The 456,779-nt window shown below is 59.2% G+C and carries 400 protein-coding genes, 3 tRNA genes, 4 rRNA genes and 7 pseudogenes (2 of these 414 running past the window's edge); 198 read left to right on the top strand and 216 right to left on the bottom strand.

What is annotated here, in order from left to right:
* Positions 1-1,265, top strand: the 3' portion of a protein-coding gene (locus ACYZTZ_RS27290; protein ID WP_462000218.1) for a phospholipase D family protein. It extends 304 nt beyond the left edge of the window; the window shows 1,265 of its 1,569 coding nt (coding positions 305-1,569); its start codon lies beyond the left edge, outside the window; the stop codon is at positions 1,263-1,265.
* A 37-nt stretch (positions 1,266-1,302) separates the two neighbouring features.
* Here ACYZTZ_RS27290 and ACYZTZ_RS27295 read toward each other — a convergent pair whose 3' ends face one another.
* Together ACYZTZ_RS27295 and ACYZTZ_RS27300 are read right to left on the bottom strand one after the other, a co-directional pair.
* Positions 1,303-2,445, bottom strand: a complete 1,143-nt coding sequence (locus ACYZTZ_RS27295; RefSeq protein WP_462000219.1) for an MFS transporter — start codon at positions 2,443-2,445, stop codon at positions 1,303-1,305.
* Between the two features lie 160 nt (positions 2,446-2,605).
* Positions 2,606-4,099, bottom strand: a complete 1,494-nt coding sequence (locus tag ACYZTZ_RS27300; protein ID WP_008150178.1) for an aldehyde dehydrogenase — start codon at positions 4,097-4,099, stop codon at positions 2,606-2,608.
* Between the two features lie 227 nt (positions 4,100-4,326).
* Here ACYZTZ_RS27300 and ACYZTZ_RS27305 point away from each other — a divergent pair, with 227 nt between their 5' ends.
* Positions 4,327-4,689, top strand: coding sequence for a cupin domain-containing protein (locus ACYZTZ_RS27305; protein ID WP_046045049.1), 363 nt, complete (start codon positions 4,327-4,329; stop codon positions 4,687-4,689).
* A 72-nt stretch (positions 4,690-4,761) separates the two neighbouring features.
* Here ACYZTZ_RS27305 and rpmG read toward each other — a convergent pair whose 3' ends face one another.
* Both rpmG and rpmB read right to left on the bottom strand, forming a co-directional pair.
* Positions 4,762-4,917, bottom strand: a complete 156-nt coding sequence (gene rpmG / locus ACYZTZ_RS27310) for a 50S ribosomal protein L33 (protein ID WP_007894709.1) — start codon at positions 4,915-4,917, stop codon at positions 4,762-4,764.
* Between the two features lie 11 nt (positions 4,918-4,928).
* Entirely contained in the window at positions 4,929-5,162 is a 234-nt protein-coding gene (gene rpmB / locus ACYZTZ_RS27315) for a 50S ribosomal protein L28 (protein ID WP_007894701.1), read from the bottom strand.
* 446 nt (positions 5,163-5,608) lie between these two features.
* On the opposite strand from rpmB, the gene ACYZTZ_RS27320 reads away from it, so the two are divergent.
* Positions 5,609-7,195, top strand: a complete 1,587-nt coding sequence (locus ACYZTZ_RS27320; RefSeq protein ID WP_462000220.1) for an ABC transporter substrate-binding protein — start codon at positions 5,609-5,611, stop codon at positions 7,193-7,195.
* Positions 7,196-7,312: 117 nt separating this feature from the next.
* Here the strand turns inward: ACYZTZ_RS27320 and radC are convergent, their stop codons facing one another.
* Positions 7,313-7,987, bottom strand: coding sequence for a RadC family protein (gene radC, locus ACYZTZ_RS27325; protein WP_462000221.1), 675 nt, complete (start codon positions 7,985-7,987; stop codon positions 7,313-7,315).
* 136 nt (positions 7,988-8,123) lie between these two features.
* Here radC and coaBC point away from each other — a divergent pair, with 136 nt between their 5' ends.
* The 7 genes and pseudogenes from coaBC to ACYZTZ_RS27360 all read left to right on the top strand — a co-directional run bounded on the left by coaBC (position 8,124) and on the right by ACYZTZ_RS27360 (position 13,742).
* Positions 8,124-9,332: a bifunctional phosphopantothenoylcysteine decarboxylase/phosphopantothenate--cysteine ligase CoaBC gene (gene coaBC, locus ACYZTZ_RS27330; protein ID WP_008150165.1), complete on the top strand. Its 1,209-nt coding sequence runs from the start codon at positions 8,124-8,126 to the stop codon at positions 9,330-9,332.
* 5 nt (positions 9,333-9,337) lie between these two features.
* Complete coding sequence (dut, locus tag ACYZTZ_RS27335) at positions 9,338-9,793, top strand: dUTP diphosphatase (protein WP_046045046.1); 456 nt, start codon at positions 9,338-9,340, stop codon at positions 9,791-9,793.
* A gap of 278 nt (positions 9,794-10,071) precedes the next feature.
* Positions 10,072-11,448, top strand: a pseudogene (locus ACYZTZ_RS27340) (phosphomannomutase/phosphoglucomutase); the annotation flags it as partial.
* Positions 11,449-11,473: 25 nt separating this feature from the next.
* A complete protein-coding gene (gene argB / locus ACYZTZ_RS27345; protein WP_008007602.1) occupies positions 11,474-12,379 on the top strand; it encodes an acetylglutamate kinase in 906 nt (301 codons plus the stop codon).
* Between the two features lie 190 nt (positions 12,380-12,569).
* Positions 12,570-12,782, top strand: coding sequence for a hypothetical protein (locus ACYZTZ_RS27350; RefSeq protein ID WP_080932508.1), 213 nt, complete (start codon positions 12,570-12,572; stop codon positions 12,780-12,782).
* Positions 12,783-12,799: 17 nt separating this feature from the next.
* The gene (locus ACYZTZ_RS27355) at positions 12,800-13,372 is read left to right on the top strand and encodes a hypothetical protein (RefSeq protein WP_056738674.1); all 573 of its coding nucleotides are present in this window, start codon (positions 12,800-12,802) and stop codon (positions 13,370-13,372) included.
* A complete protein-coding gene (locus ACYZTZ_RS27360; protein WP_462000222.1) occupies positions 13,359-13,742 on the top strand; it encodes a hypothetical protein in 384 nt (127 codons plus the stop codon). The genes ACYZTZ_RS27355 and ACYZTZ_RS27360 overlap by 14 nt, the downstream gene beginning before the upstream one ends.
* A 73-nt stretch (positions 13,743-13,815) precedes the next feature.
* Here the strand turns inward: ACYZTZ_RS27360 and pyrE are convergent, their stop codons facing one another.
* The gene (gene pyrE / locus ACYZTZ_RS27365) at positions 13,816-14,460 is read right to left on the bottom strand and encodes an orotate phosphoribosyltransferase (RefSeq protein WP_134420917.1); all 645 of its coding nucleotides are present in this window, start codon (positions 14,458-14,460) and stop codon (positions 13,816-13,818) included.
* Between the two features lie 82 nt (positions 14,461-14,542).
* Here pyrE and ACYZTZ_RS27370 point away from each other — a divergent pair, with 82 nt between their 5' ends.
* Positions 14,543-15,322: an exodeoxyribonuclease III gene (locus tag ACYZTZ_RS27370; RefSeq protein ID WP_007934608.1), complete on the top strand. Its 780-nt coding sequence runs from the start codon at positions 14,543-14,545 to the stop codon at positions 15,320-15,322.
* A 61-nt stretch (positions 15,323-15,383) separates the two neighbouring features.
* Here the strand turns inward: ACYZTZ_RS27370 and ACYZTZ_RS27375 are convergent, their stop codons facing one another.
* The gene (locus ACYZTZ_RS27375) at positions 15,384-15,752 is read right to left on the bottom strand and encodes a DUF4870 domain-containing protein (protein ID WP_429511573.1); all 369 of its coding nucleotides are present in this window, start codon (positions 15,750-15,752) and stop codon (positions 15,384-15,386) included.
* 29 nt (positions 15,753-15,781) lie between these two features.
* Positions 15,782-16,504 carry a ribonuclease PH gene (rph, locus tag ACYZTZ_RS27380; protein WP_046045041.1) on the bottom strand — a complete coding sequence of 241 codons (723 nt, stop codon included), beginning with the start codon at positions 16,502-16,504 and terminating at the stop codon, positions 15,782-15,784.
* Between the two features lie 269 nt (positions 16,505-16,773).
* On the opposite strand from rph, the gene ACYZTZ_RS27385 reads away from it, so the two are divergent.
* The 6 genes from ACYZTZ_RS27385 to ACYZTZ_RS27410 all read left to right on the top strand — a co-directional run bounded on the left by ACYZTZ_RS27385 (position 16,774) and on the right by ACYZTZ_RS27410 (position 22,082).
* Entirely contained in the window at positions 16,774-17,637 is an 864-nt protein-coding gene (locus ACYZTZ_RS27385; RefSeq protein WP_462000223.1) for a YicC/YloC family endoribonuclease, read from the top strand.
* Between the two features lie 12 nt (positions 17,638-17,649).
* Complete coding sequence (gmk, locus tag ACYZTZ_RS27390; RefSeq protein ID WP_033059345.1) at positions 17,650-18,270, top strand: guanylate kinase; 621 nt, start codon at positions 17,650-17,652, stop codon at positions 18,268-18,270.
* A 167-nt stretch (positions 18,271-18,437) separates the two neighbouring features.
* The gene (rpoZ, locus tag ACYZTZ_RS27395; protein WP_007894670.1) at positions 18,438-18,701 is read left to right on the top strand and encodes a DNA-directed RNA polymerase subunit omega; all 264 of its coding nucleotides are present in this window, start codon (positions 18,438-18,440) and stop codon (positions 18,699-18,701) included.
* Between the two features lie 56 nt (positions 18,702-18,757).
* Complete coding sequence (gene spoT, locus ACYZTZ_RS27400; RefSeq protein WP_008150141.1) at positions 18,758-20,863, top strand: bifunctional GTP diphosphokinase/guanosine-3',5'-bis pyrophosphate 3'-pyrophosphohydrolase; 2,106 nt, start codon at positions 18,758-18,760, stop codon at positions 20,861-20,863.
* Positions 20,864-20,887: 24 nt separating this feature from the next.
* Positions 20,888-21,268 (top strand): RidA family protein, encoded by a 381-nt coding sequence (locus tag ACYZTZ_RS27405; RefSeq protein WP_003229509.1) that lies wholly within the window; start codon positions 20,888-20,890, stop codon positions 21,266-21,268.
* A 73-nt stretch (positions 21,269-21,341) separates the two neighbouring features.
* Positions 21,342-22,082 (top strand): hypothetical protein, encoded by a 741-nt coding sequence (locus tag ACYZTZ_RS27410; protein WP_462000224.1) that lies wholly within the window; start codon positions 21,342-21,344, stop codon positions 22,080-22,082.
* Between the two features lie 140 nt (positions 22,083-22,222).
* On the opposite strand, the gene ACYZTZ_RS27415 is transcribed toward ACYZTZ_RS27410, so the two are convergent.
* Positions 22,223-23,080: an SDR family oxidoreductase gene (locus ACYZTZ_RS27415; RefSeq protein WP_462000225.1), complete on the bottom strand. Its 858-nt coding sequence runs from the start codon at positions 23,078-23,080 to the stop codon at positions 22,223-22,225.
* Between the two features lie 189 nt (positions 23,081-23,269).
* On the opposite strand from ACYZTZ_RS27415, the gene exbB reads away from it, so the two are divergent.
* From exbB to ACYZTZ_RS27445, 6 genes are all read left to right on the top strand, one after another.
* Complete coding sequence (exbB, locus tag ACYZTZ_RS27420) at positions 23,270-24,238, top strand: tonB-system energizer ExbB (protein ID WP_462000226.1); 969 nt, start codon at positions 23,270-23,272, stop codon at positions 24,236-24,238.
* 6 nt (positions 24,239-24,244) lie between these two features.
* The gene (exbD, locus tag ACYZTZ_RS27425; RefSeq protein ID WP_008150131.1) at positions 24,245-24,673 is read left to right on the top strand and encodes a TonB system transport protein ExbD; all 429 of its coding nucleotides are present in this window, start codon (positions 24,245-24,247) and stop codon (positions 24,671-24,673) included.
* Positions 24,670-25,419 carry an energy transducer TonB family protein gene (locus tag ACYZTZ_RS27430; RefSeq protein WP_462000227.1) on the top strand — a complete coding sequence of 250 codons (750 nt, stop codon included), beginning with the start codon at positions 24,670-24,672 and terminating at the stop codon, positions 25,417-25,419. The genes exbD and ACYZTZ_RS27430 overlap by 4 nt, the downstream gene beginning before the upstream one ends.
* 278 nt (positions 25,420-25,697) lie before the next feature.
* Positions 25,698-26,627: a hydrogen peroxide-inducible genes activator gene (locus ACYZTZ_RS27435; RefSeq protein ID WP_008150125.1), complete on the top strand. Its 930-nt coding sequence runs from the start codon at positions 25,698-25,700 to the stop codon at positions 26,625-26,627.
* Between the two features lie 9 nt (positions 26,628-26,636).
* Positions 26,637-28,712, top strand: coding sequence for an ATP-dependent DNA helicase RecG (recG, locus tag ACYZTZ_RS27440; protein ID WP_123367553.1), 2,076 nt, complete (start codon positions 26,637-26,639; stop codon positions 28,710-28,712).
* A gap of 78 nt (positions 28,713-28,790) precedes the next feature.
* The gene (locus tag ACYZTZ_RS27445; protein WP_462000228.1) at positions 28,791-30,191 is read left to right on the top strand and encodes an aminoacyl-tRNA deacylase and HDOD domain-containing protein; all 1,401 of its coding nucleotides are present in this window, start codon (positions 28,791-28,793) and stop codon (positions 30,189-30,191) included.
* Positions 30,192-30,269: 78 nt separating this feature from the next.
* On the opposite strand, the gene ACYZTZ_RS27450 is transcribed toward ACYZTZ_RS27445, so the two are convergent.
* Entirely contained in the window at positions 30,270-30,653 is a 384-nt protein-coding gene (locus ACYZTZ_RS27450) for a helicase (RefSeq protein WP_462000229.1), read from the bottom strand.
* A 601-nt stretch (positions 30,654-31,254) separates the two neighbouring features.
* Between ACYZTZ_RS27450 and ACYZTZ_RS27455 the strand changes: the two genes are divergently transcribed.
* Complete coding sequence (locus ACYZTZ_RS27455) at positions 31,255-31,641, top strand: DUF6124 family protein (protein WP_462000230.1); 387 nt, start codon at positions 31,255-31,257, stop codon at positions 31,639-31,641.
* Between the two features lie 51 nt (positions 31,642-31,692).
* Here ACYZTZ_RS27455 and ACYZTZ_RS27460 read toward each other — a convergent pair whose 3' ends face one another.
* The 26 genes and pseudogenes from ACYZTZ_RS27460 to tssA all read right to left on the bottom strand — a co-directional run bounded on the left by ACYZTZ_RS27460 (position 31,693) and on the right by tssA (position 62,169).
* Complete coding sequence (locus ACYZTZ_RS27460; protein WP_462000231.1) at positions 31,693-31,908, bottom strand: hypothetical protein; 216 nt, start codon at positions 31,906-31,908, stop codon at positions 31,693-31,695.
* Between the two features lie 117 nt (positions 31,909-32,025).
* Positions 32,026-32,892 (bottom strand): tetratricopeptide repeat protein, encoded by an 867-nt coding sequence (locus ACYZTZ_RS27465; RefSeq protein ID WP_462000232.1) that lies wholly within the window; start codon positions 32,890-32,892, stop codon positions 32,026-32,028.
* Positions 32,879-33,745, bottom strand: coding sequence for a tetratricopeptide repeat protein (locus ACYZTZ_RS27470; RefSeq protein WP_462000233.1), 867 nt, complete (start codon positions 33,743-33,745; stop codon positions 32,879-32,881). Before ACYZTZ_RS27470 ends, ACYZTZ_RS27465 begins: the two co-directional genes overlap by 14 nt.
* On the bottom strand, positions 33,732-34,598 hold the full coding sequence (locus ACYZTZ_RS27475) for a tetratricopeptide repeat protein (protein ID WP_462000718.1): 867 nt from the start codon (positions 34,596-34,598) through the stop codon (positions 33,732-33,734). The genes ACYZTZ_RS27470 and ACYZTZ_RS27475 overlap by 14 nt, the downstream gene beginning before the upstream one ends.
* Positions 34,585-35,451 (bottom strand): tetratricopeptide repeat protein, encoded by an 867-nt coding sequence (locus tag ACYZTZ_RS27480; protein WP_462000234.1) that lies wholly within the window; start codon positions 35,449-35,451, stop codon positions 34,585-34,587. Before ACYZTZ_RS27480 ends, ACYZTZ_RS27475 begins: the two co-directional genes overlap by 14 nt.
* A complete protein-coding gene (locus ACYZTZ_RS27485) occupies positions 35,438-36,250 on the bottom strand; it encodes a tetratricopeptide repeat protein (RefSeq protein ID WP_462000235.1) in 813 nt (270 codons plus the stop codon). Before ACYZTZ_RS27485 ends, ACYZTZ_RS27480 begins: the two co-directional genes overlap by 14 nt.
* Before the next feature lie 43 nt (positions 36,251-36,293).
* Positions 36,294-38,480 (bottom strand): phospholipase D-like domain-containing protein, encoded by a 2,187-nt coding sequence (locus ACYZTZ_RS27490; RefSeq protein WP_462000236.1) that lies wholly within the window; start codon positions 38,478-38,480, stop codon positions 36,294-36,296.
* A gap of 14 nt (positions 38,481-38,494) precedes the next feature.
* On the bottom strand, positions 38,495-40,870 hold the full coding sequence (locus ACYZTZ_RS27495; protein ID WP_462000237.1) for a type VI secretion system Vgr family protein: 2,376 nt from the start codon (positions 40,868-40,870) through the stop codon (positions 38,495-38,497).
* Positions 40,871-40,898: 28 nt separating this feature from the next.
* Positions 40,899-41,900 carry a serine/threonine-protein kinase gene (locus tag ACYZTZ_RS27500; protein WP_046045026.1) on the bottom strand — a complete coding sequence of 334 codons (1,002 nt, stop codon included), beginning with the start codon at positions 41,898-41,900 and terminating at the stop codon, positions 40,899-40,901.
* The gene (locus ACYZTZ_RS27505) at positions 41,897-42,625 is read right to left on the bottom strand and encodes a PP2C family protein-serine/threonine phosphatase (RefSeq protein WP_309675623.1); all 729 of its coding nucleotides are present in this window, start codon (positions 42,623-42,625) and stop codon (positions 41,897-41,899) included. The genes ACYZTZ_RS27500 and ACYZTZ_RS27505 overlap by 4 nt, the downstream gene beginning before the upstream one ends.
* Positions 42,625-46,149, bottom strand: a complete 3,525-nt coding sequence (gene tssM, locus ACYZTZ_RS27510; RefSeq protein WP_462000238.1) for a type VI secretion system membrane subunit TssM — start codon at positions 46,147-46,149, stop codon at positions 42,625-42,627. The genes ACYZTZ_RS27505 and tssM overlap by 1 nt, the downstream gene beginning before the upstream one ends.
* Before the next feature lie 13 nt (positions 46,150-46,162).
* Positions 46,163-47,038, bottom strand: a complete 876-nt coding sequence (gene icmH, locus ACYZTZ_RS27515) for a type IVB secretion system protein IcmH/DotU (protein WP_008150091.1) — start codon at positions 47,036-47,038, stop codon at positions 46,163-46,165.
* 5 nt (positions 47,039-47,043) lie between these two features.
* Positions 47,044-48,375, bottom strand: coding sequence for a type VI secretion system baseplate subunit TssK (tssK, locus tag ACYZTZ_RS27520; protein ID WP_046045022.1), 1,332 nt, complete (start codon positions 48,373-48,375; stop codon positions 47,044-47,046).
* Between the two features lie 2 nt (positions 48,376-48,377).
* Complete coding sequence (tssJ, locus tag ACYZTZ_RS27525; RefSeq protein ID WP_008150089.1) at positions 48,378-48,878, bottom strand: type VI secretion system lipoprotein TssJ; 501 nt, start codon at positions 48,876-48,878, stop codon at positions 48,378-48,380.
* Between the two features lie 5 nt (positions 48,879-48,883).
* Complete coding sequence (tagH, locus tag ACYZTZ_RS27530) at positions 48,884-50,080, bottom strand: type VI secretion system-associated FHA domain protein TagH (RefSeq protein ID WP_462000240.1); 1,197 nt, start codon at positions 50,078-50,080, stop codon at positions 48,884-48,886.
* Positions 50,081-50,097: 17 nt separating this feature from the next.
* Positions 50,098-50,238: a hypothetical protein gene (locus tag ACYZTZ_RS27535; protein ID WP_007894589.1), complete on the bottom strand. Its 141-nt coding sequence runs from the start codon at positions 50,236-50,238 to the stop codon at positions 50,098-50,100.
* A gap of 93 nt (positions 50,239-50,331) precedes the next feature.
* A complete protein-coding gene (locus ACYZTZ_RS27540; protein WP_462000242.1) occupies positions 50,332-51,852 on the bottom strand; it encodes a sigma-54 interaction domain-containing protein in 1,521 nt (506 codons plus the stop codon).
* 10 nt (positions 51,853-51,862) lie between these two features.
* Entirely contained in the window at positions 51,863-54,511 is a 2,649-nt protein-coding gene (gene tssH / locus ACYZTZ_RS27545) for a type VI secretion system ATPase TssH (RefSeq protein ID WP_462000243.1), read from the bottom strand.
* A 13-nt stretch (positions 54,512-54,524) separates the two neighbouring features.
* Positions 54,525-55,532, bottom strand: coding sequence for a type VI secretion system baseplate subunit TssG (tssG, locus tag ACYZTZ_RS27550; RefSeq protein ID WP_462000244.1), 1,008 nt, complete (start codon positions 55,530-55,532; stop codon positions 54,525-54,527).
* On the bottom strand, positions 55,496-57,283 hold the full coding sequence (gene tssF / locus ACYZTZ_RS27555) for a type VI secretion system baseplate subunit TssF (RefSeq protein WP_462000245.1): 1,788 nt from the start codon (positions 57,281-57,283) through the stop codon (positions 55,496-55,498). The genes tssG and tssF overlap by 37 nt, the downstream gene beginning before the upstream one ends.
* 24 nt (positions 57,284-57,307) lie before the next feature.
* The gene (locus tag ACYZTZ_RS27560; RefSeq protein WP_462000246.1) at positions 57,308-57,706 is read right to left on the bottom strand and encodes a hypothetical protein; all 399 of its coding nucleotides are present in this window, start codon (positions 57,704-57,706) and stop codon (positions 57,308-57,310) included.
* A 165-nt stretch (positions 57,707-57,871) separates the two neighbouring features.
* Positions 57,872-58,141, bottom strand: a pseudogene (locus ACYZTZ_RS27565) (PAAR domain-containing protein); the annotation flags it as partial.
* A 10-nt stretch (positions 58,142-58,151) separates the two neighbouring features.
* Positions 58,152-58,559: a type VI secretion system baseplate subunit TssE gene (gene tssE, locus ACYZTZ_RS27570; RefSeq protein ID WP_008150080.1), complete on the bottom strand. Its 408-nt coding sequence runs from the start codon at positions 58,557-58,559 to the stop codon at positions 58,152-58,154.
* 13 nt (positions 58,560-58,572) lie between these two features.
* On the bottom strand, positions 58,573-60,048 hold the full coding sequence (gene tssC / locus ACYZTZ_RS27575; RefSeq protein ID WP_462000247.1) for a type VI secretion system contractile sheath large subunit: 1,476 nt from the start codon (positions 60,046-60,048) through the stop codon (positions 58,573-58,575).
* 28 nt (positions 60,049-60,076) lie between these two features.
* Positions 60,077-60,580, bottom strand: coding sequence for a type VI secretion system contractile sheath small subunit (gene tssB / locus ACYZTZ_RS27580; RefSeq protein WP_046045012.1), 504 nt, complete (start codon positions 60,578-60,580; stop codon positions 60,077-60,079).
* A gap of 32 nt (positions 60,581-60,612) precedes the next feature.
* Entirely contained in the window at positions 60,613-62,169 is a 1,557-nt protein-coding gene (gene tssA, locus ACYZTZ_RS27585; RefSeq protein ID WP_462000248.1) for a type VI secretion system protein TssA, read from the bottom strand.
* 904 nt (positions 62,170-63,073) lie between these two features.
* On the opposite strand from tssA, the gene ACYZTZ_RS27590 reads away from it, so the two are divergent.
* Entirely contained in the window at positions 63,074-63,469 is a 396-nt protein-coding gene (locus ACYZTZ_RS27590; RefSeq protein WP_462000249.1) for a DUF6124 family protein, read from the top strand.
* 89 nt (positions 63,470-63,558) lie between these two features.
* Here the strand turns inward: ACYZTZ_RS27590 and ACYZTZ_RS27595 are convergent, their stop codons facing one another.
* The 3 genes from ACYZTZ_RS27595 to ACYZTZ_RS27605 all read right to left on the bottom strand — a co-directional run bounded on the left by ACYZTZ_RS27595 (position 63,559) and on the right by ACYZTZ_RS27605 (position 65,366).
* Entirely contained in the window at positions 63,559-63,834 is a 276-nt protein-coding gene (locus ACYZTZ_RS27595; RefSeq protein ID WP_003213368.1) for an HU family DNA-binding protein, read from the bottom strand.
* 192 nt (positions 63,835-64,026) lie between these two features.
* On the bottom strand, positions 64,027-65,175 hold the full coding sequence (locus ACYZTZ_RS27600; RefSeq protein WP_462000250.1) for an NAD(P)/FAD-dependent oxidoreductase: 1,149 nt from the start codon (positions 65,173-65,175) through the stop codon (positions 64,027-64,029).
* A gap of 20 nt (positions 65,176-65,195) precedes the next feature.
* A complete protein-coding gene (locus ACYZTZ_RS27605) occupies positions 65,196-65,366 on the bottom strand; it encodes a rubredoxin (protein ID WP_007942683.1) in 171 nt (56 codons plus the stop codon).
* A 199-nt stretch (positions 65,367-65,565) separates the two neighbouring features.
* On the opposite strand from ACYZTZ_RS27605, the gene ACYZTZ_RS27610 reads away from it, so the two are divergent.
* A complete protein-coding gene (locus ACYZTZ_RS27610) occupies positions 65,566-66,129 on the top strand; it encodes a chorismate--pyruvate lyase family protein (protein ID WP_462000251.1) in 564 nt (187 codons plus the stop codon).
* The gene (gene ubiA, locus ACYZTZ_RS27615; protein ID WP_462000252.1) at positions 66,129-67,019 is read left to right on the top strand and encodes a 4-hydroxybenzoate octaprenyltransferase; all 891 of its coding nucleotides are present in this window, start codon (positions 66,129-66,131) and stop codon (positions 67,017-67,019) included. Before ACYZTZ_RS27610 ends, ubiA begins: the two co-directional genes overlap by 1 nt.
* An 89-nt stretch (positions 67,020-67,108) precedes the next feature.
* Here the strand turns inward: ubiA and ACYZTZ_RS27620 are convergent, their stop codons facing one another.
* Positions 67,109-67,492: a COG4315 family predicted lipoprotein gene (locus ACYZTZ_RS27620; protein ID WP_462000253.1), complete on the bottom strand. Its 384-nt coding sequence runs from the start codon at positions 67,490-67,492 to the stop codon at positions 67,109-67,111.
* Positions 67,493-67,645: 153 nt separating this feature from the next.
* Between ACYZTZ_RS27620 and phoB the strand changes: the two genes are divergently transcribed.
* The 3 genes from phoB (at position 67,646) to ACYZTZ_RS27635 (ending at position 71,167) form a co-directional block, all read left to right on the top strand.
* Entirely contained in the window at positions 67,646-68,335 is a 690-nt protein-coding gene (phoB, locus tag ACYZTZ_RS27625) for a phosphate regulon transcriptional regulator PhoB (protein ID WP_046045002.1), read from the top strand.
* An 81-nt stretch (positions 68,336-68,416) separates the two neighbouring features.
* Positions 68,417-69,703: a phosphate regulon sensor histidine kinase PhoR gene (gene phoR / locus ACYZTZ_RS27630; protein ID WP_462000719.1), complete on the top strand. Its 1,287-nt coding sequence runs from the start codon at positions 68,417-68,419 to the stop codon at positions 69,701-69,703.
* A gap of 123 nt (positions 69,704-69,826) precedes the next feature.
* Positions 69,827-71,167: a hemolysin family protein gene (locus ACYZTZ_RS27635; RefSeq protein WP_033059291.1), complete on the top strand. Its 1,341-nt coding sequence runs from the start codon at positions 69,827-69,829 to the stop codon at positions 71,165-71,167.
* 115 nt (positions 71,168-71,282) lie between these two features.
* Here ACYZTZ_RS27635 and ACYZTZ_RS27640 read toward each other — a convergent pair whose 3' ends face one another.
* The 8 genes from ACYZTZ_RS27640 to ACYZTZ_RS27675 all read right to left on the bottom strand — a co-directional run bounded on the left by ACYZTZ_RS27640 (position 71,283) and on the right by ACYZTZ_RS27675 (position 82,000).
* Positions 71,283-72,179, bottom strand: coding sequence for a peptidoglycan DD-metalloendopeptidase family protein (locus ACYZTZ_RS27640; RefSeq protein WP_462000254.1), 897 nt, complete (start codon positions 72,177-72,179; stop codon positions 71,283-71,285).
* 221 nt (positions 72,180-72,400) lie between these two features.
* Positions 72,401-73,351 (bottom strand): response regulator, encoded by a 951-nt coding sequence (locus ACYZTZ_RS27645; RefSeq protein ID WP_462000255.1) that lies wholly within the window; start codon positions 73,349-73,351, stop codon positions 72,401-72,403.
* A 167-nt stretch (positions 73,352-73,518) separates the two neighbouring features.
* A complete protein-coding gene (gene phoU / locus ACYZTZ_RS27650) occupies positions 73,519-74,280 on the bottom strand; it encodes a phosphate signaling complex protein PhoU (RefSeq protein ID WP_008150055.1) in 762 nt (253 codons plus the stop codon).
* 71 nt (positions 74,281-74,351) lie between these two features.
* Positions 74,352-75,185 (bottom strand): phosphate ABC transporter ATP-binding protein PstB, encoded by an 834-nt coding sequence (gene pstB, locus ACYZTZ_RS27655; protein ID WP_033059285.1) that lies wholly within the window; start codon positions 75,183-75,185, stop codon positions 74,352-74,354.
* An 83-nt stretch (positions 75,186-75,268) separates the two neighbouring features.
* The gene (pstA, locus tag ACYZTZ_RS27660) at positions 75,269-76,939 is read right to left on the bottom strand and encodes a phosphate ABC transporter permease PstA (RefSeq protein ID WP_462000256.1); all 1,671 of its coding nucleotides are present in this window, start codon (positions 76,937-76,939) and stop codon (positions 75,269-75,271) included.
* Between the two features lie 15 nt (positions 76,940-76,954).
* Positions 76,955-79,237 (bottom strand): ABC transporter permease subunit, encoded by a 2,283-nt coding sequence (locus ACYZTZ_RS27665; protein WP_462000257.1) that lies wholly within the window; start codon positions 79,235-79,237, stop codon positions 76,955-76,957.
* A gap of 230 nt (positions 79,238-79,467) precedes the next feature.
* The gene (locus ACYZTZ_RS27670; protein WP_046044995.1) at positions 79,468-80,469 is read right to left on the bottom strand and encodes a phosphate ABC transporter substrate-binding protein PstS; all 1,002 of its coding nucleotides are present in this window, start codon (positions 80,467-80,469) and stop codon (positions 79,468-79,470) included.
* Positions 80,470-80,701: 232 nt separating this feature from the next.
* Entirely contained in the window at positions 80,702-82,000 is a 1,299-nt protein-coding gene (locus ACYZTZ_RS27675; protein ID WP_462000258.1) for an MFS transporter, read from the bottom strand.
* Positions 82,001-82,364: 364 nt separating this feature from the next.
* Here ACYZTZ_RS27675 and ACYZTZ_RS27680 point away from each other — a divergent pair, with 364 nt between their 5' ends.
* Together ACYZTZ_RS27680 and ACYZTZ_RS27685 are read left to right on the top strand one after the other, a co-directional pair.
* Positions 82,365-82,769 carry an acyl-CoA thioesterase gene (locus ACYZTZ_RS27680; protein ID WP_003177184.1) on the top strand — a complete coding sequence of 135 codons (405 nt, stop codon included), beginning with the start codon at positions 82,365-82,367 and terminating at the stop codon, positions 82,767-82,769.
* A gap of 56 nt (positions 82,770-82,825) precedes the next feature.
* On the top strand, positions 82,826-83,725 hold the full coding sequence (locus tag ACYZTZ_RS27685) for a D-hexose-6-phosphate mutarotase (protein WP_462000259.1): 900 nt from the start codon (positions 82,826-82,828) through the stop codon (positions 83,723-83,725).
* A 132-nt stretch (positions 83,726-83,857) separates the two neighbouring features.
* Here ACYZTZ_RS27685 and ACYZTZ_RS27690 read toward each other — a convergent pair whose 3' ends face one another.
* From ACYZTZ_RS27690 to ACYZTZ_RS27710, 5 genes are all read right to left on the bottom strand, one after another.
* Positions 83,858-84,394, bottom strand: a complete 537-nt coding sequence (locus tag ACYZTZ_RS27690; protein WP_033059274.1) for a DUF3299 domain-containing protein — start codon at positions 84,392-84,394, stop codon at positions 83,858-83,860.
* A gap of 89 nt (positions 84,395-84,483) precedes the next feature.
* A complete protein-coding gene (locus ACYZTZ_RS27695) occupies positions 84,484-84,729 on the bottom strand; it encodes a GlsB/YeaQ/YmgE family stress response membrane protein (protein WP_008030708.1) in 246 nt (81 codons plus the stop codon).
* Between the two features lie 112 nt (positions 84,730-84,841).
* Positions 84,842-85,924 (bottom strand): 5-(carboxyamino)imidazole ribonucleotide synthase, encoded by a 1,083-nt coding sequence (locus ACYZTZ_RS27700; RefSeq protein WP_462000260.1) that lies wholly within the window; start codon positions 85,922-85,924, stop codon positions 84,842-84,844.
* Positions 85,925-85,935: 11 nt separating this feature from the next.
* A complete protein-coding gene (gene purE / locus ACYZTZ_RS27705) occupies positions 85,936-86,427 on the bottom strand; it encodes a 5-(carboxyamino)imidazole ribonucleotide mutase (protein WP_046044990.1) in 492 nt (163 codons plus the stop codon).
* Between the two features lie 330 nt (positions 86,428-86,757).
* The gene (locus ACYZTZ_RS27710) at positions 86,758-87,675 is read right to left on the bottom strand and encodes a LysR substrate-binding domain-containing protein (RefSeq protein ID WP_462000261.1); all 918 of its coding nucleotides are present in this window, start codon (positions 87,673-87,675) and stop codon (positions 86,758-86,760) included.
* A 180-nt stretch (positions 87,676-87,855) separates the two neighbouring features.
* Here ACYZTZ_RS27710 and aspA point away from each other — a divergent pair, with 180 nt between their 5' ends.
* The 6 genes from aspA (at position 87,856) to ACYZTZ_RS27740 (ending at position 95,830) form a co-directional block, all read left to right on the top strand.
* On the top strand, positions 87,856-89,280 hold the full coding sequence (gene aspA / locus ACYZTZ_RS27715; protein WP_462000262.1) for an aspartate ammonia-lyase: 1,425 nt from the start codon (positions 87,856-87,858) through the stop codon (positions 89,278-89,280).
* Positions 89,281-89,783: 503 nt separating this feature from the next.
* Positions 89,784-91,232 carry an alanine/glycine:cation symporter family protein gene (locus ACYZTZ_RS27720; protein WP_056738602.1) on the top strand — a complete coding sequence of 483 codons (1,449 nt, stop codon included), beginning with the start codon at positions 89,784-89,786 and terminating at the stop codon, positions 91,230-91,232.
* Positions 91,233-91,331: 99 nt separating this feature from the next.
* Positions 91,332-92,336 (top strand): asparaginase, encoded by a 1,005-nt coding sequence (locus ACYZTZ_RS27725; RefSeq protein WP_462000263.1) that lies wholly within the window; start codon positions 91,332-91,334, stop codon positions 92,334-92,336.
* Positions 92,337-92,500: 164 nt separating this feature from the next.
* Entirely contained in the window at positions 92,501-93,499 is a 999-nt protein-coding gene (locus ACYZTZ_RS27730) for an AraC family transcriptional regulator (RefSeq protein WP_462000264.1), read from the top strand.
* 171 nt (positions 93,500-93,670) lie between these two features.
* On the top strand, positions 93,671-94,702 hold the full coding sequence (locus tag ACYZTZ_RS27735; RefSeq protein WP_046044984.1) for a histone deacetylase family protein: 1,032 nt from the start codon (positions 93,671-93,673) through the stop codon (positions 94,700-94,702).
* A gap of 12 nt (positions 94,703-94,714) precedes the next feature.
* On the top strand, positions 94,715-95,830 hold the full coding sequence (locus ACYZTZ_RS27740) for a polyamine ABC transporter substrate-binding protein (RefSeq protein WP_462000265.1): 1,116 nt from the start codon (positions 94,715-94,717) through the stop codon (positions 95,828-95,830).
* 15 nt (positions 95,831-95,845) lie between these two features.
* On the opposite strand, the gene pdxR is transcribed toward ACYZTZ_RS27740, so the two are convergent.
* Positions 95,846-97,396: a MocR-like pyridoxine biosynthesis transcription factor PdxR gene (pdxR, locus tag ACYZTZ_RS27745; protein ID WP_462000266.1), complete on the bottom strand. Its 1,551-nt coding sequence runs from the start codon at positions 97,394-97,396 to the stop codon at positions 95,846-95,848.
* A 90-nt stretch (positions 97,397-97,486) separates the two neighbouring features.
* On the opposite strand from pdxR, the gene ACYZTZ_RS27750 reads away from it, so the two are divergent.
* From ACYZTZ_RS27750 to ACYZTZ_RS27760, 3 genes are read left to right on the top strand one after another with little or no spacing between them, the layout of a single operon-like run.
* Positions 97,487-98,110: an FMN-binding negative transcriptional regulator gene (locus ACYZTZ_RS27750; protein WP_462000267.1), complete on the top strand. Its 624-nt coding sequence runs from the start codon at positions 97,487-97,489 to the stop codon at positions 98,108-98,110.
* A 9-nt stretch (positions 98,111-98,119) separates the two neighbouring features.
* Complete coding sequence (locus tag ACYZTZ_RS27755) at positions 98,120-98,566, top strand: GNAT family N-acetyltransferase (RefSeq protein WP_462000268.1); 447 nt, start codon at positions 98,120-98,122, stop codon at positions 98,564-98,566.
* Between the two features lie 17 nt (positions 98,567-98,583).
* Positions 98,584-99,255, top strand: a complete 672-nt coding sequence (locus tag ACYZTZ_RS27760; RefSeq protein ID WP_462000269.1) for a GNAT family N-acetyltransferase — start codon at positions 98,584-98,586, stop codon at positions 99,253-99,255.
* A 94-nt stretch (positions 99,256-99,349) separates the two neighbouring features.
* On the opposite strand, the gene ACYZTZ_RS27765 is transcribed toward ACYZTZ_RS27760, so the two are convergent.
* Complete coding sequence (locus ACYZTZ_RS27765; protein ID WP_462000270.1) at positions 99,350-100,249, bottom strand: homocysteine S-methyltransferase family protein; 900 nt, start codon at positions 100,247-100,249, stop codon at positions 99,350-99,352.
* A 112-nt stretch (positions 100,250-100,361) separates the two neighbouring features.
* Between ACYZTZ_RS27765 and ACYZTZ_RS27770 the strand changes: the two genes are divergently transcribed.
* The 3 genes from ACYZTZ_RS27770 to ACYZTZ_RS27780 all read left to right on the top strand — a co-directional run bounded on the left by ACYZTZ_RS27770 (position 100,362) and on the right by ACYZTZ_RS27780 (position 104,396).
* Positions 100,362-101,183, top strand: a complete 822-nt coding sequence (locus tag ACYZTZ_RS27770; protein WP_462000271.1) for an ABC transporter substrate-binding protein — start codon at positions 100,362-100,364, stop codon at positions 101,181-101,183.
* Complete coding sequence (locus tag ACYZTZ_RS27775) at positions 101,180-102,016, top strand: amino acid ABC transporter permease (RefSeq protein WP_046044976.1); 837 nt, start codon at positions 101,180-101,182, stop codon at positions 102,014-102,016. The genes ACYZTZ_RS27770 and ACYZTZ_RS27775 overlap by 4 nt, the downstream gene beginning before the upstream one ends.
* A gap of 220 nt (positions 102,017-102,236) precedes the next feature.
* A complete protein-coding gene (locus ACYZTZ_RS27780) occupies positions 102,237-104,396 on the top strand; it encodes an autotransporter outer membrane beta-barrel domain-containing protein (RefSeq protein WP_462000272.1) in 2,160 nt (719 codons plus the stop codon).
* A gap of 78 nt (positions 104,397-104,474) precedes the next feature.
* Here ACYZTZ_RS27780 and oadA read toward each other — a convergent pair whose 3' ends face one another.
* Positions 104,475-106,283, bottom strand: a complete 1,809-nt coding sequence (gene oadA, locus ACYZTZ_RS27785) for a sodium-extruding oxaloacetate decarboxylase subunit alpha (RefSeq protein ID WP_462000273.1) — start codon at positions 106,281-106,283, stop codon at positions 104,475-104,477.
* Between the two features lie 11 nt (positions 106,284-106,294).
* Positions 106,295-107,710: an acetyl-CoA carboxylase biotin carboxylase subunit gene (locus tag ACYZTZ_RS27790; protein ID WP_008156643.1), complete on the bottom strand. Its 1,416-nt coding sequence runs from the start codon at positions 107,708-107,710 to the stop codon at positions 106,295-106,297.
* A gap of 190 nt (positions 107,711-107,900) precedes the next feature.
* On the opposite strand from ACYZTZ_RS27790, the gene ACYZTZ_RS27795 reads away from it, so the two are divergent.
* Positions 107,901-108,863, top strand: coding sequence for a LysR family transcriptional regulator (locus tag ACYZTZ_RS27795; RefSeq protein ID WP_462000274.1), 963 nt, complete (start codon positions 107,901-107,903; stop codon positions 108,861-108,863).
* Here the strand turns inward: ACYZTZ_RS27795 and ACYZTZ_RS27800 are convergent.
* From ACYZTZ_RS27800 to ACYZTZ_RS27810, 3 genes are all read right to left on the bottom strand, one after another.
* Positions 108,805-109,014 carry a PA3496 family putative envelope integrity protein gene (locus tag ACYZTZ_RS27800; RefSeq protein ID WP_046044971.1) on the bottom strand — a complete coding sequence of 70 codons (210 nt, stop codon included), beginning with the start codon at positions 109,012-109,014 and terminating at the stop codon, positions 108,805-108,807. The two genes, ACYZTZ_RS27795 and ACYZTZ_RS27800, sit on opposite strands and share 59 nt — an antisense overlap.
* A 176-nt stretch (positions 109,015-109,190) precedes the next feature.
* A complete protein-coding gene (gene hexR / locus ACYZTZ_RS27805) occupies positions 109,191-110,057 on the bottom strand; it encodes a transcriptional regulator HexR (RefSeq protein WP_008156648.1) in 867 nt (288 codons plus the stop codon).
* 135 nt (positions 110,058-110,192) lie between these two features.
* The gene (locus ACYZTZ_RS27810) at positions 110,193-113,066 is read right to left on the bottom strand and encodes an EAL domain-containing protein (RefSeq protein ID WP_462000275.1); all 2,874 of its coding nucleotides are present in this window, start codon (positions 113,064-113,066) and stop codon (positions 110,193-110,195) included.
* A gap of 258 nt (positions 113,067-113,324) precedes the next feature.
* Here ACYZTZ_RS27810 and uvrD point away from each other — a divergent pair, with 258 nt between their 5' ends.
* The 4 genes from uvrD (at position 113,325) to ACYZTZ_RS27830 (ending at position 117,708) form a co-directional block, all read left to right on the top strand.
* The gene (uvrD, locus tag ACYZTZ_RS27815; RefSeq protein ID WP_056738578.1) at positions 113,325-115,508 is read left to right on the top strand and encodes a DNA helicase II; all 2,184 of its coding nucleotides are present in this window, start codon (positions 113,325-113,327) and stop codon (positions 115,506-115,508) included.
* Between the two features lie 160 nt (positions 115,509-115,668).
* The gene (locus tag ACYZTZ_RS27820) at positions 115,669-116,109 is read left to right on the top strand and encodes an EamA family transporter (RefSeq protein WP_046053914.1); all 441 of its coding nucleotides are present in this window, start codon (positions 115,669-115,671) and stop codon (positions 116,107-116,109) included.
* A 179-nt stretch (positions 116,110-116,288) separates the two neighbouring features.
* The gene (locus ACYZTZ_RS27825; RefSeq protein ID WP_046044967.1) at positions 116,289-117,164 is read left to right on the top strand and encodes a Tim44 domain-containing protein; all 876 of its coding nucleotides are present in this window, start codon (positions 116,289-116,291) and stop codon (positions 117,162-117,164) included.
* Between the two features lie 136 nt (positions 117,165-117,300).
* A complete protein-coding gene (locus ACYZTZ_RS27830) occupies positions 117,301-117,708 on the top strand; it encodes an SMI1/KNR4 family protein (protein WP_008156656.1) in 408 nt (135 codons plus the stop codon).
* Positions 117,709-117,729: 21 nt separating this feature from the next.
* On the opposite strand, the gene ACYZTZ_RS27835 is transcribed toward ACYZTZ_RS27830, so the two are convergent.
* Complete coding sequence (locus tag ACYZTZ_RS27835; protein WP_462000276.1) at positions 117,730-119,493, bottom strand: cation:proton antiporter; 1,764 nt, start codon at positions 119,491-119,493, stop codon at positions 117,730-117,732.
* 205 nt (positions 119,494-119,698) lie between these two features.
* On the opposite strand from ACYZTZ_RS27835, the gene ACYZTZ_RS27840 reads away from it, so the two are divergent.
* Positions 119,699-120,181, top strand: coding sequence for an acyl-CoA thioesterase (locus tag ACYZTZ_RS27840; RefSeq protein ID WP_008156660.1), 483 nt, complete (start codon positions 119,699-119,701; stop codon positions 120,179-120,181).
* 143 nt (positions 120,182-120,324) lie between these two features.
* On the opposite strand, the gene pdxY is transcribed toward ACYZTZ_RS27840, so the two are convergent.
* Complete coding sequence (pdxY, locus tag ACYZTZ_RS27845) at positions 120,325-121,197, bottom strand: pyridoxal kinase PdxY (RefSeq protein WP_461961980.1); 873 nt, start codon at positions 121,195-121,197, stop codon at positions 120,325-120,327.
* A gap of 120 nt (positions 121,198-121,317) precedes the next feature.
* Between pdxY and ACYZTZ_RS27850 the strand changes: the two genes are divergently transcribed.
* Positions 121,318-121,731 carry a DUF3301 domain-containing protein gene (locus ACYZTZ_RS27850; RefSeq protein WP_462000277.1) on the top strand — a complete coding sequence of 138 codons (414 nt, stop codon included), beginning with the start codon at positions 121,318-121,320 and terminating at the stop codon, positions 121,729-121,731.
* A 1-nt stretch (position 121,732) separates the two neighbouring features.
* On the opposite strand, the gene ACYZTZ_RS27855 is transcribed toward ACYZTZ_RS27850, so the two are convergent.
* On the bottom strand, positions 121,733-122,704 hold the full coding sequence (locus ACYZTZ_RS27855) for a CobW family GTP-binding protein (protein ID WP_462000278.1): 972 nt from the start codon (positions 122,702-122,704) through the stop codon (positions 121,733-121,735).
* A 27-nt stretch (positions 122,705-122,731) separates the two neighbouring features.
* Here ACYZTZ_RS27855 and ACYZTZ_RS27860 point away from each other — a divergent pair, with 27 nt between their 5' ends.
* Positions 122,732-123,088: a hypothetical protein gene (locus ACYZTZ_RS27860; RefSeq protein WP_046044962.1), complete on the top strand. Its 357-nt coding sequence runs from the start codon at positions 122,732-122,734 to the stop codon at positions 123,086-123,088.
* A gap of 4 nt (positions 123,089-123,092) precedes the next feature.
* On the opposite strand, the gene ACYZTZ_RS27865 is transcribed toward ACYZTZ_RS27860, so the two are convergent.
* Positions 123,093-123,743, bottom strand: a complete 651-nt coding sequence (locus ACYZTZ_RS27865) for a DUF1826 domain-containing protein (RefSeq protein ID WP_462000279.1) — start codon at positions 123,741-123,743, stop codon at positions 123,093-123,095.
* Entirely contained in the window at positions 123,743-124,951 is a 1,209-nt protein-coding gene (gene zigA / locus ACYZTZ_RS27870; protein ID WP_462000280.1) for a zinc metallochaperone GTPase ZigA, read from the bottom strand. Before zigA ends, ACYZTZ_RS27865 begins: the two co-directional genes overlap by 1 nt.
* Before the next feature lie 143 nt (positions 124,952-125,094).
* On the opposite strand from zigA, the gene ACYZTZ_RS27875 reads away from it, so the two are divergent.
* Positions 125,095-125,472 carry a glutamine synthetase gene (locus tag ACYZTZ_RS27875; RefSeq protein WP_462000281.1) on the top strand — a complete coding sequence of 126 codons (378 nt, stop codon included), beginning with the start codon at positions 125,095-125,097 and terminating at the stop codon, positions 125,470-125,472.
* Here the strand turns inward: ACYZTZ_RS27875 and ACYZTZ_RS27880 are convergent.
* Positions 125,469-126,665 carry an N-acetylmuramoyl-L-alanine amidase gene (locus ACYZTZ_RS27880; protein ID WP_462000282.1) on the bottom strand — a complete coding sequence of 399 codons (1,197 nt, stop codon included), beginning with the start codon at positions 126,663-126,665 and terminating at the stop codon, positions 125,469-125,471. The genes ACYZTZ_RS27875 and ACYZTZ_RS27880 overlap by 4 nt on opposite strands.
* 86 nt (positions 126,666-126,751) lie before the next feature.
* Here ACYZTZ_RS27880 and folE2 point away from each other — a divergent pair, with 86 nt between their 5' ends.
* From folE2 to ACYZTZ_RS27915, 7 genes are read left to right on the top strand one after another with little or no spacing between them, the layout of a single operon-like run.
* Positions 126,752-127,648, top strand: coding sequence for a GTP cyclohydrolase FolE2 (folE2, locus tag ACYZTZ_RS27885; protein ID WP_462000720.1), 897 nt, complete (start codon positions 126,752-126,754; stop codon positions 127,646-127,648).
* On the top strand, positions 127,645-128,313 hold the full coding sequence (locus ACYZTZ_RS27890) for a metal ABC transporter ATP-binding protein (RefSeq protein ID WP_462000283.1): 669 nt from the start codon (positions 127,645-127,647) through the stop codon (positions 128,311-128,313). Before folE2 ends, ACYZTZ_RS27890 begins: the two co-directional genes overlap by 4 nt.
* Positions 128,313-129,179: a metal ABC transporter permease gene (locus tag ACYZTZ_RS27895; protein ID WP_056738554.1), complete on the top strand. Its 867-nt coding sequence runs from the start codon at positions 128,313-128,315 to the stop codon at positions 129,177-129,179. The genes ACYZTZ_RS27890 and ACYZTZ_RS27895 overlap by 1 nt, the downstream gene beginning before the upstream one ends.
* A gap of 11 nt (positions 129,180-129,190) precedes the next feature.
* Entirely contained in the window at positions 129,191-130,066 is an 876-nt protein-coding gene (locus ACYZTZ_RS27900; RefSeq protein WP_462000284.1) for a metal ABC transporter substrate-binding protein, read from the top strand.
* Positions 130,063-130,623 carry a gamma carbonic anhydrase family protein gene (locus ACYZTZ_RS27905; RefSeq protein WP_056738548.1) on the top strand — a complete coding sequence of 187 codons (561 nt, stop codon included), beginning with the start codon at positions 130,063-130,065 and terminating at the stop codon, positions 130,621-130,623. Before ACYZTZ_RS27900 ends, ACYZTZ_RS27905 begins: the two co-directional genes overlap by 4 nt.
* Before the next feature lie 2 nt (positions 130,624-130,625).
* A complete protein-coding gene (locus ACYZTZ_RS27910) occupies positions 130,626-131,963 on the top strand; it encodes a dihydroorotase (protein WP_462000285.1) in 1,338 nt (445 codons plus the stop codon).
* A 17-nt stretch (positions 131,964-131,980) separates the two neighbouring features.
* Entirely contained in the window at positions 131,981-132,862 is an 882-nt protein-coding gene (locus tag ACYZTZ_RS27915; protein ID WP_462000286.1) for a His/Gly/Thr/Pro-type tRNA ligase C-terminal domain-containing protein, read from the top strand.
* Between the two features lie 24 nt (positions 132,863-132,886).
* On the opposite strand, the gene ACYZTZ_RS27920 is transcribed toward ACYZTZ_RS27915, so the two are convergent.
* Positions 132,887-133,408: a DUF3617 domain-containing protein gene (locus ACYZTZ_RS27920; protein ID WP_462000287.1), complete on the bottom strand. Its 522-nt coding sequence runs from the start codon at positions 133,406-133,408 to the stop codon at positions 132,887-132,889.
* A 131-nt stretch (positions 133,409-133,539) separates the two neighbouring features.
* Between ACYZTZ_RS27920 and cls the strand changes: the two genes are divergently transcribed.
* Positions 133,540-134,979 carry a cardiolipin synthase gene (gene cls / locus ACYZTZ_RS27925; protein ID WP_462000288.1) on the top strand — a complete coding sequence of 480 codons (1,440 nt, stop codon included), beginning with the start codon at positions 133,540-133,542 and terminating at the stop codon, positions 134,977-134,979.
* Here the strand turns inward: cls and cfaB are convergent.
* From cfaB to hflK (ACYZTZ_RS27950), 5 genes are all read right to left on the bottom strand, one after another.
* Entirely contained in the window at positions 134,976-136,160 is a 1,185-nt protein-coding gene (gene cfaB / locus ACYZTZ_RS27930; RefSeq protein WP_462000289.1) for a C17 cyclopropane fatty acid synthase CfaB, read from the bottom strand. The genes cls and cfaB overlap by 4 nt on opposite strands.
* Before the next feature lie 227 nt (positions 136,161-136,387).
* Positions 136,388-138,298: a cation-translocating P-type ATPase gene (locus ACYZTZ_RS27935; protein ID WP_462000290.1), complete on the bottom strand. Its 1,911-nt coding sequence runs from the start codon at positions 138,296-138,298 to the stop codon at positions 136,388-136,390.
* Positions 138,295-139,353, bottom strand: coding sequence for a protease modulator HflK (gene hflK, locus ACYZTZ_RS27940; RefSeq protein ID WP_462000291.1), 1,059 nt, complete (start codon positions 139,351-139,353; stop codon positions 138,295-138,297). Before hflK (ACYZTZ_RS27940) ends, ACYZTZ_RS27935 begins: the two co-directional genes overlap by 4 nt.
* Entirely contained in the window at positions 139,350-140,384 is a 1,035-nt protein-coding gene (hflC, locus tag ACYZTZ_RS27945; RefSeq protein ID WP_462000292.1) for a protease modulator HflC, read from the bottom strand. The genes hflK (ACYZTZ_RS27940) and hflC overlap by 4 nt, the downstream gene beginning before the upstream one ends.
* Positions 140,381-142,339: a protease modulator HflK gene (hflK, locus tag ACYZTZ_RS27950; protein ID WP_462000721.1), complete on the bottom strand. Its 1,959-nt coding sequence runs from the start codon at positions 142,337-142,339 to the stop codon at positions 140,381-140,383. Before hflK (ACYZTZ_RS27950) ends, hflC begins: the two co-directional genes overlap by 4 nt.
* Positions 142,340-142,555: 216 nt before the next feature.
* On the opposite strand from hflK (ACYZTZ_RS27950), the gene lpdA reads away from it, so the two are divergent.
* From lpdA to ACYZTZ_RS27965, 3 genes are all read left to right on the top strand, one after another.
* The gene (gene lpdA / locus ACYZTZ_RS27955) at positions 142,556-143,956 is read left to right on the top strand and encodes a dihydrolipoyl dehydrogenase (RefSeq protein WP_462000293.1); all 1,401 of its coding nucleotides are present in this window, start codon (positions 142,556-142,558) and stop codon (positions 143,954-143,956) included.
* A 171-nt stretch (positions 143,957-144,127) separates the two neighbouring features.
* Complete coding sequence (locus tag ACYZTZ_RS27960; protein WP_462000294.1) at positions 144,128-144,628, top strand: Hcp family type VI secretion system effector; 501 nt, start codon at positions 144,128-144,130, stop codon at positions 144,626-144,628.
* The gene (locus ACYZTZ_RS27965; protein WP_462000295.1) at positions 144,621-145,307 is read left to right on the top strand and encodes a DUF4225 domain-containing protein; all 687 of its coding nucleotides are present in this window, start codon (positions 144,621-144,623) and stop codon (positions 145,305-145,307) included. Before ACYZTZ_RS27960 ends, ACYZTZ_RS27965 begins: the two co-directional genes overlap by 8 nt.
* Before the next feature lie 350 nt (positions 145,308-145,657).
* Here the strand turns inward: ACYZTZ_RS27965 and ACYZTZ_RS27970 are convergent, their stop codons facing one another.
* Positions 145,658-146,131, bottom strand: coding sequence for an Lrp/AsnC family transcriptional regulator (locus tag ACYZTZ_RS27970; protein ID WP_163910566.1), 474 nt, complete (start codon positions 146,129-146,131; stop codon positions 145,658-145,660).
* Positions 146,132-146,276: 145 nt separating this feature from the next.
* Here ACYZTZ_RS27970 and ACYZTZ_RS27975 point away from each other — a divergent pair, with 145 nt between their 5' ends.
* Positions 146,277-146,906 carry a LysE family translocator gene (locus tag ACYZTZ_RS27975; RefSeq protein ID WP_462000296.1) on the top strand — a complete coding sequence of 210 codons (630 nt, stop codon included), beginning with the start codon at positions 146,277-146,279 and terminating at the stop codon, positions 146,904-146,906.
* 3 nt (positions 146,907-146,909) lie between these two features.
* Here the strand turns inward: ACYZTZ_RS27975 and ACYZTZ_RS27980 are convergent, their stop codons facing one another.
* The 26 genes from ACYZTZ_RS27980 to rpmH form a co-directional block, all read right to left on the bottom strand.
* Positions 146,910-149,024: a hypothetical protein gene (locus ACYZTZ_RS27980; RefSeq protein WP_462000297.1), complete on the bottom strand. Its 2,115-nt coding sequence runs from the start codon at positions 149,022-149,024 to the stop codon at positions 146,910-146,912.
* Positions 149,011-150,207, bottom strand: coding sequence for a DUF3142 domain-containing protein (locus ACYZTZ_RS27985; RefSeq protein WP_462000298.1), 1,197 nt, complete (start codon positions 150,205-150,207; stop codon positions 149,011-149,013). The genes ACYZTZ_RS27980 and ACYZTZ_RS27985 overlap by 14 nt, the downstream gene beginning before the upstream one ends.
* Before the next feature lie 68 nt (positions 150,208-150,275).
* The gene (locus ACYZTZ_RS27990; protein ID WP_462000299.1) at positions 150,276-152,306 is read right to left on the bottom strand and encodes a pyridoxamine 5'-phosphate oxidase family protein; all 2,031 of its coding nucleotides are present in this window, start codon (positions 152,304-152,306) and stop codon (positions 150,276-150,278) included.
* A gap of 63 nt (positions 152,307-152,369) precedes the next feature.
* The gene (locus ACYZTZ_RS27995; protein WP_462000300.1) at positions 152,370-152,996 is read right to left on the bottom strand and encodes a glutathione S-transferase family protein; all 627 of its coding nucleotides are present in this window, start codon (positions 152,994-152,996) and stop codon (positions 152,370-152,372) included.
* Between the two features lie 131 nt (positions 152,997-153,127).
* Positions 153,128-154,030 (bottom strand): LysR family transcriptional regulator, encoded by a 903-nt coding sequence (locus ACYZTZ_RS28000; protein WP_462000301.1) that lies wholly within the window; start codon positions 154,028-154,030, stop codon positions 153,128-153,130.
* Positions 154,031-154,108: 78 nt separating this feature from the next.
* A complete protein-coding gene (gene glmS, locus ACYZTZ_RS28005; RefSeq protein WP_462000302.1) occupies positions 154,109-155,941 on the bottom strand; it encodes a glutamine--fructose-6-phosphate transaminase (isomerizing) in 1,833 nt (610 codons plus the stop codon).
* Position 155,942: 1 nt separating this feature from the next.
* Positions 155,943-156,719, bottom strand: a complete 777-nt coding sequence (locus ACYZTZ_RS28010; protein ID WP_415758534.1) for a DeoR/GlpR family DNA-binding transcription regulator — start codon at positions 156,717-156,719, stop codon at positions 155,943-155,945.
* 200 nt (positions 156,720-156,919) lie between these two features.
* Positions 156,920-158,287 carry a bifunctional UDP-N-acetylglucosamine diphosphorylase/glucosamine-1-phosphate N-acetyltransferase GlmU gene (glmU, locus tag ACYZTZ_RS28015; protein ID WP_462000303.1) on the bottom strand — a complete coding sequence of 456 codons (1,368 nt, stop codon included), beginning with the start codon at positions 158,285-158,287 and terminating at the stop codon, positions 156,920-156,922.
* A 116-nt stretch (positions 158,288-158,403) separates the two neighbouring features.
* The gene (locus ACYZTZ_RS28020) at positions 158,404-158,829 is read right to left on the bottom strand and encodes a F0F1 ATP synthase subunit epsilon (protein ID WP_008155716.1); all 426 of its coding nucleotides are present in this window, start codon (positions 158,827-158,829) and stop codon (positions 158,404-158,406) included.
* A 45-nt stretch (positions 158,830-158,874) separates the two neighbouring features.
* Positions 158,875-160,254, bottom strand: a complete 1,380-nt coding sequence (gene atpD / locus ACYZTZ_RS28025; RefSeq protein WP_056738513.1) for a F0F1 ATP synthase subunit beta — start codon at positions 160,252-160,254, stop codon at positions 158,875-158,877.
* A gap of 27 nt (positions 160,255-160,281) precedes the next feature.
* Complete coding sequence (gene atpG, locus ACYZTZ_RS28030; RefSeq protein ID WP_033059680.1) at positions 160,282-161,142, bottom strand: F0F1 ATP synthase subunit gamma; 861 nt, start codon at positions 161,140-161,142, stop codon at positions 160,282-160,284.
* 50 nt (positions 161,143-161,192) lie between these two features.
* Positions 161,193-162,737, bottom strand: a complete 1,545-nt coding sequence (atpA, locus tag ACYZTZ_RS28035; RefSeq protein ID WP_033059681.1) for a F0F1 ATP synthase subunit alpha — start codon at positions 162,735-162,737, stop codon at positions 161,193-161,195.
* Positions 162,738-162,758: 21 nt separating this feature from the next.
* Complete coding sequence (locus ACYZTZ_RS28040; protein ID WP_033059683.1) at positions 162,759-163,295, bottom strand: F0F1 ATP synthase subunit delta; 537 nt, start codon at positions 163,293-163,295, stop codon at positions 162,759-162,761.
* 12 nt (positions 163,296-163,307) lie between these two features.
* Positions 163,308-163,778 carry a F0F1 ATP synthase subunit B gene (locus tag ACYZTZ_RS28045; protein WP_046044927.1) on the bottom strand — a complete coding sequence of 157 codons (471 nt, stop codon included), beginning with the start codon at positions 163,776-163,778 and terminating at the stop codon, positions 163,308-163,310.
* Positions 163,779-163,834: 56 nt separating this feature from the next.
* On the bottom strand, positions 163,835-164,092 hold the full coding sequence (gene atpE / locus ACYZTZ_RS28050) for a F0F1 ATP synthase subunit C (RefSeq protein ID WP_002555987.1): 258 nt from the start codon (positions 164,090-164,092) through the stop codon (positions 163,835-163,837).
* 133 nt (positions 164,093-164,225) lie between these two features.
* Entirely contained in the window at positions 164,226-165,095 is an 870-nt protein-coding gene (gene atpB, locus ACYZTZ_RS28055) for a F0F1 ATP synthase subunit A (protein ID WP_149628571.1), read from the bottom strand.
* Positions 165,096-165,111: 16 nt separating this feature from the next.
* The gene (locus ACYZTZ_RS28060) at positions 165,112-165,519 is read right to left on the bottom strand and encodes a F0F1 ATP synthase subunit I (protein WP_007948092.1); all 408 of its coding nucleotides are present in this window, start codon (positions 165,517-165,519) and stop codon (positions 165,112-165,114) included.
* A 147-nt stretch (positions 165,520-165,666) separates the two neighbouring features.
* Positions 165,667-166,539, bottom strand: a complete 873-nt coding sequence (locus tag ACYZTZ_RS28065) for a ParB/RepB/Spo0J family partition protein (RefSeq protein ID WP_008027541.1) — start codon at positions 166,537-166,539, stop codon at positions 165,667-165,669.
* A gap of 9 nt (positions 166,540-166,548) precedes the next feature.
* Positions 166,549-167,346: a ParA family protein gene (locus tag ACYZTZ_RS28070; RefSeq protein ID WP_008155709.1), complete on the bottom strand. Its 798-nt coding sequence runs from the start codon at positions 167,344-167,346 to the stop codon at positions 166,549-166,551.
* Between the two features lie 18 nt (positions 167,347-167,364).
* A complete protein-coding gene (rsmG, locus tag ACYZTZ_RS28075; protein WP_033059687.1) occupies positions 167,365-168,009 on the bottom strand; it encodes a 16S rRNA (guanine(527)-N(7))-methyltransferase RsmG in 645 nt (214 codons plus the stop codon).
* Positions 168,006-169,904 (bottom strand): tRNA uridine-5-carboxymethylaminomethyl(34) synthesis enzyme MnmG, encoded by a 1,899-nt coding sequence (gene mnmG / locus ACYZTZ_RS28080; protein WP_046044925.1) that lies wholly within the window; start codon positions 169,902-169,904, stop codon positions 168,006-168,008. The genes rsmG and mnmG overlap by 4 nt, the downstream gene beginning before the upstream one ends.
* Positions 169,905-170,454: 550 nt before the next feature.
* Positions 170,455-171,825: a tRNA uridine-5-carboxymethylaminomethyl(34) synthesis GTPase MnmE gene (gene mnmE, locus ACYZTZ_RS28085; protein ID WP_033059689.1), complete on the bottom strand. Its 1,371-nt coding sequence runs from the start codon at positions 171,823-171,825 to the stop codon at positions 170,455-170,457.
* Positions 171,826-171,904: 79 nt separating this feature from the next.
* Positions 171,905-173,590 carry a membrane protein insertase YidC gene (yidC, locus tag ACYZTZ_RS28090; RefSeq protein WP_462000304.1) on the bottom strand — a complete coding sequence of 562 codons (1,686 nt, stop codon included), beginning with the start codon at positions 173,588-173,590 and terminating at the stop codon, positions 171,905-171,907.
* Between the two features lie 2 nt (positions 173,591-173,592).
* Positions 173,593-173,838: a membrane protein insertion efficiency factor YidD gene (yidD, locus tag ACYZTZ_RS28095; protein ID WP_074872215.1), complete on the bottom strand. Its 246-nt coding sequence runs from the start codon at positions 173,836-173,838 to the stop codon at positions 173,593-173,595.
* Complete coding sequence (gene rnpA, locus ACYZTZ_RS28100; protein WP_031319201.1) at positions 173,831-174,232, bottom strand: ribonuclease P protein component; 402 nt, start codon at positions 174,230-174,232, stop codon at positions 173,831-173,833. Before rnpA ends, yidD begins: the two co-directional genes overlap by 8 nt.
* 16 nt (positions 174,233-174,248) lie before the next feature.
* A complete protein-coding gene (rpmH, locus tag ACYZTZ_RS28105; protein WP_003213577.1) occupies positions 174,249-174,383 on the bottom strand; it encodes a 50S ribosomal protein L34 in 135 nt (44 codons plus the stop codon).
* 567 nt (positions 174,384-174,950) lie between these two features.
* On the opposite strand from rpmH, the gene dnaA reads away from it, so the two are divergent.
* The 4 genes from dnaA to gyrB are packed head-to-tail and all read left to right on the top strand — an operon-like array spanning position 174,951 to position 181,158.
* The gene (gene dnaA / locus ACYZTZ_RS28110) at positions 174,951-176,462 is read left to right on the top strand and encodes a chromosomal replication initiator protein DnaA (protein ID WP_462000305.1); all 1,512 of its coding nucleotides are present in this window, start codon (positions 174,951-174,953) and stop codon (positions 176,460-176,462) included.
* A gap of 39 nt (positions 176,463-176,501) precedes the next feature.
* Positions 176,502-177,605 carry a DNA polymerase III subunit beta gene (dnaN, locus tag ACYZTZ_RS28115; protein WP_008155702.1) on the top strand — a complete coding sequence of 368 codons (1,104 nt, stop codon included), beginning with the start codon at positions 176,502-176,504 and terminating at the stop codon, positions 177,603-177,605.
* A gap of 20 nt (positions 177,606-177,625) precedes the next feature.
* The gene (recF, locus tag ACYZTZ_RS28120; protein WP_007969883.1) at positions 177,626-178,729 is read left to right on the top strand and encodes a DNA replication/repair protein RecF; all 1,104 of its coding nucleotides are present in this window, start codon (positions 177,626-177,628) and stop codon (positions 178,727-178,729) included.
* Between the two features lie 5 nt (positions 178,730-178,734).
* Complete coding sequence (gene gyrB / locus ACYZTZ_RS28125) at positions 178,735-181,158, top strand: DNA topoisomerase (ATP-hydrolyzing) subunit B (RefSeq protein ID WP_008155700.1); 2,424 nt, start codon at positions 178,735-178,737, stop codon at positions 181,156-181,158.
* Between the two features lie 288 nt (positions 181,159-181,446).
* Here gyrB and ACYZTZ_RS28130 read toward each other — a convergent pair whose 3' ends face one another.
* The 4 genes from ACYZTZ_RS28130 to glyQ form a co-directional block, all read right to left on the bottom strand.
* Entirely contained in the window at positions 181,447-182,226 is a 780-nt protein-coding gene (locus tag ACYZTZ_RS28130) for a lysophospholipid acyltransferase family protein (protein ID WP_462000306.1), read from the bottom strand.
* Positions 182,227-182,308: 82 nt separating this feature from the next.
* On the bottom strand, positions 182,309-182,848 hold the full coding sequence (gene gmhB, locus ACYZTZ_RS28135; RefSeq protein WP_462000722.1) for a D-glycero-beta-D-manno-heptose 1,7-bisphosphate 7-phosphatase: 540 nt from the start codon (positions 182,846-182,848) through the stop codon (positions 182,309-182,311).
* Positions 182,849-182,852: 4 nt separating this feature from the next.
* Positions 182,853-184,907 carry a glycine--tRNA ligase subunit beta gene (gene glyS, locus ACYZTZ_RS28140; RefSeq protein WP_462000307.1) on the bottom strand — a complete coding sequence of 685 codons (2,055 nt, stop codon included), beginning with the start codon at positions 184,905-184,907 and terminating at the stop codon, positions 182,853-182,855.
* Positions 184,904-185,857, bottom strand: a complete 954-nt coding sequence (gene glyQ, locus ACYZTZ_RS28145) for a glycine--tRNA ligase subunit alpha (protein ID WP_003213601.1) — start codon at positions 185,855-185,857, stop codon at positions 184,904-184,906. Before glyQ ends, glyS begins: the two co-directional genes overlap by 4 nt.
* Before the next feature lie 81 nt (positions 185,858-185,938).
* On the opposite strand from glyQ, the gene tag reads away from it, so the two are divergent.
* The 3 genes from tag (at position 185,939) to ACYZTZ_RS28160 (ending at position 187,734) form a co-directional block, all read left to right on the top strand.
* Positions 185,939-186,496 carry a DNA-3-methyladenine glycosylase I gene (gene tag, locus ACYZTZ_RS28150; protein ID WP_150657777.1) on the top strand — a complete coding sequence of 186 codons (558 nt, stop codon included), beginning with the start codon at positions 185,939-185,941 and terminating at the stop codon, positions 186,494-186,496.
* A gap of 40 nt (positions 186,497-186,536) precedes the next feature.
* Positions 186,537-187,424, top strand: a complete 888-nt coding sequence (locus tag ACYZTZ_RS28155; protein ID WP_462000308.1) for a lysophospholipid acyltransferase — start codon at positions 186,537-186,539, stop codon at positions 187,422-187,424.
* Between the two features lie 70 nt (positions 187,425-187,494).
* On the top strand, positions 187,495-187,734 hold the full coding sequence (locus tag ACYZTZ_RS28160) for a PilZ domain-containing protein (protein ID WP_462000309.1): 240 nt from the start codon (positions 187,495-187,497) through the stop codon (positions 187,732-187,734).
* Here ACYZTZ_RS28160 and ACYZTZ_RS28165 read toward each other — a convergent pair whose 3' ends face one another.
* From ACYZTZ_RS28165 to def, 5 genes are all read right to left on the bottom strand, one after another.
* Entirely contained in the window at positions 187,735-188,049 is a 315-nt protein-coding gene (locus tag ACYZTZ_RS28165; protein WP_462000310.1) for a tetratricopeptide repeat protein, read from the bottom strand. It abuts the gene before it with no gap.
* Between the two features lie 177 nt (positions 188,050-188,226).
* A complete protein-coding gene (trkA, locus tag ACYZTZ_RS28170) occupies positions 188,227-189,600 on the bottom strand; it encodes a Trk system potassium transporter TrkA (protein ID WP_056738489.1) in 1,374 nt (457 codons plus the stop codon).
* A 22-nt stretch (positions 189,601-189,622) separates the two neighbouring features.
* A complete protein-coding gene (gene rsmB, locus ACYZTZ_RS28175; protein WP_046044915.1) occupies positions 189,623-190,933 on the bottom strand; it encodes a 16S rRNA (cytosine(967)-C(5))-methyltransferase RsmB in 1,311 nt (436 codons plus the stop codon).
* A complete protein-coding gene (gene fmt / locus ACYZTZ_RS28180) occupies positions 190,930-191,889 on the bottom strand; it encodes a methionyl-tRNA formyltransferase (protein ID WP_462000311.1) in 960 nt (319 codons plus the stop codon). Before fmt ends, rsmB begins: the two co-directional genes overlap by 4 nt.
* A gap of 57 nt (positions 191,890-191,946) precedes the next feature.
* On the bottom strand, positions 191,947-192,453 hold the full coding sequence (gene def / locus ACYZTZ_RS28185) for a peptide deformylase (protein WP_008155676.1): 507 nt from the start codon (positions 192,451-192,453) through the stop codon (positions 191,947-191,949).
* Positions 192,454-192,625: 172 nt separating this feature from the next.
* Between def and ACYZTZ_RS28190 the strand changes: the two genes are divergently transcribed.
* The 3 genes from ACYZTZ_RS28190 to ACYZTZ_RS28200 all read left to right on the top strand — a co-directional run bounded on the left by ACYZTZ_RS28190 (position 192,626) and on the right by ACYZTZ_RS28200 (position 195,443).
* A complete protein-coding gene (locus ACYZTZ_RS28190; RefSeq protein WP_462000312.1) occupies positions 192,626-193,651 on the top strand; it encodes a LysM peptidoglycan-binding domain-containing protein in 1,026 nt (341 codons plus the stop codon).
* 79 nt (positions 193,652-193,730) lie between these two features.
* The gene (gene dprA, locus ACYZTZ_RS28195) at positions 193,731-194,831 is read left to right on the top strand and encodes a DNA-processing protein DprA (protein ID WP_462000313.1); all 1,101 of its coding nucleotides are present in this window, start codon (positions 193,731-193,733) and stop codon (positions 194,829-194,831) included.
* 54 nt (positions 194,832-194,885) lie between these two features.
* Positions 194,886-195,443, top strand: a complete 558-nt coding sequence (locus ACYZTZ_RS28200; protein ID WP_462000314.1) for an L-threonylcarbamoyladenylate synthase — start codon at positions 194,886-194,888, stop codon at positions 195,441-195,443.
* A gap of 286 nt (positions 195,444-195,729) precedes the next feature.
* Here ACYZTZ_RS28200 and ACYZTZ_RS28205 read toward each other — a convergent pair whose 3' ends face one another.
* Together ACYZTZ_RS28205 and ACYZTZ_RS28210 are read right to left on the bottom strand one after the other, a co-directional pair.
* The gene (locus ACYZTZ_RS28205; protein WP_462000315.1) at positions 195,730-196,749 is read right to left on the bottom strand and encodes a ParA family protein; all 1,020 of its coding nucleotides are present in this window, start codon (positions 196,747-196,749) and stop codon (positions 195,730-195,732) included.
* Positions 196,750-197,230: 481 nt separating this feature from the next.
* Positions 197,231-198,208 carry an NADPH:quinone reductase gene (locus ACYZTZ_RS28210; protein WP_111448163.1) on the bottom strand — a complete coding sequence of 326 codons (978 nt, stop codon included), beginning with the start codon at positions 198,206-198,208 and terminating at the stop codon, positions 197,231-197,233.
* A 178-nt stretch (positions 198,209-198,386) separates the two neighbouring features.
* Between ACYZTZ_RS28210 and hemF the strand changes: the two genes are divergently transcribed.
* Complete coding sequence (hemF, locus tag ACYZTZ_RS28215) at positions 198,387-199,301, top strand: oxygen-dependent coproporphyrinogen oxidase (protein ID WP_462000316.1); 915 nt, start codon at positions 198,387-198,389, stop codon at positions 199,299-199,301.
* A 13-nt stretch (positions 199,302-199,314) separates the two neighbouring features.
* On the top strand, positions 199,315-200,136 hold the full coding sequence (aroE, locus tag ACYZTZ_RS28220) for a shikimate dehydrogenase (RefSeq protein WP_462000317.1): 822 nt from the start codon (positions 199,315-199,317) through the stop codon (positions 200,134-200,136).
* Here aroE and ACYZTZ_RS28225 read toward each other — a convergent pair.
* From ACYZTZ_RS28225 to betC, 3 genes are all read right to left on the bottom strand, one after another.
* Positions 200,133-201,701, bottom strand: coding sequence for a SulP family inorganic anion transporter (locus tag ACYZTZ_RS28225; protein ID WP_462000318.1), 1,569 nt, complete (start codon positions 201,699-201,701; stop codon positions 200,133-200,135). The genes aroE and ACYZTZ_RS28225 overlap by 4 nt on opposite strands.
* A gap of 278 nt (positions 201,702-201,979) precedes the next feature.
* Positions 201,980-202,900, bottom strand: a complete 921-nt coding sequence (gene choX / locus ACYZTZ_RS28230) for a choline ABC transporter substrate-binding protein (protein ID WP_150657788.1) — start codon at positions 202,898-202,900, stop codon at positions 201,980-201,982.
* A gap of 16 nt (positions 202,901-202,916) precedes the next feature.
* The gene (gene betC, locus ACYZTZ_RS28235) at positions 202,917-204,431 is read right to left on the bottom strand and encodes a choline-sulfatase (protein WP_462000319.1); all 1,515 of its coding nucleotides are present in this window, start codon (positions 204,429-204,431) and stop codon (positions 202,917-202,919) included.
* A 114-nt stretch (positions 204,432-204,545) separates the two neighbouring features.
* Between betC and ACYZTZ_RS28240 the strand changes: the two genes are divergently transcribed.
* Entirely contained in the window at positions 204,546-205,496 is a 951-nt protein-coding gene (locus tag ACYZTZ_RS28240) for a choline sulfate utilization transcriptional regulator (protein ID WP_462000320.1), read from the top strand.
* Here the strand turns inward: ACYZTZ_RS28240 and ACYZTZ_RS28245 are convergent.
* The gene (locus tag ACYZTZ_RS28245) at positions 205,483-206,154 is read right to left on the bottom strand and encodes an NAD(P)-dependent oxidoreductase (RefSeq protein ID WP_462000321.1); all 672 of its coding nucleotides are present in this window, start codon (positions 206,152-206,154) and stop codon (positions 205,483-205,485) included. The two genes, ACYZTZ_RS28240 and ACYZTZ_RS28245, sit on opposite strands and share 14 nt — an antisense overlap.
* 82 nt (positions 206,155-206,236) lie before the next feature.
* Here ACYZTZ_RS28245 and ACYZTZ_RS28250 point away from each other — a divergent pair, with 82 nt between their 5' ends.
* Positions 206,237-206,563: a DOPA 4,5-dioxygenase family protein gene (locus tag ACYZTZ_RS28250; RefSeq protein WP_462000322.1), complete on the top strand. Its 327-nt coding sequence runs from the start codon at positions 206,237-206,239 to the stop codon at positions 206,561-206,563.
* Between the two features lie 5 nt (positions 206,564-206,568).
* On the opposite strand, the gene ACYZTZ_RS28255 is transcribed toward ACYZTZ_RS28250, so the two are convergent.
* A complete protein-coding gene (locus tag ACYZTZ_RS28255; protein WP_462000323.1) occupies positions 206,569-206,970 on the bottom strand; it encodes a GFA family protein in 402 nt (133 codons plus the stop codon).
* Between the two features lie 319 nt (positions 206,971-207,289).
* Between ACYZTZ_RS28255 and ACYZTZ_RS28260 the strand changes: the two genes are divergently transcribed.
* Together ACYZTZ_RS28260 and ACYZTZ_RS28265 are read left to right on the top strand one after the other, a co-directional pair.
* The gene (locus ACYZTZ_RS28260; RefSeq protein WP_056738463.1) at positions 207,290-208,597 is read left to right on the top strand and encodes a CitMHS family transporter; all 1,308 of its coding nucleotides are present in this window, start codon (positions 207,290-207,292) and stop codon (positions 208,595-208,597) included.
* Between the two features lie 85 nt (positions 208,598-208,682).
* Positions 208,683-209,450, top strand: coding sequence for a TerC family protein (locus tag ACYZTZ_RS28265; protein WP_462000324.1), 768 nt, complete (start codon positions 208,683-208,685; stop codon positions 209,448-209,450).
* A 150-nt stretch (positions 209,451-209,600) separates the two neighbouring features.
* Here ACYZTZ_RS28265 and ACYZTZ_RS28270 read toward each other — a convergent pair whose 3' ends face one another.
* Positions 209,601-209,849, bottom strand: a complete 249-nt coding sequence (locus ACYZTZ_RS28270) for a DUF6124 family protein (protein WP_462000325.1) — start codon at positions 209,847-209,849, stop codon at positions 209,601-209,603.
* Between the two features lie 473 nt (positions 209,850-210,322).
* Between ACYZTZ_RS28270 and ACYZTZ_RS28275 the strand changes: the two genes are divergently transcribed.
* The 11 genes from ACYZTZ_RS28275 to ACYZTZ_RS28325 all read left to right on the top strand — a co-directional run bounded on the left by ACYZTZ_RS28275 (position 210,323) and on the right by ACYZTZ_RS28325 (position 221,372).
* Entirely contained in the window at positions 210,323-210,820 is a 498-nt protein-coding gene (locus ACYZTZ_RS28275; RefSeq protein WP_462000326.1) for a PAAR domain-containing protein, read from the top strand.
* Positions 210,821-210,839: 19 nt separating this feature from the next.
* Positions 210,840-211,997, top strand: a complete 1,158-nt coding sequence (locus ACYZTZ_RS28280; protein WP_462000327.1) for a DUF2515 family protein — start codon at positions 210,840-210,842, stop codon at positions 211,995-211,997.
* A gap of 32 nt (positions 211,998-212,029) precedes the next feature.
* Complete coding sequence (locus tag ACYZTZ_RS28285; RefSeq protein WP_462000328.1) at positions 212,030-212,629, top strand: hypothetical protein; 600 nt, start codon at positions 212,030-212,032, stop codon at positions 212,627-212,629.
* 95 nt (positions 212,630-212,724) lie between these two features.
* Positions 212,725-213,285, top strand: a complete 561-nt coding sequence (locus ACYZTZ_RS28290) for a hypothetical protein (protein ID WP_462000329.1) — start codon at positions 212,725-212,727, stop codon at positions 213,283-213,285.
* A gap of 269 nt (positions 213,286-213,554) precedes the next feature.
* Complete coding sequence (locus ACYZTZ_RS28295; protein ID WP_046044898.1) at positions 213,555-215,213, top strand: Na/Pi cotransporter family protein; 1,659 nt, start codon at positions 213,555-213,557, stop codon at positions 215,211-215,213.
* 56 nt (positions 215,214-215,269) lie between these two features.
* Positions 215,270-216,658 (top strand): M16 family metallopeptidase, encoded by a 1,389-nt coding sequence (locus ACYZTZ_RS28300; RefSeq protein ID WP_462000330.1) that lies wholly within the window; start codon positions 215,270-215,272, stop codon positions 216,656-216,658.
* 117 nt (positions 216,659-216,775) lie between these two features.
* Positions 216,776-217,807 carry a DUF5924 family protein gene (locus ACYZTZ_RS28305; protein ID WP_462000331.1) on the top strand — a complete coding sequence of 344 codons (1,032 nt, stop codon included), beginning with the start codon at positions 216,776-216,778 and terminating at the stop codon, positions 217,805-217,807.
* Positions 217,808-217,860: 53 nt separating this feature from the next.
* The gene (locus ACYZTZ_RS28310) at positions 217,861-219,009 is read left to right on the top strand and encodes an ABC transporter permease (RefSeq protein WP_462000332.1); all 1,149 of its coding nucleotides are present in this window, start codon (positions 217,861-217,863) and stop codon (positions 219,007-219,009) included.
* Positions 219,006-219,809, top strand: coding sequence for an ABC transporter ATP-binding protein (locus tag ACYZTZ_RS28315; protein ID WP_056738452.1), 804 nt, complete (start codon positions 219,006-219,008; stop codon positions 219,807-219,809). The genes ACYZTZ_RS28310 and ACYZTZ_RS28315 overlap by 4 nt, the downstream gene beginning before the upstream one ends.
* A gap of 1 nt (position 219,810) precedes the next feature.
* Entirely contained in the window at positions 219,811-220,749 is a 939-nt protein-coding gene (locus ACYZTZ_RS28320) for an MlaD family protein (RefSeq protein ID WP_462000333.1), read from the top strand.
* Positions 220,746-221,372 (top strand): ABC-type transport auxiliary lipoprotein family protein, encoded by a 627-nt coding sequence (locus ACYZTZ_RS28325; RefSeq protein WP_462000334.1) that lies wholly within the window; start codon positions 220,746-220,748, stop codon positions 221,370-221,372. Before ACYZTZ_RS28320 ends, ACYZTZ_RS28325 begins: the two co-directional genes overlap by 4 nt.
* 118 nt (positions 221,373-221,490) lie before the next feature.
* Here ACYZTZ_RS28325 and ACYZTZ_RS28330 read toward each other — a convergent pair whose 3' ends face one another.
* The 4 genes from ACYZTZ_RS28330 to ACYZTZ_RS28345 all read right to left on the bottom strand — a co-directional run bounded on the left by ACYZTZ_RS28330 (position 221,491) and on the right by ACYZTZ_RS28345 (position 225,480).
* A complete protein-coding gene (locus tag ACYZTZ_RS28330) occupies positions 221,491-222,720 on the bottom strand; it encodes a nucleoside recognition domain-containing protein (RefSeq protein WP_046044891.1) in 1,230 nt (409 codons plus the stop codon).
* 115 nt (positions 222,721-222,835) lie between these two features.
* Positions 222,836-224,167 carry a glutamate/aspartate:proton symporter GltP gene (gene gltP, locus ACYZTZ_RS28335; protein WP_462000335.1) on the bottom strand — a complete coding sequence of 444 codons (1,332 nt, stop codon included), beginning with the start codon at positions 224,165-224,167 and terminating at the stop codon, positions 222,836-222,838.
* 779 nt (positions 224,168-224,946) lie between these two features.
* On the bottom strand, positions 224,947-225,111 hold the full coding sequence (locus ACYZTZ_RS28340; RefSeq protein ID WP_003177151.1) for a DUF1328 domain-containing protein: 165 nt from the start codon (positions 225,109-225,111) through the stop codon (positions 224,947-224,949).
* An 81-nt stretch (positions 225,112-225,192) separates the two neighbouring features.
* Positions 225,193-225,480, bottom strand: a complete 288-nt coding sequence (locus tag ACYZTZ_RS28345; protein ID WP_462000336.1) for a hypothetical protein — start codon at positions 225,478-225,480, stop codon at positions 225,193-225,195.
* 433 nt (positions 225,481-225,913) lie between these two features.
* Between ACYZTZ_RS28345 and algB the strand changes: the two genes are divergently transcribed.
* Entirely contained in the window at positions 225,914-227,260 is a 1,347-nt protein-coding gene (algB, locus tag ACYZTZ_RS28350) for a sigma-54-dependent response regulator transcription factor AlgB (RefSeq protein ID WP_462000337.1), read from the top strand.
* A gap of 10 nt (positions 227,261-227,270) precedes the next feature.
* A complete protein-coding gene (locus ACYZTZ_RS28355) occupies positions 227,271-229,061 on the top strand; it encodes an ATP-binding protein (protein ID WP_462000338.1) in 1,791 nt (596 codons plus the stop codon).
* Positions 229,062-229,073: 12 nt separating this feature from the next.
* Here the strand turns inward: ACYZTZ_RS28355 and ACYZTZ_RS28360 are convergent, their stop codons facing one another.
* From ACYZTZ_RS28360 to ACYZTZ_RS28390, 7 genes are all read right to left on the bottom strand, one after another.
* Positions 229,074-230,687: an EAL domain-containing protein gene (locus ACYZTZ_RS28360; protein ID WP_462000339.1), complete on the bottom strand. Its 1,614-nt coding sequence runs from the start codon at positions 230,685-230,687 to the stop codon at positions 229,074-229,076.
* A gap of 75 nt (positions 230,688-230,762) precedes the next feature.
* Positions 230,763-231,542, bottom strand: coding sequence for an N-acetylmuramoyl-L-alanine amidase (locus ACYZTZ_RS28365; protein ID WP_462000340.1), 780 nt, complete (start codon positions 231,540-231,542; stop codon positions 230,763-230,765).
* Between the two features lie 103 nt (positions 231,543-231,645).
* A complete protein-coding gene (locus ACYZTZ_RS28370; protein WP_462000341.1) occupies positions 231,646-233,724 on the bottom strand; it encodes a GGDEF domain-containing protein in 2,079 nt (692 codons plus the stop codon).
* Entirely contained in the window at positions 233,721-234,599 is an 879-nt protein-coding gene (locus ACYZTZ_RS28375; RefSeq protein WP_462000342.1) for an endonuclease/exonuclease/phosphatase family protein, read from the bottom strand. Before ACYZTZ_RS28375 ends, ACYZTZ_RS28370 begins: the two co-directional genes overlap by 4 nt.
* Before the next feature lie 14 nt (positions 234,600-234,613).
* Entirely contained in the window at positions 234,614-235,255 is a 642-nt protein-coding gene (locus ACYZTZ_RS28380; protein WP_008156010.1) for a thiol:disulfide interchange protein DsbA/DsbL, read from the bottom strand.
* A gap of 200 nt (positions 235,256-235,455) precedes the next feature.
* Positions 235,456-236,067 (bottom strand): c-type cytochrome, encoded by a 612-nt coding sequence (locus ACYZTZ_RS28385; RefSeq protein WP_462000343.1) that lies wholly within the window; start codon positions 236,065-236,067, stop codon positions 235,456-235,458.
* A 46-nt stretch (positions 236,068-236,113) separates the two neighbouring features.
* Complete coding sequence (locus ACYZTZ_RS28390; RefSeq protein WP_462000344.1) at positions 236,114-236,404, bottom strand: c-type cytochrome; 291 nt, start codon at positions 236,402-236,404, stop codon at positions 236,114-236,116.
* A gap of 191 nt (positions 236,405-236,595) precedes the next feature.
* On the opposite strand from ACYZTZ_RS28390, the gene yihA reads away from it, so the two are divergent.
* Positions 236,596-237,237 carry a ribosome biogenesis GTP-binding protein YihA/YsxC gene (gene yihA / locus ACYZTZ_RS28395; RefSeq protein ID WP_046044882.1) on the top strand — a complete coding sequence of 214 codons (642 nt, stop codon included), beginning with the start codon at positions 236,596-236,598 and terminating at the stop codon, positions 237,235-237,237.
* Positions 237,238-237,537: 300 nt separating this feature from the next.
* On the opposite strand, the gene polA is transcribed toward yihA, so the two are convergent.
* Entirely contained in the window at positions 237,538-240,309 is a 2,772-nt protein-coding gene (gene polA / locus ACYZTZ_RS28400) for a DNA polymerase I (protein WP_462000345.1), read from the bottom strand.
* 74 nt (positions 240,310-240,383) lie between these two features.
* On the opposite strand from polA, the gene ACYZTZ_RS28405 reads away from it, so the two are divergent.
* Both ACYZTZ_RS28405 and ACYZTZ_RS28410 read left to right on the top strand, forming a co-directional pair.
* Positions 240,384-240,674, top strand: a complete 291-nt coding sequence (locus ACYZTZ_RS28405) for a DUF2782 domain-containing protein (protein ID WP_056738439.1) — start codon at positions 240,384-240,386, stop codon at positions 240,672-240,674.
* Between the two features lie 58 nt (positions 240,675-240,732).
* The gene (locus ACYZTZ_RS28410) at positions 240,733-241,683 is read left to right on the top strand and encodes a homoserine kinase (RefSeq protein ID WP_462000346.1); all 951 of its coding nucleotides are present in this window, start codon (positions 240,733-240,735) and stop codon (positions 241,681-241,683) included.
* Between the two features lie 118 nt (positions 241,684-241,801).
* Here ACYZTZ_RS28410 and ACYZTZ_RS28415 read toward each other — a convergent pair whose 3' ends face one another.
* Positions 241,802-242,722, bottom strand: a complete 921-nt coding sequence (locus ACYZTZ_RS28415) for a zinc ABC transporter substrate-binding protein (RefSeq protein WP_462000347.1) — start codon at positions 242,720-242,722, stop codon at positions 241,802-241,804.
* 66 nt (positions 242,723-242,788) lie between these two features.
* Here ACYZTZ_RS28415 and zur point away from each other — a divergent pair, with 66 nt between their 5' ends.
* The 4 genes from zur to ACYZTZ_RS28435 are packed head-to-tail and all read left to right on the top strand — an operon-like array spanning position 242,789 to position 245,591.
* Complete coding sequence (gene zur, locus ACYZTZ_RS28420) at positions 242,789-243,271, top strand: zinc uptake transcriptional repressor Zur (protein WP_008155995.1); 483 nt, start codon at positions 242,789-242,791, stop codon at positions 243,269-243,271.
* The gene (gene znuC, locus ACYZTZ_RS28425; protein WP_462000348.1) at positions 243,271-244,056 is read left to right on the top strand and encodes a zinc ABC transporter ATP-binding protein ZnuC; all 786 of its coding nucleotides are present in this window, start codon (positions 243,271-243,273) and stop codon (positions 244,054-244,056) included. Before zur ends, znuC begins: the two co-directional genes overlap by 1 nt.
* A complete protein-coding gene (gene znuB / locus ACYZTZ_RS28430) occupies positions 244,049-244,837 on the top strand; it encodes a zinc ABC transporter permease subunit ZnuB (protein WP_462000349.1) in 789 nt (262 codons plus the stop codon). Before znuC ends, znuB begins: the two co-directional genes overlap by 8 nt.
* 37 nt (positions 244,838-244,874) lie before the next feature.
* Complete coding sequence (locus ACYZTZ_RS28435) at positions 244,875-245,591, top strand: PA5502 family lipoprotein (RefSeq protein WP_056738428.1); 717 nt, start codon at positions 244,875-244,877, stop codon at positions 245,589-245,591.
* A 111-nt stretch (positions 245,592-245,702) separates the two neighbouring features.
* Here ACYZTZ_RS28435 and katE read toward each other — a convergent pair whose 3' ends face one another.
* The gene (katE, locus tag ACYZTZ_RS28440) at positions 245,703-247,841 is read right to left on the bottom strand and encodes a catalase HPII (RefSeq protein WP_462000350.1); all 2,139 of its coding nucleotides are present in this window, start codon (positions 247,839-247,841) and stop codon (positions 245,703-245,705) included.
* 262 nt (positions 247,842-248,103) lie between these two features.
* On the opposite strand from katE, the gene ACYZTZ_RS28445 reads away from it, so the two are divergent.
* From ACYZTZ_RS28445 to ACYZTZ_RS28455, 3 genes are all read left to right on the top strand, one after another.
* Positions 248,104-249,111 carry a methionine ABC transporter ATP-binding protein gene (locus ACYZTZ_RS28445; protein WP_462000351.1) on the top strand — a complete coding sequence of 336 codons (1,008 nt, stop codon included), beginning with the start codon at positions 248,104-248,106 and terminating at the stop codon, positions 249,109-249,111.
* Positions 249,111-249,785 (top strand): methionine ABC transporter permease, encoded by a 675-nt coding sequence (locus ACYZTZ_RS28450; RefSeq protein WP_046044871.1) that lies wholly within the window; start codon positions 249,111-249,113, stop codon positions 249,783-249,785. Before ACYZTZ_RS28445 ends, ACYZTZ_RS28450 begins: the two co-directional genes overlap by 1 nt.
* 78 nt (positions 249,786-249,863) lie before the next feature.
* Positions 249,864-250,637, top strand: a complete 774-nt coding sequence (locus ACYZTZ_RS28455) for a MetQ/NlpA family ABC transporter substrate-binding protein (RefSeq protein WP_462000352.1) — start codon at positions 249,864-249,866, stop codon at positions 250,635-250,637.
* 177 nt (positions 250,638-250,814) lie between these two features.
* On the opposite strand, the gene ACYZTZ_RS28460 is transcribed toward ACYZTZ_RS28455, so the two are convergent.
* The 5 genes from ACYZTZ_RS28460 to ACYZTZ_RS28480 are packed head-to-tail and all read right to left on the bottom strand — an operon-like array spanning position 250,815 to position 254,723.
* On the bottom strand, positions 250,815-251,450 hold the full coding sequence (locus ACYZTZ_RS28460) for an SCO family protein (protein ID WP_046044869.1): 636 nt from the start codon (positions 251,448-251,450) through the stop codon (positions 250,815-250,817).
* Positions 251,447-252,346: a heme o synthase gene (cyoE, locus tag ACYZTZ_RS28465; protein ID WP_056738417.1), complete on the bottom strand. Its 900-nt coding sequence runs from the start codon at positions 252,344-252,346 to the stop codon at positions 251,447-251,449. The genes ACYZTZ_RS28460 and cyoE overlap by 4 nt, the downstream gene beginning before the upstream one ends.
* On the bottom strand, positions 252,334-253,413 hold the full coding sequence (locus ACYZTZ_RS28470; protein ID WP_462000353.1) for a COX15/CtaA family protein: 1,080 nt from the start codon (positions 253,411-253,413) through the stop codon (positions 252,334-252,336). Before ACYZTZ_RS28470 ends, cyoE begins: the two co-directional genes overlap by 13 nt.
* Before the next feature lie 10 nt (positions 253,414-253,423).
* Positions 253,424-254,017, bottom strand: coding sequence for a hypothetical protein (locus tag ACYZTZ_RS28475; protein ID WP_095127244.1), 594 nt, complete (start codon positions 254,015-254,017; stop codon positions 253,424-253,426).
* Entirely contained in the window at positions 253,983-254,723 is a 741-nt protein-coding gene (locus tag ACYZTZ_RS28480; RefSeq protein ID WP_462000354.1) for an SURF1 family protein, read from the bottom strand. Before ACYZTZ_RS28480 ends, ACYZTZ_RS28475 begins: the two co-directional genes overlap by 35 nt.
* A 70-nt stretch (positions 254,724-254,793) precedes the next feature.
* On the opposite strand from ACYZTZ_RS28480, the gene ACYZTZ_RS28485 reads away from it, so the two are divergent.
* On the top strand, positions 254,794-254,997 hold the full coding sequence (locus ACYZTZ_RS28485) for a twin transmembrane helix small protein (protein ID WP_008064738.1): 204 nt from the start codon (positions 254,794-254,796) through the stop codon (positions 254,995-254,997).
* 3 nt (positions 254,998-255,000) lie between these two features.
* On the opposite strand, the gene ACYZTZ_RS28490 is transcribed toward ACYZTZ_RS28485, so the two are convergent.
* The 4 genes from ACYZTZ_RS28490 to coxB form a co-directional block, all read right to left on the bottom strand.
* A complete protein-coding gene (locus ACYZTZ_RS28490) occupies positions 255,001-255,888 on the bottom strand; it encodes a cytochrome c oxidase subunit 3 (RefSeq protein ID WP_046044865.1) in 888 nt (295 codons plus the stop codon).
* A 25-nt stretch (positions 255,889-255,913) separates the two neighbouring features.
* Positions 255,914-256,465 (bottom strand): cytochrome c oxidase assembly protein, encoded by a 552-nt coding sequence (locus ACYZTZ_RS28495; protein WP_462000355.1) that lies wholly within the window; start codon positions 256,463-256,465, stop codon positions 255,914-255,916.
* 114 nt (positions 256,466-256,579) lie between these two features.
* Positions 256,580-258,172, bottom strand: a complete 1,593-nt coding sequence (gene ctaD / locus ACYZTZ_RS28500; RefSeq protein WP_056738410.1) for a cytochrome c oxidase subunit I — start codon at positions 258,170-258,172, stop codon at positions 256,580-256,582.
* 82 nt (positions 258,173-258,254) lie between these two features.
* Positions 258,255-259,382, bottom strand: a complete 1,128-nt coding sequence (gene coxB / locus ACYZTZ_RS28505; RefSeq protein WP_462000356.1) for a cytochrome c oxidase subunit II — start codon at positions 259,380-259,382, stop codon at positions 258,255-258,257.
* Between the two features lie 371 nt (positions 259,383-259,753).
* Between coxB and ACYZTZ_RS28510 the strand changes: the two genes are divergently transcribed.
* The gene (locus ACYZTZ_RS28510; RefSeq protein ID WP_046044861.1) at positions 259,754-260,404 is read left to right on the top strand and encodes a hypothetical protein; all 651 of its coding nucleotides are present in this window, start codon (positions 259,754-259,756) and stop codon (positions 260,402-260,404) included.
* A 120-nt stretch (positions 260,405-260,524) separates the two neighbouring features.
* Here ACYZTZ_RS28510 and ACYZTZ_RS28515 read toward each other — a convergent pair whose 3' ends face one another.
* From ACYZTZ_RS28515 to ACYZTZ_RS28525, 3 genes are all read right to left on the bottom strand, one after another.
* Complete coding sequence (locus tag ACYZTZ_RS28515) at positions 260,525-262,051, bottom strand: SulP family inorganic anion transporter (RefSeq protein WP_462000357.1); 1,527 nt, start codon at positions 262,049-262,051, stop codon at positions 260,525-260,527.
* 90 nt (positions 262,052-262,141) lie between these two features.
* Complete coding sequence (locus tag ACYZTZ_RS28520) at positions 262,142-262,873, bottom strand: carbonic anhydrase (protein WP_415772493.1); 732 nt, start codon at positions 262,871-262,873, stop codon at positions 262,142-262,144.
* A 243-nt stretch (positions 262,874-263,116) separates the two neighbouring features.
* Positions 263,117-264,175, bottom strand: a complete 1,059-nt coding sequence (locus ACYZTZ_RS28525; protein WP_123367399.1) for a PA0069 family radical SAM protein — start codon at positions 264,173-264,175, stop codon at positions 263,117-263,119.
* Positions 264,176-264,405: 230 nt separating this feature from the next.
* On the opposite strand from ACYZTZ_RS28525, the gene ACYZTZ_RS28530 reads away from it, so the two are divergent.
* The gene (locus ACYZTZ_RS28530) at positions 264,406-264,711 is read left to right on the top strand and encodes a hypothetical protein (protein WP_462000358.1); all 306 of its coding nucleotides are present in this window, start codon (positions 264,406-264,408) and stop codon (positions 264,709-264,711) included.
* A gap of 103 nt (positions 264,712-264,814) precedes the next feature.
* Here the strand turns inward: ACYZTZ_RS28530 and ACYZTZ_RS28535 are convergent, their stop codons facing one another.
* The 3 genes from ACYZTZ_RS28535 to ACYZTZ_RS28545 are packed head-to-tail and all read right to left on the bottom strand — an operon-like array spanning position 264,815 to position 268,656.
* Complete coding sequence (locus ACYZTZ_RS28535) at positions 264,815-266,116, bottom strand: c-type cytochrome (RefSeq protein ID WP_462000359.1); 1,302 nt, start codon at positions 266,114-266,116, stop codon at positions 264,815-264,817.
* A 12-nt stretch (positions 266,117-266,128) separates the two neighbouring features.
* Complete coding sequence (locus ACYZTZ_RS28540; protein ID WP_056738399.1) at positions 266,129-267,913, bottom strand: GMC family oxidoreductase; 1,785 nt, start codon at positions 267,911-267,913, stop codon at positions 266,129-266,131.
* Between the two features lie 2 nt (positions 267,914-267,915).
* Positions 267,916-268,656, bottom strand: coding sequence for a gluconate 2-dehydrogenase subunit 3 family protein (locus ACYZTZ_RS28545; RefSeq protein ID WP_462000360.1), 741 nt, complete (start codon positions 268,654-268,656; stop codon positions 267,916-267,918).
* Positions 268,657-268,955: 299 nt separating this feature from the next.
* On the opposite strand from ACYZTZ_RS28545, the gene ACYZTZ_RS28550 reads away from it, so the two are divergent.
* The gene (locus ACYZTZ_RS28550; protein WP_462000361.1) at positions 268,956-269,600 is read left to right on the top strand and encodes a phosphatase domain-containing protein; all 645 of its coding nucleotides are present in this window, start codon (positions 268,956-268,958) and stop codon (positions 269,598-269,600) included.
* A gap of 173 nt (positions 269,601-269,773) precedes the next feature.
* Here the strand turns inward: ACYZTZ_RS28550 and ACYZTZ_RS28555 are convergent, their stop codons facing one another.
* Positions 269,774-270,061 (bottom strand): YheV family putative zinc ribbon protein, encoded by a 288-nt coding sequence (locus tag ACYZTZ_RS28555; protein ID WP_008152496.1) that lies wholly within the window; start codon positions 270,059-270,061, stop codon positions 269,774-269,776.
* Positions 270,058-272,136 (bottom strand): oligopeptidase A, encoded by a 2,079-nt coding sequence (gene prlC / locus ACYZTZ_RS28560; RefSeq protein ID WP_462000362.1) that lies wholly within the window; start codon positions 272,134-272,136, stop codon positions 270,058-270,060. The genes ACYZTZ_RS28555 and prlC overlap by 4 nt, the downstream gene beginning before the upstream one ends.
* 62 nt (positions 272,137-272,198) lie before the next feature.
* On the opposite strand from prlC, the gene ACYZTZ_RS28565 reads away from it, so the two are divergent.
* Both ACYZTZ_RS28565 and ACYZTZ_RS28570 read left to right on the top strand, forming a co-directional pair.
* The gene (locus ACYZTZ_RS28565) at positions 272,199-272,744 is read left to right on the top strand and encodes a gamma carbonic anhydrase family protein (RefSeq protein WP_462000363.1); all 546 of its coding nucleotides are present in this window, start codon (positions 272,199-272,201) and stop codon (positions 272,742-272,744) included.
* A gap of 26 nt (positions 272,745-272,770) precedes the next feature.
* Positions 272,771-273,421 (top strand): HAD family hydrolase, encoded by a 651-nt coding sequence (locus ACYZTZ_RS28570; RefSeq protein ID WP_462000364.1) that lies wholly within the window; start codon positions 272,771-272,773, stop codon positions 273,419-273,421.
* Between the two features lie 106 nt (positions 273,422-273,527).
* Here the strand turns inward: ACYZTZ_RS28570 and ACYZTZ_RS28575 are convergent, their stop codons facing one another.
* Positions 273,528-274,604, bottom strand: a complete 1,077-nt coding sequence (locus ACYZTZ_RS28575; RefSeq protein ID WP_462000365.1) for an aminopeptidase — start codon at positions 274,602-274,604, stop codon at positions 273,528-273,530.
* 59 nt (positions 274,605-274,663) lie between these two features.
* Here ACYZTZ_RS28575 and ACYZTZ_RS28580 point away from each other — a divergent pair, with 59 nt between their 5' ends.
* Together ACYZTZ_RS28580 and ACYZTZ_RS28585 are read left to right on the top strand one after the other, a co-directional pair.
* Entirely contained in the window at positions 274,664-275,086 is a 423-nt protein-coding gene (locus ACYZTZ_RS28580; protein ID WP_046044850.1) for a PA0061/PA0062 family lipoprotein, read from the top strand.
* Positions 275,087-275,126: 40 nt separating this feature from the next.
* The gene (locus tag ACYZTZ_RS28585) at positions 275,127-275,549 is read left to right on the top strand and encodes a PA0061/PA0062 family lipoprotein (protein ID WP_046044849.1); all 423 of its coding nucleotides are present in this window, start codon (positions 275,127-275,129) and stop codon (positions 275,547-275,549) included.
* A gap of 6 nt (positions 275,550-275,555) precedes the next feature.
* Here ACYZTZ_RS28585 and ACYZTZ_RS28590 read toward each other — a convergent pair whose 3' ends face one another.
* Complete coding sequence (locus ACYZTZ_RS28590; RefSeq protein ID WP_046044848.1) at positions 275,556-275,789, bottom strand: DUF1161 domain-containing protein; 234 nt, start codon at positions 275,787-275,789, stop codon at positions 275,556-275,558.
* Between the two features lie 157 nt (positions 275,790-275,946).
* The gene (locus tag ACYZTZ_RS28595; RefSeq protein WP_462000366.1) at positions 275,947-276,378 is read right to left on the bottom strand and encodes an OsmC family protein; all 432 of its coding nucleotides are present in this window, start codon (positions 276,376-276,378) and stop codon (positions 275,947-275,949) included.
* A 244-nt stretch (positions 276,379-276,622) separates the two neighbouring features.
* On the opposite strand from ACYZTZ_RS28595, the gene ACYZTZ_RS28600 reads away from it, so the two are divergent.
* A complete protein-coding gene (locus ACYZTZ_RS28600; RefSeq protein ID WP_046044846.1) occupies positions 276,623-277,624 on the top strand; it encodes an LLM class flavin-dependent oxidoreductase in 1,002 nt (333 codons plus the stop codon).
* A gap of 64 nt (positions 277,625-277,688) precedes the next feature.
* Here the strand turns inward: ACYZTZ_RS28600 and ACYZTZ_RS28605 are convergent, their stop codons facing one another.
* Positions 277,689-277,916, bottom strand: a complete 228-nt coding sequence (locus ACYZTZ_RS28605; RefSeq protein WP_462000367.1) for a DUF1161 domain-containing protein — start codon at positions 277,914-277,916, stop codon at positions 277,689-277,691.
* Between the two features lie 122 nt (positions 277,917-278,038).
* On the bottom strand, positions 278,039-278,254 hold the full coding sequence (locus ACYZTZ_RS28610) for a dodecin (RefSeq protein ID WP_008027736.1): 216 nt from the start codon (positions 278,252-278,254) through the stop codon (positions 278,039-278,041).
* Between the two features lie 155 nt (positions 278,255-278,409).
* Between ACYZTZ_RS28610 and ACYZTZ_RS28615 the strand changes: the two genes are divergently transcribed.
* Complete coding sequence (locus ACYZTZ_RS28615; protein ID WP_462000368.1) at positions 278,410-278,736, top strand: ElaB/YgaM/YqjD family protein; 327 nt, start codon at positions 278,410-278,412, stop codon at positions 278,734-278,736.
* On the opposite strand, the gene ACYZTZ_RS28620 is transcribed toward ACYZTZ_RS28615, so the two are convergent.
* On the bottom strand, positions 278,733-279,626 hold the full coding sequence (locus ACYZTZ_RS28620; protein ID WP_462000369.1) for a LysR family transcriptional regulator: 894 nt from the start codon (positions 279,624-279,626) through the stop codon (positions 278,733-278,735). The two genes, ACYZTZ_RS28615 and ACYZTZ_RS28620, sit on opposite strands and share 4 nt — an antisense overlap.
* A 125-nt stretch (positions 279,627-279,751) precedes the next feature.
* On the opposite strand from ACYZTZ_RS28620, the gene trpB reads away from it, so the two are divergent.
* The 3 genes from trpB to ACYZTZ_RS28635 all read left to right on the top strand — a co-directional run bounded on the left by trpB (position 279,752) and on the right by ACYZTZ_RS28635 (position 282,361).
* Positions 279,752-280,972, top strand: coding sequence for a tryptophan synthase subunit beta (trpB, locus tag ACYZTZ_RS28625; RefSeq protein ID WP_462000370.1), 1,221 nt, complete (start codon positions 279,752-279,754; stop codon positions 280,970-280,972).
* Positions 280,972-281,784, top strand: a complete 813-nt coding sequence (trpA, locus tag ACYZTZ_RS28630; RefSeq protein ID WP_462000371.1) for a tryptophan synthase subunit alpha — start codon at positions 280,972-280,974, stop codon at positions 281,782-281,784. Before trpB ends, trpA begins: the two co-directional genes overlap by 1 nt.
* Before the next feature lie 121 nt (positions 281,785-281,905).
* Positions 281,906-282,361: an anti-virulence regulator CigR family protein gene (locus ACYZTZ_RS28635; RefSeq protein ID WP_462000372.1), complete on the top strand. Its 456-nt coding sequence runs from the start codon at positions 281,906-281,908 to the stop codon at positions 282,359-282,361.
* Between the two features lie 50 nt (positions 282,362-282,411).
* On the opposite strand, the gene ACYZTZ_RS28640 is transcribed toward ACYZTZ_RS28635, so the two are convergent.
* The 11 genes from ACYZTZ_RS28640 to ACYZTZ_RS28690 all read right to left on the bottom strand — a co-directional run bounded on the left by ACYZTZ_RS28640 (position 282,412) and on the right by ACYZTZ_RS28690 (position 292,514).
* Positions 282,412-284,373 carry a DUF7844 domain-containing protein gene (locus tag ACYZTZ_RS28640; protein ID WP_462000373.1) on the bottom strand — a complete coding sequence of 654 codons (1,962 nt, stop codon included), beginning with the start codon at positions 284,371-284,373 and terminating at the stop codon, positions 282,412-282,414.
* Positions 284,370-284,690, bottom strand: coding sequence for a DUF2388 domain-containing protein (locus ACYZTZ_RS28645; RefSeq protein ID WP_046044839.1), 321 nt, complete (start codon positions 284,688-284,690; stop codon positions 284,370-284,372). Before ACYZTZ_RS28645 ends, ACYZTZ_RS28640 begins: the two co-directional genes overlap by 4 nt.
* Before the next feature lie 27 nt (positions 284,691-284,717).
* On the bottom strand, positions 284,718-285,035 hold the full coding sequence (locus ACYZTZ_RS28650; RefSeq protein ID WP_462000374.1) for a DUF2388 domain-containing protein: 318 nt from the start codon (positions 285,033-285,035) through the stop codon (positions 284,718-284,720).
* A gap of 107 nt (positions 285,036-285,142) precedes the next feature.
* Positions 285,143-285,460, bottom strand: coding sequence for a DUF2388 domain-containing protein (locus tag ACYZTZ_RS28655; protein WP_056738372.1), 318 nt, complete (start codon positions 285,458-285,460; stop codon positions 285,143-285,145).
* Between the two features lie 144 nt (positions 285,461-285,604).
* Positions 285,605-285,814 (bottom strand): DUF1127 domain-containing protein, encoded by a 210-nt coding sequence (locus ACYZTZ_RS28660; RefSeq protein ID WP_046044837.1) that lies wholly within the window; start codon positions 285,812-285,814, stop codon positions 285,605-285,607.
* Between the two features lie 258 nt (positions 285,815-286,072).
* Positions 286,073-286,288 carry a DUF1127 domain-containing protein gene (locus ACYZTZ_RS28665; RefSeq protein WP_008154465.1) on the bottom strand — a complete coding sequence of 72 codons (216 nt, stop codon included), beginning with the start codon at positions 286,286-286,288 and terminating at the stop codon, positions 286,073-286,075.
* Positions 286,289-286,607: 319 nt separating this feature from the next.
* On the bottom strand, positions 286,608-288,101 hold the full coding sequence (locus tag ACYZTZ_RS28670) for an acetyl-CoA hydrolase/transferase family protein (RefSeq protein ID WP_462000375.1): 1,494 nt from the start codon (positions 288,099-288,101) through the stop codon (positions 286,608-286,610).
* A gap of 180 nt (positions 288,102-288,281) precedes the next feature.
* Positions 288,282-289,718 (bottom strand): NAD(P)(+) transhydrogenase (Re/Si-specific) subunit beta, encoded by a 1,437-nt coding sequence (locus ACYZTZ_RS28675; protein WP_462000376.1) that lies wholly within the window; start codon positions 289,716-289,718, stop codon positions 288,282-288,284.
* Positions 289,718-290,041: an NAD(P) transhydrogenase subunit alpha part 2 gene (locus tag ACYZTZ_RS28680; protein ID WP_003187010.1), complete on the bottom strand. Its 324-nt coding sequence runs from the start codon at positions 290,039-290,041 to the stop codon at positions 289,718-289,720. Before ACYZTZ_RS28680 ends, ACYZTZ_RS28675 begins: the two co-directional genes overlap by 1 nt.
* A 15-nt stretch (positions 290,042-290,056) precedes the next feature.
* Positions 290,057-291,178 (bottom strand): Re/Si-specific NAD(P)(+) transhydrogenase subunit alpha, encoded by a 1,122-nt coding sequence (locus tag ACYZTZ_RS28685; RefSeq protein WP_415758449.1) that lies wholly within the window; start codon positions 291,176-291,178, stop codon positions 290,057-290,059.
* Positions 291,179-291,614: 436 nt separating this feature from the next.
* A complete protein-coding gene (locus ACYZTZ_RS28690; protein WP_462000377.1) occupies positions 291,615-292,514 on the bottom strand; it encodes a LysR family transcriptional regulator in 900 nt (299 codons plus the stop codon).
* A 157-nt stretch (positions 292,515-292,671) separates the two neighbouring features.
* Between ACYZTZ_RS28690 and ACYZTZ_RS28695 the strand changes: the two genes are divergently transcribed.
* The 8 genes from ACYZTZ_RS28695 to rrf (ACYZTZ_RS28730) all read left to right on the top strand — a co-directional run bounded on the left by ACYZTZ_RS28695 (position 292,672) and on the right by rrf (ACYZTZ_RS28730) (position 301,164).
* The gene (locus tag ACYZTZ_RS28695; RefSeq protein WP_462000378.1) at positions 292,672-293,853 is read left to right on the top strand and encodes an acyl-CoA dehydrogenase; all 1,182 of its coding nucleotides are present in this window, start codon (positions 292,672-292,674) and stop codon (positions 293,851-293,853) included.
* Positions 293,854-293,866: 13 nt separating this feature from the next.
* Positions 293,867-295,087, top strand: coding sequence for a CaiB/BaiF CoA transferase family protein (locus tag ACYZTZ_RS28700; protein WP_008154477.1), 1,221 nt, complete (start codon positions 293,867-293,869; stop codon positions 295,085-295,087).
* Between the two features lie 642 nt (positions 295,088-295,729).
* Positions 295,730-297,268: ribosomal RNA gene (locus tag ACYZTZ_RS28705) — 16S ribosomal RNA — on the top strand.
* 82 nt (positions 297,269-297,350) lie between these two features.
* Positions 297,351-297,427: transfer RNA gene (locus ACYZTZ_RS28710), tRNA-Ile, on the top strand.
* Positions 297,428-297,454: 27 nt separating this feature from the next.
* Positions 297,455-297,530 (top strand) — tRNA-Ala (locus ACYZTZ_RS28715).
* Between the two features lie 236 nt (positions 297,531-297,766).
* Positions 297,767-300,658: ribosomal RNA gene (locus tag ACYZTZ_RS28720) — 23S ribosomal RNA — on the top strand.
* Positions 300,659-300,826: 168 nt separating this feature from the next.
* Positions 300,827-300,942: ribosomal RNA gene (gene rrf, locus ACYZTZ_RS28725) — 5S ribosomal RNA — on the top strand.
* A gap of 106 nt (positions 300,943-301,048) precedes the next feature.
* A 5S ribosomal RNA gene (gene rrf, locus ACYZTZ_RS28730) occupies positions 301,049-301,164 on the top strand.
* Together the 16S, 23S and 5S rRNA genes with 2 tRNA genes alongside form the textbook arrangement of a ribosomal RNA operon.
* 156 nt (positions 301,165-301,320) lie before the next feature.
* On the opposite strand, the pseudogene ACYZTZ_RS28735 reads toward rrf (ACYZTZ_RS28730), so the two are convergent.
* Positions 301,321-301,561 (bottom strand): annotated as a pseudogene (locus tag ACYZTZ_RS28735) (sigma-70 family RNA polymerase sigma factor); the annotation flags it as partial.
* Positions 301,562-301,797: 236 nt separating this feature from the next.
* Here ACYZTZ_RS28735 and ACYZTZ_RS28740 point away from each other — a divergent pair.
* Positions 301,798-303,678, top strand: coding sequence for a methyl-accepting chemotaxis protein (locus ACYZTZ_RS28740; RefSeq protein WP_462000379.1), 1,881 nt, complete (start codon positions 301,798-301,800; stop codon positions 303,676-303,678).
* Positions 303,679-303,735: 57 nt separating this feature from the next.
* On the opposite strand, the gene ACYZTZ_RS28745 is transcribed toward ACYZTZ_RS28740, so the two are convergent.
* The 5 genes from ACYZTZ_RS28745 to ACYZTZ_RS28765 form a co-directional block, all read right to left on the bottom strand.
* Complete coding sequence (locus tag ACYZTZ_RS28745; protein WP_462000380.1) at positions 303,736-304,203, bottom strand: SRPBCC family protein; 468 nt, start codon at positions 304,201-304,203, stop codon at positions 303,736-303,738.
* A 31-nt stretch (positions 304,204-304,234) separates the two neighbouring features.
* Positions 304,235-307,651 (bottom strand): amino acid adenylation domain-containing protein, encoded by a 3,417-nt coding sequence (locus tag ACYZTZ_RS28750; RefSeq protein ID WP_462000381.1) that lies wholly within the window; start codon positions 307,649-307,651, stop codon positions 304,235-304,237.
* Positions 307,652-307,663: 12 nt separating this feature from the next.
* Entirely contained in the window at positions 307,664-308,593 is a 930-nt protein-coding gene (locus ACYZTZ_RS28755) for a diiron oxygenase (protein WP_462000382.1), read from the bottom strand.
* The gene (locus tag ACYZTZ_RS28760; RefSeq protein ID WP_462000383.1) at positions 308,590-309,366 is read right to left on the bottom strand and encodes a DUF3050 domain-containing protein; all 777 of its coding nucleotides are present in this window, start codon (positions 309,364-309,366) and stop codon (positions 308,590-308,592) included. Before ACYZTZ_RS28760 ends, ACYZTZ_RS28755 begins: the two co-directional genes overlap by 4 nt.
* 677 nt (positions 309,367-310,043) lie before the next feature.
* Positions 310,044-310,754 carry a GntR family transcriptional regulator gene (locus tag ACYZTZ_RS28765; protein ID WP_462000384.1) on the bottom strand — a complete coding sequence of 237 codons (711 nt, stop codon included), beginning with the start codon at positions 310,752-310,754 and terminating at the stop codon, positions 310,044-310,046.
* A 231-nt stretch (positions 310,755-310,985) separates the two neighbouring features.
* On the opposite strand from ACYZTZ_RS28765, the gene lapG reads away from it, so the two are divergent.
* Both lapG and lapD read left to right on the top strand, forming a co-directional pair.
* The gene (gene lapG / locus ACYZTZ_RS28770) at positions 310,986-311,678 is read left to right on the top strand and encodes a cysteine protease LapG (protein ID WP_462000385.1); all 693 of its coding nucleotides are present in this window, start codon (positions 310,986-310,988) and stop codon (positions 311,676-311,678) included.
* A 14-nt stretch (positions 311,679-311,692) separates the two neighbouring features.
* Positions 311,693-313,639 carry a cyclic di-GMP receptor LapD gene (lapD, locus tag ACYZTZ_RS28775; RefSeq protein ID WP_462000386.1) on the top strand — a complete coding sequence of 649 codons (1,947 nt, stop codon included), beginning with the start codon at positions 311,693-311,695 and terminating at the stop codon, positions 313,637-313,639.
* Positions 313,640-313,784: 145 nt separating this feature from the next.
* Here lapD and ACYZTZ_RS28780 read toward each other — a convergent pair whose 3' ends face one another.
* On the bottom strand, positions 313,785-314,123 hold the full coding sequence (locus ACYZTZ_RS28780) for a hypothetical protein (protein WP_056745772.1): 339 nt from the start codon (positions 314,121-314,123) through the stop codon (positions 313,785-313,787).
* A 148-nt stretch (positions 314,124-314,271) separates the two neighbouring features.
* Entirely contained in the window at positions 314,272-332,610 is an 18,339-nt protein-coding gene (locus ACYZTZ_RS28785) for a LapA family giant adhesin (RefSeq protein ID WP_462000387.1), read from the bottom strand.
* Positions 332,611-332,968: 358 nt separating this feature from the next.
* On the opposite strand from ACYZTZ_RS28785, the gene ACYZTZ_RS28790 reads away from it, so the two are divergent.
* From ACYZTZ_RS28790 to ACYZTZ_RS28845, 12 genes are all read left to right on the top strand, one after another.
* On the top strand, positions 332,969-334,321 hold the full coding sequence (locus ACYZTZ_RS28790; protein WP_462000388.1) for a TolC family outer membrane protein: 1,353 nt from the start codon (positions 332,969-332,971) through the stop codon (positions 334,319-334,321).
* A 44-nt stretch (positions 334,322-334,365) separates the two neighbouring features.
* Positions 334,366-336,522, top strand: a complete 2,157-nt coding sequence (locus ACYZTZ_RS28795) for a type I secretion system permease/ATPase (protein WP_056745755.1) — start codon at positions 334,366-334,368, stop codon at positions 336,520-336,522.
* Positions 336,512-337,879 carry an HlyD family type I secretion periplasmic adaptor subunit gene (locus tag ACYZTZ_RS28800; RefSeq protein WP_462000389.1) on the top strand — a complete coding sequence of 456 codons (1,368 nt, stop codon included), beginning with the start codon at positions 336,512-336,514 and terminating at the stop codon, positions 337,877-337,879. The genes ACYZTZ_RS28795 and ACYZTZ_RS28800 overlap by 11 nt, the downstream gene beginning before the upstream one ends.
* A 301-nt stretch (positions 337,880-338,180) precedes the next feature.
* Positions 338,181-339,077, top strand: coding sequence for a TauD/TfdA dioxygenase family protein (locus ACYZTZ_RS28805; RefSeq protein WP_462000390.1), 897 nt, complete (start codon positions 338,181-338,183; stop codon positions 339,075-339,077).
* Positions 339,078-339,095: 18 nt separating this feature from the next.
* Positions 339,096-340,121: an ABC transporter substrate-binding protein gene (locus ACYZTZ_RS28810; RefSeq protein ID WP_046047244.1), complete on the top strand. Its 1,026-nt coding sequence runs from the start codon at positions 339,096-339,098 to the stop codon at positions 340,119-340,121.
* Positions 340,122-340,126: 5 nt separating this feature from the next.
* On the top strand, positions 340,127-340,987 hold the full coding sequence (locus ACYZTZ_RS28815) for an ABC transporter ATP-binding protein (protein WP_462000391.1): 861 nt from the start codon (positions 340,127-340,129) through the stop codon (positions 340,985-340,987).
* A gap of 20 nt (positions 340,988-341,007) precedes the next feature.
* Positions 341,008-341,874, top strand: coding sequence for an ABC transporter permease (locus ACYZTZ_RS28820; protein ID WP_033058673.1), 867 nt, complete (start codon positions 341,008-341,010; stop codon positions 341,872-341,874).
* A gap of 92 nt (positions 341,875-341,966) precedes the next feature.
* Positions 341,967-342,089: a hypothetical protein gene (locus tag ACYZTZ_RS28825; protein WP_462000737.1), complete on the top strand. Its 123-nt coding sequence runs from the start codon at positions 341,967-341,969 to the stop codon at positions 342,087-342,089.
* Between the two features lie 91 nt (positions 342,090-342,180).
* Entirely contained in the window at positions 342,181-342,954 is a 774-nt protein-coding gene (locus ACYZTZ_RS28830) for an efflux RND transporter periplasmic adaptor subunit (RefSeq protein WP_462000392.1), read from the top strand.
* Positions 342,951-344,270: an efflux RND transporter periplasmic adaptor subunit gene (locus ACYZTZ_RS28835; RefSeq protein WP_462000393.1), complete on the top strand. Its 1,320-nt coding sequence runs from the start codon at positions 342,951-342,953 to the stop codon at positions 344,268-344,270. Before ACYZTZ_RS28830 ends, ACYZTZ_RS28835 begins: the two co-directional genes overlap by 4 nt.
* On the top strand, positions 344,271-346,367 hold the full coding sequence (locus tag ACYZTZ_RS28840) for a biotin/lipoyl-binding protein (RefSeq protein ID WP_462000394.1): 2,097 nt from the start codon (positions 344,271-344,273) through the stop codon (positions 346,365-346,367). It begins immediately after the preceding gene.
* An 11-nt stretch (positions 346,368-346,378) separates the two neighbouring features.
* The gene (locus tag ACYZTZ_RS28845; RefSeq protein WP_462000395.1) at positions 346,379-346,876 is read left to right on the top strand and encodes a GNAT family N-acetyltransferase; all 498 of its coding nucleotides are present in this window, start codon (positions 346,379-346,381) and stop codon (positions 346,874-346,876) included.
* Positions 346,877-346,999: 123 nt separating this feature from the next.
* Here the strand turns inward: ACYZTZ_RS28845 and ACYZTZ_RS28850 are convergent, their stop codons facing one another.
* Positions 347,000-347,311 carry a DUF6916 family protein gene (locus ACYZTZ_RS28850; RefSeq protein WP_095127705.1) on the bottom strand — a complete coding sequence of 104 codons (312 nt, stop codon included), beginning with the start codon at positions 347,309-347,311 and terminating at the stop codon, positions 347,000-347,002.
* Positions 347,312-347,365: 54 nt separating this feature from the next.
* Positions 347,366-347,953, bottom strand: coding sequence for a phage tail protein (locus tag ACYZTZ_RS28855; protein WP_462000396.1), 588 nt, complete (start codon positions 347,951-347,953; stop codon positions 347,366-347,368).
* Between the two features lie 245 nt (positions 347,954-348,198).
* Here ACYZTZ_RS28855 and ACYZTZ_RS28860 point away from each other — a divergent pair, with 245 nt between their 5' ends.
* From ACYZTZ_RS28860 to ACYZTZ_RS28890, 7 genes and pseudogenes are all read left to right on the top strand, one after another.
* Positions 348,199-349,770 carry a glycosyltransferase family 39 protein gene (locus ACYZTZ_RS28860; RefSeq protein ID WP_462000397.1) on the top strand — a complete coding sequence of 524 codons (1,572 nt, stop codon included), beginning with the start codon at positions 348,199-348,201 and terminating at the stop codon, positions 349,768-349,770.
* A 119-nt stretch (positions 349,771-349,889) separates the two neighbouring features.
* Positions 349,890-350,735, top strand: a complete 846-nt coding sequence (locus tag ACYZTZ_RS28865; RefSeq protein WP_462000723.1) for a sulfotransferase family protein — start codon at positions 349,890-349,892, stop codon at positions 350,733-350,735.
* 51 nt (positions 350,736-350,786) lie between these two features.
* Positions 350,787-359,900, top strand: a complete 9,114-nt coding sequence (locus tag ACYZTZ_RS28870; RefSeq protein WP_462000398.1) for an Ig-like domain-containing protein — start codon at positions 350,787-350,789, stop codon at positions 359,898-359,900.
* Positions 359,901-359,942: 42 nt separating this feature from the next.
* Positions 359,943-361,457 carry a TolC family protein gene (locus ACYZTZ_RS28875; protein ID WP_462000399.1) on the top strand — a complete coding sequence of 505 codons (1,515 nt, stop codon included), beginning with the start codon at positions 359,943-359,945 and terminating at the stop codon, positions 361,455-361,457.
* Positions 361,441-361,617: pseudogene (locus ACYZTZ_RS28880) on the top strand (adenylyl-sulfate kinase); the annotation flags it as partial. The gene ACYZTZ_RS28875 and the pseudogene ACYZTZ_RS28880, both read left to right, overlap by 17 nt.
* Before the next feature lie 59 nt (positions 361,618-361,676).
* Complete coding sequence (locus ACYZTZ_RS28885) at positions 361,677-362,462, top strand: aspartyl/asparaginyl beta-hydroxylase domain-containing protein (RefSeq protein ID WP_462000400.1); 786 nt, start codon at positions 361,677-361,679, stop codon at positions 362,460-362,462.
* Positions 362,450-363,445 carry a sulfotransferase family protein gene (locus ACYZTZ_RS28890; protein WP_462000401.1) on the top strand — a complete coding sequence of 332 codons (996 nt, stop codon included), beginning with the start codon at positions 362,450-362,452 and terminating at the stop codon, positions 363,443-363,445. Before ACYZTZ_RS28885 ends, ACYZTZ_RS28890 begins: the two co-directional genes overlap by 13 nt.
* Positions 363,446-363,532: 87 nt before the next feature.
* On the opposite strand, the gene ACYZTZ_RS28895 is transcribed toward ACYZTZ_RS28890, so the two are convergent.
* From ACYZTZ_RS28895 to ACYZTZ_RS28905, 3 genes are all read right to left on the bottom strand, one after another.
* Positions 363,533-363,916 (bottom strand): DUF6124 family protein, encoded by a 384-nt coding sequence (locus ACYZTZ_RS28895; protein WP_462000402.1) that lies wholly within the window; start codon positions 363,914-363,916, stop codon positions 363,533-363,535.
* A gap of 346 nt (positions 363,917-364,262) precedes the next feature.
* Positions 364,263-365,021: a slipin family protein gene (locus ACYZTZ_RS28900; RefSeq protein WP_129439535.1), complete on the bottom strand. Its 759-nt coding sequence runs from the start codon at positions 365,019-365,021 to the stop codon at positions 364,263-364,265.
* 2 nt (positions 365,022-365,023) lie between these two features.
* On the bottom strand, positions 365,024-365,554 hold the full coding sequence (locus ACYZTZ_RS28905) for an NfeD family protein (protein ID WP_008148135.1): 531 nt from the start codon (positions 365,552-365,554) through the stop codon (positions 365,024-365,026).
* Between the two features lie 241 nt (positions 365,555-365,795).
* Here ACYZTZ_RS28905 and ACYZTZ_RS28910 point away from each other — a divergent pair, with 241 nt between their 5' ends.
* Together ACYZTZ_RS28910 and ACYZTZ_RS28915 are read left to right on the top strand one after the other, a co-directional pair.
* Entirely contained in the window at positions 365,796-366,257 is a 462-nt protein-coding gene (locus ACYZTZ_RS28910) for an aminoacyl-tRNA deacylase (RefSeq protein WP_046047264.1), read from the top strand.
* Between the two features lie 137 nt (positions 366,258-366,394).
* A complete protein-coding gene (locus ACYZTZ_RS28915) occupies positions 366,395-366,640 on the top strand; it encodes a DUF2789 domain-containing protein (RefSeq protein WP_046047265.1) in 246 nt (81 codons plus the stop codon).
* 3 nt (positions 366,641-366,643) lie between these two features.
* Here ACYZTZ_RS28915 and ACYZTZ_RS28920 read toward each other — a convergent pair whose 3' ends face one another.
* The gene (locus ACYZTZ_RS28920; protein ID WP_462000403.1) at positions 366,644-366,925 is read right to left on the bottom strand and encodes a type II toxin-antitoxin system RelE/ParE family toxin; all 282 of its coding nucleotides are present in this window, start codon (positions 366,923-366,925) and stop codon (positions 366,644-366,646) included.
* Entirely contained in the window at positions 366,922-367,200 is a 279-nt protein-coding gene (locus tag ACYZTZ_RS28925) for a CopG family ribbon-helix-helix protein (RefSeq protein WP_150656895.1), read from the bottom strand. Before ACYZTZ_RS28925 ends, ACYZTZ_RS28920 begins: the two co-directional genes overlap by 4 nt.
* Before the next feature lie 197 nt (positions 367,201-367,397).
* On the opposite strand from ACYZTZ_RS28925, the gene ACYZTZ_RS28930 reads away from it, so the two are divergent.
* The 7 genes from ACYZTZ_RS28930 to ACYZTZ_RS28960 all read left to right on the top strand — a co-directional run bounded on the left by ACYZTZ_RS28930 (position 367,398) and on the right by ACYZTZ_RS28960 (position 374,938).
* Complete coding sequence (locus ACYZTZ_RS28930; RefSeq protein ID WP_056745708.1) at positions 367,398-367,826, top strand: MarR family winged helix-turn-helix transcriptional regulator; 429 nt, start codon at positions 367,398-367,400, stop codon at positions 367,824-367,826.
* Positions 367,823-369,895 (top strand): FUSC family protein, encoded by a 2,073-nt coding sequence (locus ACYZTZ_RS28935; protein ID WP_462000404.1) that lies wholly within the window; start codon positions 367,823-367,825, stop codon positions 369,893-369,895. The genes ACYZTZ_RS28930 and ACYZTZ_RS28935 overlap by 4 nt, the downstream gene beginning before the upstream one ends.
* Entirely contained in the window at positions 369,892-370,101 is a 210-nt protein-coding gene (locus tag ACYZTZ_RS28940; RefSeq protein ID WP_008148151.1) for a DUF1656 domain-containing protein, read from the top strand. The genes ACYZTZ_RS28935 and ACYZTZ_RS28940 overlap by 4 nt, the downstream gene beginning before the upstream one ends.
* Positions 370,098-370,985, top strand: coding sequence for an efflux RND transporter periplasmic adaptor subunit (locus tag ACYZTZ_RS28945; RefSeq protein ID WP_033058627.1), 888 nt, complete (start codon positions 370,098-370,100; stop codon positions 370,983-370,985). Before ACYZTZ_RS28940 ends, ACYZTZ_RS28945 begins: the two co-directional genes overlap by 4 nt.
* Positions 370,982-372,430: an efflux transporter outer membrane subunit gene (locus tag ACYZTZ_RS28950; RefSeq protein WP_462000405.1), complete on the top strand. Its 1,449-nt coding sequence runs from the start codon at positions 370,982-370,984 to the stop codon at positions 372,428-372,430. The genes ACYZTZ_RS28945 and ACYZTZ_RS28950 overlap by 4 nt, the downstream gene beginning before the upstream one ends.
* An 82-nt stretch (positions 372,431-372,512) precedes the next feature.
* Positions 372,513-373,151, top strand: a complete 639-nt coding sequence (locus tag ACYZTZ_RS28955; protein WP_462000406.1) for an NADH:ubiquinone oxidoreductase subunit N — start codon at positions 372,513-372,515, stop codon at positions 373,149-373,151.
* A 281-nt stretch (positions 373,152-373,432) separates the two neighbouring features.
* Positions 373,433-374,938, top strand: coding sequence for a YdgA family protein (locus ACYZTZ_RS28960; RefSeq protein WP_462000407.1), 1,506 nt, complete (start codon positions 373,433-373,435; stop codon positions 374,936-374,938).
* 91 nt (positions 374,939-375,029) lie between these two features.
* Here the strand turns inward: ACYZTZ_RS28960 and ACYZTZ_RS28965 are convergent, their stop codons facing one another.
* The gene (locus ACYZTZ_RS28965; protein WP_462000408.1) at positions 375,030-376,559 is read right to left on the bottom strand and encodes an FAD-dependent oxidoreductase; all 1,530 of its coding nucleotides are present in this window, start codon (positions 376,557-376,559) and stop codon (positions 375,030-375,032) included.
* Between the two features lie 139 nt (positions 376,560-376,698).
* Here ACYZTZ_RS28965 and ACYZTZ_RS28970 point away from each other — a divergent pair, with 139 nt between their 5' ends.
* From ACYZTZ_RS28970 to ACYZTZ_RS28990, 5 genes are all read left to right on the top strand, one after another.
* Entirely contained in the window at positions 376,699-377,259 is a 561-nt protein-coding gene (locus ACYZTZ_RS28970) for a YbhB/YbcL family Raf kinase inhibitor-like protein (protein ID WP_462000409.1), read from the top strand.
* Between the two features lie 89 nt (positions 377,260-377,348).
* A complete protein-coding gene (locus tag ACYZTZ_RS28975; protein WP_462000410.1) occupies positions 377,349-379,058 on the top strand; it encodes a vWA domain-containing protein in 1,710 nt (569 codons plus the stop codon).
* Between the two features lies 1 nt (position 379,059).
* Positions 379,060-379,626: an RNA polymerase sigma factor gene (locus ACYZTZ_RS28980; RefSeq protein ID WP_462000411.1), complete on the top strand. Its 567-nt coding sequence runs from the start codon at positions 379,060-379,062 to the stop codon at positions 379,624-379,626.
* Positions 379,623-380,252 carry a hypothetical protein gene (locus ACYZTZ_RS28985; protein WP_462000412.1) on the top strand — a complete coding sequence of 210 codons (630 nt, stop codon included), beginning with the start codon at positions 379,623-379,625 and terminating at the stop codon, positions 380,250-380,252. Before ACYZTZ_RS28980 ends, ACYZTZ_RS28985 begins: the two co-directional genes overlap by 4 nt.
* A gap of 20 nt (positions 380,253-380,272) precedes the next feature.
* Entirely contained in the window at positions 380,273-380,542 is a 270-nt protein-coding gene (locus tag ACYZTZ_RS28990) for a hypothetical protein (RefSeq protein ID WP_236713357.1), read from the top strand.
* A 142-nt stretch (positions 380,543-380,684) separates the two neighbouring features.
* Here the strand turns inward: ACYZTZ_RS28990 and ACYZTZ_RS28995 are convergent.
* Positions 380,685-380,761, bottom strand: a tRNA-Arg gene (locus tag ACYZTZ_RS28995).
* Between the two features lie 350 nt (positions 380,762-381,111).
* Between ACYZTZ_RS28995 and gabD the strand changes: the two genes are divergently transcribed.
* From gabD to ACYZTZ_RS29010, 3 genes are all read left to right on the top strand, one after another.
* Positions 381,112-382,554, top strand: coding sequence for an NADP-dependent succinate-semialdehyde dehydrogenase (gene gabD, locus ACYZTZ_RS29000; RefSeq protein WP_008148203.1), 1,443 nt, complete (start codon positions 381,112-381,114; stop codon positions 382,552-382,554).
* A gap of 197 nt (positions 382,555-382,751) precedes the next feature.
* Positions 382,752-384,029: a 4-aminobutyrate--2-oxoglutarate transaminase gene (gabT, locus tag ACYZTZ_RS29005; RefSeq protein ID WP_033058568.1), complete on the top strand. Its 1,278-nt coding sequence runs from the start codon at positions 382,752-382,754 to the stop codon at positions 384,027-384,029.
* A gap of 149 nt (positions 384,030-384,178) precedes the next feature.
* Positions 384,179-385,393 (top strand): HDOD domain-containing protein, encoded by a 1,215-nt coding sequence (locus ACYZTZ_RS29010; protein WP_462000413.1) that lies wholly within the window; start codon positions 384,179-384,181, stop codon positions 385,391-385,393.
* 127 nt (positions 385,394-385,520) lie between these two features.
* Here the strand turns inward: ACYZTZ_RS29010 and ACYZTZ_RS29015 are convergent, their stop codons facing one another.
* Positions 385,521-386,510 (bottom strand): GGDEF domain-containing protein, encoded by a 990-nt coding sequence (locus ACYZTZ_RS29015; RefSeq protein WP_462000724.1) that lies wholly within the window; start codon positions 386,508-386,510, stop codon positions 385,521-385,523.
* Between the two features lie 151 nt (positions 386,511-386,661).
* Positions 386,662-387,846 carry a delta-9 fatty acid desaturase DesA gene (desA, locus tag ACYZTZ_RS29020; protein ID WP_462000414.1) on the bottom strand — a complete coding sequence of 395 codons (1,185 nt, stop codon included), beginning with the start codon at positions 387,844-387,846 and terminating at the stop codon, positions 386,662-386,664.
* 147 nt (positions 387,847-387,993) lie between these two features.
* Here desA and dibA point away from each other — a divergent pair, with 147 nt between their 5' ends.
* The 6 genes from dibA (at position 387,994) to ACYZTZ_RS29050 (ending at position 394,081) form a co-directional block, all read left to right on the top strand.
* Positions 387,994-389,919 carry a phosphodiesterase DibA gene (gene dibA / locus ACYZTZ_RS29025; protein ID WP_462000415.1) on the top strand — a complete coding sequence of 642 codons (1,926 nt, stop codon included), beginning with the start codon at positions 387,994-387,996 and terminating at the stop codon, positions 389,917-389,919.
* A gap of 128 nt (positions 389,920-390,047) precedes the next feature.
* A complete protein-coding gene (oscA, locus tag ACYZTZ_RS29030) occupies positions 390,048-390,230 on the top strand; it encodes a sulfur starvation response protein OscA (RefSeq protein ID WP_007945260.1) in 183 nt (60 codons plus the stop codon).
* Positions 390,231-390,300: 70 nt separating this feature from the next.
* The gene (locus tag ACYZTZ_RS29035; protein ID WP_046047285.1) at positions 390,301-391,314 is read left to right on the top strand and encodes a sulfate ABC transporter substrate-binding protein; all 1,014 of its coding nucleotides are present in this window, start codon (positions 390,301-390,303) and stop codon (positions 391,312-391,314) included.
* A 70-nt stretch (positions 391,315-391,384) separates the two neighbouring features.
* Positions 391,385-392,203 carry a sulfate ABC transporter permease subunit CysT gene (gene cysT / locus ACYZTZ_RS29040; RefSeq protein ID WP_046047286.1) on the top strand — a complete coding sequence of 273 codons (819 nt, stop codon included), beginning with the start codon at positions 391,385-391,387 and terminating at the stop codon, positions 392,201-392,203.
* A 12-nt stretch (positions 392,204-392,215) separates the two neighbouring features.
* Entirely contained in the window at positions 392,216-393,088 is an 873-nt protein-coding gene (gene cysW, locus ACYZTZ_RS29045) for a sulfate ABC transporter permease subunit CysW (protein ID WP_046047287.1), read from the top strand.
* Between the two features lie 3 nt (positions 393,089-393,091).
* The gene (locus ACYZTZ_RS29050) at positions 393,092-394,081 is read left to right on the top strand and encodes a sulfate/molybdate ABC transporter ATP-binding protein (RefSeq protein WP_046047288.1); all 990 of its coding nucleotides are present in this window, start codon (positions 393,092-393,094) and stop codon (positions 394,079-394,081) included.
* A gap of 84 nt (positions 394,082-394,165) precedes the next feature.
* Here ACYZTZ_RS29050 and ACYZTZ_RS29055 read toward each other — a convergent pair whose 3' ends face one another.
* The gene (locus tag ACYZTZ_RS29055) at positions 394,166-394,690 is read right to left on the bottom strand and encodes an Mpo1 family 2-hydroxy fatty acid dioxygenase (protein WP_462000416.1); all 525 of its coding nucleotides are present in this window, start codon (positions 394,688-394,690) and stop codon (positions 394,166-394,168) included.
* Positions 394,691-394,774: 84 nt separating this feature from the next.
* Between ACYZTZ_RS29055 and ACYZTZ_RS29060 the strand changes: the two genes are divergently transcribed.
* The 4 genes from ACYZTZ_RS29060 (at position 394,775) to ACYZTZ_RS29075 (ending at position 397,481) form a co-directional block, all read left to right on the top strand.
* Positions 394,775-395,461, top strand: a complete 687-nt coding sequence (locus tag ACYZTZ_RS29060; RefSeq protein WP_462000417.1) for a Crp/Fnr family transcriptional regulator — start codon at positions 394,775-394,777, stop codon at positions 395,459-395,461.
* Between the two features lie 70 nt (positions 395,462-395,531).
* Complete coding sequence (locus tag ACYZTZ_RS29065; RefSeq protein WP_008148221.1) at positions 395,532-395,897, top strand: response regulator; 366 nt, start codon at positions 395,532-395,534, stop codon at positions 395,895-395,897.
* A 110-nt stretch (positions 395,898-396,007) separates the two neighbouring features.
* Positions 396,008-396,256 carry a helix-turn-helix domain-containing protein gene (locus tag ACYZTZ_RS29070; RefSeq protein WP_462000418.1) on the top strand — a complete coding sequence of 83 codons (249 nt, stop codon included), beginning with the start codon at positions 396,008-396,010 and terminating at the stop codon, positions 396,254-396,256.
* Positions 396,249-397,481 (top strand): type II toxin-antitoxin system HipA family toxin, encoded by a 1,233-nt coding sequence (locus tag ACYZTZ_RS29075; protein WP_462000419.1) that lies wholly within the window; start codon positions 396,249-396,251, stop codon positions 397,479-397,481. Before ACYZTZ_RS29070 ends, ACYZTZ_RS29075 begins: the two co-directional genes overlap by 8 nt.
* Here ACYZTZ_RS29075 and ACYZTZ_RS29080 read toward each other — a convergent pair whose 3' ends face one another.
* Positions 397,482-398,486, bottom strand: a complete 1,005-nt coding sequence (locus ACYZTZ_RS29080; protein WP_462000420.1) for an AraC family transcriptional regulator — start codon at positions 398,484-398,486, stop codon at positions 397,482-397,484. It lies immediately after the preceding gene.
* Positions 398,487-398,586: 100 nt separating this feature from the next.
* Here ACYZTZ_RS29080 and ACYZTZ_RS29085 point away from each other — a divergent pair, with 100 nt between their 5' ends.
* The 8 genes from ACYZTZ_RS29085 to ACYZTZ_RS29120 all read left to right on the top strand — a co-directional run bounded on the left by ACYZTZ_RS29085 (position 398,587) and on the right by ACYZTZ_RS29120 (position 406,056).
* Positions 398,587-399,660, top strand: a complete 1,074-nt coding sequence (locus ACYZTZ_RS29085) for a fatty acid desaturase (protein ID WP_462000421.1) — start codon at positions 398,587-398,589, stop codon at positions 399,658-399,660.
* Positions 399,661-400,011: 351 nt separating this feature from the next.
* A complete protein-coding gene (locus tag ACYZTZ_RS29090) occupies positions 400,012-400,593 on the top strand; it encodes an alpha/beta hydrolase (protein WP_056745661.1) in 582 nt (193 codons plus the stop codon).
* A gap of 71 nt (positions 400,594-400,664) precedes the next feature.
* Positions 400,665-401,597, top strand: a complete 933-nt coding sequence (locus ACYZTZ_RS29095) for a sigma 54-interacting transcriptional regulator (RefSeq protein ID WP_462000422.1) — start codon at positions 400,665-400,667, stop codon at positions 401,595-401,597.
* A 163-nt stretch (positions 401,598-401,760) separates the two neighbouring features.
* A complete protein-coding gene (locus ACYZTZ_RS29100; RefSeq protein ID WP_033058537.1) occupies positions 401,761-402,543 on the top strand; it encodes a MetQ/NlpA family ABC transporter substrate-binding protein in 783 nt (260 codons plus the stop codon).
* 556 nt (positions 402,544-403,099) lie between these two features.
* Positions 403,100-403,765 (top strand): amino acid ABC transporter permease, encoded by a 666-nt coding sequence (locus tag ACYZTZ_RS29105; protein ID WP_095127647.1) that lies wholly within the window; start codon positions 403,100-403,102, stop codon positions 403,763-403,765.
* On the top strand, positions 403,746-404,405 hold the full coding sequence (locus tag ACYZTZ_RS29110; RefSeq protein WP_223415282.1) for an amino acid ABC transporter permease: 660 nt from the start codon (positions 403,746-403,748) through the stop codon (positions 404,403-404,405). Before ACYZTZ_RS29105 ends, ACYZTZ_RS29110 begins: the two co-directional genes overlap by 20 nt.
* Entirely contained in the window at positions 404,402-405,184 is a 783-nt protein-coding gene (locus tag ACYZTZ_RS29115; protein ID WP_462000423.1) for an amino acid ABC transporter ATP-binding protein, read from the top strand. Before ACYZTZ_RS29110 ends, ACYZTZ_RS29115 begins: the two co-directional genes overlap by 4 nt.
* Positions 405,181-406,056: a transporter substrate-binding domain-containing protein gene (locus tag ACYZTZ_RS29120; RefSeq protein WP_462000424.1), complete on the top strand. Its 876-nt coding sequence runs from the start codon at positions 405,181-405,183 to the stop codon at positions 406,054-406,056. Before ACYZTZ_RS29115 ends, ACYZTZ_RS29120 begins: the two co-directional genes overlap by 4 nt.
* A gap of 311 nt (positions 406,057-406,367) precedes the next feature.
* On the opposite strand, the pseudogene ACYZTZ_RS29125 reads toward ACYZTZ_RS29120, so the two are convergent.
* Positions 406,368-406,742, bottom strand: a pseudogene (locus tag ACYZTZ_RS29125) (AAA family ATPase); the annotation flags it as partial.
* Between the two features lie 157 nt (positions 406,743-406,899).
* Between ACYZTZ_RS29125 and ACYZTZ_RS29130 the strand changes: the two are divergent.
* The 3 genes from ACYZTZ_RS29130 to ACYZTZ_RS29140 are packed head-to-tail and all read left to right on the top strand — an operon-like array spanning position 406,900 to position 412,138.
* Complete coding sequence (locus ACYZTZ_RS29130; RefSeq protein ID WP_462000425.1) at positions 406,900-408,003, top strand: efflux RND transporter periplasmic adaptor subunit; 1,104 nt, start codon at positions 406,900-406,902, stop codon at positions 408,001-408,003.
* Entirely contained in the window at positions 408,000-409,067 is a 1,068-nt protein-coding gene (locus ACYZTZ_RS29135) for an efflux RND transporter periplasmic adaptor subunit (RefSeq protein ID WP_462000426.1), read from the top strand. Before ACYZTZ_RS29130 ends, ACYZTZ_RS29135 begins: the two co-directional genes overlap by 4 nt.
* On the top strand, positions 409,064-412,138 hold the full coding sequence (locus ACYZTZ_RS29140; protein ID WP_462000427.1) for an efflux RND transporter permease subunit: 3,075 nt from the start codon (positions 409,064-409,066) through the stop codon (positions 412,136-412,138). Before ACYZTZ_RS29135 ends, ACYZTZ_RS29140 begins: the two co-directional genes overlap by 4 nt.
* A gap of 189 nt (positions 412,139-412,327) precedes the next feature.
* Here the strand turns inward: ACYZTZ_RS29140 and ACYZTZ_RS29145 are convergent, their stop codons facing one another.
* The 12 genes from ACYZTZ_RS29145 to ACYZTZ_RS29200 form a co-directional block, all read right to left on the bottom strand.
* Positions 412,328-412,954, bottom strand: coding sequence for a class I SAM-dependent methyltransferase (locus ACYZTZ_RS29145; RefSeq protein ID WP_462000428.1), 627 nt, complete (start codon positions 412,952-412,954; stop codon positions 412,328-412,330).
* Between the two features lie 195 nt (positions 412,955-413,149).
* Positions 413,150-413,794: a methionine ABC transporter permease gene (locus ACYZTZ_RS29150; RefSeq protein WP_030128490.1), complete on the bottom strand. Its 645-nt coding sequence runs from the start codon at positions 413,792-413,794 to the stop codon at positions 413,150-413,152.
* Positions 413,784-414,905 carry a methionine ABC transporter ATP-binding protein gene (locus tag ACYZTZ_RS29155; RefSeq protein WP_462000429.1) on the bottom strand — a complete coding sequence of 374 codons (1,122 nt, stop codon included), beginning with the start codon at positions 414,903-414,905 and terminating at the stop codon, positions 413,784-413,786. The genes ACYZTZ_RS29150 and ACYZTZ_RS29155 overlap by 11 nt, the downstream gene beginning before the upstream one ends.
* Positions 414,906-414,907: 2 nt before the next feature.
* On the bottom strand, positions 414,908-415,717 hold the full coding sequence (locus ACYZTZ_RS29160) for a MetQ/NlpA family ABC transporter substrate-binding protein (protein ID WP_123367084.1): 810 nt from the start codon (positions 415,715-415,717) through the stop codon (positions 414,908-414,910).
* 129 nt (positions 415,718-415,846) lie between these two features.
* Positions 415,847-417,205, bottom strand: coding sequence for an LLM class flavin-dependent oxidoreductase (locus tag ACYZTZ_RS29165; RefSeq protein ID WP_462000430.1), 1,359 nt, complete (start codon positions 417,203-417,205; stop codon positions 415,847-415,849).
* The gene (locus tag ACYZTZ_RS29170) at positions 417,205-418,398 is read right to left on the bottom strand and encodes an SfnB family sulfur acquisition oxidoreductase (protein ID WP_462000431.1); all 1,194 of its coding nucleotides are present in this window, start codon (positions 418,396-418,398) and stop codon (positions 417,205-417,207) included. The genes ACYZTZ_RS29165 and ACYZTZ_RS29170 overlap by 1 nt, the downstream gene beginning before the upstream one ends.
* A gap of 38 nt (positions 418,399-418,436) precedes the next feature.
* Positions 418,437-419,678: an SfnB family sulfur acquisition oxidoreductase gene (locus tag ACYZTZ_RS29175; RefSeq protein WP_462000432.1), complete on the bottom strand. Its 1,242-nt coding sequence runs from the start codon at positions 419,676-419,678 to the stop codon at positions 418,437-418,439.
* A 175-nt stretch (positions 419,679-419,853) separates the two neighbouring features.
* On the bottom strand, positions 419,854-420,651 hold the full coding sequence (locus tag ACYZTZ_RS29180) for a hypothetical protein (protein ID WP_462000433.1): 798 nt from the start codon (positions 420,649-420,651) through the stop codon (positions 419,854-419,856).
* A gap of 502 nt (positions 420,652-421,153) precedes the next feature.
* Complete coding sequence (tcyN, locus tag ACYZTZ_RS29185) at positions 421,154-421,909, bottom strand: L-cystine ABC transporter ATP-binding protein TcyN (protein WP_056745630.1); 756 nt, start codon at positions 421,907-421,909, stop codon at positions 421,154-421,156.
* A 4-nt stretch (positions 421,910-421,913) separates the two neighbouring features.
* The gene (gene tcyL, locus ACYZTZ_RS29190) at positions 421,914-422,579 is read right to left on the bottom strand and encodes a cystine ABC transporter permease (protein ID WP_462000434.1); all 666 of its coding nucleotides are present in this window, start codon (positions 422,577-422,579) and stop codon (positions 421,914-421,916) included.
* Entirely contained in the window at positions 422,579-423,379 is an 801-nt protein-coding gene (gene tcyJ / locus ACYZTZ_RS29195) for a cystine ABC transporter substrate-binding protein (RefSeq protein ID WP_056745625.1), read from the bottom strand. Before tcyJ ends, tcyL begins: the two co-directional genes overlap by 1 nt.
* A gap of 296 nt (positions 423,380-423,675) precedes the next feature.
* The gene (locus ACYZTZ_RS29200; protein ID WP_462000435.1) at positions 423,676-424,668 is read right to left on the bottom strand and encodes a D-cysteine desulfhydrase; all 993 of its coding nucleotides are present in this window, start codon (positions 424,666-424,668) and stop codon (positions 423,676-423,678) included.
* A 193-nt stretch (positions 424,669-424,861) separates the two neighbouring features.
* Between ACYZTZ_RS29200 and epsC the strand changes: the two genes are divergently transcribed.
* Both epsC and betT read left to right on the top strand, forming a co-directional pair.
* Positions 424,862-425,788, top strand: coding sequence for a serine O-acetyltransferase EpsC (gene epsC / locus ACYZTZ_RS29205; RefSeq protein ID WP_033058482.1), 927 nt, complete (start codon positions 424,862-424,864; stop codon positions 425,786-425,788).
* 427 nt (positions 425,789-426,215) lie between these two features.
* The gene (gene betT / locus ACYZTZ_RS29210) at positions 426,216-428,171 is read left to right on the top strand and encodes a choline transporter BetT (RefSeq protein ID WP_462000725.1); all 1,956 of its coding nucleotides are present in this window, start codon (positions 426,216-426,218) and stop codon (positions 428,169-428,171) included.
* 8 nt (positions 428,172-428,179) lie between these two features.
* Here betT and ACYZTZ_RS29215 read toward each other — a convergent pair whose 3' ends face one another.
* Together ACYZTZ_RS29215 and ACYZTZ_RS29220 are read right to left on the bottom strand one after the other, a co-directional pair.
* Positions 428,180-428,440, bottom strand: coding sequence for a hypothetical protein (locus ACYZTZ_RS29215; RefSeq protein ID WP_046045488.1), 261 nt, complete (start codon positions 428,438-428,440; stop codon positions 428,180-428,182).
* A 135-nt stretch (positions 428,441-428,575) separates the two neighbouring features.
* Positions 428,576-429,316 (bottom strand): SDR family oxidoreductase, encoded by a 741-nt coding sequence (locus tag ACYZTZ_RS29220; RefSeq protein ID WP_462000436.1) that lies wholly within the window; start codon positions 429,314-429,316, stop codon positions 428,576-428,578.
* 129 nt (positions 429,317-429,445) lie between these two features.
* Here ACYZTZ_RS29220 and ACYZTZ_RS29225 point away from each other — a divergent pair, with 129 nt between their 5' ends.
* The 3 genes from ACYZTZ_RS29225 to mgrA all read left to right on the top strand — a co-directional run bounded on the left by ACYZTZ_RS29225 (position 429,446) and on the right by mgrA (position 432,081).
* The gene (locus ACYZTZ_RS29225; protein ID WP_462000437.1) at positions 429,446-430,336 is read left to right on the top strand and encodes a LysR family transcriptional regulator; all 891 of its coding nucleotides are present in this window, start codon (positions 429,446-429,448) and stop codon (positions 430,334-430,336) included.
* 131 nt (positions 430,337-430,467) lie between these two features.
* Positions 430,468-430,869: a type II toxin-antitoxin system HicB family antitoxin gene (locus ACYZTZ_RS29230; RefSeq protein ID WP_033058464.1), complete on the top strand. Its 402-nt coding sequence runs from the start codon at positions 430,468-430,470 to the stop codon at positions 430,867-430,869.
* A 174-nt stretch (positions 430,870-431,043) separates the two neighbouring features.
* Entirely contained in the window at positions 431,044-432,081 is a 1,038-nt protein-coding gene (gene mgrA / locus ACYZTZ_RS29235; protein WP_046052249.1) for an L-glyceraldehyde 3-phosphate reductase, read from the top strand.
* Between the two features lie 163 nt (positions 432,082-432,244).
* Here the strand turns inward: mgrA and tauD are convergent, their stop codons facing one another.
* From tauD to ACYZTZ_RS29270, 7 genes are all read right to left on the bottom strand, one after another.
* The gene (gene tauD / locus ACYZTZ_RS29240; RefSeq protein ID WP_462000438.1) at positions 432,245-433,087 is read right to left on the bottom strand and encodes a taurine dioxygenase; all 843 of its coding nucleotides are present in this window, start codon (positions 433,085-433,087) and stop codon (positions 432,245-432,247) included.
* A 35-nt stretch (positions 433,088-433,122) separates the two neighbouring features.
* Positions 433,123-433,956 (bottom strand): taurine ABC transporter permease TauC, encoded by an 834-nt coding sequence (gene tauC / locus ACYZTZ_RS29245; RefSeq protein ID WP_462000439.1) that lies wholly within the window; start codon positions 433,954-433,956, stop codon positions 433,123-433,125.
* Complete coding sequence (gene tauB / locus ACYZTZ_RS29250) at positions 433,953-434,747, bottom strand: taurine ABC transporter ATP-binding subunit (protein ID WP_462000440.1); 795 nt, start codon at positions 434,745-434,747, stop codon at positions 433,953-433,955. The genes tauC and tauB overlap by 4 nt, the downstream gene beginning before the upstream one ends.
* Positions 434,748-434,762: 15 nt before the next feature.
* On the bottom strand, positions 434,763-435,740 hold the full coding sequence (gene tauA / locus ACYZTZ_RS29255) for a taurine ABC transporter substrate-binding protein (protein WP_008149275.1): 978 nt from the start codon (positions 435,738-435,740) through the stop codon (positions 434,763-434,765).
* Between the two features lie 261 nt (positions 435,741-436,001).
* Positions 436,002-437,585 (bottom strand): glutamate--cysteine ligase, encoded by a 1,584-nt coding sequence (gene gshA / locus ACYZTZ_RS29260; RefSeq protein ID WP_462000441.1) that lies wholly within the window; start codon positions 437,583-437,585, stop codon positions 436,002-436,004.
* A gap of 256 nt (positions 437,586-437,841) precedes the next feature.
* Positions 437,842-438,225, bottom strand: coding sequence for a PaaI family thioesterase (locus ACYZTZ_RS29265; protein WP_017335909.1), 384 nt, complete (start codon positions 438,223-438,225; stop codon positions 437,842-437,844).
* Complete coding sequence (locus ACYZTZ_RS29270; protein WP_462000442.1) at positions 438,225-440,549, bottom strand: Tex family protein; 2,325 nt, start codon at positions 440,547-440,549, stop codon at positions 438,225-438,227. Before ACYZTZ_RS29270 ends, ACYZTZ_RS29265 begins: the two co-directional genes overlap by 1 nt.
* Before the next feature lie 361 nt (positions 440,550-440,910).
* On the opposite strand from ACYZTZ_RS29270, the gene ompR reads away from it, so the two are divergent.
* Complete coding sequence (ompR, locus tag ACYZTZ_RS29275; protein WP_027922237.1) at positions 440,911-441,651, top strand: osmolarity response regulator transcription factor OmpR; 741 nt, start codon at positions 440,911-440,913, stop codon at positions 441,649-441,651.
* Positions 441,652-441,766: 115 nt separating this feature from the next.
* Positions 441,767-443,080, top strand: coding sequence for an ATP-binding protein (locus ACYZTZ_RS29280; RefSeq protein WP_008149285.1), 1,314 nt, complete (start codon positions 441,767-441,769; stop codon positions 443,078-443,080).
* A gap of 89 nt (positions 443,081-443,169) precedes the next feature.
* Here the strand turns inward: ACYZTZ_RS29280 and rimK are convergent, their stop codons facing one another.
* Positions 443,170-444,075 (bottom strand): 30S ribosomal protein S6--L-glutamate ligase, encoded by a 906-nt coding sequence (gene rimK, locus ACYZTZ_RS29285; RefSeq protein ID WP_008149287.1) that lies wholly within the window; start codon positions 444,073-444,075, stop codon positions 443,170-443,172.
* On the bottom strand, positions 444,072-444,551 hold the full coding sequence (rimB, locus tag ACYZTZ_RS29290; protein WP_008149289.1) for a retropepsin-like aspartic endopeptidase RimB: 480 nt from the start codon (positions 444,549-444,551) through the stop codon (positions 444,072-444,074). The genes rimK and rimB overlap by 4 nt, the downstream gene beginning before the upstream one ends.
* Positions 444,552-444,767: 216 nt before the next feature.
* Here rimB and ACYZTZ_RS29295 point away from each other — a divergent pair, with 216 nt between their 5' ends.
* Positions 444,768-445,175 (top strand): RNA-binding S4 domain-containing protein, encoded by a 408-nt coding sequence (locus ACYZTZ_RS29295; protein WP_223432625.1) that lies wholly within the window; start codon positions 444,768-444,770, stop codon positions 445,173-445,175.
* On the opposite strand, the pseudogene ACYZTZ_RS29300 reads toward ACYZTZ_RS29295, so the two are convergent.
* Positions 445,174-445,323: pseudogene (locus ACYZTZ_RS29300) on the bottom strand (phosphatase PAP2 family protein); the annotation flags it as partial. The gene ACYZTZ_RS29295 and the pseudogene ACYZTZ_RS29300 sit on opposite strands and share 2 nt — an antisense overlap.
* A 104-nt stretch (positions 445,324-445,427) precedes the next feature.
* Between ACYZTZ_RS29300 and hslO the strand changes: the two are divergent.
* Positions 445,428-446,330 carry an Hsp33 family molecular chaperone HslO gene (gene hslO / locus ACYZTZ_RS29305; protein ID WP_046045501.1) on the top strand — a complete coding sequence of 301 codons (903 nt, stop codon included), beginning with the start codon at positions 445,428-445,430 and terminating at the stop codon, positions 446,328-446,330.
* Positions 446,331-446,512: 182 nt separating this feature from the next.
* Entirely contained in the window at positions 446,513-448,054 is a 1,542-nt protein-coding gene (locus ACYZTZ_RS29310) for a phosphoenolpyruvate carboxykinase (RefSeq protein WP_462000443.1), read from the top strand.
* Between the two features lie 75 nt (positions 448,055-448,129).
* Here the strand turns inward: ACYZTZ_RS29310 and ACYZTZ_RS29315 are convergent, their stop codons facing one another.
* From ACYZTZ_RS29315 to ACYZTZ_RS29340, 6 genes are all read right to left on the bottom strand, one after another.
* Positions 448,130-449,401 carry a type II toxin-antitoxin system HipA family toxin gene (locus tag ACYZTZ_RS29315; protein WP_462000444.1) on the bottom strand — a complete coding sequence of 424 codons (1,272 nt, stop codon included), beginning with the start codon at positions 449,399-449,401 and terminating at the stop codon, positions 448,130-448,132.
* The gene (locus ACYZTZ_RS29320; RefSeq protein WP_462000445.1) at positions 449,398-449,889 is read right to left on the bottom strand and encodes a helix-turn-helix domain-containing protein; all 492 of its coding nucleotides are present in this window, start codon (positions 449,887-449,889) and stop codon (positions 449,398-449,400) included. The genes ACYZTZ_RS29315 and ACYZTZ_RS29320 overlap by 4 nt, the downstream gene beginning before the upstream one ends.
* Before the next feature lie 205 nt (positions 449,890-450,094).
* Complete coding sequence (locus ACYZTZ_RS29325) at positions 450,095-450,448, bottom strand: DUF1493 family protein (RefSeq protein ID WP_462000447.1); 354 nt, start codon at positions 450,446-450,448, stop codon at positions 450,095-450,097.
* A gap of 233 nt (positions 450,449-450,681) precedes the next feature.
* Positions 450,682-450,978 carry a hypothetical protein gene (locus tag ACYZTZ_RS29330; protein WP_462000448.1) on the bottom strand — a complete coding sequence of 99 codons (297 nt, stop codon included), beginning with the start codon at positions 450,976-450,978 and terminating at the stop codon, positions 450,682-450,684.
* 229 nt (positions 450,979-451,207) lie between these two features.
* Positions 451,208-452,335, bottom strand: a complete 1,128-nt coding sequence (locus tag ACYZTZ_RS29335; protein ID WP_462000449.1) for a hypothetical protein — start codon at positions 452,333-452,335, stop codon at positions 451,208-451,210.
* Between the two features lie 101 nt (positions 452,336-452,436).
* Positions 452,437-452,700: a hypothetical protein gene (locus ACYZTZ_RS29340; protein WP_462000450.1), complete on the bottom strand. Its 264-nt coding sequence runs from the start codon at positions 452,698-452,700 to the stop codon at positions 452,437-452,439.
* A 308-nt stretch (positions 452,701-453,008) separates the two neighbouring features.
* Here ACYZTZ_RS29340 and ACYZTZ_RS29345 point away from each other — a divergent pair.
* The 3 genes and pseudogenes from ACYZTZ_RS29345 to ACYZTZ_RS29355 all read left to right on the top strand — a co-directional run.
* A pseudogene (locus tag ACYZTZ_RS29345) lies at positions 453,009-453,520 on the top strand (polysaccharide deacetylase).
* Between the two features lie 129 nt (positions 453,521-453,649).
* The gene (locus ACYZTZ_RS29350) at positions 453,650-455,584 is read left to right on the top strand and encodes a RecQ family ATP-dependent DNA helicase (RefSeq protein ID WP_462000451.1); all 1,935 of its coding nucleotides are present in this window, start codon (positions 453,650-453,652) and stop codon (positions 455,582-455,584) included.
* A gap of 102 nt (positions 455,585-455,686) precedes the next feature.
* Positions 455,687-456,779, top strand: the 5' portion of a protein-coding gene (locus ACYZTZ_RS29355) for a 3-hydroxyacyl-CoA dehydrogenase (RefSeq protein WP_462000452.1). Its footprint extends 134 nt past the window's final position; 1,093 of the gene's 1,227 nt are visible here — the first part of the coding sequence; its start codon is at positions 455,687-455,689; the stop codon falls past the right edge of the window.

Below are 456,779 nucleotides of genomic sequence, written 5' to 3' on the forward strand. Positions count from 1 at the left end.
TCAAGGCTGCCGACCGCGGCGTGCGCGTGCGCATTCTGCTCGACGACACCACCAGCGATGGCCTGGACCGGATCATCGCCACGCTGGCGGCGCATCCGCAGATTCAGATCCGTGTGTTTAACCCACTGCACCTTGGCCGCAGTACCGGCGTGACACGAACGGCGGGACGGTTGCTCAACCTGTCGCAGCAACACCGGCGCATGCACAACAAGCTGTGGCTGGCCGACAACAGCATGGCCATCGTCGGTGGACGCAATCTGGGGGATGAGTACTTCGATGCCGAACCCAACCTGAATTTCACTGACATCGACATGCTCAGCGTCGGCCCGGTCGCCGAACAGCTGGGGCACAGTTTCGACCAATACTGGAACAGTGCGCTGAGCAAGCCGATCGACGAGTTCCTCTCGAGCAAACCGACGGCCAGGGACCTGGAAAACACCCGGACCCGACTGGAAGAATCGCTTGAGGAAACGCGCAAACAGAATCACGCGCTCTACCAGCAGTTGATGACCTACACCACTCACCCGCGCCTGGATATCTGGCGTCGGGAGTTGATCTGGGCCTGGAATCAGGCGCTGTGGGACGCACCGAGCAAGGTGCTGGCCGACGGCGAGCCCGACCCGCAGTTGCTGCTGACCACGCAGTTGGCGCCCGAGCTCAATGGCGTCAGCAAAGAGCTGATCATGATTTCGGCCTACTTCGTACCCGGCCAACCGGGGCTGGTGTACCTGACCGGGCGCGCCGATGCCGGGGTGTCGGTGAGCCTGCTGACCAACTCATTGGAAGCCACTGACGTCCCGGCGGTGCATGGCGGTTACGCGCCGTATCGCAAGGCGCTGCTGGAGCATGGCGTGCAGCTGTTCGAATTGCGTCGCCAGCCCGGCGGAGGCGGCGGCAGCGGCCCCCATCTGTTCTACAGCAAGTCCTACCGCGGCTACGACTCCAGCCTGCACAGCAAGGCGATGATCTTCGACCAGCAGAAGTCGTTCATCGGTTCATTCAACTTCGACCCACGCTCAGTGCTGTGGAACACCGAAGTCGGGGTGCTGGTGGACAGCCCGGAACTCGCCGCACGCGTGCGTGAACTGGCGTTTCAAGGTATGGCGCCGCCCCTGAGTTATCAGGCGAAACTGGAAAATGGCCAGGTCGTCTGGGTCACCGAGGACGACGGCAAAATGCACACGCTGACCAAGGAGCCGGGGACTTGGTGGCGGCGCTTCAATGCGTGGATGAGCACCACCGTCGGCCTTGAGCGGATGCTGTAGCCGCTGGCGAAGCCTGCGTTCGCCAGCGGCTACAAAACTATGCCGGCTGAACGGCACCAAACGCCCCTTGCCGCGACAGCAGAATCACTAACCCCAGCGCACCGGCCGCCATCAGCAGCGGCAACGCATGCCCGCTGATCCACTGACTGCCGGCACCGGCCGCCAGCGGTCCGATCAGGCAACCGATACCCCACAGCTGCGCGATATGCGCATTGGCGCGCACCAGCGCATCGTCGCGATAACGCTCGCCGATCAGGATCAGTGACAAGGTGAACAAACCACCGGCACTGGCACCGAACAACACCCACAACGGCCAGATCAGCAACGTGTCAATCAGCAACGGGATGGCCAGGCTCGATATCAGCAGAACCACCGCACACCCGGTGAACAACGTACGTCGCGACAAGCGATCAGCCAGTGCGCCAATCGGCAATTGCAGCAAGGCATCACCCACCACCACCGTGCTGACCATCGCCAGCGCAATGTCCGTCGTAAAGCCCTGACGCAGGCAATAAACCGGCAACAACGTCAGGATCATCGCTTCGAACGCTGCGAACAGCGACACCGCCCAGGCAATCGCCGGCAGGCCACGGCAGAAACCCAGCAAGTCGCTGAAGGTCACGCTGCTGGCTTCACTGGCCGGTGCGCCGCTGCGGCCCAGCAACAGGAACGGTGCCGCCGTCAGCAAACCGACGCCGACCCAGAATCCGTAATCGTGTTCGGTGCCCACAACGCCAAGCAGCAACGGCCCGGCCAGCTGACTCAGCGCATAGCTGCTGCCATACAACGCCACCAATCGCCCGCGCCACTCTTCAACCACAAGCTGGTTGATCCAGCTTTCGCCGAGGATGAAGACGAGGGTCAGGATCACCCCGATCATCAGCCGCAATACCAGCCAAATCGGATAGCTTGGCAACAGCGCCAGCAAACCGATGGACAAAGCCCCGGCCCACAGGCACAGACGCATCAGATTGGCCGTGCCCAGACGCGCGGCCAGATGGCTGGAGATCTTTGCCCCCAGCAATACGCCAATCGCGGGCATCGCTGCCATCACGCCGATGGCGAACGAGCCGTAACCCCAGCCTTCCAGGCGAAACGACACCAACGGCATGCTGACGCCCAAGGCGAGGCCGACACTCAAGACAGACGCCAACACGGCGAAATAAGTCGCCCAACGCATTTCCCACGCTCCTGTGGATATTATTTTTCACAGACAACACAAAACAAATGTGGGAGCGAGCTTGCTCGCGATGGCAGTTTCACATTCAACATTGACGTCGACTGTCAGACCGCTATCGCGAGCAAGCCCGCTCCCACAGGGGATCTTCGTTGTGTGGTGCTTACAACTTGATCCAGGTCGCCTTCAGCTCGGTGTACTTGTCGAACGCGTGCAGCGACTTGTCGCGACCGTTGCCGGACTGCTTGAAGCCACCGAACGGCGCCGTCATGTCGCCGCCGTCATACTGATTGACCCACACGCTACCAGCGCGCAGTGCCTTGGCAGTCAGATGGGCCTTGGAAATATCCTTGGTCCATACCGCTGCAGCCAAGCCGTAAGGGGTGTCGTTGGCAATCGCAATGGCTTCTTCGGCGGTATCGAAAGTGATCACCGACAGCACTGGGCCGAAGATTTCTTCCTGAGCGATTTTCATCGCGTTGCTGACGCCGTCGAAAATCGTCGGCTCAACGTAGGTGCCACCGGTTTCCTGAAGAATGCGTTTGCCGCCCGCCACCAGTTTGGCGCCGTCGGTGTGACCGGATTCGATGTAGGACAGCACGGTGTTCATCTGCTGGGTATCCACCAGCGCGCCGACGTTGGTTGCCGGATCCAGCGGGTTGCCCGGCTTCCAGGTTTTGAGGGCCTCGATCACCAGCGGCAGGAATTTATCCTTGATCGAACGCTCCACCAGCAGGCGCGAGCCGGCGGTGCAGACTTCGCCCTGGTTGAAGGCGATGGCGCCGGCCGCCGATTCAGCGGCAGCTTGCAGGTCCGGCGCATCGGCGAACACGATGTTCGGGCTCTTGCCGCCGGCTTCGAGCCAGACGCGCTTCATGTTCGATTCGCCGGAGTAGATCAGCAGTTGCTTGGCGATTTTGGTCGAACCGGTGAACACCAGGGTGTCCACATCATTGTGCAGGGCCAGGGCCTTGCCGACGGTGTGACCATAACCTGGCAGGACGTTCAACACGCCTTTCGGGATGCCGGCCTCAACGGCCAGCGCAGCGATGCGGATGGCGGTCAGCGGGGATTTTTCGGATGGCTTGAGGATCACCGAGTTACCGGTGGACAGCGCCGGGCCGAGTTTCCAGCACGCCATCATCAGCGGGAAGTTCCACGGCACGATGGCGCCGACTACGCCGACCGGTTCGCGGGTCACCAGACCCAGCTGGTCATGGGGGGTCGCGGCCACTTCGTCGTAGATCTTGTCGATGGCTTCACCGCTCCAGCTCAGGGCTTGCGCCGCGCCTGGAACGTCGATGTACAGTGAATCGCTGATTGGCTTGCCCATGTCCAGGGTTTCAAGCAGGGCCAGCTCTTCGGCGTGCTGTTTCAGCAGGCCGGCGAAACGAATCATGGTGGCTTTGCGTTTGGTCGGTGCCAGGCGCGACCAGACGCCGGAATTGAAGGTGGCGCGGGCGTTTTCAACAGCGCGCTGGGCGTCGGCGGCGTCACAGCTGGCAATCTTGCCCAGCAGACGGCCATCGACCGGGCTGATGCACTCGAAGGTCTCGGCGGAGACAGCATCGGTGTATTCGCCATTGATGTAGGCGCGGCCTTCGATCTTCAGATCGCGAGCCCGTTGTTCCCAATCGGCACGAGTCAGGGTGGTCATACGAGTGTCCTCCTCTTATTGAATACGAACGCTCCACGGTCTTCGCGGGCGCTGTCAGGAATTCTGCCCGGCCAGCCTGCATTTTCGGCCCAAGGCAACTGCCACCCTAAACCAGTGGCCGGGGTTGTTTCAATATATTTGACACAAGGTCGGCAAACGGCCTTGCGGTGTTCATTTTAATAAACATAGACTTTGGGCTTTTCAGGCAATCACGGGAAATTACAACAATGAATATCCAGGATGTCGTCGACTTCAGCCAGGCCACGACCGCGCCCGAGCGCTATCGACCAGACCCGACGAAAGTCCTCAAGGGCGATCCCGAGCAAGCGGTGTACAACCACTACAACAGCCCGTGCGGCCAGCTGAACGCCGGCGTATGGGAAGGCGATGTCGGGCAATGGACGGTGAATTTCACCGAACATGAGTACTGCGAAATCGTTCAAGGGGTTTCGGTACTACGCGACAACGACGGCAACAGCAAAACCCTGCGCGCGGGTGACCGCTTCGTGATTCCTGCAGGGTTCAGGGGTACCTGGGAAGTGCTGGAGCCTTGCCGCAAGATCTATGTGGCGTTTGAACAGAAAGCTTGAAACCTTTCTCGAGGCAACAAAAAAGGCCCGTATCTCGCGATACGGGCCTTTTTCGTAAGAGGGAAAAATCAATTACTTGATTTTGCCTTCTTTGTAGATCACGTGCTTGCGAACAACCGGATCAAATTTCTTGATCTCGATTTTGTCCGGAGTAGTGCGCTTGTTCTTGTCGGTAGTGTAGAAGTGACCAGTACCGGCGCTCGAAATCAAACGAATCAATTCACGCATGATTAGCTCCCTTAGATCTTGCCAGCTTTGCGGATTTCGGCCAGCACGACAGTGATGCCACGCTTGTCGATGATACGCATGCCTTTGGCAGATACGCGCAGACGCACGAAACGTTTCTCTTCTTCAACCCAGAAGCGGTGATGCTGCAGGTTCGGCAGGAAACGACGACGGGTTTTGTTGTTTGCGTGGGAAATGTTATTCCCAGTCACCGGACCCTTACCGGTAACTTGACATACTCTCGACATGCCTCAGCCCTCTAAAACCACATGCCCAACCCGGCATGGGTTGGCCGCTTAATCTCTCAGTCATTTGGCGCCAGGCGCCGCGTTTCTTTAGAGGTCTTACCGGCTACACCTACAGTGAAGGAACCGGGCCCCTAGAAAAGAGCGCTGCTTTATACCAGAAAGACTGGAGAGCAACAACATTCCGTGTGCACAGACTTAATAAAAACCCCGCTTTTCTGGCTCTGAGCGCCTTGGATAAAGGCTATCGTCGATGAAGACCGCTCGTCGCAGAGAATCGGCCAACAGGCCAATCCAGGGTTTTGCTCAACCGGTACCCACCGAAAACAATCGCCTATAGTCCCCTTAAAATGAAAAAGGGGATAGTCATTTACAAAAGAGCCCACTAGGGTAAGCCTTTTCCAGACTGCACTTGCAGATGGGCCTTCGATCTGTAAAGGAATCCGACCATGCGCCTCGCTGCCCTACCGCTGTTGCTCGCCCCTCTTCTGCTGAGCCCATTGGCCCATGCCGCCGCTCTGAGCGTCTGCACAGAGGCAAGCCCGGAAGGGTTCGACGTGGTGCAGTACAACTCGCTGACCACCACCAACGCCTCGGCCGACGTGCTGATGAACCGTCTGGTGGACTTCGATACCGCCAGCGGCAAAGTGGTCGCCAGTCTCGCCGACAGCTGGGAAGTCACGCCCGACGGCCTGACCTATGTCTTCAAATTGCACCCGCAGGTGAAATTCCACCGCACCGAATATTTCAGCCCGACGCGTGACCTGACCGCCGAAGACGTGAAGTTCAGCTTCGACCGCATGCTCGACCCGGCCAACCCGTGGCACAAAGTCGCCCAAAGCGGCTTCCCGCACGCCCAGTCGATGCAGTTGCCAGCATTGATCAAGAAGATCGACGCATTGGACCCGCTCACCGTGCGCTTCACCCTCGATCACCCGGACTCGACCTTCCTCCCGACGCTGAGCATGGGTTTCGCCTCGATCTACTCCGCCGAATATGCCGACAAACTGATGAAGGCCGGCACCCCGGAGAAGCTCAACAGCCAGCCAATTGGCAGCGGGCCGTTCATCTTCACGCGTTTCCAGAAAGATGCCTCGATTCGCTACAAGGCCAACCCGGACTACTTCGGCGGCAAGCCATCGGTTGATCCGTTGATTTTCGCCATCACGCCGGACGCCAACGTGCGTTTGCAGAAATTGCGCCGCAACGAGTGCCAGATCGCCCTGTCGCCCAAGCCTCTGGACGTACAGGCAGCGCTGAAAGAACCGACCCTGAAAGTGGAAAAGACTGGCGCCTTCATGACCGCGTTCGTCGGCATCAACAGCCAGCATCCACCGCTGGACAAGCCTGAAGTGCGCCAGGCCATCAACCTCGCATTCGACAAGGCCAACTACATCAAAGCCGTGTTCGAAGACACCGCCGAACCTGCCAACGGTCCATACCCGCCGAACACCTGGAGCTATGCCAAAGGCCTGCCGGGTTATCCACATGACGTCGAAAAAGCCAAAGCACTCATGGCGAAGGCCGGGCTCAAGGACGGTTTCCAGACCACCATCTGGACCCGACCTTCTGGCAGTCTGCTCAACCCGAACCCGAGCCTCAGCGCTCAACTGCTGCAATCGGACCTCGCGGAAATCGGCATCCAGGCCGAGATTCGGGTGATCGAATGGGGCGAACTGATTCGCCGCGCCAAGGCCGGCGAACATGACCTGCTGTTCATGGGCTGGGCCGGCGACAACGGAGACCCGGACAACTTCCTCACGCCGCAGTTTTCCTGCGCCGCGGTCAAGTCCGGCACCAACTTCGCACGCTACTGCAACCAGGACCTGGACAAGCTGATCAGCGCCGGCAAGACCACCGGCGAGCAAGGTGTGCGCACCAAGCTCTACGAACAGGCCCAGGCACAGATCCAGCAGCAGGCGCTGTGGCTGCCGCTGGCCCACCCGACCGCCTTCGCGCTGACGCGCAAGGACGTTGAGGGCTATCAGGTCAGCCCGTTTGGTCGTCAGGATTACTCAAAGGTCATCCTCAAATAACCCCACCCCTGTAGGAGCTGTCGAGTGAAACGAGGCTGCGATCTTTTGATCTGAAAAACAAAATCAAAAGATCGCAGCCTTCGGCAGCTCCTACAGGTGGAAAAGGCCAGCCAAGGCTTACATCCACCCGTACTCAGCCATGGACAGCGGATCGCCGTCACCGATGATGAAATGGTCGAGTACCCGCACATCGATCAGGTCCAGCGCCTCCTGCAGGCGCTTGGTCAGCATTCGGTCGGCTTGACTGGGGTTGGTATTACCCGACGGATGGTTATGGCAGAGGATCAACGCTGCGGCGTTGTGGGCCAATGCGCGCTTAACCACTTGTCTCGGATAGACACTGGTGCTGTCGATGGAACCGCGAAACAGCACTTCAAAGGTCAGCACTTGATGCCTGGAATCCAAAAACAGACAGCCGAACACCTCGTGAGGCTCATGGCGCAGCATTGACTTCAGGTAATCACGAACCGCCTGCGGATTTTCCAGCGCCGATTTTTGGCGCGCACGTTCGGCCAAATGCCGCCGGCTCATTTCCTGCACCGCTTGCAACTGAGCGAATTTCGCCGGCCCGAGCCCCAACTGCCGGCTGAATGCTGCTTGATCGGCCTCGAGCAGTGAGCGCAGGCTGCCAAACTGACTCAACAGGTGTCGCGCCAGATCTACCGCGCTTTTACCCGACACGCCCGTTCGTAAAAAAATCGCCAGCAGTTCCGCGTCCGAAAGGCTCCTCGAGCCCAACTCAAGCAACCTCTCCCGCGGCCGTTCCGCCGCTGGCCAATCGCGAATACTCATAGCACCTCCCTGGTCTGTGGGCGCCGCTGTTCCGTAGCGGTCGCTGTGATATCGTAGCCCATCTTTTTTGCGGGCGATTTCACTCCTGGGGAGGGGGTATCGCCATGCAGTCATCAACGAAATGAAAGGCAGACCTATGCAGCGGCTGTATCGGAAACGCATCGTTCTGGGCGTCGGCGGCGGCATTGCTGCCTACAAGAGCGCCGACCTGGTTCGCCGACTGATCGACCAGGGCGCCGAAGTGCGCGTGGTCATGACCCGTGGCGGCAGCGAGTTCATCACGCCGTTAACCATGCAGGCCTTATCCGGCCACCCGGTCCACCTCGACCTGCTGGACCCCGCGGCCGAAGCCGCCATGGGCCACATCGAACTGGCCAAATGGGCCGACCTTGTGCTGATCGCTCCCGCCACCGCGGACCTCATTGCCCGCCTGGCCCAAGGCATTGCTGACGACCTGCTGACCACGCTGGTGCTGGCCACCGACGCCGTGGTCGCCGTTGCCCCAGCAATGAACCAGGCCATGTGGCGCGACCCGGCGACCCAGGCCAACCTGCAAACCCTCGAAAGCCGTGGCCTGAAAACCTTTGGCCCAGCCTCCGGCAGCCAGGCCTGTGGCGACGTCGGCATGGGCCGCATGCTCGAAGCCACCGACCTCGCCCAGTGCGCGGCGGACTGCTTCCAGCGTCAGGCGCTGACCGGTAAACACGTGCTGATCACCGCCGGCCCGACCCAGGAAAACATCGACCCGGTGCGCTACATCACCAACCACAGCTCCGGAAAAATGGGCTTTGCCCTGGCCGAAGCCGCGGTGGAAGCCGGCGCCCGCGTAACGCTGATCACCGGACCGGTGCACCTGCCGACCCCGGATCGCGTCACGCGCATCGACGTGGTCAGTGCTCGTGACATGCTTGCCGCCTGCGAAGCCGCGATCCCTTGCGACCTGTTCATCGCCTCGGCAGCGGTCGCGGATTACCGCCCGGAAGTCGTCGCCCCACAGAAACTCAAGAAAGACCCTACGAACGGCGACGGCTTGTTGCTACAGATGGTGCGTAACCCGGACATTCTGGCCACCATTGCCACACGCCCCGACCGTCCGTTCAGTGTCGGGTTCGCCGCCGAAACCGAACACCTGCTCGACTACGCTGCCCGCAAGTTGAAAGACAAGAACCTCGATTTGATCGTCGCCAACGACGTCGCCAACCCGAGTATTGGTTTCAACAGCGAAGAAAACGCCTGCAGCGTGATCGACCGCCAGCTACACGCCACACTTTTCGCCCAGACCAGCAAGAGCAAGATTGCTCGCCAGCTGATCACTTTTATCGCCGAACGTCTGAACCAGGTTTAATTTACATGCACGCTTTGCAAGCCAAGATCCTCGACCCTCGCATCGGTACCGATTTCCCGCTGCCACAGTACGCCACGCCAGGCTCCGCCGGCCTCGACCTGCGTGCCATGCTGGAAAAAGACATCGTGATCAAGCCGGGTGAAACCGTGCTGATTCCTACAGGCCTGTCCGTCTACATTGGCGATCCGGGTTTGGCAGCGCTGATTCTCCCGCGCTCCGGCCTGGGCCATAAGCACGGCATCGTGCTGGGCAACCTGGTCGGCCTGATCGACTCCGATTATCAAGGACCGTTGATGGTGTCGTGCTGGAACCGTGGCCAGACCGAATTCACCATGGTCGTTGGCGAACGTTTGGCCCAGTTGGTGCTGGTACCGGTGGTTCAAGCGCATTTCGAGATGGTCGAAGAGTTCGTTGAAACCCAGCGCGGTACAGGCGGCTTCGGACATTCCGGCAGCCATTGATGACTTTGCGGGAGCAGCCGGTCGACGCTCGATTGCTCGCTCCCACAGCTTTTGCACTGAATTGCACAGACGTCATCTGGAAGGTTTATCACTGAAAATCAACGCATTGGCCGTTCCATTACACGCCGATGTCGGGGTCATGGCCTTTACACACCACGAACTCTCAGTGGAAAACGCCGTCATACCCTTCAGTTTGAGCCGGCCGACGAGTTCTTCGCGGCAGGTCCAGCCACTTTCGAGATGGAGCATTTCTACAGATGAGCACCCCAGCCCAAGTCGCACCCAAGTTCCCCGACAGCATCTTCCGCGCCTACGACATTCGCGGCACCGTCCCGGAGTTCTTGAACGCTGAAACCGCTTATTGGCTCGGTCGCGCCATCGGCTCCCAGAGCCTGGCCCAGGACGAACCCAACGTGTCCGTCGGCCGTGACGGTCGCCTGTCCGGTCCAGAACTGGTCGAACAACTGATCAAAGGCCTCGCCGACAGCGGTTGCCACGTCAGCGACGTCGGCCTGGTGCCAACGCCTGCGCTGTACTACGCCGCCAACGTGCTGGCCGGCAAATCCGGCGTGATGCTCACCGGCAGCCACAACCCGTCGAACTACAACGGCTTCAAGATCGTCATCGCTGGCGACACCTTGGCCAACGAACAGATCCAGGCCCTGCACGAACGCCTCAAGACCAACAACCTGAGCAGCGGCAAGGGCAGCATCACCCAGGTCGAGATCCTCGACCGCTACAACACCGAAATCGTCCAGGACATCAAACTGGCTCGCCGCCTCAAAGTCGTGGTCGACTGCGGTAACGGCGCGGCCGGCGTGATTGCCCCGCAACTGATCGAAGCCCTGAACTGCGAAGTCATCCCGCTGTTCTGCGACGTCGACGGCAACTTCCCGAATCACCACCCGGACCCGGGCAAGCCTGAAAACCTCGTGGACCTGATCGCCAAGGTCAAGGAAACCAACGCTGACCTGGGCCTGGCTTTCGACGGCGACGGCGACCGCGTCGGCGTAGTGACCAACACCGGCAGCATCGTCTACCCGGACCGCCTGCTGATGCTGTTCGCCCGTGACGTGCTGGCGCGCAACGCTGACGCGGAGATCATCTTCGACGTCAAATGCACCCGTCGCCTGACGCCGCTGATCAAGGAATACGGCGGACGTCCGCTAATGTGGAAGACCGGTCACTCGTTGATCAAAAAGAAAATGAAACAAACCGGCGCCTTGTTGGCCGGTGAAATGAGCGGCCACATCTTCTTCAAGGAACGCTGGTTCGGTTTCGACGACGGCATTTACAGCGCCGCTCGTCTGCTGGAGATCCTCAGCAAAGAAAAATCCAACGCGGAAGAGCTGTTTGCGACCTTCCCGAACGATATTTCTACGCCGGAAATCAATATCCATGTGACCGAAGAGAGCAAATTCAGCATCATTGATGCTCTGCACGACGCGAAGTGGGGCGAAGGCGCCGACCTGACCACCATTGACGGCGTGCGAGTCGACTACGCCAAAGGCTGGGGCCTGGTTCGCGCGTCCAACACCACACCGGTGCTGGTGCTGCGCTTCGAGGCCGATGACGAGGCTGAACTGCAGCGCATCAAGGACGTATTCAAAGTCCAGTTGAAGCGTGTTGCACCTGATCTCCAATTACCGTTTTGATTTAACGAAGCACCCGGAGCCCTGAATGACCCTCGAACGCGAAGCCGCCGCCAACACCGCCAAGGTCCTGTCCGAAGCGCTGCCTTACATTCGCCGCTATGTCGGCAAGACGCTGGTGATCAAATACGGCGGCAACGCGATGGAAAGCGAGGAGCTGAAAACCGGCTTCGCCCGCGACATCGTGCTGATGAAAGCCGTCGGCATTAACCCGGTGGTGGTTCACGGCGGCGGCCCGCAAATCGGCGACCTGCTCAAGCGTCTGTCGATCGAGAGCCATTTCATCGATGGCATGCGCGTGACTGACGCGCAAACCATGGACGTGGTGGAAATGGTCCTCGGCGGCCAGGTGAACAAGGACATCGTCAACCTGATCAACCGTCATGGCGGCAGCGCCATCGGCCTGACCGGTAAAGACGCCGAGCTGATTCGTGCGAAGAAACTCACCGTCACGCGCCAGACACCAGAGATGACCCAACCGGAAATCATCGACATCGGCCAGGTGGGCGAAGTGGTCGGGATCAACACCGACTTGCTGAACCTGCTGGTCAAAGGTGACTTCATCCCGGTGATCGCGCCAATCGGTGTCGGCGCCAACGGCGAGTCATACAACATCAACGCCGACCTGGTGGCCGGTAAAGTTGCCGAAGCACTGAAAGCTGAAAAGCTGATGCTGCTGACCAACATCGCCGGCCTGATGGACAAGTCGGGGACGGTCCTGACCGGCCTGACCACTCAACAAGTCGACGACTTGATCGCCGACGGCACCATCTACGGCGGCATGCTGCCGAAGATCCGTTGCGCGCTGGAAGCCGTGCAAGGTGGCGTGGGTAGCTCGTTGATCATCGATGGCCGGGTGCCAAATGCGATTCTTCTGGAAATCTTCACCGACACCGGTGTGGGTACCTTGATCAGCAATCGCAAGCGTCACTGATTCAAGAACATCAAAAGATCGCAGCCTTCAGCAGCACCTGTGGATGTACGAATATTCCGTAGGAGCTGACGAAGTCTGCGATCTTTTTTATGCGCGCAGGAAATGCCTGACCTGATTAAGCGAAACGTCCGACATCCCGCCAGCACAAGTCCGCATAGGATCTTCCCTGTATCCACAGGAGATCTTCCCCATGCAAAAAGACCACGTTCCCTACGGCAGTGATGTTTCAGCAGGCACTTACGAGTGCGCAGACTGCGGGCGCGAATACACCAATCAGTCAAAGACTTCGCTTCCGCCGTGTCCAGACTTCAAACCAAGCACCCACGTACTTAATGGCTGGAATATCCTGACCGGCCAAGGTGACGCCGTGGCAGATCCGTATCCAAACAAGCCTTCCAAGTAATCACGGGGGTCTGAACCATGCAGATCTCGTTCACGATCGACGCCCAGGTATTCGACCTCGAGCAAAGGGAGCCGGTCAAAAAGACCTTGAGGATCTCCGACCACGAAATCGCCCACGCCCTGCAGCGAATCGCCAAGGCGAGCCTGACCGAATACTTGAAAATGCTGGTAGAAGGCGGCATGCCGAGTCGGGCCGATGAAGCGAAACAGGACCGCTTGCTGTATCTGATTCAAAGCTACTTCGGGCAGACATTGCCCACCGAATCCCAAATATCGACGATTTTTCAGCTGACCCAGAGCCAAAGCAAAACCCTGCTGAAAAACACGGTTTCGCGCTTTCGTAATCAGCTGGACGATATTCTGCAGCACAGCATGCGAGCCGTGATCGAGTCTGCGGAACATGCGCAGACGGTGTACTTGGTGGTGATCAGTTCGGACGTCATTCGTGATGAGCTGAACATGCTGATCACACAGAACGAACCGACCTTCAAACCCATCACAAAACGTAAAGGCAGCGCCGGACAGTTCGAGATCAGCGAGGATTCCCACGACTTGCTCTGCGCAACGCTGGGGATCAATGCCGTTCAGTGACATCGTGGCGGTCAGTGGATTGCTGCTGACCTTGACCACCTTCATGTTCAACCTGGCGTGGCCGAGGTTGCATGAAGCACTGGAGCTGGATGAAAGCCAATCTGGCCCGCTCGCCAGAAAACGTAGCCGAAAAAAGCTAACGAACGTTTTGTTCGCCTGCGCCCTCCCCCTGACCAGCGCCTTCCTGGCGCTGTTTTACGTCAACTTGCCTGCCGCCGTGAAAATCATGGGCAGCAGCACGCTGAATCTTTGGGACTTTGACGTGGATCGCACGCTTTACGTGATGGTTGTGTTTGCACTGATGGTGTTTGCGTTGTTCAACCTCGGGGCGGCGCTAAAGCTGATAGGGAAATGGCGCAGGCTTCGCTGACGGCAAAAAAAAGACCCCGCTCAGGCCGACTGAGCGGGGTCTTTTTGGCCTACACAACCCTGTGGGATTATGGTCAGACGCCGAACTGCGCGCGGTAGGCTTCAACCGCCGGCAGGTGTTGCTTGAGCTGCGGATCGTCCGCCAGGAATTCGAGCACCTGGTTCAGCGAAACAATGCTGATCACCGGGATGCCGAAGTCACGCTCCACTTCCTGGATGGCCGACAACTCGCCGTTGCCACGCTCCTGACGGTTCAGGGCGATGAGCACGCCCGCAGCCTTGGCGCCGTCCTGGGAAGCGATGATCTGCATCACCTCGCGGATGGCAGTGCCAGCGGTGATCACGTCGTCGATGATCAGCACGTCGCCGGTCAACGGTGCGCCGACCAGACTGCCGCCTTCGCCGTGAGCCTTGGCTTCCTTGCGGTTGAAGCACCATGGCAGGTCGCGGCCATGATGTTCGGCCAGGGCCACTGCGGTGGTCGCCGCCAAAGGGATGCCTTTGTAGGCCGGGCCGAACAGTACGTCGAACGCAATACCGCTCTCGACGATGGCTGCCGCGTAGAAACGACCCAGCTGCGCAAGGGCCGAACCCGAGTTGAACAGGCCCGCATTGAAGAAGTAAGGACTGGTGCGTCCGGACTTCAGGGTGAACTCGCCGAAGCGCAAAACGCCGCGATCGATGGCAAAACGAATGAAATCGCGCTGATACGCTTGCATGAAAAAAACCCCAAATACCACGGATTTAGCTAATTAGGTTGACGCCGTGTATCATACACGCACGCGATTTTTGGGGCCATTTATGCGGATCATCAGTGTGAACGTCAATGGTATTCAGGCTGCAGTGGAGCGAGGTTTGCTCAGTTGGCTGCAAGCACAGAATGCCGACGTCATCTGCCTGCAGGACACCCGCGCCTCCGCCTTTGAACTGGACGATCCAGCTTTCCAACTGGATGGCTACTTCCTTTATGCCTGCGAAGCCGAAGTTCCCGCCCAAGGTGGCGTGGCTTTGTATTCGCGGCTGCAACCGAAGGCAGTCATCAGCGGTCTCGGCTTCGAGACGGCCGACCGCTACGGGCGCTACCTGCAAGCAGATTTCGACAAGGTCAGCATCGCGACCTTACTGCTCCCTTCGGGGCAGAACGGCGATGAAGACTTGAACCAGAAGTTCAAGCTAATGGACGATTTCGCCCGTTATCTGGATAAACAGCGACGCAAACGTCGCGAGTACATTTACTGTGGCTCGCTGTACGTGGCGCAACAGAAGCTGGATATCAAGAACTGGCGTGACAGCCAGCAATCCCCGGGCTTCCTGGCACCTGAACGTGCCTGGATGGACGAGATTGTCGGCAACATGGGCTATGTCGATGCCCTGCGTGAAGTCAGCCGTGAAGGTGACCAGTACAGCTGGTGGCCGGATAACGAACAGGCTGAAATGCTCAACCTCGGTTGGCGTTTCGACTATCAGTTGCTGACTCCGGGCCTGCGTCGCTTCGTACGCAGCGCACGCTTGCCACGTCAGCCACGGTTCTCGCAACATGCACCGCTGATCGTGGACTACGACTGGACGCTGACCATCTAAGCGTCGTTCCGCACACACAAAAAAGCCGACATCAACTGTCGGCTTTTTTGTGGACAACGATTTATTTGATCAACCGCCAGGTGAATGGATACCGGTAAGGCACCCCTTCATTGGCCTTCACGCCGGCGATGATCGTCAGCACCAGCGCACCGATCGCCAACAGGCCGAACAGGAAGAACCCGACGATCACCACCATCAGCAGCAAGCAGATGGCGGAGGCAATGGCGACGGTGATCTGGAAGTTCAGCGCCTCCTTGCCTTGAGCATCAACAAACGGGTCCATCTCGCGCTTCATCTGCCAGAGAATCAGCGGGCCGATCAGCGTACCGAACGGAACCCAGATCCCCAGCAAGGCGGACAGGTGACAAAACATTGCCCACTGCCGAACCTCTTTGCTCGGGGTGGGAAGTAGCTGTTGCTCGTCACTCATGGCGTCCTCCTTGGTTGGAGCAGATCCGATCAGTCGGCCAGTGCAGCCTTTTGCAGTTCGAAGATTTCGGACATGCCTTTCTTCGCCAACTCAAGCATAGCGTTCAGTTCTTCCGGCTGGAACGGAGCGCCTTCGGCAGTGCCCTGGACTTCGATGAAGCCGCCAGTGCTGGTCATTACTACGTTCAGGTCAGTCTCGGCAGCCGAGTCTTCCAGGTAGTCGAGGTCAAGTACCGGCTCGCCCTGGTACATGCCCACCGATACGGCAGCGATCATTTGCTTCAGCGGGTCGCCGCCTTTCAGGCCGCCGCGCTTCTTGATCACTTTCAAGGCATCGACCAGTGCAACCATGGCGCCGGTGATGGACGCGGTGCGGGTGCCGCCGTCAGCCTGGATCACGTCGCAGTCGACGTAGAGGGTGACGTCGCCCAGCTTGGACATGTCCAGCGAAGCGCGCAGGGAACGACCGATCAGACGCTGGATCTCCAGAGTGCGGCCGCCTTGTTTGCCGCGGCTCGCTTCACGCTGGTTACGCTCGCCAGTGGCGCGCGGCAGCATGCCGTATTCAGCGGTCAACCAGCCTTGGCCCTGACCTTTGAGGAAACGCGGCACGCCGTTTTCGACGCTGACGGTGCAGATGACTTTGGTATCACCGAACTCGACCAGTACAGATCCCTCGGCGTGTTTGGTGTAGTTGCGGGTAATGCGGATCGAGCGGAGCTGATCGGCAGCGCGACCACTTGGACGTTTCATAGGGAATACCTGTACGGGGGACGGAAAACTGCGGAGCATTATAGAGCCGCAGGGCCACGAGTGGGCACTTCTAAAAAATCCCCCGACGACTGAAGGCCCTGCACAGCGCTTTGCCGACGACCTGCAGCCCTTTGTCACACCGTGTGTTTGGGCGCATTCGCCCCACTGCGCTACAATCCTGCGCCTTTGCTGCCTCTGGGCTTAAATTCATATAGATCAGGCCTGCGAAACCTTTGGTAACGCATGAACCTGCATTGCGAGGTACCTCCATGGTGCACAGCATGACCGCCTTTGCCCGCGTCGAAAAAGCCGGCGCCCAAGGCACCCTGAGCTGGGAACTGCGCTCGGTCAACAGCCGCTACCTGGAGCCGCACCTGCGTCTGCCGGAGTCCTTTCGCGACCTCGAAGGCGCGGTCCGCGAAGCACTGCGCCAGGGAATCTCGCGCGGCAAGCTCGAATGCACCCTGCGCTTCACCGAAGAAAATACCGACAAACCACTGCAAGTGGACCGCGAGCGCGCCGCGCAATTGGTCGCCGCCGCCGAGACCATCGCCAGCCTGATTAAAAATCCGGCCGCGCTGAACCCGCTGGAAGTCCTGGCCTGGCCCGGCGTGCTGGTGGGCGACGCGACCGACCCGCAAACCCTGAATGCCGAAGCCCTGGCGCTGTTCAACGAAGGCCTGAAAGAACTCAAGGCCGGCCGCGAGCGCGAAGGCGCGGAGCTGGCGCGGTTGATCAACGATCGCCTGACCTCCATTGAAGAAGACGTGGTGACCCTGCGTGAACTGGTCCCGCAGATGCTTGCCACCCAGCGCCAGAAGGTCCTCGACCGCTTCGCCGACATGAAGGCCGAGATGGACCCGCAGCGGCTGGAGCAGGAAATGGTCATGCTCGCGCAAAAGAGCGACGTCGCCGAAGAACTGGATCGCCTGAGCACTCACATCATCGAAGTTCGCCGGGTGCTCAAATCCGGTGGCGCTGCCGGTCGGCGCCTGGACTTCCTGATGCAAGAGCTCAACCGCGAAGCCAACACACTGGGCTCCAAAGCCTTCGACCCGCGCAGCACCCAGGCGGCGGTCAACCTCAAAGTGTTGATCGAGCAGATGCGCGAACAAGTGCAGAATATTGAGTAAGGCAACCCTGACATGACCCACAGCACCGGCACCCTGTACATCATTTCCGCACCTTCAGGCGCGGGCAAGAGCAGCCTGGTCAAGGCCCTGACCGACGCTGATCAGGAGATCCGCGTCTCCGTCTCCCACACCACCCGCGCCATGCGCCCCGGTGAAGTGAACGGCGTGAACTATCACTTCGTCGAACGCAGCGAGTTCGTGAAGATGATCGAGCATGGGGATTTCCTCGAGCGCGCCGAAGTGTTCGGCAATCTTTATGGCACCTCGCAAAGCCACCTGCAGCAGACCCTGGATGAAGGCCACGACCTGATTCTGGAAATCGACTGGCAAGGCGCCGAACAAGTGCGCAAGTTGATGCCCCAGGCCCGTTCGATCTTCATTCTGCCGCCGTCCCTGCAGGCCTTGCACCAGCGCCTGACCAATCGTGGCCAGGACAGCGACGAGATCATCGATGGCCGGATGCGCGAAGCCGTCAGCGAAATGAGCCACTACGTCGACTACGATTACCTGATCATCAACGACGATTTCGCCCACGCACTGCGCGATTTGCAGGCAATTTTCCGTGCCAATCAGCTGCATCAGAAGCGTCAGCAGCAGCGTAACGGAAAACTTTTGGCCGAATTGCTCGGCTAAACAGCTCTTCCCAAAACTGCTGCAAGGGCTTTACATTGGCACTTGCAGCGCGTTGAAGGGCGTGGTCAAAAAATCAGCGCTTCCCTAATCGCTGGTGATTTTTTAAACTGTTGAGTCCGCTCGCCCAACCGGGCAGCGCGCATATTGCATTCGCTCCGAGGAATACCATGGCCCGCGTAACCGTTGAAGATTGCCTAAACCACGTGGAAAACCGCTTTGAGCTGGTCATGCTGTCTACCAAGCGTGCCCGTCAACTGGCCACCGGCGGCAAAGAGCCACTGGTTCAGTGGGAAAACGACAAGCCTACCGTTGTAGCCTTGCGTGAAATCGCTGAAGGCCTGATGAGCTACGAGTTCATCGCCAACGCTGAAATCGTCGAAGACGAACCGCTGTTCGCAGCGTTCGAGGACGAGTCCAACGAGGCAGTCTAAGCCATGCCTGGTCGACGTAGCACGGCGCGGGGTCACAGCGAACGGCAGGATTCATCATGCCGAGCATAGACGCCCTCGCCGATCGCTTATCGACCTACCTCGGCAAGGACCAGGTCAACCTGGTCCGCCGAGCGTACTTCTACGCCGAACAAGCCCACGACGGCCAACGCCGCCGTAGCGGCGAGGCGTACGTCACGCACCCACTCGCGGTTGCAAATATTCTTGCCGACATGCACATGGACCATCAGAGCCTGATGGCTGCGATGCTGCATGACGTGATCGAAGACACCGGTATTGCCAAGGAAGCGCTGCAAGCGCAATTCGGCGAAACCGTGGCCGAACTGGTCGACGGGGTCAGCAAACTGACCCAGATGAACTTCGAGACCAAAGCCGAAGCCCAGGCCGAAAACTTCCAGAAAATGGCCATGGCCATGGCCCGCGACATTCGCGTGATCCTGGTCAAACTGGCTGACCGCCTGCACAACATGCGGACCCTGGAAGTCCTGTCCGGCGAAAAACGCCGACGGATCGCCAAGGAAACCCTGGAAATCTATGCGCCCATCGCCAACCGGCTGGGCATGCACGCCATCCGCATAGAATTCGAAGACCTCGGCTTCAAGGCGATGCACCCGATGCGTTCCGCACGGATCAACCAGGCGGTCAAACGCGCCCGGGGCAATCGCAAGGAAATCGTCAACAAGATCGAAGAGTCCCTCAGCCACTGCCTGGCCATCGACGAAATCCAGGGCGAAGTCAGCGGCCGCCAGAAACACCTCTACGGCATCTACAAGAAAATGCGCGGCAAGCGTCGGGCCTTCAACGAGATCATGGACGTCTACGCGTTCCGGATCATCGTCGACAAGGTCGATACCTGCTACCGCGTGCTGGGTGCTGTGCATAATTTGTACAAACCGTTGCCGGGGCGCTTCAAGGATTACATCGCGATCCCCAAGGCCAACGGCTACCAGTCGCTGCACACCACGCTGTTCGGCATGCACGGTGTTCCGATCGAGATCCAGATCCGCACCCGTGAAATGGAAGAAATGGCCAACAACGGCATCGCCGCCCATTGGCTCTATAAATCCAGCGGCGACGAGCAGCCAAAAGGCACTCACGCCCGCGCCCGTCAGTGGGTCAAAGGCGTGCTGGAGATGCAGCAACGGGCTGGCAACTCGCTGGAATTCATCGAGAGCGTGAAGATCGACCTGTTCCCGGACGAGGTCTACGTGTTCACGCCCAAAGGCCGGATCATGGAGCTACCGAAAGGCTCCACGGCCGTCGACTTCGCTTACGCGGTGCACACTGACGTGGGCAACAGCTGCATTGCCTGTCGGATCAATCGTCGTCTCGCACCGCTGTCCGAACCGCTGCAAAGCGGCTCCACGGTCGAGATCGTCAGCGCCCCAGGCGCGCGACCGAATCCGGCGTGGCTCAACTTCGTGGTCACCGGCAAGGCGCGGACCCACATCCGCCATGCGCTGAAACTGCAACGCCGCTCCGAATCCATCAGCCTCGGCGAGCGCCTGCTGAATAAAGTCCTCAACGGTTTCGACAGCTCGCTGGAGAAAGTAGCAGCCGAGCGCGTCAAGGCGATGCTCACCGAGTACCGCCTGGAACTGATCGAAGACCTGCTCGAAGACATCGGCCTGGGCAATCGCATGGCTTATGTGGTCGCCCGCCGACTGCTTGGTGAAGGCGAACAGCTGCCGAGCGCGGAAGGCCCGCTGGCGATTCGCGGCACCGAAGGCTTGGTGCTCAGTTACGCCAAGTGCTGCACGCCGATCCCGGGTGACCCGATTGTCGGCCACCTGTCCGCGGGCAAAGGCATGGTCGTGCACCTGGACAATTGCCGCAACATCAGCGAAATCCGCCACAACCCGGAAAAATGCATCCAGCTCTCGTGGGCCAAGGATGTCACCGGCGAATTCAATGTCGAGCTGCGCGTCGAACTGGAACACCAGCGCGGCCTGATCGCTCTGCTGGCCAGCAGCGTCAACGCGGCCGACGGCAATATCGAAAAAATCAGCATGGACGAACGCGATGGTCGCATCAGCGTGGTCCAACTGGTGGTCAGCGTGCACGACCGCGTGCACCTGGCTCGCGTGATCAAGAAACTGCGCGCCCTGACCGGGGTGATTCGCATCACTCGCATGCGTGCGTAAGCCACTCATTACAAGGAGTCATTCATGACCAAAACAGTTATCACCAGCGACAAGGCCCCGGCCGCCATCGGTACTTACTCCCAGGCGATCAAGGCTGGCAACACCGTTTACATGTCGGGCCAGATTCCTCTGGACCCAAAAACCATGGAACTGGTTGAAGGCTTCGAAGCCCAGACCGTCCAGGTGTTCGAGAACCTCAAAGCCGTGGCTGAAGCCGCTGGCGGTTCGTTCAAGGACATCGTCAAACTGAACATCTTCCTCACCGACCTGAGCCACTTCGCCAAGGTCAACGAGATCATGGGCAAGTACTTTGACCAGCCTTACCCTGCCCGCGCCGCTATCGGCGTAGCGGCCCTGCCAAAGGGTTCGCAGGTTGAGATGGATGCCATTCTGGTCATCGAGTAAATGCGTACGGCGCAGCCTTTAAAGGGCTGCGCTGACCGATCTTGTAAAGAAAGGGTTCTGAAAGGATTCCACCATGCGCAAAGCGCTAGCTCTCTCGCTGGTCGCCCTACTCTTGGGCGGTTGTGCCAGCAACCCTGCCGACCGTGACATCAGCGGCACCTGGATCAATCAAGTGGCGATCGATGCAGCAGCCAAAGGCGGCCCCCTGCGCGAAGCGCTCCAGGCCTATGGTCCGAACCTGGAATGGGACGTGAACACCAAGGCCGGCCAGGCCCGCTACACCAATGGTTTTGAAAATGTCGACGGCAAGTTGCTGGGCGAAGCGTCCGGCGCCTGGAAGGTCGACTTTTATGGCAGCTCCGCCAGTGAGCTGAAGCGTGACGGCAAGCAACTGAGCCAAATCGCCAGCGACAATGAGCCGGAGCAAGTCTTCGACCGCGCGCAGGTTACGGTGCCGGACGGCGCACCGGTGGGTGCCAGTTTCGAACGCGCACTGTATTCGGCCTACATGGGCGGCAGCTGGAAAGTCGTCAGCGGTCCCGGTGAAGGCAATACCGTGCAATTCCAGGCTGACGGCCAGGTTGCCGGCCTGCCGGGGGCGGATCGCTATGCCCTGTGTCTGGCAGGCGATTGCGCGTCGATGAGCGGCGGCAACGACAACATGTGGCTGCAACTCAATGGCCAGGGCAATACCTGGATCTTTGCGCGCAAGGGCAAAGAGCTGGAGATCTTCCAGACCATGAACACCGCTCAGACGGACGAGATGCCATCGTTCACGCCGGGTGATCGCAAGTGGTTGCTCGAGAAGCAATAACCCGGCCATAAGGCCAACGCATAACCAATGTGGGAGCGAGCTTGCTCGCGATGAGGCCGTAACATTCAACATCATCGTTGACTGTTATGCCGCCATCGCGAGCAAGCTCGCTCCCACATTTGGTTTGTGGTGACCGGAAGTTAGCCGCGGCCTTCAAGAATGGCGGCGTAACCTTCGCGATAGCTTGGGTACTTCGGTGCCCAGCCCAAGGCTTTGGCCCGTGCATTGCTGCAGCGCTTGCTGCCAGTGCGCCGCACGCTCGCGTCGTCATCCCACTCGGTCACGCCCAAATACTCCCGTAGCCAGCCCACCACTTCGGCCAGTGGCGCAGGCGCATCGTCCACACCGATGTAGACGTCATCCAGCGCCACACCGCGACGATCCGCTTCAAGCAGGCACGCCAGCAACCCCGCCGCATCGTCGGCGTGAATGCGATTGCCGTACAACGGTGGATCGATGGCCACGCGATACCCCCGACGGACCCGAGTCAGCAGCGATTCGCGACCTGGGCCGTAAATGCCAGTCAAACGTACGATGCTGGCCGGGATGCCGCTTTGGAGTGCCACTTGCTCCGCCTCCAGCATCAATCGACCCGAATAGCCTGTTGCAATGGTCGGCGAAGTCTCATCGACCCACTCGCCATCCTGCTGGCCATACACACTGCTGCTGGAAACAAACAGCAGGCGATTGGGCACCTGCCCGTAGTCGTTCAGCCATTCCAGAACATGCTGCAAGCCCTGCACATAAGCAGCGCGATAACCGGCTTCATCGTGATCGGTGGCAGCCGCGCAATACACCAGGTAATCCACCGCACCGACTGGCCAGGTCGCTGGACAGTCTTCATTGAACAAGTCACCGGCAACGCCGATCACGCCCTTTGGCAGACGCGAGACATCACGCCGCAAGCCGTGAACCTCCCATCCGCCAGCCAACAATTGCGTGGCCAGACGACTACCAACATCACCACAGCCGGCGATCAAAACAGAAGGCGCGGACATCAGAAAACTCCCATCAGAAAGGCACAGACTAGCGCTGGCAATGGACGAGCGGCTAGCAATGAAGGAAAAAAAGATACTCTATTACTTTTGTTAACAAGAATTACTTGCAATAATGCCTGCCACTTTTGTTCTCGGCCTCACGAGGCCTGGAAGAACATTTACCGTCTTTTTCTCTCAGGTCCGGCCAGCATGACACGCAATCAATTCCCCGCTTCGCCAACCAAACGACCTCGCGCCTGGAGCGCGGTGGCCGCCCTGCTGCTCAGCCTGATGCTGGCGCCGACCGCCGCTTTCGCTGACGCACAAGCGCCAGCCGCTCCGGCAGCCACTGCTGCACCAGCTCCAACTCCAGCCGATCATGTTACCCCGGCTGCGACCGACCCGGCCCAAGCCGTAGACACCACCGCCGAAGACGTTCCGGAAGTCCTCGAAGCCGACAACACCCTGGGCATGGCCCACGACCTGTCGCCGTGGGGCATGTACCAGAACGCCGACATCATCGTGAAAATCGTGATGATCGGTCTGGCCATCGCCTCGATCATCACCTGGACCATCTGGATCGCCAAAGGCTTCGAGCTGATGGGCGCCAAGCGTCGACTGCGCACCGAAATCGTCCACCTGAAAAAAGCCACCACCCTTAAAGAAGCCAGTGTGACAGCCACCAAGCAAGGCACCCTCGCCAATTTGCTGGTGCATGACGCCCTGGAAGAGATGCGTTTGTCGGTCAACAGCCGCGAGAAAGAAGGCATCAAGGAACGTGTTGCCTTCCGCCTCGAGCGTCTGGTTGCAGCCTGCGGTCGCAACATGAGCAGCGGCACCGGCGTGCTCGCCACCATCGGTTCCACCGCGCCGTTCGTCGGGCTGTTCGGCACCGTGTGGGGCATCATGAACAGCTTTATCGGCATCGCCAAAACCCAGACCACCAACCTCGCCGTCGTGGCTCCCGGCATCGCCGAAGCCCTGCTGGCGACTGCACTGGGTTTGGTTGCAGCGATTCCAGCCGTAGTGATCTACAACGTCTTTGCCCGCTCCATTGCCGGTTACAAGGCGCAAGTATCCGATGCCTCGGCTGAAGTCCTGCTGCTGGTCAGCCGTGACCTCGATCACCTGCCGACCACCGAGCGCTCCGCGCAACCCCACATGGTCAAAGTAGGGTAATCAGCCATGGGCTTGCATTTGAAAGAAGGCGCAGACGACGATCTGGCCGAGAACCACGAAATCAACGTCACGCCGTTCATCGACGTGATGCTGGTGCTGTTGATCATCTTCATGGTGGCGGCCCCGCTCGCCACCGTGGACATCAAGGTCGACCTGCCCGCTTCCAGCGCCAAACCGGCGCCACGGCCAGAGAAACCGGTGTTCCTCAGCGTCAAGGCTGACCAACGCCTGTTCCTCGGCGAAGACGAAGTGAAAGCCGAAGCACTCGGCGCCACCCTCGACGCCAGGACCAAAGGCAAGAAAGACACGACGATCTTCTTCCAGGCCGATAAAGGCGTGGATTACGGCGACCTGATGAGCGTGATGGACAACCTGCGCTCTGCCGGCTACCTGAAGGTGGGTCTGGTCGGACTCGAGACGGCAGTCAAGAAATGATCACGACGCGCCAAAAGCTGACGCGTTACAGCGCGAGCCTGGCCGTGGTGCTGGGCGTCCATGCGCTGGCCATTGCGCTGGCGCTGAACTGGACGTCGCGCCCACCGATCGAGCTGCCGCCGCAGGCGATGATGGTCGAATTGGCACCAGTTCCGGCCCCGCCACCGCCGGCACCGCCGAAGGTCATAACGCCGCCACAGCCACCCGCCCCGGTGGAAGAGCTGCCGATACCGAAGCTGGCTGAAGTGCCGAAGGCCGAGATTGCGGTGCCAAAACCGGTCAAACCCAAGCCAAAGCCTCAACCGCCCAAGCCTGTGGAGAAAAAACCGGAACCGCCTAAAGAGAAGCCGTCCGAGGAGAAACCGAGCGACGCGCAACCGACTCAGGCGCCAACGGAGAAATCCGCACAACCGGCACCGGGCCCATCACCGGCGCAGCAAGCGGCCAAGGCCAGTTGGCAAGGCACCCTGCTCGCTCACTTGGCCAAGTACAAGAAGTACCCGGCCAGTGCGCAGGCGCGGAACAAGGAAGGGGTGAACCGTCTGCGCTTCGTGGTGGATGGTGAAGGTAACGTGTTGTCGTTTGAACTGGTGACCGCTTCCGGCACTGCCGATCTGGACCGGGCCACCCTGGAAATGATCCGCCGCGCCCAACCGCTGCCAAAGCCACCGGCCGACATGTTGACCAACGGCGCCATCGAAATCGTTGCACCGTTTGTTTACTCGCTGGAAAAACGCCGGCGCTAAACCGCCGCAGATCCCCATGTGGGAGCGGGCTTGCTCGCGAAGAGGCCAGCACATTCAACATCTATGTTGACTGACGCACCGCTTTCGCGAGCAAGCCCGCTCCCACAGGGACTTCCAACAGCAGGGATATCTACGAAAGGCACCCGAAAAGGTGCCTTTTGCATATCCACCCGCGGCAAACCTGCTTTGCCCTGTGTCACTCAACACACTCAGTCTGATAACGTGCGTCTATCGATTGCAGCCGGTATGCTTGGCTCGCAACTTCATGGACGCTTGCTATGACTCTTACAGAATTACGCTACATCGTTACCCTCGCCCAAGAGCAGCACTTCGGCCACGCGGCCGAGCGTTGCCATGTCAGCCAGCCGACCCTGTCGGTGGGCGTGAAAAAGCTTGAAGACGAACTCGGTGTGCTGATTTTCGAGCGCAGCAAGAGTGCCGTGCGCCTGACTCCGGTTGGCGAAGGCATTGTCGCCCAGGCGCAGAAAGTCCTGGAGCAGGCCCAAGGCATCCGCGAACTGGCCCAGGCCGGCAAGAACCAACTGACCGCGCCGCTGAAAGTCGGCGCCATCTACACCGTCGGCCCGTACCTGTTTCCGCACCTGATTCCACAACTGCACCGGGTCGCCCCGCAGATGCCGTTGTACATCGAAGAAAACTTCACCCACGTGCTGCGCGACAAACTGCGCAACGGCGAGCTCGACGCGATCATCATCGCCCTGCCGTTCAACGAAGCCGACGTGCTGACTTTGCAGCTCTACGACGAGCCGTTCTACGTCCTGATGCCGGCCCAGCACCCGTGGACCCAAAAAGAATCCATCGACGCCGCCCTGCTCAACGACAAGAGCCTGTTGCTGCTCGGTGAAGGCCACTGCTTCCGCGATCAAGTGCTGGAAGCCTGCCCGACCCTGGCCAAAGGCAACGACGGCGCCAAGCACACCACGGTGGAATCCAGTTCCCTGGAAACCATCCGCCACATGGTTGCGTCCGGTCTCGGCATCTCGATCCTGCCGCTGTCGGCAGTCGACAGCCATCACTACGCCCCCGGCGTGATCGAAGTGCGTCCACTGACACCTCCGGTGCCGTTCCGCACCGTGGCCATCGCCTGGCGCGCGAGCTTCCCGCGGCCGAAAGCGATTGAAATCCTCGCTGACTCCATTCGCCTGTGCTCGGTGGCCAAGCCGCAAGCACCGGTGGTTGCGGCCTAAGTCGCTGCCATGACCGAGTTGTCGCAAGTGTCGGTGACGGCACTCAAGGGTGTCGGCGAAGCCATGGCCGAGAAATTGGCCAAAGTCGGCCTGGAGAATCTCCAGGACGTGCTTTTTCACCTGCCGCTGCGCTATCAGGACCGCACGCGCGTGGTCCCGATCGGCCATTTGCGACCCGGGCAAGATGCCGTGATCGAAGGCACCGTCAGCGGCGCCGATGTGGTCATGGGCCGCCGCCGCAGCCTGGTGGTGCGCCTGCAGGACGGCACCGGCGGGCTCAGCCTGCGTTTCTACCATTTCAGCAACGCCCAGAAAGAAGGCCTCAAACGCGGTACGCGGATTCGCTGCTACGGCGAAGCACGGCCCGGTGCGTCGGGGCTGGAAATCTACCACCCGGAATACCGCGCCATCACCGGCGACGAACCGCCGCCGGTGGACGAAACCCTGACCCCGGTTTACCCGCTCACCGAAGGCCTGACCCAACAGCGCTTGCGCCAACTGTGTATGCAAACCCTGACGATGCTCGGCCCCACCAGCCTGCCCGATTGGCTGCCGACCGAACTGGCGCGGGACTATCAACTGGCGCCGCTGGCCGATGCGATCCGCTACCTGCACCACCCGCCAGCCGATGCCGATGTCGACGAACTCGCCCTCGGTCATCACTGGGCGCAGCACCGTCTGGCCTTCGAAGAACTGCTGACCCATCAACTGTCCCAGCAGCGCCTGCGCGAGAGCATGCGCTCCCTGCGCGCGCCGGCCATGCCGAAAGCCACCCGGCTGCCGGCTCAGTATCTGGCCAACCTCGGTTTCACCCCGACCGGCGCTCAGCAACGGGTCGGCAACGAAATCGCCTACGACCTCAGTCAGCACGAGCCCATGTTGCGGCTGATTCAGGGCGACGTCGGCGCGGGTAAAACCGTGGTCGCAGCCCTCGCCGCACTCCAGGCCTTGGAGGCCGGATATCAAGTGGCGCTGATGGCGCCCACCGAAATCCTCGCCGAGCAGCATTTCATCACCTTCAAGCGCTGGCTCGAACCGCTGGGCATTGAAGTCGCGTGGCTGGCCGGCAAGCTCAAAGGCAAGAACCGCGTGGCCGCACTGGAGCAGATTGCCAACGGCACACCAATGGTGGTCGGTACCCACGCGCTGTTCCAGGACGAAGTGCAGTTCAAAAACCTCGCACTGGCGATCATCGACGAACAACACCGCTTCGGCGTGCAGCAGCGGCTGGCCCTGCGGCAGAAAGGTGTCGGCGGGCGGATGTGTCCGCATCAGCTGATCATGACCGCCACACCGATTCCCCGGACCCTGGCCATGAGCGCCTACGCCGACCTCGACACCTCGATCCTCGACGAACTGCCACCCGGCCGAACTCCGGTGAACACCGTGCTGATCACCGATACCCGGCGCGTCGAAGTCATCGAACGGGTGCGCGGCGCCTGTGCCGAAGGGCGTCAGGCCTATTGGGTGTGCACGCTGATTGAAGAGTCGGAAGAGCTGACCTGCCAGGCCGCCGAAACCACCTATGAAGACCTCACCGCCGCCCTCGGCGAGTTGAAGGTCGGACTGATCCACGGCCGCATGAAGCCCGTCGAGAAAGCCGCGGTCATGGCCGAATTCAAGGCCGGCAACCTGCAACTGCTGGTCGCCACCACGGTGATTGAAGTCGGCGTCGACGTACCGAACGCCAGCCTGATGATCATCGAAAACCCTGAACGCCTCGGCCTAGCGCAGCTGCACCAGTTGCGCGGCCGCGTGGGTCGGGGCAGCGCAGCCAGTCATTGCGTGTTGCTTTACCATCCACCGCTGTCACAGATCGGTCGTCAGCGTTTGGGCATCATGCGCGAAACCAACGACGGGTTTGTCATCGCCGAAAAAGACCTTGAGCTGCGCGGCCCCGGCGAAATGCTCGGCACACGTCAGACCGGCCTGTTGCAATTCAAGGTCGCCGACCTGATGCGCGACGCCGATCTGCTGCCCGCCGTGCGCGACGCCGCCCAGGCGCTGCTGGAGCGCTGGCCGGATCACGTCAGCCCGCTGCTCGACCGCTGGCTACGTCATGGGCAGCAATACGGCCAAGTGTGAGCACCGTCGCAGTTTCTGAACCACCGTTCTGAGCAAGCTGGTTATACTCCTGCCATTGTTTTAAAACGGATACAGACCATGACCGAAGTTGCCCTCGCACCCGCCACCCCGCACGCTCCGTCGGTTATTCGGCTGATGCTGGGCAAACTGGGTATCACCTACGAAGAAGTCCTCGACCATCACGGCCTGAACGCCGCACGCAAAGTGCAGGCTGTTCTGCTTGATGACGCCGTGGGCACGCTCATGGTGCTGTTCCCGCAGAGCCAATTGCTGGACCTCAATCGCCTCGCCGAACTGACCGGCCGCCGCCTCACCGCCGTGTCCACCGAACGCCTGGTAAAAATGCTCGGCAAACACAACCTGAGCCTGCTGCCCGGGATGCCGGCGCTCACCAGTTCACCGTGCCTGTATGAAGAAAGCCTGCTGCGCGAGCCGAAGTTGCTGATCAACTCGGGCGAGCCGGGCGTGTTGCTGGAGATCACCAGCGAAGACTTCAAGACCATGCTGACCAAGGCCAGCGCCGCCAACTTCGGCGAAGCGCTGATCAGCATTCGCCCGAACCTAGACCGCCCTCACGATGACCGTGAGGAAATCACCCAGGCTGTTCAAGCGTTCACCGCACGGCGCATCCAGCAACGCCTGGAAGAGACCATCGAGATTCCGCCGCTGGCCGAGACCGCGCAGAAAATCATCAAACTGCGTGTCGACCCCAACGCCACCATCGACGACATCACCGGCGTCGTCGAAACCGACCCGGCGCTGGCCGCACAGGTTGTGAGCTGGGCGGCGTCGCCGTACTACGCCTCGCCGGGCAAGATTCGCTCAGTAGAAGACGCCATCGTGCGGGTGCTGGGTTTCGACCTGGTGATCAACCTGGCGTTGGGCCTGGCCCTGGGCAAAACCCTGAGCCTGCCCAAAGACCACCCGCAACACACCACGCCGTACTGGCAGCAATCGATCTATACCGCCGCCGTCATCGAAGGCCTGACCCGCGCCATGCCCCGCGCACAGCGCCCGGAAGCCGGGCTGACCTACCTCGCCGGCCTGCTGCACAACTTCGGCTACTTGCTGCTGGCCCACGTGTTCCCGCCACACTTCTCGCTGATCTGCCGCCACCTGGAGGTCAACCCGCACCTGTGCCACAGCTATGTCGAGCAACACTTGCTGGGCATCAGCCGTGAACAGATCGGCTCATGGCTGATGCGCTACTGGGACATGCCCGAAGAACTGGCCACTGCCCTGCGCTTCCAGCACGACCCGGGCTACGACGGCGATTACGCCGAGTACCCAAACCTCGTGTGCCTGGCGGTGCGCTTGCTGCGTAGCCGCGGCATCGGCTCCGGCCCGGATGAAGACATCCCGGATGCATTGCTGGAACGCGTCGGCCTGACCCGCGACAAAGCCAACGACGTCGTCAGCAAAGTCCTCGAAGCTGAAGTCCTACTGCGTGAACTCGCTTCGCAATTCACCCAGGCCTAAAAAAACCCGCTCCCACACTCGGTCAAATGTGGGAGCGGGCTTGCTCGCGAAGAATCCAACTCGGTCCAACTGACCCACTCAAGCCTTAGCCTTCGCCTTCCTAGGCTTCAAATACTTGGTCAACCCCTGGAACCAGATCACCAGCGCCGGGTTGCCCTTGATCTGAATCGACTTGTCCTGAATCCCCGTCATAAACGCCAACTGCTTGTTCTTCGCCTGCATCGTGGCAAAGCCATACGCCGCGTCTTTAAAGGCAATCGCAAACGCCGGCTCGGCATACACGCCGGACCTGCTGGTGATGCGCTGATCCTTCACAAAGAAATGCCGCGCCACTTTCCCGTCCAGGGTCTGTAACTGGAATACAAGCTCCTTGTCACCCAACTGCTGCTGAAACGCAGGATTAGTCCGACTGGCCTTACCCATCAACAAACCCAGCATCCACAGAAGAAAACGAAATTTCATGCGCACAGCCTCAAAAGGAAAATGAACGGCCGGCGCAGTGTAGCGGCTTCAAGCGAGAACGCCACTGTCTGGTTGCGTTAGAAGAAGATGAACTGCTTTTCCCGCATGATGACCGCCAAGTCACACTTTCTACCCACCTGAACCGCGCCTACCTGATCGTTCCCACGCTCCCGCGTGGGAACGCATCCCGTGACGCTCAGCGTCACCTCCCGGCACCTTCCCTACACCTGAAGAAACACAATCCTGTAGGAGCTGCCGAAGGCTGCGATCTTTTGATCTTGATCCCCTCAAACCTCTCGGACATTTCCTTCAACACGCCGGGCTGTCCGTGAACTAGGCAGTCTTCGGTATCACCGATAGTCTCTGGTGGTCGCCGCAAAATCGGTGACACGGACGTGCAAGTCCGAATCCAGGTGCGCAATTGCTTATGGCTATTCGTCGAGCGTTTTCCTATGCTCGCGGATCGTTATGGCGGCTGTGCGTCGGAGACCTTCGGGTCTGCCGGTTCCTGGATCGGTCTTGCACACCAACGCGCAGCTGCCACCTCTTTCGAAGTGCAAAGCGAAACGGTGTCGGTCTCTTAATTCCAGGAGATACATCTATGATCAAGCCAACACCTAACCCCCCCGAACACGAAGACACATCCCCCTACGAATCCTTAGATTCAAAAAAACTCCACGAAGCCGCCGAACGCGCCCTCGATCTTCACCTCGGCACGCCTGCGGATAAAAAACCTAAACGTCGCAATGGCGACCTCTTCATCGTCGCTCCCGACCTCCACACCGAAACCGTCCTGGCCAACGCCTCGGAAGACCTGCTGTCCATCAGCGCCATCGCCGCCGACCTGGCCGACAGCGTAGAAGGCTCACGCCGCTCCGTCGCACTGGCACTCAGCAGAATGGCGGTCGGTGTGCATCTGTTAGTGGAGCGAGCGCTGGACCATATTGATTCGCCGAATCCGGCGGAGCATCGCGCCAACGCGAAATAGCAAACAGGGGGGGGCGATGGGTTCAGCCTGAAAACCCATCCTTCCCCCGCTCTACGGACGACTGTCTTTCGGCCAAAAAATAGCGACTGCGCCGCTTAACAAGCTCAAGACAAACAGCACCCACGCCACGGTGAAGGCAACATCAAGGCCACTGGATAGGCTTCCGCTGCCAGTCGCTCCGGCAGCGATCCCCCCCAACCCCAGCACTGCACTGAATATCGAAAGGGCTAACAACACAGCCGCCAAAATCCCCAAGGTTTTACGCATTACAGTGCTCCTTCATTCGTCGAGTCCTTCATGGACATGCTGAGTCGAAAACCTGTGCACCGCGAGTTTGAGCGGGATGCTTTTTTCTGACGCAGAGTCTCTCATTTCGTTGCAGGATTAGTAGTCGTCATCACGTCCCGTGGGTTTCCAGTTGATGTCTTTATCGGCGTGATAGCCCTGAATAGGGTGCGGTGGGAGTGGGTAGTCTTTTGCTAAATTAGGTAAACGTAGATCAGAATCACGGTAGAAGCGACTCGATATATCATCATAGACTTTCGCTAATTTGGCATTCTTCGGATAACCGTTCAACCCCTCTTGAAAAACATCCCTAACTTCCATAGCTCCTTTATCCTCCCCTAAGGCAGCAGCGCGCTGATAATAGTGCATAGCTACCGGATAATTTTTATCTATTCCCTGATAGTACGTGCCCAACTTATAATTAGCATCGGCATACCCTTGTTTAGCGGCGCACTTTATATAATTCAGGCCGGTAGCGTCTTTATTCTTATCATATACATATATGTATCCGATTCTTGTTTGTGCCTGTGGACTTCCCAGGTCAGCCGCCTTGATCAGGAAGAGCATGGCATTCTTATCGGACTGCACAACGCCAACGCCACGCTGGGTCATCAAACTCATATCGTAATAACCCAAGGGCACCTGTAACTTCACCATCTCCATATATAGGTCGACAGCTCTATTTGTATCCTTGACAACCCCGTCGCCACGCAAATAAAGCTCAGCGAGATTATGCATGGCCTTCCAATGATTTTTCTCTACCGCTTGCTGATAAAGCCGAGCGACTTCCGTCCAGTTTGCAGGGCGTTCTTTACTGATAGAGCGTCCCTGTTGAAACCACTGCTCCGTCTGTTGATTCAAAGGCGGAGCAGTATCTTGCTCGTGGAGACACCTGAATTCGTCTGCCACAACAAGTCCACTGACACTCAATAAGCTCGCGATCAGCGTCACTTTAATAATCGTCATCACGTCCCGTAGGTTTCCAATTGATATCTTTATCGCCGTGATAACCCTGAACCAAATTTGGTGGAAGAGGAATATCTTTGGCTAGATTGGGAAGACGAAGTTCTGGGTTATTTGATAATTGGCTCGACACTTCGTAGTACGCCTTAGCTAGCCTCTCATCCTTTCCATAAGAAAACTTGCCTTCCCGTAACGTATTTTCGATTTCCATAGCACCTTTACGTTCCCCCAAGGAAGCAGCGCGTTGATAGTAATGCATTGCCACGGGGTAATTCCTATCCACCACCTCATAGTAGCCACCCAATTCATAATTTGCCTCTGCGTTGTCCTGAAGCGCTGCGCAGCGCAAATAAGACACTCCTAGCTGATATTTTTTTAGGTTGTAAATGTACATATTTCCCAGTCTGATCTGCGCTATTGGGCTCCCCATATCCCCAGCTTTAAGCAAAAATAGCATGGCATCTTTATCGGACTGCACTACCCCAACACCCCGCTGAGTCATCACACCCATATCGTAATAACCCAAGGGTACCTGTAACTTCACCATCTCCATATATAGGTCGATAGCTCTATTTGTATCCTTGACAACCCCGTCGCCACGTAAATAAAGCTCGGCGAGGTTGTGCATGGCCTTCCAATGATTTTTCTCTACCGCTTGCTGATAAAGCCTAGCGACTTCCGTCCAGTTTGCAGGGCGTTCTTTACTGATAGAGCGTCCCTGTTGAAACCATTGCTCCGCCTGTTGATTCAAAGGCGGAGTAGTATCTTGTTCCTGGACACATTTGAATTCGCCGGCCACAGCAAGCCCACTGCCACTCAATAAGCCCGCAGCCAGCAATGCTTTAATAATCGTCATCACGCCCAGCCGGTTGCCAGTTGATATCTTTATCGCCGTGATAGCCCTGAACCGGATTTGGAGGTAACGGGTGGCTTTTCGCTAGGCTTGGAAAACGAAGTTCCGGATTACTCGACAACTGGCTTGATATTTCATAATACGCATCTTCAATTTTCTTATTTTTCTGATAAGAAAACAGTCCATCCCGAAATACACTTTCGATTTGCATAGCACCTTTTCGTTCACCTAAGGCAGCAGCCTGTTGATAATAATGCAATGCAACAGGATAATTTCTATCAACTATTTTGTAGTATGCGGCCAATTCATAATTTGCCTTTGCATCATCTTGATTCGCCGCACAGCGCAAATAAGACACCCCTAGTTGATATTTCTTCAGGTCGTAAATATAAATATTTCCCAGCCTGGTCTGTGCTAGCGGGCTCCCCATATCCCCAGCCTTAAGCAAAAACATCATTGCGTCTTTTTCGGACTGCACTACTCCGACACCACGCTGGGTCATCACACCCATAACGTAATAACCCAAGGGCACCTGTAACTTCACCATCTCCATATATAGGTCGACAGCTCTATTTGTATCTTTGGCAACCCCGTCGCCGCGCAAATATAGCTCGGCGAGATTGTGCATGGCCTTCCAATGATTTTTTTCTACCGCTTGTTGATAGAGCCGAGCGACTTCCGCCCAGTTTGCGGGCTGCTCTTTACTGATAGAACGTCCCTGTTGAAACCACTGCTCCGCCTGTTGATTCAAAGGCGGAGCAGTCTCTTGTTCATGGACACACTTGAATTCGTCGGCCACAACAAGTCCACTGGCACATAATAAGCCTGCCGCCAGCCATGCTTTAATAATCGTCATCACGTCCCGTAGGTTTCCAGTTGATATCTTTATCGCCGTGATAGCCCTGAATAGGATGCGGTGGGAGTGGGTAGTCTTTTGCTAAATTAGGTAAACGTAGGTCAGAATCACGGTAAAAGCGACTCGATATATCATCATAGACTTTCGCTAATTTGGCATTCTTCGGATAACCGTTCAGCCCTTGTTCAAAAACATTTCTGATTTCCGTTACCCCTTTTGGCTCTCCTAGAGCAGCAGCACGCTGGTAGTAGTGCATGGAAACAGGATAATTTTCATCCACAACTTCATAATACGACCCCAGCTTGTAAGCTGCATCCGCATAATCTTGCTTTTCAGCACACTTTAAATACCCAAGTCCAACAGCATATTTTTTCTTATCATAGATGTATATATAGCCAATCCTGGTTTGAGCCTGCGGACTACCCAAATCGGCAGCCTTAACAAGAAACAACATAGCATCCTTATCGGACTGCACAACGCCTACCCCACGCTGCGTCATTACACTCATATCGTAATAACCTAGAGGGACCTTCAAATCAACCATCCGCATGTAAAGATCAATAGCCTTATTGGTATCTTTCAGCACACCATCACCGCGCAAATATAACTCCGCCAGATTATGCATGGCTTTCCAATGGTCTATCGCTACTGCTTGCTGATACAACCGAGCGACTTCCGTCCAGTTTGCAGGGATCTCTTTACTGATAGAGCGCCCCTGTTGAAACCACTGCTCCGCCTGTTGATTCAAAGGCGGAGCAGTATTTTGTTCATGGACACACTTGAATTCGTCAGCCACAACAAGCCAACTGAAACTTAATAAAGCAGCGGTCAGCGTCGCTTTAATAATCGTCATCGCGTCCGGTGGGTTTCCAGTTGATATCTTTATCGCCGTGATAGCCCTGAACAGGGTGTGGCGGCAGTGGATAATCCTTCGCTAAATTAGGAAAGAGTAGATCTGGATTTTTGTAAAGCTGACTAGATATGTTGCTATATGCTTTCGCCAGCTTCTCATCTTTTACGTAGCCGAAATCGCCGACCATAAAGACACCTTCAATGACCAGCGCAGCTTTGCGCATACCTAATGCGGTCGCACGCTGATAATAGTGCATAGCAACAGGATAATTAGCGTCAATATTCTTGTTGTATGAAGCTATTTTGTAAGTTGCATCTGAATAGTCCTGTTCATCTGCGCACTTAAGGTACCTAAGCCCCAAAGCGTCTTTGTTTTTATCGTATATATAGATATACCCGATCTGTGTTTGTGCCTGTGGGTTTCCAAGGTCTGCTGCCTTAATCAAAAAGAGCATAGCGTCTTTATCAGATTGCACGACCCCAACCCCACGTTCGGTCATCACGCTCATGTCGTAATAACCCAGCGGCACCTCCAGCTTGATCATGTCCATATAAAGGTCAATGGCCTTATTTGTATCTTTGCCCACCCCATCTCCTCGTAAATACAATTCTGCAAGATTGTGCATGGCCTTCCAGTGGTTTTTTTCTATCGCCTTTTCATACAGTCGTGCCACCTCTGACCAATCAGGAAGACGCTCTTCACTAATAGATCGAGCCTGCTTAAAAAATTGATCCGCTTGCTGATCCAGAGGTGGAGCAATGTTTAGCTCATGAGTGCATTTAAAGTTGTCGTCGGCCATGGCTATAACTCCAATTAGCGATAAAAATACAGTGAGTAGTGAGTTAATCAACAGCTTTTGCATAAGGCGTCACCAAATCCCAAAATCTGACCAATTTACCAACCAACGGTAACTGCTTCTTTTGTTTTTCCCAATTATCAGTTACCACTTGATCCCAAACTTCATAATCGTCCGCAATATTTTCGATCAGCGTTCCTTTGTCTGTCTTAACCGCCACCCCCGAATGCATCGCCCACAACCGCTCTCGCCACGTCCGCGTCGTTTTCGGACTAGGCATGGCGATGTTCAATTCAGAGTCCGTCTGCAAGCTGCGTAAGTTGATATTGGCCGAACCCAAGGTGAAAAACAGATCATCAACCAACAGCAATTTGCTGTGCACATAAATCGACTTGTACTGCGCCGTGCCCTGTTCAGGGCCGAGGTGTTCTTCGATGGCCTTATCCGTTTGCCGCTCTGTGCTGGTTTTTGGGGCTACCGGAGCACCACTGTCCTTGCAACTGACCAGGGTGGTAACGATGATTTTGAGCCCCTTCGGCGGGATCAGTTCGGGTTCCCGTTCACGTGCCGCGGCCTGTTTGTAGTGCTTGTTGGGGTCCGTTTCGATCAAGTCGTCGGCGCTGCTGGAGTCGATGTTCTCCTTGGCCATTTTCGCGTGCACGGCGGCAAGGTCCCGATCGCGCTGAGGTGAGCTGGGGCGGGCCGTCAATTCACGCTCGCGGAGGGCGAGTTGGCGCTGATCGTATTTGAGATCGCGGTGAGCCAAGGGCATCAGTTTTCCCTGCCCGAGGGTATCCAGCATCTCGTGCGTGGTGCTTGAGAAGTGACCGCTTTCCGGGTTGTTGGTCACCACAAACAGGTACAGGTCTTGAAGCTTGCCCGCGGCGGTGTAGTCGGCCGCGGTCTTTTTCAGGCGTTCGGCCAAGGGTTTGTAGCGGAAATACTGGTTCTCGATGTAGGCGTACTGGTGCACGTTGCCCAGGGCCTTTTCATACACTTCGAGAATGGTGGTTTCCGGCCCTTCTTCTGGCTGGGTTCTGCAGATTTGCGCAGGTTCACCGCCATTGCAGATGAGGCTCAATGGCTTGACCACTTTTCGCTGGTCGATCAACGTGCCGCTGAAGACACGTTTTATCCAGTGGGTGCCCTTGTCCCAGGCATTGCAAAAGTTGTGATTCAGGTCGAACAGCACCGGGCCACGCACATGCAGGGAGAGGTCCTGCCAGGGTCCGAAGCCTTGGTCGCGCTTGCCGGTCTGGTCGTCGAAGGCATGCTCGGTGGTGTCCCAGTAGTTGCGTTGCAGGTTGTGCCCCATGACGAAGCCTTCGGCCGTTTGCGGGTCCATGTAGTCGATCACCAGGGTTTTCTGGTGATGGCTGGGGAACAGGCCGAGGGCAAGCATCTGAATAAAAGGCACATCCGGGGACTCGCTTTTCATCAACCGCCACAGAATGGCAAGACGCCCGTAATGGACCCGCAAGCCGTTTTGGTCGTCGTAGGTCAGTTCGCCCGCCCAGTTGAAGTCGCGCGTGCGAAATTCGATGTTGCGTGCCTCACTGCTGTGCACCCAGCGGTGCCAGTCACGCGTCTTGATCTGTTCGTTCGGGTCTTGCACTGTTCCGCCCGAATCGCTGCCCTTGGTGTAGCCGCTGTCCAGCGCATCCAGGTCAATCTGGATCTTGATCAACTTGTCACGCGCGGCGCGTCTGCCACTCTCGTCGCTGGGTGAAAGCTTGGCCAGCTTTGTCTGCTCTTCCTGCTGCTTTTGCAGGAGCTTCTGGCGTTTGGCGTCTCGTCCGCTGGTGTCCGCAGGCTGGCCCTGAGTCATGCCCGAGCCCATCGACGTTCCGCCAGAACCATTCCAGCCTTCACCGATGACCGAGTTTTCCCCGAGCTGGGCCAGTCGGTTATTCCAGATCAGTACGCGGACTTCCACACCCTGATTAGCCTTTTTCTTGAGCAGTTCGCCCAGGCTGAGGCTGTCGGCTGAGCCGCGATTGAGGCGTAAACCTGGGTCAAACCCCCAGCTGATGAGGTCGATACTGCGCTTGGCCTTCTGTATGCATTCATACACTTTGCCGAACGCTTCCTCGCCACACACCAGCGGAGTGACAATGTTGCCCGCCGGGCGTGGAGGGCTCAGCGGATTATTTTTGTGCGCGAACCAGTCAGCACTCAGGGTCGCTGCGCTTTCTTCAACCGAAAGCGATAATTTCTGATCGAGGTAGGTCATTCATGTAACTCCATTTACGCCTTCGGCTCACTTTGATCTGCCCACAGTTGGCGGAATACATCGCCGATATTCGCGGATTCCAATGACGCCGCGCCCTCAGGAAAATCACGGTAGCCTTCGCGCCCCAGCTGTTCAGTTCGGTGACGTGTCTGGTCGGTAGACTCTTCACTCATGTCCATGCTGAAACGATGGCCGTTGACGGTTTCCACGACATAGTTGCGGGTACCGGGAATGTGCTGAAACACCACGTTGCCCTGCTCATCACTGAAGCCTTTGCTGATCGGCGCGCCATCCGCATAGAGCTGATAGGGCTCATCGGCATAACCGGGCATGTTCGGCAAAGGCGCAATGCGCAGACGCAGCTGTCCGGGGGGCGTTTCCTTCACAGGATTGGCTAACGCCTGATCCATCAAACTCCCCGCCTTATCCGCATCCGCAGCCCCCGGCAGCACCGGTGGTTTAATCCCAATCCCCGTCCCACTCCCAGCAGCCCCACCGGCATTAATTTTCACCACCGGCCCAACAACTGTGATGCCGCCGGCATCGAGCTTGATGAAGCTGCCACCTGCCTTTACTGTCAGCTCCATCCCGGCTTCAATGACAATCTTGTCCCCAGCCTTCAGATGAATCTCTTTCCCAACACTGGTCAGCTGCGCAGTCCCCAGCTTCACATGCTGGTTCTGCCCAATAGTCAGGTGGTCATCCAGCCGCGCTTCTGTCTTGCGATCCGCAATCGTGGTGCGATGCTCTTCAGCCTTCAGCTCGGTGTAGGTGTTCTTCTCCACCGTGTCGTGGCGTTCGTTACCCACGCGAATCTTCTGATCATGCTCAATGTTTTCATCCCAATCCCTCTGGGCATGGATAAAGATCTGCTCGGCACCTTTCTTGTCTTCAATCCGCAGTTCGTTGTACCCGCCGCCCCCCGGTGAGCTGAGGGTTTTGAACACGCTACGAGTCTTGTTCGCCGGCAGGTCGTAGGGAACGAGGTTTTCCTTGTGGTACAGGCAACCGGTTACCAGCGGCTGATCGGGATCACCTTCGAGGAAGGTGACGAGGACTTCCATACCAATCCGCGGAATGACGATGGCGCCGTAGCGGTCGCCGGCCCAACTCGAAGAAACACGCATCCAGCAGCTGGTTTTGTCATCAGCCAATCCTTCCCGGTCCCAGTGGAATTGCACCTTGATGCGGCCGTATTGGTCGCAATGGATTTCTTCGCCTTTAGGCCCGGTGACCATCGCGGTCTGGCTGCCGAGCACACGCGGTTTCGGGTGTTCCAGCGCCGGGCGGTAGAACACGTCCCACGGGGTGGCGAGGAAGCGGTTGCGGTATCCCTGGTGGAAGTCGTCCTTGTTGTCGGTGGTGTCGCTTGTCACCGACTCTTCCAGCACTTGTGGCTGTTTGCCTTCGTGGAAGATTTCGGTGAGCAGCCACAGGTCGTTCCACTCGGTGCGCGGGTGGTCGGACATTTCCAGGAAGTGGCCGCTGACGAGGGTGGTCTGATCGCTTTTGCCTTCGGCCTGGCGGTAGTCGGCGCGGTGGCGTTCGAGGGCGCGTTGGCTGAGGAATTTGCCGCGCGCGCGGTCGATGAAGCGGCCGGGGTAGTCGTAGTCTTCGAGGTCCGGTTCATCGCTTTGCGCCTCGGGTTTGTAGGCGGATTCGAGTTGCAGACGCGGTTTTTCGAAGTCGTAGTCGCGGCGGGTGACGCGGCCTGTGCGGGTTTCCAGGCGCAGTTTGAAGCCTTTGATTACCGGCTCGTCGGCGACCATGCCGCTGCCTTGGACGTAGGCGGTGGGCTGCCCGAGTTTTGGAAACACTGTCTGGTCATCGCCGAATACCAAAAGATGACCTTTGGAGCTGTGCTGGAAGTGGTAGTGAATGCCTTCCTCTTCGCACAGGCGCTGCACGAAGTGCAGGTCGGTTTCGTCGTACTGCACGCAGTAGTCGCGATCCGGGCAGGGCTGGCTTAACTGGAATTTGTAGGCGTTGCCCTTGATCCCGTGCTCGTCGAGGATCAGCGCGATGATTTTCGGCGCCGACATCTGCTGGTAGATGCGCTGATTGGTGCGGTGGTGCAGGTATTGCAGTTGCGGCACCAGGGAGATTTTGTAGCGAGTCAGGCGTTTGCCGGCATCGCCTTGGGCTACGCGGTAGATCTGGCCGTGGATGCCACTGCCCTGTGGATCGAACGCCAAAAAAGCCTGTTTATGCAGGAGCTTTTCCAGGTCGAGGTCCGGGTTTTCGCTGACCAGTTCCAGGTCGAAGCGATACGGCTGGCTGATGCCTTCGGTGCCGGTGAACGACAGCACTTGCAGGTCGCCCGAATGCACGGCGCCGACGTAGTCTTCGACGGTCAGGCTGAAATGCGTTTCGTTGGAAGGGTTAAACATTGTTTGCTCCCTGTTCGGTAGTCATCCGTTACGCCCGACGTCGCAGACGTTGCAGCCAAGTCGATGTGGCGCCCATAGCGTCACGCAGTTGGGCGGCTGTGATCGTTCGATCTGCCGCATTGAATGCCAGCGCCGTTCGCAGGGCTGGCCAGCAGTGTTTCGGGAGATTCCTGGGGGCGTGCAGCTCGCGTTCGAGGTGGCCGTCCCGAGCTTCGGTCGAGGGCAAGCGGCGGAACGGGTGTTTGCCGCCGGCCAATTCGTAGAGCACGCAGGCCACGCCGTAGACATCGGCACTGGCTGACAGCGGCTGGCCTTCGAGCAGTTCGGGCGCGGCGTAGCCGGGGGTCCAGGCGTTGAAGCGGTTACGGCTCAGGTGTGGCAGGCCGGGCAAGATGCCCTCCTCGGCCTGGCCCAGACCGAAGTCGAACAGGCGCACGCCTTCTTCGCTGAGCATGACGTTGCTCGGTTTCATGTCACCGTGCAGCACGCCGCGAGCGTGGGCGAAGGCCAGCGCGTCGAGCAGCGGCAGCGCGATGTCGCGCAGTTCTTTCCACGGCAGGCCCAGCGGCCGCTCGCAGAGTAATTTGTCCAGGGTCAGCCCACGCATGAGTTCCATGGTGATGAAGGCGCGCTGGCAATCGGTGTCCACTTCAAAGCTGTGCAAACGCAGCACGTTGTCGTGGCGCAGGCGTCGGGTCAGGGCGAACTCGCTGTAGAGCAAGGCACTGGCGTCCGGCGATTCGGCAAATTCTTCGCTGAGGATTTTCAGCGCGATGTAAGGGTCGGGGTCGCCGAACTGTTCGCTCAGCAGATCCCGTGCGCGGTAAACCGCGCCCATGCCGCCGGCACCGAGCAGGCGTTCGATGCGGTAACGGCCTGCGAGTACGTCCGGCATTTCGCCGACGCTGGCCTTTGTAGGCGCCAGTGCGGGCTCAGCTTTGTGCGACTTGGCAAACGCAAAGTAAGTCAGGTTATTGGCTTCCTCGTCAGTCACCAGCAGGTCGTCGAGCGGCGGCATGAGTTCAGTCATTTTCGGATAACCACGGCAGTCAGATTGTCCCGAGCCGAGCCACGCAAAGCGCCGTCGAACAGACGCTCCAGCGCAACGTGCGGCGCGGTCAGGCTCAGGGCGTTGCCCAAGGCATCGGTGCTCAGCCCCTGGTACAAACCATCGCTGCACAACAGAAACGTATCGCCGGGGTAAACCTCGAGTTCGAGCACGTCCAGCGTCAGCACATCGGCTGCCCCGACCGCACGGGTCAGGGCATGGGCCGAAGGATGCGCACGGGCGTCTTCGACGCTCATGTTTTGCTCGTCGATGAGTTGCTGTTGCAGCGAATGGTCCTTGGACAGCTGATACAACCGCTGGCCACGCCACAGGTAGCAACGGCTGTCGCCGGCCCAGATGCAGGCCGCGCGATTACCTTCTACGAGCAGCGCCACCACGGTGCTGCCCATGATGCTGTCATGGCGCCCGGCCGTGACGGTCAACTCCTGACCCAAGCGACGGTTAAGCCAGTGCAGGCACTGGCGGATGCCTTTGAGTCGTTCGTCGAAGTCGTCCTGCACCGGCAATTCCGCCAGGCTGGCGACGATCAGCTGACTGGCGATGTCGCCACCCTGATGACCGCCCATGCCATCCGCGACCACCCACAGCCCCTGCTGTGGGCAGTCCAGGAAAGCATCTTCGTTGCGCGCCCGAACCTTGCCCGGATCGGTACGCGCAGCGCTGCGCCAGGGACTGGCAACCAGCATCAGAGCTGCACCGGCATACGGAAGGTACGCAGCACGCCCATGTCGAACGGGTTCGGTGTGCGCTGGCTCGACAGCAAGTAGTTGGCGCGCAGGCCGCCCACGTCAGCTTTGAGCACCAGCACATCGCGACCGCTCATGTACTCGGTCTGCATCAGGTCGAACAGACGGAACAGCGACCATGGACCGGTGTTTTTCTCGATGCCGATCGGGCGGCCGGCCATTTTGTCGAGGACCAGGCTGGTGCGACCGTCTTCAGCGTCGGTCGGCCATTTGAACGACACCGGCACGATCGGGCCGTGGCGGTATTCGATGGTCTTGTCGCCAAACTTGAACTCGGAACGGCTGACGGCCGGGTCGAGGGTGTACGGCTCCAGTTTGAACTGCACTTGTGGCTCGGCCGGATTGATCGAGAAGAAGCTCTGGCGAATCACTTGTGCCGCGGCCATCTGGTCGAGGTAGACCTTGGAGATCGGCATGCTGTGACCGTCGATGCTGCGCAGACGGTAGTTGCCTGGATCGCCACTCACGAACGGACGCATGTAGGTTTCAAAGAAGCGATCGTTGATGCCCTGCGCCTTGAAGAACTCGCGGAAGTCGCTGATCGCAACGTCGCTGGTGCTGTGGGCGCTGAACGGGTAACGCTTGTTGATCGCCTTGCCGTAGAAGCTGTACAGCTCGGTCTGATAACGCTGGTTCAGGTACTGGTAGGAATCGTTCAGCACCAGACGCCAGGTGTCTTCAGCCAGGACGTTGAACCACACGCTGACCGGACGCGGCAGACGGTTCGAGGCATTGCGCAAGTTGCTCAGCGCATCACGCTGGCCGCTCATGCGGGTCTTGGCCATTTCGAACGCAGCCTGCTCCGGCGCGCTGGCACGAGCGAGGCTCGCCAGTTGCAGTTGCAGGTCGTTGAGTGCCGTCAGGGCCGGGGTCAAATCAGCGGCCGGGCCGTTGTTGTCGTCCAGCAAACGGTGCAGCGGTTCGAAGCGGCGTTGCAGGGATTTCTTCGCGGTGTCCGGCAGGTTCTTGGTCATGTCTGCGGCTTTGTCAGCTGCAGCCGCCGCGAGTTTGCCGAGCTTACCGCCCTTCTCGCCCAGTTTGTCCGCCGCCTCGGCAGCTGCATCCGCGCTGTCGGCGATCACCGGGAAACGGGTGTTCTCGCGTACTTCCACCAGCAGTTGCAGCACCGGGGAGTTGGCGGACGTCAGGCCCGCCAGTTGCTCGGCGCCCTCACTGAAGTCGCTGATTGGAGGCAGTGCAACCTGGCCGACCGCTTCGCTCCAGAAGTTGGCGTAGTCGCGGAAGTACAGTTGCTCCAGTTCGACCATCAAGCGACGCAAGTCCATGCCGCTAATGCCCGAGCCTTCGCCCAGCACCCAGTTGTCACGCAGGATATCGGTGACCAGCGCAGAGCCCTGAACCGAGAAGTACTGCTGATAACCCTGTTGGGTGTAGAAACCCGGGATCACGTATTCGGTGCCGACAAACAGCGAACCCTGTGGGCCCAAGTGTTGGCTCAAACGGTATTCCGGCAGGTTGCGAGCCTGCTCGCGCAGCATCCGGTAAACCACGTTGGCCAGCGACTCGCTGCGCAACACCTGACGCGCCTGGGCCACCAGTTGATCGTTCAGCGGGTAGATAAACGGCTGCTTGAGCAAACGCTCGAAGTGCGTGTTCAAACCGTTCTGCACGGCGGTGTTGCCGGCGTAACGCTGGGACCATTCGGTGGCCACCCAATCCTTGAGCCACGGGCCGTCGCGACGGTCTTTCATGTTCAACATCAGGTACGCACGCAGGCTGTTGAGCAAGCGTTCGCGGTCCTTCATGTTGGCTCGGATCTGCCCTTCCAGCAGGGTCGCAACCTTCGGCAGCAGTTGCGCTTCAAGCTCACGCTCGTAGGCCTCCTTGACCACCGGATTGACCTCTTCGCCTTGGTACAGGCCGCCACGTTCGTGGTACGACACGTCACCTTTTTTCGGGAAGACCTGAGTCGCCGCGTAGCGGGTGTCGAGGGTCTTGAGCACTGCCATGGAATCATCACGCGCGGTCAGGGCCGAGCGCTGTTGAGTCCAGTTTTGAGCCAGGTTACGCAGGTTTTCCAGACGCTCGTAGTTGGCGGAGAAACCGCCCGCCCACAGCATGCCGAACAGTGCCAGCGCCGCCAATGCGCCTACGTACAGGGCACGTTGGCCCCAATGGATGCGGCTGCGTTCGCGCTTGTCCAGACCGGCCAGATCGGCTTCCGGGAAGATAACGCGGCTCAGCAAATGATGAATGAAGCGCGAACGGCCGCTGCGCAAGGTCGGCAGCACGCCAGCGTTCATCCCCAGATTGGCGCCGATGCCGGCGGTGGTCTGGTCCATTTCTTGAGTCAGGTGCGGTGCGCTGGTCAGGTAGAAACCGCGCAACTGGCTGACACGCTGGTAGCGGTTGCCGGTGAACGCCATGTCGACGAACAGGCACAAGCGCTCGCCGATCTGCCCCAGTTGATGCGGGAAGTCGAGAATGCGACCACGGCGCTGGGTGTCGCGCTCCTGGTGCATGCGCATGATCACTTGGCTGTTCAGGCGACGCAGCAGCTCTTCGAACTCGGCGCGCAGCACGGCGACGTCGGTGCCGCTCTGCTCTTTGCGGAAGCTGGTGCCGAGCACCTGATCGCTTTCTTCGCGGGTCAGTTGATCGAAGAACTCGTCGAAGCCGAGCAGCTTGTCAGCCTTGCTCAGCACCAGATAAACCGGCACATCGACGTGCAGTTTTTGATGAACATCCTGCAAGCGAGCGCGCACCTGGCGAGCCAGGGTGTCGAGGTCTTGCTCGGTGTTGCCCAGCAGCATTTCCACCGGAATGGTCACCAGCACGCCGTTCAACGGACGGTTGCGGCGACGCTTGCGCAGCAGGTCGAGCAAGGTGCTCCAGGCGCTGCCATCGACTTCGGCATCCGGCTGGGTCAAGTAACGCCCGGCGGTGTCGATCAACACACCGTGATCGGCGAAATACCAGTCGCAATGACGGGTGCCGAGGGTGTCGCGGGTCAGTTTGCGGTCGATCTTGTTGATCGGAAACTCAAGGCCCGAGAAGTCCAGCAGGCTGGTCTTGCCGCTGCCCTGCGGACCGATCAGCAAGTACCACGGCAAATCACTGCGCCAGCGTTCGCTGCGACCGCGATAGAGGCTCGAGGTCTTCAGGGTTTTCAACGCATCCTTGAAGCGTACGCGAAGCTCTTTCTGCTCTTCGTCGATCAACTCTTCACGGCGGATGCGATCCTGGCCGTCTTCGGTGTCTTCGATGGCTTTCTTGCGTACGCCAGCGCGCCAGCTGACAAAGACCATGGTCAGGCCCCAGATCAGGAACAGCACACTGATGGTCAGCAGGCGGGAGGTCGAACCTTCCCAGAACTTGTAGTCATTGACCGCCAGCAGCGGCCCGACGAACCACACCAGCAGCGCGACGAACAGCACCAGCAGCAAGGTCCAGACCCAGGTCTGACGCAAGAATGCGCCGACTTTCTTGAAAAACTTTTTCATCACACGTCCCTGTTTACGGCTGCGACTGCGGCTGGACCGCGGCCGGATCTAGCTGCTGATAAGGTTGCAGAACGGTTTCGCGTTGCTCGCCCAGTACCCAGGCGAAGCCCGAATACATCACCACCAGGCAAACCACGGTGAACAGCACCACCATCCACGCCGGCACGATGCGCACCAGGCTGCGGCGCTGATCGTTCAAGCCTTCCCAATGCGGCGACAGCTCACGTGGCACGTCGCCGCGCAACTGACGAATCTGGCGATACAAGGCGTCGCGGATGCCTTCGAGCTCGAGCATGCCGCGGGCTTGCACGCGGTACTTGCCTTCGAAGCCCAGCGACAGGCACAGGTACATCAGCTCCAGCATCGGCAGGTGCTTGACCGGGTTTTTCGACAGGCGATCCAGCAGCTGGAAAAACTTCTCGCCGCCGAAGGTTTCGTTGTGGAAGCTGCTGAGCAGGCTCATCTGCGACCACTCGCTTTCGTTGCCCCACGGCGTGGTCACGACGGCTTCGTCGACCACGGTGCAGAGCACGTAACGGGCGGCCATCACCTGGCTGCTTTCGGCGCCGTTGTGCAGCGCCCGCACTTCAAACAGTTTCAGCCCGGCAGTCAGTCGCTCGTTGAGCGCGTACATGTCTTCGCGAGTGTCGCTGTGCTTGAGTCGCACCACTTCCGACAACAGGTCGGAGGCGGCGGCGACCAGCGAGTTGAGGCTGATGTTGAAGGCTTCGGCCGGGCGCAAACGCGCGGCGTAGATCATCCGTTCTTCGAGCTGTTCAAAACGCGGCGGTGCGGCGAAATCGGTCAGCGGACTCTGCGCCGGGCCGTGGCCCTGACGGTCGAGCAGGACGGTTTTATCGTCCTGGGTATGTTCCATGTCCTTGATCATGTCAGTCAGTTCCTGATGGCCCAGAATTTCAGTTCAAGCTCGGCGAATTCGCCGGACACGTGGAACGCGAAGCCGCCGGAGCGCTCGAGTTGTGCCAGGTCTTCGGAACTGAGTTCGAGAATGAAATAGGTTTTGTTGGAGTGGAACGCGATCTGCCGCGGGGCCACCGGCAACGGTTTGACCTTGATCCCAGGCAGATGCAGGTTGACCAGTTGGCGGATACGCTCCACCGGGCCGACCTTGAGGTGCGCCGGCAAGCGATGGCGCAGTTCTTCGGAGTCGCAGTTGGCGCTGGCGGCGAGCACGAACGAGGCCGAGCCCAGCAGTTTGTGGTCGTGCAACGGCGAGACGATGATCCCGTACTGACGCGCTTGCAGGACCAGTTCGATGGCGTGCTGTTCGAGCACCATCGACAGCACCTGACGAATCGCTTCCATCAGTTTGCGGAAGCTCGCGCCCTGGTCGCTGTGTTGGTAACGGCTGTCCAGACGCGGGCGTTTACTGTCGCTGGAGAAGGTCGCCAGATCGCCGAGCATGGTCAGCAGCGTGCGGTACAACTCTTCCGGGTGAACCTGCTCCAGGCCGAGGTAGTGACGCAGCAGCAGTTCGGTGCGGTTGATCAGTTGCAGCATCATGAAGTCGCCGACTTCCGCGCCACCGACTTTGCCGTTCGAGCGGATGCGTTCAGCGATGGTGTCGCCCCGGTGGCCGAGCATGCTGATCACTTCTTTCAGACACGACAGCAGGTAGCTGGACGAGTGCGCCTGAATGTAGGTCGGCACGAAGTCCGGGTCGAGGCTGATCACGCCGTCGGGCGTGGTGTCGAGCACTTCGCAGATCTTCAGTTTCACGTAGGCCTGGTCGCTCTGCTGCTCGCCGAGCAACAGTTTGAAGTCCGGGCGACCACAGCTGACCTGGCTGGCGGAATCGTCGCCGGCGTTGGAGTCGGCGACTTCCGCTTCGTACGCGGTGTAGCGCGCCAGCACGTCGGATTGCTCCGGACGGCGCGACTCGATGTGGTTGCCGGTGACCAGCGGCAGCGCCAGGTAGATCGGCGTATTACCGGTGTTCGGCGGTACGTCGAGCGCCAGCGGTTCGGTGTTGCCGCCGAGTTCGAACAGGCTGCCGTCCGGCAGAATCCCCGAGGCCTGGCTGATCACCAGTTTGCCCATGTTGAGGAACTGCAAGTCGATGTCCAGGTTCAGGAAGCCCCAGGTGTAGCTGCCCAGCAACTGGGTGCGGGTCTTCATCTGGTGGTCGTAGTAGCGATCGTTGTGCTGGAAGTGCTGCGGGCGCAGCAGCATGCCTTCCTGCCAAATCACTTTATGGGAATTCATGATCAGTCATCCGCCTTGGCGAGCGTTTCGTTGCTGTTGCGAATACCGGCCTGGTCGAGGGTCAGATCAGCGTCGGTGACTTCCACCGGGGTGACTTGCACCGTGTAGCGCCATTTGGTTTCCGGCAGATCGCGGTAGGCGGCGAGGATGCCGACGTAGCGACTGCCCTCCTCCACGCTGAGTTTCATCTCCACGGTTTCACCTGGACGCAGTTCAATTTCTTCGCTGGCCACCAGGTCCGGGGCCAGGGATTCCTTGGCGCGCTCGTACAAGCTGAAGAAATCAGCGTTCTCGAACGTCACCGGATGCTTGAGCTCGAACAGACGCACAACGATCGGCGATGGACGCCCGTTGAGGTCCGGGTTCAGCTGATCGCTGGCGGTCAGCTTCAGGTTGAGCTTGGTGACGTGGGAATACGGCGACAGCGACGAGCAGCCGGCCAGCAGCACCAGGGCCGCGAACGCCGTCAGCGTCTTGAAAAAAGCGGTCGAGCAGCGAGACATGCGCATCATCCTTGGTGGTCGGTGTGAAGGGTGGAAATCAGGCGGATCTGTTCTTCGTAGGCTTGAGCGAAGTCGCGGGCCAGCAGGCGCTCGCTCCAGTCATCGTCCTGACGCAGGGCCTGGTGATAACGACCGTAGGCTCTCCAGCGACTGCCGGACGTGGCCAGCAAAGGCTTGTTGTCGCGCTCGAAACGCAGGGTCAATTGCTGTGGCGAGAAGTGCTCCAGCGTGCCGCGTACGGCGGCGCGACTGGCGGTCAGCAAGGCCACCTGATGCGCCTGCAAATCGCGGAACGCACGGGAGATCGCCTGCTCGGCCGGCAACTGACCCGGCTTGTTCGGCTGCAACAAAATGCCCAACGCTTCGCCGGCATCGACGGCAAATTTCAGCGGGTTCTTTTGGGTGCCTTGCACGGTGGTCTGGGCCAGACGCAGTTCGTTTTTCAGTTCGCTGCGGGTGCGCAGGCTCTGCTGCAAACCGCCGACGCTTTGCTTTAGCAGACGTGCAGCGTTCAGCGCCAGGGCTTCGCGGGCGTCGTGGTCGAGGCCTTTGAGGTCCACGCCCAGCGCCTCACCGAAGTGCTCCCAGAAACCTTCGCTCTGACGCTCGACCGCTTTGGGTGGTGGCGCAGGGGCTGGCTCTGCCGGGGCGTTGATCAGCTCCGGCACCATCAGGCTTTCCATGTCGATACGCGCATAGTCAGCGCGCTGACGGGTGTCCTCGATGGTGTTGCTCGGGGAGATCAGTTCGTCGATTTCCGAATACACCCGCTCTTGCTGATCGAGGGCATTGAGCGGGTCGAGGTCGAGAAACGCATCGTCCGGAATGATGCTGCCCGCTGCCTGCGGACGGCCGACTTCAACGTCGAAGGTCGCCGGGTCGCGCACCAGCCGCGCACGGATCTCGAAGTCACCCAGCACGTAGACACTGCCGTGCTCGATGCGCATCGCTTCGCCCTTGCGCAGGCGCGCGCCGCTTTCGCTGTCCTGGATACCGTTGCTGCTGGTATCGGTCAGGAAAAACGTGCCTTCGCGGTAGCTGATCACCGCGTGGTGGTTGGACAGGTGACGCTTGCGGTCCGGGATGATCCAGTCGCAATCCTCACCCCGACCGATCACGCCACCGGCCTGTTTGAAGGTCTTCTGGCACAAATCCGTGGGCACGAACTGCTTGGTGTTGAGCATTTCGAAAACCAGTTCCATGGTGATACTCCTTGCGGTCACTTGCCGCGATTGACCGCCTGCGGATCACCCAATGGGCGATAGGTGTTGTCGTTGTATTTGTAATTGCCGCTACAGCCGCCGAGGCCGCATAGAACGACGAGGGTCAGCAGGACGGCTTGCCAGTGACGAACAGGCATCAGAGGGTCTCCAGGGGTAGACAAAGTACAAAGCGCCGACCCGTTTGGGCGGCGCTGTTAGAAGCGGATGAGGTGAAATCGACGGTCGTTTGCCTACCCATCGAAATCACCCAAATTGATATTCAGGCGCCCAAGGCGGTACAGCAGCGTGCGGCGTGGCAGCCCGAGTTCGCGGGCGGCGAGGGTTTGGTTGCCGTCGTTTTTGCGTAGGCAATCGAGCAGCAGACTGCGCTCGACCTGTTCCAGGCGTTCGCGCAGGTTCAGGCCGCTGCTGTCTTCCGGCATGGCTTCCATGCGCAGAGAGAAATGTTCGGCCAGTAACTCGCCGCCCTCGCACAGCAGCACCGCGCGTTCGACAAGGCCTTTGAGTTCACGCACGTTGCCGGGGAAGGCATAACCGGACAGGTGATCCAGCGCCGCATCGGACCAACTCACGGCGTCCCGTTGCAAGAACGAGCACGCCTTGTCGGCGAAGTGCCGGGCCAGGTCGAGGATGTCGCCTTCGCGCTGACGCAGCGCCGGCAACTCGATCGGGAATTGCGCGAGGCGGTAGTACAAGTCCTCGCGAAATTTGCCTTCGCTGACCAGCACCGACAAATCCCGGTGAGTCGCGGCGATGATGCGTACGTCGATCTTGTGGGTGTCGTTGGAGCCCAACGGGCGGATCTCGCCTTCCTGCAGAACCCGCAACAACTTGGCTTGCAGCGACAACGGCATGTCGCCGATTTCATCGAGCAGCAAGGTGCCGCCGTTGGCTGCATCGAACAGCCCGGCACGGTCGCGATCAGCACCGGTGAAGGCACCTTTGCGGTAGCCGAACAGCTCGCTTTCCAGCAGGTTCTCGGGGAACGCCGCGCAGTTCTGCACGATGAACGCCTGGGAACGGCGCGGGCCGCAATCGTGAATCGCCCGCGCCACCACTTCCTTGCCGGTGCCGGTTTCGCCGCGCAACAGCACGGTATACGGGCTGTGCAGGACTTTGCTGATCAGCGAATAGGTCTGGCGCATGGCCGAACTCTTGCCGATCAAACCGTAACCGCTGGCGCTCGGGACGCTGACCTTCGCCGGTCGCGCATCACCGGTTGGCTGACGCAGACGTTGCAGCAAATGCAGTTGGCCGAGCACGAACGAACCGAGTTGACCGAGGGAATCGGCAAAGCCTTGCAGGTCGACATGCCGGCGACTGGCGCACAGCAGCAAGCCTTCAACGGCTTTCTGCTGATTGACCAGCGGCACACACAACAGCGACTGCCAAGGCATGACCTGAGGCGGTAGGAAACTGGTTTCGTGCAGGCTGCCGCTCAACTCGCTGAGGCACACCACGCGGTTCTGGCACAGGGCGAATTGCAGCAGTTGTTCACCGTTGTAATCCGCCGGCAGGCTCGCCGCTTCCCGGGGTTGCAGGATGCCGTTGAGGCATTCGGCGTTCATCCCCAAACACGTGTGAGTCGCGTCCAGCAGGTACAGCTGCGTCAACTCACAACCGCTGAGCTCGGCCAACCCGCGCACGAAGTCACCCAGCAGCGCAGCACCGTCCGCCGCGCGCGACAGGCTGGCGAATTGCGCCAGCAAGGCTTCGGCATAGACCAGCGGTTGCGGCACTAGAGTGAACATCACACCCACCTCAGGCGAACTCGCACGTCACGCTGGCGTTGCCGTCTAGCGTCGCGTGGACACGCTTGAGGCTTTCGCCCGTGGCCATCGCATCGAGCAAGCGGTCGGCCACCAACGGCAGCACGTGCAGGTCGAGCAAATGATCGATCAGGCGCGCGCCGCTGTCGCTTTGGGTGCAGCGTTCGGCCAGGTGATCGACGAGGTCTTGCGAGTAAGTGAAATCCAGCTGACGACGGTTCAGGCGCTCGCCCAAACGACCGAGTTTGATTTCGATCAGCTCGCGCAGCACCGGGCCACCGACCGGGTAGTAAGGCACCACACGCATGCGCGCCAGCAACGCCGGTTTGAAGTGTTTGCTCAGCACCGGGCGGATGGTTTCTTCAAGGACTTCGGCCGACGGTCGCGCGCCGTTTTCACAGAGCTCGGCGATGCGATCGCTGCCCAGGTTCGAAGTCATCAGGATCAGCGTGTTGCGGAAGTCGATCTCGCGCCCTTCGCCATCGTTGGCCACGCCTTTGTCGAAGATTTGGTAGAACAGGTTCAGCACGTCCGGATCTGCCTTTTCGACTTCGTCGAGCAGCACCACCGAGTACGGCTTCTGGCGCACGGCTTCGGTGAGCATGCCGCCCTCGCCGTAACCGACGTAGCCCGGCGGTGCACCGATCAGGCGCGAGACGGTGTGCTTCTCCTGGAACTCGGACATGTTGATGGTGGTGATGAAACGATCGCCGCCGTACAGCAAGTCCGCCAGGGCCAGCGCGGTTTCGGTTTTGCCGACGCCGCTCGGGCCGACCAGCAGGAACACGCCAACTGGCGCATCAGGTTTGTTCAGGCCGGCAGCGGTGGCGCGCATCGAGCGGTCCAGCGCGTGAACGGCTTGTTCCTGACCACGAATGCGCGTGCGCAAGTCGGTGGCGAAGCTCGCGACCTTGGCGTTGTGCTCACGGGCCAATTGCGCCAAAGGCACGCCGGTCCAGGCGCTGATCACTTCGGCCACCAGACGCGGGCAGACTTCGAAGCTGACCAGACGTTCTTTGACTTGCAACTCGGTCAGCGCTTTGTGAGTTTCGTTGAGCGCGGCTTCCAGGGTTTCGACGCTTTGCGCTTCGTCCACCGGCAGCGTTTCGATCACGGTGCCTTCGGCATCTTCTTCAACCGTGACAGTAGGCTCGACGGCGGCAGCTTCGCGGGCCTTGGCCAATTGCTGACGCAGGTCCAGCAGGCGCTCTGCCAATTCTTTCTGATCGGTCCACAGCGCTTCGAGGGCGACCCTTTCATCTTCGGCTTCGGCCAGACGATCTTCCAAAGCGTCCAGCGCTTCGTGATCGATCAGCAGACCGGCCTCGGCATCACGGCGCAGGGCCTGACGCTGACGACCGCCTTCAGCCAGTTCGCCACGCAAGCGTTCGAGGCTTTCCGGCGCGGCGGCGAGGCTGATGCGCACGCGGGCGCACGCGGTGTCGAGGACGTCGACAGCTTTGTCCGGCAGCTGACGACCGGCCAGGTAACGGGCGGACAGTTCGGCCGCCGCAACCACCGCGTCGTCGCGCAGGTAGATGCCGTGGCTCTTCTCGTAAACCTGAGCCAGGCCACGCAGGATGGTCACCGCTTCGCTGACGGTCGGTTCGTGCAGTTGCACCGGTTGGAAGCGACGGGCCAGGGCCGGGTCTTTCTCGAAGTATTTTTTGTACTCCGCCCAGGTGGTGGCGGCGATGGTGCGCAACTCGCCACGGGCCAGGGCCGGCTTGAGCAGGTTGGCCGCGTCGGAACCGCCGGCATTGCCGCCCGCGCCGATCAGCGTGTGAGCTTCGTCGATGAACAGGATGATTGGTTTCGGCGAGGCTTTGACTTCGTCGATCACGCCTTTGAGGCGACGCTCGAATTCACCTTTGACGCTGGCGCCTGCCTGCAACAGGCCCATGTCCAGCGACAGCAACTCAACGCCTTTCAAGACTTGCGGCACTTCACCGGCGGCGATGCGTGAGGCCAGGCCTTCGACGATGGCGGTTTTGCCGACGCCGGCTTCACCGACCACGATCGGGTTGTTCTTGCGGCGACGGGCGAGTATGTCGACCATCTGCCGGATCGCGCCATCGCGGCACAGCACCGGGTCGAGTTTGCCGTCGCGGGCCTGCTGAGTCAGGTTGTGGGTGAAGCGCTGCAGCAGCGATTCGCCCGGCACGGCAGGTTTGCCCGTCGCCGGTTGTTCTTTCTGCGACAGGGCGAATTCTTTCAGGCGCTCGATGTTCAGTTTGGCCAGCAACGACTGGTAGCGGCTGCCGGCGTAGCGCATCGGGTTGCGCAACAGTGCGAGGATCAACGCGGCTTGCTCGACCTGGCTCTGGCCCAGTTCAAGGTTGGCCACCAGCAACGCGTCTTGCAGCCACTGCACCAGTTCCGGGGCGAACACCGGGTTGCGCGAAGCGCTGTGCTCGACCCGCGATTGCAACGCGGCGCTCAGCTCACCGGCATCCACTTCGGCGTCTTGCAGCGCGCGTGCGAGCAAGCCTTGCGGGCGCTCCAGCAAGCCCAGCAGCAAGTCTTCGACGAGGATCTTGCTGCCGCCACGGGCGACGCAGCGTTCGGCCGAACTTTCCAGGTCACGACGGGTTTCGGCGTCCAGCGCCTGGATAAGTTGTTGCAGGTCTACGTTGATCATTGGTCATCTGTCCTTAATGAATTTTGCTGCCCAGGGTCACCACGCCGTCCGCTTTTTCGCGGCCGAGCCAACTGGTCCATCCCAGGCGACAGGCGTTCTGCTCACCGATGCGCAGTTCGCGGATTTCTTCCTGGCGCAGCACCAGTCGAATGTCGTAATCGAGCGGGTCACGCAGGGTGAACCGCACCAGCGCGCAGAGCGGCTGGTAGCCGAAACCGATCGGCAGGAATTCGTGGAAGCGTTGCCAGTCGAGTTCGCGGATGTGGATGCGGAATTTGCCGCTGCGGTCGCGCACGTGTTCGCCCAGCACCAGGTCTTCGCCGAGCAGGCTGTTGGCGCGGCCCAAGCGATTGCGCTGCTCGTCGAGGATTTCGACGCGACGCTCGATGCACTGCTCGATGGTCAGTTCGGCGTGTTTGAAGTAGTAACGCAGCACCGCCTCGATCAGCGCCGCCGAGTGCGCCCGCAAGCTGAGCAGGCCGAGGTACGGCAGCAGGCGTTTCCAGTTCAGTTCCCCTGCCTTGCGGATCTCTTCGCCACCCAGGCCGATCAACGCAAACAATTGCGAAGAGAACGGGTCGAGCGCGCCGCTCTCGAAGCTTGCGCGGTAGCGGTATTTTTTCCAGATCGGAAGCATCAGCCGTTGCAGGCGATGGTGAAACAGGTCGAGGAAGTTGCGGGTCGGGTTGCCGTCTTCGCTATCGCCCAGGGCCTGTTCGCCGTAGAACGCCGGCAGCGGCGAGCCGGAACCGACCAGGCCGATCAGGTTGAATCGCAGGCGTGCGCGCAAGTGGCCGTGCTCGGTGAAAAACTCCACGCGATCAACGTCACTGCCGGGAAAACCCAGGCTCGGGTTGGCCTGGAATTCCAGCTGATCGTACAAATCGTCCTGGCTCAGGTGCGGGTGGGCCTCACGCAGCCGGTCAACCACCAGCAGCACGGCCTGAAACAGCGAGTACTCGCGTATTCCTCGGGTCAGTCCGCTTAAAGAAGCGGCTGGAGGCCCATACGTGGTGTCCATTGGTACACCTCTCCCTGTGTGCTTTTTACCCGCAGCTCGTGGTACGAATTGAGACTGGCGTAAAGCGCGAAAAACTCGTTAAGAACCGAAGCGAAAACGAACAGGTCGCCCTCACCGATATACCCTTCCGGGTCGATGGTCAGCTCGGTGCGCAACCCGCGTACCGGCAACCCTCGGTGCAAGCGGTCGACGTGTTGGTGCTTGATCGACTTGAGCCCGCCCAGCAGACGCTTGCTGACTTTTTCAGCGTGTTGGTCGTAGTAGCGCGGCAGGTCGTAAGTTTCGAGAATCACCTTCAACGCATTGACGTCGGCCAGCGACAGATAGTTAAGCGACATGTTGCTGATCAGCTTCCAGAGGAAGTCACGGTTCAGCGGCGGCGCATAACTGGGCGTGGCCGGGGTGATGTTGCGGAAACTGAGGAACTCCGGCGTCTCTTCGCAGGCCATGCAGATGTCGCCGAGCTTGAGCTTGCGCGGCAGGTTCTGGTTGGTGCACATCAGATCGATCGACAGGGTTTCGTGGGCTTCGGTGTGGCGAATGCCGAAGCTCAGATAAGTGTCGAGGCCGTCGTGCAACGAGGACGAACGCTGGCGAATGCTGTAGTGCGGACGGCTGTTGGGCACGTCGAAACTCGGGTCGTGCTCGAACGATTCGAACGGCACGTACTCCTGATAACCGAGGCCGCCGGGCTTCCAGCCGGTGACGGTTTCCACCGAAAACACACCGCAGTTTTCCAGGTCGTACTCGGCTGGCAACAGCAGGTATTCGTCCTGCTTGCCGTCGAGGCGGATCGGCAGTGCATCGTGCTTGAACAGGTTGACGATGGGCGTGCAGTAGAGCTTCACGTTGTCCAGTGTCGGACGCATCCGCATGATGCCGCTCTTGCGAATATCGAAGCGCAATTCGAGGCCGCGCATTTGCTTGAGCGTGTCTTCCGGCAGCGCCTTGAGAATGTCCAGCCCGTTGATATCGACGAACAGGAATTTGTCCTGGAAGGCGAAATATTCCTGCAAGTAGCGGTAGCCACGGAAGGTGTTCAGCGGATACGGGATCAACGCCTCTTCTTCGGCAAAACCCACCGGCTGCACGCGGTCGCCGGGCATCTTGAATGCCATGGGAGTGCCATTGACGCCGTTGATGGGTTTGCCGGCGCCGTCCAGCGGGATCAGCTCGATGCCTTCCAGGTTGCGCAACAGGCTCAGGTAAAGCATCTGGCTGATGTAGCGTTCACCAGCGAAGTGCAGACGCAGACGGCTCAACTCCAGTTCACCGAGGTGACCGTCAGCGCTCATCTCCAGGCGCAGGCTCAACAGCGAACCGTCGCCTTTCACCGAGTAATTCAGCGCGGCCAGGTCCAGCGGCAAAACTTCGGTCGGGTAGCAGGTGCGAAAGCGGCAACGCACGTCATCGATCGGTACGCTTTCCACCGGCGTATCGCGCTCGACCATCAACGCAGGACCCGAACGCTTCAACGGGTCGAACTGCAGAATGCTGAACGCCGGCAGCGGGCGCATGTAGTTGGGCCACAGCAGGTGCATCAGCGAATGGCTGAGCTCCGGCAACTCGTCGTCGAGCTTTTGGCGCAGGCGGCCGGTCAGGAACGCAAAGCCTTCCAGCAACCGCTCCACGTCCGGATCTCGCCCGGCTTGCCCGAGGAAAGGCGCCAACGCCGGGCTACGCTCGGCGAATCGACGACCTAACTGGCGAAGTGCGGTGAGTTCGCTTTGGTAGTAGTGGTTAAACGACACGGGTTACCTGCCTGGTATTGAATCTCATGAATAAAACGTCCTGTAGAGCGCAACCGTCAGACCCGCACAGACGTAGCCGGCGATCAGCAGGTAAGGCAAAACCATGATCCAGCCGAACGTCATGAAAACCCCATCAGACTGCTCGGCGAACGCACGGCTCAAGCCATAAATCACCCACGGCACGGCGTAAAAAGGGATGAACTTCAAAGGCGCCAGCCAAACCATCCGCAGCGCTTGTTGCTCATCCCGGCCCTTGACGGCCCGGGTCATCCACAGCGAAAACGCACCGTACCCAGGGATGCCCCACCACAGCAGGTACAGCCACTCGGAATGGGTGGAATCCAGCTTTGAATACTCGCCGCCGGACAGGCCGCTGAAAAAAATCGCCAGCAACGCGGGCAATGGCCACCACAAGGCAACCATGAGGAAACTCCGTCGCCCTCTGCTAAGCATGATTGGCCACCGATTGAGGGGCGCTGTTCAGCTCTTCATAAAACTCGAAGTAATCGAGCCACGCCTGCGGGATCACTTCGATACCTCCGTGCACGACGGTTTCATGGGCAGGACTACGCCGCCAAATGCCAATTACCCGATGATCACAGTCCCGGAACCGGCCGTAACCTTGTTGCCATGAGTCCCCACCGAGTCCACGGTGGCGGCAGGTTTGCCGTTAATCAAAACGGTCCCCGACAACCCACCGACCATCGCACCACCACACGCCGAGGCATCGCCTTGGCGGGCGGCCGCGAGGCCGTCGAAGAACACGTCGCCGGAACCGGCGACAATCGGATTGGTGCCGTGACCGGGGAGCGGGCAAGCGGTGGGGTCGGATACACGGGCTGCGGGTTTGCCGGACATCGGAGTCTCCTTAGTTGACCTTTACTTGACCGCTGCCATCCAGGCGCGCGGCGAAACTGACCTGACGCTTGAAACCATCAACTTCCAGCAAGCCTTCGATGCTGAAGGACAGGCGAAGCTGATCGTGGTCACGCGGCAGGGAAATGACACGCACATTGCTCAGGCGTGGCTCGTAGGCTTCGATGAAATTTTCGATGGCCAAACGGGCCTGACTCAGGGAGTCGTGCAGGCTCAGACGCATGTCATTGAGATCGGGTAGCCCGTAATCGGACAGCGTTTGCACGCTGCCCGCACGGGTGCTGAGCATCTTGGCCAGATGGGCAGCCACGGACGCCATGGCGGAGACCTCGCGGCTCCAGCCGACGCGTTTGTCCGCGTCGCCACCCAGGCGTTCGAAAAGGCTGCCGTATCCAGTCATGAGTTTGCTCCGCTTACTCTTTGTCGAGCTTGCCAACCAGCGACAGGGTGAAATCGGCACCCATGTACTTGAAGTGCGGGCGCACGTTCAGGCTGACGCGGTACCAGCCAGGCTCGCCTTCAACATCGCTGACGATGATCTGGGCAGCGCGCAGTGGACGACGGCCACGGACTTCGGCACTTGGGTTTTCCTGGTCGGCCACGTACTGGCGGATCCACTTGTTGAGTTCCAGCTCGAGGTCGGTACGTTCTTTCCACGAACCGAGTTGCTCGCGCTGCAGCACTTTCAAGTAGTGAGCCAGGCGGTTGACGATCATCATGTACGGCAGTTGGGTGCCGAGCTTGTAGTTCAGCTCTGCTGCCTTGCCTTCTGCGCTGATGCCGAAGAACTTCGGCTTCTGCACCGAGCTGGCGGAGAAGAACGCCGCGTTGTCGGAGCCTTTGCGCATGGTCAGGGAGATGAAGCCTTCCTCGGCCAGTTCGTATTCACGACGGTCGCTAACCAGAACCTCGGTAGGAATCTTGGTTTCGATTTCGCCCATGCTTTCGAAGTGGTGCAACGGCAGGTCTTCAACCGCGCCACCGCTCTGCGGGCCGATGATGTTCGGGCACCAGCGGAATTTGGCGAAGCTGTCGGTCAGTTTGGTGCCGAACGCGTAGGCGGTGTTGCCCCACAGGTAGTGCTCGTGGCTGTTGGCGACGGTTTCTTTGTACACGAACGATTTGACCGGGTTTTCTTCCGGGTCGTACGGGTTACGCAGCAGGAAACGCGGCACGGTCAGGCCAACGTAACGGGAGTCTTCCGACTGGCGGAAGCTCTGCCATTTGGCGAATTGCGGGCCTTCGAAGTGATCTTTCAGATCCTTCAGGTCCGGCAGACCGGTGAAGCTTTCCAGGCCGAAGAATTTCGGGCCGGCCGCGGCGATGAACGGCGCGTGGGACATGCAGGCAACGCTGGACACGTACTGCATCAGTTTCACGTCCGGCGAGCTTGGGGACATGAAGTAGTTGGCGATGATCGCGCCAACCGGCTGACCACCGAACTGACCGTATTCAGCGGTGTAGATGTGCTTGTACAGGCCAGACTGCATCACTTCCGGTGAATCTTCGAAATCGTCCAGCAGGTCTTCTTTGGAGACGTTGAGGATTTCGATCTTGATGTTTTCGCGGAAGTTAGTGCGATCAACCAGCAACTGCAGACCACGCCACGACGATTCCAGGGACTGGAACGCCGGGTGGTGCAGGATCTCGTCCATCTGGCGGCTGAGCTTGGCATCGATCTCGGCGATCATGCGGTCAACCATGGCTTTCTTGACCGGCTCACCGTTGTTCTGCGGCTTGAGCAGCTCTTCGATGAAGGCCGACACACCGCGCTTGGCGATGTCGTAGGCTTCGTCATCCGGCGTCAGGCGGGTTTCGGCGATGATGCTGTCGAGAATGCTGTATTCGCCGTTCTCTTTGCTCTTTTGCTGTGCTGCGCTAGTGCTCATTGTGTTGGCTTCCTTGGCTGATGGAGACTCAGGCGTCCTGGGCTGCGGCGTTCAAGCCCAGCTCACCCAGTACGCGACCGCGGGATTCGTCGTCGGCGAGCACGCCTTCGATGGCTTTGCGGAACGCAGGCGCGTTACCCAGCGGACCTTTGAGGGCCACCAGCGCGTCGCGCAGTTCCATCAGTTTTTTCAGCTCAGGCACTTGCTCGACCAGGCTGGCCGGGTTGAAGTCCTTCATCGAGTTGACGCGCAGTTTCACGGCCAGTTCTTCAGTGTCGCCTTCTTCCTGAAGACGGTTCGGTACGCTCAACGTCAGCTGCAGCTCTTGCTTGGCCAGCACTTCGTCGAAGGTCATCTTGTCGATGCTGATCGGCTTGCGATCTTCGACTTTACGTTCGTCCTTGCGGTGGGTGTAGTCACCGATTGCCAGTAGTTTCAACGGCAGTTCAATCTCTTCCTGAGCACCACCGGTGGCAGGTTTGAAAGTGACGTTGATGCGTTCCTTGGGGGCTACCGAGCCTTCTTTGGCCATGGCTATTCTCCTTGCGGTTGTGGCCCTGGGGCCTATTCGAGTACCACTTCGAGATCGAGGTGGCACAGCCTGCGATAAATCTCTTCCTTGCGTTCACGTACGGCATGGTTCTGCGGTAACAACTCGCAGCAGCTATGCAGTAAATGCAGCACTTCCAGCGCAAGATCGGGCTCCCAGGCGTTCAGGCCTGAGTCCTGTAATGTTTGGTCCAGGGTTTCGAGTTGGGTCCTGGCCAGTTCGTATTTCTTGGCCATGAAGCACAACCGCGCGAGGGCGAACTGCCAGAAGAACCGGACGCGTCCGCCTTGGGCGCTTTGCAGGCCTTGCTTGAGGATCTGCACGGCGGCCTTGAGGCCGTCCTTGCGCAGGATCGGCAAGACTTCTTCCAGGGCCAGTTCCCAGGCCGGCTGGCTGTCGGCGACTTCGACCTTGCGCGGCGCACTGGCGCTTTGCAGATGCGGCATGACGTGGGCGCTGACCCAGGCGCGGGTGGCCGGATCGGCAAACGGGGCGCCGTCATGGAAACGCAATTCGATGATGCCGGGCAGGCGCTGAATCAAAAGCGCGAAGTGGATTTCCACTTCGCGCATAGCCATCTCGGCGTTGAGCCCCTGGAGGCACTCCCAAACCATTCGCTGGCCATCGAACCAGAACGGTGCCTTCGCCAGGCTCGCCTCCAGTTCCACCAGCAGGTCAGCGTATTTTGCCTGGTCGTAACGGTCCTGGTAGGCCTTGAGCTTGTCGGCTGGCAACCCGCGCAGAACGGTGATCTGCTCGGCGTTGCGCTCGGGCACCGCGTCGATGGGCAACCACAACAGTGTGCGATTGAGGCGCAAGGCGCGCAGGTCAGTGGCTTTCTGCTTGAGCCACCAGGCACACAACGGCCGCGCGCTTTCCTGTTGGGCGCGCAGGGCTTTATGGGCTTCTTTTTCGTTGTCGATGGGTGCGCCGGGGGTGAACAACTGCGTGGCAGCCTGTTTGACCTGGGCCACTGCGGCGCCCACCACACCCGGTTCGGGCTGGTTGTCGGCGGCGCGCTGAACCATGTTTTTCAAACGGCGGGAGATCGGCAGCAGCAATGGCGCATCGTCGCCCAAGTGCTCGGTGCAAGCGGCATCGAGACCTTCAAGGTGTTCGACCAGCCGCCGGAACATCGGCAACTGCTCTTTGATCGCGACGTTCTCGGTCAGCACCTGCTCAAGACGCGGTACCAGCCAACTGATGGCAGCGGAGCGGGTGCGGGCCTTGTTCGGGTGGACTTCGGCCCAGTGGCTTTCGCACAGGTAGTGCAGCAAACCGAGGCCGGCCAGCAGCCCTTGAAAGGATTCGCGCTGGTACAGGGCCCAAGTCAGCCAGGCACCAACCCGCAAGTCTTTGGACTGGGTGCGCAGCAGGTTTTCACTGTTTTCGCGGATTTTCAGCCAGTCGATCTGACCGCTTTCGTGCATGGATTGGGCTTTGCCCAGCTCGCTTTCCAGCGCCTCATATTCGCTCGAAAAGCGAACGTCCTCGCCCGCGAAATTCTCTTTGGAAACAGAGGCTTTTGCGAGTTCGAGGTAATGAGCGGAAAGTTTGCTTGAGTAGGACATCCATGGCCTTTAATTAGGATTACAGTCATACGTCTATTGGAATTCCAACGACGCGAGACAGAATCAAAGAGCTGCGATGAGTCTCATCCAATTGAGTTCGTGCTCTTTCAAGTGCGCGCATCGTACTCACGATGATGGCCACTAGCAAGCATCTGGTTAAACAACAAGACGAAGTGTCTCTATTGCTCGTAGGAGATCTCCTTATATATCGCAAGGGATTCCCTGATATCAGTTTAATGTTTCCTCACCCGGCGTATCGATCGGAAAGCACCGGCTTAGAGCCATCGCTGTCAATCACCCGTGGCCGCTGCCGATTGAATCGCTGCCACGCGTCTGAATCATGACCAAAATAAAAATTATTAAATGTAGGAGGCTTCCGAAAGTCGCTGTCATCTTTCAACAAAATGGGAGCGACAACAGCCCGAATAAAAAGTGCCATCATAATGATGGCAGCCCATACAAAAAACAAAGTTCCACAATGGAACTTTCGGTATCGCGGAAATTTCATACCGGATTTAAGGAGCACCTACATTTACGATGATTAAACACCGCTCGATCGCGTTTGTTTAAAACACTTCAAGGTTACTTCCTGAGAGCTACAACACCTTGCGCCGTTGCCTACGGCTACGCCAGAATCCGCCGGCTTGTGCGCCTTGGGGGCGGTCGGTAACTTGGTTCCTGTCACTGCCCATCAGTGATCGGGTTTAGTCGCTCGCTGGTAATTGAAGATGCATGAGCATCCGTCAGACAGGTATTCGTACCTGAGTTTGATGGTGGCTGTGCGTAGGGCACCTTCGGGTGCGCCGGCTTCTTCAATTCCCCGGTCCGACTAACCTGCGTACAGCTGCCACCCCTTCGTTTAGTCGGCGAAGTGTTGTCAGCATCATTCAAGGAATTGAAGATCATGTTCAAGGTAACTCCAAATCCGCCGGACACAGATCCGGTCTCCCCATACGAAAGCCCCGACTCAAACAAACTCAACGAAGCCGCCAAGCGCGCCCTCGACCATCACTTCCCGCCAGCCGACCCCAAACCACCAAAACGCAACGGCCAGCTCTTCAGCGTCTGCTCGGGCATCAACCCTGAAACCCTTCTCGCCAATGCCTCGGAAGATTTGCTGTCCATCAGCGCCATCGCCGCCAACCTCGCCGACGATGTGGACGGTTCCCGCCGCTCCGTAGCCTTGGCGCTCAGCCGCATGGCTGACGGCGTGCATTTGTTGGTGGAGCGAACGCTGGATTATCTGGATGAGCCGGAGATGGCGGCGATTTTCGCCAAGCAACAAAGCCGCGTCATTTAATCCGCCACCCATAAAAAAATGGGCACCCAACCATGTTGGCGTGCCCATTTTTTATCCCGCTCACCCGCTATGCGGGAAGTCGGTGCGTGTTACGGATTAACGCTGTCTTTCAACGATTTGCCTGGCTTGAACGCAACAGTGTTGCTGGCCTTGATTTTGACGGGCTCACCGGTTTGCGGGTTTTTGCCGGTGCGGGCACCGCGATGGCGTTGCAGGAAGGTACCGAAGCCCACCAGCGTAACGCTGTCCTTGCGGTGCAGAGCGCCGGTGATTTCTTCGAGAACGGCGTTGAGAACGCGGTTGGCCTGCTCTTTGGTGAGGTCTGCTTTTTCAGCAATTGCAGCGGCGAGTTCTGGTTTACGCATTAGTGAAGCCCCTTTGACGGTTTTTTGTTGTTATGTCCGTGCTGTTCTCGTTGGAACAGCGCCCAAAGCGCCGCAGGTGCTCTACTCTGCGGCAGACGGGAGTGAGGATGGCACGCAGCGAAGAGCCGCGCCAGTCTCGGCGCGACCTTTGTATGGGCAAAAGAGGGGTGATTCCGACAGAACGACCGGTATTTACGCCAGCAGTGCCGGAAGCTCTTTGTTCAGGGCCAGTTTTTCCATCACCGCCGCGCCTGTCAGGGCATAACCCAGCAGTTTGCCGCTGGCATCGCGGCACAATACCTTGATGTCCGCGCCCTGCCCTTCGACCGTCCAGACGCCCTCCAAACCCCGTGGCGGCGGTGAAACCACCAAGGGGCAGACCGGCGTTTTAACGGTGATGGGCATCGGGCCATAACTCACCGCCGTCGGGTTTCCGGCGAGGGTCTGGGCCAGCGCTCTCGCACAGCTCATGAGGGGCATCACGTACAACAGATTCAGCCCATCGACTTCGGCGCAGTCGCCCAAGGCATAGATATTGGTGTGAGAAGTTTTCAGGTGGCGATCGACCACCACGCCGCGATTGACCTGCACACCGGCCGCCGCCGCCAGGTCGATGTGCGGACGCAGACCGATGGCCGACACCACCACATCGCAAGGGATCACCTGGCCATCGGACAGATGCGCTTCCAGTCCGTCAGCCACGCGCTGCAAGCGATTGAGCACCGGCCCCAGGTGGAAGCGTGCGCCGAGGCTTTCCAGCCCGGCCTGAACCGCTGCGGCCGCCGCCGGGTGCAACAGGGTCGGCATGACCTGCTCGCACGGTGCAACCAGTTGCACCTCGTAGCCACCAAGGATCAGGTCGTTGGCGAACTCGCAGCCGATCAGGCCGGCGCCCAGCAACAACACCCGACGCTTGCCGGCCGCCGCTGCGCGAAAGCGTGCGTAGTCTTCCAGATCGTTGATCGGGAAAACGGCGTCAGCTGCGTCGCCTTCGATCGGCACTCGTACGGTTTCTGCGCCCCAGGCGAGGATCAGGTCACGATAAAACACCGCTTCCTCACCGATCCACAAGCGCTTGTGGCCCGGGTCGATGCCGCTGATGCGCGTGTGCGTACGCACTTCGGCCTTCAACTGCTCGGCCATGGTGCCGGGTTCGGCCATGCTCAGGCCGTCGGCGTCTTTGTTTTTGCCGAAGCCGGTGGAGAGCATCGGCTTGGAGTAGGAGCGTCCGTCATCGGCAGTAATCAGCAGCAGCGGGGTTTCGCCATCGAGTTTGCGAAACTCCCGGGCCAGGTTGTAGCCAGCCAGCCCGGTGCCGACGATCACGACAGGTGCGTTCATTCCTTACTCCTCTAATTGTTTTAAGCAGCGATTTCGATCATTTCGAAATCCATTTTGCCCACGCCGCAGTCCGGGCACAGCCAGTCTTCCGGCACGTCTTGCCACAGTGTGCCCGGCGCAATGCCGTCGTCCGGCCAGCCGTCGGCTTCGTTATAGATCAGGCCACAGACCACACATTGCCACTTTTTCATTGGGTTCATCCTCAAGATTCAGGCTTTTGCCGGCGCGAACGGTCGATGGTTGGAGCGCTGCCGTCCGGCTCAGCGCGTTTTGTACTGATCGGGCCCGGCAGATGCAAGCCTGTTCGACGCAATGGCCGGCCGGATCAATCAAAATCACAGGCTGACATGGTAAGCTCGCCGCCTCATTTGCTGCCAATAATGACTCACTGTGCCGCACTCAAAATCCCCTGCCGCGACCCCGCTTTGGCTCCCTCGAAGCCAACTGACGCCCCTCCCCGACATCTCTACGCTCGACTGGCTGTTCGACGAAGGCTCTTTGACCCGACGGCTGATCCGTTTGTCGAATGACGGCTTCAGCGTCACGCCTCTCTTCGAAGGCTGGCAGCTCCTGCGCGCCGACGAATGTGCCGCGCTGGACCTGGCCGAAGGCAGCGAGGGCTGGGTTCGCGAGGTGTATCTGCGCGGCCACGGCGAAGCCTGGGTGTTTGCCCGCAGCGTGGCGGCCCGCAGCGCGTTGCAGGGCGACGGGTTGCACATGGACGAATTGGGCAGCCGCTCCCTGGGCGAATTGCTGTTTTGCGATCAAGCGTTCCAACGGCGCGTCATTGAGGTTTGTCACTATCCTCAGGAGTGGCTGCCGATGGAGTCCCGGGCACCTGAACTGTGGGGCCGCCGCTCGCGTTTCGACCGCGGCGCCTTGAGCGTGCTGGTGGCCGAAATTTTCTTGCCGACCTTGTGGAACGCTACCCGCGCCCATCCGGAGAACTGCTGATGTACCAGAGCCTGCTCAAGTCCCTGAATCGCTTGAACCCACGGGCCTGGGATTTCATTCAGCTGACCCGCATGGACAAACCGATCGGCATTTATCTGTTGCTGTGGCCGACGCTGTGGGCACTGTGGATTGCCGGCAAAGGTTCACCGTCATTGGCCAACGTCGTAATTTTCGTCCTGGGCGTGGTGCTGACCCGCGCCGGCGGCTGCGTGATCAACGATTGGGCAGACCGCAAGGTCGACGGCCACGTGAAACGCACCGAACAGCGGCCATTGGTGAGCGGCAAGATCAGTTCCAAAGAAGCACTGGTGTTTTTCGCGCTGCTGATGGGCGTGAGTTTCCTGCTGGTGTTGTGCACCAATGCGGCAACGGTCTGGCTGTCGCTCGGTGGCTTGGCGCTGGCCTTCACTTACCCGTTCATGAAGCGCTACACCTATTACCCGCAAGTGGTGCTGGGCGCGGCGTTCTCTTGGGGCATGCCGATGGCGTTCACCGCCGAAACCGGTGAACTGCCGGCGGCGGCGTGGTTGCTGTGGATCGCCAACCTGCTGTGGACCGTCGGCTATGACACCTACTACGCCATGACCGACCGCGACGACGACTTGAAGATCGGCGTGAAATCCACGGCGATTCTGTTTGGCGAGGCGGATCGGGTGATCATCCTGACGCTGCAAGGGTTGGCGCTGGGTTGCTTGCTGCTGGCCGGGTCGAAATTCGAGCTCGGTGGCTGGTTCCACTTGGGATTGTTGGCGGCGGCAGGCTGTTTTGCGTGGGAGTTCTGGTACACCCGTGGCAAGGACCGGATGCGTTGCTTCAAGGCGTTTCTGCACAACCACTGGGCCGGGTTGGCGATTTTTGTCGGGATTGTGCTGGATTACGCGCTGCGTTGACCGTTGGAAAAGATCGCAGCCTGCGCCAGCTCCAACAGGGGGATGGAGCGACCGCAGGCTGCGAACTGTTTACGGTGCAGGCGAATCGCTTACTTATGCTCGCGCATGACGTGCCAGACGTCCTTCATATTGTCGCCTGCCATGTCACCGGGTTTTTTGTCCTTCATGAACGTGTAAAGCGGCTTGCCGTCATAGGCCCACTGCATCTTACCGTCGTCACGCTTGATCGTGCTCCACTTGCCTTCGGGCTTGGCGCCCGCCGGCGCCATCATTGGCGGCCAGTATTCAGCGCACTCGCCGTTGCACATCGACTTAGCGCCAGAGTCCTTGTCGTATGTGTACACCGTCATGCCCTTATGATCGACCATCATCCCGTCTTTCATCATCGCCGGGTCGGCGGCGAAGGCCAGTGTCGGCAGCGTTAGCGCAGCCGTGACCAGCAGCGCCTTCCAGGTTTGAGCAATGTGTTTCATGGAAACCTTCCTTTTGTGGTTGTCAGGATTCGGAATTAGAGCTTAGTTCAGGATCATGACAATCGCCGGGCGACTAAAATACTGTCACACGACTGCAATAATTCCGTTATCTAATGCGGCGCAAGACAGTTAAATGACAAGAGGATTAAAGGCATGGTTGGCAGGAGCATTCTGATCGTCGACGACGAAGCGCCCATTCGCGAAATGATCGCCGTTGCGTTGGAAATGGCCGGCTATGACTGCATGGAGGCTGAGAACTCGCAGCAGGCCCACGCCATCATTGTCGACCGCAAGCCGGACCTGATCCTGCTCGACTGGATGCTGCCCGGCACGTCCGGCATCGAGCTGGCCCGACGCCTCAAGCGCGATGAGCTGACCGGGGACATCCCGATCATCATGCTCACCGCCAAGGGTGAAGAGGACAACAAGATCCAGGGCCTGGAAGTCGGCGCCGATGACTACATCACCAAACCCTTTTCACCACGAGAGCTGGTCGCGCGCCTGAAAGCCGTGCTGCGCCGTGCCGGTCCTACCGATGGCGAGACGCCGATCGAAGTCGGCGGCCTGCTGCTGGACCCGATCAGCCACCGCGTGACCATCGACGGCAAACCCGCCGAGATGGGCCCGACCGAATACCGCCTGCTGCAATTCTTCATGACCCACCAGGAACGTGCCTACACCCGTGGCCAGTTGCTGGACCAGGTCTGGGGCGGCAACGTTTATGTCGAAGAGCGCACCGTCGACGTGCACATCCGCCGCCTGCGCAAAGCCCTCGGTGATGCTTACGAAAATCTGGTACAAACCGTGCGCGGCACCGGCTACCGGTTCTCCACCAAGGCCTGATCCGGACCTTTCCCGCCCGATAAGCTGACAAGGACGCGCGTTCAAGTGAACCAAAACTGGCATGGCACCCTGATCCGCCACATGCTTTTGCTGGTGACCGGTTGCCTGGTGATCGGCCTGATTACCGGCTACTACGGCTGGAGCCTCGCCGCGGGCCTGGGCCTTTACCTGGCCTGGACGCTCAAGCAACTGCTGCGTCTGCACGAATGGCTACGCCTGCACAAACCCGATGAGGCACCGCCCGATGGCTATGGCCTGTGGGGCGAAGTGTTCGACAGCATCTACCACCTGCAACGTCGCGACCAACGTGTGCGCGGGCGTCTGCAAGCGGTGATCGACCGGGTCCAGGAATCGACTGCCGCGCTGAAAGACGCAGTGATCATGCTCGACAGCGACGGCAACCTCGAATGGTGGAACCGCGCCGCCGAAACCCTGCTCGGCCTCAAGACCCCGCAAGACAGCGGCCAGCCGGTGACCAACCTCGTCCGCCATCCGCGCTTCAAGGAATACTTCGAGCAGAACAGCTACGCCGAGCCGCTGGAAATCCCGTCACCGATCAATGATCGTCTGCGCATTCAGCTGTACATCACCCGCTACGGCAACAACGAACACTTGATGCTGGTGCGCGACGTGACGCGCATCCACCAGTTGGAGCAGATGCGCAAAGACTTCATCGCCAACGTCTCCCATGAGCTGCGCACGCCGTTGACGGTGATCTGCGGTTATCTGGAAACCCTGCTCGACAACGTCGAGGACGTGAACCCGCGCTGGTCCCGTGCCTTGCAGCAGATGCAGCAGCAAGGCGGACGCATGCAGACGTTGCTCAACGATTTGCTGCTGTTGGCCAAACTGGAAGCCACCGATTACCCGTCGGACAACCAGCCGGTGTCCATCGATGGCTTGCTGCAATCGATCAAGAGCGACGCTCAGCAACTGTCCGCCCAGCGCAATCAGAAGATCACCCTGGAAGCCGACCCGACGATTCTGCTCAAGGGCAGCGAAGCCGAGTTGCGCAGCGCGTTTTCCAATCTGGTGTTCAACGCGGTGAAATACACACCGGCCGAAGGCAATATCCGCATCCGCTGGTGGGGCGATGAGCAAGGCGCACACTTGAGCGTGCAGGACTCTGGCATCGGCATCGACAGCAAACACTTGCCGCGCCTGACCGAACGCTTCTACCGCGTCGATTCCAGTCGCAACTCCAACACCGGCGGCACCGGGCTCGGTCTGGCGATCGTCAAACACGTGCTGCTGCGCCACCGCGCGCGGATGGAAATCAGCAGCGTGCCGGGCCATGGCAGCACCTTTACCTGCCATTTTGCGCCGGCCCAGGTCACCAAATCCCGGGTCATCAGCGCCACCGACTGATACCGGCCGGCACGCGCCACTAGGCAATCGCCCGGTCAGCCGCTACATTGGCTGACTTGCGCCTGCCCTTCAGGCGCACTTTTTTCTTTCCTTTCGAATACACGGAAACCGCAAAACTCCATCATGGACCCTTCCCCTGGCTTGACCCTCGCGACACTCTTCGCCGATTTCGGCATGATTCTTTTTGCTCTGATCCTGGTTTTGCTCAACGGTTTTTTCGTTGCGGCGGAATTTGCCATGGTCAAACTGCGCTCGACCCGTGTCGAGGCCATCGCTGATAAAAACGGCTGGCGCGGACACATCCTGCGCACCGTTCACAGTCAGCTCGATGCGTACCTCTCGGCGTGCCAATTGGGTATCACCCTCGCCTCCCTCGGCCTCGGCTGGGTCGGTGAACCGGCGTTCGCGCACATCCTTGAGCCGATCCTTGAAGCCGTCGGCGTGCAGTCGGCCGAAGTGATCAAAGGCGTGTCGTTCTTCGCTGCGTTCTTCGTCATCTCGTACCTGCACATCGTGGTCGGTGAGCTGGCCCCGAAATCCTGGGCCATCCGCAAACCCGAGCTGCTATCGCTCTGGACCGCCGTGCCGCTGTACCTGTTCTACTGGGCCATGTACCCGGCTATTTACCTGCTCAACGCCAGCGCCAACACGATCCTGCGGATCGCCGGCCAAGGCGAACCCGGCCCTCATCACGAGCACCATTACAGCCGTGAAGAACTGAAACTGATCCTGCACTCCAGCCGTGGCCAGGACCCGAGCGACCAAGGCATGCGTGTTTTGGCCTCGGCGGTGGAAATGGGCGAGCTGGAAGTGGTCGACTGGGCCAATTCCCGGGAAGACCTGGTGACGCTGGAGTTCAACGCGCCGCTGAAGGAAATCCTGGCGATGTTCCGTCGCCACAAGTTCAGCCGCTATCCGGTGTACGACAGCGATCGCCAGGAGTTCGTCGGCCTGCTGCACATCAAGGACTTGCTGCTGGAACTGGCAGCCCTGGACCACATTCCCGAGTCGTTCAACCTCGCCGAACTGACCCGGCCGCTGGAGCGGGTTTCGCGCCATATGCCGCTGTCGCAGTTGTTGGAACAGTTCCGCAAAGGCGGCTCGCACTTCGCCCTGGTCGAAGAAGCCGATGGCAACATCATCGGCTACCTGACCATGGAAGACGTGCTGGAAGTACTGGTCGGCGACATTCAGGACGAACACCGCAAGGCTGAGCGCGGGATCCTCGCGTACCAGCCGGGCAAGCTGCTGGTGCGCGGCGACACGCCGCTGTTCAAGGTCGAGCGCCTGCTGGGCATCGATCTGGACCACATCGAAGCCGAAACCCTCGCCGGGCTGGTCTACGAAACCCTGAAACGGGTGCCGGAAGAGGAAGAAGTGCTGGAAGTCGAAGGCTTGCGGATCATCATCAAGAAGATGAAAGGGCCGAAGATTATTCTGGCCAAGGTGTTGATGCTCGATTGATTGCAATGCGGGAAACCGCATTGACCCCAAAAGATCGCAGCCTTCGGCAGCTCCTACATGGGATTGCGATACACCAGTAGGAGCTGCCGCAGGCTGCGATCTTTTGACTTTGGTTTCACTGCTTGCCCAACGCAAAGTTGGGCAACGCGCCCACCGGTTGATTGAACTGGTACGGGATCGACACCAGCCCCAACCCGGTATTGCGCTGCACCACGAAATGCAGGTGCGGCCCGCTGCTGTTGCCGGTATTGCCCGACAAGGCCAGTGGACTCCCCACCGACACCCGTTGCCCCTCGCGAACGCTCACCGAACCTTGCTTTAGGTGCAGATACACGCCCATCGTCCCGTCATCGTGCAGCACCCGCACGAAATTACCCGATGGATCGTTGCCGCGCCCGGTCTGGGCATTCTCGGTTTTCACCACCACACCGCCACGTGCCGCGATGATCTGCGTGCCTTCGGGCATGGCGATGTCCATGGCGTAGCGGTTCTTTGGACCGAAGTGGCTGTATTGACCGTTGGCGCCCTGACTCAGCCGAAACGGTCCGCCACGCCACGGCAGCGGGTACCGATAGGCCTGGGCGGCCCCTGAGGGGTCGCCCAGGGAGTATTCAAATTTGGGGACATACGCGAGCGGACTTTCGGGTTGCGTGGCCGTGAGCAGCGCCAGACGAATACTGCTGCGTGCCGGCATCACCCGGCGGATCGGTCGGCTCGGCGCACCACTGACGTTCTTCAGCCCGCCGAAGCTCAATTCGATTTCTACCGGCGCATACAAGTCATTGCGCACGTAAACGCTGTCCACGCCCTTCTTCTTCGTGATGACGAGGTACACCTGACGCTCTAGATTCTCGACCATGCGATCACGAAAAACGAACACCTTGGAGCCCGTCGTGGGGCGGTCGCTGTAGGAGACCACGCCATTGGCGTCGGTGGACTTGTAGATCGTCATGGCCATCGCCGAGGCGGATGCCATGAAAAGACCACAAAAAAACAGCAGGCGCGCGAGCATGGGCAAGATTCTGTCGAGTAAGGCCTGGGTAGGAGCCTAGCAGCTGCAATGGACCCGGGTAGTCGGCAGATGTTTCAAAATGGGCCGTTCAGCGGATGTGTGGTGAGTTCGAAGAACTCATCGCGAGCAAGCTCGCTCCCACAAGGGAACGCATTCCAATGTGGGAGCAGCCGGTCGACGCTCGATTGCTCGCGATGGCGGCCTAACAGACGATACCGAACTTAAGCGCCGGGTACGAAATGCTTCTGCGCCGTACCACGTGCTATCAATCGGGAGATGTAATCGAGCTTCTGCGCGTCCTGATCAACAAAGCGGAAGGTCAGTTGCAACCAGTCGCTGTCGGGCTTCGGCTCGTGGGCGACGATGGCGTGCAGGTAGCCGTTCAGACGGGCGGTTTCGGCGTTATCGCCCTGCTCCAGGTCGAGCACGGCGCTGTCGAGCACTTGCGGCAGGGCGTCGGTACGCTTCACCACCAGCAGTGCTTCCTTGAGACTCAAGGCCTTGATCACACATTGCTGAATGCCGTTCGGCAGACGCAGCTGGCCCTGACCACGACCGCCCGTTGGCGCTGCGGAGGACGCTGGAGGCTTGATCGGCGGGCTGTTGAGCAGACCGCGAGACGGAGCAGCCGCCGGGGCCGGCGCGGCGGCGACAGGTTTGGCGAACGGGTTGACCGGCGCCGCAGCAGGCGCGACCACAGCAGCCTTGCCTCCGGTCAATGCGCTCAGGGAATCGTTGCCGAACGCCGAGTTCATTTTGGTCGGCGCGCTGTTCATCAAGGTGTCGAGCTTGCCGACCTTGTTCAGGGCCTGCTTGACCTTGGTCAGCAGTTGCTCGTTGGTGAACGGCTTGCTGACGTAACCGGATACCCCGGCCTGGATCGCCTGGACGACGTTCTCTTTATCGCCACGGCTGGTCACCATCACGAACGGCATGGTCTTGAGGTTGTCCTGCTCGCGGCACCAGGTCAGCAGTTCCAGGCCGGACATTTCCGGCATTTCCCAGTCGCACAGGACCAGGTCGAACGCTTCCCGTGCCAGCAAGGCCTGAGCCTTTTTGCCGTTGACCGCGTCTTCGATCCGGATACCCGGGAAGTAGTTGCGCAAGCACTTCTTCACCAGGTCACGAATGAACGACGCGTCGTCCACGACCAACACACTGACCTTACTCATCCATCACCCCTTTAAAAAATCCCGGCAAGCATACCGCTTTGCTGATGGCACATTGCCAAAAACCTTCAGTCACGCCGGGACTTTTCGTTCGCGGGTGCTGCTTTCGAATTCATCAACCACAAACAAAAACGCCCGGCCAAAAGGCCGGGCGCTTTTCTCAGGCAATCTTACTTATCGTCAGCTTTGCCCGGAACATTAGCGGTTTCACCACTTGTGCCTTCAACTTCTTCTTTCATGCGCTTGAGGCCCAGGTGCCGCACGTCGGTGCCGCGCACCAGGTAAATCACCAGCTCCGAGATATTGCGTGCGTGGTCGCCGATCCGTTCCAGCGAACGCAGCACCCAAATGATGCTCAAGACCCGCGAGATAGAGCGCGGGTCTTCCATCATGTAGGTGGCGAGCTCGCGCAGTGCGGTTTTGTATTCGCGGTCGATGATCTTGTCGTACTGGGCCACCGACAACGCCAGGTCGGCGTCGAAGCGGGCAAAGGCGTCCAGTGCATCGCGAACCATGTTGCGGACCTGGTCGCCGATGTGGCGAACCTCGACGTAACCCCGCGGGGCTTCGCCTTCTTCGCACAACTGGATGGCGCGACGGGCGATCTTGGTCGCTTCGTCACCGATACGCTCCAGGTCGATCACCGACTTGGAGATGCTGATGATCAAACGCAAGTCCGACGCCGCCGGCTGACGACGGGCCAGAATGCGCAGGCATTCTTCGTCGATGTTGCGTTCCATCTGGTTGATCTGGTCGTCGATCTCGCGAACCTGCTGGGCCAGGCCGGAGTCGGCCTCGATCAGCGCGGTCACCGCGTCGTTGACCTGCTTTTCCACCAGCCCGCCCATGGCCAGGAGGTGGCTGCGCACTTCCTCGAGCTCAGCGTTGAACTGCGCGGAGATGTGATGGGTAAGGCCTTCTTTACTAATCATGTTGGCGTCCTTGGAGCGTCCGGTAAGGTGCGGTGGACCGCAGCGTCAGTTCAGTGAGCAACAACAGCTTCCTAGCCGTAGCGACCCGTGATGTAGTCTTCGGTCTGCTTCTTCGCCGGATTGGTGAACAGGGTATCGGTGTCGCCGAATTCCACCAGTTTGCCCATGTACATGAACGCCGTGTAATCGGAAACCCGCGCGGCCTGTTGCATGTTGTGGGTCACGATGACGATGGTGAACTTCGATTTCAGTTCGTAGATCAGCTCTTCGACTTTCAGCGTGGAGATCGGGTCGAGTGCCGAGCACGGTTCGTCGAGCAGCAGCACTTCCGGTTCCACGGCGATGGTGCGAGCGATCACCAGACGTTGTTGCTGACCACCGGACAAGCCCAGCGCCGACTCATGCAGACGGTCTTTGACTTCGTCCCACAGTGCCGCGCCTTTCAACGCCCACTCGACGGCTTCGTCGAGGATGCGCTTCTTGTTGATGCCCTGGATGCGCAGGCCGTAAACCACGTTCTCGTAGATGGTTTTCGGGAACGGGTTGGGCTTCTGGAACACCATGCCGACGCGACGACGCAGCTCGGCCACGTCTTCGCCCTTACGGTAAATGTTGTTGCCGTAGAGGTTGATCTCGCCTTCGACACGGCAGCCATCCACCAGGTCGTTCATGCGGTTGAAGGTGCGCAGCAGCGTGGACTTGCCGCAGCCGGACGGGCCGATAAAGGCCGTCACGCGCTGTTTCGGGATGTTCATGCTGACGTCGTACAGCGCTTGTTTGTCGCCGTAGAACAGGCTCAGGCCCGGCACTTCAATGGCCACGGTTTCCTGTTCGAGACTCAGGCTCTGTTTGTCGCGACCCAGCGCCGACATGTTGATGCCGTGGGTATGTGCTTCGTGCTGCATGGGAGGCTCCCTGTGCTAACAAATTCGGTTCAGTGAGCGGCTGGCATTGAGGCCAGCAGCCCATTCAATTTTTGCGGCAGCTATCAGCTATCCAGCGCTTTGTATTTTTCGCGCAGGTGGTTACGGATATAGACGGCCGACAGGTTAAGCGTGGCGATCACCAGCACCAGCAGCAGCGCCGTGGCGTACACCAGCGGCCGCGCAGCTTCGACGTTCGGGCTCTGGAAGCCGACGTCATAAATATGGAAGCCCAGGTGCATGATCTTCTGGTCCAGGTGAAGGTACGGGTAGTTGCCGTCCAGCGGCAGCGACGGCGCCAGTTTCACCACACCTACCAGCATCAGCGGCGCCACTTCACCGGCGGCGCGAGCCACCGCGAGGATCATGCCGGTCATCATCGCCGGGCTGGCCATCGGCAGTACGATCTTCCACAAGGTTTCAGCCTTGGTTGCGCCGAGGGCCAACGAGCCTTCACGCACGGTGCGAGGGATCCGCGCCAGACCTTCTTCAGTGGCCACGATCACCACCGGCACCGCCAGCAGCGCCAGGGTCAGCGAGGCCCAGAGCAGACCCGGCGTACCGAAGGTCGGTGCCGGCAGTGCTTCAGGGAAGAACAACCGGTCAACCGAGCCGCCCAATACGTAGACGAAGAAGCCCAGACCGAACACGCCGTAAACGATGGCTGGAACACCGGCCAGGTTGTTCACGGCGATGCGGATAATCCGCGTAAGCGCGTTCTGCTTGGCGTATTCACGCAGGTAAACCGCCGCCAGCACGCCGAACGGGGTCACGATCATCGCCATGATCAACGTCATCATCACGGTGCCGAAAATCGCCGGGAAGATCCCGCCTTCGGTGTTCGCTTCACGCGGGTCATCACTGAGGAATTCCCACACCTTGCTGAAGTAGAAGCCGATCTTGGTAACGGTGCCCATCGCGTTCGGCTGGTAGGCGTGTACCACTTTACCGATGCTGATTTCGATTTCTTTGCCGTTCGCATCGCGGGCCGTGAGGCTGTCGCGGTTGAATTGGGCGTGCAGGTCATTCAGACGGGCTTCGATGTCTTGATAGCGCGCATTGAGCTCAGCGCGCTCGGATTCCATGTCAGCTTGTGCGGTAGCGTCGAGCTGGCCTGCCAACTCCAGTTTGCGGCCGTGCAGACGCACACGCTCCAGACCCGAGTTGATCGCGCCGATGTCGACCTTTTCAAGGGTCTTGAGCTGCGCGGCGAGCTTGTTGACGCGTTCCACACGCGCCTGCAACTCAGGCCACGCCGCTTCGCCTTCAGCGATGACCTTGCCGTCCTGTTTGACGTTGACCAGGTAGCCGTAGAAGTTGCCCCATTCGCGACGCTCGATAGTCATCAGCTCTGGCGGCGTCTTCTGGTTGGTCAGCCACTCGCCGACGATCCAGGTGAAGTCGTTGCCGTTCAAGTCACGGTTGCCAACCTTGATCAGCTCGCGGGTCATGAACTCCGGGCCCTGATCGGGCACCGGCAGGCCGGCGCTTTTCAGGCGCTCACGTGGCACTTCTTCTTTCTGTACCACTTCACCGATGACCAGGTGATTGGCCTGGCCCGGCACGTCGTAACTGGCGTGGATCAGGTCCGCCGGCCAGAAGTGGCCCAGACCGCGCACGGCAATCACGGCCAGCAGGCCAATGGTCATGATGACCGCGATGGACACCGCGCCACCGCTGATCCAGACGCCGGGGGCGCCGCTCTTGAACCATCCATTCAGGGAGTTCTGTTTCACAGACTTCTACCTTTCTTAAAGCGACGAGTATTTCTTGCGCAGACGCTGACGAATCAGTTCCGCGAGGGTGTTCATGACGAAGGTGAACAACAGCAGCACCAGCGCCGAGAGGAACAGCACGCGGTAGTGGCTGCCGCCGACTTCCGATTCGGGCATTTCCACCGCGACGTTGGCGGCCAGTGTGCGCAGGCCTTCGAACAGGTTCATTTCCATGACCGGGGTGTTACCGGTGGCCATCAGCACGATCATCGTTTCACCGACCGCACGGCCCATGCCGATCATCAGCGCCGAGAAGATGCCCGGGCTGGCGGTGAGGATCACCACGCGAGTCATGGTCTGCCATGGCGTGGCACCGAGGGCCAGGGAGCCAAGAGTCAGGCCACGTGGCACGCTGAACACGGCGTCTTCGGCGATGGAGTAGATGTTCGGGATCACCGCGAAGCCCATGGCCAGACCCACCACCAGTGCGTTGCGCTGGTCGTAGGTGATGCCCAGGTCGTGGGAGATCCACATGCGCATGTCGCCGCCGAAGAACCAGGTTTCCATGTACGGGCTCATGTACAGCGAGAGCCAGCCCACGAACAGGATCACCGGGATCAGGATCGCGCTTTCCCAGCCTTCCGGCACTTTCAGGCGGATCGATTCAGGCAAGCGGCTAAAGGTGAAACCCGCTACCAGAATGCCGATCGGCACGAGCATCAGCAGGCTGAAGATGCCCGGCAAGTGACCTTCCACATACGGCGCGAGGAACAGGCCGGCGAAGAAGCCGAGGATCACCGTCGGCATCGCTTCCATCAACTCGATCACCGGTTTGACCTTGCGGCGCAAGCTTGGGGCCATGAAGTATGCGGTGTAGATTGCCGCAGCGACGGCCAGCGGCGCGGCCAACAGCATGGCGTAGAACGCGGCTTTCAAGGTACCGAAGGTCAGCGGAGACAAGCTCATCTTCGGTTCGAAGTCAGTGTTGGCGGCGGTCGATTGCCAGACGTATTTAGGCTCGTCGTAGTTCTCGTACCAGACCTTGCTCCACAATGCGCTCCACGAAACTTCCGGGTGCGGATTGTCCAGCAACAGCGGCTGCACCTTACCGTTGGCCTCGACGATGATGCGGTTGGCACGCGGCGACAGACCGAAAATGCCTTGGCCTTCCACCACCTGATCGACCAGCAACGTGCGGTGAGCGGTACTGTGGAAGACGCCGAGCTTGCCGGACGCGTCGAGGGCAACGAAGCCTTTGCGACGCTCTTCGGCGGTGATTTCCACAATCGGCGCGGTGCCCATCTGGAAGGTACGAATCTGCTTCAGACGCAGCTCGCCGTCCGGGTCGCGCGCCATGAACCACTGAGCCAGACCACCCTTGGAGTCACCGAGGATCAGCGAGATGCCGCCCACCAGTTGAGTACTGGCGGTGATCTGCGCTTCGCCATCATCCAGCAGTTTGTAGCGACCGTTGAGGCTCTTGTCGCGCAGGCTGAACACGTCGGCCTGGGCGCGACCGTTAATCACGTACAGCCATTGCTGACGCGGGTCGACGAAGATGTTCTTCACCGGCTCCGTCATCTGCGGCAGATCGATGCGCTTCTGCTCATTGGTGACTTCGCCGGTCATCATGTTTTCTTCGCTGGTCAGCGACAAAACATTGAGTTGTGAACCGGTGGAGCCGACCAGCATCAGGGTCGAATCGGTTGCGTTAAGGCTGACGTGCTCCAGCGCACCGCCCGCCTCGTTCAGTGCGATCGGCGTTTCACCGTACGGGTATTCAATGGCTGGCGAGATGGTTTTCTTGCCGTCCGGGTAGCTGACTTTATAAGTGTGACGGAATACCAGTGCCTGGCCGTTGGACAAGCCCACCGCCACCAATGGATGGCCTGGTTGGTCTTCACCGATGGAGGTCACGGTAGTGCCGGCCGGAATCGACAGATCGACGCGCTTGAGTTCAGCGCCACTGTCGATATCGAAGAACAACGCCTGGCCCTTGTCGGAAACCCGCATGGCGACCTGGTTCTGTTCTTCCAGGGAGATCATCAACGGCTTGCCGGCGTCTTGCATCCAGGCGGGCGTGATGGCGTCCTTGGCGGTCAGGTCAGCGCCCTGAAACAGGGGCGCGACAACGTAAGCCAGGAAGAAGAAGATCAGCGTGATCGCGCCGAGAACGGCGAGGCCGCCCACGAGGACGTACCAGCGGGTCAGGCGATCTTTGAGCGCGCGGATGCGGCGCTTGCGTTGCAACTCAGGCGTATTGAAGTCAATTCGCTTGGGGGGATTAGTAGTCATGGTGGAATTGGCCAGATCATTCATTCGCACACCCTAGCGATCCTGTATGACAGAAAGATGACAATGCAGTGACGCAACAAATCCGCCGCCAGCGGGAACTGGCAGTGGACTGAAAATTTGGGGGTTGTAGGAGCTGTCGAGGGAACCGAGGCTGCGATCTTTTGATCTTGCGGTTAGAGGCCAGATCAAAAGATCGCAGCCTCGTTTCACTCGACAGCTCCTACAGAGTCCGGGTTTATCCCGGACTCAAGGTTTTACTTTTTTGCGACTTCAGCGCCGCCTTCCTGCAGACCCAGGTCAGCCAGTGCTTTTGCAGCAACCTTGGCCGGCAGTGGGATGTAGCCGTCTTTCACTACAACTTCCTGGCCCTGTTTGGACAGAACCAGCTTCACGAACTCAGCTTCCAGCGGCGCCAGAGGTTTGTTCGGGGCTTTGTTGACGTAAACGTAGAGGAAACGCGACAGCGGGTACTTGCCGTTCAGGGCGTTTTCTTCGGTGTCTTCAATGAATTCAGTGGTGCCTTTTTTGGCCAGAGCCACAGTCTTCACGGAAGCGGTTTTGTAGCCGATGCCCGAGTAACCGATGCCGTTCAGCGAGGAGCTGATCGACTGCACGACCGAAGCCGAGCCTGGTTGTTCGTTGACGTTTGGCTTGTAGTCGCCTTTGCACAGGGCTTCTTCTTTGAAGTAGCCGTAGGTGCCGGATACCGAGTTACGACCGAACAGCTGAACCGGCTTGTTCGCCAGGTCGCCGGTCACGCCCAGGTCGCCCCAGGTTTTCACGTCGGTTTTAGCGCCGCACAGACGAGTGGACGAGAAGACTGCGTCGACTTGTTCCATGGTCAGGTGCTGGATCGGGTTGTCTTTGTGAACAAAGATAGCCAGGGCGTCTACTGCAACCGGGATAGCGGTTGGCTTGTAGCCGTACTTCTGCTCGAAGGCAGCCAGTTCGGTGTCCTTCATCTTGCGGCTCATCGGGCCCAGGTTAGAGGTGCCTTCAGTCAGCGCAGGTGGCGCAGTGGCGGAGCCAGCGGCCTGAATCTGGATGTTTACGTTCGGGTATTCTTTTTTGTAGTTCTCAGCCCACAGGGTCATGAGGTTGGCCAGGGTATCGGAGCCGACACTGGACAAGTTGCCCGACACACCAGTGGTCTTGGTGTAGCTCGGGATCGACGGGTCAACAGCGGCGAACGCGTTGGCAGTCGCAACGCCAGCAGCGACAAAAGTCATTGCCGCCATCAAACGCTTCAGTTTCATGCCTTACTCCTAGCAGATAGGTGTGTTAAGTCGGGGCCAAGTATCAGCAGGCCGTGTGAACACTCTATGGCTGAAATATGACAATTGGATGAAAGGCCAGCATTCGATCTTTTGCAGGATGATTCGCGTCGCCTTCATCGCGAGCAGGCTCGCTCCCACAGTGGTCCGCGTTCAACCTGTGGGAGCGAGCCTGCTCGCGATGGGGCCAGTGCAGTCGATACAAAGGGTCGGCTTAGCGACCTTTCTTCCAGAGATACGCGCCCACCAGAACCCCGACCCCACAAATAATCGCCACGTAATAGGCTGGCCCCATCGGGCTTTCCTTCAGCAGCAGCGTAACGACCATAGGGGTCAGGCCGCCGAAGATGGCGTAGGCCAGGTTGTAGGAGAACGACAGCCCGCTGAAGCGCACCACCGCCGGGAAGGCTTTGACCATCACATACGGCACTGCACCGATGGTGCCGACCAGCAAGCCGGTCACGGCGTACATCGGGAACAGCCAGTCCGGGTGGTTGAACAGGCTGTGGTAGAAGGTCCACGAACTGATCAGCAACGCGGCACTGCCGAACACGAAGACACGACCCGCGCCGAAGCGGTCAGCCAGTGCACCGGAGGCGACGCAGCCCAGGCTCAGAAACACGATCGCCAGGCTGTTGGCCTGCAATGCGGTGGTTGGCGAGAAGTGGTAGACGGTCTGCAGCACGGTCGGGGTCATCAGGATGACCACGATGATGCCGGCGGACAGCAGCCAGGTCAGCAGCATGGAAATCAGGATCGCCCCGCGATGGTCGCGCAACACCGCGCGCAGCGGCACTTCTTCTGCCAGTGCCTTGCGCAGTTGCAGCTCGGCGAATACCGGCGTCTCGTGCAACCAGCGGCGCAGGTAAACCGAGAACAGGCCGAACACGCCACCCAGCAGGAACGGAATCCGCCATGCGTAATCCGACACTTCGACCGGGGTGTAAATGCTGTTGATCGCGGTGGCGACCAGCGAGCCCAGCAGGATACCGGCCGTCAGGCCGCAGGTCAGGGTGCCGCAGGCGTAGCCGATGTGCCGCTGCGGCACGTGTTCGGAAACGAATACCCACGCGCCCGGCACTTCACCGCCAATCGCCGCGCCCTGAATCACCCGCATCAGCAGCAACAGGATCGGCGCCCACATGCCGATCTGTGCATAAGTCGGCAGCAAACCCATGATCAGGGTCGGCACCGCCATCATGAAAATGCTCAGGGTGAACATCTTCTTGCGTCCCAGCAGGTCGCCGAAGTGCGCCATGACGATACCGCCCAGCGGACGCGCCAGGTAACCGGCGGCAAAGATCCCGAAGGTCTGCATCAAGCGCAGCCACTCGGGCATGTCGGCCGGGAAGAACAGCTTGCCGACCACCGTGGCGAAGAACACGAAAATGATGAAGTCGTAAAACTCCAGCGCGCCGCCCAGGGCAGACAGCGATAACGTCTTGTAGTCGTTGCGAGTCAGCGGACGTGCGGACTGGGTTGGCTGCGCGATGCTCGAAGGCGCTGTGGTCATGGCAAGGCTTCTCTTATAGTCGGATCTGCAACCCCAACAACGCTGGCTGAGGCTTGGGCAGGTCCGGCACGATAGCAAATTGTTCGAAAAAGCACATAGAGGTGCGTATTTGACGGTCGAAATGAGAACCGGACGGTCGTCTCGGAGTCTACCGACCGATATACTCGCAATCCTGCACCTGCTTGTAAGGGGTTGCTGTGCGAAAACGTCGTTGGCAGCCGTCAGCCGATTTCGCAGAGTTTCCCTTTAGGCGCCTTACGAAAAACGTGACGAACGTAGTATGTTCGGGGCTGAATCGTTTTTCCTTGAGACGGCTATTCACCTGAAGTACCAATGAGAGTCACGGGTCAGAGGCACCCCCGGCATGATAGAGCTCGAACAAGAAGATCCAATCCCGCAAGGCGACCTTGCCCTGCAAATTACCGCGCTTCCTCGCGAAACCAACGGCTTTGGCGATATTTTCGGCGGTTGGCTGGTGTCGCAGATGGATTTGGCCGGCACCGCAATGGCCAGCAAAGTCGCGGGTGGCCGCGTGGCTACGGTTGCGATCGACCGCATGGCGTTTCTGGTTCCGGTAGCGGTGGGCGCTCAGCTCTCCTTCTATACCCAGGCGCTGGAAATCGGCCGCAGCTCGATTCAGATGATGGTCGAAGTCTGGAGTGACGATCCGCTGTCCAGTGAATGGCGTAAAGTGACTGAAGCCGTGTTTGTGTTCGTCGCCATCGACGGCAGCGGCCGCACCCGTTCGGTTCCGCCGAGAGCTCGTTAAACACTGCGACTTTTCTGCGGTCCATTGCAGTCATTGTTCCTGATCGAGAGTTGCCCATGAGTACGCCCAACGTTGAAGCCGTGAAACTGGATGAACTGAACTGCTGGCGCATCCGCCACGGTCAGGCCGAATTGCTGGTTGCCCAGCAGGGCGCGCACATCCTCAGTTATCAAGTGGCCGGGCAACCGCCGCTGATCTGGCTCAACGACGAGGCCGTGTTCAAGACTGGCAAGAGCATCCGCGCCGGGGTTCCGGTGTGCTGGCCGTGGTTCGGCAATCTGCCGCGCAACCCGCAGAGCGTTCAGGCGATGCGTGTCAGCAACGAAGCGCCGACCGCCCACGGGCTGGTAAGAGCGATGGACTGGGAACTGGGCGGCATTGAAACCGAGGGCGAAAGCCTCAAGGTGGAGTTTGTTCTGCCTTACCCTGAAGGCGGCTTGCCAGGCTGGCCGCATCAGTTGGATTTGAAGCTGAGCATTCGTCTGGATGAGCAACTGCACATCAGCCTGACCAGCCATAACCAGGGCGCTGACACAGTCACCATCAGCCAGGCGCTGCACAGCTATTTCGCGGTCAGCGATGTACGCGAAGTGCATGTCGAAGGGCTGGATGGCTTGAGTTACATCGAAACTCTGGACGACTGGAAAACCGTCACTCAGACCGGCGATCTGCGTTTTGCCGGCGAGACCGATCGTATCTATCTCAATACCCCGGCGAAGCTGAGCATTGTCGATCCGGCCTGGGAACGACGCATCGAGCTGACCAGCAGCGGTTCACGCTCGGCGGTGATCTGGAATCCGTGGATTGATCGCGCTGCGGCGTTCAGCGACATGGCCGACGATGGCTGGCAGCGCATGCTGTGCATTGAAACGGCGAACGTGATGAATGATGTGGTGACGCTGGCACCGGGTGCGAGCCATACCCTCGGCGTCAGCATCGGTAGCAAATCCCTGTAACACCGTAAAACCAATGTGGGAGCGGGCTTGCTCGCGAAGGCGGTGTGACAGTCAACGATGATGTTGAATGTTATGGCCTCTTCGCGAGCAAGCCCGCTCCCACATTTGGTTTGTGCCAGGCTGACTGACGCGTTACAAATCCGACTCTTTAACTACCCGCACTTTCGCCGCATCCAGCGCATACGCCGCATCAGCCAGGTCGTTGTTGACCTTCTCGACCTTCAGCGTGCCGGTCACCCACAGCGGCGTGTAGATGTCATTCAGCTTCAAACCTTTCGGATAACGCACCAACACCAATTGATTAGGTGGCGGCGGCGGCACATGGATGCAGGCGCCCGGATACGGCACGAGGAAGAACAGCGTGCTGCGGCCCTGGGCGTCGGATTCCAGCGGCACCGGATAACCACCGATGCGGATGTTCTTGTCGTTCATCGACGGCACGGTTTTGGTCGAATACATCACCGCCGGCAAACCCTTGCTCTGCTTCATGCCACCCTTTTTGGTAAAGGTGCCATTGGCTTCGGGTGAGTTGTGGTCGATTTCAGGCATGGCCTCGAGGGCTTTCTGGTCCGACTTTGGCATCAATTCGAGCCAGTCGGTTTCCGGCAATTCGCCGGCATGGGCGAGGCCCGAGCCCAGTAAAAGGAAAGTCAGTAAAAGACGGCGCATGGAGGTGCTCGGTAAAGGAGAGGACGGTGCAACGCCGAGCATTCTAGCCCTCTCTGCGTGCGGCGCAGAGGGGGCTTTGTCGCTTTGGATCAGTTCTTTTTGATCAAACCGTAGATCACCAGCAACACCACCGCGCCAACCAGCGCACCGATGAAGCCTGCACCTTGACCGGCCTGGTAGATGCCCAGAGCCTGGCCGCCGTAAGTGGCCGCCAGCGAACCGCCGATACCGAGCAGGATGGTCATGATCCAGCCCATGCTGTCATCGCCCGGTTTCAGGAACCGTGCCAGCAGGCCGACGATCAAGCCGATAAAGATGGTTCCGATAATTCCCATGGCATTTCCCTCTGATTGAATGGCAATGCCCAAAGCCTAGTCAGACTTTGGCATCCTGCCATGAGAGAACGGCGGCCCCTGAATGGTTCCGCCGCTGCCACATGAAACTATTTTACTCGGCGATGAGCGCTTCGACCTTGAGGATCTGTGCCGCCAGCGTATCGCGGTCTGCACAGCGCAGGTTGGCGTGCCCGACCTTGCGACCGGCCTTGAACGCCTTGCCGTAGTGGTGCAGGTGGCAATCGGCAATCGCGATCACCTTCTCAACCGGCGGTACAACGCCGATGAAGTTGAGCATCGCGCTCTCGCCGACCTTGGCCGTCGAACCCAGCGGCAGACCGGCAATGGCCCGCAGGTGGTTTTCGAACTGGCTGCACTCGGCACCTTCAGTGGTCCAGTGACCCGAGTTATGCACACGCGGGGCGATCTCGTTGGCCTTGAGGCCACCGTCGACTTCAAAGAACTCGAACGCCATCACGCCGACGTAATTCAGCTGCTTGAGCACACGGCTGGAATAGTCTTCCGCCAAGGCTTGCAGCGGGTGGTCGGTGCTGGCCACGGACAACTTGAGGATGCCGCTGTCGTGGGTGTTGTGAACCAGCGGATAGAACCTTGTTTCGCCATCGCGAGCGCGCACGGCGATCAACGACACTTCGCCGGTGAACGGCACGAAACCTTCCAGCAGGCAGGCCACGCTGCCCAATTCGGCGAACGTACCGGCCACGTCTTCAGGCTTGCGCAGGACCTTCTGGCCCTTGCCGTCGTAACCCAGGGTGCGGGTTTTCAGCACGGCCGGCAGACCGATGGAAGCCACGGCAGCGTCCAGATCGGCTTGCGATTGAATGTCGGCGAACGCCGGGGTGGGAATCCCCAGGTCCTTGAACATGCTCTTCTCGAACCAGCGATCACGGGCGATGCGCAGGGCTTCGGCGCTCGGGTAGACCGGGACGAATTGCGACAGGAAGGCCACGGTTTCGGCCGGGACGCTTTCGAATTCGAAAGTCACCAGATCGACTTCATCGGCCAGCTGACGCAGGTGATCCTGATCGCCGTAATCGGCCCGCAGGTGTTCGCCCAACGCGGCTGCGCAAGCATCCGGCGCGGGGTCCAGGAAAGCGAAGTTCATGCCCAGCGGAGTGCCCGCCAGCGCCAACATGCGACCCAACTGGCCGCCACCGATTACACCGATCTTCATCGTCAACAACCTCAGGCGATGCGTGGGTCTGGATTTTCCAGGACGCTGTCTGTCTGCTCAGCGCGGAATTTTTTCAGCACCGCGTGGAACTGCGGGCGTTTGGCGCCGAGGATGCTCGCCGAGAGCAGCGCGGCGTTGATCGCGCCAGCCTTGCCGATGGCCAGGGTGGCGACCGGAATGCCCGCGGGCATCTGCACGATAGACAGCAGCGAATCGACGCCCGAGAGCATCGACGACTGCACCGGCACGCCCAGCACCGGCAGGTGGGTCTTGGCTGCACACATGCCTGGCAAGTGGGCTGCGCCGCCAGCACCGGCGATAATCACCTCGATGCCACGCGCCTCAGCCTCTTCGGCGTACTGGAACAGCAGGTCCGGGGTGCGGTGGGCAGAGACCACTTTCACCTCGTAAGGAATGCCGAGCTTTTCCAGCATATCGGCGGTGTGGCTAAGGGTGGACCAATCGGACTTGGAGCCCATGATCACGCCAACCAGTGCACTCATCGTCGTGCCTCTTCTCTCTGGGCGCCCGCAGGCGCGTCAAAAAACAACAAGCCACGCAAAATGCGTGGCTTGATTGTACGAATTATGGCCGGACGAACCGGCCGAAGGCCGCGCAGTATACCTCAATGAAGCAGATAAACAGCCCCCATAGCGACCATCTGTCATTCGGCGCAAAGTACCGGTTTTATTGACTTGAAGGTCAATCAATTACACCACCAACCCCTGTGGGAGCGAGCTTGCTCGCGATGGCGTCGGGACAGTCACCATTGATGTTGAATGTTAGTCCGCTATCGCGAGCAAGCTCGCTCCCACATTTGATCTTCAGTGGTCTCAGGAACCCGTTGTACCTTGCGCGGCGCCGCCTTCCAGCTTGCGCCACAACAACCGCACGTTCGCCTTGCGCACCAGCGCGCAGCGATACAGACGAATCTCCAGCGGTACATGCCATTGCGGGCCACCGCAAACCACCAACTCACCGCGCGCCAGTTCGGCCCGCACGCTGAGCCGCGGAACCCAGGCAATGCCCAATCCTTCCAGCGCCATGCTTTTGAGGCTGTCGGCCATGGCCGTCTCATAGATGGTGGTGAAGCGCAGCGCACGCTGGCGCAGCAGCATGTTCACCGAACGCCCGAGAAATGCACCGGCGCTGTAGGCGAGCAGCGGGACGCTGCCTTCGCCTTCCAGATCGAACAGCGGCTTGCCCTCGGTGTCCGCCGCGCAGACCGGGAGCATTTCAGTGTCGCCAAGGTGCAGCGACGGGAAAATCTCCGGGTCCATCTGCATCGCGGCATCCGGGTCGTAGAACGCCAGCATCAGATCGCAGCCGCCTTCGCGCAGGGCATGCACCGCATCACCGACGTTGGTTGCCACCAGGCGCGTCGCGATGTTCAGGCCTTCATTACGCAACTGCGCGATCCAGCGCGGGAAGAAACCCAGCGCCAAGGAGTGAGCAGCGGCAACCTGCATCACTTCACCCTGCCCGCCTTCCAGATGATGAAGGTGACGTAACACTTCACCGAGCTGCTCGACCACCGTTCGCGCGGTGACCAGAAACAACTGCCCCGCCGCCGTCAGCTCGATCGGCGTGCGCGAACGGTTGACCAGTTGCAGGCCGAGCGCGGCTTCGAGGCTGCGGATTCGCCGGCTGAACGCTGGCTGCGTCACGAAGCGTCGTTCGGCAGCCTGGGAGAAGCTGCGGGTGGCAGCCAGAGCACTAAAGTCCTCCAGCCATTTACTTTCAAGGTTCATCACGCCCTCCCGGACACGCACCAATTTAGGTCACACGCTCGCCGCACACGCGGCGTCACACGGGCATTATGCCGAATGTGCATAGGCTAGTGTTTAACAGCATTGGCCCAAAATTCTCCACAAGCCTAGCATTTGCAGTGTTCCGGCACAGACCGGGTCCATATCGAGATGATTTCTATCATGTCCTCCGCTGCATCTTTCCGCACAGAAAAAGACCTGCTTGGCGTACTCGAAGTACCTGCTCAAGCGTATTACGGCATCCAGACCCTGCGAGCGGTGAACAACTTCCGTCTCTCCGGCGTTCCGATTTCGCATTACCCGAAGCTGGTTGTCGGCCTGGCGATGGTCAAACAGGCCGCCGCTGACGCCAACCGCGAACTGGGTCACCTGAGCGAAGCCAAGCACGCTGCCATCAGCGAAGCCTGTGCACGTTTGATCCGCGGCGATTTCCACGAAGAGTTCGTGGTGGACATGATTCAAGGCGGCGCTGGCACTTCAACCAACATGAATGCCAACGAAGTCATCGCCAACATCGCGCTGGAGGCCATGGGTCACCAGAAGGGCGAATACCAATACCTGCACCCGAACAACGACGTGAACATGGCGCAGTCGACCAACGACGCCTATCCGACCGCGATCCGTCTGGGTCTGCTGCTGGGTCACGACGCGCTGCTGGCCAGCCTCGACAGCCTGATCCAGGCGTTCGCTGCCAAGGGTGTTGAGTTCAGCCACGTCCTGAAGATGGGCCGTACCCAGCTGCAAGACGCCGTGCCAATGACCCTGGGTCAAGAATTCCGTGCCTTCGCCACCACCTTGAGCGAAGACCTGGCACGTCTGAAAACACTGGCACCTGAACTGCTGACCGAAGTGAACCTGGGCGGCACCGCGATCGGTACCGGCATCAACGCCGACCCGCGTTACCAGCTTCTGGCCGTTCAGCGTCTGGCGCTGATCAGCGGTCAACCGCTGGTTCCAGCCGCCGACCTGATCGAAGCCACCTCCGACATGGGTGCCTTCGTGCTGTTCTCCGGCATGCTCAAGCGCACCGCGGTCAAGCTGTCGAAGATCTGCAACGACCTGCGCCTGCTGTCCAGCGGCCCACGCACCGGCATCAACGAAATCAACCTGCCAGGGCGTCAGCCAGGCAGCTCGATCATGCCTGGCAAGGTCAACCCGGTTATCCCGGAAGCGGTTAACCAGGTGGCGTTCCAGATCATCGGCAACGACCTGGCCCTGACCATCGCGGCCGAAGGCGGCCAGTTGCAACTGAACGTGATGGAGCCGCTGATCGCGTTCAAGATCTTCGACTCGATCCGCCTGCTGCAACGCGCCATGGACATGCTGCGCGAGCACTGCATCGTCGGCATCACCGCCAACGAAGAGCGTTGCCGTGAACTGGTCGAGCACTCGATCGGTCTGGTCACCGCGCTGAACCCGTACATCGGCTATGAAAACGCCACCCGCATCGCGCGTATCGCCCTCGAAAGCGGCCGCGGCGTGCTGGAACTGGTGCGCGAAGAAGGCTTGCTCGACGACGAAATGCTCGCCGACATCCTGCGCCCGGAAAACATGATTGCTCCGCGTCTGGTGCCTCTGAAGGCTTAACCGAACGCAACACCGGCGCTTGCTCTTTTAACGAAGAGCACGAAGCGCCACGCTCACCAGGTCGAGGGACTAGACACCTCTCACCTTTTGAGGGCTTGGGGATTTATTCCCCAAGCCCTTTTTTTTAACTCTTTTGCGGATAGCGAATATGTCTTACACCGCAAAGATCGCAGCCTTCGGCAGCTCCTACTGGATTTGATGTACACCCTGTAGGAGCTGCCGAAGGCTGCGATCTTTTGATCCTGGCAGCACCTCGTTTCGATGCTTGCACCACAATCGTGCAGACGGACGGCACGCTCATCGGTATAGTGCCGCCCCTCTTCGCGTGAGCGGTCGTCGGTAACGAGGCCCAAACCCATGCGAAACCCGAACTAATAACAAACCCGCAATATGAAATCGGGACGAACCTTCGCCTCACCTGTTTTGCCGCGCGCAATCCGGTGTAACGCGATGTTTCTGACCGCCCAGCATTTGCCTACACAAAAAACAGCGAGGAAAAATCCATGCTCGAAGTCATTAACGACTTCCTCTCAGGGAAAGTACTGATCGTGCTCATTGTCGGGCTCGGTAGCTACTTCACGATCCGCTCGCGTTTCGTTCAATTGCGCCACTTCTTCCACATGTTTGCGGTGTTCCGCGACAGCCTGAAAAGCAGCGCCGGCCAACTCAGTTCGTTCCAGGCCTTGATGCTCAGCCTCGCCGGCCGCGTCGGTGCGGGTAACATCGCCGGTGTCGGTATCGCCGTGACCCTGGGTGGTCCGGGTGCGGTGTTCTGGATGTGGGTGACCGCGCTGGTCGGCATGTCCAGCAGCTTCTTCGAATGCTCCCTCGGCCAGCTCTACAAGCGTTGCGACTCCGACGGCACATACCGTGGCGGCCCGTCCTACTACATCCAGCACGGCCTGCAGAAACGCTGGCTGGGCATGATCATGGCGTTCCTGCTGCTGATCACCTTCGGCTTCGCCTTCAACGGCCTGCAATCCCACGCCGTGACCCACTCGCTGAACAACGCTTTCGGCCTCGACACCACTTACACCGGCCTGGCCTTGGCGGTGTTGCTGGGTCTGGTGTTCATCGGTGGGATCAAGCGCATCGCCAAGGTCGCTGACCTGTTGGTGCCGGTGAAAACCCTGGTGTACATCGGCGTGACCCTCTACGTGATCGTGCTGCAATTCGACCACGTGCCGGGCATGTTGATGACCATCGTCAAAAGCGCCTTCGGTCTCGACCAAGCCTTCGGCGGCCTGATCGGCAGCGCCATCGTCATGGGCGTGAAGCGCGGCGTGTTCGCCAACGAAGCAGGCCTGGGCAGTGCGCCAAACGTGGCCGCAGTCGCGTCGGTCGAGCACCCGGTGGCACAAGGTGTGGTTCAGGCGTTCAGCGTGTTCCTCGACACCTTCGTGATCTGCACCTGCACCGCGTTGCTGATCCTGCTCTCGGGCTTCTACACCCCGGGCTTCGAAGGCGACGGCATTGCCCTGACCCAGAACTCCCTGGCCGCCGTGGTCGGTGACTGGGGCCGGAGTTTCATCTCCGTGGCCCTGTCGTTGTTCGTGTTCACCTCGATCCTCTACAACTACTACCTGGGCGAGAGCAACCTGCGTTTCCTGATCGGTGAAAACCGCAAGGCGCTGATCGGCTACCGCGCGCTGGTATTGGTGCTGATCTTCTGGGGTGCGATCGAAAACCTGGGCACGGTGTTCGCCTTCGCGGACATCACCATGACGATGCTGGCGTTTGTGAACCTGATCGCGCTGTTCCTGCTGTTCAAAGTCGGCATGCGCATCCTGCGTGACTACGATGACCAGCGCGCGGCCGGCATCAAGACGCCCGTGTTCGATTCGAGCAAATTCCCGGATCTGGACCTGGACCTGAAAGCCTGGCCAGCCAATCCACCAGCGGCCACCAAGGCTGAAGCCGAGCCGCAAGGCGTACCCGCAGCGCAACGCTGATCGGTAAAAAACCGGGCGCATCCCCCGCGCCCGGCGTGACACAGCGTGCGGTCAGCGTCATGCTCGACCGCATGCTGTCATCGTTCTCGGAGAACCCCCATGAATTCCTCGACCTACCCTGCCGCCCAGCACGTCATGGTGCTCTACACCGGTGGCACCATCGGTATGCAAGCCAGCGCTCATGGCCTGGCCCCGGCGTCCGGTTTCGAAGCCCGGATGCGCGAGTATCTGCACAGCCAGCCTGACCTTGTCGTACCGCAATGGCGCTTTCGCGAGATGTCGCCGCTGATCGACAGCGCCAACATGAGCCCGGCTTACTGGCAGCAACTGCGTGAAGCGGTGGTCGACGCCGTCGATGTCCAGGGCTGCGACAGCGTGCTGATCCTGCATGGCACCGACACCCTCGCCTACAGCGCTGCGGCCATGAGTTTTCAGCTGCTCGGCCTGCATGCTCGCGTGGTGTTCACCGGTTCCATGCTGCCGGCCGGCGTGACCGACAGCGATGCCTGGGAAAACCTCAGCGGCGCGCTGGTTGCCCTCGGCCAAGGCCTTGCGCCGGGCGTTCATCTGTACTTCCACGGCGAACTGCTGGACCCGACCCGTTGCGCGAAGGTGCGCAGTTTTGGTCGTCATCCGTTCAAGCGTCTTGAGCGTCAGGGTGGCGGTGAGAAGGCTTCTTCAATACCGGCGTCGCTGACCTACAACCAGCCCAAGCAACTGGCGAAAGTCGCTGTGCTGCCGCTGTTCCCCGGCATCGGCGCCGAGATACTGGACGGCCTGCTCGACAGTGGCATTCAGGGCCTGGTGCTGGAGTGCTACGGCAGCGGCACCGGACCGAGCGACAATCCAGAATTCCTCGCCAGCCTGGAACGGGCGCGGGACAAGGGTGTTGTGGTAGTCGCGGTTACGCAATGCCATGAAGGTGGCGTCGAGCTGGATGTTTACGAGGCTGGCAGTCGGTTGCGCGGCGTGGGCGTGCTGTCGGGTGGTGGCATGACCCGTGAAGCGGCTTTCGGCAAGTTGCATGGGTTGCTCGGTGCCGGGCTCGATACCGCTGAAGTACGACGCCTTGTAGAACTCGACCTCTGCGGCGAACTCATCTGACACCACAACAATCCCTGTGGGAGCGGGCTTGCTCGCGAATGCGGTGTAGCAGTCACATAGATGTTGGATGTGCTGCTGCCTTCGCGAGCAAGCCCGCTCCCACAGGTTCATCTCTCGGCATATAACTTGCTGCGTTCCAGCCATTCCACGGCTGGAAGCCACCCATGCTCCACTCCCACCTCACCACCCTCAACGCTGTCTCCCTGGTGCTCAACGCCTTCAAGGCCGAGGGCTTGTCCAGCGAAGCGCTGCTGGCCGGCAGCGGCATCAGCGCGGCGGATCTGAGCCGGGCGGACACGCGCATCACCACCAATCAGGAGATGCAGGTCTGCGCCAACGCCGTGGCGCTCAAGCGTGACATCGGCCTGGAACTGGGCCGGCGAATGCATGTTTCGTCCTACGGCATGCTCGGGTACGCCTTACTCACCAGCGCCACTTTAGGTGACGCCTTGCGGCTGGCACTGCACTATCCGGCGCTATTAGGAACACTGTTCGAGTTGAGCCTGGAAGAGGATAACGAGCGCATCTGGCTCACCGCTGGCGACTATCGGGAAAACCCTGCGCTGGCGCCATTCAATGTCGAGTTTTGCCTGGTTTCGATGAAGGTCACTTGCGAAGACCTGCTCGGCCAACCGTTGCCGTTGCTTGGCGCCCGCTTCGAATACCCGGCACCGGACTATCAGGCACGCTACACCGAACGTTTCGATTGCCCCTTGCAGTTCGACGCTGCGTCCAACGCCTTTGCCTTCGACAAAGCCTGGCTGGAGCACCCCCTGCCTCTGGCCGACGCCATCACCCATCAGGCCATGGCCGAACGCTGCCGCAAACAGAACACCGAGTTCACGGGTCGCCAGGTGTGGCTGGGACGAATCCGCCAGCTACTCAGCGCGCAGTTGAATGCGGTGCCCGGCCTCGAAGGTTTGGCCGAACAGATGAATTGCTCGGCGCGCACCTTGCGTCGGCACCTGAATGACCTGGGTTGCAGCTATCAGGAATTGCTTGATGAGCTGCGGTTCGAGCAGGCCAAACGCATGCTCTGCGAGGACCAACTGCCGATCTATCAAATCGCCGAGGCATTGGGTTTCAGCGAGACCGCGAGTTTCCGCCATGCGTTTGTGCGCTGGAGCGGTGTGGCGCCGAGTCAGTTCAGGCCACACGGATAGCCCCTGTGGGAGCGAGCCTGCTCTGAGGTGGGGCATGTCGCGCCAATAAGGGGCGAATTCCGGTCAATTCTTTTGGCCATATCGATCCCCTTTTGGCCTTTCCTGCCGTTCTCTCAAACGCCGCGCGCCGCAAGACTGTGTTCAACCGAATCAGCCTGCGGAGAACAAGAAATGCTGACGATCTACTCGGACGATCACCACCTGCACCACGGCCGTTGCGAATTGATGGACGGGCAACTGATGCCCTGCTTCGAAATGCCCTCGCGGGCCGACCATGTTCTGCAGCGCGTGCAGTACCGAGACCTCGGTCCGGTCGAAGCGCCGCAGGATTTCGGCCTCGACCCGATCGCGCGCATCCACAGCCGCGATTACCTCGACTTCTTCAAAGGTGCCTGGGCGCGCTGGACCGAATTCGGTACCGACGGCGACTTGCTGCCCTACACCTGGCCGGCCCGCACCCTGCGCCGGATCATCCCCACCAGCCTGCACGGCCAGCTCGGCTATTACAGCTTCGACGGCGGCGCACCGATTACCGCTGGCACCTGGCAAGCAGCGTACAGCGCGGCGCAAGTCGCATTGACCGCTCAAGCTGTCATTCAACGCGGCGCCCGCAGTGCCTTCGCTTTGTGCCGTCCACCGGGACACCACGCCGCCAGCGATTTGATGGGCGGTTACTGCTACCTCAACAACGCCGCCATCGCTGCGCAGGCGTTCCTCGATCAGGGCCATAAAAAGGTCGCGATCCTCGACGTCGACTACCACCACGGCAACGGCACTCAATCGATTTTCTATGAGCGCAGCGACGTGCTGTTCACCTCGATCCATGGTCATCCGGAAGCCGAGTTCCCGTTCTTCCTCGGCTATGAAGATGAGCTGGGTGAGGGGGCCGGCGAAGGCTTCAACTTCAACTACCCTTTGCCGGCCGGCAGCGGTTGGGACAGTTGGAGCGCTGCGCTGGAACAAGCCTGCAAAGAGATCGAAAAGTATGGCGCCGATATCGTCGTCGTATCCCTGGGCGTCGATACGTTCAAGGACGATCCGATCTCCCAGTTCAAGCTCGACAGCCCGGATTACCTGGCCATGGGCGCACGCATCGCGGGCCTCGGCAAGCCGACGCTGTTCGTGATGGAAGGCGGCTACGCGGTAGAAGAAATCGGCATCAATGCCGTGAACGTACTTGAAGGTTTTGAAAGCGCCCAATGAGGAATTAGAACAATGATCCGTCTCAAGCGTTTTATCGCGCCCGCACTCTTCCCCACAGTGCTGTGCGCCACAGTGCTCAGTGGCGCCGTTCATGCTGAAGAGCGAACGTTGCGCGTCTACAACTGGTTCGACTACATCACCCCCAAAGCGCTGGAAGACTTCAAGGCCCAGAACACCCAGACCAAACTGGTCTACGACATCTTCGATACCAACGAAGCGCTGGAGGCCAAGTTGCTGACCGGCAACTCCGGCTATGACGTGGTCGTGCCGTCCAACGTGTTCCTCGCCAAGCAGATCGAGGCCGGCGTTTTCCAGCCGCTGGACCGCAGCAAACTGCCGAACTGGAACCACCTCGATCCCAAGCTGATGAAGCTGATCGAAGCCAACGACCCGGGCAACAAATTTGCCGTGCCGTACATGTACGGGACCATCCTGATCGGCTTCAACCCGGACAAGATCAAGGCTGCACTGGGTGCCAACGCACCCGTGGACAGCTGGGACCTGATCTTCAAGGAAGAGAACATCAGCAAGCTCAAGCAGTGCGGCGTCGCGCTACTCGACTCGCCGTCGGAGATCCTTCCGCTGGCCCTGCAACACCTGGGTCTGGACCCCAACAGCAAGAAACCGGCGGACTACGACAAGGCTGAAGCGCTGTTGATGAAGATCCGTCCGTACGTCACCTACTTCCATTCTTCGAAGTACATGGCCGACATCGCCAACGGAGACATCTGCGTCGCGGTCGGTTACTCCGGCAGCTTCTCCCAGGCAGCGAACCGCGCCAAGGAAGCCAAGAACGGCGTGATCGTCGACATGCGCCTGCCGAAAGAAGGCGCGCCGATCTGGTTCGACATGCTCTCGATCCCCAAAGGCGCGAAGAACCCGGAAGACGCCTACACCTTCATCAACTACTTGTTGCAGCCGCAGGTGATAGCACCGGTCAGCGACTTCGTCGGCTACCCGAACCCGAACAAGGACGCCACAGAATTGGTCGACCCGGCGATCCGCAACAACCCGAATCTGTACCCGACCGAAACGGCGATGAGCACGCTTTACACCCTGCAACCGCTGCCCCGCGATGCCGAACGGGCACGGACCCGGGCCTGGACCAAGATCAAGTCCGGTACCTGACGGAAGTCCTCGATCTCAGGGCCGCCAGGCCTTTTGCAATCGCCCGAGCGCTGCGCTGATCGCCGCCTCGGGCACCGCCGCAAAGCCCAGCACCAGCCCGGCGCGTTGATCCACCGTGTTTTTCGAATCCGGTAGCCAATAACTGCTCAGCCCATTGATCTCGACATCGACGCTGGCGGCGGCTTCAATCAGTTCGCGTTCGCGGGCCTGAGTGTCGACCGCCACCGTCAGGTGCAGCCCTGCCGCCACACTCGGCAAGCTACCAACCCCAGGAATGTCCGAGGGCCAGTTGGCCAGAAGCGTATTGCGGCGACTCAACGCAGCCCGGCGCATGCGGCGGATATGCCGCTGGAAATGCCCGGCCGCCATGAACTCGGCCATGACGGCCTGGGTGCTCACCTCGGAGTGGCGCACATCGACCGCGCGACGCTGGGCGAAAGCGTCCACCAATGCCGGTGGCAGCACCAGATAGCCCAGGCGCAATGCCGGGAAAGCCACTTTGCCGAACGTGCCGACGTAGAGCACCCGCCCGTGACGATCAAGCGCAGCCAGTGGTGCCAGTGGCGCGCCGCTGTAACGATACTCGCCATCGTAATCATCCTCGACGATCCAACCCTCGGTTCGCTCGGCCCAGGCCAACAACTCCAGCCGCCGCGCCAGACTCATCACCACCCCGGTCGGGTATTGATGCGACGGCGTGACATAGGCCAATCGACAATCGTTAAGCCCGTTCAATTCGGTGCAGTCGATGCCCTCGCTGTCCACCGCCACCCCATGCAATCGCCCACCGGCCACGGCGAACGCATGACCCGCCGCCCGATACCCCGGATTCTCGATCGCCACGCCATCGCCCGGCTCTACCAGCAGCTGTGCACAAAGGCTAATCCCCTGCTGTGCGCCACTGGTGATCACTATTTGCTCAGCCGTGCACTGCATCCCCCGGGAGCTGCGCAAATACGCGGCAATCAGACCGCGCAAGCGCGCATCGCCTGCCGGATCGCCGTAACACAGCTGCTGGAGATCCGGTTTGCGCCAGAAAGCCGCATTCAGCTTGGCCCAGACCTCGAAAGGGAACAGATCAAAGGCCGGAACACCCACGCGAAATGCGCGGGGCGGACCGACGGGAGGCAGGGCCAAATGATTCCTTTCAACCCGCCCCAATGCGCCGCTGTGGATAACTTTGCTGGATGAAACCACAGGTAAATCCAGCCAATTTGTGGATAAGGCTGTGGGTAACCCTGTTGACAACCCTGTGGATACTTTTGTGGATAGTTTTTTCACCGGCAACACTGATTGAGGCAGTTGCGCGACATACGTTCCGTCACCCACACGCCCTTCAATAAAGCCCTCGGCGTAGAGCTGATCGTAGGCCCGGACCACGCTGTTTCGGGAAATCGACAACGCCGCCGCCAGATCGCGACTGGCGGGTAATCGCGTCCCACTGGCCAGACGACCGTCGAGCACTCGCACCCGCAAGGCCTGATAGAGCTGACGACTCAAACCCTGACGGCGATCGAGTTCGATACCCGCCGGGTTGAATGACAAGGACAGTGGCTCGCTGGTCATGGCAATGGACCTATGAAATTGGTCATTAATGGCTCTTACAACAGACCATTAGCCTGCCTAGGATGCAGGCATTCGCCAAGGAAAATCTCCATGTACACGCCAAGCAGCTTTGCCATAGATGATTTGCATGAACTGCACCAGCAGATACTCGGCACCCGCCTCGCTATGTTGGTCACACACGGGGAACAAGGTCTGCAAGCCAGCCATTTGCCGCTGCTGTTGAGTTCGGACCAGGGCCCGAATGGCACCCTTTACGGACACTTCGCCAAGGCCAATCCACAATGGAAGGAACTGCAGAACGGTGCCGAAGCCCTGGTGATTTTTGCCGGTGCTGACGCCTACGTCAGCCCGGGGTTTTACCCGAGCAAGGCCGAGCACGGCAAAGTGGTGCCGACCTGGAACTACGTCGCCGTGCATGCCTACGGCACGGCCGAAGTGTTCACCGACGCCGATCGCCTGCGCACGCTGGTCAGCGCGCTGACTGATCGTCATGAAGCGGGCCGCGCCAGTCCATGGAAAGTCGCCGATGCCCCCGCCGACTACATTGACGGGATGCTCAAGGCCATCGTCGGTTTTGCCCTGCCGATCCAGCGCCTGGAAGGCAAGCGCAAGCTCAGCCAGAACCGCAACGCTGCAGATATCGCCGGTGTGCGCGAGGGGCTTGCCGCCAGCCCTGATGTGCACGACCAGACCCTCGCCCACTTGATGCGTTAAGGAACAAACATGAGTCAGATCGACATCCGCCAGGTCACCGCCGACGACCACGCCGCCTGGTTGCCTTTGTGGCATGCGTACCTGCGTTTCTACAACACCGAACTGCCTGAGGCCGTCACCCAAAGCACCTGGCAGCGCCTGCTCGACCCGAGCGAGCCGACCCATGCGGCGCTGGCCTGGGCCGATGGCAAAGCGGTGGGCATGGTGCATTTCATCTACCATCGTTCGAACTGGAGCATCGAAAACTCCTGCTATCTGCAAGACCTGTTGGTAACGCCTGAAACCCGCGGCACTGGCGTCGGCCGGCAGTTGATCGAATTTGTTTACGCGACAGCCAAAGAGGACGGTTGCTGCAAGGTCCACTGGCTGACCCACGAAACCAACGCCACTGCGATTCAACTCTATGAGCGCATCGCCGAACGCCCTGGTTTCATCCAGTTTCGCAAAGCCATTTAAGGTTCAAGGAGAGCAGCATGTCGACTTCACTCGCCGACTGGAAAGGCGTCCCGGCACCGTCGGTTCAAATCATCGAAGGGCGTTTCATCCGCCTGGAAAAACTCGACCCCGCGCGTCACGCCGACGGTTTGTGGAAAGCCCTGCAAGGCCCGGGTGCCGACCCGAAACTCTGGGATTATTTGCCTTATGGGCCTTTCCCGGAGCGCAGCGCGTTCAACGATTGGCTGAACAATCATGCGGCCAATAGCGACCCGTATTTCTTCAGCGTGATCGACCGTGCCAGCGGCGATGTGCAAGGCATCCTCAGTTTGATGTCGATTGTTCCTTCACAAGGTCGGATCGAGATCGGCCATGTAACGTTTGGCGCGCCGATGCAGCGTTCGCCGAAAAGTACCGAGGCGGTTTATCTGCTCGCCAAAGAGTCGTTTGCCTTGGGTTACCGACGCTTGGAGTGGAAGTGCAACAACGGCAACGCCCGCTCCAAATACGCGGCCGAGCGTCTGGGGTTCAGTTTTGAAGGCGTGTTTCGCCAGCACATGGTGGTCAAGGGTCAGAACCGGGATACGGCGTGGTATTCGATTCTGGACTCGGAATGGCCGGCAATCGGGGCGGGGTTTGAGCGCTGGCTATCCGATGAGAACCAGACGGATTCGGGGCAGGTGAAAACGTTGGCGGAGTGCCGCGGGTAAGTCCCAACAGCAAAAGATCGCAGCCTTCGGCAGCTCCTACATGGGATCGCATTCCAATGTAGGAGCTGCCGAAGGCTGCGATCTTTTGATCTTTCTACGCCAATTTCTGGGCGAGCACCGCAATATGCTCCGGCCCGATCCCGCAGCAACCACCCAAATGACTGGCGCCGCGTTCTTTCCAATCCGCCGCCCACTGCAAGTAACCCGGCGGATCAAGGTCTTCACGCAACGCGTCCAGACCGTCATTGGCCGTGGCCTCTTTCGGTTGCGGCGGGAAGGCATTGGCGTATGCACCGATGTGAATCTTCACACCCAAACGCTCGAAGGTTTCCCGCGCGGCATCAATCGCAGCACCGATCACTTCCGGCTGGCTACAGTTGAACAGCAACGTCTCGACGCCCAGCTCAGCCGCTACTGCTGCGGCTTCAGCCACCGGCTCGCCCGAACGCAGGCGCGGCACCTCGTCCGTGTCCTCATCCTTCAGGGTAAACGACAGCCAGAACGGCTTGCCGTCCGTTGGCAGACCGGCGTGGATCGCTCGCGCTTCAACGATCGAACTCTGGGTTTCCGCCAGCCACAGATCGACATGAGGTGCCAGCCCCTTCACCAGCGGCGCCAATAATTCGGCCGCCCGAGCAGCATCGAAAAGGTCCGGGCGATAGGACCCAAACAGCGGCGGCAATGAACCGGCCACACGCACCGCTTTGCCCGAAGCCTCTACTGCGCGCCGAGCCAGCTCACCGGCCAACGCCGCGAGCGCTTGCCCTTCTGCTGCAAAACGCTCTTCACCAATGTGAAACGGCACCACCGCGTAACTGTTGCTGGTGATCACGTTCGCACCGCTTTCGATATAAGTCGTGTGCACCGCCTCTACCTCTTGCGGCGCTTCGCTCAAGGCCAGCGCCGACCACTCGGGCTGTCTGAACGGCGCGCCTCGGCGTTGCAACTCACGACCCATGCCGCCATCCAGAATTACTGTGCTTGCTGCGCCCATATGCTTTTCACTCATAAGCTTATGAAAATAACTCACTATCAGAGTCGTTCTTATAACTATTTAATACGCACCATCCGGTTAATAACAACCTCTTTTTTATCAGGGATCGACTGTGAAATTCCAACCACTCCTGGCCCTGGGCCTGACGATGCTGGCTGCCTCCACCCAAGCCTTTGGCGGCGCCACGCTGGATCGTGTCGAGCAAGAAAAAGAACTGGTGGGCGTGTTGATGGAAAGCTATCCACCCTTCTCGTTCCTCAATGATCAGAACCAACTCGATGGCTTCGACGTCGACGTGGCCAAGGCCGTGGCAGACAAACTGGGCGTCAAACTGCGCCTCGAAACCCCGTCCTGGGACGTGATCGCGGCCGGCCGCTGGAGTGGTCGCTACGACATCTGCATCTGCTCCATGACCCCGAGCAAGGCCCGCGCCGAAGTCTTCGACTTCCCGGTCGAGTACTACGCCTCGCCAGCGGTGATCGTGGTCAACGCCAAGGACGACAGCATCCACAACGCCAAAGACCTGAGCGGCAAGAAAGTCGGCCTCACCAGCGCCTCCAGCTACGAAAGCTACCTGAACAAGAACCTGGTGATCGAAGGCGCCGAAGACACTCAATTGCAGTACCCGTTCGAGGACGTGCAGATCGCGCCATATGACACTGACAATGTCGCCTTCCAGGACCTGGGGCTGGGCGCTGGCGTTCGACTGGACGCGATCCTCACCAACCTTGTCACCGCGCAACCGCGCCTGACCGAAGACAAGCGCTTCAAGCTCGCCGGCGAGCCGCTGTACTCGGAGCCGAACTCGGTGGCCATTGAAAAAGGCGACGCCCAGTGGGACGCCAAAGTGCGTGACGTCTTCGCTCAGCTGAAACAGGACGGCACCCTGAGCAAGCTCTCGCAGAAATGGATCGGTGCCGACATCAGCAAATGACTTCTTTCCCCAAACCTCCTCAGCCGCCACAACCGGTGGCTGAGTCGCTGTTGCAACGGATCTTCGGTTTCCGCACGCGGCTGTACCTGACCTGGGCAGCGATGCTCGGGTTGTTCGCCAGCTTCTTCCTGAGCTTCGACCTGAAGTTCTCGATCATCCTCGACAAACTGCCGAACCTGATCGGTCTGCACCTGGCGCCCAACGGCTTCCTGCAAGGCGCGGCACTGACGCTGTTCTTGTGCCTGTGCTCGATCGTGACCTCCTCGCTGCTGGGCTTCATCACCGCCCTGGCGCGGCTGTCGAAAAGCGCCGTGGCCTTCGGAATTGCGAGCTTCTATGCCTCGTTCTTTCGTGGCACACCGCTACTGATCCAGATCCTGCTGATCTACCTCGGCCTGCCACAACTCGGCATCGTCCCCGGCGCCATCGCCGCCGGCATCATTGCCCTGTCGCTCAACTACGGCGCGTACCTCAGCGAAATCTTCCGCGCCGGCATCCTCGGCGTCCCTCACGGCCAACGCGAAGCATCCCTGGCCCTCGGCATGCGCGAAACCGTGATCTTCTGGCGCGTCACCCTGCCCCAGGCCATGCGCACCATCATCCCGCCGACCACCAACCAATTCATCTCAATGCTCAAAGACTCGTCGCTGATCTCAGTGATGGGGGTTTGGGAGGTGATGTTTCTGGCGCAATCGTATGGGCGCTCGAGCTATCGCTACATCGAGATGCTGACAACGGCGGCGGTGATTTATTGGGTGATGTCGATTGGGTTGGAGCTGATTCAGGCGCGGATGGAGCGGCATTATGGGAAGGCGTATTTGAGCCGTAGTTAGCGAAAGGCAGATGAGTTTCCGAGTTGCGATAGCCGACCATGTCTCGATTTGCTGTAAGAAAAAGCGTCAGCCCGAACGGGTAAAAACAGACTTCCCCAGGGGGCCGGCAATTTTCTACACAACCTTCTGACAACCCCCGCAAGCCTGCGGGAAGCAGCTGACATCGGTACCTATAGCCTGCCTCTTAGAGTTGGCCTCCTTTCAAAAGAGGCCGTACTCGATGCCCGTTCAACACAAATACAAACCTCAACACCTTGTCCTGGCCATTGCGATTGCAATCGGTTGTGCAGAAACCTCCCTGGCCGAGCAACTGACAGTTCAGGCCGACTCCAACACGAAGCCCACCAAAACCCGAAAGAAAACCGCCACACCTGTTGCCCCCATCGGCCCACTTGAACTTACAGCCCGACCAGCAGCCCCACCGAGCGAAGATCAGACAACTCCGCAGGCCACGACAAAACCAGTCAGCGCTGCAATCGAGTTCGACGATACTTTCTACGAAGCCCTTGTATTCCCCGAACCCTCCGCGACAGAAGAGGTAGTCGTTGCAGGCGATGAGAACCCTTTCGACGACTTCCAGAATGCCTACACCACTCAACACACAATCTTCGATGGTGTTTCCTTGCAGCTGGGTGAGGCCGACGACCTGCTCGTGATCAACAATGGAACCCGATGGGACGGCCGTATAGACGGGGGTGAAGGAAAAAACGGCTTGCTGCTGAACGCCACCGAAGGCGGTGAGATTGGTGAAACAAGTAACTTTGAAGCTGTACGCGTCGCCCGAGGCCTTTGGACGCTAAGCCATGATTTCAACGGCACCGCCGAGGTCAAGGCCGGAGCCGCTCTATTGAACAACGGCTCGATAACGGGTGATGCCTATGTCGACCAAAGTGCAGTCTTTGGCGGTAAGGGCGACGTTGGAAATTTGTACGTGGGCGGCAGGCTGCTTGTCAGAAAAGATAGCGCCCCCATCATTAGGGGCAACCTGGAGTTATCCCAAGACGCAGCTGTCGACTACATCGTGTCGGCCACTGAAGGCGCTTCAGCGCTTTCGGTCAAGGGTACGGCCACACTAGGTAACGCAGGTTTGAATGTTATTGGTATCCCCGGTGACTACGCCCAAAGCACCGTCCACACCGTGCTGAATGCCGGAAAAATTGAAGGTGAGTTCGGGCGAGTCAGCAACAATCTGGCGTTCATGACGCCGAAGGTTTCCTACAGTGACACTCAAGTGGCCCTGACCTATACGCGCAACGACGTGCCGCTCGAGAAACTTGCCACCTCTGCCAGTGCGCAGGCCCTGGCCCGCAGTGTGGACACCCCAAAAGCCGCGACCGCCAACGCCGCCGTCACCGCCCTGCTCGCCTCCACCACCGAAACAGCCTCCCAGGCCATCGACCAACTGGACGGCAGCCAGAATGCCAACCTTGCGAAAGCGACCCTGAACAGTGACAACCCAATCAGCGCAACCATGCTCTCGGCCATGCGTCAGCTGGACAGCGCCAGTAGCTATAGCAATTCCAGCAAGCGCAATGCACCACGCCTGGCCGCCGGCAGCGAAGACAATGGCCGAGTCTGGCTTCAAGCATTGGGTCACGGCGGGACGCTGGATCGCGACTACGACGCTCTGAAACACTCCACCCAAGGCCTGGTTTTGGGCGCAGATTGGGGAATTGATGAGGAATGGCGCATCGGTGTAATGTCCGGCAAATCCGAAACGCGCCTGGATAGCCGTGGACTCGACGGCGATCTCGACAGCTGGCATTTGGGAGCTTATGCCCTGCGTCAAAACGGACCAATGTCCCTGCGCCTGGGCGCGACCTATAGCAACCACGACGGCAGCACTAAACGCCGGGTTGCCTTCAAAGGTTTCAGCGACCGCCCCGAAGGCCGTTACGATGCCAACACCCAGCAGGCCTTTGCGGAATTGGGTTACAACCTGGGCCAGGCGAACGTCAGCATCGAACCGTTTGCCAGCCTGGGCTACCAACGCTATCAACGCGACACTTACACAGAAAAAGGTGGCGCAGCGGCACTGAAGGTACAAGGTGAAACGCAGAACAACTTGAACAGTACATTCGGCCTGCGACTGGCAAAGCTCAACACGCTGGATAACGGCATGCAACTGACGCCGCGGTTCAGTGCCGGCTGGAAACACACTTACGGGGACGTCTACAGCGATACCCGCCAACGATTGGTGACGGGCGGAAAAAACTTCACCGTTTCCGGCGCGCCGCTGGATCGTGACAGTCTGCTGGTCGATGCAGGGCTGGACCTTGGATTGTCAGCAAAACACACCCTGGGCGTCGGCCTCACTGGCGAGATCGGCACAGACAGCCGCAACCATGGCGTAACGGGTCAGTGGCGAATGAGTTTCTAACGGCCACAAATTCGGGGCGAAAAAAAAGGGGAGCACATGCCCCCCCGAGGTTTAAAGCGGTGTATCGAGGCTGTTAACTCAGCCTTCGATCTCGATCAGGATCTCGCCCGGGTTCACCCGGTCGCCCTTGGCCACGTGGATGGCGGTGACTTTGCCGGCGATGGCCGCCTGCACTTCGGTTTCCATCTTCATCGCTTCGGTGATCAGCACGGCCTGGCCGGCTTTCACGGTGTCGCCTTCCTTGACCAGCACGTCGACGATGTTGCCCGGCATGGTGGTGCTGACGTGGCCCGGTGCAGTGGCTTGCTTGCGCTTGCTGCTGCCGCCGCTGACGAATTCGTTGAGCGGTTCGAACACCACTTCTTCCGGCATGCCGTCGATGGTCAGGTAGAAGTGACGCTTGCCTTCAGCCTTGACGCCGACACCGGTGATGTCGACGCGGTAGGTTTCGCCGTGGACGTCGATGACGAACTCGGTCGGCACGCCTTCGCCGCCGGCCGAGGCCACGCTACCGGCTTCGGGAATTGGCAACAGCACTTCCGGCGTCAGGGTGCCGGCGGCGCGTTCTTCGAGGAACTTGCGGCCGATGTCCGGGAACATGGCGTAGGTCAGCACGTCTTCTTCAGACTTGGCCACGGTGCCGATTTCGCCACGCAGCTTGGTCATTTCCGGCTTGAGCAGGTCAGCCGGACGCACGTCGATCACTTCTTCGCTGCCGATGGCCTGGCGACGCAGTTTTTCGTTCACGGTGCCCGGCGCTTTGCCATAGCCGCCTTGCAGGTAAAGCTTCACTTCGTTGGTGATGGTCTTGTAGCGCTCGCCGGCCAGCACGTTGAAGAACGCCTGGGTGCCGACAATCTGCGAGGTCGGGGTCACCAGCGGCGGGAAGCCGAGGTCTTCACGAACGCGCGGGATTTCGGCCAGCACTTCGCTCATGCGGTTCAGGGCGCCCTGCTCTTTCAACTGGTTGGCCAGGTTGGAGATCATCCCGCCCGGTACCTGGTTGACTTGAACGCGGGTATCGACGGCGGTGAACTCGCTTTCGAACTGGTGGTACTTCTTGCGCACGGCGTAGAAGTACAGACCGATCTCTTGCAGCAGTTCCAGGTTCAGGCCGGTGTCGAACTCGCTGCCTTTAAGGGCGGCAACCATCGACTCGGTGCCCGGGTGGCTGGTGCCCCAGGCGAAGCTGGAGATCGCGGTATCGATGTGGTCGGCACCGTTCTCGATGGCCTTGAGTTGGCACATCGCGGCCAAACCAGCGGTGTCGTGCGAGTGAATGAACACTGGCAGCGATTGCTCGGATTTCAATGCCTTGACCAGTTCACCGGTCGCGTACGGAGTCAGCAGGCCGGCCATGTCCTTGATCGCCACCGAGTCGCAACCCATGGCTTCCATCTGCTTGGCTTGCGCCACGAACGCCTCGATGGTGTGCACCGGGCTGGTGGTGTAAGCGATGGTGCCTTGAGCGTGTTTGCCAGCAGCTTTCACCGCTTCGATGGCCACTCGCAGGTTACGCACGTCGTTCATGGCGTCGAAGATGCGGAACACGTCGATGCCGTTGACCGCGGCCTTGGCGACGAAGGCTTTGACCACGTCGTCGCTGTAGTGGCGGTAGCCCAGCAGGTTCTGGCCACGCAGGAGCATTTGCAGGCGAGTGTTAGGCAACGCCGCGCGCAGTTGGCGCAGACGCTCCCACGGGTCTTCTTTGAGGAAGCGTACGCAGGCGTCGAAAGTCGCGCCGCCCCAGACTTCCAGCGACCAGTAGCCGACTTTGTCGAGCTTGTCGCAGATCGGCAGCATGTCTTCGGTGCGCATGCGGGTCGCGAGCAGCGATTGGTGGGCGTCGCGCAGGATTGTGTCGGTAACGTAGATTTGTTTGCTCATTGTTCTATTCCTCACAGGCCTGCGTGGGCGGCGATGGCGGCGGCGATGGCCAGGGCCAGCTCTTCGGGTTTGCGCTTGATCGAGTAGTTGGTCAGTTCAGGGTGGCTTTCAACGAAGCTGGTGTTGAACTGGCCGCTACGGAATTCCGGGTTACGCAAGATTTCCTGGTAGTACGCGGCGGTGGTCTTGACCCCTTGCAGACGCATGTCGTCGAGGGCACGCAAGCCACGGTCCATCGCCTCTTCCCAGGTCAGCGCCCAGACCACCAGTTTCAGGCACATGGAGTCGTAGAACGGTGGAATGGTGTAACCGGTGTAGATCGCCGTGTCGGTGCGCACGCCGGGGCCGCCGGGGGCGTAGTACCGGGTGATCTTGCCGAAGCTCGGCAGGAAGTTGTTTTTCGGGTCTTCGGCGTTGATCCGGAATTGCAGCGCGAAACCGCGGTGCTGGATGTCTTCCTGTTTCACCGAAAGCGGTAGACCGGAAGCGATGCGAATCTGCTCGCGAACGATGTCGATGCCGGTGATTTCTTCGGTGATGGTGTGTTCCACCTGCACCCGGGTGTTCATCTCCATGAAGTACACCTCGCCCTCGGCGAGCAGGAACTCCACGGTGCCGGCGTTCTCGTAACCCACGGCCTTGGCTGCGCGCACCGACAGGTCGCCGATGTAGGCGCGCTGTTCAGGGGTCAGTTGCGGACTCGGGGCGATCTCGATGAGCTTCTGGTTGCGACGCTGAATCGAGCAGTCACGCTCGAACAGGTGCACCACGTTGCCGAAGCTGTCGCCGAGGATCTGCGCTTCGATGTGTTTTGGATTGACGATGCATTTTTCCAGGAACACTTCCGCGGAACCGAAGGCCTTGGTGGCTTCGGAAATGACCCGCGGGAATGCTTGTTCAAGTTCTTCCCGGCTGTCGCAGCGACGGATACCACGGCCACCACCACCGGAAGTCGCCTTGAGCATCACCGGATAACCGATGCGGTCGCCTTCGATCAAGGCTTCCGCGATATCCGCGACGTTGCCTTCGGTCCCCGGGGTGACGGGTACGCCAGCCTTGATCATGCTGCGACGAGCTTCAGTCTTGTCGCCCATGCGGCGAATCACTTCAGCCGATGGACCGATGAACTTGATGCCGCGCTCGGCGCAGATATCTGCCAGTTCAGCGTTTTCCGAGAGGAAACCGTAGCCGGGATGCAGCGCATCGCAACCGGTTTCTACCGCCAGATTCACCAGCTTGCGCGCATTCAGGTAGCCGGCCAGTGGCTCGGCACCGATGCTGTGGGCCTCGTCCGCACGCTTCACATGCAGCGCATGGCGGTCGGCGTCGGAATAGATCGCGACCGAGCGAATGCCCATCTCGGCGCAGGCACGTACGATTCGTACGGCAATCTCACCACGGTTGGCGATCAGGATCTTTTTTATCACTTGGAGGTTCCCTTGAGCCGGTGGTACCCACGACCTGCTAGACCAGGTCGACGCGTGACCAAATGTTTCGATTCAGTCGCAGGCCCACACTAGCCCCCACAAGGGATTAACAAAAATGAATAATAATTGGGTCAGGCATAAGCAAAGACTTATAGTTGGCTCATCAGCCTGCGACCAGAGTCCTTAGATAATGCGTAAGTCCTTGATGCGTATGACATTGCGTCAATTGCAGATCTTTAATGAAGTCTGTGATTTGCGGTCCTACAGCCGCGCAGCCGATGAAATGTCTCTCACACAACCTGCCGTGAGCCTACAGATTCGTCAACTTGAAGAGCTGATTGGTCAGCCTTTGTTCGATTACGTCGGCAAAAAGCTCTACATGACCGAGGCGGCCGAAGCCCTTCAACGCGCCAGCCGGGACATTTTCGGACGCCTGGAAAACCTCGACATGCAGCTTTCAGACATGCAGGGATCGCTGCAAGGACAGCTGAAACTGGCGGTGGAATCCAGCGCCAAGTATTTCGTGCCACACCTGTTTGCCGCGTTCAAGCGCCAACATCCGGAAGTGAACCTGCAACTGACGGTGGTCAATCGCGGGCAGGTCATTCGACGACTGTCGGACAACCGCGACGACCTGGTGATCATGTCCATGGTGCCGCAGGACATGGGGCTGGAGTTCTTGCCATTCCTCAACAACCCGATCGTTGCCGTGGCGCCACCGGATCATCCGCTGTGCCACATGGGCCCGCTGCGCTTGCAGGATCTTGAACCCTACACACTGCTGATGCGCGAATCCGGCTCCGGGACGCGGCTGGCTTGCGAAGAATATTTCAAAGAGAAGCGCGTGCACTTCAACCAGACCCAGGAAGTCTCGTCAGCCGAAGCCCAGCGTGAATGTGTGCTGGCGGGTCTGGGCGTGGCGCTGTTGACGCGTCACGCCCTGAACCTTGAGTTGGCGACCGGCGGATTGATCGAGTTGCCGGTCGAAGAGCTGCCGCTGTACCGCAGCTGGTGCCTGGTGCAAGCCAAGGCGAAACGACTGTCACCGGTGGCGCACGCGTTCCTTGCGTTTATTCGCAGCGAGCGGGTGCAGATCAGCGTGCTGGTTGAGCGTTTCGGCGGGAAGTTGCCGGTGCCGCCTGCCAGTAGTTGAGCTCCAGCTCAGGGAAATCACCGATCTCGGCCAGCAGTTGGCGACGTTCGCAGCGATCTTCGATAGCGCGGCGAAATTCCATGCGACGCTGGTCTTCCTGCTGACGACGGGTTCTGGCGGCGCTGTTGCGTTCTTCGTAGGGCTGGGCCATTTCGAGTCTCCCAAGGCGATTACGGGAGTTTCAAGATAGGCGCAGGGGATGACGGTTTGGCGGCGGGCGGGTTACAGGGATGTGAACATTGAAAAGCAAAGATCGCAGCCTTCGGCAGCTCCTACAGATGTACACATTCCCATGTAGGAGCTGCCGAAGGCTGCGATCTTTTGACTTTAGTCGTCCAGCGCTTTTACCGATTTAGGCGACAACCGCAAGCTGCGCAGGCTGCGCTTGACGCTCTTGAGGTGGTTGACCAGGCTCGGCCCGCGCGCCATGGCCACGCCCATCGCCAACACGTCGATCACCACCAGGTGGGCGATGCGCGAGGTCAGCGGCGTATAGATCTCGGTGTCTTCGTGCACGTCGATCGCCAGGTTGACGGTCGACAGTTCGGCCAACGGTGTCTGGCTCGGGCACAAGGTAATCAGCGAAGCGCCGCTTTCGCGCACCAGATTGGCAGTGATCAACAAATCTTTGGAACGCCCGGACTGGGAAATACAGATCGCCACGTCGGTCGGTTTCAACGTGACCGCCGACATCGCCTGCATGTGCGGGTCGGAATACGCCGCCGCCGTCAGCAACAAACGGAAGAACTTGTGCTGGGCATCGGCCGCCACTGCGCCCGAAGCACCAAAGCCATAGAACTCGACCCGCTGAGCCTGAGACATGAGCGACACAGCCCGCTGCAACTCCACCGGATCGAGCTTCTCGCGAACCTCCATCAAGGTGTGCAGAGTTGTATCGAAGATTTTCAGGCTGTAATCAGCGACCGAATCGTCTTCATGAATCGCGAATTGTCCGAAGCTCGCGCCAGCAGCCAGGCTCTGTGCCAGCTTCAGCTTCAAGTCCTGGAAACCGGAGCAACCGATGGCGCGGCAGAACCGCACGATGGTCGGTTCGCTGATGCCCACGTTGTGGGCCAGGTCGGCCATGGAGCTGTGCATCACCGCCGCAGGATCAAGCAGCACGTGGTCGGCGACCTTGAGCTCCGACTTGCGTAAGAGGTGGCGTGACTGGGCGATGTGTTGCAGCAGATTCAAAGGGCTGGACTCTTTGTTATTGGCAGGTGCCGGGGATGTAGCACGCTTGTAGTTATACTACATGAATCGGCTTTTTGCCTGCTCAATGCGTAACTCGATGTCCCCATTTCACGCCACATGCGCTCCATGTAGCCCTTACAAGGGTTTCTCGTCCGCACGCAACAGCGCCGCCAGGCCATCGGCCTCGACCGGGCGGCTGATGAGATAGCCCTGCACTTCATCGCAGTGCTCGGCTTTCAAAAACTCTAGCTGCTCCTGCCGTTCCACCCCTTCAGCCACCACTTTGAGCGACAGGCCGTGCGCCATGGCAATGATTGCCCGGGTGATCGCCGCATCCTCGCTGCCCTCCCCCAGACCGCGGATAAACGCCTGATCGATCTTCACGTAATCCACCGGGATGCGCTTGAGGTAGCTCAGGGACGAATAACCCGTGCCGAAATCGTCGATCGCCAGTTTCACGCCCAAATCACGCAATTGCTGGAAGGTCGCGATGATGTGCTCGACGCTGTCCAGCAACTGACTTTCGGTGAGTTCCAGCTCGAGGTAGTGCGGCGCCAGACCGGTTTCCTCCAGCACCTGACGCACCAGGCTGACCAGTTTGCCCTGACGCAATTGATGCACCGACAGATTGACCGACACTCGAATCGGTTCAAGCCCCTGACGCTGCCACTCACAGGCTTGCCAGCAGGCCTGACGCAACACGAACTCGCCGATCGGGCCGATCAACCCGGTTTCCTCGGCCAGACCGATGAAGTCCCCAGGCGGCACACGGCCCATGGTCGGGTGATCCCAACGCACCAGCGCCTCGGCGGCATTCAGCCGGCCCGTGGCGAGGCACAGCTTCGGTTGGTAAAACACCATCAACTGTTTCTCTTCGATGGCTTTACGCAGTTGATTTTCCAGCTGCAAGCGCTCCAGCGTGCTGGCTTGCAGGCTGTCGGTGTAGAACTGGAAGTTATTTCCGCCCAAGTGCTTGGCGTGCTGCATGGCCATATTTGACTGATGGACCAGCGCGGAAATTTCTCGCGCGTTGTCCGGCAACATACTGATGCCCATGGACGCGCTAACCACCAGTTCATGGCCCTCGACAGTGATCGGCAAACGCAGCTTGGTCGACAGTCGGGTCGCCACCCGCGCCAGGCTCGACAGGTTGCCGTAGGCATTGAACAACACGGCAAACTCATCGCCGGACAAGCGAGCGATGGTGTCCGCTTCAGGCAACGCATTGACCAGCCGCCGGGCCATTTTCTGCAAGAGCTGGTCAGCGATTTCATGGCCAAGGCTGTCGTTGAGCAGCTTGAATCGGTCCAGATTGATGTGCAGCAACGCCAGACTGCGGTAGCCGCCCTGGCGCACCCGCTGATGAGCTTCGCTTAGCCGTTCGCGGAACAGAGAACGGTTGGCCAGGCCCGTTAATTCGTCGTAATGCGTCAGGTAACGCATGCGCTCTTCAGATTCGCGCCGAGCGGACAGATCGGCGAAGAAGCCCACGATATGGCTCACATTTCCCCGAGCATCGCGCACAGCGTTCAGTTGCAACCATTGCGGATACAACTCGCCATTCTTGCGGGTTTCTACCAGCTCGCCCTGCCAACTGCCGTGCTGCTCCAGCGCCTGATGAATCGCCGTGTAGTGCCGGCGGGCATCGCGGCTGCACGGCAACTCGACCACGTTGCGTCCGATCATGTCTTCAATGTCATAGCCAGTGACTCGGCTGAAGGCCTGATTGACCGCGATCAGCGCGTAATTCGGATCGAAAATCACGATGCCTTCGCTGGCGGCTTCGAACACCGTCGCGGCCAGTTGCCGTTGCTCTTCCAGAGCTTTGCTGTCGCTGATGTCGCGACGGGTGCCGACCATGCGGATCACCCGGCCATTTTCGCCGCGCTCAACCGCTCGACCTCGGTCCTCGATCCAGACCCAATGGCCATCGCCGTGGCGCACGCGGTACTCAATCTGGTAATCCTCGCTGCGGCCTTTCAGATGCTCGACCAGCGCACGCTTGAGCGACGGCAAGTCATCAGGGTGCAGGCGCGGCTTGAGGTGGCGAAGCATCGCCGTCACGAATTCCGGCTCCAGGCCGAACAGTTCCTGAAGATGGGTGTGATGGACTTCGTCGGTTTGCAGGTTCCAGTCCCACAACCCGAGTTCACTGGCCTTCAACGCCAGGGCGAGACGCGCTTCACTCTTGCTCAGAGCCTGATTGGCAGCGTCCAGCTCCAGGCTGCGCTGGGCAACACGGCTTTCCAACTCGATCTGAATTTGACGTAGCTCGTCTTCAGCACGACGGCGCTGGTCGATTTCCTTGGCCAGCTTTTGATTGAGCTGGTCGCTGCAGCTTTGAGCCTGCTGCAAATGCTCGATCAGTGCCTGATTCTGGAAGCGCCGCAACAGTCCGCTATCGATGAGCCGATTGACCTGCCAGGCGACCACACTCAACGCACCCAGTAAAATCAGACCAAACCAGCCCCAGCCCTGACTTTGTTCATCGCCGCCCCAAAACAGATAGCCGATGGCCGGCAACAAACAGGGCAAGGTAAAGGACAGGAACGCCGGCAGGTTGACCGCGTAGGCCACGCTGGCCGAAAGCGCTGCGGCACCAATCAGGCCGAACACCCAGGCTTGTTGCATGAAGTTATCGGCGGGGACCAGCGCAATGCCGGCGCCGGCCAGGGTCAGACCGGTCATGGCCGAACCCAGCAAAAACATGCGGCGCCAGATCGGATGGGCCTGACGGTTGGGTATCGCCGAATCGAAGGCTGCGACTTGAATCACCCGCAACGCCACCAGCGACAACAGCCACACCAGCCAGACGCTCACCAGGAAGTAACGCTGCGGACTCCAAAGCAAGCCAGCGCAGACCAGACCATTGATCAACATGAATAATGTGGGCAGCAATGAGCCCTGATAAAGCAGACGCGTGCGTTCGACCGCCATTTCCATGGCGTACTGTTTGCGGATAACCCGGGGCTCCACAACGGGGCCCGACAGGTCGGTGCTGAGGGTCATAGGCAATGTTCTTGTTCTTATAATGGTGAGCATGAGCCCGAAACGTCGAAGGAGCATACACAAGCAAATGCCCGGACCAAACTGCTCCAGATCATAAAATCGACAAAAACTGCAGCACCCCTGACCCGCTGAAAAGCCTTGGAGCGAGCCCCGCCAACGCCTGCAGCCAGTGACCGACCGGTCGTCATCCGTGCTTCTTTCATCGGCTAATGCAAAGCTCGGTTTGCCCGGTGTGACGGCGCACCCTAGAATGCCCCGATGCGCGATGATCTCTCCCTTCTGCTGAACTCCCTCAACGATGCCCAACGCCAGGCCGTAGCTGCCCGCGTGGGTCGTCAGTTGGTCCTGGCCGGTGCTGGTTCCGGTAAAACCCGAGTGCTGGTGCACCGCATCGCCTGGTTGATCCAGGTCGAAAACGCCTCGCCCCACTCCATCCTGTCGGTGACCTTCACCAATAAGGCCGCTGCCGAGATGCGTCATCGCATCGAGCAGCTGATGGGTATCAACCCGGCCGGCATGTGGGTCGGCACCTTCCACGGCCTGGCGCACCGCTTGTTGCGGGCGCACTGGCAGGAAGCCGGCCTGAGCCAGACTTTCCAGATTCTCGACAGCGACGACCAGCAACGGCTGGTCAAGCGGGTGATCCGCGAGCTGGGCCTGGACGAGCAACGCTGGCCGGCCCGTCAGGCCCAATGGTTCATCAACGGGCAGAAAGACGAAGGTCTGCGTCCGCAACATATTCAAGCCAGCGGTGATCTGTTCCTGGCAACCATGCGCAGCATTTATGAAGCCTATGAGGCTGCGTGCCTGCGCGCTGGCGTGATCGACTTCTCCGAATTGCTGCTGCGCGCCCTCGATCTATGGCGCGATCATCCGGGCCTGCTGGCGCACTATCAGAAACGCTTCCGGCACATTTTGGTGGACGAGTTCCAAGACACCAACGCCGTGCAGTACGCCTGGTTGCGTCTGCTGGCCAAGGGCGGCGACAGCCTGATGGTGGTCGGCGACGACGATCAGTCGATCTATGGCTGGCGCGGCGCGAAAATCGAGAACATCTATCAGTACTCCGATGATTTCCCGGATGCTGAAACCATTCGTCTGGAGCAGAACTACCGCTCCACCGCCGGCATCCTCAAAGCGGCCAACGCCCTGATCGCCAACAATACCGGGCGCATGGGCAAAGAGCTGTGGACCGACGGCGGCGAAGGCGAAGCGATCAATCTGTACGCTGCGTTCAACGAACACGATGAAGCACGCTACGTGGTGGAAACCATCGAAAGCGCGCTGAAAACCGGCTTGGCCCGCAGCGATATCGCGATTTTGTACCGCTCCAACGCCCAATCACGCGTTTTAGAAGAAGCCTTGCTGCGTGAGCGCATTCCGTACCGCATCTATGGCGGTCAGCGCTTCTTCGAACGGGCAGAAATCAAAAACGCCATGGCCTACCTGCGCTTGCTGGAAGGTCGCGGCAACGACGCAGCGCTGGAGCGGGTGATCAACGTCCCGGCCCGTGGTATCGGTGAGAAAACCGTTGAAGCGATCCGCGACCATGCCCGTCACAGCGATGTGTCGATGTGGGAAGCCATGCGTCTGCTGGTGGCTAATAAAGGCCTGACCGGTCGCGCGGCCGGCGCGCTGGGCGCATTTATTGAGCTGATCGAGAACCTCGCCGCCAAGTGCATGGAAATGCCGCTGCATCTGATGACCCAGACCGTCATCGAGCAGTCGGGGCTGATCGCCTACCACGAAGCGGAAAAAGGCGAGAAAGGCCAGGCCCGGGTAGAAAACCTTGAGGAACTGGTCAGCGCCGCGCGCAACTTCGAAAACGCTGAAGAAGACGAAGACCTGACGCCATTGGCGGCGTTCCTCGGTCACGCGTCGCTGGAGGCCGGGGACACTCAGGCTGACGAGCACGAAGACAGCATTCAGTTGATGACTTTGCACAGCGCCAAGGGTCTGGAATTCCCTTACGTGTTCCTGGTGGGCATGGAAGAAGGTCTGTTCCCGCACAAGATGAGCCTTGAAGAACCGGGTCGTCTTGAAGAGGAGCGCCGTTTGGCCTACGTCGGTATCACCCGGGCGATGCAGAACCTGGTGATGACCTATGCTGAAACCCGACGCCTGTACGGCAGCGAGACCTACAACAAGGTGTCGCGTTTCGTACGTGAAGTGCCGAAAGGCCTGATCCAGGAAGTGCGGCTGTCCAACAGCGTCAGCCGTCCGTTCGGCGGTGGTCAGCAGCAGAGCTCCAGCAGCCTGTTTGGCGGTAGCGAAATCCCGGACACCGGGTTCAGCCTCGGCCAGGCCGTACGGCATTCGGTGTTCGGCGACGGCGTGATCCTGAACTTCGAAGGTGCCGGGGCTCAGGCTCGGGTGCAGGTGAACTTCAGCGAAGGCAGCAAGTGGCTGATGCTGGGTTACGCGAAGCTCGAAGCTATTTAATAGCTATCTAATTAGCTTTTCTGTGGGAGCGAGCCTGCTCGCGAATGGAAGCACCGCGGTTTGCCTGATAAACCGAGGCGTGGCTATCGCGAGCAGGCTCGCTCCCACAGGGCTTTGTGTTGAACCTACCTCACCTGGTTATCTGTAAAGGCGCGAAATAATGGGCTCAGGCTTCTTTTCTTCCTGGACATTCTGGGCCCTGTTGTCAGCGGCATTTGCAGCCATGACCGCGATCTTCGCCAAAATCGGTATCGAAAACGTCAACTCCGACTTCGCCACCCTACTGCGTACCGTGGTGGTTTTGGTCAGCCTGGCCTTGATTTTGTACGCCACGGGCCAATATCAGTCATTAGGATCGATCTCTGCCAGGAGCTACCTGTTCCTGCTGCTGTCGGGACTGGCCACCGGTGCCTCGTGGATCTGCTACTTCCGCGCACTGAAACTGGGGCCGGCCTCGCTGGTCGCTCCGGTGGACAAGCTCAGCGTGGTGCTGGTGGCGGTGCTCGGCGTGATCCTGCTGGGCGAAAAACTCGACCTGCGCCAATGGGGCGGAATCGGCCTGATAACGGCCGGTGTGGTCATGCTGGCGCTGCGACGCTAGACACCCTTCCTACAGAACTAATCCACTCGTCCTACAAACCAAAGTTAACAGGCCTTACTGCGCTGATTGAAGCTGAACACAACCTGTCAGGCAAAAGCCCGAAACACTCTGCCGCTAGCCAGTAACACTTCAGCTGTGCAACATGGCGCGCGTGCCATCCACAAATGGGAATTCCCTTTATGAAACGTTTTCTTAGCATCGCCATGGCGTTGTGCATCGGCCTGACGATGAGCCTCGACGCCAACGCCAAGCGCTTTGGTGGCGGCAAGAGCTCCGGCGCTGCGCCGACTCACCAGACCAGCCAAATGGCTCCTTCTTCTCCTGGCGTAGGCGGTGCTGCTGCCACTGCCGGCGCGGCCGGTGCCGCGGGCGTTGCCGCCAAGGCCGGCGGTGCTTCGCGCTGGCTCGGCCCTCTGGCCGGTATCGCTGCCGGTGGCCTGTTGGCCTCCATGTTCATGGGCGGCGGCTTCCAGGGCATGCAGATCTTCGACATCCTGATCATGGCCGTCATCGCCTTCCTGATCTTCCGTTTCATCGCCGCTCGTCGTCGCAAGCAGCAGGAGCACATGGCTCCAGCTGGCGCACCGATGCAGCGTGAAGTGTTCGAGCAGAAGCCAGCGGCCATGGGTTCGATCTTCGGCGGTTCGGCAGCACCGGTTGCCGCTCGTCCGGTGATCAACGCTCCGGCCTGGTTCAATGAAAAGAACTTCATTGAAGCGGCCCGCAACCACTTCCAGTCCCTGCAGCAACACTGGGACGCCAATGAAATGGACAAGATCGCCGAGTTCGTGACTCCGCAACTGCTGGAGTTCCTCAAGCGCGAACGTGCCGATCTGGGCGACGGTTTCCAGTCCACCTACATTGATAACCTCAATGTTCAACTGGACGGCGTGGATGATCGTGCCGACAAGACCATCGCCACCCTGACCTTCACCGGTGTGTCGAAGACCTCGCGTTTCGACCAGGGCGAAGTGTTCAGCGAAAGCTGGAACATGGAACGTCCGCAGGGCGAGAACCAGCCTTGGCTGGTCGCCGGTATCCGCCAGAACGGCTGATCCCTCCCGCGTTAAGCATGCTGTAATAAAAACCCCAGCCTCGGCTGGGGTTTTCTATTTCGCGGTTGCATCTATAGCGAGCTACTGTATAAACCGCCCCAACTAAACCGCGCCATCAAGCAAGAGGATCCCGGACGTGGAAGAAATCATCGAACAACTGCGTGAAGCCAACGAACCGGTACCGGTCCCCTTGGAGTTGCCCGACGAAGATCAACTGGTGGAAATCGAAGAACAGCTGTTCATCGACATCCCGTTTGTCTTCAGAGAATTTTTGCTGACCGTCAGCGACGTCGTCTACGGCAGCCTGGAGCCGGTAACCGTTACCGACCCGCAATCCCACACCTACCTGCCGGACGTTGCCGCCAACGCCTGGGATGCGGGTGTTGATCGCAGCATGATTCCGATCTGTCAGGACGGTGACAACTACTACCTGGTCGAAGAAGACGGCACCGTGGTGTTGTGGCTGGCCGAAGAAGAGCTGATTGCCGAAGAAACCTGGGAATCGGTGTGGCACTGGGCGCGGGACGTCTGGCTGGAGAGCTAAGACGTTTGACGCGCCACAGGGTTAATGCCCGGACGAGTCCTTGTGGTTGTCCAATGTTTCGAGCAACGCCACCTGCATCCGTGTGTGCACGCGGATGAACCAGCGCCAGAGCAGCGCCGCTACAGCGGCTGCGACGACGACGATCAGCACCAGCAACTTGTTGGTCGGCAGAATACTGGCCGACAAGGCTGCCAGCAGCAGGAAAATCACCAGCAGCGAGAGGATCGGGATCACTTCGGCGATCACCCGACGCACTCGCTGCGTGTGGCGGCCAGCCATCTCCGGCTTCACGCCCATCTCCGCCAACAGCATCGAAAGCGCCTTGAGCTTGCGATAAGCGGCGATCAGAAACGGTAGCGACAACAGCAACGCCCCGCCCCAAATCAACGCTTTCTGCCAGCTCGGGTCGCTGATCCAGTCTTGCAGGTAAGCGGACATGCGCTCGGCGAAATAAGCGCCCGAGAAGAAGATCGCAATCACCAGCGCCAGATTGACGCCCACCTGCAACAGAATCCGCCGAATCATCGACGCCAACAGCGCGCCCTCGCCCTGAGGCTGGATGCTGCGCAGCCATTCGCCGTACATCCCCAATACCCTGCCCAGTCGCTTCGGCACCACCGTGGCAAGCTTGATCGACAGCGGATCAGCCGCGCGGATCAGGTAAGGCGTCAGCAACGTGGTGATCACCGAGACGGCTACGGCGACCGGGTAAAGGAAGTTGCTGGTGACCTGCAACGTCATGCCCAGCGCCGCGATGATGAAAGAAAATTCGCCAATCTGCGAAAGCCCCATCCCGACGCGAAGTGAGGTGCGTCCATCATTGCCAGCGATAAAGGCGCCAAGACCGCAAGACAACATCTTGCCCAGCACCACGGCCACGGTGATCACCGCAATCGGCCACGCGTATTGCAGCAGGATCATCGGATCGAGCATCAGCCCAATGGCGACAAAGAAGATCGCACTGAACAGGTCGCGAACCGGTTCGATCAAACGCTCGATTTTCAGCAATTGCCGGGATTCAGCCATGATCGCGCCAATCAGGAAGGCGCCGAGCACCATGCTGTACTCAAGTTTGACCACCAGTAAACAGAAGCCGAAACACAGCCCCAACACGGTGATCAGCAGCATTTCATTGCTTTCAAACTTCGCCACGTAGGCCAGCAATCGCGGCACCAGCAGGATGCCGATGACCAGTGCGACGATCATGAACAGCGAGAGCTTGCCGACGGTGGAAAACACTTCGCCGGAACTGACCGTGCCGCTGACCGCGATGCTCGACAGCAAGGCGATGATGCCGATGCCAAGGATGTCTTCAACGATCAGCACGCCGAAAATCAGCTGCGCAAAGCGCTCGTTCTTCATCTTCAGATCGTTGAGCGCCTTGACGATGATGGTGGTTGAGGAAATCGCCAGGATTGCGCCGAGGAACAGCGAGTCCATGGTATTCCAGTCGAACCAGCGACCGATCTCGTAGCCGATCCAGATCATCAGCACGATTTCCAGGAACGCCGCAATGAAGGCCGTGGCACCGACCTTGAACAGCTTGCGCAGGCTGAACTCCAGGCCCAGGCAGAACATCAGGAAAATCACCCCGAGTTCGGCGAGGGTTTTGATGGTGTCTTCATCGTGGATCAGGCTGAACGGCGGGGTGTGCGGGCCGATGATGAAGCCGGCGACGATGTAGCCGAGTACCACCGGTTGTTTGAAGCGATGAAACAGCACGGTCACCACACCCGCGATCAACATGATCACTGCCAGATCTTGAATGAAACTGATGGCGTGCATGGTGTGGGGCTCCTTAAGGGGGACTTTTGGAGGTTAACACCACGACTTCCGCTGCAAAGGCGGTGCAATATATGGAAACAGATCGATCCGGGCGTGACGGCAGCCACCCGCCCGGCGTCCCGATAACTGTTGGTTTGAAAAAGCTGACAAGGCACCCGCAGAGGTGCCGCCCTCCCGAAATTCTGCCTTGAACCGTGAGAACGCTATGGAACCCGGAAACGCACAACTGTCGATGACGGTATTGATGACCCCCGACATGGCCAACTTCTCTGGCAATGTCCACGGCGGTACCTTGCTCAAATACCTCGACGAAGTGGCCTACGCCTGTGCCAGCCGTTATGCCGGCCGCTACGTGGTGACCCTGTCGGTGGACCAGGTGATTTTCCGCGAGCCGATCCATGTCGGCGAACTGGTGACCTTTCTGGCCTCGGTCAATTACACCGGCAACACTTCCATGGAGGTGGGCATCAAGGTGGTGACCGAAAACATCCGCGAGCGCTCGGTGCGCCACACCAACAGTTGCTTCTTCACCATGGTCGCGGTGGATGACGACCGCAAACCGGCTGTTGTCCCGCCACTGCAACCGCAGAACAGCGAAGACAAACGCCGCTTCATGCAGGCCCAGCAACGTCGGCAGATTCGTCAGGAACTGGAAAAGCGTTATCAGGACATCAAGGGCGACGCCTGAACTGTTCAGTCAGTTTGATGTGGTTCTTGAGTGAGTCATCGCGAGCAAGCTCGCTCCCACAAGTGATCTACGACAGACACAATTTCTGTGTCCACTGAAGATCAGTGTGGGAGCGAGCTTGCTCGCGATGGGGTCTACGCCATTCAGAGACTGATCGCCGTCGCTTCGAACCGCACCCGCGGGTGGGCAATCCGGTCCTGAGCCCGTACCAGTTCCAGCTCATAGCTGGAGCAAGCCTGGGTTTCCAGCAGCACTTCATGCACCGCCGACGCAGCGAATTCAAAAGCCGCCACCAGGCTATCGCCCAACAGTACGCGAGCCAGAAACAGTCCAGAGGTCAGGTCGCCGACGCCCACCGGCTGACGAGGGAACGCCAGCAGCGGACGGCGCAGATGCCAGCTGTCTTCGGCCGTCACCAGCAACATCTCGAAAACATCCGCCGGTTTACCGGGATAGTCCAGATGCTTGACCAGCACAGCCTTCGGACCACGCACCAGCAGCGCTCGCGCCATGGCCAGGCAATCGAACAACGATTGCGGCTTGCGCCCCGAAAAGCTGTCCAGCTCCAGCTGGTTGGGGCACATGAAGTCCGCCACGGCAGCCGCCTCCTCCAGCAGGAAATCGCTGACTTCCGCGGGCACGCTGCAACCCTTCTCCGGATGGCCCATCACCGGGTCACACAGATACAGAGCCTTGGGATTCATCGACTTGATCCGCGCCACACCTGTCAGGATCGCCCGGCCCTGAGCGGCACTGCCGAGATAGCCGGACAATACGGCGTCGCAGTTGCCCAGCTCGCCAATCGCCGCGATGCCTTCGACCAGGTCGGGAATCTGATGCGGTGCCAGTACTTCACCGGCCCACTGGCCGTACTGGGTGTGGTTGGAGAACTGCACCGTATTGAGCGGCCAGACATTCACCCCGACCCGCTGCATCGGGAAAACCGCGGCGCTGTTGCCAGCGTGGCCGAACACCACGTGGGACTGGATGGCGAGCAGATGGGGCGTACGTTTCATGCGGTGAGTTTTCCGTCAAACGATTGAAATTCAAGCCGCGCAGTATGCGACTAAACGCAGCCTGTACGACAGACCGGTGACGCAGTTAAGCTGACACTATCTTGTTGGAGCAACGTGTTGATGCTGACCCTTGGAAATATCTTCGTCCTGATGCTGCTTGCCACCGGTGGCGCGTGGGTATGGCACAACCATGGCTTGCGCGAGCGCGCGCTGGAGCGGGTCAAGCTGCATTGCACAAAGCTCGGAATCGAGCTGCTGGACGGCAACGTGGCCTTGAAGAAGATTGCGTTCATTAAAGACGCCAACGGCCGGCGGCGCCTCGCCCGTGTGTATAACTTCGAATTCACCGTGACCGGTGAAAGCCGTCACAACGGCACCATCACCCAGTTCGGCGCCCACAGTGCGCAGATTGAGCTGGCGCCCTACCCGATGCCGTTCGACGACACACCTGCGGTGACCGATGCAGTGAAACCGCGCGCCGAGGTGATCGAGATGAGTCAGTGGCGGCAAGAACACACTAAATGGCGTCCTTGATTTAAGTCGCGCTCGACAGACAGTCGGCTAGCTCTCTTTGCAATGAATCAACATCCTGCGGCTCGCTGAAAATCAGCTCGATGCGCGAATCACGCCGCCATTCGCTGGGCTGCCAGTCCAGCACCGAATTATCCAGCACATTCGCCGAAACCCACCCGTCGACGCTGTGGATAACCAGCTTCGCCCGCCGCCAGGCAAGGCTTTCAAGCCAACGACCAACGAGCGTCGCATCGAAAGCCTGACTCGGATGCCAGCGCCACCCAACGCTCCAGCCGCCCTCCTGTTCCTGGCTCAAGCAAATTGGCAGCGCAGGATCGGTCCAGATGGCCGGCAACTGCGCCAATCCTTTGGGCGCAACGAAGTTATCCACACCCGCTACAGCCTGAACCCCAAGCCCTGGTAACTCACTCAATGGCAACGCGGCTTGCTGCGTCCAGTACAACGGACGCGCCGGCAACTGTGCGGCGATTCGCTGGCGATCAGTATCGTCAATATTTTCGGCTTTATTCATCAGCAACAACCCGGCGCTCTTCAGCGCTTCCTGTTGCGCCACCGGCAGCGGTTTGCCGGCAGCAAGTGCCTGGGCGTCCAGCACCAGCACGCAGGGTTGAACAGCCAACACGCCTTGCCACGGCGCCTCACTCAACTGCCTGAGCAATTGCGCCGGATGCCCCAGCCCGGAGGGCTCGATAAACAGCCGATCCGGCCGCGCCTTACGCAGCAAACGCCCGAGACCGATCTGAAACGGCGCACCATTCACGCAACACAAACAGCCCCCGGCCACTTCACCCAGTGCGATACCATCGGCATCCCGGGTCAGCAACGCCGCGTCGAGGCCGATCTGGCCGAACTCGTTGATCAGCACCGCCCAACGCTCATTCGCCGGCCGCTGCGCCAGCAGGTGCTTGATCAGACTGGTCTTGCCGGCACCCAAGGGGCCAGCAATGACGTGCGTGGGAATATTCTGCAACATGGTTGATGTGTTCTGAGGAGGTAAACGATGCGGTTGATGGGGTTGTCGGTGCTCTTGGCGCTCATGTCCGGTGACGCGCTGGCCCAGGCTTGCGTAGTACATAGCACGGCTGCGCGACTCGACGTGAAAGTCTGCCAGCAGAACCGCAACATACCGGAAAAGCTATTCGCCGATGGTTTCTGCCAGCCGAACCTTCCTGGCCAGAAAGTCGAAGTGCAGTACGTCGACCAATGCCCCACCGGCGCGTTTGGCGTATGCAGCAACGCCCAAGTCGCCAATATGCCTTACCGGCAGGATATTCACTATTACGGCGTAGCCACGGATGCGGCGTATTTGAAGCCGTTTTGCGAAGCCCAGAGCCAGGGAACCTGGCTCAAACCGTGAGCCGCTAGCTCAGCCAATCGAGCGTCAGGATCAGCCGCCGCTCACCGGACGCCAGCTGTGGCGAGCGGTGAATAAGGCCGAAGCCTTCGTTGCCATGCCATTTCTCGCCTTTGAGCAACGCGACTTCGCCGCTGACGATCTGCTCGATCAGCGGACCGTCCTGGGGTTCGGCTTCGGCTTTACCCAGTTGTCGGCGATCCATCGCACCTTCCTTCAGCCACTGGCTGCCGATCCCGCAATACGTGGTGATCAACCGCACCGGCACATGATCGACGTGGAAACGCGGGCACATGGCCTTGTCCAGGACCCGCAGGCGCAGGCCGACACGCTTGGCGCCCAGCAAACAGGCGAAAGCACTGACCAGCCAGGAAACGTCGGCGATGAAACCTTCGTAACCTTCGAGATCACTGAAACCTGAGGCTAATCCATGAAGATTGGGTTCGGTGTCATCGCTGGGCAGTTCCAGGACCAGCGACTCGGCCAACGGCTCGTTCAGGGACAGCAGCAAACTCCCGAAATCAGCGATGTGTGCCGGCAGTTGGCGCTGCCAAACGGCGAGGTTTACGCCGTCATCCAGTATTCGGGGGAGCGCTTGCGGCGTCTCACCTTGAACCTGATGAATGATCGGCCGCAGTTTCAGACTGGGCGCCAACATCAGGCTGCCGCCTCTTCGTGCCACGGGCCAAATGGATCTGGCAGTAGTCGCCAGCCCTCGACGCCTAACGCCATTTCATCGTCGGTCAGCAGGCAATTGTCGAGTTCGCTGGTGAGTTGCGCGAAGTCGATGTTCTGGCCGATGAACACCAGTTCCTGGCGGCAATCGCCAGTGGTTGCGGTCCAGTTTTCCATGATCCCGGCGGTGCTTTCTTCGTCCTGCGGCCACTGGGTTTTCGGCACGAAACGCCACCAGCGTCCGGCGAAACCATGGCGCATCAATCCGCCGGCCTGGGACCAACTACCGGCGTCCATGTGCTTGCTGGCCAGCCAGAAGAAGCCCTTGGAGCGCAGCAGTTTGCCGTTCACCCACGGGCGGTCGATGAAGCTGAAAAAGCGCTGCGGATGAAACGGTCGGCGGGCTCGGTAGGCTGTCGAGGCAATGCCGTATTCCTCGGTTTCGGGCACGTGTTCGCCACGTAGTTCCTGTAACCAGCCCGGCGCCTGAGCGGCCTTTTCGAAGTCGAAACGGCCGGTATTGAGGATCTTCGCCAAGGGAATTTCACCCATGACCATCGGGATGATTTCCGCTTGAGCGTTAAGCCGCTCAAGGATCGCGATCAGCTCCTGGCGTTCGCTGCTGCTGATCAAGTCGATCTTGCTGATCAGAATCACGTCGGCGAATTCGATCTGCTCGATCAACAGGTCGGTGATCGAGCGTTCGTCTTCCTCGCCCAAGGTTTCACCACGGGATGCGAGGCTTTCGGCGGCCTGATAGTCGAGCAGGAAGTTCATACCATCGACCACGGTGACCATGGTGTCGAGTCGGGCGATGTCGGCCAGGCTCTGCCCTTCTTCATCGCGGAAGGTGAAGGTTTCCGCCACGGGCAGCGGCTCGGAAATGCCGGTGGATTCGATCAATAAATAATCAAAGCGACCCTCCTTGGCGAGTTTGCTCACCTCTTCCAGCAAGTCTTCGCGCAAGGTGCAGCAAATGCAGCCGTTGCTCATCTCCACCAGTTTTTCTTCCGCGCGATTCAGGCTGACATCGCGCTGGACTTCGCCGCCATCGATGTTGATTTCGCTCATATCATTGACGATCACGGCGACGCGCAGGTTGTCGCGATTGCGCAGCACGTAGTTGAGCAGCGTGCTTTTGCCAGCGCCGAGAAAGCCCGACAGGACGGTGACGGGGAGACGATTGGGCATCAGGTATTCCTCACAGAGATGCCCGGTCGCAGTGTCGGGCTTAAGCTGATGTTATAGTATAACAACACAATCAAGCCACTCTCCTCTTGTCCACGATGACAAAAGGCACGATGCTCAAGCCCGTTCGGTCCGTGAGAAATCCTATGCGTGTAGCCCTGATAATAACGCTGATGAGCTTTTCGCTGCTGGTCGCTGTCGATGCCTGGGCACAAATCCCGAGCCTGGCCAAATGCACCCGAAGCGCCAATCTGCTGGCCTGCGTGGATGGCGACGGCAACGCCTACAGCGTCAACACCGTCGGAAGCACGATCTATCTGCGGGGCTTCGAAGCGGCCGGAAAACGCCATTGGGTGCAGACCAACAGTCGCTACGGACAACTCACGTTCTTCACTGGGCTCGCTTCCGATGGCGAGGCCTGGGTCGGCTACAACCGTCGCGTCGGCTGGACCACGATCAATCGGTTTTCCAGCTCCGGTGGCAGCAGTGGCAAGTTCACCTGTAGCCGAATTACAGGGTGTTAGGCCTGGGATTTTTTCTGCTCTTGCTGCCAGGCGATGTAACTGTTTACCGGCGGATTTTTCTGGAAATAGCGCTGTAATCCTTCGAACAAGCCATCGGCTACGGCCTGCTGGTGGCGCGCGGTGACCAGTCGCTGACTGTCGCGAGCGTTGGAGATGAAGCCGGTTTCCACCAGGATCGACGGCACATCCGGCGACTTCAGCACCGCAAATCCCGCTTGTTCCACGCGCTTCTGATGCAATGTGGTGATGCCCGCCAGACTGCCGAGCACCGTGCTGCCCAACTGCAGACTGGCGGCGAGGGTCGCGTTCATCGACATGTCGAGAATCACCCCGGCAAGCATCGGGTCCTTATCCTTGAGATTGAGCAGGCTGGTAGCGCCCAGCAGGTCTGCGCCGTTCTCACGTTGCGCCATGAAACGCGCCGTCGCCGAGGTTGCTCCACCCTCGGACAGGCAGTAGACCGACGCGCCTGACGCCGTCAGACGTGGTGCCGCGTCCGCATGCACCGAGATGAACATGTCGGCGTTGTGCTTGCGAGCGATCTCCACACGCTTGCGCAACGGGACGAAGAAGTCGTCGTTGCGCACCAGTTTCACGTCGAAGCCCTTCTCGCGTTTCAGCCGTTTGGCCAACAGCTGGGCGATGGACAGCACTACGTCTTTCTCACGCTCACCTTTGGCGCCGACCGCACCGGGGTCTTTGCCGCCGTGACCTGGGTCGACCACCACGATGATGTCGCGCTTGGGGTGAGCCTTGTCGACGGTCGGCTCGGGCGCAGCCGCCATTTGTAACGGCGCAGCCGTCTTCAGATCGAGTACCAGTCGATGGCCCTGACCGTCCTGCGGTGGCAGCAAAAAACTGGCGAGCTGCACTGGGCCGCTGAGGTCGAGGACGATTCGCGTATCGCCCTGGCCGAAGGGCCCAGAGCGGATCGAACGAATCACTGTGTTGCTGAGCGCCAACTGACTGAAGTCGCCACTGAGGTTGGCGCCACTCAGATCGATGATCAGCCGTTCGGGAGCGCTCAGGGAAAACGTCTTGTATTGCACCGGCCCGCTCAGATCGAACACCAATCGCAACTTGTCATCCGAACGCCAGAGCCGCGCATTGCGAATCTGTGTGGCCGAGACGCCAAACGGTAAAGCGAAGGCCGCGCTGGCCAGGATCAAGTTCAACAACTGACGTCTGTGCATGATGAAAGCCTGTTCATGAAAAAGGCATGGTTGATTTTAATGTAATAACATAACATACAGAATCGACTCCCACGATGGACCTGCTCATGAATGCGCTGACTCTGCCGGATATCGCCGCGCAGGCCTCACGCCAAGCCCTGCCACTCGACTGGGTGGGCATGTGCGGCATTGCTCTTCCTGTTTTGTTCGATGGTCAACGGCTGAGTGCGAAAGCCGACGCGGGCGTTAGCCTCGACGATGGAGAGGCGCGCGGTATTCATATGTCGCGGCTGTACTTGGCGCTGGAAATGCTCGAGCGAGAAAACCTGACGCCCGCCTTGTTGCGGAAAGTTTTGCAAAGTTTTCTCCAGTCGCATGAAGGACTGTCCAACAGCGCGTACTTAAAAATCCACACCGATTTACTGCTCAAAAGACCGGCGCTGGTCAGTCCATTGGCCGGCTGGAAAACCTATCCAGTGAGCATCGAAGCACGTCTGAAAAACGCGATGTTCCACGTGGAACTAAAAATCGACGTGCCTTATTCCTCGACTTGTCCGTGTTCGGCTGCGCTTTCCCGGCAGCTGATTCAGCAGCAATTCGTCGATGACTTTGCCAATAAGCCGTTGCAACACGCCGATGTGTTGGCTTGGCTCGGCTCCACAAAAGGCATCGTTGCAACGCCTCACAGCCAACGGAGCAATGCTGAATTGCGGCTTCGACTGGATGACTTCTTGGATGACTTGCCGCTGATCGCGATCATCAACGACGCTGAAGCGGCCCTCGGCACCGCCGTACAAACCGCTGTAAAACGCGCCGACGAACAAGCCTTCGCGCTGGCCAACGGTCAGAACCTGATGTTCTGCGAAGACGCCGCACGACGTTTGAACCTGGCCCTGAAACGCTCCCCCGGCATCAACGCCTTCCACATACGAGTCGTCCACGCGGAAAGCCTTCACGCCCACGATGCCGTCGCCGAAAGCCGCTGGAATTGGGAGGCCGCATGATTCATTGCCAAGCCTTGCGTTGGGGTGCCCCCGGCCAGCCACTGACTCCATCCGTGGATTTCAAACTGGCCAAAGGAAGTCTGACCGCCGTAATCGGTGCGAACGGTTCGGGTAAAAGCAGCCTGCTGAAAGTCATCGCTGGTTTGCAAAAACCGCTGACCGGCAAAGTCATCCTGGATGTTCCACGCAAGGGCAGCCTCTCGTTCCTGCCTCAGCAACAACACCTGGATCGCCAATTCCCCATCAGCTTGCAAGAGTTAGTGGCCGCCGGTTTCTGGGGTAGCACGCAGTCTCCCGAGATACGCAGACAACGCCTCAAAGCTGTGCTGGAAAACTGGTGTCTGAGCGGACTGGAACAGCGCCCGTTGATGGCCTTGTCCGGCGGCGAACTACAGCGTGCCCTGCTCGCCCGCTTGAGCCTCGCCGACGCACCATTGCTCTTGCTCGACGAACCCCACGCCGCCCTCGACGAGCTCGGCCAAGCGCTGCTCTGGAAACACATTCACGCCTGGCATGCCGAAGGCCGAACCCAAGTGATCGTCTGCCATGACCTGGCCGCCGTTCGCCAACACATTCCTCAAACGTTGCTGATCAAAAGCACCGGCTGCGTCCTCGGGTCGAGCGTTGACCTGATCCATCAACAACCCCATACGCGGGTGGCCTGATGCTCGCGACCGCTCATCTTTGGCAACCGTTCCAAGAGTTCGTGTTCATGCGTCGAGCACTTCTCGGCGGGTTGGTTCTGGCATGCAGCACCGCACCGTTGGGCGTGTTTCTGATCCTGCGACGGATGAGCCTGATCGGCGACGCGGTGGCTCACGGCATTCTGCCGGGGGCCGCTTTGGGCTTCTGGTTTGCCGGATTGAGTCTGCCGGCGCTGACCGTCGGCGGCCTCGGTGCCGGTCTCGGCATGGCCGGACTCGCCGCCTGGATCACCCGTCGCACCGGCCTGCGGGAAGACGCCAGCCTCGCCGCGATCTACCCGATCTCACTTGCCTGCGGTGTGCTGATCCTCGGCATCGCCGGCAAACGTCTGGACCTGTTGCACCTGTTGTTTGGCTCGGCGCTGGCGGTCGATGGCCCGACGTTGACGGGCATGCTCTGGGTCTCCGGCTTCAGCCTGATCGCCATGGCCTTCATCTACAAACCGCTGTTGCTAGACACCCTCGACCCACTCTTTCTGCAAACCGTCAGCCGACTTGGTCCCCTGGCTCACGGCGTATTTCTAACCCTGGTGGTGCTGAATCTGGTGATCGGTTTTCAAGCCATCGGTGCGCTGATGGTGGTCGGTTTGATGATGTTGCCCGCCGCCGCGTCGCGCTTCTGGAGTCGTCGCTTGCCGACGTTAATGGCCATCGCCGCCCTGCTCGGCTGCCTCTCGGTGTGGCTCGGACTGTTGCTGTCGTTCTACTACTCGCTGCCCAGCGGCCCGGCGATCGTGCTGGTGGCTGGCGGTTTGTATCTGCTGTCCGTGGTGTTCGGACCGGTGCACGGTTTGCTGCGCCGCCCGCCTTTGCTCACATCCCAATGAGGTGTTACCCGATGCGCGTTCTACTCGTGCTGTTCAGTTTGCTGCTGTCGATGTCGCTGTCTGCTGCGGAAAAACTTCAGGTAGTCACCAGTTTCAGCATCCTCGCCGACATGACCCATCAAGTCGGCGGCGACCATATCCAGATCACCAACATGGTCGGCGCGGATGCCGATGCTCACACGTACGAGCCGACACCTGACGATGCCAAGGCGTTGCTCAAAGCCAAACTCATCATCAAAAACGGCTTGGGTTTCGAGCCTTGGCTGGACCGTCTGGTGACCAGCACCGAGACCAAAGCGCCGGTGATCAGCGCGAGTCGCGGCGTCATCCCGCGCTCCCTGGATGAAGATGGCGAGACGATTCCCGACCCGCATGCCTGGCACAATCTGGCGAACGCTGAGCTGTATATCAGCAACATCACCAAGGCGTTGATCGCCGCCGACCCGACGAATAAAAACGACTACGAACGCAACAGTCAGGCCTACCTGAAACAGATCTACGCGCTGCTTGCCGAAGCCAAGGTCAAACTCAGTTCGCTGCCACCGGGCAATCGCAAAATCGTGACGTCCCATGACGCCTTCGGTTATCTCGGTCAGGCTTATGGCATCGACTTCATGGCCCCTCAAGGTCTGTCCACTGAGCGCGAACCGTCAGCCGCGGAAGTCGCTGCACTGATCACCCAGATTCGCCAGGCCAAGGTCAAAGCGGTGTTCATGGAAAACATCAAGGATGCACGCCTGCTCAAGCAGATTGCCGATGAAAGCGGCGCGCACATCGGTGGCACGTTGTACTCCGATGCGCTCGCGGCCAGCGGGCCGGCCAGCACCTTCGTCGGGTTGTTCGAGTACAACCTCAACACCTTGTACGAGGCGTTGAGCAAGCCATGATCCGCAAGAATCCTTCCGGTGATTTGCCGGTGATAGCCGAATCTGCCTACGTGGATAAAACCGCCATCATCTGCGGCAAAGTGGTGATCGGCGAGAACGTCTTCGTCGGTCCTTACGCGGTGATTCGTGCCGACGAAGTGGATGCCTCAGGCGAGATGGAACCGATCACCATCGGCGCCAACTCGAACATCCAGGATGGCGTGGTGATCCACTCCAAGTCCGGCGCGGCAGTGACCATCGGCGAGTTCAGTTCCATCGCCCACCGCTCGATCGTTCATGGTCCGTGCAAGGTTGGCGACCGGGTGTTTATCGGGTTCAACAGCGTGCTGTTCAACTGCGCAGTCGGTGACGGCTGCGTGGTGCGGCACAACTCGGTAGTCGACGGTCGCGACCTGCCCGAAGACTTCTATGTGCCCTCCACCACCCGCATCGGCCCGAAGACTGATCTGTCGCAGTTCCCACCGGTGAGCGTCAGCGCCTCGGAGTTTTCCGAGGACGTGGCGCGTACCAACGTCGACCTGGTACGCGGCTACAAAGCCCTGCAGAACGAGTTCTGACCATGAGCAGCGTGCTGATTCGCAATGCCCGACTGGTGAATGAAGGCCGTGAGTTTGACGGTGATCTGTTGGTGAGCAACGGGCGAATCGTGAAGATCGCCAGCAGCATCCACGGTGAAAATGCCGACGTGGAAATCGATGCACAAGGGCAATGGCTGCTGCCCGGAATGATCGACGACCAAGTGCACTTCCGTGATCCAGGTTCGCCAGACAAAGGTAGCTTCTACACCGAATCGCGGGCGGCGGTGGCCGGTGGCATCACCAGCTTCATGGACATGCCCAACACTAATCCGGCGACCCTGACCCTCAGCGCACTGGCCGACAAAAAGCGCCGAGCGGCGATAAGCTCCGTCGCCAATTACGGCTTTCATTTCGGCGTGAGCAACGACAATCTCGACACCGTCGCCAGGCTAAATCCCTGTGAAGTTGCCGGCGTCAAAGTGTTCATGGGCGCCTCGACCGGCAACATGCTGGTCGATGACCCAAAGATTCTGGAGCGGCTATTCGCCGAGGTGCCGACCCTTTTATTGGCCCACTGCGAACACACGCCCAGCATCGACGCCAATGCCGCGAACCTGCGTGACTTGTTCGGTGAACACATTCCTGCTGCGGCCCACCCGCTGATCCGCAACGCCGAGGCCTGCTTTCGCTCTTCCTCTATGGCCGTGGACCTGGCCAGGCGTCACGGCACCCGACTGCATGTTCTGCACCTGACCACCGCCCGCGAACTGGCGTTGTTCGAAGACAAGCCGCTCGCCCAGAAACGCATCACCGCTGAAGTCTGCCTGCACCACTTGCTGTTCGATGACCGGGATTACCCGAGCCTCGGCAACCTGATCAAGTGCAACCCGGCGATCAAAACCCAGTCCGACCGCGACGCCTTGCGCGAAGCATTGCTGAGCCATAGGCTCGACGTGATCGGCAGCGATCATGCGCCCCACACCTGGGCCGAAAAACAGCGGCCGTACAGTCAGGCACCTTCCGGTTTGCCGTTGGTGCAACACGCCCTGCCCGCGTTGCTGGAACTGGTCGCGGATGAAGTGTTGCCGATCACTACACTCGTGGCCAAGACCAGTCACCGGGTCGCCGATCTGTTCGCCATTCCCGACCGCGGTTATCTGCGCGAAGGCTATTGGGCCGACCTCGTTCTGATCAAACCGGAACCCGGTGGCGTCGCCGTTTCCCAGCAGCCGATCCTGTCTCAATGCGGCTGGACACCTTTTGCCCGGCAGCGTTTTCGACACAGCGTCAGCACCACGATCGTGTCGGGGCAAATTGCCTGGCACGACAAACGTCTTAATGACAACTGCCTGGGTTTACCACTACGGTTTATGCGCTAGCACTCGAGAGCACCGACATGATTCATATCACCCTGAGCGATGGTTCATTGCGTGAATACGACCAGCCACTGTCGGTGTACGAACTCGCCGCGAGTATCGGACCCGGGCTGGCAAAAGCAGCAGTCGCAGGTCGAGTGGACGGCATCCTGGTGGACTGTGAGTTCATGATCGAAGCCGATGCCCGGGTCAGCATCGTCACCCCTCAAGAGCCCGATGGGCTGGAGATCCTGCGACGCTCCTGTGCACTGATGCTCGCCATGGCCGTTAAACAACTCCATCCACAGGTGCAACTGCACACAGGAACGGCGCTGGGCGACGGGTTCTTTCATGAGTTTTCTGTCGAGCGATCCTTAACGCAGGCAGACCTGCCACTGATCGAAGCCCGCATGCAGGCTCTGGCGGCGACCAATCACTCGATTCGCCGTCAAGGAAAGACACCGCTGTACCGCCTGGGGAACTTCGAATCTACGACCGCTGGCCCGCATGTCCCCGCGACCAGAGTGTTGCAAGCGTTCACCCTCGACCACATCAGCGATACGTTGCCGCAACGGATTTACGGTACGTGCTGGTCCTGCCAACAGGAGCTCGATAACTGGCGCACACCGCCGCACGTCATGATCGTCAGCATGGACGAGCGCCAGGCGGATTACGCGCAGTCGGTGACCGAGGCATTGCGTCGAAGTGGCGTGCGCGCCCGCGCGGATCTGCGTCACGAGAAAGTCCGCCAAAAGATTCGCGAGCACAGTCAGCACGTGCCGTATCTGGTGGTGATCGGGGAGAAAGAAAAAGCAGGCGGGTTTGTCAGTGTGCGTAGCCGCACAGGTGAAGACTTCGGGAGGATGGGTGTTGAGAGGGTGTGTGAGTGGTTGAATCAGGCCCGCTCCCACACAGTCATGTAAGGGCGCGGGCCTGCTGGCGAGTTTTTAAGCTCTTGGCTTAACGGTCCCGCAATCCTGCCCCAACCACACGGCGCGGCTATCGAGGCTGCCCTTCTGCTGAATGCCGGTGGCATTGAAGGTGCCGTTAACCTTAGTGGTGAACTCACGATCACTGAGGAAAGTGGCAACACCGGTGCCCTGCGCTTTCGGACAGCTGAAGCGGAATTTCCACTGATTCCCGGTGCGGTCGGTGATTTCCTGCTTGCAGCCCGACTGTGGATCGGTCAGCGGAATATTGTCTGTCTTCACCTGCTCCGGAGTCAGACAAGCCCGAATCCCTTTGCCGCCCATGGTGATGCCCTGCTTTTCGAGCTGCGCGCGCTGTTGAGGGGTCATCTGGCTTTGTAACTGGCCAAGGATCAGCTGCAAATCCGGGAGATTCTGGTCATCGACCTTCATGTTGCTTGTGGTCATTTCCCACAAACCGGGCTGCAACATCTGCGCCTGAGCGGCCACAGGAAGTGACAAACCAATAGCCATGGCCAAACCCAGCAGACGAACGTTCATCGAGTAACTCCTGATCAGTAGTGGCCGTTAGACGTCAGCGAGTGGCTTCGGTTCATGGGCCAATTAAATAGCGACATTCTGCACGGAACATGGTCTGTTAAGCATTGAATCTTCAGGAGCAAGGCTGCCCCATGGATTACTTTGGACCGCATATTTTCGGCTACATGATTGCACTGCTTCACACCCTGGGCCTGATCGCTGCCATCCACGCCGTGCTCACCGTCCGGACCGCCCAGGGATCGATCGCCTGGGCCCTGTCGTTGCTGTTTATTCCCTACCTCACGCTCATCCCCTATCTAGTCTTCGGCCGCAGTACCTTCGATGGCTACATCAAGGCTCGGCGCCAGGCCAACGAAGAAATGCGCAAGGCAATCTCCGAGCTCAACTGGCGCCCTTGGGTAGAAGAGGCGCTGACCGCTCGCGCCTCAAATGCTTACGCGTCCTTGAGGGCCATGCCGAAACTGGGGCGAATGCCGTGCCTGGCGAACAACGAAGTGCGTTTGCTGATCGACGGCCAGGCCACGTTCAATGCCATTTTTGAAGCCATCAGCAACGCGAAGGAAGCGGTGCTGATTCAGTTTTTCATCATCCACGACGATCGCCTTGGCCAACGCCTGCAAGCCTTGCTGCTGCAGAAAGCCGCCGAAGGCGTGGCGGTTTATTTATTGTACGACCGCATCGGCAGCCATTCCCTGCCTCACAGTTACGTTCAGCCGCTGCGCGATGCCGGCGTCGAGGTCAAAGCCTTTGCCACCCGCAGCGGCTGGCTCAACCGCTTCCAGGTCAACTTCCGCAACCACCGCAAGATTGTGGTGGTCGATGGAGTACTGGGTTTCGTCGGTGGGCACAACGTCGGCGACGAGTACATGGGCGAGAAACCACCCCTCGCCCCGTGGCGCGATACCCATGTGCAAGTACGCGGTCCGGTGGTGGCCTGCATGCAGGAATCGTTTGCTGAAGACTGGTTTTGGGCTGCCCGCTCATTGCCGCCGCTGATCCTACCGGACGTTTACCCGGACGACGGCGTGCTCTGCCAATTACTCGCCAGCGGTCCGGCGGATTCCTACGAAACCTGTTCGTTATTCTTCGTCGAAGCCATCCATGCGGCAACCGAGCGGGTGTGGATCACCAGCCCGTATTTCATCCCCGACGAAGCCGTGTTCGCTGCGTTAAGGCTGGCGGTTCTGCGAGGTGTGGATGTGCGGCTGCTGCTGCCCTCACGACCGGACCACCGAATCGTCTACGCCGCCTCCAGCCTGTATGCCTTCGAAGCCGTGCGCGCTGGCGTGCGGGTGTTCCGCTATGAGCCGGGATTCCTGCATCAGAAAGTGGTGTTGATCGACAGCGAAATCAGCGCCATTGGCAGTGCCAATCTGGACAACCGCTCGTTCCGGCTGAATTTTGAAGTGATGTTGTTGACGGTCGACAGCGCGTTTGCCGCCGAAGTAGAACAGATGCTCAACGATGACTTTGCCCAGGCTCACGAGATCGCCAAAGAAGAAAGCCGGGAGACCCACCGCCTGCAACAGGTCGGCATGCGGGTCGCCCGGCTTATTTCACCGATACTTTAAGGATTGTAGATATCGTCGCGCGTCCATGGCAGTTCATGGCTGCCATCGGGGTGGGCTTTTACCGCGAGAATCTGGTGCAGATTGATCCAACCCTTGGCGAACGCATAAGCGCATCCCGCCAGGTAAAGCCGCCAGATACGCAGAGCCTGCTCTGGTACCAGCCTGGAAGCCGCTTCCAGATTGTCTTCCAGGCGTTCGCTCCAGTGGTCCAGGGTACGCGCGTAATGCAGGCGCAGACTCTCGACGTCGACGATCTCCAGCCCTGCTTCGCTGATCTCGGCAGAGATCATCGACAAATGCGGCAGCTCGCCATTGGGGAACACATACCTCTCGATGAATTCGCCGGCACCGCGCCCCACCGGACGGCCGTCGATGCGTTTGGCGGTGATCCCGTGGTTCATTACCAGGCCACCCTCCTTCACCGCACCGAACAAGGTCTTGCAGTACTCGGCCAGATTGGCGTGGCCAACGTGTTCAAACATGCCGACGCTGACCACTTTGTCGAAGCGACCGTCCTGAGGCAGGTCGCGGTAGTCGAGCAGTTGCAGTTCGACCAGATCGTCCAGGCCTTCGCCAGTCACCCGTTCACGGGCAAGTGCCAGTTGCTCTTTACTGAGTGTGATCCCGAACACCTTCGCGCCAAACTCCCGAGCCGCATACCGTGCCAGTCCGCCCCAACCGCAGCCGACATCCAGCAGATATTCCCCTGGTTGCAGCCGCAGCTTGCGGCACAGGTGGCGGAACTTGGCTTGTTGGGCCTGTTCAAGGGTTTCACTGCCGGTCTCGAAATAGGCGCAGGAATACGCCATGTCACTGTCGAGCCACAGCTGATAAAACGCGTTGGAAAGGTCGTAGTGGTAGGAAATCGCCTTGGCGTCGGCTTCTTTGTCGTGAGCGGTGCGCACTGGCTGACTGTCTTGATCGCCGAGCAACGCCTGGCTCCACTCATCGCAGACGCGGATCACGTCGCTGATGGAGCCTTCCAGCTCAAGTTTACCTTCGACAAAGGCCGCTCCGAGCGCGTCCAGGCTTGGGTGAGTGAACTGGGTAACCATTTGTGGGTCCTTGACCACAATAGTGACGCTGGGCGTCGGCCCCAGATTGAATTCATGGCCGTCCCAGAGTCGCAGGCGTAGCGGTAACTGCAGATTCTGTAAGGCCGGAGGAAGGTGCGCGAGCATGGATAGACCCTCTTGTTTCAGACGTCTGATGTGAGGGTAGTCCATCCTTGAAAAATAGCTGGCTATCGAATTAATAGCCCTTTTCTATAGTTCGTAACGCTCGAACCCACCGTCGCGAATTCACAAAAGTGATTGCCCTCACCCTAGATGACTACGAATTCATCGCACAGTTCTGAAAACTTGAAATCGACCGTGATCGCGCTGTTTAGAGCATTCACCCGGCGTACTCAATCCTCATCCTCAAGCTTGAGCAATGGTTCCTGAAAACGCAGTAAACGCCCAGCGTTCCCCAACACCAGCAACGTGCTGAAGTTGTGCAACAACGCAGCAATCATCGCCCCCGCAGCGCCAAGCCAACCGAAGGCGGCGAAGGCTACAATCGCCAGCGTCCAGCCCAGACCGATGATCACGTTAACTTGCAACGTGTGCCGGCATTGGCGACTCAAGCGCACACACGTGCCGAGCCGACGCAGGTCGCTGCCGATCAGGACGATATCGGCCGAGGCCAGCGCGATGTCCGCCCCGCCCGCGCCCATGGCCACGCCGACCACACCGGCCTTGAGCGCCAGCGAATCGTTGATCCCATCTCCCACGACCATCGGCCGGAAGCCGCTGCCGATTTCCTTCAGCACGCGATTGAGTTTGTCCTCGGGCAAGGCTTGAGCTTCAACGTCGCTGATCCCGACATCCTGCGCCAGTGTGCGCGCGACGCTTTGCCGATCACCTGTCAGCAGCAACTGCCGGCCCAACCCCAATTCGCGTAGCTCGCTCAACGCAAATCGAGCTTCAGGTTTGACGCTGTCGGCCAGCAACAGCCAGGCGAGGAATTCACCGTTGAGCGCCAGCCCGGCAATCGGGCCATCGTGGTCGGGGACACTTGAAGTGGCGATACCCAACTGCGCGAACAACTCCGGACGACCGAGCGCCGCCTCACCCTGCTCCGTCATCGCCACCACACCCAGCCCCTGACGCTCGTGGATGTCGGAGAGCAGCAGAAAATGTTCCTGGGTGACCAACCCGGCGAGCGCGCGGCTGACCGGATGACTGCTGGCAGAACCGAGACTGGCAGCGAGTTTAAGGACGTGGCTGCGATCCTCGAGCGGACTGTCGATGGATTGCAAACGCAAGGTGCCGAAGGTCAGGGTTCCGGTCTTGTCGACCACCAGTGAGGTGAGGTCTGCCAACTCTTCGAGGAACGCGGAGCTGCGAATCAGAATCCCGTGACGAGCCGCCACCGCCACGCCGGCAATCGCCGTGGCCGGCGCGGACAACACCAGCGCGCAAGGACAGGCCGCCACCAACACCGCGAGCATGGCCTGAGCATCGTTAGTGACGAACCAGGTCACGGCGGCCAGCAGCAACACCAGCACCATGTAGCTGCCGGCGTAGCGTTCCAGCAAACGCGTGATCGGTGGTTTGGAACGCTCGGCACTTTGCATCAGCGCAATGACTTTGCCGAGGGTCGACTCATTGCCGGTACGGGTCACTTCGATGCGCAGCAGACCGTCGAGGTTGATCGCACCGCCGAAGACTTGCATGCCGACGCCCGCCTCCATCGGCACCGATTCGCCAGTAATCGAAGCGGTGTCCAGGCTCGCCTGACCGGACAACACCCGACCATCCGCCGGCACCCGATCACCCGCGCGCACCTCGACGAGGTCGCCGGCCTTGAGTGTGCCGTTATCGACTTCGACGATGGAGCCATCGGCCTGAACTTTGCGCGCATGGCTGCGCGTCAGTTTGCCGAGGGCGCGAATCGCCTCCTGCGAGCCGATCACACTGCGCTCTTCCAGCACGTGGCCGAAGATCATGATGATCGGCAGCAACGCCGCGGTCAGCAGATCACCCGTGGCCCACGCCCCCAGCATGGCCAGGGCGATCAATTGATCAGTGATCCCGTGCAGGCTCGGATAACGCAGGCTGTACCAGGCTGAACGCATCACCGGCACGGCCACCAATAACGAAGCAAAGCCCAGCAGCAATTGACTGACGCCCGTCTGCTCCGGCGACAACCAGCGCCAGGTCAGACCGAGTGCGAGCAGGCCCAATGCGAGCATGGCCAAGGTCAATTGACGTGCGGCGCTGCGTTGTTCAGCCGAGGACAACATGCTCGGTGCGGCGGCGGTTTGGGTGGTCATTGAGCAGCTCCCTGAATGATCAGGCGGGAATCGTCTTTCGGGTTGACCGTGGTCACCGAGCCGGCCTGACCGAGAATCTTCGGCATCCGCTCGCGGTAGATGCGCAGCAGCATTTGCGGGTCGGTGCCCTGTTGTTGCGCCTTGGCCAGGCTCAATACCGTGGCCGTGTCCGCCGAGGCTTTGGCCAGACGCTCGCTCGCTTGGGCGTGAGCGACTTGCAGCGTGCGATCGGCTTGTTCGTTGGCAGTCTGAGTCAGTTTCTCGGCTTCAGTCCGCGCATTGGCTACGGCTTTGTCGGCTTGTTGACTGGCGGTCAGAACAGCGTTGAAGGCGTTGACCGCTGGCCCGGGCAGACTCGATTGCACGTCGACCCGCGTCACTTCAATGCCTAACCCCTGCCCGTTCGCGGTCAGGTCCGCCAGGCGCTGATTGATGGCTTGCACCAGATCACCGCGCAACCGTTCGCGGCGTTCAGCAGCCTGACTATCGGCGCCGATCAGCTCCGGTCGGGCAACCAGAATAGTGTCCAGATCTCGTGCGGCAGTCAGGGTCACTGCGCTGCGAGTCACCAATCGATCCAATGCCGGCAACACATGTTCGCCTTGAAGAACGAAGGCGTACGGCTCGGTGACTTTGTAGAAAACACGCACATCCAGTTGCACCACGCCCGCGTCACCGGTGAGCAAATAACCGGAGCCGGCGAGTGCATCGCTGATCGGTGTGGCGAAACTCGCTGCCCGGTCTGCCTGCAACGCGACATCTGTGCGCAGCAGATTTTCCACCCGACGCTCAATCACCCGATCCGCCGCAGGCAATAAAATCACCTGCTCAAACGGACGTGGCCAAGCCAATAGCAGGCCAGCATTCTGGATGCGATCCAGCGCGCCAAAGTGCAAAACCACCGCGCGATTTTGCGGATCGATCTGCCGCACATTGGAAAACGCCCACACCAAAGCGGCGAGCACTGTCACGGCGTAAAGGGCCAAAAAAGCCAATCGCCCCGCCTGAATCCAGGGACTGCTTAACTCATTTGTTCCACGTGGAACTAATTTCATGGCTGCGACCCGGACTTGTTCTCAAGGGTCGGCGGACCGTCAACCAACACCCGGAACGGCGCGGCATCGGTACGCAGAATCAGTTTGGTGCCGGGCGTGACGATCGTGCCTAGCGTATCGAGGGAGCGCAGAAGGTTGTAGAGCTGTGGCGATCCAGCGTAGGCGCGGCCATAAATCTGCGCGGCTTCGACGCGCGATTGTGCTTCGATGTCCGCCGCTTTTACCGTGGCGTCGGCCTGCACGATGCGCGCATCACGCTCAGCAGCGGAACGGATTTGCGCCGCTTCGCGCTTACCGATCGCCGTGCGTTCGGTGGCGATTGTTTCACGCTCGGCACGCATGCGATCGACCGTAGCGGTGAGGGTTACCGACGGCAAAGTCAGACGCTCGATACCGACTTGCAGCACCCGCACGCCATAAGTCGTTAGCAGCTGCTGATCAATTTGCTGACGCAGTTGCGCTTCAAAATCAGCGATGTGTACTTGGTTGGCGTCGGTGTTCACCAGGTTAGCCAGATCAAAACTGCTGGCCGTGGTTTCCAGAGCCGAACCCACAAACGTACGAATCTGCCGCGCTGCTTCGTCTGGCTGATTCTGTACGGCACGCATGAAGCGTTGCACGTTGTCCGGATCGCCCTGAACCTGCCAGGCCACGTAAGCCTGAACGATGATGCGCAAACCGTCCCGCGTACCCACATCCTGTAAACCACTCGAGGTTGTGCGCAGTCGCAGATCGACAGGAATCGCCGCTTCAAAAGGAGCAGGCCAACGCCAGCCAAGACCCGGCTCCAGCAGTACTCGCGACGGATTACCGAAACGGGTGATCACCGTCGCCTCCCCCGAGCGTACTTGCACCAGGCTCGCTGCCGCGATGGCGAACGCCACCAGCAACGCTGCCCAGCCCATTCGCCGCCATGGGAACGGGCCAGCTTCTTGGGGATCACCGTGGTGGTGATGTCCGTGATGATGTCCGCCATGGCCGTGATCGTGGCCAGTGTGGTCGTCGTGATCGTGAGTGTGCGACTGGCTCAATTGGCAGCTCCTGGCTGAGCGGTTTTACGCGCCGGCGCAGGGTCAGCCGGCAGCGTGAACGTACGTAAGTCGATGGTCGGCGCGTTACTGCTGCCGCCCAGACGATGATCGAGCACCAGCAATCTGGCATTGGCCAGGCCCTGGGACAGTTGGCTGAAGTACTGCTCCAGCACGAAGGCCTGGCCAGCGCTGGCGTAGGCTTTTTGCTCGGCGCTGAACCGCAGATCCGCCGCTTGAGCAGTAGCGTTGATTTCACGAGCGCTGGCGGTCGCTTGATCGCGAGCGATGCTGGCCTGCAATTGCGCCTGGTTGGTGGCTTCCGCCGCCGCACCGCGCTCGCGGGAAATCAATGCCTGGGCGCCAATCTGCGCAGCCTGAACGCCGTGATAGGCATTGGCGGCACCGGCCGGCGGATGAATCGCCTCGACCACGGTGGCGAGAATTTCCACGCCGCTATCGAGTTTCTGCAAGTCAGCCTGTACCGCCCGACCAATCTCTTCGGCGAGCCCTACCCTGTCTTCGCCGAGCAAACCGTCGAGGGTTCGCGAGGCGAAATCGTGGACCAGAATTCGGCTGGCGGTGCTGCGGATCAGTGTCGGGACATCAGCGCTGTTGTAGGTTGCGGCCAACGCCGCTTGATCGCTCAGGCCGATGCGGTAGACGAAACGCACGTCCATGTTGACGATCTGGAAGCTCTGCTTGTCGGCTCGGCTGCTGGCAATGACTTGGGATTTGTCGTTCACATGGCTGGCGTCCCACAAGCGATTGGCAATCGCCGGCGCCGGGCCTTCGGCGGGTTCCGCCACGACCGGCGCCGGGGTGTCGCCAACACTGGTGGCCAACTCGTGGACCACACCGTTCTCGACGCTCAACACTCGGCCCAGCGGCCAGGGCAAACCTGCGTGCAAACCAGGACCGAATACCTCCACCGGTTTGCCGAATCGCTCGTAGATGCCTCGCCCTTGCATGGGGATTTCGTGAATGCCGGTGAGTGACCAACCCACAATCGAGACCACGGCCAGCACCGGCAGAAATGCCCGACGCATGTAGGTGAAGGCCCAGATCTGTCGCAGGTCGATGCCGAAGCGGTTGTGCAATTCGTGCTGCAACGCCAACAAAGGTTGCGGCGGCCAGCGCAGCATGTCGGCGACGAAGCTGCGCGCCAGCAAGGCAGGTTCGAGTTGTTCGCGCTGCGGACTGAACAACGACAGCAGGGCGCGCAACAGCAGCTCGGCGGCGACCAACCCTGGCAGCAAGCCAATCAGCACCGCCAGACGCGCCGGCCATACCGAGGTTTCGCTACCCAACAACAGGCACAAAGCGCTAAGCACCAGACAAATGATCGCCACCCGTGTGAGCTGCGCCAACGACGCAGCTTCGGGCCATTGCGCGACGTTTTCTTGCGCGAGTTGACGCTCCAGCACCAGCAAACCGAAGGCCAGCAACAAGGACAGCGCCGCACCGACACTGGCCGACAATCCCAGTGCGGTCGACGGCAGTCCAAGGTTCCAGACTTGTTCGATGCTCAATAACGTCAACAGCGACCAACCCGCGAGCCACAGTGTCGGGGCGCCGATCTGCACCAGCATTCGCAGCCATCGCTGGCTGAGCCGATCCAGCAGCCGTTCGTACCAGCCCACCGGGGCAACGACTTCGTCAGCAACGACGACCTGCACGACCGGGTTCAACGCCCGCGCGCGCCACTGCGTCACCCACCAGGCCGATTGCAAACCGGCGACCAGCACCAGCAAACCGGCGCTCTGATTGACCAGCAATGCTGGCCAGAGCGACTGCGGCGCAAACAGCCCGACGAAAAACGCCAGCAACCAACCTGTCGCCGCAAGAGCGCCCAGACCGATTGCGAACTGACGCAATCGTCGCCCTTGAAAAACCGCCTGCTGGAAACGCGGCAGCCCGGCTACTTGCGTCCCATCGACATCGAGATCGACTTGCATACCACCCCAGTGTTTATCGTTGCTCATATCGCAATACGTTACGGTATAACGAAAGCCGTGAAATTTCCGTTCTTAAATGCTGTATCTAAAGGCGCTCGACCTGTCGCTTGGCTGAAGCCTTGACCGAAATGCTGCGGAACGCACATATTACGTTCGTAATTTTACCCAAGGACTACGTTTTACCCATTCCGATCCGATTCACTCCAGGAGTACACCATGAGCATCTATGACGTCGTGATTCTGGGCGGAGGCCCCGGTGGTTATAACGCGGCGATCCGCGCCGGTCAGTTGAGCCTCAGAGCGGTTTGCGTAGAAGGACGCGCCACGCTCGGCGGCACCTGCCTGAACGTCGGTTGCATGCCATCAAAAGCGTTGCTGCACGCCTCCGAACTCTACGACGCCGCCATGGGCGCGGAATTCGCCAACCTGGGGATTGAAGTCAAACCCACACTCAACCTCGCGCAGATGATGAAGCAAAAGGATGAAAGCGTTGCCGGGTTGACCAAGGGCATCGAGTTTCTGTTTCGCAAAAACAAAGTCCATTGGGTCAAGGGCTGGGGCCACATCGACGGGCCCGGCAAAGTGACGGTGACCGACAGCCAGGGCGGCAAGACCGAACTGAACACCAAAAACATCATCATCGCCACCGGTTCCGAGCCCACTCCCCTGCCCGGTGTGGACATCGACAACAAACGCATCCTCGATTCAACGGGCGCGTTGTCGCTGACCGAAGTACCCAAGCATCTGGTGGTGATCGGCGCCGGGGTGATCGGTCTGGAGCTGGGTTCTGTGTGGCGGCGTTTGGGAGCTCAGGTGACGGTGATCGAGTTTCTCGACCGGATCTGCCCCGGTGTGGACAGTGAAGCAGGCAAAACCCTGCAACGCTCGTTGAGTAAACAGGGCATCAACTTCAAATTGAGTTCCAAAGTCACCAGCGCCACAACCTCGGCGACCGGCGTTCAGCTCAGCGTCGAGCCCGCCGCCGGTGGCACGGCCGAAACGATTGAAGCGGATTACGTGCTGGTGTCTATCGGACGCCGGCCTTATACCCAAGGCCTGGGGCTGGAAAACGTCGGCCTGGCCACGGATAAACGCGGCATGCTTGCCAACAAGGGCCATCGCACCGAAGCGGCTGGCGTCTGGGTGATCGGCGACGTGACGTCCGGGCCGATGCTTGCCCACAAGGCCGAGGACGAGGCCATGGTCTGCATCGAGCAAATTGTCGGCAAGGCGGCCGAGGTCAACTACGACCTGATCCCCAACGTGATCTACACCAAACCCGAACTGGCCAGCGTCGGCAAGACCGAAGAACAACTGAAGGCTGAAGGTCGTGCGTACAAGGTCGGCAAGTTTCCCTTTACCGCCAACAGCCGGGCAAAGATCAATCACGAAACCGAAGGCTTCGCCAAAGTGCTGGCCGATGAGCGCACCGACGAGATTCTCGGCGTGCACCTTGTGGGACCAAGCGTCAGCGAAATGATTGGCGAATATTGCGTGGCCATGGAGTTCAGCGCCTCTGCCGAAGACATTGCCCTGACCTGCCATCCACACCCGACCCGCTCCGAGGCCTTGCGCCAGGCGGCGATGAATGTGGAAGGGATGGCGACGCAGATGTAAGCATGGAAACTCAAAAGTAAATGGCACAGCCTTGGTTGTGCCAAACGAAAGAGTGATGAATTACACGATTTATTTTTTCAAGAAATACAGGCATTTTCAGAAACGACCTACATAAGTAGCTACCTCCTTTGCCATAAACTCCCCCCCATTCTGAGCACAAGGAGTGAAGGCATGGCGAGTCATAGCTACATGACCATTTCCGGTAAAAAGCAGGGTCTGATTTCTTCCGGCTGTTCCAGCCAAGACTCTATCGGTAACAAATGCCAGTTTGGACATGAAGACGAAATCATGGTGTTGGCTTACGCCCATACCATGTTAACGGGCAGTGATGGCAGTACGTCAGGTGGGCGAGGCAAACACATGCCTATTGCCATCACCAAAAACATTGATAAATCTTCGCCACTGCTAGCCAGTGCTCTGGCTGAGGGTGAAGAAGTAGAATGCAAGATTGATTTTTATCGCACCTCTCCTGCTGGCGGCCAGGATAAATATTATTCGGTGAAAATAACGGGCGGCCGTATTGCGAATGTAAATCTTCAAATCCTCCACGCCATTCATATGTCTGACGCGGAGCCGCAAGAGCTGGTGTCCATTCGTTATCGAGATATTAGTTGGACGCACATCCAAGCGGGTACAAGTGCCTATAGCACATGGGGAAACGAAGATGAATGAGACGTCATGTGATATCCATGACGTCACCAAAGCCGCTACGGACCTGGTTGCATTAGGTTGCACAGTAGGCGCTACACATTTTCATGACGGTATTACGCAGCTTCAATTCAGCTCGATGGTTTCTTCTTATGCCAACGAAGTTATCAAGGCCGTTGATGAAGGGCTCATCACTGCATGGGAGGGAGTGCAATCGATAACAAGTGAATATGCAGAGCTGTCTTCCAAGGCGATTTTTTATGCTCAAAATGGCATTGGTGTGGTCGCTGGTGCCATGCAAGTTGAGGTAGGTGTAGCGGTGACTGTAGGCTCAGGTGGATGGGCCGCGCCATTGGGTGGAATGTTTATTGCGCATGGCGCCAATAATATCTATGAAGGCTTTGGCAATATTTACAACGGATCTGAAGCACCTGGCGTACAGGGACCCGTGCGGCGCATTTATCAAGACGCTCGGGGAGGAAAATACGAGGGAGATATGCTCTATGGCTCTATGGACTTACTATTGTCTGGTGTTGGTATTTTTAGACTAGTACGCAAGCCCGACTCAGTGCAGCTGTTCAGGCATGACCCGATAAATTATGAAAGGGCGTACATACAAACAGGAAAGGTAGCTCTATTTTTCGAGGCTCTTGTTGACTACATCACATTAAATTCAATGCTTTCTAAAGAAAAATCCGAATAGACACAAGGCGCTATGCGCCATTTAAATCAAATTACTCCACGTAACTTTTTGACCAAAAAACAAAACCAGAAAGAGCAAAGAATAATATAAGTAACTATATAAGCAATATGTAAAATCATGCCCTCCATGGGTATGAAGTATCTTATTACCCACACAATAGCTGCCGCGTAAAGGCCATTGGTCCCAAGCACCAAAAGAAGTAATGTAAAATAGTAACGAATATTTTCAAAATTCATGATTAGAGAGTTTCACATATATAAAACACAAGGCTAGTTTATCCACAAGGATTAATCAATTCCCCTTTTAAGTTCTGACCACTGCGTAGTATTGGGTTAACCCATCTTCGCGATCTACAGTGGTAAATGCTCCAACGGCAACGCCCCCGGTGTCTTCACCGTATGAATCGCAAAGTTGCTGCGGATGTCACTGACACCCGGCAATTTCAGCAAACGCCCCGTGAGGAAACGGTCATAGGCGCGCAGGTCCGGCACCACCACTTGCAGCAGAAAATCCGATTCCCCTGACACCAGAAAGGCCGAAATCACCTCAGGCAACGCGGTCACGGCCAGGCGAAAGGATTCGGCCTGTTCATCGTTGTGCCGTTCGACCTTGACCCCGACAAATACGGTCAGCCCAAGCCCTACTTCGTCGCGATCCAGATTGGCCTGGTAACCGCGTATCACCCCAGCTTCTTCGAGCATCCGTACCCGGCGCAAACAAGGCGAGGCGGACAGACCGATCTCGTCAGCCAGTTGCACATTGCTCAGGCGACCGTCCCGTTGCAGCGCTGCGAGAATCTTGCGGTCGTAGGCGTCGAGTTTCATGGTTTGGCAGATCCTGATGGTTTTCCCACAATTGAGTGGCAGGTTATGCCAACCATAAGCATTTTAGAAGCGAACTACGCAACCACCTGCCCTGCCCTTCAGCCCTAGACTGGCCGTACCGAATCGACAACGAATGGGGTGCAACGTGGCAGGACTCTGGGTGTTTTTCATGGCGCTGGCGGTGGTCTATCTGTTGCCGGGCCCGGACATGATCCTGTTGTTGCAGACCGGTGCCCGTCAGGGCAAAGGCGCGGCGCTGGCGGCTGCGGTGGGGCTGGGTGTGGCCCGGGGGTGCCATGTGGCGTTGGCAGCGTTGGGGCTGGCGGCACTGTTCAAGGCTGCGCCCTGGACGTTCGACGTGGTACGCCTGGCCGGGGCCGCGTATCTGCTATGGATCGGCATTCAATGCCTGCGAACCACAATGCTGCCGAACTTGAACGGAGCAGACGCCGCCAACGAGAAACCTCGCTGGCGTACAGCGATCCAGCGCGGTTTGCTGACCAACCTGCTCAACCCCAAGGCGTTGCTGTTCTGCTCGGTGCTGCTCCCGCAGTTCATCGATCCACACGCCGGGCCAGTGCTCGCGCAATTTGCGACCCTGGGCGTGGTGTTGGTTGGCGTTGGGCTGTTGTTTGACAGCGCTTACGCACTGACCGGCGCAGCGCTTGGCCGTTGGCTGCAACGCAGTCCTTCGGCCCAGCGCCTGCAACAGTGGCTGTTTGGCAGTCTGCTGATCGGCTTCGCCGTGCGGCTAACCTTTGTGCAACAGGCTTGAGCCTTACCTCGTCTTGCGGCGGCGGTTGATCAACAACAGCGCCGCTGCCATGACCGCTATCACACCGCCAATCTGCAACGGTGTTTTGTAAGGCCGCAGCTGCGAGCGCGCGGCGTCGGTGACCTGGGTCACATAGCGCTTGTCGGCGCTCTGAAAGTCCGGATCCTGGCATTGATGACCAAAATCGCCGGCCCAGACCACATACGGGCCTTCCTCGACATAACGACGGTAGAACGCGCTTTGCTCTTGCAGGCTGGTGCCCCACGACGAAGCCTTGCACAGCACCGAAGCAAACGCCTGACTGCTGTGGGGCAGATGATCCGCGGCCTTGCTTGCCAAAGCCGTGGCGACAAAACGGTAGTGGAAACGCTCATCGGGCTGCGCCACGGTGGCTTGCTGGCGCTGCACTTCACCCTCGGCCATCAGCGGCCCGACCTTGAGTTCCGCGCTTTCGAGACTGTAATTGCCGCCGAAGGTGGCGTAATCCGGGGACAGCTCGTAGCCCAACAACTCCATTCCGTCGAAACGGGCCAGTGTCGCGGCATGGTAATAAGCGAATGCCCGTTTGGTCGGCCACCATTTTGATTCGGCGTCGTGGCGCAACTGTCCGTACCACTTGGCCTTGGCCTGCAAATCGGCGTTATCGAAATAGGCTGGCGCTTCGTCGTACCGCTCTTCGCGCAGCAAGCGCCGCCCGAGCAAATTGCGCAGTTTCGCCGCCACCGGTAACTGCACGTAGTTATCGCGATCCTGTTGAGTCAGAGGGGGCGGCGACGGCACTTGAGTGTTGACGTATTGCTTGAGCTCATCGACGGTCAACACCCGCTCGGCGACCGTGGCGGCGTCGAACCAGTAGATATCTTTACTGCGATAAAGCTGATCAAACGCTTGCAGGTAATCCCCGCGTTGCAACGCCAGGATCGCGCTTTCCCCCTCGACCCGGCATTTAGGTTGAAGCGTTTCGAAGTCCCAGTCCGGCGTGCGTCGCTCACCCCACGACTCGTTCTGCGGGAAGGCCTGGGCAGCCTTGGCATACGCCGCGGCAGCCGCGTTTTTATCGCCATCGCGCACGGCCAGTTTGGCCCGCAGCCACCACGCCAGCCCGCCATCACCGGCGTGTTCGAGGAACGCCTTGGCGCTGGCGTAATCACCCTGTTGATAATTCACTGCCGCCAGACGATCCGCGTTGTCGAGGCTACCGTGGGTGCTGTTTTGCAGCAGTTTGATCAGTTTCAATTCGTTCGGCGGTTGATCGCCGAATGACCAGCCCAGTCGGCTGATCAACGACGCCGTCACCAGTTGCTGTACCGGTTTGCCCTTGAGCAACTCGGCCAGTTGATCGTCAGGCATCGCCGCGAGGTCGGCCACCAACAGTTTCAGCGAGGTATAACCCACCGCCGAACCCTGAAGGTTTTGCGTGGCGTAGAGTTCGATGGCGCTGTTCCAGTCGCCAGCGGTGCGGGCCACGCGGGCCTCTTCACCGAGGCTGGCGACGCCCAGTTCCAGTGGGTCGCTGAAGCCGTCGATGCTCAGTTGGCGGGTCTGCTCGAAGGCCTTTCGAGACTGAGCCAACAAGTCAGGGCCAGCGTCCGCTTCGGAGCTCATGGCAAACAGCGCCCGACCTAACGAGTAAGCCGCCCAGGTACTGCGTAACGCCCGTTGATCCGCCGGCAACGCCAGCACCTTCTGGAAGTACTCGGCTGCCAGTCCATGATCACCCGCATTGAATGCCACCGCGCCGGCCAGATAAAGCTTGAGTTCCGCCGGCAGGCTCGCGCCCTGACTCTCGACCTCATGCGCATCGGTCAGGCTGCGTAGCTGTTTCACCAGCGCTTGCTGCTCAGCCGTCAAACCGGATTGCTCAGCCTTATCCCGCTGTTCTGCGTAGTCGGGCGCATCCATGTTATAGGCGGTTTCGCTGACGTTCTTCAGCCCGGCGACCGCATGCCCGAGGCGACTGATTTCAAATCTGAAGTTACCTTCCGGCAGTTCCGCCAGCGACTGGCCGCGGTTGTCCAGCAGACGCATCGGGAAATCCGGCCCACAGGCCAGCGCCGAACCCAGCGGCAGGCTGAGGCTCAGGCAAAGCAGATGGCGGGGCCAGTTACGGGTCAACATTCGAACCTCCTTGATCAATATGTGCGCAACGAGCCCAACCCACGGCGCGCTGCCCGCCGGCCGGTATTCGACCGTCGCGCAGGCGGGTGAAGGTAAGCAGATCCGGACGCTGTTGCAACGCATAACCGGCCAGCGCATCGGCACCGTCACAACCCTGCACCGCGAGAGTCAGGCGTTCGGGCCAGGCGCTGTCGAGGTTGCCCTGATTGCTGAGGCTGATGTCATAGAGGTCGTTCTGCACCGAGAGTTTCAACGCCAGTCGACTGTCGAGGGCATCGCCACGCGCCACGGCGCCCAAGGTCGTCAGGCTCCAGGCCCGGCGGTCGCTGGCCAGCGGCAGGCGAAACCAGATCAGGCCCGCCAGATGCGCCGGTGGATCGTTGCGCAACTCGGTCCCGAGTCGGCTCAGTTGCTGCGGATCGGCGAGTAATTCCCGACGTTTGCCGCCCTGTTCGATCGGCACTTCGCTTTCCACTAACGGCGCACCGCCGCCTCCCGGCAACAACGCCACACCATAGGCCGGCAGCGCCAGATAGAAATGTTTCGAAGTGATGCGGCTCCAGGCCTTGGTCCATTGTCGGGCTTGATCCGGGTTAGACAAGCCAAGACGCGGATCGCTCACCGCGTGCACCTGCAACACGCTGCTGTCGACTGTGGATAACAACGCCGGTAATTCGGGACTGTCGAGCCAGGCCGGCAATGCGGTGATGCTCAGCGCAATAGTGGCCGGCAAAACTGCGCGCAGGTGCGTAAGAAATTCGCGGTAGGCCGGTAGCCGAGCATTACCGGCATCGTGGTCGATTTCCACGCCAGAGAGATTCAACCCCTGCCCTTGCCAATCGCCGAGCACCTGCAGGATCTGCGCGGTGACTTCGTCCCGATCCAGCGACTTAAGCTGGCCGTCGAGACGAATCACCGCGATCAGCGGCCGACCATCACGCTTGAGCAGCGCCGGATCAATCCGCGCCCGACTCCAACCCGCCTCAGGGAATGCCTGCAAGGCCAGCACCCGCAGGGTGGAAAAGTCAGCGCGGCTGTCCCTCAGCGCCGCTTCGTGGGCCGGTGTCCATTGCCGTTGCCAGACGTAGAGTTGCTGATCGAGCGGCGGCGCGTCCTGTCGTTCGCAACCGCTGAGCAACGCCACCGCGACAATCAACGCCGACAGACGAGCAAAAAAATACATAAATCCCCTTGAGCGAATCAGATCCTTTGTAGCAGCTGTCGAGCCTGCGAGGCTGCGTTCCGCAGATGCTACAGGTCGAGGACCAAAGGCTGCGACCCCTGCGCCGGAATCGCACAACAAATCAGCACGTGTCCGTCGTCCGGCACTTCGGCCGGCGGCTGTGGATAATTCACCTGGCCGCTGATCAGGCGAGTCTTGCAGGTCCCGCAGGAACCACCGCGGCAACTGAATTCCGGGCGCAACCCTCGGCTTTCCGCCAACTCCAGCAAACTGCCACCGTCAGGTTGCCAGCGGGCCTCTTTTGCCGAGCGCTGAAACACCACCGGCACCGAGGTCGTAGCCGCGGGCGGTTGCTCGATGATCACCGCATCGGGGTCCGGCACCCGGCGCAAGGTCGAGGGGCCAAAGGTTTCGGCGTGAATCCTTGCATCACGGATGTCCAGTTCCCGCAGGCCGTCGTACAGCCCTTGGGTAAAACTGCCCGGACCGCAGAGGACAAAATCCAGCTGATCGTAGTCCTCCACTTCAAGGAGGGTCTTGAGCAGCGCGGTGTCGATCCGTCCCGTCAGGTCGAAATCCTCACCCTCCAAGGCCCCGGCTTCGGGCTGACTCACCAGACGCAGCACCCTGACCGCATCACCTGCGCCATCGAGCAAGCGATCCAGCTCAGGACGAAACACTTGATCGGCCAACGTGCGCGAACTCTGGAGAAACCAGGTCGGCCGGATGCGGCGGGTGCGCAGGCCTTGGTAAACCACCTCGCGCAGCATCGACAGCAGCGGCGTGATGCCGACACCGGCAGCCAACAACACCAGAGGCCGACGTTCATTAGGTGCCACGGTGAAATGCCCTTGAGGCGCACGGGCTTCCAACAGATCACCGACACGCACCTGTTCATGCAGGTGCGAAGACACCAAGCCTTCACGCTTCACGCTGATGCGGAAAAAATCATCGGACGGCGCGCTCGACAGACTATACGTGCGGATATGCACCTCGCCGGCAATGGTGAAGCGCAGCGGCAAATGCTGCCCGGCCTGAAACACTGGCAACCCCGCGCCATCGGCAGGCTCCAGATAGATCGAGCGGATGTTGTGGCTTTCCTCTTTGATGCGCGCCACCCGCAGCGGCCGCCAACGATCGCCCAACGCCTGGGCTTGCAGACGGGCGTTGGCCTGCGCCCAGGTGCCGGTCAGCAAACTGGTGGGAGACACACCGTCAAAGCGCCAGCGCAGAGCAAGCGCGGCGGGCCGACGCACCACGCTTTCCACCTCTAATGTCCACAAGCGCTCGGCCCCTTGAAACGCCTCGACCTGTGGGCCTTCAAGAATGACTTCGGTGCGACCGCTGAGGTGCAGCAGGTCTCCCGAATTGAAATCGATAAACAGCAAACCGGCCCGGGGATTGAGCAGCAGGTTGCCCAAAGTGTTGAAAAACAGGTTGCCGGCGAAATCCGGAATGGTCAGGCGATTGCCTTCCACCTGTACGAAACCGGCCTGGCCGCCGCGGTGAGAAACGTCCACCGAACGTTGGCCATCGACGTCCACGTAACTGGCGACAAAGAACGTATCGGCTCCTGCAATCAGGGCTTTGGCCGCCTCATCCAGCCCGTTGAGGTGTTGCGCGATGCGAGTCGACGGATCCGCCAACGGCACCGAGCGAAACTGGCGCAATTGAATGTATTGCGGGCAATTGCCGAAGGACTGCTCCACCGTCACATCGAAGCCGCTTGCCGTGATAGCGCCGACTCGGCCGTTGAGGCGGTTGCGGCGGCGGGTGTGCAGTTCGATCCCCAGCAAGCCGATCGCCGCGCCCTCCGTCAATTGCGCCGGATCATCAGCGCCCGGCAGGCTGCTAAATTGCAGCGTGCCTGGCTCGGGCGAGTGAGCGAAACCCGGTGGCCCTTCAAGAATACTGGCCCAAGGATTACCGTCGGCATCCACCGCGCCGTACAGCATGAACGGCAGTTGCTCATAGAACGTGCGGTGCTGATCCGGCATCTCGCTGCGAATCACCTTACGACCGAGCACCTCCATTCGCTCGGCAATGCCCACATGAGCCTGCAACTGTTTCTCGCCGGCGTGCCAGGGTGAACGGTCCACAACGACTTCTCCCCTGCGCCATCGGCGCAGTGTGAACGACCCGAGAGTGTCGGGCCGTAAGCATCAGGCAGTTTTTTGCAGGCCGGCAACGGTGCGCGGCATGCCGACAAACCCTGGCAACGCTTCGACCCGCGCCAACCAGGCGCGGATGTTGGCGTAGTCCTCAAGGGACACGTTGCCTTCTGGCGCATGGGCGATGTAGCTGTAGGCCGAAACGTCGGCAATGGTTGGCTCGGCGCCCGCCAGATACGGCGTTGCTGCCAGTTCCTGATTGATCACCTTGAGCACGGAGTGGGAGTAAGCGATCACCTCTTCAGCGTTGTAAGCCGCACCAAACACCGTTATCAGCCTCGCTCTGGCGGGGCCAAAGGCAATCGGCCCAGCGGCAATCGACAACCAGCGCTGAACCTTGGCCGCCCCCACCGGATCGGTTGGCAGCCAGCGGCCGTCGCCATATTTTTGCGCCAGATAAACCAGAATCGCGTTGGAGTCGGCCAGCACCACGCCTTGATCATCGATGACCGGAATTTGACCAAAAGCGTTGAGCGCGAGGAAATCCGGCTGTTTGTGCGCGCCTTTGGGCAAGTCGACAAAGATCAGCTCGGTCGGCAGCTGCAGCAGGGACAGCATCAGCTCCACACGGTGAGCGTGGCCGGAACGTGGGAAATTGTAGAGTTTGATCGCTTGCATGGTCGACTCCGCTGGGTGGTGGCGCTGTTGAACAGTGTTCGGCACCGATGGGGCGCTATCTTCCACCCGCAACCAAAACAACAGAATAACCAGCCAACGCAATCCATTATTTCACCAGGTGAAATAAACCATCACGCCTGCAAGGACGGGTGCTCACGCAGCGCGCTCACTGCAAAATCCACAAAACTGCGGATCCGCGCAGGGGCCTTGCGCCCACCCTGATAGACCACATGGATAGGCAAGGGCGGCAGTTCGAAGTCCGCCAGAACGATTTCCAGCTCACCGGAGGCGACTTTGCTCGCGACCTGATAAGACAGAACCCGGGTCAGCCCCAAACCCAGGCAAGCCGCCGTAATGGCCGCCTGATTGGCCGTCACCACCAGGCGCGGTGCTGGTCGAACACTCAGCGGCTCTCCCCCTTCGAGGAACGGCCAGGTTCTCGACTGACCGATAGAGGACGTCGCAATAACCGGCGCCTGAGCCAGGTCCTGAGGATGTCGAGGTCGGCCATGAGCTGCCAGAAAGTCCGGCGAGCCGCAAATCACCCGCCGAACCTCACCCACGCGAATCGCGTGCTGATTACTGTCTGGCAACTCACCGATGCGCACGGCAACATCAATGCCCTCCTCGACCATGCTGACCACTCGATCGACCAGCAACCCATTGATGCTGACTTCAGGAAACTGCGTCAGATAATTCACCATCACCGGCGTGACAAACAGCTCACCGAACAACACCGGCGCAGTAATTGTCAGTTGCCCACGCGGTTGGGTGTGACTGCCCGCCGCCGAGTCCTCGGCTTCCTGCACCTCGGCGAGAATCCTCCGACAGTCTTCCAGGTAACGTTGACCCGCCTCGCTCAAATGCACACTGCGGGTGGTGCGCGTCAGCAGCACCGTGCCGATGCGTTTCTCCAGCGCCGCCACGGCGCGAGTGACGCTGGCGGCCGACAGGCCCAAACGCCGCGCCGCCGCCGAGAAGCCTTGGTCTTGGGCGACGGCAGCGAAGACCTGCATTTCCTGGAATCGGTCCATGGGCGTGTCCTCAATTCAGATAAAAAAAATCGCAACCGTAGGCTGCGATTTTTAATGTTTCCATCACCTGTGGATAACTTATTCCACCGTCACCGACTTCGCCAGGTTACGCGGTTGGTCAACGTCGGTGCCCTTCAACACAGCAACGTAATACGAGAGCAACTGCAGCGGAATGGTGTAGAGGATCGGCGACAGGATGTCGTGGATGTGCGGCATTTGCACAACGTGCGTGCCTTCGCCATTGGTCATGCCAGCTTGTTCGTCCGCGAAGACGATCAGCTCGCCACCACGGGCGCGGACTTCCTGGAGGTTGGATTTCAACTTCTCCAGCAGCTCGTTGTTCGGTGCCACGGTGACCACTGGCATGTCGTTATCCACAAGCGCCAACGGGCCGTGTTTCAGCTCGCCGGCCGGATAGGCTTCAGCGTGGATGTAGGAGATTTCCTTGAGCTTGAGCGCCCCTTCCATCGCCACCGGGAATTGCGCGCCACGACCGAGGAACAGGGTGTGGTTTTTTTCGGCGAACAGCTCGGCGATTTTTTCAACGGTGCCGTCCATGGCCAGGGCTTCGCCGAGGCGGGTTGGCAGGCGACGCAGCTCTTCAACCAATGTGGCTTCGACGCCTTTGGCCAACGTGCCGTGAACCTGACCCAAGGACAGGGTCAGCAACAGCAGACCGACCAACTGAGTGGTAAAGGCTTTGGTCGAGGCCACGCCGATTTCGCGACCGGCCTGGGTCAGCAGAGTCAGATCGGATTCACGTACCAATGAGCTGATGCCGACGTTGCAAATCGCCAGGCTGGCGAGGTAACCCAACTCTTTGGCGTTACGCAGAGCGGCCAGGGTGTCGGCGGTTTCACCAGACTGGGAGATGGTCACGAACAGGGTGTCGGCCTGCACCACCACCTTGCGGTAGCGGAACTCGCTGGCGACTTCGACCTGACACGGGATGCCGGCCAGTTCTTCGAGCCAGTAACGGGCAACCATGCCGGCGTGGTAACTGGTGCCGCACGCGACAATCTGCACGTTACGCACTTTGGCGAACAACTCGGCAGCCTGTGGACCGAACGCTTGCACCAGCACTTGATTCTGGCTAATGCGACCTTCCAGGGTGCGCTGCACCACGGCCGGTTGCTCGTGAATTTCCTTGAGCATGAAGTGGCGGAATTCACCCTTGTCGGCGGCTTCGGCACCATCGCGGTACTGCACCGACTCACGCTCGACCACTTGGCCGCTAACGTCCCAGATTTGCACGCTGTCGCGGCGAATTTCGGCAATATCGCCTTCTTCCAGGTACATGAAGCGGTCAGTGACCTGGCGCAGGGCCAACTGATCGGAAGCCAGGAAGTTTTCACCCATACCCAGACCGATGACCAACGGGCTGCCGCTACGGGCCGCGACCAGACGATCCGGTTGCCGAGCGCTGATGACCGCCAGACCATAAGCACCGTGCAGCTCTTTGACAGTAGCCTTCAGGGCCACGGTCAAATCAGGCAGATCCTTGAGTTTGTGGTTCAACAGGTGAGCAATGACTTCGGTGTCGGTGTCTGAGGTGAACACGTAACCCAAGGCTTTCAGTTGCTCGCGCAGGGCTTCGTGGTTCTCGATGATGCCGTTGTGCACCACCGCCAGATCACCGGAAAAATGCGGGTGAGCGTTGCGCTCGCACGGCGCACCGTGAGTGGCCCAACGTGTGTGGGCGATACCCAGGCGGCCGACCAGCGGTTCTTCGGCCAGCGCCAGTTCCAATTCACTGACCTTGCCCGGGCGACGCAGGCGCTCAAGCTTTTGGTCATTGGTGTAGACCGCTACACCTGCACTGTCATAGCCACGGTATTCCAGGCGTTTCAGGCCTTCGAGCAGGATGGCGGTGATATTACGTTCTGCTACTGCGCCGACAATTCCACACATGCTATTTCTCCTGACTGACAGCCGCGAGGATCAAGTTGATTCCGCGGGCCTGTATCTGATCCCGTGCCTCGAGCGGCAGGCGATCATCGGTAATAAGGGTATGGACGCTGCTCCAGGGCAGCTCCAGGTTGGGGATCTTGCGGCCGATCTTGTCGGCCTCCACCATGACAACCACTTCCCGGGCGACTTCAGCCATGACCCGGCTCAATCCCAGCAGTTCGTTGAAGGTGGTGGTACCGCGAACCAGGTCGATGCCATCGGCACCGATGAACAACTGGTCGAAATCGTAAGAGCGTAGTACCTGCTCGGCCACCTGCCCCTGAAAGGACTCGGAATGCGGGTCCCAAGTGCCGCCGGTCATCAACAACACCGGCTCATGCTCAAGTTCGCTCAAGGCATTGGCGACATGCAGCGAGTTGGTCATCACGACCAGGCCCGGCTGCTGGCCGAGTTCCGGAATCATCGCCGCCGTGGTGCTGCCACTGTCGATGATGATCCGCGCATGCTCGCGAATCCGCGTAACGGCGGCGCGGGCGATAGCCTGCTTGTATTTAGACACCGGCTGACCAAGGTCGGCCACCAGCTCTTGAGGCAGGGTAATCGCTCCGCCATAACGGCGCAGCAGCAAACCATTGGTCTCAAGCGCCGCGAGATCCTTGCGGATCGTAACTTCCGACGTTTCGAAGCGCTTGGCCAGCTCATCCACACTGACTTCGCCCTGCTCATTGAGCAAGGCGAGGATGTTGTGACGGCGTTGAGGTGTATTGCGTTTCGACATGGCTTGGCAAGTTTCGATTCGAAAGATAACGAAAGCAATAAAAACCTATTGGCGAAACTTCGTCAAGCGTGGGCCGATAAAAAGACCTGTGGATAACCAAAAAAGATCGCAGCCTGCGGCAGCTCCTACAGGGAGTTTGTGTTCACTCTGTAGGAGCTGCCGAAGGCTGCGATCTTTTGATCTTTCAATCTGTGGATAACTTAGCTCTTCTTGATTTTCTCAGGCCGCTTCCAGCCATCGATATTCTTCTGCCGCGCACGACCCACGGCCAACTGCGCCTTATCCACATTCTGCGTAATGGTCGAACCCGCCGCCGTGGTTGCACCCGAAGAGATATCCACAGGCGCAACCAACGAGTTGTTGGAACCGATGAACACATCTTCACCCAGCACGGTTTTCCACTTATTGGCGCCATCGTAGTTGCAGGTGATGGTGCCCGCGCCGATGTTGGTACGCGCGCCGATCTCGGCATCACCCAGATAGGTCAGATGACCGGCCTTGGCGCCCTCGCCGAGATGAGCGTTCTTCAGCTCAACAAAGTTACCCACATGCGCTCGTGCTTCCAGCACAGTACCTGGACGCAAACGAGCGAACGGGCCGGCATCGCTGCCTTCGCCGAGAATCGCGCCTTCGATGTGGCTGTTGGCCTTGATCACCACACCTTTGCGCAGGGTGCTGTCCTTGATCACACAGTTCGGGCCGATCACCACGTCGTCCTCGATAACGACCTTGCCTTCGAGGATCACGTTGATGTCGATCAGCACGTCGCGGCCGACGGTGATTTCACCGCGCACATCGAAACGAGCCGGGTCACGCAGGGTCACGCCCTGGGCCATCAACCGACGACCGGCGCGCAGCTGATAGTGACGCTCAAGCTCGGAAAGCTGCTTGCGGTCGTTGGCGCCCTGCACTTCCATGGCGTCATGCGGTTGCTCGGTGGCCACCACCAGACCATCGCTAACCGCCATCGCGATGACGTCGGTCAGGTAGTACTCGCCCTGGGCGTTGTTGTTCGAAAGACGGCTCATCCAGCCAGCCAATTGCGCGAACGGCAGTGCCAGAATGCCGGTGTTGCCTTCAGTGATCGCTCGTTCGGCTTCGTTGGCGTCTTTCTGCTCGACGATGGCTGTTACTTTGCCGTCGGCGTTGCGGACGATGCGGCCATAGCCGGTCGGGTCGTCCAGTTCTACAGTCAGCAAACCCAGCTGCTGCGGCGCTACTTGCTTGAGCAGACGCTGCAGGGTCTCGACTTCGATCAATGGCACGTCACCATAAAGAATCAGGACGGTGTCGGACTCAATGAAGGGCACCGCTTGAGCAACGGCGTGGCCAGTCCCAAGCTGCTTGTCCTGCAAGACGAAATTCAGATCATCAGCCGCCAGACGCTCGCGCACTGCATCGGCACCATGACCGATGACGACGTGGATGCGCTGTGGATCAAGTTGCCGGGCGCTGTGGATAACATGGCCGAGCATCGAGTTGCCGGCAATCGGATGCAGAACTTTCGGCAGTGCCGAACGCATGCGGGTGCCTTGACCAGCAGCGAGGATAACGATTTCTAAAGACATGACTGGCTACCAATCCTGGGAGGTCAGCGGCTGCGACCAGGTTTTGAATATCTAAAAAGAAAAAAGGGTAGCCGAGGCTACCCTTTTTAATCAATCGCACAACAAGCGGTGGCCTATTAGTGGCCGAACTTCTTGCGGATCTGCTGGACGGTGCGCAGCTGAGCTGCAGCCTCGGCCAGACGTGCGGCAGCAGAACCGTAATCGAATTCTGCACCACGGTCATGCAAGGCCTTCTCGGCAGCCTTAACGGCTTCCTGAGCGGAGGCTTCGTCCAGGTCGGCAGCACGTTGCACAGTGTCGGCAAGTACCTTGACCATGTTCGGCTGAACCTCGAGGAAACCGCCAGAGATGTAATACACCTCCTCTTCCCCGCCCTGCTTGATCAGGCGGATCGGGCCCGGCTTGAGATTAGTGATCAGCGGCGCGTGACCCAGAGCGATACCAAGATCACCCAGTGCACCGTGCGCAACCACCATCTCGACCAGGCCGGAGAAGATTTCCCCTTCCGCGCTGACGATATCGCAATGGACTGTCATAGCCATCTGATTGCCTCAACCTAAATTAGCGCCCGTTGCCGGGCGCCGGGATTACAGTTTCTTGGCTTTCTCGATCGCTTCTTCGATGCCGCCGACCATGTAGAACGCTTGTTCTGGCAGGTGGTCGTAGTCACCGTTGAGGATGCCTTTGAAGCCAGCAATGGTGTCTTTCAGGGAAACGTATTTACCCGAAGCACCGGTGAAGACTTCAGCCACGAAGAACGGCTGCGACAAGAAACGCTGGATCTTACGAGCACGGTTTACCAACTGCTTGTCGGATTCCGACAGCTCGTCCATACCCAGGATCGCAATGATGTCCTTCAGTTCTTTGTAACGTTGCAGAACATACTGTACGCCGCGAGCGGTGTCGTAGTGGTCCTGGCCGATTACGTTCGGGTCCAGCTGGCGCGAAGTCGAGTCGAGTGGATCGACCGCTGGGTAGATACCCAGGGAAGCGATGTCACGGGACAGAACGACGGTGGCGTCCAAGTGGGCGAAAGTGGTCGCTGGCGACGGGTCAGTCAAGTCATCCGCAGGTACGTATACCGCTTGGATCGAAGTGATCGAACCGTTTTTGGTCGAAGTGATACGCTCTTGCAGAGTACCCATCTCTTCGGCCAGGGTCGGCTGGTAACCTACTGCGGAAGGCATACGGCCCAGCAGTGCGGATACTTCAGTACCGGCCAGGGTGTAACGATAGATGTTGTCGACGAACAGCAGAACGTCGTTACCTTCGTCACGGAACTTCTCGGCCATGGTCAGGCCGGTCAGTGCTACGCGCAGACGGTTACCCGGCGGCTCGTTCATCTGACCGTAAACCAGTGCCACTTTGTCCAGAACGTTGGAATCCTTCATCTCGTGGTAGAAGTCGTTACCCTCACGAGTACGCTCACCCACACCGGCGAACACGGAATAACCGCTGTGCTCGATGGCGATGTTACGGATCAGTTCCATCATGTTTACGGTTTTGCCTACACCGGCACCACCGAACAGACCGACTTTACCACCCTTGGCGAACGGGCAAACCAGGTCGATAACCTTGATGCCGGTTTCCAGCAGGTCGTTGCCGCCAGCTTGTTCAGCGAAGGTTGGCGCAGGACGGTGAATGCCCCAGCGCTCTTCGGTGTCAATCGGGCCAGCTTCGTCGATCGGGTTGCCCAGAACGTCCATGATCCGGCCCAGGGTCGCTTTACCGACCGGTACGGAGATGGCTGCGCCAGAGTCCTTGACTTCCAGACCGCGCTTCAAGCCTTCGGTGGAACCCATCGCAATGGTACGAACCACGCCGTCGCCCAGCTGTTGCTGAACTTCCAGAGTGGTCCCTGCCGCGCTTTGTACCAACAGCGCGTTGTAGATGCTCGGTACGCTGTCGCGTGGAAATTCCACGTCGATAACGGCGCCGATGATTTGAACGATACGTCCGCTACTCATAGCTGGATCCTCTGAATATTTGAACCGTTAAACCGCGGCAGCGCCGCCGACGATTTCCGAGATCTCTTGGGTGATCGCAGCCTGACGCGCCTTGTTGTAGACCAGCTGCAAATCGCTGATCAAATCACCGGCGTTGTCGGTAGCGTTCTTCATCGCGATCATCCGCGCAGCTTGTTCAGCCGCGTTGTTCTCGACCACCGCCTGGTAGACCTGCGACTCGACGTAACGGACCATCAAGCCATCAAGCAGCTCTTTGGCATCCGGTTCGTAGAGATAGTCCCAGTGGTGCTTGAGCGATTGATCCGGGGTCGCCTCCAGTGGAATCAACTGCTCCACAGTAGGCTGTTGCGTCATGGTGTTGATGAACTTGTTGGACACCACGGACAGGCGATCAATACGGCCGTCCAGGTAGGCATCCAGCATCACCTTGACGCTGCCAATCAGATCATTGATCGACGGCTCTTCACCCAGGTGGCTGATAGCTGCAACGACGTTGCCGCCGAAGTTGCGGAAGAAAGCCGCACCCTTGCTACCAACAACACACAGATCGATCTCGACGCCGTTTTCGCGGTTTACCGCCATGTCCTTGACCAGGGCCTTGAACAGGTTGGTGTTCAAGCCACCACACAGACCACGGTCACTGCTCACTACGACATAACCGACGCGCTTGATTTCACGCTCGATCATGAAAGGGTGGCGATATTCCGGGTTGGCGTTGGCCAAATGACCAATAACCTGGCGGATGCGCTCCGCGTAAGGACGGCTAGCAGCCATGCGCATTTGTGCCTTGCGCATTTTACTGACCGCCACTTTTTCCATGGCGCTGGTAATCTTTTGCGTGCTTTTGATGCTCGCAATCTTACTGCGAATCTCTTTTGCGCCTGCCATGTAACACCTATCAGGTTAGCAAGCGGGAGCCTTGCGGCTCCCGCTGCGGCTTACCAGGTTTGGGTGGCCTTGAACTTCTCGATACCGGCTTTCATGCCAGCGTCGATTTCGTCATTGAAGTCACCCTTCACGTTGATCTTCGCCATCAATTCGGCGTGATCGCGGTTGAAGAAAGCAATCAGCGCTTGTTCGAAGCTGCCGATCTTGGCGATTTCAACGTCGGTCAGGAACCCACGCTCAGCGGCATACAGCGACAGCGCCATGTCAGCGATCGACATTGGTGCATATTGCTTCTGCTTCATCAGCTCGGTAACGCGCTGACCATGCTCAAGTTGCTTACGGGTCGCTTCGTCCAGGTCAGAAGCGAACTGGGCGAATGCCGCCAGTTCACGGTACTGAGCCAGAGCGGTACGGATACCACCGGAGAGCTTCTTGATGATCTTGGTCTGAGCGGCACCACCCACACGGGATACCGAAACACCGGCGTTCACAGCAGGACGGATCCCGGAGTTGAACATGGCCGATTCCAGGAAGATCTGACCGTCGGTGATGGAAATCACGTTGGTCGGAACGAACGCGGAAACGTCGCCAGCCTGGGTTTCGATGATCGGCAGTGCGGTCAGGGAACCGGTTTTGCCGGTCACTGCGCCGTTGGTGAACTTCTCTACGTACTCTTCCGAAACGCGGGATGCGCGCTCCAGCAGACGGGAGTGGAGATAGAACACGTCGCCTGGGTAAGCTTCACGGCCTGGTGGACGGCGCAGCAGCAGGGAAATCTGGCGGTAAGCCACTGCTTGCTTGGACAGATCGTCATAAACGATCAGCGCGTCTTCACCGCGGTCGCGGAAGAATTCACCCATGGTGCAACCGGAGTACGGTGCCAGGAACTGCAGTGCTGCAGATTCCGAAGCGCTCGCGGCAACGACGATGGTGTTAGCCAGTGCGCCGTTTTCTTCCAGTTTGCGAACCACGTTAGCGATGGTCGATTGTTTCTGACCGATCGCTACGTAGACGCAGAAAATACCGCTGTTTTTCTGGTTGATGATCGCGTCGATCGCCAGAGCGGTTTTACCGATCTGACGGTCACCGATGATCAGCTCACGCTGGCCACGGCCGACAGGAATCATGGCATCGACAGCCTTGTAGCCAGTCTGTACAGGCTGGTCTACCGACTTACGCCAGATCACGCCTGGAGCAACTTTCTCGACCGCATCGGTCTCGGTGTTGTTCAGCGGACCTTTGCCGTCAACTGGGTTACCCAGTGCGTCGACTACGCGACCCAGCAGTTCCTTACCAACCGGAACTTCGAGGATGCGGCCAGTGCACTTGGCGCTCATGCCTTCAGCCAGAGACTGGTAAGAGCCCAATACAACGGCACCTACGGAGTCTTGCTCCAGGTTGAGAGCCATACCGAAGACGCCGCCCGGAAACTCGATCATCTCGCCGTACATTACGTCGGCCAGACCGTGAATCCGCACGATACCGTCAGATACGCTGACGACAGTGCCTTCGTTACGGGCTTGGGAGGTCACATCGAGCTTGTCGATGCGGCCCTTGATAATTTCACTTATTTCGGAAGGATTGAGTTGCTGCATTGCTCTGCTGCCCCTTCAAACTCAAGATTTCAATGCTTCGGCAAGGTTCGCGAGTTTGCCGCGAATCGAGCCATCGATTACCAGGTCGCCGGCGCGGATGATGACACCACCAATAAGGGTGGCATCCTCCGCAGCGTGCAGTCGCACTTCCCGGCCGAGCCGTGCACTGAGAACCTTGGCGAGTTTGTCTTGCTGTTCTTGGTTCAATGCAAAAGCACTGGTTACGTCCACGTCTACCGATTTCTCTTGTTCGGCCTTGTACAGGTCAAACAGAGCGGCGATCTCCGGCAAAAGCGGGAGACGGTCGTTTTCGGCAACGACGTGAATGAAATTCTGTGCCTTGGCATCGAACTTGTCGCCACACACGTCAATAAACGTGGTGGCCTTGTTTGCGCTCGTCAGTCGCGGGGCCTTGAGCACGCGCTGCATAGTGTCGTCTTGCGACACTGCTGCAGCCAGGCCGAGCATGGCTGACCAAGAGGCCAGTTGCTGGTGGGCCTGGGCGTGCTCGAAGGCTGCCTTAGCGTAAGGTCGGGCCAACGTGGTCAATTCTGCCATGATCGCCCTCGCTTAAATTTCAGCAGCCAGTTTGTTTACCAGCTCCGCGTGCGCGTTTTGATCGATTGTGGCACCCAAGATCTTCTCGGCGCCGCCAACGGCCAGAGCACCCAATTGGGCACGCAGCGCGTCTTTGACACTGTTCAGTTCCTGCTCGATCTCGGCCTGAGCCTGAACCTTCACACGGTCAGCGTCGATACGGGCTTTTTCAACAGCCTCATCGACGATCTGGTTACCGCGTTTCTTGGCTTGCTCAATGATTTCGGCTGCCTGAGCTTTTGCTTCGCGCAGTTGATGACCCGCTTTCTCTTGGGCCAACTCCAGGTCGCGAGCTGCTCGGCTGGCAGCATCCAGTCCATCCGCGATCTTCTTCTGACGTTCGTGCAAAGCCGCGATGACCGGAGGCCACACGAACTTCATGCAAAACAGTACAAAAATGAAGAACGCAACGGACTGGCCAATCAGGGTTGCATTAATGTTCACGCCAACACCTCGCTCGTTCGTTGCACATCACACCAATTACTCGAAGGTTCGAGTAATTAGCCAGCGAGTTGACCAACGAATGGGTTCGCGAAGGTGAAGAACAGAGCGATACCAACACCGATCATGGTTACGGCGTCGAGCAGACCGGCAACGATGAACATTTTGACTTGCAGCATTGGAACCATCTCTGGCTGACGCGCTGCGCCTTCCAGGAACTTGCCGCCCAACAGGCCGAAACCAATTGCGGTACCCAGTGCGCCCAGGCCGATCAACAGTGCAACAGCGATAGCGGTTAGACCAACTACAGTTTCCATCTTTCCTCCCGACTTTTACGTCGTATGGTTTAGGTTTTTTAGATTTTAAAGCGGTAAAACAAATCGTTTCATAGCCCTGTTCGGGCCCCCACTCGTTTGACCGAGTGGGACATCAGACTAGTCGAGACTGGTCTTAATGGTTCTCTTCGTGCGCCATCGACAGGTAAACGATGGACAGCATCATGAAGATAAACGCCTGCAGGGTGATGATCAGGATGTGGAACACAGCCCACGCCCACTGCAGAACAATGCCCAGGCCGCTAAGCCAGAGCAGACCGCTGCCGAACATCACAGCAATCAGAATGAAGACCAGTTCGCCGGCGTACATGTTGCCGAACAGACGCAGTGCCAGGGAGATTGGCTTGGCAACCAGCGTCACGAACTCCAGCAGGAAGTTCACCGGGATCAGCAGAGCTTGAACGAAGATGTTCTTGCTGCCGAACGGGTGCAGGGTCAGTTCGCCGATGAAGCCGCCGATGCCCTTGACCTTGATGCTGTAGAAAATGATCAACGCGAATACCGACAGGGACATACCCAGGGTCGCATTCGGGTCAGTGGTAGAAACAGCACGGAAGACCAGGTGCGGGTCGCCGGTAATGAAGGCAGCCAGCTTAGGAATCCAGTCAACCGGTACCAGGTCGACGGCGTTCATCAGGAACACCCAGACAAAAATCGTCAGGGCCAATGGCGCGATCAATGGATTACGGCCGTGAAAGGTATCTTTCACGCTGGTGTCTACGAACTCGATCAGAACCTCTACGAAGTTCTGCAGGCCGCCAGGCTGACCGGAAGTCGCCTTCTTTGCCGCCATGCGGAAAAGAAGAACGAAAATCAGACCCAACGCGACCGACCAGCCGAGAGTATCGACGTGGAAAGCCCAGAAGCCCATTTCTTTGGCTTCTGCTGCGGTGTGGGCAAAACCCCACCCGCCAGTTGGGTGCTGACCGAAGGTCAGGTTCTGCAAGTGGTGCTGGATATAGCCCGAAGCGGTTGTCTCTGCCATGGTTGCCTCAAACGCCCTAAGGTCTCGAAAGTCTTGTTCTCATCAGCAGGGGCGCGAACCAGCTGACCAGTTGGGTCAACACGAAGACGCCGAATACAGCTAGCGGCGCCAATGGCTTCACACCTGCAAACGTCAATGCAAAGAGCACTGCCGTCAAAATTAGTTTGCCCGCCTCGCCGGCATAAAAAGACCGGACGATGGCTTGAGCTGCTCGGGCGCCGGAAAACCGAAATGCCCTGTGAGCGAAATAAACATTGGGTAGCAAGGCTATCAGGCCTCCGCAGAGTCCTGAGTACCCGGCTACGACTCCATGCCAGTACCAGAGCGCCAAAGCGGCCAGTACCAAAACGACAAATTGAGCCAGTAAGACCGGAAAAACTGCCAGGCGATGGAACGGCAAGCGGTTTGGCGTGCGGCTTTCCATCGTTTTGCTCCCCAATGATCGGCTGCCAGAATTCAATAACTTGGCATAATTTGTGCCGACAAAATGCGCGCAGAGTATAGGGGCGGTTCTGCCCCTATTCAACTGTCAGGTAGTGATTTCCGACTGCACGCTACATGAGGAAATGTTTCAGCGAATGTGTGCAAGTACACCTTGAAGCTCATCCAGGGAGTTGTAACCGATCACCAACTGCCCCTTCCCCTTTTTCCCGTGGCGAATCTGCACCGCAGAGCCTAGGCGCTCAGCCAGACGCTGTTCGAGTCGAGCGATATCCGGGTCCGGCTTTACCGGTTCAGCAGGTTCCTGTTTGCCACTCAACCACTGGCGAACCAGTGCTTCAGTCTGGCGTACAGTCAGCCCCCGTGCGACAACGTGTCGCGCCCCTTCAACCTGTTGATTTTCCGGTAAACCGAGCAAAGCACGGGCATGACCCATTTCCAGGTCGCCGTGGGACAGCATGGTTTTGATGACTTCCGGCAACGCGATCAAGCGTAGCAGGTTGGCCACGGTTACGCGGGACTTGCCCACCGCTTCGGCCACTTGTTGCTGCGTCAGCTGGAATTCCTGCTGCAAACGCTGCAACGCAACCGCTTCTTCGATCGGGTTGAGGTCTTCGCGCTGGATGTTCTCGATCAGTGCCATGGCGATCGCGGTTTCATCCGGCACATCGCGAACCATCGCCGGGATGGTTTCCTGGCCGGCCTGCTGGCTGGCGCGCCAGCGGCGTTCACCGGCGATGATTTCGAAGCGGCCGCTGCCAATCGGACGAACCACGATCGGCTGCATCACGCCCTGAGCCTTGATTGACTGCGCCAGCTCCTCCAGCGCCTGAGGGTCCATGTCCCGACGCGGCTGGTACTTGCCGCGCTGGATCAGGTCCAGGGGCAGGTGCTGCAACTCACGCTGATCAGCCTGCACCGCTTGTTCTTCCAGCGAGCTGACAGTCGGACCACTCAGCAGTGCATCCAGTCCACGTCCGAGACCTCGTTTCTTGACGGCCATGGGGATTCCTTAAGTTGCCTGAGCAGCGGCAGTGCGTGAGTTTTTGCGTTGACGACGAACCATCTCGCCCGCCAATGCCAGATAGGCAATGGCGCCCCGCGATGATTTGTCATACGCCAGCGCCGGCATGCCGTAGCTTGGCGCTTCGGCCAGGCGGATGTTGCGCGGAATCACCGTGTCGTAGAGCTGCTCGCCGAAGTGTTCCTTGAGCTGCGCCGAAACATCGTTCATCAGGCTCAGGCGCGGGTCATACATGGTCCGCAACAGGCCTTCGACTTTCAGGTTCGGGTTCAGCAACTCAGCGATGCGCTTGATGTTATCCACAAGGTCGCTCAAACCTTCGAGCGCGAAGTACTCGCACTGCATGGGGATAATCACCCCGTCAGCGGCGACCAAAGCGTTCAGCGTGAGCATCGACAACGACGGCGGACAGTCGATCAAAATGTAATCGTAGTTTTCACGGATCGGCGCCAACGCACTGCGCAGGCGGCTTTCCTTCATCTGCATTTCCAGCAGAACCACTTCGGCCGCGGTCAGGTCGCGGTTGGCCGGCAGCAGTTGGTAACCACCGTGCTCGGAATAGTGCATGGCCTGGGCCAGATCGCATTCGCCGATCAGCAGGTCGTAGACCGAGTTTTCCAGGCCGTGTTTATCCACACCGCTACCCATGGTGGCGTTGCCCTGTGGATCGAGATCGATCAACAGCACCCGGCGCTTGGTAGCGACCAGGGAAGCTGCGAGGTTGATGCAGGTGGTGGTCTTGCCCACACCACCCTTTTGGTTCGCTATCGCGAATACCTTAGCCATTCTTGCTTGTGTTCCCAATCATGCCGTGCGGCGCAGTATCAGCAGATGGCGTTGGCCTTGGCAACCGGGTACGGCCAGGGCGTGTTCGCTATCGAGGTGGAAGTCTGCCGGCAATGCTACCAGCTCATCGGCGGGATGAACGCCCTTCATTGCCAGCCAACGTGTTTCGGTGTCGCCGAGGTGGCGAGTCCAGTTGCTGAAGTTCTCCATGCTGCTGAACGCCCGGGAGATGATCCCGTTGAATGGCTGATCAGGCTGAAAAGCTTCGACGCGACTGTGGATAACTTGCAGGTTATCCAGTTTGAGTTCGAGTTTGACCTGGGTCAGGAAGCGGGTTTTCTTGCCGTTGCTGTCCAGGCAGGTCACTTGGGACTCTGGAAACAGGATCGCCAACGGAATACCCGGCATGCCCCCACCGCTGCCAACGTCCAGCCAGCGACCGTTTTCGACGAACGACATCACGCTCAAACTATCGAGCAAGTGACGGGAAACCATTTCATCCGGATCGCGTACGGCAGTCAGGTTGTAAGCCTTGTTCCATTTTATCAACAGGGCCAGATAACCCAGCAGCTGGGCATGCTGGGTTTCTGTCAGCGTGACACCGAGCTGGCGAGCACCTGTGGATAACTCTTCTGCGTGTTGCGAGGTGACCAACGAACTCAAGCGCTTTGCTCCAACTGACGGCCCGCGCCGCGTTTTTTCAAATGAATCATCAACAGCGAAATCGCTGCCGGCGTCACACCCGGGATACGCGACGCCTGGCCCAAAGTCTCTGGACGGGTCGCACCGAGCTTGCTCTGGATCTCTTTGGAGAGACCGGAAATGTTCGTGTAATCGATATCCACAGGCAGTTTTGTGTCTTCGCTGGCCCGCAGCCGTGCGATTTCATCCTGCTGGCGATCGATGTAACCGGCGTATTTGGTCTTGATTTCGACCTGCTCGGCGACTTGTGGATCTTCTGCGCCGCCACCAGTCACGGCGATCAGACCAGCGTAGTCGATTTCCGGACGGCTCAGCAGGTTGAGCAAGTTGTATTCGTGGGTCAGCGGCGTGCCGAATTTTTCGGAAATCGCATCGCCTTGCTCGGTGCCCGGGCGAACCCAGGTACTTTTCAGGCGTTGCTCTTCCAGCGTGATGCTTTCGCGTTTGGTGCAGAACGCAGCCCAACGCGCGTCATCCACCAGACCCAGTTCGCGACCTTTTTCGGTCAAGCGCAGGTCGGCGTTGTCTTCGCGCAGGATCAGACGATATTCGGCACGGGAGGTGAACATCCGATACGGTTCCTGGGTACCCAGAGTAATCAGGTCGTCGACCAACACCCCGATGTACGCCTCGTCGCGACGCGGGCACCAGGCATCTTTGCCCTGAGCACGCAGTGCGGCGTTGGCCCCGGCCAGCAAACCCTGGGCGCCGGCTTCTTCGTAACCGGTGGTGCCATTGATTTGCCCGGCGAAGAACAGACCGCCGATGACTTTGGTTTCCAGGTTGTACTTCAGGTCACGCGGGTCGAAGTAGTCGTATTCGATGGCGTAACCCGGACGAACGATGTGCGCGTTTTCCATGCCGCGAATCGATTGCACAATCTGCAGTTGCACGTCGAACGGCAGGGATGTGGATATCCCGTTCGGGTACAGCTCGTTGGTCGTCAGGCCTTCCGGTTCGATGAAGACCTGATGGCTTTCCTTGTCGGCAAAGCGATGGATCTTGTCTTCGATCGACGGGCAGTAACGCGGGCCGATACCTTCGATCACACCTGCATCGGAATACATCGGCGAACGATCGAGGTTCGCGGCAATGATTTCGTGGGTACGGGCGTTCGTGTGGGTTATCCAGCAGCTCACCTGTTTCGGATGCTGCTCTTTGGAACCCATGAACGACATCACCGGGATCGGTGTATCGCCTGCTTGCTCGGTCATCACCGAGAAATCCACAGAACGGCCGTCGATACGCGGTGGCGTACCGGTTTTCAGGCGACCGACACGCAGTGGCAATTCACGCAGACGGTGAGCCAGGGCGATCGACGGCGGATCACCGGCACGGCCACCGGAAAAGTTCTGCATTCCGATGTGGATAAGTCCACCGAGGAAGGTGCCAGTGGTCAACACCACGGAATCCGCTAAGAAACGCAGGCCCATTTGGGTGACAACACCACGCACTTGTTCCTGCTCGACGATCAAATCATCGGCAGCCTGTTGAAATATCCACAGGTTCGGCTGGTTTTCCAGTATTTCGCGGACAGCGGCCTTGTACAGAACCCGGTCTGCCTGAGCGCGGGTTGCACGCACGGCCGGGCCTTTGCGGCTGTTCAACACGCGAAATTGAATACCACCCTTATCGGTAGCCATGGCCATCGCGCCGCCGAGGGCATCGATTTCCTTGACCAGATGGCTTTTGCCGATCCCACCGATAGCGGGGTTGCAACTCATGGCACCGAGGGTTTCCACGTTATGCGTCAGCAACAGGGTTTTTGCACCCATACGTGCTGAGGCCAGTGCTGCCTCGGTACCGGCATGACCGCCGCCGATGACGATCACTTCAAAACGGGAAGGGAAATCCACCACGCACCTCGTGCCTGCTTCAGTTAGGTAATCCGGAATAGGTTGATCTCAGGTTTTTGGACCTGGTCGGCAAGTATAGGGACTTCGCCCTTCCTAAAGAACCCTTTGCACAAAATTTAACCAGCTGTGGAGAAGTCACGGTTATAGAAATTAAAAAGAAAGAAATTTATTAAATCTTTGTTTTTATGTTTATTTCTACTGAGCCACCTTTCTGTGGATAGATATCTACAGGCCTTTATATTCAATATGTACAGAGATTCAAAACCCTGTGGTCATGTGCCAAGGAGGCCCTTGGATAACCGGTCTAAGCCTGTGGATGAAAGGGGTGCTTATCCACAGGGGCGGTTATCTTCAGTTTTGAGGCCCTGTTATCAACTGCCCTTAGTGGCAGTTATTCACAGGGCTTAATCCACAGAAAACTGCTGAATAAGCAAATCCAGGGCACGGAAAATCCGCTCAAGCAGAAAGAATCTGCTCAGCACTGGAAGAGAATTCATGAAAAGGAGGGAACAGACAGGCACGAATGGCCTGTCTGTGGACAACGGGAGGACTATTTACCGATACAGAAGCTGGAAAAGATCCGTCCCAGCAAGTCATCGGAGCTGAAAGCACCGGTGATTTCACCCAAAGCGTGTTGGGCTTGTCGCAAATCCTCGGCCAACAGTTCGCCGGCACCCGCAAGGGTCAACTGTGCACGGCCGTGCTCAAGGGAAGCACTGGCGTGACGCAACGCTTCAAGGTGACGCCTGCGAGCACTGAAGCTGCTTTCCGAGGTCTGTTCGTAGCCCATGCAGGCCTTGAGATGGTCACGCAGCAATTCCAGCCCTTCACCTGCAGACTTGGCGCTCAGGCTGATGGTGACGTGGCCATCCTCGCTGACTTCCAGGGCAATGGCTTCGCCCGTGAGGTCTGCCTTGTTACGGATTAGCGTGACTTTCGCCGGATCGGGACGGATTTCCAGAAATTCAGGCCATAACGCGAACGGATCAAGTGCCTCAGGAGCGGTAGCATCGACCACCAACAGCACGCGATCAGCCTCGCCGATGGCTTTCAGCGCCCGTTCGACACCGATTTTTTCCACCTGGTCGTCGGTATCTCGCAGACCAGCGGTGTCGACCACGTGCAGCGGCATACCATCGATGTGGATATGTTCACGAAGAATGTCCCGGGTGGTGCCGGCGATCTCGGTGACGATCGCTGCTTCACGACCGGCCAGTGCATTCAACAGGCTGGATTTACCGGCATTCGGCCGGCCGGCGATCACAACGGTCATGCCGTCACGCAGCAAGGCACCCTGCCCGGCTTCTCGTAGTACGGTGGATAACTCGTCACGCACTTTGTCGAGCATGCTCAGTACATGACCATCGGCGAGGAAGTCGATTTCTTCTTCAGGGAAGTCGATCGCCGCTTCGACATAGATGCGCAGGCCAATCAGTTGCTCGGTGAGGTTATGCACACGCTCGGAAAATGCGCCCTGCAAGGAACGCAGGGCATTTCGTGCAGCCTGTGCAGAACTCGCCTCGATCAAGTCGGCAATCGCCTCGGCCTGAGCCAGGTCGAGTTTGTCATTGAGGAACGCGCGCTCGCTGAATTCACCCGGCCGGGCCAACCGACAGCCCAGTTCCAGGCAACGCTTGAGCAGCATATCCAGAACTATCGGACCGCCATGGCCCTGGAGCTCCAGCACATCTTCGCCGGTGAACGAGTTCGGGCCTGGAAAATACAGGGCAATGCCTTGATCCAGCACCTCATCGTTTTCACTGAGGAACGGGCCGTAGTGGGCAAACCTTGGCTTGAGTTCACGACCGCTGAAGGCCTTGGCGGCAACACTTGCCAGCGGTCCGGAAATACGGACGATGCCCACACCGCCGCGACCTTGAGCGGTGGCGACGGCGGCGATGGTTTCACGAGGAACGCTCATAAACCGTTATCCAGACAAAAGTGACAGATAGCAAAACGCCCCACTAGGGGGCGTTTTGAGTGGTTATTCACAGTGTAAATCAGGCAGCTGCTTTGGTAGCTGCTTCGATCTTACGAGTGATGTACCACTGTTGGGCGATCGACAGGCAGTTGTTCACTACCCAGTACAGCACCAGACCAGCCGGGAACCACAGGAAGAAGAAGGTGAAGATGATTGGCATCAGCTTCATCACCTTGGCCTGCATCGGATCCGGAGGAGTCGGGTTCAGCTGCTGCTGGATGAACATGGTTGCACCCATGATGATCGGCAGAATGAAGAACGGATCCTTGATCGACAGGTCAGTAATCCACAGCATGAACGGCGCTTGGCGCATTTCAACGCTTTCCAGCAGAACCCAGTACAACGAAAGGAAAACCGGCATCTGCACGAGGATTGGCAAGCAACCACCCAGCGGATTGATCTTCTCTTTCTTGTACAGCTCCATCATGGATTGCGACATTTTCTGCCGGTCGTCGCCATGTTGCTCTTTCAGCGCGGCCAGTTTCGGTGCCACTGCACGCATGCGCGCCATGGATTTGTAGCTGGCAGCCGACAGCGGGAAGAAGATCCCTTTGATCAGCATGGTCAGGAAGATGATCGACCAGCCCCAGTTACCGACCAGCGCGTGGATGTGTTGCAGCAGCCAGAAGATTGGCTGGGCAATGAACCACAGAATGCCGTAGTCGACGGTCAGTTCCAGACCTGGGGACAACTCTTTCAGCACAGCCTGACTTTTTGGACCGGCATACAGAACGGCACTGGTCTCGGCTTTTGCACCTGGCGCGACAGTCATTGCCGGAGCGGTGTAGCCGATGATGTAGTTGCCTTTGCTGTCTTTACGGGTCTGGACGAGGTTATTTTCGCCTTTCGCCGGAATCCACGCGGTCACGAAGTAGTGCTGCAACCATGCAACCCAACCACCGTTAACGGTTTCTTTCAGCTGAGCCTTGTCCATGTCCTTCATGGACACTTTCTTGTACGGCTCGTTACTTGTCCACAGGGCGGCGCCCAGGTAAGTCGCGGTGCCGGTGGCGGTGCTGGAAGAAGGATCGGAGCTGGCGTCACGCTTCAATTGCGCGAACATTGCACCGGACCAGGGTTTGGCACTCTGGTTATCGATCAGGTAGGAAACGGTTACGTCATACAGGCCACGTTTCAGGGTGAAACGCTTGATGTAGTTGACGCCGTCCTTGCTGAACTTCAGGTCTGCGACCAATTGGTCCTGACCGTCAGCCAGTTGGTAAATCTTCTTCTCCGAGGAGTAAACCGGACGACCGGCAGGACTTCCGTCCGGACCGTCGGTGCCGATCAAACCGCTTTGAGCCAGATAAGTCCGCTCGTTGCCGTTATCGAACAACTGGAATGGAATTTCCGGATGGTCCTGGCGACGTGGATACAGCGGCAGCGTCAACTGCGCAACATCACCACCTTGTGGATCGATTGCCAGGTTGAGCACATCCGTTTTGATCTGGATGAGGTCTTTGCTTGCAGCTACTGGTGTTTCAGCAGGTGCAGTTGCACTGGTATCGCTTGCGGCGCGTGGAATGTCGTCACTGACAGAAGCATTATTGCCAGTCGCCGTATCCGGTAGGCCCGGTGCGGTAGTACTGGAAGCAACATTCTGAGTCGGCAGGGCAGCCTGGCCATAGTCCTGGTTCCATTTAAGAACCATAACGTAGGACACGATTGCCAGGGCGACGATCAGGATCGTGCGTTTGATATCCATGATTACTCGGCCATCGAAGAAGAACGGGAGGTAGGGATAGATGGAACCGGGTCATAACCACCGGGATTCCACGGATGACAGCGACCTAAACGACGAAAGGCCAGCCAGCCACCGCGCAGAAGGCCATGATTTTCTATGGCTTCATACGCGTAGCAGGAACAACTGGGGTAGAAACGACAGTGACTGGCCATCAGAGGACTAATGGCATAGCGATAAAACTGGATCGGAACGAGTGCCAGTTTACGCATCGGGACTGTCTACCCCTACAGTTTCGGTTTTGACTGCTGGTACCGGCGTGCTACGTGCCAGACGCTTCCAGAGTTTGCCGAAATGCTGAATCAATTCGGGGTTTTCTACGTCACCCAAACCTTTGCGCGCGACGATAACGATGTCCCAGCCGGCCAGTGAGTCCTGGTTCAGACGGAACGATTCGCGCATCAGACGTTTGAGGCGATTGCGCTCGACGGAGAGCTTTACGCTCTTTTTCCCGATAACCAGCCCGAGACGGGGGTGATCGAGATCGTTGTTGCGCGCAAGGAGCAGGAGATTTTTCCCCGGAACCTTGCCGGTAGGGGAGTCAAAGACTGCCTTGAAATGCCGGGGAGTAAGCAGACGCTTTTCCCGACTGAAGTCCTGACTCACCTCCAGTGCCGGCTTATCAAACTGCCAGACGCGCACGACCTTTGGCGCGACGACGCGACAGAACGGCACGACCGTTTTTGGTAGCCATGCGAGCACGGAAACCGTGGGTACGAGCGCGTTTGATAGTGCTTGGTTGGAAAGTACGTTTCATTGTCGTGTTACCTGGTTCGTCCACAACGGGCCGGAATGGCCCCCGTTTTAAGAGACCGGGGATTCTAGAGAAAGCAAGCCTCTAGGTCAATTTCCAACCAGCGTTTCCTTATAAATAGATCTCCAGACGTTTTTCCTTCCGCGCTCCCTGGCTAGATATAGAAATTAAGAAGGAAAGTATTTAAAGCTTTTCTGTAAAGCTTATAAAAGCTAGGGGCACGATCATCTGTGGATAACTGCCATCAGCCCTTTAAAGTCGTGATGTACAGAGAATGACAACTACGGTGGAAAACGGTGGTAACCCTGTGCTGCGCTGTCGGATAAGCTGTGTGTGAAAGAGGTACTTATCCACAGCGTGGTTATCCACCGAGTTTCCCCCCCACTTGTACAACGACCTTAGACCCGGTTATCCACAGAGCTTATGCACAGACCGCTGGTCGTCTTTTTTTCGTATAAATCACTGATTCTTCATGGGAGGTGCACAACCTTCGTGTGGATAAGTCGGGGCTTGGTCGGCTACAATGGCGGCTTGTTTTTGCCTCACCGGCTTTCAACTTAGGGGATATCCGTGTCAGTGGAACTTTGGCAGCAGTGCGTGGAGCTTTTGCGCGATGAGCTGCCTGCCCAACAATTCAACACTTGGATCCGTCCACTACAGGTCGAAGCCGAAGGCGACGAGTTGCGTGTCTACGCACCGAATCGCTTTGTTCTCGACTGGGTCAACGAAAAGTACCTGGGCCGCGTCCTTGAACTGCTGGATGAGCATGGCAATGGCATGGCGCCGGCGCTGTCCTTATTAATAGGCAGCAAACGCAGTTCGGCACCGCGTGCCGCCCCAAATGCTCCGTTGGCCGCTGCTGCTTCACAGGCTCAGGCACCTGTCAGCGCTACGGCGCCAGCCCCGGTAGCCGCTCCGACCAAGCGTGCGACGCAAAAAGTTGCCGAAGTTAATGAAGAGCCATCGCGCGACAGCTTCGATCCAATGGCCGGTGCCAGTTCGCAACAAGCTCCGATTCGCGCCGAACAGCGTACGGTGCAGGTCGAAGGCGCGCTCAAGCACACCAGCTACCTGAACCGCACCTTCACCTTCGAAAACTTCGTCGAGGGCAAGTCCAACCAACTGGCCCGGGCTGCGGCCTGGCAAGTGGCGGACAATCCCAAGCACGGTTACAACCCGCTCTTCCTTTATGGTGGCGTCGGCTTGGGTAAAACCCACTTGATGCACGCGGTGGGTAACCACCTATTAAAGAAGAATCCGAATGCCAAGGTTGTGTACCTGCATTCCGAGCGGTTCGTGGCCGATATGGTCAAGGCCCTGCAGCTGAACGCCATCAACGAGTTCAAGCGCTTCTACCGTTCAGTGGATGCGTTGTTGATCGATGACATTCAATTCTTCGCCCGCAAAGAACGTTCCCAGGAAGAGTTTTTCCACACCTTCAACGCCCTGCTTGAAGGTGGCCAGCAGGTCATTCTCACCAGTGACCGCTACCCGAAAGAAATCGAAGGCCTTGAAGAGCGCCTCAAATCCCGCTTCGGCTGGGGCCTGACGGTAGCCGTCGAGCCGCCGGAGCTGGAAACCCGTGTGGCGATCCTGATGAAAAAGGCCGATCAGGCCAAAGTCGATCTGCCCCATGACGCGGCGTTCTTCATTGCCCAGCGTATTCGCTCCAACGTCCGTGAGCTGGAAGGCGCGCTGAAACGCGTGATCGCCCACTCGCACTTCATGGGCCGCGACATCACCATCGAGCTGATTCGCGAATCCCTGAAAGACTTGTTGGCGCTGCAAGACAAACTGGTCTCTGTGGATAACATTCAGCGCACGGTCGCCGAGTACTACAAGATCAAGATCTCCGACCTGCTGTCCAAGCGTCGTTCACGCTCGGTCGCACGTCCGCGTCAGGTTGCAATGGCATTGTCCAAAGAGTTGACTAACCACAGCCTGCCGGAAATCGGCGATGTGTTTGGCGGCCGGGACCACACGACTGTTTTGCACGCCTGCCGCAAGATCAACGAACTTAAGGAATCCGACGCGGACATCCGCGAGGACTACAAGAACCTGCTGCGTACACTGACCACTTGATGAACACCAGCGCAGCTTATTAAGGCAAGGGACTAGACCATGCATTTCACCATTCAACGCGAAGCCCTGTTGAAACCCCTGCAACTGGTCGCAGGCGTCGTCGAGCGCCGACAGACCTTGCCGGTGCTCTCCAACGTGCTGCTGGTTGTCGAAGGCCAGCAATTGTCGCTGACCGGTACCGACCTGGAAGTCGAGCTGGTCGGTCGTGTACAACTCGAAGAGCCTGCTGATCCAGGTTCCATCACTGTGCCTGCGCGCAAGCTGATGGATATCTGCAAAAGCTTGCCGAACGATGCGCTGATCGACATCAAGGTCGACGAGCAGAAGCTCGTGGTGAAGGCCGGCCGTAGCCGCTTCACCCTGTCGACCCTGCCGGCCAATGACTTCCCGACTGTGGAAGAAGGCCCCGGCTCGCTGACGTGCAGCCTTGAGCAAAGCAAACTGCGCCGTTTGATCGAACGCACCAGCTTCGCCATGGCCCAGCAGGACGTGCGTTACTACCTCAACGGCATGCTGCTGGAAGTTTCCGAAGGCATCATCCGCGCCGTGGCCACCGACGGTCACCGTCTGGCCATGTGCTCGATGAAGGCCGATATCGGTCAGCCGGATCGTCACCAGGTGATCGTGCCGCGCAAGGGTATCCTTGAGCTGGCGCGTCTGCTGACCGAACCGGACGGCATCGTCAGCATCGTTCTGGGTCAACATCACATCCGCGCCACCACTGGCGAATTCACCTTTACCTCGAAACTGGTCGACGGCAAATTCCCTGACTACGAGCGCGTTCTGCCTAAGGGCGGCGACAAACTGGTTCTCGGCGATCGTCAGGCCCTGCGTGAAGCGTTCAGCCGTACCGCGATTCTGTCCAACGAGAAGTACCGCGGCATTCGTCTGCAACTGGCCAACGGTCAGCTGAAGATCCAGGCGAACAACCCCGAACAGGAAGAAGCGGAAGAAGAAGTGGGCGTCGAGTACAACGGCGGCAATCTGGAAATCGGCTTCAACGTGAGCTACCTGCTGGACGTGTTGGGCGTCATGACGACTGAGCAGGTTCGTCTGATTCTGTCCGACTCCAACAGCAGTGCGCTGGTGCAAGAGTCCGACAACGACGACTCGGCCTACGTTGTCATGCCGATGCGTCTGTAATCATGCTCAGCAGAAGCTAGATGTCCTTAAGTCGCGTCTCGGTCACCGCGGTGCGCAATCTGCACCCGGTGACCTTCTCCCCCTCCCCCCGAATCAACATTCTTTACGGCGCCAACGGCAGCGGCAAAACCAGTGTTCTGGAAGCCATTCATCTGCTGGGGCTTGCCCGTTCGTTTCGTAGCACCCGCCTGTTGCCTGTTATCCAGTATGAGCAGCTCGCCTGTACGGTGTTTGGGCAGGTGGAGTTGGCCGAGGGTGGGCACAGCGCCTTGGGGATCTCCCGCGACCGTCAAGGGGAGTTCCAGATCCGCATCGACGGGCAGAACGCTCGCAGCGCGGCGCAACTGGCGGAGATCCTGCCGCTGCAGCTGATCAACCCTGATAGCTTCCGCTTGCTGGAAGGTGCACCGAAGATTCGCCGGCAGTTTCTCGACTGGGGCGTGTTCCACGTGGAACCAAGATTCATGTCCACCTGGCAGCGCTTGCAGAAGGCCCTGCGCCAGAGAAACTCTTGGCTGCGGCATGGTACACTTGACGCCGTTTCGCAAGCCGTTTGGGACAGGGAACTGTGCCAGGCCAGCGCTGAAATTGATGAATACCGCCGCGCTTATATCAAAGCCTTGAAACCAGTCTTTGAACAGACCTTGAGCGAACTGGTTGAGCTCGAGGGCTTAACGCTCAGCTATTACCGAGGTTGGGACAAAGACCGCGAACTGAGTGCAGTGCTCGCCGGGTCCCTTCAGCGGGATCAGCAAATGGGTCATACCCAGGCCGGACCACAGCGTGCTGATTTGCGTCTTAGATTGGGCGCACACAACGCCGCGGACATCTTGTCCCGCGGTCAGCAGAAGCTGGTGGTCTGTGCATTGCGGATTGCCCAAGGGCACCTGGTCAGCCAGGCCCGACGCGGCCAGTGTATTTATCTGGTGGATGACCTGCCGTCCGAACTGGACGAGCACCACCGCCGCGCGCTTTGCCGCTTGCTGGAAGACTTACGCTGCCAGGTGTTTATCACCTGTGTAGATCACGAATTATTGAGGGAAGGCTGGCAGACGGAAACGCCAGTCGCTCTGTTCCACGTGGAACAGGGCCGTATCACCCAGACCCACGACCATCGGGAGTGAAGGCATTGAGCGAAGAAAATACGAATACCTACGACTCAACGAGCATTAAAGTGCTGAAAGGCCTGGATGCCGTACGCAAACGTCCCGGTATGTACATTGGTGACACCGACGATGGTAGCGGTCTGCACCACATGGTCTTCGAGGTAGTCGACAACTCCATCGATGAAGCGCTCGCTGGCCACTGCGACGACATCAGCATCATCATCCACCCGGACGAATCCATCACCGTTCGCGACAACGGTCGTGGTATCCCGGTAGACGTGCACAAAGAAGAAGGCGTCTCGGCAGCCGAGGTCATCATGACCGTGCTGCACGCCGGTGGTAAGTTCGACGACAACTCCTACAAAGTATCCGGCGGTCTACACGGTGTAGGTGTGTCGGTTGTGAACGCCCTGTCCGAAGAGCTGGTCTTGACCGTTCGCCGTAGCGGCAAAATCTGGGAACAGACTTACATCCACGGTGTTCCAAAAGAACCGATGAAAATCGTCGGTGAAAGCGAAACCACCGGTACCCAGATTCACTTCAAGCCATCTGACCTGACCTTCAAGAACATCCACTTCAGCTGGGACATCCTGGCCAAGCGGATTCGTGAACTGTCCTTCCTCAACTCCGGTGTCGGCATCGTCCTCAAGGATGAGCGCAGCGGTAAGGAAGAGCTGTTCAAGTACGAAGGTGGCTTGCGTGCGTTCGTTGAATACCTGAACACCAACAAGACCCCGGTCAACCAGGTGTTCCACTTCAACATCCAGCGCGAAGACGGCATCGGCGTGGAAATCGCGTTGCAGTGGAACGACAGCTTTAACGAGAACCTGTTGTGCTTCACCAACAACATTCCACAGCGCGATGGCGGTACTCACCTGGTGGGTTTCCGTTCCGCTCTGACGCGCAACCTGAACACTTACATCGAAGCTGAAGGTCTGGCGAAGAAGCACAAAGTCGCGACCACCGGTGACGATGCCCGTGAAGGCCTGACCGCGATCATCTCGGTAAAAGTGCCGGATCCAAAGTTCAGCTCCCAGACCAAAGACAAGCTGGTTTCTTCCGAAGTGAAGACCGCGGTCGAACAGGAAATGGGCAAGTACTTCTCCGACTTCCTGCTGGAAAACCCGAACGAAGCCAAACTGGTCGTCGGCAAGATGATCGATGCGGCTCGCGCTCGTGAAGCGGCGCGTAAAGCCCGTGAGATGACACGTCGTAAAGGCGCGCTGGATATCGCCGGTCTGCCGGGCAAACTGGCTGACTGCCAGGAAAAAGACCCTGCCCTTTCCGAACTGTACCTCGTGGAAGGTGACTCTGCTGGCGGCTCCGCCAAGCAGGGACGCAACCGTCGGACCCAAGCCATCCTGCCGCTCAAGGGCAAGATCCTGAACGTCGAGAAGGCGCGCTTCGACAAGATGATCTCTTCGCAAGAAGTGGGCACCTTGATCACCGCGCTGGGCTGTGGCATTGGCCGCGATGAGTACAACATCGCGAAGCTGCGTTACCACAACATCATCATCATGACCGATGCTGACGTCGACGGTTCGCACATCCGTACCCTGCTGCTGACCTTCTTCTTCCGTCAGTTGCCGGAGCTGATCGAGCGCGGTTACATCTACATCGCTCAGCCACCGCTGTACAAGGTCAAGAAGGGCAAGCAAGAGCAATACATCAAAGACGACGACGCCATGGAAGAGTACATGACGCAGTCGGCCCTGGAAGATGCGAGCCTGCACCTGAACGAGGAAGCCCCGGGTATTTCCGGTCCCGCCCTCGAGCGTCTGGTGAATGACTTCCGTCTGGTAATGAAGACACTCAAGCGTCTGTCGCGCCTGTACCCACAGGAGCTGACCGAGCACTTCATCTACCTGCCTGCCGTTAGCCTGGAGCAATTGTCCGATCACGCTGCGATGCAGGATTGGATGGCCCAGTACGAAGTTCGCCTGCGCACCGTCGAGAAGTCCGGCCTGGTTTACAAAGCCAGCCTGCGTGAAGACCGTGAACGTAACGTCTGGCTGCCTGAGGTCGAACTGATCTCCCACGGCTTGTCGAACTACGTCACCTTCAACCGCGACTTCTTCGGCAGCAACGATTACAAGACGGTTGTTTCTCTGGGCGCTCAACTGAGCACCTTGCTGGACGATGGCGCGTATATCCAGCGTGGCGAGCGCAAGAAGCCGGTCACCGAGTTCAAGGAAGCCCTTGAATGGCTGATGGCCGAAAGCACCAAGCGTCACACCATCCAGCGATACAAAGGTCTGGGCGAAATGAACCCGGATCAGCTGTGGGAAACCACCATGGACCCAAGCCAGCGCCGGATGCTCAAAGTGACCATCGAAGACGCCATTGGCGCGGACCAGATCTTCAACACCCTGATGGGTGATGCGGTCGAGCCTCGTCGTGACTTCATCGAAAGCAACGCCCTGGCGGTTTCCAACCTGGACTTCTGATCCAGCGAACCTGCCAAACGAAAAAGGCCAGCGCTCAAGCGTTGGCCTTTTTTATTGTCCGTAAATGGCTCTGGTAACAATCCACTCTTGATGATGTGCAACGATTGAAACACGGCCATTGCGGGCATAAAAAAACCGGCTATATCAGCCGGTTTTTTTACGTCCAAAAAAAACTTATGCACCTTTTTCGGTTTTTTATGGGTTTATAAAATATGTATATAAATCATAAACCTACGAACTAAATTCGACGCATTTCAACCAAACGGTACACAGGTTATCCACAAAATCTCAGACAGCCACTTGATCGGTAGCAGCCGGGGCTTGCGGGGCGGGTGGCAGCGAACCCATTTCACGTTGCATCTGCTCGTTCCAGGCCTGGACCCGATCATTCAACTCGGCAACCGCACGCGGCCCGCTACCCTCGGCATACAAGGGTGCGCCGATGATCACGGTGATGACGCCCTGCTTCTTCGCCCAACCGGTTTTCGGCCAGAACTTGCCAGCATTGTGCGCAATCGGCAGCACGGGAAGTGCGGCGTTGACGGCTAAAGCGGTACCACCCCGAGAGAACTTTCCGATGGTGCCGTAAGGAACGCGCGTTCCCTCTGGGAAGATCAGGACCCAGACGCCGTCTTTGAGCAGTTCATCGCCTTTCTTCGCCACATGCTTGAGCGCCGCTTTCGGGTTGTCGCGGTCGATGGCGATCGGTCGCAGCATGGCCATGGCCCAGCCGAAAAACGGAACGAAGAGCAGTTCACGCTTAAGTACCTGGCTCAATGGCTCAAAGTAGGCGGATAGAAAGAACGTCTCCCACGTGCTCTGGTGGTTCGACTGAATCACGCAGGGCTGGTCTGGCACGTTCTCGGCGCCCTTCACTTCGTAGCTGATGCCCAGGAAAACCTTGCTCAGCCACAAGGCGCAGCGGCACCAGTACACATTGATGAAGCGATACCGCGCCTTGAACGGCAGAAAAGGCGCGATAAAAAAGCTCAGGCTGCACCAAAGCAAAGAGCTGGTGCCCAGCAGCAGGTAAAAGAGGAAGGTTCTGATGGCCTGCAGTATCGACATGGCGACATTTACCGTTGCGGGCACTGCCCGCCTATTCAAGCGCACTCCCGATCAATCCTTGGTCAGGAACAATCGAAGCACTCTAATTGTGGATAAGTTCTGCGGCAATCGCCGCCAGATCGTCAAAAATCAAGGTGCCTACCGGTAGGGTCTTGCCCAAAGTCTTTTCGCCTTTCCCGGTCTTTACCAAAACTGGCTGAGAATCGACGGCTTTGGCGGCCTCCAGGTCACCAAGGGTATCGCCGACGAACCAAAGATCAGTCAGCGATACGTTGTAATGCGCGGCGATGGTTTTCAACATCCCGGGTTTTGGTTTGCGGCAATCGCAGCCATCGTCCGGCCCGTGCGGGCAATAGACGATCAGCCCGACTTCACCGCCCTGCTCCGCCACCAACGAGCGCAAGCGCTCGTGCATGGCGTCCAGGGTGGCGATGTCGTAATAGCCGCGAGCGATGCCCGACTGGTTGGTAGCTACCGCTACCGTCCAGCCGGCCTTGCTCAACTGCGCGATGGCTTCGATCGAACCCGGGAGCGGAATCCACTCCTCCACCGACTTGATGTAAGCGTCGGAGTCGTAATTGATCACCCCGTCCCGATCGAGAATCAGCAGTTTCAACAGCAGCCCCTCAACCCAGCAGAGAAATGTCGGCAACGCCGAGGAACAGCCCACGCAGACGCGACAGTAGCGCATAACGGTTGGCGCGGACCTTGGCATCTTCAGCGTTGACCATCACCGCTTCGAAGAACGCATCCACTGGCTCGCGCAAGGCAGCCAGACGTGCCAGCGATTCGCTGTATTGACGCGCCGCCGCCATCGGCTGGACAGCCTGGTCAGCCTGCTGGATCGCCGAGTACAGGGAGAACTCGTTGGCGTTGTCGAAGTACTTGGCTTCCACGACCGAAGGAACAGAGCCTTCGACCTTGCTCAGCAAGTTCGAAACGCGCTTGTTCACTGCGGCCAGGGCAGCGGCTTCCGGCAATTTGCGGAAAGCTTCTACCGCTTGTACGCGCTGATCGAAGTCCAGCGCCGAACCCGGTTTCAGGGCACGAACCGACAGGTAAGTCCCGACATCCACGCCTTCGTCTTCGTAACGGGCACGCAGACGGTCGAAGATGAACTCCAGCACCGAGTCATTGAGGCCGGCAGCCTTGACCTTGGTACCGAAGGCATTCACGGCGAAAGCCACGGCGTCGTTCAGGTCGAGGTCGAGCTTCTTGTCGATCAGGATGCGCAACACGCCGAGTGCAGCACGGCGCAAGGCGTACGGGTCTTTGCTACCGGTTGGCAGCATGCCGATACCGAAAATACCCACCAGCGTGTCGAGCTTGTCAGCGATGGCCACGGCCGCACCGGTCAGGGTGGTCGGCAGTTCAGCACCGGCACCGCGCGGCATGTACTGCTCGTTCAGTGCCAGTGCAACTTCTTCCGGCTCGCCGTCGTTGAGGGCGTAGTAGTAACCGGCGACACCTTGCATCTCCGGGAACTCACCGACCATCTCGGTCGACAGGTCGCACTTGGACAGCAGGCCTGCACGGGAAGCCCACGCGGCGTTGCCGCCAATGCGTTGAGCGATGAACGCAGCGAGTTTGGAAACACGCTCGGCCTTGTCGTAGACGCTGCCGAGTTTTTCCTGGAACACCACGTTCTGCAGACGCAGGTTGAAGTCTTCGAGTTTCTGCTTCTTGTCTTGCTTGAAGAAGAACTCGGCGTCGGTCAGGCGTGGACGAACCACTTTCTCGTTACCGGCGATGATCTGTTGCGGGTCTTTGCTTTCGATGTTGGCCACGGTAATGAAACGTGGCAGCAACTTGCCGTCGGCATCCAGCAGGCAGAAGTACTTCTGGTTGTCCTGCATGGTGGTGATCAGGGCTTCTTGCGGCACGTCGAGGAAACGCTCTTCGAACGAGCACACCAGCGGCACCGGCCATTCAACCAGCGCGGTCACTTCGTCGAGCAGCGCTGGGGGCACGATCGCCGTCCCTTCCTGCATCGTCGCCAGCTCTTCGACGCGCTTGCTGATCAGCTCACGACGCTCATTGGCATCGGCCAATACATAGGCGGCACGCAGGTCGGTCAAGTAGTTGGCCGGCGAGGTGATGCGCACGCTTTCCGGGTGATGGAAGCGGTGACCACGGGAATCTCGACCCGCCTTCTGGGCGAGGATGGTGCAATCGATGACCTGGTCACCGAGCAGCATCACCAGCCACTGGGTCGGGCGAACGAATTCTTCCTTGCGAGCGCCCCAGCGCATGCGCTTGGGAATTGGCAGGTCGTTCAGGGAGTCTTCGACGATGGTCGGCAGCAGGCTCGCGGTTGGCTTGCCGGCGATGCTTTGGCTGTAGCGCAGTTTCGGGCCGCTTTGATCGATTTCGCTCAGGTCGACGCCGCACTTCTTGGCGAAGCCCAATGCCGCTTGAGTCGGGTTGCCTTCGGCATCGAACGCGGCCTGACGTGGCGGGCCATCGAGGTTGATGCTGCGATCCGGCTGCTGAGTCGCCAGATCGGTGATCAGCACAGCCAGACGACGTGGCGCGGCGTAGACGGTTTTGGTCTCGTAGTTCAGGCCAGCGGCTTGCAGGCCCTTGTCGATACCGGCCAGGAACGCATCGGCCAGGGTGTTCAGGGCTTTGGGTGGCAGTTCTTCGGTGCCCAGTTCAACCAGAAAATCTAGAGCACTCATTGTGCTGCCTCCAGCTTGGCCAGTACTTCGTCACGCAGGTCCGGGGTCGCCATCGGGAAGCCCAGCTTGGCGCGAGCCAGCAGATAGGCTTGCGCAACGGAACGCGCCAGGGTGCGGACACGCAGAATGTATTGCTGACGCGCGGTCACCGAGATTGCCCGGCGCGCATCCAGCAGGTTGAAGGTGTGGGAGGCCTTCAACACCATTTCGTAGCTCGGCAACGGCAGCGGCTGGTCGAGTTCGATCAGGCGCTTGGCTTCGCTTTCGTAGAAATCGAACAGTTCGAACAGCTTCTCGACGTTGGCGTGTTCGAAGTTGTAGGTCGATTGCTCCACTTCGTTCTGGTGGAACACGTCGCCGTAGGTCACTTTGCCGAACGGACCGTCAGCCCAGACCAGGTCGTAGACCGAATCCACGCCTTGCAGGTACATGGCCAGACGCTCAAGACCGTAAGTGATCTCGCCGGTCACCGGGTAGCACTCGATGCCGCCCGCTTGCTGGAAGTAAGTGAACTGCGTCACTTCCATGCCGTTGAGCCAGACTTCCCAGCCCAGACCCCAGGCGCCCAGTGTTGGCGATTCCCAGTTGTCTTCAACGAAGCGAATGTCGTGGACCAGTGGGTCCAGGCCGACATGCTTGAGGGAGCCCAGGTACAGTTCCTGGAAGTTGTCCGGGTTCGGCTTCAGCACGACCTGGAACTGGTAGTAGTGCTGCAGACGGTTCGGGTTTTCGCCGTAGCGGCCGTCAGTCGGGCGACGACTGGGCTGCACATAAGCGGCGTTCCAGGTTTCCGGGCCAATGGCACGCAGAAACGTGGCAGTGTGGAAAGTCCCGGCGCCTACTTCCATATCGTAGGGCTGAAGTACCACACAACCTTGCTCGGCCCAGTATTGCTGGAGGGCGAGGATCAAGTCTTGGAAGGTACGCACGGCTGGCGTAGGCTGGCTCACGAAATTCACCTGTTTCTTGGGCTGCGATTTAAAGAGCGGGAGTATACCCGATTCGGTCCTGCGCACGCCCCCTGGAGCCTTATGCCACGCTGCTTTTGGTGTTCCGAAGATCCGCTGTACATGGCTTATCACGATCAGGAGTGGGGCACGCCGCTACGCGATGCGCAGGGATTGTTCGAGTTGCTTTTGCTCGAAGGGTTCCAGGCCGGCCTTTCCTGGATCACCGTGCTGCGTAAACGTGAGCACTATCGTCAGGTAATGTTCGGCTTCGACGTACAACGCGTGGCGCAAATGAGCGACGCCGAAATCGATGAATTGATGCTCGATCCGGGCATCATTCGCAATCGCCTCAAACTCAATGCGGCCCGGCGCAATGCCCAGGCCTGGCTGGCGCTGGAGGATCCGGTGGAGTTTCTCTGGTCCTTCGTCGACGGCAAGCCTGTGATCAACCATTTCAAGGATCGCAGTGAAGTGCCGGCCGTGACGCCGACCGCCGTGGAGATGAGCAAAGGCCTGAAAAAGGCCGGCTTCACGTTCGTCGGCCCGACTATTTGTTACGCGCTGATGCAGGCCTCGGGCATGGTCATGGACCACACCCAGGATTGCGATCGCTACGCGGCGCTGGCGATCGGCGGTTAGAATAGCCGCCTCGCGCACAGCACAAGATCAGGAGTGACCTGTGGATAAGTTTAAAGGCGCCTTGCTGGTAGGCGCTCTGCGGCTGTTTGCCCTGCTTCCGTGGCGGGCAGTGCAGGCAGTGGGCTCGGTCATCGGCTGGGTCATGTGGAAAACCCCTAACCGTTCCCGCGATGTCGTGCGGATCAATCTCGCCAAGTGTTTTCCGGATATGGACCCGGCCGAGCGTGAGCGTCTGGTAGGCCAGAGCTTGAAAGACATCGGCAAGTCCCTGACCGAAAGCGCCTGCGCCTGGATCTGGCCGGCCCAGCGCTCCATCGACCTGGTGCGTGAAGTCGAAGGTCTCGACGTATTAAAGGACGCCCTCGCCTCCGGCAAAGGTGTCGTCGGTATCACCAGCCACCTGGGCAACTGGGAAGTGTTGAACCACTTCTATTGCAGCCAGTGCAAACCGATCATTTTCTATCGCCCGCCAAAGTTGAAGGCGGTGGATGATTTGCTGCGCAAGCAGCGGGTGCAATTGGGTAACCGAGTTGCGGCTTCTACCAAGGAAGGCATCCTCAGTGTTATCAAGGAAGTGCGCAAAGGTGGTGCAGTGGGCATTCCCGCTGACCCGGAACCGTCCGAATCCGCCGGGATTTTCGTGCCGTTCTTCGCCACCCAGGCCCTGACCAGCAAATTCGTACCGAACATGCTCGCCGGCGGCAAAGCGGTCGGCGTGTTCCTGCATGCGCTACGTCTGCCCGACGGTTCGGGTTACAAAGTGATCCTCGAAGCCGCGCCAGAGGCCATGTACAGCACTGATACCGAAACGTCCTGCGCAGCCATGAGCCAGGTGGTCGAGCGCTATGTGCGGGCGTATCCGAGCCAGTACATGTGGAGCATGAAGCGCTTCAAGAAGCGTCCGCCGGGTGAAGAACGCTGGTATTGAGTTGATTGGCATGATCTGTGGATAACCTGAGTCCAGGGTTATCCACACCGTTCAATAAAGGGCGCAGAAGATGTCCGAACACCGCAAATCATTTCGTATCAAGATCAGTCACCACAGTTTCGGCGAATGCCTGGGCCAGACGCGTAACCTGTCGACGACAGGCGTCTACGTCAAGCATCCGGGCTTGTCGGCGTTGCGCAAGGGCGCGGTGGTGTACGGTCAGGTGCAGGACTTACCCACAGGCGCGCCGCGGGTGCGCATGGAAGTGGTGCTGGTGGATGCCGATGGCATTGGCCTGCGCTACCTCTGATCAGTGAGCCTGACGCTCAAGCTTCTTCAGAAACACCGTCATTTCTTTTTCGGCCTGCTTGTCGCCATGGACGCGAGCGGCTTCCAGGCCCTGTTCCCACGCCTGACGTGCGGACGCGAAATCCTTCAGCCCCAGATGGGCCTTGCCCAATAGCTTCCAGGCTGCCGAATACTTCGGATCGAATTCGACGCAACGCTGGAAATGCTCAGCAGCCTTGGCGTTTTCCCCAAGGTCCAGATAACCCTTGCCCAGCCCGAAGCGCAGCAATGAGTTATCCACACCCTTGGCGAGCATTTTTTCCAGGGATTCGAGCATGGTGAATTCCTTAATGAGTGGTGCCAGGGGGGGATCTGTCTTAGTAAGACCGCTATCGCGAGCAAGCTCGCTCCCACAGTGGATTTTTGCCGGACACAAAATCTGTGCTCACTAAAAGTCTACTGTGGGAGCGAGCTTGCTCGCGATGAGGCCAGTCTTGCCACCGCAAATCCTGGATCAGAAGAAACTGAGTCCCACATGGAACAGCTTTTCCACATCCCGAATATGCTTTTTATCCACAAGGAACAGAATCACATGGTCACCCGCCGCGATCACCGTGTCGTCGTGGGCAATGATCACCTCTTCGTCACGGATGATTGCGCCGATGGTGGTGCCCGGCGGCAGGCCAATGTTCTCAATGGACTTGCCGATGACCTTACTCGACTTTTCATCGCCATGGGCAATCGCCTCGATGGCTTCCGCCGCGCCCCGGCGCAATGAGTGCACGCTGACGATATCGCCGCGACGAACGTGCGCCAGCAAGGTGCCGATGGTTGCCAATTGCGGGCTGATGGCGATGTCGATGTCGCCGCCCTGGATCAGGTCGACATAGGCCGGGTTGTTGATGATGGTCATCACCTTCTTCGCGCCCAGGCGCTTGGCCAGCAGCGAAGACATGATGTTGGCTTCGTCGTCGTTGGTCAGCGCCAGGAAAAGATCAGCGTCGGCGATGTTCTCTTCCATCAGCAAGTCGCGGTCGGAGGCACTGCCCTGCAACACCACGGTGCTGTCGAGAGTGTCCGAGAGATGACGGCAGCGCGCCGGGTTCATCTCGATGATCTTCACTTGGTAACGGCTTTCGATGGCCTCGGCCAGACGTTCACCGATCTGCCCGCCGCCCGCGATGACGATGCGCTTGTAGCTCTCATCGAGGCGGCGCATTTCGCTCATCACGGCGCGAATATTCGCCTTGGCGGCGATGAAAAAGACTTCGTCGTCTGCCTCGATCACCGTATCGCCTTGAGGGAGGATCGGCCGATCACGACGGAAAATCGCCGCCACACGGGTTTCGACATTCGGCATGTGCTCACGCAACTGACGCAGTTGCTGACCCACCAGCGGGCCGCCGTAGTACGCCTTGACCGCCACCAATTGGGCTTTGCCTTCGGCGAAGTCGATCACTTGCAAGGCGCCCGGATGCTGGATCAGGCGCTTGATGTAATTGGTGACCACTTGCTCCGGGCTGATCAGCACGTCCACCGGAATCGCTTCGTTGTCGAACAGCTCGGAGCGAGTCAGGTAGGCGGCTTCGCGAACCCGGGCAATCTTGGTCGGCGTGTGAAACAGGGAGTGGGCCACCTGGCAGGCAATCATGTTGGTTTCGTCGCTGTTGGTCACCGCCACCAGCATGTCGGCGTCGTCGGCTCCGGCCTGACGCAGCACCGTCGGCAGCGAGCCGCGGCCTTGCACGGTGCGGATGTCCAGCCGATCGCCGAGGTCACGCAGGCGTTCACCGTCGGTGTCGACCACCGTGATGTCGTTGGCCTCGCTGGCCAAGTGTTCTGCCAGCGAACCGCCGACCTGCCCTGCGCCGAGGATGATGATTTTCATCCAGTCACTCCCTTAAAACCCATTAACCGCGCGCGGCGGCGATCTTGATCAGCTTGGCGTAGTAGAACCCGTCGTGACCGCCGTCCTGGGCCAGCAATTGGCGACCGTGAGGTTGCTTGATGCCGGCCTGGGTGGCGAGGTCCAGTTCACGGGCGCCCGGCGTGCGAGCGAGGAAGGCTTCGATGACTTCGGTGTTCTCGGTCGGCAGCGTGGAGCAGGTGGCGTAAAGCAGGATCCCGCCGACCTCCAACGTTATCCACATGGCGTCCAGCAGTTCGCCTTGGAGAACCGCGAGTGCGGCGATGTCATCGGGTTGGCGAGTCAGCTTGATGTCCGGGTGACGACGAATCACACCGGTGGCCGAGCATGGCGCGTCCAGCAGAATGCGCTGGAACGGCTTGCCGTCCCACCAGGTGGCGGTGTCGCGGCCGTCGGCGGCGATCAGTTCGGCGCTCAGGCCCAGGCGTGCGAGGTTTTCCCGTACCCGCACCAGACGCTTGGCTTCCAGGTCCACCGCCACCACGCCGGCGAGGGCCGGTTCGGCTTCAAGGATGTGGCAGGTCTTGCCGCCCGGTGCGCAGCAGGCATCCAGCACCCGTTGGCCCGGTGCCAGGTCGAGCAGATCGGCGGCCAGTTGCGCGGCTTCGTCCTGCACGCTGATCCAGCCTTCGGCGAAACCCGGCAAGCTGCGCACGTCGGCAGCGGCGTCGAGAATGATGCCGTCCTGACTGTAAACACACGGCGTGGCGGCAATGCCGGCGTCGGTCAGCAATCCGAGATAAGCATCGCGGCTGTGATGACGACGGTTGACCCGCAGGATCATCGGCGGATGCGCGTTGTTCGCCGCACAAATGGCTTCCCACTGCTCAGGCCAGAAAGCCTTGAGGGATTTTTGCAGCCAGCGCGGGTGGGCAGTGCGCACCACTGGATCGTGTTCCAGCTCGGCCAGCAGCGCTTCGCTTTCACGCTGGGCGCGGCGCAACACGGCGTTGAGCAAGGCCTTGGCCCAAGGCTTTTTCAGCTTGTCGGCGCAACCCACGGTTTCACCGATGGCGGCGTGGGCCGGAACCCGGGTGTAGAGCAACTGGTAGAGACCGACCAGCAACAGCGCTTCGACATCGGCGTCGGCTGCCTTGAACGGTTTCTGCAGCAACTTGGCCGCCAGCGCCGACAAACGTGGCTGCCAGCGCGCGGTGCCGAACGCCAGGTCCTGAGTGAAGCCGCGGTCGCGATCCTCGACCTTGTCCATTTGCGTCGGCAGGGAACTGTTGAGTGAGGCTTTTCCGTTAAGAACAGCAGCAAGTGCCTTGGCGGCGGCCAGACGTGGATTCATTGAGCGTCCGCCGCTTGACCGAGGACGGTGCCGACGGCGAATTTCTCACGACGGCTGTTGAACAAGTCGCTGAAGTTCAGCGCCTTGCCGCCGGGCAATTGCAGACGAGTCAGACACAGGGCTTGCTCACCGCAGGCGACGATCAAACCGTCCTTGCTGGCGCTGAGGATTTCACCTGGAGCGCCCTTCCCTTCGGCGAGGCTCGCGGCCAGGACTTTCAGCGCTTCGCCGTTCAGCGTGCTGTGACAGATCGGCCATGGATTGAAGGCGCGGACCAGACTTTCCAACTCAACCGCCGGGCGACTCCAGTCGATGCGCGCTTCATCTTTGTTCAATTTGTGAGCATAAGTGGCGAGGCTGTCGTCCTGCACTTCGCCTTCCAGCGTCCCGGCAGCGAGGCCGGCAATCGCCTGAATCACCGCAGGCGGGCCCATTTCGGCCAGACGGTCGTGGAGGCTGCCGCCGGTGTCTTCACCGGTGATCGGGGTGGTGACTTTCAGCAGCATCGGCCCGGTGTCGAGGCCCAGTTCCATGCGCATCACGGTCACGCCGCTCTCGCTGTCGCCCGCTTCAACGGCTCGCTGGATCGGCGCCGCTCCGCGCCAGCGTGGCAGCAAGGAGGCGTGGCTGTTGATGCAACCCAGGCGCGGAATATCCAGCACCACTTGCGGCAGGATCAGGCCGTAGGCGACCACCACCAGCAAGTCCGGCTTGAGTGCGGCCAGTTCAGCCTGAGCGTCTTCGTTGCGCAGGGTTGGCGGTTGCAGCACAGGAATGTTGTTTTCCAGAGCCAACTGCTTGACCGGACTTGGCATCAACTTTTGCCCACGGCCCGCCGGACGGTCCGGTTGGGTGTAGACCGCGACGATCTCGTAAGGGCTGTCGAGCAGGGCCTTGAGGTGTTCGGCGGCGAATTCCGGGGTGCCGGCAAAGACGATGCGCAGTGGCTCAGTCATTCAAAAGGTCTCGCAAAAGAAAAAGGCTTGCCGCAGCAAGCCTTTGAAAGGAGGGCATCAAGCGTTCTGGCGATGGAGCTTTTCCAGTTTCTTCTTGATTCGGTCGCGTTTGAGATTGGACAGGTAGTCGACGAACAATTTGCCATTCAGGTGGTCGCATTCATGCTGGATGCACACCGCGAGCAGGCCTTCGGCGATCAGTTCGTAAGGCTGGCCGTCTCGGTCCAGAGCCTTGACTTTAACCTTCTGTGGGCGATCGACGTTTTCGTAGAAGCCCGGCACCGAGAGGCAGCCTTCCTGATATTGCTCCATCTCGTCGGTCAGGGTTTCGAACTCGGGGTTGATGAACACCCGTGGTTCGCTGCGGTCTTCGGAGAGGTCCATCACGACGATACGTTTGTGCACGTTGACCTGGGTCGCGGCGAGGCCGATGCCTGGCGCTTCATACATTGTTTCAAACATGTCATCGACCAACTGACGCACTTCGTCGTCCACTACGGCCACAGGTTTGGCGATAGTGCGCAGGCGCGAATCGGGGAATTCGAGGATGTCTAAAATGGCCATAAGCTTAATTGCTGCACGTTTGAGGTAATGTCGGGTCGATGGCCTGGCGGGTCCGAAGATGCAGGCTACCGTTGTAAAACGTAGCTTCCTGCTCTTTTTGGTAAAGAGTCGGGAGCGAGCCACGAGGGCTCTGGCGTTCTACGCGAATGCACATAATAAAGGGATTCACCGCATGAGGAAATCACTACTCGCCTTGCTCCTTCTGGCCTCGGCCGGTTTGGCGCACGGGCAAGTGCAACTCAAGGAAGGTTTTCCACAGCAATACACCGTGGTATCCGGTGACACACTCTGGGACATATCGGGGAAATTCCTTCGTGAACCGTGGAAATGGCCGGAACTCTGGCAGGCCAATCCACAGATCGAAAACCCTAATCTGATTTACCCTGGCGACTCGCTGTCGCTGGTCTACGTCAACGGGCAGCCACGCCTGACCCTCAACCGCGGCGCTTCCCGGGGCACCATCAAGCTGTCGCCACGCATCCGCAGCAGCCCGGTAGCCGACGCTATACCGAGCATTCCGCTGCAATCGATCAACAGTTTTCTGCTGAGCAACCGCATCGTCGACACGGTCGAGGACTTCAACAAGGCGCCTTATATCGTCGCCGGCGATGCCGAACGCGTGCTCAGTGGCACCGGTGACCGAATCTTCGCTCGCGGTCACTTCGACCCGGCTCAGCCGGTTTACGGCATCTTCCGTCAGGGCAAGGTGTACACCGATCCTGTCAGTAAAGAATTTTTGGGGATCAATGCCGACGATATCGGCGGTGGCGAGATTGTGGCCACCGAAGGCGACGTCGCCACCCTGGCGCTGCAACGCACCACTCAGGAAGTCCGCCTCGGCGACCGCTTGTTCAGCGGTGAAGAGCGCTCGATCAACTCGACCTTCATGCCCAGTGCGCCAAAAACCGAGATCAACGGGGTGATCATCGATGTGCCGCGCGGGGTTACCCAAATTGGCGCGCTGGATGTGGTCACGCTGAACAAGGGTCAGCGCGATGGCCTGGTCGAAGGCAACGTGTTGGTGGTGATGAAAACCGGCGAAACCGTGCGTGACCGGATCACCGGTCAGCCACTGAAAATCCCGGATGAGCGCGCCGGTTTGCTGATGGTTTTCCGCACCTACGACAAGCTCAGCTACGGGCTGGTGCTCTATGCATCACGCTCCCTGGCGGTGCTGGACAAGGTGCGAAATCCTTAACAGGCTCCACAAGTTACCAACAGAGTTATCCACAGCTTATTCCCGTTTGAACGGGGCTCATAACGATCAAGGATGATCCATGTCGCTGTCTGCTTTTGCACCGGTTTCCCCTGCGGAACTGGAAGCTCGTTTACGTTTGCATCGCCTGCCGGAACTCGGCCCTGCGCGTTTCAAGAAATTGCTTGAGGCCTTCGGCTCGGCGTCCAAGGCTCTCAGCGCGCCGGCCAGTGCCTGGCGTTCGTTGGGTTTGCCCCTCGCTTGCGCGGAGGCCAGGCGCTCCAGTGAAATCCGTGATGGCGCAAGCCATGCATTGTCCTGGTTAGAGCGTCCGGGCCAGCATTTACTGATGTGGGACCAACCTGACTATCCGGCACTGTTGGCAGAAATCAGTGATGCGCCGCCGCTGTTATTCGTGGCGGGCGATCCCGGCATTCTGGAAAAACCGCAGTTGGCGATGGTCGGCAGCCGTCGCGCTTCGCGGCCGGGCATGGACACCGCCGCCGCATTTTCCCGCAGTCTGGCCGGCGCCGGTTTTGTCATTACCAGCGGTCTGGCGCTGGGCATTGATGCCGCGGCCCATCAAGCCGCTTTGGACGTGGGCGGGCGAACGGTCGGTGTACTTGGCACGGGACTTGAAAAGTTTTATCCACAGCGCAATCGACGGCTGGCAGACGCCATGATCGCTTCGGGCAGCGCAGTGCTTTCAGAGTTCCCGCTGGACGCCGGACCGACCGCCAGTAACTTCCCTCGGCGCAATCGGATCATCAGCGGTTTATCCCTGGGTGTGCTGGTGGTCGAGGCGAGTGTCGCCAGCGGTTCGTTGATCACCGCGAGGCTGGCGGCGGAGCAAGGGCGCGAGGTGTATGCGATTCCAGGTTCGATCCACCACCCGGGCGCAAAGGGTTGTCATCAGCTGATCCGCGACGGGGCGGTGCTGGTGGAAACCATCGAGCACATCCTCGAAGCCTTGCGTGGCTGGCAACGGTTGCCGTTATCCACAGCGACACCCTTGGTGACACATCCGTTGCTCATGCTCCTGCATGCCGCGCCCCACACCAGTGAAGCGTTGTCCGTCACCAGCGGCTGGGCCCTGCCAAAAGTGCTGGCAGCGCTGACGGAGCTGGAAATGGACGGCCGTGCGGTCTGCGAAAGCGGGCGCTGGTTTGCGCGGGTGAGCTAGGTTTTATAAGGAAGATCGGTAAACTGCGCAGAGCCTTATTCCGGAGAGTTTTTCATGGTCAACAGTTGGCGTGTGCAACAAGCCGCACGAGCCATTCGCGCAGGCGCGGTGATTGCCTACCCAACCGAAGCGGTCTGGGGCCTGGGTTGCGACCCGTGGGACGAAGAAGCGGTCTATCGTCTGCTGGCGATCAAGGGCCGGTCGGTGGAAAAAGGGTTGATTCTGGTGGCCGACAACATTCGCCAGTTCGACTTCCTCTTCGAAGACTTTCCTGAATTGTGGATGGATCGCATGGCCAGCACCTGGCCAGGGCCGAACACCTGGCTGGTGCCGCATCAGAATATGTTGCCGCAGTGGATTACCGGCGTGCATGAAACGGTGGCGCTGCGGGTCAGCGATCACCCGTTGGTACGGGATTTGTGCGCGGTGGTCGGGCCGTTGGTTTCAACGTCGGCCAACCCGCAGGGCCAACTGGCGGCGCGGACGCGGATTCGCGTCGAGCAGTATTTCCGTGGGCAGGTGGATTACGTGTTGGGTGGGAATCTGGGTGGGCGCAAGAATCCGAGCGTGATTCGCGATCTCGCGACGGGCAAGGTTGTGCGCCCGGATTGATACCGTGCTGCAGCCAATCACGAGCAGGCCTGCCCGCATCTGATCGTCGGTGGGACACAGAGTCTGCGTTCACTGGAGATCATATGTGGGAGTCGGGTGCTTACTTGGAAGTGTTTCTCTACTTCGAGTCGAGCGAGATTTTTCTAAAATCCGGTAGTAAGGCTCCCGATCAGTAGTAAATACAAAATACGAGTCAACCTTCATTCGTTTATCGGACTTTAACCCGAGAATACTCTTGTTAAGTCATAAGTATCCCCGTATTGCTACGGGGTTTAAACAATATTTCCTACAACTTGTCGACGATATCGTCAATTACAGCCAACGCTTGATCTTTATAGTCGACCTTAACCTGTACCCGATGGCCTCCAATATCCAGTTTTCCTGTAGGCATTGTCGAAAACGCACACCCTCTGGCAAATGCTACTACACCAGTTGTACCGAAATCACGTACATCCACGATCCCGCTTATGACTTTACTAAATGTGAAGTACTGGGGGTATGCCCTAACCAAGCCTTTCAAGTCTTGATCTATACCTACGAGGACAGCGGCATAAGCAGATGCCTTACCCATATATTGAGTAAGCCTGTTTTTCAAAATTAAATGTATTTTAGGTAATGGCCTACCTGCGTCATTCATTTTTGTTGCGAAAGTATATTGTGCATATACCTCCGATGGCAATTTTAGGCCATATATTAGTGAAAATGCATTTTGTATTGCCCGACGTGAAGAGTCGTCTGCCATCACTGGCAAAATCACGCGATCAGCTGAAGACAGTGCGATCTGTGTGTACATAGAAAAACTTGGATTTGTGTCAGTGAATACATAATCAAAATCGTCTTTCACTAAATTCAGCAAGTCTTTCAACCAGTCGATAACGCCGAGCCAAGAGTTAACCCCTGGTAAATTAGCGTTAGCTAACGTGTTCATTGCAATTGCTTGCAACTCTAAAAGCGGATCTCCACAGACCAAAAAAATATTTTCTGGAATTTGACTATTATAGTCAGAAGGCCTAGTAATGTAGTCCCATGCATCAAATGCGGGAGGAGAAAATGGCGAAGGCAATCGAGAGTCAAAATAGCCGCCGATACTGCAACGCGGAGTGAGGCCTTGGCGCTCTAGTAGCTTTGAACTACCTTCGTTTGATAAACCACCCAAAAAAAGTTCTGAAAGATTAGCTTGTGGACACATGTCGACCACCAGAATTCTTTCTTCTGGATTTCTTTCGGCAAATCGAATAACGGATTGGAATGTCAGGCTTGTTTTACCAGTGCCGCCTTTGTTATTCCATACTGAATAATTAATCATAAATGCTCTTTGGTTGTTGTTAGTTGGCTGAATATAAAGTCCTATTTGGACGCAGTCAAGTCTTTATGAGACGTTTTTACGGTCTAAATGGACCTTTTGTGGTCGCGAGTGGACGGCGACTTATGAGGTCGTGCCACGACTGAATCTCTTGGCTGTACAAAAGCGGCGGCTGTCCAATGGCACCCAAATCATTCCTAGGGAGGTTTGATTGTGAGGTGTTGGTCTGTCGTTATGGAGAAAAGTGACGGTAGCCCTCCGCTTGGGCGCGAGGGCTCGGTGCCGTTCTGATGCGTAACGTAATTCGGATGATGGAAGGTCGTTTGGAGAATCTCCGAAAGGTTTCGCCGTTAAACCTTGAAATTTCGCGGGCGAGTCAACGACTGACGGGTTCCATCAGCCTAGGATCATCTCCCCCCCAAGTTTGGAACGCCTGTCTGGAGAGCACTCGCTCGCGACGAGGTCTTTTTAGACCCCCGAAATCTTAAGGCAGCAACACGGTCGAGCCAGTCGTACGCCGCGCCGACAATTCGGTCTGTGCCTTCGCTGCTTCGGCCAATGGATACTTCTGGCTGATGTCCACCTTCAGCTTCCCGCTGATGATCATCTCGAACAGCTCATCCGCCATACGCTGCAGGTTCTCGGCATTGTTGGCGTAGGTCGCGAGCGTAGGCCGGGTCACGTACAGCGACCCCTTCGCCGACAGAATCCCCAGGTTCACCCCGTCTACCGCGCCCGACGCATTGCCGAAGCTCACCACCAGACCGCGAGGCGCCGCGCTATCAAGCGAAGTCAGCCAGGTGTCCTTGCCCACGCCGTCGTACACCACCGGGACTTTTTTCCCATCCGTCAATTCCAGTACGCGCTGTGCGACGTTTTCATGGCTGTAATCGATGGTCGCCCAAGCGCCGTTAGCCTTGGCCAGTGCGGCTTTCTCCGGTGAGCTGACCGTGCCGATCAACTTCACGCCCAAGGCCTTGGCCCACTGGCAGGCCAGGGAACCGACACCACCGGCCGCAGCGTGAAACAGGATGGTTTCGCCACCCTTGAGTTCATAGGTCTGACGCAGCAGGTACTGCACGGTCAGGCCCTTGAGCATCACGCCCGCGGCCTGTTCGAAGCTGATCGCGTCCGGCAGATGCACCAGGTTGGCCTCCGGCAACACGTGAACGTCGCTGTAGGCGCCCAACGGACCGCTGCCATACGCCACGCGATCACCGACCTTGAACCGGGTGACTTCACTGCCCACCGCTTCGACCACGCCCGCGCCTTCCGAGCCCAGGCCCGATGGCAGGGCTGGCGGTGCATAGAGACCGCTGCGGTAATAGGTATCGATGAAGTTCAGGCCGATGGCCTTGTTGGTCACGCGAACTTGCTGCGGGCCGGGCTCGGCGGGTTGGTAGTCAACATACTCGAGCACTTCGGGGCCGCCATGGGCGCGGAACTGGATACGCTTGGCCATCAGAACTCTCCTTAGGTCTTGGCTACTGGAGTTGTAGCGCGAAGCTCCCTATCGAACTCCCAAGCTTGATCTTCGTCAACTGCGGCAGGTCCATCTGCGATGTTATGCTACGCGCCCATTTGCGCCGGCCCCGCTCCCATGGAGCGCCGCGTAGCTTTGCCCGATTCAAGGTGATGACATGACGACCCGCACCGAGGCCGTAAAAGCCTACCTGCTCGACCTGCAAGACCGCATTTGTGCGGCCCTCGAAGCTGAAGACGGCGGCACGCAGTTCGTCGAAGACGCCTGGACCCGGACTGCCGGTGGCGGCGGCCGCACCCGGGTGATCGAAAACGGCGCGGTCATCGAAAAGGGCGGCGTCAACTTTTCCCACGTCTTCGGCAGCGGTCTCCCACCGTCCGCCAGCGCCCATCGACCAGAACTGGCCGGCCGTGGCTTCGAAGCCCTTGGCGTCTCTTTGGTTATTCACCCGCACAACCCGCATGTGCCAACGTCCCACGCCAACGTGCGCTTTTTCATCGCTGAAAAAGAAGGCGAAGAACCGGTCTGGTGGTTCGGCGGTGGCTTTGACCTGACGCCTTATTACGGCAATGAAGAAGACTGCGTGCATTGGCACCGCGTCGCCGAGCAGGCCTGCGCGCCGTTCGGTCCGGATGTTTACTTGCGCTACAAGGCCTGGTGCGACAGCTATTTCCACATCAAGCATCGCCACGAGCCGCGCGGCATCGGCGGCCTGTTCTTCGATGACTTGAACGAGTGGGACTTCGACACCAGCTTCGCTTTCATGCGCGCCATCGGTGACGCGTTCATCGACGCCTACCTGCCGATCGTGCAGCGCCGCAAAAATGATGCGTTTACCGCCAAACAGCGTGAATTCCAGGAATTCCGCCGTGGGCGGTACGTTGAATTCAACCTGGTCTACGACCGCGGCACGCTGTTCGGTCTGCAATCGGGCGGGCGTACCGAGTCGATCCTGATGTCCCTGCCACCCCAGGTGCGTTGGTCCTACGACTGGAAAGCCGAGCCGGGCAGCGAAGAAGCACGGCTGACCGAGTACTTCCTGCAAGACCGCGATTGGTTGGCCAAGGCCTGAACGAGGAATTCTGATGGACCGTTATGTCGTATTCGGTAACCCGATTGGTCACAGCAAGTCGCCGCTGATCCACCGTCTGTTCGCCGAGCAGATGGCTCAGAAACTGGACTACAGCACCTTGCTGGCGCCCCTCGACGATTTTTCCACTTGTGCCCGAACGTTTTTCCTCGAAGGTCGCGGGGCGAATGTGACGGTGCCGTTCAAGGAAGAGGCCTATCGTCTGGCGAACAGTCTGACGGCACGGGCGCAACGCGCCGGTGCGGTGAACACCCTGAGCAAACTCGCTGATGGCAGCCTGCTGGGTGACAACACCGATGGCGCCGGGCTGGTGCGGGACCTGACGGTCAACGCCGGTTTCAGCCTCAAGGGCAAACGCATCCTGCTGCTCGGTGCTGGCGGCGCAGTGCGCGGTGCGCTGGAGCCGTTGCTGGCCGAGCAACCCGCCTCGGTAATTATCGCCAACCGTACGGTGGAAAAAGCCGAACTGTTGGCGGAATTATTCGCGGACCTGGGGCCGGTGTCGGCCAGTGGTTTTGATTGGTTGAAGGAGTCGGTCGATCTGATCATCAACGCGACGTCCGCCAGTCTGTCAGGGGATGTTCCGCCGATTGCCAGCAGTTTGATCGAGCCGGGCAAAACGGTGTGCTACGACATGATGTACAGCAAAGAGCCAACCTCGTTCTGCCGTTGGGCCAGTGAACATGGCGCGGCGGTGTCGATGGATGGTTTGGGGATGCTCGCCGAACAAGCGGCAGAAGCCTTCTTCCTGTGGCGCGGCGTACGTCCGGACACGGCGCCGGTGCTGGCCGAGTTGCGTCGGCAACTCGCGCTTTAATCCTCAAACCGGATCGGGCATTTTTCCGCCCCTTCCAGCTTCCTCAATTCTTCCACCACCTGCGGCCGCGCGCGCCGCAGGGTCAGGCTGCGATCCTGGCGCAGCAGTCGTCGCGCTTCCTGGTGCAGCATCTCTACGCCTGAATAGTCGATGAAGTTGATTTGTTGCGCTTCGATCACCACGCGTACGCCGTGCATCCGTTGCAGGCGAACTTGCAGGTAATGGCTGGCGCCGAAAAAGATCGAACCACCAACTCGCAGAATGTCTTCATCCCCATCCCGCCAATGCTGGACTCGCGGTTGCGAGGTGCGTTTGAGGTAGAAGAACAGTGAAGCCAGCACTCCGGCGTAGATCGCGGTCTGCAATTCCAGCAGCAGCGTGGCGACACAGGTTAGCGCCATGACCAGGAACTCGGCACGGCTGACCCGCAACAACGCGCGAATGCCACGATGATCCACCAGCCCCCAGGCGATCAACAGAATGCTGCCGGCCATGGCCGGGATCGGAATGTGCGCGATCAAATTCGCGCCGAAGATGGCGAACAGCGCCACCCACAGCGCCGAAAAAACGCCGGCCATCGGCGAACAGGCACCCGCTTCGTAGCTCAGGCCGGAGCGGGTGAAGGAACCGGCTGACAGCGATCCAGAAAAAAACGCACCGACGATGTTCGATAAACCCTGGGCGCGGACCTCTTGGTTGGCGTCGAGCAACTGTTGTGAGCGGGCCGACAAGGAACGGGCAATCGACAGACTGGTGACCAGCCCGAGCATGCCCACCGCCACCGCGCTGGGTAACAAACGCAGAATCAGGTCCAGATCCAGCGGCAGCGGGCTGAAAGGCGGCAGCCGCCCGACAAACGCGCTGACCAACTTCACATGGCCAAACATCGATGGCCAGAGCCAGACCAGCAATCCGCTCAGCGCCAGGGTGATCAACAGCGTCGGCCAGCGCGGCAACAGCAGTTTCAACACCACGCCCACCACGACCGTCGCCAGGCCCAGCATTAGCGACGGTTTATCCACTTCGCCGAGGTGACTGAAGAGCATCATCAAACTGTTCAGCGCTGTTGCCTGGTTGGGCAATTCCAGCCCCAACAGATTCGGCAGTTGGCCGATGGCAATCACCACCGCCGCGCCGAGGGTGAAACCCAGTACTACCGAGTGCGAGACGAAATTCACCAAGGCGCCAAAGCGCAGCAAACCGAGCAGCCACTGGAAAACGCCGGCCAGCAGCGTCAGCAACAGGATCAGGGTGACGTAGTCCTCTGACGCAGGAACGGCCAGAGGACTGACGCTGGCGTACAAGACAATAGAAATCGCCGCCGTAGGACCGCAGATCAAGTGCCACGAAGAACCCCAGAGACAGGCGATCAGCACCGGGATAATCGCCGCGTACAGACCGTATTCAGGTGGGAGACCGGCGATCAGCGCGTAGGCAATGGATTGCGGCAACGCGAGAATCGCGCCGCTGAGGCCGACGATCAGATCGCGACCGACGCTGGCGCGGGTTTGCCGAGGCATCCAGCTGAGGAAGGGGAAGAGCGAATGGCGGCTTGGGAAGGCCATGGGTCCTCTCGGGTGGGATTTTGCGCAAGGGTAGCAGGGTGGGAGGAGTGTCAGGTGAATCCACCCCTCACCCTAACCCTCCCGAAACGTCGGACCGCCCCAGAGGGGCGAGGGGACTGACCATGTGAATCTTAAGAAATTCTGCGACCTGCGATATCGAGGCGAACTCAGGTTTGGCTAACACTGGAGGTCTGCTCCCTTTCCCCCTCTCCCCTCTGGGGAGAGGGCTGGGGTGAGGGGTCGATCCTGAGTCCGACACAGAATCCACGATCACCCGATCAAAGCTTCGCCTTCACCGCCCCCAACGCATCCTTTCCATCCACTGTCTTCACCCCGTCCAGCCACTTATCCAGTACCGCCGGATTAGCCTTTATCCACGCCTTGGCCGCATCAGCATTGCTGACCTTCTTGTTCACTACCTCGGCCATGATGCTGTTCTCCATGTCCTGGGTGAAACTCAGGTTGGTGAGCAGTTTGCCGACGTTCGGGCAGGCCTGTGCATAACCTTTGCGGGTCAGGGTGTGGACGCTGCCGGTGTCGCCGAAGTACTTCTCGCCGCCCTTGAGGTAATGCATTTTCAGCTGCACGTTCATCGGGTGCGGGGTCCAGCCGAGGAAGGTCACGAACTTCTGTTTCTTCACCGCGCGAGACACTTCCGCCAGCATCGCCTGTTCGCTGGACTCGACCAGTTTCCACTGGCCCATGTCGAAGTCGTTCTTCTTGATGATTTCCTGCAAGGAGATGTTGGCGGGAGCGCCGGAGCCGATGCCGTAGATCTTCTTGTCGAACTTGTCGGCGTATTTGTTCAGGTCGGAAAAGTTATGCACACCCGCGTCCCAGACGTAATCCGGGACGGCGAGGGTGAATTCGGTGCCGTCGAGGTTCTTCGCCAGTTGCGTGACATCGCCGGTGGCCACGAACTTGTCGTAGAAGCCCTGTTGTGCCGGCATCCAGTTACCGAGAAACACGTCGACCTGGCCATCTTTCAAGCCGCCAAAGGTGATCGGCACTGCAAGCGTGTCGACTTTGGCCTTGTAGCCCATGCCGTCCAGCAGAAACCCGGTGATGGCGTTGGTGGCGGCAATGTCGCTCCAGCCCGGGTCGGCCATTTTCACCGTCTCGCAACTCTGATCGGCATACGCCGATGCACTGCCCAGAGCCAGAAGCCCGACCGTCATTGCTGTGGATAACCTACGCATGGCATTCCCCTTAACATTATTGGTTTTGGCAGGGTTGTGGATAACGTGCTTTACGCTCCAGATCGTCGAGGTCGATGTGGTTGCGCATGTACTGCTGACTGGCGTCCACCAGCGGCTGGTGATCCCAGCTCTTCAGCTTGCCGATGGTTAACGCCTCCGCGACAAAACGTCGGCGCCGTTGGCTGGCGAGCACTTGTTGGTGGATCGTCGGGATATCCCATTTGGTCCGGGCTTCGGCGAGAAATTCATCGAAAAGCGGCCGATGTTGCGGCGATTGGCTGAGTTCTTCCTGTTCGCGCGGGTCGTTGTGTACATCGAAGAGCAGGCAAGGATCATCTTCGCTGTAGATGAATTTGTAGGCGCCGCGACGAATCATCATCAGCGGGCTGATGGTGCCTTCAGCCATGTATTCGCCGAAGACCTCGTCATGACCGCCCTGCCCTTGCAGGTGCGAGACCAGCGAGCGGCCATCCAGCGGCAGCCCCGGCTCCAGCGAACCGCCGGCCAGTTCCACGAAGGTTGGCAACAGATCGGCGGTGGAGACCGCCGCGCTGACCCGGCCAGCCCCGAATTGCCCCGGCGCACTGATCAACAGCGGTACGCGGGCGGCCATTTCGTACCAGTGCATTTTGTACCAGAGCCCACGCTCGCCGAGCATGTCGCCGTGGTCGCCGGAAAACACAATGATGGTGTCATCGATAAGACCGGTTTCCTCGAGTGTTTGCAGGAGTTTACCGACGTTGCTGTCGATATAGCTGCACGCACCGAAGTACGCCCGGCGTGCGTCGCGAATCTTATCCACAGGCAGCGGTTTGTCCCACAGGTCGTAAACCTTGAGCAAACGCTGAGAGTGCGGATCAAGTTCGGTCTGCGCCGGGGTTTCAGGCAACGGGATGTCGGCGTCGTCGTACATATCCCAGAAGGCCTTGGGAATGGTGTACGGGTCGTGTGGGTGAGTCATCGAAACGGTGAGGCAAAACGGCTGATCGCCGTCCTCTCGGATGTGATCGAACAAATACTGTTGGGCCTTGAACACCACCTCTTCGTCGAAATCCAGCTGATTGGTGCGAACGCACGGCCCGGCTTGCAGCACCGAAGACATGTTGTGAAACCAGGTTGGACGCACGTCTGGCTCGTCCCAGTTCACCGACCAGCCGTAATCGGCCGGGTAGATGTCGCTGGTCAGGCGTTCTTCATAGCCGTGCAACTGATCCGGGCCGCAGAAATGCATCTTGCCCGACAGCGCGGTGCGGTAGCCGAGTCGACGCAGGTAGTGGGCATAAGTCGGTACATCGGCGGGGAAATCGGCCGCGTTGTCGTAGGCGCCGATCTTGCTCGGCAACTGACCGCTGACCAGGGTAAAACGCGACGGCGCACACAGTGGGCTGTTGCAATAAGCGGCGTCGAACACCACGCCTTCGGCGGCGAGACGGCTGAGATTCGGCAGTTTGATGGGCGAAGGGCCGTAGAACGGCAACATTGGCGCGGCCATCTGATCGGCCATGATGAAAAGAATATTCTTGCGCTTCATGTGATCGCGGCATTCCATAGTGAATATTTATGCGAGAGTGCTGCGATCGAGCATGTAGCCCACGCAATTTGTGGTAAAGCCCATGCGCGGCAATGACTAGGATAAGCACAGCTTATGTATGACGCCCTTGGTGATTTGTCTCTGGATTTGCTTCGCGCCTTTGAAGCGGCGGCCCGTCAATGCAGCTTCACGGCGGCCGCGGTGGAGCTCGGCACCACGCAACCGGCCATCAGCCAGCAGATCAAACGGTTGGAAGAACAACTCGGGACGCGGCTGTTCGACCGGATCTATCGCGGCATCGAACTGACTGAGGCCGGGACTATCCTGTTTGAGCAGGTTCAGCTCGGATTGCAGAACATCGACGCAGGGTTGAGCGCGATCAGCGCACAGCACCAGCATGAAGTGTTGCAGGTCGCCACCGATTTCGCCTTCGCTGCGTATTGGCTGATGCCGCGGCTGCACCGATTTCATGCCGCCAATCCTCAGGTGGATGTCAGCCTGGTCACCAGCGAACGCAGCCTCAACATGCTGCGCACCGATATCGATGTGGCGGTGTTGTTCGGTGATGGCCGATTCAAACAGGGCGAAAGCCATTGGCTGTTCAGCGAGGAAGTCTTTCCGGTGTGCAGCCCGCTTCTGTTGAAGGATCGTCCCCTGCCCTTACCGGCCCAGTCATTGCTCGAGTTCCCGCTGCTGCACCTTCGAGGCGAAAACAGCAGCAACTGGTTCGACTGGAGCGGCGTGTTTCGGGAGTTGGGGATCGCTTCGGCACCTGCGCCTGGGCAATTGCGCTTCGACAATTACACGTTGCTGATCCAGGCGGCGATTGGCGGCCAGGGCGTGGCGATTGGGTGGCGGCACCTTGTGGATAACTTGCTGGCGCAAGGTTTGTTGTGTCGACCGATCGCGGAAACGGTGATTTCCAGGCTCGGCTATTACGTGGTCCTGCCCCAGCGGAAACGGCGTGGCGCGCTGATTCAACAGTTTGTGGACTGGCTGATGGCTGAGCAGGCCAGCAGTGCGCAATCGTTGAATGGCCTGCCGCTGCCGTCTATCGCTGTATAGCCTCGGTCGCGACAAAGGTCACGTGTTCGCCGACATGCAGGTTCAACCGCAACTCATCGGCAATCCCTGTCGCCACCCGGCTCAACCGTTCAAGCGGTTCGGCGAGGCCCAGCTCCAGGCTGCGGCTGACGTGGCTGAAATGCTCGATGGTCAGTCCGGGCACCCCGCGCGGCGCATTGATCAGTGTCCAGTGCAAGGTGCTGCTTTGCAGGGCCTCGCGGATTTCTTCGGCGGCGTGGCGTTGCAGTCGATCTTCGATCTCCGGATCGTCCAGTACCTCGAAATCTCCGACCAGAAACAGCCGGGAAATCCCCGAGGCCTGCATGCCATCGATCAGCGCATCCACCGCCAGCACTTGCTCGACCGGGCCGGGCACGATGGATTTTTCCACGTGCTCGCTGTTCATCGGCAACCCGGGTGCATCCAGCAGACAGATCACCGCCGAACACCCGGCGACGCTCTGCTTGACCCGCTTGGCGTCGAACAAATCGCCGGTCTTGGTCCGCAATCCCGGGCGCGGCGCGAGGGCCGTCAGGTCATCGAGAATGGCGATCACTTCATGTTGGCGCCGCAGCATTTCAGCCATCAGCGCACTGCCCAGGCTACTCATGGCACCATAAAGCACCACTTTCACCACCGGGGTTTCGGCATTTTTCATGGCCGTGCTCCGTTCTTCCTATCTCTATGGCGTGTGACCTGTGGGAAACAACGCCGGTTCGACTCGATTCAGAGGGTTTCAAATGCAGCGGATCAAGGGCTACCACGCCCATGTCTACTTCGACGCCAGCACCCTTCCTCAGGCGCGAGCCTTGTGTGAGCAGGCGGCGCAACTGTTTCCAGTGAGGATGGGTCGCGTCCATGAACGCCCGGTGGGTCCGCACCCGGACTGGAGCTGCCAGTTGGCTTTCGAGCCGCAATACATCGGCGACGTGTTGCCCTGGCTTGCGCTCAACCGCAAGGGTTTGGTGGTGTTCCTGCACCCGGACACCGGCGACGATCTGCTCGACCACACCGAGCACGCCATCTGGATGGGCGCGATTCGGCCACTGGATCTGTCTATTTTTTGATCAGTTTACAACTGTTCCTCAGCTTCGCCGGGCAAATGTTCATCCAGATGCAGCCAGGGCAGACGGTTGTCAGTCCAGATATGTTTTTCGGCGGGTGCCTGCTCGGGATGATCGAGGGTGGCGATGGTCACATCGATGCTGTCCGGGCTCAGGTGCGAGACCAGCGCCAGCTGCGCCCCACAGTTGCCGCAGAAATACCGCACGCAGGTTGTTGATGAGTCGTACTGCGCGGGTATCCCTTTCACCCATTCAAAGGCTGACGCGGGCACGGTGATCCAGGTGGTCACGATCCCGCCGCTGACCCGTCGGCAAATCGAACAATGACAGTGGGCGATGTCGTGCAAAGGCCCGCTGAATTGATAGCGCAGATGTCCGCAATGGCAGCCGCCCGTATGAATTTCGGCCATGTTTTGTCCTCCTGCCCTGTATTCAGGGACTTGAAACCCGTCCGACGACCGGTTGCACATCTGGTCAATGCTTTCATCCGCGAAAGCTGGGTGAAAGCTTCCGCGATTAGGATCGCCCCCACTACCGGCAACAGACCGGTTGGCCAACGTGAGTGTTTGATTGCTTGCACGGTCCATTTAACAACAACAATGGTGATCCTGATGTCCTCTTCTACCCGCCGCTTCGCTGTCACTCCACCCATACGCCTCGTGCTTCCCGTTCTGCGCTGACCCACCCGGTTCGCCCATTCCCTAGCCGCGCTATGCCTGGAGTATTCCCATGCTGACTTTCCTTGGCTTTGCCATGGTCATCACGTTCATGTTCCTGATCATGACCAAGCGCCTGTCCGCGCTGATCGCTCTGATCATTATCCCGATCCTGTTCGCGCTGTTCGGTGGTTTTGCGCCGAAGATCGGCCCGATGATGCTCGAAGGCATCACCAAGCTCGCACCGACCGGTGTGATGCTGATGTTCGCCATTCTGTACTTCGCCCTGATGATCGATTCCGGCCTGTTCGACCCGGCCGTGCGCAAGATCCTCAAACTGGTCAAGGGCGACCCGTTGAAAGTTTCGGTCGGCACCGCCGTACTGGCGCTGATCGTGTCCATGGACGGTGATGGCGCCACCACTTATATGATCTGCGTGGCCGCCATGCTGCCGCTCTACGCCCGTATCGGCATGAGCCCGCGGATCATGGCCGGCCTGATCATCCTCGCCGGTGGCGTGATGAACATGACGCCATGGGGCGGCCCGACCGCTCGTGCTGCCAGTGCGCTGCATGTGGACCCGTCCGACATCTTCGTACCGATGATTCCGGCGATGGCTTTCGGGGTGCTGGCCATCCTCATGATTGCCTACTTCTATGGCAAGCGTGAGCGTGCGCGTCTGGGTGAACTGCACCTGGTGGGCGATGAAATCGACCACAGTGAAATCAGCGTTTCGCAATTCCCGGATGCCCGTCGTCCGAAGTTGATCTGGTTCAACGGCGCCCTGACCCTGGCCCTGATGGGCACCCTGGTCGCCGGTCTGTTGCCGCTGCCGGTGCTGTTCATGGTGGCTTTCAGTATCGCGATGATCGTCAACTACCCGTGCCTGCAACAGCAGAAGGACCGCGTCGCGGCCCACGCCGGTAGCGTGCTGGCGGTGGTCGGCTTGATCTTCGCGGCCGGTATCTTCACCGGTATCCTGACGGGCACCGGCATGGTCGATGCGATGTCGAAAAGCCTGTTGGCGGTCATCCCGGACTTCCTCGGCCCGTACCTGGCGGTGATCACTGCACTGGTGAGCATGCCGTTCACGTTCTTCATGTCGAACGATGCATTTTATTACGGCGTGTTACCGGTACTTGCGGAAGCCGCCAGCCATTACGGTATAACCGCGGTTGAAATGGCACGTGCCTCGATCGTCGGTCAGCCCGTCCACCTGTTGAGCCCGTTGGTACCATCGACCTACCTGTTGGTGGCCCTGGCCGGTATCGACTTCGGTGATCACCAGCGTTTCACCCTGAAGTGGGCAGTGCTGGTTTGCATGTGCATACTGATCGCCGCTTTGCTGATGGGGATTTTTCCGCTGTTCAGCACTCTATAAGCCCAAGACTCACCATGACGGGTCCAGGCTTTGTTGTTTGAAGCCTGGGCCCTTCGTGGTTTAACACACGCACAAAGGAATACACATGGAATGGCTGACCAACCCTGAAATCTGGGTTGCCTTCTTCACCCTGACCGCCCTGGAAATCGTTCTGGGTATCGATAACATCATCATGATTTCGATCCTGGTCAGCCGCATGCCCAAGCACATGCAGGCACGCACGCGGATTTTCGGCCTGGCACTGGCCATGGTCACGCGGATCCTGTTGCTGCTGTCTATCACTTGGGTCATGCGTCTCACTGCAGACTTGTTCGAAGTGTTCGGCCAAGGCATTTCCGGGCGTGACCTGATCCTGTTCTTCGGTGGTCTGTTCCTGCTGTGGAAGAGCTCGCAAGAGATGTACCACGCGCTGGAAGGTGAAGACGAAACCAATGAGGAGCCGGGCGGCAAGGGCGGCAACTTCCTCTACACCATCATTCAGATCGCAATTATCGACATCGTGTTCTCGCTGGACTCGGTCATTACCGCTGTGGGCATGGTGTCCTACGTACCGGTCATGGTCGCGGCGATCGTCGTTGCCGTGCTGGTGATGATGTGGGCTTCCGGCACCATCAGCGAGTTCATCGACAAGCACCCGTCGCTGAAGATGCTGGCGCTGTCGTTCCTGTTGATAGTCGGTACTGTGCTGATTGCTGAATCCCTCGACGTTCACGTGCCAAAAGGCTACGTCTACTTCGCCATGGCGTTCTCGCTGGCGGTGGAAGCGATCAACATCAAGATGCGCACCGCGATGGCGAAAAAGCGCAAACAGCAGGACCCGGTGAAACTGCGCAAGGACATTCCGGGTCAATAACCCGAGCCTGTGCACTGGCTGGTGTCAGCCAGTGCACAAAACTTGTGGGAGCGAGCCTGCTCGCGATAGCGGCCTGTCAGTCAACATCGATGTTGAATGTGACGGCCCCATCGCGAGCAGGCTCGCTCCCACATTTTTTTTGCTCTGTGATTACCCTGGCGGATCGAGGTTATCCAGCACTCGATTCACCGCCAATTCCCCCAACATGATGCTTTGCTGAATCCCCAGCAGGGTGTTGCGCTGAGAACCTTCCAGAAAACCGGCAAAATCACTGGCCATGACACTGGCCGACGCCAACGATTCGCAGGCGTGAGCGAGCAGGGTTTCGTTATCGACCTCGGGGTTGATGAGGAAGATGGTGCTGGGTTTTCGCGGTGGGTTGGGTGTGACTTTGAACATAGGGACTTTCTCCAGTATGGCCGCAACCCGTTCGCTACTAATACGAAAGGGTGGCAGCTGTGCACAGGTTAGTAGACCGGCAAAGTCACCTAAAACACCCGGCGCGCCCGAGGGCGCCCTATGCACAGCCACCATCAAGCGCAGGCGGATACCTGACTGGATGACGCTGTACAACCGAGATGACTGGCCGGACTACTAAACCCGATCACTGATGGGCAGTGACGGGAGCCAAGTTACCGACGAGCCTCTAGGCGCACAAGCCGGCGGATTCTGGCGTAACCGTAGGCAAGGGCGCAAGGCGTTGTAGCCTCCGAGAAGTAACTCTGGGTGTCATTAAACATATGTCGCAGAGCGCGTGAATCACATCAACGCAGTTGAAGAATTAGCCGACAGTTCTTTCCAACGGTTGACGCACAGAGTTCTGGTGGTTAGCGTCCCCCGCTTGCTTCAAACGACAATGACAAGGAATGCATATGTCTGGAAAACCGGCTGCACGCCTCACGGACCCGACCACCTGCCCCCTCCCCGGTCACGGCACCAACCCGATTGCCAGCGGCTCATCCGATGTCTTTTTCAACGGTCTCGCCGCCGCTCGGGTCAGCGACAAATGCACCTGCGGTCAAGCCCTCAGCGGTGGATTCTCTTCAACGGTGTTCATTAACGGCCTGAACGCCATAACCCTCGACAGCACCGCTAGTCATGGCGGTGTGGTGATCGGCGGCTCCGGCAACGTCATCATCGGCAGCAGTCACTCCTCCGCGCCATTCATTCCGCCCCTGTCGATCATTGGTCAGCCTTTGGTCGAATTCAAAGCCGTCAGCGCCGGCAATGGCGAACCGATTGCCCAACAAGACTACGAAATCGAAACCGCCGAAGGCCGCATCGTCAAAGGACAGACCAACGCCCTGGGCATGACCCAAAGCGTCGCCACCTTACAGCCCGACCTCGCCGTAGTCCGCTGGACCGTCTGAGCCTCAAGGAAGAATGGAAATGACCGGACAATGCATCGCTCCAGACGATCTGGACATGAAAAAACTCTGGGACAGCACCTGCGAACTCCCCGCTTGCAAGCGCGAAACCACTAAGGCCGGCCCCAACCCGAAAACCCGCGTCGAGGTGCCGTTGCTGACCTGTAATTGCCTGTGGCGCAGGTTTCAGAAAGAAGCCGAAGAATGGGTCGCACCGGGCGGCGTGTTGATTGCCGACCCGCAAGTACGCAACCGCAAGATCAACGCGGCCTACGCACAGTTATGGCTGGCGGATAACCGGTTTCAGTGGGCGGGATTGGCGGCGTTTGCTTCCAAGCAAGTGGGGTGTGGGTTGATTCATGCCACCAAATTGCAAACGGCTATTGCGGCGCAGAAGACGGCGCAGGAGAAATTGCGGACGGGTAAGTCGGAAACAATTTTCGAAGGGTTTGGGTTCAAGCTCAGCAAGACTGATCCAGAAATCGAGAAAGAGTTAGCGAACGCCAAAGCGGCCAATCCTCTTCCCACTGAGGATATTACCTTCGGCGACAACTCCCGTTCCGCTGTTCAGCAGCAGTTGGACTACGTGTATGAAATGCTGGCGCTTGGGAACACTTCGCTATTTCTGGACGTATATCCATTGCATCGGTTTTTTATGGTGCGCGGCTTCAAAGAAATGGAAGCCTGTCTTCCCAAACGCAACAAACTCAAAAATGAAGTTCTCTGGCCCATCGCTGACAAAGTAGAGTTCGGTGCAGTGCGGGCAGAAGTGACCGATACTTTTAAAGCCATCGATGAAGGAAGAATTACCAAAAGCGTCGAATTTATGGCCGGTCACGAACAGCTGAACATTCTGCAACCTGCGATGTATGACGATTCTCACTTCGCTTACCTAATGCGCGGCACTCATGCCGGAGATGTCGTATCCGTGGTCACGGGCATACTGTCCGGGGCTGCAGAAGAAATCCAGTTGACTCTGGCAAGTCAATGCAAGGCGGCAGACGGACGAAAGGTTACCTTCGGTAGTAATCCGTTGGCCAATCTGGCAAACAAGGATCAGCGAATGGAGTTCGTACTTCGTGCTGCAACACAATTCGATGCCTTATTAAAAAATCCCGAGTCAAAAGCCCAACTGAAGCAGTCCATTACAGAAATCTCCAAAGGCGGGGGGATCCGTTGATGAGATTCCTCTGCAGGTTGTCTCTGATAAGTATGAGTGCAATTCTTATTGGCCTGGGTGTCGCCTACTTCAATTGGAACACGGAAATTTTAAGTGCGCATATTGGAAAGTCTTACAACGACACCGTTGAGGACTCCACATTTTCGGTGACTGCAAATACCGCTTTTTATCCCAGCAAGCCGCCGCACCCTAGCTCTACATGGATATCGAAGCCAGTCATCATCCATTTTGATGATCCTGAGCATGGTTTTACGCTACCAGCAACCAAGTTTGGCGCCATTGGTTTTGATGAAGGCAAAGTCTCGACCATGACGACTTCTCCAATGCTGGAGACCCTGCCTTTCGATCAGCTGATGCCCTTACTCAATCAGTTGCAGGGGATGCTAAAAGACTCGGGCTGGGTACCGCGCAACCAAGAGGACAACTCGTGGTTAACTTTAGGCAGCGAAGTAGAGAAAAACGCGCTGCAGAAGCAGTTGTTCGATCAGGTCGTAGTCGTGATGCTCCTGATACCCCACAAATACAGTCTTGCGCTTAACGTCAAATGTTACGCCCGCTGTAATGAGCGCGACCCGAAAACGGCGAAGTATCTGATCGATGTCAGTGTAGGCTCGGATTACTACAGCGAATGAAGAGTCGCTCCAGACGGCGGCGTCGATGCTTGCAAAGAGCAGCATTTTTTATGCTATTCATTTGTCTGACTTCCTTTCACCACCCGGTTGATTTTTTGAACGTTCATATCGGGAAGCCATACAGAGAAGTCGCACGAGACTCGACCTTCCCTGTTCAAGGCAACACGGCAATTTATCCTGGGGATCCTAACGACGCTAAAGATCCACCTCATCCGAGCTCTACCTGGATCAGCAATCCAGTTGTCATCCGATTTGATGATCCCGACTATGGCTTTACGCTGCCCGCTACCACGTTCGGTGCGATCGGGTGGTCCGAATTCAAAGCGATCACCCTGACTACGTCGCCGATGCTGGAAACCTTGCCGTTCGAGCAAGCGGTAACACTCCTTGAGGAGTTACACCAAAAGTTCAAACAAGTCGGGTGGACTCCAGAGCCTGTAGAAGGTAACGACTGGCTAAAAATAGAAACCAAGGAGGATAAGGTGCGGCTTCAGACAAAACTCTTTGATCAAGCGGACGGTGTCATCTTGTTGATTCCGCACAAATACAGCTTGATCCTTCACATCAAATGCTATGCCCGCTGCGCCGAACGAAACCCCGAGACAGCCAAGTATCTGATCGACGTAGGGCTGGGCGACGATAACTTCAGCGATTGAACGCTGCTGCGCAGCCCTGCGGGAGCAAGCCCCTTCACCACAGGGGTTGTGTTCGTGCACCTTTTCAACTGAGTGGCAGGGGCCTTCGGGCCCCTTTTTCATATCTGCATCAAGCTGTTTTCATGACAGTTTTGTTTCAATCGCTACTTTAGCTGTGCGATGCTGGCGCCCAGACCGTTAGCCAACTACAGCTTAAGTACAGAACGTAGAAGAACGCGCGGCACCGTCAAATTTGCCCCAATGGGGCGCTACCACCACAGGGGGCCTGCATGCTCACCCTGCTCAATTTGTTATCTGCCGTGGCCTTGTTGATTTGGGGCACGCACATCGTCCGAACCGGCATCCTGCGGGTCTACGGTTCCAACCTGCGCCATGTGATTGGCCGGAACATGTCCAAGCGCTGGCTGGCGTTCGTCTCGGGGATCGTCGTGACGGCGATGGTCCAGAGCAGCAACGCCACCGCCATGCTCGTCACCTCCTTTGTCGGTCAGGGCCTGATGGCGCTGACCCCGGCCCTGGCGACCATGCTCGGGGCCGACGTCGGTACCGCGCTGATGGCGCGAGTGCTGACCTTCGACCTGTCGTGGCTGTCGCCGCTGCTGATCTTTCTTGGGGTGATTTTCTTCCTGTCGCGCAAACAGACCCGGGTCGGACAGATGGGTCGGGTCGGTATCGGCCTGGGGCTGATCATCCTGGCGCTGCAACTGATCGTCGAATCCGCTGCGCCGATCACTCAGGCCCAAGGCGTGAAGGTGATTTTCGCCTCGCTGACCGGCGACATCCTGCTGGATGCCCTGGTCGGTGCGTTGTTCGCAATGGTTTCCTACTCCAGCCTGGCCGCCGTCCTGCTGACCGCGACCCTGGCCGGTGCCGCAGTGATCAGCCTGCCCGTGGCCATCGGCCTGGTGATCGGCGCCAACATCGGCAGCGGCATCCTCGCCTTCCTCAGCACCAGCATGCAGAACGCCGCCGGCCGCCAGGTGGCGTTGGGCAGCTTGCTGTACAAGTTGATTGGTCTGTTGCTGATCATTCCGGTGCTCGACCCGTTGGTGCACTGGATCGACAGTCTGGACTTCAGCCCTCAGGAAATGGTCATCGGCTTTCACCTGCTCTACAACACCGCGCGCTGCCTGCTCTTGCTGCCGAGTGTCGGGCCGATGGCCAGGTTCTGTGCGTGGGTGCTGCCGGAGCGCCCGCAAGTCAACGGCACTGCCAAACCGCGGCATCTTGATCCAACAGCGCTGGTCACGCCCAGCCTGGCGCTGGCCAATGCCGCCCGGGAAACCCTGCGTATTGGCGACCTGATCGACAACATGCTCGAGGCCATGCTCGACGTGCTGAACGGCAAGCAAACCGCCGTTACCCAGGAAATGCGGCGCCTGACCGATGATGTGGAATCGCTCTACGGCGCCATCAAGTTGTATCTGGCGCAAATGCCCCGTGAAGACCTCAGTGAGCAGGACAGTCGGCGCTGGGCGGAAATCATCGAGCTGGCGATCAACCTCAAGCTCGCCAGCGACCTCATCGAACGTATGCTGCGCAAGGTCCAGCAGCAGAAAACTTCGCAGCGCCGGTCTTTTTCCGAGGTCGGCCTGGAAGAGTTGGCGGGGTTGCACACTCAGTTGATATCCAACCTGCGCCTGGGGTTGTCCGTGTTCCTCAGTGCCGATAAGGAAAGTGCTCGCCAGTTATTGCGTGAGAAACGTCGCTTTCGCGCACAGGAACGCCGCCTGGCCCATGCTCACGTCAGCCGATTGCAACGTAAGATCGTGCAGAGTATCGAGACCAGTTCGTTGCACCTGGAGTTGATTGCCGACATGAAGCGTCTGAATTCGCTGTTTTGCAGCAGCGCCTATGTGGTGCTGGAAACTTCCGACACCGGCGCCCTGGCGGTCGACGAATTCGCTGACATCACTCATTCACCCTGAACGTCCACAGTTGCCTGAAGTCTGTTGAACTTACGCTAGCCGTATGGAAACCCGTTATGCGTTGTTTGTTGTTCGTCTGTCTGTTGCTTGGCTCATTCCCTTCATTTGCCCTGGATCGCTTTCAGGTCGAGGGCTATACGCTGCCCAACGGCCTGCAATTAATGCTCAAACCCGGCACCGAGCGTGGGCATGTTGCGATTCGTTTGGTGGTCGGTGTCGGCATCGATGATTTCAGCTGCGCCGACAAGGAGCTGCCGCACCTGCTTGAGCACTTACTGTTCAGCGGCATCGACGCCACGGGCGAAGGCGGGCTGGAAGAGCGCATGCAGGCCTTGGGTGGCGAGTGGAACGCCTACACCAGCAATGCCGACACGACGTTCGTCATCGAAGCCCCGGCGAAAAACCAGCGCAAGGTCCTCGACCTGCTGCTGGCGCTGCTGACTCAGACCCGAATCGACGACAACGCCATCAACGCCGCCAAACAAGTGGTCGAGCGCGAAGACGGCGGCCATTACTCGCACCTGCAACGCTGGCTGGATCGCCAGGACCTTGGCCACACGGCGAGTAATCAGCTGGCGGTGGAACTGGGCCTCAAATGCCCCGAGCGGCCTGAGGTCGATCACCTGACCCGCGATCAGTTGGAAAAGGTACGCAAGGCCTGGTACGCGCCCAACAACATGACCCTGATCGTGGTCGGCGACCTCGAGCGGTTGCTGCCGGCCTATCTGGAACGGTCTTATGGCGCGCTTGAAGCGGTCGACCCGACTGATCACCCGCCCCTGCCGGCCATCCAGGCCAGTGCTGCCCATGAGCGCACCCTGAGTCACGGTTTTGTCGGCGGCAGTGCCAAGTTGCATTGGCTGGTGCCAGAGCCGGTGCTGGAGGATCAGCACGATGAAACCTTCGACTTGCTCAAGGAGTATCTGGACTGGGCGCTCTACCGCAAATTGCGCTTGGCCCATGGCTTGTCCTACGGCCCCTCGGCCGAGCGCGAGGTGTTTGGTGGCGTGGGCTTCATGAGCCTGAACGCAGACCTTGAGCGCGACGACGTGCCCGAGGCCGAACAGGTGCTGGATGATCTGAAGGCAGGGTTGCTCAGGGATGGTCTCAATGCCAACACCTTCAACCGCCTCAAGCAGGCCGCCATCGCCCGCCAGGCCTGGGCCGTGCAAGGCAACAGCGCGTTGGCCGATTATTACTGGAGTGCCCTTGGGGACTACGAGGACGGCCATTTCGCCAACCCGGCCAAGGAACTGCAAGGAGTGACGCTGGAGGAAGCCAACAAGGCCATGCGTGAATTGCTCATGCAGCCGGGCTACCTGCGGATCGAAAAGCCGTTGATCAGTGATGATCAGTTTATGTGGGCGATTGCCGGGGGGCTGGGGCTCATCGTATTGATACTGATGGGTTGGCGCTTGCATCGAAGAGCACCGCGAACCGTGTAACAGCTGGCGCAGCCTGCTGCTACAAGGGTTTTGTGATCGGATCGCAGCCCCTCGCCACGCTGACCTTCGGCGGTTACCCTGTCGAGGATTTTTCCCACGACTATTGCGAACCGCCGAATGCCTACTCTGACCCTATACGTACAGCGCATCCTGGAATTGATGAAGCGCTACCCTGGGGTCATTGCGCTCGGCGGTTTCATTTCCGGGGTCGGCAGCTTCATTCTGGTGGATCGCCAGCAAGGTCTGGCGACCTGGATCACCACCATCATGCTGGTCAGCTGGATCTGGCTGATGCTGGAAAACAGCCTTACCAAGCTGTTCGCCAGGATCTTCAAACGCGAAATCCCCCAGCCTCTGCTGCGCTACGCCACGCAGATGATCCACCAGGAAAGCCTGTTCTTCGTCCTGCCATTCTTTTTTATCACCACCACCTGGAATAGCGGCCAGCTGTTCTTTACCGGTCTGCTGGGCATCGCCGCGCTGATTTCCATCATCGACCCGCTCTACTACAAATGGCTGGCCCCCCGGCGCTGGGCGTTCCTGGCACTGCACACACTGACGCTGTTCGCTGCACTGCTGACCGCCCTGCCCGTCATCCTGCACCTGACCACCGCTCAGAGCTTCAAACTGGCCCTGGGCACCGCCGTCGTGCTGTCGTTCCCGAGTCTGGCGTCGATCTTCCCGATTCGTACCGTGCGCAATGCCTTGGCGATTCTCAGTATCACGCTGGGCATCGGCGCACTCGGTTGGGTGCTGCGATCCTGGGTGCCGCCGGCGACCCTGTGGATGACCGACGTGGCGATCAGCACCGAAATGCAGGATCGCACCCCCGGCGACAGCCTCGATGAAGTCAGTGCCGATCAGATTCGCGGCGGCGGGCTGTACGCCTATACCGCGATCAATGCCCCGCGCGGTCTGGATGAGCGGATCTATCACGTGTGGCAGTTCAACGGCAAAGAGGTCGACCGCATCCCGCTGGATATCCACGGCGGGCGCAAGGAAGGTTATCGGGCCTGGACCCACAAGCAGAATTTCCCCGGCAACCCCGCGGGTAAATGGCAGGTTCGGGTGTTGACCGAAGATGGCCAGGTCATCGGTGTGTTGCGCTTCGTGGTAAAGGACAACAAGCCGGCGACTGCCGCAAAGTAACCCGTTCGTGCTATTACGTAGAGCTGCGTAATAGCCGATAAAGCACGGAGCTTATGACCAGCAGCACAATGCCCGGCAGTGCCCGACTGGACACCTCTCATTCCCCTGCTCAGTTGCGGGTCACGGGTGACTGGACGCTTGCCCATTACGCCGATCTCAAGCACCTGAGCGAAAAGCTCCGCGGTCAATACGACGACAGCACTCACATCGACCTCAACGGCCTCGGCGCGCTCGACACCGCTGGCGCGTCGCTGCTGGTGGAGTTGCTCGGGTCCGAGCGTTTGGGCCGATCCGCCGAACACCCCGATTGCACACTGTCCTCGGCCGACCGTGCCTTGTTGCAGACGGTCTATTGCTCGCTGACCGACTTCTGCGTGCCGATCAAGGAACCGGAAATCAGCGTCGGCATTCAACTGCTGACCCGCATCGGCCGCGCGGTTGACGCGGTCTGGCAGGACACCTTGCAACTGCTGGGTTTCGTCGGCCTGATTCTGGAAACCATCGCTCGCGGTCTGTTTCGCCCGAAACGCTGGCGCATTACGCCGATGGTGGCGCACATCGAACAGACCGGCCTCGACGCCGCGCCCATCGTTGCCCTGCTGACCTTTCTGGTGGGCGCCGTGGTGGCGTTTCTCGGGGCGACGGTGCTGGCGAGTTTCGGCGCGAGTATTTTCACCGTGGACCTGGTGGCGTTCTCCTTCCTGCGCGAATTCGGTGTGTTGCTGACCGCGATCCTGATGGCCGGCCGCACCGCCAGTGCGTTCACTGCGCAGATCGGCTCGATGAAAGCCAACGAAGAAATCGACGCCATCCGCACCTTGGGCCTCGACCCGATGGAGCTGTTGGTGGTGCCGCGCGTGTTGGCCCTGCTGGTCGCACTGCCGATGCTGACCTTTCTGGCGATGCTTTCGGGGATCGTCGGCGGCGGTGTGGTTTGCGCGGTGGCGCTGGATATCTCGCCGGCGATGTTCCTGTCGCTGCTGCAATCGGATATTGGCGTTCAGCATTTTGTGGTGGGGATCGTCAAAGCGCCGATTTTCGCGTTTCTGATCGCCGCGATCGGCTGCCTAGAGGGCTTCAAGGTCAGCGGCAGCGCCGAATCCGTCGGCGCGCACACCACGTCGAGCGTGGTCCAGTCTATTTTCGTGGTGATCGTGCTCGACGCCGTGGCCGCGCTGTTTTTCATGGAGATGGGCTGGTGAATCGTCTACCCCGAGCGCCCTCCGAGGCGGTGATCGAAGTCCGTGGGCTGTGCAATCGCTTCGGTCGCCAGAGCGTGCATGAGAACCTCGATCTGGATTTGTACAAGGGCGAAATCCTCGCCGTGGTCGGCGGTTCCGGCAGCGGCAAGTCAGTGCTGTTGCGCAGCATCGTCGGCTTGCGCCAGCCCAGCGAAGGGGTGGTGAAGGTCTTTGGAAAAAACCTGCCGACGCTGTCCGAACACGAACGCTCGATGGTCGAACGGCGCTTCGGCGTGCTGTTCCAGAAAGGCGCCCTGTTCTCTTCGCTGACCGTGACCGAGAACGTCGCCCTGCCCCTGATCGAGCATGCCGGTTTGAGCCGAGAGGACGCCGAACACCTGGCGGCAGTGAAAATGGCCTTGGCCGGGTTGCCGCTTTCGGCGGCCGACAAGTACCCCGCTTCGCTGTCCGGTGGCATGATCAAGCGTGCGGCACTGGCCCGCGCGCTGGCGCTGGACCCGGACATCCTGTTTCTCGACGAACCCACCGCCGGCCTCGATCCGATTGGCGCGGCGGCGTTCGATCAATTGATCCTGACCCTGCGCGATGCGTTGGGCCTGAGTGTGTTTCTGGTCACCCACGACCTCGACACGCTCTACACCATTACCGACCGGGTGGCGGTGCTGGCGCAGAAAAAAGTGCTGGTGGCGGATGCCATCGACAAGGTGTCGGAAACCGCCGATCCGTGGATTCACGAATACTTCCATGGCCCTCGCGGCCGCGCGGCGCTGACCGCCGCTCAACAGCTTAAGGAGGTCTGACATGGAAACCCGAGCCCATCATGTATTGATCGGCCTGTTCACCGTGATTGTGGTGGCGGGCGCCCTGCTCTTCGGCTTATGGCTGGCCAAGTCCAGCGTCGACACCGAGTTCAAGGATTACGAAATCGTCTTCAACGAGGCGGTCAGCGGCCTGTCCAAGGGCAGCGCCGTGCAGTACAGCGGGATTAAGGTCGGCGACGTGGTGACCCTGCGCCTGGACCCGAAAGACCCGCGCAGGGTGTTGGCGCGGATTCGTCTGGGCGGCGATACGCCGATCAAGGAAGACACCCGGGCCATATTGGCGCTGACCGGGATCACCGGCACCTCGATCATTCAGCTCAGTGGCGGTACGCCGCAGAGTCCGAAGCTCAAGGGCAAGGACGGTGAGTTACCGACAATTATTGCATCGCCCTCGCCTATCGCTCGCTTGTTGAACGACAGCGGCGACCTGATGGCTGGCGTGAACATGCTGATGCATAACGCCAACCAGATGTTTTCCTCGGACAACGTCGAGCGCATCAGCAATACCCTTGAGAATCTGGAGCAAACCACCGGCACCATCGCCGACCAACGCGGTGATATTCGCCAGGCGATGCAGCAACTGGCCTCGGTCGGCAAACAGGCAGGCGCCATGCTGGAACAGACGTCGGCGCTGATGCGCAACGCTAATGGCATGCTCAACGATCAAGGCAAGCAGATGTTCGGCAGCGCCGAGCAGGCGATGAAGTCGCTGGAACAGAGCAGCGCGACCATCAACACGTTGCTCACGACCAATCAGGATTCGCTCAACAGCGGCATGCAAGGCCTCAATGGCCTGGCCCCGGCGGTGCGTGAACTGCGCGACACCCTGACGTCGTTGCGGGCTATTTCCCAGCGTCTGGAAGCCAACCCCACCGGTTATTTGCTGGGCAATGACAAGAACAAGGAGTTCACGCCATGAAGCGGCCTCACCTTGCCCTCCTCGCTAGCTTCATTGTGCTCAGCGCTTGCTCGATCCTGCCCAAGGCCGAGCCGTCCGATGTCTATCGGTTGCCTTCGACCCAGAGCAGCGCATCGGCCAGTCACGGGACGCCGCAACGCTGGTCGCTGCGCCTGACCAAGCCGCAGGCCAGCGAGGCCTTGAACAGCCCGAAGATCGCCGTGATCCCTCAAGGTGATCTGATCAGCAGCTACAAGGCTTCGCGTTGGAGCGACCCGGCACCGGTGTTGCTGCGCAATCGTCTGCTTGATGGTTTCCAGCGTGATGGTCGGGTGCCATTGCTCAGTACCGATGACAGTAATTTCCAGGCGGATCTTGAACTGGGCGGTAGCCTGCAGGCATTCCAGACTGAATACCAAGGAACGAACGCGAGCGTCGTCGTGCGTCTGGATGCGTTGCTGGTGCGCGGTTATGACCAGCGAATCCTCGCCAGCCGACGCTTCGAAGTACGCCAGCCGTTGAGCGATGCGAAGGTGCCGGCGGTGGTGGCCGGGTTTGGTCAGGCCAGTGACCAGTTGACGGCGCAGGTGGTGGCTTGGGCGGTTGAGCAAGGGCAGAAAGTCGCTCCGCCGCTGAGACCTTGAAGTCGACGCAAACCCAATGTGGGAGCGAGCCTGCTCGCGATGGCGGTTTAACAGCCAACAGAATTGTTGAATGTGCCGACCTCATCGCGAGCAGGCTCGCTCCCACAGGGTTTTTGGTTTATCCGAAGAACCAGTAGCAAACGCCGATCGCGCCCAACACCCCGGCAAGCTCCGCCAGCAACGCACACCCCACCGCATGCCGCGCCCGCTGGATCCCCACCGCGCCGAAGTACACCGCCAATACATAGAACGTCGTTTCGGTACTGCCCTGAATCGTCGCCGCCACCAGCGCCGGGAAGCTGTCCACGCCTGACGTTTTCATGGTTTCGATCAGCATCGCCCGGGCGGCACTGCCGGAAAACGGCTTGACCATGGCGGTCGGCAGCGCATCGACGAAGCGCGTATCCCAACCGGCCCATTCCACCAGATGCCGAATCCCGTCCAGGCCAAAGTCCAGCGCTCCGGATGCCCGCAGCACGCCGACGGCACACAGCATCGCCACCAGATACGGCAGCAGGTTCTTGGCCACGTCGAAGCCTTCTTTGGCGCCTTCGACGAACGCTTCGTACACCTTCACCTTACGCAGCGCGCCGATCACCAGAAACAACATGATCAGCCCGAACAGCGTCACGTTGCCGAGGATCGATGACAGGCTGGCCAGAGCGGTCGCTGAGAGCGTCGCCAGCAGCGCCATGAAGGCACCGAGGGCCAAGGCACCGGGAATCAGGTACGCGAGCACCACCGGGTCCCACAGGCGCAGACGCTGCATGAACGCCACCGACAGCAGGCCGACCAATGTCGAGCAACTGGTGGCGAGCAGGATTGGCAGGAACACCAGGGTCGGATCGGGCGCACCTTGCTGGGCGCGGTACATGAAGATCGTCACCGGCAGCAGGGTCAGGGAGGAAGCGTTGAGCACCAGGAACAGGATCTGCGCGTTGCTGGCGATGGTGTCGCTGGGGTTGAGCTCTTGCAGCGCCTTCATGGCTTTAAGGCCGATTGGCGTAGCCGCGTTGTCCAGGCCCAGGCCGTTGGCGGCGAAGTTCAGCGTGATCAGGCCGATGGCTGGGTGCCCGGCCGGCACTCCCGGCATCAGCCGCAGGAACAACGGGCCCAGCGCTTTGGCCAGCCACTCGACGATCCCGGCTTTCTCGGCAATCCGCAGAAAGCCCAGCCAGAGCGTCAGGGTGCCGAACAACAGGACCATGACTTCGACCGACAACTTGGCCATGGCGAAAATGCTTTCCACCATCGCCGCGAAGATCCCGGCGTTACCGCCGATCAGCCATTGCGCCAGTGCCGAAACGGCAGCCACGATGAAGAAGCCAAGCCACAGGCCATTAAGCATCAGTCAAATCCCCCGAAGAATGCGGCGAATGATAGCGGGGTAGCCAGAAACGACAAACCCCGGATTTCTCCGGGGTCTGTTTAGCGCGATGTACGCTCCCACAAGGGGTTTTGCATTAGTTGCTGGAAATCTCGCCAGCTGGCAATTTTTCCTTGCTGCGCCAGTGCGGCAGGGAGTTCCAGTAGCGCTCGCCCTTGGCGTCGTCGTACATGCCTTCCCAGCGGGAGATGACCAGCACGGCCAAGGCGTTGCCGATCACGTTCAGTGCGGTACGGGCCATGTCCATGATGCGGTCGACACCGGCGATGAACGCCAGGCCTTCGAGTGGAATACCCACGCTGCCCAAGGTGGCCAGCAGCACCACGAAGGACACACCCGGTACGCCGGCGATGCCTTTGGAGGTGACCATCAGGGTCAGCACCAGCAGCAATTGCTGGCTGATCGACAGGTCGATGCCGTAGAGCTGGGCAATGAAGATGGCCGCGATGCTCTGGTACAGGGTCGAACCGTCGAGGTTGAACGAGTAGCCGGTCGGTACCACGAAGCTGCAAATGGCTTTCGGCGCGCCGTAGGCTTCCATCTTCTCGATCACGCGCGGCAGCACGGTTTCGGAACTGGCGGTGGAGTAGGCCAGCACCAGCTCATCCTTGAAGATGCGGATCAGCTTGATCACCGAGAAGCCGAACAGGCGAGCGATCAGGCCCAGCACCACAAAGGCGAAGAAGGCGATGGCGACGTAAACCAGGATCACCAGTTTGGCCAGCGGTATCAGAGAGGCGAAGCCGAAGTTGGCCACGGTCACCGCGATCAGTGCGAAAACGCCGATCGGGGCGTAGTTCATGATCATGTGAGTGACTTTGAACATGCTTTCCGACACGCCCTGGAACATCTTCACCAGCGGCTCGCGCAGGTCCGATTGCAGGCTCGACAGACCGAGGCCGAACAATACGGAGAAGAAGATGATCGGCAGCATCTCGCCGCGGGCCATGGCCGCGAAGATGTTCGACGGGATCAGGTTGAGGATGGTTTCGATGAACGCATGTTCATGCTGAACCTCGGCGGCAGTGGCCTGGTACTTGGAAATATCCACAGTACCCAAGGTGCTCATGTCGATGCCGGTGCCCGGATGGAACACGTTGGCCAACACCAGACCGACCACGATGGCGATGGTGGTGACGATCTCGAAGTAGAGGATGGTCTTGAGGCCGATACGCCCGAGCTTCTTCGCGTCGCCGACGCCTGCAATACCGACGATCAGCGAAGAGATCACGATCGGGATCACAATCATCTTGATCAGACGGATAAAGATATCGCCTGCTGGTTGCAGGACGTTGCTGACCCACCAGGCTTTTTCGGCACTGAAATGGTTGAGCAGCGCACCGATTGCAATCCCCAATACCAGACCGATGAGGATCTGCCAGGCGAGGCTAAGCTTTGCCTTCTTCATATCTTTACCCTTACTTGCGTTTGACTCAGACAGATGCAAGAACTGGAACGCTTGTGGCGAAAAAGTCTTGTGCATCTGCCCCCGTATAAGGTGCCCCGGAGCGCTTGTTATCGGCTCTCTGGCAGGCGAAAAAAGGCGCAACTATTCAGATGCAAGGAAGCGACGTCTAATGCCGTAAACGCCTACCCTATGCCGAATCGGCATGAGCTTTTTTTACTGAAACTCGCGTCCCAACCGGTTCGAATACGACATTTCGGCAGGCATAAGTGCCGTGAACCGGCCATCGCAGAGGAGGTTGGTTGTTTTTTGAACAAGGGAATGAGGACTAAAACTTGGGAAAAAGCCTACGTTTAAGCGCGAAAATTCTCGGTCTTTGAGGTGCAGTTTTCTCGATATACGGTCACCAAAGAAACACCGCGAAATGGTTTTGCGAGGGATTAGCGGAGGAGGCGAGCAGAACGCTCTAGGACAACACTTTGCGCTGAGGAGCTCTTCGCAAGTCCGTCGATCCATGAGTGACCGACGAACTTGCGTCGCAGCTTCTGCCTGATCCGGCCCTTGCGCAGGCACTCCCTGTACCCGTAGGTCACTCCGCCCCTGAAACAGGCAGAACGTCCCGGCCCCTTGATCATGCGTCTACCGTCCTCGGGTAGCGCAGTGGAAAGAAGCCATGCTGCTTCTTTCATGTTACGAATTCAGTACCCGTGTGGATCTTTCTTCCATGGCACTACCGCCCAGAAGCAGGGCGGCTGCCGGTGTCTTTAACAAAACGCTCATGTTCACCCTCGACCGCGACGGCCAAAGAAGAAGGAAGCAATGAACATCACCAGGAACACGACAAAGAGAATCTTGGCGATACCCGTGGCGGTGCCCGCGATACCACCGAAGCCCAGTACCGCAGCGATGATGGCAATGATCAAGAATGTGATTGCCCAGCTCAACATGGTGATTCTCCTTACGCTTCTATTTAGAGATGTTGCCTGTGGTGCTTTTCCCGGCGCCTCGAACGCGCCAAGTTCATGTGTCTAGAACACCCAACGTTCCTGGCGAGGCATCTCATCCGCAGGCTGAGCCTGGTCGACGTCCATCATTCGCATTGGGGGGCTGTCAGCCTGGTTACTGCTGGCCGCGCTGAAATGGGTTTGGGTCGGGTGCTGAATCGACAAGCGTGGCGCTTCTTGCTGCTGGCTCTGCTCCCAACGCTGAAACTGCTGGCCGGCGATCAAGGTGATCAATAGCGCCAGAACAGCAAACAGGCCTTGCTGGATATGCAGTGGCGAGATACGCAACTGGGCGGCACGTTGGCGACTCATCCTGAAGCTCCTCCCACATTGTGGTGATCTTGTTGGGGCCACGTCTAAATGCCCTGGTTACTCAGACCATTGCAGCCTGCATGCCAGCTTTTCTTGATAATAAAAACCAATAAAATCAATCTGTTATGAATGATGTGGAAAACGGATCGGACGCATCCTGCACGATGGTCCTTTTGAAGTCGTGCGTAATGCACGATGGACTTGTAAGAAATTTCAATATTTTTGAATTGCGAGGAGGACGTGGATGTCACAAGGGGACAGCGGGAATCGCCCGCGAACCGGCTATCTGATAAAAAAACAACAAAATCAGGCGATTAGCCGTAGGGTGAGGAGAGAGCTACGCTGCTGTGGCTGGAATCGACCAGAATCAACCATGCAACTTGCCCGATTATTCCGGGACTAACCAAGATCATTCTTTAAGGAGCGTAGGAAAATGGAATCAGCCACTGAGCATCAAGGCCGCATTCTGCTGGTGGACGATGAGTCCGCCATCCTGCGTACTTTCCGTTATTGCCTCGAAGATGAAGGCTACAGCGTCGCTACCGCCAACAGCGCCGCTCAGGCTGATGCACTGCTTCAGCGCCAAGTCTTCGACCTGTGCTTCCTCGACCTGCGCCTGGGTGAAGACAATGGCCTCGATGTGCTGGCCCAAATGCGCATTCAGGCGCCGTGGATGAGGGTGGTGATCGTCACCGCTCATTCGGCCGTGGATACTGCTGTGGATGCGATTCAGGCCGGTGCCGCCGACTATCTGGTCAAGCCTTGCAGCCCCGACCAATTGCGCCTGGCCACCGCCAAGCAGCTGGAAGTGCGGCAACTGTCGGCACGTCTGGAAGCCCTTGAAGGCGAAGTGCGCAAACCCAAAGATGGCCTGGACTCTCACAGCCCGGCGATGAAAGTCGTGCTCGAAACCGCCCGCCAGGTGGCCAGCACCGATGCCAATATTTTGATTCTCGGCGAGTCCGGTACCGGTAAAGGCGAACTGTCCCAAGCTATTCACGGCTGGAGCAAGCGCGCGAAGAAATCCTGCATCACGATCAACTGCCCGTCCCTGACCGCCGAACTCATGGAAAGCGAGCTCTTCGGCCACAGCCGTGGCGCGTTCACCGGGGCCAGCGAAAGTACTCTGGGTCGTGTCAATCAGGCCGACGGTGGGACGCTGTTTCTTGACGAGATCGGCGATTTTCCGTTGGTTTTGCAACCTAAACTGCTGCGTTTCATCCAGGATAAAGAATACGAACGGGTGGGCGACCCGGTCACCCGCCGCGCCGATGTGCGCATCCTCGCGGCCACTAACCAGAACCTCGAAGACATGGTCCGCGATGGCCGTTTCCGCGAAGACCTGCTCTACCGCCTGAACGTCATCACCCTGCACCTGCCGCCACTGCGCGAACGCAGGGAAGATATTCTGAACCTGGCCGATCGCTTTCTGGCCCGTTTCGTCAAGGAATACGCGCGTCCGGCTCGGGGCTTCAGCGACGAAGCCCGTGAAGCGCTGCTCGGCTACCGCTGGCCGGGGAACATTCGTGAACTGCGCAACGTTGTGGAGCGGGCAAGCATCATTTGTCCACAGGAACGGGTCGAGATCAGTTACTTGGGCATGGCTGAAACCCCGGTCAACAATGCACCTCGCATCGGCGCTGCGCTGAGCCTGGATGAATTGGAAAAAGCCCACATCGGAGCGGTCCTCGCCACTGCAGATACGCTGGACCAGGCCGCCAAGACCCTGGGTATCGATGCCTCGACGTTGTACCGAAAACGCAAGCAGTACAACTTGTGAGCTGTCTCCGATGAGACTGGCGATGAAGTTGCGCACGCGGCTGTTTCTGAGTATTTCCGCACTGATCACCGTGGCGCTGCTTGGGCTGTTGCTCGGGCTGGTCAGCGTGATGCAGATGGCGAGTTCCCAGGAAGCGCTGAATCGCAATAATTTCGTCACGCTCGACCTGGGGCTGAAAATGCGTCAGACCTTGGGCGATCAGCTGATGATCATGCTCAGCGAGAAGCCGGATCCTGCAGCGTTCGAGGCGTCCAAGCAGCATTATTTTCAGTTGCTTGATGAAGGCATTGTCCATGCCCAGGCTGGCGATGAGCGCCAGTTCGGTTTCGAACAGGCCAAGACTGACTACCTGAGCTTTCTGCAGGCGTACGACCTGTCACGTGACTCGACGCAGGTGTTGAGTGGCAACAAAGAACTCACCGAAAAATTCAATGCGCTGCGCACTGGTTTGCTCGTCGAGCAACAGCGTGCGCTGGATAACATCAATGCCACCGAGCGCCAGGCTCGGGAGAGGGCGCTCCTGATTGCCGGCCTGCTCGGGTTGGTGGGGTTGGCGGTGCTGATCATCGGTTTCGTCACTGCCCACGCTATTGCTCAACGTTTTGGTGCACCGATCGAGGCCCTGGCCCAGGCGGCGGATAACATTGGCCAAGGCAATTTCGAAGTGACGCTGCCGATTTCCTCGGCCGTGGAAATGAACCTGCTGACCAAGCGCTTCGGGATCATGGCCGAGGCCTTGCGCGAGCATCAGGCCACCAATGTCGATGAACTGCTCGCCGGCCAGCAGCGTTTGCAGGCCGTGCTCGATAGCATCGACGATGGGCTGTTGATGATTGACCGCGATGGTCATTTGGAGCACCTCAATCCAGTGGCGCAGCGTCAGTTGGGTTGGGACAGCGATCGTCTCGGTCAAGGTCTGGGTACGGCGCTTGAGCGTCCCGAACTCGATGATCAGCTGCAACTGGTGCTGCGCGGCGGCACCCTGGAGCGGGCGCCTGAGGACCTGAGTATCGAGGTCGACGGTGAGTCGCGGTTGCTGACCTTCAGTCTCACGCCGGTCAGCCATACACAGGGTCATATTCTCGGCGCCGTGATGGTGCTGCATGACGTGACCGAACAGCGGGCGTTTGAGCGGGTGCGCAGCGAGTTCGTGCTGCGTGCCTCGCATGAATTGCGAACGCCGGTTACCGGGATGCACATGGCATTCGGTCTGTTCCGAGAGCGCGCGCACTTTGCCAAAGACTCGCGTGAAGCTGATCTGCTGGACACCGTGAATGAAGAGATGCAGCGCTTGATGCAGTTGATCAACGACCTGCTGAACTTCTCCCGCTACCAGAACGGATTGCAGAAACTCACGTTGGCGCCGTGCTCCATCGAGGATTTGCTGGAGCAGGCCCGGGCACGTTTTGCCGGCCCAGCAGAAGAGCAGGGCATCGACCTGCTGGTGGAAGTGCAAGGGCCATTACCGCGATTGCAGGCCGATCAGCCGCAGCTGGACCGGGTGCTCGATAACCTGATCGACAACGCGTTGCGCCACACCGCTTCCGGCGGGCAAATACGTTTGCAGGCTCGACGCCATGGGGAGCGAGTGATTATCAGCGTCGAGGACAACGGCGAAGGCATTGCCTATGGTCAGCAGGGGCGGATTTTCGAACCGTTTGTACAGGTGGGTCGCAAGAAGGGCGGTGCCGGGCTCGGTCTGGCACTGTGTAAGGAGATCGTGCAGTTGCACGGCGGTCGGATGGGGGTTTATTCGCGGCCAGGGCAGGGTACTCAGTTCTATATGGCGCTGTCGGTATAAGCTGCAGCCGCTTCAGGCTTCGTCATCAAGACGTCGGGCAGCCAATCGGCGACCACGGGTAATCAGCTCGATGAACTGCACCGCACTCAGCGCATGGGCGAATAGCCAACCCTGACCGAACTTCACGCCTTCACTGCTCAGAAGCGCCGCCTGGGATTCAAGTTCGATGCCCTCGGCAATCACCTTGAGTTGCAGGGCCTGGGCCATGTGAATGATGTGTGGGGCGACACCGCTACTTGCAGCGTCATGACCCAGCGCATCGATAAACGCCTTGTCGATTTTCAGGCAGTCGACTGGCAGGGTTTGCAGATAGGCGAGGCTGCAATAGCCGGTGCCAAAGTCATCAATCAGCACTTGATGCCCGACATCCCGCAAGGCTTGCAGGTTTTCCCGGGCTACCACGACATCGATCAATCCCCGCTCGGTGACCTCAAAGGCAATTTGCTTTGCCGCGACGCGGTGCAAGGTCAGCAGTCGCGCCATTACCTGACCGATACGCGGCACCATGACGTCGCAGGCCGCCAGGTTGACCGAGATGTACAGTTGCGGATTGGCCCGCAACAATTGACCCAGCTGCTCAAGCAGGCGTTGCAGGACGAAGTCGGTCATCTGGCGGATCTGGCCGGTGTTCTCCGCCATCGGAATAAACAGGTCGGGGCTGGTCAGGGTGCCGTCCGGCCGTCGCCAGCGCAGCAAGGCTTCTGCCCCGACACAGTTGCGGCTGTCGAGGTCGAAGATCGGCTGATACAGCACCTGCAATTCGCCTCGCCGTATGGCACCACTCAGTTCGGCGTCCAGCGACTGTCGCTGGCGCACGAGTAAAAGCACCAGAAAACCCACGCATAAGGCGAGTGCCAGGCTGGCCGGCAGCAACCACCACCAGACAGCGGGCACATGCATACCGGTGCGCGGGCTGATCAGCACCAATTGGTATTCCGGATTGTTGGTGGGCATGCGGTAAATCAAGCGGGAATGCGTCACTTGTAGCGCGTCGAGGCTTTTCGGGGGCCACGGTTCGGTGGGTGGCCAGGCCTGCGAGACACCCAGTACCGGAATCGCGCGCGTACCGTGGTCGAGCACCACCAGCAGGCTGCTTCCCGGTGGCAAGTCGACCATGTCGGTCAAATGCCCGCGAGACGTTGCGACACGAAAATTGCCGCGTCCGAGCATCAGCGCGGCGCGGTTTTCATCGGGTTCGGTGGTGGTGTTCAGCCAGTAACTGTAGGTCGGCCCCATGATGTCTGGCGGCCTTATCATCGACAGCCCTTCCTGGCGGGGGCGGTTGGAACAGATCCGCGAGGCGTCCATATAAGCGGCTTCGTAAACGAAACGGTAATTGAAGCTGACCTGTTGCAAGGTCGCGATCATTTCGTCATCGCAGCCGCGTAACGGCTGGGCTTCCAGGTCGTCGAGGCTTTCACGCAACTGCCCGAAAAGTTGCTCAAGACGAGCAAGGAAGCGCTCGCCCTGGGCATTCATTTCTTCGCTTTCGCTCTGCTCGACTTGATGCATGGCCACGAACAGGCTGCCGGCCATCAGGAGTGTCGCGCTCAAGGCAGCAGCCAGTATCGCCAAAAACCAAGGGCGAAAGAACCAACTACGTAGTGTCTCTCGAGCAGCAGGCATAGGGAATATCCGAAGAATTACCAATGAGTTATAGCTGCTGATTGGAAAATAGCCCTGACCGTCGGGCGGGCGTCATTATTTTGTCTGATTCAAGACTTGTAGAAGTGCCGCGGTTTGCGCATCCGGTGTGCCATCGAAACGTGACGGTCGGAAATGCATCTGGAAGGCCGCAATCACATGACGTGTCGCAACATCCAGTTCGCCGGTTTGCGGCGTGGGATAACCCGCGCGGGCCAGCTGTGCCTGAAACCAGCTGATGGTTGGCAGTTGTACTTCGAACTGTGCTTGCTGGCGCGTTACGGCCTGCTCGTTCGGCCAGATTCCCAGGCCTTCGGCAGCCAGACGCTTCCAGGGGAACAGCGGCCCTGGATCAAGCTTGCGCAGTGGGGCGATGTCGCTGTGGCCGATGATGCTGCGGGGGTTGATGGCGTAACGCTTGCTGATGTCCTTGAGCAGGACGATCAGGGACTGGACCTGGTCTTCGCTATAGGGGTACCAAAGGCGCCCGGTCGGGGTGTCTTTAAAACCCGGGTTGACGATTTCGATGCCAATGGAGCTGGAGTTCAACCAGGTCCGGCCTTGCCATTCGCTTTCCCCGGCGTGCCAGGCTCGGAGGTTTTCATCCATCAGCTTGTAGATGGTGGCGCCCTTGTCGTCGCCAATCAGATAGTGGCTGCTGACCTCGCCGTGGGTCAGCAGTTGCAGCGAGCGCTCCAGTGACGCGGAGGTGTAGTGCACCACCACGAACTGAATGCGGCTGTCGTAATTGGCTGAAGGGTGACGGGTGTCGAACCGGGGGCCGCTGGCACAACCGGCCAACAGAATCAGCGACACGATGAGAGATAGATATTTCATGGCAGAAGGCAATACACGCAAGACAGTAATGCAACAGTGTAACGTACTGCTTTGCGCGCAGACGGCCAACGCGAAGTTTTAAACAAAATGGAACAATTGACTGTCAGCCCAGTGCCACTTGGTTGCGGCCGGCATGTTTCGCGCGATATAGGGCCTGATCGGCTCTTTTAAGGACCAGATCGCTATGTTCGCCGGGCTTGAATGCAGTCAGGCCCATGGAAATGGTGATGGTGACCGGCTCACCTTTGAAGTGGAAAGGGCAGGCTTCGATCGAGGCGCGCAGCTTTTCCAGCAGTTTCGCGCCAGCAGTTGGCGCTGTGTCTGGCATCAAAAGGACAAATTCCTCACCGCCAAACCGGGCAATGAAATCCGTCCCGCGCAGGCGCTTGCTTAGCACGCTGGCGATGATTTTCAGTACTTTGTCGCCCGCCAGGTGACCATAGTTATCGTTAATGCGTTTGAAATGGTCGAGGTCGAGCATTGCCAGCAACAGGGTGTTGCCGTGTTGCTGCCACTGGTTGATTTCGTGATCCAGCCGTTCGCTCCAGGCTGCCCGGTTAGGCAGGCCGGTGAGCGGGTCGATCAAGGCTTTCTGACGCTGCTCTTCAAGATGCTCGCGGTAGCCCAGGGCTTCCTGCTCCATGTGCGCAACGCGTTCGGCCAGACCATGGAGGCGGGCCGCGACTTCCTGCTCGCGCTCGTTACGCTGCTTCTGGTGCTGGTCCATGGTACCGAGCAGGCCTTCCAGATGGTTTTCCAGAACGTGCTTGAGATCGTCCAGGTCGGCGGCTTCCTGCATGCTGCTCTGCAAGCCGTCGACCTGCTCGCGGATCTGCGTGTCCATCTCGCGTGCGGCGGAACGGTTGTCGGCATGGCCTTCGCTGGCGGCTTGCAAGTTGCTTTGGAACGACTCGAGGCGTTCGTTTAGCTGTTGCAAGTAAGCTTCGAATTCATGCTGGCCACTGTCGGTGATTGCCAGCATCAAGGTTGCCAGATCGTCGAGGATCGGCAGAAGTTCGTACCAATTCAAACCGTTTTGCAGACGATCACGCATCGCTTCGGCTTGCGGACGATGACGCTCGGGCAGCGTCAGGTCGTCGAGCAGGCCCAGTAACGTGTCTTCGATGTGCTTGGCCACCGAGCTGTAGGACGGCTCGGGAGAGTCCGGCAGGGCGTAGAGAACATCCGGCTCGGATTGTTCAGCGTCTACGGCGGCCAACACCTCGGCCATGGCCGGGGGCAACGGCAGGCTGTCGAGATAGACCACCGGGGTCAGTTCGTCGGGATTGATTGCCGGTTGAGTCTGTATTTCTGGCTCGATGATTGATGGCGCGGGTTCTTCTGGATGGTCTATGTCCGGTTGTGGTTGCGTCTCTGGAGTCTGGGCGTGTGCTCGCTCCGGCTCGAGCACCGGCGGGACAAACGCTACAACTGCAGGAGAGGGCGCTGCTGCGGGCGGAGCCTCGATCGTCGTTGGCTCGGAGGCAGTAGCGGGCGCGACAACTTGTGCGACCGCCACTTGCGGCTTATCAATCTCTGGTGCGAGATCGACGGTTACCTGTGGTGTCTCGGCATGAGGCACAGCAACCGCTTCGGCTGGCTGCGGGGCGGGCGACGGGAAGGTGCCGGAGGCAACCTGTAATGCCGCTTCATCCGCTTCACGGCTACCAAACAGTCGCTGCAGCAAACCAGGGCGACCGGGTTCTGCCGGGTTTTCAAGCTGATTCAGCGCTTTGCCTTGCAGACCGCTCAGTTCGCTGAGCAGCAATGGAATTTCGCGCGCCTGCCCGACTCTTGCATCCAGATGCTTGGCGAAGTTTTTCAGCGGCCGGCTCACTTCGCGGGGCAGCGGTAATGTTTGCAGCTGCGAGACCAGTGCGGTCAATGCAGCGCTGGTCTGATTGACCCGGGTTTCCCGGCGTTGTTCGGAGTCGAGCACGGCTTTTTCCAGCCGCGGAAGCAGGGCGGCCAGGCCGGCGTCCATGTCGTCGGTGCGCACGACTTCACGCATTTCCTTCATGCATTGGTCAACGACGCGGTCGGTGCCCTCGGCGGCCAGCGTGCTGCGCACCAGGCCACGACGCAGCAGGTCGAGTCGGGCGTCCCATCGACGTTCGAGCTTTTCCTGTTGTTCGATGCTCTTGAGGTATTTCTCTTTCCAGCGCTGTGCTTCGTCGCTCATTCATGGGATCCGCGAGGGGCAGGACTCAACGCGGGCAATGCATCAGCCGTGAGCGAACCCGGCAGACGAATCTCTACCGCGACCGGCAGGTGATCGGAAATGGGTTGTGCCAGCACCTCGACCTTTTCAAGGGTCAGGGTGGGGCTCAGCAGAATATGGTCCAGACAGCGCTGCGGGCGCCAGCTAGGGAACGTCGCTTCCAGTTGCGGCGCGAGCAGGCCGAGGTCACGCAACGGAGATTTTTGCAGCAAGTCACTGGCATGGGTATTCATGTCGCCCATCAGCACCTGGTGTTTATAGCCGCCGATCAACTCGCGGATATAAGCCAGTTGCATGCTGCGGGCGCGAGCGCCCAGTGCCAGGTGCATCATGACTACCACCAGCGCCTCAGGACCTTCGCCAAAGCGCACCAGAATCGCCCCACGACCCTTGGGCCCCGGTAGCGGATGATCTTCAATCGCCCATGGGCGCAGGCGACTGAGCACACCATTGCTGTGCTGGCCGAGGCGTCCGAGATTGCGATTGAGTTGTTGATACCAGTAGGGGAATGCGCCGAGCTGGGCCAGGTGTTCGACCTGGTTGACGTAGCCTGATCGCAAGCTGCCGCCATCGGCTTCCTGCAAGGCGACCAGATCGAAGTCGCCCAGCAGATTGCCGATCTTTTGCAAGTTGTCGGCACGCCCGGTGTGCGGCAACAGATGCTGCCAGCCCCGGGTCAGGTAGTGGTGATAGCGCTCGGTACTGATGCCAACCTGGATATTGAAGCTGAGCAAGCGCAGACGACTGTCTGCGGGCAGGCCCGTCGATTCCAGATGATGTTCGTTGACCCGCGGATCATGCAGGCCAACGACGCGTTCAGTGCCCCAGCGGCGCATGGCAGTCGCCGCGCTTAGTTGGCAGCAGCCTTGTTAGCCGCTCGCTCTTTGTCGATCAGTTTGTCGGCCAGTTGCAATGCTTGCTCGGCACCGCCGGCAGAGCCCACGTCGAAGCGATACTTGCCGTTGACGATCATGGTCGGAACGCCGGAGATTTCGTACTTTTTGGCCAGGTCAGTGGCCTTGACGATCTGGCCCTTGATGGCAAAGGAGTCGAAGGTGGCCAGGAACTTGTCCTTGTCTACGCCCTGAGTGGCCAGGAAATCGGCCATTTCATTCTTGTCGACCAGCTTCTTGTGTTCTTTCTGAATCGCGTTGAACACCGCAGCGTGAACCTTGTTTTCGACGCCCATGGCTTCAAGGGTCAGGAACATCTGGCCGTGTGCGTTCCACGGGCCGCCGAACATGGCCGGAATGCGGACGAAGTTCACGTCGGAAGGCAGTTTCTCAACCCATGGATTGATCACGGGCTCGAAAGCGTAGCAATGCGGGCAGCCGTACCAGAACAGCTCCACCACTTCGATCTTGCCAGGCACAGCTACCGGGACGGGATTGGTCAGTTCGACATATGGCGCTGCGGGTGCTTCAGCAGCTTGGGCGGTCATGCCGAACAGGCTGGCAGCGACGAGTGCGGCGCTGATGATCAGATTACGCATGCTTTACTCCTGGACAATTTTGGTCGCCTCGCGCGACCTGTTTTCAGACAGGTCCTGGCGGGCTTGAGTTCTGTAGTGTAACGGCAGCGGCCACAAAAAAGGGCGGCCTAAGCCACCCTTTTTATACTTGCCGCGACGGATTAATAGAGCGTTAACGTTGCAGGAGATGTAAGTCTCGCGCAACGCCCGATTCGTCGGTCTTAGTGCAGACCTTGAATGTAGCTGGACACCGCTGCGATATCTTCGTCGCTCAGCTTTTTGGAGATGCTCTGCATCGGCTTGGTGTCGCCATCGTTGGTGCGGCCGGCTTCTTCCTTGCGGAAGTCGGTCAGTTGCTTGGCTACATACTGAGCGTGCTGGCCGCCCAGGTGCGGGAAGCCGGCAGCTGCGTTACCCGCACCATTTGGCGAGTGGCAACCGGTGCAGGCTGGCAGGCCCTTGGCCAGATCGCCGCCGCGGAACAGTGCTTCACCGCGAGAAACGACTTTCGGGTCGGCGGCGCCAACGCTGCCTTTCTGGCTGGAGAAGTAGGCGGCGATATCGGCCAGGTCCTGATCGCTCAGGTTGGTCAGCAGGCCGGTCATTTCCAGTACCGTGCGTTTGCCGGATTTGATGTCGTGTAGCTGCTTGTTCAGATAACGCTCGCCCTGGCCTGCCAGTTTCGGAAAGTTAGGCGCCATACTGTTGCCATCCGGGCCATGACAGGCGCCACATACTGCGGCTTTCGCCTGACCAGCAGTCGCATCACCTGCAGCATGGGCAATGCCGGAGATCCCCACGGTCAACAGCAGACTCACGATCAATTTGTTCATCAGCTAATCCAACTACGGCTAAGGGTTAAAGAGTTATGGACCGGGATCACTCGCTCATCCACTGGATGATTGCTTGGTAATCCTCGGCACTGCAGTCCATGCACAAACCACGCGGCGGCATCGCCTTGAAACCCTGGGTCACGTGTTGCACCAGCGTCTCCATACCTTTCGCCAACCTCGGCGTCCAAGCTTCCTGATCGCCCTTTTTGGGCGCCATGGGTAGTTGGCCGGAATGACAGGCACCACAAACACGGTTGTACACAGCTTCCGGATCCTGTGTAGCCTGAGCGCTGTAAAGCGGCATCAAGACACCGGCAACTAGCAGCCATTTCGTCATAAAACGACCTTTTCAGGGTTGAGAGCGTTCTGCGTTCTAGTGCGCAATCAAGGTCAATCGCTCTCGTGAACTTCATCCTACGCTGGGACAAAGCGCACACAAAATCTGCGGCATTATATACTGGCGTCACTGAAACGGAAACGACACTGCTCGCCGCGTCCATTCCCGGCGCCGCCCACATCGGAAATCCCATGCAACTCAAGAACCCCATCCTCGGCCTGTGCCAACAGTCCACCTTCATGCTCAGCGCTGCCAAAGTCGATCAATGTCCCGACGACGAAGGCTTTGAAGTGGCCTTCGCCGGGCGTTCCAACGCCGGCAAGTCCAGTGCGCTGAACACCTTGACGCACGCCAGCCTTGCGCGGACCTCGAAAACTCCGGGTCGCACGCAGCTCTTGAACTTCTTCAAGCTAGACGATGATCGTCGTCTGGTCGACCTGCCGGGTTACGGTTACGCGAAAGTGCCTATCCCGTTGAAGCTGCACTGGCAGCGTCACCTGGAAGCCTATCTGGGTGGTCGGGAGAGTTTGAAGGGTCTGATTTTGATGATGGACATCCGTCATCCAATGACCGATTTCGACCTGCTGATGCTCGACTGGGCTGTCGCCAGTGGCATGCCGATGCACATTTTGCTGACCAAAGCCGACAAGCTGACCTACGGCGCGGCGAAAAACGTCCTGCTCAAGGTTCAGGCAGATATCCGCAAGGGTTGGGGAGATGCGATCAGCATCCAGCTGTTCTCGGCGCCAAAACGCATGGGCCTGGAAGACGCCTACACTGTACTGGCGGGCTGGATGGAACTGGCGGACAAGGGCGCCGAGCTCGCGGAGTAAGCCATTTGCAAAAACCGCGGGCAAAAAAAACCCCGGACTTCTTATGGGGAGGGGGAAGTTCCGGGGTTCAAGTTCCGGACCGCTAGGGCGGGGTCCAGATATCTGCCAACACTTAACACAACATTAGGAGCATCGAAGGGCTTCACCACCCATTCAGTAACTCTGAGTGGCGATTCAGGCGATTAGTTCAGAATTTTTTAAAAAGCCTTTGGAATAGGCCATCGAATTTTCCGAACTAAGCACCCTTCGGTCCTTCTGCCGCGGCACTATGCCGCAGCGGAAAATACCTTTTCAGACGGCTCAGTGAGCCTCATCCCAGTTATTTCCTACCCCAACCTCTACCAACAGCGGCACATCAAGCTTCGCTGCGTCGCTCATGTGCACGCGAATTTCATCACGGACCTGGTCGACCAAATCTTCACGCACTTCCAGAACCAATTCATCGTGCACCTGCAGGATGACTTTGGCGTCGAGGCCTGATGCTGTCAGCCAGCTATCCACGGCAATCATGGCTTTCTTGATGATGTCCGCCGCGGTGCCTTGCATCGGGGCGTTGATCGCCGTGCGTTCGGCACCTTTGCGCAGTGCCGGGTTTTTCGCGTTGATTTCCGGCAGGTACAGGCGACGACCGAAGATGGTTTCGACGAAACCTTGTTCGGCAGCCTGGGCGCGGGTGCGCTCCATGTACTCGAGCACGCCTGGGTAGCGGGCGAAGTATCGGTCGATGTAGGCCTGGGATTGCTTGCGATCAACACCAATCTGCTTGGCCAGGCCAAACGCGCTCATGCCGTAGATCAAACCGAAGTTGATCGCCTTGGCACTGCGCCGTTGGTCGGTGGTGACCTCTGCCAGTTCAACCCCGAAGACTTCCGCTGCGGTGGCTTTGTGCACGTCCAGATCGTTGCGGAACGCGTGCAGCAAACCTTCGTCCTTGGCCAGGTGAGCCATGATTCGCAATTCGATTTGCGAGTAGTCCGCTGCCAGTAGCTTGTAGCCTTTTGGCGCGACGAACGCCTGACGAATCCGACGCCCTTCGGCGGTGCGGATCGGAATGTTCTGCAGGTTCGGGTCGCTGGACGACAAACGCCCGGTTGCCGCTACGGCTTGGTGGTAAGAGGTATGAATTCGCCCGGTGCGCGGGTTGATCTGCTCTGGCAGGCGATCGGTGTAGGTGCTTTTCAGCTTGCTCATCGAGCGGTACTGCATGAGCACCTTGGGCAGCGGGAAATCCTGTTCGGCCAGTTCCGCCAGCACGGCTTCGGCGGTGGACGCCTGGCCCTTGGCGGTTTTGCTGAGGATTGGCAGGCCGAGCTTTTCGTACAGGATCACGCCCAATTGCTTCGGTGAGCCGAGGTTGAATTCTTCCCCGGCGATGGCAAATGCCTCGCGCTCGAGGGCGACCATTTTCTCGCCCAGCTCAACGCTCTGAATACCCAGCAGGTTGGCATCGACCAGCGCGCCTTGGCGTTCGATCCGTGCCAGAACCGGCACCAACGGCATTTCGATTTCGCTCAGGACCTTGCTCAGGCTCGGGATGGCGTTGAGTTTTTCCAGCAGGGTTTGATGCAGGCGCAGCGTCACGTCGGCGTCTTCGGCGGCGTAAGGCCCGGCCAGTTCGAGGGAGATCTGGTCAAATGTCAGCTGTTTGGCGCCTTTGCCGGCGATGTCCTGAAAACTGGTGGTGGTGTGATTCAGGTACTTGAGCGCCAGGCTGTCCATGTCGTGACGGGTCGCGGTGGAGTCCAGCACGTAGGATTCGAGCATCGTGTCGAAAGCGACGCCTTGTACGGTGATGCCGCAGCTCTGATCGCCACCGATGGCGCAGTTGGCCAGGATGTTCATGTCGAACTTGGCGTGCTGGCCAACCTTGAGTTTGCTCGGGTCTTCCAAAATCGGCTTCAGCGCGCGCAGCACGGTGTCGCGATCGAGCTGATCCGGAACGCCCATGTAGGAATGGGTCAGCGGGATGTAGGCCGCTTCGTTGGCTTGTACAGCGAAAGACAGGCCCACCAGTTGCGCCTGTTGCGCATCGATGCCAGTGGTTTCGGTATCGAAGGCAATCAGCTTGGCGTCGTTGAGCTTTTTCAGCCACAGGTCGAAATCAGCCTGGGTGAGGATGGTGGTGTACTTGAGTTCGGTATCGACGGCCGCTTCTTCAGCCACCGGAGCGACGACTTCCTGACCGGAACGCTTGGCGTCGCGCTGGTTATCTTCGAACCAGCTCTTGAACTCCAGCAGGGTATAGAGCTCGGCGAGTTTGTCGTGATCCGGCTTGCCCATTTGCAGGTCGTCGAGGCCAATATCCAGCGGCACGTCGATCTTGATGGTTGCCAATTGATAGGAGAGAAACGCCATCTCCTTGTGCTCTTCGAGCTTGGCAGGCAGGGTTTTGGCCCCGCGAATCGGCAGGGTCGGGACGATGTCGAGCTGCGCATAGAGCTCGGTCAGGCCGCCGTTCACACCGACCAACAGGCCGGAAGCGGTCTTCGGGCCAATACCCGGAACGCCCGGAATGTTGTCGGAAGAATCGCCCATGAGTGCCAGGTAATCGATGATCTGCTCGGGAGCGACGCCGAATTTCTCCTTCACGCCCTCCACGTCCAGCGCGCTACCGGTCATGGTATTGACCAAGGTAATGTGGCCGTCGACCAGCTGCGCCATGTCCTTGTCGCCGGTGGAGATCACCACCGGGCGGTCGGCTGCCGCGCTGCTGCGGGCCAGGGTGCCGATCACGTCATCGGCTTCAACGCCTTCGACGCACAGGAGCGGGAAGCCCAGGGCGATCACGCTCTGGTGCAGCGGCTCGATCTGAACACGCATGTCGTCGGGCATGCTTGGGCGGTTGGCCTTGTATTCGGCGTACATGTCATCGCGAAATGTCCCACCCTTGGCGTCGAACACCACGGCGAACGGACTTTCCGGATACTGCTTGCGCAGACTCTTGAGCATGTTCAATACGCCCTTGACCGCACCGGTCGGCAGACCTTTGGAGGTGGTCAGCGGTGGGAGGGCGTGAAAGGCGCGGTACAGGTAAGAAGAACCGTCCACCAGGACGAGGGGGGCTTGGCTCATGAGCAGGATCAACCTTTTCGGCGGGTCCGGCGCTAGAATAGCGGGACCGTTGACGACAAAGGGACAAGGTTATCATGCGCACACTAAATCGCCTGTTGCTGGCTGGGTTGTTTGCATCCGTTCCGTTGGCCGTCATGGCGGCGAACGATGCGCCGACACCGGAGCCGGAAGTCACTATCCGCACGGAAGGGGATAAAACCATCCAGGAGTACCGTCAAAACGGTTTCCTGTATGCAATCAAGGTCACACCGAAGGGCGCACCGCCGTATTTTCTGGTGCGTGCGGACGGGACAGATGCAAACTTCATCCGCTCGGATCAGCCGGATATGCTGATTCCGTCGTGGAAGATCTTTGAGTGGAAGTAGTTTCTTAATTTCAATCGGCGCTGGCTCAAGCAGCGGCGCCCGTACTGGCAGTTCAAACATGTCTGTGTTCACCCCGCTGGCTCGGCCCGAGCTGGAAACCTTTCTCGCCCCTTACGGGCTCGGCCGCCTGCTTGATTTCCAGGGGATTGCCGCTGGTAGCGAAAACACTAATTTCTTCATCAGCCTGGAGCAGGGCGAATTTGTCCTGACCCTGGTTGAGCGTGGTCCGGTTCAGGAAATGCCGTTCTTCATAGAGCTGCTCGACGTGCTGCATGACGCCGACCTGCCAGTGCCTTATGCCTTGCGCACCACCGACGGCGTCGCCTTGCGCGAACTGGCCGGCAAACCTGCGCTGTTGCAGCCACGTCTGGCCGGCAAGCACATCAAGGAAGCCAATGCGCAGCATTGCGCTCAGGTGGGCGAGTTGCTCGGCCATCTGCATCTGGCGACCCAGGCCAACATGATCAAACGCAAGACCGATCGCGGCCTGGACTGGATGCTGGAAGAGGGCACGCAGTTGCTGTCGCACCTCAATCCCGAGCAAAGCGATCTGTTGCAACGGGCGCTGGACGAAATCACACAGCAGAAGACGAAAATTCTGGCGCTGCCGCGAGCCAATATCCACGCCGACCTGTTCCGCGATAACGCGATGTTCGAAGGCACCCACCTGACCGGGTTGATCGACTTCTACAACGCGTGTTCGGGGCCGATGCTCTACGACGTGGCGATCGCCTTGAACGACTGGTGTTCGGACGAGAGTGGATTGATCGACGGGCCGCGGGCGAGGGCGTTGCTCGGCGCTTATGCAGCGCTGCGACCGTTCACGGCGGCCGAGGCGGAGTTGTGGCCGACCATGCTGCGGGTGGCGTGTGTGCGGTTCTGGTTGTCTCGGCTGATTGCAGCTGAGTCGTTTGCCGGGCAGGACGTGTTGATTCACGATCCGATGGAGTTTCAGCAGCGTTTGGCGCAGCGGCAGCACGTCAGCACGCCGCTGCCGTTCGCCCTATAAAAGCTTCGCGAGCAAGCCCGCTCCCACATTTGATCTTCAGCGAATACAGAGTGTGTGTTCGGCCGAAATCCAGTGTGGGAGCGGGCTTGCTCGCGAATGGGGCACCGCAATTTTCGAATTACAACGACTCCAGACACCCAGCCAAATCATTCCCCAACTTCTCCAATACCTGCTCATACCCCTGAGCGGTCGCCGGCGTGTACCCGCCCAACGCGTCCAGTTCCGCCAGCTTCACCGGCAGCCCCGCCACCAGGGTTTCCGCCAGGCGCGGACGCAGCGGCGGTTCGCTGAACACGCAGGTTTTGCCGACTTCCTGCAAACGAGTGCGCATCGCCGCGACGTGCTGGGCGCCGGGCTGGACTTCGGCGGCGACGCTGAATACGCCGGTGTGCTTGAGGCCGTAGGCGTCTTCAAAGTAGTCGAAGGCCTCGTGGAATACGAAGTAAGGTTTGCCCGCGATGCCGGCCAGGCGAGCCTTCAAGCGAAGATCCATTGCATCCAGACGCTCATCGAACGCCTTGAGGTTGCTCTGATAACGCGCGGTATTGGCCGGATCGGCTGCACTCAAGTCAGCAGCCATTTTTGTGGCGATAACACGGGCGTTGACCGGCGAAAGCCACAAGTGCGCGTCCAGACTGCCTGGACGGTGATCGTGATCGTGTTCGTCGGCTTCTTCCGCATGGGAGTGGCTATCTTCGGCGAAACGTCGCAGTTTCAGCCCCGGCAAATCCTGCACGGCGACGCTGGGCAGCGTACGACCGTTCAGCACGCGTGGCAGGAAACCTTCCATGCTCGGACCGATCCAGTAAACCAGATCCACCGATTGCACTTTCCGTACGTCGGATGGGCGCAAGGCATAGTTATGAGGCGAGGCACCAGGCGGCAGCAAGACTTCCGGTATCGCCACACCGTCCTGCACCGCCGCGGCGATCAGCTGTAGAGGCTTGATACTGGTGAGAACTTTGACTTCGGCGTGAGCTGAACCCATCAGCAGAAAACTGGCGGCAAATGCGACAAAGATAGAAAAAAGTCGGGACACGATGACCACTCGAAGAGGCGAGAACGGGTAACATAATAACGTCTCTCACAAAACTCGTCGCCGCTCATGCCTAAAACACCGATTGCCAGCCGTCCCCACGACCACTCTCATTGCGTTCATAGCGCATTGTCTGAGGCCGATGCTCTGTGCGCACGTCAAGGCCTGCGCCTGACCGCCTTGCGCCGGCGGGTGCTGGAACTGGTCTGGCAAAGCCACAAGCCGTTGGGTGCCTACGACATTCTCGCGGTACTCAGCGAGCAGGACGGCCGCCGTGCGGCGCCGCCGACTGTGTACCGTGCGCTGGATTTCCTGCTGGAAAACGGCCTCGTACACCGCATCTCCTCGTTGAACGCCTTCGTTGGTTGCAATCACCCGGAACATGCCCACCAGGGCCAGTTCCTGATTTGCCGCGAATGCCACGCCGCCATCGAGCTCGAACAGAAATCCATCAGTGACGCGATCATCAGTAGCGCCAAGGATGTCGGATTTGTCGTCGAGGGCCAGACCGTTGAAGTGGTCGGCCTCTGCTCAGGTTGCCAGGGGGTTTGATGAGCAACGCGCTGATCCGCCTCGAGCAGGTTGCTGTCACCTTTGCCGGGCAAAACGTGCTGGATAACATCGAGCTGAGTGTCGAGCCGGGGCAGATCGTCACCCTGATCGGCCCTAACGGCGCCGGCAAGACCACGCTGGTGCGCGCTGTACTCGGTCTGTTGAAACCGGACAGCGGCAGCGTGTGGCGCAAGCCGAAACTGCGGGTCGGTTACATGCCGCAAAAACTTCACGTCGATCCGACGCTGCCGCTGTCAGTGCTGCGCTTCTTGCGCCTGGTGCCGGGCGTGGACCGCGCCATGGCCTTGGCGGCACTCAAGGAAGTCGGCGCCGAACAGGTGATCGACAGCCCGGTGCAAACTGTTTCCGGTGGCGAAATGCAGCGGGTGCTGCTGGCCCGGGCATTGCTGCGTGAGCCGGAACTGCTGGTGCTCGACGAACCGGTGCAAGGCGTCGATGTGGCCGGTCAGGCCGAGCTCTACAGCCTGATCACACGATTGCGCGACCGCCACGGCTGCGGCGTGTTGATGGTGTCCCACGATTTGCACCTGGTGATGAGCACCACCGACCAGGTGGTCTGCCTCAACCGTCACGTCTGCTGCTCCGGGCACCCTGAACAAGTCAGCGGTGATCCGGCTTTCGTCGAGCTGTTCGGAAAGAACGCACAAAGCCTGGCGATTTATCACCACCATCACGACCACGCCCATGACTTGCATGGCTCGGTGGTCAGCGCCGCCTCGTCGGCCCCTACCCACGTTCACGGAGATAGCTGCAAGCATGGCTGATTTTCTGCTCTACGCCCTGCTTGCAGGTCTGGCCCTGGCGTTGGTCGCGGGCCCGTTGGGTTCGTTCGTGGTCTGGCGGCGCATGGCCTATTTCGGCGACACCCTTTCGCATGCCGCGTTGCTCGGCGTGGCGCTGGGTTTTCTGCTGGATGTCAGCCCGACCGTTGCGGTCACCGTAGGCTGCCTGCTGTTGGCGGTGTTGCTGGTGACCTTGCAACAGCGTCAACCGCTGGCGTCCGACACGCTTTTGGGAATTCTCGCACCGAGCACGCTCTCTTTGGGTTTGGTCGTACTAAGCTTCATGCACGAAGTGCGGATCGACCTGATGGCTTATCTGTTCGGCGACTTGCTGGCGATCAGCCCGACCGATCTGGCCTGGATACTCGGCGGCAGCGCGGCCGTTCTGGCCTTGCTAGTGACGTTGTGGCGGCCATTGCTGGCAATCACGGTGCACGAAGAATTGGCCAAGGTTGAAGGTCTGCCGGTGGCGGCGTTGCGCTTGACCCTGATGTTGCTGATCGCTGTGGTGATCGCGGTGGCGATGAAAATCGTCGGTGTGTTGTTGATTACGTCCTTGCTGATCATCCCGGCGGCTGCGGCACAACGTCACGCCCGGTCACCGGAGCAGATGGCACTGGGCGCGAGCCTGCTGGGTATGCTCGCGGTCTGTGGCGGGCTGGCGCTGTCGTGGTTCAAGGACACCCCGGCGGGCCCATCGATTGTTGTGACGGCCGCCGCACTGTTTCTGCTGAGTTTTGTCCTGCCCCGTCGAGGGGTGTAGACTTGCTCGTTTTTTGCGCAAATAGAGAGTCGCAGGAATGAAGCCGTTCGCCTCCCGTTATCTGCTCCTTGTCGTATTTTCGCTGCTACTGGGCGCTTGTCAAAGCACGCCACCGGCGGCCACCGAGGCTACCGGTGCACGGGCCACGGCCATCGCACAGCTGGAACAAAGCCTCGCCAGCAGCGAGCTGGCGACTGCCGAAGATCAATTGGCTGCCTTGCAGGCCGAGTCGCCCAACGATCAATCCCTTGAGCAATACCAGCGGCAACTGGCCGAAGCCTATCTGCGCCGCAGTCAGATCGTGCTGCAAAAGGGCGATGTGAATGCGGCTGCCACGGCGCTGAGCCGCGCCCGGTCGTTGATGCCCAAGGCTCCGGCGCTGACTGGCGGGGTCAACAATGCCATCGTTGATGCCCGCAAAGCTGAACTGGATAGAGCCGAAGCTGCGCTCATGGCTGCCGAAGCCAAGCCACAGGCCAAGGTCATTGATCCGACGGCTGAAAGCACCACGGTTGCATTGAATCTGACTGATATGACCAAGCTTCGTCGTCAACTGGATGCGATCGCCGCCGATGTGGTGAATTACCAGTGCGACGTGAGCATTCAGGCGCCACGCACCCAGGACTTCCCTTGGTTGACCACGTTGCTGACCAAACGCGTGAAGAAACTCGATGCGGATTTTGATCTGAATCTGGAGAAGCAGATTTTGCGCAACGTTCCTGCGCAGATGGTCTTGAGTCCGCGTAAACCTTAAAAGCTTCGCGAGCAGGCTCGCTCCCACATTAGACCGCGTTCTTTTGAACAACCCGGCCAACTGTGGGAGCGAGCCTGCTCGCGAAGGCGTCCTTGCCATCGATACAAATCCTTAAGCCGGAATCGCCTTGGCTTTCGGCTCCCTGCCCCACACCCGATGCTGCCCGATCGCGGCAAAAAACGGTTTGATCAACTTCGCATCTGCCCCCACGATCAACCCCGCATCAGCCTCCAGCTTCAACACATCCAGCAACTGTTTGGCCTCGCCTTGCAGCGCAATCGCCTTCAAATGCTTGTACGCCTCCAACAGGTAATGCAGCGCCACGCCGTCGGTGCTCAACGCCTTGATCGACGCCGCGCCGCCGGGCACAAACACCGCATCGAACGCCACCGAAGGCAAGCCCTCCATCGACGCATCGACCGGCAGCGTCTTGCCATCGGCGGTGGTCACAGGGGCAGACGTCGGGCCGAGCAGTTTGGCGTGCGCACCTTCGGCCTTCAGCGCTTTCTTCATGGCATCAATCGCTGCACCATCGACGCCATTGGCTGCCAGGATTGCCACTTTGCGGGTTTTTATATCTGCCGGCAGCAAGTTGGCCTGACTCAGGGCTGGCGAGCGATCCGGTGAGGTTTTGCGTACTTCGACCGTCCCGGCTTTGGGCGCTGGCAACCCCAGGTTCTGCGCCACGCGCTTGGCCAGATCCAGATCGATGTTGGCCAGAATCTCATTCACCTGGCGCGCGCGGATGAACGCCCGCTCAACTTTGCCCAGCTCGAAGCTGTAAGCCGAGATGATGTGCTCCTGCTCGTGCTTGCTCATGCTGTGGAAAAACAGCCGCGCCTGGGAGAAGTGGTCGCTGAAGGATTCGCTGCGCTGACGGATCTTGTTGGCGTCGATGCGCTCTGGGTAACTTTCAAAGCCACCATCCTGGGCTGCCGGCGGTGTTTCTTTCGGCCAGCCGCTATCGATGGAGTTCGGCTCGTAGGACGCGCGACCCTTGTCGATGGTGGAGCGGTGCAACGCATCCCGTTGACCATTGTGGAACGGTGCCACCGGGCGGTTGATCGGGATCTCGTGAAAGTTCGGCCCGCCAAGTCGGCTGATCTGCGTATCGGTGTAGGAAAACAGCCGACCTTGCAGCAATGGATCGTTGGAAAAGTCGATCCCCGGCACGATATGCCCAGGGCAGAAGGCAACCTGTTCGGTTTCGGCGAAGAAGTTGTCGGGGTTACGGTTGAGGGTCATTTTGCCCAGTGGGGTGATCGGCACCAGTTCTTCCGGAATCAGCTTGGTCGGGTCGAGGATGTCGAAGTCGAATTTATGCTCGTTTTCCTCTTCGATGACCTGTACGCCAAGTTCCCACTCCGGATAGTCGCCCATCTCGATCGACTCCCAGAGATCGCGACGGTGGTAGTCCGTGTCTTTACCGGCGAGTTTTTGCGCTTCATCCCACACCAGCGAACAGGTCCCGGCCGTGGGGCGCCAGTGGAATTTGACGAAGCGCGATTTACCTTCGGCGTTGATCAGGCGGAAGGTGTGCACACCGAAGCCTTGCATGCTGCGCAGGCTTTTTGGGATCGCCCTGTCGGACATGGTCCAGATCACCATGTGCGCCGACTCCGGAACCAGCGAGACAAAATCCCAAAAGGTATCGTGAGCTGAGCCGCCGGTGGGTATTTCATTGTGCGGCTCGGGTTTCACCGCGTGTACGAAGTCAGGAAACTTGATCGCATCCTGAATGAAAAACACCGGCATGTTATTGCCCACCAGGTCGAAGTTGCCTTCATCGGTGAAAAACTTCACCGCGAAACCTCGTACGTCCCGCACGGTATCGCCCGACCCGCGAGGGCCCTGCACCGTGGAGAAACGGACAAAAACCGGAGTTTTCTTCGCCGGATCTTGTAGGAACCCGGCCTTGGTCAACACGGAATGGGTTTCATAGCACTGGAAATAGCCGTGAGCACCGGTGCCGCGGGCGTGGACGATGCGCTCGGGAATGCGCTCATGGTCAAAGTGCGTGATCTTTTCACGCATGATGAAATCTTCCAGCAACGATGGCCCGCGGGCGCCGGCCTTCAACGTGTTCTGGTTGTCCGAGACTTTCACGCCCTGATTGGTACGCAGGGCCTGTTCAGTGGCGTCGGAGCGAAATGGCTCCAGGCTGTCGAGTTTGGCATTGGTGTTCCCGCGGTCCGGGGTATCGGTCCCGGCGAGTGCGCTTTTGGTTGCGGCAGGCTTTTTAGTACTCATCAGACAAAACTCCTCGTTGCGATTCCCGCCGTAGCCAGGACTCTTGAGCAATAGCCCAGGCACGGACCGGGGCGTTTTCGAGTTGCCTAATTAGTGACTGATGACGTTTTGTGCCGTTCCTTTTTTCTAACCTTTGATCGCGTTATTGCCAAATGGAAGGTTGAATGCGGAATAAATGCTAATAACCTCTATACGGACAGGCTAAAATGCGCGCCCGGCTAACCGCTGATCCTTTTCCAACGCGCCCCACAAGGTTCGCTACGTGATCGAGTTTCAAAACGTCCACAAAACCTACCGCGTCGCCGGTAAGGATATTCCCGCCCTGCATCCGACCAGTCTGACGATTGAGAACGGTCAGGTCTTCGGTCTGATCGGCCATTCCGGTGCGGGAAAAAGTACCCTGCTGCGTCTGATCAATCGCCTGGAAGAGTCCAGTGGCGGCAAGATATTCGTCGACGGCGAAGAAGTCACCGCGCTCGACGCCAACAGCCTGCGACGCTTCCGTCAGCAAGTCGGGATGATTTTCCAGCACTTCAACTTGCTGGCGTCCAAGACCGTGGCCGACAACGTCGCGCTGCCACTGACCCTGGCCGGTGAACTGTCCCGCAGTGAGATTGACCAGCGTGTGGCCGAGCTGCTGGCACGGGTCGGCCTGTCCGACCACGCCAAAAAGTACCCGGCGCAGTTGTCCGGTGGCCAGAAGCAGCGCGTCGGCATTGCCCGCGCCCTGGCAACCAAGCCGAAAATCCTGCTGTGCGACGAAGCCACCAGCGCACTGGACCCGCAGACCACCGCGTCGGTCCTGCAATTGCTGGCTGAGATCAATCGCGAGCTGAAGCTGACCATCGTGTTGATCACCCACGAGATGGACGTGATCCGCCGGGTCTGCGACCAGGTCGCGGTGATGGACGCTGGCGTGATCGTCGAGCAAGGTTCGGTGGCCGAGGTGTTCCTGCATCCGAAGCACCCGACCACCAAGCGCTTCGTGCAAGAAGACGAGCAGATCGACGAAAGCGAACAGCGCGATGACTTCGCTCACGTGCCGGGCCGTATCGTGCGTCTGACCTTCCAGGGCGAAGCGACCTACGCACCGCTACTGGGCACCGTCGCTCGTGAAACGGGTGTGGACTACAGCATCCTGGCCGGTCGTATCGACCGCATCAAAGACGTGCCCTACGGGCAGTTGACCCTGGCCGTCACCGGTGGCGACATGGAAGCGGCGTTCGCCCACTTCACCGCAGCTGACGTCCACATGGAGGTGCTGCGCTGATGGAAGTCCTGGCAAGTTTCTTCGTCAATATCGACTGGTTCGAAATCTGGCTGGCCACCGGCGATACCTTTCTGATGCTCTTCGGTTCGCTGTTGTTCACCGTTTTGCTCGGCCTGCCCCTGGGCGTGCTGTTGTTCCTCTGCAGCCCGCGTCAGTTGCTGGAAGCCAAAGGCGTCTACGCGATGCTGTCGCTGATGGTGAACATCCTGCGTTCGCTGCCGTTCATTATTCTGCTGATTGTGATGATTCCGTTCACGGTGTTGATCACCGGTACGTCCCTCGGTGTCGCCGGTGCGATTCCACCGCTGGTGGTGGGCGCTACGCCATTCTTCGCGCGGCTAGTGGAAACCGCCCTGCGTGAAGTGGATCGCGGCATCATCGAGGCGACCCAGGCCATGGGCGCGACGACGCGGCAGATCATCACCAATGCCTTGCTGCCGGAAGCCCGCCCGGGCATCTTCGCCGCGATTACGGTGACAGCCATTACACTGGTGTCCTACACGGCGATGGCGGGTGTGGTGGGCGCGGGTGGTTTGGGCGACCTGGCGATCCGTTTCGGTTACCAGCGTTTCCAGCCCGATGTGATGGTTGTGACGGTGCTGTTGCTGTTGGTGCTGGTCCAGGTGCTGCAAACCGTTGGCGACAAGTTGGTTGTGCACTTCTCCAGGAAATAAAGAGTCCCGTAAATGACAATTGAGCCGGCCATTCGCTGGCAGGCGTCGAAGACCGGCGCCGCACAAGGAGTTAGCTGAATGAAAAAACTACTCGTAGCGCTCGCAGCCGTTGCAGCGTTCTCTGCTCAGGCCAATGAAACCCTGACCGTCGCGGCCACCCCGGTTCCGCACGCAGAAATCCTCGAATTCGTGAAACCGGCCCTGGCCAAAGAAGGCGTGGACCTGAAGGTCAAAGTCTTCACCGACTACATCCAGCCGAACGTGCAGGTGGCCGAAAAACGTCTGGACGCCAACTTCTTCCAGCACCAGCCGTACCTCGATGAATTCAACAAGGCCAAGGGCACCAACCTGGTGGCCGTTGCCGGTGTGCACCTGGAACCGCTGGGCGCTTACTCCAGCAAGTACAAAGCGCTGAGCGAGTTGCCCGGCGGCGCCAACGTAGTGATCCCGAACGACGCCACCAACGGCGGCCGTGCGCTGTTGCTGCTGGCGAAGGCTGGCCTGATCAAGTTGAAGGATTCGAACAACATCCTCGCGACTGTGAAGGACATCACCGAGAACACTAAGGACCTGAAATTCCGTGAACTGGAAGCCGCGACCATCCCGCGCGTGCTGACCCAGGTCGACCTGGCGCTGATCAACACCAACTACGCGCTGGAAGCCAAGCTTGACCCGTCCAAGGACGCGCTGGTCATCGAAGGCAGCGACTCGCCTTACGTGAACATCCTCGTTGCCCGTCCAGACGACAAGGACAGCGAAGCGATGAAGAAGCTGATTGCTGCCCTGCACAGCCCGGAAGTGAAAGCCTTCATCCTCGAGAAGTACAAAGGCGCGGTCGTGCCGGCGTTCTGATTCGAAGCTGTAACGAAAAATGGGGCGCATTGAATACGCCCCATTTTTTTGCCTGGAATACGGACCCTGTGGGAGCGGGCTTGCTCGCGAAGGGGCCAGTACATTCAACATCCATGTTGACTGGAACACCGCTTTCGCGAGCAAGCCCGCTCCCACATTTGTTCTATGTCAGCCCAACTATTTGCGGTTAAGCATCACCGGCAACTGCGCCACCAATTTCACGTTGTTCAACGGCGCCCGAATGAACCCACGCTGCGTCCCGTCCGGCCCGATCACCGCCAGGTTGCCGCTGTGGTCGACGGTGTAGTTCGGCTTGCTGGTGTCCGCCGGAATGAACGGAATACTCACCGCGTTGGCCAGTTTCTGAATGTCTTCAACCGACGAAGCCGTCAGCCCTTGGAATTGCGGATCGAAATAGCCCAGGTACTGCTTGAGCTGCTGGGGCGTGTCGCGATTCGGGTCGACGCTGACCAGAATGATCTGCAACTTATCCACCGCTTCCGGCGGCAGTTCGCTCTTGATCTGACGCAACTGGGCGAGGGTGGTCGGGCAAATGTCGGGGCAGAAGGTGTAGCCGAAGAACAGCAGCGACCATTTGTCTTTCAGCTCATTGACCGCCACCGGTTTGCCGTTCTGGTCGGTCATCGTCACGTTCGGCAGGTTGCGGCTTTGCGGTAGCAGAATGATCCCGGCATCGATCAGCGCCGTCGGGTCGCCCTGGCCTTTTCCAGACAGCACTTTGTTGATGGTCAGGCCCAGGACCAGCGCGATCAGGGCAACGAGGATGAAGACGGTTTTCTGGGTTCGAGTCATAGGTTCAACAGTAAGTAGTGGTCTACGAGCAGCGCGATAAACAGCAGGAACAAGTAGTAAATAGAGTACTTGAACGTGTTGATCGCCGCGTGCGGCCGAGTGCCACGGTACAGCACGATGGCCCATTGCAGAAACCTCGCGCCCAGTCCCAGCGCGCAAATCAGGTAGAGCACGCCGCTCATGTGGATCACGTACGGCATCAGGCTCACGGCTAGCAGCGCAAAGGTATAAAGCAGGATGTGGACCTTGGTGTAGTGCTCGCCATGGGTCACCGGCAGCATCGGAATGTCGGCCTTGGCGTATTCCTCTTTACGGTGAATGGCCAGCGCCCAGAAGTGCGGCGGGGTCCAGGCGAAGATGATCAGCACCAACAGCAAGGGTTCGGCGCTGACGTGGCCGGTGGCGGCGGTCCAGCCGAGCAGTGGCGGGGCGGCGCCAGCCAGTCCGCCGATGACGATGTTTTGCGGCGTCGCGCGTTTCAGGAAACCGGTGTAGACCACCGCATAGCCGAGTAGCGAGGCCAGGGTCAGCCACGCCGTCAGTGGATTGGTGAAGGCCAGCAGTACGGCTTGCCCAAGCACCGCCAATACCAAGGCAAACGTCAGCGCGGCCGCCGGTGACACCCGGCCTTCGGCCAGGGGACGTTTGTGCGTGCGGGCCATGACCGCATCGATGCGTCGGTCCACCACATGATTGACGGCTGCCGCACCACCGGCACACAAGGCGATCCCCAGATTGCCGAACACCAGCACCGTCCACGGCACCCCGGCGCGGGTCGCGAGGAACATGCCGACCAGCGAGGTGATGAGCATCAGCACCACCACTTTCGGCTTGGTCAGTTCCAGGTAGTCACGCCAGATCGCCTGACTGTGACGTGCGCCGATCAGAGTCGCCATGGCATCTCTCCTTTTATTGTTATGGGCCCGGCTGAGTGTTTACGCGGGCGGAACCGCCAGCGTGCAGGGGGTTGCTGCTTGACCCGAACCAGACTGGTTCGCGCGTGATAATTGACCAGCACCATCGTCAGCAACAGTGCCGCGCCGCCCGCGTTGTGCGCGACGGCCACTGGCAGCGGCAGGTGAAACAGCACATTGCTGATGCCGAGGGTGATTTGTGCGGCGAGTGCGATCAGCACCAACCCGGCCAGCCGCGTCATGCCGACCACCTTCAGCTGCCAGGCCAGCCCCAGCAAAACCAGGGTCACCAGCAAAGCGCCGATGCGGTGAGTCAGATGAATCGCGGTGCGGGCATCGCTGTCCAGTTGCCCGCCGAGGTAATTGGGGCCGATGTGTTGGGTCAGGTGAAAACCGTTGGCGAAGTCCGCCGGCGGCAACCACTGCCCATGACAGGTCGGGAAGTCGATACAGGCTACCGCCGCGTAGTTGGAACTGACCCATCCACCCAAGGCAATTTGCAGGATCACCAGCAGCAACCCGGCGGTCGCCCAGTACTGCAATCGCCGTGGCACGGTCAGCGCTGGTAGTACGCCGGACAGGCGCAAGGTCAGTAAAAACAACAGACTCAACGTCGCAAAGCCGCCGAGCAAATGCCCGGTGACCACTTGCGGCCAGAGCTTGAGCGTCACCGTCCACATGCCGAACGCTGCCTGGGCGAACACCACGGCGAGCAGGAACAACGGCAACTTCACCGGCTGCCCCGGATGACGACGATGAACCCAGGCGCGGCCGGCCAATACAGAGATCAACAGCCCCAGCGTGCCGGCGAAGTAGCGGTGAACCATCTCGTTCCAGCCCTTATGGGCTTCGACGGGAGCGTCGGGAAAATGCAGTTCGGCATGGGCCAGTTGAACTTCGCTTTTCGGCACGCTGATAAAGCCATAGCACCCCGGCCAGTCCGGGCAACCGAGGCCGGCGTGGGTCAGGCGGGTGTAGGCGCCGAGCAACACCACAATCAGTGCCAGCAAGGTGGCAAACAGCGCGAGGCGAAATCCAGGTTTGGCCATGACGATGCCCTTATCCGATGTTCGACAGTTTCAGCAAATGGCGCAGGTCGTTGAGCAGATCCTTACCCTTCACCGTCGGGTCGTAGCGCAGCACCAGATTGCCGTGAGGGTCGATGATCCACAGCTGTGGCACTGACTGGTCGCCGGCGGTCTTATGGAAGTCGGTCAAATTCAGTGGATAACGCTGTAATTGAGGATACTCGCGCGTCAGCTTGGCGTCGTATTCACTGCTCAGCGGTTGTGCCGCAGCCAAGGCATGACTGGCGCGCCCGGCATCACGGCCGAGGCCGATCTGGATCTGCCGCGCCAGGTACACCAGTTGCTGGCAGTCCACCGAGCAATCCTTGGGCGCGGTCACCAGTATCTGCCAACGATCCTCCTGCGCCTGCACGCCGAGGTCGGCGCGGGTCTGGCCGTTGCCGATCAGTTCGCCGTGGTAGCTGCGACCTTCCGGCACCCAGAACTGCAATTTGTACATGCCGGTGGCGAGGATCATCGGACCGATCACCCCAAGCAGGATCAGCAGCAACTGCAAGCGACCCTTGCGCCGACTCGCCGGCGTTTTCGCCTCAGACATGCTGGGTGGATTCATGGCCGCTCCCATGGTGTTTCTCCTTTGCGTTGTGCCAGCCGAGATAGAGATAGAGGCCGAACAGGGCGATCGACATGGCGAACCACTGCACGGCATAAGCCAGGTGTTTTTCCGGTCCCATGGCGACTACCGGCCAATCAGCCTGGTAAGTCGCGGGGCCGCTTTCTGCGCGTAATTCGTAGGCGAAACCTTCACGATCCAGCGCCTTCCACAGCTTCGCCGGTTCAACGGCTGTTACCAGCTGCGGCCAGGTCGTGGTGCTTGGGTCAGCGTGCAACTGGAAAGTGGCGCCGGGGGAGACGTAGACCCAGGCCACGAGGCTCAAGGCCTGAGTCGGTGTGGTGAATTGCGGTGGGGTGCGCCGATCCGGCCACGGCAGCCAGCCGCGATTGACCAGCAGCCAGAGCCCGGTCGCCTGATCCTGAAACGGTTGCAGCAGTTCGACGCCAACCTTGCCGTCGCGCTGACGGTTATCCAGCAACAAGCTGTGTGCGGCATCGAACTGGCCGTGCAGGTGAACGCGGCGAAAGGCTGGATCTGCGGTGGGTTGCAGCTCGGTGCTGGCCATCGGTTCAGCTGCGCGGCGCTCGGTGTAGGTTTGCAGCAGCGCACTTTTCTCTGCGCCCCGGCTCAATTGCCAGAACCCGAGTGACACCAGCATGGGCAACAACGCCGCGACCACCAGGGTCGGCACGATGCCTGGCCGAAAACGCTTCATGGCGTCGCCAGAAAGTCGGTAGTCGCGATAGCTATACTCAAGTGCATCGCCTTTCCCCCGGAGTCTCACCATGCTCAAAGCAGCCATCGTCCTGATGCTGATTGCCACGGTTGTCAGCCTGTTCAGCGGCCTGTTTTTTTTGGTCAAGGACGACAGCAGCTCGAACCGCCTCGTCATTGCCTTGAGTGTTCGTGTTGCGCTGGCCGCCATTACCGTCGGCTTGATCGCCTGGGGTTTTTTCAGCGGCCAGCTGGTGTCGCACGCACCTTGGTAAGCCTCAGAGCACGTAGACGAAAACGAAAAGCCCGATCCACACCACGTCCACGAAGTGCCAGTACCAGCTCGCCGCTTCAAACGCGAACTGATGATCGGCGTCGAAGTGCCCGCGCATGATCCGCATCAACATTACAAACAAGATGATGGTGCCGATGGTCACGTGGGCACCGTGGAAGCCGGTGAGCATGAAGAAGGTCGCGCCGTAGATGCCCGAACCGAGCGTCAGGCCCAGTTCGTGGTAGGCATGCATGTATTCTTCGGCCTGAAAACCAAGGAACGCGCAGCCCAGTAACACGGTGAGCGCCAGCCAGATTTTCAGCGCGCCGCGATGGCCCTTTTTCAAGGCGTGGTGGGCGATGGTCACGGTGACGCTGGAACTCACCAGCAGAACGGTATTGAGCAGTGGCAGGCCCCAGGGGCTGATGACTTCCTTGGGTGGCGGAAAGAGTTTCGGGTCAGGGGTATGCAGCAATGGCCAGGCGAACTGGAAGTTCGGCCAAAGCATATGAGCGATGCCTTTGACCCCTTCACCCCCAAGCGCCGGGCCGGAAATGTTTCTCACATAAAACAGCGCGCCGAAGAACGCGATGAAGAACATCACCTCCGAGAAGATGAACCAGCTCATGCCCCAGCGGAACGAGCGATCCATCTGGGCGCTGTACAACCCCTGGCGGCTTTCCTTGATCACCGTACCGAACCAGCCGAACAGCATGTAGGCCACCATCAGACCACCGACGAAAAAGATCAGCGGGCCGTGGGACTCCGGCCGCGCCGCCTTCAGGTCGTTGAACCAGGTGGCCAGGCCGAACACGGTGGTGAACATGCCGGCGGTGGCAATGATCGGCCATTTGCTCTGGGCCGGTACGTAATAGTGTTCATGAGTTGCCATTTATTGTTCTCCTTATCGGGCACGCTCAGCCGCCAGTATTTACAGCCACCGGTGGATGTCGGGCGGTGATATCGAACAGCGTGTAAGACAGCGTCAGGTGCTTCACATCCTTGGGCATGTCACGGTCAACGATGAAACGTACCGGCATCTCGATCCGTTGACCGGGCTGCAGCACTTGCTGGGTAAAGCAGAAACATTCGGTCTTGTGGAAGTACGCTGCCGCGGCGCTGGGCGCGATGCTCGGAACCGCCTGGGCGCTCATCGGGCGATCGGTCGGGTTATGGGCGATGAAAATCATCTCGTTCACCGCTCCTGGATTCGCCACCAGTTCATCGCCCTTGGGATAGAAATCCCAGGACATGTCGGCGGCATTGGTCGACAGAAACTGCACGCGAACCTTCCGCGAGGTGTCGACCGTCTGTTCGCCCTCATACTGCCCGCCGGTCTTGCCGTTGATGCCGAACGCCTTGCACATCACGTCGTAGATCGGCACCAGGGCAAACCCGAAGACAAACATCGCCACCACCACCAGCAGCAGGCGCGTGACCAGTTTCTTCAAAGAAATTGAGTCAGCCACGATATAAGCCCTCCACAAAAACCCATGTGGGAGCGGGCTTGCTCGCGAAGCAGGCGCCGCGGTTCAACAGGAACACCGCGTTATCGTTCTTCGCGAGCAAGCCCGCTCCCACAGTCATTTCACTTCCGGCGGCGTGGTGAAGGTGTGATACGGAGCCGGTGACGGGACGCTCCATTCTAGACCTTCAGCCCCATCCCACGGTTTGGCCGGTGCTGGCGGGCCGCCACGGATGGTCTTGATCACGATGAACAGGAAGAAGATCTGCGTGGCGCCGAACATGAACGCGCCGATCGACGACACCATGTTGAAGTCGGCGAATTGCAGGTTGTAGTCCGGAATCCGCCGCGGCATGCCCGCCAGCCCCACGAAGTGCATCGGGAAGAACGCCATGTTCATGCCGATGAACGAGAGCCAGAAGTGCAGCTTGCCGAGGGTTTCGTCGTACATGTGGCCGGTCCATTTCGGCATCCAGTAGTAGGCCGAGGCGAAGATCCCGAAGATCGCCCCCGGCACCAGTACGTAATGGAAGTGCGCGACCACAAAGTAGGTGTCCTGGTACTGGAAGTCCGCCGGGGCGATGGCCAGCATCAGCCCGGAGAAACCGCCGATGGAAAACAGGATCACGAACGCCACCGCAAACAGCATCGGTGTCTCGAAGGTCAGCGAGCCTTGCCACATGGTGCTGGCCCAGTTGAACACCTTGACCCCGGTGGGTACGGCAATCAGCAGCGTGGCGTACATGAAGAACAACTCGCCCACCAACGGAATGCCGACCACGAACATGTGGTGCGCCCAGACGATGAACGACAGGAACGCGATACTCGCCGTCGCATAGACCATCGAGGTGTAGCCAAACAGCGGCTTGCGCGAGAAGGCCGGAATGATCGAGCTGACGGCACCGAAGGCCGGCAGGATCATGATGTACACCTCGGGGTGACCGAAGAACCAGAACACGTGCTGGAACAACACCGGGTCACCGCCACCGGCGGCACTGAAGAAGCTGGTGCCGAAGTGGATGTCCATCAGCATCATCGTCACGCAGCCGGCCAGTACCGGCATCACCGCGATCAACAGGAACGCGGTAATCAGCCAGGTCCAGACGAACAGCGGCATTTTCATCAACGTCATGCCGGGGGCGCGCAGGTTGAGGATGGTGGCGATCACGTTGATCGCGCCCATGATCGAACTGATCCCCATCAAGTGGATGGCGAAGATGAAGAAGGTCACGCTTTCCGGTGCGTAGGTCGTCGACAGCGGGGCGTAGAACGTCCAGCCGAAGTTCGGGCCACCGCCGGGGGTGAACAGGGTCGATATCAACAGGATGAACGCCGCCGGCAATAGCCAGAAGCTGAAGTTGTTCATCCGTGGCAGGGCCATGTCCGGCGCGCCGATCATCAACGGGATCATCCAGTTGGCGAGGCCGACGAAGGCCGGCATCACCGCACCGAAGACCATCACCAGGCCGTGCATGGTGGTCATCTGGTTGAAGAACGCCGGTTCGACGATTTGCAGTCCCGGTTGGAACAACTCGGCACGAATCACCATCGCGAACGAGCCGCCGAGCAAAAACATGGAGAACGCGAACCACAGGTACAGCGTGCCGATATCCTTGTGGTTGGTGGTCAGCACCCAGCGCATCAGGCCTTTGGCGGGGCCGTGGGCATGGGCGGTGCCGGTGTGAACATGGTCATCGACGACAGCAGTCATGTCCTGTCTCCTGCAAACAGATGGGCTGGGCAGGCCGGGGCGCGATGCCCCGACTGGTTCCTTACGTGCGCAATAGACCGGGTCATTTGCTTTCCGCCTGTTTCAGCTCCAGCACTTCTTTAGGGGTGACCATGTCGCCCTTGTTGTTGCCCCAGGCGTTACGTTCGTAGGTCACGACCGCTGCGATATCGACTTCCGAGAGCTGCTTGCCGAACGCCGCCATGGCGGTGCCGGGCTTGCCGTGGAAGACAAGGCTCAGGTGTCCTTCTTTCGGTCCGGTGGCGATTTTCGAGCCCTTGAGTGCCGGGAACATCGGCGGCAGGCCCTGACCTTCGGCCTGGTGACAGGCGACGCAGGTGGTGTGGTAGATCTTGTCGCCGCGCTCTTTAAGCTCGTCGAGGGTCCATTCCTTGCTGGTCAGCTCTTTGAGTTGCATGGCTTCAGCCTTGCGCTCGCCCAGCCATTTTTCGTAATCGGCCTTTTCCTTGACCTCGACCACGATCGGCATGAAGCCGTGGTCCTTGCCGCACAATTCGGCGCATTGACCGCGGTAGATGCCGGGCTTGTCGACGCGGGTCCAGGCTTCGTTGACGAACCCCGGAATCGCATCGCGCTTGACCGCAAAGGCCGGCACCCACCAGGAATGGATGACGTCGGCGGAAGTCACCAGGAAGCGCACCTTGGCGCCGATCGGCAGCACCAAAGGCTTATCGACCTCAAGCAAGTAGTGCTCGCTCTTGGCTTCCTTGTTGTGGATCTGATCGGCGGGCGTGGTCAGGTTGCTGAAGAACTCAACGTCCTGGCCCAGGTATTTGTAGTGCCACTTCCACTGATAGCCGGTGACCTGGATATCGATATCCGGCTCACTGGCGTCGTACATCTTGATCAGGGTTGCGGTCGCGGGAACCGCCATGGCCACCAGGATCAGGAAGGGCACGATGGTCCAGAGGATTTCAACGGTGGTGCTTTCATGAAATTTTGCGGCCACCTGCCCGGTCGAGCGGCGGTGGAGAATCATCGACCAGAACATGGCGCCGAAGACGATGATGCCGATCACTACACAGATCCAGAAAATGGTCATGTGCAGGTCAAATACTGCGTGACTGATTTCAGTCGCTCCCGGCGCCATATTCACAGTCCAGGCCGCTTGTGCCTGACTGAAAATCGACCACAACAGGAGGCCCATCCAGACGTGTGGATGTCGCATCATTGCGGGTTCCCCTTATCGTTCTTGTTATCCCGCCGGCTTTCACCTGCGGCAAGGGAGCGGCTTTTTCAGACTACGAACTTGAATCGCCGAGCCTTGCTGCGTGTGCAGTCGGGCGTCATCAGCTAACTCCATTCCCACCCGAGTATAGACAGCGACTGCCACCTCGCAATGTGAGGGCGTAAATCATCTGAAACAGGTGGGACTTGCGTTCTAGGTCACGAATGGAGAAGGATGCAGACGAGTGGTGGCAAACCGATATAACTTTGATGTCTCAAGGATGAAATAATTATGACAAATGCGTCTTAGCATTTTTCGTATGCCAGCTAAGTTATGTCTTCCCTATTTCATTGCCTTTGTTTCCTGGAGTTTTCATGAACACCGCCGCATTGCGCGAGCAGATCCAAAAAGCCCAACAACACGAAGCTGAAACCGGCCTGCTGACTCGTCAGCTGGAAAGCAAACTGCCTCATCTACACCCATCCATCCAATTGCCGGAAGCGGACGCCAATGGTGTGCTGACGCGTTTTGTCGCCGCCTACATCGATGAAGTTCCTGATCTGCTGGATGCAGCCAATGAAGTTGCCAGGGAAGCGGGTATCGAGTCACAGATCAAACCGGTGCTGAAAATTGCCGAACAGTACTTCCTCCAGCCGCCGACGATAATGGCTGGGCACATCGGGCTCGACAGCCTGTTGGACGAAGCCTATCTGGCGCACCGTTTTGTCGAAGAGGTCAACGACCTGTACATCAAGCATTTTGGCCAGCCACTGATCCCCTTGGACATGACTGTCGCCAACCTGATTGCCCACCAACTGATCGGTGAGGAGTTCGCCAACCAACTGGATGAGGCTGTACATCACGCCGTGGACGAGATGCTCGACGACGAAAGCTTCGCGCTGGAGTCGGTGGAAGCCTACCGTGGAAAGCTAAGCAGCCCGGACACTGGCGCTGCGTGGAAGCGCTGGCCGTGCATGTCGCGCCGGTTAGGCGTGGGCCTGGAACTGGATCAGCCAGCGGCTTGATCCATTGATCAACACAATCCCCCTGTGGGAGCGAGCCTGCTCGCGATGGCAATTGTTCATTCAACATTGATGTTGATTGACACACCGCTATCGCGAGCAGGCTCGCTCCCACATTGTTTTCTACGCAGCCGAACCTACTCCGGTTGTGGTACGTAACCGCCCTTCCAACCTGCGCTTCAACCCCCGCGCTTCAATCAACAGTTTTGATCCCTTGGCCGCATTGGCCCGACCCCATTCCTCCAGCAACTCCAGACACGAGTGATCGATGTAGCTCAGGTTATTGAGCGGCACATGCACCGTCGCGCCTGCCGGAATGGTCCCCAGCACTTGGGTCAGCGCCGGCACTTTGAGAAAGGTCGCTGCACCTATCAATCGCAGTTCCATTTCGCCGTCCTTGGGTAGATCGATCAGGCTGATTTTCAGCCGCGAAGCCTTCCAGGCCAGTTTGGCCAGGGTCAGGCCGAAGCCGATCAGCACGCCGGTCAGCAGGTCGGTGAAGATGATTGCCAGGGCTGTTGCCGCGTAGGTGAACATCGGCATCCGGCCATAACGGCCCAGACCGCGGAAGGCCTTGAGGTCGACCAGTTTGAAGCCGGTGTAAACCAGAACGCCCGCCAGGCTCGCCACCGGTATGCTTTGCAGCACGCTGGACAGCAGCAACACGAAAGCCAGTAGCCACAGGCCATGGAAGATCGCCGACAGTCGCGTGGTGGCGCCGGCCTGGACGTTGGCCGAACTGCGCACGATCACGCCGGTCATCGGTAGCGCGCCGAGCAGACCACAGAGCATGTTGCCGACGCCTTGAGCTGACAATTCCCGGTCGAAGTCTGAGCGTTGGCCGCTGTGCATGCGGTCCACCGCGGCGGCCGAAAGCAGGGTTTCGGCGCTGGCGATAAACGCCACGGCAAATGCGGCAATGAGCAGCGTCGGGTCAGCGAGGTTGAGTAAATCTGCGGGTTTCAGCCAGTCGATGGCTTCCGCCAGGTTGGCCGGGACCTCCACTCGTTTGACCTGCAAGGCGAGCACCAGGCTGGCGACGGTCGCCAGGCCTACACCCAGCAGTGCGCCAGGAATGAAGCGCAGGGAGTGGGGGCGGAATTTCTCCCATAACCACATCACCGCAATCGTCGACAGCCCGAGCAAACCGGCTTGCCAACCCAAGGACGGCAAGGCCTGCACGACAGCAGCCGGGAAGGCGGCCAGGTTATCCAGCCCGGAAGGCTTGGGCACGGCGTCGAGCATCACATGCACCTGTGACAACACGATCAGTACACCAATCCCGGCGAGCATGCCGTACACCACCGCAGGCGCCGTGACCCGAAACCAGCAGCCCAGCTTCAAACGCCCAGCCACCAGTTGCAGAAAACCGGCCAGCAGCAGGATTGGCCCGAGCATGTCGATGCCGTGCTGGCGTACCAGTTCGAACACCAGAACCGCCAAACCGGCCGCCGGGCCGCTGACTTGCAGTGGCGAACCGGCAATCCAGCCCACCACCAGGCCACCGATGATCCCGGTGATCAAGCCTTTGGACGGCGGCAGCCCCGAGGCGATGGCGATGCCCATGCACAAGGGCAGGGCGACGAGAAACACAACCACGGACGCCAGCAGCTCCCGTGGCAGAACAGCTTTAAGTTGAGCAGCACGCATGGTGACTCTCCCGAAGTTTTCTTCAGGCGTGGCGAAGCCGGGCTGCTTGATCAGCAGCCTCGGCTAAACCACACAATTATTTAGGAGGATTTAGAAGCGCGCTTTGGGCGTCGCCACCGGAATCGGATGAGTGCCATCGAGCGGCAGGAAACAACCCTTGTCCGCGTCGTACGCTCTGATTTCGCTGGTTTCGATGTTGTAGATCCAACCATGGATAAACAGCTGACCATTGGCCATACGCGAGGCAACCGACGGGTGCGTGCGCAAATGTTGCAGCTGGGCGATCACATTCTCCTCGGTGAGGACGTGCATGCTTTCGTTTTCGTCAGCGCAATGGCAGTTTTCCTGGACCATGGTTTTTGCCACTTCGGCGTGACGCAACCAGGCTTTGACCGTCGGCATTTTTTCCAGGCTTTGCGGGTTGAGCACTGCGCGCATCGCGCCACAGTCGGAGTGCCCGCAGATGATGATGTGTTGCACGCCGAGGGCCAGTACCGCGTATTCGATTGCCGTGGAGACACCGCCGTTCATTTGCCCATAAGGCGGCACAACGTTGCCGACGTTACGGGTGACGAACAAGTCGCCGGGGGCGCTTTGGGTGATCAGCTCAGGAACGATGCGCGAATCGGCGCAGGCGATGAACATCGCCCTGGGGCTCTGGGCCGTGGCGAGTTTTTTGAAGAGTTCTTCCTGCTGTGGAAAAACCTCGTGATGAAAATGCAAAAAGCCGTCAACGATATGCTGCAGCGCTGCATCGGCGGTTTCCGCCTCCGGTTGGGCTGAAGCCGACGCAGCCAACGGCTGTTTATCCTTGTCACTCATGATTCATCCTCTTTGGCGGAGTCAGGGAATTTTCCCGTTTTGTCCGGTGTGAAGCCAGTGGCTGTTTAAAAAACATCCAGGCCGAGAATCTCGACCCGTCAGTCACTCGATGAACAAGGTAGCGGCCGAAACTTAACTCAAACTGAATAAAACGCTCTAGAACGTGTGTTCCAGGTCACAAAAAACGTGACCGGCGTAGTGGCAAAGTGCATTTCACCCTACTCAACCATAGGCCAATTGTCCTCAAATCAACGACATTTGGCGACCCGGCGGACAGAAGGCTTCGCAGTCCAGATTGAAACCTTCCCGACGATTGAGCCCCAGGCGTTTGATGGTTTTGGCAAAGCGTTGCGCCAGCAGATCGGCAAACGGCCCTTCGCCACGCATCCTGGCACCGAAGCGACTGTCGTAGAGCTCGCCACCACGGCTCTGACGAATCAGGCTCAACACATGAGCGGCACGCTGAGGATAGTGGGCCGCCAGCCATTCTTCGAACAGCGGCGCGACTTCCAGTGGCAAGCGCAGCATCATGTAGGCTGCACTTTGCGCCCCCGCGGCATGCGCTTCGGTGAGCAGGCTTTCGAGTTCGCTGTCGTTGATCATCGGAATCATCGGCGAACACAGAACGCCCACCGGAATTCCCGCTTCACGCATCACGCGGATCGCCCGCAACCGAGCCTTTGGTGCAGCGGCACGCGGTTCGAGGATGCGTTTAAGCTCGTCGTCCAGGGTGGTGAGGCTGATCATCACCGCCACCAGCCTTTGCTCGGCGAGTTCGACCAGCAGGTCCAGATCCCGAAGAATCAGCGAGCCCTTGGTAATGATGGTCACGGGATGGCGATAGCGCAGCAGCACTTCGAGGGTTTTGCGGGTGATTTTGTGTTCGCGTTCGATCGGTTGATAAGGGTCCGTATTGGAGCCCAGATTGATCGGCGCACATTGATAGCCGCGCTTGGACAGTTGTTCTTCCAGCACATCGGCGGCGTTGGTCTTGGCGATCAGTTTGGTTTCGAAGTCCAGCCCTGGCGACATGTCCCAATACGCGTGGCTGGGCCGCGCGTAGCAATAGATGCAACCGTGCTCGCAGCCGCGATAGGGATTGATCGAACGATCGAAGGGCAAGTCCGGCGAGTTGTTGCGAGTGATGATGGTTTTCGCCGTTTCGATGCGCACCTCGGTGCCTTGGGTGATCGGCGCTTCCTGATACCAGCCGTCATCCTCGGCCACCGAGCGATTCGGCGCGAAGCGGTTGTGCGGGTTGGTGGCGGTGCCGCGGCCGCGAGGTGGCAGGGGAGTAGGCATCGACAAGGTCCTTTGGCTGTATGTTCATACAGTATAGGGCCTCGACAAATTCGGCCAGTGCCGTTCGGCGCCTGTTAATTACAAAAAATCTGGTTCTTTGTATTTCTACCGATTGGTTAAAGCGTTCGTCACCATGAGATACATATAACGCCTGGCATAGTTATAAGAGCTATTAGTAATATCCTCCTCACACGAAGTTCTCGTGCACAGCGATTAAATGGAATTTATTAATGTCGAGTTACAATCAGCGCGGTGTTTTTTTGCAACTGATGCGAGCGTCCATTGTTAGTCCGAAAGAAGTTCGGGTTTCCATGCAGTTTGCACTAAAGGAAGAGGGTTACGATCAGGAAAACCGTGCTGTCACTTACGCTCTGCTGGACTCGAGCACCCGCGAGGCCGTATCGAACGATGGCGGCATGACGTTCACCATGGGCGCCGCCCCTGCTGATGTGGACGGTGATGGTGATATCGACGCACAAGACAAGGTCATTCTGCTGGCCTTGGCGGGTGCCTATTCGAAGATCGTCAATCCGTAATCGCGATTGAACGCATGCAGTAGGTAAATATTGAGTACGCGGTAGGTTGTAACTGATACCTAAAAAGCGGTACGGAGTTTCCGTACCGCTTTTTCATGTTGTTTTAATGAGTCGTCGCTTTGCCAATGTCATCATTCGAAGTTGTTTTCATATCGTCTTCCCTTAACGCCATTACATCACTGGCTTTAACCGTGGCACCTTTATTCCCCCAACTAGTGGCAATGAAGCTAACCACATCCGCCACTTCCTGATCCGACAAGCGCCAGGCGAATCCCGGCATGGTAAAGGTCGAAGGTGCCATGTGGGTCGCAGGCAGCGTACCGCCCTTGAGCACGATGTGAATCAGTGACGTCGGATCCTCCGACTGCAACACCGGGTTGCCCGCCAGCGCCGGGAACACTTTGGTGTAGCCATGGCCATCGGTTCGGTGACAGGCCGCGCAGTTGTCGATGTACACCGAAGCGCCAGGCTTGCTGTCGTCCCCGTTCCACAGCGCCTGTGCGACCTGTTGGTCGTACTGGTGCGGCTGATCGTCGGGATCATTCGCCGGCAAGGACTTGAGGTAACGGGCAATCGCGGTCAGATCGTTGTCGGTCATGTACTGCATGCTGTGCGTCACCACATCACTCATGCCTCCAAACACTGCGCTGCGATCGCTGCGACCGGTCTTGAGGAACTGCACCAGTTGTTCTTCGCTCCAGCTGCCGAGGCCGTCTTTGTGATCGCCGCGCAGACTTTTCGCGATCCAGCCTTCAAGCGGTGCACTGCCTGACAGAAATGCGCTGCCTTCGCCTGCATTCAGGGCTTTTTCCTGCATGGTCAGGGCACGGGGCGTATGGCACGCACCGCAATGTCCGAGGCCTTCCACCAGATAAGCCCCACGACTGACCACGGCATCTTGACCGGGTGCCGCTTTGTAGTCCGCCACAGCCGGGGCAAACATCCAGCGCCAGCCCGCAAGCGGCCAGCGCATGCTCAAAGGCCAGGGGATGTCGCTGGCCTTGTTCTCCTGAGCGACAGGCGCCACGCCATGCATGAAGTAGGCGTACAAGGCTTGCATGTCGGGTTCGTTGACGCTGGCGTAGGACGGATAGGGCATCGCCGGGTACAACGTACTACCGTTTTTGGCGACGCCATGGCGTACGGCTTTGTCGAATTCTTCGAAGCTGTAGTCGCCCAGGCCGGTTTTATCCGGCGTGATATTGGTGGAGTAAATCGTCCCGATCGGCGTTTCCATCGGCAGGGCACCGGCGAACGGCTTGCCGTCCTTGGCGGTGTGGCAGGCCACGCAGTCGCCAGCACGGGCGAGGTACTCGCCTTGTTTGATCAGGTTTTGATCAATTTCTGCGGCATTGATCGAGCCACAACCGAGCAGCGCCAGGGTCGCGATAACAAGTGCTTTCATGGTCATCGCTCCTTAAGCCTGAACCAGCGGGCCGGGGTTTTTCAGGTACTGCTCGCGGATCGCCCGGGCCGACCAGTAGGTCAAAGCTGCCACCAGGCCGGTAGGGTTGTAGCCCAGGCCTTGTGGGAAAGCTGATGCACCAGGGACGAAAACATTGTGTACGTCCCAGCTCTGCAAGTAACGGTTCAGGGCGCTGGTTTTCGGATGGGTGCCCATGATCGCGCCACCGTTGAGGTGGGTGGTCTGGTAAGACGCGGTGTTGAAGTGATCACCAACTTTCTTGCCCAGTACGGCGATGGCCTTGGGGCTCATCGCTTCGGCGATCTTGCCCATTTTCTCGACCATGAAGCGGTTCATCTTGATGTCGTTTTCCTGCCAATCGAAGGTCATCCGCAACAGCGGCAAGCCATAGGCATCGCGGTACACCGGGTCCAGATCGAGGTAGTTGCCACGGTAGGATTGATGCGCGCCGTGGGCATCCATCGACACTTGATGGGTGTAGTAATCGGCGGTGGCACGTTTCCAGGCACTGCCCCAGGCCGGGGTGCCTGGCGGGTTGGATGTGCCTGCGATTGGTCGGCTGCCGGCCTGGTTGACCCACATCGGCGAGCCGCCGACGAAGCCATGGGGCCCGTGATCGAAGTTGTCGGCGTTGAAGTCATCCACCGCCACGCCGTTACCGCCGGCACCAATAAAGTTATTGGTGTGGGTGTCTTTGTCGAAGTAGGCCTTGATGGTGGCCATGTTCTGGTAGGCGAAGTTCTTGCCGACCACGCCTTCGCCGCTGATCGGGTCGTACGGTTTGCCGATACCCGAAAGCAACATCAGCCGCACATTGTGGAACTGGAAGGCACCGAGGATCACCAGGTCGGCGGGCTGCTCGATCTCGCGGCCCTGACCGTCGATGTAAGTCACGCCTGTCGCCTTGCTCTTGGTGCTGTCGAGATTGACCCGCAGTACGTGGGAGTTGGGCCGCAGCTCGAAATTGGGCAGCGGTTTGAGCGCCGGCAGAATGTTTACGTTCGGCGATGCTTTGGAATACATGTAGCAGACATAGCCGCTGCAAAAACCGCAGAAGTTGCACGGGCCCATCTGTGCGCCGTAGGGGTTGGTGTAGGGGCCTGACGTATTGGCCGAGGGCAGGTTGTAGGGTTTGTAACCCACTGCGGTGGCCGCTTTCTGAAACAGCTGTGCGGAAACAGTGTTCTTCTGCGATTCCAGCGGGAAATGATTCGAACGGTCCGGCGCGTACGGGTTGCCGCCCTTGCCTTCACCGACCAACTGACCCTTCACCGTCCAGGCCTGACCCGATGTGCCGAAAACCTTCTCGGCGTAATCGAAAAACGGCTCCAGCTCTTCATAGCTGACGCCGAAGTCCTGGATGGTCATGTCCTTGGGGATGAAGCTTTTGCCGTAGCGTTCTTCATAGTGGCTGCGCATGCGCAACTCGATCGGGTCGACCCGAAAGTGCACGCCGGACCAGTGCAAACCGGCGCCGCCGACACCGTTGCCGGGCAGAAAGGCGCCGAGTTGGCGGTTCGGCAGCGCGATGTCATTCACGCTATGGCGAATGGTCACGGTCTCTTTGGAGATGTCCTGGAAGAGTTTTTTCCGCACGCTGTAGGTGAGCTCGTCGATCACCTGTGGATAGTTGCCGTCGGGGTAAGTGTCCTGCATCGGCCCGCGCTCCAGCGCCAGCACATTCAGGCCGGCTTCTGTCAGCTCCTTGGCCATGATCGCGCCCGTCCAGCCAAAACCGACGATCACTGCGTCGACCTTCTTCATTACCGTTGCCATGCTTACGCCCTCTCGCCGCGAATCGAAACTGCCGGGAAGGGGTATTGCTCGTTGCGTTCCACCCAATCCATGAAATCGGCGCGGGCGCCGGGGAAGCCGATCATGGTCCAGCCGACCATGCCTTTATTGCCGCCGTGAATCGGGTCGCAGAAGAACCCTTCTTTGGTGTTTTGCAGCAGCAGGTTGAAGAAAATCTTCGCTGGGACACTGTCGAACTGAGGTTTTCCGGCCTCGAGTTGTTTGAGCAAATCGTCTCGGGTAGCGCTGTCTTGCTCAGCAAATACTTTACCGTTGAACGTTTTCGACCAAGCATCCGTGGCGGCGATGCCCAGGCGATAAATCTCTTTGGGCACCAGTTTGCTCTGCCAGCCCATTTCCGGAGCCGCGTCTGCGTTGAACGGTCCCTGCATGAACCACAGCGCGCCGGCCGCGTAAGGCGTGTTCATCTGGCGGTCGATGTATTCGGGGACACCGGCTTCCAAGGCACCTGGCCCTTGGGCATCGCTCGGAATCAGCTGCGCGACAGCTGCCTGGATGAACGTCCATTCTTCGGCGGTGAAGTAGCTGGGTTCATAGGTGCTGGTGCTGACCGGCGCTTTGCCGGAACTGGCCGGGGCTGCTTCGGGCGCGGCCATCAGGACCGTGCTGCCCAGACCGGTGCTGGCAACGGTGACCACCGGGATCAAGGTCAGGGATTTGCGCAAAAACTCACGCCGCGGGTTGTCTCGATCTTGATCGGACATAGGGTGGCACCTCATCAGGCATAGCGGTTTTTCAGCCGTCTCGCAGGACGACTTTTCGTTTTGGCACCGATGCAGATCGCCAGCAAGCGGGGAGCAATAGGGCGCATCGGCAATATGGAGAAACAAATGGTAGCAGGCTAAGCATAAAGATGAACCGGTTCAGCTGAAAAACCTCGGTTTTGCGACGAAAGCGATCGGCCGATTCACGATTCTTTGACAGACGGCTCACAGGCCTTTGACTGCTCGGGGGGGAAGCTGGGCCGTCATCTTCCCAATTCTCCTGAACGGTCACCCCGAGCATGTCCCTATCGCGTTTTATCCCAGCGATCTGCCTGTCGCTGGCCGCACTGTTGAACCTGACGCCGGCCCTTGCCGACGACAGTGCGTTGCCCCGACCTGCGGAGTGGGCTCAATCGGTCGAGGTGCAATACAACCTCTTCAAAATGTCCCCGACGCTCTATCGCAGTGCATTGCCCGACAGAGGCGCCGTGCCGTTACTGGAAAAACTCAAGGTCGGGACGGTTATCACGTTCCTGCCCGAGTCGGACTCCAGCTGGTTGTCGACACCAGGGATCGCACAGGTACAGCTGCCCTATCGCACCAACCATGTGGATGATGCGGATGTGCTCAAGGCCCTTCGCGCGATCCAGACTGCCGAAGCCAAGGGACCGGTGCTGATGCACTGCAAGCATGGTTCGGACCGCACGGGCCTGATGGCGGCCATGTACCGGGTCGTGGTGCAGGGCTGGAGCAAGGAAGACGCCCTGAACGAAATGACCCAGGGCGGCTTTGGTGACAGCACTCATTTCAAGGACGGCGTCCGTTACATGATGCAGGCCGATGTCGACAAGCTCCGCACCGCGTTGGCCAACGGCGATTGCAGCACGAGCCCGTTCGCCAGTTGTTCGATGAAGAGCTGGTTCAAATCGGCCCATGTCGAGTAGACCGTTACCTCAGCGGGCAATGGCCTCTGGGCCTGCAAAAGCGAATTGGTATCGGGCATGGCGTCTTCCTTGAGTAGAGGCTGAATGTGGTCAGCCTATAAAGGAAGCGCAGGGGAAAGGTGGTAGATAGATACCACCTTCCAATCCGTTCAGGAGTGGAAGGTGGTGTTGACTCAGTGTTGCTCGTCAGGCTTTTTCTTCAGCTTCGGGTTCGGGAAAAACTGCACGGCCTGAACCTTGGCGTCCGGCACCTTCAGCGCCGAGGTGTTGACCCGCGTGCCCAATTCCTTGGGTACCGACAGGCCTTGTTCATTCAACGTGTCGGAATAACCGCAAGCCACGCACTCGCGGTGCGGGACTTCGTCTTCGTTCCACATCATCAACTTGTCCGGCTCGCTGCAGGCCGGGCAGACTGCCCCGGCGATAAAGCGTTTTTTCGTGATCACAGGCCCCTCGCTCATGCTGCCGCGACCTCACTCAGGCCGCTGTGGCGCAAGAGTGCGTCAATCGACGGCGGACGTCCGCGGAAGTCGACGAACAGTACCATCGGCTCCTGGGAGCCACCGCGCGCAAGGATCGCTTCGCGGAAGGCGCGGCCGGTCTCGGCGTTGAGTACGCCGTCTTCTTCGAATTTCGAGAAGGCATCCGCCGACAGCACTTCAGCCCATTTGTAGCTGTAGTAGCCCGCCGCATAACCGCCGGCGAAGATGTGCGCAAAGCTGTTCGGGAAACGGTTGTAGGCGGGTGGGCGCATGACCGAGACCTCGTCGCGCACACCTTCAAGTACCTGCGCCACGCTACGGCCGTCACCGTGGGTGGCGTGCAGGTCGAAGTCGAACAGCGAGAACTCCAGCTGACGGACCATCATCAGACCGGACTGGAAGTTCTTTGCGGCGAGCATTTTCTCCAGCAGGTCCTGAGGCAGCGGTTCGCCGGTTTCGTAGTGACCGGAAATCAGCGCCAGACCTTCCGGTTCCCAGCACCAGTTCTCCATGAACTGGCTTGGCAGCTCGACCGCATCCCAGGCCACGCCGTTGATGCCGGATACGCCGGCGTGTTCAACGCGGGTCAACAGGTGATGCAGGCCGTGACCGAATTCGTGGAACAGGGTGGTCACTTCATCGTGGGTCAGCAGGGCCGGTTTGCCGCTGTCGGCCGGGGTGAAGTTGCACACCAGGTTCGCCACCGGACTTTGCAATACGCCGCTGATCGTGCGGCGACGGTCACGGGCGCCGTCCATCCAGGCACCGCCACGCTTGTTGGCGCGAGCGTAGAGGTCGAAGAAGAAGCGGCCGACGTGCTGGCCGTTTTCCTTGATTTCGAACAGGCGAACATCCGGGTGCCAGGTGTCGAAGCCTTTCAGTTCGGCGATTTCAATGCCATACAGGCGCTGAACGATAGCGAACAGACCGCCCAGCACTTTGTCGATCGGGAAGTAAGCGCGAAGGGCTTCCTGGGCGACGCTGTAGCGCTGCTCGCGAAGCTTTTCACCGTAGAAACCGCTGTCCCAGCTTTGCAGGTCCGGGCAGCCTTGTTCGGCGGCGTACGCCTTGAGCTGTTCCAGATCCTGGGCGGCGAACGGTTTACTGCGCTTGGCCAGATCGCGCAGGAAACTCAGTACCTGATCGCTGGATTCGGCCATTTTGGTGGCCAGGCTCAGCTCCGAGAAGCTGGCGAAGCCCAAGAGTTTTGCAAGCTCCTGACGCAGGTCGAGGATTTCTTCCATGACCGGGCCGTTATCGTTCTGACCGGCATTCGGGCCTTGGTCCGACGCACGGGTGCAGTAGGCGGCGTAGACTTCTTCGCGCAGGGAGCGGTCTTGGGCGTAGGTCATCACCGCGTAGTAGCTCGGGAATTCCAGGGTGATCAAGAAGCCTTCCAGGCCTTTGGCCTGTGCAGCCGCGGCCATTTGCGCCTTGGCCGAATCGGTCAGGCCAGCGAGGGTAGCTTCGTCAGTGACGTGTTTGGTCCAGGCCTGAGTGGCGTCGAGCAGCTGGTTGGAGAAGCGGCTGCCCAGCTCCGACAATTTGCTCTGCACTTCGGCGTAACGCTTTTGTTCGGCTTCCGGCAGGTCGATACCCGACAGACGGAAGTCACGCAGCGAGTGTTCCAGGATAGTTTTCTGCGCCACCTCGAAACCGGCAGCTTCGGGGCTGTTAGCCAGCGCTTCGAACGCCTCGAACAACTCGCGGTTCTGGCCGAGTTCGGTGGCGTAGGCGCTCAAGGCCGGCAGGCAGGATTCGTAGGCTTCGCGCAATTCGGCGCTGTTGCACACGGCATTCAGGTGGCTGACCGGGCTCCAGGCGGCGCCCAGTCGATCATTCAGCTCGTCCATCGCCAGCACCAGGCCGGCCCAGGTCGGTTGTTTGCCCTGGACTTTGAGGATCTCGATAATGGCGGCGCGGTTGTCAGCCAGGATCTGTTCAATGGCCGGTTGCACGTGTTCGGCCCGGATCGCCGAGAACGGCGGCAGGTCGTAGGACTGCAAAAGAGGGTTGTTCACGCTCACGTTTGGCACCTTGGCTGGAAGAAACATTGCGCCATCTTAATTACAATCGACGCTCACCGCAGCTATCAGCAAAAGAGAGAGAGCCTATCGTGACCCTTCGCAAGTATCAGAACCACACGCCGCTACTGGGCAAAGGCGCCTTTGTCGACGGTTCGGCGGTGGTGATCGGCGACGTTGAAATCGGCGAAGACAGCTCGGTCTGGCCGCTGACGGTGATTCGTGGCGACATGCACCGCATCCGTATCGGCGCGCGCACCAGCGTGCAGGATGGCTGTGTGCTGCACATCACCCACGCCGGGCCGTTCAATCCCGATGGCTTTCCGTTGCTGATTGGCGACGATGTGACCATCGCGCATAAAGTCATGCTCCACGGCTGCGCCGTGGGCAATCGGATTCTGATCGGCATGGGCAGCATCGTCATGGACGGCGCGGTGGTCGAGGACGACGTGATTATTGGTGCTGGCAGCCTGGTGCCGCCGGGCAAACGCCTTGAAAGCGGCTTCCTTTATGTGGGCAGCCCGGTGAAGCAGATTCGGCCACTGACTGACAAAGAAAAAGCCTTTTTCACCTACAGCGCGGCGAACTACGTGAAGCTCAAGAATTTGCATCTGGCCGAAGGCTACGACCAGCTCTGACCCTGCGCCCTTATTCAGGATTCAACATGCATTACCAAACCGTATTGTTCGACCTCGATGGCACCCTGACCGATCCACGCGAGGGCATCACCCGTTCGATCCAGTTCGCCTTGAGCAAACTGGGCATCGATGAGCCCGACCTGACCAAACTTGAACACTTCATCGGCCCGCCGTTGTTGCAGGCGTTCATGCAGTTCTACGATTTCGACGAGCCCAAGGCGTGGGAAGCGGTGAACTTCTATCGCGAACGCTTCAAGGTCACCGGCCTGTACGAGAATCGCGTGTTCGATGGCGTCACACCTCTATTGGAAACCCTCGGCGGGCAAGGGCGACAGCTGTACATCGCGACGTCCAAACCGTGGATTTTCGCCCGGGAAATTGCCCGGCACTTCGACTTCGCCAAACACTTCAAAGTGATCTATGGCAGTGAACTGGATGGAACTCGTACGAACAAAGTCGAGCTGATCGCTCACTTGTTGGCCGAAGAAGGCCTGGACCCGGCCAACACCCTGATGATCGGCGACCGTAAGCACGATTTGATCGGTGCGCGCAGTAACGGGCTGGATGCGGCGGCTGTTGGTTATGGTTTTGGCAGCCGGGAAGAATTGAGTGCAGAAGCGCCGGCTTATCACTTTGAAACGCTGGATGAAATGCATCAGGCGTTTTTGCAGCGATAGTTCAATCGCCTTCGCGAGCAGGCTCGTTCCCACATTAGATCTGCGAATACAAGTCCATTGTGGGAGCGAGCCTGCTCGTGAAGAGGCCCGCTCCGCCTCTGAAGTTTTATGCTCCAGCCAATACCTTCAAAGCTGCCTTACGCTTTTCAACCGGCAACGCCCCAAGCTGCTCGGCTGCCGCATAAAACTTCACCCAATCCCCGCCCACCTGTCTGAACAACGCCGCAAACGCCGGCACCCATTGGTCGTACAGCCCAAATGGCAACAGCCGGGCATTGTTCATCGGCGCATTGATCCACGCGTCATAGCGTTTGTCCCCAGCCCATCGGCTGTCGCGCAACTGCCGGTATTCACCCCGCAATCGTTCGAACTCGTCGGCTTTGCGCTGGCGCATCTGGTCGGCGGGCAGGGGCAGGGTGTACAGCCGTTCGAGTCGCGTGCGGGTATCCAGAACCAATTGAATGAACTGGTCCCGCTGCTGCACCTGCGTGCCGCTGTCCGGCGCCACGCCGCGGAATGCACGCCATTGGCGGGTGCCTTCCTGTTCGACGAAGGTGGCGAAAGACTCATTGAACTCGGTGTCGTCCTTCACATAAAAACGTTGATGCGCCAGTTCATGGAAGATCAGCGTGGCCAATTGTTCGTCACCCCAGGCCATCATCGAACTGATAATCGGATCGTTGAACCAGCCGAGCGTCGAATAAGCCTCGACGCCGCCGATCGACACGTCCATACCTTGCAATCGTTGCAACGCAGCTTCACCGCGGGCCGCGCTCTGACTGTAATAACCGCGATAGGCGACGCAACCGGCGATCGGGAAGCAATGGTTCTGGGGTGTCAGGGAAAATTCCGGCGTGGCAAACACGTTCCAGACTACGAACGGCCGGCCAATGTCGGCGTACAAACGGTAACTCTGGTTATCCGGTAGTCGCAGCTGTTGGCTGGCGAAGGTGCGGGCCTTTTGCGATTGAGTCAGGTGCGCACGCAATAGCGGATCGCGACCGGGATCGGCAATCACTGTGGAAACCGGCTCGCGTGCCCGCAGCAATTGCAGCTGACCACTGGCCAATTGGCTGTAATAGCTGACGCCGGCGCAACCGTTGAGAAACAAAAACAACACACCCGGAAACAAAATGCGTAAAACGCGATCAAGTAACCCAAGGCTTGGAAGCGGCCTGATCAAAATGAATCATCCATGGAGAGTCTGCCCGCAAGACTATCCCGCCTGACTGGAGCTCCGCTATGCGCACGTTGATGCTGACAGGAAGCCTGCTGTTGCTGGCCGGTTGTGCTGGATTCGGATTACCCCGCCATGATCCGGCTCAAGCGTGGATCGACCTGGAGTCGAAGCAGGAAGACACCGCGCTGCAAGCGCTGGAAGTCGATGACAAGGCCGCCACCGACAAGCGCTATTTTGAGGTACAGCCGGGTAGCCATGAGTTGACGGTTCGTTACCAATTCCCGGTCGCGCCAAGCAATATCGGCCCCGACGCCGAGCCGCTATGGCGTGATTGCCAGTTGAACGTGAAATTCAAGGACTTCAATGCCGGCGAGCGGTATCAGCTCAAAGCAGGAAATATCGGTTTTCGGCCGTGGGCAAAACTCTACGATCAACAGCGAAAAGTGATTGGCCAAGGTGTACCGGCAGGCTGCCAACGCACCTGATCGGCGTTATTCTTAAGGTCTAGTCCTTGAGAAAATCATCATGCGCAGGTTAACGCTGTTACTTGCTGCAAGCATCGTTGCTGGCTGTCAGAGTCCGTTGCCAGCGGTTAATCCACAGATGGCCTGGGTCGAGTTTTCTACGCCATTCCCCAACGATAAATTGCTGATGGCCGAACGACTGGACAAGCAGCGGTTGCGCGACGGGCGTTTTTTCCAGGTCACCCCCGGCAGCCATGAGCTGATCGTTCGATTCGACTTCGAAGTGCCCGGTGGTGGTGGATTAGGTGTGATGGACGGTCCCTCGGAACGGCTGTGCTACCTGACCATCAACTATGACCATTTCGAAGCCGGCCAACGTTATGTGCTGGTAGGCCAGTCGATAGCGTTTACTCCCGGTGCCCGGCTGTACAACGCCAAGCGTGAAATCGTCGCTGAAGATCGAGAATCCTATTGCCTCATGTGAGGTGAATCAGCGGTCGTTCTTCTGGTAGATGATTTTCTTCGTGCCGCCTTCGCACGAGCCAACGACCATATTCTGATCGTGTACTTCGTCGTTGGTGACGATTTCCAGCGTGTAGGACGAGACGTTATTGGCCTGGATCTTGGCTTCAATCTCGGCCTTGAGTTCTTCACAGGATTTCGCTGCCGCCAGGGCCGATGTGGCCAGCGCGCAACAGATAACCGCCAAGGCAAAACGTTTCATGGTTGAAGCTCCTTTGAGGCAGCGCGCACGATGATGCGTTTTAGCTGCTGTCATTTATTCGACCACAATCTCGCCAGCCAGGTTTTGTTTCAGCGCAAAAAAAGAACGCAGCCCGCCGAGGCTGCGATCTTTTATCGGGGAGCGCGACAACCCCCTATCAGCTGACCAATGTTGCATCCAGGCTGATTTTCGCATTCAACACTTTGGAAACCGGGCAGCCTTCTTTGGCTTTATTGCTCAACTCCTCAAATTGAGCCTGAGTCGCCCCAGGAATCTTCGCTTTGAGGATCAATTTCACTGCCGTGATCGCGAATCCGCCGTCCACCTGGTCCAGGGTGACTTCGGCAGTGGTATCAATGCTGTCAGCCTTGAGACCGGCATCGCCGAGAATCATCGAAAACGCCATGGAGAAGCAGCCCGCGTGCGCTGCGCCAATCAGCTCTTCCGGATTGGTGCCCTTGCCGCCCTCGAAACGTGCCTTGAAGCCGTAGGGCGCTTCTCTGAGGACACCGGTTTCCGTGGAAATCGAGCCGATGCCGGTTTTCAGATCACCTTCCCAATGAGCCGATGCTTTCTTCGTAATAGCCATGTCTGCCTCCTCAAGATTCCGGTGCGCAACGTCGCACCTTCGTGGTTTTCGGTTGCTAGGGTTCTGAGGATAGACCGTGGTGCAAAGTTCACCTGATCTCATTAGTCCTACCGTTTTCGTAGGAATTTATGCCTTGGCTATTGAAACTCGGGTATATGCCCTCATTGCATGAATCACGCTTATAGATTCGGCAGGTTTTCGTTTGTAAGAAAAAACCTGCGCCCTCAATTGGAGAAGCAGGCTTATGAAACGACTGTCCGATATCAAGTTCTCGACCCTCGATCTGGTGCCCGTGCGGGAGAACGGCAGCGCGGCCCAGTCGCTGCGCAATTCCCTGGACCTGGCTCAGCACGTCGAAAAATTCGGCTACAACCGTTTCTGGGTTGCCGAACACCACAACATGGATGGCATTGCGAGTTCGGCGACTTCGGTACTGCTTGGCTACCTGGCGGGCGGCACCTCGACCATTCGTGTTGGCTCGGGCGGTGTGATGCTGCCAAACCACGCGCCGCTGGTGATCGCCGAGCAGTTCGGCACGCTCGAAAGTCTGTACCCGGGCCGGATTGACCTGGGCTTGGGCCGTGCACCCGGTTCCGACCAGATGACCGCCCGCGCCTTGCGTCGTGAACGCTCCGGCAGCGCCGACGATTTCCCGGAAGACGTGGCGGAGCTGATGCGCTACCTCGGACCGCGCACCCCGGACCAACGGATCATCGCAATGCCAGGCACCGGCACCAACGTCCCGGTCTGGCTGCTGGGTTCCAGCTTGTTCAGTGCACAACTGGCGGGTGAACGCGGTTTGCCCTACGCCTTCGCTTCACATTTCGCACCGCGCTTCATGCATGAGGCCATTCGCGTCTACCGCAATCACTTCAAGCCTTCAGCAATATTGGATAAGCCTTACGTAATGCTCGGTGTGCCCTTGGTGGCTGCCGACACCGACGAGCAGGCCGATTATCTGGCGACTTCGGTCTATCAGCGCATCCTGGCGTTGATGCGTGGCCAGAGCCTGGTGCAACGTCCTCCGGTAAAAACCATGGACGGCCTGTGGCTGCCTCATGAGAAAGAGGCGGTCGGCGATTTCCTTGGTCTGGCGATGGTTGGCAGTCCGCAGAAAATCCGCGCCAAACTGGAAGTGCTGATCGAGCAGACCCAGGCGGACGAGCTGATTTTTACCTGCGACCTGTACGAACATGCCGATCGCGTGCACTCCTATGAGCTGCTGGCCCAGGTCATGAAGGGCTGACGCTCAAATAGCGAGTGCAAAAAAGCCGACGTCATTGCGTCGGCTTTTTCATTTTCGAGGGAGGTCAGCCCTGTTTGTAGATGATTTTCTTGGAACCTTTTTCACAGGTGCCGACGATTTTGCCGTCAGCGGCAGCGCCTTTATCGACGATTTCCAGTGAATAATTAGAAATGCCCTTGGCATCAAGTTTCGCGGCGATGTCGGCTTTCAGCTCTTCGCACGACTTGACCGGAACAGCCATGGCTGTTCCCGCAAAAATCAACAAACCTACCGCCAAAATAAAATTCTTCATCGGTCGCATTCCCTGGTCGGGTCAATAGGGTCACCCAGCAATCAGCCGGATGTAAATATGTAGCGCTTTGCCATTCCCTATGGCGCTCGGCCAGCGCGCAGGCTCAGAAGATTAGCTCAAACTCAGCTACTGGCAATCCGGAACCCGACTTTGAGCGTCACCTGAAAGTGCGCAGCCTTACCGTCCTTGATGTGCCCGCGGGTTTCGGTCACTTCAAACCATTCCATATATTTGAGGCTTTTGCTGGCCTCGGCCAGTGCGTTGTTGATGGCGTCTTCAATGCTGCTGGTGGACGAGCCGACGAGTTCGACTTTCTTGTAGGTGTGATGGTCAGTCATGGCGTTCTCCTCAGGGTGTGAAATACAGCCTAGCAGTGATTTTTCGTATTACTTCTGTCGGCCAATCCAAAGTGGAAGTTCAGATTTACTGCACTTTCTTGAACCCCTGAAGTCCCAACCAACACACGCAACTCAATCAATGCAGGAGAGCCACCATGGCCAACACCTCTTTACGTAAAGCCTCATTGCAAAGCATGGAAGCCGAGATCGAGAGTCTGCTGAAGTCTTTGGAAAACCTGAAGGACGACGCCTCGGACGAGTCGCGTAAAACCCTTAATGTCTTGAAAAGCAACGCCGAGAACGCGCTGAAGCATTCGCGCCATCTGCTCAGCGATGCGTACGAAGACGTCAAAGTCAAAACCCGTGAAACCGGGATTGCCACGCGGGACTACGCCCAGGAACACCCTTGGACGACAGCGGGTGTGGCTGTCGGTGCATTGGGTCTGCTCGCGGCTTATCTGCTGTTCAAACGCGGTGACTAATCCGTCTGGCGCAGCTCGTGTTTGAGCCACTGCGCCAGTTGCCGAGCGCGCCCGTCCGCGGCGCGCTTGGGTAGCCACAACGCCAGTTGCGCCGGGGTTTCACTGAAGCCCCATGGCGCAACCAGGCGCCCGGCCTTCAAGTCCTCAGCGACCAGCGGCTCGGGCGCAATCGCCACACCCAAGCCGGCCACTGCGGCCTCCAGCAGATAATACAAATGCTCGAAACCTTGTCCGTACTTCAACGCTTTGGCGTCGAGGTCGCTTTGCTGTGCCCAGCTTGGCCAGGCCTGAGGGCGTGAGGTGGTGTGCAGCAATGGCTCGCTCAGCAGCGCTGCGGGCGGTGCGTCTTGCAGTCGTTCGAAGCCGGCGAATCGCGGGCTCATGACCGGGCCGATCCGTTCGCTCGCCAACTCATAGACTTGCATGTCCGCTGGCCACGGTGGCTCGGCAAACACGAGCAAGGCGTCCAGTCCCGGGCGGCGTGGATCGAGATCACCCTCGCCAGCCGACAGGTGCAGGCGCAGGTCCGGCAGGTCGGTATTCAGCCGTCCCAACCTGGGAATAAACCAGCGTGCCAACAAGCTGCCCGAGCAACCCAGTACGAACGGTGCATCGACGGTGCTTTGGGTCAGCTCTGCACACACAGTCCGTAAACGCTCGAACGCCTCGCCGCTGGCATCGCGCAAACGAATGCCGGCATCTGTGAGTTTAAGGCCGCGACCATCCTTGATGAACAGGCTCACGCCCAGGTGTTCTTCAAGCACCTTGAGTTGCCGGCTGATCGCACCATGGGTGACGTGCAGCTGTTCGGCCGCCTTGCTGACGCTATTCAGGCGGGCAGTCGCTTCGAAGGCCCGAAGGGCGTTCAGCGGGGGAAGGTCATGGCTCATGAGATCTGTGAGTTTTCCTGACAGGTTGCAGCGATCTTATCGGTTTTCAGCTCAAGGCGTCAGGGGTAGAGTTAGCCCACTCTCTCTTCAAAAGCATCATCCCACGCATTCAACTGGAGCGACCCATGACCCAGACTAATCTGCGCAACGGCCCCGACGCCAACGGCCTGTTTGGCGCGTTCGGCGGCCGTTACGTCGCCGAAACCCTGATGCCATTGATCCTCGATCTGGCCCGTGAATACGAATTGGCCAAGGATGATCCTGCATTCAAAGAAGAATTGGCCTACTTCCAGCGCGACTACGTGGGTCGTCCAAGCCCACTGTACTTTGCCGAACGCCTGACAGAGTTCTGCGGCGGCGCGAAGATTTACCTCAAGCGCGAAGAGCTGAACCACACCGGCGCGCACAAGATCAACAACTGCATCGGCCAGATTCTGCTGGCGCGGCGCATGGGCAAGAAACGCATCATCGCCGAGACTGGCGCGGGCATGCACGGCGTGGCGACCGCCACCGTGGCTGCGCGTTTTGGCCTCGATTGCGTGATCTACATGGGCACCACTGACATCGAACGTCAGCAGGCCAACGTATTTCGCATGAAGCTGCTGGGCGCCGAAGTGATCCCGGTCGTGGCCGGTACCGGCACTCTGAAAGATGCGATGAACGAAGCCCTGCGTGACTGGGTGACCAACGTCGACAGCACCTTCTACCTGATCGGCACGGTGGCCGGTCCGCACCCTTATCCTGCGATGGTTCGCGACTTCCAGGCCGTTATCGGCAAAGAAACCCGTACTCAACTGCAAGACCAGGAAGGTCGTCTGCCGGACAGCCTGGTGGCGTGCATCGGTGGCGGTTCCAACGCCATGGGCCTGTTTCACCCGTTTCTTGATGACAAGAGCGTCGAGATCATCGGCGTTGAAGCGGCCGGCTACGGCATCGAAACCGGCAAGCATGCAGCCAGCCTGAACGGCGGCGTACCGGGCGTGCTGCACGGCAACCGTACTTTCCTGTTGCAGGACGACGATGGCCAGATCATCGACGCTCACTCGATCTCCGCCGGCCTCGACTATCCAGGCATCGGCCCGGAACACGCCTGGTTGCATGACATCGGCCGCGTCCAGTACACCTCGGTAACCGACGACGAAGCCCTCGACGCGTTCCACAAATGCTGCCGCCTGGAAGGGATTATTCCTGCACTGGAAAGCGCCCATGCCCTGGCCGAGGTGTTCAAACGCGCACCGAACCTGCCGAAAGATCACCTGATGGTGGTCAACCTGTCCGGTCGCGGGGACAAAGACATGCAGACCGTGATGCACCACATGGAACAATCGAAGCAGGAGAAACACTGATGAGCCGCCTGCAAACGCGTTTTGCCGAACTCAAGGAACAGAATCGTGCCGCCCTGGTGACCTTCGTGACCGCTGGCGACCCGAGCTATGACACCTCGCTGGCGATCCTCAAAGGCCTGCCTGGCGCCGGTGCCGACGTGATCGAGTTGGGCATGCCCTTCACCGATCCGATGGCCGATGGCCCGGCAATCCAGTTGGCCAGCATCCGCGCCCTCGGCGCCAAACAGAACCTGGCGAAAACCCTGCAAATGGTTCGCGAGTTCCGTGAAGGTAATACCGAGACGCCGCTGGTGCTGATGGGTTATTTCAACCCGATTCACATGTATGGCGTGCCGCGCTTCATCGCCGACGCCAAAGAGGCCGGCGTCGACGGTTTGATCGTGGTCGACCTGCCGCCCGAGCATAACGGCGAACTGTGCGATCCGGCCCAGGCTGCCGGTCTGGACTTCATCCGTCTGACCACCCCGACGACCGATGATGTGCGCCTGCCGACTGTCCTGAACGGCAGCTCAGGTTTCGTCTATTACGTGTCTGTCGCCGGTGTGACCGGTGCGGGCGCTGCGACGCTGGAGCATGTTGAAGAAGCGGTTGCGCGTCTGCGTCGCCATACCGATCTGCCGATCAGCATCGGTTTTGGTATACGTACACCGGAGCAAGCGGCGTCCATCGCGCGTCTGGCTGATGGTGTGGTGGTGGGTTCGGCGTTGATCGATCACATCGCCAATGCGTCAACGCCGGATCAAGCCATTGATGGCGTGTTGAGCCTTTGCTCGGCGCTGGCCGAAGGCGTGCGTAAAGCCCGCGTCAGCTGAAGGTAAAGTTCCTGATACAGAGGAATTAGAGCCTCGCGGCACAGACTAAATAGCAAGACCGAGGGCTTCAGAACTACGTTCTGAAGCCCTTTTTGCTGTATGTGCAGTGAGGAAAGACCCGATGAAAATGCCGAAACGTCTGATTGCCAGCCTGGGTGTGCTGATGCTCAGTGCCACCCCGTTGCTGAATGCGAGTGCTGATCAGCGCGACGATCAAGACCGCGGCGGCCAGCAGCAAGGCCATTACGATAACCGCGGTGACAATCATGGCGACGATCACCGTGGCCCGCAGGACAATCATCGCGGCGGCCCTCCGCCACGGGACTTCGGCCCGGTGCGCCAGACTATCCACGATAACCATGGCTATTTCGTGCGCGGTGCTCCGCCACCTCCAGGTATTCATCTGGTGCGTGGCCGACCGTTGCCTCACGGCTATTACGGCGAACGCCTCGATAACCGGGCGTTGGGCCGGCTGCCGTATTACCCAGGGTACGAATGGCGCCGTGCGGGCGGCGACATTGTGTTGATCGCCGTAGGAACCGGGATCGTTTATGAAATTCTCGAAGGGGTGCTTTGAATAGCAGGTAGGTGTTGAAGGCTTCGCGGATTAGCCGCGAAGCCTGTTGTTTACGGCAACTCCAAGCCGCCCGCAGCCTTGTGCAACTTCCTCAGATGCTCGCCAACCTGCTTCAGGTTGGCTTCATTGGCGGCCATTTCGGCTGCACGGCTCGGTTCGAGCAGCGCTCTCACTTCCTTGTCCAGATCGCCTGTCAGCGCCTGAAGTTGTTTCTGCCGCAGGCTGCTTTCCGATTCCAGGCGCTGCCACTCACTTGGCTGCGGCAATCCATAGCCACCGGTGCCGAGCAGCTCCGCCGGGCGGCTGAGGAAGCCGCTGTTGGCAAGAATTTGCTGCAAGGTCGCGTTGGCCTTGTCCATGCCTCCGTTCTTCAATTCCCGAGCGCCCAGATAACGTTGCTTTACTTCGTCCTGTGCCAGCACCAATTGCTGACGGAAGGCAGCCTGCTCCAATAACAGCAAGGCTGCGCTGGTGCGCAAATCGGCTTGGTCGATCCATTGCCGGCGCTCTTCAGCTTTCAGTGCGAGCCAGTCTTCGACCTTTTCCTGCTTGATCGGCAAGTGCTTCTTCAGCACTTCGAACATTGCTTGATAACGATCACGGAAGGAGTCGAAACGATAACCCAGGCGCAGCGCTTCACGAGGATCATCCAGCACGCTGGTGTCCGCCAGTCCGCGGCCCTTGAGCACTTCCAGCAAACCGTTGGGCATGATGCTGTCCAACCCGACCAGTTTTGTATTGTTGGTACTGCTACGCAGTAACTTCAGGCCCTCTACAGCGCAGTTGTTGGACAGGAAGAAGTAGTTGCCGTCGTAACTCCAGTGCATTTCGGCGGCGTGTTCCACCACGTCTTCAATCTCGTTGCGCGACAGGTTCAGCGGCACCGAGGCCAGGCTGCGCAGTTCGGTCTTGGTGTATTCGTCGATCACCTGCGCCAGCGGCAGAACAAACAGGCGCGATGGATATTTGCCCACCAGCCCGTCCCAACTCGACAGCTGCACGTCACCGACGAAGGCGCGGTAGGACAACACCAGGTGCTGATCCAGATCCAGGCGACAATCCGGCCCACGGGGGCGGCCGGGTGCACAGATTACCAACCGCAACATGCTGTGACCCCAGCGGCTGACCCAGTTCTGGTTGGCTTCTGCCAGCAGATAGTCGACGGCGTAGACCCGTTCCGGATCGACCTGACCCAGTGGCGTTTTGGCGAAATCATTGCCGGCATTGAGGAAGGAGAAAGTTTTGCCGCAGGTGTCTTTAGCGGCGGGTGCCCAGCCAAAATGTTCTTTGTAGTAGCGGTACAACGCAGGACGGCGACAGGCGTAGGCCGGGTCGAGAAGGAAATACTCCATGTTGACCGCGACGAACTCCTTGGGGCTGCTCGTCTCGTAAATGTCCGGGCTGCGGGCAATTTGCCGGTTGTACTGTTCGCGTTCGCCACGACGGCCAACATACTGTGGCCAGCCGGCGAGGTCGAGCAGGTGCGGGTCGTCGCTGAGTGTAAAGCGTCGGTCGGACTGGCCGCGGCATTGATCGGGAATGCCAATCAGCCCTGAGCTGCTGTTCCGTCGGGTGCAGCGCTGAATCAGCGTGCGCTCCGCGTTTGGCCACAGGCGCGAGCGGTCATAGATGTGGGTGAGTTCGTGCAACACCGTGGCAAGCATTTCGCGGCGTACGGTGCCATGGGGACGATAAGTCTTTTTGGTCGCGGCGCTGCCGTCAGTGAGGCTGGCAAGCAGGTTGCGGTTCAGATCGAGCTCGGACACCAGCGACGCCTGGCCGTAAGCGTTGCTCGGCATGTCAGCGGTCCAGCCAACGTCGATGCGTCGGTCGAGCTGCTCGATGAACCGCGGCGGCAGCGCCTGCATGGCTTCATCGAGCAACGCTTGGCTGGCCTGTTGTTGAGCGGGGCTGAGGCCTTCGGTTTTAAGCCTTAATTGCAAGTCAGCCTGGGCCGTGTTGCCGAGCAGCAACATGACCCCGGCCAACAGCCAGGCGCCTGGCGACCTCACAGTGCGAGGATGGCTTCGGCGAGAACCTGATCACTGGCGTCGCGGGCTTCCGGTACGCGGGTGCGCAGCGTGTTGAAGGCCGCTTCCAGGTGCGCGCCACGAATTTCGCCATCGCTGGCGACGAAACTGGCCGCATCGTCGTGGGCTTCACGAACGATCTTCGAGTCACGGATGGACGTCGTGGTATCGGAAGTGAAATCAAGGGTGCGCCGGGTGGCGTTGATGAGGATGTTACTGGTGGCAACCAGGGTGTGCGCCTGAGTCACATCGGCCAATAACAGCAGGCCAAGGGCGGCAACAATCAGGGGGCTACGCATGGAACGACTCCGTAAGAACAAGGATAACTATTGGACGAGAATTGCCTGCGCCAGTTCAAGGTCGCTGACATGAAGTTTTGGCTGGGTCCGGCGCAGATAAATAAGGGCGGACTCCAGTTGTGCTCCTCGCAGTTGGCCGTCACTGGCGATGAACGCCGCAGCGTCATCCTGTGCCGCGACTAGCAGCTTACGGTCGAAGGGGGCGGAGGTCACCATGCTTGTGGCGTAGCCGGTAGCCACGATGCCTTGTGTAGACAGGTTGAAGGCGTCAAAGGCATGGGCCGAACCCACCCAGCAGGCAATGGCGAAAACCGGAGTGATTAACAGATTTGAAAGGAAACGCATGAGACTCGAAAGCTGAAGGCGAGTCGCAAGGCTAGCGCAACGCCCGGTCTAGAGCCAGCGCCGAAACATTGGGACACGGCGGGCGTGTCCCACGTCAGTGATGTCGCTTAGATCGTCAGTATGGCTTGCGCCAGTTGTGCATCGGTCGCGCTCAATTGAGGTGCCTGGTGGCGAATATGGTCGAGTGCGCTTTCCAGTTTCACGCCACGAATGGCGCCTTCGCTGGCCACGAAGCTGGCGGCGTCGTCACGGGCGGCGCGCACGATTTTGTCATCGCGAAAGGAAGAAGTGACATCGGAGGTCGCATCGGACGTGGCCTTGAGCGCATTGACGACGGTATCGGTGGTCACGATAAAGCTGGTGGCGTGGGAATTGGCAGCCACGGCAAGCAGGGCTGCAGCGCTGAGCAGACGAAGACGGGACATGGTGAAACTCCTTTGGAAAACCGATTGAGAGGTGGCGCAGTGTCTGTTGAATCAGACGCCAATCATGCGGCGTTCGCCACTTTCAATCTGGATATTAGGCCTATGAGTATCGGTTCGCACAGTCCCGTCTGTTCAAGTAGGAAGCTAGCGCCAGAACGGTTTGTCCAATTCGTTGAGACGATCCGCGTGGCTGATGTTCAGGTCTGAGAGCTGCCGGTCATTGAGTTGGCCCAATAAACGCCGGGTTCGAGCCCTTTCCAGGTTGTTGGCGAGACCCCTCAGCAATCTACGAACCCAGTGGGAGCGAGGCGTTGATTGAGGTGTGGAAGCGGAAACATCCAGTAAGTGATTCATGGCGCGGTCCTTTTGCTGGCAGTTCGGGATTTCATGGTGATCCCGTCCTCTCTTCCGCAACAGACACACTGCACTGAAATTGTACTGGTTCAGTTGTGCAAATAGTAAAACTGTACCTGTTAAGCGATAGCTCTACTGTATGACCCATGTTGAGGGTCCAAAACGACAAAGCCCGTCGTGGTTTCCCACGACGGGCTTTGTTTTTTCAATTTGGAGTGCTGGCGGTGGACCCGGTGGGTCAGAGCCAGCGACGCTAACTTAGCGCCAGAACGGCTTGCTCAGCTCTTCGTAGCGTTGTGCTTCGCTAATCCCTGCGTCAGCCAGCAGACGCGAATCCAGACGAGCCAGTTGATGGCGGCTGGAGATGCGGCGCTGCCACAGCATCAGGTTGGCGAGAACGCGAAGAGGCGTGGAAGCCTGGGTTTTTACAGCGTTGTCTTCGAAAAACAGCTCGGAACTGAGTGTACGTTCCATGGTTGACATCCTTCCGCTTATGGCGGGATTAGGTAGTGGTTTAACTGATGCCAATGATCCTCTCGTTTGGCCAGTCTCCCTAGATACAGTTCACCTGTATTGTGAGGGACCAGTTAACTGTTAAAGGGTGGTGTACTGGTCGAAATTGAGGCAACTGTACTTGTCTGCACTAATATCGTGCGTTTTTGGTTGGTTGACTCGAAAAGGTAGGCAATTAAGGTAGGAAAAGACCGGTACAGCAGTACAGTTTTATTCAGTATTTGATCTGGCAACAGCAGGCTGACGAAACTGTGTTTGCGTCAGCTGCTATCTGTACCAATTACACCGTGAGCATTCGCCCGGTTTCTTCCAGGTTGATGTGCCAGCTCAGGGCATCGCGCAGGATATGCGGCGTGTGCCCGCCGAGTGCGCACGCGGCTGTGAAGTAGTCATCCAGGGCTTGGCGATAGTCCGGGTGCACGCAGTTGTCGATGATGACCCGAGCGCGCTCTCGCGGCGCCAGGCCACGCAAGTCCGCCAGACCGATCTCGGTGACAAGGATGTCGACGTCATGCTCAGTGTGGTCGACGTGGCTGACCATCGGCACCACGCTGGAGATCGCGCCGCCCTTGGCGATCGATTTGGTCACGAAGATCGCCAAATGCGCATTGCGCGCAAAGTCGCCCGAGCCGCCGATGCCGTTCATCATCCGCGTGCCGCAGATGTGGGTGGAGTTGACGTTGCCGTACAAGTCGAACTCAAGCGCCGTGTTGATGCCGATGATGCCGAGCCGGCGCACCACTTCCGGGTGGTTGGAAATTTCTTGCGGGCGCAGGACCAGTTTGTCCTTGTAACGCTCAAGGTTGCCGAAAACATCGGTATTGCGACGGCTCGACAAGGTGATCGAACTGCCCGAAGCAAAGCTCAGCTTGCCGGCGTCGATCAGGTCGAAGGTCGAGTCCTGAAGCACTTCGGAGTACATCGTCAGGTCTTCGAACGGCGAGTCGATCAGCCCGCACATCACCGAGTTGGCGATGTTGCCAATCCCGGCTTGCAGCGGGCCGAGCTTGTTGGTCATGCGCCCGGCAGCCACTTCCTGCTTGAAGAAGTCGATCAGGTGGTCGGCAATGGCCTGGGTATCAACGTCCGGCGGCAGCACGGTGGACGGCGAGTCGGACTGATTGGTGATCACGATAGCGACGATCTTTTCCGGCGGAATCGGGATGGCAGTGCTGCCAATGCGATCGTCGACCTTTACCAGCGGGATCGGCGTGCGGGTCGGCCGATAGGTCGGGATATAGATGTCGTGCAGACCTTCGAGATTCGGATTGTGCGCCAGGTTGATCTCGACGATCACCTGTTTCGCGAAAATCGCGAAGCTGGCCGAGTTACCCACCGAAGTGGTCGGCACGATATGGCCCTGCTCGGTGATCGCCACAGCTTCAATCACCGCGATGTCCGGCAGCTTGAGTTGCTGATTGCGCAGCGACTCCACGGTTTCCGACAGATGCTGGTCAATGAACATCACTTCGCCGGCGTTAATGGCCTTGCGCAAGGTGCTGTCGACCTGGAAGGGCATGCGTCGTGACAGTACGCCAGCTTCGGTGAGCTGTTTATCGAGGTCGTTGCCCAGGCTGGCGCCGGTCATCAGCGTGATTTTCAGCGGGGTGATTTTGGCGCGTTCGGCCAATGCGTGGGGCACGGCTTTGGCTTCGCCGGCGCGAGTGAAACCACTCATGCCGACGGTCATGCCGTCCTCAATCAGAGCGGCAGCGTCAGCGGCGCTCATCACCTTATCCAACAACGAAGGCAAGCGAATACGATCACGGTACATGGATTGTTATCTCGGGCAACGAAAGCAAGGTGTGCAGTTTAGTGATTTCAAAAAAATTCCTCCCGCTACCATGGTCGAATGCAGAGCCCCGATTTAGAGCCTTTGGTCGGTTTTTAGCGGGCAATAAAAAACCCCAGCCTACTAAAGGCTGAGGTTTTGGGTATTGCGCTGGAGCAGGTTTTACTCGACGGCTTTGACCATGTCTTCGATGACTTTCTTGGCGTCGCCGAAGACCATCATGGTTTTGTCGAGGTAGAACAGCTCGTTGTCCAGACCGGCATAGCCGCTGGCCATCGAGCGCTTGTTGACGATCACGGTCTTGGCTTTATAAGCCTCGAGAATCGGCATACCGGCAATTGGCGATTTCGGATCGTTCTTCGCGGCCGGGTTGACCACGTCGTTGGCGCCGAGCACCAGCACCACGTCGGTCTGACCGAACTCGGAGTTAATGTCATCCATCTCGAACACTTGCTCGTAAGGCACTTCGGCCTCGGCCAGCAGGACGTTCATGTGCCCTGGCATCCGACCAGCCACCGGGTGGATCGCAAACTTCACGGTGACTCCCCGGTGAGTCAGCTTCTCCGCCAGCTCCATCAGTGAGTGTTGGGCGCGTGCCACCGCCAGGCCATAACCCGGAACGATGATCACGGTGTCGGCGTTGGTCAGCAGGAAGGTCGCATCGTCAGCCGAACCGGATTTCACCGGACGGGCCTCTTTCGAACCTGCCGGGCCAGCTGCCTCTGCCGTGTTGCCGAAACCGCCGAGCAATACGTTGAAGAACGAACGGTTCATCGCCTTGCACATGATGTACGAGAGGATCGCACCGGATGAACCCACCAGGGAGCCGGCAATGATCAGCATCGAGTTGTTCAGCGAGAAGCCGATACCTGCCGCTGCCCAGCCGGAGTAGCTGTTGAGCATCGAAACCACCACCGGCATATCGGCGCCGCCGATCGGGATGATGATCAGCACACCCATCACGAAGGCCAGGGCCAGCATGAGGGCGAAAGCACCGAGGTTGCCAGTCATCATGAAGGTGATGCCCAGGCCGAGCGTGGCCAGGCCCAACAGCAGGTTCAGCTTGTGCTGACCGCCGAACTGCACGGGTGCGCCCTGGAACAGGCGGAACTTGTACTTGCCCGACAGCTTGCCGAACGCGATCACCGAACCGGAGAAGGTGATTGCACCGATGGCCGCGCCGAGGAACAGCTCCAGACGGTTACCGGCAGGAATGGAATCACCCAGTTGCTTGACGATGCCTAGCGATTGCGGTTCAACGACAGCAGCGATGGCAATGAACACCGCGGCCATACCGATCATGCTGTGCATGAAGGCGACCAGTTCCGGCATTTTGGTCATTTCAACGCGCTTGGCCATGATCGACCCGGCAGTACCGCCGACCAACAGACCTACGATGACGTAGCCGATGCCGGCAGTCGCGAGCTCAGCCCCCAGCTTATAGACGAGGCCCACGGTGGTGAGGATCGCCAATGCCATGCCGAGCATGCCGTACACATTGCCGCGCCGCGACGTGGTCGGGTGCGACAGGCCTTTGAGGGCCTGGATGAAACAGATCGACGCGATCAAGTAGAGCGTCGTTACAAGATTCATGCTCATTACTTAGGCGCCTCTTCTTTTACTGCTTTCGGGGCTTTTTTCTTGAACATCTCAAGCATCCTGCGGGTAACCAGGAAGCCACCAAACACGTTGACCGCCGCCAGGGCTACCGCCAGGGTGCCCATGGTTTTGCCCAGAGGTGTGACGGTCAACGCCGCGGCCAGCATGGCGCCGACGATCACGATCGCCGAGATCGCGTTGGTCACCGCCATCAAAGGCGTGTGCAGTGCAGGTGTAACGTTCCAGACCACGTGATAACCGACATAAATCGCCAGCACGAAGATGATCAGGTTGTAGATACCGGGGGAGATAAGCTCTTCCATCGTCTGAATCCCTGCTTAGGCGTTTTTGCGGATGACTTGGCCGTCGCGGCACATCAGGCACGCGGCGACGATGTCGTCTTCGAGGTTGATCTCGAACTGGCCTTCTTTGTTGAAGACCAGCTTCAGGAAGTCGAGCAGGTTGCGCGCGTACAGTGCCGAAGCGTCTGCCGCGACTGCTCCGGCCAGATTGGTCGGGCCGCAAATGATCACGCCATTCTCGACGACGACCTGATCGGCCACGGTCAGCGGGCAGTTACCGCCCTGGGCTGCAGCGAGGTCGATGACCACCGAGCCTGGCTTCATCTGTGCCACGGTTTCCGCGCTCAACAGCGTCGGTGCCTTGCGGCCCGGGATCAGTGCGGTGGTGATGATGATGTCAGCCTGCTTGGCGCGTTCGTGCACGGCCAGGGCCTGACGTTGCATCCAGCTGGCGGGCATTGGTCGCGCGTAACCGCCGACACCAACGGCGCATTCGCGCTCTTCATCGGTCTCATAAGGCACGTCGACGAACTTGGCGCCGAGGGATTCGATCTGCTCTTTTACCGCAGGACGTACGTCAGACGCTTCGATCACTGCACCCAGACGTTTCGCCGTAGCGATTGCCTGCAAACCGGCTACGCCTGCGCCGAGAATCAGCACACGCGCCGCTTTCACGGTACCCGCAGCGGTCATCAGCATCGGCATGAAGCGTGGATAGTGGTGAGCGGCCAGCAACACGGCTTTATAACCGGCGATGTTGGCTTGGGAGGACAGCACATCCAGGCTCTGAGCGCGGGAGGTGCGCGGCGCGGCCTCCAGTGCGAAAGCGGTAATGCCGCACTCAGCCAGCTTGGCAATGGTTTCATTGCTGAACGGGTTGAGCATGCCCACCACAACGGTGCCGCTTTTAATCAGCGTCAGTTCGCTGTCGCTGGGGGCGACCACCTTGAGAATCAGCTCGGCACCAAACGCATCATTGGCGCTGCCAATAATTGCGCCTGCCGCTTCATAGGCACTGTCGACAACGCTGGCGTTAATGCCGGCGCCGCTTTGCACAGTGACCTTATGACCCTGGCCGATCAGCTTCTTGATGGTTTCCGGGGTTGCAGCAACCCGCGTTTCACCGGTCTGGGTTTCGAGAGGAACACCAATGTGCACGTCAAATCTCCTGCGTGATCTTATTGAGTAAACCCAGGCACTTCGGATGGTGCGGCTGGGGGCGGCCGATCAGCACGATCCCGCCAAATCAGGGCGGGGCGCGGCATTTTGCAGGCGAACTTAGTACCCTTCAAGGGTTTATGACGGGTGACGGAAAATTAACTACAAGTCACCCCGTGACCGAATGTCGCAACTGACCGGTTCAATCCCTTGCAGGCCGTGCCTTGTAAGGATTCTTGTAAAAAATGAAGAATTTACGCATCTGTCAGGTGAATGAGTCGTTATTGCTCCGCAATAGAGGCTCAAGGCCACGTTTTCAGGCTCTTGTGGGACGTTTGTACTGCTTGTCGGTACAGTCTTCGAATATGCGACAAATACTTATATCTGTAGTGCTTTGATATTGTTGACTACGTGGTCAGCTAATAACGCAAAGCCTTTATCCTTCTAGGCTGTAGCTCTGTGCCTGATTGACCAGCCAATCGCGAAATGCCCTTAAAGAGGCCGATTCGACCTTTCGCTCGGGAATCATCAAGTAGTACGCCTTGATGCTTGATAACGCTTGGGCGTTGGCAATGACCAGCCGCTTCTCGGCCAGTTCGCGTTGAATCAGGAACGGCGGAATCAGCGCTATTCCCATATCGTGCATGGCCGCTTGGGCAAGCATGGAGAATAGCTCGTAGCGCGGCCCTGTCATGTCTCGCGGGACATTTAGGTTTTGAGAGTTGAACCACTGGCGCCAGGCATAAGGGCGAGTGGTCTGCTGCAACAGGGGCAATTCGGCGATTTCGCCGGGAGACAGGGTTGTCTTTTTCCCCATGAGATTGGGGCTGCACACCGGCATCGGATTTTCGCCCATCAGCCTGTGGGATTCGGTACCCGACCAGTCCGCGTCGCCAAAATAGATCGCGGCATCGAAGTCGGTATCGGCAAACAGGAAGGGCCGCGTTCGGTTGGTGAGGTTGACCGTCACTTCCGGGTGTTTTTGCTGGAAATCCTTGAGTCGTGGCAACAGCCATTGAGTGCCGAAGGTTGGAACCACCGCCAGCTCGATCACGTTGGCACCTTGCTGGCCCATCACTGACAAGGTGTCCCGTTCAACGGCATCGAGTTGGGTGGCCACCCGGCGGCTGTAGGAAAGACCGGCCTCCGTCAGCTTGACTCCGCGCCGCGAGCGTCGGAACAGTTCTACGCTGAGGAACTCCTCAAGGCTGGCGATCTGTCGGCAAATGGCGCCTTGAGTGAGCGAAAGCTCCTGAGCGGCCTTGGTAAAACTTTCGTGGCGAGCGGCCGCTTCAAAGCTGATCAGGGCCGTTGTGCTGGGGATTTTCCTGCGCATGTACGTCAACCTCACTAATACATCGCATAAAAGCTATTTTGCGATGTTTCGGAGTGAGAAATTAGCACAACAGTATGCAAAATCCTCGTTTGCCGTAACGCCGAACCCGGCCTAGGATCAGCCCACGTTATTTGACCCGATTCGAGAGGACACACTCATGGGCGGTAAAGCTAGCTTCAACTGGATCGATCCCCTGCTGCTGGATCAACAGCTCACCGAAGAAGAACGCATGATCCGCGACACCGCTGAGCAATTCGCTCAGCAGAAGCTCGCGCCGCGTGTTCTCGAAGCTTTCCGCCATGAAAAGACCGACCCGGCGATCTTTCGCGAGATGGGCGAAATAGGTCTGTTGGGCGCGACCATCCCTGAGCAGTATGGTGGCAGCGGCCTGAATTACGTCAGCTACGGCCTGATCTCCCGTGAAGTCGAGCGTGTCGACTCCGGCTATCGCTCGATGATGAGCGTGCAGTCCTCGCTGGTCATGGTGCCGATCAATGAATTCGGTACCGAAGCCCAGAAGCAGAAGTACCTGCCGAAACTGGCCTCGGGTGAATGGATCGGTTGCTTCGGTCTGACCGAGCCTGACCACGGTTCCGACCCGGGCTCGATGATCACTCGTGCACGCAAAGTGGAAGGCGGCTACAGCCTGACCGGCAGCAAGATGTGGATCACCAACAGCCCGATCGCCGATGTGTTCGTCGTATGGGGCAAGGACGATGCGGGTGACATCCGTGGCTTCGTTCTGGATAAAGGCTGGAAAGGCCTGAGTGCTCCTGCGATTCACGGCAAGGTCGGCTTGCGTGCATCCATCACCGGCGAGATCGTCATGGACAACGTGTTTGTCCCTGAAGAAAACATTTTCCCGGATGTGCGCGGTCTGAAAGGTCCGTTCACCTGCCTCAACTCCGCACGCTATGGCATCTCCTGGGGTGCGCTGGGTGCTGCCGAGTTCTGCTGGCATACCGCTCGCCAGTACACTCTGGATCGCAAGCAGTTCGGTCGCCCATTGGCCGCCACTCAGCTGATCCAGAAGAAGCTGGCCGACATGCAGACCGAGATCACCATGGCGCTGCAAGGCTGCCTGCGTCTGGGTCGTATGAAGGACGAGGGTACTGCTGCGGTCGAGATCACTTCGATGATGAAGCGCAACTCCTGCGGCAAGTCCCTGGACATTGCTCGGATGGCGCGCGACATGCTGGGTGGTAACGGTATTTCCGATGAGTTCGGTGTTGCTCGCCACTTGGTCAACCTGGAAGTGGTGAATACCTATGAAGGTACGCATGACGTCCACGCACTGATCCTCGGTCGTGCGCAGACTGGCATCCAGGCGTTCTATTAATAGGAGAACGGCCATGGGCGCGCTTTCGCATCTACGGGTACTGGATTTATCGCGGGTGCTGGCCGGGCCTTGGGCCGGGCAGATCCTTGCTGACCTTGGCGCCGAAGTGATCAAGGTCGAGCGCCCGGGCAATGGCGATGACACGCGCGCCTGGGGGCCTCCCTTCCTGAAAGACGCTTATGGCGAGAACACTAGCGAGGCCGCCTATTACTTGTCGGCCAATCGCAACAAACAATCGGTCACCATCGACTTCACCCGGCCTGAAGGGCAGAAGCTGGTGCGTGATCTGGCGGCGAAGTCGGACATCCTGATCGAGAACTTCAAGGTCGGTGGGCTGGCAGCATATGGTTTGGACTATGAGTCTCTAAAGGCGATCAATCCGAATCTGATCTATTGCTCGATTACCGGGTTTGGTCAGACTGGCCCTTACGCCAAGCGCGCGGGTTATGACTTCATGATCCAGGGACTGGGCGGTCTGATGAGTCTGACGGGGCGACCCGAAGGGGATGAGGGTGCCGGGCCGGTGAAAGTCGGCGTGGCGCTGACGGACATCTTGACCGGCCTCTATTCGACCGTGGCGATCCTGGCAGCGCTTGCGCATCGGGATCATGACGGTGGCGGTCAGCATATTGATATGGCGCTGTTGGATGTTCAGGTGGCTTGTCTGGCTAACCAGGCAATGAATTACCTGACTACGGGCAATGCTCCGAAGCGCCTGGGTAATGCTCATCCGAATATTGTGCCTTATCAGGACTTTCCTACGGCGGATGGAGACTTCATCCTCACCGTGGGTAATGACGGGCAGTTCCGCAAGTTTGCTGAAGTGGCTGGTCAGCCGCAGTGGGCAGATGATCCACGCTTTGCGACCAACAAGTTGCGGGTGGCGAATCGTGCTGTGCTGATTCCGCTTATTCGCCAGGCGACGGTGTTCAAGACGACTGCTGAGTGGGTGCTGCAGCTGGAGCAAGCAGGTGTGCCGTGCGGGCCGATCAATGATCTGGCTCAGATGTTTGCGGATCCTCAGGTTAAGGCGCGCGGGTTGGCGATCGAGCTGCCCCATGTGCTGGCCGGGATGGTACCGCAAGTGGCGAGTCCGATTCGTCTGTCCGAAACGCCTGTGGAGTATCGCAATGCGCCTCCTCTATTAGGGGAGCATACGCTGGAGGTTCTGCAGCGGGTGTTGGGTCTGGATGCCGGCGTTGTGGCGGCATTCAAAGAGGCCGGGGTGCTCTGAGGATTTCTTCTATATAGGGGGAGTGGTTTTACTCTCCTATATAGAGAGGAAGCGGGCTGTTTTCCGCCGCTCTGCAAGTGTTTGATAGAAAAGCGTAATTAAGGGTTGACGGCAGATTCTGGAAGTCTATAATTCGCCCCACTTCCGGCGCAGTCGAAACGGAAAACTCCTTGGTAAACAATGAGTTACGCAGTTTTCGACAGCGAGTTGCTTCAGGTTATCGAAGCCCAGAAGGAGTCGGTCAGGCAGGGTGGTTTAGCTTGATTGACGATTCGATCTTCTCGGTCGAAAGCGGTGTAAAAGAGGTGTTGACAGCAGCGAGTAACGCTGTAGAATTCGCCTCCCGCTAACGAGAGATCGAAAGCGCAAGTGGTTGAAGTTGCAAAGGAAACTTTGAAAACTTCGGAAAATAACCGCTTGACAGCAACAGAGGCTGCTGTAGAATGCGCGCCTCGGTTGAGACGAAAGATCTTAACCAACCGCTCTTTAACAACTGAATCAAGCAATTCGTGTGGGTGCTTGTGGAGTCAGACTGATAGTCAACAAGATTATCAGCATCACAAGTTACTCCGCGAGAAATCAAAGATGTAACCAACGATTGCTGAGCCAAGTTTAGGGTTTCTTAAAAACCCAAAGATGTTTGAACTGAAGAGTTTGATCATGGCTCAGATTGAACGCTGGCGGCAGGCCTAACACATGCAAGTCGAGCGGCAGCACGGGTACTTGTACCTGGTGGCGAGCGGCGGACGGGTGAGTAATGCCTAGGAATCTGCCTGGTAGTGGGGGATAACGCTCGGAAACGGACGCTAATACCGCATACGTCCTACGGGAGAAAGCAGGGGACCTTCGGGCCTTGCGCTATCAGATGAGCCTAGGTCGGATTAGCTAGTTGGTGAGGTAATGGCTCACCAAGGCGACGATCCGTAACTGGTCTGAGAGGATGATCAGTCACACTGGAACTGAGACACGGTCCAGACTCCTACGGGAGGCAGCAGTGGGGAATATTGGACAATGGGCGAAAGCCTGATCCAGCCATGCCGCGTGTGTGAAGAAGGTCTTCGGATTGTAAAGCACTTTAAGTTGGGAGGAAGGGCATTAACCTAATACGTTGGTGTCTTGACGTTACCGACAGAATAAGCACCGGCTAACTCTGTGCCAGCAGCCGCGGTAATACAGAGGGTGCAAGCGTTAATCGGAATTACTGGGCGTAAAGCGCGCGTAGGTGGTTTGTTAAGTTGGATGTGAAATCCCCGGGCTCAACCTGGGAACTGCATTCAAAACTGACAAGCTAGAGTATGGTAGAGGGTGGTGGAATTTCCTGTGTAGCGGTGAAATGCGTAGATATAGGAAGGAACACCAGTGGCGAAGGCGACCACCTGGACTGATACTGACACTGAGGTGCGAAAGCGTGGGGAGCAAACAGGATTAGATACCCTGGTAGTCCACGCCGTAAACGATGTCAACTAGCCGTTGGGAGCCTTGAGCTCTTAGTGGCGCAGCTAACGCATTAAGTTGACCGCCTGGGGAGTACGGCCGCAAGGTTAAAACTCAAATGAATTGACGGGGGCCCGCACAAGCGGTGGAGCATGTGGTTTAATTCGAAGCAACGCGAAGAACCTTACCAGGCCTTGACATCCAATGAATCTGCTAGAGATAGCGGAGTGCCTTCGGGAACATTGAGACAGGTGCTGCATGGCTGTCGTCAGCTCGTGTCGTGAGATGTTGGGTTAAGTCCCGTAACGAGCGCAACCCTTGTCCTTAGTTACCAGCACGTAATGGTGGGCACTCTAAGGAGACTGCCGGTGACAAACCGGAGGAAGGTGGGGATGACGTCAAGTCATCATGGCCCTTACGGCCTGGGCTACACACGTGCTACAATGGTCGGTACAGAGGGTTGCCAAGCCGCGAGGTGGAGCTAATCCCAGAAAACCGATCGTAGTCCGGATCGCAGTCTGCAACTCGACTGCGTGAAGTCGGAATCGCTAGTAATCGCGAATCAGAATGTCGCGGTGAATACGTTCCCGGGCCTTGTACACACCGCCCGTCACACCATGGGAGTGGGTTGCACCAGAAGTAGCTAGTCTAACCTTCGGGAGGACGGTTACCACGGTGTGATTCATGACTGGGGTGAAGTCGTAACAAGGTAGCCGTAGGGGAACCTGCGGCTGGATCACCTCCTTAATCGACGACATCAGCTGCTCCATAAGCTCCCACACGAATTGCTTGATTCATTGAAGAAGACGATAAGAAGCAGCCCGAAATTGGGTCTGTAGCTCAGTTGGTTAGAGCGCACCCCTGATAAGGGTGAGGTCGGCAGTTCGAATCTGCCCAGACCCACCAATTTTGTGTGGGAACCTGTAGAAATACGGGGCCATAGCTCAGCTGGGAGAGCGCCTGCCTTGCACGCAGGAGGTCAACGGTTCGATCCCGTTTGGCTCCACCACTAACTGCTTCTGTATTGTAAAGCTTAGAAATGAGCATTCCATCGTGACGATGGTGAATGTTGATTTCTGATCTTTAAGATTAGATCGTTCTTTAAAAATTTGGGTATGTGATAGAAAGATAGACTGGACAGCACTTTCACTGGTGTTGTTACAGGCTAAGGTAAAATTTGTGAGTAATTGCGAATTTTCGGCGAATGTCGTCTTCACAGTATAACCAGATTGCTTGGGGTTATATGGTCAAGTGAAGAAGCGCATACGGTGGATGCCTTGGCAGTCAGAGGCGATGAAAGACGTGGTAGCCTGCGAAAAGCTTCGGGGAGTCGGCAAACAGACTTTGATCCGGAGATGTCTGAATGGGGGAACCCAGCCATCATAAGATGGTTATCTTAAGCTGAATACATAGGCTTAAGAGGCGAACCAGGGGAACTGAAACATCTAAGTACCCTGAGGAAAAGAAATCAACCGAGATTCCCTTAGTAGTGGCGAGCGAACGGGGACTAGCCCTTAAGTGGCTTTGAGATTAGCGGAACGCTCTGGAAAGTGCGGCCATAGTGGGTGATAGCCCTGTACGCGAAAATCTCTTAGTCATGAAATCGAGTAGGACGGAGCACGAGAAACTTTGTCTGAATATGGGGGGACCATCCTCCAAGGCTAAATACTACTGACTGACCGATAGTGAACTAGTACCGTGAGGGAAAGGCGAAAAGAACCCCGGAGAGGGGAGTGAAATAGATCCTGAAACCGTATGCGTACAAGCAGTGGGAGCCCACTTTGTTGGGTGACTGCGTACCTTTTGTATAATGGGTCAGCGACTTATTTTCAGTGGCGAGCTTAACCGAATAGGGGAGGCGTAGCGAAAGCGAGTCTTAATAGGGCGTCTAGTCGCTGGGAATAGACCCGAAACCGGGCGATCTATCCATGGGCAGGTTGAAGGTTGGGTAACACTAACTGGAGGACCGAACCGACTACCGTTGAAAAGTTAGCGGATGACCTGTGGATCGGAGTGAAAGGCTAATCAAGCTCGGAGATAGCTGGTTCTCCTCGAAAGCTATTTAGGTAGCGCCTCATGTATCACTGTAGGGGGTAGAGCACTGTTTCGGCTAGGGGGTCATCCCGACTTACCAAACCGATGCAAACTCCGAATACCTACAAGTGCCGAGCATGGGAGACACACGGCGGGTGCTAACGTCCGTCGTGAAAAGGGAAACAACCCAGACCGTCAGCTAAGGTCCCAAAGTTATGGTTAAGTGGGAAACGATGTGGGAAGGCTTAGACAGCTAGGAGGTTGGCTTAGAAGCAGCCACCCTTTAAAGAAAGCGTAATAGCTCACTAGTCGAGTCGGCCTGCGCGGAAGATGTAACGGGGCTCAAACCATACACCGAAGCTACGGGTATCACTTAGGTGATGCGGTAGAGGAGCGTTCTGTAAGCCTGTGAAGGTGAGTTGAGAAGCTTGCTGGAGGTATCAGAAGTGCGAATGCTGACATGAGTAACGACAATGGGTGTGAAAAACACCCACGCCGAAAGACCAAGGTTTCCTGCGCAACGTTAATCGACGCAGGGTTAGTCGGTCCCTAAGGCGAGGCTGAAAAGCGTAGTCGATGGAAAACAGGTTAATATTCCTGTACTTCTGGTTATTGCGATGGAGGGACGGAGAAGGCTAGGCCAGCTTGGCGTTGGTTGTCCAAGTTTAAGGTGGTAGGCTGGAATCTTAGGTAAATCCGGGATTCTAAGGCCGAGAGCTGATGACGAGTTACCCTTTGGGTGACGAAGTGGTTGATGCCATGCTTCCAAGAAAAGCTTCTAAGCTTCAGGTAACCAGGAACCGTACCCCAAACCGACACAGGTGGTTGGGTAGAGAATACCAAGGCGCTTGAGAGAACTCGGGTGAAGGAACTAGGCAAAATGGCACCGTAACTTCGGGAGAAGGTGCGCCGGTGAGGGTGAAGCATTTACTGCGTAAGCCCATGCCGGTCGAAGATACCAGGCCGCTGCGACTGTTTATTAAAAACACAGCACTCTGCAAACACGAAAGTGGACGTATAGGGTGTGACGCCTGCCCGGTGCCGGAAGGTTAATTGATGGGGTTAGCTAACGCGAAGCTCTTGATCGAAGCCCCGGTAAACGGCGGCCGTAACTATAACGGTCCTAAGGTAGCGAAATTCCTTGTCGGGTAAGTTCCGACCTGCACGAATGGCGTAACGATGGCGGCGCTGTCTCCACCCGAGACTCAGTGAAATTGAAATCGCTGTGAAGATGCAGTGTATCCGCGGCTAGACGGAAAGACCCCGTGAACCTTTACTATAGCTTTGCACTGGACTTTGAATTTGCTTGTGTAGGATAGGTGGGAGGCTTTGAAGCGTGGACGCCAGTTCGCGTGGAGCCAACCTTGAAATACCACCCTGGCAACTTTGAGGTTCTAACTCAGGTCCGTTATCCGGATCGAGGACAGTGTATGGTGGGTAGTTTGACTGGGGCGGTCTCCTCCTAAAGAGTAACGGAGGAGTACGAAGGTGCGCTCAGACCGGTCGGAAATCGGTCGTAGAGTATAAAGGCAAAAGCGCGCTTGACTGCGAGACAGACACGTCGAGCAGGTACGAAAGTAGGTCTTAGTGATCCGGTGGTTCTGTATGGAAGGGCCATCGCTCAACGGATAAAAGGTACTCCGGGGATAACAGGCTGATACCGCCCAAGAGTTCATATCGACGGCGGTGTTTGGCACCTCGATGTCGGCTCATCACATCCTGGGGCTGAAGCCGGTCCCAAGGGTATGGCTGTTCGCCATTTAAAGTGGTACGCGAGCTGGGTTTAGAACGTCGTGAGACAGTTCGGTCCCTATCTGCCGTGGACGTTTGAGATTTGAGAGGGGCTGCTCCTAGTACGAGAGGACCGGAGTGGACGAACCTCTGGTGTTCCGGTTGTCACGCCAGTGGCATTGCCGGGTAGCTATGTTCGGAATAGATAACCGCTGAAAGCATCTAAGCGGGAAACTAGCCTCAAGATGAGATCTCACTGGGACCTTGAGTCCCCTGAAGGGCCGTCGAAGACTACGACGTTGATAGGTTGGGTGTGTAAGCGCTGTGAGGCGTTGAGCTAACCAATACTAATTGCCCGTGAGGCTTGACCATATAACACCCAAGCAATTTGATGCTCCTAGTTGAAGAAACGAAAGAGGCCAGATTGCGGTGTGTGAAGACGAAACGAACCGAAAGTTCGAGATACTCACAAAACACCTGCTGTCACATACCCAATTTGCTGAAGCGAGACCAACAGGTCGCGACTCAGTACCCGAATTTCTTGACGACCATAGAGCATTGGAACCACCTGATCCCATCCCGAACTCAGCAGTGAAACGATGCATCGCCGATGGTAGTGTGGGGTTTCCCCATGTGAGAGTAGGTCATCGTCAAGATTAAATTCCGAAACCCCTATCTGCGTATGCAGGTAGGGGTTTTGTTTTAGTAGAAGTCACCAGTTTTGCTGGCACGTTACGCTGTAACGGGCTGGTCACAGAATTTCTTGACGACCATAGAGCATTGGAACCACCTGATCCCATCCCGAACTCAGCAGTGAAACGATGCATCGCCGATGGTAGTGTGGGGTTTCCCCATGTGAGAGTAGGTCATCGTCAAGATTAAATTCCGAAACCCCTATCTGCGTATGCAGGTAGGGGTTTTGTCGTTCTGGGTTCGCTAAACGCTCAAAAGGGCAATCAGCTGTAAATGGGCGAGATGCAGCACCTGCTGATGCGGTTCACCGCGCCGTTTCAGCGACAGGTTATCTACAGGCATCAGCGATACCGCGCGTCGGCCGCGTAGCGCTCCACTGAACGCAGAGACAAACCCATTTGCTCGGCGCTTTCCAGCAACTCAAGCACTAATTCCCGCGCTTCGACATTCCGAGTTTTGGACTCGGGTAAATGGGCGATGATTCCAGGCGGGCGCGTTCGTTTTTTCACGGCGCTAATGGTCGATCACCAGACCACAGGCAATCCTTCACAGAAAGGCGCGGGGAATTTGTAACTGCCGCACGAACAACCGTCATCACAAAGGGGCTGATCAGGCGCTCTGGCACGCCGTTCGGCGGGTATCTGATACGAATACCGACCATTTCGTACAAACGCCTAAGTTTTCTCCGGTTTGTGCCGACAGCCTGATGAGACATGCGTGCACCAAAGTAGAGCGGCCCCAGAGCCCTGCCTGCGCTGTTACTTGGAATGTTGCAACCCGGAACGCATCCCCACTTTTTGCATAAGAAGTCCCATGAAATGAATCTCAAATTCAGCCATAAAATCCTTCTGGCCGCCTCCGGCGTCGTGGTGCTGGCTTTTGCGTTGTTCACTTTGTACAACGACTATCTGCAGCGAAACACCATCCGTCAAAACCTTGAATCCAGCGTCCAGCAGGCCGGCGATCTGACCGCCAGCAGCGTGCAGAACTGGATGAGCGGCCGTGTGCTGGTACTGGAAAACCTCGCGCAAAACGTCGCCCATCAAGGTGCCAATGCCGACCTCCCGGGGCTGGTCAGTCAACCGGCCCTGACCTCGAACTTCCAGTTCACCTACGTGGGCCAGGCCAACGGCGTGTTTACTCAGCGCCCGGACGCGAAGATGCCTGACGGTTACGATCCGCGTCAGCGTCCCTGGTACAAACAGGCTGTGGCTGCCGACAAGACCATGCTGACCCCGCCTTACATGGCTGCCGTCGGTGGCCTGGTGGTGACCATCGCCCTGCCGGTGAAAAAGAACGGCGAGTTACTCGGTGTGGTCGGTGGTGACCTGAGCCTGGAAACGCTGGTGAAGATCATTAACTCGGTGGATTTCGGTGGCATCGGCCACGCATTCCTGGTCAGCGCCGACGGTCAGGTGATCGTCAGCCCGGACAAAGACCAAGTGATGAAAAACCTGAAGGACATCTACCCGAACGCCGGGGTGCGCATCGAGAAGGGCAATCAGGAAGTCACCCTGAACAAGCAGGACCGCATCCTTTCGTTTACTCCGGTCAGTGGTTTGCCGAATGCCGAGTGGTACATCGGTCTGTCGATCGACAAGGACAAGGCCTACGCGCCACTCAGCCAGTTCCGCACTTCTGCGCTGATCGCGATGTTCATCGCCGTGACGGCCATTGCCGTGCTGCTGAGCCTGCTGATCAACGTGCTGATGCGTCCGCTGACCACCATGAGCCGTGCGATGCAGGACATCGCTCAAGGCGAGGGCGACCTGACCCGGCGTCTGGTTGTGGAAAGCAAAGACGAGTTCGGTGAGCTTGGTGGTTCGTTCAATCAGTTCGTGGAGCGAATTCACGCGTCGATTTCCGAAGTGTCGTCGGCCACCCGCCAGGTTCACGACCTGTCGCAGCGGGTGATGGCTTCGTCCAACGCCTCGATCGTCGGTTCCGACGAGCAAAGCGCCCGCACCAACAGTGTGGCCGCGGCGATCAACCAGTTGGGCGCCGCCACCCAGGAAATCGCCCGCAACGCCGCCGATGCTTCCCAACACGCCAGCGGCGCGAGCGAGCAGGCCGATGACGGTCGTCAGGTGGTGGAGAAAACCATTCTGGCGATGACCGAGTTGTCGCAGAAAATCAGCCTGTCCTGCACGCAGATCGAAACCCTGAATGCCAGCACCGACAACATCGGGCACATTCTGGATGTGATCAAAGGCATCTCCCAGCAGACCAACTTGCTCGCGCTCAACGCGGCCATCGAAGCGGCCCGCGCTGGTGAAGCCGGTCGTGGTTTTGCGGTGGTGGCGGACGAGGTGCGTAACCTCGCTCACCGTACTCAGGAATCGGCGGAGGAGATCCACAAGATGATCACCTCGCTGCAGATCGGTTCTCGTGAAGCGGTGACCACCATGAACGCCAGTCAGGTCTCCAGCGAGCAGAGCGTCGAAGTGGCGAACCAGGCCGGTCTGCGACTGGTCAGCGTGACCCAGCGCATCGGCGAAATCGACGGTATGAACCAGTCGGTGGCCGCGGCGACCGAAGAGCAGACGGCGGTTGTGGAAACCCTCAACGTCGACGTTAACCAGATCAACCTGCTGAACCAGCAAAGCGTGGCCAACCTCAATGAAACGTTGAAGGATTGCGATGCGTTGTCCCTGCAGGCGAACCGGTTGAAGCAGTTGGTTGATAGCTTCAAGATCTGATCAAACGATGTAAAAGAAGCCCGCTGTGGAGTGATCCACAGCGGGCTTTTTCATGCCTTACGCAAACAGCTTCTGCACATTATTCATCGAGTCATCGGCAAAACCCTGCACGAAATCCGTGAACCCCGGCAACGCCTCCGCGCCGCCCTGTGCGGGTTCGGCGATGATGGTCCAGGTCGCTCGGGATTTGCCCGCGCCCAACGGTTCAACACTCATCGCCGCCCACAAATTGGCCACGCCCAAGGTGTTGTAAATTGTGGTCCAGGTCATGTTCAGCGCCTGGTCATCCCGGGAGTTGAGTTGCTCGACCACCAGGTTGCCGTCCTTGAAGAATTTCTTGCGCAGGGACGACACGCCTTCACCGGTCATCTCGATGTGCGACAGCGCCGGAATGAATTGATCGAAGCCGGCAAAGTTACCGACCACCGCCCAGACCTTCTTGGCATCGGCCGGCACTTCCACCGAGGACACCACGTGGCAGCCTTGAGGATTCTTGATCAGGGTATCGGGTTGCAGAGTGCTCATGGTCTTGCTCCATTCTTGGGGTTGGGTTGAATCAGATGAAGTTGATTTCTTTCAGGTAATCGCAGCCGCGACGTAGCAGCGCCGGGGATTTTTCCGGGTAATGCGCGCCCATCTGCCGTACGCCCGCCTGGGCGTTGGCGTGGCCGATCATTGAGATGTCGCCGATGTCTTCCTCGAAGCCGTTTAGGTAGAAACCAAGCACGCCGAACAACGCGTTGTCGCTGTCGACCCGGCCCAGTTGCTGCTGCCAGTCGGCGACGCTGACCATGGAAAACTTCCGACCCGCCTCACGAAATGACGCGACGTAGTTGTCCCAGCTCAGAGGCTCGGGGTTGTGCAGGTTGAACACCGCTTTTTCGGCTGAATAACGGCTGGCATGGAAGGCGATGAAGCGGGCTAGAAAGTCCACCGGCATCAGGTCGAAATTCAGCGCGAATTCCGGCACCTGGCCGAGCTGGATCGAGCCTTTGAGCATCAGCATCAAGCGATTTTTGTGAGGCTGGCAGACACCGGTGAGGCTGTTGAAACTGATGTTGCCGGGGCGGTAAAGATTGACCCGTACGCCACGTTCGCGAGCGCGTTCGAGGATCCGCTCACCGACCCATTTGGACAGGTTGTAGCCGTTCTTGATGTAGATCGGCGGGGTCTGCGCGGCGGGCAATTCCAGCACCCGTCCATCGGCGGCAATCGTGCTGGAAGCCGAGAGCGTCGAGACGAAGTTGAAGATCTTCTTGCTGCGCCCTTCGCACAACCGAAGGCACTCGAAAATCGGCTCGACGTTGTCCCGCGCCAGCGACTCGTAATCGAGTACGTGATTGACGTTGGCGGCGTTATGCACCAACGCGCCGAACTGCCGATCCAGTCGCTCGTAAACATCCGCTTCGAGCCCCAATGACGGACGCGTAATGTCCGCCGCATAAACCCGCACCCGACTCAGGTCCAGATGCTCCAGACGGTTTTCTCGCAGTGCATGGGTAAACCGCTCGGCCGCTGATTGCCCACCGCCGTCGCGCACCAGGCAGGCGACTTCGCTGGCGCCCCAGGCGAGCAACGCTTCGACGATGTGCACGCCGACAAAGCTGTTGGCGCCGGTAACGATCACCTTGTGCACATCGCCCATGCGGTTGACTGGCAACGGCTGGATATCCAGTTCGCGGAAGGCATCGGCCAAGGCTTTTTCGCTCAATACCTCTTCGGTGCCGGAGCCGCGCACCAAGGTCGCCAACTTGGTGATGGTCGGCAATTCGATGAAGCGGTTGATCGAGATGCTGCGACCGAATTCCTCACGCAGACGCAACAACATGCGCGACAGCAGGATCGAGTGGCCGCCCAGATTGAAGAAGCTTTCGTCGGTGGAAATATCGCTGGCCGGCAGCTCCAGCAGCTCGGCCCAGATCTCCAGCAACAGCGCCTCATCGACACTGGCGGGCAAGCGCCGCAGCGTGTTTTCGGACACATTCACGGGCATCGCCAGCAGCGCCTTGCGGTCGACCTTGCCGTTGCTGGCGAACGGCATGTTCGGCAGTTCGGTCCACGCTGTGGGCTGCATGTAATCCGGCAGAAACTGTATCGAGTGAGCTTTCAGCGCTTCGCGAGCGGTGCCGGGTTGATCCTCCTGAGGCTGCGCGAGGAAGGCCAGAATCCGGCGCTGGCTGTCGATAACCACCGCCACCTGGCGGTACAACTGACTGTCGCGCAGGCAGCGCTCGATCTCTTCCGGCTCGACCCGAAAGCCGCGAATCTTCACCTGATTGTCGCGCCGCCCGCACAGCTCGATGCCGTCGCGGGTCCACTTCGCCATGTCGCCAGTGCGGTAGGCGCGCAGGCTCTGGCCATTCGGCAGGCTCAGGTTCAGATAACGTTCAGCGGTCTGCTGCGGGTTGTTCAGATACCCCAGGCACACGCCCGGCCCGACGATGTACAACTCACCGACAGTCTGTTCGGCCACCGGTTGAAAATCCTCATCGAGAATCAACACCTGACTGTTAGCGATAGGCGCGCCGAGGGTGCGGTTGCTGTCGCCGTCGCGCAGTTGCCGCGCGGTAATCAACACCGTCGCTTCGGTCGGGCCATAGAGGTTGTAGAGGTTGCCCTGACGGGTGAGCTGCTCGATGACGTAGGGTTCGCAGACATCGCCGCCGGTCATCACGTGATCGAGGCATTGCAATTGATCCAGCGGCAGGATGCTCAACAACGCCGGCGGCAAAAAGGCATGGCTCAGTTGTTGATGGCGGATCAGCTCGACCAGTTGCAACGGGTCGCGGCGCTGATCGTCGCCGGGCACGATCAGTTCGGCGCCCTGGAGCAGGGTCGGGAAGATATCGATCAGCGACGAGTCGAAACTCAACGACGAAAACTGCAGTACCCGGCTCTGTTCGGTCAGCTGCACATAGTCGGCGTACCACGCGGTGAAGTGCGCGAGGTTGGCCTGGCTGAGCAACACGCCTTTGGGATGGCCGGTGGTGCCCGAGGTGTAGAGCGCCATGCACGGCGCGTCTGGATCGGGTCGTTGGCGCATCAAGGGTTGATCGAGATCCACGTCACCGATGTCGATGCGGCTGATGTCGAGTCCCGGCATTTGCGCCGCGAGCGGATGCTCACCGTCATGCAGCAAAAACACTGCCCCGGCGTTTTCCAGAATGTACTGCTGACGTTGCAAGGGATGGCTCGGTTCCAGCGGCAGGTACACCGCGCCACTGCCAAGAATCGCGAGAATCCCCGCATACAACGCGCTGCATTTTGGCAGGCAGATTCCGATCACCAACGGCCCGTGACGCTGAGCGATCAACGGCTGCAAACGCTGCTGGATGGCGCGGCTGTGGGCGTGCAAATGCCGATAGCTCAGGGATGAGCCGGCAATGTTCAGCGCGGGTCGTTCAGCACACTGGATGAAACGCCGCTCAAGGCGCTCGATCATCGGGATTTGGCTGAGCGCCAGCAGCGCGGGTGCTTCCGTGAGATTGAGCTGATGGAAAAACGCGAGGTTCTCCAAATAGAGCAGGTTTTCCACGTGCTCGAAGCAAGTGGGAGCAGCAGTACCGGCCAATAGAAAATAGTCGGCATCGCGAGAGAAACGGCTGACCAGCAGCGCCACGTGATCGACCAGTTCTGCCACTGCTCGCAGGCGCAATGCCTGGCCGTTGCCCGAAGGTTCGTCGGTGATCGGCACGCGAGTGAACAGCGTTGAACCGTACGTGCACAGCACGTCCAGCGGCGGCAGGCCAGAAACCCCAGGCACACCGATACCCAGCTGCAGCGTCAGTCGCGGCGTATCGCCGACGTCTTGAACAGGCAGGCTGGCGTCGTCGATCAGCAAATCAGCGTTACCCAAAGGCTGCTCGTCGACGGCTGTCAGGCGCACCAGAGAATGACCATGTTGTTCAAGTTCCAGCGCCAGGTCGGTCAAGGCCTGGCTGTGTCCGATGAGCAGAATGTCGAGACGTCTCATGATGGCTCCTCGTTAAACCAGGTAATCGCTGAGGGCGTCTTGCACGCACGCCGAATCGAGCAGCGAACTGCTGCGGAAAAACCGCACGATGTTGGCGACCAGCGGGTGATGGCGATTGATCGGGAAGGCCAGCCCCGACACTTCGCTCTTCAGTGCGTGGCGCGCGCCATCGCTGATCTGCAAGGAATCGATCAGCCGGAAGTCGAACGACTTCTGGATGTCGTTGGTCAGGTAATGGCTAATGAACACCGGCAGGATCTGCGCGATGCACCGGCGGTCGTCTTCGCTCGCGGTGTGCCAGTAGATGCGCACCAGCCGCGCCCAGAATCCGGAGTGGCGACCTTCGTCGAGCAAGTGGTCGGCCATCAGGCCCTTGATCGACTGCTTGACCGTGTCGTCCTTGGCGAACGCCGCAACATCCCCGGTCACGGTGTTCTCGGCGATGGCCACGCAGATCAATTCCACGGCGCTGCGCAGGTGTTCCGGCGCGAGCGCCACGGCCGCTGGAATGGCTCGGCTGAGCTCGATTTCATCTGGCAGTTCGATGGGCGTGATGCCGGTCATGGCGACGGTCTGTTGCATGAAATCCATCGCCACGAGTGCGTGGTAATCCTCGTCCACCACCACGGTCATGGCGTCGTAGCGGCAGGCGAACGGGAAGGCCACGGCGAAGCGATTCTTGGCGATGCTGCGGGCGGTCTTGTCGACGATTTCGGTTTCGAAAATCACCACGTCGTTGATGAATTTGTAGAGCGTCTGCACCAGCGCAAAGTCGCGCTGATCCGGGCATTCGCGCAGGAAGGTTTCGCTCAGTACCAACGGTTGGCGGCTCAATGGGTAGATCAGCTTGTCGTCGTTCTCCAGCACGCGCCGGGGGCGGGTACGGATGGTCGCGCGGCTTTCCCAGGCGTCGGCGAAGGATTGGTAGTCGGCGGCGTTCATGCGTTCACCTCGGCAACCGGTTCGCTCATGCTCAGGCGCAGGCCGTCCCACAGGGCGATGCGGCTTTCCACGGCAGCGATGGCGCTGGCGTAGACGTCTTCCTCGCGTTGCGGATCGCCATTGACCAGTCGGGCGAGGAGTTTTTCAGCGGCGGGGCCGTGGTCTTCGGAATCGACTTCGATGTGCCGTTCGAGGTAGTAACGGAAGGTCGGCGCCTGTTCGATGCCGATGCCCCAGTCATCAAGAATTCGCTGGAACATCTGCGGGATGACGCTCTCGCGACCATGCAGAAATGCCGCCGCAACGCTGTGCCCCGGCGCATGCAACGCGGTGTGCAACGTGTTGCGCACGAACTGCGCTGCCGCCGGATCGACGTCCACGCTTTGCAGTGCCACGTCGTAACTCACGCCTTCTTTTTGCAGCGCGACGAAGCGTTCGACCACCACCGTGCTGGCGCCAACTTCGCGCATCGCATCCAGGTACAACTCGAAATGGCTGTAGTGACCGTGAGCCGGACGATCATCGGACTCTTCACCCAGCACGATCTCGTTGATCAAACGCGCCGCCTGCGGATCTCGCGGTGGCAGCCAGGGCAGCTGGACGCAGGTCAGTTCCTGTTGCAGGCGTTTGGTCAGTGACATGAAATCCCATACCGCAAACACATGGGTTTCCATGAAACGTTGCAATACCGACAGTGAGTTGATTTCAGAAAAGATCGGATGAGCGCTAAGTTCTGCTTTCTTCTGGTTGAGGCGGTCTTTAGTCGATTTCATGGGCGAGCCTATAAGTGAATTGGATATACCGTTGGGTTTTAATGAATAAGCGATCGTTAGTTAAAGCTTTCTGCTGGCGAGCGGATGCCTCAAACGAATTGATATGGGCAAGTTGAAATACGTCGTTAAGAGACGGCCTGGCGCCAGTGTTCAAGGCGGCGGAGAAAAACTAATACATGAATAAAGTGTCGAGCAAGTTATTTTTATATTATTTAAAAGTTTAACTTTCTCGCGCGCGACAAGTTCCAATAAAACTTTTCATTTGAGTTTTATTTGGATGTAGTTACTCCTTCCGGCTTATATAAGTCAGAATTAAAATAAAGAGTGAATGCCTCACTCGAAGTAACTTTCTAACTGAATCGTTGAAGTGAATTGAGGGGGCGGAAGTTGACTGGGATCAACGTCGGTTCTTCCTTTCCCGTGGCAAGACTCCTTCCGTAGGTTCTTGGTGCGGGGACTGCTCCGCTCGTGCGGTGCGTCGCCCGTTCATTGTTTGTTGGCAGCCCAAGAGTGAGCGTAAATCACGACAGCCGCTATCACCGGCGCGTCATCGACTCGGAGTCATTGTTGGTCTTGAGAGGGGTAATTCGAGGGCAGGGCTTTGGAGAGGGGCGCAGCACAGCGCGGCAAGCGAGAGCGAGCAGTTCGATCTGCTCGCTCAGGCTTGCCGGCGCGGTTTACTTGGAGGTTTTCTTGTTCAGCGCTTCGGGGCTGTTGAGGTAGCGTGTGATGACCTCGACGCCCCGGTTGAGGTGTTGTTCGAGCAACTTCACCGCGCGCTCGACGTCCCGGTCTTTGACGGCCAGCAACAGCGCCCGGTGGTCTTCCTGGGACAGGTTGCCCAGGCCCATGGCTTCCAGGTTGAAGCGCAGGAAACGCTCTTCTTCGTTCAGCCCGTCTTCCACCAGCCTCAATAGCCGTTGGTTCGGCGCCTTGCAGTACAGCGCCATGTGGAAGAGCCGATTGAGCCGGCCGATTTCGGTGTAGTTGTTTTGCGTTTCCAGTTCGTCGATGTAGCGGGCAGCCTGTTCGAGATCCTCATTGACCAGTAACGGGATCGACAGGCGCAACGCTTCGGATTCCAGCAGGATCCGCAGCGCGTAGGTTTCCACGGCATCACCCTGAACCAGCGGTGCGACCACGGCGCCTTTATGGGCGATGACGTTGAGCAGCGCCTGAGCTTCGAGCTGGCGCAAGGCTTCGCGCACCGGCATGCGGCTGACACCGAAAAGATCGGCCAAATCTTGCTGACGCAGGGCGGTGCCGCAAGGTATGCGACCGTCGAGAATGGCCGAACGCAGGGTTTCTTCGATCACCGAGCGTGCCAGATGAGCGGGAATCGGCCCGTTGACCTTGATGCTGTTCAGAGGATTGGGCTTCTGTGTCACAACTACGCACCCTGTTTGACTGAAATGAATTTGGATCCACGAGGACCCTAGTGACTGCCTGACAGGTTGTCAAACGGACAAAAGCTCGCCCTGACGTGGCCGCGATGTTTTTAATGACACCTGCCATACAAAGTTTAGCGCGCCAGCAGTGATCTCACCGTGCCATTGTCTTTTATCGGGCTAACCTGCACCATCGACCGCTTTCCACCTGCCTGACCTGGATGCCTCGCATTGGCGGTACGTTTCGCGATCCCTCGGACTTTGCGCTGGCTGTGCTGCGCGTTGCTGCTGGCCGGCGTTATGCTGGGCGGGCTGCATGCCGATTGGGATTTTTCGCTGATCAGCCGTCGCGCGCAGGCATTGTACGGGCCATTGGGCGAAGGGCAGCCACGCATTGACGCCTGGCAGCACTTATTGGCCACGCAAAAGCAAGTTGGCGAGCTCGAACAGCTTAAAGTGGTCAACCAGTTCTTCAACAAGCAGATGCGTTACGAGGAAGACATCGACCTGTGGCACGAGGTCGATTATTGGGAAACACCCATCGAGGCCCTGTGGAAGGGCGCCGGCGATTGCGAAGATTACGCGATCGCCAAGTATTTCAGCCTGCGTCATCTCGGCGTCGCCAGTGACAAGCTACGCATCACTTACGTCAAGGCCTTGCGCCTGAATCGGGCGCACATGGTGTTGACCTACTACTCAAGCCCCGAAGCCATGCCGCTGGTACTCGACAGCCTGATCGATGCGATCAAACCGGCCAGCCAGCGAACCGATTTGCTGCCGGTCTACTCTTTCAATGCCGAAGGGTTGTGGTTGCCGGGCGCCAAGGGCAACAAGAAAGTCGGTGACACCAAACGCCTGTCTCGTTGGCAGGATGTATTGAAGAAAATGCAGGCCGAAGGTTTCCCGGTCGAGACGACTAACTAGGAGCACGCGCTCAGATGTCCTTGTTCAAACAGCTGTTGATCGCTATCTGTCTGTTCCTGGTGATCGCCTTCACCGGTAGCTTCGTGGTCAGCCTGGAAAGCTCGCGCACCCAATACGTCAACCAGTTGCGCTCCCACGCCCAGGATGCCGCGACGGCATTGGCGCTGTCCCTGACACCGAACATCGACGACCCGGCGATGGTCGAGTTGCTGGTCAGTTCGATCTTCGACAGCGGTTATTACGCGAGCATCCGCGTGGTCGATCTCAAGACCGATCAGACCATCGTCGAGCGCAGCGGCATTCCCGCGGTGAACAACGTGCCGGACTGGTTCGTCAAAATGATCGGGCTGGAAGCGGCCGGCGGTGATGCCCTCGTCAGCCGTGGCTGGGAGCAGGCGGCGCGGGTCGAGGTGGTCAGCCATCCGATGTTCGCGTTGGCCAAACTCTGGCAGAGCGCGCTGGGCAGTCTTGGCTGGTTGCTGATCTGCGGTGCGGTGAGCGCGGTGCTGGGCGCACTGTTGTTGCGCCGGCAACTGAAGCCGCTGGATTACATGGTCAAGCAATCCCACGCCATCGCTCGCCGCGAATTCCTCAGCCTGCCGCAACTGCCGCGCACGCCGGAACTGCGGCGAGTCGTGCAGGCCATGAACCAGATGGTCGAGAAGCTTAAGGCGCTGTTCCAGGAACAGGCCGAGCGCAGTGAAAAACTGCGGGCCGAGTCCTATCAGGACAACCTGACGGGGCTGGCCAACCGTCGCTATTTCGAAATGCAACTGAACGCCCGAGTGAGCAATCCAGAGCAGGCGAGTTCCGGTTATTTGCTGCTATTGCGGGTCAGGGACCTGGCCGGGTTGAACCAGCGGTTGGGCGGTCAACGCACTGACCAGTTGTTGAAAGCGGTGGGCGAGCAGTTGTCCCGAGAGTGTGCCAAATACCCGGAAACCCTGAACCTCGTGACGCGGATTCGCGGCGGTGAGTTCGCCGTGCTGGCGCCGGGGTTGGTGCGCGAGGAAGCGCTGCAACTGGCGCAGAACCTCGACAGTGCCTTGGCGAGCCTGCACGCGACGGGCGCCACCGACGTGGCCTCGGTGGCCTCGATCGGGCTGGCGCCGTTTGTGTATGGCGACTCCCCGCAAGCGGTTCTCGGGTTGGGCGATCAGGCGTTGGCTCAGGCGGAAGGCCAGGGCGATTCGAGCTGGGTCTGCCTGGATCACAGCGCGTCGGCCAGCGTCGGCGACGACCATCATGCCTGGCACAACTTACTGGAACAGGCGTTGAGCCAGCAGCGTTTCGAGCTGTACTTCCAGCCGGTGGTGGCTGCCCAGGACACGCAGTTGGTGCTGCATTACAAGGTGCTGTCGCGTTTGATCGACGACGAGGGCCAGACCATTCCCGCCGGGCGCTTCCTGCCGTGGCTCGAGCGCTTTGGCTGGACCGCGCGGCTTGATCGGCTGATGTTGGAGCTGGTACTTGAGCAGATGGCCGACCATAAAGAGTCGCTGGCGCTGAACCTGTCTTCAGCGACGCTGGCCGATCCGCAGGCATTGAATAAAGTCTTCGAAATCCTGCGTCAGCATTCGGATCTCGGGGAGCGATTGACCCTGGAAATCGGTGAGGAGCAGTTGCCGGAGCAAGCCATGCTGGAAGAGCTGACGCGACGTCTGCACGAACTCGGGTTCTCCCTGAGCCTGCAACGCTTTGGCGGGCGCTTCAGCATGATCGGTAACCTGGCGCGGCTTGGGTTGGCGTATCTGAAGATCGACGGCAGTTACATCCGGGCGATTGATCAGGAGAGCGACAAGCGCCTGTTCATCGAGGCGATTCAGCGGGCGGCGCACAGCATCGATTTGCCGTTGATTGCCGAGCGGGTCGAGACGGAAGGGGAGTTGATGGTTATTCGTGAGATGGGGTTGTATGGGGTTCAGGGGCAGTTGTTTGGTGAGCCGAAGCCTTGGAAGTAATGCGTCGTCGGTGATGCCGCCATCGCGAGCAAGCTCGCTCCCACATTGGTTATGCGTCGTACCGCAATTGTGCGTACAACCGAATCCCATGTGGGAGCGAGCTTGCTCGCGATGGCGTCAGCGCAGGCAACGAAGAAGGTGGGAGTTAGATCAACCCCGTCTCATCATCATCGATCAATTGACTCAACCCGCCCAACGCTTCACGGGCCTGGGTCCGGTCCATCAGCTTGGCTTGTGCGGCCGGCGGCAGGTCGGTGACGCGGATCACGCCTTTGCTGGTCAGCACCTGGATCAAGTCGTCGAGTACCCGGATCATTTCCAGGTCGCTCTGCTTGAGTTGTTTGAGGCTGGTTTCCACTACTTCATTGGCATACCAGGCCTGGATTTCATGGTGGTCGGCCGGCAGTGTTTCCGTGGCCTCGGCGTAGGCCGCGGCTTCCACGCGCACTAACTGACCTTGCGCATCGCGTTGCACGTAGAACATTGAACATCCCTCGGAAATGGACCCGCGTCATGCTGTCAGCAGCATAGGCCAACTGGACGCGAGTATGCGGTGCGGCGACGAAATCGTCACCGGGGTGTTGGGCGCAAACGTGACGGCCGCCCCATAAGGGCGGCCGTTTTTCGTTGGGTCAGGTGTTGTTGTGATCGATTTTGATGGTCGGGTCACTGCCGGCAATCAACGAGTTGATGTTGGCGCTGGACCAGTTGTTGCCTTCCAGTTTGATCGTCACATCTGGTGCTGCCGCTGCGGCGTCGGCGCCGTTGAACTTGCCGGCGGAGCTGACTTGCAGGGACGAAACGCCATCCACGGTGGTGATCTTCAGGAAATTGTCGATGGTGCTGCCGGTTTCGCCCTGCAGCAGATCGCGCAAGTCGATGCGATCACCCTCGCTGGCCTTGAAGTCCTTGATCACGTCGCTGCCAGTGTCGCCAGCCTTCCAGACGAAGGTGTCGGCACCTGAACCACCGATCAGAATATCGTTGCCCTGACCACCCATCAGCGAGTCATTACCCGAGCCGCCGAGCAGGATGTCATTGCCCTTGCCGGCGTCGAGCAGGTCGTTGCCACCCTGGCCGAAGAGAATGTCATTGCCGGCACCACCCAGCAGCGAGTCATTACCGTCATGCGCCCCGGACACATCGAACGCGGTGTAGTGCTCGGTGATGAACTGGTGCACGTTGCTGGTGGTGACTTTGCTGACGTCCACGCCGGTTTGCTGGGCGACGAACGCCTGCATCGCCTGATAACCCTCACCGGCGACACCGTTGAAGCTCACCAGGTCGCCGAACAGGATGTCGTTGCCGTCACCGCCATTGACCGTGTCGGCACCTGGCATCGTCGCTTCGGTATGGCCGATGATCGAGTTGGCCAGGTCTTTCGGGTCAATGTTGGTTTGTGGCGTTTGATCCGAGTCGTATGGCTTCAGATCAGCAAGGGTGACGTCCTTGTTTATGCCGATGGCTTCTACCGTCGAGACCTTGCCCAGCAGCGCGAAGCTGTCAGTGGAGTTGTCGATGGCATCCCAGCTGGTGCTGCTGCCGGTACCATCGCGATAGGACAGCTCGTACGTGCCGTTACCCTCGGCATGGAGGGTGCCCAGTTCGTCGCTGTTCCAGCGCCCCGAGTTTTTCTGAGTCTGCAGCGTGACATTGCCGGCGCTGTCGATGGTCAGGTAGTGAGTGCTGTCCAGGTAGTTGGAATAAGTCTGCCCCAACTTGTAATTGGAGGTGGTGATGACGTCATCGAGCTTCACATTGCCGAACAAGGTCGGGTTGGTTTGCTCGCCGCTCTGGTAGTAGGTCGGCTTGCCATCGGTGATGAAGTACGTGAGGTTCTTCGCACCGGTGTTGGCCATCGGGTCGGCACTCTGGAACCAGTTGGCCGTGGTTTTGAACACGTCCTCGTAGTTGGTGCCGCCGCCGGATGACATCGAGTCCAGAACGGATTTGAGCAAGGTCAGGGCATTCGGGTCGTTCAGGTTCACCGACACCGACTTGTTGACCTGGTTGTCGAAGTCCGCCAGGAAGATATTCACCGTCCCCGAATTGCCGCCCATGCTCTGCTTGAGGGTGTTGAACACCGAGGTCAGCGAGTCCTTGGCTGAGTTGATCGACGACGCGCTCATACTGCCCGAGCTGTCGACCATGAACGCAATGTTGTAGTTGGTGCCCGGCACCACGGTCAGCCCGCCAATATCGGCGACCATGATGTCGTTGCCGTCGGTGCCGGTGATGGTGTCGTTGGCAGCTGTGGCGGTGACAGCGTTGTAGACCGTCGGGTAAACCGTCACCGGGATCGTCGCGGTGCTTTGCGCCGAACCGCCGAGCGATTCGGTGGAGGTCGAGGTCACGGTCAGGTTGAACTGGCCGTTGTAGTACGGTGGCGGCGTGACGGTCAGGGAGCCGAGGTTCCAGCCCGTGACGTTGGCTTCGCCGGAGGTCGCGCTGGCGGTGAAGGTGTGGCCGGCGCCATCGGTCAGTACCGAGCCCGCCGGAATCCCGCTGATTTTCACGCTCAGGCTTTCGGAGCCGTCGATATCAGTCAGGGCCGTCTTGATCGCGGACAGATGAACGCTGGTCCCTTCCGCGGCTTCATTGAGTTTGTAGCCTTCGTAGTAGCCTTCGCCGCTGGTGCCGTGCAAATCGGACACCGTCACGCCGGAAGCGGCGAGATCCGCCACGCCGGTGTACAGCGGCACGCCGGCGCTGCTCAGGTCGACCGCGGCACTGCCGTTGACCGACAGGTTGACGTCATAGTTACCCGGGCCGCTCTGGTTGTGGTGGTAGATGTCCAGGGTGTAGTAACCGCTGGTGGTCGGGGTGAACGAACCGTTCAGACTGCCGCCCGCGCCCCACGTCGTGGCCGCCACGTTTTTACCGCCGATGGTCACCAAAAGGCTGTCATCGCCGGTGCCGCTGAAAGTGTAAGTCTTGCCGGCTTCGAGGTAGATCAGCCCGGAGGTTTTCGATGCCGTGCCAGCCGCGACGCTGCCGTCGGACTGCACGTTGGTCACCGTGCCGCTGGAGTTCGGTTTACCCGCGCCGTCGATGACGCTTTTCAGGGTGCCGGTGGCTGCGCCGCTGCCATCGGTGCCGAGTGGCAGGCCCGTCCAGACTTCCTTGATCAGGCCTGTGGATTTGACGCTGTTGTCCGCAACGCTCAGGGACGGGGCGTCGGCCACGGGTGTGATGTCGATTTTGATCGTGCCGGTGTTGCCCAGTAGCGAGCCGTCGGTTGGCTGGAATTTGATCTGTGCGTAGTCGGCCTTGATGTTGCCCACTTCGGTGCCGCCGTAGCCGTTGGCACCGGATTCGTTGGTGCCAGGCATGAAGCGCAGCTTGCCGGCATCGATGTCGGCCTTACTGAAGGTCTGGTTGAGCGTCACGTCTTTCCAGGTCGCGCCGTCCAGATATTGCAACTGGTGAACACCCGGCAGTTGGGTGATTTTCACGCCCAGGTTAGCGGCGGCACTGTCAACATCACTGACGCCGAAGGTCGACCAGCCGAGGATCAGCGGCGTGTCTTCGGTGCCGGTGACGTTAACCGGTGCGGCGATCGGTGCGTCGTTTACGCCGACCACGTTGACGGTGGTGGTCGCGGTGTTGGAGTAGTTGCTGCCATCGGTCACCGTCACGGTGATGATCCGCGGCACGCTGCTCGGGTCCTCACTGTTGTTGGTGAAGCTGATGTTCTTGATCTGTTGCATGTAGTCGGCCAGCGTCGCGTTGCCGGACAGTGTCAGCGTGACCGTGCCATTCGTGCTGTTGGCATTGATGGTGATGCCGTTGACGCTGAGGCCCAGGTTCAGAGCATCGCCATCTTGACGGTTGGTCAGCACGATCGTCGCGCCGGTCAGCAGAGTGCTGTCCGGGTCGGTGATTTTCAGGTCGGTGTCGCCGATCGATACGCCTTGGCCGGTGGTGCCTTCGGTGAACGTCACGTTGTAGTTGGCACCGGTAGCACCGCTGGAGTTGTTGGCATCCAGGTCGAGCACCGGCGGCGCGTCGTTGTCGATGATCGAGGTGCTGACGCTGCCGTTGGAAGCGCTGATCGCCAGGTTCTCGAAGTTGCCACCGGTGGCCGAGTCGATCTTGATCACGAAGTTTTCAGTGCCTTCGGTGATCCTGTCGTCCAGGGTCGCGACGTTGAAGCTCGCGCTGCTGCCGCCCGCCGGGATCTTCACGGTGTACACACCGGTGAAGTCCGAACCGTCGGCGGCGGTGCCGCTGTAGGTGATTTTCAGGGTGACTTCAGTCTGCGCCGGGTTTGTCAGGCTGACGGTGTAGCTGGCGGCCTGGCCTTCGGTTACCGAGGTACTGCCGGTGATGCTGACTTCGGTTTTGTCGAAGGTGTCGGTGACGTTGGTCACTGCTGGAGTCGTGCTTGGTACCAGGTTCTCGAAGTTGCCGCCGGTGGCGGTGCTGATCGTGGTACTGACCTTGCCGGCGTCGATGTAAGCATCGTCCTTCGGCGCATCGACGGTCACGGAACCGCTGGTGGCGTTGGCGGCGATGGTGATCACGGCGCCGTTGCTCAGGGTGACGGTCACGGGTGTGCCGGCGGCGTTGGTCAGGGTGGCGGTGTAGACGATCGAGCCGCCTTCAGCGACCGAGTTGCTGGCGCTCAGCGTCAGGTTGGTCGTGTCGGCTGTGTCGGTCACGGTGGTGCTGACCGGTGTTTTGTCGGCAACCAGGTTTTCGTAGTTGCCGCCGCTGATGTTGGTGATCGAGTTGGTCAGTGGTGCGTGACCGGTCAACGCGTCGTTGGGGGCGAGGGTGCTCACGGTGCCGGTGGTTTGCCCGACTGCGATGGTGATGGTCTGGCCGTTGGCCAAAGACACAGTCACTGGCGAACCGGTTACCGGCGCGCCGACGGTCGCGGTGTAAGTGACGGTGCCACCTTCAGCGGCCGACTCGGTGGCTTTCAGGGTCACGGTCGACGTGTCGAGGGTGTCGGTGACGTTGGTCACTGCCGCAGCCGGGTCTTTGACCAGGTTCTCGAAGTTACCGCCGGTGGCGGTGGTGATCGTGGCGCTGACTTTGCCGGCGTCGATGTAGGCATCGTCTTTCGGCGCATCGACGGTGACGGAGCCGCTGGTAGTGTTGGCGGCGATGGTGATCACGGCGCCGTTGCTCAGGGTGACGGTCACCGGAGTGCCGGCCGCGTGGGTCAGGTTCGCGGTGTAAACGATCGAACCACCTTCAGCGACCGACTCAGTCGCGCTGAGGTTAACCGTCGTGGTGTCAGTCGTATCGGTAATCGAGGTGTTCGCCGGCTTGCTGTCGACTTCCAGCTTCTCGAAGTTGCCACCCTTGGCATCATCAATCTTGACGCTCAACGAACCGCCACCGACGAGGGCATCGTTTGGCGCGATGAAGTTCACGCTGGCACTGCTCGAACCGACCGGAATGGTGATGGTCTGGCCGTTGGACAAGGTCACCACCACCGGCGAACCAGTGACTTCAGCAGACACGGACGCGGTGTAAACCACGGTGCCACCTTCGGCGACAGTGCCGTTGGCGGTCGTCAGGCTGACCGTCGACGTGTTGATCGTGTCAGTCACCTCAGTGACTGCCGCCGCCGGGCTGGTGACCAGGTTCTCGAAGTTGCCGCCGGTAGCGGTGCTGATCGTGGCGCTGACTTTGCCGGCGTCGATGTAGGCATCGTCTTTCGGCGCGGCGACGGTGACGGAGCCGCTGGTAGCGTCGGCGGCGATGGTGATCACCTTGCCGTTGCTCAACGTGACGGTCACTGGCGTGCCGGCCGCGTGGGTCAGCGTGGCGGTGTAGACGATCGAGCCGCCTTCGGCGACCGAGTTGCTGGCGCTCAGCGTCAGATTGGTCGTGTCGACGGTGTCGGTCACGCTGGTGCTGACCGGCGTTTTGTCGGCCACCAGGTTTTCGTAGTTGCCGCCGCTGACGTTGGTGATCGAGTTGGTCAGCGGTGCGTGACCGGTCAACGCATCGTTCGGCGCAACAAAGTTCACGCTGGCGCTGCTCGAACCGACCGGAATGGTGATGGACTGGCCGTTGGACAAGGTCACGACCACCGGCGAACCAGTGACTTCAGCCGACACGGACGCGGTGTAAACCACGGTGCCGCCTTCGGCCACAGTGCCGTTGGTCGTTAGGCTGACCGTCGAGGTGTTGATGGTGTCAGTCACCTCGGTCACTGCCGGAACAGTGCTCGGGACCAGGTTTTCGAAGTTGCCGCCGGTAGCGGTGGTGATCGTGGCGCTGACCTTGCCGGCGTCGATGTAGGCATCGTCTTTCGGCGCATCGACGGTCACGGAACCGCTGGTAGCGTTGGCGGCGATGGTGATCACCGCGCCGTTGCTCAGGGTGACGGTCACTGGCGTGCCGGCCGCGTGGGTCAGGTTCGCGGTGTAGACGATCGAGCCGCCTTCAGCGACCGAGTTGCTGGCGCTCAGCGTCAGATTGGTCGTGTCGGCGGTGTCGGTCACGCTGGTGCTGACCGGCGTTTTGTCGGCCACCAGGTTTTCGTAGTTGCCGCCGCTGACGTTGGTGATCGAGTTGGTCAGCGGTGCGTGACCGGTCAACGCATCGTTCGGCGCAACAAAGTTCACGCTGGCGCTGCTCGAACCGACCGGAATGGTGATGGACTGGCCGTTGGACAAGGTCACGACCACCGGCGAACCAGTGACTTCAGCCGACACGGACGCGGTGTAAACCACGGTGCCGCCTTCGGCCACAGTGCCGTTGGTCGTTAGGCTGACCGTCGAGGTGTTGATGGTGTCAGTCACCTCGGTCACTGCCGGAACAGTGCTCGGGACCAGGTTTTCGAAGTTGCCGCCGGTAGCGGTGGTGATCGTGGCGCTGACCTTGCCGGCGTCGATGTAGGCATCGTCTTTCGGCGCATCGACGGTCACGGAACCGCTGGTAGCGTTGGCGGCGATGGTGATCACCGCGCCGTTGCTCAGGGTGACGGTCACTGGCGTGCCGGCCGCGTGGGTCAGGTTCGCGGTGTAGACGATCGAGCCGCCTTCAGCGACCGAGTTGCTGGCGCTCAGCGTCAGATTGGTCGTGTCGGCGGTGTCGGTCACGCTGGTGCTGACCGGCGTTTTGTCGGCCACCAGGTTTTCGTAGTTGCCGCCGCTGACGTTGGTGATCGAGTTGGTCAGCGGTGCGTGACCGGTCAACGCATCGTTCGGCGCAACAAAGTTCACGCTGGCGCTGCTCGAACCGACCGGAATGGTGATGGACTGGCCGTTGGACAAGGTCACGACCACCGGCGAACCAGTGACTTCAGCCGACACGGACGCGGTGTAAACCACGGTGCCGCCTTCGGCGACAGTGCCGTTGGCGGTCGTCAGGCTGACCGTCGACGTGTTGATCGTGTCAGTCACCTCAGTGACTGCCGCCGCCGGGCTGGTGACCAGGTTCTCGAAGTTGCCGCCGGTAGCGGTGCTGATCGTGGCGCTGACTTTGCCGGCGTCGATGTAGGCATCGTCTTTCGGTGCATCAACGCTGACCTGGCCGGACACTGCATCCTTGAGGATAGTGATGGTCGCGCCGTTGCTCAGCTTCACGGTCATGTCGCTGCCGGCGGCCTGGGACAAGGTCGCGGTGTAAACGATGGAGCCGCCTTCCTGCACCGAGCCGCTAGCGCTCAAGGTCAGGCTAGTGGTGTCAGCAGTGTCCGTCACTTTGGTCACGACGGCCGAGCGATCGGTGTCCAGTTGTTCGAAGTTGCCGCCAGTGCTGTCCGCGATCGCTGCCCTGACAGGCGCCGCGCCGGTGTAGACGTCATTTGGCACTGTGTACGGCACCGAACCGCTGGACTCGCCGGCCTTGATGTTGATCACCAAGCCGTTGTTCAGCGTCACGGTCATCGCCGTGTCGGCCGGGTGGCTAAGCGTGGCGGTGTAGACGATCTGGCCACCTTCGCCGACGGTGCTCACATCGGCACTGAGCTTCAGCGTAGTGGTGTCGGTGGTGTCATTGACGGTGGTGGTGTGGGTGGTCTTGCTGACGTCGAGCTTCTCGAAGTTGCCGCCGTCGGTGCTGGCGATGCCAACGGTGATCTTGCTGCCGTCCTTGTAGACGTCATCGGCCGGTGCAGGAACGGTAATGGAGCCCGACTTGTCGCCGGCCTTGATCACCACGTTCTCGCCATTGCTCAGCTTGACCGTCATGTCAGTACCGGCGGCGTTGCTGAGGTTGACGGTGTAAGTGATCGTGCCGCCCTCGACCACGTTATCGCTGGCGGTCATGGTCACTTTGGTGGTGTCCACGGTATCGCTGACAGTGGTGTCCGCCGGTTTGCTGTCGATGCTCAGTTTTTCGAAGTTACCGCCCTTCGCATCGTCAATCTTCACGCTCAGGGAGCCGCCGCCAGCCAAGGCATCGTTCGGCGCGGTGAAGTTCACGTTGGCACTGCTCGAACCGACCGGAATGGTGATGGTCTGGCCGTTGGACAAGGTCACAACCACCGGCGAACCGGTGACTTCAGCCGACACCGACGCGGTGTAAACCACGGTGCCACCTTCGGCGACAGTGCCGTTGGCGGTCAGGCTGACTGTTGAGGTGTTGATCGTGTCAGTCACTTCGGTGACCGCAGCCGCGGGGCTGGTCACCAGGTGTTCGAAGTTACCACCGGTGGCGGTGTTGATCGTGGCGCTGACCTTGCCAGCGTCGATGTAAGCGTCGTCTTTCGGTGCATCGACGGTGACAGAACCGCTGGTAGCGTTGGCCGCGATGGTAATGACTGCGCCGTTGCTCAGGGTGACGGTCACCGGTGTGCCGGCCGCGTGGGTCAGGTTCGCGGTGTAGACAATCGAACCGCCTTCAGCCACCGACCCCGTCGCGCTGAGGCTAATCGTCGTGGTGTCAGCCGTATCGGTAATCGAGGTATCCGCCGGCTTGCCGTTAACTTCCAGCTTCTCGTAATTACCACCTTTGGCATCTTCAATCTTGACGCTCAGCGAACCACCGCCAGCCAAGGCATCGTTCGGTGCGGTGAAGTTCACACTGGCACTGCTCGAACCGACCGGAATGGTGATGGTCTGGCCGTTGGACAAGGTCACGACCACCGGCGAACCAGTGACTTCAGCAGACACGGACGCGGTGTAAACCACGGTGCCGCCTTCGGCCACAGTGCCATTGGCGGTCAGACTAACTGTCGACGTGTTGATCGTGTCAGTCACCTCGGTCACTGCCGGGACAGTGCTCGGGACCAGGTTCTCGAAGTTTCCACCGGTGGCGTCCTTGATGGTCGCTTCAACTTTGCCCGCGTCTTTGTAGACGTCGTCTTTCGGTGCGGCAACGCTGGCATGGCCGGACACCGCATCCTTGAGGATGGTGATGGTCGCGCCGTTGCTCAGCTTCACGGTCATATTGCTGCCGGCGGCCTGGGACAGGGTCGCGGTGTAGACGATCTGGCCGCCTTCCTGCACCGAGCCGCTAGCGCTCAAGGTCAGGTTGGTGGTGTCAGCAGTGTCGGTGACTTTGGTGACGACGACTGAGGGATCGGTGTTCAGTTTTTCGAAGTTGCCGCCGGTGGTTTCCTTGATCGAGGTAAGGACATCCGCGGCGCCGATGTAGACGTTGTTCGGTACGGTGAAAGACGCAGAGCCGCTGGACTCGCCAGCCTTGATGTTGATCACCAGACCATTGTTCAGGGTCACGGTCATCGCCGTGTCCGCTGGGTGGTTCAGGGTCGCGGTGTAGTTGATCTGACCACCTTCGCCGACGGTGCTCACGTCTGCGCTGAGTTTCAGCGTGGTGGTGTCGATCGTATCTTTGACGGTGGTGGTGTGCGCGGCTTTGTTGACGTCGAGCTTCTCGAAGTCGCCGCCGCTGGTGCTGTCGATGCGGACGGTGATTTTACTGTCGTCCTTGTAGACGTCATCGGCCGGTGCAGGAACGGTAATGGAGCCCGACTTGTCGCCGGCCTTGATCACGATGCTTTCGCTGTTGCTCAACTTGACCGTCATGTCGCTGCCAGCGGCATTCGTCAGGTTGGCGGTGTAGGTGATGTTGCCGCCTTCAAGCACCTGACCGCTGGCGGTCATGGTCACTTTGGTGGTGTCCAGGGTGTCGCTGATAGCGGTCGAGGTCGGGGTCTTGTCGGCGACCAGATTCTCGTAATTGCCGCCGGTCACATCCTTGATGGTGTTGCTCAGCGGCTCGTGGCCGACCAATGCGTCATTCGGAGCTTTGACGGTGATCGAGGCCGTGCTTTCACCGACTGGGATGGTGATTTTTTCACCGTTGGCCAGGGTGAGGACCACGTCCTTGCCGGTGACCTTCGAGGTCACGGAAGCGGTGTACACCACATTGCCGCCTTCGGCTGCGGTGGGTGTTGCCTTCAGGCTGACCGTCGACGTATTGAGGGTGTCAGTCACTTCCGTGACCGCAGCTGCCGGGCTGGTGACCAGGTTTTCGAAGTTGCCGCCGCTGGCGCCTTTGATGGTCGCTTCGACTTTTCCCGCATCTTTATAGACGTCATCGGCAGGTGCCTTGACGGACACGGAGCCGCTGGTGGCGTTGGCGGCGATGGTGATCACTGCGCCGTTGCTCAGGGTGACAGTGACCGGCGTGCCAGCCGCGTGGGTCAGGTTCGCGGTGTAAACGATGGAGCCGCCTTCAGCGACCGAATCGGTAGCCGTCAGGCTAACTGTCGTGGTGTCCACCGTATCGGTAATCGAGGTATTCGCCGGCTTTCCGTTAACTTCCAGCTTCTCGTAATTGCCGCCCTTCGCGTCGTCGATTTTGACGCTCAGGGAGCCGCCGCCGGCCAGGGCATCGTTCGGTGCGATGAAGTTCACGCTGGCACTGCTGGCGCCAACCGGAATGGTGATGGTCTGGCCGTTCGAGAGGGTCACGACCACTGGCGAACCGGTAACTTCAGCAGACACGGACGCGGTGTAAACCACGGTGCCGCCTTCGGCCACAGTGTCGTTGGCCGTCAGACTGACGGTCGAAGTATCGAGGGTGTCAGTCACCGCAGTGACTGCCGCCGCCGGGCTGGTCACCAGGTTCTCGAAGTTGCCGCCGCTGGCGTCCTTGATGGTCGCTTCAACTTTTCCGGCATCTTTGTAGACGTCATCGGCAGGTGCCTTGACGGTTACGGAACCGCTGGTCGCGTTGGCCGCGATGGTGATCACGGCGCCGTTCGACAGGTTCACGGTCACTGGCGTGCCGGCAGCGTGGGTCAGGTTCGCGGTGTAGACGATCGAGCCGCCTTCAGCCACTGACCCAGTCGCGCTGAGGCTAACCGTCGTGGTGTCCACCGTATCGGTAATCGAGGTGTCCGCCGGCTTGCCGTTAACTTCCAGCTTCTCGTAATTGCCGCCCTTGGCGTCGTCGATCTTGACGCTCAGCGAGCCGCCACCGGCCAGGGCATCGTTCGGCACAGTGAAGTTCACGCTGGCACTGCTGGCGCCAACCGGAATGGTGATGGTCTGGCCGTTCGAGAGGGTCACAACCACGGGCGAACCGGTGACTTCAGCCGACACCGACGCGGTGTAAACCACGGTGCCGCCTTCGGCCACAGTGCCGTTGGCCGTCAGACTGACGGTCGAAGTATCGAGGGTGTCAGTCACTGCAGTGACTGCCGCCGCCGGGCTGGTCACCAGGTTCTCGAAGTTGCCGCCACTGGCGTCCTTGATGGTCGCTTCAACTTTGCCGGCATCTTTGTAGACGTCATCGGCCGGTGCCTTGACGGTCACGGAACCGCTGGTAGCGTTGGCGGCGATGGTGATAACGGCGCCGTTCGACAGGTTCACGGTGACCGGTGTGCCGGCCGCGTGAGTCAGCGTCGCGGTGTAGACAATCGAACCGCCTTCCGCCACCGAATCTGTAGCGCTCAGGCTCAGGGTGGTGGTGTCTTTGACGTCGGTTACCGACGTGACTGCCGGGGTTTGATTCGCCACCAGGTTTTCGTAGTTGCCACCGGTGGTGCCGTCGATTTTCACGCTCAGCGAACCGCCGCCAGCCAGTGCGTCGTTCGGTGCGGTGTATTTCACGTTGGCGCTGCTGGCGCCGACCGGAATGGTAATGCTCTGGCCGTTAGACAAGGTCACGACAACCGGCGAACCGGTCACTGGCGCATTGACCGATGCGGTGTACACCATGGTGCCGCCTTCAGCCACAGTGCTGTTGGCCGTCAGACTGACTGTCGACGTATTGAGGGTGTCGGTCACATCGGTAACCGCTGGCGTCTTGTCGGCCACCAGGTTCTCGAAGTTGCCGCCGGCAGTCTTGGTGATGCTGGCGTCGACTTTGCCGGCGTCTTTGTAAACGTCATCCTTCGGTGCGGCGAAGTTCACCGAACCGGTGGTGGCACCCTTGGCAATGTGGATCACCGCGCCGTTGTTCAACGTCACGGTCATGGCGGAGCCAGCGGCATTGGTCAGGGTCGCGGTGTAGACGATCGAACCGCCCTCGGCGACCGAACCGGTGGCGCTCAGGCTCAAGCCGGTGGTGTCTGCCGAATCGGTGACGGTGGTGACCGCCGGCGAATGGTCGGTGATGACTTTCTCGAAATTACCGCCGCTCTGGCTGGCAATCGTAGCCTGGACTTTGCCGCCGTCGATGTACGGGGTGTTGGCCGGTGCAGCGAAGTTGACCGAACCGGTGGTGGCGCCGGCGGCGATGTTGATCACGGCGCCGTTGCTCAACTTCACGGTCATGGCCGTGTCTGTCGGGTTGCTCAGGGTGGCGGTGTAGGTGATCTGGCCACCTTCGCTGACGGTGTGGCTGGCCGACAGCGACAGGGCCGTGGAGTCGACCGTGTCTTTGACGGTGGTGGTCACTGACGCTTTGCTGATGTCGAGATTTTCGAAGTTGCCGCCGGTGGCATCCGTCATCGTCACGGTGAGCTTGCCGGCATCCTTGTGGACGTCGTCGCTTGGCGCCGCGATGGTCACCGAACCAGTGGTTTTGCCGGCGTCGATGGTGATGGTCTCGCCGTTGCTCAGCTTGACGATCACCGGCGTTTGCGCGGCGTTGGTGAGGGTCGCGGTGTAGGTGATGTGCGAACCTTCGAGTACCGCTTTTTCAGCGCTGAGGGTCAGGTGTGTGGTGTTGGTGGTGTCCGCCACGTTGGTCACGGCCGGGGTCGGGCTGGTGACCAGGTTTTCAAAGTTGCCGCCAGCAGCGTCCTTGATGGTGACTTCCAGTTTGCCGGCGTCCTTGTAGACGTCGTCTTTGGGCGCATCGACTTTCACGGTGCCGGTGGTTTTACCGGCATCGATGGTGATGGTCGCGCCGTTGCTCAACGTCACGGTCACCGGGGTGCCGGCCGCATGGGTCAGGGTGGCGGTGTAGGTGATCTGGCCACCTTCTTTGACGTTGCCAGTGGCGGTCAGCGACAGGGTGGTGGTGTCGACGGTGTCGGTCACGCTGGTGCTGACCGGGGTTTTATCGGCGACCAGGTTTTCGTAGTTGCCACCGCTGACTTTGGTGATCGAATTGGTCACCGGCGCGTGGCCGCTGAGCACATCGTTCGAGACCACGGCATTGACCGTGCCGCTGCTTTGGCCAATGCCAATGGTGATGGTCTGACCGTTGGACAAGGTCACCACCACCGGCGAACCGGTGACCGGTGCGCCGACAGACGCGGTGTAAACCACGGTGCCGCCCTCGGCCACGCTGCTGCTGGCGGTCAGGGTGACGGTCGAGGTGTCGACGGTGTCGGTGACGGTGGTGACGGCCGCAACCGGGCTTTTGACCAGGTTTTCAAAGTTACCGCCGGTAGCATCCGTCATCGTTACGGTGAGCTTGCCGGCATCTTTGTAGACGTCGTCGCTTGGCGCCGCGATGGTCACCGAACCGGTGGTTTTGCCGGCGTCGATGGTGATGGTCTCGCCGTTGCTCAGCTTGACGGTCACTGGCGTTTGCGCGGCGTTGGTGAGGGTCGCGGTGTAGGTGATGTGCGAACCTTCGAGTACCGTTTTTTCAGCGCTGAGGGTCAGGTGTGTGGTGTTGGTGGTGTCCGCCACGTTGGTCACGGCCGGGGTCGGGCTGGTGACCAGGTTTTCAAAGTTGCCGCCAGCAGCGTCCTTGATGGTGACTTCCAGTTTGCCGGCGTCCTTGTAGACGTCGTCTTTGGGCGCATCGACTTTCACGGTGCCGGTGGTTTTACCGGCATCGATGGTGATGGTCGCGCCGTTGCTCAACGTCACGGTCACCGGGCTGCCGGCCGCATGGGTCAGAGTGGCGGTGTAGGTGATCTGGCCGCCTTCTTTGACGTTGCCGGTGGCGCTCAGCGACAGGGTGGTGGTGTCGACGGTGTCGGTCACGCTGGTGCTGACAGGGGTTTTATCGGCGATCAGGTTTTCGTAGTTGCCGCCGCTGACTTTGGTGATCGAGTTGGTCAACAGCGCGTGGCCGCTGAGCACATCGTTCGAGACCACGGCATTGACCGTGCCGCTGCTTTGACCAATGCCAATGGTGATGGTCTGACCGTTGGACAAGGTCACCACCACCGGCGAACCGGTGACCGGTGCGCCGACAGACGCGGTGTAAACCACGGTGCCGCCCTCGGCCACGCTGCTGGTGGCGGTCAGTGTGACGGTCGAGGTGTCGAGTGTGTCGGTGACGGTGGTGGTCACTGACGCTTTGCTGATGTCGAGTTTTTCAAAGTTGCCGCCGCTGGCATCCGTCATCGTCACAGCGAGCTTGCCGGCATCTTTGTAGACGTCGTCGCTTGGCGCCGCGATGGTCACCGAACCGGTGGTTTTGCCGGCGTCGATGGTGATGGTCTCGCCGTTGCTCAGCTTGACGGTCACTGGCGTTTGCGCGGCGTTGGTGAGGGTCGCGGTGTAGGTGATGTGCGAACCTTCGAGTACCGTTTTTTCAGCGCTGAGGGTCAGGTGTGTGGTGTTGGTGGTGTCCGCCACGTTGGTCACGGCCGGGGTCGGGCTGGTGACCAGGTTTTCAAAGTTGCCGCCAGCGGCGTCCTTGATGGTGACTTCCAGTTTGCCGGCGTCCTTGTAGACGTCGTCTTTCGGTGCATCGACTTTCACGGTGCCGGTGGTTTTACCGGCATCGATGGTGATGGTCGCGCCGTTGCTCAACGTCACGGTCACCGAGCTGCCGGCCGCATGGGTCAGAGTGGCGGTGTAGGTGATCTGGCCGCCTTCTTTGACGTTGCCGGTGGCGCTCAGCGACAGGGTGGTGGTGTCGACGGTGTCGGTCACGCTGGTGCTGACCGGGGTTTTATCGGCGATCAGGTTTTCGTAGTTGCCGCCGCTGACTTTGGTGATCGAGTTGGTCAACGGCGCGTGGCCGCTGAGCACATCGTTCGAGACCACGGCATTGACCGTGCCGCTGCTTTGGCCAATGCCAATGGTGATGGTCTGACCGTTGGACAAGGTCACCACCACCGGCGAACCGGTGACCGGTGCGCCGACCGAGGCGGTGTAAACCACGGTGCCGCCTTCGGCCACAGTGCCGTTGGCCGTTAGGGTGACGGTCGAGGTGTCGAGGGTATCGGTGACGGTGGTGACGGCTGCAGCCGGGCTTTTGACCAGGTTTTCGAAGTTGCCGCCGGTAGCGGTGGTGATCGTGGCGCTGACTTTGCCGGCGTCGATGTAGGCATCGTCTTTTGGTGCATCGACGGTGACGGAACCGCTGGTGGCGTTGGCCGCGATGGTGATCACGGCGCCGTTGCTCAGGGTGACGGTCACGGGTGTGCCGGCCGCATGGGTCAGGTTCGCGGTGTAGAGAATCGAACCACCTTCAGCGACCGACTCAGTCGCGCTGAGGCTAACCGTCGTGGTGTCGGCCGTATCGGTAATCGAGGTGTCCGCCGGCTTGCTGTCGACTTCCAGCTTCTCGTAATTACCACCCTTGGCGTCGTCGATTTTGACGCTCAGCGAACCACCGCCAGCCAAGGCATCATTCGGCGCGATGAAGTTCACGCTGGCGCTGCTCGAACCGACCGGAATGGTGATGGTCTGGCCGTTGGACAAGGTCACGACCACTGGCGAACCAGTGACTTCAGCCGACACGGACGCGGTGTAAACCACGGTGCCGCCTTCGGCCACAGTGCCGTTGGCCGTCAGACTGACCGTCGACGTGTTGATCGTGTCAGTCACCTCAGTGACTGCCGCCGCCGGGCTGGTCACCAGGTTTTCGAAGTTGCCGCCGGTGGCGGTGCTGATCGTGGTACTGACTTTGCCGGCGTCGATGTAAGCATCGTCTTTTGGCGCATCGACGGTCACGGAACCGCTGGTAGCGTTGGCGGCGATGGTGATCACCGCGCCGTTGCTCAGGGTGACGGTCACGGGTGTGCCGGCCGCATGGGTCAGGTTCGCGGTGTAAACGATCGAACCACCTTCAGCGACCGACTCAGTCGCGCTGAGGCTGACCGTCGTGGTGTCAGTCGTATCGGTAATCGAGGTGTTCGCCGGCTTGCTGTCGACTTCCAGCTTCTCGTAATTACCACCCTTGGCGTCGTCGATTTTGACGCTCAGCGAACCACCGCCAGCCAAGGCATCATTCGGCGCGGTGAAGTTCACGCTGGCACTGCTCGAACCGACCGGAATGGTGATGGTCTGGCCGTTGGACAAGGTCACGACCACCGGCGAACCGGTGACTTCAGCCGACACCGACGCGGTGTAAATCACGGTGCCGCCTTCGGCGACAGTGCCGTTGGCGGTCAGGTTGACCGTCGAGGTGTTGATCGTGTCGGTCACTTCGGTCACTGCCGGGACAGTGCTCGGGACCAGGTTTTCGAAGTTGCCGCCGGTGGCGGTGGTGATCGTGGCGCTGACTTTGCCGGCGTCGATGTAAGCATCGTCTTTCGGCGCATCGACGGTGACAGAACCGCTGGTAGCGTTGGCGGCGATGGTGATCACGGCGCCGTTGCTCAACGTGACGGTCACTGGCGTGCCGGCCGCATGGGTCAGGTTCGCGGTGTAAACGATCGAACCGCCCTCGGCCACTTCGCTGGACGCCGACAGGCTCAGGCCGGTGTTGTCTTTTGAGTCGGTAATGGTGGTCAGCGCCGGCTCGGTGCTCGGGGTCAGCTGCTCGAAATTGCCGCCGGTGGTTCCCGTGATGGTGGTGCTGACGGTGCTGCCATTGTTGTAGACGTCATTGGCTGCGGTATCGACGGTCACGCTGCCGGTGGTCTTGCCCGCTTCGATGGTGATGACCGAGCCATTGCTCAAAGTCACGGTCATCGGCGTGCCGGCCGGGTTGGTCAAAGTGGCGGTGTAAGTGATCTGCCCGCCTTCGACGACGGTGCCGGTGGCGGTGAGGCTCAGGCCGGTGTTGTCTTTCGAATCGGTGATGGTGGTCAGCGCTGGCTCGGTGCTTGGAGTCAGCTGCTCGAAATTGCCACCGGTGGTCCCGGTGATGGTGGTGCTGACAGTGCTGCCGTTGTTGTAGACGTCATTGGCAGCAGTATCGACGGTCACGCTGCCGGTGGTCTTGCCCGCTTCGATGGTGATGACCGAGCCATTGCTCAAGGTCACGGTCATCGGCGTGCCGGCCGGATTGGTCAGGGTGGCGGTGTAGGTGATCTGGCCACCTTCGACGACGGTACCGGTGGCGGTGAGACTCAGGCCGGTGTTGTCGACCGAGTCGGTAATGGCGGTGACCGCTGGCGTGGTGCTCGGCACCAGGTTCTCGAAGTTGCCACCGGTAACGCCAGTGATCGTGGTGCTAACGGTGCTGCCGTTCTGATAAACGTCATTGGCCGGGGTGTCGACGTTCACGGCCCCGGTGGTTTTGCCGGCTTCGATGGTGATGGTCGAGCCGTTGGACAGGGTGACAGTGACCGGCGTTTGAGCCGGGTTGGTCAGGGTGGCGGTGTAGGTGATCTGGCCGCCTTCGGTGACTGTAGATCCCGCCGTCAGTGTGACGGTGGTGCTGTCCGGCGAGTCGGTAATGGTGGTCACGGCCGGAGCCGGGTTTGGCACCAGGTTCTCGAAGTTGCCGCCGGTGGCGCCAGTGATCGTGGTGCTAACGGTGCTGCCGTTCTGATAAACGTCATTGGCCGGGGTGTCGACGTTCACGGAGCCGGTGGTTTTGCCGGCGTCGATGGTGATGATCGAGCCGTTGGACAACGTGATGGTGACCGGCGTCTGCGCCGGGTTGGTCAATGTCGCGGTGTAGGTGATCTGGCCGCCTTCGGTAACGTTGGCGCCAGCGGTCAAGGTGACCGTGGTGGTATCGACGGTGTCAGTGACCTGGGTCACGGCCGGGGTTGTCGGCGGGGTGACGATGATGCCGCTACCACCCGTGGTGCCGGTGACGGACACGTTGATCTGGGTCGGGTCGTTATAAACAGAATCGTTCGGCGCAAGCGGAACGTTGACGGTACCGGTCAACTGGCCAGCCTGGATCACAATCACCGAGCCATTGGACAGGGTGATGGTCAGGTCGGTCAGCGGAGCCTGGGTCAACGTCGCGGTGTAAACCAGTACGCCGCCGGCCTCGGTGATGGTAGGCGTGGCGCTTAAGTTCAGGGTCGATTCGCGCTGCACGTTGGCGCTGGTATCGGCCGTCTGGCCGCCGATGGTGTTCTGTGCAGCCAACGCGGCAGTGCCGATGCCCGCAGTCGGGAAACCAATGGTCGGGTCCACCCGGCCAGCGGTTGCATCCAGCATCACGAAGCTATGGCCGCCACCTGCCGCGCCGCCTGTGCCGGCAGCCGTCGGGCCGGCCGCGGTGGCTTCAAGGGCTGTGGTCGGGTCGGCACCGGCAACGATGGCTTGCTGCAGCTCTTCAACCGATGGCGCGGCTTGTGCAGTGGCTTGTGCAAGGTCAGTGCTGGAGTCCGGATCGCTGCCGCTCCACTGAGTGTCGCGGCCGAGGTCCAGGGTCCGGCCGTCAGCCAGTTCAAGCGTAACGGCGCCCGCCGCACCGGTGTCTACCTGATCGCCGACAAACAATCGATCGCCTTCAACGAGTACGCGGCGCACGCCCTCTGGGGACACAGCGAAAACCTGACCGACAATGCTTTTGACGATGGCCACAACACTGCTCATTGAAGACTCTCCGGGTGTCGCATTCAATTAACTTCCATGGACTTGACGGCGTGTTTGCCAAACCAGTCTGGACGTACTTTCAAGGTATTAGAGGCACAACTTTGACGCGGTTATTCGTCAATAAATTGGCTATATTTTTTCGCTATAAACTTTATGCCAAACTATTGACCTTCTGCCCGTCATCCTAAACACTCGCCTCGGTAATGTCACATTGATATTTCGGTGCCGACCTGCTCCGCGAGTGTGACGCAGTTCAAACATCCAACTTTCCGACACACGGTCATTCCGGTTGTCATCATCCGATGCAGCGGCACGTTCTGCAGTGATTCAAGACAAGCAATTCCGGGAAATTCCAACAATGCGTTTGCACCTGCTCACGGCTTTACCCTTCGCCCTTGCCGCCAGTTTTGTTCAGGCGCAGTCCCTTCCGGAGGCCATGCAACAGGCACTGGATGTCCATCCGGAAATCCAGGCAGGCGTTAATAGTCGATTGGCCGCGGATTATCAGTTAAAGGCAGCCAAAGGGGGATACCTCCCACGGGTCGATCTGCTGGGCGGTTATGGCCGCGAAGGTACGGACAACGTCACCACGCGTGCCGCTGGCAACAACAATCACTGGGAAACCCTGAATCGCAGCGAGTCGAGCGTGCGGTTGTCGCAAATGGTATTTGACGGTTTTGCGACGTCGAGTGAAGTGGGGCGTCAACAAGCCACTGTTAATTCCCGCGCCTATTCCTTGCTGGGCACGTCCGAACGCACCGCGCTCACCGTTGCTCAGGTGTATCTCGACGTACTGACCCGCCGCGAATTCGTGCGCCTGGCGACCGAGAACCTGAAGAGCCACGAACGGATTTTCGACCAGATCAAACTGCGCACCCAGCGCGGCGTGGGCAGCGGCGCCGACCTCGATCAGGCCGAAGCGCGCATGGCCCAGGCCCGCAACAACCTGATCACCGAGCAGACCAACCTGGCTGACGCCGAGACCAACTTCCTCAGCGCCGTCGGTCAGATGCCCGATCAACTGGAGCGTCCTTCCGATTTCATGGCGCTGTTGCCGGCCAACCTGAATGAAGCCCGGACGCAGATGCTGGAAAACAGCCCGATCCTGCGTTCCGCTGAATCCGACATCGCCGCTGCCGAGAAACAGTACGAAGCCGCCAAATCGACCTTCTACCCGCGCTTCGATGCCGAATTGGGTCGCACTGCCGACAACGATCTCGATGGCCAGAACGGTCACAGTAATGAATGGCAGGCCATGTTGCGCATGCGCTTCAATCTGTATGCCGGCGGCAGCAACAAGGCGGAACTGGAATCCAAGTCCTACCAGTCCAACCAGGCACTGGATATTCGCAACAACGCCTTGCGCGTGTTGAATGAAGAGCTGGGCCTGGCCTGGAATGCCTTGAACAACGCCAACGCCCAAGTGCCGATCGCTCAGCAATATGTCGATCACAGCACCCGCGTGCGCACTGCCTATCAGAAGCAGTTCAGTCTCGGCGAGCGTACCTTGCTCGACCTGCTCGACAGTGAAAACGAGCTGTTCTCGGCTTCTCGTCGCCTGGCGGAGATCAAGAACATTCAGTTATTTACTCAGTACCGAATCAAGGCGACCATGGGCGAGTTGCTCAAGAGCCAGGGAGTGGTCGCACCGTTGGCATCCGTCGTGCAAAACGACGTGAAGCCTAAGGTTCAACTGCCCGGTATGAATTGAGCAGAACCTTCATTGTTCAATTGTTAGTCAAGAGTGTGCCGAGCGTGGAATCAGAAGTCAGTCGAGTTCAACTCATTCATGATCCACGCGCGCTGCACGACGATCCATTACTGGACGGCTTGCTGGCTCTTTGCACCCTGCATCAGAAACCGGCCAGCGCCGCGATGTTGACCACCGGCCTGCCGTTGCCCAAGCAGCGCCTGAGCGTTGAACTGCTGCCCCGCGCGGCCGCTCGCGCCGGCCTGCAAGGGCGGGTGCTGGTACGCAAACTGGAACAGATCCCGGCGATTGCCATGCCGGCGCTGTTACTGCTCAAGGATGGTCGCAGTGCCGTCCTGCTCGGTTGGATCGGTGACGATCAGGCGCGGCTGCTGCTCAGTGAAAGCGATGGCGGCGAAAGTGTCGTCAGCCGCGAACTGCTGGCCGATGACTACATCGGCAAAGTGTTCTTCGCTCAACCCCAGCACAAATTCGACGTCAATCACGGCACGCTGATCCCGCGCGCACGCTCGTGGTTCCGCGACACCCTCAAGCGTTCGCGCTGGCTGTACGCCGACGCCATCGCCGCCAGTTTCCTGATCAACATCATTGCCATGGCCGCGCCGCTGTTCGTGATGAACGTCTACGACCGCGTCGTGCCGAACCAGGCCGAATCGACCCTGTGGGTGTTGGCCATCGGCATCACCGGGGCGTACCTGTTCGACCTGATCCTCAAGAGCCTGCGCAGCCTCTGCCTGGACCTGGCCGGGAAGAAAACCGACCTGATCATTTCGGCCACGTTGTTCGAGCGCATTGTCGGAATGGCCATGAAGTACCGCCCCGCACGGGTCGGCAGCTTCGCCCAGAACATCCATGAGTTTCAGAGCCTGCGGGACTTCCTTGCTTCGCTGACCCTCACCAGCCTGATCGATCTGCCGTTTACGCTGCTGATCTTCATGGTCATCGCGATTCTCGGCGGGCATCTGGTGTGGATTCCGGTGCTGGCGTTCCCGATTGCCCTGCTGATCGGCTATGCCTTGCAGAAGCCGCTGGTGGCGACCATGGAGCGGACCATGGCCCTGGGCGCCGAGCGTCAGTCGAGCCTGATCGAAACCCTCGCCGGCCTCGATGCGGTGAAGGTCAACAACGCCGAAAGCGAACGCCAGTATCAGTGGGAGCAGACCATCGGCACCCTCAGCCGCCTCGAGCTGCGGGTGAAAATGCTCTCCGGTCTGGCGATGAACATCACCTTGCTGATCCAGCAACTGGCCGGGGTGATCATGATCGTCTTCGGCGTGTACCAGATCATCGACGGTCACCTGAGCATGGGCGGTTTGATCGCCTGCTACATGCTCAGCGGTCGCGCGCTCAGCCCGCTGGCCTCGCTGTCTGGCCTGCTGACCCGTTACCAGCAAGCACGGGTGACCATGACCTCGGTCGATCAGATGATGGAGCTGCCGCAAGAGCGCAATTTCGAAGAGCGTCCACTGAGCCGCAAGGTGCTGCAAGGCGCCATCGAATGCCGGCAGATGAACTTCACCTACCCGAACCAACAGAACGCGGCGCTGAAGAACATCAACCTGATCATCAAGCCTGGCGAGAAGATCGGCATCATCGGGCGCAGCGGCTCGGGGAAAAGCTCCCTGGCCAAACTGCTCGTAGGCCTCTACCAGCCGGACGACGGCGCGCTGTTGGTGGATGGCGTCGATATCCGTCAGATCGACGTCAGCGAATTGCGCCACAACATTGGTTACGTGGCGCAGGACATCCAGCTGCTCGCCGGCACCCTGCGCGACAACCTGGTGTCGGGCGCACGCTATGTCGAAGACGAAATGGTGCTGCAAGCGGCCGAACTGGCCGGCGTCCACGAATTCGCCCGTCTTCATCCCCAAGGTTATGAGCTGCAAGTCGGCGAACGTGGGCAGAACCTGTCTGGCGGTCAGCGCCAGAACGTTGCCCTGGCCCGTGCATTGCTGCTCAACCCGCCGATCCTGCTGCTCGACGAACCGACCAGCGCCATGGACAACACCGGCGAAGAACGCCTCAAGCAACGCCTCGCGGCGGTGGTTGAAAACAAGACCGTGGTGCTGGTAACGCACCGGGCTTCGCTGTTGTCGCTGGTGGATCGGTTGATCGTCATCGACCGCGGGCAGATTCTTGCCGACGGCCCAAAAGCCGCGGTGATGGAAGCGTTGAAGAAGGGGCAGATCAGTGTTGCTTAAGTCGGGTTTCAAGAATTCGATCGGCCGTTATTTCAAAGGCACCGATTCGCTGCATGGCCAGCCACTTCCCGAGGTCAACAAAGCGCTGATCGAAGACGCCCCACGCGTGGTGCGGCTGACCATCTGGGCGATCATCGGCTTCTTCGTGTTCCTGATGCTCTGGGCCAACTTCGCCGTGATCGACGAAGTCACCAAGGGCGACGGCAAAGCCATTCCGTCGTCCAAGATCCAGAAAATCCAGAACCTTGAGGGCGGCATCGTCTCCGAGTTGTACGTGACCGAAGGGCAGATTGTTGAGGCCGGCGCGCCGCTGATTCGCCTGGACGACACGCGATTCGCCTCCAACGTCGGCGAAACCGAGGCCGATCGGTTGTCGATGCTGCTGCGAGTCGAACGCTTGAGCGCGGAAGTCGACGACCGTCCGCTGAACTTCCCGGCAGACGTGCTGAAGGCCGTGCCCGGTCAGGCAGCCAGCGAAGAGTCGCTGTACATCAGTCGCCGTCAGCAGTTGCACGATGAAATTGGCGGTTTGGAGGAGCAGTTGATCCAGCGTCAGCAAGAGCTGCGCGAGTTCACCTCCAAGCAGTCGCAGTACCGCAACGGTCTTGCGTTGCAACGCCAGGAAATCAACATGTCCGAGCCGTTGGTGGCCCAGGGCGCGGTATCGCCGGTTGAAGTGCTGCGACTCAAGCGCGCCGAGGTTGAAACCCGCGGGCAACTGGATGCGACCACCCTGGCCATTCCTCGCGCCCAATCGGCGATCAAGGAAGTGCAGCGCAAGATCGACGAGACGCGTGGCAAATTCCGCAGCGAGGCGCTGACTCAACTCAATGAAGCGCGCACTGATCTGAACAAGGCCCAGGCTACCGGCAAAGCGCTGGAAGACCGGGTCAGCCGGACGCTGGTGACATCGCCGGTGCGCGGCATCGTCAACAAGTTGCTGGTGAACACCATTGGCGGCGTGATCCAGCCGGGCAGCGACCTGGTGGAAATCGTGCCGCTGGACGACACCTTGCTGGTAGAGGCGAAAGTTCGCCCGCAAGACATCGCCTTCCTGCATCCGGGGCAAGAAGCGACGGTGAAGTTCACGGCGTATGACTACACCATTTATGGTGGGCTGAAGGCCAAGCTTGAACAGATCGGTGCTGACACCATTACCGATGAAGACAAGAAAACCACTTACTACATCATCAAGCTGCGCACTGATCGCAGCCACTTGGGGACGGATGAAAAGCCGCTGCTGATCATCCCGGGGATGGTGGCTTCGGTGGATATCATCACGGGCAAGAAGACCATTCTCAGCTACCTGCTCAAGCCAATTATTCGGGCCCGCGCCGAAGCGTTGCACGAGCGGTAGTTCTCCTGCGCGGCTGATGGCCTCATCGCGAGCAAGCTCGCTCCCACAGGTTATGTGATCGACACAGAGCCAATGTGGGAGCGAGCTTGCTCGCGATGGCGGCATTAAAATCACTGCAGCTCAAAAGCCATATCGTTATTCGCTAACGGTATTTAAATTTCAGTTCTTATATCTATAAAGTCATTCTCCTGCGTACCTGCCGACCAATCGGCGCGCCGCACGACACGAACCAACACGGGACCTCCGTGAGTTTCTTGATCGACGCGCGCGCCCTTGAGCGTGCCGTGCGTGGGAGTGATTTATGTCTGCAGCAACGGCTTCCCCAAGCGCCGCGAACATCGCGCCGCAAACCTTCGACATCCGCCCGTTCAGTGGCGCCGTCGGTGCCGAAATCATCGGCCTCGACCTGTCCCGCCCGATCAATGATCAGGACTTCGCCCGCATCCACCGCGCGCACCTGGATCATCACGTCGTGGTGTTCCGCGACCAGCGCATTACCCCCGAGCAGCACATCGCCTTCAGCCGCCGTTTCGGCGTGTTGCAGATTCATGTGCTCAAGCAATTTCTGCTGGCCGGGCATCCGGAAATTCTCATCGTTTCCAACATCATCGAAAACGGCCAATCCATTGGCCTCGGCGACGCCGGCAAGTTCTGGCATTCCGACCTTTCCTATAAAGAACTGCCAAGCCTGGGCTCGATGCTGCACGCCCAGGTGTTGCCGTCCGAAGGCGGCGACACGCTGTTCGCCGACATGCACAAAGCCTGGGACAACCTGCCCGAAGCGCTGCGCAAAGCCGTCGAAGGGCGCTCGGCGGCGCACTCTTACACCGCGCGCTACAGCGAGACCAAATTCGAAGGCAACTGGCGCCCGACGCTGACGCCCGAGCAGCTCGCTCAGGTCGCTGAAGTGGTTCATCCAATCGTGCGCACCCACCCGGAAAACGGCCGTAAGGCGTTGTTCGTCAGCGAGGGTTTCACCACGCGCATCGTTGGTTTGCCGGAAGACGAAAGCAAGCAACTGCTCGACGAGCTCTACGCCCACAGCGTGCTGCCGCAAAACATCTACCGCCATCAATGGCAGGCCCACGACCTGGTGTTCTGGGACAACCGTTCGCTGATTCATCTCGCCGCTGGATGCCCAAGCTACCTGCGCCGCAAGTTGTATCGCACCACCATCCAGGGCGACGCGCCTTTCTGATTTGTCGGAGAAACTCTCATGTCCAAACGTCTTCCATTTGCACCGCTGGCTGCGGCCATCGGCCTGGGTTTCAGTCTGATTGCCGGCAGCCTGGTGGCACCGACCGTGGCCCACGCTGAAGGTGAGATCCGCATCGCCGAGCAGTTCGGCATCGTTTATCTGTTGCTCAATGTGGTGCGCGATCAAAACCTGATCGAGAAGTACGGCAAGCAGGAAGGCATCGACATCAAGGTCGACTGGACCCAGCTCTCCGGTGGTGCGGCGGTCAACGATGCGTTGCTCTCCGGTTCCATTGATATTGCCGGTGCGGGCGTCGGCCCGCTGCTGACGATTTGGGACCGTACTCACGGCAAGCAGAATGTCAAAGCCGTGGCTTCCCTCGGCAACTTCCCTTACTACCTGGTGAGCAACAATCCCAAGGTCAAAACCATCGCCGACTTCACCGAGAAGGACCGCATCGCGGTGCCGGCGGTCGGCGTGTCGGTGCAGTCGCGCATCCTGCAATACGCGGCCGCCAAACAGTGGGGCGACAAGGAATTCAATCGCCTCGACAAGTACACCATCGCCGTTCCGCACCCCGACGCCACCGCAGCGCTGATTGCCGGCGGCACCGAGTTGACCGGGCACTTTTCCAACCCGCCGTTCCAGGATCAAGAGCTGGCCAACCCTAACGTCCACGTTGTGCTGAATTCCAATGACGTGCTCGGCCCGAACTCGCCGACGGTGCTGTTCGCCACCGAGAAATTCCGCGACGAGAACCCGAAAACCTATAAGGCGTTCGTCCAGGCGCTGACTGAGGCGGCCGAGTTTGCCCAGAACGATAAAGGCGCGGCGGCGGACACTTACATCCGCGTCACCAAGGCCAAAATCGACCGTGCCGCGTTGCTGAAAATCATCGATAACCCGCAGTTCGAATTCAGCGTCACGCCGAAAAATACTTACCCGTTGGCCGAGTTCCTCTACCGCGTCGGTGCGATCAAAAACAAACCGGATTCGTGGAAGGACTACTTCTTCCAGGACGCCAAACCGCTGCAAGGGAGCTGACCGAGATGAACGCCCCTTTGCAAGGCCACACGGTCAGCAAACCGATCGCGGCAGCCCAAGCGCTGCTGTCGGTCGACAATGTCAGCCTCGAATACCGCACGCCTCAGCGGGTGGTTCGTGCGACCCATCAGGTCAGCTTTGAAATCGATCCGGCGGACCGCTTTGTGCTGCTCGGCCCATCCGGTTGCGGCAAATCAACGTTGCTCAAGGCGGTCGCCGGGTTCATTCAGCCCTGTGAAGGCGAGATTCGTCTTCAGGGGCAAACCGTTCATGCCCCGGGACCGGACCGGATCGTGGTGTTCCAGGAATTCGATCAACTGCCGCCATGGAAAACCGTCAAACAGAACGTGATGTTTCCGCTGCTTGCCTCGAAAACCCTCAAGCGCAAAGAAGCCGAGGAACGAGCGCTGCACTATCTGGACAAGGTCGGACTGGCGGCTTTTGCCGATGCCTACCCGCATACCTTGTCCGGCGGCATGAAAGCGCGGGTGGCGATTGCTCGTGCGTTGGCCATGCAGCCGAAAATCCTCTTGATGGACGAACCCTTCGCCGCCCTCGATGCGTTGACCCGCCGCAAGATGCAGGAAGAATTGCTGCTGCTCTGGGAAGAAGTGCGCTTCACGCTGCTGTTCGTCACTCACTCCATCGAAGAAGCGCTGGTGGTGGGCAATCGAATTCTGCTGCTGTCGCCGCATCCGGGCCGGGTGCGGGCGGAAGTCCACAGCCATCAATACGACTTGCACAGCCTCGGCAGCGTGGCCTTTCAGGAGTCGGCGCGGCGGATTCATCGGTTGTTGTTCGATGAAGGTCAGTCCCCGGAAACCGATCGTGAGCTGGATTTCTCCGACATCCGCATCGCTTATTGAGCCATTGAGAGGAGTGCCCGATGAGCCTTTTATCATCCCCGCGTGAAGAATTTGAAACGGTGTTGCAACCGCTGACGAGCGTGCCGCTGGAGCGTGAATTACCGCTCGGCCAGCGCCTGTGGCAACAAGGCTGGTTACGCAAAAGCCTGATCCTGATTTTGCTCGCGGTCCTGTGGGAGGTGGTTGCCCGTGTTCAGAACAACGACCTGCTGCTGCCGAGTTTTCTGCAAACCGGCAGCGCGCTGTATGACGGTCTGCTCAGTGGTGAGTTGCTGGGCAAGGTGTGGATTTCCCTGGTGGTGTTGCTCAAGGGTTACCTGATCGGCATCGTTCTGGCGTTTGCCCTGACCACGCTGGCGGTGTCGACGCAGTTTGGCCGCGACCTGTTGAGTACGTTGACCTCGATGTTCAACCCGCTGCCGGCGATTGCGCTGTTGCCGTTGGCGCTGCTGTGGTTCGGTCTGGGGCAGAACAGCCTCATTTTTGTGTTGGTGCATTCGGTGCTCTGGGCGCTGGCCTTGAACACCTATGCCGGGTTTCTCGGCGTCTCGGAAACCCTGCGCATGGCCGGGCGCAATTACGGCCTCAAAGGCATGCGCTTCGTGCTGTTCATCCTGATCCCGGCAGCACTGCCATCGATTCTCGCCGGGCTGAAAATCGGCTGGGCCTTCGCCTGGCGCACGCTGATCGCCGCTGAATTGGTGTTCGGCGCCACCAGTGGCAAGGGCGGCCTGGGCTGGTACATCTTCCAGAACCGCAATGAGCTGTACACCGACAAGGTGTTTGCCGGGTTGGCGGTGGTGATCCTGATCGGCTTGCTGGTGGAAAACCTGGTGTTCAGCACGTTGGAGCGGGTCACGGTGAAGCGTTGGGGGATGCAGCGGTAAGATTTGTGGTGACAGGTCTGATGCCATCGCGAGCAGGCTCACTCCCACAGGGGATCTTCAAGGGTTACAAATTTTATGTATGGCAAAAAACCATGGACGAACGTTGGTGGGAAGTGTTCCACGACCCGAAACTCTCGGCCCTGACTCAACGCGCCCTGACCGACAACCTCGACCTGAAGTTTTCTTGCTTTGACTGCCAGTTTGTAAGGAAGTGAATACTCACGCTCTTCTAAACAATGATGGCCCTTCGCTTGACGTCCACCCACGCTGTCATAGACTCCGCTCATCCGTCAGGGAGTAACGGTTATGCGGCGTGTTCGTGTGTGGGTTATTGGATTGACCTTTGTAACGTGTTTTGTACGGGCGCAAACACCTGCGCCAGATGATCCGCTGCTGGACAGCAGCGGCAGTGCAAATGTCAGCAGCGAGGCCCGTGGCGTGCTGCGTGCCCGGGATCAGGCGGTGCTGGCGAGTGAGTTGTCCGGGCGTATTGTCGAGTTGCCGTTCAGTGAGGGCGAATCGTTCAAGAAGGGCGACACTCTGGCGCGTTTCGATTGTTCGGCTTATCAGGCCCAGCTCAATGCAGCTCAAGCTGCCAGCCGTGGTGCTGGTGAAGAACTGTCCCACAACAAGCAACTGGCGGCGTTGAATTCGGTCGGGCGTTTTGAAGTGGCGCGGGCCGAGGCCAAGGTCAGCGAGACTCAGGCGCAATCCCAGGTTTATCAGGTCCAGGTCAAACGCTGCAGCGTGCTGGCGCCGTTCGACGGCCAGGTCGTCGAGCGCAAGGTCAAGCGTTATGAAAGCGTCGCTGCCGGCACGCCGTTACTGGACGTGGTCGACAACCGCACCCTGGAAATTCATCTGCTGGTGCCGTCGCGCTGGATGGCCCGGCTCAAGCCTGGTCAGACCTTCAGCTTTGTTCCTGATGAAACCGGTCAGCCACTGGATGCCACGGTCAAACGCCTCGGCGCGCGGATTGACGAAGGCAGTCAGACCTTGCTGCTGGTGGCGACGCTTCCCAACGCCAACGGTTTGCTGGCCGGCATGAGCGGCACGGCGCGTTTCGCGGAGTTCAAGTGAACGCCCCGGTCACGGGTGGCGCTGAACAGGTGTTCGCAAGGTTTCTGGATCTTGAACGCCTGACCCGCGCCGCTCGCACGCCTTCGCAATTGGCCTATAGCCTGGTCAATGACGGTCAGGCGCTGTTCGGCTTTCGCCATGCGGCGCTGGTGATTGCCGGCAAGGTGCAGGCCGTGACGGGTGTCAGTGCGGTGGAGCCGAATGCGCCGTTCGTGGCGTTTGTCGAGCAGGCAGTGGCGCAGTTGTTCAAGCTGGAGGTGCTGAAACAGGCGCGGGTGATTCCGGCGAATGTTCTCAGTGAGTCGATTCAGGCGGACTGGCAAAGTCTTTCCGCGGCTCAGGTGTTCTGGCTGCCGCTGATTGATCACCAAGGTGAGGTGTTTGGCGGTCTGTGGTTGGCGCGGGATCTGCCGTGGAATCCTTCCGAGCAAGTGTTGCTGTCGCAATTGGGTGACACCTACAGCCATGCCTGGCTGGCGCTGCAACCGCGCAAACCGTGGCGACTGCGCTGGACGCGAAAACGTCAGGTGGCGCTGGTCGCGGTAGTGTTGCTCGGGTTGCTCATTCCGGTGCGCCAATCGGTGTTGGCACCGGCCGAAGTCGTTCCGCTGGGCGGCCGTGTCGTTGCGGCGCCGCTGGACGGGGTGATTGCCGAGTTCCTGGTCAAACCCAATCAGACGGTGAAAGCCGGCGACCTGTTGTTGCGCTTCGAAAGCACCACGCTTCGGGCTCAGGCCGACGTGGCCGAGCGCGCCTTGGGCGTTGCTGAAGCTGAGCTGAAGGCCAATTCCCAGCGCTCGTTCGCCGACGCCGAATCCAGCTCGAAAATCGATCTGCTGGCCGCGCGAGTCGAGCAAAAACGTGCTGAACGCGATTACGCCCGCGAACTGCTCAAGCGCAGCGAAGTGCGCGCCGAGCGGGGTGGTATTGCGGTGTTCGCCGACGCGGAACGCTGGACCGGTAAACCGGTGCAGACCGGCGAGCGGCTGATGGAAATCGCCGACCCGACCCAGGCTGAGTTGCGCATCGAACTGGCGGTGGGCGATGCGATTGCGCTGGAGCCGGGTGCGCAGGTCGCGCTGTTTCTCGACAGTGATCCATTGCAACGGCATCTGGCCCGGCTCGAACGCGCGGCATACGAAGCACAACCCACGGCCGGCGGACAGCTGGCTTATCGGCTCGACGCCAGTTTCCAGCAAACACCACCGCGTATCGGGTTGCGAGGGACAGCGAAAGTCTTCGGTGATCGTGCGCCGCTGGCGCTGTACCTGTTACGTAAACCCCTGGCCGGTTTGCGCCAGAGCGTGGGGCTTTAGATGAGCCTGCCGAACCTGCGTGCAGATTTGCAGCTGACGCCTGCATCACCGGCGCTCGATGGCTCGCCGCGCTGGACCCTGGCCGATCCGGTGCGCGGTCGCTATTTCAAACTCGGTGTGGCGGCGATGCGCCTGCTGCGCCATTGGTCCTTGGGTGATCCCGAGCAAGTGCTGCGTGCAGCCAACCGCGAGCCAGGTTTGCCGCTGGATGGCGCGGAGCTTGAGCAATTGCTGGGCTTTTTGCGCAGCCACGACCTGATCACCGCCCTCGATCCGCAACAGCGCGCCAGTTACAGCCTCAAAGCGGCCGCTCAACGGCAGTCGCTGTGGCAGATCTTGCTGCACCAATACCTGTTTTTTCGCATTCCGCTGTGGCGCCCGGACGCTTTTCTCAATCGCGCCTGGCCATGGCTGGAGCGCTTCGGTCCGCGCGCGTTGCGCTACGGATTGCCGGCAACCCTGGGCCTCGGCGTGTTTCTGGTGTCACGGGACTGGCAGCGCTTCATCGCAACCTTTCCGCATCTGTTCAGCCTCGGCGGCGCGCTGGCGTTCGGCGTGGCGCTGTTCTTCGCCAAGCTTTGTCACGAGTTTGGTCACGCTTTCATGGCCAAGCGCGCCGGTTGTCGAGTGCAGAGCATGGGCGTGGCGTTCATGGTGTTGCTGCCGATGTTTTACACCGATGTCAGCGACGCCTGGCGGGTCAATGATCGCCGTGCGCGGTTGCTGATTGGCGCCGGCGGCGTGTTGGCGGAATTACTTTTGGCGAGCATCGCGCTGCTCGCCTGGTCGCTGCTGCCAGACGGTCCCGGACGCACGGCGGCCTTCATGCTCGCCAGCGCCACCTGGATGACCACGTTGGTGATCAACCTCAACCCGTTCATGCGGTTTGATGGTTATTTTTTGCTCAGCGACTATTGGCAGGTCGACAACCTTCAAGGGCGCGCATTTGCCCTTTGTCGCTGGCGCTTGCGCGAGTTTTTATTCGGTTACGGTGCGCCGGCGCCGGAGCCATGGTCGCCGAAGATGCAACGGCGTTTGCTGATCTGGGGTTACGGCTCGTGGCTGTGGCGTGCGGTGTTGTTTTTCGGGATTGCGCTGGCGGTCTACCACTTGTTCTTCAAGGTGTTGGGGATTTTCCTGATGCTGGTGGAACTGGTGTGGTTCATCTTCCTGCCGATCATGAGTGAGTGGCGGCAATGGTGGACTCGCCGCGAACAGGCGCATGCGCCTCGGGTGCTGCTCAGTGGTCTGGCCTTGCTTGGGCTGTTGCTGATGCTGGTTGTGCCGTGGCGCAGCGCCGTTGAGTTGCCGACGATGCTGGAGGCTGGCCGCGCCAGTGCCTTGCATGCGCCAGTCGCTGCGCGGGTCAAAACGGTGAATGTTCACGATGGTGAAGCGGTTGCCCAGGGCCAGGTATTGATCGAACTGGAATCCCCGGACCTGGATTCGCGTCAGGCCATCGTCCGCCGCGAAATCCAGATCCAGCAGTTGCAGATGCGCCGCCAGGCCAGCCGCAGTGAAACCGCCGCCGACGCCGGTATCGTCGAACAGCGCCTGGCCGAAGCGGTCGCCGAATACCGAGGCCTGGCCGCCCAGCGTGAGCGCCTGCTGCTGCGAGCGCCCCACGCCGGCAAGGTGCGCGATCTGTTGCCGCAGTTGACGGTCGGTCGCTGGTTATCAACCAAAGATCCCCTGGCGCGGGTGGTCGAAGACGGCGCGCGGTTGCGCGGTTATCTGGCCGAAGTCGAGCTCTGGCGCGTCGCCACGGGCGCCAGCGGACGCTTCATCGCCGACGATCCGATGCACCCGGCGATTGCCGTGCAACTGAGCGAAATCGACACCAACGGTGCAGCCTTTGTCGATCAGGAAGCATTGACCTCCGATCACCATGGACCGATTGCCGTACGCCGGGATCAGCATCAAAGAGCGGAGCCGGTACAGGCTCAATATGGGGCGCGGTTGAGCGTCCTCGAAGAGGTGCCGACGCCGGTGCAACCCTTGCGCGGCATTGTGGTGTTGCAGGGGCGAGGCGAGTCGTTGCTGGGTGTCGCCTGGCGGCGTCTGGCGGCGCTGGGCGTAAGGGAAAGCGGGTTCTAAGGAGCGCAGCGATGGCAAATACCGATTCAGTGACGGCCGATGGCTTGGTGGTTCGGCCTTCACGGGCCAGCGATGGGGCTTTTTTGCAGAGTCTTTATCAGGCCGCGCGGCCGGATCTGCAGTGGATTGATGGTGAGCAAGAGGTGGTTGAGCAGGTGGTGGCCCAGCAATTTCGAGTGCAGGAACAAGGGCTGGGGGAGCGCTTCCCCAACGCCATGCATTACGTGATCGAGAAGCTCGACACGGCCATCGGTGCGCTGACCACCGATTTTGGCCCGAATGAAATTCGTGTGCTGTACCTGGCGTTCATTCCAAAGGCCCGCGGCCAGGGCTATGGCCGCAAGGTGCTGCAAGGTGTGCAGCAAGCCGCGCAACAGATTCGTTGCCCGGTAGCGACGGTGGTTTGGGCTAACAATCCCCACGCGCGCCAGCATTACCTGGCGCTGGGGTTTCAGGTCGAAGAGCGCAACCCGGCGGCAGAGCGGTTGGTGTGGTATCCAATAGTTTGAAAACACCACTACCCCCCTGTGGGAGCGGGCTTGCTCGCGAAGACGGCTTAACATTCAACATTGATGTTGACTGACCCATCGCATTCGCGAGCAAGCCCGCTCCCACATTGGGATTGCGTGCGTTCAGTTGAACGCGATGTAGAAATACCCCACACCCGGGTCCCGTCCCATGGCCGGTACACGGGAGACAAAGATGTTTTCCACCTGACCCAGTTCCGGCAACTCCAGCGTGCATAACCCATCGACAAACTCTGTGGGTCGCAGGCTGTTGAATTCGACACTGAACGGCATGCGCTCGTTGTTGGGCATCCGCGAGCGGGGTGTTTCTTCAAGGCTGTCGATATGGATCGGCAATTCACTTCCATCCGGCAGTCGCAGGGTCCCCGTCTTGCCCAGCAGCGCCTGAAAGTGTTGGCTTTGAACCTGTTGCAGCATGGCGTCACTCCAGAATTGAAAGTGGCCGGGGGAGTTGAATCCCCCGGCGCGTCCTCAGTTGCGCGAAGGGAACAACCCGTTCAGGGCGATGCTGAAGTTGAGCACCAGGAAGGGGTTCATCGTTTCCATGGGCAAGCCATTACCTGCGGACGAGATTTCCCCCGTGACCGTGGTGGCCACGCCTTTGAGTGGCACGGCCGCAGCGCCTTGCGCATCGGAGTAGATGCTCGCCGAACCCGGACCGCCGCCTGAGGCACCGATGTACGAGTTGGTCGCGGTCGGGTTGGTGACCGGGTTGCTCGCCGGGCTGGCCAGTTGCAGGGTGGTGGTGGCCGTGAGCCCGGACAAGGCGTGGGTGTGATTGGGCAGGTTGGTGATGGTGGCGGTGACGTTCTCGGTCCCGGAGAATTCACCGATGACGCGCGGGGTCAGATTCAGCCCGTTGCCCATGCACACCGGCATCCGGCCTTGCAGGTTGGGCAGCATGAAGTTGGTGGTGCCATTCCCTCCGAAGTTGACGCCCAGCAGTGCAAAAACCGTGTTGTATTGCGAGATGCTCAGCGTCTGGCCATTGCACAGGGCCCAGCCGTTGGGCGCGTAGTTAAAGGCGAAAGGTTGGATAGTGCCGATAAATACTTCCATAAGTCCTCATCCCTCAGGTTAGTTGTCTGGCGCGCGACAAGGGTGGCCCGGGCATCCGGGCACATCGTTGCGATCAGCCGACTCCATTCATCTCCGTGGCTGGGTCACGCCACGCCAGAGCGTAGTTGATCCGCATAGCCGTCGAATGTCGTTGGTCGTAAAGCCAGCATCGACGACGGCGCTGTGGCTGTCCTACAGTGATGGCAAGCATCAAGATTTTTCACCGGCAGTCCCGAGGGGAGGCAATGGAGGCACGCAGAGAAACGCCGCTTGACGGCACCCAAGGCCCCCACGCGGCACCCGGCGCCTGGGCGAGTGTTCAGCGCTTGCTTCGATGGGTGCGCGAACATTGGCTGCTGCCGATCCTGGCATTGGCCGCGCTGGCACGTTTTTATGACCTGACAGCGGCGGCTATATGGGGCGATGAAGGTTCCAGTCTGCTGATGAGCCAGTATTCGCTGGCCGATATCTGGACGCATGCCGCCCATGATGTGCATCCGCCGCTGTATTTCATGCTGCTGCATGGCTGGATCGAACTGTTCGGCGATGGCATTTTTTCGATTCGAATCTTGAGTGCGCTACCAGGGATTGCCACCGTGGCGCTGGGCGTCTGGCTGGTGGACTTGCTCGCCACTCGCCGCGCCGCGTTATTGGCCGGCGTCCTGTTGGCGCTGCTGCCTACCGCCGTGCGTTACAGCCAGGAAGTGCGCATGTATTCGTTGCTGGGGCTATGGTTGATCGGTGCCACGGTTGCCCTGGTTTACTGGATCAAACACCCCGGACGTCAACGCTATCTGGTGATTTACGCATTGCTGATGAGCGCGGCGTTCTACACCCATTACTTCACGGCCCTGTGCGTGCTGTGTCACTGGCTGTACCTGGGGCTGATCCGCGTACAGCCTGGCTATCGCTTGCGGCATATCCAGCAGCCCGGCTGGTGGGTGGCGAACATGGCGATCGTGTTGGTGTACTTGCCGTGGGTGCCCAACCTGATCGATCTGATTCAACACATGGATCAACTCAAAGCCAATGGCGATGTCGGGTGGGAGACACCGGTCACGTTCGGCTCGTTGCCTTCGATGATCTGGTCGTTCCTGATCCAGGACGATGGCGAGAACCTGCCCACATGGATTTTCATCACGTTGCCCTTGGCGTCGCTGGCCTTGGTGTGGGTGGCGCTGGCGCGGGATCGCAGTGTCATTCGTGGCAGTGCATTGGTGGTGATCTACACCGTTTTGCCGTTGTTGCTGGTGTTTTCGGTGTCGTTTATCTCGCCGGTGTTCATCGAGCGTTACCTCACCGCGTACGCCCTCGGCCTGCCGATGATTGCCGCGCTGGCCATTGATCGCCTGTACGCCGTCTTCCGGGTGCTGGCCGTGACGGTGCTGGTGTTGTTTGTCAGCGTCGAACTGGTGGGCCTGAACAACAACGCCACGGTCGATACCAAAGATCAAATCAGCGTCATGGTCGACTACGTGAATCAGCACTTCATTCCCGGTGACCGGATCGTCACCAGCGACATGCTCTGGTACCTCAGTTATGTCTATTACAACCGCACCGACGCCAAACCGCTGCTGTACACCCCACCGTCAGCCAAGGGTGTTTCGAGCCGGCCGAATGCCTATGGTTTCGGCACGCTGGTAACCCAGGATATTTACCTCGACAGCCTCGGTAATTTGCCCAAAGGGACTGGCCGGGTGTGGTTGATCGGCACCATCGATTTGCCGAACGAATTCGCGCCGTTGCCCGCAGGCTGGCAGAACGTTGGCGAAACACAGGCGGGAGGCGCCAACGCGCGTTTATTCGTGTTGCATTGAGCCCGTAACCAAAATCGCGATTTTCAGACGATTTAGTTTCGATTTGATATCAAAACACCATTACCCGTAACGCCATTCATGGTCTAGGCTCCGTCATACATAAAGGACTTATGACTAGGGTGAAGGGATTGCCACAGTTCCATTTTATTTCCGGCTTGCCGCGCTCAGGCTCGACCCTGCTTTCTGCGATCCTTTTGCAGAACCCGCGCTTTCATGCCGGCATGACCAGCCCCGTTGGCGCCCTGTTTTCCGGTGTTCTGGAACAGTGCAGCGCCGGCAGCGAGTTCGGTGCGGTGATCGATACCGACCTGCGCCGCCGTTTGCTTCGCGGACTGTTCGACTCCTTCTACGCCGACAAGGCCGACAAACCCGTGGTGTTCGACACCAATCGGTTATGGAGTTCGCGCCTGCCGGCCATCAGCGATTTGTTCCCTCAAGCCAAGGTCATTGCCTGCGTGCGCAATGTCGCCTGGGTCATGGACAGCATCGAGCGTTTGTATCGTGCCAACCCCTTTGAAAACACCAAGCTGTTTGGCGACGCGGTCGAGCGCAACACGGTCTACAGCCGTTGCGAAACCCTGGCGCAGCGCAATCGTCTGGTGGGGTTTGCCTGGGCAGCGCTCAAGGAAGCCTATTACGGCGAACACGCCGATTCGTTGCTGATTGTCGATTACGACTTGCTGAGCCAGGCCCCTGATCGGGTCATGCGGCTGGTCTACGACTTCATTGGCGAGCCCTGGTTCGAACACGATTTCGACAACCTCGCCTACGACGCGCCGGAGTTCGATCAAGCCCTCGGCGTCTCCGGTCTGCACAAAGTCAAACCGAAGGTCGAGCTGCAATCGCGGCGCACGATCCTGCCGCCGGACTTGTTCAAACAATACGCAGAATTGTCCTTTTGGCTCGATGGCTCAGCCAGCGCCGCCAATGTCATTCGTATGAAGGCCGACGCCGCGATCAGTTGATCGCGGCGTTTTCATTGACGCATCAAGCAAGTTCGAGTCCGGGTGAGCAGCATGTGGTGGAGCAACGGCAAGTCGCGAGTTACCGAAGGCGCACGGGCGCTGGCCTCACCCATGATCATGTCCCTGGAGCCGCGAATGCTGTTCGACGGCGCGGTGGCGGCCACGGTGGCCGATACCGCTCAGGCGGACAGCCACAGCACGGCTGATGCAGCCAAGACGCCGACGACCGACCAACCGGTCGCCAGCAAGGACACTCACGGCCAGGCCGATGCCACCCCCGCGCCAGCACCCGTTGCAGTGCCGGGCCAGAGCGTGGTGTTCGTCGATTCTCGGGTCAAGGATGCCGACAGCCTGCTCAAGGGCGTGGCGCCTGGCACCCAAGTGGTCCAGCTGGACGCAAGCAAGGACGGCTTGCAGCAGATTGCCGCCTATCTGGACACGCATCAGGGCATCAGTTCGGTGCAGATCATTGCCCACGGCAACGCGGGCGACCTGTGGCTGGGCGACAGTTATCTGTCGGCCGACAACGTCGCGGCCCGTAGCGCCGTGCTGGCGGAAATCGGCAAGGACATGAATGTCGGCGGCGACATCATGATCTATGGCTGCTACACCGCCGAAGGCGAGCGTGGCTTGAGTTTTGTCGACTCGCTGGCGCAACTGACCGGCCGCGATGTGGCCGCTTCCAGCAATCGCACCGGGATCGGTGGCGATTGGAATCTGGAAATTGCCACCGGCAACATCGAAAGCGCCAACGTCCTCTCGACCACGGCCATGAGCGAGTATCAGTGGGGCCTGGCCACCTGGACCGCCACGAACAACGGCAACACGGGCGTCGGCTCACTGCGTGCCGCCATCGCCTCGGCGCAGAACGGCGATCTCGTCACCTTCAACTCCAGCATGACAGTGCAGCTGACGTCCGAGCTGCTGATCAACAAGAACATCACCGTTGATGGCGACTTGAACAACGACGGCGTGGCTGACGTGACTCTCGATGGTCAGTACAGAACCCGAGTGATTGAAGTAGCGGCGGGCAAAATCGTGACCCTTGATGGCCTGGTGATCACCCGGGGCCTGGTGTCGGGCACTGGCGGCAACGGAGGCTACGGTGCTGCGGGTGCGATGGCCGGGGGGATTTTCAACGCAGGGATTCTGACCCTGAACAACGTTACCGTGACCTCCAACGCCGCTTCCGGTGGCGGTGGTGGCGGCGGTGTGACCGGCCCTTTTTACGGCGGTGGCGGTGGCGGTGGCGGCGGTCTGGGTGGCCAGGGCGGCGGGCATGGCGGTTCGGCAGGGCCGGGCACCGGCACGTTGGGCGGCCAGGCGGGCAGCGGCGGTGTCGGCGGTTACGGCGGCGGTTATGACGCGACCCACATGGGCGGTCGCGGCGGTACCAGCACCGGTGGCGCAGGCGGGGTGGGCGTTTCCTATTACAGCAACGGCGGTAACGGTTCGACGGCCACCAATGGCACGATTTCCATTGGCGGCGGCGGTGGCGGGGCCGGTTGGGACAAGGTCGGTGGCGCTGGCGGCAACGCGGCGGGCGGGATCTACAACGCCACCACCGGCACCATGACCATCGTCGGCACATCATCCATTACCAATAACATTGGCGCCGGTGGTGGTGGCGGTGGCGGTGGTGGCTATGGCAGCAACGCCACCAATGGCGGTGCGGGCGGCAAGGGCGTCGGTGCGATCTGGAACAAAGGCACGCTGCTGATCACGGCAGCCAACTTCGCGGCCCTGGCCGGTAATGCTGCGGGCAGTGGTGCCGGGGGCGCCGCGCTGGGCGGTGGGACAACCGGCACCTCGCCAACCTCCGTCGCGGCAATCTACAACGACGGTGGTGTACTCAACACCGCGTATTCGCCGCCCCCGACCGCGACCATTGTGGTCGCCGACACCACCCTGAGCATCGGCGAAACGTCCTTGGTGACGATCACCTTCAACGAAGCCGTGACCGGTCTCACCAATGCGGATCTAACCATCGCCAACGGCACGTTGACCTCGGTGAGCAGCGGCGATGGCGGCATCACCTGGACGGCAACGTTTACGCCGACCGCCAGTCTTTCCGATACGACCAACGTCATTACCCTGGACAACACCGGGGTGATCAACGGTCTGGGCACTGCCGGCGTCGGTACCACCAATTCCAATAACTACGTCGTCGACACCGTACGCCCGACCGCCAGCATCGTGTTCGCCGATACGGCCCTCAAGGTCGGAGAAACCTCGCTGGTGACCTTCACCTTCAGCGAGGCTGTGACCGGTTTCACCAACGCCGACCTGACCATCGCCAACGGTACGCTGACGGCGGTCAGCAGCAGCGATGGCGGCATCACCTGGACGGCGACCTTCACGCCGAGCGCCAGCCTCACTGACGCGACCAACGTTATCACCCTGGACAATACCGGGGTCAGCGACACGGCGGGCAACGTCGGTACCGACACCACCGATTCGGGTAACTACGCGATCGATACCGTGCGTCCAACCGCAACCATTGTGGTGACGGACACTGCGCTGAAAATCGGCGACACCTCCTTGGTCACGATCACCTTCAGTGAAGCGGTCACCGGCTTCACCAACGCCGACCTGACCATTGCCAACGGCACGTTGAGCGCGGTAAGCAGCGGCGATGGTGGCATCACCTGGACGGCGACCTTCACCCCGAACGCGAGCATCAACGACACGACCAACCTGATCACCCTGAACAACACCGGGGTCAGCGACCAGGCGGGCAACGCCGGCAGCGGTACCACCGATTCCAACAACTATGCCATCGATACCGTGCGGCCGACGGCCACCATCGTGGTCGCGGACACGGCGCTGAGAATCGGCGAAACCTCACTGGTGACCATCACCTTCGCCGAGGCGGTGAGTGGTTTCACCAACGCCGACCTGACGATTGCCAACGGCACCTTGACCGCGGTTAGCAGCAGCGACGGCGGTATCACCTGGACGGCGACCTTCACCCCGACCGCCAGCATTTCCGACACGACCAACCTGATCACCCTGGACAACACCGGGGTCAGCGACCTGGCGGGCAATGCCGGCAGCGGCACCACCGATTCCAACAACTACGCCATCGACACCGTGCGCCCGACGGCCACCATTGTGGTCGCAGACACGGCGCTGAGAATCGGCGAAACCTCTCTGGTGACTATCACTTTCAGTGAAGCGGTCAGCGGTTTCACCAACGCCGATTTGACCATCGCCAACGGCACATTGACGGCGGTGAGCAGCGGCGACGGCGGCATTACCTGGACGGCGACGTTTACCCCGAGCGCCAGCATCAACGACACGACCAACCTGATCACCCTGGACAACACCGGGGTCAGCGACCTGTCGGGCAACGCCGGCAGCGGCACCACCGATTCCAACAACTATGCCATCGACACGCTGCGCCCGACCGCGACCATCGTCCTGGCCGATACGGCGCTGACGGCGGGGGAAACTTCGCTGGTGACCATCACCTTCTCCGAGGCGGTGAGCGGTTTCACCAACGCCGACCTGAGCATCGCCAACGGCACGTTGACCGCGGTGAGCAGCAGTGACGGCGGCATCACCTGGACTGCCACGTTTACCCCGACAGCAGGCATCATCAGCGCGACCAATGTCATCAGCCTGGCTAACACCGGCGTGGCCGATCTCGCGGGTAATACCGGCAGCGGGATCAGTTCCTCGGGCAACTACGCCATCGACACCGCTCCACCGACCGCGACGATCGTGGTGGCTGACAACGCCCTGAAAATCGGTGAAACGTCACTGGTGACCATCACCTTCAACCAGGCCGTGACCGGTTTCACCAACGCCGACCTGACGCTTGCCAACGGCACGTTGACCGCGGTGAGCAGCGGTGACGGCGGCATCACCTGGACCGCCACCTTCACCCCGACTGCCAGCATCACCGATACGACCAACCTGATCACATTGGACAACACCGGCGTACAGGCTACCGCCACCGGCAACGTGGGCAGCGGCACTACCAATTCCAACAACTACGCCATCGACACCGTGCGCCCGACGGCCTCGGTCGTGGTGGCGGACACCGCGCTGAAAATCGGCGAAACGTCGCTGGTGACTATCACTTTCAGTGAAGCGGTCAGCGGTTTCACCAACGCAGATTTGACCATCGCCAACGGCACATTGACGGCGGTGAGCAGCAGCGACGGAGGCATTACCTGGACGGCGACGTTTACCCCGAGCGCCAGCATCAACGACACGACCAACCTGATTACCCTGGACAACACCGGAGTCAGCGACACGGCGGGCAACGCCGGAAGCGGCTCTACCGATTCCAATAACTACGCGATCGATACAGTCCGCCCTACGGCGACCATCGTTCTGGCGGACCCGGCCCTGAGTGCCGGCGAAACCTCGCTGGTCACGATCACCTTCAGTGAAGCGGTCAGCGGTTTCACCAACGCCGACCTGAGCATTGCCAACGGCACGTTGACGGCGGTGAGCAGCAGCGATGGCGGCATCACCTGGACCGCGACCTTCACGCCAACCGTTGGGGTGAATGACGTGACCAACGTCATCACCCTGGCCAATACCGGCGTGGCCGACATAGCCGGCAACGCGGGCAGCGGCACCACCAACTCTGGCAATTACACCATCGACACCGTGGCTCCGACGGCCACCATCGTGGTCGCCGACAACGCGCTGAGAATCGGCGAAACGTCCCTGGTGACCATCACCTTCAGCCAGGCCGTGAACGATTTCACCAACGCGGATCTGACCATTGCCAACGGCACGTTGACGGCAGTGAGCAGCAGCGATGGCGGCGTGACCTGGACCGCGACCTTCACGCCGACAGCGAGCATCACCGACGCGACCAACCTGATCACCCTGGACAACAGCGGCGTTCAGGCCGCCGGCTCTGGCAACATCGGCAGCGGCACCACCGATTCGAACAACTACGCCATCGATACCGTGCGTCCAACGGCGTCTATCGTGGTGGCGGACACCACGCTGAGAATCGGCGAAACCTCGCTGGTCACGATCACCTTTAGTGAAGCGGTCGCCAGTTTCACCAACGCCGACCTGATCATTGCCAACGGCACGTTGACGGCGGTGAGCAGCAGCGATGGCGGCATCACCTGGACCGCGACCTTTACCCCGAGCGCCAGCATCAACGACACGACCAACCTGATCACCCTGGACAACACCGGTATCAGCGACCTGGCGGGCAACGCCGGTAGCGGCACCACCGATTCCAACAACTACGCGATCGACAGCCTGCGTCCGACCGCCACCATTGTTGTCGCCGATCCAACCCTGAGTGCCGGCGAAACGTCGCTGGTGACCATTACCTTCAGCGAGGCGGTCAGCGGTTTCGACAACAGCGACTTGAGCATCCCTAACGGCACCTTGAGTGCGGTGAGCAGCAGCGACGGCGGCATCACCTGGACGGCGACCTTCACACCGACAGTCAGCGTCAGGGACACCACTAACCTGATCAGCCTGAACAATAGCGGCGTGGCCGACATTGCCGGAAACGCCGGCAGCGGCATCACCAATTCGGCCAACTTCACCATCGACACCGTGCTGCCGACGGCCACCATCGTGGTCGCCGACAACGCGTTGAGCGTCGGTGAAACGTCGCTGGTAACCATCACGTTCTCTGAGGCAGTGACCGGTTTCAGCAACGCCGACCTGACGATTGCCAACGGTACGTTGACGGCGGTGAGCAGCAGCGATGGCGGCATTACCTGGACGGCAACCTTCACCCCGACCAATGCCGTCACTGACAGCAGCAACCTGATCACCCTGGACAACAGCGGTGTGCAAAACGCCTCGGGCAACGCCGGCAGCGGCACTACCGATTCCAACAACTACGCCATCGATACCGTGCGTCCAACCGCGACCATCGTCGTGGCAGATTCAACACTGGCGCTGGGCCAAACCTCGCTGGTGACCATTTCTTTCAGCGAAGCGGTGACCGGTTTAACCCTTGCCGACTTCACGGTCGACAACGGCACCCTGAGCGGCCTGACCACCAGCGATAACATCACCTACACCGCGACATTCACGCCGACGGCGAGCATCAACGATGCGACCAACATCATCACCCTGGACAACACCGGCATTGCGGACGCGGCCGGCAACACTGGCGCGGGCACCACCGATTCCAACAACTACGTGATCGACAGCCTGCGTCCGACCGCCACCATTGTTGTCGCCGACCCAACCCTGAGTGCCGGCGAAACCTCGCTGGTGACCATCACCTTCAGCGAGGCAGTCAGCGGTTTCGACAACAGCGACCTGAGCATTCCAAACGGCACGTTGAGCGCGGTCAGCAGCAGCGACGGCGGCATTACCTGGACCGCAACGTTCACGCCAACCAATGGCGTGAAGGACACCACCAACCTCATCACCCTCAATAACGCCGGGATTGCCGACCTTGCCGGCAACGCGGGTACCGGCATCACCAATTCGGCCAACTTCACCATCGACACCGTGCTGCCGACGGCCACCATTGTGGTTACCGACAACGCGCTGAACATCGGCGAAACCTCGCTGGTGACCATCACCTTCTCTGAAGCAGTGACCGGTTTCAGCAACGCCGACCTGACCATCGCCAACGGTACGTTGACGGCGGTGAGCAGCAGCGATGGCGGCATTACCTGGACAGCGACGTTCTCGCCGACGGCCAGCATTACCGACGCGACCAACCTGATCACCCTGGACAACAGCGGCGTGCAAAACGCCTCGGGCAACGCCGGCAGCGGCACCACCGACTCGAACAACTACGCCATCGACACGGTTCGGCCAACTGCGACCATCGTAGTGGCCGACCCGGCCCTGGGCGTCGGCCAGACCACTCTGGTGACCATCACCTTCAGCGAGGCAGTGAGCGGATTCGATAACAGCGACCTGACCCTCGATAACGCCACCCTGAGCAATGTCACCAGCAGCGACGGCGGGATCACCTGGACCGCCACATTGACGCCTTTGGCCGGCATCACCGACACCAGCAACATCGTCCGCCTGGACAACACCGGCATCCAGGACCTGTCCGGCAACGCCGGCAGCGGCACCACCGACTCCAACAATTACGCCATCGACAGCCAGCGCCCGACCGCCACCATCGTGCTGAGCGATACAACCCTGAAACCGGGCGAAACCTCACTGGTGACCATCACCTTCAGCGAGGCGGTGAGCGGTTTCGACAACAGCGATTTGAGCGTCGCCAACGGCACGTTGAGCAATGTCAGCAGCAGCGACGGCGGTATCACCTGGACCGGGACGTTCACGCCGACCCTCGGTGTGACCGACGCCACCAATCTCATCACCCTGAACAACAGCGGCGTCTCGGACCTGGCCGGCAACGCGGGCTCGGGCACGACCAACTCCGCCAACTATGTGGTGGAGACCCAGGTGCCGACTGCAACTATCGTGGTGGCCGACAACGCCCTCAAGGCTGGTGAAACCTCAGGGGTGACCATCACCTTCAGCGAAGCGGTCAGCGGTTTTACCAACGCTGACCTGACCCTCGCCAACGGCACGCTGAGCAACGTGTCGTCCAGCGATGGCGGCGTTACCTGGACCGCCACCTTCACGCCCACCATCAATGTGACCGATACCAGCAACCTGATCCGACTGGACAACAGCGGTGTAACCAACGCCTCAGGCAACAGCGGCGTGGGCGTGACTGACTCCAACAACTACGCCATCGACACGGCGCGGCCGACGGCGACCATCGTGGTGGCGGATAACCGCTTGGGTATCGGCGAGACGACCACGGTCACCATCACCTTCACCGAGACGGTTTCAGGTTTCGACCTGTCGGACCTCAGCGTCGCCAATGGCACCTTGTCCAACCTGCTCAGCAGCGATGGCGGCAAGACCTGGACCGCCACGCTGACCCCGACCGCCAACATCAACGACACCACCAACCTGATCCTGCTCGACAGCAGCAATGTGGCGGACGCCGCAGGCAACGCCGGTGCCGGGATCGCGATCTCCAACAACTACGCGCTCGATGCCACCCGGCCGACGGCAACCATCGTGGTCGCCAACCCGAACCTGGGCATGGGTCAAACCACGCTGGTGACGATCACCTTCAACGAAGTGGTAAGCGATTTCGATCTGTCGGACCTCAGCGTCACCAACGGCGAGCTGACCAACCTGGTCAGCAGTGACGGCGGCAAGACCTGGACCGCGACTTTCACGCCGACCGCGAGCATCACCGATCCAAGCAACTTCATTGCGCTGGACACCAGCAACGTCAGCGACCTGGCCGGCAACACCGGCGCCACCGTGGCGGTTTCCAACAACTATGTGATCGACGGTGAGCGGCCGACCGCCACGGTGGTGGTGGCTAACCCGAACCTGGGTGTTGGCCAGACTTCGCTGGTGACGTTTACCTTCAACGAAGCGGTGAGCGGTTTCGACCTGTCGGACATCAACGTGGCCAACGGCACCTTGTCCAACCTGTCGAGCAGCGACGGCGGCAAAACCTGGACCGCAATGCTGACCCCGACCAGCAATGTCAGCAACGCCGATAGCGCGATCAGCCTGAACATCGCAGGTGTGAGTGACGGTTCGGGCAATACCGGCGCCGGCGTGGCGGTCTCCAACAATTACGTGATCGACACCGTACCGGCGCCTGCCGTGGTCGTATCGCCTGACCCGCTGGCCCGGATCCCACCACCGGTAACCGTTTCCGATCAGCCCAACGTGCCACTGCAACCGATCATTTTCACTCCCCCGACCGGCGATCTCGGCTCACCGCTGACCTTTACCCCGTTGTTCGAAAGCCGCGTGATCGGCAACGGCATCCGGCCGCTGGGCGACATCTTCATGAACCACGGCGCGCTGGCGCCCAGCTTCATCGCCCAGGTGTTCAGCAGCAGTGACAACGGTGGCGATGGCGCGGGCAACGGCTTCCTCGGCTTTGGCGGTGGCGATGGTGGGGTGTTCAGCAGCAGTACGTTGTCGAGCCTGTTCAATCAGGACTCCGGCAGCGCACGAGACTCGCTGGGTTCATTCGGCAGTCATTCGATCAAGGCCGGGGATGTTTCACAGGGGCTGCGCGGCGTGTTTGGCGCGCCGAGTCTCGTCCAGCAATTGCAACAGCTCAAAGACACCGAGCAACGGCAGGTCGACAGCCTGGCCGCGGCTTTACGACAGGTCGGCATCAGCGAAATGCAGGCCTGAAAATAATACTTAAATCTGTGCGTTACCCAGGGGCAGTCAAGGATGAAGAAAAGTCAGAAGTTGTTCGGCGCCAGCCTGCTGGCGCTTGCGATCAGCGGATGTGCAGTTACCAGTGAACCGATAGAACGCAGCGTCAGCGAGCAGCGCGCCAGGAGCGACCTGCAAAACATGTACAAGGATCAGGAGCCCCTCAGTGGTCCACTGACCCTGCATCAAGCCATGGCCCGCGCGGTGAAGTACAACCTCGAAGGTCGACTCAAGATCATGGAAGAGGCCCTGGCCAAGCGCCAACTCGACCTCGCCAGTTTCGACATGTTGCCGCGCATGGCGCTGGACGCCGGGTACGTCGGCCGCAACAACGTCAACGCCTCCAGCAGCCAGAGCGTACGGACCGGAACCCAGTCGTTGGAGCCATCGACCTCCCAGGACCGCGACCGTGAAGTCGCCGACCTGACCATGGTCTGGAACGTGCTCGATTTTGGCGTCAGCTACATCAGCGCCAAGCAACAGGGCGACCAGCGACTGATCGTTCAGGAGCGTCGGCGCAAGGTGATCAACACCATCGTTCAGGACGTGCGCTCGGCCTATTGGCGAGCGATGGCGGCTGAGCGTTTGCTCAAGCAGATCGACAGCCTCATGGCCCGGGTCGACACCGCGCGCGGCAACAGCCAAAGCATGAGCCAGCAGCGAATCGGCGATCCGATTCAGGCGCTGGGTTATCAACGCTCGCTGATCGAAGCCACGCGCCAACTGGAAGAACAGCGTCGTGCGCTGTCGCTGGCGAAAACCGAACTGGCGACCCTGATCAATCTGCCGCTGGGCACCGATCTGACCCTGGCGACCCAGGACGACTATGTCATTCCGGAATTGAAAGTTGACCTCGCCAGCCTGGAACAGGAAGCCCTGACCAGTCGTCCCGAGCTGCGCGAACAGGATTACCAAAGCCGCATCAGCGCGGCCGAAACCCGTAAAGCCATGTTGCGGCTGCTGCCGGGGCTGGAGTTCTCGGCCGGCGGGCATTACGACAGCAACTCGTTCCTGGTGGAGCAGGGCTGGGCCGACTACGGCGTGAAAGTGACGTGGAACCTGTTCAACGTGATCTCCGCACCGGCGGCGATCAACGTCGCCAAGGCCGGTGAAGAAGTCGCCGCGGCGCGCCGCCAGGCCATGTCGATCGCGGTGCTGGCGCAGCTTTATGTGGCCAACGCCAACTACCGCGAGGCGATGCGGCAGTTCAAGACCAACCAGCAACTGTCGGACATCGACGGACAGATCGTTGGCCAACTGCGCAACCGTTATCAGGCGGCCAGTCTGGGTGAACTGGACTTGATCCAGGGCGAACTGAACACCTTGCAGGCCGATTTACGTCGCGACCTGTCGTACGCCGATCTGCGTAACGCCTACGGCCAGATCTTCGCCAGTGCGGGGCTCGATCCACTGCCGGATCAGGTGCAATCCACCGAAGTGCAATCCATTGCCACCGCGTTGGCCAATCGCGAAGCGGCGTGGGCGGCCGGGAACATCACGATGCCGGTGGCCCATGCCCCGGTCCAATAACCTGCTGGCGCCGACGGCGAGCATCAGCCGCACACAACGGGAGGCGCGCAACGGTCATCGCGGCACGGCGATTTTGCTGACCGGTTTGCCGGCGGCGGGCAAATCGACCCTGGCCCAGGCGCTGCATGCCGAGCTGTTCGAGCACGGCGTGCAGTCGGTTGAGGCCTGTCTCGATCACTTGCTGACCTGGCTCGGCGAGTGCGCGGTGTTGCCGAAACGATGAGCCGAGCGGCGTTCTCTCGCTTGCCGGTGACGGTGGATCTGCCGTTGCTGTTGCAGGCACTGACGGCGATTGGCGAGGACGAGTGGCGCGGTCATTTCAACAGTGCTTACTACACCGGCGACTGGAGTGGTGTGGCGCTGATTTCTGCGGCGGATGCGTTGACCGAACTGGCGCCGGGTCGCGGCGAACCGCTGTTGCGTGTGCCTTGGCTGCGAGATGTCAGGTGGCAGCAAGGCTTGCGGGATCTGCCATTGGAAATCGTGTCCGCGCGCCTGTTGCGGCTCGGTCCGGGCGGGCAAATTCATGAACATCGCGACTATGATCTGGGCGAGCCGGACGCCGACTTACGTCTGCACATTCCGCTGCTCAGCCCACCTCAAGTGGACTTCCTGCTCGACGGGCAGCGCATGCCGATGGCTGTCGGTGAGTGCTGGTTTCTCGACCTGTCGCGGCCCCATCGCGTGGACAATCGCGACACCCGCACACGGATTCATCTGGTCCTCGATTGCCGTCCCGGTCCCTGGCTGGAGCAGGCGATTGTCGAGGGTTTACCGACCACGCCTTCGTCAGATGTCGGTGATGGGGCTTTGCTGCAGTTTCAGCGTTTGGTGGCCAGCGATTCGCAGCTTTCGAAGACGTTGCAGGGCTTGCCGGATACCGAGGTTTTTATCACCCGCACTCTGGAACTGGCGGTTGAGCGAGGCTTGATGTTCTCCCGCGAAGAACTGCGTGCGGCGATGCGTTACGGCCGACGCCAATGGAATGAACAATGGAACGCCTGAATCTGGACGGTTGGTTGCCGATCCGGGTCTGGCAGCAGGCCGGCGAGTGGCAGGTCGATTGGTGCTGGTTCGGTGACACGCCGCTGCATCAGCCGTTTTTTCGTGATGCCGTGGAAGACGCGCTGAGATTGCCGTTCAATCAGGCGTTTCGCCGGCAAACACCGCTGTCTACCCTCGGCGACTGGCAGACGACCCGCCCCGGTTTGGCGCCGAGCGCGTTTATCTTCCACGCTTCGCGCTGCGGCTCGACCTTGATCAGTCAAATGCTCGCCCGACTCGACAGCCACATCGTTGTCAGCGAACCACCGCCGTTGGACGCCTTGCTGCGCAGTGGTTTGCCGCCGGCCGAACGGCGTGTCGCCATCGAAGGCTTGTTGTCCGCGTATGGCCAGCGTCGGCTCGGTTCAGAGCAACGTTTGGTGATCAAGCTCGATGCCTGGAACATCGGTGAACAGTCGTTGTTGCGTGAGTGTTTTCCCGATACTCCGTGGCTGTTTCTTTATCGCGATCCGTTGGAAATTGCCGTTTCACATTTACGCCGTCCTGGCATGCACATGGTGCCGGGGATGATCGGGGCGAGTGTGCTGGATGATGAGTTGCCGTTTGCTGGCCGAGAGGACTTCATCGCACGGCGGTTGGGGCGATTGCTGCAAGCTGGGTTGGCGCAATGCCGGGCGTTTGGTGGGTTGGCGGTGAATTACAGCGAATTGCCCGGGGCTATGGCCGGGCGGTTGGCTGGTTTTTTTGGATTGGATGACGTGCAGCGTGAGCAAGTGTTTGCGGCGGTGGGGCAGCATGCCAAACAGCCTTCTGACGTGTTTGTCGGGGACAGCGATGACAAGCGTCGCGAGGCCTCGGTGCTGTTGCGTGAGCAGGTAGAGCGTTGGGCGCGAGCGCCTTATGACGCGCTAGTTGCCGAGGCATGTATCGACGGCACTGGCGCTTTCGCGAGCAAGCCCGCTCCCACAGTTGATCTTCGGTGAACACAAGATATGTGTACGACTGAAATCCAATGTGGGAGCGGGCTTGCTCGCGAAGGCGGCGGTCAATTCACCACAAAAACTACCCGGCTAAACCTTGACCCGAGCCTGCATGATCTCCGACTCCTCCCAATGATCCATCGCTCGCTCTACAAGCAACTGCACGCCATCGGCCATGCGGCTGAGCGCCAAAGCTACCGAGCGTCGTGTCCCGTCCACATCGTCTGCCAGATTGGCAGCGATGGCGCTGATGGACAGCAGGTCTTCGGAGGCGTTGGCCAGAAGGGTTTCGGTGTTGACCTCGGGGGCGACGGTGAAGAGGTTGCCTTTGCGGTGCCTGGGCGGCTTTTGGGTGGTCGGGGGGAAGTAGTGGGCGAAGGCGCGGTCGGCGGCTTCTTTGAGTTTTTCGTCTTCGAGGGAATCTTGGGAATCGGTTCCAGAGTTCTCTGGAGGATTGGGCGTTACTTTGAACATTTAAAAACTCCTAAACAGTAAGTTGGAACCGCCACCGTTCGTTTGCACGCGAATTGGGTGGCGGCCGTGCGCAGGTGTGCAAGACCGGGACTGTTTAGGACACCCAGCAGATCCGAGGATCTCCTGCGCGCAGCCGCCATAAAGCAGCGAGCCTATAAATGCTCATTGAGATATATGGCAATTGCGACCTAAACAGTTTCGTCGGACTTGCACGTCCGTGTCACCGTTTTTTCGGTGACAAGGCCAGACTAGACCCGGGTTCGGACCGGAACAAGTTCACCAACACCACTACAACTTGAAGGAAATCTCCGACGCGGTTACCGGACGTTGGTGTTTGCGCAGAAGGTCAGGGCTTGGACGACAAATCCGCCATCCCCTTGAGCAACTCGATCGGCAGCGGAAAGACAATCGTCGAACTCTTGTCCCCGGCAATCGAACTCAACGTCTGCATATACCGCAGTTGCATGGCCCCAGGCTGGCGCCCGAGCATTTCGGCGGCCTGCATGAGTTTTTCCGAAGCCTGCAATTCGCCTTCGGCGTGAATCACCTTGGCCCGCCGTTCCCGTTCGGCTTCAGCCTGTTTGGCGATGGCGCGGATCATCGATTCGTTGAGGTCCACGTGCTTGATCTCGACGTTGGCGACCTTGATCCCCCACGCATCGGTCTGGGCGTCGAGCACTTGCTGGATGTCGATGTTCAACCGCTCACGCTCGGCCAGCAGCTCATCCAGTTCATGTTTACCGAGCACCGCCCGCAAGGTGGTCTGGGCCAATTGGCTGGTGGCCATGAGAAAGTCTTCGACCTGAATAATCGCTTTCTGCGGATCGAGTACGCGGAAATACAGCACCGCGTTGACCTTGACCGAGACGTTGTCGCGGGTGATCACGTCTTGCGGCGGCACGTCGAGGACCACGGTGCGCAAATCGACGCGAACCATTTGCTGAACCACCGGAATCAGCAGGATCAGACCAGGGCCTTTGACCTGCCAGAAGCGCCCGAGCTGGAACACCACCCCGCGCTCGTATTCGCGCAGGATGCGGAAGGTCGACCCCGCCAGTGCAATCACCAGTAACAGCAGCGCGGCAAAACCCAGTTGCAAGCCCATGGTTATTCTCCACCCGGCGCCGCGTCAGCCGCGGCCACTTCCAGCAATAATCCCTTGCGTGCCACCACCCGGACCCTTTGCCCGGGTTGCAGCGGCGTGGCGCTGAGCACTTGCCACTTTTCTCCTTGCAGGTGCACCCAACCGTTGTAGGCATTGCCGGCCAGCGACATCACCGGTGTCACGCTGCCCACTAGCCCTGCATCGCCACTGACGTTTTCGCGCGGTCGGGTTTTCAAAGCGTGGATCAGCAGGAAAATCAGCAACAGGGCACTGATCAGTCCCAGGCCGATCATCAACGGAACCGGCACCTCGGTGTTGCTCAGAATCACCGCACCGATCACGAACATCACAATGCCGCCCAGACCGATCACGCCGTAATTGGGCAAGGCCGCCTCGGCGATCAGAAACGCGATGCCGAACGTGATCAGCCAGATCCCGATGGGGTTGGGCACCAGCAGGACGACGGTGTCCGCTGCGAATACCGATCCGCTCAAGGCCAACAGCAGCGCAACTGCACAACAACGAGTGTTCACGTGACCCTCCCTGTGGGAGCGAGCTTGCTCGCGAAGAACCTGAGAGCACCGTGCCGATTCAGGTGATCCGCGTTACATACAGTCTAGCTGAGCTCTGAATTGTACGAATTTTGATCAGTTGTTGACGTTATTCCGGCGGGCAGATTTCCCGCGCGATTGCGCCAGCGGGCCTAGACTTTTAGTGGAGAGAAAAGGTTTAACCATCGTCCGCGAAACGTTGTTGCGGACTCCGAGGTGCATCATGCGTATGGCAAGAACTGTGCAGGACAGCCTCAACAAGGCTCACTGCGAATTTGACATCGTCACCCATCCGCACTCGGCCAGCAGCCTTGAAACGGCGCGGGTCGCGGGCATTCCTGCCGAACGGGTGGCCAAATCGGTGATCCTCGACGACCACCACGGTCATTTTCTAATGGCTGTGCTGCCGGCGAGTCGTCACCTGGACCTGAGTAAAGTACGCGGCAGCGGCGAATGGCAGATCACCCGGGAAAGCACCCTGGCGCATCTGTTCCAGGATTGCGAACGCGGCGCGGTGCCTGCGTTGGGTGAATCCTATGGCCTGGACATGGTCATCGACCCACTGCTGACCCGGCAAAAAGACATCTACCTGGAGGCTGGCAACCACAACAACCTGGTGCACATGAGCGTGCCGGAATTCCTGAAAATGGTGCCGCATGCTGAAGTGTGCGAGTTGAGTCAGTAGTTTTTCGGCGTCAGTTACATCGCCATCGCGAGCAGGCTCGCTCCCACAGTTGAGCGCGATTCCATGTGGGAGCGAGCCTGCTCGCGATTGACTGCGCAGCAGTCACCCAATTATTTGCCATTACAAAGGAGCCCGACATGGAATCCCCAACCCACAGCCTCCCCAACCTGTTCAAACAACTCGGCCTGCCTGATGACGCCGAAAGCATTGATAAATTCATCGCCACCCATTCACCGCTCAAACCCGAATTGCACCTGGCGGATGCGTTCTTCTGGAGCAAGAGCCAGGCGGATTTCTTGCGCGACGATATTCTGGATGACGCCGATTGGGCTGAGGTGGTGGATCAGTTGGATGTGCTGTTGCGGAAGGGGCGGGGGGTGTAAAAATCACCTTTCTGGTGGCCACTGTCGGGATGTATGGACTAGCGCGAGTATCCAAATTGCATCCGATCCTGGCTGATAAACCACGCGATAACTTTGATGGGGGATCATCTCGCGAGTACCTGCAATGATTCCGACAGGGCCGCTTTCAGGGAACTGGGAAATACGAGATATCGCATTAATGAAGCGGTTGTCCATTTCGAGGGCGGCTATCGGGTTGACGGAATGCAGGTAATCCCAGATGTCTGCACGATCCTGTGCTGCTGCGGGCGTCCAGATTATCTTCATCCTTTCTTGGTTACCTGCGCACGCCTGGCAGCGAATTGTGCTTCAACTTCCTCATTGGTCAAGCCTTCACCAGCTCGCATGGAAATACGTGCACTGTCGACTTTGCGTTGCAAGTACGCTTCGTACTCGCGCGACTCTCGTTGTGTTTGAACGAACTGACGCATCATTTCCCTGACGATTTGCGATGCGGGGCGATGAGAAGCTTCAGCTTCGGCCATGAACTCTTCTCGCAGTTCTGGTTCAAGTTTCATCGTGAAAACAGCTTGTTTAGACATTTTCATATCCTCGATTCGAATACTGACGAAGTATATACGTCTTCAGTACCGGCGTTCATTCAGGCAGCCGCCTCACGACGGATGGCAGCCAATTTGTTTCAAAACTTGACCAACTTTCCCCTCAAATGCCATATTGATAGTTAGCAAACTAACAGTGTGTATTTCCCCTCGTGCCGAAGAACCTCGACGCTCTCCAGATGAACATCAGCAGCTCCATGGTGGTGGCCGCCAGGCATTGGCGGAAGATCTGCCAGACCACGCTGGTCAACTATGGAATCTCCGAAGCCTGCGCCGTTCCGTTGTTGATGATCGGGCGTTTGGGCGAGGGTGTGCGGCAGGTGACGGTGGCGCAGGCGGCCGGGATGGAGAGCCCGTCCCTGGTGCGCCTGCTGGATCAGTTGTGTCATGCCGGTTATGTCTGCCGTACCGAAGACGCCCATGACCGGCGCGCCAAATGCCTGAGCCTGACCGAGACGGGTCGTGAGTTGGTGCAAGCCGTCGAAATCGAGTTGGTGCGCTTGCGCCATGAAGTGCTCGAAGGGATCGATCAGCGTGATCTGGAAGCAGCGTTGCGGGTACTGAGGGCTTTTGAATCGGCCAATCATCTGCCGGTGATCAACCCTTGAGCGGATTTTTGACCGGCATGCCCCCGGCGCGGGACTGGTTCTACGGTGTGCGAACGTTCGCGGCATCGATGATCGCGTTGTACATCGCCATGCTCATGCAAATGCCCCGGCCGTATTGGGCGATGGCCACGGTCTACATCGTTTCCAGTCCGTTTGTCGGCCCTACCAGTTCCAAGGCGCTGTACCGCGCAGTCGGCACCCTTCTCGGTGCCGCCGCCGCGGTTTTTTTCGTGCCGATGTTTGTCCAGAGCCCCTATGTGCTGGTGGTGGTCATCGCGCTGTGGACCGGGATTCTGTTGTTTCTGTCGCTGCACCTGCGCACGGCCAACAGTTACGCCCTGATGCTCGCCGGTTACACCCTGCCGCTGATCGCTCTGCCGGTGGTGGATAACCCGTTGGGGGTGTGGGACGTGGCCGAAGCGCGGACGGAAGAAATCTTCCTCGGCATCGCCGTGGCGGCGGTGGTTGGCGCCATGTTCTGGCCCCGGCGGCTGGCGCCGGTGTTCAATGACTCGGTGAACAAATGGTTTGCCGATGCTTCGACTTACAGCCTGCGTTTCCTCAGCCGCAACGTGCAGCCGGACGAAGTCAGCGCGCTGCGCTCCTCGATGGTCGCGACCTTCAACACACTGGAATTGATGATCGGTCAGTTGCCCCACGAAGGCGCGCGGCCGCAAACGGTGCGCAACACCAAGGAACTGCGCGGCCGCATGATTCACCTACTGCCAGTGATTGATGCCCTCGACGACGCGCTCTATGCCCTTGAGCGGCGCACGCCCGAGCTTGTGGATAAGTTCGCGCCGCTGCTGGCCGCGACCACCGAATGGCTCGGCCACAAAGACGCCGACCTCGCCCGCTGGCAGGCGCTGAAAGACCAACTCGAAGCGCTGCAACCGTCCGCCGAAGCGCTGGATGATCGCAAGCAGCTGCTGTTCTCCAACGCCCTGTATCGCCTCGGCGAGTGGATCGATGTGTGGCAGGACTGTCGCAGCCTGCAGTACGCCATCCAGTGCGAAAGCCAGGACAGCTGGCGCGCGGTCTATCGCCACTGGCGGCTTGGTCGGCTGTCGCCGTTTCTCGACCGCGGGCTGATGCTCTATTCGGCGGCGTCCACGGTCACCGCCATCATCGTCGCGTCGGTGCTGTGGATTCTGCTCGGCTGGACCGACGGTGGCGCCGCGGTGATTCTGGCGGCGGTGGCGTGCAGCTTTTTCGCGTCGATGGACGACCCGGCACCGCAGATTTACCGGTTCTTTTTCTGGACGGCGATGTCGGTGTTGTTCGCCAGTCTTTATCTGTTTCTGGTCCTGCCCAACCTGCATGACTTCCCGATGCTGGTGCTGGCGTTTGCCGTGCCGTTTATTTGCATCGGCACCCTGACGGTCAAGCCACAGTTCTATCTGGGCATGCTGCTGACCCTGGTCAACACCTCATCCTTCATCAGTATTCAGGGTGCCTACGACGCGGATTTCCTCAGCTTCGCCAACTCCAACCTGGCCGGTCCCGTGGGCTTGCTGTTCGCGTTCGTCTGGACCCTGATCGCCCGGCCGTTTGGCTCTGAACTGGCGGCCAAGCGCCTGACCCGTTTCAGCTGGCGCGACATTGTCAGCCTCACCGAACCGGCCACGTTGTCTGAACATCGACACTTGGGTGTGCAGATGCTCGATCGCCTGATGCAACATTTGCCGCGCCTGGCCATGACCGGCCAGGACACGGGCATCGCCCTGCGGGAAGTGCGCGTGGCGCTGAACCTGCTGGATTTGCTCGCCTATACACCGCGAGTACTCGGCGTACCGCAAATGCTGCTGCATCAGGTGGTGGCCGAGGTCGGCGAGTATTTCAAGGCCTGCCTCAAGGCTGGCGAACGGTTGCCGGCGCCGAGTCCGTTGCTGATGACCCTTGATCGCACCCGCCGTGCCCTCAACACGGAGTGCGATGAAGACGCCCGTTTGCATTTGCTGCACGCCCTGAGCGGCCTGCGTCTGTCGCTGCTGCCAGGGGTGGAATTCGTCGGCGCCGGCGAGCTCGAAGAACCGCTTCCCCATGGCATCGATGGAGCGCCTTTATGATCGGTGATCTGGATATCAGCGGGGTGTTTCTGCCCACGCTGCTGGTGCTGATGGGCATTACGTACGTGTTGTTCCTGCTGGTGCACGGGTTGCTGACGCGTCTGCACTTTTACCGTCTGGTCTGGCACCGGGCATTGTTTAACGTGGCTCTCTACGCTTTGCTGCTCGGCGCCGTGGACTCACTCAGTCGATACCTGATGACATGAAAAAACCTTTTTTGACCATCGGTCGCGTGGTGCTGACCCTGCTGATCGTGACCTTCGCCGTTGTCGTGGTCTGGCGCATGGTGATGTATTACATGTTCGCGCCCTGGACCCGGGACGGCCACATCCGCGCCGACATCGTGCAGATCGCGCCGGACGTGTCCGGGCTGATCCAGCGGGTCGACGTGCGTGACAACCAATTAGTCAAACGTGGCCAGGTGTTGTTCAGCATTGATCAGGACCGTTTCAAACTGGCCCTGCGTCAGGCCAAGGCAGCGGTCGCCGACCGTCAGGAAACCCTGGCTCAGGCGCAACGCGAAGCCAAGCGTAACCGTGGCCTCGGCAATCTGGTGCCGGGCGAGCAACTGGAAGAGAGCCAGTCCCGGGTGGCCCGCGCCGAGGTGGCGCTGATGGAAGCTCAGGTGGCGGTGGACAGCGCCCAGCTCAACCTCGACCGCTCGACCATCCGCAGCCCGGTGGATGGCTACGTCAACGACCGTGCACCGCGCAATCAGGAATTCGTTACCGCCGGGCGTCCGGTGTTGTCGGTGGTGGACAGCAATTCATTCCACATCGACGGTTATTTTGAAGAAACCAAACTGGACGGCATTCATGTCGGCCAGAGCGTCGATATTCGGGTGATCGGCGACCGCGCTCGCCTGCGCGGGCATGTGGAAAGCATCGTCGCCGGCATTGAAGACCGCGACCGCAGCAGCGGCAGCAACTTGCTGCCCAACGTAAACCCGGCGTTCAGTTGGGTGCGGCTGGCCCAGCGGATTCCGGTGCGGATCGCCTTCGACGACGTACCGGCGGATTTCCGCATGATCGCCGGGCGGACCGCCACGGTGTCGATCATTGACGATCAAACTCAGGAGCCCGCGAAATGAGCAGGGCCTCGGGTTTGGCTATCGCCGGGTTAGGCCTGTTGCTGTCGGCCTGCCAGGTGGTCGGGCCGGATTATCACGTGCCGGACGAGGCCGCCGTGCACCGTGAAGACTTGCAGGGCGACTTGGCGGTGAACGGCAAAAATGTCGTCTCGGCACCGGTGCCCAGCGATTGGTGGCGCTTGTATCAGGACCCGCGCCTCGATCAATTGGTCCAGCAGGCCATGGCTTCCAACACCGATTTGCGCGTGGCGGCGGCGAACCTTTCCCGAGCCCGCGCGCAGGTCGATGAAGCTCAAGCGGCAGGTGGCTGGAGCGGCGGGGTGAAGATGGGCGCCCAGCGTTTGCAGGAGTCCGGCGAAGCATTCCTGCAGCCAGAGAAAGTGCCGGTGGCCAACGTCGGCGACATTGGCATTACCACCTCGTATCAGTTCGACCTGTTTGGCACGTTGCAGCGCGGCATCGAGGCGGCCAAGGCTAATGCCGATGCGACTCAAGCCGCAGCCGATACCGCAAGAATCACCTTGGTAGCCGATGTGGTCCGGGCCTACACCCAAGTCTGCGCAGCCAACGAAGAGCAGGAAATCGCCCAGCATTCCCTCGACCTGCAAGCCCAAAGCACCACGCTAATCCAGCGCTTGCGCGACGCCGGGCGCGGTGATGAGACCCAGGTGACCCGCTCGCAAACCCAATTCAAATCCCTGCGCGCCGACATGCCACGTTATGAGGCTGCGCGGCAGGCCGGGTTGTTCCGGTTGTCGATGCTGCTGGCCAAACCTGTGGATCAACTGCCGGCCGGCACCGACCGCTGCGCGGAGCTGCCAAAGATTGCGCAATTGTTGCCGGTCGGTGACGGCGCCACTTTGCTCAAGCGCCGTCCCGATGTGCGGCAGGCCGAGCGACGACTGGCTGCCGCGACCGCCGGCATCGGCATCGCCACCGGCGAGTTGTACCCGGACATCAGCATCGGCGCGACCGTCGGTACCGTCGGCATCCTGGAAAACCTCGGCAAACCGGCGACCAATCGCTGGGGCTTCGGGCCGTTGCTGACCTGGACCGTGCCGTCCAACGGCTCCCGGGCGCGAATCCGCGAGGCTGAAGCAACGACCCAGGGCGCGCTGGCACATTTCGATGGCGTGGTGCTCAACGCCATCCGCGAAACCCAAACCGGCCTGGCCCAGTACTCCGCGCTGCTGCAGCGGCGCGACGCACTGGCTGACGCCGAGCAATCGGCACAACTGGCGGCAGACCAGACTCACCGCTTCTTCCAGGCCGGCCGCGCCTCGTTCCTGGCGGACTTGCAAGCGACCCGCACCTACACCGACGTGCGGGCGCAACTGGCTTCCGCCAGCACGCAGGTTGCCATGAGCCAGATCGATTTGTTCCTGGCACTGGGTGGCGGCTGGGAAAGCGGACGAACGCAAGGCACGAACCCCGGCAAACCCTGAGGCCGTTGCTATGCTTTGATTTGATGAGGTCGCGCGTCGAACTCATCAATCAAGGCTCGCGTTGGTCATGGGGATTCCAATAATGAAAAACCCTTATGCTCCCGGCTTCTGGTGCGCTATTGCGGCATTGGTGTTGCTATCGGCCACTTATTTCTACGGCATCATGCTGGCCCACCAGATCGACAAGGCACTGGTGTTCCTCGACAGCGCCACGGCACTGATTGCCGTGATGGCAATCGTGGTGGTGGCCTGGGCTTCAGTCCAGGGCGCGCGCATCAAAAAAAGGCAACTCGAACAAGGCAAGACCCTGGTGCTGATCTGGGACACCAAGGTCGCGCTGCGCCGTGTCGAAACGGTGTTCGATCGGTATTTCTGGGGCAGTTACTGGCAACCGGGGCGTACGTTCCAGGAAGTCATGGGCGAACTCACCGGCACACCGCTGGAAAAAAGCCTCGAAACCCTGAAAAAACAATGCCAGGCGCTGGACAAGCAAGTGTCCGAGGACGGCTGGCACTGGCTCAGTAACGCTCGTGAACTCTCCGATGTCGCCGCCGCCATGGCCCGCGAACGTTATCAACTGGACTTCTGCGACCCGCGCTCGGAATCCCCAAGTGGCACGGCGGTGATCAATCGCGACTTCGAAGTGCTGGTCTATACATGGACCGCACGGCTCAAGAGCTTTGATCATCAGCTTGATGAGATCGAGGTTCAGTATTCCTGATCTGTGTTTGCAGGACTGACGCCATCGCGAGCAAGCTCGCTCCCACAGGTTTAGCGCAATTTCTGTGGGAGCGAGCTTGCTCGCGATGGCGATTTCATATCCGCCGAAACTCTCAACCCCTGCGCACGGTCCATAGACACTCTTTAACCTTTAATCATTGGGTCGCCCGGTGCGCCTGATGCTAATCTCCATCGCACTTTTAACGCAGTCGTGACCGCAACCCGTCATGGGTTCAGGGAAGACGACCACACTTCAAACAACGGACATTGATCGGGTCATTCATGAATAAATCAGCAGGCGTGCTTCTTGGAATCGTCGTTGCCATCGGTGCAATCAGCGCCGGCGGTGCCTGGTACACCGGCACCAAACTCGAAGGCGTGCTGAACACCTCGATCGCCGATGCCAACAAAGAGCTGCAAGCCGCGCTGGTCGGTTCCAACGGCACGGCGTCGCTGGAACTGGTCTCGCTGGAGCGCCATGTGTTCAGCAGCACCGCGCACTACCGCCTCAAGGGCGAAGGTGAGATGTTCGGCGAGGCCCCGGTCGAACTGCTGTTCGTCGATCGCGTCGAGCACGGTCCGCTGCCGTTTTCGCGCCTGGTGTCGCTGAAGTGGCTGCCGGTCCTGGCCACCAGTCACTACGAACTGGAAAGAACCCCGACCACCGAAAAATGGTTCGTCGCTGCCAAGGACAAATCGCCACTCACGGGCGTGGTCAACATCGGTTACGACAATGCCACCAACGGCACCCTGCAATTGCTGCCGCTGGACGTGGCGCTGGACGACAAGTCGAACCTGAAATTCTCCGGGCTGAACCTCGATGTTGCCGCCAGCGCTCAAGCGCAGAAGGTCAAGGCCGACGGTTACATGGACAGCCTGACCCTGAGCACGGTCGCTGAAGACCAGACGCCGGTGAAGGTCGAACTGAACGGCCTGACCCTGGCCAGCAACCTGACAAAAAGTACTTACGGCTACTACACCGGCGAGAACACCGTCGAGCTGACCGACAGCAAGACCACCTTCGGCGCCAAGCAGTCGGTCTTGGGTTTCAAGAAATTTGAAATGAAGAACCAGACCGAGGAATCCGGCACCAGCGCTTCGGGGCGTGCCGATTACAAGGTGGGTGAGGTGAGCCTGAACGGCAAGACGGTCGGCTCTGCGCAGATGGCCATGAGCCTGAAGAACCTCGACATCCCGGCAACAATGTCGCTGATGCAGATTTACCAGACCAAACTGCAACCGTACGAGAGGGCCGCCGCTGAGGCCGTGGCTGCGGGTCAACCGGCGCCAGAGCTGGTCCTGACCCCGGCCGAAGAGGCGCAGGTCAAAACCGGCCTGGAGAAACTGCTGGCCGCCGGCCCGCAGGTCGCCCTGGAGAATCTGTCGTTCAACACTGCCAATGGCGAAAGCCGCGCCAACCTGGTACTTGACCTGACCAAACCACAATCCATGGACCTGCCACCAGACCAGTTGACCCAACAACTGATCGCGCTGCTGGACGTCAACGTGAAAGTGTCCAAGCCAATGCTCGTTGACCTGCTGAGCGTGCAGTCGCAAATCGACGGTCAGACCGACGCCAAGCTCATCGCCGATCAGGCCACCGCCACCGCCGACATGTTTGGCAGCATGGCAGTCGGTACGCAGTTGGCAAAACTGGAAGACAACAACATCGTCGCCAAACTGCATTACGCCAATAATCAGGTGGAATTCAACGGCCAGAAGATGACCGTCGAAGAGTTTGTCGGGTTTGTCATGAGCAAACTCGGCGGTAATGTCGCCGTCGAGTAAAACCAGGGTTTACACACCGACGCCCGGCCTCTGCGCAATGCAGACGCCGGGCGTTTTGCTGTCTGGCGTTTGAAGCGGGGGAGAGCAGTTGTTAATTCAGATCCCGAATCAGCCGCCACGCTTCATCCACCGGCAACGGCTGTTTCATCCGTTCGGCGAGCAGCGCTATCGCACGTTCTTCATCGCATGCCACCGCGGCGACCACCAATCCATCCTTGCCGAACAGGCCGATAAAGGGTGGATGGTCAGGGTCGCCTTTGAACTCGACCTCATCCCAGGTCGCGGCGTGTCCAAGGTAGTCGTAGTTTTTACCGAAGTGCCAGGTCCAGAAATAGGGGACGTCGAGGTAATGCTCGTCACCGCCGAGCATGTTCATCGCCGCGATCCGTGCCTGTTGCTGCGCCAGGCGCCAATGTTCGATCCGTTGGGGCTGGCCGTTGAGCGGGAAGGTCGCGATATCGCCGGCGGCCCAAAGCCCATCGGTCACGCGCATCCCGCCATCGACCTTCAGCGACTGGTCCTTTTCCAGGGGAAGGCCGGTAAATGCGCCAGTTGCCGGGCTGACGCCAATGCCGACCAACACCAGATCCGCCGGTAAACGTTGACCGTTGTCCAGGCGCACCGCTTCGACCTTGGCGCTTCCTTCGATGTGCGTTGCGTTGCCATCCGTATGAAACACCACGCCGTTGGCCTCGTGCAGGGCACGAATCGATTTGCCGACGGCATCGCCAAACTGTTTGGCAAAAGGCACGGCGTGACGGGCCAGCACGGTGACGTCCAGGCCGTATTGACGCAGAGAGGACGCGGATTCCATGGCAATAAAGCTGTCGCCGATGATCACCGCTCGTTGGCCTGGTTTTGCCGAGCCCAGAATCCGCTGTGCCTGATCCTTCGAACGCAGCACGAACACCTGCGGCAGGTCGGCGCCAGGCAGCGTCAGCGGATTGGGTGTGCCGCCGGTGGCGAGCAGGGCAGCGTCGTAGCTCAGCGATTGACCATCAGCCAGGCGCAACGTCTTGTTCGCGGCGTCCAGGCTCGTCACTTCAGTGTTTATTCGCTCAATGCGCTGTTCGCGGTAAAAATTTTCATCACGCAGCGGCGGGACTTCTTCCGGCGGCATCTCCCCGGCAATCACGAATTTGCTTAATACCGTGCGGTCGTAACCGGCGTCGGTTTCACGGTCGATCAACAGCACCCGGCCACCGAAGCCCTTTTCGCGCAACGCCGCCGCGCACGCCGTGCCTGCTGCACCGGCACCGATGATCACAAAGGTTCGCTCGTCATCCGCCGGAGGGGTGTGAGCGTCGGACATCGGCTGATCGTCGACCCAGACCTCGCCATCGCGCACTTCCAGCGGATAGCGCTTGAGGCTGTCCAGGGCCGGCGGTTCGCACAGCGCACCGTCCTCGATCCGATACGCAGCCTTGTGCCACGGGCAGATCAAACGTCCGTGGCACAGAGCGCCGTCGGCCAGCGGCGCTCCGGCATGGGGGCATTCGCCCTGAAAGGCGCGTAGTTGATCGCCCACCCGCAGCAGGACAATTTTTGTGTCTGCGATCTGAACCTCAAGGCCCCGGTTTTCGGACACATCGGCGAAACGGGCGACACGGTGCAGTGCCATGATCACTCTCCAGGCAAGCGTTTCACTTAAGAGTTTGGCGCTTATATGGAGGTTCAGCCAATTCCCACTGCCACGGAATGAACGGTCCGGCTATAGTTTGCACGCCGACGACGGCCCCACCCGCACAAGGTGCTCCGGTATGACCCGATTGACCTCTCTGAACCCTTGGCTGGCGGCCGTTGCAGTCGCCCTTTGCGTGCAATTTCCGGCGCAGGCCCAGGAGCGTTTCACCCTGAACATCCCAGGTGTCACCGACGATCGACTGTTTACCTCGGTCGCCGCCAGCGATGCGCCCAATTGTGGTGGGCACAACCAGTCACCGGCCTTGAACTGGAACGCCGGTCCGGCGGGTACCCTCAGTTACGCCATCGTTATGCATGACCCCGATGGTGCGAAAGGCCAGGGCGTCGATCACTGGGTGCATTACGGCATCAAACCGACCACCCACCAGATCCCGGCCGGTGTCGGCACCAAATCTGGCCTCGAAGGCGTCGGAGGCACGAACGTCAAAGGCACCACGACTTATGTCGGCCCTTGCCCTCCGGTCGGCGATAGCGCGCACCACTACATCATCCAGATTTATGCCCTGGACCTGGCACCGGACGCCTTGCCTGCTGGCCTTACCCGCGCACAGCTACTGGAAAAGATCAAAGACCATGTGCTGAGAAACAGCAGCGTAGTGCGGCGTTATCACCGCTGAAGATTCTTTTCACTGCGGTTTAACCCGAACCTGTCGGGCTGTCCGTCTCAGAGGATGAATGGATCAATTTCCTCCTGAGGTCAGCCCCCATGTCCCTCCCTCTGCATTTCCTCCGCCCGGCCGCCCAGGGTTTCGCCGCCGGGTTGCTGCTGGCGATTGCCGGTTGCGGCGTTTCATCCAAGCCTGATTCCGCCTCGGTTGCGCCACCGGTTCAAGGTGCGCTGCCGGCTGAAGTACTGGTGCGCAACGAGGCTGTCATGGCAGACACTTCGATGGCCAAGCGCAGCGTTCACCCTGCACCGACTGCGAGCTATGCGCCGATGCCCGCGGGCGAAGCTTATCCGCAGGGATATCGGGATGAGCAGCGGGAGCAGTATCAAGCGCTGGCGGATAACCCGATTCACAGCGTGGCCGAAGCGCCCGTCTCGACCTTCAGCGCCGACGTCGACACCGGTGCTTACGCCAACGTCCGCCGCTTGCTCAATCAGGGGCGTCTGCCACCGGAAGGTGCGGTGCGACTGGAGGAAATGGTCAATTACTTCCCCTACGATTACGCATTGCCCACCGATGGCTCACCCTTCGGCGTAACCACCGAGCTGGCGCCGTCGCCGTGGAACCCGCATACCCGATTGCTGCGCATCGGCATCAAGGCCTCGGACCGCGCGGTCGCGGAGCTGGCCCCGGCGAACCTGGTGTTTTTGGTGGACGTGTCCGGCTCGATGGACCGACGCGAGGGGTTGCCGCTGGTCAAAAGCACCCTGAAATTGCTGGTCGATCAATTGCGCGAGCAGGACCGGGTTTCCTTGGTCGTCTATGCCGGTGATTCGCGTGTGGTGCTGGAGCCGACCTCCGGACGCGACAAAGCGAAGATTCGTACCGCCATTGATCAACTGACCGCTGGCGGCTCCACCGCCGGGGCGTCAGGCATCGAACTGGCCTATCAGATGGCGCAGCAGGCGTTTATTCCCAAGGGCATCAACCGCATCCTGCTGGCCACCGACGGTGACTTCAACGTCGGCATCAGCGACTTCGACAGCCTCAAGCAAATGGCTGTGGATAAACGCAAGACCGGCGTTTCCCTGACTACATTGGGTTTTGGTGTGGATAACTACAATGAACACCTGATGGAACAGTTGGCCGATGCTGGCGACGGCAACTATGCCTACATCGACAACCTGCGCGAGGCGCGCAAGGTGCTGGTGGATCAGCTCGGTTCGACCCTCGCGGTCGTGGCGAAAAACGTGAAGCTGCAAGTGGAGTTCAACCCGGTACAAGTCAGTGAATATCGGCTGTTGGGGTATGAGAATCGTGCGTTGAAACGTGAAGACTTCAACAACGACAAGGTCGATGCCGGTGAAATCGGCGCAGGGCATACGGTGACGGCGTTGTACGAAATTGTGCCGAAGGGCGAGAAGGGTTGGCTGGAGCCGCTGCGGTATGGCAACTCCGGGGCAGTTGCTTCCGGGAAATCTGGGGAAATGGCCATGCTGCGCGTGCGATATCAGTTACCCGAAGGTGGGAACAGTCGCTTGATCGAGCGGCCGATCACTGACAGTGCTGCGCCAGCCAGTGAAGACCTGCGATTTGCGGCGGCCGTCGCGGCGTTTTCCCAGCAGCTCAAAGACGGGCGTTATACCGGCGATTTCAGCCTGAAGGACACCGAGGCTTTGGCTCGCGGTGCGCGGGGCGAGGATCGATTTGGTCTGCGGGCAGAGTTCGTGCAATTGGTGGAGTTGGCGCAAAGTCTGCGAACCACCACCGCATCCAACAGTGAGCCGCTAAAAGGAGGCTACAACTGAAATGTCAGCGCCTGAATCGAGCGACGAATCGCTGCTGGCCCGTTATCGCGCAGGCGACGGGCCGGCGTTCGAGATTCTGTACGCCCGTCACCGCCAAGGGCTCTACCGATTCCTGCTCGGCCTGAGCGGCAAGTCCGAGCTGGCCGAAGAGGTTTATCAGGACACCTGGCTGAGCCTGATCCGCAGCACCAGTCAGCCACAAGGCAGGGCGAACTTTCGTACCTGGCTTTACCAGATTGCCCGCAATCGCCTGATCGATCACTGGCGCAAACACGGAATCCACAACCCCTTGCACGACAGCTATGACGAACAGATCCACGCGCTGAGCGATGATGCAGCCGATCCCGAACAACTGCTGAGCCTGAGCCGCGACAACCAGCGCCTCGAAGCGGCCCTGCAAAACCTGCCCGCGGACCAGCGCGAAGTGTTCCTGCTGCGCGCCCATGGCGATCTCGACCTGTCGCAGATCGCCACCCTCACCGAAACACCGCTGGAAACCGTCAAAAGCCGCTTGCGCTACGCCCAGCAAAAACTGCGTCGGCTGCTGGCCGAGGAGGTACTGACATGACTGACGCCCGTCCTACGCCAGAAGACGAAGTGTTGAAGCACTATCGTGAACACGCGACCGGCGAACCCCCGGCCCATCTCGACGCGTTCCTCCTGGCTGCCGCACACCGTGAAGCCCCTGTGCAGAAGCCAGGTCTGTGGAAACGCTGGGTCCAGGCCTGCCAGAAACCCCGTTGGCAAGTCGCATTTGCCAGCCTCGTCGGTGTAGCCCTGATGCTTGCACTGGTGCAACGCACGGAGGAGCCGCTGCCGAGTTACGACTTCGCTCCTGCATCCAAAACGTCTGCACCGGTCGCCAAAAAAGAAGCCGCAGAGGTATCACCTTCGGTTGCTCGCTCGCTGGCTGCCCCGGCCGGCGCAATGTCCGCCCCCGCGCCTGCGGCGCCAATGGCCGATTTTTCCGCCCCCGCGCAGAGCGAATCGATCAATGCCGAAATGGCCGATGAAGCCAAGCTCAGCAAGCGTGCAGCAGCGCCGACGAAAACGCTGGATGAGCAATTGCATGAAGTAGTGCGCCTGCAAAAGGCGGGTAAGACGCAAGCCGCCGATGCGCTGTTGAAGACATTGCACAAGCGTTTCCCTGACGAAAACCTCACGGCCCGACTCAAGGCATTGCAGAAAAACTGAAGGACATAACGGTCGCCAATTTGGCATCGACACCCGAAAGCGCGCACTATCGGCCTATAGCCGATGCGTTGGAGGTAGCCATGGCGAAAAAAATCGACCGCATCGCCCAAATGCTCAACTGCCCGGTGAAGGGTCAGGAATTACGGCGGGCTGTTACTGAGAGTCGTAAGGAGTTTCTGCTGGCGAAGCAGGCAGAGGAAGCGTTTGAGGAAGACGTTCTTGATGATGAGTTGATCGAGGATGAAGAAGACGATGATGATTACGACGAGTTTGATTGGACGACTGAATGAAAAAACCGCTTCGGCGGTTTTTTTTCAGACTCAGTTGTTCGGTTAAACCGAACAACTGCATCCAGCGCCCGTCCTGAGGCTGTAACGACACCGACAAAAAAGCCCCAGACCCTGCGGTCTGAGGCTTTTTCGTTTCTACGTATGGTGCACCAGGCGGGATTCGAACCCACGACCACTGCCTTCGGAGGGCAGTACTCTATCCAGCTGAGCTACTGGTGCAATGCGGGCGCCATGATACTCATATGCACTGCGGGCGTCCATGCTGCTGAATCGCCTGCGTTTTTCCAAAGCGTAACCTGCGGTTGCTACGTTGATCAGAAAAATTAGGCAAATGCGGCGTTTTCGTTCTTTTTTTCGAACAGGCTATTGTCCTTTACCCCCTTTGATCCTAGGATTCGTTTGAGATTTCAAACGCTCTTGTCTGGGTGCTGAACCGCACGAGTTTCAATCAGTGCGCTATTTATGTGCTTCAGCCCGGTGAATGATTTCCCTGACGGCAGCCTATAAGGCGCCTTTCTACAATCATAATTCGCTCCGCGCTTGTCGCGGTGCTGTTAAGGAAAGCCGACATGCAGCTTAAAGACACCCAGTTGTTCCGCCAGCAAGCCTTCATCGATGGCGCTTGGGTTGATGCGGACAATGGTCAGACGATCAAGGTCAACAACCCGGCAACGGGCGAAATTCTGGGCACCGTGCCGAAAATGGGCGCTGCCGAAACCCGCCGTGCAATCGAAGCCGCTGACAAAGCGCTGCCGGCCTGGCGTGCACTGACCGCCAAGGACCGTGCGAACAAGCTGCGTCGCTGGTTCGAACTGATCATCGAGAACCAGGACGACCTGGCTCGCCTGATGACCCTCGAACAAGGCAAGCCATTGGCCGAAGCCAAGGGCGAAATCGTTTACGCCGCTTCCTTTATCGAGTGGTTCGCTGAAGAAGCCAAGCGCGTCTACGGTGACGTGATTCCGGGCCACCAGCCAGACAAGCGCCTGATCGTGATCAAGCAGCCAATCGGTGTGACCGCTGCAATCACTCCGTGGAACTTCCCGGCCGCGATGATCACCCGTAAAGCCGGTCCGGCCTTGGCCGCCGGTTGCACCATGGTGCTCAAGCCTGCTTCGCAAACTCCGTTTTCCGCATTCGCTTTGGCTGAACTGGCCCAGCGTGCCGGCATTCCTGCCGGTGTGTTCAGCGTGGTGTCCGGCAGTGCCGGCGACATCGGCAGCGAGCTGACCAGCAACCCGATCGTGCGCAAATTGTCCTTCACTGGCTCGACCGAAATCGGTCGCCAGCTGATGGCTGAATGCGCCAAGGACATCAAGAAAGTGTCCCTGGAATTGGGCGGCAACGCGCCGTTCATCGTGTTCGACGACGCGGACCTGGATAAGGCCGTCGAAGGCGCGATCATTTCCAAGTACCGCAACAACGGCCAGACCTGCGTCTGCGCCAACCGTCTGTACATTCAGGATTCGGTCTACGACGCGTTCGCCGAGAAGCTGAAAGTGGCCGTGGCCAAACTCAAGATCGGTAACGGTCTGGAAGAAGGCACCACCACTGGCCCGCTGATCGACGAAAAAGCCGTGGCCAAGGTTCAAGAGCACATTGCTGACGCAATCAGCAAAGGTGCAACCGTCCTGGCCGGTGGCAAGGTCATGGAAGGCAACTTCTTCGAGCCGACCATCCTGACCAACGTGCCGAAGAACGCTGCCGTGGCCAAGGAAGAAACCTTCGGTCCATTGGCTCCGCTGTTCCGCTTCAAAGACGAAGCCGAAGTGATCGCGATGTCCAACGACACCGAGTTCGGTCTGGCTTCGTACTTCTATGCTCGCGACCTGGGTCGTGTGTTCCGTGTGGCTGAAGCCCTGGAATACGGCATGGTCGGCGTCAACACCGGGTTGATCTCCAACGAAGTCGCGCCGTTCGGCGGCATCAAGGCGTCGGGCCTGGGCCGTGAAGGCTCCAAGTACGGCATCGAAGATTACCTGGAAATCAAATACCTCTGCCTGGGCATCTAAGCTCGAAGGGATAAGCCCGGCAAGGCATTGCTTCAAACGCAAAGGGCACGAGAGCGCTGTCCCTTTGCGTGCAACAAACGGAATTTTCTCTGTGGCCGGGAAAGCTGTGGCAGTCGATCATCGCATGCTGCCGTAGTTGCCTCCCCGCCGCATTTTCCTTGAACCACGCCGCCCGATGAGCGGTGAATGAGGACTTTATGAGCAAGACTAACGCATCCCTGATGAAACGCCGCGAAGCCGCTGTACCACGCGGTGTTGGCCAGATTCACCCGATCTTCGCCGAGTCCGCGAAGAACGCCACCGTGACCGACGTTGAAGGTCGCGAGTTCATCGACTTCGCCGGCGGTATCGCCGTGCTGAACACCGGCCACGTGCACCCGAAAATCATCGCCGCCGTGACCGAGCAGCTGAACAAGCTGACCCACACGTGCTTCCAGGTACTGGCTTACGAACCGTACGTAGAAGTGTGCGAAAAAATCAACGCCAAGGTGCCGGGTGATTTCGCCAAGAAAACCCTGCTGGTGACCACCGGCTCCGAAGCCGTGGAAAACTCCATCAAGATCGCCCGTGCCGCCACTGGCCGTGCCGGCGTGATCGCCTTCACCGGCGCTTACCACGGCCGCACCATGATGACCCTGGGCCTGACCGGTAAGGTCGTGCCTTACTCGGCCGGCATGGGCCTGATGCCAGGCGGCATCTTCCGCGCGCTGTACCCGAACGAACTGCACGGTGTGAGCATCGACGATTCGATCGCCAGCATCGAACGCATCTTCAAGAACGACGCCGAGCCGCGTGACATCGCCGCGATCATCATCGAGCCGGTTCAGGGCGAAGGTGGTTTCTACGTCGCGCCTAAAGAGTTCATGAAGCGTCTGCGCGCACTGTGCGACCAGCACGGCATCCTGCTGATCGCTGACGAAGTACAAACTGGCGCTGGTCGTACCGGCACTTTCTTCGCCATGGAACAGATGGGCGTTGCTGCCGACCTGACCACCTTCGCCAAATCCATCGCTGGCGGCTTCCCGTTGGCCGGTGTTTGCGGCAAGGCCGAATACATGGACGCCATTGCTCCAGGCGGCCTGGGCGGCACTTACGCGGGTAGCCCGATCGCTTGCGCCGCGGCCCTGGCCGTGATGGAAGTGTTCGAAGAAGAGCACCTGCTGGACCGCTGCAAAGCTGTCGGCGAGCGTCTGGTCACTGGCTTGAAAGCCATCCAGGCCAAGTACCCGGTAATCGGCGAAGTCCGTGCCCTGGGCGCGATGATCGCGGTCGAGCTGTTCGTTGATGGCGACAGCCACAAGCCGAACGCTCCAGCGGTAGCCGCCGTTGTGGCCAAGGCTCGCGACAAGGGTCTGATCCTGCTGTCCTGCGGCACTTACGGCAACGTTCTGCGCGTCCTGGTACCGCTGACTTCGCCGGACGAGCAACTGGACAAAGGTCTGGCGATCATCGAAGAGTGCTTCTCCGAGCTGTGATCTCCAGGCTCTGATCGATTTGTGAACTGATCGACAAAAAAACCCGCTTCGGCGGGTTTTTTTGTGTCCCTGGAACCCATCGATGACAAATGCGCTGTATCGAATGGCCAGCATTGACTAAGGTGCAAGCACTACTTTGGAGTGTGTAAATGACTGCTGTGGTGTTACCCGCTGCGCCGCGTGTGCTGATTGCCGAGGCCGACCCCTGGTCCCGCGACCTGCTCAAGCAGGTGTTGTTGAATGTGCGCTGCGACGCACGGCTGGATCTGTGTGCCGATGGTCAGGAAGCGCTGCACCTGTTGGCGGAAAATCCTTACGACCTGGTGATCGTCGACTGGGAGCTCCCCGGCATCGATGGTTTGAATGTCTTGCGCAATGTTCGCCAACGCAAACGTAATCCCCCCCTGCCGTTTATTCTGATGAGCAGCCGCAACGACGGCGCCAGTGTGCGCGAAGTCTTGCCCCTGGCGCCTGCGGCGTACCTGACCAAACCCCTGAACATGGAAAGCCTGACCCACCGCCTGCAGGAGTTGCTGCTGAACGCCGGTGAAGAGCTGTCTTGCGAAACGCCTTCGCTGTCGCCAGGCATGACGTTGGCGGTTTACCTGGAGCGTCGTCGTGAGTTTGCCGACGGTGCGCCGCTGATGACTGACGTGCAGCTGGCGGTCAAACGCAGCCTCAATCCCAATGGCCTCGACCTGACACTGCTGCATGACGAGATCCGTACCGATCCGCAAATCACTGCCGTGCTGATCGCCGCCGCCAACAGCGCCGCCCATCACCTGGGGGCCGCCGTACAAACCCTGTCCCAGGCGCTGCACCGCCTCGGCACCGGGCAAAGCATGAACCTGATTCTGGGGCTGGCCCTCAAGCGCAGTGCCCGCCTCAGCGATCCGTTTCTGGCCGACTATGCCGAGCGCTATTGGGAGCTGTCGCTGCGCACCGCCGAGTATGGCCGGACGCTGGCGCGCTTGCTGGATCTGGATCAGGAGCGCTGTTATTGCGCCGGCATGCTGCATCGCCTCGGCGACCTTGCGCTGTTGCGGTGTTTGCAGGAATGGAAGCAGGCCGGTGGTGAGCTGGATGAATGGGAGGAGGTCGGCGAGGCGCTGGCCGAATTCGGCGCGGCTTATGGTTCGGCGCTTCGCACCCGTTGGCGCCTGCCGCTGGAGCTGCGAGAGCTGATTGCGGCGGTCTACCAGTTCGGTGGCGGGGTTTACTCCCGCGAAGCGCTGGTGATGAACATGGCTGCGCAACTGGCGCGACTGACCGAGCATGAGGGCATTGAGGACCTGGCAAAGAGCCGGACGGCGCGGTTGCTCAAAATCGGGTTGCCGGAATTGATGCGCCTGCGCAAGAAGTAAACGCACCACCAAACCCTGTGGGAGCGAGCCTGCTCGCGATAGAGGTCTATCGGCCAATATCAATGCTGAATGTCAGTCCCTCATCGCGAGCAGGCTCGCTCCCACAGGGGGATTGGGTGTTGACCTGTCAGCCCACGACAATCCGGTTCTTGCCCTGGTGTTTGGCTTGGTACATCGCCGCATCCGCGCGGGCAAACAGGCTGTCGATGCTTTCGTCCTCGGCGGTGAGGCTGGTCAGGCCCTGGCTGACGGTGATGCCGAACGTCTGTTCGCCATGGCTGAAACTTAAGCGCTGAATCTCCCGTTGCAGGCGCTCGGCCACTTGCATGGCCATGTCTGGCGCACAGCCGGGAAACACCGCTGCGAATTCCTCACCGCCAACTCGCCCGAACACATCACCTCTACGCAACGTCGCGCGACCGCTCTCGGCGAGTCGTTGCAGCACGTTGTCGCCTTCCTGGTGGCCGTAGGAATCGTTGATTACTTTGAAGTCATCGATGTCCAGCAGCAGGAAGGCCAGCGGCGTGCCTTGGTGCCGTGCCTGTTCGAATTCACGGTGGGCGCAGTCGAAGAAGTGTCGGCGGTTGCTGCTCTGGGTCAGCACGTCGGTGGTGGCCAAGCGTTGCAGCTCGGTTTCCATCTGCTTCTTGTCAGTAATGTCTTCGGCAATGCCGACGATGATCACCGGTTGCCCCGGCTCGGCCTGACGGTTGATGAAGCACTTGTCACTGAGCCAGCGGACCTGGCCGTCGGCGGCAATGATTCGGTATTCGCGGTCTTCATCGGCGCCTTTGACCAGTACTTCGGCCAGGCTGCGTTCGGCATAGTCCAGATCGTCGGGGTAAATGCTGTCGCGCCATTGGTTGTAGTCGGACAGCAACAAGCCTGCGGAGCGGCCGAAAATCCGTTCATACGCAGGGCTGACATAGAGCACCCGACGGGATTCCCAGTCGAAGGCCCAAAGCACCGCGTTGACGCTCACCAGCAGAGCGCTGAACAGTTGTTCGCGTTCGCTCAGGCGCGCCACTTCGCCTTGTGCATGCATTAGCGCCAGCAGGGTTTGCGCGGCCTCGGGCCACTGCGGGAGGGATGAGTCTTGCAGGCTTTTATTGACCATCGACACAAAATCTCAAAGGGCGTGTGCCGCTCGAGGTTCGAAAGCGGCCAATACCAGAGCCCGCCTGGATGGCGAAGTGTCTTTGAGATAGGGGATTTGGAGCTTAGTTCCGAAGGGTGCGCCCACGAACGGGGCGCACCGATCAACGGCGTCAGACAGCGGCGGGGCGCAGGGAGTAAGTTTTCAACTGATCGGCGAAGTCGCGCAGGGATTGAATTCCGCTGACTTCCGCTTCGTGTACCCAATCCTTGATGGCGGCCAGCATGTCGTGACCATTTGAGCTGGTCTTGACCCAGATCTGCTGCAAGGCCAGGCGTTTCTCGTAAATTACCTTCAGCGCCTGACTGTGCTCGAGCATGGTCTGGATGCGAATGTGGTGTTTGTCATCCAGCAGGCTGGTTTCCCGCGAGAGCAGGCGCTTGGCGCGGTGGAACTGGTGACGGACCGAGTGATCGACCTTTTCCAGCTCTTGTTTGACCAGCGGCGCGATCACCAATTTGCGGTACTGGGCCATGATCTGGAAGCGGTTGTTGAGGATCGCCATGGCGGTGTCCATGTCCAGGTTGCCTTTGCCTTCGACCCGATGGGCGATGGGCGCGACCCGCTGAACCTTGGCCAGACGCAGGAAGCTGAAGACCTGGATCCAGGCCCACCCGAGATCGAATTCCCACTTCTTCACCGACAGTTTTGCCGAATTAGGGTAGGTGTGATGGTTGTTATGCAGTTCTTCGCCGCCGATCAGGATGCCCCAGGGCACCAGATTGGTCGCCGCATCGCGGCATTCGAAGTTGCGGTAGCCGATGGCATGGCCCAGGCCATTGACCACGCCGGCGGCCCAGACCGGGATCCACATCATCTGGATCGCCCAGATGGTGATGCCGATGGTGCCGAACAACAGCAGGTCGATGACGCCCATGATCGCCACGCCCAGCAGCGGAAAACGGCTGTACAGGTTGCGTTCGATCCAGTCTTCGGGGCAGTTCTTGCCGTAGATGCGCAGGGTCTCGGGGTTTTCCGCCTCGGCACGGTACAGCTCGGCGCCTTTGCGCAGAACCGTGGACAAGCCCTTGATGACCGGGCTGTGCGGATCATCGACGGTTTCGCATTTGGCGTGGTGCTTGCGGTGGATAGCGGTCCACTCACGGGTGTTCTGTGCCGTGGTCAGCCACAGCCAGAAGCGGAAGAAATGTTTCAGGCCTGCATTCAGCTCGAGCGAGCGATGGGCTGAATAACGGTGCAGATAGACCGTGACGCCGATGATCGTCACGTGGGTCATCAGCAGGGTGACTGCCACCAGTGACCAGGGCGACAAGCCGAGAAAACCTTCGTACCACATAGGCTATTGGGCCCTCGATAAAGAAAATAACAGCCGTTGCATTATCACTAAGCCCACAGATAAAACCAGTCGCCCTTTCAGATAAGAGTGGCTGGATGTTTCTTTAAACTATAATTCCATCCTTTTTGAAGGGACATGGACAGCCGAATGTCTGCCACCTATCGCGATGCTTTGCGTGCAGCGCTGCTTTACCTTCTGGTTTCTGTAGGTTGGCTGCTGTTCAGCGGCTATTTATTGAACAGTTTCTTCGATAGCTCCGCTGAGCTAATGCGATGGCAACTGATCAACGGTTATGCCTGGGTGGTGTTCAGTGCCGGTTTGATTTTTCTCGCCCGGGCGCGATTGTTCCGTTGCCTGGGGATCGGCGCAAAATTGCGTGAGCGCACTGAAGAGCGCGAGCGTTTGCGTCAGGCGGCCGCGGTGTTCGATTGCACGCGTGAAGGGGTGCTGGTCACCGACAACAAAGGGTTGATCGTCCATGTAAACCGGGCCTTCATGGCAATTACCGGCTATCAGAGCGAGGAGGTGCTCGGCCAGCGCCCCAGTCTGTTCAAGTCCGGTCATCACCCGCCGGCGTTCTACCAGGCGATGTTCGCGGCACTCAACAGTACCGGCGAGTGGAGCGGTGAAATCTGGAACCGCCGCAAAAGCGGCGAGATCTACCCGCAATGGCAGACTATCCGCGTCATTGACGACGAGAGGGGGCGGCGCAGCCATTACGTGGCAGTGTTTTCCGACATTAGCGCAATCAAGAACTCCGAACATGAGCTGACGCACCTGGCTCACTACGATCCGCTGACCGATCTGCCCAACCGCTTGTTGTTCACCGACCGCACCGAACAGGCCCTGGCTTCGGCGCAGATCCACAAGCGCGGCTGCGCGTTACTGATGATCGATCTTGATCACTTCAAGATGATCAACGACAGCCTCGGGCATAGCATTGGGGACCAGTTGCTCAAGGGCGTTGCCGAGCGTTTGAAAGCGATGGTCGGCCCGGGAATCACCCTGGCGCGCCTTGGCGGTGACGAGTTCGCCGTGCTGGCTGAAAGCTGTCCGCAAATGGTGCACGCGGCGGCGCTGGCTCAGCGGATCATCGATGGCCTCAAAGAGCCGTTCCAGATCGACGGGCATCAGTTGTTCGTCAATATCAGCGTCGGCATCAGCCTGTTCCCCGGCGACGCCTTGAGCGCCGAGCAGTTGTTGCGCAACTCCGACTCGGCGCTGTTCAAGGCCAAGGGGGCCGGCCGCAACGGCTACGCCCTCTATACCGAAGAATTGACCGCCCATGCCCAGCAGCGGGTCGAGACTGCATTCGAATTGCGCCGTGCGCTGGAGCAGCAGGAGTTGCGGGTTTATTACCAGCCGGTACACGACCTCAAGACCAGTCGCCTGATCGGTGTCGAGGCATTGGTGCGCTGGGAGCATCCACAGCGAGGGTTGGTGTCGCCGGCAGAATTCATTCCCATTGCCGAGCGCACCGGTCTGATCGCCGAAATTGATGCCTGGGTGATGCGCCAGGCGTGTGAGCAGATGTGCCTGTGGCAGCAGGCCGGGGTGGTGTTGTCGTTTGTCGCGGTGAATGTTTCTTCTCGACTGTTCGCCCGCCGTGAGCTGTTTGGGCAGGTGGCGAAGGTGCTGCATGAAACTGGGCTGGATCCTGCCTGTCTGGAGCTGGAAGTTACCGAGAGCGCTGTGATGGATGACCCGGAAGTCGCGCTGGAGCAGATGCACCGATTGCGCGAGTTGGGCGTGCGACTGGCCATCGATGACTTCGGTACAGGCTATTCGTCGTTGCTGCGCCTCAAGCGGATGCCGGTACAGAAACTCAAGATCGATCAGGGCTTCGTTGCGGGGTTGCCGTGGGATGAGGATGACGCGGCGATTGTGCGGGTGATCATTGCGCTGGCCCAGAGCATGGGGATGCAGGTTCATGCCGAGGGGATCGAGCAGGTCGAGCAGGCGGGTTTCCTGCTCGAACACGGCTGTGATCTGGGGCAGGGCTACTGGTTTGGACGACCGGTGCCGGCCGGGCAGCTGGATTGGAACCGGACTCCACAGATTCTCCAGCACTGATCAGTCTTTTGGTTATATTAAAATTCTTAAATAGTCTTTTTAAGAATATCCGCGCTTATCTACTATTGGTCTCACGCCGCAAGCAGTCTCGCCACTGCCAGGCAACCTCTAGTTGAAGGAGCAGCACCATGAGCGCATCCCTACGTAGCGTTGACGGCCAGGACGAAGCAACCATTTTGCGTGAGATCCAGAGCGCCTTGCGCGATCTGCGTTTTGGCGCAGTGGAAATTACCGTGCACAACGCCCAGGTGGTCCAGATCGAACGCAAAGAGAAATTCCGGTTGCAGAATCCAAGCAACAAACCGAGTTAAAAACCGGCAACCCGATACCAGCACACCATAAGAAAAAGCCAACACAATCAGAATTCCAGGAGCTTTCACCATGTCGTCGATTCGTCATTTCGCTTTGGCCGCCCTGGCCAGTGCCCTTTTTGCTGGTTCCGCGGTTGCCAAGGATTACGAACTGCTCAACGTGTCGTACGACCCGACTCGCGAGCTGTATCAGGACTACAACGCCGAATTCGTCAAGTTCTGGCAGAAAGACCACGCCGGCGACAGCGTGAAAATCCAGCAGTCCCACGGTGGTTCAGGCAAGCAGGGCCGGGCGGTGATCGACGGTCTGCGTGCCGACGTGGTGACCTTGGCCCTGGCCGGTGACATCGACGAAATCGCCAAACTCGGCAAGACCCTGCCGGCGGATTGGCAGAAGCGTTTGCCGGAAGCGAGCACGCCTTACACCTCGACCATCGTGTTCCTGGTGCGCAAGGGCAACCCTAAAGGCATCAAGGACTGGGGCGACCTGACCAAAAACGGCGTGGAAGTCATCACCCCGAACCCGAAAACCTCCGGCGGCGCTCGCTGGAACTTCCTCGCGGCGTGGGCCTATGGCCTGAAAGCCAACGGCGGCAACGAAGCGAAAGCCAAGGAATACGTGCAAACCCTGTTCAAACACGTTCCTGTGCTGGACACCGGTGCTCGCGGTTCGACCATTACCTTCGTCAACAACGGTCAGGGCGACGTGTTGCTGGCCTGGGAAAACGAAGCCTTCCTGGCCCTGAAAGAAGACGGCGGCGCTGACAAGTTCGACATTGTCGTGCCTTCGCTGTCGATCCTCGCCGAACCGCCGGTAGCCGTGGTCGACAAGAACGCCGAGAAAAAGGGCAACACCGAGATCGCCGACGCGTACCTCAAGCACCTGTACAGCCCGGCCGGCCAGGAAATCGCGGCAAAGAACTTCTATCGTCCACGTGACAAGGATGTTGCCGCCAAGTACGCCAAACAGTTCCCGACACTGGACCTGGTGACCATCGACAAGGACTTCGGCGGCTGGAAAACCGCTCAACCGAAATTCTTCAACGACGGTGGCGTGTTCGACCAGATTTATCAGGCGCAATAACCTGAAATAAGCCATAAACGAGCCCCGGATTTACGTTCGGGGCTTTGCGCGTTCTCAACCAAGGACTTTTATGTCGCGTCGTATCTCCCCCGTCATACCCGGCTTCGGGCTGACGCTGGGCTACACCTTGGTGTACCTCAGCCTGATTGTGCTCATTCCACTGGCGGCGATGTTCGTGCATGCCGCTCAACTCACCTGGGACCAGTTCTGGGCGATTATCTCGGCGCCACGGGTGCTGGCGGCGTTGAAGCTCAGCTTCGGCACCGCGCTCTATGCCGCGATCATCAACGGCATCATCGGCACGCTGCTGGCCTGGGTGCTGGTGCGCTATACCTTCCCGGGACGCAAAGTCATCGACGCGATGATCGACTTGCCCTTCGCGCTGCCCACTGCGGTGGCCGGTATCGCACTGACTGCGTTGTACACCCCCACCGGTTTGGTGGGTCAGTTTGCAGCGGACCTGGGTTTCAAGATCGCGTATACCCCCCTCGGCATCACCCTTGCCCTCACTTTTGTGACACTTCCATTCGTAGTACGTACCGTACAGCCGGTATTGGCTGATATCCCGCGTGAAGTGGAAGAAGCGGCGGCGTGCCTGGGTGCGAAACCGCTACAGGTTTTCCGCTACATTCTGGTGCCTGCGTTGTTGCCGGCGTGGCTGACCGGTTTCGCGTTGGCCTTTGCCCGCGGGGTCGGCGAGTACGGTTCGGTGATTTTCATAGCCGGCAACATGCCGATGAAAACCGAGATCCTGCCGCTGCTGATCATGGTCAAACTCGACCAATACGATTACACCGGCGCCACGTCCATTGGTGTACTGATGCTGGTGGTTTCCTTCGTCCTGTTGCTGCTGATCAACTTGCTGCAGCGGCGCATCGAAACCCCATAAGGAGGCGCGAAAATGTCCCAATCGTCTATTAGCGCCGCTTCCTCGGCCAACGCCGCCCGCCGTGGCAGTGCCACTTCGCGGCGAATCCTGATCAGCCTTGGCTGGTTGGTCTTTGCGCTGTTTCTGTTGCTGCCACTGTTCATCGTAGTGTCCCAGGGGCTGAAAAATGGCCTCGGCGCGTTCTTCACCGCGATCTTCGAACCCGACGCTTTGTCGGCCCTGAAACTCACGGTGATCGCCGTGCTGATTTCAGTGCCGCTGAACCTGGTGTTCGGCGTCAGCGCCGCGTGGTGCGTGAGTAAATACTCGTTCCGCGGCAAGAGTATGTTGGTCACGTTGATCGACTTGCCGTTCTCGGTTTCGCCGGTAATCGCCGGTCTGGTCTACGTGCTGATGTTCGGTGCTCAGGGCCTGTTTGGTCCGTGGTTGCAGGACCATGACATCCAGATCGTCTTCGCCTTGCCGGGCATCGTGCTGGCGACGATCTTCGTCACCGTGCCGTTTGTGGCGCGCGAGCTGATCCCGTTGATGCAGGAACAAGGCACACAGGAAGAAGAGGCCGCGCGCCTGCTCGGGGCCAATGGCTGGCAGATGTTCTGGCACGTCACCGTTCCCAACATCAAATGGGGCCTGATCTACGGCGTGGTGCTGTGTACGGCGCGGGCCATGGGTGAGTTCGGTGCGGTGTCGGTGGTTTCCGGGCACATTCGCGGGGTAACCAACACCCTGCCGCTGCACGTCGAGATCCTCTACAACGAATACAACCACGTGGCCGCGTTCGCCGTGGCGAGCCTGTTGCTGATCCTGGCGCTCTTCATCCTGCTGCTCAAGCAGTGGAGCGAAAACCGTATTAACCGCCTGCGCGCCAGCGCCGCGGAGGAATAAGTCATGTCGATCGAAGTGCGTAACGTCAGCAAGAATTTTCACGCGTTCAAGGCGCTGGACAACATCAGCCTGGACATTCAAAGCGGCGAACTCGTGGCGCTGCTCGGCCCGTCTGGCTGCGGCAAGACCACCCTGCTGCGGATCATCGCCGGTCTGGAAACCCCGGATAAGGGCAACATCGTGTTCCACGGTGAAGACGTCTCCGGCCATGATGTGCGTGATCGCAACGTCGGTTTCGTGTTCCAGCACTACGCGCTGTTCCGCCACATGACCGTGTTCGACAACGTCGCATTCGGCCTGCGCATGAAGCCGAAAAACCAGCGCCCGAGCGAAAGCCAGATCGCGGTGAAAGTCCACGAGTTGCTGAACATGGTGCAACTGGATTGGCTGTCGGATCGCTACCCGGAACAACTCTCCGGCGGTCAGCGTCAACGTATTGCCTTGGCTCGTGCCTTGGCGGTTGAACCGAAAGTCCTGCTGCTCGACGAACCCTTCGGCGCCCTCGACGCCAAGGTCCGTAAAGAACTGCGTCGCTGGTTGGCGCGGCTGCACGAAGACATCAACCTGACCTCGGTGTTCGTGACTCACGACCAGGAAGAAGCGATGGAAGTCGCCGACCGCATCGTGGTGATGAACAAGGGCGTGATCGAGCAGATCGGCTCACCGGGCGACGTCTACGAGAACCCGGCCAGCGATTTCGTTTATCACTTCCTGGGTGACTCGAACCGGTTGCATCTGGGTGAAGACAACCATGTGCTGTTCCGTCCTCACGAAGTGTCGCTGTCGCGTCATGAGCTGGAGGATCACCACGCGGCCGAGGTGCGGGATATTCGTCCGTTGGGCGCGACGACACGGGTGACGCTGAAGGTCGAAGGCCAGAGCGAATTGATCGAAGCTGAAGTGGTGAAAGATCACGACAGCCTGATCGGGTTGGCGAAGGGCGAGACGCTGTTCTTCAAGCCGAAGGTCTGGCAGAAACTCGCCAACATCTAAAAGCATCGCGAGCAAGCTCGCTCCCACAGTGATTTGTGTCGTTCACAATTCCCCTGTGGGAGCGAGCCTGCTCGCGAAGGCGTCCTACGCCGCAGCATTTTTCTGACGCAAACGCACACCACCCACCCGCGCCTCGATCTGCTCTTTCAGGTCATGCCGCAACCCCAGCAAAAACGCCAACTCAACCACCACAAACAACGGCCCGACAATCAACCCCGTCACATCATCGACAAACGCCGGTTTGCGTCCTTCGTAGTGATGACCGACAAATTGAATCGCCCAACCCACCACAAACATCCCGATGCCGCTCGCCAGCCAGACCAGCGTGCTCTGCTGCGCGAGCACATGACCCAGCCAGATGCAAAGGCCCAGCAACACCGTCATCAGCACGCCCAGCCGTAACTCCAATCGCAGATAAAACCACGCCGAAGCCAGCGCCAAGAGCACGGCCGGTGACACCCAAACCCCGGCCAGCGGCCACTCGGGCCGTGACAGCAGCACTGCAACCGCGACAACGATCAGCGGAATACCGATAAAGTGGCTGGCAATATTGCGCGGGTCACGGTGGTAGGCGGCGTATTGACTGAGATGGTCGACGAGGCTTTTCATTGTTGTTCCTCCTGTTGGGTGATGGATCATGCCCCGGGTCCACATTTCGCTCTGTCAGGCAGGCGACAATCTCCAGGAGTTTTCATGGACATGCAGGTTTGGCGTTCGCGGCTGGATAAAGGGCAGTGGTTCAGCCATTTACCTGTTCCTTTACAGGATAGTCTGCTGGCCGCCGCCAAAGTGCGGCGCTTGTCGCCGGGCCAGCGGCTGTTCAAGCGCGGCGATCCACCGTGCGGGCTGTACGCGGTGCTCGAAGGTTCGGTGCGCATCGGCGCAGTGAGCGAGCAGGGCAAGGAGGCGCTGTTGAGCCTGGTGGAGTCGCCCCACTGGTTCGGCGAAATCTGCCTGTTTGATGGCCAGCCGCGCACTCATGATGCGTTCGGTCTGGGTCATTGCGTCCTGTTGCACATCCCGCAAACCGCGCTGCTGACATTGCTTGATGAGCAACCGGCGTACTGGCGGCAACTGGCGTTGCTGATGAGCCAGAAACTACGCCTGACCTTCATCAATCTCGAACAGCTGAGCCTCATGCCAGCCGCCGCTCGACTGGCTCATCGTTTGCTGATGATCGCCGAGGGTTATGGCGAGATCGACCCGCCACGCAGTGTATTGCAGCTGCCACAGGAACAATTGGCGTCGATGCTGTCGCTGTCGCGCCAGACCACCAACCAGATTCTCAAGGACTTGCAGGGGCAGGGGATTGTGAATCTCAAGTACGGCGAGATCGAGATTCTGGATGCGCAAAGATTGCGGATGTTGGCGATTATCTAAAACCCGGCGTTAGTGGTGGGCTTTGGGCGCGAAGGCGCCTAGCCTGTGATGACGACAATCGAGGTGTGCCATGCGTGTGCTGTTAGTGGAAGACGAACCTGAAACCGCCAAGCTCCTGGCTAAAGGTCTGAACGAGGCAAGTTACTCAGTCGATGTGGCGGTCAACGGTATGGACGGCCGTCGTTTCATCGAGTCTGGCGAATACGAGCTGATCATCCTCGACGTGATGCTGCCCGGGCTCAATGGCTGGCAGTTGCTGCAGCAGATCCGCAAGCTCGGCGATACGCCGGTGCTGTTCCTGACCACCAAGGACGGCATCGAGGATCGCCTGCGCGATCTGGAGTTGCATGAAGATGATTACCTGCTCAAGCCGTTTGCCGTGAGTGAACTGGTGAAGCGAGTGCGCAAATTGTTGCGGCGGGATCGGGGGCGCTGAGACCGGGTCCGATCAATCAATGAGCTAGACTTCGACCTGGTTATGCATTAAATACAATGCAAATAGATTGTTTCAATAAATATGCACTGTATATGATGCAGGTGGGCGGGATGGAAAACCTCGGCGAACTGATCAGGTTGCTGCGCAAAGAGCGAAAGATGTCTCAACAAGACCTGGCAAAGCAGTACGGCATGAGCCGTTCCACGATTTCGGGTATCGAGAACAACACCATTTCCGAAATTGGCCTGCGCAAGGTTGAAGCGATCCTCAATGGCTTCGGGTACGAACTGACGGCCGTGCCGCGGCGGTCGACGCGTCCAACATTGGGCACCCTCAAAAAGGTGAACTTCCATGGGTGAGCAGCAGGAAAAGGACCGGCTGCACATCAGTGTTTCCGGCACAACGGTCGGAACCCTCGGCCGTGGTCAGTCTCGCATTGATTCAGTGTTTGCCTACGCCGAAGACGCGCTGGAAGAAAACGCCGTCTCGTTGACCATGCCTGCTCGTCTCGAGAGCTACACGTGGGAGCGAGGTGTACCGCCGGTTTTTGAAATGAATCTACCGGAAGGCGCACTGCGCGATGAATTGACTCGTCGCTTCAGCAAAGCGATTCGAGGGTTTGACGACTTCGCGATGCTGGCGATCGTCGGCCCGCACCAGCTTGGGCGAGTGGGGATTAAAAACGCGCAAGAGGCAAGTGACCGGCTACCTGAAACCAGTCTCGCGGATCTGCTGGTTCATGACGGTGCACAAGGTTTGTTCGAAGATCTGCTGCACACCTATGGCCAATATTCGGGCGTTTCCGGTGTGCAGCCGAAGGTGCTTATCCGTGACAGTGCGACAACTGTCGACCGATTGACCCATCGCGGGGCAACGCATCTGGTCAAATCGTTTCGGCCAGAGGAATCCCCGGAACTCGCTGCCAACGAATACTTCTGCATGAGGGCTGCGCTGCATTCGGGTCTTGAAGTGCCGGTTTTCGAACTGAGCGATCACGGTAAATTTCTGGTCGTCGAACGTTTCGATCTGAATGAAAGAGGTTATCTGGGCTTTGAGGATTTCTGTGTGCTCAATGCCTGGCCTTCGAAGGCCAAATACGATGGTTCGTACGAAGGTGCCGCGAGGCAGATCAAGGAGTTTGTCTCCCCGCCGTTGCTCAACGACGCCCTTGAGTCTTTTTTCAAAATAGTGGCGTTGTCATCCGCTCTGAAGAATGGCGATGCTCACCTCAAGAACTTCGGTGTGCTGTACGAACATTGTGGTGCTGATGCGCAAATCAGACTGGCTCCGGCCTACGACATCGTCACGACTTCGGTCTACATCAAGGCCGACAGTATGGCGTTGCTGTTAGGCGGATCAAAGGCGTGGCCCAAATACAAAATGCTGATGCGTTTTGGTCGGTCGGCTTGCAACCTGACCGAGGGACGGTGCAATGAACTGCTGCAGCAAGTCACTCATGGAATGGATGTCGCGAAGGCGGAAATGGTTGATTACATCAGGGAAAATGGCGCCTTTGCCATGGTTGGCGAAGCGATGATCGAGCAGTGGACATCAGGCATAGCGCGCAGCTTGGTCAAAAGCTGATCACCGCAACCCATCCCGAAACTGCCCCGGTGTCATCCCGGTCCAGCGCTTGAATGCGCGGCTGAAGCTGCTCGTGTCCGCAAATCCCAGCAGATAGCTGATCTCGCTCAATGAGCATTGCGGATCGCGTAAATGCAGCAGCGCCAGGTTCTCGCGACTCTCGTTGAGCAACGTATCGAACCGGCAACCCTCGTCCGCCAGATGCCGTTGCAGGCTGCGCAAACTCAGGTGCAGGGCCTGGGCGATGTGTTCGGCGCTGGGCTCACCTTCCGGCAATTGCTCCTCAATGGCGTCGCGAACCTTGCGTTCCCAGGTCAGGGGTTTGAGTTGGGCGAGGGTGCGTTTGAGCACGGCTTCGTTGTGCTCGGCCAGTTCCGGGTTGGCGTCGTCCAGGTGGCTGTCGAAGTCCACGACGGCGAATTCCAGTCGGTCTTCATCGGCGGCGAAGTACACCGGTGAACGGAAGACTTTGTGCCATTGATGCGGGTCCGCCGGTTCCGGGCGACGCAAGTACACCGCCAGCGGGGCGTAATCGCGGCCCAGGCGATTGCGGCAGGTGCGTACGTAAATCGCTGTGAAGGCGTCGATGGCTTCGAAGGCCGGGGCCGGATTGCCTGGCGGGATCTTCAGGCGGAAGCGGTAGCGGTCCTCGGTGCGGGTCAGTTCCAGGTCCAGGGCATCACTGACCACCTGGTGATAACGCACGATGCGCTCGAACACTTCTCGCAGACTGCCGCTGGCCACCAGCGCATAGCCGAGTGCGTGAAACGTGGTGGGGCTGACGAAGCGCGATACCCGCAAACCAATCGCCGGGTCGCCGCTGACTTGCACCGCGATTTCCCACAGGCGCGTGGTGCCGGACAACGGGTAACGGGCGTTCGGGTCGTCCATCAGTCGCGGGTCGAGCCCCGCCTGTTGGCACAGGGCGGTGCTGTCGAGGCCCAGCGCATCGAGTTGCTTGCGCAGGGCGCGGGTCCAGCTGGCGAGGGAGGTTGGTTCAGTCATGCTGATTGGCGCTTCCGGTCAACAGGTTGGCGTTCACGGCTACCGCTTTGCGAGGGTTCACAAGGCAGGATGCGAACATCAATAACCAGAGGATGGAAGCATGCACGGTACTTCTGCAAGTCCCCAGCGACTGAATGCAGCTCAGCGATCAGCGCATATTCGCCAAGTGGTGCTGGCCAAGGGGGTCGAACTGCGTCAGCGCTACCCGATTCTCAACCATCAGGACGCCCTGGGCGCGGGCATTCTGGCCTTCGCGCTGGTCGGCATGATTGGCTCGGCGACGCTCTACATGACCGGGCACATGGCGTGGTGGGCATGCCTGTTGCTCAACGCATTTTTTGCCTCGCTGACCCACGAGCTGGAACACGACCTGATCCATAGCATGTACTTTCGCAAGCAGCGCGTGCCGCACAATCTGATGATGGGACTGGTGTGGCTGGCGCGGCCGAGCACGATCAATCCGTGGATTCGTCGGCATCTGCACCTCAATCACCACAAAGTCTCCGGCACAGAATCCGACATGGAAGAGCGCGCCATCACCAACGGCGAACCCTGGGGTTTTGCGCGGCTGTTGATGGTCGGCGACAACGTGATGTCGGCGTTCATTCGTATGCTGCGGGCCAAGACCTGGGCTCACAAGATCAGCATCATCAAGCGCGCGCTGAAGGTCTACGCGCCACTGGCGCTGGTGCATTGGGGCGCCTGGTACATGTTCCTGGGCTTCCATGCGGCCAATGGCATCGCCTATCTGATGGGTACGTCGATCGAATGGTCGGCGACCACGCTGTCGGTGATGCAGCTCATCGACATCGCTGCCGTGGTGATCATCGGGCCGAACGTGTTGCGTACCTTTTGCCTGCATTTCGTCAGCTCGAACATGCACTACTACGGTGACGTGGAGCCGGGCAACGTGATTCAGCAGACTCAGGTGCTCAACCCTTGGTGGATGTGGCCGTTGCAGGCGTTCTGCTTCAACTTCGGCAGCACTCACGGGATTCATCATTTTGTGGTGAAGGAACCGTTTTACATCCGTCAGATGACCGTGCCAGTGGCGCATAAGGTGATGCGCGAGATGGGTGTGCGGTTCAATGATTTCGGGACGTTTGGGCGGGCGAACCGATTTGTGCGCACGGAAACAGCAGAGGCGCAGGAGGTTCGTGCCGCTCAGGTTTAGTGGATGTACTCGGGAGCTCAAAACGTTGGTCATCAATTTGACCCAAAGGGGCGCTAAGTTGTGACGCAAGGAGTGATTGGTATATGCGATTTCGGCCTATCAAAGTAATTAAATATTCCTTTATTAGATAACCGTTTCAGCCAATCATCGCATCCAGTGATGTTGATCGCGCTTACAGATTTTGAGTTTCCGGGGCCGTCTCCTTGGCAGGGTGCGGCCCCTTTTTTTGTCTGTACCAAACTGCTGCATATTCTTTATAGGTCTTAATAAATAGCTTCTTATTCCTTAACGAATATAACTCTCCTCCCTATACTTGCCCAAGAACAGACACGCAGCAGGAGAGCTCCCCCCATGCGCAACGAATCAATTCGCTACCTGATTGTGCCGGGCTGGCAAGGATCGCCAGAAGATCATTGGCAAAGCCATTGGCAGAACAGCCTGCCGAACAGTGCGCGGGTGGAGCAGGCCGACTGGCTGACGCCGCGTCGTGAAGACTGGGTCGCGGCACTGGCTGAGGCGATTGCCGCTGACAGCACGCCGGTGATCCTGATCGCCCATAGCCTGGGTTGCATCACTGTCGCGCATTGGGCGGCCACGGCGCCCGTGCAGTTTTTGCGTCAGGTTCGCGGCGCCTTGCTGGTCGCCCCCGCGGACGTCGAGCGTCCGGCCTGCGCACCGGCCCTGCGCAATTTCGCACCGATTCCAACCAACCTGCTGCCGTTCCCGAGTCAGGTTGTCAGCTCCGACAACGACAGCGCCGTCAGCACACCGCGTGCATTGGAACTGGCACGTCACTGGGGCGCCGAGGCGGGGATTTTGTCGGGTGCCGGGCACATCAACGTGAAGTCCGGTCACCAACGCTGGGAGCAGGGGTTTGCGTATCTCTATCGGCTGCAAAACCGAATGGAACACCACGCTCTGCGACGTGCTTAACCTTTTCTTTTTTGCTTTTGTTTTTTAAAACACGCCCCCCGTCTCCCGGCGGTTTAGGGCGGGAGTCTGCCATGAGTTTTGAAGCCTTCGGTCAGCCGCTGCTGACCTTCCCCGATGCAGAAAAAAGTCCCCTGAGCATTCGCGCCAAGGCGCTGGTGTTTGTCGATCCGCGTTCGCGTCAGTTACGCCAGGAGCTGGAGCTATTGGCACCGCGCTCGATCTCGGTGTTGATCCGTGGCGAAACCGGCAGCGGCAAGGAGTTGCTCGCGCGGCACATCCATCGCGCGAGTGATCGCGGCGGGTTGTTCGTCTCGGTCAACTGCGGCGCAATCAGTCCGACTTACGCCGATGCTGAATTGTTCGGCTATGCCGCCGGCAGTTACAGCGGTTCGGCCAGCAGTCGTGCGGGTTGGTTCGGTTCTGCCAACGGCGGGACGCTCTACCTGGATGAGATCGGCGACTTGCCGCTACCGATCCAGATCAAATTGCTCGCGGCGCTGGAAAACCACGAAGTCACTCGGGTCGGCGCTCACCAACCGAGCCCGGTGGACGTGCGCCTGGTCGCCGCGACCAGTATCGACCTGGCCCAAGCAGTGGCCGCCGGAAAATTCCATGAGCGGCTCTACCACTACCTCAGCGAGGGCCAGCTCGAACTGCCGGCCTTGCGCGAACGGGTGGGCGATATTCTGTCGCTGTCCGAATATTTCCTCGGCATCTATAGCCAGCGCCTGGACCTGCCGGTGCCGCTGATCAGCGAAGCCGCGCAGCATTTGTTAGAGCAACACAGTTGGCCGGGCAACACCCGGGAGCTGGAGAACGTTATTCACTTTGCGTTGCTGGTCAGCACCGGCGATGAGATTTTGCCGGAGCATTTGAATCTGCCTGAAGCGCCCACCTCACTGGCGCAGATCGAGCGGCAAGTGGCTCAAACGATCAAAAACGGCAGCGCTGCCGAGCGATCCGCACTCAAGCATTTGCTCGAAAGCCTGACGCAGACGCTGTAGCGATCTGTATGAACAAAATGGAATATGAAAGTGAATAAAAGATATTGTTCGGGAATAAAAAATCCCGGTATTGTCCGCGTCACGCCAGCGATAGCACTTCACTGGCACTCGTACTAAACAAGCCGTCGTCGATGACGACCGTGATTTTCGATAAGGACACTGCATGAAAAAGGTTCTGTTGTTCACCGCATTGGCGGCTGCCCTGACCGCGGGCCTGGCCCAGGCTGGCGAGAAACTGGTGGTTGCGGCGACCCCGGTTCCACACGCCGAGATTCTGGAACTGATCAAACCCACCCTCGCCAAAGAAGGCGTGGACCTGGAAATCAAAGTCTTCACCGACTACGTTCAGCCGAACGTGCAAGTTGACCAGAAGCGTCTGGACGCCAACTACTTCCAGACCCTGCCGTACCTGAAAAGCTTCAACGAAGGCAAAGGCACCCACCTGGTGACCGTGATCGGCGTACACGTCGAACCGTTCGGCGGCTACTCGAAGAAAGTCAAAACCCTGGCTGAGCTGAAAGATGGCGCGACTATCGCTATCCCCAACGAAGGCAGCAATAGCGGCCGTGCCCTGATCCTGCTGCAGAAGGCTGGCCTGATCGAGTTGAAGGACCCGAAAAACGCTCTGGCCACCCCTAAAGACATCGCCAAGAACCCGCACAACTTCAAGTTCAAGGAACTGGAGTCGGCCATGCTGCCGCGTGTTCTGGACCAGGTCGACCTGGACATGATCAACACCAACTACGCGCTGGAAGCAGGTCTGAACCCGGCTAAAGACGCGCTGGTGATCGAAGGTGCAGATTCGCCTTACGTGAACTTCCTGGTGGCTCGTCCGGACAACAAGGACAGCGTTGCCATCCAGAAACTGGCCAAGGCTTTGACCAGTCCTGAAGTGAAAGCATTCATCGAGAAGAAGTACAGCGGCGCGGTATTGCCGGCGTTCTGATTCGCGAGGTAAACCCCTTCAAGGTTTCAACGCCGACGGCTGGTAATAGCGTCGGCGTTTTTTATTGCGCCAGGATCAAAAGATCGCAGCCTCGTTTCACTCGACAGCTCCTACATTGGAATGTGTTGCCCTGTAGGAGCTGTCGAGTGAAACGAGGCTGCGATCTTTTGCTTTAAGGTTTCAGGCCACCCCGGCCTTCAACGCCCTGCGCAACGCCATCAACAACTTCACGATGTCCTGCGGATCCAGCCGCTGTGGCACTTTTGCGTCAGCCATTTTCTCTTCCTTGTGATGGTTCGGCCGGGGAGTCTGGCCAAAAGCTGTGCATCCTTGGAGGGGGATTCTGAAAAAAAGATCCTTCCTACAGCGCAAAGAAAAATAGTCGTCTTCCGCCGCCACAGCAAATGCGGAGGATAGTTTTTTGCGTGATATCAATATGCTTTATCGGTATTTAAATTCTTCTTTTTATACCTTTAAAGTCGGTGCCTGCCGGGTAGTTATCCACTGCCCATGGACTGCACCACCGTCGCTTACCCTGCGGCGTCCAGGATGTTCAATGAACTTCGATTACGCATTTATCCTCAGCACCCTGCCGGCGTTTCTTAACGCCGTGGGCGTGACGCTGCAGGTCGGCTTCATCGCTATCGGCACATCGCTGCTGGTGGCGCTGATCAACGCGACGATTCTGGTGTTCCGCACACCTTACTTGCAGCGCCTGGTCGGGCTGTATGTGGAGCTGGCGCGCAACACGCCGCTGTTGATTCAGCTGTTCTTCGTCTACTTCGCCTTGCCGGCACTGGGCATCAAGGTCTCGGGCTTTGCGGCGGCGATCATCACCATGACCTTCCTCGGCGGCGCCTACCTCACCGAAGTGCTGCGTGCCGGCGTCGACGCGGTGCCCCAGGCGCAGCTCGAGTCCGGCCGCTCCATCGGCCTGTCCCACGGGCAATTGCTGCGCTACGTGATCCTGCCGCAAGCCGGCATTCTCAGCCTGCCGTCGCTGTTCGCCAATTTCATTTTCCTGCTCAAGGAGACCACCGTGGTCTCGGCAGTGGCGGTACCGGAGATTCTCTACACCACCAAGAGCTACATCGCGCTCTACTACAAAACCTACGAAATGCTCGCCGTGCTGACGCTGATTTGCGTGCTGCTGTTTCTACCGCTGTCGCTGCTGCTCAGCCGTCTGGAAAGGAGGCTCCAGCATGGCCAGTTCGGGTCTTGAGTTGCTCTGGGTGTCATTGCCGCAACTGGGCAAGGGCGCTGCGCAAACCCTATCGATCTCTTTTCTGAGCATCGCCATCAGCACCGTTGGCGGCGTGCTCTATGGCGTTTTGCGCACGCTGAATTCGAAATGGCTGAACGCAATCCTGCGCGTTTATCTGGAACTGTTCCGGGCGATCCCAGTGCTGGTCTGGCTGTATTTGCTGTTCTTCGGTCTGCCGATTTTCTTCGGCCTGAGCATTCCGAGCTTCTGGTGCGCAGTGCTGGTGTTGTCGTTGTGGGGAGCCAGCGAAGTCGGCGAAGTGGTGCGCGGTGCGTTGCATTCGTTGCCGCGTGGTCAGCGTGAGGCGGGGCTGTCGATCGGCCTGAACGGTCCGCAACTCTACGGCTACGTGCTGCTGCCACAAGCGCTGAAACGCATGACGCCACCGACCATCAACGTCTACACGCGGATCATCAAGACCAGCTCCCTGGCGGTGCTGATTGGCGTGGTCGACGTGATCAAGGTCGGTCAGCAGATCATCGAACGCACCTACGAATCAGTGCTGATCTACGGCGCACTGTTCCTGTTTTTCTTTTTCATCTGCTACCCGCTTTCAGCCGCCTCGCGCGTGCTGGAGCGGCGCTGGACGCAAGCATGAGCGCATTGATCGAGTTCAAGGGTTTCAACAAGTTTTTCGGCGAGCAGCAAGTGCTCAACGGCATCGACCTGCACGTGAAGTCAGGCGAAGTGATCGTCATCCTCGGCCCCAGCGGCTGCGGTAAAAGCACCTTGCTGCGCTGCCTCAACGGTCTTGAAGTCGCCCACAGCGGCAGCTTGAATTTTGCCGGCCGCGAGTTGTTGGACAAGGGCACCGACTGGAGCGAAGTACGGCAGCAGATCGGCATGGTGTTCCAGAGTTATCACCTGTTTCCGCACATGAGCGTGCTCGACAACCTGCTGCTCGGCCCGCTCAAAGTGCAGAAGCGCGACCGCCGCGAGGCCCGTGCCCAGGCTGAAGCGTTGCTTGAGCGCGTGGGCCTATTGGACAAGCGCGATGCCTTCCCGCGTCAGCTCTCCGGTGGCCAGCAGCAACGCATCGCCATCGTCCGCTCGCTGTGCATGAACCCGAACGTCATGTTGTTCGATGAAGTCACCGCCGCCCTCGACCCGGAAATGGTCAAGGAAGTGCTGGAAGTCATCCAGGGCCTGGCCCGCGAGGGCATGACCCTGTTGATCGTCACCCACGAAATGGCCTTCGCCCGTGCCGTGGCTGACCGCATTGTGTTCATGGATGCCGGGCGAATCCTTGAGCAAAACCCTCCCGAGATTTTCTTTACGAACCCGCAAACCGCACGAGCGCAGCAGTTCCTGGAGAAGTTCTCCTACGTCGCCGCACTACCCAAAACGACTCAAACAAAGGAACTGGAACTGCTATGAAAACTGCCAAGACTTCTCTGCTGCTACTCCCGCTACTCCCGCTGCTCGGCCTCGCGTTGCTGGCCGGTTGCAACAAAACCGATGAACCCGCCAAACCGGCGGCCACCAGTGTCAGTTATCTGGAAAAAATCAAAGCACGGGACAAGCTGATCGTCGGTGTCTTCACCGATAAACCGCCATTTGGCTTCGTCAATGAAGCCGGGCGTTATGTCGGTTTCGATACCGACATCGGCCGTCAATTCGCCAAAGATCTGCTGGGCGATGAGAACAAGGTCGAGTTCGTCGCGGTAGAACCGGCGAGCCGGATTCCGTTCCTGCAAAGCGACAAGGTCGATCTGATTCTGGCCAACATGACCGTTACCCCGGAGCGTAAGGAAGCGGTGGAATTTACCAACCCGAACCTCAAGGTGGCGGTGCAGGCGTTGGTGCCGCAGGCCAGTTCGGTGAAAAACCTTGATGACCTGGCGACTCGCACCACCATCGTCACCACCGGCACTACGGCCGATATCTGGCTGACCAAGAATCATCCGGACTGGAAACTGCTCAAGTTCGAGAAAAACTCTGAATCTCTGCAAGCGTTGGCCAATGGGCGCGGCGATGCGTATGCGCAGGACAATCTGGTGCTGTTCAGCTGGGCGAAGCAGAACCCTGGCTATCGCGTGCTGACCCAGACCTTGGGCGCTGAAGCACCGATTGCGCCGGCGGTGAAGAAGGGCAATATCGAGCTGCGTGATTGGGTGAATGTCGAGTTGGCGAAGCTGGGTGAAGAGAAGTTTTTGCTCAAACTGTATGACCAATATGTGCGCAAAGAGCTGAGCGATGACACCAAGCCTGAGAGCGTGATTGTCGAGGGTGGGAAGTGGCAGGGGTGATCTGCTGATTATTCGGTGAGGCTGGAAACCACCCCTCACCCCAGCCCTCTCCCCACGGGGGAGAGGGGGAAAGGGGGAAAGGGAGCAGATTGGGGCCTTTCAGAACCTGAGTTCGACTCGGACTTTCAGGTCGATGAAACTCGAAAGTACAATTCGGTCAGTCCCCTCGCCCCTCGGGGAGAGGGCTAGGGTGAGGGGGTGGATCTAAACCCAGCCAATCAATCCGGCCAATACCACGCCGGCTCATCCAGCATCCGCTGCCCGACAATCCCGGTCTGGCCCAAGTTCCTCTCCAGCACAATGCAATTGCACTCCGGGTCCAGGGCAAAGTACGAGCGCGTCGGTGCCGGCAGGCCCAAGGCAATCGAATAGCTGAAATCCTCCCCGGCAAAGCCCAGGCGCGGGCGTTTGACGCCGTGGCGCACGGTCGCTTCGATCGGCACTTCGCCGTTTCGCATCCGTCGGCTGATGTTTTCCGGCCCGGCCCAGAAGGTCGAATCCAGCCCACCCTCGCGGGCCAACGCATTGACCACGCCGCCCTGAGCGGTTTCCGCCAGCAGGCGCAGCGCGCGGTAGAGGTTGGATTTGCCGCTGCCGTTGGGGCCGGTGATCAGGTTCAACCTGCCCAGCGGAATCACCAATTTATTGATCGAGCGGTAATTGGCCACCGCGAGGGTTTTGAGCATGGGAAGCTTCCTGCTGCGTGGTGCGCGATTCTGCCTTATTGTCGACGTCATCGTGCGCCAGGCTTTATTTTTAACCGTGAGGCGCACCCTTGGAACCCTGTTCTAAGCTCACAGTCGTATCGCCATTGGCACGAACGTACAACGCAAAGGAGTCTGCATGGTAGGTCCCGGATTGAAAACAGTGGTTGGCCTGAGCCTCCTTGTCCTGCTGAGCGCCTGTGGCGATAAAAAACCGGTCGAGAAGGACCGCCCTCGGGTGTTCGTGCAAGAGGTCAAATCGGCGGATTACGCGGCGACGGTGACCCTGACCGGTGATGTTCAGGCACGGGTCCAGACCGACCTGTCGTTCCGCGTTGCCGGCAAGATCATCCAGCGTACAGTCGATGTCGGTGATCGGGTATCGGCCAAACAAGTGCTGGCCAAGCTCGATCCCAAGGACCTGCAAACCAGCGTCGACTCGGCTCAGGCGCAGGTCGTTGCCGAACAGGCCCGAGTCAAACAGACCGCCGCCGCTTTCGTTCGCCAGCAAAAACTCCTGCCCAAGGGCTACACCAGCCAGAGCGAGTTCGATTCCGCCCAAGCCGCCTTGCGCAGCAGCCAAAGCGCCCTGACGGCGGCCCAGGCGCAACTGGCCAACGCCCGTGAACAACTGGGCTACACCGCGTTGGTCGCCGACGCGCCGGGGGTGATTACCGCGCGTCAGGCCGAGGTTGGCCAGGTGGTGCAGGCCACCGTGCCGATTTTCAGCCTGGCGCGCGATGGCGAGCGCGACGCAGTGTTCAACGTCTACGAATCGCTGCTGACAAAGCCGCCAGAAGGCAAAACGGTGGTCGTCAGCCTGCTCGACAACCCCGCGATCAAAACCACCGGCAGCGTTCGGGAAATCACCCCGGCCGTCTCCGCGCAGACCGGCACGGTGCAGGTCAAAGTCACTCTCAACGGACTACCGGAAGGCATGCAGCTCGGCTCGGTGGTGAGTGCCACGGCGAAGACGCCGGGCAAATCAGCGGTCGAACTGCCCTGGTCGGCACTGACGAAAAATCTCAGCGACCCGGCCGTGTGGCTGGTGGACGGCGAGGGCAAGGCGCAGCTGCACACCGTCACGGTCGGCCGCTACCTGACTGGCAAAGTGATCATCAGTGCTGGCCTGAAGGGTGGCGAAAAAGTTGTCATCGCCGGCGGCCAATTGCTGCACCCCGGCGTGAAGGTGGAAATCGCCGAAAACACCTATAAGGACTTAGCCGAGGGAGCCCAGCCATGAAGCGTCTGTTACTGGTGTGCGCCGGTGTGATGCTGGTGGCCTGCTCGAAAAAAGAACCGCCGCCGGAGCCGGTGCGTCCGGTGCTATCGATCAAGGTCCAGGCGCTGGACGAAGAAAGCCTGGGCCGCTTCGCCGGCAGCATCCAGGCGCGTTATGAAAGCAATGTCGGCTTCCGGGTGCCAGGACGCATCGCCAGCCGTAATGTCGATGTCGGTGCCGAAGTCGATAAGGGCGCGTTGCTCGCCACGCTCGACCCCACCGATCAGCAGAACCAGTTGCGTTCCGCTCAGGGCAATCTGGCCAGCGTCCAGGCGCAACTCATCAACGCCCAAGCCAACGCCCGGCGTCAGCAAGAGTTGTTCGATCGTGGCGTGGGCGCCCAGGCGCAACTCGACGTCGCACAGACGGACCTCAAAACCACCCAGGCCTCCCTCGATCAAGCGAAGGCTGCGGTCGATCAGGCCAATGACCAACTCAACTACGTCGAACTGCGCGCCGACCACAAAGCCATCGTCACCGCGTGGAGCGCAGAAGCCGGGCAAGTCGTCTCTGCCGGCCAGCAAGTGGTGACCCTGGCGCAGCCGGACATCAAGGAAGCGGTGATCGACCTGCCGGACACGCTGGTCGACCAGTTGCCGGAAGACGTGGTGTTTCAGGTTGCCGTCCAGCTCGACCCGAGCATCACCACCACTGCCATCGTTCGCGAAATCGAACCCCAGGCGCAAAGCGCGACCCGCACCCGTCGCGCCCGGCTGACACTGACCGAGACGCCACCGGGGTTTCGCCTGGGCACGGCGATCAGCGTGACCCTCAGCTCTGCGATCAAACCGCGTATCGAACTGCCCCTGACCGCGCTCCAGGAGGTCGATGGCAAATCGCGTATCTGGGTCATCGATCCGCAGACCCAAACCGTTTCCCCACGAGACGTCAGCCTGATCAGCCGCACTGATTCAACGATGGTCCTGGCCAACGGGGTGAAGTCCGGCGAGCGAGTGGTCAGTGCCGGCGTGAATAGCCTGAAACCGGGGCAAAAAGTAAAAATCGATGAGGACAGCCCGCAATGAAAGGGAGTTTCAACTTATCCGAATGGGCCCTCAAGCATCAGTCGTTTGTCTGGTATTTGATGTTCGTCGCGCTGCTGATGGGCGTGTTCTCGTACATGAACCTGGGCCGCGAGGAAGACCCGTCGTTCACCATCAAAACCATGGTGATCCAGACCCGGTGGCCGGGCGCGACCCAGGAAGAAACCCTCAAGCAGGTCACTGACCGGATCGAGAAAAAACTCGAAGAGCTCGACTCGCTCGACTACGTGAAAAGCTACACCCGCCCCGGCGAGTCGACGGTCTTTGTTAATTTGCGTGACACCACCAGCGCCAAGGACATCCCGGAAATCTGGTACCAGGTGCGCAAGAAGATCAACGACATTCGCGGCGACTTCCCCCAAGGCCTGCAAGGGCCGGGGTTCAACGATGAGTTCGGTGACGTGTTTGGTTCGGTGTACGCCTTTACTGCAGACGGCTTGTCGATGCGCCAATTGCGCGATTACGTCGAACAGGTCCGCGCCGAGATCCGCGAAGTGCCGGGGCTGGGCAAGGTCGAGATGGTCGGCGAGCAGGATGAAGTCCTCTACCTGAACTTCTCCACGCGCAAACTGGCGGCGCTGGGCATCGATCAGCGTCAGGTGGTGCAGAGCCTGCAATCGCAAAACGCGGTGACCCCGGCCGGGGTGATCGAGGCCGGTCCTGAGCGGATTTCTGTGCGTACGACGGGGCAATTTGCCTCGGAGAAAGACCTGGAAAACGTCAACCTGCGACTCAACGATCGCTTCTACCGCCTCGCCGATGTCGCCGAAATCAGCCGTGGCTACGTTGACCCGGCGACGCCGGAATTCCGCTTTAACGGCCATCCTGCCATCGGCCTCGCCATTGCGATGAAGAAGGGCGGCAACATTCAGGCGTTCGGCAAAGCGCTGCACCAGCGCATGACCGACCTGACCGCCGACCTGCCGGTGGGCGTCGGCGTGCACAACGTTTCCGACCAGGCCGAAGTGGTGGAAAAAGCCGTCGGCGGCTTCACCAGCGCACTGTTCGAAGCGGTGGTGATCGTGCTGATCGTCAGCTTCATCAGCCTCGGCGTGCGCGCCGGGCTGGTGGTGGCGTGCTCGATTCCGCTGGTGCTGGCGATGGTCTTTGTCTTCATGGAATACAGCGGCATCACCATGCAGCGGATTTCCCTCGGCGCGCTGATCATTGCGCTCGGGCTGCTGGTGGACGACGCGATGATCACCGTCGAGATGATGGTCACGCGCCTGGAAATGGGCGAGACCAAGGAGCAAGCGGCCACGTTCGCCTACACCTCGACCGCGTTCCCGATGCTCACCGGTACGTTGGTGACGGTGGCCGGTTTCGTGCCCATCGGCCTGAACGCCAGCTCGGCCGGCGAGTACACCTTCACGCTGTTTGCGGTGATCGCGGTGGCCATGATCGTGTCGTGGATTGTCGCGGTGCTGTTCGCCCCGGTGATCGGCGTGCACATCCTTAGCGCCAACGTGAAACCTCACGACGCAGAACCGGGACGCATCGGTCGGACGTTCAATTACGGCATGCTCTGGGCCATGCGCAATCGCTGGTGGGCGATCGGCATCACCGTTGCACTGTTTGTGGCGTCGGTGTTTTCCATGCAGTTCGTGCAGAACCAGTTCTTCCCGTCCTCGGACCGCCCGGAAATCCTCGTTGACCTGAACCTGCCGCAAAACGCCTCGATCGCCGAAACCCGCAAGGCGGTGGACAAGCTCGAGGCAACGCTCAAGGGCGACCCGGACATCGTGCGCTGGAGCACCTACATCGGCGAAGGTGCGATCCGTTTCTACCTGCCGCTCGACCAGCAATTGCAGAACCCGTACTACGCGCAATTGGTCATCGTCAGTAAAGGGCTGGAATCGCGTAACGCGCTTAGCCAGCGCTTGCGCGAGCGGCTACGCAAGGATTTTGTCGGTATCGGCAGCTACGTCCAGGCGCTGGAAATGGGCCCGCCGGTGGGTCGGCCGATTCAGTACCGGGTCAGCGGCAAGGACATCGATCAGGTGCGCAAGCACGCCATCGCCCTGGCCACCGAACTGGATAAAAACTCGCACATCGGTGAGATCATTTACGACTGGAACGAACCGGGCAAAGTCCTGCGCATCGACATCGCCCAGGACAAGGCGCGGCAATTGGGGCTGTCGTCGGAAGACGTGGCCAACCTGATGAACAGCATCGTGGTCGGTGTACCAGTGACTCAGGTCGATGACGACATCTACCTGATCGACGTGGTGGGGCGTGCGGAAGACGCCGAACGCGGCACCCCGGAAACCCTGCAGAATTTGCAGATCGTCACGCCGGGCGGCACGTCGATTCCGCTGCTGGCGTTCGCTTCCGTGCGTTATGAACTTGAGCAACCGCTGGTCTGGCGCCGCGACCGCAAACCGACCATCACCATCAAGGCGGCGGTGCGCGATGAGATTCAGCCGACCGACCTGGTGAAACAACTCCAACCCGACATCGATAAATTCGCCGCCAGTTTGCCAGTGGGCTACAAGGTCGCCACCGGCGGCACCGTCGAGGAAAGCGGCAAGGCCCAGGGGCCGATTGCCAAGGTTGTGCCGTTGATGCTGTTTTTGATGGCGACCTTCCTGATGATCCAGTTGCACAGCGTGCAGAAGCTGTTCCTGGTGGCCAGCGTCGCGCCGCTCGGATTGATCGGCGTGGTGCTGGCGCTGATCCCGACGGGCACGCCGATGGGCTTTGTGGCGATCCTCGGCATTCTGGCGCTGATCGGCATCATCATCCGCAATTCGGTGATTCTGGTGACGCAGATCGATGCCTTGGAGAAGGACGGTCATGCACCGTGGGATGCCGTGGTGCAAGCCACGGAGCATCGTCGCCGGCCGATTCTGCTGACGGCTGCGGCGGCGAGCCTGGGGATGATCCCGATCGCCCGGGAAGTGTTCTGGGGGCCGATGGCCTACGCGATGATTGGCGGGATTATTATTGCGACGTTGCTGACATTGCTGTTTTTGCCGGCGCTTTATGTGGCCTGGTACAAAATCCGCGAACCGAAGAAAGGTGATCGGCTTGAGACCCACCCCTCACCCTAACCCTCCCGAAACGTCGGACCGCCCCAGAGGGTAGAGGGGACTGACCGAGTGGTTTCTGAGAAATTCTGCGACCGGGGAAATAGAGTCGAACTCAGGTTTTGAAAAGCTTGAAGATCTGCTCCCTTTCCCCTCTCCCCCTTGGGGAGAGGGCTGGGGTGAGGGGTGGATCTTCATGACACACACAAAATGTTACCCCTTACGCCAAACACTCGCCAACCAAGGCTGCTGCTCCCGCGGCAGCCCTGCCGGCCGGTAGTAATGCTCCAGCTCCACAAACCCCGCCGCCGTCAGTAATTGCTGCCACGTCTCAAGATCGTGATACGCCCCATAACGCGGCCCATTCCACCCTTCCTGATTCTCGCCACGCGGATTGGAACTGAACAACACTCCGCCCGGCTTCAAAGCCCCGCACAACTCCTTCAACACCCGAGGCAATTCCTGACGCGGAATATGAAACAGCACCGCATTGGCGAAGATCCCGTCAAAGCGCTCAGCCGGCAAATCCAGCTTCAGAAAATCTTGCTGCCAGACCTCGCAACCACTGTCTTCGCGCGCCATCTGCGCAAACTTCTCCGAGCCATCAAGCCCGACAGCGGTGTGGCCCATGCGCGTGAAGGTTTGCAAATCACGACCCGGCCCACAGCCAAAGTCGAGAATGGCGAACGGTGCCTCCCCCTGAACATGCCGCAGCAGCGCATCAATGTTCTGGCTGACATCATGATCGCGAGTCCCTTCGCGAAAACTTTCAGCCACCGAGTTGTAATGGCCCAGGGTGGTGGAGGTGATCTGCTCAAGGTCGGTGGGGGTCTGTTTCATGGTCGGCTGCGCAGGCAATTGGGATTTGCCGAATATACGCCAAGGCGCCGGTGGCTGCTTCGCAGCCATTCGCGAGCAAGCCCGCTCCCACAGTTGGCCGGCAGTGAACACAAGATTTGTGTACGACGCGATCAATGTGGGAGCGGGCTTGCTCGCGAAAGCGGTGTCACTGACAACCAATAACTTCAGCCAGGCTCAACGCTTATTGAGACCCCGCGCCAAACGATCCCCGCCCAACTGAATCACCGCCACCAACACCACCAGCAACACAATCACCGTCAACATGATCTGGCTATCAAACCGCTGATACCCGTACCGATAGGCGATATCTCCCAACCCGCCGGCACCAATCGCCCCCGCCATGGCCGATGAGTTGATCATGGTCACCAGGGTGATGGTGAAACCGCCGACAATCCCCGGCAGCGCTTCGGGCAACAACACATGCCAAACGATATGCCAGCGCCGGCAACCCATCGCCTGCGCTGCTTCAATCAACCCGTGATCAACCTCACGCAAACTGACTTCGGCAATGCGCGCAAAGAACGGCGTGGCAGCGATGGTCAGCGGCACCACGGCCGCCCAAACGCCGTACGTGGTGCCGACGATCAGCCGCGTAAACGGAATCAGCGCCACCATCAAAATCAGAAACGGAATCGAGCGGAACAGGTTCACGAACGCGCCCAACGCACGGTTCAGCGCCGGTGCTTCATAGATTCCGCCCTTGGAACTGGTAACCAGAATCACCGCCAGCGGAATGCCCGCCAGCAGCGCGATCAATGACGACACGCCGACCATCAGGAAGGTGTCGATGAAGCCTTGCAGCAAGCGATCAAACCACATAACCCAGCACCTCCACCTGTTGCGCCCAGTTGCCGGCGCGTTGACGCAACTCCTCTGCGCCGAGGGCCGAACTGGTCACCGCCAGCAGCAATTGCCCGAGGGCATGGCCTTGAATCCGTTCCACGCCGCCTTGCAGCAAGCGCACGCGACCGCCGAGGGCACTGAACAACGCGGCCAGGTCCGGCTCGTCGCTGGCGCTGCCGGTGAACTGCAAACGCAGCACAACAGCGGCGTCCGAGGACTGTGGATGTGCCTGTAAGCGGCTTTGCAGTTCTTCCGGCAAACCGTGTTGCAACGGCGCCAGCAAGGTTTTGCTGACCTCGTGCTGCGGGTTGCCAAAGACTTCCCAGACCGGGCCTTGCTCGACGATTCGTCCGTGTTCCAGCACGACGACCCGATCACAGATATCGCGGATCACCGCCATCTCGTGAGTGATCAGCACGATGGTCAGGCCCAGGCGCTGATTGATCTCGCGCAGCAGGCCGAGGATTGATTGCGTGGTCTCCGGGTCCAGCGCCGAAGTGGCTTCGTCGCACAGCAGAATCGCCGGGTCATGCACCAAGGCGCGAGCGATGCCGACGCGCTGTTTCTGCCCGCCGGAAAGCTGCGCCGGGTAGGCCTTGTGTTTCTCTTGCAGGCCCACCAGTTCCAGCAATTCTCGGACTTTCTGCTCGCGCTTTTCCTTCGGCACACCGGCAACTTTCAGCGGCAATTCGACGTTCTGCCAAACCGTCTTGGCCGACATCAGGTTGAAGTGCTGGAAGATCATGCCGATGCGCCGACGCAGCGCCACCAGGCGGTCTTCATCGAACTCGCCGATGTCGACCTGATCGATCAGCACGCGCCCCGTGCTCGGTTGTTCCAGGCGGTTGATGGTGCGGATCAGCGACGACTTGCCGGCGCCGCTGCGACCGATGATGCCGAACACTTCACCGCGCTGGATCGCCAGGTCGATGCCGTGCAGCGCGGCGACCGGACCTTGCTGGCCGTTGTAGGTTTTGCCCAGACCGATGAAGCGCACGTGAGCGCGGTTCAGGTCTGGGTGCAGTTCGGTTTGTATAGCGTTGTGGGGCTCTGGAATCTCCAGTCGCAGTTGAGTGGCTGCCGTCATATTCAGCTTTCCCAACCGGCTTGGTAGAGCTTGCCGTGGGCTTTATCCAGCGCGGCACGAACGGCCGGCGAATGCTGGTAGATGTCGACGAATTTGATCAGGCGCGGGTCGGTTTTGCTTTTCGGCTGGATCACGAACTGAATCACGTATTCCTTGTGATCGAGGCCGTCGAACAGCAGGGCGGAGCCGGCATCGAAGGTCTTCGACAAGCGAATGTAGGCCGGGTAACCCTGAACCAGATCGGCGTCGTCGTAGGCGCGTACCAGTTGCACGGCTTCGACCTGAAGGATTTTGATTTTTTTCGGATTGGCGATGATGTCTTCTTCGGTGGCCTTGTAGCCGACACCCGGCTTGAGGGTGATCAGGCCAGCCTTGGCCAACAGTTGCAAACCACGACCGCTGTTGATCGGGTCGTTGGCAATTGCCACGCTGGCGCCTTCCGGGAGCTCGTCGAAGCTTTTGTATTTCTTCGAATAGAGACCGACGTTGTTGATGATCCCCGGCGCGAAAGGCACCAGGTCAAAACCGGCGGCAGCCTTGGCGTTTTCCAGGAACGGGACGTGCTGAAAGTAGTTCACGTCGATGTCGCCGGCGGCGAGGCTGACGTTGGGCGCGATCCAGTCGCTGAACTCCACCAGGTCGACTTGCAGGCCTTGTTTCTTGGCTTCTTCGACGGCGGCTTCCAGGGGAATGGCGAAAGCGGCGGTGGTGCCGACCTTCAGCGGCGCATCGGCGGCGAAGGTGATGGAGCTGAAAAGGCCGAGGGCCAGGGCCAGTGCTTTGACTGGGTGAGTTAAGAGTTTCTTGGTCATGATGGTTATTCCAGTCAGTGCATTAAATGTGTGGTGTTTGGTCGGGCCTCATCGCGAGCAAGCTCGCTCCCACAGGGGTTGTGTGAACACCCGAGATCCAATGTGGGAGCGAGCTTGCTCGCGATGCTTTTAGCGGCGGAACGCGGAGCCAGTGTGTTGCTCAGGTAAATGCGCCTCGCCGTGAAACAGTTTTTCTCGCAGGCTGCCGCTGTCGTAAGCGGTCTTGTACGACCCTCGGCGTTGCAACTCCGGAATCACCAAGTCGATGAAATCCACATAGCTTTCCGGCGTGACAATTCGCGTCAGGTTGAAGCCATCCAGCCCGGTCTCGGCGATCCACGATTCCAGCTCATCGGCGACTTGCTCAGGTGAACCAACCACCGTGATGTAGCGACCACCCAGGGCGTGTTGCTCGAGTAATTTGCGGCGGGTCCAGTCGTTGTTTTGCAGGTTCTTGGTGGCGGACTGGATCGCATTGCTCTTCACGTACTGGATCGGTTCGTCGATTTCGTATTCGGAGAAATCTATCCCGGTGGACGCCGAAAAATGCGCCACGCCGGCCTCGGCGCTGGCGTAGCTCAAGTACTCGGCGTGCTTGGCCCAGGCCAGCTCTTCGGTGGCGCCGACAATCACGTTCAGCCCCATGAACACCTTGATGTCCTCGGGGTTGCGCCCAGCCTCGACGGCACTGGCGCGCACCTTGTCCACTTGAATCTTGGTCGACGGTTTGTTCTGGCCACTGATGAACACGCACTCGGCATGTCGCCCGGCGAACAGCAATCCGCGATCCGAACTGCCGGCCTGGAACAGCACGGGTGTGCGCTGCGGCGACGGCTCGCAGAGGTGATAACCCTCGACCTGATAGAACTCGCCCTTGTGCTCGACCTTGTGCACTTTCTCCGGTTGCGCGTAGATCCGCTGCTGCGGGTCGTTAAGCACCGCGCCGTTTTCCCAGCTGCCTTCCCAGAGTTTGTAGAGCACTTGCAGGTATTCGTCGGCCTGGTCGTAACGACGGTCGTGTTCCACCTGTTCGCTCAGGCCCATGGCTTTGGCGGCGCTGTCGAGGTAGCCGGTGACGATGTTCCAGCCGACCCGGCCACGACTCAGATGGTCGAGCGTGGACATGCGTCGGGCGAACAGATATGGCGGTTCGTAAGTCAGGTTGGCGGTGAGACCGAAGCCAAGGTTTTTGGTGACCGCGGCCATGGCCGAGACCAGCAGCAGCGGGTCGTTGACCGGCAACTGGATCGACTCTTTGAGCGGCACGTCGACCGAGTTTTGGTAGACGTCGTACACACCGACGATGTCAGCGATGAACAGACCGTCGAACAGCCCGCGTTCCAGCAATTGCGCCAGTTCGGTCCAGTATTCGATCGTTTTGTATTGGGTTGAAGTGTCCCGTGGATGCGTCCACAGACCATGGTTGATGTGCCCGATGCAGTTCATGTTGAACGCGTTGAGCAGGATCTTCTTTTTGGCATCGGCCATCAGATGGTCCCCCGCAGTGGCGGGTTTTCATCGTTGAGGTAGTAATTGCCGACCGCGTGATACTTCCAGCGCACCGGGTCGTGCAGCGTGTGCACCCGAGCGTTGCGCCAGTGGCGATCCAGACCATGTTCGATCAGGGTTGCCTGGCTGCCGGCCAGTTCAAACAGCGTGCTGCCAGCGGCGAGGGAAATCTCGGTGCTGATGGCGCGGGCTTCAGCGACGGCAATCGACGCGGCGGCGACGGTCTCGGCGTTGGTCTTGGCCTGAGCCTTGTCGAGGAATTCGCCGGAGCGTTCCAGCAAGGCTTCTGCGGCGTGCAGACGAATGCTCAAGTGGCCGAAGCTCTTGATGGTCAGCGGGTCCTCGGTGGCTTTGTCATTGCCGGAATCGATCCACGGCCGGGTCTTGGTGCGCACGAAGTGCAGCGCATCTTCATAGGCAGCACGGGCGATACCGGTGTCGATAGCGGCGTGGAGGATCTGCGCCAGCGGGCCGACGGTGGTCGGGCGCTCGAACGCGCTCTGAAACGGGATCACGTCTTCGGCGGCGACGTAAACATCTTCAAACACCACCGAACCGCTGCCGGTGGTGCGCTGGCCGAAGCCGCTCCAGTCGTCGATCACCGTCAGACCCTTGGCGTTACGAGGGACGAAAGCGAGTTGCTGAACACCGTTTTCGTCCACCACCGACGTCGGAATGCGCTGGGCATAAATCGCCCCTGTGGCGTAGAACTTGCGGCCGTTGATTCGATAGCCGTCACCGTCGCGGGTCAGGCTGGTGACGCGGTCATGGGCAGTTTTGGTGCCCAGTTCCGCGAGGGCATTGCCGAAGCGTTGACCGGCCAATACTTCTGAGTACAGGCGTTTTTTCTGCTGTTCGCTGCCATTCACCCGCAACACTTCGAGCGCGTAGAAATGGTTCTGCGGGATCTGGCCGAGGGAACCATCAGCTTGGGCGATCAGCGCGATCACCTTGGCCAGGGTGACGTTGGAAACCCCGGCACCGCCATATTCTTTTGGCACGCTGATGCCCCAAAGCCCTGAGCGGGAAAACACTTCCAGCTCCGGGTGCGGCAGGCGACGTTCGCGGTCGCGCAGGGCGCTGTCGCGTTTGAAATCTTCGGCCAGGTCACTGGCGACGATCAGGGCTTGCTCATCGCTGGTTATGACCGCGACGTGGTGAGAAAGAGTCATGTGTTTCTCCAGAGATCTGGTCAAAAGTGTTCTGGTCGTTAGATCCAGGAGTGCCGTGCGGGCAGCGTGCCGTTCAGGTGATAGGTGCCGACGGCGTGATATTTCCAGCGCACCGGGTCGTGCAGCGTGTGCACGCGGGCGTTGCGCCAGTGGCGGTCGAGGTTGAATTCGGCGAGGGTGGCGCGGCTGCCGGCCAGTTCGAAAAGCTTTTCGCTGGCCAGCAGCGAGATCTCGGTGGTCAGCACTTTGGCTTCGGCCACGGCAATCGACGCGCGGGCGGCGGACTCGGCGGTGAGCGGTGCGGCATTGACTTGATCGAGCACTTGCCCGGCCTTGCGCAGCAGCGCTTCGGCGGCGTGCAGTTCGATTTTCAGTTTGCCGATGTCGGCGATCACATAAAGGTCGTCGCTGGCCCGTTCGACCTTGGCGTCGATCCATGGCCGTGCACGGGTTTTCACGAACGCGATGGCGTCGTCGATGGCGCCCCGGGCGATGCCGGCGTCAATGGCTGCTTGAATCAGCTGCGACACGGCACCCTGAATGTTCGGGCTGTCATTGATCTTCCAGTTGTCCACCACCAGCTCGGCGTCGACCTGCACGTTGTTGAGCAAAATGGTGCCGCTGGCGGTGGTGCGTTGGCCGAACCCCGACCAGTCATCCACGATGCGCAGGCCAGGAGTGCCGCGACGAACGAAGGCCAGCACTTGCTTGCCGTCGTCGTTCAGCGCCTTGACGGCGACCCAGTGGGCGAACAGGGCGCCGGTGGAATAGAACTTCTGCCCGTTGAGGATGAAGCCGTCGCCGCTGGCGGTGATTCGTGCCTTGAGTTCGAGGGTGTTTTTGGTGCCGCGCTCAGGTCCCGCGTTACCGATTCGCCAACCGTCGAGCACGCTTTTGAACAGCTGTTTTTTTTGCGATTCGGTGGCGCTGCCGAGCACCAGGTTGAGAATGCCGAACTGGTTCTGCGGGATCTGTCCCAATGCCGGGTCGGCCGCGGAAATGATCGCGAATACGTCGGCAACCGTGACGAACGAAACCTGCGGGCCACCGTACTCACGCGGGATGGCAATGCTGCCCAGGCCGCTGCGGGTGAACTGTTCGATTTCCGACCACGGCAGCTTGCGCTGCTGGTCGCGTTTGGCTGCTTGCAGACGGGCGACTTGCGCCAGCTCATGGGCGGCCTTGATGGCTTGTGCGTCGTTGCGCAAGACCTGCGCGGGCAACAACAGGGGGGCGATGTCCAGATCACTCTGGACGATTGCATCTGCCAGACTGGACATCAGTGCCGCTCCTTGGCTGCACGCAATGCCCTGGCGATCTGCACTGGGGTGATTGTGTTCCGGACCATACCTACCTCACATCTCATGGAAACGTCGCGATGGTTGCGACGAACGAAAACAAGAATGTCCGGTGGTCCGGTGCATATACCCTAAGCGTGTATAAAAAATTAATAAACTAACTTTTAGGAATATGCATAGAAGAGGTGTCACAGTGTTTGCTGGGTTCGGCGGCCATGAGCATTTCTTTCGGCCGGGCCTTCAAGTAGGGATTGGCGCAACCGATCTTCAGCCGGCGCGGGGGTGCCCAGCGGGAGTTGTTACCCACCCGGTCGAGGATGCAGTAAGTCACTTCCAGCCGCAGGTCTTCGCCGGCTTCGAGAATGATCGCCGGCGGCACCCAGACCTGGATCGGCTGGCCGACATCGCCGGTCTTGAGTCGTGGCAGATCCATACGCACATCGCCCCAGCGCAGGGTGATTTCGTCGTCGACGGCCATGTTCAGGTAGGGCTCGATGGTCAAAGGAACCCCGCGCTTGATCTGGTTCGGATTGACTCCCTGACGGCGAATGGTCTCGGGGATATTCACGGGCTCCAGACTCTGGTTTTCATCGCCGCACAGCGCAGACGGTTGGCCGCCGGGGCAGTCGAGTTTGATTTGCACCCGTCTGATGGCTGAAAGGGTTGGCCCTTGCCCGATCTGCATGATCCGGTAGTGAACGCGCGAGGTGCCATTGGCGATGAAGCTTTCGGGCACACGCAGTTGGACCGGTTGGCCGACATCGTCGGCCGTCAGCACTCTGGAGGCCACATAGCAGTTATCCCAGAACAGTTCGATCAGGTCGCCTTCGTCCATGCCGGAGTAGGGCGCCACATCGATCAGCAGGTGCGCCGCCGAAGTGATGTTGATGCAGGTCTTGTGAGATTGCGCCAGGGTCGGGGCCGCAAGTTCGGGTTTGTTCGAAGTGCTTGTCATGGGGTTTCTCCTTGAAGCCTTGCAGCGAAAGTCCGTTTCTGAAAGTTCGAAAGGCATGAATTACCGAGCAACAAAACTGTTCACCATATGTGAAATTAAATAGTGAATGAGTGCGAGGTTAGACGCCTGTTGGAGACTAGATAAGAGTGCGCTTGAATAGGTGTCAATAGAGCTGGCTAGTTAAGTATGGGATCTAGTGTTATTCAGAAAATTCCTACGCATTGAAGTTAATAAGCCACACCGCTCTGTCGAGCTTTGCCTTGGTTTATGGGGTTTTATTGCGTTTTTGACGACGAGGAACGGTTCGATGATGGCGCTGAGTTTGGCCAATTTTAGGCGAGGTTATTCTGTTGCAGGACATATATATGTACCGCACGCAGCTCTAAAAAATTATCTATTGTTCAGATGGATGAATAAACGAAGAGAGCGTAGCGAGAGATTTTGTTAGTAGGGGTGGTTGTCACTTCCATCCATGGAAGTTAACAAGTAGTGAAGCGATGTTTCAGTGGTGAGCGTTATTCAGAAACTTGCTGAGAAACTGCTTCGTCCGCTCTTCTTTCGGGTTGGCAAACAGCGCCTTGGCTTCGCCTTGTTCGACGATCACACCCTTGTCGAAAAACACCACGCGGTTCGCCACGTCCCGGGCAAAGCCCATTTCGTGGGTGACGATGACCATGGTGCGTCGCTCTTCGGCGAGGCTGCGAATGGTTGCCAGCACTTCACCCACCAGCTCCGGGTCGAGGGCTGAGGTAGGTTCGTCGAACAGAATCACTTCCGGCTCCATCGCCAGCGCACGGGCAATCGCCACACGCTGTTGCTGACCACCGGAAAGGCGACGCGGGTACGCGTCTTCCTTGCCCGCCAGACCGACCCTGGCCATCAGCTTTTTACCCAGGGCAACGGCTTCGGCGTGCGGGATCTTCTTTACGATGATCGGGCCTTCGATAACGTTTTCCAGGGCGGTGCGATGAGGGAACAGGTTGAAGTTCTGGAACACGAAACCCACGTGCTGGCGCAAACGTCGCACCAGGCCTTGCTGCTGGTTCAGCGGACGGCTGCCATCGATCTCGATGTCACCGACCTTGATCCGGCCGCTGGTGGGTTCTTCCAGGAAATTCAGGCAACGCAGGAACGTGGTTTTACCCGAGCCGCTAGGCCCGATGATCGCCACCACCTCGCCTTCCTTCACTTCCAGATCGATGCCGTTGAGCACCACTTGACCCTTGAACTGCTTTGTCAGTTTTTCCACGACAATCATTGGGTCAGGACTCCTGGTCGTGCCGATTGACCCGCGCTTCCAACTGATTCTGGAAGTGCGACAGCACCGTGGCCAGAATCCAGTAGATCAGCGCGGCGGCAAGGTACATGGTGAAAATTTCGAAGGTGCGAGCGGTGATCAGCTGCGCCTGACGGAACAGCTCCGGCACCTGAATGGTGGCTGCCAGCGCGGTGTCCTTGACCAGCGAAATGAAGCTGTTGCCCAGCGGCGGCAGGGCTGTGCGCATCGCTTGTGGCAGGATGGCCCGGCGCAGGGTCTGCGCACGGGTCATGCCGATACTCGCGGCGGCTTCCCACTGACCGCGCTCGATGGAGCTGATCGCGGCGCGGAGGATTTCGCAGGCATAGGCCGCCATGTTCAGCGAGAAGCCGATCAGGGCCGCCGGCAGCGGATCAAGTTCGATGCCCAATTGCGGCAAGCCGTAATAGATCACGAACAGTTGCACCAACAACGGCGTGCCGCGAAAGAACGACACGTAGATGCGGGCGATCCAGCTCACCAGTTTGAAGCGCGACAGGCGCATCAACGCCAGGCCGAAGCCCATCACCAGGCCGAAGAACATCCCGCCCAGGCTCAGGATCACCGTGTAGTACGCGCCCTTCAGCAGGAAGGGCGCGGAATCCAGCGCGAGTTGGAAAGCTTCTTCCATTATTTAGTGACGTCAGCGCTGAAGTACTTTTCCGAAAGCTTTTTCAGCGTACCGTCGGCACGCAGCTTGTCGATGGCCTTGTTCACTGCTGCCAGCAACTCAGGCTCGCCTTTGCGCAGGGCAACGCCGGCTTCCTGACGGGAGAACGCTTCACCAGCGGCGGAAGTGTCCTTGGCCTTCTTGGCGTATTCCAGCGCGGCGAGGCGGTCGATCAGAATGGCGTCGGTGCGGCCGTTACGCAGGTCTGCGAACTTGCTCGGATCATCTTCGTAGGTGCGCACGTCAGCGGTCGGCACGTTGGCTTTCACCCATTGCTCATAGTTGGTGCCCAAGCCTACGCCGACTTTCTTGCCACCCAAGTCGGCGGCAGTCTTGATGTTCAGCTCGGCAGCCTTCTTGGTCAGCACCAGCGCCTGAATCCCGGAAACGGTGTACGGCTCGGAGAAGTCATACTTCTTCTTGCGCTCTTCGGAGATGGTCACCTGGTTGATCACAGCGTCCAGACGTTTGGATTCCAGCGCCGCGAGGATGCCGTCCCATTTGGTCGGCTGCAGTTTGACCTTCACGCCCAGCTCTTTGGCCAGGGCTTCGGAAAATTCGACTTCGAAGCCGGCCAGTTTGCCGTCGGCGTCGACGAAACTGAACGGTGGGTAAGTGCCTTCCAGGCCAACGTTGATCACGCCAGCGTCTTTGATTTTTTGCAGCTGCTCACCGGCAACCGCTTGCCCCAACAGACCGGCGCTCAGCGCCAGGCCCAGCGAACCTACCAGCAGATTTCGTCGTAGTGCGGAAAAATTCATGACAAGCCCCTGTGTTTTCTTATGAAGACGCTTTTAGGAATGTTGGCAAATTCGGGATTTGAACGACTGCAATATCCTGCCCTAAAGCATCGTATGCGTCTCGCTGCAAATTCGCCTGCGGCGTGACTATATGATGGTGTTGCTAGATAGGAAAATACTAAATATTAGGTTTGTTATTCTTTTTAGAGATATGTGGTGTCTATTGAAAAGATCGCAGCCTTCGGCAGCTCCTACAAGGGAATCGGCGTACACCAGTAGGAGCTGCCGAAGGCTGCGATCTTTTGATCTTTGATTTCTTACAAAAAGCTTGTGTAGGCAAACAGTGCCGGTGCCCCGCCGGTGTGCAGGAAGATGATCGGGCCGTCATTGAAGCGCTGGCGGCCGATGCCATCGAGCAAACCCGCCATGGCCTTGCCGGTATAAACCGGGTCCAGCAGCAAACCTTCCTGACTCGCCACCAGCTTCACGGCGGCCAACGTCCCGGCATTCGGTTCGCCGTAGCGCGGGCCGAAATACTCGTCCCACAACTCGACCTTGAAACTCGCTGGCAGGCTCACGCCCAGCAACTCGGCAGTGCGTTCGGCGAGGCCTTGGACTTTCGGGCGTTGGTCTTCGTCGCTGCGAGAAACCGTGACACCAATCACTGGCAAATCCGGCAGTGCTTCACTCAACGCCAACGCCAGACCGCTATGGGTCCCGGCACTGCCCGAAGCCAGAACCACGGCGGCGAATGTCAGTCCGGTGTCCTTGATCTGCTCGGCCAATTCCAGCCCGGCACGCACATAACCCAAAGCGCCCAATGCATTCGAACCACCAATCGGCACCAGATACGGCTTCTTGCCGTTGTTGCGTAGACGGTCGGCCAGAGCCTGCAATTGCTCGTCGGCGTTGTCGAGGTTTTCCACCAGCTCCACCTTGGCGTCGAACAGGTCCAGCAACAGCCGATTGCCGTTGCCGACATAGTTGGCGTCGTCGGTGCCGAGAGGGTTTTCCAGCAACGCAACGCAGCCCAGGCCGAGCTTGGCCGCAATGGCGGCAGTCTGGCGCACGTGGTTGGACTGAAGCGCGCCAGCGGTGATCAAGGTGTCGGCGCCTTGTGCCAGTGCATCGGCCGCCAGGTATTCGAGCTTGCGCAGCTTGTTGCCGCCCATCGCCAGCGGCGTCAGATCATCACGCTTGACGTACACATCGCGACCCAACCAGGCCGACAGGCGTTCGAGTTTTTCCAGGGCGGTAGGATGACCGAGCAGGTCGAGGCGGTTAAAGCGGGCAAGCTGTTGTTTGATCATGGGGTCCGTACTGGCGGAGGGAGATGACAGGACTATAGGCACGCCTATTTAGCGGGGCAACTGCCAATCGGCCTTATGCCAAAAAGTGCTGAGCACAGCACAATCAGTTCTTAATTCGGCTTCCAGACCATGCCGTAAAGTAATCGCGGTTAACGCGGCCAGACAGTCCGGCCGCCCGTGAGGAGTTTTTACCGTGAGCGAGCGTTCCAGTCATTGGCAACTGCAGACCATCGTCAGCCAACTGCGCACGGCGCGTGATCAGTGGCGCTTACAAAATGGTCGCGCCAGCACCGAACAGGGTGGTCGCGAGTTGCCTTCCCGAGCGGCCATGGCAGAGATTCTCGAAGCCCTCTGCGGCGCGTTGTTCCCGATGCGCCTCGGCCCGGTGGATTTGCGCGAGGAGAGTGAAGACTTCTACGTCGGCCACACGCTGGACGTTGCATTGAACGCGTTGCTGGCTCAGGCGCGACTCGAATTGCGCTACGCCGCTCGCCACAGTGCCCAGGCCGACACTGAAGTCGAGGCCAAGACCATTCAGATCATTCAGGACTTCGCCCTCGCATTGCCGGGGCTGCGCAGTCTGCTCGACACCGACGTGCTGGCGGCCTATCACGGCGATCCGGCGGCTCGCAGTGTCGATGAAGTGTTGCTGTGCTATCCGGGGATTCTCGCGGTGATTCACCATCGCCTGGCCCATCATTTGTACAGGGCCGGATTGCCGCTGCTGGCACGGATCAGCGCGGAAATCGCGCACTCAGCCACCGGCATCGACATTCACCCTGGCGCGCAGATTGGCCGCAGCTTCTTCATCGATCACGGGACGGGTGTGGTGATCGGCGAGACCGCCATCATCGGCGAGCGTGTGCGGATTTATCAGGCCGTGACGTTGGGCGCCAAGCGCTTCCCGGCGGATGAAGACGGTCAGTTGCAGAAGGGGCAACCGCGACATCCGATTGTCGAGGATGACGTGGTGATCTATGCCGGTGCGACGATTCTGGGGCGGATCACCATCGGCAAGGGCTCGACCATTGGCGGCAATGTCTGGCTGACCCGCAGCGTGCCGGCGGGGAGCAACCTGACTCAGGCGAATCTGCAGCATGATGATGGGACGCAGAAGTAGATCCGGAATCTCGACTGACTGATCCGGCCTCATCGCGAGCAGGCTCGCTCCCACAGGGTTTTTATGGTGTTCACAATGGTGTGGACTGACACAAATCCACTGTAGGAGTGAGCCTGCTCGCGATTGGTTTCAAGGCGAACCAAGATGTTGGCATTCCGCTAATTTCTCACTGAACGAATCCCCCAAACCCCGCTTCATACCCATCCTTGAGCTAGCGTACGAACAGTGCCGCCGAGCCTTGCGATTAGTCCTTAGCCCCCTATTCATGTTTAACTTGAACGCTCATTCAAGTTAAACCGCCGGTTTGCTGCCCGCTCACAACAGGAGGCTTGCCTTTGCCGAGTCCGTTACTGATTGCCCTGTTTCACCCCCTTGAGGTGCACCTTTCATGAGTGCATCGCCCACCCCCGCCAGCGGTCAGGTCCGCATGAATCCGCCGGTGTTTTACTTCTCGGCGACGTTCATTTTGCTGTTCGGCATCATCGTCATCGCCATGCCTGAACAGGCCGGCGCCTGGCTTCTGGAAGCGCAAAACTGGGCGGCCAACACGGTCGGCTGGTACTACATGCTCGCGATGACCCTGTATCTGGTCTTCGTGGTGGTCACCGCCTTGTCCGGCTACGGCAAGATCAAGCTCGGTGCCGACCACGACGAACCCGAATTCAGTTACCTGTCCTGGGCCGGCATGCTGTTCGCTGCCGGGATCAGCATCACGCTGTTTTTCTTTTGCGTGTCCGAACCGCTGACCCATTTGGCGCAACCCCCGCAAGGTGAAGCCGGCACGGCGGATGCGGCGCGTCAGGCGATGCAGATTCTGTTTCTGCACTGGGGCCTGCACGGCTGGGGTGTGTTCGCTTTCGTCGGCATGGCGCTGGCTTATTTTGCCTACCGTCACAACCTGCCGTTGGCCCTGCGTTCGGCGCTCTATCCGCTGATTGGCAAGCGCATCAACGGCCCCATCGGTTACGCGGTGGACGGCTTCGGCATCATCGCCACGGTGTTCGGTCTTGGTGCCGACATGGGCTTTGGCGTGTTGCACCTCAACTCGGGTCTGGACTACCTGTTCGGCATCGCTCACACCCAGTGGATTCAGGTCGGCCTGATCACGCTGATGATGGGCGCGGCGATCATCGTCGCGGTGTCCGGCGTCGATAAAGGCGTGCGCGTGATGTCCGACATCAACATGCTGCTGGCCTGCGCGCTGCTGCTGTTCGTGCTGTTCGCCGGCCCGACTCAGCATTTGCTCAACACCCTGATCCAGAACATCGGCGACTACCTCGGCGCGTTGCCGATGAAGAGTTTCGACCTGTACGCCTACGACAAACCCAGTGACTGGCTGGGCGGTTGGACGGTGTTCTATTGGGCCTGGTGGATTGCATGGTCGCCGTTCGTGGGCCTGTTCATCGCACGGATTTCCCGTGGCCGGACCATCCGCGAATTCGTCTTCGGCGTGCTGTTGATTCCGCTCGGCTTCACCCTCGCGTGGATGTCGATCTTCGGCAACAGCGCCATCGATCAAGTCCTCAATCACGGCATGAGCGCGCTCGGTATGTCGGCCATCGATAACCCATCGATGACCCTCTACCTGTTGCTGGAAACCTACCCGTGGAGCAAAACCGTCATCGCGGTCACGGTGTTCATCAGCTTCGTGTTCTTCGTGACGTCTGCCGATTCCGGCACCGTGGTGCTGTCGACGTTGTCCGCCAAGGGCGGCAATCCCGATGAAGACGGGCCGAAATGGCTGCGAGTGTTCTGGGGCGCAATGACCGCGCTGGTGACCAGTGCGCTGCTGTTTTCCGGCAGCATCGATGCGCTGAAGTCAGCGGTGGTGCTGACCTCGTTGCCGTTCTCGATGATCTTGCTGCTGATGATGTGGGGGCTGCACAAGGCGTTCTACCTGGAGTCGCAGAAGCAGATCGCGCAACTGCATTCCCTGGCACCGGTGTCCGGCTCGCGGCGTGGCGGCTGGCGTCAACGCCTGAGTCAGGCCGTGCATTTTCCGTCACGGGATGAGGTCTATCGCTTCCTCGATACGACGGTGCGTCCAGCGATTGAAGAGGTCTCGGCGGTGTTCGTCGAGAAGGGTTTGAAGGTGGTCACTCAACCGGACCCGGCCAACGACAACGTCAGCCTGGAAATCGGTCATGGCGAGGAGCGTCCGTTCATTTATCAGGTGCAGATGCGTGGCTACTTCACGCCGTCCTTCGCCCGTGGCGGCATGGGTTCCAAGGAACTCAACAACCGTCGTTATTACCGGGCCGAAGTGCATTTGAGCGAAGGCAGTCAGGACTACGATCTGGTGGGTTACACCAAGGAACAGATCATCAACGACATCCTTGATCAGTACGAACGGCACCTGCAGTTCTTGCATTTGGTGCGTTGATCGAACACTCACGTCTCGGTGGTCAACACCATGAACAACACCAGCGCCGCCACCGGTACACCGAACACGGCGCTGCCGACCACCAGTTCCGTGCTGAACGGCTGGCCGGCATTGACCATGCCGACCGCGCCGTTGATCAACGTCAGCGCCAGCCACAGCACGACAAAGCTGAAGGCCAGGGTCTGGCGACTGAAGCCGATTTTCTCGCCGATGAACAGCATCAGCGCCAGGAGGATCAGGCCGAAGGTGATGATGATCGTGGTGTGCATGATGTGTTCCGCCCTTCGAATGTGTGTTGCTTTTGGGGCCGCCTTCGCGATCAAGTTCGCTCCCACAAGGTCGTCGCAATCCTGTGGGAGCGAGCCTGCTCGCGATAGGGGCGCTGCGGTGTCAAGTGAGCATAGTTAAACCAGCCCGCCGTTGACGCGCAGGATTTGCCCATTGACCCACGCCGAATCCGGGCCGACCAGGAAAGACACAACGCGGGCGATGTCTTCTGGCTGAGCCAGACGTTCCAGCGGGGCCATCTTGGCGAAGGTCTGGATCTGCTCTTCGCTCTTGCCGTGCAGAAACAGGTCGGTAGCCACCGGGCCGGGGGCCACGGCGTTGACGGTGATATTACGACCGCGCATTTCCTTGGCGAACACCTGGGTCAGGGATTCCACCGCCGCTTTGCTGGCGATGTACACCGCGTAGCCCGGCAGGTTCATGCCGACGGTGCTGCTGGAGAAGTTGATGATCCGCCCGCCAGCATTCAGGCGAGTGGCGGCTTCACGCAGGGTGTTGAACGTGCCGCGAGCGTGAATGTTGAAGTTCTGATCGAACAGCTCATCCGAGTGTTGCGCCAGCGGCAGGACTTTGAGGATGCCGGCGTTGTTCACCAGCACATCGACTTTGCCCAGTTGCGTTTCGGTCTCGTCGAACATCCGGCGTACGTCGTCGGCGTTCGCGACATCCGCCTTGATCGCTATGGCCTGGTGGCCGGCCTGACGCAATTCGACCACCAGTTTTGAAGCTTCGGTGGCACTGCTGGCGTAGTTGATGGCGACGGCGAAACCTTGTTTGGCCAGTTGTTTGGCGATCACCGCGCCGATGCCGCGGGAGGCGCCGGTCACGATGGCAACTTTCGAAGTTTGAGTAGTCATGGCGGTGATTCCTTTGAAGTTAATGGCTTGGGGTGAAGCCAGATTCACATGTTTACTCAGGCGGATAAATGCACGAGAGTTGCCTTGACTGTTCAAGAATCGCCAACAATCGACCGCCAGGAGACCCGCGTGGATCAAGTCAAAGCGATGAAGGTTTTCGTGCGGATCTACGAGCGCAGCAGCTTCACGCTGGCTGCCGATGACCTGAACCTGCCGCGGGCGACGCTGACCCACACGCTGAATCAATTCGAAGCCTGGCTCGGTATACGTTTATTGGAGCGAAGCACTCGAAAGGTGCGTCCTACGCTGGATGGCGAGGCGTATTACCTGCGTTGCGTACAACTGCTGGCGGAACTGGAAGAAGCCGAACTGGCATTCCGTGGCGTCGCACCGAAGGGCCGGTTGCGCGTGGATTTGCATGGCACGCTGGCCAAGCACTTCGTTATCCCGGCGTTGCCGCAGTTCATGGCGCGCTACCCGGACATCGAACTGTCCATCAGCGAGGCCGACCGCTTTGTCGACCTGATCGCTGAAGGCGTCGACTGCGTGCTGCGCGCCGGCACCTTGGGCGACTCCGCGCTGATCGGCCGCCGCGTCGCCAACCTGCGCCAAATCACCTGCGCCAGCCCCGCGTACCTGCGCAAATACGGCGAACCGAAAAGCCTCGACGACCTGAAACATCATCGTGCCGTGAACTATGTCTCGCGCACGACTGCCAAGTTATTTCCCTTCGAATTCATGGTGGATGGCGAACTGAAGGAAGTGGCTATCGATGGCGCGCTTTCAGTGTTCGGCGCGGAAATTTATGCGGCGTCGGCGATTGCCGGGCTGGGCCTGATCCAGTGTCCGCATTACCGAATGGACACGCAGATTTCCCAAGGCTTGGTGCAGGAAGTCCTGATCGACACGCCACCGCCATCAATGCCGGTTTCGGTGTTGTATCCGCACAACCGACACATGTCGCCACGGGTTCGGGTGTTTGTGGATTGGCTGGGGGAAGTGTTTGCGGGGGCACAGTAGCCGCGGTTCCAAAGATCGTTCCCACGCAGAGCGTGGGAATGATCAGTTTCAGGATGTGTGTTGTGGGTATTGGTGCTGCGTTTTTGCCTATAGTTCGCCGCATCAACTTGCTGGAAAAGGGATTCGCCGAAATGAAATTCCCGGTCGTTCTGCACAAGGATGCCGACTCAGAATACGGAGTAATTATCCCGGACGTGCCGGGTTGCTTCTCCGCAGGCGGTACTGTGGCGCAGGCATTTGAAAACGTGAAGGAAGCGTTGTCGTTGCACTACGAAGGCTTGGTGGCCGATGGCGATCCACTGCCGCAGGTGCATGAGATCGACGCTCATCTTGATAACCCTGATTACGCGGGCGGCGTGTGGGGGGTGGTTGAATTCGATATCACGCCTTACTTCGGCAAGTCGGTGCGCTTCAATGCCACACTGCCTGAGCAGTTGCTTGAGCGTATCGATCAAACAGTCAGGCGGGATCAGCGGTACAGCTCAAGGTCTGGCTTTTTGGCTGCCGCTGCCCTGCGTGAGTTGTCGGCGTAAATGTTGATCGCTCCCACGCAGAGCGTAGGAACGATCAACTGGCGGCAAAGATGAAACATGTGAAACGTTTCAGCATTTTCTCGAGTCCGAGGTTTATCGGCGTTTGTCTGGGCGTATGCTGGGCAACTTGCGAAGCAGTCGATACCAACTTCAAGACAGACAAGAGAGGATTCGATGACCTACACCGCTGCCGAAAACCGCTACGACTCCATCCCTTACCGCCGCGTGGGTCGCAGCGGTCTGGTGCTGCCGGCGCTGTCCCTGGGCCTGTGGCACAACTTCGGCGACAGCACACCGATCGACACCCAGCGTTCATTGCTGCGTACCGCGTTTGATCTTGGCATCAACCATTTCGACCTGGCCAACAACTACGGCCCCCCGTATGGCAGCGCCGAGATCAATTTCGGTCGTTTGCTGCGTGAAGACTTCAAGCAGTATCGCGACGAGCTGATTATCTCCAGCAAGGCCGGTTGGGATATGTGGGCCGGCCCTTATGGTCAGGGCGGCGGTTCGCGCAAATACGTGCTGGCCAGCCTTGATCAGAGCCTGCAGCGTCTGGGCCTGGACTACGTGGACATCTTCTATTCCCACCGCTTCGACCCGGACACGCCGCTGGAAGAAACCGCCAGCGCACTGGCCACCGCGGTGCAACAGGGCAAGGCGTTGTACATCGGTATCTCCTCCTACTCGGGCGTTAAAACCCGTGAAATGGCCGCGCTGCTGAAAGAGTGGAAAGTCCCGTTGCTGATTCACCAACCGGCTTACAACCTGCTCAATCGTTGGGTGGAAAAAGACCTGTTGGATACGACGGATGAACTCGGTACGGGCGTGATTGCGTTTACGCCGCTGGCTCAGGGTTTGTTGACCGACAAGTACCTCAACGGTGTACCGGCGGACGCGCGGGTCAATCGTCCGGGAGGTGGTTCGTTGCAGGCGGCGCACCTGTCCGAAGCCAACATCGCTCATGTGCGTGCGCTGAATGAGATCGCCAAGCGTCGCGGTCAGAGCCTGGCGCAGCTGGCATTGGCGTGGACGTTACGCGATCCGCGCGTGACGTCGGCGCTGATCGGTGCGAGCCGGCCGGAGCAGATTATCGAGAACGTCGGGGCGTTGAAGAATTTGAGCTTTAGCTCGGAGGAATTGGCGGAGATTGACCGGTTTGCCCAGGAGGGCGGGGTCAATTTGTGGGAGAAGCCTTCGACGGCTGAGTAAGTGTTCGGCGCCGGATATTCTGGCGCCCGTTCTGGCCCCATCGCGAGCAGGCTCGCTCCCACAGTGGACCTGCGTGACCACAAATTCTGTGGTCAACCGATAACCCTGTGGGAGCGAGCCTGCTCGCGATGGGGCCATCAAAATCAATCAAAAATCCCGAGGCTCACCGAAAAAACGGCACATCCCCCAACACCGTCGCCCGCTGCATCACCCGCCGAGCCGGCCGGTAATCATCCACGGCGTAATGCTGTGTCACGCGGTTATCCCAAAACGCCACGTCGTCCTTCTGCCAACGCCAGCGAATGGTAAATTCCGGCCGTGTCGCGTGGGCAAACAGAAACTTCAGAATTACCTCGCTTTCTGTTTCCGACAGCTCATTGATCTTCGACGTGAAGCCTTCATTGACGAACAACGACCGACGTCCGCTCACCGGATGAGTGCGAATCACCGGGTGTGACAGCGGCGGGTTTTTCCTGCGCGCTTCTTCCCACTGGGCCAAGGCTTGCGGCGTGTTGCCATAGCGCTCCAGCGGGAACGAACGAGTGAAATCGTGGGTGGCGGTCAGCCCTTCGAGCAAGTTTTTCATCGGAGCCGAAAGCGCTTCATACGCCGCGATACCGCTGGCCCACAGCGTGTCGCCACCAAACTCCGGCAACAACTTGGCGCTGAGCACCGCGCCCAGGGCCGGGGTCGGCAGGAAGGTCACGTCGGTGTGCCAAATCGCGTTGTCGCGCACGTCGGTGACGGCGGTGTCGAGGATCAGCACTTCGGGTTGTTCCGGCACATTCGGGTAGATCGGGTGAATGTGCAGGTCGCCGAAATTGGCGGCGAAACGTGCCTGCTGCTGCGGTGTGATCGGCTGATCGCGGAAGAACAACACTTGATGTTTGAGCAGCGCCTGCTCGATGGCGTCGCGCTGTTCCAGGTTCAGTGGCTGGCTGATGTCGACGCCGCTGATGTGCGCGCCGAGGGCGTAGCTTAAGGGGACGATGGTCAGGTTGCTCATGGTCTTTCTCTTCAATCCGGGGCGCCGAGGGTTATTCAGTGAGCCAGGCCATGCCACGGCACCAGTTTACGTTGCAAGGCGCGCAAGCCCATCTCCATGGCGAAGGCGATCAATGCGATCACCAGAATCCCCAGCACCACCACATCGGTGACCAGGAATTGCGCGGCCGACTGCACCATGAAGCCCAAACCACTGGTGGCGGCGATCAATTCGGCGGCGACCAGCGTCGACCAACCCACACCCAGGCCAATCCGCACACCGGTCAAAATGTCCGGCAACGCGCTCGGCAGAATCACATGGCGAATCAACTGCGCCCGGGTCGCGCCCAACGACTGCGCTGCGCGCAATTTGGCCGGGTCAACGGTGCGCACGCCGGTCGCGGTAGCGATGGCGATGGGGGCGAAGATCGCGAGGTAGATCAGCAAGACTTTCGACAGCTCACCGATGCCGCACCAGATCACGATCAGCGGCAGATAAGCCAGCGGTGGGATAGGGCGGTAGAACTCGATCAGCGGATCGAGAATGCCGCGAGCGATGCGGTTGTGGCCGATGGCGATGCCGACCGGCACGGCGGTCAGCACCGCGAAGCCCAGGCCCAGACCGATTCGGCTGAGACTCGCGCCCAGGTGCTGCCACAACGTTGAATCCATGTAGCCGGTGGTCACCAGCAGCCAGCCTTTTTGCAGCACTGCGGAGGGTGGCGGCAGGAACAGCGGTTCGATCATTCCAGTGGCGGTGACGGCCCACCAGATAACCACGAGTGCGACGAGTGTTAGCAGACTGATCCAGCGAGTACTGAGGCTGCGTCGAACAGGAATCACCGTCGAGTGCGGTTTGACCGTGACGGCCGGAATCTCATAGCTGCTCATACGGTCTCCTGCCGCTGGGCGGCGCTGCGTTGGGAGAACACTTTGGCGAGCACGTGTTCGCGGGTTTCGATAAAGCGCGGGTCGGATTTGATTGATCGAGCGGACTCCCCGGCGGCATAACGCTGACCGAAATCCAGGCTCAGGCGCTCGACAATTTGCCCAGGGTTTGGCACCAGCAGAATCAGGTCCGTGGCGAGAAACACTGCTTCTTCGATGTCGTGAGTAATCAGAAAGACGGGTTTTGCGGTGCGTTGCCAGACTTGCAGCAGCAACTCCTGCATCTGTTCGCGGGTGAAGGCGTCGAGGGCGCCGAAAGGTTCGTCCATCAACAAAACCCGAGGATCGGCAGCGAGCGCGCGGGCCAGACCGACTCGTTGCTTCTGGCCGCCCGAGAGTTGCCAGATTCGGCGGTTTTCGAAACCGGAAAGGTCCACCAAGGCGAGCATTTCCCGAGCGCGCAGTTCACGTTTTTCCCGCGCAATGCCGGCCAGTTCCAGGCCGAAACCGACGTTGGCCAGCACGTCCTGCCAGGGCAGCAAGGCATCGTCCTGGAACACCACGCCGCGTTCGGCGCTCGGGCCTTTGACCGGCACGCCATCAAGGGTGATGCGCCCGGCGCTGGGCTCGACGAAACCGGCAATCAGGTTCAACAGCGAGGTCTTGCCACTGCCGGATGGGCCGAGGGCGACCAGCAATTGCTGGGGCCCAAGGCTCAGGGAAATATCCGCCAGTACCGGTTCGGCGGCGCCGGGGTACTGTGCGCTGATGCGCTCCAGCTGAAGCAAAGCCATCGCGGTTAACTCCGATCAGTTGGTGATGTATTTGGCGCTGACGTAGGGGGCGTAGTCCGGCAGAACGGCTTCAACCTTGCCTTGTTCTTTCAGGAACGCGGCGGTGTCGGTGATGGCCTTGGTGGTCGGCGCGCCGAGGGTGATCACCTGATCAGCCGCCAGCGGGAAGACGTTGCCTTGCAGCAGCAATGGAATGTCGCTGGCCTTGGCGCCGGAGAGTTTCACCAGCTTGTCGACATTGGATTGGTTGGCGAGCCAGGCTTTCGGGTCTTTGCGGTAGTCGGCGTAGGCATCGAGGGTCACTTTGGCGAACGCGGTGACGATTTCCGGGTGCTTCTCGGCGAAATCTTTACGCACGATCCACGCATCAAAGGTCGGTGCGCCGAACTTGGCCAGTTCACCGGAGGTGATCAGCACTTTGCCGTTTTCCTTGGCGACACCGAGGGCTGGGTCCCACACGTAAGTGGCGTCGATATCACCGCGCTTCCACGCGGCAATGATGGCTGGCGGGGCAAGGTTGAGGACGGTGACTTTCGACGGGTCGATGTTCCAGTGCTTCAGCGCGGCCAGCAGGCTGTAGTGGCCGGTGGACACGAACGGCACGGCGATTTTCTTGCCGATCAGGTCCTGCGGGGTTTTGATCCCGGAACCGTCGCGGGCAACCAAGGCTTCCGCGGCGCCGATCTGCGTGGCGATGAGGAACGTTTCTACCGGGACTTTGCGGGTGATTGCCGCCGTCAGGGGGCTGGAACCGAGGTAACCGATCTGCACGTCGCCGGAAGCGATGGCGGCGATGATGTCGGCGCCGTTGTCGAATTTGCGCCAGTCGATTTTGGCGTTGGTGGCTTTTTCGTACGCGCCGTCGGCCTGGGCGACTTTTGCCGGGTCTACGGTGGTCTGGTAGGCGACGGTGACGTCAGCCGCCTGGGCAAAGAAACTCACCGCAGCCAGAGACGCGGCCGCCAGCAGGCGAAGGGGGAAAGTCAGTTTCATTGAGAAGCTCCTTGTCAGGCGACCGAGAGTCGGCGTGAAAAGGAGACTAAATGATATAAGAATCCGAAAATAAATAACTTTTTCGAATGAGCTTATGAGCGGAAAATTCTAAGGAAGACCGCGGTGCAGCCATCGCGAGCAAGCTCGCTCCCACATTGGATCTTCAGTGTGACCACAATTGTGTGAACACCACTGAACCCTGTGGGAGCGAGCTTGCTCCGGGCGGCGCTCCGACGATAAGGTCCGCAGGACCTTCAGAGATTAGTTGCTAATTGCCAGAATGCTCGCCTGATACGACCCGACAAACACATCGAAATCGCCGACTTCGTTCTGCTCCAGCTCAATCTGCTCGGCCAGCGACGAACGCGCCCGGTCTTCAAATTTCGCCTGGTCTTCGCTTGAAAGCGGCTCGCTGCGGAAAAACTCCGCATGTGCCTGGCTCTGACGCAGAGAGAACTGAGCAAAGCTCTCCTTGTGCTCAGCCATCGCCGCCAGCACTTGGGCCGATGGCGTTAGCGATGGATCCTTGACCTTGGCCAGCTGCGCATCCAGCGCCTTGCTATGCGCATCACCGCCATGACTCTGATCCAGCATCGCCGCCAGGGGTGCAATTTTCTCCAGCAACTCGCTGGCCCACTCTTTCAGGTCCACCGGTTGACCATCACGCTGCAGTTGCAGGCCCGGACGGCGACCTTCCTTGACCACGCTGAGGAAGTTCGAGGTCGCGTTGCCGCACGAGGTATTGGTCAGCAGCGGGCTGTCGTTCAGCGCGCAATACAACAGGAATGCGTCGAGGAACCGCGACTCCGGCAGGTCGATGCCCATCGGCAGGAACGGGTTGATGTCCAGGCAACGCACTTCGACGTACTGAATGCCGCGAGCCACCAGCGCCTGAATCGGCCGTTCGCCGGTGTAGGTCACGCGTTTCGGGCGGATGTTGGAGTAGTACTCGTTTTCGATCTGCAGGATGTTGGTGTTGAGCTGAACCCACTCACCGTCCTGATGCGTGCCGATTTCGACGTACGGCGCGTAAGGCGTTGCGACCGCTTTGCGCAGGCTGTCGGTGTAGCTCGCCAAGTCGTTGTAGCACGGGGTCAGACCGGCCTGGGCGTTGCTTTGGTAACCCAGGTCGCTCATGCGCAGGCTGGTGGCGTACGGCAGGTACAAGGTGTCCGGGTCCAGTTGTTCCAACTGGTGCGAGCGGCCACGCAGGAAACCGGCGTCCAGCGCAGGCGAAGCACCGAACAGGTACATCAGCAGCCAGCTGTAGCGACGGAAGTTACGGATCAGTGCGATGTAGGCCGACGATTGATAGTCGCGGTCGGTGCCGACAAAACCTTCAGCCTCCTTGAGCAGCGGCCAGAGCTTTTCCGGCAGGGAAAAGTTGTAGTGAATCCCGGCGATGCACTGCATGGTCTTGCCGTAGCGCAGGGCCAGGCCCTTGCGGTAGACGTACTTGAGCTGACCGATGTTGGAGGTGCCGTAATAGGCAATCGGGATGTCTTCCTCGGCCGGCAACGGGCACGGCATCGATGGACTCCACAGGTACTCGTTGCCGAGCTTGCTGTAGGCAAAGCGGTGAATCTTGTCCAGGCTCGCCAGCGTATCCGCCGGGTCGGGCAGGGCGGGCGTGATGAACTCCAGCAGCGACTCGGAATAGTCGGTGGTGATTTGTTCGTTGGTCAGCGCGGAACCCAATTCTTCCGGGTGCGGCGTTTGCGCCAGGCGACCTTCGCCGGTCACGCGCAGGCATTCACGTTCGATGCCGTGAAGGCACTGTTCGAGCAGAGAGAGGTTAGCGCGCTCGCCGAGCAGAGCCAGGCGGCGGTTGAGAAGTTCGCTCAAGTTGGATTCCTTCACGCGTCAGTCGCCCCAATATGGGGGTGGGCAAGACGGTCTACAAGGGTGAAGTTGAAACTGGCGTTTTCGCCTGGTTTTGGATCGCCACAATCCCTGTGGGAGCGGGCTTGCTCGCGAAGGCGGTGTGTCAGTCAGCACTTAAGTCGACTGGCACACCGCCTTCGCGAGCAAGCCCGCTCCCACAGGAAACTCCGACGCTGCGGTCATAGCGCCGAAATTAACTCAAATTGATGATCACTAGCTACAGGACAGCGAACGTGCCTTGTGCTTTTGCGACGAGTTTGTCGCCTTGCATCACGTCGGCTTCGACCACCAGCGTGCGCCGGCCCGGGTGGATCACCCGCGCCGTGCACATCACTTCACCGTCTGCGACGGCGCGAATGTAGTTGATCTTGCACTCGATGGTCGCGCTCTGCTGGTCAAAACCATGGGTGCTGGAACAGGCCAGCCCCATGGCAATGTCCACCAGACTGAACAAGGCCCCGCCGTGCAGCTTGCCGCCGCGATTGCGCAGTTCTGGTTCCAGCGCCAGGGCGACTTGCGCCACCCCGGCTTCCAGACTGTGCAAGCGACACCCCAGCAACTTGAAAAAAGCGCTTTCGGTCAGCCCGGCCGGGATGTCCATCAGCGTTTCTTCAACTGCTTGGCGTTGGCGAACAGCGAAGCCATGGCGTTGTTGGCCGGGGCCGCCGCCGTGGTTTCTTTACGCGGCGCGGTGTTCTGGGACTGGCGTGGCGCCGAACCCGGACGTGCACCACGGGCACCGTCGATTTTCTCGCCCGGCGTGTCGCTCATGCGCATCGACAGGCCCACGCGTTTGCGCGGGATGTCAACTTCCATGACCTTCACTTTCACCACGTCGCCGGCCTTCACCGCTTCACGCGGATCCTTGATGAACTTCTCCGAAAGCGCAGAGATGTGCACCAAACCGTCCTGATGCACGCCGATGTCGACGAATGCACCGAAGTTGGTCACGTTGGTCACCACGCCTTCGAGGATCATGCCCAGCTGCAGGTCCTTGAGGTCTTCGACGCCTTCCTGGAACTCGGCGGTCTTGAATTCGGGACGTGGATCGCGGCCAGGTTTTTCCAGCTCTTGCAGGATGTCGGTGACCGTTGGCAGACCGAAGGTTTCGTCGGTGTACTTTTTCGGATCAAGACGCTTGAGGAAGCTGGCGTCGCCGATCAGCGAGCGAATGTCGCGGTCGGTCTCAGCAGCGATGCGCTGGACCAGCGGATAGGCTTCCGGGTGAACCGCAGACGAATCCAGCGGGTTGTCGCCGTTCATGACACGCAGGAAGCCAGCGGCCTGTTCGAAGGTTTTCTCGCCCAGACGAGCGACTTTCTTCAACGCCGCACGGGTTTTGAACGCGCCGTGCTCGTCGCGGTGGCTGACGATGTTTTGCGCCAGGGTCGCGTTGAGACCGGAGATGCGGGCCAGCAGCGCCACGGAGGCGGTGTTCACGTCGACGCCCACGGCGTTCACGCAGTCTTCGACCACAGCGTCCAGGCCGCGCGCCAGTTTCAGCTGCGACACGTCGTGCTGGTACTGGCCGACACCGATGGATTTCGGATCGATCTTCACCAGCTCAGCCAGTGGGTCCTGCAGGCGACGGGCAATCGACACCGCGCCACGGATCGACACGTCGAGGTCCGGGAATTCTTTCGAAGCCAGTTCCGACGCCGAGTAAACCGATGCGCCGGCCTCGGAGACCATGACTTTGGTCATCTTCATGGCTGGGTATTTTTTGATCAGCTCAGCGGCCAGCTTGTCGGTTTCGCGGCTGGCGGTGCCGTTGCCGATGGCGATCAGGTCCACTGCATGCTTGGCGCACAGGGCCGCCAGAATCGCGATGGTCTGGTCCCATTTGTTGTGCGGCACGTGCGGGTAAACCGTGGCGTGATCCAGCAGTTTGCCGGTGGAGTCGACCACGGCCACCTTGCAACCGGTGCGCAGACCCGGGTCGAGGCCCAATGTGGCACGCGGGCCAGCCGGTGCCGACAGCAGCAAGTCGTGCAGGTTATGCGCAAACACGTTGATCGCTTCGGTTTCCGCGCCATCGCGCAGTTCGCCCAGCAGGTCGGTTTCGAGGTGGGTGTAGAGCTTGACCTTCCAGGTCCAGCGCACCACTTCGCCCAGCCATTTGTCGGCGGCGCGGTTCTGGTTCTGAATGCCGAATTGCTGGCCGATCATGCCTTCGCACGGGTGCATGGTGCCCGGCAGTTCGTCGCCGACTTTCAGCGCCGAACTCAGAATGCCTTCGTTGCGGCCACGGAAAATCGCCAGCGCGCGGTGCGACGGCATGCTTTTCAACGGTTCGTCGTGTTCGAAGTAGTCGCGGAACTTGGAGCCTTCCTCTTCCTTGCCGGCGATCACGCGGGCACTCAGAGTCGCTTCTTGCTTGAGGTAGCTGCGCAGCTTGTCCAGCAAGCCGGCGTCTTCGGCGAAGCGTTCCATCAGGATGTATTTGGCGCCTTCGAGGGCAGCCTTCACATCGGCGACGCCTTTTTCGGCATCGATGAAGCGCGCGGCTTCAGCGTCTGGCGTCAGGGTCGGGTCGTTGAACAGGCCGTCGGCCAGCTCGCCGAGGCCAGCTTCCAGGGCGATTTGGCCCTTGGTGCGGCGCTTCTGCTTGTACGGCAGGTACAAGTCTTCGAGGCGGGTTTTGGTGTCGGCGAGCTTAATGTCGCGTTCAAGTTGCGGGGTCAGCTTGCCTTGTTCCTGGATGCTGGCAAGGATGCTGATACGCCGTTCGTCGAGTTCTCGCAGGTAGCGCAGACGCTCTTCCAGATGACGTAACTGGATGTCATCGAGGCTGCCGGTCACTTCTTTCCGGTAGCGGGCGATGAAGGGCACCGTGGAGCCTTCATCGAGTAGCGCGACGGCCGCTTCGACCTGTTGTGGGCGTACACCGAGTTCCTCGGCGATGCGGCTGTTGATGCTGTCCATAAAACCACCTGACAAATTGTGAAAGCAGGCTCGCAGGCGCAGAGATAAGGGCTCGGCGAGTCTGGTTGAGCGGCCTGGCCTGCGCCGCTACCTGGATCAACAGGTATCCCGTTGACCCGTGAAATCGAACAATTACTGCCGGCGCCATGAAAATAAAAAACGGCCACCTACAGTAATGATCAGACGTTGCCTGACACAAAAGGCCGCGCATTATAACCAGCGTTCTGTCATTCGGGGGCATCGCAGGCTGTAGGCATAAAGCCCGGATTTCTGGCGATCAAGGAAAAATCTGCTAACAATGCACACGGTGCGTATAACGGCAGCTACGCCATAATGCGCGCCGAGATCAAAGGAGCATCTAATGAGCAGCACTGCAAACATTGCTGAAGGCGAAAAAATTCTTATTGTTGACGACGATCCAGGGCTGAGCAGCCTGCTGGAACGGTTTTTCGTCAGCAAGGGCTATCGCGCCCGCGCCGTACCGAACACGGAACAAATGGATCGCCTGCTGGCGCGTGAAGTGTTCAACCTGGTCGTCCTCGACCTGATGCTGCCCGGCGAAGACGGCTTGACCGCCTGCCGCCGCCTGCGCACCGCGAACAATCAGATCCCGATCATCATGCTCACCGCCAAGGGCGATGAGCTGAGCCGCATCAAGGGCCTCGAACTGGGCGCCGACGATTACCTGGCCAAGCCGTTCAACCCGGATGAGCTGATGGCGCGTGTCAAAGCCGTCCTGCGCCGTCAGTCGACTCCTGTGCCGGGCGCACCGGGAAGCGAAGACGAAAGCGTGACCTTCGGTGACTATGAGCTGTCCCTGGCGACTCGCGAACTCAAGCGCGGCGACGAAGTGCACATGCTCACCACCGGTGAGTTTGCGGTGCTCAAGGCATTGGTCATGAACGCGCGTCAGCCACTGACCCGCGACAAACTGATGAACCTGGCCCGTGGCCGCGAGTGGGATGCCCTGGAGCGTTCCATCGACGTGCAGATCTCCCGTCTGCGCCGGATGATCGAGCCCGATCCGTCCAAACCGCGTTACATCCAGACAGTCTGGGGCGTGGGTTACGTGTTCGTTCCGGATGGCGCCGCCACCAAGTGATCGGCGATTTGTAGGAGCGGGTCTTGCGGGCAACGGGTCAGATGACCTTGCTCGCAGACTCGTGATCCGCAATATGCGAGCATCGCTCGCTCCTGCAAGTGTGTAGCGGTTATCCATGAAAACCCCCGTTTGGTTCCCCCAGAGCTTCTTCTCCCGCACCCTTTGGCTGGTGCTGATCGTCGTCCTGTTCTCCAAGGCGCTGACCCTGGTTTATCTGTTGATGAACGAAGACGTGCTGGTGGACCGCCAATACAGCCACGGCGTCGCCCTGACGCTACGCGCCTATTGGGCGGCCGATGAAGAGAACCGCACGAAGATTGCCGATGCCGCGACCCTGATCCGGGTAGTGGGCGCTGGCGTGCCGGAAGGTGAGCAACACTGGCCTTACAGCGAGATCTATCAGCGGCAGATGCAGGCGGAGCTGGGTGCCGACACCGAAGTCCGATTGCGTATGCACTCGCCGCCGGCCCTGTGGGTTCGGGCGCCAAGCCTGGGTGATGGCTGGCTGAAAGTGCCGCTTTACCCGCATCCGTTGCGCGGCCAGAAAATCTGGAACGTGCTCGGCTGGTTCCTCGCTATCGGTCTGCTGTCCACCGCCTCGGCGTGGATCTTCGTCAGCCAGCTCAATCAGCCATTGAAACGTCTGGTCTATGCCGCGAGGCAACTCGGCCAGGGCCGCAGTGTGCGCCTGCCGATCAGCGACACGCCAAGTGAAATGACCGAGGTTTACCGCGCCTTCAACCAGATGGCGGAAGACGTCGAACAGGCGGGGCGTGAGCGTGAACTGATGCTGGCCGGGGTGTCCCACGACTTGCGCACGCCGCTGACCCGTTTGCGGTTGTCTCTGGAGCTGATGGGCGACCACAGCGACCTGACCGACGACATGGTCCGTGACATCGAAGACATGGACGCGATCCTCGACCAGTTCCTGGCGTTCATACGCGATGGTCGTGACGAGTCGGTGGAAGAGGTGGACTTGAGCGATCTGGTGCGCGAAGTCGCGGCGCCGTACAACCAGAATGAAGAGAAAGTGCGCTTGCGCCTGGAGCCGATTCAGCCGTTTCCATTGCGTCGGGTGTCGATGAAGCGGCTGCTGAACAACCTGATTGGCAACGCCTTGCATCACGCGGGCAGCGGGGTAGAGGTGGCGGCTTATGTGTCCGGCGATACCAGCGCGCCGTATGTGGTGCTGAGTGTCATGGACCGTGGGGCGGGGATTGATCCGTCGGAGCTGGAGGCGATTTTCAACCCGTTTACTCGGGGTGATCGAGCCCGGGGCGGGAAGGGGACCGGGTTGGGCTTGGCGATCGTGAAGCGGATTGCTTCGATGCATGGCGGGAATGTTGAATTGCGCAATCGGTCTGGTGGCGGGCTGGAAGCGCGAGTGCGGTTGCCGCTTGGGCTTATGTTGCCTAGAGACGCTGTGTAACGGCCGAAAAAAAGATCGCAGCCTGCGGCAGCTCCTACATGGGAATGCGTACTCTGTAGGAGCTGCCGCAGGCTGCGATCTTTTCGCTTTTAGCCCTTGCCTTTGGTGCGCGTCATATTCGGCCCACCATTCTTCTCAAGGTGCTCGATGATGATCCCCGCCACGTTCTTGCTGGTGGTGGTTTCAATCCCTTCAAGCCCAGGCGACGAATTCACTTCCATCACCAGCGGCCCGTGATTGGAGCGCAGGATATCCACACCAGCGACCGCCAACCCCATGACCTTCGCCGCGCGCAACGCCGTCATGCGTTCTTCCGGCGTGATCTTGATCAGGCTGGCGCTACCGCCGCGATGCAGGTTGGAGCGAAACTCCCCCGGCTTCGCCTGTCGTTTCATTGCCGCGATCACCTTGTCGCCCACTACGAAGCAGCGAATGTCCGCCCCGCCGGCCTCCTTGATGTATTCCTGAACCATGATGTTCTGCTTCAGGCCCATGAACGCCTCGATCACCGACTCCGCCGCTGTCGCTGTTTCACACAGCACGACGCCGATGCCCTGAGTGCCTTCCAGCACCTTGATCACCAGCGGCGCACCGTTGACCATCTCGATCAAGTCGGGAATGTCATCCGGGGAGTGCGCAAAACCGGTGACTGGCAAACCGATTCCTCGGCGCGACAGCAATTGCAGGGACCGCAGTTTGTCCCGCGAGCGGGCGATGGCCACCGATTCATTGAGTGGAAAAACGCCCATCATTTCGAACTGACGCAACACCGCGCAGCCATAAAACGTCACCGACGCGCCAATCCGCGGGATCACCGCATCGAAACCCTCCAGCGGCTTGCCGCGGTAGTGGATCTGCGGCTTGTGGCTGGCGATGTTCATGTAGGCGCGCAGGGTGTCGATCACCACCATTTCATGGCCACGCTCGGTACCGGCTTCGACCAGACGACGGGTGGAATACAGACGCGGGTTCCGCGACAGCACAGCGATCTTCATGCAACACCTGTGGAGGAGGTAGATACCGGGAACACCGGCTTGTCTTGTACGTATTTAATGCCCGGATTGACCACCAACTGGCCGTCGATCAAGGCTTTGGAACCGAGTAACAGGCGATAACGCATGGACTTGCGGCAGGCGAGGGTGAACTCCACCCGCCAGACCCGATCACCGAGGGCCAGGGTGGTGCTGACCACGTAACGCATCTGCGCGTGGCCGTTGGAGCTTTTAATGGTTTTCATCGTCACCAGCGGTGCTTCGCAGCGCCGGTGACGCAGTTGCACCACCGTGCCCAAGTGAGCAGTGAAGCGCACCCACTGTTCCCCGTCGCGCTCGAACGGTTCGATATCGGTGGCATGCAGGCTGGAGGTGCTGGCACCGGTGTCGATTTTTGCGCGCAGGCCCGCGACTCCCAAATCCGGGAGCGCCACCCACTCGCGCAGACCGACAACGGTCAAATGGTCAAATGTCTTCAAAAGTGCTCAACCGGTAGAAACCGCTCAGGCCGCACGCGGCCGAATTCGCGGTATTCACGCAGAATAATGGGTAAAAGGCGACAGATATCTACGGCCCGGATTTCCAGCCCTCAAGGGAGGTACTGGAACGTGTGCATTGTAATCCGAGTCGGCGTAATTCATGGCACGACAGAAACGGTAGTACAGTTCAGCAATATTTCAGAATGAGGAAATTCCATGGCACAAAAAAGCGAAGAGGACGACAAAGTCCGTCTCGATAAGTGGTTGTGGGCCGCGCGTTTTTATAAAACACGCGCCTTGGCCAAGGCGGCGATTGAAAGCGGCAAGGTGCATTGCCGGGGCGAGCGCTGCAAACCGGGCAAGGAGCCGAGGATCGGCGACGAGTTTCAGATTCGCGCAGGGTTCGAGGAACGCACGGTGGTGGTTCAGGCGCTGTCGATTGTACGCCGTGGCGCACCAGAGGCTCAGGCGCTTTACGCCGAAACCGACGCCAGCATCGCCAAGCGCGAGGCGGCTGCGGCCATGCGTAAGGCTGGTGCGTTGGGCGTGAGCACTGATGGCAAGCCGAGCAAGAAGCAGCGACGGGATTTGTTCAAGTTTCGTGGAAGCAGTAACGACGAGTAAGCCAGTGAAAGTGCCACTCGTCGAAAACCACACACAGCCTCTGACCCGTAGGCCATAACCAGAAGGCCAGCAGCGCCAGAGGTAAGAAATTGCATAAAGCCAACCGGCGGAGGTTCCTCCTTGCTTGGAACAAACCCGGATTGTTCATAAAATGCCGCTCACGGCTGAACATCGCGCACCCAAAGGGTGCCGCAGAGGCGCAATTTCTCACTGTTTGAAATCATTTTGTCATTACTTCAGATACCCAGACCTATGACCGATTTACCGGATACCGACTACACCCAACGCTTCATCTTCGATGACAGCGACACCCGCGGCGAGCTGGTTGCGTTGGAGCGTAGCTACGCCGAAGTTCTCGCTAAACACCCGTACCCGGAGCCGGTTGCACAACTGCTTGGCGAGCTGATGGCGGCGGCGTCGTTGTTGGTCGGCACCTTGAAGTTCGATGGCTTGCTGATTCTCCAGGCCCGTTCCGAAGGCCCGATCCCGCTGCTGATGATCGAGTGCTCCAGCGAGCGCGAAATCCGTGGCCTGGCCCGATACGAAGCCGACCAGATCGCCCCCGACGCAACACTCGCCGACCTGATGCCCAATGGCGTATTGGCGCTGACCGTCGACCCGACTCAGGGCCAGCGTTACCAGGGTATCGTCGACCTCGATGGCGAAACCCTGTCGGAGTGCTTCACTAATTACTTCGTGATGTCCCAACAAGTCGGCACGCGTTTCTGGTTGTACGCCGATGGTCGTCGCGCCCGTGGCCTGTTGCTGCAGCAACTGCCTGCTGATCGTTTGAAAGACGAAGAAGAACGCGCCGCCAGCTGGCAGCACATCACCGCGCTGGGCAGCACCCTGACCGCCGATGAATTGCTGAGCCTGGACAACGAAACCATCCTCCATCGTCTCTACCACGAAGAGCAGGTTCGTCTGTTCGATGTGCAGAAACTGCGCTTCCGTTGCAGCTGCTCGCGCGAACGTTCTGCCAATGCGCTGGTCAGTTTGGGTCTGGAAGATGCTCAGTCGCTCGTGATCGAACACGGCGGCAACATTGAGATTGACTGTCAGTTTTGCAACGAACGCTACCTGTTCGACGCCGCCGATATCACTCAATTGTTCGCTGGAGCGGGTGTCGATACGCCGTCAGATACCCGTCACTAAAACGGTTCAGCGCAGGTAAATTCACTGGTTTGTGCCGGAATAACGCCGTTACGACGGGAGGGCCCTACTATTTTTGGGCTTTTCTGGCATAATCCGGCCCACTTTTTGTCGCGGTAGTAGTGCACGACTTTCTACTACAAAACGTTTGGAGCACACTCGGCCACTGGCCGACGGGGAATCTCATGACGCAAGCCAATAACGCCGTGTACACCGATCTGAGTGTTGATGATCTGGTAAAAGAAGCTCTGAGTCGCGGTGAGGGCGAGCTTGCCGATACCGGCGCGCTGGTTGTTCGCACCGGTCACCGTACCGGCCGCTCGCCAGTCGATCGTTTCATCGTTGACGAGCCGTCCACTTCGGCTTCCATCGCCTGGGGCCCGATCAACCGCAAGTTCCCGGCCGACAAGTTCGATGCCCTGTGGGACCGCGTTGAAGCGTTCAACAACGCGCAAGAACATTTCGTTTCCCACGTTCATGTAGGTGCGGCTGAAGACCACTACCTGGCCGTGAAGATGACCACCCAGACTGCATGGCAGAACCTGTTCGGCCGTTGCCTGTTCATCAACCCGGAAAAGTACAACCCGGCTGGCCGTGATGAGTGGCAAGTGCTCAACGTTGCCAACTTCGAGTGCGTGCCAGAGCGTGACGGCACCAACTCCGACGGTTGCGTGATCCTCAACTTCGCTCAGAAGAAAGTGCTGATCGCCGGCATGCGTTACGCCGGTGAAATGAAGAAAGCCATGTTCTCGGTGCAGAACTTCCTGCTGCCGGCTGCCGACGTACTGCCAATGCACTGCGCCGCCAACATCGGCGAAGCGGGCGACGTGACCCTGTTCTTCGGTCTGTCCGGCACCGGCAAGACCACCCTGTCCGCCGATGAAAGCCGTTACCTGATCGGTGACGACGAGCACGGCTGGGGTGAAGGCGTTGTCTTCAACATCGAAGGCGGCTGCTACGCCAAGTGCATCGACCTGTCCGAGAAGAACGAGCCGGTCATCTGGAAAGCCATCAAGCACGGTGCAGTCCTGGAAAACGTCGTTATCGATGACGCCAAGCACGCCGATTACGCTGATGTCAGCCTGACCCAGAACAGCCGCGCCGCCTACCCGCTGGAGCACGTCGCCAAGCGTTCCGAGAAAAACCTCGGTGGCGAGCCAAACGCTGTGATCTTCCTGACCTGCGACCTGACCGGCGTACTGCCGCCAGTCTCGATCCTCAGCGAAGAACAAGCGGCCTACCACTTCCTGTCCGGCTACACCGCACTGGTGGGCTCGACCGAAATGGGTTCCGGCAGCGGCATCAAGTCGACCTTCTCCACCTGCTTCGGCGCACCGTTCTTCCCGCGTCCGGCTGGCGAATACGCAGAACTGCTGATCAAACGCATCCGCGGCTTCGGCTCCAAGGTCTACCTGGTCAACACCGGCTGGACCGGCGGCGGCTACGGCGTCGGCAAACGCTTCAACATCCCGACCACTCGTGGCGTGATCGCAGCCATCCAGAGCGGCGCGTTGATCGGTGCTGAAACCGAACACCTCGACACCATCAACCTCGACGTGCCATTGGCTGTGCCAGGCGTTGAAACTGGCCTGTTGAACCCACGTAACACCTGGGCTGACAAGGCTGCTTACGATGAGTCTGCCAAGGCGTTGGCTGGGTTGTTTGTTGAGAACTTCAAGAAGTTTGAAGTGAGCGACGCGATCAAGGCTGCTGGGCCGAAGTTGTAAGATTTGGTTTGATGGAATGAGAAAGCCGCCCCTTGGGGCGGCTTTTTTGTGGTCGAGAGAAGAGCATTACGAAGGTCAATTGCCAGAGAGTCGAAACGCCGGAGCCATATTGTCTTGCTCACGCTTTGATAACCCGATTGCGCCCGCCAGCGTTGGCCATTGGCTGACGATTCCTTGGAAGCTTTCAATAATTTCTTCCGCATCCGCACGACTGATCCGAAAGTATTCGGCCACTTCGCGAGCAAGTTCAAGATCCAGTGCGTTGTCGGCGTCTGTGATGTTGAGCTTCAATCCATCGGCGTGTGCTACCGGGTTCATGTCGTAGGCATCAGACAGGCGCCATCCCCGGCCGGGGTCGAGGATAAAACCATGGTTGCGCAGGTGGTCGTCGGTATTGGAGACCAAGATGTTGAACACGATCCGAGACCATAACTCGCGAAGATCTGCGTTGGTTTCCGAGCCGTGCTTCATGAGCACTTCTGCTAACTCAAGGTAGCTGGCGCCTACCGATGCATCGTCACCGTCAACACGGTCGGTCATGGTCATTGCTGAAGCAAAATGCAGTCGGCCACCCTGTTCGGTGCGGTCGAAACGCTTGACCATGAAACAGTGATGATCGCTCGCGAAACGGCGTGCAGTGCCGGTCGCGACCCGCAAGCCACAATGATTCGCCAAGGCATTCACCACCATTTCCCAACCGCCGACGTCATAGTCATCGCGTGTGCTCGGGAATTTTGCGATCCACAAATGACCATGCTCGTCAGCGACGCTGGCCTTGGGTCTGGCTCCGCCCAGTGAGCCACCGGGTGCTATCAGCATTCTCAGCCATTCGCGCCCATCGGGAGAGGTGTTGTCCGGATCGTTTTCCAGGGCTCGGCTTGCCTGCTCCAACGCGCGCAACTCGACGAAGGGTGGGGCTGCCAACCCATCGCGATCATCCAGAAAATTGCCTTCGTCATTGAGCTTGTAGCGGATCGCTCCAACCCGATAGAGGTCATGAACGCCTAGAAGGAAATCTGACTCGTACAGCTTGGTGTCTTTAGGGGCCACCCCGTCACGGATGTCTCGTTCCAGCCGCCGCTTCATCAGCAATTGGCCCCATCGATCCGGGCTTGAGTCGGCAAAAACGCCGAACCGGGTCTGATGTTGGCCAGGGAACTGCCGGCCCTCAAAGAGGCCGATTCGGGGATCCAGCGATGTGAAGTTCAACTCGGGATCGGCCAGAGCAGCAGTGTCGTACTCAAACTCAAACACGTTCGTGGAGCGAGCCTTTCGGGCATGGAGGAACCCAACACGCCTTGGGCCGTTCAAGGATTCCCAATCGGCATACACCGCGATCAGTGTCATTTTTTACCCGTCGTAGGTTTGGGGGCTTTCTTGGTTAACAAACTGGATAAAGAGTGAGTGTTCAAGGGGAAATCATCACCAAGGTCCGATTTAGAGGGACTTTCGAATGTCCCCATCTCTCTGTCGCGAATAGGCGGCGATACCTTCGCTGGCGTTACGCTGCGTACTCGTTGGAGTTTGCTGGCTGCGAGGTTTGCTCTTGGGGTTAATTGAGCGTCTTGCAGTTGGCGCCCCAGCTCATCCACTGCGGCGAGTTTGCTCAAGTCTTTCTCCAAGCCCAGCACCTGCATCACTGACAAATAAGCCCCCATTGTCACGCCTGATCCACCTGACTCTAGAGAGCGCAATGTTGTCAGTGACATGCCAGCCCTCTCGGCAACCTGCTTGGCTGTCAGCTTGCGGCGCAGCCGAGCGAGTTTGAGCCGCTCGCCAAACTCGGAGAGCAGCTTGGCTGCTGCTGGCAGGAGCGCCGCTGTTTTCTTAGCCATGTGCCATTATTCCTTCGTTTTTAGGCTTTAACTGCCAGAATAATAGCACTTATGTGGTGAATTACTGGGCTGCCCCAACATGTAGCAAGGCTCGCTCTGCCAGTACGGCCGCTCCAGATGTACGTGGGAGGCGGATTATTGAAACTGCCATTATTCCAGCTAAAATCGGTAAAAACAGCCAGAATATTGCCACTTAAGTGGTCGGCTAGATCTCTTCCAGAGCTTTTGTATCCCACCGTTGCAACTTGACCGCTTGGTAAAGCATGCCGATGGTCAGTGGGGCTTTGTCGCCACGACCTTTGGCTCGGCGTTTGAGGAACACATCAAACCCTTCCGGTTGGAAGTAGCGGTAGGCGTCGTAGTCGATGAAGTCGATGGCGAACTGTTCTTCCAGTGCTTCCATCAGGTTTCGCGCATCGGCGCCGTCGCAGCCCAGGTCAAAATTGATCGAGGTGGTGAGGCTGAGGGTTTTGCGTTCGGGCAACCCGAGTTCTTCGTGTAGCAACTGCATAAGCAGGTGCATGGTGTGGTCGTCGGGGAAGTTGGGGGCGAGGTTCATGGGGCGTCTTCTGTTTAGGGCCATTTCGTGAGACGGATTAAGCCTGATTTTGCGGTGCGTTGGATGTCGATCAGAGCTGCGAACATGGAATTCGCGGGAAGGCTGGCACTCAACCCGTACGATCTCGTCCATCTGTTGCACGCTTTCCATCAGCTCATCAAAAAAACTGCTCAAGGTTATCTCCGGGTTTTGATCGTTCCCACGCAGAGCGTGGGAACGATCTTCGCTCGGCGTCAGGTTGGTGCTTTCCAGCCCATCATGCGTTGTTGGGCGACTTTCAGTAGGTCGCAACCGTCCTGAGTCAACAGGTAGAGGGCGTGGGTGATATGCGGGATGTCTTCCACGTCACCGTTTTTGAAGCATTGGCAATGTAGGGTTTTGAGTAGGTCGCTGGAAGCGCGGATGCGCTGGAGGGCGGCTTCGAGGATGTCCTGAGGGTTGGCCTCTGTGTCGATGATCAGGGGCGGGGAATCGGTGAGGTTTGTTTGGAGGGGGCGGTAGCGGTTTGGAAACGGATTTAATGTGGTCACTGAAGAACACCTCTACTTAATTGGGAATGAGCATTCTCTTTGTCGAGTGACCAAGCCCGAGTCGCTGAATTAGCAGCGACAACCCGACTATAGGTGTGAGCAGCCGGGCAGCGATAGACGACAAAGAGTCCCCGCTTGTAGGATCGGGCCGAACCTCGGCTAGGCCCTTTCTATAGGAATTTTCGCGACGAATTTTCTCGCGCTTTCCATCATCCCGCGCCCCATCACCTCAACGAATATGCTGATACGAAGCAACATCCAGAAGGCCAGTGGTCAGCCCGGTCGCCGGCGCATAGATCGTGCCTTTCACTGCCGAGAACTTGACCCCGTTGCTGCCCAGCGAAACGTAGCGCTCGCCCTGGTCCAGTTCGGTGAAGTAGGTGTACGAGCACTTTTCCATCGCTTTGTATTTCGCGGCGGTGCTGACCATGGTGTTGTGGTGGTTCTGCAGGTCGGCCGGGGCCAGGTTGAGGGTTTTGTTCAGCGGCACGCCCCAGCGCTTAAGGCACACTTCGGCAAAGTGGCGGACGATCAGACCGGGTTCGGACAGTGCTTTAGGGCCGCTGACACCGTCTGCTGCGGCGTTGCCAACCAGCGTGCCATGGCGGCCGGGCATGGGATAAATGTGGGTTCGGGTGCCGGTGGCGGTTTGCGGGATGACACAGCTGAAGCCTTTGGAGCGCTCGTCCCGGGCGTAGAAGCCGACGTATTCTTTTACGTTGGCATTCAGTTTTACTTTGTCTTCCTGAAAGTTACCGATGCCCGGTACCGGATCAATCGCAAAGATGTTGACCGGGATGTTCTTCAGTGCGCTGTCCTTGAACATGGCATTGGCCAGCATATGGCAACTGATCCCGCCGCGGCTCCAGCCTACCAAGTTGACCTTGGTTGGAATAACGCCGTCCTTGCGAAATGTTTTAATGATTTGTTCTTGCAACTTCTGCTGGGTCACACTGCGGTCGCCGTAGTTGTATTTACGCCACAGCCAGGAGCCTTCGACAATCACGTCTTCGATGGGAATGCCTGCAGCCTTGAGGCGGTTGTATTCGGTCTCGGTCAGCTTTTCACGCTGCCAGTCACACTGACCTTTGATGATGTTGATGGCGTGCTTGACGTTCTCCTCCCAGCCGTTGCCGAACAACGTTCCGCTGAGGCCGTAGCCTTTGGATTGGGTAAACAGCTCATCAGCTTGCAGGTTGCTGGTGCCCGGACCGTCGATCACGATCCATTCGGCGAACTCCCGGCCGGCATGATGGGAGGCCAGTGTCGAAACCAGTTCGCCATTCCAGTAAGTTGGGTTCAGGCTGTCGAATTTGGTCGAGCCGGTGCCGCAAAAGAAAATAGTTAATGTAGTCATTGTAGTGCTCTTGTTTGATTTAAGAGCTTGCAGACTAGGGTTGGTTATTTAAATAGTGAAGTTGTTAGTTGTTGCCGGGTTTGTAGTGTGTGTTTAAAGTTTTAGTATTCTATTTTTTGTTTGGCAACTTCCAGGAGTTCGCAACCCTCCTGCGTTAGTAAATAAAGAGCATTCACTATATGAGGGATGTCTTTAACATCGGCCTGTTTGAAGCACAGACAATAAAGTGTTTCGAGCAAATCGCTGGCTGCGCGCAGGCGTTGGTGCGCTGCGTCGAGGACGGCACCCGTGCTGGCGGCGGTGTCGATGACCAGAACGGGTGTTTCGCTGTAGCTGGTTTTGAGTGGACGGTAGCGGTCTTGCATTTAGGTCATTCCTGTAGGAAGTCGGGCAGTCTCGCCGGCAGGTCGACACCCTGTTTTCAGCCGCGCCGCAAACTATGAAGGTGGCGACGCAGTGCGGCAATATGGCCGCGATGGACAGGTTTTGTAGGGGTTTTACCTGCCTTTTCGGACCGAACCTACGCGTTTCCCGAGGGTTTTTACGCCTAAACCCTTAGACGGCAAATTTCCTACGGGTTTGTCAGGCGCAACGCAGCAAACCTCTGTATGGTGCGCGCCAGAATCAGTAGGACGTTTCGAAACGTCCGTCCCACGCTTAAAGGGAATTAAGTATGCAATGGCTACGTATGGCCTCGATTTTGTTGCTGTGGGCCGGGGTTTGTCGCGCGGCGGGTGCTGCTGACGCCGGCAACTCGATGGTCCTGGCCAATATGGACCGCACCGGTTGGCCGGATGCGCTGACCAGTCAGGCGAGCATGGACACCGCTTTCCGTGCTGAAGTGCTGAAGTGCTGATGTTCGGTAAGGCATTGCTGGCCAGCGAAGCGCTGGACGAACAGAGCCTGAAACAACGACTGGGCGTGCAGGATGTGAAGCTCAAGTCGGTCAGGCAGGTGCGTGACGGGCTGTGGGACCGGCTGCTGACCACCTACCGCAGCGCCAGCCAGAACTGCGACGGTGAACCCTTCTGCCCCCGCGTGCGAAGTGTCGCTGATTTGCGTCAGTTGGCGGCGGCGTTCACCGGCGAAATCAGTCCGGCCCATGCCATTTGGGCGAGCAAGAGCCAGGTGTTTCACGAGCAGGCGCTTAATGAGCAACTGCGGGTGGCGGTGTTGGTGCCGTAGCCTCATCGTCTGCTGACGATCGTTCGAAGCTGTATCATCCCGTATCGTTTTGGTCCCCGACCTTTTCTCGACTCGCTGCGTTTGCCGGCTAGGCTTTGGGCTTCGCAGCGGTCAACGGAGTGACAGCTTATGCACAACACCCTGGAACAGGTTTTCGGTTATCCACAGTTTCGGCCCGGCCAGGAAGCGGCGGTCAGCGCGGTGTTGGCCGGGCGTTCGGCGGCGGCAATTTTCCCCACCGGCTCGGGCAAGTCCCTTTGTTACCAATTGCCAGCCTTGCTGCTGCCGCACCTGACGCTGGTGGTCTCGCCGCTGCTGGCGTTGATGCAGGATCAACTGGCGTTCCTGCAGCGCCACGGCATTGCGGCGGGCAGTATCGATTCGGCCCAGAGCCGCGATGACGCCAGCGACGTAATGGCCCGGGCCAAGTCTGGCGAGCTGAAGATTTTGATGATCTCCGTGGAGCGCCTGAAGAACGAGCGTTTCCGCAATTTCTTGCAGCAGGTGCCGATCTCGCTGCTGGTGGTGGACGAGGCGCACTGCATCTCGGAGTGGGGCCACAACTTTCGTCCCGACTACCTCAAGCTCCCTGACTATCAGCGCCAGTTCAACATCCCTCAGGCGCTGCTGCTGACCGCCACCGCGACACCCAAAGTGATCGCCGACATGGAGGCCAAGTTCGCCATCGCCCCCGACGATGTGGTGACCACCGGCTTCTATCGGCCGAACCTCAATCTGCTAGTGGAACCGGTGCGTGGCCAGGACAAGCGCCGACGCCTTGTCGAATGGATGAGCCAGCGTCCCGACCAGCCAAGCATCGTGTACGTCACCCTGCAGAAAACCGCCGAGCATATCGCCGAACACCTGAACCGCAACGGCATTCAGGCCGAGGCGTATCACGCTGGTTTGCCCCATGAACAACGCGAAGCAATCCAGCGCCGGTTCATGGGTGGGCAGTCCAATTGCATCGTTGCCACCATCGCGTTCGGCATGGGCATCGACAAGAGCGACATCCGCAACGTGGTGCATTTCGACCTGCCCAAATCCATCGAAAACTACAGCCAGGAAATCGGCCGCGCCGGGCGTGACGGGCAGCCATCCGACTGCCTGGTATTGGCCAACCGCGACAGCCTCAATGTGCTGGAAAACTTCGTCTACGGCGATACGCCTGAGCTGGATGGCATCCGCTATGTGCTCGACGAGTTGCAAGCCGCCGCGCCCGAGGGGCAGTGGGAGTTTCTGTTGGGGCCGTTGGCGGACCAAAGCAACATCCGCCAATTGCCGCTCAAGACCTTGCTGGTGCAGTTGGAGCTGCGCGGAATCATTGCGCCGCGTTACGCCTATTACGCCGAGTACCGCTTCAAATATTTGCAGGAACCCGAGGCTTTGCTGACCCTCTTCGAGGGTGAGCGCAAGGACTTCGTCGCGGCGATCATCCAGACCTCCAGTCGCGCACGGACCTGGGCCACGGTGAATTTCGACGCGCTGTATGAGCAGCATCAGGCCGAGCGTAATCGCGTGGTGAAGGCGCTGGATTATTTCCAGGAAAAGGGCTGGGTCGAACTCGAAAGCAAGCAAATGACCGAGGTCTACAGCCTGCTGCAAACGGACTTCGACAGCCAGGCCCTGAGCGCCGAGCTACACGCCTATTTCACCCGGCACGAGCGCACCGAGATCGCGCGGATTCACGCCATGCTGGACCTGTTCGCCACGGACCATTGCCTGGGTTATCGCCTGGCCGAGTACTTCGGCGATGAAAACGCGCCGCAGCAGTGCGGGCATTGTTCGGTGTGTCACGGGGATGTGGCGCGCTTGCCGACACCACCGGAATTACCGGCGCTTGTGGATAAAAACTTCGAGGCATTGTGTGGTGACTTTATCCACAGGCACGAGCAGCACACCGGCAACGTTCCGTCGGCGGAACGCGTGACGCGGTTTTTGTGCGGGATCGGCGTGCCGCTGTTCACCAAGCTCAAGGCACGGTCGATTCCCGGGTTTGCGGCGCTGGAGGATTATCCGTATGCCGAAGTCCGGACGTGGGCCGAGGCGCATTTGCCGGCGTAGATCCATCCGCTGAATGTTGCTCATCACAGGAATAAATTTCAAAAATGCGCGGTGGCTGACTATGGTGAAGGCTGTCTTTGGATCGCCAACAAGAGAACAACTATGAGCCAGACACCGTTCAATATTCAGCGCGCCGCCGTCATTGGCGCCGGCACCATGGGCCGTGGCATTGTCATGTGCCTGGCCAACGCCGGCGTCCCGGTGCAGTGGGTCGATAACAATCCACAGATGCTTGAGCAGGCGCTGGCTACCGTGGCGGACACCTACGCCCACAACGTGCGTCAGGGACGGATCGATCAGGCCGAAGCGGACGCTCGCATAGCACGGGTAACGGCAGCTGCTGACTACGCGGCGATTTGCGATGTCGATCTGGTCATCGAAGCGGTGTACGAAAACCTCGAGCTCAAGCAGAAAATCTTCCGTGAGCTGGACGGTCTGCTCAAACCTGAAGCGATTTTGGCCAGCAATACCTCGGCGCTGGATATCGACGCCATCGCCACGGCCACTGGCCGTCCGCAACAGGTCCTGGGCCTGCACTTCTTCAGCCCGGCGCACATCATGAAACTGCTGGAAATCGTTCGTGGTGCCCAGACTTTACCGGTGGTGCTTGAGGCAGCTCTGGCACTGGGCAAGCGCATGGGCAAGGTCAGTGTGGTGTCGGGCAACTGCCACGGTTTCATTGGCAACCGCATGCTGCATCCGTATGTGCTCGAAGCGCGCAAGATGTTGCTCGAAGGCGCTTATCCCTATCAGGTCGATGCGGCATTGCAAGGTTTTGGCTTCGCCATGGGGCCGTTCCGCATGTACGACGTGGTTGGCATCGATCTGGAGTGGCGCGCTCGGCAGTTGGCCGGCATAGGGCAGGATGCGCCTGAGGTTCAGGTGGACAATCGTCTGTGCGAATTGGGTCGTTTCGGCCAGAAGAGTGGCAATGGCTATTACCACTATGAGCCGGGCAGTCGCCAGGCTGAGCACGATGTTGAAGTCGATGCGCTGGTGCTGAAGGTTAGCGAAGGGTTGGGCTTCCAGCGTCGCGAGATCGGGCCTGAGGAGATTCTGGAGCGCTGCTTGCTGGCACTGGTCAATGAGGGTGCGAAGATTCTTCAGGAAGGGATTGCCGAATCGGCGCACGACATCGATCTGGTGTACCTCAATGGCTACGGCTTCCCGGCGGACAAGGGCGGGCCGATGGCTT

The organism is Pseudomonas sp. LB3P58 (assembly GCF_054897895.1).

What these genes read in the sequence shown, in the direction of transcription:
- atpB (WP_149628571.1), bottom strand. Translation starts at nt 165,095, where the DNA reads ATGGCAGAGACAACCGCTTCGGGCTATATCCAGCACCACTTGCAGAAC.
- ACYZTZ_RS28750 (WP_462000381.1), bottom strand. Translation starts at nt 307,651, where the DNA reads ATGAGACGTCTCGACATTCTGCTCATCGGACACAGCCAGGCCTTGACC.
- ACYZTZ_RS28975 (WP_462000410.1), top strand. Translation starts at nt 377,349, where the DNA reads ATGTCCCTCCCTCTGCATTTCCTCCGCCCGGCCGCCCAGGGTTTCGCC.
- cyoE (WP_056738417.1), bottom strand. Translation starts at nt 252,346, where the DNA reads ATGGCGACTCTGATCGGCGCACGTCACAGTCAGGCGATCTGGCGTGAC.
- uvrD (WP_056738578.1), top strand. Translation starts at nt 113,325, where the DNA reads ATGCGCGATGATCTCTCCCTTCTGCTGAACTCCCTCAACGATGCCCAA.
- tssM (WP_462000238.1), bottom strand. Translation starts at nt 46,149, where the DNA reads ATGAAAAAGTTTTTCAAGAAAGTCGGCGCATTCTTGCGTCAGACCTGG.
- ACYZTZ_RS28060 (WP_007948092.1), bottom strand. Translation starts at nt 165,519, where the DNA reads ATGGAAAGCCGCACGCCAAACCGCTTGCCGTTCCATCGCCTGGCAGTT.
- tauB (WP_462000440.1), bottom strand. Translation starts at nt 434,747, where the DNA reads ATGGCTTTGCTTCAGCTGGAGCGCATCAGCGCACAGTACCCCGGCGCC.
- pstB (WP_033059285.1), bottom strand. Translation starts at nt 75,185, where the DNA reads ATGCAGCACGAAGCACATACCCACGGCATCAACATGTCGGCGCTGGGT.
- ACYZTZ_RS28610 (WP_008027736.1), bottom strand. Translation starts at nt 278,254, where the DNA reads ATGACTGACCATCACACCTACAAGAAAGTCGAACTCGTCGGCTCGTCC.
- recG (WP_123367553.1), top strand. Translation starts at nt 26,637, where the DNA reads ATGACCGAGTTGTCGCAAGTGTCGGTGACGGCACTCAAGGGTGTCGGC.
- yidD (WP_074872215.1), bottom strand. Translation starts at nt 173,838, where the DNA reads ATGCGTAAACTGGCACTCGTTCCGATCCAGTTTTATCGCTATGCCATT.
- dprA (WP_462000313.1), top strand. Translation starts at nt 193,731, where the DNA reads ATGTCGCTGTCTGCTTTTGCACCGGTTTCCCCTGCGGAACTGGAAGCT.
- ACYZTZ_RS29165 (WP_462000430.1), bottom strand. Translation starts at nt 417,205, where the DNA reads ATGGCCGATGCCAAAAAGAAGATCCTGCTCAACGCGTTCAACATGAAC.
- ACYZTZ_RS28690 (WP_462000377.1), bottom strand. Translation starts at nt 292,514, where the DNA reads ATGCGCAGGAAAATCCCCAGCACAACGGCCCTGATCAGCTTTGAAGCG.
- spoT (WP_008150141.1), top strand. Translation starts at nt 18,758, where the DNA reads ATGCCGAGCATAGACGCCCTCGCCGATCGCTTATCGACCTACCTCGGC.
- ACYZTZ_RS28330 (WP_046044891.1), bottom strand. Translation starts at nt 222,720, where the DNA reads ATGCTTAATGGCCTGTGGCTTGGCTTCTTCATCGTGGCTGCCGTTTCG.
- ACYZTZ_RS28490 (WP_046044865.1), bottom strand. Translation starts at nt 255,888, where the DNA reads ATGGCAACTCATGAACACTATTACGTACCGGCCCAGAGCAAATGGCCG.
- ACYZTZ_RS28165 (WP_462000310.1), bottom strand. Translation starts at nt 188,049, where the DNA reads ATGCTCGAATCCCTGGAAAAAATGCTCGCCAAGGGTGTGGATAACTCA.
- ACYZTZ_RS28320 (WP_462000333.1), top strand. Translation starts at nt 219,811, where the DNA reads ATGGAAACCCGAGCCCATCATGTATTGATCGGCCTGTTCACCGTGATT.
- ACYZTZ_RS29095 (WP_462000422.1), top strand. Translation starts at nt 400,665, where the DNA reads ATGAGTTTTGAAGCCTTCGGTCAGCCGCTGCTGACCTTCCCCGATGCA.
- ACYZTZ_RS27500 (WP_046045026.1), bottom strand. Translation starts at nt 41,900, where the DNA reads ATGACTGAACTCATGCCGCCGCTCGACGACCTGCTGGTGACTGACGAG.
- ACYZTZ_RS28520 (WP_415772493.1), bottom strand. Translation starts at nt 262,873, where the DNA reads ATGAGTGACAAGGATAAACAGCCGTTGGCTGCGTCGGCTTCAGCCCAA.
- ACYZTZ_RS28635 (WP_462000372.1), top strand. Translation starts at nt 281,906, where the DNA reads ATGAAAATGCCGAAACGTCTGATTGCCAGCCTGGGTGTGCTGATGCTC.
- ACYZTZ_RS27590 (WP_462000249.1), top strand. Translation starts at nt 63,074, where the DNA reads ATGTTCAAGGTAACTCCAAATCCGCCGGACACAGATCCGGTCTCCCCA.
- ACYZTZ_RS28965 (WP_462000408.1), bottom strand. Translation starts at nt 376,559, where the DNA reads ATGGCACTGCACCGTGTCGCCCGTTTCGCCGATGTGTCCGAAAACCGG.
- ACYZTZ_RS27935 (WP_462000290.1), bottom strand. Translation starts at nt 138,298, where the DNA reads ATGACCACCCAAACCGCCGCCGCACCGAGCATGTTGTCCTCGGCTGAA.
- ACYZTZ_RS27465 (WP_462000232.1), bottom strand. Translation starts at nt 32,892, where the DNA reads ATGACGATTATTAAAGTGACGCTGATCGCGAGCTTATTGAGTGTCAGT.
- ACYZTZ_RS27455 (WP_462000230.1), top strand. Translation starts at nt 31,255, where the DNA reads ATGATCAAGCCAACACCTAACCCCCCCGAACACGAAGACACATCCCCC.
- ACYZTZ_RS28570 (WP_462000364.1), top strand. Translation starts at nt 272,771, where the DNA reads ATGCATTACCAAACCGTATTGTTCGACCTCGATGGCACCCTGACCGAT.
- tssB (WP_046045012.1), bottom strand. Translation starts at nt 60,580, where the DNA reads ATGGCCAAAGAAGGCTCGGTAGCCCCCAAGGAACGCATCAACGTCACT.
- ACYZTZ_RS29175 (WP_462000432.1), bottom strand. Translation starts at nt 419,678, where the DNA reads ATGTCCAGTCTGGCAGATGCAATCGTCCAGAGTGATCTGGACATCGCC.
- ACYZTZ_RS28845 (WP_462000395.1), top strand. Translation starts at nt 346,379, where the DNA reads ATGGCAAATACCGATTCAGTGACGGCCGATGGCTTGGTGGTTCGGCCT.
- folE2 (WP_462000720.1), top strand. Translation starts at nt 126,752, where the DNA reads ATGAATGCGCTGACTCTGCCGGATATCGCCGCGCAGGCCTCACGCCAA.
- ACYZTZ_RS27795 (WP_462000274.1), top strand. Translation starts at nt 107,901, where the DNA reads ATGCGTAAGTCCTTGATGCGTATGACATTGCGTCAATTGCAGATCTTT.
- ACYZTZ_RS28405 (WP_056738439.1), top strand. Translation starts at nt 240,384, where the DNA reads ATGCGCACACTAAATCGCCTGTTGCTGGCTGGGTTGTTTGCATCCGTT.
- ctaD (WP_056738410.1), bottom strand. Translation starts at nt 258,172, where the DNA reads ATGACTGCTGTCGTCGATGACCATGTTCACACCGGCACCGCCCATGCC.
- ACYZTZ_RS27385 (WP_462000223.1), top strand. Translation starts at nt 16,774, where the DNA reads ATGGTGCACAGCATGACCGCCTTTGCCCGCGTCGAAAAAGCCGGCGCC.
- ACYZTZ_RS27855 (WP_462000278.1), bottom strand. Translation starts at nt 122,704, where the DNA reads ATGTTGCAGAATATTCCCACGCACGTCATTGCTGGCCCCTTGGGTGCC.
- ACYZTZ_RS28870 (WP_462000398.1), top strand. Translation starts at nt 350,787, where the DNA reads ATGTGGTGGAGCAACGGCAAGTCGCGAGTTACCGAAGGCGCACGGGCG.
- ACYZTZ_RS27460 (WP_462000231.1), bottom strand. Translation starts at nt 31,908, where the DNA reads ATGCGTAAAACCTTGGGGATTTTGGCGGCTGTGTTGTTAGCCCTTTCG.
- ACYZTZ_RS28650 (WP_462000374.1), bottom strand. Translation starts at nt 285,035, where the DNA reads ATGCGTTTCCTTTCAAATCTGTTAATCACTCCGGTTTTCGCCATTGCC.
- ACYZTZ_RS28545 (WP_462000360.1), bottom strand. Translation starts at nt 268,656, where the DNA reads ATGTCCGATCAAGATCGAGACAACCCGCGGCGTGAGTTTTTGCGCAAA.
- ACYZTZ_RS28805 (WP_462000390.1), top strand. Translation starts at nt 338,181, where the DNA reads ATGTCTGCAGCAACGGCTTCCCCAAGCGCCGCGAACATCGCGCCGCAA.
- ACYZTZ_RS27835 (WP_462000276.1), bottom strand. Translation starts at nt 119,493, where the DNA reads ATGCACGCCATCAGTTTCATTCAAGATCTGGCAGTGATCATGTTGATC.
- ACYZTZ_RS28810 (WP_046047244.1), top strand. Translation starts at nt 339,096, where the DNA reads ATGTCCAAACGTCTTCCATTTGCACCGCTGGCTGCGGCCATCGGCCTG.
- ACYZTZ_RS28700 (WP_008154477.1), top strand. Translation starts at nt 293,867, where the DNA reads ATGGGCGCGCTTTCGCATCTACGGGTACTGGATTTATCGCGGGTGCTG.
- coaBC (WP_008150165.1), top strand. Translation starts at nt 8,124, where the DNA reads ATGCAGCGGCTGTATCGGAAACGCATCGTTCTGGGCGTCGGCGGCGGC.
- ACYZTZ_RS27470 (WP_462000233.1), bottom strand. Translation starts at nt 33,745, where the DNA reads ATGACGATTATTAAAGCATTGCTGGCTGCGGGCTTATTGAGTGGCAGT.
- aroE (WP_462000317.1), top strand. Translation starts at nt 199,315, where the DNA reads ATGGACCGTTATGTCGTATTCGGTAACCCGATTGGTCACAGCAAGTCG.
- ACYZTZ_RS27720 (WP_056738602.1), top strand. Translation starts at nt 89,784, where the DNA reads ATGCTCGAAGTCATTAACGACTTCCTCTCAGGGAAAGTACTGATCGTG.
- ACYZTZ_RS27605 (WP_007942683.1), bottom strand. Translation starts at nt 65,366, where the DNA reads ATGAAAAAGTGGCAATGTGTGGTCTGTGGCCTGATCTATAACGAAGCC.
- ACYZTZ_RS27780 (WP_462000272.1), top strand. Translation starts at nt 102,237, where the DNA reads ATGCCCGTTCAACACAAATACAAACCTCAACACCTTGTCCTGGCCATT.
- tssK (WP_046045022.1), bottom strand. Translation starts at nt 48,375, where the DNA reads ATGAATTCCCATAAAGTGATTTGGCAGGAAGGCATGCTGCTGCGCCCG.
- ACYZTZ_RS28925 (WP_150656895.1), bottom strand. Translation starts at nt 367,200, where the DNA reads ATGTCTAAACAAGCTGTTTTCACGATGAAACTTGAACCAGAACTGCGA.
- ACYZTZ_RS27480 (WP_462000234.1), bottom strand. Translation starts at nt 35,451, where the DNA reads ATGACGATTATTAAAGCGACGCTGACCGCTGCTTTATTAAGTTTCAGT.
- ACYZTZ_RS27445 (WP_462000228.1), top strand. Translation starts at nt 28,791, where the DNA reads ATGACCGAAGTTGCCCTCGCACCCGCCACCCCGCACGCTCCGTCGGTT.
- ACYZTZ_RS29135 (WP_462000426.1), top strand. Translation starts at nt 408,000, where the DNA reads ATGAAGCGTCTGTTACTGGTGTGCGCCGGTGTGATGCTGGTGGCCTGC.
- zur (WP_008155995.1), top strand. Translation starts at nt 242,789, where the DNA reads ATGCCTAAAACACCGATTGCCAGCCGTCCCCACGACCACTCTCATTGC.
- purE (WP_046044990.1), bottom strand. Translation starts at nt 86,427, where the DNA reads ATGAGTGCACTGGTTGGCGTGATCATGGGCTCCAAGTCCGATTGGTCC.
- ACYZTZ_RS28130 (WP_462000306.1), bottom strand. Translation starts at nt 182,226, where the DNA reads ATGTCGATACTGCAGGCCATCAGAACCTTCCTCTTTTACCTGCTGCTG.
- znuC (WP_462000348.1), top strand. Translation starts at nt 243,271, where the DNA reads ATGAGCAACGCGCTGATCCGCCTCGAGCAGGTTGCTGTCACCTTTGCC.
- ACYZTZ_RS28760 (WP_462000383.1), bottom strand. Translation starts at nt 309,366, where the DNA reads ATGAAATCGACTAAAGACCGCCTCAACCAGAAGAAAGCAGAACTTAGC.
- ACYZTZ_RS29230 (WP_033058464.1), top strand. Translation starts at nt 430,468, where the DNA reads ATGAAATTCCCGGTCGTTCTGCACAAGGATGCCGACTCAGAATACGGA.
- tssE (WP_008150080.1), bottom strand. Translation starts at nt 58,559, where the DNA reads ATGACTGGATACGGCAGCCTTTTCGAACGCCTGGGTGGCGACGCGGAC.
- ACYZTZ_RS28370 (WP_462000341.1), bottom strand. Translation starts at nt 233,724, where the DNA reads ATGAGCGACGAAGCACAGCGCTGGAAAGAGAAATACCTCAAGAGCATC.
- ACYZTZ_RS28305 (WP_462000331.1), top strand. Translation starts at nt 216,776, where the DNA reads ATGCCTACTCTGACCCTATACGTACAGCGCATCCTGGAATTGATGAAG.
- rpmG (WP_007894709.1), bottom strand. Translation starts at nt 4,917, where the DNA reads ATGCGTGAATTGATTCGTTTGATTTCGAGCGCCGGTACTGGTCACTTC.
- ACYZTZ_RS29100 (WP_033058537.1), top strand. Translation starts at nt 401,761, where the DNA reads ATGAAAAAGGTTCTGTTGTTCACCGCATTGGCGGCTGCCCTGACCGCG.
- ACYZTZ_RS27825 (WP_046044967.1), top strand. Translation starts at nt 116,289, where the DNA reads ATGAAACGTTTTCTTAGCATCGCCATGGCGTTGTGCATCGGCCTGACG.
- ACYZTZ_RS28860 (WP_462000397.1), top strand. Translation starts at nt 348,199, where the DNA reads ATGGAGGCACGCAGAGAAACGCCGCTTGACGGCACCCAAGGCCCCCAC.
- ACYZTZ_RS27685 (WP_462000259.1), top strand. Translation starts at nt 82,826, where the DNA reads ATGAGTACGCCCAACGTTGAAGCCGTGAAACTGGATGAACTGAACTGC.
- tcyJ (WP_056745625.1), bottom strand. Translation starts at nt 423,379, where the DNA reads ATGAATTTTTCCGCACTACGACGAAATCTGCTGGTAGGTTCGCTGGGC.
- recF (WP_007969883.1), top strand. Translation starts at nt 177,626, where the DNA reads ATGTCCTTAAGTCGCGTCTCGGTCACCGCGGTGCGCAATCTGCACCCG.
- ACYZTZ_RS28850 (WP_095127705.1), bottom strand. Translation starts at nt 347,311, where the DNA reads ATGCTGCAACAGGTTCAAAGCCAACACTTTCAGGCGCTGCTGGGCAAG.
- ACYZTZ_RS28225 (WP_462000318.1), bottom strand. Translation starts at nt 201,701, where the DNA reads ATGGCCTTCCCAAGCCGCCATTCGCTCTTCCCCTTCCTCAGCTGGATG.
- ACYZTZ_RS27535 (WP_007894589.1), bottom strand. Translation starts at nt 50,238, where the DNA reads ATGCCTGTTCGTCACTGGCAAGCCGTCCTGCTGACCCTCGTCGTTCTA.
- ACYZTZ_RS27375 (WP_429511573.1), bottom strand. Translation starts at nt 15,752, where the DNA reads ATGAGTGACGAGCAACAGCTACTTCCCACCCCGAGCAAAGAGGTTCGG.
- cfaB (WP_462000289.1), bottom strand. Translation starts at nt 136,160, where the DNA reads ATGCTCGCGCACCTTCCTCCGGCCTTACAGAATCTGCAGTTACCGCTA.
- ACYZTZ_RS27560 (WP_462000246.1), bottom strand. Translation starts at nt 57,706, where the DNA reads ATGGTTGCCTTGTGGTGGCCATTGCCCGCGTTGCTGGCGATTTTTTTC.
- ACYZTZ_RS29320 (WP_462000445.1), bottom strand. Translation starts at nt 449,889, where the DNA reads ATGGCTAAGAAAACAGCGGCGCTCCTGCCAGCAGCAGCCAAGCTGCTC.
- fmt (WP_462000311.1), bottom strand. Translation starts at nt 191,889, where the DNA reads ATGACTGAGCCACTGCGCATCGTCTTTGCCGGCACCCCGGAATTCGCC.
- ACYZTZ_RS27915 (WP_462000286.1), top strand. Translation starts at nt 131,981, where the DNA reads ATGATTCATATCACCCTGAGCGATGGTTCATTGCGTGAATACGACCAG.
- glmS (WP_462000302.1), bottom strand. Translation starts at nt 155,941, where the DNA reads ATGTGTGGAATTGTCGGCGCAGTAGCAGAACGTAATATCACCGCCATC.
- ACYZTZ_RS27320 (WP_462000220.1), top strand. Translation starts at nt 5,609, where the DNA reads ATGCGCCTCGCTGCCCTACCGCTGTTGCTCGCCCCTCTTCTGCTGAGC.
- ACYZTZ_RS29335 (WP_462000449.1), bottom strand. Translation starts at nt 452,335, where the DNA reads ATGACTACATTAACTATTTTCTTTTGCGGCACCGGCTCGACCAAATTC.
- ACYZTZ_RS28205 (WP_462000315.1), bottom strand. Translation starts at nt 196,749, where the DNA reads ATGATTAATTATTCAGTATGGAATAACAAAGGCGGCACTGGTAAAACA.
- ACYZTZ_RS28040 (WP_033059683.1), bottom strand. Translation starts at nt 163,295, where the DNA reads ATGGCAGAATTGACCACGTTGGCCCGACCTTACGCTAAGGCAGCCTTC.
- ACYZTZ_RS28945 (WP_033058627.1), top strand. Translation starts at nt 370,098, where the DNA reads ATGAAAAAACCTTTTTTGACCATCGGTCGCGTGGTGCTGACCCTGCTG.
- ACYZTZ_RS28755 (WP_462000382.1), bottom strand. Translation starts at nt 308,593, where the DNA reads ATGAACGCCGCCGACTACCAATCCTTCGCCGACGCCTGGGAAAGCCGC.
- ACYZTZ_RS28890 (WP_462000401.1), top strand. Translation starts at nt 362,450, where the DNA reads ATGGAACGCCTGAATCTGGACGGTTGGTTGCCGATCCGGGTCTGGCAG.
- ACYZTZ_RS27995 (WP_462000300.1), bottom strand. Translation starts at nt 152,996, where the DNA reads ATGCAAGCGATCAAACTCTACAATTTCCCACGTTCCGGCCACGCTCAC.
- zigA (WP_462000280.1), bottom strand. Translation starts at nt 124,951, where the DNA reads ATGCCCAATCGTCTCCCCGTCACCGTCCTGTCGGGCTTTCTCGGCGCT.
- ACYZTZ_RS28450 (WP_046044871.1), top strand. Translation starts at nt 249,111, where the DNA reads ATGGAAGTCCTGGCAAGTTTCTTCGTCAATATCGACTGGTTCGAAATC.
- ACYZTZ_RS28660 (WP_046044837.1), bottom strand. Translation starts at nt 285,814, where the DNA reads ATGAATCACTTACTGGATGTTTCCGCTTCCACACCTCAATCAACGCCT.
- ACYZTZ_RS29065 (WP_008148221.1), top strand. Translation starts at nt 395,532, where the DNA reads ATGCGTGTGCTGTTAGTGGAAGACGAACCTGAAACCGCCAAGCTCCTG.
- rsmB (WP_046044915.1), bottom strand. Translation starts at nt 190,933, where the DNA reads ATGAATCCACGTCTGGCCGCCGCCAAGGCACTTGCTGCTGTTCTTAAC.
- ACYZTZ_RS28955 (WP_462000406.1), top strand. Translation starts at nt 372,513, where the DNA reads ATGAAAAACCCTTATGCTCCCGGCTTCTGGTGCGCTATTGCGGCATTG.
- ACYZTZ_RS27540 (WP_462000242.1), bottom strand. Translation starts at nt 51,852, where the DNA reads ATGTTCACTCTAGTGCCGCAACCGCTGGTCTATGCCGAAGCCTTGCTG.
- ACYZTZ_RS29310 (WP_462000443.1), top strand. Translation starts at nt 446,513, where the DNA reads ATGACGCAAGCCAATAACGCCGTGTACACCGATCTGAGTGTTGATGAT.
- ACYZTZ_RS28535 (WP_462000359.1), bottom strand. Translation starts at nt 266,116, where the DNA reads ATGAAAGCACTTGTTATCGCGACCCTGGCGCTGCTCGGTTGTGGCTCG.
- ACYZTZ_RS29160 (WP_123367084.1), bottom strand. Translation starts at nt 415,717, where the DNA reads ATGACCAAGAAACTCTTAACTCACCCAGTCAAAGCACTGGCCCTGGCC.
- ACYZTZ_RS29280 (WP_008149285.1), top strand. Translation starts at nt 441,767, where the DNA reads ATGAAAACCCCCGTTTGGTTCCCCCAGAGCTTCTTCTCCCGCACCCTT.
- ACYZTZ_RS28855 (WP_462000396.1), bottom strand. Translation starts at nt 347,953, where the DNA reads ATGGAAGTATTTATCGGCACTATCCAACCTTTCGCCTTTAACTACGCG.
- ACYZTZ_RS27890 (WP_462000283.1), top strand. Translation starts at nt 127,645, where the DNA reads ATGATTCATTGCCAAGCCTTGCGTTGGGGTGCCCCCGGCCAGCCACTG.
- ACYZTZ_RS29215 (WP_046045488.1), bottom strand. Translation starts at nt 428,440, where the DNA reads ATGCACACCACGATCATCATCACCTTCGGCCTGATCCTCCTGGCGCTG.
- ACYZTZ_RS28665 (WP_008154465.1), bottom strand. Translation starts at nt 286,288, where the DNA reads ATGGAACGTACACTCAGTTCCGAGCTGTTTTTCGAAGACAACGCTGTA.
- ACYZTZ_RS27730 (WP_462000264.1), top strand. Translation starts at nt 92,501, where the DNA reads ATGCTCCACTCCCACCTCACCACCCTCAACGCTGTCTCCCTGGTGCTC.
- ACYZTZ_RS29315 (WP_462000444.1), bottom strand. Translation starts at nt 449,401, where the DNA reads ATGACACTGATCGCGGTGTATGCCGATTGGGAATCCTTGAACGGCCCA.
- ACYZTZ_RS28190 (WP_462000312.1), top strand. Translation starts at nt 192,626, where the DNA reads ATGAGGAAATCACTACTCGCCTTGCTCCTTCTGGCCTCGGCCGGTTTG.
- ACYZTZ_RS27405 (WP_003229509.1), top strand. Translation starts at nt 20,888, where the DNA reads ATGACCAAAACAGTTATCACCAGCGACAAGGCCCCGGCCGCCATCGGT.
- ACYZTZ_RS28460 (WP_046044869.1), bottom strand. Translation starts at nt 251,450, where the DNA reads ATGACTCGAACCCAGAAAACCGTCTTCATCCTCGTTGCCCTGATCGCG.
- ACYZTZ_RS28510 (WP_046044861.1), top strand. Translation starts at nt 259,754, where the DNA reads ATGAACACCGCCGCATTGCGCGAGCAGATCCAAAAAGCCCAACAACAC.
- ACYZTZ_RS27680 (WP_003177184.1), top strand. Translation starts at nt 82,365, where the DNA reads ATGATAGAGCTCGAACAAGAAGATCCAATCCCGCAAGGCGACCTTGCC.
- ACYZTZ_RS28900 (WP_129439535.1), bottom strand. Translation starts at nt 365,021, where the DNA reads ATGGGCTTGCAACTGGGTTTTGCCGCGCTGCTGTTACTGGTGATTGCA.
- ACYZTZ_RS28930 (WP_056745708.1), top strand. Translation starts at nt 367,398, where the DNA reads ATGAACATCAGCAGCTCCATGGTGGTGGCCGCCAGGCATTGGCGGAAG.
- ACYZTZ_RS29105 (WP_095127647.1), top strand. Translation starts at nt 403,100, where the DNA reads ATGAACTTCGATTACGCATTTATCCTCAGCACCCTGCCGGCGTTTCTT.
- hflK (WP_462000291.1), bottom strand. Translation starts at nt 139,353, where the DNA reads ATGAAATTAGTTCCACGTGGAACAAATGAGTTAAGCAGTCCCTGGATT.
- ACYZTZ_RS27740 (WP_462000265.1), top strand. Translation starts at nt 94,715, where the DNA reads ATGATCCGTCTCAAGCGTTTTATCGCGCCCGCACTCTTCCCCACAGTG.
- rpmB (WP_007894701.1), bottom strand. Translation starts at nt 5,162, where the DNA reads ATGTCGAGAGTATGTCAAGTTACCGGTAAGGGTCCGGTGACTGGGAAT.
- rpmH (WP_003213577.1), bottom strand. Translation starts at nt 174,383, where the DNA reads ATGAAACGTACTTTCCAACCAAGCACTATCAAACGCGCTCGTACCCAC.
- ACYZTZ_RS27775 (WP_046044976.1), top strand. Translation starts at nt 101,180, where the DNA reads ATGACTTCTTTCCCCAAACCTCCTCAGCCGCCACAACCGGTGGCTGAG.
- ACYZTZ_RS28740 (WP_462000379.1), top strand. Translation starts at nt 301,798, where the DNA reads ATGAATCTCAAATTCAGCCATAAAATCCTTCTGGCCGCCTCCGGCGTC.
- ACYZTZ_RS28595 (WP_462000366.1), bottom strand. Translation starts at nt 276,378, where the DNA reads ATGGCTATTACGAAGAAAGCATCGGCTCATTGGGAAGGTGATCTGAAA.
- ACYZTZ_RS29220 (WP_462000436.1), bottom strand. Translation starts at nt 429,316, where the DNA reads ATGACTACTCAAACTTCGAAAGTTGCCATCGTGACCGGCGCCTCCCGC.
- ACYZTZ_RS28340 (WP_003177151.1), bottom strand. Translation starts at nt 225,111, where the DNA reads ATGTTGAGCTGGGCAATCACATTCTTGATCATTGCCATCATCGCTGCG.
- hslO (WP_046045501.1), top strand. Translation starts at nt 445,428, where the DNA reads ATGACCGATTTACCGGATACCGACTACACCCAACGCTTCATCTTCGAT.
- dibA (WP_462000415.1), top strand. Translation starts at nt 387,994, where the DNA reads ATGTCTGCCACCTATCGCGATGCTTTGCGTGCAGCGCTGCTTTACCTT.
- trpB (WP_462000370.1), top strand. Translation starts at nt 279,752, where the DNA reads ATGACCCAGACTAATCTGCGCAACGGCCCCGACGCCAACGGCCTGTTT.
- ACYZTZ_RS28200 (WP_462000314.1), top strand. Translation starts at nt 194,886, where the DNA reads ATGGTCAACAGTTGGCGTGTGCAACAAGCCGCACGAGCCATTCGCGCA.
- ACYZTZ_RS28585 (WP_046044849.1), top strand. Translation starts at nt 275,127, where the DNA reads ATGCGCAGGTTAACGCTGTTACTTGCTGCAAGCATCGTTGCTGGCTGT.
- katE (WP_462000350.1), bottom strand. Translation starts at nt 247,841, where the DNA reads ATGAGTACTAAAAAGCCTGCCGCAACCAAAAGCGCACTCGCCGGGACC.
- ACYZTZ_RS28615 (WP_462000368.1), top strand. Translation starts at nt 278,410, where the DNA reads ATGGCCAACACCTCTTTACGTAAAGCCTCATTGCAAAGCATGGAAGCC.
- gmk (WP_033059345.1), top strand. Translation starts at nt 17,650, where the DNA reads ATGACCCACAGCACCGGCACCCTGTACATCATTTCCGCACCTTCAGGC.
- ACYZTZ_RS27920 (WP_462000287.1), bottom strand. Translation starts at nt 133,408, where the DNA reads ATGAACGTTCGTCTGCTGGGTTTGGCCATGGCTATTGGTTTGTCACTT.
- ACYZTZ_RS29140 (WP_462000427.1), top strand. Translation starts at nt 409,064, where the DNA reads ATGAAAGGGAGTTTCAACTTATCCGAATGGGCCCTCAAGCATCAGTCG.
- ompR (WP_027922237.1), top strand. Translation starts at nt 440,911, where the DNA reads ATGAGCAGCACTGCAAACATTGCTGAAGGCGAAAAAATTCTTATTGTT.
- tcyN (WP_056745630.1), bottom strand. Translation starts at nt 421,909, where the DNA reads ATGATTGTCGTGGAAAAACTGACAAAGCAGTTCAAGGGTCAAGTGGTG.
- phoR (WP_462000719.1), top strand. Translation starts at nt 68,417, where the DNA reads ATGCTTTTGCTGGTGACCGGTTGCCTGGTGATCGGCCTGATTACCGGC.
- ACYZTZ_RS27905 (WP_056738548.1), top strand. Translation starts at nt 130,063, where the DNA reads ATGATCCGCAAGAATCCTTCCGGTGATTTGCCGGTGATAGCCGAATCT.
- ACYZTZ_RS29200 (WP_462000435.1), bottom strand. Translation starts at nt 424,668, where the DNA reads ATGATCAAACAACAGCTTGCCCGCTTTAACCGCCTCGACCTGCTCGGT.
- ACYZTZ_RS28245 (WP_462000321.1), bottom strand. Translation starts at nt 206,154, where the DNA reads ATGAAAAATGCCGAAACCCCGGTGGTGAAAGTGGTGCTTTATGGTGCC.
- ACYZTZ_RS28600 (WP_046044846.1), top strand. Translation starts at nt 276,623, where the DNA reads ATGAAACGACTGTCCGATATCAAGTTCTCGACCCTCGATCTGGTGCCC.
- ACYZTZ_RS27690 (WP_033059274.1), bottom strand. Translation starts at nt 84,394, where the DNA reads ATGCGCCGTCTTTTACTGACTTTCCTTTTACTGGGCTCGGGCCTCGCC.
- ACYZTZ_RS27850 (WP_462000277.1), top strand. Translation starts at nt 121,318, where the DNA reads ATGCTGACCCTTGGAAATATCTTCGTCCTGATGCTGCTTGCCACCGGT.
- ACYZTZ_RS27910 (WP_462000285.1), top strand. Translation starts at nt 130,626, where the DNA reads ATGAGCAGCGTGCTGATTCGCAATGCCCGACTGGTGAATGAAGGCCGT.
- ACYZTZ_RS27495 (WP_462000237.1), bottom strand. Translation starts at nt 40,870, where the DNA reads ATGTTTAACCCTTCCAACGAAACGCATTTCAGCCTGACCGTCGAAGAC.
- ACYZTZ_RS29010 (WP_462000413.1), top strand. Translation starts at nt 384,179, where the DNA reads ATGACTGCTGTGGTGTTACCCGCTGCGCCGCGTGTGCTGATTGCCGAG.
- ACYZTZ_RS28645 (WP_046044839.1), bottom strand. Translation starts at nt 284,690, where the DNA reads ATGCGTAGCCCCCTGATTGTTGCCGCCCTTGGCCTGCTGTTATTGGCC.
- ACYZTZ_RS28540 (WP_056738399.1), bottom strand. Translation starts at nt 267,913, where the DNA reads ATGGCAACGGTAATGAAGAAGGTCGACGCAGTGATCGTCGGTTTTGGC.
- ACYZTZ_RS27505 (WP_309675623.1), bottom strand. Translation starts at nt 42,625, where the DNA reads ATGCTGGTTGCCAGTCCCTGGCGCAGCGCTGCGCGTACCGATCCGGGC.
- ACYZTZ_RS28840 (WP_462000394.1), top strand. Translation starts at nt 344,271, where the DNA reads ATGAGCCTGCCGAACCTGCGTGCAGATTTGCAGCTGACGCCTGCATCA.
- mnmE (WP_033059689.1), bottom strand. Translation starts at nt 171,825, where the DNA reads ATGAGCGTTCCTCGTGAAACCATCGCCGCCGTCGCCACCGCTCAAGGT.
- pyrE (WP_134420917.1), bottom strand. Translation starts at nt 14,460, where the DNA reads ATGCAAGCGTATCAGCGCGATTTCATTCGTTTTGCCATCGATCGCGGC.
- algB (WP_462000337.1), top strand. Translation starts at nt 225,914, where the DNA reads ATGGAATCAGCCACTGAGCATCAAGGCCGCATTCTGCTGGTGGACGAT.
- tauD (WP_462000438.1), bottom strand. Translation starts at nt 433,087, where the DNA reads ATGAGCAACCTGACCATCGTCCCCTTAAGCTACGCCCTCGGCGCGCAC.
- ACYZTZ_RS28555 (WP_008152496.1), bottom strand. Translation starts at nt 270,061, where the DNA reads ATGAGCGAGGGGCCTGTGATCACGAAAAAACGCTTTATCGCCGGGGCA.
- glyS (WP_462000307.1), bottom strand. Translation starts at nt 184,907, where the DNA reads ATGAGTGCTCTAGATTTTCTGGTTGAACTGGGCACCGAAGAACTGCCA.
- exbD (WP_008150131.1), top strand. Translation starts at nt 24,245, where the DNA reads ATGGGCTTGCATTTGAAAGAAGGCGCAGACGACGATCTGGCCGAGAAC.
- ACYZTZ_RS28295 (WP_046044898.1), top strand. Translation starts at nt 213,555, where the DNA reads ATGCTCACCCTGCTCAATTTGTTATCTGCCGTGGCCTTGTTGATTTGG.
- ACYZTZ_RS27675 (WP_462000258.1), bottom strand. Translation starts at nt 82,000, where the DNA reads ATGACCACAGCGCCTTCGAGCATCGCGCAGCCAACCCAGTCCGCACGT.
- ACYZTZ_RS28830 (WP_462000392.1), top strand. Translation starts at nt 342,181, where the DNA reads ATGCGGCGTGTTCGTGTGTGGGTTATTGGATTGACCTTTGTAACGTGT.
- ACYZTZ_RS28820 (WP_033058673.1), top strand. Translation starts at nt 341,008, where the DNA reads ATGAGCCTTTTATCATCCCCGCGTGAAGAATTTGAAACGGTGTTGCAA.
- ACYZTZ_RS29325 (WP_462000447.1), bottom strand. Translation starts at nt 450,448, where the DNA reads ATGAACCTCGCCCCCAACTTCCCCGACGACCACACCATGCACCTGCTT.
- atpG (WP_033059680.1), bottom strand. Translation starts at nt 161,142, where the DNA reads ATGGCAGGCGCAAAAGAGATTCGCAGTAAGATTGCGAGCATCAAAAGC.
- cysW (WP_046047287.1), top strand. Translation starts at nt 392,216, where the DNA reads ATGTCCCAATCGTCTATTAGCGCCGCTTCCTCGGCCAACGCCGCCCGC.
- rph (WP_046045041.1), bottom strand. Translation starts at nt 16,504, where the DNA reads ATGAAACGTCCAAGTGGTCGCGCTGCCGATCAGCTCCGCTCGATCCGC.
- choX (WP_150657788.1), bottom strand. Translation starts at nt 202,900, where the DNA reads ATGCGTAGGTTATCCACAGCAATGACGGTCGGGCTTCTGGCTCTGGGC.
- dut (WP_046045046.1), top strand. Translation starts at nt 9,338, where the DNA reads ATGCACGCTTTGCAAGCCAAGATCCTCGACCCTCGCATCGGTACCGAT.
- lapD (WP_462000386.1), top strand. Translation starts at nt 311,693, where the DNA reads ATGTCCTTGTTCAAACAGCTGTTGATCGCTATCTGTCTGTTCCTGGTG.
- glmU (WP_462000303.1), bottom strand. Translation starts at nt 158,287, where the DNA reads ATGTCTTTAGAAATCGTTATCCTCGCTGCTGGTCAAGGCACCCGCATG.
- ACYZTZ_RS28065 (WP_008027541.1), bottom strand. Translation starts at nt 166,539, where the DNA reads ATGGCCGTCAAGAAACGAGGTCTCGGACGTGGACTGGATGCACTGCTG.
- tssH (WP_462000243.1), bottom strand. Translation starts at nt 54,511, where the DNA reads ATGATCAACGTAGACCTGCAACAACTTATCCAGGCGCTGGACGCCGAA.
- ACYZTZ_RS28815 (WP_462000391.1), top strand. Translation starts at nt 340,127, where the DNA reads ATGAACGCCCCTTTGCAAGGCCACACGGTCAGCAAACCGATCGCGGCA.
- ACYZTZ_RS27900 (WP_462000284.1), top strand. Translation starts at nt 129,191, where the DNA reads ATGCGCGTTCTACTCGTGCTGTTCAGTTTGCTGCTGTCGATGTCGCTG.
- ACYZTZ_RS28210 (WP_111448163.1), bottom strand. Translation starts at nt 198,208, where the DNA reads ATGGCCAAGCGTATCCAGTTCCGCGCCCATGGCGGCCCCGAAGTGCTC.
- ACYZTZ_RS28675 (WP_462000376.1), bottom strand. Translation starts at nt 289,718, where the DNA reads ATGAGCATGAATCTTGTAACGACGCTCTACTTGATCGCGTCGATCTGT.
- ACYZTZ_RS28010 (WP_415758534.1), bottom strand. Translation starts at nt 156,719, where the DNA reads ATGTCGAAACGCAATACACCTCAACGCCGTCACAACATCCTCGCCTTG.
- ACYZTZ_RS27700 (WP_462000260.1), bottom strand. Translation starts at nt 85,924, where the DNA reads ATGAAGATCGGTGTAATCGGTGGCGGCCAGTTGGGTCGCATGTTGGCG.
- ACYZTZ_RS29270 (WP_462000442.1), bottom strand. Translation starts at nt 440,549, where the DNA reads ATGGACAGCATCAACAGCCGCATCGCCGAGGAACTCGGTGTACGCCCA.
- ACYZTZ_RS27435 (WP_008150125.1), top strand. Translation starts at nt 25,698, where the DNA reads ATGACTCTTACAGAATTACGCTACATCGTTACCCTCGCCCAAGAGCAG.
- ACYZTZ_RS29015 (WP_462000724.1), bottom strand. Translation starts at nt 386,510, where the DNA reads ATGGTCAATAAAAGCCTGCAAGACTCATCCCTCCCGCAGTGGCCCGAG.
- yidC (WP_462000304.1), bottom strand. Translation starts at nt 173,590, where the DNA reads ATGGATATCAAACGCACGATCCTGATCGTCGCCCTGGCAATCGTGTCC.
- ACYZTZ_RS27450 (WP_462000229.1), bottom strand. Translation starts at nt 30,653, where the DNA reads ATGAAATTTCGTTTTCTTCTGTGGATGCTGGGTTTGTTGATGGGTAAG.
- ACYZTZ_RS27755 (WP_462000268.1), top strand. Translation starts at nt 98,120, where the DNA reads ATGAGTCAGATCGACATCCGCCAGGTCACCGCCGACGACCACGCCGCC.
- ACYZTZ_RS27410 (WP_462000224.1), top strand. Translation starts at nt 21,342, where the DNA reads ATGCGCAAAGCGCTAGCTCTCTCGCTGGTCGCCCTACTCTTGGGCGGT.
- ACYZTZ_RS29130 (WP_462000425.1), top strand. Translation starts at nt 406,900, where the DNA reads ATGGTAGGTCCCGGATTGAAAACAGTGGTTGGCCTGAGCCTCCTTGTC.
- ACYZTZ_RS29150 (WP_030128490.1), bottom strand. Translation starts at nt 413,794, where the DNA reads ATGTGGTTTGATCGCTTGCTGCAAGGCTTCATCGACACCTTCCTGATG.
- ACYZTZ_RS27360 (WP_462000222.1), top strand. Translation starts at nt 13,359, where the DNA reads ATGCCGTTCAGTGACATCGTGGCGGTCAGTGGATTGCTGCTGACCTTG.
- ACYZTZ_RS28470 (WP_462000353.1), bottom strand. Translation starts at nt 253,413, where the DNA reads ATGGCCAAACCTGGATTTCGCCTCGCGCTGTTTGCCACCTTGCTGGCA.
- betC (WP_462000319.1), bottom strand. Translation starts at nt 204,431, where the DNA reads ATGAAGCGCAAGAATATTCTTTTCATCATGGCCGATCAGATGGCCGCG.
- icmH (WP_008150091.1), bottom strand. Translation starts at nt 47,038, where the DNA reads ATGATCAAGGACATGGAACATACCCAGGACGATAAAACCGTCCTGCTC.
- ACYZTZ_RS27665 (WP_462000257.1), bottom strand. Translation starts at nt 79,237, where the DNA reads ATGAATGATCTGGCCAATTCCACCATGACTACTAATCCCCCCAAGCGA.
- tagH (WP_462000240.1), bottom strand. Translation starts at nt 50,080, where the DNA reads ATGGAACTGGTTTTCGAAATGCTCAACACCAAGCAGTTCGTGCCCACG.
- phoB (WP_046045002.1), top strand. Translation starts at nt 67,646, where the DNA reads ATGGTTGGCAGGAGCATTCTGATCGTCGACGACGAAGCGCCCATTCGC.
- cls (WP_462000288.1), top strand. Translation starts at nt 133,540, where the DNA reads ATGGATTACTTTGGACCGCATATTTTCGGCTACATGATTGCACTGCTT.
- ACYZTZ_RS27415 (WP_462000225.1), bottom strand. Translation starts at nt 23,080, where the DNA reads ATGTCCGCGCCTTCTGTTTTGATCGCCGGCTGTGGTGATGTTGGTAGT.
- ACYZTZ_RS28435 (WP_056738428.1), top strand. Translation starts at nt 244,875, where the DNA reads ATGAAGCCGTTCGCCTCCCGTTATCTGCTCCTTGTCGTATTTTCGCTG.
- ACYZTZ_RS28345 (WP_462000336.1), bottom strand. Translation starts at nt 225,480, where the DNA reads ATGAGTCGCCAACGTGCCGCCCAGTTGCGTATCTCGCCACTGCATATC.
- ACYZTZ_RS28000 (WP_462000301.1), bottom strand. Translation starts at nt 154,030, where the DNA reads ATGGACCGATTCCAGGAAATGCAGGTCTTCGCTGCCGTCGCCCAAGAC.
- ACYZTZ_RS28780 (WP_056745772.1), bottom strand. Translation starts at nt 314,123, where the DNA reads ATGTTCTACGTGCAACGCGATGCGCAAGGTCAGTTAGTGCGCGTGGAA.
- polA (WP_462000345.1), bottom strand. Translation starts at nt 240,309, where the DNA reads ATGAGCCAAGCCCCCCTCGTCCTGGTGGACGGTTCTTCTTACCTGTAC.
- dnaN (WP_008155702.1), top strand. Translation starts at nt 176,502, where the DNA reads ATGCATTTCACCATTCAACGCGAAGCCCTGTTGAAACCCCTGCAACTG.
- ACYZTZ_RS28280 (WP_462000327.1), top strand. Translation starts at nt 210,840, where the DNA reads ATGACCGGACAATGCATCGCTCCAGACGATCTGGACATGAAAAAACTC.
- ACYZTZ_RS28530 (WP_462000358.1), top strand. Translation starts at nt 264,406, where the DNA reads ATGTCGAGTTACAATCAGCGCGGTGTTTTTTTGCAACTGATGCGAGCG.
- ACYZTZ_RS29170 (WP_462000431.1), bottom strand. Translation starts at nt 418,398, where the DNA reads ATGACTCTTTCTCACCACGTCGCGGTCATAACCAGCGATGAGCAAGCC.
- ACYZTZ_RS27645 (WP_462000255.1), bottom strand. Translation starts at nt 73,351, where the DNA reads ATGAGTAAGGTCAGTGTGTTGGTCGTGGACGACGCGTCGTTCATTCGT.
- znuB (WP_462000349.1), top strand. Translation starts at nt 244,049, where the DNA reads ATGGCTGATTTTCTGCTCTACGCCCTGCTTGCAGGTCTGGCCCTGGCG.
- ACYZTZ_RS27485 (WP_462000235.1), bottom strand. Translation starts at nt 36,250, where the DNA reads ATGGCCGACGACAACTTTAAATGCACTCATGAGCTAAACATTGCTCCA.
- ACYZTZ_RS27350 (WP_080932508.1), top strand. Translation starts at nt 12,570, where the DNA reads ATGCAAAAAGACCACGTTCCCTACGGCAGTGATGTTTCAGCAGGCACT.
- atpD (WP_056738513.1), bottom strand. Translation starts at nt 160,254, where the DNA reads ATGAGTAGCGGACGTATCGTTCAAATCATCGGCGCCGTTATCGACGTG.
- ACYZTZ_RS27430 (WP_462000227.1), top strand. Translation starts at nt 24,670, where the DNA reads ATGATCACGACGCGCCAAAAGCTGACGCGTTACAGCGCGAGCCTGGCC.
- ACYZTZ_RS29145 (WP_462000428.1), bottom strand. Translation starts at nt 412,954, where the DNA reads ATGAAACAGACCCCCACCGACCTTGAGCAGATCACCTCCACCACCCTG.
- ACYZTZ_RS28375 (WP_462000342.1), bottom strand. Translation starts at nt 234,599, where the DNA reads ATGCGCCGCTGGGGCACTGAACGCGTCGTTGGCCTGCATGATCCGCGG.
- ACYZTZ_RS28380 (WP_008156010.1), bottom strand. Translation starts at nt 235,255, where the DNA reads ATGCGTAATCTGATCATCAGCGCCGCACTCGTCGCTGCCAGCCTGTTC.
- ACYZTZ_RS28980 (WP_462000411.1), top strand. Translation starts at nt 379,060, where the DNA reads ATGTCAGCGCCTGAATCGAGCGACGAATCGCTGCTGGCCCGTTATCGC.
- aspA (WP_462000262.1), top strand. Translation starts at nt 87,856, where the DNA reads ATGTCCTCCGCTGCATCTTTCCGCACAGAAAAAGACCTGCTTGGCGTA.
- ACYZTZ_RS28920 (WP_462000403.1), bottom strand. Translation starts at nt 366,925, where the DNA reads ATGAAGATAATCTGGACGCCCGCAGCAGCACAGGATCGTGCAGACATC.
- ACYZTZ_RS27635 (WP_033059291.1), top strand. Translation starts at nt 69,827, where the DNA reads ATGGACCCTTCCCCTGGCTTGACCCTCGCGACACTCTTCGCCGATTTC.
- ubiA (WP_462000252.1), top strand. Translation starts at nt 66,129, where the DNA reads ATGTACCAGAGCCTGCTCAAGTCCCTGAATCGCTTGAACCCACGGGCC.
- gltP (WP_462000335.1), bottom strand. Translation starts at nt 224,167, where the DNA reads ATGAAGAAGGCAAAGCTTAGCCTCGCCTGGCAGATCCTCATCGGTCTG.
- ACYZTZ_RS27640 (WP_462000254.1), bottom strand. Translation starts at nt 72,179, where the DNA reads ATGCTCGCGCGCCTGCTGTTTTTTTGTGGTCTTTTCATGGCATCCGCC.
- tag (WP_150657777.1), top strand. Translation starts at nt 185,939, where the DNA reads ATGCCACGCTGCTTTTGGTGTTCCGAAGATCCGCTGTACATGGCTTAT.
- tssG (WP_462000244.1), bottom strand. Translation starts at nt 55,532, where the DNA reads ATGGACACCACGTATGGGCCTCCAGCCGCTTCTTTAAGCGGACTGACC.
- ACYZTZ_RS28250 (WP_462000322.1), top strand. Translation starts at nt 206,237, where the DNA reads ATGCAGCGGATCAAGGGCTACCACGCCCATGTCTACTTCGACGCCAGC.
- ACYZTZ_RS28550 (WP_462000361.1), top strand. Translation starts at nt 268,956, where the DNA reads ATGTCCCTATCGCGTTTTATCCCAGCGATCTGCCTGTCGCTGGCCGCA.
- ACYZTZ_RS27300 (WP_008150178.1), bottom strand. Translation starts at nt 4,099, where the DNA reads ATGACCACCCTGACTCGTGCCGATTGGGAACAACGGGCTCGCGATCTG.
- ACYZTZ_RS28620 (WP_462000369.1), bottom strand. Translation starts at nt 279,626, where the DNA reads ATGAGCCATGACCTTCCCCCGCTGAACGCCCTTCGGGCCTTCGAAGCG.
- ACYZTZ_RS28485 (WP_008064738.1), top strand. Translation starts at nt 254,794, where the DNA reads ATGCTCAAAGCAGCCATCGTCCTGATGCTGATTGCCACGGTTGTCAGC.
- ACYZTZ_RS27695 (WP_008030708.1), bottom strand. Translation starts at nt 84,729, where the DNA reads ATGGGAATTATCGGAACCATCTTTATCGGCTTGATCGTCGGCCTGCTG.
- ACYZTZ_RS29180 (WP_462000433.1), bottom strand. Translation starts at nt 420,651, where the DNA reads ATGACAAGCACTTCGAACAAACCCGAACTTGCGGCCCCGACCCTGGCG.
- radC (WP_462000221.1), bottom strand. Translation starts at nt 7,987, where the DNA reads ATGAGTATTCGCGATTGGCCAGCGGCGGAACGGCCGCGGGAGAGGTTG.
- pdxY (WP_461961980.1), bottom strand. Translation starts at nt 121,197, where the DNA reads ATGAAACGTACGCCCCATCTGCTCGCCATCCAGTCCCACGTGGTGTTC.
- yihA (WP_046044882.1), top strand. Translation starts at nt 236,596, where the DNA reads ATGCAACTCAAGAACCCCATCCTCGGCCTGTGCCAACAGTCCACCTTC.
- ACYZTZ_RS28455 (WP_462000352.1), top strand. Translation starts at nt 249,864, where the DNA reads ATGAAAAAACTACTCGTAGCGCTCGCAGCCGTTGCAGCGTTCTCTGCT.
- ACYZTZ_RS28310 (WP_462000332.1), top strand. Translation starts at nt 217,861, where the DNA reads ATGACCAGCAGCACAATGCCCGGCAGTGCCCGACTGGACACCTCTCAT.
- ACYZTZ_RS28605 (WP_462000367.1), bottom strand. Translation starts at nt 277,916, where the DNA reads ATGAAGAATTTTATTTTGGCGGTAGGTTTGTTGATTTTTGCGGGAACA.
- desA (WP_462000414.1), bottom strand. Translation starts at nt 387,846, where the DNA reads ATGTGGTACGAAGGTTTTCTCGGCTTGTCGCCCTGGTCACTGGTGGCA.
- ACYZTZ_RS28670 (WP_462000375.1), bottom strand. Translation starts at nt 288,101, where the DNA reads ATGTACCGTGATCGTATTCGCTTGCCTTCGTTGTTGGATAAGGTGATG.
- ACYZTZ_RS28410 (WP_462000346.1), top strand. Translation starts at nt 240,733, where the DNA reads ATGTCTGTGTTCACCCCGCTGGCTCGGCCCGAGCTGGAAACCTTTCTC.
- ACYZTZ_RS28940 (WP_008148151.1), top strand. Translation starts at nt 369,892, where the DNA reads ATGATCGGTGATCTGGATATCAGCGGGGTGTTTCTGCCCACGCTGCTG.
- oadA (WP_462000273.1), bottom strand. Translation starts at nt 106,283, where the DNA reads ATGAGCAAACAAATCTACGTTACCGACACAATCCTGCGCGACGCCCAC.
- ACYZTZ_RS27980 (WP_462000297.1), bottom strand. Translation starts at nt 149,024, where the DNA reads ATGTTGACCCGTAACTGGCCCCGCCATCTGCTTTGCCTGAGCCTCAGC.
- ACYZTZ_RS29090 (WP_056745661.1), top strand. Translation starts at nt 400,012, where the DNA reads ATGCGCAACGAATCAATTCGCTACCTGATTGTGCCGGGCTGGCAAGGA.
- ACYZTZ_RS27760 (WP_462000269.1), top strand. Translation starts at nt 98,584, where the DNA reads ATGTCGACTTCACTCGCCGACTGGAAAGGCGTCCCGGCACCGTCGGTT.
- ACYZTZ_RS28270 (WP_462000325.1), bottom strand. Translation starts at nt 209,849, where the DNA reads ATGTTCAAAGTCACACCCAACCCACCGCGAAAACCCAGCACCATCTTC.
- trpA (WP_462000371.1), top strand. Translation starts at nt 280,972, where the DNA reads ATGAGCCGCCTGCAAACGCGTTTTGCCGAACTCAAGGAACAGAATCGT.
- ACYZTZ_RS28580 (WP_046044850.1), top strand. Translation starts at nt 274,664, where the DNA reads ATGCGCACGTTGATGCTGACAGGAAGCCTGCTGTTGCTGGCCGGTTGT.
- argB (WP_008007602.1), top strand. Translation starts at nt 11,474, where the DNA reads ATGACCCTCGAACGCGAAGCCGCCGCCAACACCGCCAAGGTCCTGTCC.
- ACYZTZ_RS27970 (WP_163910566.1), bottom strand. Translation starts at nt 146,131, where the DNA reads ATGAAACTCGACGCCTACGACCGCAAGATTCTCGCAGCGCTGCAACGG.
- phoU (WP_008150055.1), bottom strand. Translation starts at nt 74,280, where the DNA reads ATGATTAGTAAAGAAGGCCTTACCCATCACATCTCCGCGCAGTTCAAC.
- ACYZTZ_RS28695 (WP_462000378.1), top strand. Translation starts at nt 292,672, where the DNA reads ATGGGCGGTAAAGCTAGCTTCAACTGGATCGATCCCCTGCTGCTGGAT.
- ACYZTZ_RS28985 (WP_462000412.1), top strand. Translation starts at nt 379,623, where the DNA reads ATGACTGACGCCCGTCCTACGCCAGAAGACGAAGTGTTGAAGCACTAT.
- ACYZTZ_RS29060 (WP_462000417.1), top strand. Translation starts at nt 394,775, where the DNA reads ATGGACATGCAGGTTTGGCGTTCGCGGCTGGATAAAGGGCAGTGGTTC.
- ACYZTZ_RS27865 (WP_462000279.1), bottom strand. Translation starts at nt 123,743, where the DNA reads ATGTTGGCGCCCAGTCTGAAACTGCGGCCGATCATTCATCAGGTTCAA.
- ACYZTZ_RS28910 (WP_046047264.1), top strand. Translation starts at nt 365,796, where the DNA reads ATGCGTATGGCAAGAACTGTGCAGGACAGCCTCAACAAGGCTCACTGC.
- ACYZTZ_RS28515 (WP_462000357.1), bottom strand. Translation starts at nt 262,051, where the DNA reads ATGCGTGCTGCTCAACTTAAAGCTGTTCTGCCACGGGAGCTGCTGGCG.
- ACYZTZ_RS27860 (WP_046044962.1), top strand. Translation starts at nt 122,732, where the DNA reads ATGCGGTTGATGGGGTTGTCGGTGCTCTTGGCGCTCATGTCCGGTGAC.
- ACYZTZ_RS28525 (WP_123367399.1), bottom strand. Translation starts at nt 264,175, where the DNA reads ATGCCTACTCCCCTGCCACCTCGCGGCCGCGGCACCGCCACCAACCCG.
- ACYZTZ_RS28915 (WP_046047265.1), top strand. Translation starts at nt 366,395, where the DNA reads ATGGAATCCCCAACCCACAGCCTCCCCAACCTGTTCAAACAACTCGGC.
- ACYZTZ_RS27595 (WP_003213368.1), bottom strand. Translation starts at nt 63,834, where the DNA reads ATGCGTAAACCAGAACTCGCCGCTGCAATTGCTGAAAAAGCAGACCTC.
- lpdA (WP_462000293.1), top strand. Translation starts at nt 142,556, where the DNA reads ATGAGCATCTATGACGTCGTGATTCTGGGCGGAGGCCCCGGTGGTTAT.
- ACYZTZ_RS28265 (WP_462000324.1), top strand. Translation starts at nt 208,683, where the DNA reads ATGGAATGGCTGACCAACCCTGAAATCTGGGTTGCCTTCTTCACCCTG.
- ACYZTZ_RS29075 (WP_462000419.1), top strand. Translation starts at nt 396,249, where the DNA reads ATGGGTGAGCAGCAGGAAAAGGACCGGCTGCACATCAGTGTTTCCGGC.
- ACYZTZ_RS28390 (WP_462000344.1), bottom strand. Translation starts at nt 236,404, where the DNA reads ATGACGAAATGGCTGCTAGTTGCCGGTGTCTTGATGCCGCTTTACAGC.
- ACYZTZ_RS29265 (WP_017335909.1), bottom strand. Translation starts at nt 438,225, where the DNA reads ATGGACATCCCGGCCGGGCTGACCGAAAGCGCTTTTTTCAAGTTGCTG.
- ACYZTZ_RS27985 (WP_462000298.1), bottom strand. Translation starts at nt 150,207, where the DNA reads ATGTATTTTTTTGCTCGTCTGTCGGCGTTGATTGTCGCGGTGGCGTTG.
- ACYZTZ_RS28790 (WP_462000388.1), top strand. Translation starts at nt 332,969, where the DNA reads ATGCGTTTGCACCTGCTCACGGCTTTACCCTTCGCCCTTGCCGCCAGT.
- ACYZTZ_RS27875 (WP_462000281.1), top strand. Translation starts at nt 125,095, where the DNA reads ATGCGTGTAGCCCTGATAATAACGCTGATGAGCTTTTCGCTGCTGGTC.
- ACYZTZ_RS29115 (WP_462000423.1), top strand. Translation starts at nt 404,402, where the DNA reads ATGAGCGCATTGATCGAGTTCAAGGGTTTCAACAAGTTTTTCGGCGAG.
- ACYZTZ_RS29085 (WP_462000421.1), top strand. Translation starts at nt 398,587, where the DNA reads ATGCACGGTACTTCTGCAAGTCCCCAGCGACTGAATGCAGCTCAGCGA.
- ACYZTZ_RS28875 (WP_462000399.1), top strand. Translation starts at nt 359,943, where the DNA reads ATGAAGAAAAGTCAGAAGTTGTTCGGCGCCAGCCTGCTGGCGCTTGCG.
- ACYZTZ_RS28385 (WP_462000343.1), bottom strand. Translation starts at nt 236,067, where the DNA reads ATGAACAAATTGATCGTGAGTCTGCTGTTGACCGTGGGGATCTCCGGC.
- ACYZTZ_RS27960 (WP_462000294.1), top strand. Translation starts at nt 144,128, where the DNA reads ATGGCGAGTCATAGCTACATGACCATTTCCGGTAAAAAGCAGGGTCTG.
- oscA (WP_007945260.1), top strand. Translation starts at nt 390,048, where the DNA reads ATGAGCGCATCCCTACGTAGCGTTGACGGCCAGGACGAAGCAACCATT.
- rimK (WP_008149287.1), bottom strand. Translation starts at nt 444,075, where the DNA reads ATGAAGATCGCTGTGCTGTCGCGGAACCCGCGTCTGTATTCCACCCGT.
- ACYZTZ_RS29155 (WP_462000429.1), bottom strand. Translation starts at nt 414,905, where the DNA reads ATGACGGCAGCCACTCAACTGCGACTGGAGATTCCAGAGCCCCACAAC.
- prlC (WP_462000362.1), bottom strand. Translation starts at nt 272,136, where the DNA reads ATGTTTCTTCCAGCCAAGGTGCCAAACGTGAGCGTGAACAACCCTCTT.
- ACYZTZ_RS28895 (WP_462000402.1), bottom strand. Translation starts at nt 363,916, where the DNA reads ATGTTCAAAGTAACGCCCAATCCTCCAGAGAACTCTGGAACCGATTCC.
- ACYZTZ_RS28950 (WP_462000405.1), top strand. Translation starts at nt 370,982, where the DNA reads ATGAGCAGGGCCTCGGGTTTGGCTATCGCCGGGTTAGGCCTGTTGCTG.
- ACYZTZ_RS28325 (WP_462000334.1), top strand. Translation starts at nt 220,746, where the DNA reads ATGAAGCGGCCTCACCTTGCCCTCCTCGCTAGCTTCATTGTGCTCAGC.
- ACYZTZ_RS28785 (WP_462000387.1), bottom strand. Translation starts at nt 332,610, where the DNA reads ATGAGCAGTGTTGTGGCCATCGTCAAAAGCATTGTCGGTCAGGTTTTC.
- ACYZTZ_RS27710 (WP_462000261.1), bottom strand. Translation starts at nt 87,675, where the DNA reads ATGAACCTTGAAAGTAAATGGCTGGAGGACTTTAGTGCTCTGGCTGCC.
- ACYZTZ_RS27600 (WP_462000250.1), bottom strand. Translation starts at nt 65,175, where the DNA reads ATGAACGCACCTGTCGTGATCGTCGGCACCGGGCTGGCTGGCTACAAC.
- ACYZTZ_RS28275 (WP_462000326.1), top strand. Translation starts at nt 210,323, where the DNA reads ATGTCTGGAAAACCGGCTGCACGCCTCACGGACCCGACCACCTGCCCC.
- ACYZTZ_RS28240 (WP_462000320.1), top strand. Translation starts at nt 204,546, where the DNA reads ATGTATGACGCCCTTGGTGATTTGTCTCTGGATTTGCTTCGCGCCTTT.
- coxB (WP_462000356.1), bottom strand. Translation starts at nt 259,382, where the DNA reads ATGATGCGACATCCACACGTCTGGATGGGCCTCCTGTTGTGGTCGATT.
- ACYZTZ_RS29110 (WP_223415282.1), top strand. Translation starts at nt 403,746, where the DNA reads ATGGCCAGTTCGGGTCTTGAGTTGCTCTGGGTGTCATTGCCGCAACTG.
- betT (WP_462000725.1), top strand. Translation starts at nt 426,216, where the DNA reads ATGAATCCGCCGGTGTTTTACTTCTCGGCGACGTTCATTTTGCTGTTC.
- ACYZTZ_RS27810 (WP_462000275.1), bottom strand. Translation starts at nt 113,066, where the DNA reads ATGACCCTCAGCACCGACCTGTCGGGCCCCGTTGTGGAGCCCCGGGTT.
- ACYZTZ_RS28300 (WP_462000330.1), top strand. Translation starts at nt 215,270, where the DNA reads ATGCGTTGTTTGTTGTTCGTCTGTCTGTTGCTTGGCTCATTCCCTTCA.
- ACYZTZ_RS27820 (WP_046053914.1), top strand. Translation starts at nt 115,669, where the DNA reads ATGGGCTCAGGCTTCTTTTCTTCCTGGACATTCTGGGCCCTGTTGTCA.
- tauC (WP_462000439.1), bottom strand. Translation starts at nt 433,956, where the DNA reads ATGAGCAGCTATGAGATTCCGGCCGTCACGGTCAAACCGCACTCGACG.
- ACYZTZ_RS28475 (WP_095127244.1), bottom strand. Translation starts at nt 254,017, where the DNA reads ATGGGAGCGGCCATGAATCCACCCAGCATGTCTGAGGCGAAAACGCCG.
- ACYZTZ_RS28070 (WP_008155709.1), bottom strand. Translation starts at nt 167,346, where the DNA reads ATGGCTAAGGTATTCGCGATAGCGAACCAAAAGGGTGGTGTGGGCAAG.
- ACYZTZ_RS28885 (WP_462000400.1), top strand. Translation starts at nt 361,677, where the DNA reads ATGAGCCGAGCGGCGTTCTCTCGCTTGCCGGTGACGGTGGATCTGCCG.
- ACYZTZ_RS28355 (WP_462000338.1), top strand. Translation starts at nt 227,271, where the DNA reads ATGAGACTGGCGATGAAGTTGCGCACGCGGCTGTTTCTGAGTATTTCC.
- ACYZTZ_RS27305 (WP_046045049.1), top strand. Translation starts at nt 4,327, where the DNA reads ATGAATATCCAGGATGTCGTCGACTTCAGCCAGGCCACGACCGCGCCC.
- gabD (WP_008148203.1), top strand. Translation starts at nt 381,112, where the DNA reads ATGCAGCTTAAAGACACCCAGTTGTTCCGCCAGCAAGCCTTCATCGAT.
- atpA (WP_033059681.1), bottom strand. Translation starts at nt 162,737, where the DNA reads ATGCAGCAACTCAATCCTTCCGAAATAAGTGAAATTATCAAGGGCCGC.
- ACYZTZ_RS29050 (WP_046047288.1), top strand. Translation starts at nt 393,092, where the DNA reads ATGTCGATCGAAGTGCGTAACGTCAGCAAGAATTTTCACGCGTTCAAG.
- ACYZTZ_RS29035 (WP_046047285.1), top strand. Translation starts at nt 390,301, where the DNA reads ATGTCGTCGATTCGTCATTTCGCTTTGGCCGCCCTGGCCAGTGCCCTT.
- hflK (WP_462000721.1), bottom strand. Translation starts at nt 142,339, where the DNA reads ATGCAAGTCGATCTCGATGTCGATGGGACGCAAGTAGCCGGGCTGCCG.
- ACYZTZ_RS27965 (WP_462000295.1), top strand. Translation starts at nt 144,621, where the DNA reads ATGAATGAGACGTCATGTGATATCCATGACGTCACCAAAGCCGCTACG.
- ACYZTZ_RS29080 (WP_462000420.1), bottom strand. Translation starts at nt 398,486, where the DNA reads ATGACTGAACCAACCTCCCTCGCCAGCTGGACCCGCGCCCTGCGCAAG.
- ACYZTZ_RS27355 (WP_056738674.1), top strand. Translation starts at nt 12,800, where the DNA reads ATGCAGATCTCGTTCACGATCGACGCCCAGGTATTCGACCTCGAGCAA.
- ACYZTZ_RS27750 (WP_462000267.1), top strand. Translation starts at nt 97,487, where the DNA reads ATGTACACGCCAAGCAGCTTTGCCATAGATGATTTGCATGAACTGCAC.
- ACYZTZ_RS27620 (WP_462000253.1), bottom strand. Translation starts at nt 67,492, where the DNA reads ATGAAACACATTGCTCAAACCTGGAAGGCGCTGCTGGTCACGGCTGCG.
- tauA (WP_008149275.1), bottom strand. Translation starts at nt 435,740, where the DNA reads ATGAAACTGACTTTCCCCCTTCGCCTGCTGGCGGCCGCGTCTCTGGCT.
- ACYZTZ_RS27735 (WP_046044984.1), top strand. Translation starts at nt 93,671, where the DNA reads ATGCTGACGATCTACTCGGACGATCACCACCTGCACCACGGCCGTTGC.
- atpE (WP_002555987.1), bottom strand. Translation starts at nt 164,092, where the DNA reads ATGGAAACTGTAGTTGGTCTAACCGCTATCGCTGTTGCACTGTTGATC.
- ACYZTZ_RS28160 (WP_462000309.1), top strand. Translation starts at nt 187,495, where the DNA reads ATGTCCGAACACCGCAAATCATTTCGTATCAAGATCAGTCACCACAGT.
- ACYZTZ_RS27895 (WP_056738554.1), top strand. Translation starts at nt 128,313, where the DNA reads ATGCTCGCGACCGCTCATCTTTGGCAACCGTTCCAAGAGTTCGTGTTC.
- mgrA (WP_046052249.1), top strand. Translation starts at nt 431,044, where the DNA reads ATGACCTACACCGCTGCCGAAAACCGCTACGACTCCATCCCTTACCGC.
- ACYZTZ_RS27670 (WP_046044995.1), bottom strand. Translation starts at nt 80,469, where the DNA reads ATGAAACTGAAGCGTTTGATGGCGGCAATGACTTTTGTCGCTGCTGGC.
- ACYZTZ_RS27840 (WP_008156660.1), top strand. Translation starts at nt 119,699, where the DNA reads ATGGAACCCGGAAACGCACAACTGTCGATGACGGTATTGATGACCCCC.
- ACYZTZ_RS29070 (WP_462000418.1), top strand. Translation starts at nt 396,008, where the DNA reads ATGGAAAACCTCGGCGAACTGATCAGGTTGCTGCGCAAAGAGCGAAAG.
- ACYZTZ_RS28655 (WP_056738372.1), bottom strand. Translation starts at nt 285,460, where the DNA reads ATGTCCCGTCTTCGTCTGCTCAGCGCTGCAGCCCTGCTTGCCGTGGCT.
- ACYZTZ_RS28260 (WP_056738463.1), top strand. Translation starts at nt 207,290, where the DNA reads ATGCTGACTTTCCTTGGCTTTGCCATGGTCATCACGTTCATGTTCCTG.
- ACYZTZ_RS29055 (WP_462000416.1), bottom strand. Translation starts at nt 394,690, where the DNA reads ATGAAAAGCCTCGTCGACCATCTCAGTCAATACGCCGCCTACCACCGT.
- ACYZTZ_RS28360 (WP_462000339.1), bottom strand. Translation starts at nt 230,687, where the DNA reads ATGCCTGCTGCTCGAGAGACACTACGTAGTTGGTTCTTTCGCCCTTGG.
- ACYZTZ_RS27370 (WP_007934608.1), top strand. Translation starts at nt 14,543, where the DNA reads ATGCGGATCATCAGTGTGAACGTCAATGGTATTCAGGCTGCAGTGGAG.
- ACYZTZ_RS27490 (WP_462000236.1), bottom strand. Translation starts at nt 38,480, where the DNA reads ATGACCTACCTCGATCAGAAATTATCGCTTTCGGTTGAAGAAAGCGCA.
- ACYZTZ_RS28020 (WP_008155716.1), bottom strand. Translation starts at nt 158,829, where the DNA reads ATGGCTATGACAGTCCATTGCGATATCGTCAGCGCGGAAGGGGAAATC.
- ACYZTZ_RS29340 (WP_462000450.1), bottom strand. Translation starts at nt 452,700, where the DNA reads ATGCAAGACCGCTACCGTCCACTCAAAACCAGCTACAGCGAAACACCC.
- tssC (WP_462000247.1), bottom strand. Translation starts at nt 60,048, where the DNA reads ATGAGCACTAGCGCAGCACAGCAAAAGAGCAAAGAGAACGGCGAATAC.
- def (WP_008155676.1), bottom strand. Translation starts at nt 192,453, where the DNA reads ATGGCCATTTTAGACATCCTCGAATTCCCCGATTCGCGCCTGCGCACT.
- ACYZTZ_RS28745 (WP_462000380.1), bottom strand. Translation starts at nt 304,203, where the DNA reads ATGAGCACTCTGCAACCCGATACCCTGATCAAGAATCCTCAAGGCTGC.
- ACYZTZ_RS28285 (WP_462000328.1), top strand. Translation starts at nt 212,030, where the DNA reads ATGAGTGCAATTCTTATTGGCCTGGGTGTCGCCTACTTCAATTGGAAC.
- tcyL (WP_462000434.1), bottom strand. Translation starts at nt 422,579, where the DNA reads ATGGAAGAAGCTTTCCAACTCGCGCTGGATTCCGCGCCCTTCCTGCTG.
- tssJ (WP_008150089.1), bottom strand. Translation starts at nt 48,878, where the DNA reads ATGTCTCGCTGCTCGACCGCTTTTTTCAAGACGCTGACGGCGTTCGCG.
- ACYZTZ_RS28970 (WP_462000409.1), top strand. Translation starts at nt 376,699, where the DNA reads ATGACCCGATTGACCTCTCTGAACCCTTGGCTGGCGGCCGTTGCAGTC.
- ACYZTZ_RS29350 (WP_462000451.1), top strand. Translation starts at nt 453,650, where the DNA reads ATGCACAACACCCTGGAACAGGTTTTCGGTTATCCACAGTTTCGGCCC.
- trkA (WP_056738489.1), bottom strand. Translation starts at nt 189,600, where the DNA reads ATGAAAATCATCATCCTCGGCGCAGGGCAGGTCGGCGGTTCGCTGGCA.
- ACYZTZ_RS27725 (WP_462000263.1), top strand. Translation starts at nt 91,332, where the DNA reads ATGAATTCCTCGACCTACCCTGCCGCCCAGCACGTCATGGTGCTCTAC.
- ACYZTZ_RS28255 (WP_462000323.1), bottom strand. Translation starts at nt 206,970, where the DNA reads ATGGCCGAAATTCATACGGGCGGCTGCCATTGCGGACATCTGCGCTAT.
- cysT (WP_046047286.1), top strand. Translation starts at nt 391,385, where the DNA reads ATGTCGCGTCGTATCTCCCCCGTCATACCCGGCTTCGGGCTGACGCTG.
- ACYZTZ_RS27880 (WP_462000282.1), bottom strand. Translation starts at nt 126,665, where the DNA reads ATGCACAGACGTCAGTTGTTGAACTTGATCCTGGCCAGCGCGGCCTTC.
- ACYZTZ_RS28365 (WP_462000340.1), bottom strand. Translation starts at nt 231,542, where the DNA reads ATGAAATATCTATCTCTCATCGTGTCGCTGATTCTGTTGGCCGGTTGT.
- exbB (WP_462000226.1), top strand. Translation starts at nt 23,270, where the DNA reads ATGACACGCAATCAATTCCCCGCTTCGCCAACCAAACGACCTCGCGCC.
- tssA (WP_462000248.1), bottom strand. Translation starts at nt 62,169, where the DNA reads ATGTCCTACTCAAGCAAACTTTCCGCTCATTACCTCGAACTCGCAAAA.
- ACYZTZ_RS28590 (WP_046044848.1), bottom strand. Translation starts at nt 275,789, where the DNA reads ATGAAACGTTTTGCCTTGGCGGTTATCTGTTGCGCGCTGGCCACATCG.
- rpoZ (WP_007894670.1), top strand. Translation starts at nt 18,438, where the DNA reads ATGGCCCGCGTAACCGTTGAAGATTGCCTAAACCACGTGGAAAACCGC.
- ACYZTZ_RS27295 (WP_462000219.1), bottom strand. Translation starts at nt 2,445, where the DNA reads ATGCGTTGGGCGACTTATTTCGCCGTGTTGGCGTCTGTCTTGAGTGTC.
- hemF (WP_462000316.1), top strand. Translation starts at nt 198,387, where the DNA reads ATGACGACCCGCACCGAGGCCGTAAAAGCCTACCTGCTCGACCTGCAA.
- ACYZTZ_RS29295 (WP_223432625.1), top strand. Translation starts at nt 444,768, where the DNA reads ATGGCACAAAAAAGCGAAGAGGACGACAAAGTCCGTCTCGATAAGTGG.
- gabT (WP_033058568.1), top strand. Translation starts at nt 382,752, where the DNA reads ATGAGCAAGACTAACGCATCCCTGATGAAACGCCGCGAAGCCGCTGTA.
- ACYZTZ_RS28480 (WP_462000354.1), bottom strand. Translation starts at nt 254,723, where the DNA reads ATGAAGCGTTTTCGGCCAGGCATCGTGCCGACCCTGGTGGTCGCGGCG.
- pdxR (WP_462000266.1), bottom strand. Translation starts at nt 97,396, where the DNA reads ATGACCAGCGAGCCACTGTCCTTGTCATTCAACCCGGCGGGTATCGAA.
- ACYZTZ_RS29120 (WP_462000424.1), top strand. Translation starts at nt 405,181, where the DNA reads ATGAAAACTGCCAAGACTTCTCTGCTGCTACTCCCGCTACTCCCGCTG.
- ACYZTZ_RS27800 (WP_046044971.1), bottom strand. Translation starts at nt 109,014, where the DNA reads ATGGCCCAGCCCTACGAAGAACGCAACAGCGCCGCCAGAACCCGTCGT.
- ACYZTZ_RS28825 (WP_462000737.1), top strand. Translation starts at nt 341,967, where the DNA reads ATGGACGAACGTTGGTGGGAAGTGTTCCACGACCCGAAACTCTCGGCC.
- ACYZTZ_RS28960 (WP_462000407.1), top strand. Translation starts at nt 373,433, where the DNA reads ATGAATAAATCAGCAGGCGTGCTTCTTGGAATCGTCGTTGCCATCGGT.
- ACYZTZ_RS27475 (WP_462000718.1), bottom strand. Translation starts at nt 34,598, where the DNA reads ATGACGATTATTAAAGCATGGCTGGCGGCAGGCTTATTATGTGCCAGT.
- ACYZTZ_RS28680 (WP_003187010.1), bottom strand. Translation starts at nt 290,041, where the DNA reads ATGGAAGAGCTTATCTCCCCCGGTATCTACAACCTGATCATCTTCGTG.
- ACYZTZ_RS27765 (WP_462000270.1), bottom strand. Translation starts at nt 100,249, where the DNA reads ATGGGCGCAGCAAGCACAGTAATTCTGGATGGCGGCATGGGTCGTGAG.